The organism is Desulfitobacterium hafniense DCB-2, assembly GCF_000021925.1.
In the GTDB taxonomy this organism is placed as follows: Bacteria; Bacillota; Desulfitobacteriia; order Desulfitobacteriales; family Desulfitobacteriaceae; genus Desulfitobacterium; species Desulfitobacterium hafniense.
The window spans coordinates 4,553,271-5,014,643 of the sequence record NC_011830.1 but is presented as its reverse complement, the minus strand read 5'-3'; the positions used below and the strand labels follow the sequence as shown (position 1 = coordinate 5,014,643).

393 protein-coding genes, 4 tRNA genes, 1 other RNA gene, 3 pseudogenes, 2 riboswitches and 4 other annotated features (1 of these 407 cut by a window edge) are annotated in these 461,373 nt (G+C 47.4%); of the genes and pseudogenes, 322 read left to right on the top strand and 79 right to left on the bottom strand.

All coding sequences use genetic code 11. The annotated features are described in order from the left end of the window. The 14 genes and pseudogenes from DHAF_RS23430 to DHAF_RS23365 all read left to right on the top strand — a co-directional run. Window positions 1-743, top strand: partial view of a dimethyl sulfoxide reductase anchor subunit family protein gene (locus DHAF_RS23430; RefSeq protein ID WP_011462159.1) — the 3' portion only. 91 nt of this gene lie to the left of the window's left edge; the window shows 743 of its 834 coding nt (coding positions 92-834); its start codon lies beyond the left edge, outside the window; it ends in the stop codon at window positions 741-743. 209 nt (window positions 744-952) lie between these two features. Further along, entirely contained in the window at window positions 953-3,496 is a 2,544-nt protein-coding gene (locus DHAF_RS23425) for a dimethyl sulfoxide reductase subunit A (RefSeq protein ID WP_015945402.1), read from the top strand. Window positions 3,497-3,509: 13 nt separating this feature from the next. Further along, the gene (locus tag DHAF_RS23420; RefSeq protein ID WP_005815699.1) at window positions 3,510-4,088 is read left to right on the top strand and encodes a DMSO/selenate family reductase complex B subunit; all 579 of its coding nucleotides are present in this window, start codon (window positions 3,510-3,512) and stop codon (window positions 4,086-4,088) included. Window positions 4,089-4,091: 3 nt separating this feature from the next. Further along, a complete protein-coding gene (locus DHAF_RS23415; protein WP_011462156.1) occupies window positions 4,092-4,925 on the top strand; it encodes a dimethyl sulfoxide reductase anchor subunit family protein in 834 nt (277 codons plus the stop codon). Window positions 4,926-5,035: 110 nt separating this feature from the next. After that, complete coding sequence (locus tag DHAF_RS23410; protein ID WP_011462155.1) at window positions 5,036-6,730, top strand: ATP-binding protein; 1,695 nt, start codon at window positions 5,036-5,038, stop codon at window positions 6,728-6,730. A 54-nt stretch (window positions 6,731-6,784) separates the two neighbouring features. Further along, window positions 6,785-7,483: pseudogene (locus tag DHAF_RS23405) on the top strand (response regulator transcription factor). 132 nt (window positions 7,484-7,615) lie between these two features. After that, window positions 7,616-8,302: a TorD/DmsD family molecular chaperone gene (locus DHAF_RS23400; RefSeq protein WP_015945400.1), complete on the top strand. Its 687-nt coding sequence runs from the start codon at window positions 7,616-7,618 to the stop codon at window positions 8,300-8,302. A 277-nt stretch (window positions 8,303-8,579) separates the two neighbouring features. Beyond that, the gene (locus DHAF_RS23395; RefSeq protein ID WP_015945399.1) at window positions 8,580-11,171 is read left to right on the top strand and encodes a molybdopterin-dependent oxidoreductase; all 2,592 of its coding nucleotides are present in this window, start codon (window positions 8,580-8,582) and stop codon (window positions 11,169-11,171) included. A 19-nt stretch (window positions 11,172-11,190) separates the two neighbouring features. Beyond that, on the top strand, window positions 11,191-11,769 hold the full coding sequence (locus tag DHAF_RS23390) for a 4Fe-4S dicluster domain-containing protein (RefSeq protein WP_015945398.1): 579 nt from the start codon (window positions 11,191-11,193) through the stop codon (window positions 11,767-11,769). Window positions 11,770-11,772: 3 nt separating this feature from the next. Continuing rightward, window positions 11,773-12,600, top strand: coding sequence for a dimethyl sulfoxide reductase anchor subunit family protein (locus tag DHAF_RS23385; RefSeq protein WP_015945397.1), 828 nt, complete (start codon window positions 11,773-11,775; stop codon window positions 12,598-12,600). Between the two features lie 220 nt (window positions 12,601-12,820). Further along, window positions 12,821-13,513: a response regulator transcription factor gene (locus DHAF_RS23380; protein WP_015945396.1), complete on the top strand. Its 693-nt coding sequence runs from the start codon at window positions 12,821-12,823 to the stop codon at window positions 13,511-13,513. A 238-nt stretch (window positions 13,514-13,751) separates the two neighbouring features. Continuing rightward, the gene (locus tag DHAF_RS23375) at window positions 13,752-14,045 is read left to right on the top strand and encodes an MGMT family protein (protein ID WP_011462153.1); all 294 of its coding nucleotides are present in this window, start codon (window positions 13,752-13,754) and stop codon (window positions 14,043-14,045) included. 280 nt (window positions 14,046-14,325) lie between these two features. Next, window positions 14,326-14,616, top strand: coding sequence for a DUF2325 domain-containing protein (locus DHAF_RS23370; RefSeq protein ID WP_041272148.1), 291 nt, complete (start codon window positions 14,326-14,328; stop codon window positions 14,614-14,616). A 34-nt stretch (window positions 14,617-14,650) separates the two neighbouring features. Then, window positions 14,651-15,244 carry a DUF3793 family protein gene (locus tag DHAF_RS23365; protein WP_015945394.1) on the top strand — a complete coding sequence of 198 codons (594 nt, stop codon included), beginning with the start codon at window positions 14,651-14,653 and terminating at the stop codon, window positions 15,242-15,244. 67 nt (window positions 15,245-15,311) lie between these two features. Here DHAF_RS23365 and DHAF_RS23360 read toward each other — a convergent pair whose 3' ends face one another. Then, window positions 15,312-15,671, bottom strand: coding sequence for a cupin domain-containing protein (locus DHAF_RS23360; protein WP_011462150.1), 360 nt, complete (start codon window positions 15,669-15,671; stop codon window positions 15,312-15,314). 301 nt (window positions 15,672-15,972) lie between these two features. Here DHAF_RS23360 and DHAF_RS23355 point away from each other — a divergent pair, with 301 nt between their 5' ends. The 4 genes from DHAF_RS23355 (at window position 15,973) to DHAF_RS23340 (ending at window position 21,392) form a co-directional block, all read left to right on the top strand. Then, window positions 15,973-17,562, top strand: a complete 1,590-nt coding sequence (locus tag DHAF_RS23355) for a prenyltransferase/squalene oxidase repeat-containing protein (RefSeq protein ID WP_011462149.1) — start codon at window positions 15,973-15,975, stop codon at window positions 17,560-17,562. Between the two features lie 254 nt (window positions 17,563-17,816). Next, complete coding sequence (gene glpK / locus DHAF_RS23350) at window positions 17,817-19,301, top strand: glycerol kinase GlpK (RefSeq protein WP_015945391.1); 1,485 nt, start codon at window positions 17,817-17,819, stop codon at window positions 19,299-19,301. A gap of 151 nt (window positions 19,302-19,452) precedes the next feature. Beyond that, window positions 19,453-20,829, top strand: coding sequence for an AAA family ATPase (locus DHAF_RS23345; RefSeq protein ID WP_011462147.1), 1,377 nt, complete (start codon window positions 19,453-19,455; stop codon window positions 20,827-20,829). Next, entirely contained in the window at window positions 20,826-21,392 is a 567-nt protein-coding gene (locus DHAF_RS23340; protein ID WP_015945390.1) for a hypothetical protein, read from the top strand. Before DHAF_RS23345 ends, DHAF_RS23340 begins: the two co-directional genes overlap by 4 nt. Window positions 21,393-21,646: 254 nt before the next feature. Here the strand turns inward: DHAF_RS23340 and DHAF_RS23335 are convergent, their stop codons facing one another. From DHAF_RS23335 to DHAF_RS23295, 9 genes are all read right to left on the bottom strand, one after another. Further along, window positions 21,647-22,975, bottom strand: a complete 1,329-nt coding sequence (locus DHAF_RS23335; protein WP_015945389.1) for an efflux RND transporter periplasmic adaptor subunit — start codon at window positions 22,973-22,975, stop codon at window positions 21,647-21,649. 54 nt (window positions 22,976-23,029) lie between these two features. Further along, a complete protein-coding gene (locus DHAF_RS23330) occupies window positions 23,030-25,408 on the bottom strand; it encodes an ABC transporter permease (protein WP_015945388.1) in 2,379 nt (792 codons plus the stop codon). Continuing rightward, window positions 25,402-26,106, bottom strand: a complete 705-nt coding sequence (locus DHAF_RS23325) for an ABC transporter ATP-binding protein (protein ID WP_015945387.1) — start codon at window positions 26,104-26,106, stop codon at window positions 25,402-25,404. The genes DHAF_RS23330 and DHAF_RS23325 overlap by 7 nt, the downstream gene beginning before the upstream one ends. Beyond that, a complete protein-coding gene (locus DHAF_RS23320) occupies window positions 26,103-26,756 on the bottom strand; it encodes a TetR/AcrR family transcriptional regulator (RefSeq protein WP_015945386.1) in 654 nt (217 codons plus the stop codon). The genes DHAF_RS23325 and DHAF_RS23320 overlap by 4 nt, the downstream gene beginning before the upstream one ends. A gap of 141 nt (window positions 26,757-26,897) precedes the next feature. Next, entirely contained in the window at window positions 26,898-28,289 is a 1,392-nt protein-coding gene (locus DHAF_RS23315) for a sigma-54-dependent transcriptional regulator (protein ID WP_015945385.1), read from the bottom strand. Continuing rightward, entirely contained in the window at window positions 28,286-30,442 is a 2,157-nt protein-coding gene (locus DHAF_RS23310) for an ATP-binding protein (RefSeq protein WP_193345577.1), read from the bottom strand. The genes DHAF_RS23315 and DHAF_RS23310 overlap by 4 nt, the downstream gene beginning before the upstream one ends. 205 nt (window positions 30,443-30,647) lie before the next feature. Beyond that, window positions 30,648-31,997 carry a YeiH family protein gene (locus DHAF_RS23305; protein ID WP_011462139.1) on the bottom strand — a complete coding sequence of 450 codons (1,350 nt, stop codon included), beginning with the start codon at window positions 31,995-31,997 and terminating at the stop codon, window positions 30,648-30,650. Between the two features lie 385 nt (window positions 31,998-32,382). After that, entirely contained in the window at window positions 32,383-32,748 is a 366-nt protein-coding gene (locus DHAF_RS23300; RefSeq protein WP_011462138.1) for a hypothetical protein, read from the bottom strand. An 87-nt stretch (window positions 32,749-32,835) separates the two neighbouring features. Beyond that, complete coding sequence (locus tag DHAF_RS23295) at window positions 32,836-34,188, bottom strand: YeiH family protein (RefSeq protein WP_015945381.1); 1,353 nt, start codon at window positions 34,186-34,188, stop codon at window positions 32,836-32,838. 359 nt (window positions 34,189-34,547) lie between these two features. On the opposite strand from DHAF_RS23295, the gene DHAF_RS23290 reads away from it, so the two are divergent. From DHAF_RS23290 to DHAF_RS23275, 5 genes are all read left to right on the top strand, one after another. Next, window positions 34,548-34,895, top strand: coding sequence for a hypothetical protein (locus tag DHAF_RS23290; protein WP_011462136.1), 348 nt, complete (start codon window positions 34,548-34,550; stop codon window positions 34,893-34,895). 219 nt (window positions 34,896-35,114) lie between these two features. Beyond that, on the top strand, window positions 35,115-36,338 hold the full coding sequence (locus tag DHAF_RS23285) for a GGDEF domain-containing protein (RefSeq protein WP_015945379.1): 1,224 nt from the start codon (window positions 35,115-35,117) through the stop codon (window positions 36,336-36,338). 59 nt (window positions 36,339-36,397) lie between these two features. After that, window positions 36,398-36,748: a transfer-messenger RNA gene (gene ssrA / locus DHAF_RS25490) on the top strand. Window positions 36,749-36,936: 188 nt separating this feature from the next. Next, window positions 36,937-37,638: a DUF6338 family protein gene (locus tag DHAF_RS23280; RefSeq protein ID WP_015945378.1), complete on the top strand. Its 702-nt coding sequence runs from the start codon at window positions 36,937-36,939 to the stop codon at window positions 37,636-37,638. A 270-nt stretch (window positions 37,639-37,908) separates the two neighbouring features. After that, entirely contained in the window at window positions 37,909-39,099 is a 1,191-nt protein-coding gene (locus DHAF_RS23275) for an IS701-like element ISDha16 family transposase (protein WP_011459419.1), read from the top strand. A 298-nt stretch (window positions 39,100-39,397) separates the two neighbouring features. Here the strand turns inward: DHAF_RS23275 and DHAF_RS23270 are convergent, their stop codons facing one another. Further along, window positions 39,398-40,756: an IS1182-like element ISDha11 family transposase gene (locus tag DHAF_RS23270; RefSeq protein WP_015942619.1), complete on the bottom strand. Its 1,359-nt coding sequence runs from the start codon at window positions 40,754-40,756 to the stop codon at window positions 39,398-39,400. 336 nt (window positions 40,757-41,092) lie between these two features. Between DHAF_RS23270 and DHAF_RS23265 the strand changes: the two genes are divergently transcribed. From DHAF_RS23265 to DHAF_RS23215, 11 genes are all read left to right on the top strand, one after another. Next, a complete protein-coding gene (locus DHAF_RS23265; RefSeq protein WP_015945377.1) occupies window positions 41,093-42,061 on the top strand; it encodes a caspase family protein in 969 nt (322 codons plus the stop codon). A 114-nt stretch (window positions 42,062-42,175) separates the two neighbouring features. Beyond that, the gene (locus DHAF_RS23260; RefSeq protein WP_015943123.1) at window positions 42,176-43,459 is read left to right on the top strand and encodes an IS110 family RNA-guided transposase; all 1,284 of its coding nucleotides are present in this window, start codon (window positions 42,176-42,178) and stop codon (window positions 43,457-43,459) included. A 425-nt stretch (window positions 43,460-43,884) separates the two neighbouring features. After that, complete coding sequence (locus tag DHAF_RS23255) at window positions 43,885-44,352, top strand: TIR domain-containing protein (RefSeq protein ID WP_015945376.1); 468 nt, start codon at window positions 43,885-43,887, stop codon at window positions 44,350-44,352. An 80-nt stretch (window positions 44,353-44,432) separates the two neighbouring features. Beyond that, the gene (locus DHAF_RS23250) at window positions 44,433-44,819 is read left to right on the top strand and encodes a TIR domain-containing protein (RefSeq protein WP_015945375.1); all 387 of its coding nucleotides are present in this window, start codon (window positions 44,433-44,435) and stop codon (window positions 44,817-44,819) included. Between the two features lie 341 nt (window positions 44,820-45,160). Next, window positions 45,161-45,298: a hypothetical protein gene (locus DHAF_RS25950; RefSeq protein WP_158304537.1), complete on the top strand. Its 138-nt coding sequence runs from the start codon at window positions 45,161-45,163 to the stop codon at window positions 45,296-45,298. A gap of 90 nt (window positions 45,299-45,388) precedes the next feature. Beyond that, a complete protein-coding gene (locus tag DHAF_RS23245; protein ID WP_015945374.1) occupies window positions 45,389-46,342 on the top strand; it encodes an Abi family protein in 954 nt (317 codons plus the stop codon). A 979-nt stretch (window positions 46,343-47,321) separates the two neighbouring features. Continuing rightward, the gene (locus DHAF_RS23235; protein ID WP_015945373.1) at window positions 47,322-48,566 is read left to right on the top strand and encodes an IS4-like element ISDha4 family transposase; all 1,245 of its coding nucleotides are present in this window, start codon (window positions 47,322-47,324) and stop codon (window positions 48,564-48,566) included. 575 nt (window positions 48,567-49,141) lie between these two features. Further along, entirely contained in the window at window positions 49,142-50,215 is a 1,074-nt protein-coding gene (locus DHAF_RS23230; RefSeq protein ID WP_011462134.1) for a pentapeptide repeat-containing protein, read from the top strand. 235 nt (window positions 50,216-50,450) lie between these two features. Beyond that, entirely contained in the window at window positions 50,451-51,119 is a 669-nt protein-coding gene (locus tag DHAF_RS23225) for a DUF6088 family protein (protein ID WP_015945372.1), read from the top strand. Further along, entirely contained in the window at window positions 51,100-52,107 is a 1,008-nt protein-coding gene (locus DHAF_RS23220) for a nucleotidyl transferase AbiEii/AbiGii toxin family protein (protein WP_015945371.1), read from the top strand. The genes DHAF_RS23225 and DHAF_RS23220 overlap by 20 nt, the downstream gene beginning before the upstream one ends. A gap of 118 nt (window positions 52,108-52,225) precedes the next feature. Next, complete coding sequence (locus DHAF_RS23215) at window positions 52,226-52,864, top strand: hypothetical protein (protein WP_005815988.1); 639 nt, start codon at window positions 52,226-52,228, stop codon at window positions 52,862-52,864. Here DHAF_RS23215 and DHAF_RS26225 read toward each other — a convergent pair. After that, window positions 52,861-53,022: a hypothetical protein gene (locus DHAF_RS26225; RefSeq protein ID WP_005815986.1), complete on the bottom strand. Its 162-nt coding sequence runs from the start codon at window positions 53,020-53,022 to the stop codon at window positions 52,861-52,863. The genes DHAF_RS23215 and DHAF_RS26225 overlap by 4 nt on opposite strands. Window positions 53,023-53,653: 631 nt before the next feature. Here DHAF_RS26225 and DHAF_RS26870 point away from each other — a divergent pair. After that, complete coding sequence (locus DHAF_RS26870) at window positions 53,654-53,860, top strand: KilA-N domain-containing protein (protein WP_026198731.1); 207 nt, start codon at window positions 53,654-53,656, stop codon at window positions 53,858-53,860. A 25-nt stretch (window positions 53,861-53,885) separates the two neighbouring features. After that, entirely contained in the window at window positions 53,886-54,161 is a 276-nt protein-coding gene (locus DHAF_RS26865) for a KilA-N domain-containing protein (protein ID WP_026198732.1), read from the top strand. A gap of 186 nt (window positions 54,162-54,347) precedes the next feature. Here DHAF_RS26865 and DHAF_RS23205 read toward each other — a convergent pair whose 3' ends face one another. Both DHAF_RS23205 and DHAF_RS23200 read right to left on the bottom strand, forming a co-directional pair. Next, window positions 54,348-56,309, bottom strand: coding sequence for a methyl-accepting chemotaxis protein (locus DHAF_RS23205; protein WP_011462131.1), 1,962 nt, complete (start codon window positions 56,307-56,309; stop codon window positions 54,348-54,350). A 155-nt stretch (window positions 56,310-56,464) separates the two neighbouring features. Continuing rightward, window positions 56,465-56,549: riboswitch (cyclic di-GMP riboswitch) on the bottom strand. Window positions 56,550-56,846: 297 nt separating this feature from the next. Next, window positions 56,847-58,037: an MFS transporter gene (locus DHAF_RS23200; protein ID WP_015945369.1), complete on the bottom strand. Its 1,191-nt coding sequence runs from the start codon at window positions 58,035-58,037 to the stop codon at window positions 56,847-56,849. A 227-nt stretch (window positions 58,038-58,264) separates the two neighbouring features. Here DHAF_RS23200 and DHAF_RS23195 point away from each other — a divergent pair, with 227 nt between their 5' ends. From DHAF_RS23195 to DHAF_RS23180, 6 genes and pseudogenes are all read left to right on the top strand, one after another. Next, a complete protein-coding gene (locus DHAF_RS23195; RefSeq protein WP_011462102.1) occupies window positions 58,265-58,804 on the top strand; it encodes a methylated-DNA--[protein]-cysteine S-methyltransferase in 540 nt (179 codons plus the stop codon). Between the two features lie 72 nt (window positions 58,805-58,876). Next, a pseudogene (locus DHAF_RS26635) lies at window positions 58,877-59,032 on the top strand (antibiotic biosynthesis monooxygenase family protein); the annotation flags it as partial. A gap of 9 nt (window positions 59,033-59,041) precedes the next feature. Further along, entirely contained in the window at window positions 59,042-59,179 is a 138-nt protein-coding gene (locus DHAF_RS26505) for a hypothetical protein (RefSeq protein ID WP_242659914.1), read from the top strand. Between the two features lie 250 nt (window positions 59,180-59,429). Next, complete coding sequence (locus tag DHAF_RS23190; protein WP_015945368.1) at window positions 59,430-61,019, top strand: ATP-binding protein; 1,590 nt, start codon at window positions 59,430-59,432, stop codon at window positions 61,017-61,019. Between the two features lie 45 nt (window positions 61,020-61,064). Continuing rightward, a complete protein-coding gene (locus DHAF_RS23185) occupies window positions 61,065-61,760 on the top strand; it encodes a response regulator (RefSeq protein WP_005815963.1) in 696 nt (231 codons plus the stop codon). Between the two features lie 136 nt (window positions 61,761-61,896). After that, window positions 61,897-62,928, top strand: a complete 1,032-nt coding sequence (locus DHAF_RS23180) for a DctP family TRAP transporter solute-binding subunit (protein WP_015945367.1) — start codon at window positions 61,897-61,899, stop codon at window positions 62,926-62,928. Between the two features lie 130 nt (window positions 62,929-63,058). On the opposite strand, the gene DHAF_RS23175 is transcribed toward DHAF_RS23180, so the two are convergent. Genes DHAF_RS23175 through DHAF_RS23165 form a run of 3 tightly spaced genes read right to left on the bottom strand, consistent with a single transcriptional unit; the run spans window position 63,059 to window position 65,721 of the window. Next, window positions 63,059-64,207, bottom strand: coding sequence for a uroporphyrinogen decarboxylase family protein (locus DHAF_RS23175; RefSeq protein ID WP_015945366.1), 1,149 nt, complete (start codon window positions 64,205-64,207; stop codon window positions 63,059-63,061). A gap of 32 nt (window positions 64,208-64,239) precedes the next feature. Further along, on the bottom strand, window positions 64,240-64,881 hold the full coding sequence (locus DHAF_RS23170; protein WP_005815959.1) for a corrinoid protein: 642 nt from the start codon (window positions 64,879-64,881) through the stop codon (window positions 64,240-64,242). Window positions 64,882-64,914: 33 nt separating this feature from the next. Next, window positions 64,915-65,721: a methyltetrahydrofolate cobalamin methyltransferase gene (locus DHAF_RS23165; protein ID WP_011462096.1), complete on the bottom strand. Its 807-nt coding sequence runs from the start codon at window positions 65,719-65,721 to the stop codon at window positions 64,915-64,917. A gap of 414 nt (window positions 65,722-66,135) precedes the next feature. Here DHAF_RS23165 and DHAF_RS23160 point away from each other — a divergent pair, with 414 nt between their 5' ends. From DHAF_RS23160 to DHAF_RS23120, 10 genes are all read left to right on the top strand, one after another. Next, on the top strand, window positions 66,136-67,860 hold the full coding sequence (locus DHAF_RS23160) for a sigma 54-interacting transcriptional regulator (protein ID WP_015945365.1): 1,725 nt from the start codon (window positions 66,136-66,138) through the stop codon (window positions 67,858-67,860). 419 nt (window positions 67,861-68,279) lie between these two features. Then, window positions 68,280-69,635, top strand: a complete 1,356-nt coding sequence (locus DHAF_RS23155; RefSeq protein WP_015945364.1) for an MFS transporter — start codon at window positions 68,280-68,282, stop codon at window positions 69,633-69,635. Window positions 69,636-69,845: 210 nt separating this feature from the next. Then, window positions 69,846-70,529 (top strand): MFS transporter, encoded by a 684-nt coding sequence (locus tag DHAF_RS26500; protein ID WP_242659913.1) that lies wholly within the window; start codon window positions 69,846-69,848, stop codon window positions 70,527-70,529. 10 nt (window positions 70,530-70,539) lie between these two features. Then, window positions 70,540-71,046, top strand: coding sequence for an MFS transporter (locus DHAF_RS26495; protein ID WP_242659912.1), 507 nt, complete (start codon window positions 70,540-70,542; stop codon window positions 71,044-71,046). A gap of 164 nt (window positions 71,047-71,210) precedes the next feature. Further along, window positions 71,211-72,281, top strand: a complete 1,071-nt coding sequence (locus tag DHAF_RS23145; protein WP_015945363.1) for a PrpR N-terminal domain-containing protein — start codon at window positions 71,211-71,213, stop codon at window positions 72,279-72,281. Window positions 72,282-72,668: 387 nt separating this feature from the next. Then, on the top strand, window positions 72,669-73,421 hold the full coding sequence (locus tag DHAF_RS23140) for a GntR family transcriptional regulator (protein ID WP_011462089.1): 753 nt from the start codon (window positions 72,669-72,671) through the stop codon (window positions 73,419-73,421). A 294-nt stretch (window positions 73,422-73,715) separates the two neighbouring features. Further along, window positions 73,716-75,461, top strand: a complete 1,746-nt coding sequence (gene xsc, locus DHAF_RS23135) for a sulfoacetaldehyde acetyltransferase (protein WP_015945362.1) — start codon at window positions 73,716-73,718, stop codon at window positions 75,459-75,461. 293 nt (window positions 75,462-75,754) lie between these two features. Next, entirely contained in the window at window positions 75,755-76,819 is a 1,065-nt protein-coding gene (locus tag DHAF_RS23130; RefSeq protein WP_015945361.1) for a TRAP transporter substrate-binding protein, read from the top strand. 126 nt (window positions 76,820-76,945) lie between these two features. Next, window positions 76,946-78,820, top strand: a complete 1,875-nt coding sequence (locus DHAF_RS23125; protein WP_015945360.1) for a TRAP transporter large permease — start codon at window positions 76,946-76,948, stop codon at window positions 78,818-78,820. Window positions 78,821-78,844: 24 nt separating this feature from the next. Further along, a complete protein-coding gene (locus tag DHAF_RS23120; RefSeq protein WP_015945359.1) occupies window positions 78,845-79,261 on the top strand; it encodes a GlcG/HbpS family heme-binding protein in 417 nt (138 codons plus the stop codon). 6 nt (window positions 79,262-79,267) lie between these two features. On the opposite strand, the gene DHAF_RS23115 is transcribed toward DHAF_RS23120, so the two are convergent. The 6 genes from DHAF_RS23115 to DHAF_RS23090 form a co-directional block, all read right to left on the bottom strand. Further along, complete coding sequence (locus DHAF_RS23115; protein ID WP_015945358.1) at window positions 79,268-81,034, bottom strand: ABC transporter ATP-binding protein; 1,767 nt, start codon at window positions 81,032-81,034, stop codon at window positions 79,268-79,270. Between the two features lie 12 nt (window positions 81,035-81,046). Beyond that, window positions 81,047-82,789, bottom strand: a complete 1,743-nt coding sequence (locus DHAF_RS23110; RefSeq protein ID WP_005815946.1) for an ABC transporter ATP-binding protein — start codon at window positions 82,787-82,789, stop codon at window positions 81,047-81,049. 100 nt (window positions 82,790-82,889) lie between these two features. Further along, entirely contained in the window at window positions 82,890-83,510 is a 621-nt protein-coding gene (locus DHAF_RS23105; protein WP_005815945.1) for a TetR/AcrR family transcriptional regulator, read from the bottom strand. A 151-nt stretch (window positions 83,511-83,661) separates the two neighbouring features. Beyond that, the gene (locus tag DHAF_RS23100; RefSeq protein WP_015945357.1) at window positions 83,662-85,488 is read right to left on the bottom strand and encodes an APC family permease; all 1,827 of its coding nucleotides are present in this window, start codon (window positions 85,486-85,488) and stop codon (window positions 83,662-83,664) included. 221 nt (window positions 85,489-85,709) lie between these two features. Beyond that, on the bottom strand, window positions 85,710-86,408 hold the full coding sequence (locus tag DHAF_RS23095) for a response regulator (protein ID WP_015945356.1): 699 nt from the start codon (window positions 86,406-86,408) through the stop codon (window positions 85,710-85,712). After that, window positions 86,398-87,915, bottom strand: a complete 1,518-nt coding sequence (locus DHAF_RS23090) for a DUF4118 domain-containing protein (RefSeq protein ID WP_015945355.1) — start codon at window positions 87,913-87,915, stop codon at window positions 86,398-86,400. The genes DHAF_RS23095 and DHAF_RS23090 overlap by 11 nt, the downstream gene beginning before the upstream one ends. Window positions 87,916-88,186: 271 nt before the next feature. Here DHAF_RS23090 and gatC point away from each other — a divergent pair, with 271 nt between their 5' ends. The 64 genes from gatC (at window position 88,187) to DHAF_RS22780 (ending at window position 160,297) form a co-directional block, all read left to right on the top strand. Further along, entirely contained in the window at window positions 88,187-88,471 is a 285-nt protein-coding gene (gatC, locus tag DHAF_RS23085) for an Asp-tRNA(Asn)/Glu-tRNA(Gln) amidotransferase subunit GatC (protein ID WP_005815936.1), read from the top strand. Window positions 88,472-88,485: 14 nt separating this feature from the next. Beyond that, window positions 88,486-89,961, top strand: coding sequence for an Asp-tRNA(Asn)/Glu-tRNA(Gln) amidotransferase subunit GatA (gene gatA / locus DHAF_RS23080; RefSeq protein WP_015945354.1), 1,476 nt, complete (start codon window positions 88,486-88,488; stop codon window positions 89,959-89,961). Window positions 89,962-89,977: 16 nt separating this feature from the next. After that, window positions 89,978-91,423: an Asp-tRNA(Asn)/Glu-tRNA(Gln) amidotransferase subunit GatB gene (gene gatB, locus DHAF_RS23075; RefSeq protein WP_015945353.1), complete on the top strand. Its 1,446-nt coding sequence runs from the start codon at window positions 89,978-89,980 to the stop codon at window positions 91,421-91,423. Window positions 91,424-91,827: 404 nt separating this feature from the next. Continuing rightward, a complete protein-coding gene (locus DHAF_RS23070; protein WP_015945352.1) occupies window positions 91,828-93,411 on the top strand; it encodes a [FeFe] hydrogenase, group A in 1,584 nt (527 codons plus the stop codon). 12 nt (window positions 93,412-93,423) lie between these two features. Continuing rightward, window positions 93,424-94,200 (top strand): 4Fe-4S dicluster domain-containing protein, encoded by a 777-nt coding sequence (locus DHAF_RS23065; protein WP_005815883.1) that lies wholly within the window; start codon window positions 93,424-93,426, stop codon window positions 94,198-94,200. 33 nt (window positions 94,201-94,233) lie between these two features. After that, the gene (gene nrfD / locus DHAF_RS23060) at window positions 94,234-95,484 is read left to right on the top strand and encodes an NrfD/PsrC family molybdoenzyme membrane anchor subunit (protein ID WP_005815882.1); all 1,251 of its coding nucleotides are present in this window, start codon (window positions 94,234-94,236) and stop codon (window positions 95,482-95,484) included. Between the two features lie 24 nt (window positions 95,485-95,508). Then, window positions 95,509-96,441 carry a 4Fe-4S dicluster domain-containing protein gene (locus DHAF_RS23055; RefSeq protein WP_015945351.1) on the top strand — a complete coding sequence of 311 codons (933 nt, stop codon included), beginning with the start codon at window positions 95,509-95,511 and terminating at the stop codon, window positions 96,439-96,441. A gap of 118 nt (window positions 96,442-96,559) precedes the next feature. Beyond that, window positions 96,560-97,828: an alkaline phosphatase family protein gene (locus DHAF_RS23050; protein WP_015945350.1), complete on the top strand. Its 1,269-nt coding sequence runs from the start codon at window positions 96,560-96,562 to the stop codon at window positions 97,826-97,828. Window positions 97,829-97,868: 40 nt separating this feature from the next. After that, the gene (locus tag DHAF_RS23045; protein ID WP_005815877.1) at window positions 97,869-98,294 is read left to right on the top strand and encodes a universal stress protein; all 426 of its coding nucleotides are present in this window, start codon (window positions 97,869-97,871) and stop codon (window positions 98,292-98,294) included. 266 nt (window positions 98,295-98,560) lie between these two features. Continuing rightward, window positions 98,561-99,472 carry a LysR family transcriptional regulator gene (locus tag DHAF_RS23040; RefSeq protein WP_011462055.1) on the top strand — a complete coding sequence of 304 codons (912 nt, stop codon included), beginning with the start codon at window positions 98,561-98,563 and terminating at the stop codon, window positions 99,470-99,472. Between the two features lie 172 nt (window positions 99,473-99,644). Next, window positions 99,645-100,034, top strand: a complete 390-nt coding sequence (locus tag DHAF_RS23035) for a rhodanese-like domain-containing protein (protein WP_015945348.1) — start codon at window positions 99,645-99,647, stop codon at window positions 100,032-100,034. Between the two features lie 33 nt (window positions 100,035-100,067). Next, complete coding sequence (locus DHAF_RS25475) at window positions 100,068-100,274, top strand: DUF362 domain-containing protein (protein WP_306316178.1); 207 nt, start codon at window positions 100,068-100,070, stop codon at window positions 100,272-100,274. Continuing rightward, a complete protein-coding gene (locus DHAF_RS23030; RefSeq protein WP_015945347.1) occupies window positions 100,222-100,395 on the top strand; it encodes a hypothetical protein in 174 nt (57 codons plus the stop codon). The genes DHAF_RS25475 and DHAF_RS23030 overlap by 53 nt, the downstream gene beginning before the upstream one ends. Window positions 100,396-100,752: 357 nt before the next feature. Further along, entirely contained in the window at window positions 100,753-101,553 is an 801-nt protein-coding gene (locus DHAF_RS23025; protein WP_015945346.1) for a methyltetrahydrofolate cobalamin methyltransferase, read from the top strand. Between the two features lie 46 nt (window positions 101,554-101,599). Further along, window positions 101,600-102,232 carry a corrinoid protein gene (locus DHAF_RS23020; protein WP_005815869.1) on the top strand — a complete coding sequence of 211 codons (633 nt, stop codon included), beginning with the start codon at window positions 101,600-101,602 and terminating at the stop codon, window positions 102,230-102,232. 37 nt (window positions 102,233-102,269) lie between these two features. Next, a complete protein-coding gene (locus tag DHAF_RS23015) occupies window positions 102,270-103,247 on the top strand; it encodes a uroporphyrinogen decarboxylase family protein (RefSeq protein ID WP_005815867.1) in 978 nt (325 codons plus the stop codon). A gap of 103 nt (window positions 103,248-103,350) precedes the next feature. Then, a complete protein-coding gene (locus DHAF_RS23010) occupies window positions 103,351-103,899 on the top strand; it encodes a DUF2284 domain-containing protein (protein ID WP_015945345.1) in 549 nt (182 codons plus the stop codon). A gap of 223 nt (window positions 103,900-104,122) precedes the next feature. Further along, window positions 104,123-106,123 (top strand): sigma-54-dependent Fis family transcriptional regulator, encoded by a 2,001-nt coding sequence (locus tag DHAF_RS23005; protein WP_015945344.1) that lies wholly within the window; start codon window positions 104,123-104,125, stop codon window positions 106,121-106,123. Window positions 106,124-106,343: 220 nt separating this feature from the next. Then, window positions 106,344-107,564: a CoA transferase gene (locus DHAF_RS23000; RefSeq protein WP_015945343.1), complete on the top strand. Its 1,221-nt coding sequence runs from the start codon at window positions 106,344-106,346 to the stop codon at window positions 107,562-107,564. A 21-nt stretch (window positions 107,565-107,585) separates the two neighbouring features. Beyond that, the gene (locus tag DHAF_RS22995) at window positions 107,586-108,356 is read left to right on the top strand and encodes an electron transfer flavoprotein (protein WP_015945342.1); all 771 of its coding nucleotides are present in this window, start codon (window positions 107,586-107,588) and stop codon (window positions 108,354-108,356) included. A 15-nt stretch (window positions 108,357-108,371) separates the two neighbouring features. Continuing rightward, window positions 108,372-109,319: an FAD-binding protein gene (locus DHAF_RS22990; protein ID WP_015945341.1), complete on the top strand. Its 948-nt coding sequence runs from the start codon at window positions 108,372-108,374 to the stop codon at window positions 109,317-109,319. A gap of 22 nt (window positions 109,320-109,341) precedes the next feature. Continuing rightward, window positions 109,342-110,640: an FAD-dependent oxidoreductase gene (locus DHAF_RS22985; protein WP_015945340.1), complete on the top strand. Its 1,299-nt coding sequence runs from the start codon at window positions 109,342-109,344 to the stop codon at window positions 110,638-110,640. Further along, complete coding sequence (locus DHAF_RS22980; RefSeq protein WP_015945339.1) at window positions 110,637-110,918, top strand: ferredoxin family protein; 282 nt, start codon at window positions 110,637-110,639, stop codon at window positions 110,916-110,918. Before DHAF_RS22985 ends, DHAF_RS22980 begins: the two co-directional genes overlap by 4 nt. Before the next feature lie 48 nt (window positions 110,919-110,966). Beyond that, window positions 110,967-113,012 (top strand): oxidoreductase, encoded by a 2,046-nt coding sequence (locus DHAF_RS22975; protein WP_015945338.1) that lies wholly within the window; start codon window positions 110,967-110,969, stop codon window positions 113,010-113,012. A gap of 27 nt (window positions 113,013-113,039) precedes the next feature. After that, a complete protein-coding gene (locus DHAF_RS22970) occupies window positions 113,040-113,810 on the top strand; it encodes an enoyl-CoA hydratase/isomerase family protein (RefSeq protein WP_015945337.1) in 771 nt (256 codons plus the stop codon). A 15-nt stretch (window positions 113,811-113,825) separates the two neighbouring features. Then, window positions 113,826-114,968 (top strand): acyl-CoA dehydrogenase, encoded by a 1,143-nt coding sequence (locus DHAF_RS22965; protein ID WP_015945336.1) that lies wholly within the window; start codon window positions 113,826-113,828, stop codon window positions 114,966-114,968. A gap of 161 nt (window positions 114,969-115,129) precedes the next feature. Continuing rightward, window positions 115,130-116,593: an SLC13 family permease gene (locus tag DHAF_RS22960; protein ID WP_015945335.1), complete on the top strand. Its 1,464-nt coding sequence runs from the start codon at window positions 115,130-115,132 to the stop codon at window positions 116,591-116,593. 198 nt (window positions 116,594-116,791) lie between these two features. Continuing rightward, window positions 116,792-118,261, top strand: a complete 1,470-nt coding sequence (locus DHAF_RS22955; RefSeq protein ID WP_015945334.1) for an SLC13 family permease — start codon at window positions 116,792-116,794, stop codon at window positions 118,259-118,261. Window positions 118,262-118,329: 68 nt separating this feature from the next. Next, window positions 118,330-119,544, top strand: a complete 1,215-nt coding sequence (locus DHAF_RS22950; RefSeq protein ID WP_015945333.1) for a CoA transferase — start codon at window positions 118,330-118,332, stop codon at window positions 119,542-119,544. Window positions 119,545-119,607: 63 nt separating this feature from the next. Further along, window positions 119,608-120,762: a methyl-accepting chemotaxis protein gene (locus tag DHAF_RS22945; RefSeq protein ID WP_015945332.1), complete on the top strand. Its 1,155-nt coding sequence runs from the start codon at window positions 119,608-119,610 to the stop codon at window positions 120,760-120,762. A gap of 38 nt (window positions 120,763-120,800) precedes the next feature. After that, window positions 120,801-122,378, top strand: a complete 1,578-nt coding sequence (locus DHAF_RS22940) for a class I adenylate-forming enzyme family protein (RefSeq protein WP_015945331.1) — start codon at window positions 120,801-120,803, stop codon at window positions 122,376-122,378. 31 nt (window positions 122,379-122,409) lie between these two features. Beyond that, entirely contained in the window at window positions 122,410-123,210 is an 801-nt protein-coding gene (locus DHAF_RS22935; protein ID WP_015945330.1) for a TIGR03084 family metal-binding protein, read from the top strand. 422 nt (window positions 123,211-123,632) lie between these two features. Beyond that, window positions 123,633-123,983, top strand: coding sequence for a hypothetical protein (locus DHAF_RS22930; RefSeq protein WP_015945329.1), 351 nt, complete (start codon window positions 123,633-123,635; stop codon window positions 123,981-123,983). Between the two features lie 39 nt (window positions 123,984-124,022). After that, window positions 124,023-125,129 (top strand): peptide-methionine (R)-S-oxide reductase MsrB, encoded by a 1,107-nt coding sequence (gene msrB / locus DHAF_RS22925; RefSeq protein ID WP_015945328.1) that lies wholly within the window; start codon window positions 124,023-124,025, stop codon window positions 125,127-125,129. Continuing rightward, window positions 125,101-125,970 (top strand): response regulator transcription factor, encoded by an 870-nt coding sequence (locus tag DHAF_RS22920; protein WP_242659911.1) that lies wholly within the window; start codon window positions 125,101-125,103, stop codon window positions 125,968-125,970. Before msrB ends, DHAF_RS22920 begins: the two co-directional genes overlap by 29 nt. Next, a complete protein-coding gene (locus DHAF_RS22915) occupies window positions 125,967-127,700 on the top strand; it encodes a cache domain-containing sensor histidine kinase (protein WP_015945326.1) in 1,734 nt (577 codons plus the stop codon). Before DHAF_RS22920 ends, DHAF_RS22915 begins: the two co-directional genes overlap by 4 nt. Before the next feature lie 274 nt (window positions 127,701-127,974). Beyond that, window positions 127,975-128,997, top strand: coding sequence for a selenide, water dikinase SelD (gene selD / locus DHAF_RS22910; RefSeq protein WP_015945325.1), 1,023 nt, complete (start codon window positions 127,975-127,977; stop codon window positions 128,995-128,997). 178 nt (window positions 128,998-129,175) lie between these two features. Further along, on the top strand, window positions 129,176-129,769 hold the full coding sequence (yedF, locus tag DHAF_RS22905) for a sulfurtransferase-like selenium metabolism protein YedF (RefSeq protein WP_015945324.1): 594 nt from the start codon (window positions 129,176-129,178) through the stop codon (window positions 129,767-129,769). Between the two features lie 58 nt (window positions 129,770-129,827). After that, window positions 129,828-131,600: an aminopeptidase P family protein gene (locus DHAF_RS22900; RefSeq protein ID WP_015945323.1), complete on the top strand. Its 1,773-nt coding sequence runs from the start codon at window positions 129,828-129,830 to the stop codon at window positions 131,598-131,600. A gap of 165 nt (window positions 131,601-131,765) precedes the next feature. After that, complete coding sequence (locus tag DHAF_RS22895; RefSeq protein WP_011462044.1) at window positions 131,766-132,518, top strand: exodeoxyribonuclease III; 753 nt, start codon at window positions 131,766-131,768, stop codon at window positions 132,516-132,518. Window positions 132,519-132,806: 288 nt separating this feature from the next. Then, a complete protein-coding gene (locus tag DHAF_RS22890; RefSeq protein ID WP_015945322.1) occupies window positions 132,807-133,472 on the top strand; it encodes an amino acid ABC transporter permease in 666 nt (221 codons plus the stop codon). After that, window positions 133,453-134,130 (top strand): amino acid ABC transporter permease, encoded by a 678-nt coding sequence (locus DHAF_RS22885; RefSeq protein WP_011462042.1) that lies wholly within the window; start codon window positions 133,453-133,455, stop codon window positions 134,128-134,130. The genes DHAF_RS22890 and DHAF_RS22885 overlap by 20 nt, the downstream gene beginning before the upstream one ends. Window positions 134,131-134,170: 40 nt before the next feature. Then, window positions 134,171-134,920, top strand: coding sequence for an amino acid ABC transporter ATP-binding protein (locus DHAF_RS22880; RefSeq protein WP_018305550.1), 750 nt, complete (start codon window positions 134,171-134,173; stop codon window positions 134,918-134,920). A gap of 138 nt (window positions 134,921-135,058) precedes the next feature. Continuing rightward, entirely contained in the window at window positions 135,059-135,952 is an 894-nt protein-coding gene (locus DHAF_RS22875) for a cysteine ABC transporter substrate-binding protein (RefSeq protein ID WP_015945320.1), read from the top strand. 268 nt (window positions 135,953-136,220) lie between these two features. Further along, window positions 136,221-136,327: riboswitch (SAM riboswitch) on the top strand. 110 nt (window positions 136,328-136,437) lie between these two features. Then, window positions 136,438-137,361: a homoserine O-acetyltransferase MetA gene (gene metA, locus DHAF_RS22870; protein ID WP_015945319.1), complete on the top strand. Its 924-nt coding sequence runs from the start codon at window positions 136,438-136,440 to the stop codon at window positions 137,359-137,361. A gap of 34 nt (window positions 137,362-137,395) precedes the next feature. Then, window positions 137,396-137,998: an HDIG domain-containing metalloprotein gene (locus DHAF_RS22865; protein ID WP_015945318.1), complete on the top strand. Its 603-nt coding sequence runs from the start codon at window positions 137,396-137,398 to the stop codon at window positions 137,996-137,998. 495 nt (window positions 137,999-138,493) lie between these two features. Then, window positions 138,494-139,582: a 3-phosphoserine/phosphohydroxythreonine transaminase gene (gene serC / locus DHAF_RS22860; protein ID WP_015945317.1), complete on the top strand. Its 1,089-nt coding sequence runs from the start codon at window positions 138,494-138,496 to the stop codon at window positions 139,580-139,582. 118 nt (window positions 139,583-139,700) lie between these two features. Continuing rightward, complete coding sequence (locus tag DHAF_RS22855) at window positions 139,701-140,864, top strand: phosphoglycerate dehydrogenase (RefSeq protein ID WP_015945316.1); 1,164 nt, start codon at window positions 139,701-139,703, stop codon at window positions 140,862-140,864. Between the two features lie 95 nt (window positions 140,865-140,959). Beyond that, window positions 140,960-142,195, top strand: a complete 1,236-nt coding sequence (locus DHAF_RS22850; protein ID WP_015945315.1) for a DUF1015 domain-containing protein — start codon at window positions 140,960-140,962, stop codon at window positions 142,193-142,195. A gap of 550 nt (window positions 142,196-142,745) precedes the next feature. Then, window positions 142,746-142,919 (top strand): hypothetical protein, encoded by a 174-nt coding sequence (locus DHAF_RS25945; protein ID WP_158304536.1) that lies wholly within the window; start codon window positions 142,746-142,748, stop codon window positions 142,917-142,919. Window positions 142,920-143,042: 123 nt separating this feature from the next. Next, window positions 143,043-143,699 carry a DUF1847 domain-containing protein gene (locus DHAF_RS22845; RefSeq protein WP_015945313.1) on the top strand — a complete coding sequence of 219 codons (657 nt, stop codon included), beginning with the start codon at window positions 143,043-143,045 and terminating at the stop codon, window positions 143,697-143,699. A 216-nt stretch (window positions 143,700-143,915) separates the two neighbouring features. Next, on the top strand, window positions 143,916-145,139 hold the full coding sequence (locus DHAF_RS22840) for a PucR family transcriptional regulator (protein ID WP_005815831.1): 1,224 nt from the start codon (window positions 143,916-143,918) through the stop codon (window positions 145,137-145,139). A gap of 2 nt (window positions 145,140-145,141) precedes the next feature. Further along, window positions 145,142-147,175: a molybdopterin-containing oxidoreductase family protein gene (locus DHAF_RS22835; RefSeq protein ID WP_015945312.1), complete on the top strand. Its 2,034-nt coding sequence runs from the start codon at window positions 145,142-145,144 to the stop codon at window positions 147,173-147,175. Then, window positions 147,172-147,720, top strand: a complete 549-nt coding sequence (locus DHAF_RS22830) for a 4Fe-4S dicluster domain-containing protein (protein ID WP_005815828.1) — start codon at window positions 147,172-147,174, stop codon at window positions 147,718-147,720. The genes DHAF_RS22835 and DHAF_RS22830 overlap by 4 nt, the downstream gene beginning before the upstream one ends. A 206-nt stretch (window positions 147,721-147,926) precedes the next feature. After that, window positions 147,927-148,628, top strand: coding sequence for a TorD/DmsD family molecular chaperone (locus DHAF_RS22825; RefSeq protein ID WP_005815827.1), 702 nt, complete (start codon window positions 147,927-147,929; stop codon window positions 148,626-148,628). A 16-nt stretch (window positions 148,629-148,644) separates the two neighbouring features. Continuing rightward, window positions 148,645-151,230, top strand: a complete 2,586-nt coding sequence (locus DHAF_RS22820; protein ID WP_011461091.1) for a molybdopterin-dependent oxidoreductase — start codon at window positions 148,645-148,647, stop codon at window positions 151,228-151,230. 16 nt (window positions 151,231-151,246) lie between these two features. Then, window positions 151,247-151,786 (top strand): DMSO/selenate family reductase complex B subunit, encoded by a 540-nt coding sequence (locus tag DHAF_RS22815; RefSeq protein ID WP_005815824.1) that lies wholly within the window; start codon window positions 151,247-151,249, stop codon window positions 151,784-151,786. A 21-nt stretch (window positions 151,787-151,807) separates the two neighbouring features. Continuing rightward, window positions 151,808-152,677 (top strand): dimethyl sulfoxide reductase anchor subunit family protein, encoded by an 870-nt coding sequence (locus tag DHAF_RS22810; protein WP_005815823.1) that lies wholly within the window; start codon window positions 151,808-151,810, stop codon window positions 152,675-152,677. Window positions 152,678-152,928: 251 nt separating this feature from the next. After that, window positions 152,929-153,474 (top strand): NADH peroxidase, encoded by a 546-nt coding sequence (locus DHAF_RS22805; RefSeq protein ID WP_015945311.1) that lies wholly within the window; start codon window positions 152,929-152,931, stop codon window positions 153,472-153,474. A 269-nt stretch (window positions 153,475-153,743) separates the two neighbouring features. Beyond that, window positions 153,744-155,060 carry an NAD(P)-dependent oxidoreductase gene (locus tag DHAF_RS22800; RefSeq protein ID WP_015945310.1) on the top strand — a complete coding sequence of 439 codons (1,317 nt, stop codon included), beginning with the start codon at window positions 153,744-153,746 and terminating at the stop codon, window positions 155,058-155,060. Window positions 155,061-155,297: 237 nt separating this feature from the next. After that, entirely contained in the window at window positions 155,298-157,799 is a 2,502-nt protein-coding gene (locus DHAF_RS22795) for an HD domain-containing phosphohydrolase (RefSeq protein ID WP_015945309.1), read from the top strand. Between the two features lie 390 nt (window positions 157,800-158,189). Next, window positions 158,190-159,425, top strand: coding sequence for an LL-diaminopimelate aminotransferase (locus DHAF_RS22790; protein ID WP_015945308.1), 1,236 nt, complete (start codon window positions 158,190-158,192; stop codon window positions 159,423-159,425). Between the two features lie 208 nt (window positions 159,426-159,633). Continuing rightward, entirely contained in the window at window positions 159,634-159,993 is a 360-nt protein-coding gene (locus DHAF_RS22785; RefSeq protein WP_011461083.1) for a type II toxin-antitoxin system RelE/ParE family toxin, read from the top strand. Between the two features lie 7 nt (window positions 159,994-160,000). Further along, a complete protein-coding gene (locus tag DHAF_RS22780; protein ID WP_005815811.1) occupies window positions 160,001-160,297 on the top strand; it encodes a helix-turn-helix domain-containing protein in 297 nt (98 codons plus the stop codon). 136 nt (window positions 160,298-160,433) lie between these two features. On the opposite strand, the gene DHAF_RS22775 is transcribed toward DHAF_RS22780, so the two are convergent. Next, window positions 160,434-161,441: a helix-turn-helix transcriptional regulator gene (locus DHAF_RS22775; protein ID WP_015945307.1), complete on the bottom strand. Its 1,008-nt coding sequence runs from the start codon at window positions 161,439-161,441 to the stop codon at window positions 160,434-160,436. Between the two features lie 382 nt (window positions 161,442-161,823). Between DHAF_RS22775 and modA the strand changes: the two genes are divergently transcribed. The 14 genes from modA to DHAF_RS22705 all read left to right on the top strand — a co-directional run bounded on the left by modA (window position 161,824) and on the right by DHAF_RS22705 (window position 174,878). Then, window positions 161,824-162,663, top strand: a complete 840-nt coding sequence (gene modA / locus DHAF_RS22770) for a molybdate ABC transporter substrate-binding protein (protein WP_015945306.1) — start codon at window positions 161,824-161,826, stop codon at window positions 162,661-162,663. A 159-nt stretch (window positions 162,664-162,822) separates the two neighbouring features. Then, a complete protein-coding gene (modB, locus tag DHAF_RS22765; protein WP_005815806.1) occupies window positions 162,823-163,515 on the top strand; it encodes a molybdate ABC transporter permease subunit in 693 nt (230 codons plus the stop codon). Then, window positions 163,515-164,183 (top strand): ATP-binding cassette domain-containing protein, encoded by a 669-nt coding sequence (locus DHAF_RS22760; protein WP_005815804.1) that lies wholly within the window; start codon window positions 163,515-163,517, stop codon window positions 164,181-164,183. Before modB ends, DHAF_RS22760 begins: the two co-directional genes overlap by 1 nt. A 170-nt stretch (window positions 164,184-164,353) precedes the next feature. Next, window positions 164,354-165,121 (top strand): ABC transporter ATP-binding protein, encoded by a 768-nt coding sequence (locus tag DHAF_RS22755; RefSeq protein WP_015945305.1) that lies wholly within the window; start codon window positions 164,354-164,356, stop codon window positions 165,119-165,121. Then, window positions 165,114-165,917 carry an ABC transporter permease gene (locus DHAF_RS22750; RefSeq protein WP_005815800.1) on the top strand — a complete coding sequence of 268 codons (804 nt, stop codon included), beginning with the start codon at window positions 165,114-165,116 and terminating at the stop codon, window positions 165,915-165,917. The genes DHAF_RS22755 and DHAF_RS22750 overlap by 8 nt, the downstream gene beginning before the upstream one ends. 13 nt (window positions 165,918-165,930) lie before the next feature. Beyond that, on the top strand, window positions 165,931-166,944 hold the full coding sequence (locus DHAF_RS22745; protein WP_015945304.1) for an ABC transporter substrate-binding protein: 1,014 nt from the start codon (window positions 165,931-165,933) through the stop codon (window positions 166,942-166,944). 211 nt (window positions 166,945-167,155) lie between these two features. Beyond that, window positions 167,156-168,151 carry a GGDEF domain-containing protein gene (locus DHAF_RS22740; protein WP_011461076.1) on the top strand — a complete coding sequence of 332 codons (996 nt, stop codon included), beginning with the start codon at window positions 167,156-167,158 and terminating at the stop codon, window positions 168,149-168,151. Between the two features lie 56 nt (window positions 168,152-168,207). After that, window positions 168,208-168,454: a binding site (T-box leader), on the top strand. Window positions 168,455-168,587: 133 nt separating this feature from the next. Next, on the top strand, window positions 168,588-169,577 hold the full coding sequence (locus DHAF_RS22735; protein ID WP_015945303.1) for an ABC transporter substrate-binding protein: 990 nt from the start codon (window positions 168,588-168,590) through the stop codon (window positions 169,575-169,577). A gap of 54 nt (window positions 169,578-169,631) precedes the next feature. Further along, complete coding sequence (locus tag DHAF_RS22730) at window positions 169,632-170,549, top strand: ABC transporter permease (RefSeq protein ID WP_015945302.1); 918 nt, start codon at window positions 169,632-169,634, stop codon at window positions 170,547-170,549. 17 nt (window positions 170,550-170,566) lie between these two features. Beyond that, window positions 170,567-171,361 (top strand): ABC transporter ATP-binding protein, encoded by a 795-nt coding sequence (locus DHAF_RS22725; RefSeq protein WP_015945301.1) that lies wholly within the window; start codon window positions 170,567-170,569, stop codon window positions 171,359-171,361. Window positions 171,362-171,517: 156 nt separating this feature from the next. Continuing rightward, complete coding sequence (locus DHAF_RS22720) at window positions 171,518-172,342, top strand: amino acid ABC transporter substrate-binding protein (RefSeq protein ID WP_015945300.1); 825 nt, start codon at window positions 171,518-171,520, stop codon at window positions 172,340-172,342. 81 nt (window positions 172,343-172,423) lie between these two features. Further along, window positions 172,424-173,083 (top strand): amino acid ABC transporter permease, encoded by a 660-nt coding sequence (locus DHAF_RS22715; RefSeq protein WP_015945299.1) that lies wholly within the window; start codon window positions 172,424-172,426, stop codon window positions 173,081-173,083. 18 nt (window positions 173,084-173,101) lie between these two features. Continuing rightward, window positions 173,102-173,866, top strand: a complete 765-nt coding sequence (locus DHAF_RS22710; protein ID WP_005815786.1) for an amino acid ABC transporter ATP-binding protein — start codon at window positions 173,102-173,104, stop codon at window positions 173,864-173,866. A 217-nt stretch (window positions 173,867-174,083) separates the two neighbouring features. Further along, a complete protein-coding gene (locus tag DHAF_RS22705; protein ID WP_420794923.1) occupies window positions 174,084-174,878 on the top strand; it encodes a GGDEF domain-containing protein in 795 nt (264 codons plus the stop codon). 199 nt (window positions 174,879-175,077) lie between these two features. On the opposite strand, the gene DHAF_RS22700 is transcribed toward DHAF_RS22705, so the two are convergent. Continuing rightward, complete coding sequence (locus DHAF_RS22700; protein WP_015945297.1) at window positions 175,078-175,500, bottom strand: helix-turn-helix domain-containing protein; 423 nt, start codon at window positions 175,498-175,500, stop codon at window positions 175,078-175,080. A 267-nt stretch (window positions 175,501-175,767) separates the two neighbouring features. Between DHAF_RS22700 and DHAF_RS22695 the strand changes: the two genes are divergently transcribed. The 8 genes from DHAF_RS22695 to DHAF_RS22660 all read left to right on the top strand — a co-directional run bounded on the left by DHAF_RS22695 (window position 175,768) and on the right by DHAF_RS22660 (window position 186,500). Continuing rightward, window positions 175,768-175,965: a hypothetical protein gene (locus tag DHAF_RS22695; RefSeq protein WP_005815779.1), complete on the top strand. Its 198-nt coding sequence runs from the start codon at window positions 175,768-175,770 to the stop codon at window positions 175,963-175,965. Between the two features lie 240 nt (window positions 175,966-176,205). Then, window positions 176,206-177,978, top strand: a complete 1,773-nt coding sequence (locus DHAF_RS22690; RefSeq protein ID WP_242659909.1) for a sensor domain-containing protein — start codon at window positions 176,206-176,208, stop codon at window positions 177,976-177,978. A gap of 26 nt (window positions 177,979-178,004) precedes the next feature. Further along, a complete protein-coding gene (locus tag DHAF_RS22685; RefSeq protein WP_080518298.1) occupies window positions 178,005-179,993 on the top strand; it encodes a methyl-accepting chemotaxis protein in 1,989 nt (662 codons plus the stop codon). Window positions 179,994-180,066: 73 nt separating this feature from the next. After that, complete coding sequence (locus tag DHAF_RS22680; protein WP_015945294.1) at window positions 180,067-180,672, top strand: TetR/AcrR family transcriptional regulator; 606 nt, start codon at window positions 180,067-180,069, stop codon at window positions 180,670-180,672. A 17-nt stretch (window positions 180,673-180,689) separates the two neighbouring features. Beyond that, a complete protein-coding gene (locus tag DHAF_RS22675; protein WP_015945293.1) occupies window positions 180,690-183,380 on the top strand; it encodes a PAS domain S-box protein in 2,691 nt (896 codons plus the stop codon). After that, window positions 183,361-183,747 (top strand): response regulator, encoded by a 387-nt coding sequence (locus DHAF_RS22670; protein ID WP_005817168.1) that lies wholly within the window; start codon window positions 183,361-183,363, stop codon window positions 183,745-183,747. Before DHAF_RS22675 ends, DHAF_RS22670 begins: the two co-directional genes overlap by 20 nt. 240 nt (window positions 183,748-183,987) lie before the next feature. Next, window positions 183,988-185,637, top strand: a complete 1,650-nt coding sequence (gene hcp, locus DHAF_RS22665; protein WP_005817166.1) for a hydroxylamine reductase — start codon at window positions 183,988-183,990, stop codon at window positions 185,635-185,637. 107 nt (window positions 185,638-185,744) lie between these two features. Continuing rightward, window positions 185,745-186,500 (top strand): transposase, encoded by a 756-nt coding sequence (locus tag DHAF_RS22660; RefSeq protein WP_015945292.1) that lies wholly within the window; start codon window positions 185,745-185,747, stop codon window positions 186,498-186,500. A 164-nt stretch (window positions 186,501-186,664) separates the two neighbouring features. Here DHAF_RS22660 and DHAF_RS22655 read toward each other — a convergent pair whose 3' ends face one another. Then, complete coding sequence (locus DHAF_RS22655; RefSeq protein WP_015945291.1) at window positions 186,665-187,450, bottom strand: enoyl-CoA hydratase/isomerase family protein; 786 nt, start codon at window positions 187,448-187,450, stop codon at window positions 186,665-186,667. 70 nt (window positions 187,451-187,520) lie between these two features. Continuing rightward, window positions 187,521-189,569 (bottom strand): oxidoreductase, encoded by a 2,049-nt coding sequence (locus tag DHAF_RS22650; RefSeq protein WP_015945290.1) that lies wholly within the window; start codon window positions 189,567-189,569, stop codon window positions 187,521-187,523. A gap of 209 nt (window positions 189,570-189,778) precedes the next feature. On the opposite strand from DHAF_RS22650, the gene DHAF_RS22645 reads away from it, so the two are divergent. The 8 genes from DHAF_RS22645 to DHAF_RS22610 all read left to right on the top strand — a co-directional run bounded on the left by DHAF_RS22645 (window position 189,779) and on the right by DHAF_RS22610 (window position 201,676). Then, window positions 189,779-190,561, top strand: coding sequence for an electron transfer flavoprotein subunit beta/FixA family protein (locus DHAF_RS22645; protein ID WP_005817158.1), 783 nt, complete (start codon window positions 189,779-189,781; stop codon window positions 190,559-190,561). A gap of 57 nt (window positions 190,562-190,618) precedes the next feature. Beyond that, window positions 190,619-191,605, top strand: coding sequence for an electron transfer flavoprotein subunit alpha/FixB family protein (locus DHAF_RS22640; protein ID WP_015945289.1), 987 nt, complete (start codon window positions 190,619-190,621; stop codon window positions 191,603-191,605). 146 nt (window positions 191,606-191,751) lie between these two features. After that, window positions 191,752-192,345: a TetR/AcrR family transcriptional regulator gene (locus tag DHAF_RS22635; protein WP_005817154.1), complete on the top strand. Its 594-nt coding sequence runs from the start codon at window positions 191,752-191,754 to the stop codon at window positions 192,343-192,345. Between the two features lie 135 nt (window positions 192,346-192,480). Beyond that, entirely contained in the window at window positions 192,481-194,868 is a 2,388-nt protein-coding gene (locus tag DHAF_RS22630; protein WP_015945288.1) for a 3-hydroxyacyl-CoA dehydrogenase/enoyl-CoA hydratase family protein, read from the top strand. A 13-nt stretch (window positions 194,869-194,881) separates the two neighbouring features. Beyond that, window positions 194,882-196,036 carry a thiolase family protein gene (locus tag DHAF_RS22625; RefSeq protein WP_011461057.1) on the top strand — a complete coding sequence of 385 codons (1,155 nt, stop codon included), beginning with the start codon at window positions 194,882-194,884 and terminating at the stop codon, window positions 196,034-196,036. A 191-nt stretch (window positions 196,037-196,227) separates the two neighbouring features. Continuing rightward, complete coding sequence (locus DHAF_RS22620; protein WP_015945287.1) at window positions 196,228-198,003, top strand: acyl-CoA dehydrogenase family protein; 1,776 nt, start codon at window positions 196,228-196,230, stop codon at window positions 198,001-198,003. A gap of 169 nt (window positions 198,004-198,172) precedes the next feature. Next, complete coding sequence (locus DHAF_RS22615) at window positions 198,173-199,513, top strand: acetyl-CoA hydrolase/transferase family protein (protein WP_011461055.1); 1,341 nt, start codon at window positions 198,173-198,175, stop codon at window positions 199,511-199,513. Window positions 199,514-199,591: 78 nt separating this feature from the next. Next, window positions 199,592-201,676, top strand: a complete 2,085-nt coding sequence (locus DHAF_RS22610; protein WP_015945286.1) for a heterodisulfide reductase-related iron-sulfur binding cluster — start codon at window positions 199,592-199,594, stop codon at window positions 201,674-201,676. Between the two features lie 121 nt (window positions 201,677-201,797). Here DHAF_RS22610 and DHAF_RS26220 read toward each other — a convergent pair whose 3' ends face one another. Then, entirely contained in the window at window positions 201,798-201,959 is a 162-nt protein-coding gene (locus tag DHAF_RS26220; protein ID WP_005817143.1) for a hypothetical protein, read from the bottom strand. Window positions 201,960-202,111: 152 nt separating this feature from the next. Between DHAF_RS26220 and DHAF_RS22605 the strand changes: the two genes are divergently transcribed. The 6 genes from DHAF_RS22605 to DHAF_RS22580 all read left to right on the top strand — a co-directional run bounded on the left by DHAF_RS22605 (window position 202,112) and on the right by DHAF_RS22580 (window position 211,014). After that, window positions 202,112-203,035 carry an MBL fold metallo-hydrolase gene (locus tag DHAF_RS22605; RefSeq protein ID WP_015945285.1) on the top strand — a complete coding sequence of 308 codons (924 nt, stop codon included), beginning with the start codon at window positions 202,112-202,114 and terminating at the stop codon, window positions 203,033-203,035. Between the two features lie 161 nt (window positions 203,036-203,196). Continuing rightward, complete coding sequence (locus DHAF_RS22600; RefSeq protein ID WP_015945284.1) at window positions 203,197-204,420, top strand: DUF445 domain-containing protein; 1,224 nt, start codon at window positions 203,197-203,199, stop codon at window positions 204,418-204,420. 15 nt (window positions 204,421-204,435) lie between these two features. Then, the gene (locus tag DHAF_RS22595) at window positions 204,436-205,734 is read left to right on the top strand and encodes a DUF445 domain-containing protein (RefSeq protein ID WP_015945283.1); all 1,299 of its coding nucleotides are present in this window, start codon (window positions 204,436-204,438) and stop codon (window positions 205,732-205,734) included. Window positions 205,735-205,941: 207 nt separating this feature from the next. Next, on the top strand, window positions 205,942-206,598 hold the full coding sequence (locus tag DHAF_RS22590; RefSeq protein ID WP_018212282.1) for a TetR/AcrR family transcriptional regulator: 657 nt from the start codon (window positions 205,942-205,944) through the stop codon (window positions 206,596-206,598). A 148-nt stretch (window positions 206,599-206,746) separates the two neighbouring features. Beyond that, entirely contained in the window at window positions 206,747-207,886 is a 1,140-nt protein-coding gene (locus DHAF_RS22585) for an efflux RND transporter periplasmic adaptor subunit (protein ID WP_015945280.1), read from the top strand. Continuing rightward, window positions 207,883-211,014: an efflux RND transporter permease subunit gene (locus tag DHAF_RS22580; protein ID WP_015945279.1), complete on the top strand. Its 3,132-nt coding sequence runs from the start codon at window positions 207,883-207,885 to the stop codon at window positions 211,012-211,014. Before DHAF_RS22585 ends, DHAF_RS22580 begins: the two co-directional genes overlap by 4 nt. Window positions 211,015-211,127: 113 nt before the next feature. On the opposite strand, the gene DHAF_RS22575 is transcribed toward DHAF_RS22580, so the two are convergent. After that, window positions 211,128-211,850, bottom strand: a complete 723-nt coding sequence (locus DHAF_RS22575) for a FadR/GntR family transcriptional regulator (RefSeq protein WP_015945278.1) — start codon at window positions 211,848-211,850, stop codon at window positions 211,128-211,130. Between the two features lie 364 nt (window positions 211,851-212,214). On the opposite strand from DHAF_RS22575, the gene DHAF_RS22570 reads away from it, so the two are divergent. From DHAF_RS22570 to DHAF_RS22495, 16 genes are all read left to right on the top strand, one after another. Continuing rightward, a complete protein-coding gene (locus tag DHAF_RS22570; RefSeq protein ID WP_005817128.1) occupies window positions 212,215-213,603 on the top strand; it encodes an FAD-binding oxidoreductase in 1,389 nt (462 codons plus the stop codon). A gap of 1 nt (window position 213,604) precedes the next feature. Next, a complete protein-coding gene (locus DHAF_RS22565; protein ID WP_011461049.1) occupies window positions 213,605-214,909 on the top strand; it encodes a (Fe-S)-binding protein in 1,305 nt (434 codons plus the stop codon). A gap of 279 nt (window positions 214,910-215,188) precedes the next feature. Beyond that, the gene (locus DHAF_RS22560; protein ID WP_005817124.1) at window positions 215,189-216,046 is read left to right on the top strand and encodes a sugar diacid recognition domain-containing protein; all 858 of its coding nucleotides are present in this window, start codon (window positions 215,189-215,191) and stop codon (window positions 216,044-216,046) included. 142 nt (window positions 216,047-216,188) lie between these two features. After that, a complete protein-coding gene (gene clpP, locus DHAF_RS22555) occupies window positions 216,189-216,797 on the top strand; it encodes an ATP-dependent Clp endopeptidase proteolytic subunit ClpP (protein WP_011461047.1) in 609 nt (202 codons plus the stop codon). Between the two features lie 174 nt (window positions 216,798-216,971). After that, window positions 216,972-217,856, top strand: coding sequence for a UTP--glucose-1-phosphate uridylyltransferase GalU (galU, locus tag DHAF_RS22550; protein ID WP_005817120.1), 885 nt, complete (start codon window positions 216,972-216,974; stop codon window positions 217,854-217,856). A 317-nt stretch (window positions 217,857-218,173) separates the two neighbouring features. Further along, a complete protein-coding gene (locus tag DHAF_RS22545; RefSeq protein ID WP_005817118.1) occupies window positions 218,174-218,899 on the top strand; it encodes a hypothetical protein in 726 nt (241 codons plus the stop codon). A 670-nt stretch (window positions 218,900-219,569) separates the two neighbouring features. Then, on the top strand, window positions 219,570-219,914 hold the full coding sequence (locus DHAF_RS22540; RefSeq protein ID WP_015945276.1) for an autorepressor SdpR family transcription factor: 345 nt from the start codon (window positions 219,570-219,572) through the stop codon (window positions 219,912-219,914). A 33-nt stretch (window positions 219,915-219,947) separates the two neighbouring features. Further along, complete coding sequence (locus DHAF_RS22535; protein WP_005817114.1) at window positions 219,948-220,613, top strand: SdpI family protein; 666 nt, start codon at window positions 219,948-219,950, stop codon at window positions 220,611-220,613. 153 nt (window positions 220,614-220,766) lie between these two features. Beyond that, window positions 220,767-221,510: a hypothetical protein gene (locus tag DHAF_RS22530; protein ID WP_015945275.1), complete on the top strand. Its 744-nt coding sequence runs from the start codon at window positions 220,767-220,769 to the stop codon at window positions 221,508-221,510. 162 nt (window positions 221,511-221,672) lie between these two features. Then, window positions 221,673-222,083 (top strand): hypothetical protein, encoded by a 411-nt coding sequence (locus DHAF_RS22525; protein ID WP_015945274.1) that lies wholly within the window; start codon window positions 221,673-221,675, stop codon window positions 222,081-222,083. 168 nt (window positions 222,084-222,251) lie between these two features. Further along, the gene (locus DHAF_RS22520; RefSeq protein WP_015945273.1) at window positions 222,252-224,111 is read left to right on the top strand and encodes a cell wall-binding repeat-containing protein; all 1,860 of its coding nucleotides are present in this window, start codon (window positions 222,252-222,254) and stop codon (window positions 224,109-224,111) included. A gap of 120 nt (window positions 224,112-224,231) precedes the next feature. Then, complete coding sequence (locus DHAF_RS22515; RefSeq protein WP_041272023.1) at window positions 224,232-226,094, top strand: polysaccharide biosynthesis protein; 1,863 nt, start codon at window positions 224,232-224,234, stop codon at window positions 226,092-226,094. A 15-nt stretch (window positions 226,095-226,109) separates the two neighbouring features. After that, window positions 226,110-227,465: a nucleotide sugar dehydrogenase gene (locus DHAF_RS22510; RefSeq protein WP_011461043.1), complete on the top strand. Its 1,356-nt coding sequence runs from the start codon at window positions 226,110-226,112 to the stop codon at window positions 227,463-227,465. 194 nt (window positions 227,466-227,659) lie between these two features. After that, window positions 227,660-228,697, top strand: a complete 1,038-nt coding sequence (locus DHAF_RS22505) for a Gfo/Idh/MocA family protein (RefSeq protein ID WP_015945271.1) — start codon at window positions 227,660-227,662, stop codon at window positions 228,695-228,697. 117 nt (window positions 228,698-228,814) lie between these two features. Beyond that, the gene (locus DHAF_RS22500; protein WP_015945270.1) at window positions 228,815-229,783 is read left to right on the top strand and encodes an N-acetyltransferase; all 969 of its coding nucleotides are present in this window, start codon (window positions 228,815-228,817) and stop codon (window positions 229,781-229,783) included. Window positions 229,784-229,955: 172 nt separating this feature from the next. Continuing rightward, on the top strand, window positions 229,956-231,344 hold the full coding sequence (locus DHAF_RS22495) for an ATP-binding protein (protein WP_015945269.1): 1,389 nt from the start codon (window positions 229,956-229,958) through the stop codon (window positions 231,342-231,344). Between the two features lie 82 nt (window positions 231,345-231,426). On the opposite strand, the gene DHAF_RS22490 is transcribed toward DHAF_RS22495, so the two are convergent. The 10 genes from DHAF_RS22490 to DHAF_RS22445 form a co-directional block, all read right to left on the bottom strand. Further along, window positions 231,427-232,038 (bottom strand): sugar transferase, encoded by a 612-nt coding sequence (locus DHAF_RS22490; RefSeq protein ID WP_015945268.1) that lies wholly within the window; start codon window positions 232,036-232,038, stop codon window positions 231,427-231,429. After that, entirely contained in the window at window positions 232,038-233,264 is a 1,227-nt protein-coding gene (locus DHAF_RS22485) for a glycosyltransferase family 4 protein (protein ID WP_015945267.1), read from the bottom strand. The genes DHAF_RS22490 and DHAF_RS22485 overlap by 1 nt, the downstream gene beginning before the upstream one ends. Before the next feature lie 30 nt (window positions 233,265-233,294). Beyond that, window positions 233,295-234,638: an O-antigen ligase family protein gene (locus tag DHAF_RS22480; RefSeq protein WP_005817093.1), complete on the bottom strand. Its 1,344-nt coding sequence runs from the start codon at window positions 234,636-234,638 to the stop codon at window positions 233,295-233,297. A 3-nt stretch (window positions 234,639-234,641) separates the two neighbouring features. Next, the gene (locus DHAF_RS22475) at window positions 234,642-236,060 is read right to left on the bottom strand and encodes an O-unit flippase Wzx (RefSeq protein WP_005817091.1); all 1,419 of its coding nucleotides are present in this window, start codon (window positions 236,058-236,060) and stop codon (window positions 234,642-234,644) included. A 5-nt stretch (window positions 236,061-236,065) separates the two neighbouring features. After that, window positions 236,066-237,190: a glycosyltransferase family 4 protein gene (locus DHAF_RS22470; protein ID WP_015945266.1), complete on the bottom strand. Its 1,125-nt coding sequence runs from the start codon at window positions 237,188-237,190 to the stop codon at window positions 236,066-236,068. Between the two features lie 420 nt (window positions 237,191-237,610). Then, window positions 237,611-238,795 carry a glycosyltransferase family 4 protein gene (locus tag DHAF_RS22465; RefSeq protein ID WP_015945265.1) on the bottom strand — a complete coding sequence of 395 codons (1,185 nt, stop codon included), beginning with the start codon at window positions 238,793-238,795 and terminating at the stop codon, window positions 237,611-237,613. A gap of 19 nt (window positions 238,796-238,814) precedes the next feature. Continuing rightward, on the bottom strand, window positions 238,815-240,158 hold the full coding sequence (locus DHAF_RS22460) for an O-antigen ligase family protein (RefSeq protein WP_011461033.1): 1,344 nt from the start codon (window positions 240,156-240,158) through the stop codon (window positions 238,815-238,817). 97 nt (window positions 240,159-240,255) lie between these two features. Further along, window positions 240,256-241,368 carry a DegT/DnrJ/EryC1/StrS family aminotransferase gene (locus DHAF_RS22455; RefSeq protein WP_011461032.1) on the bottom strand — a complete coding sequence of 371 codons (1,113 nt, stop codon included), beginning with the start codon at window positions 241,366-241,368 and terminating at the stop codon, window positions 240,256-240,258. Window positions 241,369-241,499: 131 nt separating this feature from the next. After that, window positions 241,500-241,820, bottom strand: a complete 321-nt coding sequence (locus DHAF_RS22450) for a type II toxin-antitoxin system RelE/ParE family toxin (protein WP_005817080.1) — start codon at window positions 241,818-241,820, stop codon at window positions 241,500-241,502. After that, window positions 241,810-242,073, bottom strand: a complete 264-nt coding sequence (locus tag DHAF_RS22445; RefSeq protein ID WP_011461031.1) for a prevent-host-death protein — start codon at window positions 242,071-242,073, stop codon at window positions 241,810-241,812. The genes DHAF_RS22450 and DHAF_RS22445 overlap by 11 nt, the downstream gene beginning before the upstream one ends. 176 nt (window positions 242,074-242,249) lie before the next feature. On the opposite strand from DHAF_RS22445, the gene relB reads away from it, so the two are divergent. Next, window positions 242,250-242,402, top strand: coding sequence for a type II toxin-antitoxin system RelB family antitoxin (gene relB / locus DHAF_RS22440; RefSeq protein ID WP_015945264.1), 153 nt, complete (start codon window positions 242,250-242,252; stop codon window positions 242,400-242,402). 63 nt (window positions 242,403-242,465) lie between these two features. On the opposite strand, the gene DHAF_RS22435 is transcribed toward relB, so the two are convergent. Beyond that, window positions 242,466-244,532, bottom strand: a complete 2,067-nt coding sequence (locus DHAF_RS22435; RefSeq protein WP_015945263.1) for a cell wall-binding repeat-containing protein — start codon at window positions 244,530-244,532, stop codon at window positions 242,466-242,468. Window positions 244,533-244,877: 345 nt separating this feature from the next. Beyond that, window positions 244,878-246,029 carry a Fic family protein gene (locus tag DHAF_RS22430; protein ID WP_041272021.1) on the bottom strand — a complete coding sequence of 384 codons (1,152 nt, stop codon included), beginning with the start codon at window positions 246,027-246,029 and terminating at the stop codon, window positions 244,878-244,880. Window positions 246,030-246,370: 341 nt separating this feature from the next. On the opposite strand from DHAF_RS22430, the gene DHAF_RS26215 reads away from it, so the two are divergent. The 10 genes from DHAF_RS26215 to DHAF_RS22390 all read left to right on the top strand — a co-directional run bounded on the left by DHAF_RS26215 (window position 246,371) and on the right by DHAF_RS22390 (window position 261,910). Further along, complete coding sequence (locus DHAF_RS26215; RefSeq protein ID WP_015945261.1) at window positions 246,371-246,517, top strand: hypothetical protein; 147 nt, start codon at window positions 246,371-246,373, stop codon at window positions 246,515-246,517. 68 nt (window positions 246,518-246,585) lie between these two features. Next, window positions 246,586-246,798, top strand: a complete 213-nt coding sequence (locus DHAF_RS22425; RefSeq protein ID WP_015945260.1) for a hypothetical protein — start codon at window positions 246,586-246,588, stop codon at window positions 246,796-246,798. 100 nt (window positions 246,799-246,898) lie between these two features. Beyond that, complete coding sequence (locus tag DHAF_RS26210) at window positions 246,899-247,066, top strand: hypothetical protein (RefSeq protein ID WP_015945259.1); 168 nt, start codon at window positions 246,899-246,901, stop codon at window positions 247,064-247,066. 384 nt (window positions 247,067-247,450) lie between these two features. Next, the gene (locus DHAF_RS22420) at window positions 247,451-249,082 is read left to right on the top strand and encodes an N-acetylmuramoyl-L-alanine amidase (protein ID WP_015945258.1); all 1,632 of its coding nucleotides are present in this window, start codon (window positions 247,451-247,453) and stop codon (window positions 249,080-249,082) included. Between the two features lie 477 nt (window positions 249,083-249,559). Further along, window positions 249,560-252,967 (top strand): cell wall-binding repeat-containing protein, encoded by a 3,408-nt coding sequence (locus DHAF_RS22415; protein WP_015945257.1) that lies wholly within the window; start codon window positions 249,560-249,562, stop codon window positions 252,965-252,967. A 349-nt stretch (window positions 252,968-253,316) separates the two neighbouring features. Next, a complete protein-coding gene (locus DHAF_RS22410; protein WP_015945256.1) occupies window positions 253,317-255,704 on the top strand; it encodes a cell wall-binding repeat-containing protein in 2,388 nt (795 codons plus the stop codon). A gap of 35 nt (window positions 255,705-255,739) precedes the next feature. Further along, window positions 255,740-257,653: a cell wall-binding repeat-containing protein gene (locus DHAF_RS22405; protein WP_015945255.1), complete on the top strand. Its 1,914-nt coding sequence runs from the start codon at window positions 255,740-255,742 to the stop codon at window positions 257,651-257,653. A 49-nt stretch (window positions 257,654-257,702) separates the two neighbouring features. Next, the gene (locus DHAF_RS22400; RefSeq protein WP_015945254.1) at window positions 257,703-258,821 is read left to right on the top strand and encodes a TolC family protein; all 1,119 of its coding nucleotides are present in this window, start codon (window positions 257,703-257,705) and stop codon (window positions 258,819-258,821) included. Between the two features lie 63 nt (window positions 258,822-258,884). Further along, on the top strand, window positions 258,885-260,072 hold the full coding sequence (locus DHAF_RS22395; protein ID WP_015945253.1) for a TolC family protein: 1,188 nt from the start codon (window positions 258,885-258,887) through the stop codon (window positions 260,070-260,072). Between the two features lie 11 nt (window positions 260,073-260,083). After that, window positions 260,084-261,910: an O-antigen ligase family protein gene (locus DHAF_RS22390; RefSeq protein ID WP_015945252.1), complete on the top strand. Its 1,827-nt coding sequence runs from the start codon at window positions 260,084-260,086 to the stop codon at window positions 261,908-261,910. Between the two features lie 123 nt (window positions 261,911-262,033). On the opposite strand, the gene DHAF_RS26275 is transcribed toward DHAF_RS22390, so the two are convergent. The 3 genes from DHAF_RS26275 to DHAF_RS22380 form a co-directional block, all read right to left on the bottom strand. Continuing rightward, window positions 262,034-262,573: an IS1634 family transposase gene (locus DHAF_RS26275; protein WP_049769587.1), complete on the bottom strand. Its 540-nt coding sequence runs from the start codon at window positions 262,571-262,573 to the stop codon at window positions 262,034-262,036. A 52-nt stretch (window positions 262,574-262,625) separates the two neighbouring features. Next, window positions 262,626-263,111, bottom strand: a complete 486-nt coding sequence (locus DHAF_RS26270) for an IS1634 family transposase (RefSeq protein ID WP_274532764.1) — start codon at window positions 263,109-263,111, stop codon at window positions 262,626-262,628. 146 nt (window positions 263,112-263,257) lie between these two features. Further along, window positions 263,258-264,970 (bottom strand): cell wall-binding repeat-containing protein, encoded by a 1,713-nt coding sequence (locus tag DHAF_RS22380; protein WP_015945251.1) that lies wholly within the window; start codon window positions 264,968-264,970, stop codon window positions 263,258-263,260. Between the two features lie 339 nt (window positions 264,971-265,309). Here DHAF_RS22380 and DHAF_RS22375 point away from each other — a divergent pair, with 339 nt between their 5' ends. Genes DHAF_RS22375 through rfbC form a run of 5 tightly spaced genes read left to right on the top strand, consistent with a single transcriptional unit; the run spans window position 265,310 to window position 269,956 of the window. Beyond that, window positions 265,310-266,701 (top strand): undecaprenyl-phosphate glucose phosphotransferase, encoded by a 1,392-nt coding sequence (locus tag DHAF_RS22375; RefSeq protein WP_015945250.1) that lies wholly within the window; start codon window positions 265,310-265,312, stop codon window positions 266,699-266,701. Further along, a complete protein-coding gene (locus DHAF_RS22370; protein ID WP_015945249.1) occupies window positions 266,691-267,563 on the top strand; it encodes a glycosyltransferase family 2 protein in 873 nt (290 codons plus the stop codon). The genes DHAF_RS22375 and DHAF_RS22370 overlap by 11 nt, the downstream gene beginning before the upstream one ends. Then, window positions 267,524-268,489 (top strand): glycosyltransferase family 2 protein, encoded by a 966-nt coding sequence (locus tag DHAF_RS22365; RefSeq protein WP_018305588.1) that lies wholly within the window; start codon window positions 267,524-267,526, stop codon window positions 268,487-268,489. Before DHAF_RS22370 ends, DHAF_RS22365 begins: the two co-directional genes overlap by 40 nt. A gap of 16 nt (window positions 268,490-268,505) precedes the next feature. Further along, complete coding sequence (gene rfbA / locus DHAF_RS22360) at window positions 268,506-269,384, top strand: glucose-1-phosphate thymidylyltransferase RfbA (protein ID WP_015945247.1); 879 nt, start codon at window positions 268,506-268,508, stop codon at window positions 269,382-269,384. Between the two features lie 11 nt (window positions 269,385-269,395). After that, entirely contained in the window at window positions 269,396-269,956 is a 561-nt protein-coding gene (gene rfbC / locus DHAF_RS22355) for a dTDP-4-dehydrorhamnose 3,5-epimerase (RefSeq protein WP_015945246.1), read from the top strand. Window positions 269,957-270,056: 100 nt separating this feature from the next. Here rfbC and DHAF_RS26715 read toward each other — a convergent pair whose 3' ends face one another. Beyond that, window positions 270,057-270,635 carry a transposase gene (locus DHAF_RS26715; RefSeq protein WP_338009691.1) on the bottom strand — a complete coding sequence of 193 codons (579 nt, stop codon included), beginning with the start codon at window positions 270,633-270,635 and terminating at the stop codon, window positions 270,057-270,059. Between the two features lie 67 nt (window positions 270,636-270,702). Next, window positions 270,703-271,020, bottom strand: coding sequence for an IS110 family transposase (locus DHAF_RS26710; protein ID WP_338009690.1), 318 nt, complete (start codon window positions 271,018-271,020; stop codon window positions 270,703-270,705). A 576-nt stretch (window positions 271,021-271,596) separates the two neighbouring features. Here DHAF_RS26710 and rfbB point away from each other — a divergent pair. From rfbB to DHAF_RS22300, 9 genes are all read left to right on the top strand, one after another. After that, entirely contained in the window at window positions 271,597-272,610 is a 1,014-nt protein-coding gene (gene rfbB / locus DHAF_RS22345) for a dTDP-glucose 4,6-dehydratase (protein WP_015945244.1), read from the top strand. A 660-nt stretch (window positions 272,611-273,270) separates the two neighbouring features. Continuing rightward, the gene (rfbD, locus tag DHAF_RS22340; RefSeq protein WP_015945243.1) at window positions 273,271-274,134 is read left to right on the top strand and encodes a dTDP-4-dehydrorhamnose reductase; all 864 of its coding nucleotides are present in this window, start codon (window positions 273,271-273,273) and stop codon (window positions 274,132-274,134) included. After that, a complete protein-coding gene (locus DHAF_RS22335) occupies window positions 274,131-275,642 on the top strand; it encodes an ABC transporter permease (protein WP_202796159.1) in 1,512 nt (503 codons plus the stop codon). The genes rfbD and DHAF_RS22335 overlap by 4 nt, the downstream gene beginning before the upstream one ends. Before the next feature lie 9 nt (window positions 275,643-275,651). Further along, window positions 275,652-277,601, top strand: coding sequence for an ATP-binding cassette domain-containing protein (locus DHAF_RS26705; protein ID WP_015945241.1), 1,950 nt, complete (start codon window positions 275,652-275,654; stop codon window positions 277,599-277,601). Between the two features lie 81 nt (window positions 277,602-277,682). Next, a complete protein-coding gene (locus DHAF_RS22325) occupies window positions 277,683-279,314 on the top strand; it encodes a class I SAM-dependent methyltransferase (RefSeq protein WP_015945240.1) in 1,632 nt (543 codons plus the stop codon). After that, window positions 279,315-280,172, top strand: a complete 858-nt coding sequence (locus tag DHAF_RS22320; RefSeq protein ID WP_015945239.1) for an NAD-dependent epimerase/dehydratase family protein — start codon at window positions 279,315-279,317, stop codon at window positions 280,170-280,172. It begins immediately after the preceding gene. A gap of 11 nt (window positions 280,173-280,183) precedes the next feature. Beyond that, a complete protein-coding gene (locus tag DHAF_RS22315; protein WP_015945238.1) occupies window positions 280,184-282,004 on the top strand; it encodes a rhamnan synthesis F family protein in 1,821 nt (606 codons plus the stop codon). A gap of 12 nt (window positions 282,005-282,016) precedes the next feature. Next, window positions 282,017-282,742: a rhamnan synthesis F family protein gene (locus DHAF_RS22310; RefSeq protein WP_018305591.1), complete on the top strand. Its 726-nt coding sequence runs from the start codon at window positions 282,017-282,019 to the stop codon at window positions 282,740-282,742. A gap of 1,145 nt (window positions 282,743-283,887) precedes the next feature. Continuing rightward, on the top strand, window positions 283,888-284,487 hold the full coding sequence (locus DHAF_RS22300; protein ID WP_015945237.1) for a hypothetical protein: 600 nt from the start codon (window positions 283,888-283,890) through the stop codon (window positions 284,485-284,487). Between the two features lie 5 nt (window positions 284,488-284,492). Here the strand turns inward: DHAF_RS22300 and DHAF_RS22295 are convergent, their stop codons facing one another. Continuing rightward, window positions 284,493-286,073, bottom strand: a complete 1,581-nt coding sequence (locus DHAF_RS22295) for an IS1634 family transposase (RefSeq protein WP_015945236.1) — start codon at window positions 286,071-286,073, stop codon at window positions 284,493-284,495. Window positions 286,074-286,238: 165 nt separating this feature from the next. Then, window positions 286,239-287,567 carry an IS21 family transposase gene (gene istA / locus DHAF_RS22290; RefSeq protein ID WP_015945235.1) on the bottom strand — a complete coding sequence of 443 codons (1,329 nt, stop codon included), beginning with the start codon at window positions 287,565-287,567 and terminating at the stop codon, window positions 286,239-286,241. A gap of 110 nt (window positions 287,568-287,677) precedes the next feature. Here istA and DHAF_RS22285 point away from each other — a divergent pair, with 110 nt between their 5' ends. The 8 genes and pseudogenes from DHAF_RS22285 to DHAF_RS22240 all read left to right on the top strand — a co-directional run bounded on the left by DHAF_RS22285 (window position 287,678) and on the right by DHAF_RS22240 (window position 295,547). After that, a complete protein-coding gene (locus tag DHAF_RS22285; RefSeq protein WP_015945234.1) occupies window positions 287,678-287,872 on the top strand; it encodes a hypothetical protein in 195 nt (64 codons plus the stop codon). A 178-nt stretch (window positions 287,873-288,050) separates the two neighbouring features. Next, window positions 288,051-288,473 (top strand): hypothetical protein, encoded by a 423-nt coding sequence (locus tag DHAF_RS22280; RefSeq protein WP_015945233.1) that lies wholly within the window; start codon window positions 288,051-288,053, stop codon window positions 288,471-288,473. An 80-nt stretch (window positions 288,474-288,553) separates the two neighbouring features. After that, a complete protein-coding gene (gene galE / locus DHAF_RS22275; RefSeq protein ID WP_015945232.1) occupies window positions 288,554-289,546 on the top strand; it encodes a UDP-glucose 4-epimerase GalE in 993 nt (330 codons plus the stop codon). An 18-nt stretch (window positions 289,547-289,564) separates the two neighbouring features. After that, window positions 289,565-290,032, top strand: a complete 468-nt coding sequence (locus DHAF_RS22270) for a VanZ family protein (protein ID WP_015945231.1) — start codon at window positions 289,565-289,567, stop codon at window positions 290,030-290,032. A gap of 3 nt (window positions 290,033-290,035) precedes the next feature. Further along, window positions 290,036-290,248 carry a hypothetical protein gene (locus tag DHAF_RS22265; RefSeq protein WP_015945230.1) on the top strand — a complete coding sequence of 71 codons (213 nt, stop codon included), beginning with the start codon at window positions 290,036-290,038 and terminating at the stop codon, window positions 290,246-290,248. A gap of 179 nt (window positions 290,249-290,427) precedes the next feature. Continuing rightward, window positions 290,428-292,037: pseudogene (locus DHAF_RS24805) on the top strand (IS3 family transposase). A 171-nt stretch (window positions 292,038-292,208) separates the two neighbouring features. After that, window positions 292,209-293,405: an ATP-binding protein gene (locus DHAF_RS22245; protein WP_015945228.1), complete on the top strand. Its 1,197-nt coding sequence runs from the start codon at window positions 292,209-292,211 to the stop codon at window positions 293,403-293,405. Window positions 293,406-293,852: 447 nt separating this feature from the next. Continuing rightward, window positions 293,853-295,547, top strand: a complete 1,695-nt coding sequence (locus tag DHAF_RS22240; RefSeq protein ID WP_015945227.1) for an ATP-dependent nuclease — start codon at window positions 293,853-293,855, stop codon at window positions 295,545-295,547. Between the two features lie 34 nt (window positions 295,548-295,581). On the opposite strand, the gene DHAF_RS22235 is transcribed toward DHAF_RS22240, so the two are convergent. The 4 genes from DHAF_RS22235 to DHAF_RS22220 all read right to left on the bottom strand — a co-directional run bounded on the left by DHAF_RS22235 (window position 295,582) and on the right by DHAF_RS22220 (window position 301,114). Further along, a complete protein-coding gene (locus DHAF_RS22235; RefSeq protein ID WP_015945226.1) occupies window positions 295,582-295,911 on the bottom strand; it encodes a hypothetical protein in 330 nt (109 codons plus the stop codon). 571 nt (window positions 295,912-296,482) lie between these two features. After that, window positions 296,483-299,224 (bottom strand): phosphodiester glycosidase family protein, encoded by a 2,742-nt coding sequence (locus DHAF_RS22230; RefSeq protein ID WP_015945225.1) that lies wholly within the window; start codon window positions 299,222-299,224, stop codon window positions 296,483-296,485. A gap of 371 nt (window positions 299,225-299,595) precedes the next feature. Beyond that, the gene (locus tag DHAF_RS22225; protein WP_080518295.1) at window positions 299,596-300,237 is read right to left on the bottom strand and encodes a DUF3102 domain-containing protein; all 642 of its coding nucleotides are present in this window, start codon (window positions 300,235-300,237) and stop codon (window positions 299,596-299,598) included. Beyond that, window positions 300,230-301,114 (bottom strand): DUF3102 domain-containing protein, encoded by an 885-nt coding sequence (locus DHAF_RS22220; RefSeq protein ID WP_041272020.1) that lies wholly within the window; start codon window positions 301,112-301,114, stop codon window positions 300,230-300,232. Before DHAF_RS22220 ends, DHAF_RS22225 begins: the two co-directional genes overlap by 8 nt. Before the next feature lie 156 nt (window positions 301,115-301,270). Between DHAF_RS22220 and DHAF_RS22215 the strand changes: the two genes are divergently transcribed. From DHAF_RS22215 to DHAF_RS22205, 3 genes are all read left to right on the top strand, one after another. Further along, a complete protein-coding gene (locus DHAF_RS22215; RefSeq protein ID WP_015945222.1) occupies window positions 301,271-301,630 on the top strand; it encodes a hypothetical protein in 360 nt (119 codons plus the stop codon). Between the two features lie 182 nt (window positions 301,631-301,812). After that, entirely contained in the window at window positions 301,813-303,978 is a 2,166-nt protein-coding gene (gene pabB, locus DHAF_RS22210) for an aminodeoxychorismate synthase component I (protein WP_015945221.1), read from the top strand. 102 nt (window positions 303,979-304,080) lie between these two features. Further along, window positions 304,081-304,896 (top strand): aminotransferase class IV, encoded by an 816-nt coding sequence (locus DHAF_RS22205; protein WP_015945220.1) that lies wholly within the window; start codon window positions 304,081-304,083, stop codon window positions 304,894-304,896. A gap of 68 nt (window positions 304,897-304,964) precedes the next feature. Here DHAF_RS22205 and DHAF_RS22200 read toward each other — a convergent pair whose 3' ends face one another. Continuing rightward, window positions 304,965-305,336 (bottom strand): helix-turn-helix domain-containing protein, encoded by a 372-nt coding sequence (locus DHAF_RS22200; RefSeq protein WP_011460970.1) that lies wholly within the window; start codon window positions 305,334-305,336, stop codon window positions 304,965-304,967. A gap of 150 nt (window positions 305,337-305,486) precedes the next feature. Between DHAF_RS22200 and DHAF_RS22195 the strand changes: the two genes are divergently transcribed. The 3 genes from DHAF_RS22195 to DHAF_RS22185 all read left to right on the top strand — a co-directional run bounded on the left by DHAF_RS22195 (window position 305,487) and on the right by DHAF_RS22185 (window position 307,600). Then, the gene (locus DHAF_RS22195) at window positions 305,487-305,720 is read left to right on the top strand and encodes a helix-turn-helix domain-containing protein (protein ID WP_015945219.1); all 234 of its coding nucleotides are present in this window, start codon (window positions 305,487-305,489) and stop codon (window positions 305,718-305,720) included. A 93-nt stretch (window positions 305,721-305,813) separates the two neighbouring features. After that, window positions 305,814-307,106, top strand: a complete 1,293-nt coding sequence (locus DHAF_RS22190) for an HD domain-containing protein (RefSeq protein WP_005816995.1) — start codon at window positions 305,814-305,816, stop codon at window positions 307,104-307,106. A gap of 14 nt (window positions 307,107-307,120) precedes the next feature. After that, complete coding sequence (locus DHAF_RS22185; protein ID WP_005816992.1) at window positions 307,121-307,600, top strand: YwgA family protein; 480 nt, start codon at window positions 307,121-307,123, stop codon at window positions 307,598-307,600. A 116-nt stretch (window positions 307,601-307,716) separates the two neighbouring features. Here the strand turns inward: DHAF_RS22185 and DHAF_RS22180 are convergent, their stop codons facing one another. From DHAF_RS22180 to DHAF_RS22165, 4 genes are all read right to left on the bottom strand, one after another. Continuing rightward, complete coding sequence (locus DHAF_RS22180) at window positions 307,717-309,228, bottom strand: VanW family protein (RefSeq protein WP_015945218.1); 1,512 nt, start codon at window positions 309,226-309,228, stop codon at window positions 307,717-307,719. Window positions 309,229-309,402: 174 nt separating this feature from the next. Further along, window positions 309,403-309,966 (bottom strand): bactofilin family protein, encoded by a 564-nt coding sequence (locus DHAF_RS22175; protein WP_015945217.1) that lies wholly within the window; start codon window positions 309,964-309,966, stop codon window positions 309,403-309,405. Between the two features lie 4 nt (window positions 309,967-309,970). Further along, the gene (locus DHAF_RS22170; RefSeq protein ID WP_015945216.1) at window positions 309,971-310,897 is read right to left on the bottom strand and encodes a M23 family metallopeptidase; all 927 of its coding nucleotides are present in this window, start codon (window positions 310,895-310,897) and stop codon (window positions 309,971-309,973) included. A gap of 30 nt (window positions 310,898-310,927) precedes the next feature. Further along, on the bottom strand, window positions 310,928-311,272 hold the full coding sequence (locus DHAF_RS22165) for a LapA family protein (protein ID WP_015945215.1): 345 nt from the start codon (window positions 311,270-311,272) through the stop codon (window positions 310,928-310,930). Window positions 311,273-311,610: 338 nt separating this feature from the next. Between DHAF_RS22165 and DHAF_RS22160 the strand changes: the two genes are divergently transcribed. The 11 genes from DHAF_RS22160 (at window position 311,611) to DHAF_RS22110 (ending at window position 322,458) form a co-directional block, all read left to right on the top strand. Next, window positions 311,611-312,669 carry a SpoIIE family protein phosphatase gene (locus DHAF_RS22160; RefSeq protein ID WP_005816985.1) on the top strand — a complete coding sequence of 353 codons (1,059 nt, stop codon included), beginning with the start codon at window positions 311,611-311,613 and terminating at the stop codon, window positions 312,667-312,669. 53 nt (window positions 312,670-312,722) lie between these two features. Then, on the top strand, window positions 312,723-313,172 hold the full coding sequence (locus DHAF_RS22155) for an ATP-binding protein (RefSeq protein WP_015945213.1): 450 nt from the start codon (window positions 312,723-312,725) through the stop codon (window positions 313,170-313,172). Window positions 313,173-313,191: 19 nt separating this feature from the next. After that, window positions 313,192-313,494 carry an STAS domain-containing protein gene (locus tag DHAF_RS22150; protein WP_015945212.1) on the top strand — a complete coding sequence of 101 codons (303 nt, stop codon included), beginning with the start codon at window positions 313,192-313,194 and terminating at the stop codon, window positions 313,492-313,494. A 31-nt stretch (window positions 313,495-313,525) separates the two neighbouring features. Further along, window positions 313,526-315,451, top strand: coding sequence for a methyl-accepting chemotaxis protein (locus DHAF_RS22145; RefSeq protein WP_015945211.1), 1,926 nt, complete (start codon window positions 313,526-313,528; stop codon window positions 315,449-315,451). Window positions 315,452-315,710: 259 nt separating this feature from the next. Continuing rightward, complete coding sequence (locus tag DHAF_RS22140) at window positions 315,711-315,887, top strand: aspartyl-phosphate phosphatase Spo0E family protein (RefSeq protein ID WP_005816981.1); 177 nt, start codon at window positions 315,711-315,713, stop codon at window positions 315,885-315,887. Window positions 315,888-315,978: 91 nt separating this feature from the next. Further along, window positions 315,979-316,866: a D-amino acid aminotransferase gene (locus DHAF_RS22135; RefSeq protein ID WP_015945210.1), complete on the top strand. Its 888-nt coding sequence runs from the start codon at window positions 315,979-315,981 to the stop codon at window positions 316,864-316,866. A 93-nt stretch (window positions 316,867-316,959) separates the two neighbouring features. Beyond that, window positions 316,960-318,165, top strand: a complete 1,206-nt coding sequence (gene mutY / locus DHAF_RS22130) for an A/G-specific adenine glycosylase (RefSeq protein ID WP_011460958.1) — start codon at window positions 316,960-316,962, stop codon at window positions 318,163-318,165. Between the two features lie 65 nt (window positions 318,166-318,230). After that, window positions 318,231-319,895, top strand: a complete 1,665-nt coding sequence (locus DHAF_RS22125; protein WP_015945209.1) for a S41 family peptidase — start codon at window positions 318,231-318,233, stop codon at window positions 319,893-319,895. 51 nt (window positions 319,896-319,946) lie between these two features. Then, window positions 319,947-320,285, top strand: coding sequence for a MazG-like family protein (locus DHAF_RS22120; protein ID WP_005816977.1), 339 nt, complete (start codon window positions 319,947-319,949; stop codon window positions 320,283-320,285). Between the two features lie 204 nt (window positions 320,286-320,489). Continuing rightward, window positions 320,490-321,350, top strand: coding sequence for a cell wall hydrolase (locus DHAF_RS22115; RefSeq protein WP_011460956.1), 861 nt, complete (start codon window positions 320,490-320,492; stop codon window positions 321,348-321,350). 109 nt (window positions 321,351-321,459) lie between these two features. Then, a complete protein-coding gene (locus DHAF_RS22110) occupies window positions 321,460-322,458 on the top strand; it encodes a hypothetical protein (protein WP_015945208.1) in 999 nt (332 codons plus the stop codon). A 92-nt stretch (window positions 322,459-322,550) separates the two neighbouring features. On the opposite strand, the gene DHAF_RS22105 is transcribed toward DHAF_RS22110, so the two are convergent. Genes DHAF_RS22105 through DHAF_RS22095 form a run of 4 tightly spaced genes read right to left on the bottom strand, consistent with a single transcriptional unit; the run spans window position 322,551 to window position 324,010 of the window. Beyond that, window positions 322,551-322,760 carry a hypothetical protein gene (locus DHAF_RS22105; protein ID WP_005816973.1) on the bottom strand — a complete coding sequence of 70 codons (210 nt, stop codon included), beginning with the start codon at window positions 322,758-322,760 and terminating at the stop codon, window positions 322,551-322,553. Beyond that, a complete protein-coding gene (locus tag DHAF_RS22100) occupies window positions 322,757-323,344 on the bottom strand; it encodes a hypothetical protein (protein WP_005816972.1) in 588 nt (195 codons plus the stop codon). Before DHAF_RS22100 ends, DHAF_RS22105 begins: the two co-directional genes overlap by 4 nt. 19 nt (window positions 323,345-323,363) lie before the next feature. After that, the gene (locus DHAF_RS26630; RefSeq protein ID WP_005816971.1) at window positions 323,364-323,489 is read right to left on the bottom strand and encodes a hypothetical protein; all 126 of its coding nucleotides are present in this window, start codon (window positions 323,487-323,489) and stop codon (window positions 323,364-323,366) included. 11 nt (window positions 323,490-323,500) lie between these two features. Then, entirely contained in the window at window positions 323,501-324,010 is a 510-nt protein-coding gene (locus DHAF_RS22095) for a YlbF/YmcA family competence regulator (protein WP_005816970.1), read from the bottom strand. A 207-nt stretch (window positions 324,011-324,217) separates the two neighbouring features. On the opposite strand from DHAF_RS22095, the gene DHAF_RS22090 reads away from it, so the two are divergent. The 9 genes from DHAF_RS22090 to DHAF_RS22050 all read left to right on the top strand — a co-directional run bounded on the left by DHAF_RS22090 (window position 324,218) and on the right by DHAF_RS22050 (window position 333,031). Further along, window positions 324,218-324,514, top strand: coding sequence for a UxaA family hydrolase (locus DHAF_RS22090; protein WP_005816969.1), 297 nt, complete (start codon window positions 324,218-324,220; stop codon window positions 324,512-324,514). After that, on the top strand, window positions 324,504-325,658 hold the full coding sequence (locus tag DHAF_RS22085) for a UxaA family hydrolase (protein ID WP_005816968.1): 1,155 nt from the start codon (window positions 324,504-324,506) through the stop codon (window positions 325,656-325,658). Before DHAF_RS22090 ends, DHAF_RS22085 begins: the two co-directional genes overlap by 11 nt. A gap of 74 nt (window positions 325,659-325,732) precedes the next feature. Beyond that, the gene (larAH5, locus tag DHAF_RS22080) at window positions 325,733-327,019 is read left to right on the top strand and encodes a nickel-dependent malate racemase, LarAH5 family (RefSeq protein WP_015945206.1); all 1,287 of its coding nucleotides are present in this window, start codon (window positions 325,733-325,735) and stop codon (window positions 327,017-327,019) included. Between the two features lie 220 nt (window positions 327,020-327,239). Continuing rightward, window positions 327,240-328,223: a tripartite tricarboxylate transporter substrate binding protein gene (locus tag DHAF_RS22075; protein WP_005816965.1), complete on the top strand. Its 984-nt coding sequence runs from the start codon at window positions 327,240-327,242 to the stop codon at window positions 328,221-328,223. Window positions 328,224-328,305: 82 nt separating this feature from the next. After that, complete coding sequence (locus DHAF_RS22070; RefSeq protein WP_005816964.1) at window positions 328,306-329,817, top strand: tripartite tricarboxylate transporter permease; 1,512 nt, start codon at window positions 328,306-328,308, stop codon at window positions 329,815-329,817. After that, window positions 329,810-330,262, top strand: a complete 453-nt coding sequence (locus DHAF_RS22065) for a tripartite tricarboxylate transporter TctB family protein (protein WP_005816962.1) — start codon at window positions 329,810-329,812, stop codon at window positions 330,260-330,262. The genes DHAF_RS22070 and DHAF_RS22065 overlap by 8 nt, the downstream gene beginning before the upstream one ends. Before the next feature lie 146 nt (window positions 330,263-330,408). Next, on the top strand, window positions 330,409-331,134 hold the full coding sequence (locus tag DHAF_RS22060; protein ID WP_005816960.1) for a FadR/GntR family transcriptional regulator: 726 nt from the start codon (window positions 330,409-330,411) through the stop codon (window positions 331,132-331,134). 56 nt (window positions 331,135-331,190) lie between these two features. Then, window positions 331,191-332,246 (top strand): Ldh family oxidoreductase, encoded by a 1,056-nt coding sequence (locus tag DHAF_RS22055; protein ID WP_015945205.1) that lies wholly within the window; start codon window positions 331,191-331,193, stop codon window positions 332,244-332,246. A gap of 98 nt (window positions 332,247-332,344) precedes the next feature. Beyond that, a complete protein-coding gene (locus DHAF_RS22050) occupies window positions 332,345-333,031 on the top strand; it encodes an SGNH/GDSL hydrolase family protein (RefSeq protein ID WP_011460949.1) in 687 nt (228 codons plus the stop codon). A 62-nt stretch (window positions 333,032-333,093) separates the two neighbouring features. On the opposite strand, the gene DHAF_RS22045 is transcribed toward DHAF_RS22050, so the two are convergent. Beyond that, window positions 333,094-333,828, bottom strand: a complete 735-nt coding sequence (locus tag DHAF_RS22045; RefSeq protein WP_005816957.1) for a ZIP family metal transporter — start codon at window positions 333,826-333,828, stop codon at window positions 333,094-333,096. 136 nt (window positions 333,829-333,964) lie between these two features. Here DHAF_RS22045 and spoIIR point away from each other — a divergent pair, with 136 nt between their 5' ends. Then, complete coding sequence (gene spoIIR, locus DHAF_RS22040; RefSeq protein ID WP_011460947.1) at window positions 333,965-334,615, top strand: stage II sporulation protein R; 651 nt, start codon at window positions 333,965-333,967, stop codon at window positions 334,613-334,615. 79 nt (window positions 334,616-334,694) lie between these two features. Here spoIIR and DHAF_RS22035 read toward each other — a convergent pair whose 3' ends face one another. Then, window positions 334,695-335,501, bottom strand: coding sequence for a LytR/AlgR family response regulator transcription factor (locus DHAF_RS22035; RefSeq protein WP_011460946.1), 807 nt, complete (start codon window positions 335,499-335,501; stop codon window positions 334,695-334,697). Window positions 335,502-335,717: 216 nt separating this feature from the next. Here DHAF_RS22035 and DHAF_RS22030 point away from each other — a divergent pair, with 216 nt between their 5' ends. From DHAF_RS22030 to DHAF_RS21975, 12 genes are all read left to right on the top strand, one after another. After that, a complete protein-coding gene (locus DHAF_RS22030; protein ID WP_011460945.1) occupies window positions 335,718-336,437 on the top strand; it encodes a GerMN domain-containing protein in 720 nt (239 codons plus the stop codon). Between the two features lie 315 nt (window positions 336,438-336,752). Beyond that, window positions 336,753-337,259: a MarR family winged helix-turn-helix transcriptional regulator gene (locus DHAF_RS22025; protein ID WP_005816949.1), complete on the top strand. Its 507-nt coding sequence runs from the start codon at window positions 336,753-336,755 to the stop codon at window positions 337,257-337,259. 102 nt (window positions 337,260-337,361) lie between these two features. Continuing rightward, the gene (locus tag DHAF_RS22020) at window positions 337,362-337,922 is read left to right on the top strand and encodes an HD-GYP domain-containing protein (protein WP_015945204.1); all 561 of its coding nucleotides are present in this window, start codon (window positions 337,362-337,364) and stop codon (window positions 337,920-337,922) included. Window positions 337,923-338,016: 94 nt separating this feature from the next. After that, window positions 338,017-338,904 carry a glutamate racemase gene (gene murI / locus DHAF_RS22015; protein ID WP_005816946.1) on the top strand — a complete coding sequence of 296 codons (888 nt, stop codon included), beginning with the start codon at window positions 338,017-338,019 and terminating at the stop codon, window positions 338,902-338,904. 31 nt (window positions 338,905-338,935) lie between these two features. Beyond that, the gene (gene glmS / locus DHAF_RS22010; protein WP_005816944.1) at window positions 338,936-339,346 is read left to right on the top strand and encodes a methylaspartate mutase subunit S; all 411 of its coding nucleotides are present in this window, start codon (window positions 338,936-338,938) and stop codon (window positions 339,344-339,346) included. Between the two features lie 9 nt (window positions 339,347-339,355). Then, a complete protein-coding gene (glmL, locus tag DHAF_RS22005; protein ID WP_015945203.1) occupies window positions 339,356-340,738 on the top strand; it encodes a methylaspartate mutase accessory protein GlmL in 1,383 nt (460 codons plus the stop codon). 20 nt (window positions 340,739-340,758) lie between these two features. Next, window positions 340,759-342,213, top strand: coding sequence for a methylaspartate mutase subunit E (locus DHAF_RS22000; RefSeq protein WP_015945202.1), 1,455 nt, complete (start codon window positions 340,759-340,761; stop codon window positions 342,211-342,213). A gap of 22 nt (window positions 342,214-342,235) precedes the next feature. Continuing rightward, complete coding sequence (locus DHAF_RS21995) at window positions 342,236-343,504, top strand: methylaspartate ammonia-lyase (protein ID WP_015945201.1); 1,269 nt, start codon at window positions 342,236-342,238, stop codon at window positions 343,502-343,504. Window positions 343,505-343,613: 109 nt separating this feature from the next. Then, window positions 343,614-344,621, top strand: coding sequence for a 2-hydroxyacyl-CoA dehydratase family protein (locus DHAF_RS21990; RefSeq protein WP_015945200.1), 1,008 nt, complete (start codon window positions 343,614-343,616; stop codon window positions 344,619-344,621). A gap of 46 nt (window positions 344,622-344,667) precedes the next feature. Beyond that, window positions 344,668-345,468, top strand: coding sequence for an acyl-CoA dehydratase activase (locus DHAF_RS21985; RefSeq protein WP_005816935.1), 801 nt, complete (start codon window positions 344,668-344,670; stop codon window positions 345,466-345,468). A 47-nt stretch (window positions 345,469-345,515) separates the two neighbouring features. Further along, window positions 345,516-346,385, top strand: a complete 870-nt coding sequence (locus DHAF_RS21980) for a fumarate hydratase (protein ID WP_005816933.1) — start codon at window positions 345,516-345,518, stop codon at window positions 346,383-346,385. A gap of 2 nt (window positions 346,386-346,387) precedes the next feature. Then, complete coding sequence (locus tag DHAF_RS21975; RefSeq protein WP_015945199.1) at window positions 346,388-346,945, top strand: Fe-S-containing hydro-lyase; 558 nt, start codon at window positions 346,388-346,390, stop codon at window positions 346,943-346,945. A gap of 94 nt (window positions 346,946-347,039) precedes the next feature. Here the strand turns inward: DHAF_RS21975 and DHAF_RS21970 are convergent, their stop codons facing one another. Both DHAF_RS21970 and DHAF_RS21965 read right to left on the bottom strand, forming a co-directional pair. After that, window positions 347,040-347,795, bottom strand: a complete 756-nt coding sequence (locus tag DHAF_RS21970; protein WP_015945198.1) for a formate dehydrogenase subunit gamma — start codon at window positions 347,793-347,795, stop codon at window positions 347,040-347,042. Further along, window positions 347,776-348,846 carry a 4Fe-4S dicluster domain-containing protein gene (locus DHAF_RS21965; protein ID WP_015945197.1) on the bottom strand — a complete coding sequence of 357 codons (1,071 nt, stop codon included), beginning with the start codon at window positions 348,844-348,846 and terminating at the stop codon, window positions 347,776-347,778. Before DHAF_RS21965 ends, DHAF_RS21970 begins: the two co-directional genes overlap by 20 nt. Before the next feature lie 781 nt (window positions 348,847-349,627). Between DHAF_RS21965 and DHAF_RS21960 the strand changes: the two genes are divergently transcribed. The 16 genes from DHAF_RS21960 to DHAF_RS21885 all read left to right on the top strand — a co-directional run bounded on the left by DHAF_RS21960 (window position 349,628) and on the right by DHAF_RS21885 (window position 363,768). Continuing rightward, window positions 349,628-350,875: a globin-coupled sensor protein gene (locus DHAF_RS21960; protein ID WP_005816927.1), complete on the top strand. Its 1,248-nt coding sequence runs from the start codon at window positions 349,628-349,630 to the stop codon at window positions 350,873-350,875. 68 nt (window positions 350,876-350,943) lie between these two features. Beyond that, window positions 350,944-352,167 carry an HD-GYP domain-containing protein gene (locus tag DHAF_RS21955; RefSeq protein WP_015945196.1) on the top strand — a complete coding sequence of 408 codons (1,224 nt, stop codon included), beginning with the start codon at window positions 350,944-350,946 and terminating at the stop codon, window positions 352,165-352,167. Window positions 352,168-352,305: 138 nt separating this feature from the next. Beyond that, on the top strand, window positions 352,306-352,992 hold the full coding sequence (locus DHAF_RS21950; protein ID WP_005816924.1) for an O-methyltransferase: 687 nt from the start codon (window positions 352,306-352,308) through the stop codon (window positions 352,990-352,992). Between the two features lie 110 nt (window positions 352,993-353,102). After that, window positions 353,103-353,987, top strand: coding sequence for an alanyl-tRNA editing protein (locus tag DHAF_RS21945; RefSeq protein WP_005816923.1), 885 nt, complete (start codon window positions 353,103-353,105; stop codon window positions 353,985-353,987). A 104-nt stretch (window positions 353,988-354,091) separates the two neighbouring features. Beyond that, on the top strand, window positions 354,092-354,835 hold the full coding sequence (rph, locus tag DHAF_RS21940) for a ribonuclease PH (protein WP_015945194.1): 744 nt from the start codon (window positions 354,092-354,094) through the stop codon (window positions 354,833-354,835). 14 nt (window positions 354,836-354,849) lie between these two features. Next, on the top strand, window positions 354,850-355,458 hold the full coding sequence (locus tag DHAF_RS21935; protein ID WP_026198757.1) for an XTP/dITP diphosphatase: 609 nt from the start codon (window positions 354,850-354,852) through the stop codon (window positions 355,456-355,458). A gap of 70 nt (window positions 355,459-355,528) precedes the next feature. Next, a tRNA-Pro gene (locus tag DHAF_RS21930) sits at window positions 355,529-355,605 on the top strand. Between the two features lie 52 nt (window positions 355,606-355,657). Then, window positions 355,658-355,734: transfer RNA gene (locus DHAF_RS21925), tRNA-Arg, on the top strand. 15 nt (window positions 355,735-355,749) lie between these two features. Then, window positions 355,750-355,825, top strand: a tRNA-His gene (locus tag DHAF_RS21920). Window positions 355,826-356,192: 367 nt separating this feature from the next. After that, window positions 356,193-356,879: a DUF3800 domain-containing protein gene (locus DHAF_RS21915; RefSeq protein ID WP_015945192.1), complete on the top strand. Its 687-nt coding sequence runs from the start codon at window positions 356,193-356,195 to the stop codon at window positions 356,877-356,879. 499 nt (window positions 356,880-357,378) lie between these two features. Beyond that, entirely contained in the window at window positions 357,379-358,152 is a 774-nt protein-coding gene (locus DHAF_RS21910; protein WP_015945191.1) for an IclR family transcriptional regulator, read from the top strand. Between the two features lie 224 nt (window positions 358,153-358,376). After that, on the top strand, window positions 358,377-359,015 hold the full coding sequence (locus tag DHAF_RS21905) for a hypothetical protein (protein ID WP_005816917.1): 639 nt from the start codon (window positions 358,377-358,379) through the stop codon (window positions 359,013-359,015). A gap of 206 nt (window positions 359,016-359,221) precedes the next feature. Then, on the top strand, window positions 359,222-360,466 hold the full coding sequence (locus tag DHAF_RS21900) for a (Fe-S)-binding protein (protein ID WP_011460927.1): 1,245 nt from the start codon (window positions 359,222-359,224) through the stop codon (window positions 360,464-360,466). A gap of 53 nt (window positions 360,467-360,519) precedes the next feature. Further along, window positions 360,520-361,812, top strand: coding sequence for an FAD-binding oxidoreductase (locus tag DHAF_RS21895; protein WP_015945190.1), 1,293 nt, complete (start codon window positions 360,520-360,522; stop codon window positions 361,810-361,812). 19 nt (window positions 361,813-361,831) lie between these two features. Next, on the top strand, window positions 361,832-363,211 hold the full coding sequence (locus DHAF_RS21890; protein ID WP_005816912.1) for an FAD-binding oxidoreductase: 1,380 nt from the start codon (window positions 361,832-361,834) through the stop codon (window positions 363,209-363,211). Between the two features lie 203 nt (window positions 363,212-363,414). Beyond that, window positions 363,415-363,768 carry a cupin domain-containing protein gene (locus tag DHAF_RS21885; protein WP_015945189.1) on the top strand — a complete coding sequence of 118 codons (354 nt, stop codon included), beginning with the start codon at window positions 363,415-363,417 and terminating at the stop codon, window positions 363,766-363,768. Between the two features lie 463 nt (window positions 363,769-364,231). Here the strand turns inward: DHAF_RS21885 and DHAF_RS21880 are convergent, their stop codons facing one another. Then, entirely contained in the window at window positions 364,232-364,678 is a 447-nt protein-coding gene (locus DHAF_RS21880; RefSeq protein ID WP_015945188.1) for a hypothetical protein, read from the bottom strand. A gap of 171 nt (window positions 364,679-364,849) precedes the next feature. Next, a tRNA-Leu gene (locus DHAF_RS21875) sits at window positions 364,850-364,932 on the bottom strand. Between the two features lie 160 nt (window positions 364,933-365,092). Between DHAF_RS21875 and DHAF_RS21870 the strand changes: the two genes are divergently transcribed. The 3 genes from DHAF_RS21870 to clpX all read left to right on the top strand — a co-directional run bounded on the left by DHAF_RS21870 (window position 365,093) and on the right by clpX (window position 369,191). Next, complete coding sequence (locus DHAF_RS21870; RefSeq protein ID WP_005816897.1) at window positions 365,093-366,211, top strand: MGDG synthase family glycosyltransferase; 1,119 nt, start codon at window positions 365,093-365,095, stop codon at window positions 366,209-366,211. 394 nt (window positions 366,212-366,605) lie between these two features. Next, window positions 366,606-367,886, top strand: a complete 1,281-nt coding sequence (gene tig / locus DHAF_RS21865; protein WP_005816896.1) for a trigger factor — start codon at window positions 366,606-366,608, stop codon at window positions 367,884-367,886. A 39-nt stretch (window positions 367,887-367,925) separates the two neighbouring features. After that, window positions 367,926-369,191 (top strand): ATP-dependent Clp protease ATP-binding subunit ClpX, encoded by a 1,266-nt coding sequence (gene clpX, locus DHAF_RS21860; RefSeq protein ID WP_005816893.1) that lies wholly within the window; start codon window positions 367,926-367,928, stop codon window positions 369,189-369,191. A 182-nt stretch (window positions 369,192-369,373) separates the two neighbouring features. Here clpX and DHAF_RS21855 read toward each other — a convergent pair whose 3' ends face one another. The 7 genes from DHAF_RS21855 to trpC form a co-directional block, all read right to left on the bottom strand. Further along, complete coding sequence (locus DHAF_RS21855; RefSeq protein ID WP_015945187.1) at window positions 369,374-369,967, bottom strand: anthranilate synthase component II; 594 nt, start codon at window positions 369,965-369,967, stop codon at window positions 369,374-369,376. A gap of 48 nt (window positions 369,968-370,015) precedes the next feature. Beyond that, window positions 370,016-371,449: an anthranilate synthase component I family protein gene (locus DHAF_RS21850; protein ID WP_015945186.1), complete on the bottom strand. Its 1,434-nt coding sequence runs from the start codon at window positions 371,447-371,449 to the stop codon at window positions 370,016-370,018. Next, window positions 371,440-372,306, bottom strand: a complete 867-nt coding sequence (gene trpA, locus DHAF_RS21845) for a tryptophan synthase subunit alpha (protein WP_015945185.1) — start codon at window positions 372,304-372,306, stop codon at window positions 371,440-371,442. Before trpA ends, DHAF_RS21850 begins: the two co-directional genes overlap by 10 nt. Window positions 372,307-372,397: 91 nt before the next feature. Further along, window positions 372,398-373,597: a tryptophan synthase subunit beta gene (gene trpB, locus DHAF_RS21840; protein WP_015945184.1), complete on the bottom strand. Its 1,200-nt coding sequence runs from the start codon at window positions 373,595-373,597 to the stop codon at window positions 372,398-372,400. A gap of 33 nt (window positions 373,598-373,630) precedes the next feature. After that, on the bottom strand, window positions 373,631-374,641 hold the full coding sequence (gene trpD / locus DHAF_RS21835) for an anthranilate phosphoribosyltransferase (protein ID WP_005816888.1): 1,011 nt from the start codon (window positions 374,639-374,641) through the stop codon (window positions 373,631-373,633). After that, complete coding sequence (locus tag DHAF_RS21830) at window positions 374,638-375,351, bottom strand: phosphoribosylanthranilate isomerase (RefSeq protein WP_015945183.1); 714 nt, start codon at window positions 375,349-375,351, stop codon at window positions 374,638-374,640. The genes trpD and DHAF_RS21830 overlap by 4 nt, the downstream gene beginning before the upstream one ends. Next, window positions 375,339-376,151 (bottom strand): indole-3-glycerol phosphate synthase TrpC, encoded by an 813-nt coding sequence (trpC, locus tag DHAF_RS21825; RefSeq protein WP_015945182.1) that lies wholly within the window; start codon window positions 376,149-376,151, stop codon window positions 375,339-375,341. Before trpC ends, DHAF_RS21830 begins: the two co-directional genes overlap by 13 nt. A gap of 689 nt (window positions 376,152-376,840) precedes the next feature. On the opposite strand from trpC, the gene lonB reads away from it, so the two are divergent. The 4 genes from lonB to DHAF_RS21805 all read left to right on the top strand — a co-directional run bounded on the left by lonB (window position 376,841) and on the right by DHAF_RS21805 (window position 383,046). After that, a complete protein-coding gene (gene lonB / locus DHAF_RS21820; protein ID WP_005816883.1) occupies window positions 376,841-378,580 on the top strand; it encodes an ATP-dependent protease LonB in 1,740 nt (579 codons plus the stop codon). A gap of 106 nt (window positions 378,581-378,686) precedes the next feature. Then, window positions 378,687-381,101: an endopeptidase La gene (lon, locus tag DHAF_RS21815; RefSeq protein WP_005816881.1), complete on the top strand. Its 2,415-nt coding sequence runs from the start codon at window positions 378,687-378,689 to the stop codon at window positions 381,099-381,101. A 222-nt stretch (window positions 381,102-381,323) separates the two neighbouring features. Further along, window positions 381,324-381,929: a ribosome biogenesis GTP-binding protein YihA/YsxC gene (yihA, locus tag DHAF_RS21810; RefSeq protein ID WP_005816879.1), complete on the top strand. Its 606-nt coding sequence runs from the start codon at window positions 381,324-381,326 to the stop codon at window positions 381,927-381,929. Between the two features lie 118 nt (window positions 381,930-382,047). Continuing rightward, on the top strand, window positions 382,048-383,046 hold the full coding sequence (locus DHAF_RS21805) for a sodium:calcium antiporter (protein ID WP_015945181.1): 999 nt from the start codon (window positions 382,048-382,050) through the stop codon (window positions 383,044-383,046). On the opposite strand, the gene DHAF_RS21800 is transcribed toward DHAF_RS21805, so the two are convergent. Then, window positions 383,015-383,704 (bottom strand): LysM peptidoglycan-binding domain-containing protein, encoded by a 690-nt coding sequence (locus tag DHAF_RS21800; protein WP_005816876.1) that lies wholly within the window; start codon window positions 383,702-383,704, stop codon window positions 383,015-383,017. The two genes, DHAF_RS21805 and DHAF_RS21800, sit on opposite strands and share 32 nt — an antisense overlap. A 166-nt stretch (window positions 383,705-383,870) precedes the next feature. Between DHAF_RS21800 and DHAF_RS21795 the strand changes: the two genes are divergently transcribed. Both DHAF_RS21795 and DHAF_RS21790 read left to right on the top strand, forming a co-directional pair. Then, on the top strand, window positions 383,871-384,566 hold the full coding sequence (locus tag DHAF_RS21795; RefSeq protein ID WP_005816874.1) for a TIGR04086 family membrane protein: 696 nt from the start codon (window positions 383,871-383,873) through the stop codon (window positions 384,564-384,566). A 99-nt stretch (window positions 384,567-384,665) separates the two neighbouring features. After that, entirely contained in the window at window positions 384,666-386,066 is a 1,401-nt protein-coding gene (locus DHAF_RS21790) for an FMN-binding glutamate synthase family protein (RefSeq protein WP_005816872.1), read from the top strand. A 66-nt stretch (window positions 386,067-386,132) separates the two neighbouring features. On the opposite strand, the gene DHAF_RS21785 is transcribed toward DHAF_RS21790, so the two are convergent. Then, window positions 386,133-387,470 (bottom strand): methyl-accepting chemotaxis protein, encoded by a 1,338-nt coding sequence (locus DHAF_RS21785; protein WP_011460908.1) that lies wholly within the window; start codon window positions 387,468-387,470, stop codon window positions 386,133-386,135. A gap of 407 nt (window positions 387,471-387,877) precedes the next feature. Then, window positions 387,878-388,097 (top strand) — a binding site (T-box leader). A 69-nt stretch (window positions 388,098-388,166) separates the two neighbouring features. Between DHAF_RS21785 and DHAF_RS21780 the strand changes: the two genes are divergently transcribed. From DHAF_RS21780 to DHAF_RS21585, 40 genes are all read left to right on the top strand, one after another. Next, window positions 388,167-390,812, top strand: a complete 2,646-nt coding sequence (locus DHAF_RS21780; RefSeq protein WP_015945180.1) for a valine--tRNA ligase — start codon at window positions 388,167-388,169, stop codon at window positions 390,810-390,812. 533 nt (window positions 390,813-391,345) lie between these two features. Next, entirely contained in the window at window positions 391,346-392,725 is a 1,380-nt protein-coding gene (locus tag DHAF_RS21775) for a bifunctional folylpolyglutamate synthase/dihydrofolate synthase (RefSeq protein ID WP_015945179.1), read from the top strand. A 133-nt stretch (window positions 392,726-392,858) separates the two neighbouring features. Further along, complete coding sequence (locus tag DHAF_RS21770) at window positions 392,859-393,485, top strand: DUF47 domain-containing protein (RefSeq protein WP_005816806.1); 627 nt, start codon at window positions 392,859-392,861, stop codon at window positions 393,483-393,485. Then, on the top strand, window positions 393,478-394,485 hold the full coding sequence (locus DHAF_RS21765) for an inorganic phosphate transporter (RefSeq protein WP_005816804.1): 1,008 nt from the start codon (window positions 393,478-393,480) through the stop codon (window positions 394,483-394,485). Before DHAF_RS21770 ends, DHAF_RS21765 begins: the two co-directional genes overlap by 8 nt. Window positions 394,486-394,801: 316 nt before the next feature. Then, window positions 394,802-395,482: an SPOR domain-containing protein gene (locus tag DHAF_RS21760; protein ID WP_015945178.1), complete on the top strand. Its 681-nt coding sequence runs from the start codon at window positions 394,802-394,804 to the stop codon at window positions 395,480-395,482. Between the two features lie 152 nt (window positions 395,483-395,634). Then, the gene (locus DHAF_RS21755) at window positions 395,635-396,267 is read left to right on the top strand and encodes a redox-sensing transcriptional repressor Rex (protein ID WP_015945177.1); all 633 of its coding nucleotides are present in this window, start codon (window positions 395,635-395,637) and stop codon (window positions 396,265-396,267) included. 148 nt (window positions 396,268-396,415) lie between these two features. Further along, window positions 396,416-397,843, top strand: a complete 1,428-nt coding sequence (aspA, locus tag DHAF_RS21750; protein WP_005816798.1) for an aspartate ammonia-lyase — start codon at window positions 396,416-396,418, stop codon at window positions 397,841-397,843. Between the two features lie 146 nt (window positions 397,844-397,989). Beyond that, on the top strand, window positions 397,990-398,253 hold the full coding sequence (locus DHAF_RS21745; RefSeq protein WP_015945175.1) for a DUF4321 domain-containing protein: 264 nt from the start codon (window positions 397,990-397,992) through the stop codon (window positions 398,251-398,253). 1 nt (window position 398,254) lies between these two features. Next, complete coding sequence (locus DHAF_RS21740) at window positions 398,255-398,893, top strand: Maf family protein (RefSeq protein WP_005816795.1); 639 nt, start codon at window positions 398,255-398,257, stop codon at window positions 398,891-398,893. Then, window positions 398,862-399,545 carry a RadC family protein gene (gene radC, locus DHAF_RS21735; protein WP_005816793.1) on the top strand — a complete coding sequence of 228 codons (684 nt, stop codon included), beginning with the start codon at window positions 398,862-398,864 and terminating at the stop codon, window positions 399,543-399,545. The genes DHAF_RS21740 and radC overlap by 32 nt, the downstream gene beginning before the upstream one ends. 182 nt (window positions 399,546-399,727) lie before the next feature. Further along, window positions 399,728-400,744, top strand: coding sequence for a rod shape-determining protein (locus tag DHAF_RS21730; protein ID WP_005816790.1), 1,017 nt, complete (start codon window positions 399,728-399,730; stop codon window positions 400,742-400,744). 25 nt (window positions 400,745-400,769) lie between these two features. After that, window positions 400,770-401,636: a rod shape-determining protein MreC gene (mreC, locus tag DHAF_RS21725; RefSeq protein ID WP_015945174.1), complete on the top strand. Its 867-nt coding sequence runs from the start codon at window positions 400,770-400,772 to the stop codon at window positions 401,634-401,636. Between the two features lie 2 nt (window positions 401,637-401,638). After that, complete coding sequence (mreD, locus tag DHAF_RS21720; protein WP_005816787.1) at window positions 401,639-402,148, top strand: rod shape-determining protein MreD; 510 nt, start codon at window positions 401,639-401,641, stop codon at window positions 402,146-402,148. Between the two features lie 27 nt (window positions 402,149-402,175). Then, a complete protein-coding gene (mrdA, locus tag DHAF_RS21715; protein WP_005816786.1) occupies window positions 402,176-404,269 on the top strand; it encodes a penicillin-binding protein 2 in 2,094 nt (697 codons plus the stop codon). Window positions 404,270-404,486: 217 nt separating this feature from the next. Further along, window positions 404,487-405,173: a septum site-determining protein MinC gene (gene minC / locus DHAF_RS21710; protein ID WP_005816782.1), complete on the top strand. Its 687-nt coding sequence runs from the start codon at window positions 404,487-404,489 to the stop codon at window positions 405,171-405,173. A 66-nt stretch (window positions 405,174-405,239) separates the two neighbouring features. Continuing rightward, window positions 405,240-406,034, top strand: coding sequence for a septum site-determining protein MinD (minD, locus tag DHAF_RS21705; RefSeq protein WP_005816779.1), 795 nt, complete (start codon window positions 405,240-405,242; stop codon window positions 406,032-406,034). Window positions 406,035-406,064: 30 nt separating this feature from the next. Further along, window positions 406,065-406,340, top strand: coding sequence for a cell division topological specificity factor MinE (minE, locus tag DHAF_RS21700; protein ID WP_005816777.1), 276 nt, complete (start codon window positions 406,065-406,067; stop codon window positions 406,338-406,340). A gap of 187 nt (window positions 406,341-406,527) precedes the next feature. Further along, window positions 406,528-407,691, top strand: a complete 1,164-nt coding sequence (gene rodA, locus DHAF_RS21695; protein WP_005816775.1) for a rod shape-determining protein RodA — start codon at window positions 406,528-406,530, stop codon at window positions 407,689-407,691. Between the two features lie 638 nt (window positions 407,692-408,329). Continuing rightward, the gene (locus DHAF_RS21690; RefSeq protein ID WP_005816557.1) at window positions 408,330-409,076 is read left to right on the top strand and encodes a murein hydrolase activator EnvC family protein; all 747 of its coding nucleotides are present in this window, start codon (window positions 408,330-408,332) and stop codon (window positions 409,074-409,076) included. Between the two features lie 89 nt (window positions 409,077-409,165). Then, entirely contained in the window at window positions 409,166-410,041 is an 876-nt protein-coding gene (locus DHAF_RS21685) for a M50 family metallopeptidase (RefSeq protein WP_005816555.1), read from the top strand. 140 nt (window positions 410,042-410,181) lie between these two features. Continuing rightward, the gene (locus DHAF_RS21680; RefSeq protein WP_005816553.1) at window positions 410,182-412,038 is read left to right on the top strand and encodes a TIGR03960 family B12-binding radical SAM protein; all 1,857 of its coding nucleotides are present in this window, start codon (window positions 410,182-410,184) and stop codon (window positions 412,036-412,038) included. Further along, window positions 412,035-412,748, top strand: a complete 714-nt coding sequence (locus DHAF_RS21675) for a TIGR03936 family radical SAM-associated protein (protein WP_011460898.1) — start codon at window positions 412,035-412,037, stop codon at window positions 412,746-412,748. Before DHAF_RS21680 ends, DHAF_RS21675 begins: the two co-directional genes overlap by 4 nt. A 9-nt stretch (window positions 412,749-412,757) precedes the next feature. Continuing rightward, window positions 412,758-413,993, top strand: coding sequence for an Rne/Rng family ribonuclease (locus DHAF_RS21670; protein ID WP_005816549.1), 1,236 nt, complete (start codon window positions 412,758-412,760; stop codon window positions 413,991-413,993). Between the two features lie 106 nt (window positions 413,994-414,099). Next, window positions 414,100-414,211, top strand: a sequence feature (ribosomal protein L21 leader region). Between the two features lie 9 nt (window positions 414,212-414,220). Then, entirely contained in the window at window positions 414,221-414,532 is a 312-nt protein-coding gene (gene rplU / locus DHAF_RS21665) for a 50S ribosomal protein L21 (RefSeq protein WP_011460896.1), read from the top strand. Between the two features lies 1 nt (window position 414,533). Next, window positions 414,534-414,893, top strand: a complete 360-nt coding sequence (locus tag DHAF_RS21660; RefSeq protein WP_005816543.1) for a ribosomal-processing cysteine protease Prp — start codon at window positions 414,534-414,536, stop codon at window positions 414,891-414,893. Next, entirely contained in the window at window positions 414,887-415,183 is a 297-nt protein-coding gene (gene rpmA / locus DHAF_RS21655; protein WP_005816541.1) for a 50S ribosomal protein L27, read from the top strand. The genes DHAF_RS21660 and rpmA overlap by 7 nt, the downstream gene beginning before the upstream one ends. A gap of 47 nt (window positions 415,184-415,230) precedes the next feature. Further along, window positions 415,231-415,803, top strand: a complete 573-nt coding sequence (locus DHAF_RS21650) for a Spo0B domain-containing protein (RefSeq protein WP_015945173.1) — start codon at window positions 415,231-415,233, stop codon at window positions 415,801-415,803. Between the two features lie 33 nt (window positions 415,804-415,836). Next, window positions 415,837-417,111: a GTPase ObgE gene (gene obgE, locus DHAF_RS21645; protein ID WP_005816537.1), complete on the top strand. Its 1,275-nt coding sequence runs from the start codon at window positions 415,837-415,839 to the stop codon at window positions 417,109-417,111. 36 nt (window positions 417,112-417,147) lie between these two features. Beyond that, a complete protein-coding gene (gene yhbY, locus DHAF_RS21640) occupies window positions 417,148-417,441 on the top strand; it encodes a ribosome assembly RNA-binding protein YhbY (protein ID WP_005816535.1) in 294 nt (97 codons plus the stop codon). 70 nt (window positions 417,442-417,511) lie between these two features. Further along, window positions 417,512-418,135 (top strand): nicotinate-nucleotide adenylyltransferase, encoded by a 624-nt coding sequence (nadD, locus tag DHAF_RS21635; protein WP_005816533.1) that lies wholly within the window; start codon window positions 417,512-417,514, stop codon window positions 418,133-418,135. A gap of 114 nt (window positions 418,136-418,249) precedes the next feature. After that, window positions 418,250-418,501: an RNA recognition motif domain-containing protein gene (locus DHAF_RS21630; protein ID WP_015945172.1), complete on the top strand. Its 252-nt coding sequence runs from the start codon at window positions 418,250-418,252 to the stop codon at window positions 418,499-418,501. Window positions 418,502-418,727: 226 nt separating this feature from the next. Further along, on the top strand, window positions 418,728-419,306 hold the full coding sequence (gene yqeK / locus DHAF_RS21625; RefSeq protein WP_015945171.1) for a bis(5'-nucleosyl)-tetraphosphatase (symmetrical) YqeK: 579 nt from the start codon (window positions 418,728-418,730) through the stop codon (window positions 419,304-419,306). Beyond that, window positions 419,293-419,631: a ribosome silencing factor gene (gene rsfS / locus DHAF_RS21620; protein WP_005816526.1), complete on the top strand. Its 339-nt coding sequence runs from the start codon at window positions 419,293-419,295 to the stop codon at window positions 419,629-419,631. The genes yqeK and rsfS overlap by 14 nt, the downstream gene beginning before the upstream one ends. 45 nt (window positions 419,632-419,676) lie before the next feature. After that, window positions 419,677-419,875 (top strand) — a binding site (T-box leader). A gap of 72 nt (window positions 419,876-419,947) precedes the next feature. Then, window positions 419,948-422,431, top strand: coding sequence for a leucine--tRNA ligase (leuS, locus tag DHAF_RS21615; RefSeq protein ID WP_011460890.1), 2,484 nt, complete (start codon window positions 419,948-419,950; stop codon window positions 422,429-422,431). A gap of 312 nt (window positions 422,432-422,743) precedes the next feature. Then, a complete protein-coding gene (mtgA, locus tag DHAF_RS21610) occupies window positions 422,744-423,664 on the top strand; it encodes a [methyl-Co(III) glycine betaine-specific corrinoid protein]--tetrahydrofolate methyltransferase MtgA (protein ID WP_005816523.1) in 921 nt (306 codons plus the stop codon). A gap of 170 nt (window positions 423,665-423,834) precedes the next feature. Beyond that, entirely contained in the window at window positions 423,835-425,274 is a 1,440-nt protein-coding gene (gene mtgB, locus DHAF_RS21605) for a glycine betaine--corrinoid protein methyltransferase (RefSeq protein WP_005816521.1), read from the top strand. 38 nt (window positions 425,275-425,312) lie between these two features. Beyond that, on the top strand, window positions 425,313-425,957 hold the full coding sequence (gene mtgC, locus DHAF_RS21600; protein WP_015945169.1) for a glycine betaine-specific corrinoid protein MtgC: 645 nt from the start codon (window positions 425,313-425,315) through the stop codon (window positions 425,955-425,957). Between the two features lie 137 nt (window positions 425,958-426,094). After that, entirely contained in the window at window positions 426,095-427,579 is a 1,485-nt protein-coding gene (locus tag DHAF_RS21595; RefSeq protein WP_005816517.1) for a glycine betaine uptake BCCT transporter, read from the top strand. A gap of 83 nt (window positions 427,580-427,662) precedes the next feature. Continuing rightward, window positions 427,663-428,331 (top strand): DUF1638 domain-containing protein, encoded by a 669-nt coding sequence (locus DHAF_RS21590; protein WP_005816516.1) that lies wholly within the window; start codon window positions 427,663-427,665, stop codon window positions 428,329-428,331. Between the two features lie 24 nt (window positions 428,332-428,355). Continuing rightward, window positions 428,356-430,191, top strand: coding sequence for an ASKHA domain-containing protein (locus DHAF_RS21585; protein WP_015945168.1), 1,836 nt, complete (start codon window positions 428,356-428,358; stop codon window positions 430,189-430,191). A gap of 37 nt (window positions 430,192-430,228) precedes the next feature. On the opposite strand, the gene DHAF_RS21580 is transcribed toward DHAF_RS21585, so the two are convergent. Beyond that, window positions 430,229-430,873, bottom strand: a complete 645-nt coding sequence (locus tag DHAF_RS21580; protein ID WP_011460887.1) for a corrinoid protein — start codon at window positions 430,871-430,873, stop codon at window positions 430,229-430,231. A gap of 20 nt (window positions 430,874-430,893) precedes the next feature. Next, the gene (locus tag DHAF_RS21575; RefSeq protein WP_026198760.1) at window positions 430,894-432,171 is read right to left on the bottom strand and encodes a PocR ligand-binding domain-containing protein; all 1,278 of its coding nucleotides are present in this window, start codon (window positions 432,169-432,171) and stop codon (window positions 430,894-430,896) included. A gap of 109 nt (window positions 432,172-432,280) precedes the next feature. Here DHAF_RS21575 and DHAF_RS21570 point away from each other — a divergent pair, with 109 nt between their 5' ends. The 4 genes from DHAF_RS21570 to holA all read left to right on the top strand — a co-directional run bounded on the left by DHAF_RS21570 (window position 432,281) and on the right by holA (window position 438,385). After that, window positions 432,281-433,879, top strand: a complete 1,599-nt coding sequence (locus DHAF_RS21570) for a BCCT family transporter (RefSeq protein WP_035214686.1) — start codon at window positions 432,281-432,283, stop codon at window positions 433,877-433,879. 36 nt (window positions 433,880-433,915) lie between these two features. Next, entirely contained in the window at window positions 433,916-434,569 is a 654-nt protein-coding gene (locus DHAF_RS21565; protein ID WP_005816508.1) for a ComEA family DNA-binding protein, read from the top strand. Continuing rightward, window positions 434,566-437,184: a ComEC/Rec2 family competence protein gene (locus tag DHAF_RS21560; protein ID WP_015945166.1), complete on the top strand. Its 2,619-nt coding sequence runs from the start codon at window positions 434,566-434,568 to the stop codon at window positions 437,182-437,184. The genes DHAF_RS21565 and DHAF_RS21560 overlap by 4 nt, the downstream gene beginning before the upstream one ends. A gap of 202 nt (window positions 437,185-437,386) precedes the next feature. Beyond that, entirely contained in the window at window positions 437,387-438,385 is a 999-nt protein-coding gene (gene holA / locus DHAF_RS21555) for a DNA polymerase III subunit delta (RefSeq protein ID WP_015945165.1), read from the top strand. Window positions 438,386-438,485: 100 nt separating this feature from the next. Here holA and rpsT read toward each other — a convergent pair whose 3' ends face one another. After that, window positions 438,486-438,758 (bottom strand): 30S ribosomal protein S20, encoded by a 273-nt coding sequence (gene rpsT / locus DHAF_RS21550; protein WP_005816503.1) that lies wholly within the window; start codon window positions 438,756-438,758, stop codon window positions 438,486-438,488. 181 nt (window positions 438,759-438,939) lie between these two features. Here rpsT and DHAF_RS21545 point away from each other — a divergent pair, with 181 nt between their 5' ends. The 13 genes from DHAF_RS21545 to DHAF_RS21485 all read left to right on the top strand — a co-directional run bounded on the left by DHAF_RS21545 (window position 438,940) and on the right by DHAF_RS21485 (window position 461,320). Then, on the top strand, window positions 438,940-439,272 hold the full coding sequence (locus DHAF_RS21545) for a phage holin family protein (RefSeq protein WP_015945164.1): 333 nt from the start codon (window positions 438,940-438,942) through the stop codon (window positions 439,270-439,272). Window positions 439,273-439,347: 75 nt separating this feature from the next. Then, the gene (gene spoIIP, locus DHAF_RS21540; protein WP_015945163.1) at window positions 439,348-440,430 is read left to right on the top strand and encodes a stage II sporulation protein P; all 1,083 of its coding nucleotides are present in this window, start codon (window positions 439,348-439,350) and stop codon (window positions 440,428-440,430) included. Between the two features lie 59 nt (window positions 440,431-440,489). Next, on the top strand, window positions 440,490-442,055 hold the full coding sequence (gene murJ / locus DHAF_RS21535) for a murein biosynthesis integral membrane protein MurJ (protein ID WP_015945162.1): 1,566 nt from the start codon (window positions 440,490-440,492) through the stop codon (window positions 442,053-442,055). Between the two features lie 8 nt (window positions 442,056-442,063). After that, complete coding sequence (locus DHAF_RS21530) at window positions 442,064-443,665, top strand: sensor histidine kinase (RefSeq protein WP_015945161.1); 1,602 nt, start codon at window positions 442,064-442,066, stop codon at window positions 443,663-443,665. Beyond that, complete coding sequence (locus tag DHAF_RS21525) at window positions 443,662-444,387, top strand: response regulator (RefSeq protein ID WP_005816493.1); 726 nt, start codon at window positions 443,662-443,664, stop codon at window positions 444,385-444,387. Before DHAF_RS21530 ends, DHAF_RS21525 begins: the two co-directional genes overlap by 4 nt. A 182-nt stretch (window positions 444,388-444,569) precedes the next feature. Further along, entirely contained in the window at window positions 444,570-446,366 is a 1,797-nt protein-coding gene (locus tag DHAF_RS21520; RefSeq protein ID WP_015945160.1) for a flavocytochrome c, read from the top strand. 112 nt (window positions 446,367-446,478) lie between these two features. Beyond that, complete coding sequence (locus DHAF_RS21515) at window positions 446,479-447,531, top strand: phosphodiester glycosidase family protein (RefSeq protein ID WP_005816491.1); 1,053 nt, start codon at window positions 446,479-446,481, stop codon at window positions 447,529-447,531. 199 nt (window positions 447,532-447,730) lie between these two features. Beyond that, entirely contained in the window at window positions 447,731-449,536 is a 1,806-nt protein-coding gene (gene lepA / locus DHAF_RS21510; RefSeq protein WP_005816487.1) for a translation elongation factor 4, read from the top strand. 216 nt (window positions 449,537-449,752) lie between these two features. Further along, window positions 449,753-450,880, top strand: a complete 1,128-nt coding sequence (gene hemW, locus DHAF_RS21505) for a radical SAM family heme chaperone HemW (protein ID WP_015945159.1) — start codon at window positions 449,753-449,755, stop codon at window positions 450,878-450,880. Window positions 450,881-450,909: 29 nt separating this feature from the next. Continuing rightward, entirely contained in the window at window positions 450,910-452,874 is a 1,965-nt protein-coding gene (locus tag DHAF_RS21500) for a sensor histidine kinase (protein ID WP_015945158.1), read from the top strand. A 35-nt stretch (window positions 452,875-452,909) separates the two neighbouring features. After that, window positions 452,910-453,959 carry a response regulator gene (locus DHAF_RS21495; RefSeq protein ID WP_015945157.1) on the top strand — a complete coding sequence of 350 codons (1,050 nt, stop codon included), beginning with the start codon at window positions 452,910-452,912 and terminating at the stop codon, window positions 453,957-453,959. Between the two features lie 262 nt (window positions 453,960-454,221). Beyond that, on the top strand, window positions 454,222-460,590 hold the full coding sequence (locus tag DHAF_RS21490; RefSeq protein WP_015945156.1) for a Cna B-type domain-containing protein: 6,369 nt from the start codon (window positions 454,222-454,224) through the stop codon (window positions 460,588-460,590). 61 nt (window positions 460,591-460,651) lie between these two features. Further along, the gene (locus DHAF_RS21485; protein ID WP_015945155.1) at window positions 460,652-461,320 is read left to right on the top strand and encodes a class D sortase; all 669 of its coding nucleotides are present in this window, start codon (window positions 460,652-460,654) and stop codon (window positions 461,318-461,320) included. The last annotated feature ends 53 nt before the right edge of the window (window positions 461,321-461,373 follow it).

Genomic DNA, 461,373 nt, shown 5'->3' with positions numbered 1-461,373 from the left:
ATAAAGAAGGGGTGTTTAAAAACGCTGTGGTCACAGCAACAGGCCTGGGGATCATCGGTATGCTGGCCTCCCTGCTGCACTTGGGACGCCCCTTAAGCGCCATGAATGCTCTGTTTCAATTCGGCACCTCCTGGCTCAGCCGCGAGATTTGGTTTACGGCGATTTTCGTGGGGTTAACCGTTGTGGCGGCTGTACTGCTCTATGTTAAACCCCAGGCCGCCGGAGCCGTCACCGGCTTATCCGCAGGGGCCGCTCTGGTGGGTCTGATCGATGTCTTTGCCATGGCCAGGATTTACAGCTCGGCCAGTGTGCCGGTATGGCAAAGCGCCGCCACCACCATCGAATTTCTGGCCGCCGCCTTATCCATGGGTGCCATGCTCTTCCTGGTGCTGAGCCTGAAAGAAGCAGGAAAGCTGAAGAAAATCGTGGCTTTGACTGTGGCAGCCGTTGTCGCTGTTCAGGTAGCGGTGGTCATCCCTTACTTCATCTCTTTGGGGGCCGGTACCGGCACCGCTCTGCAAGCCAGTCTGATGATTCTCGGCAGTCTGAAAACGGCCGTGGCCATTAAATGGCTGTTCATTCTCGCCGGAGCCGGGTTAGTGCTTTGGCTGGCCAAGGATGAACTGAGCAAGTCCGTATCCGGTGCTGTTGCCGGGGGCGCGGCCTTGATTCTGGTCGGCCAGGTGGTGGGAAGATATGTATTCTACGCCGCCATGGTGGTATCCGGAGTAGGGCTGACTTAATTTCTTTTTGGAAACAATGGCAGCAATAAGTGCCAAAGGGGCCTGCCGCCGACGTTTATAGGTATAAACGTTGGGGGGCAGGCTTATTTTATTAACGAAAATTAATAATTACTAATTTTTTAGAAATAGAATTATTAAGATCGATTTGTTAGACTTTACACAAAAGGTTGGTGCCTTGATTTGTGAAACAGAGAAAAGGAGGAAGAAAAATGGGAAATATTCTTGAAGGTATTATTAATAAACAAATAAATCGCAGGAATTTTCTAAAAGCCAGTGCCATCGGCGCAGCCGGCCTGGCTTTACCCGGCTGCAGTTCCAGTACGCTCACCAATACCGGAGTTGACGCAACGGCTGACGGCAATGAGGGTCAATGGATTACGGCAGCTTGCTGGCATAACTGTGGCGGACGCTGTCTGAACAAAGCTTTAGTGGTGGATGGAGTGGTTGTTCGGCAAAAAACGGACGATACCCATGAAGATAGTCCGGACTTCCCTCAGCAAAGAGGCTGTGCCCGCGGCCGTTCTCACCGCAAAATGGTGATGGGCGCCGATCGTCTCAAATACCCTATGAAACGCAAAAACTGGGCGCCGGGGGGCGGCAACAAAGAACTTCGCGGCCAAGACGAATGGGTGCGCATTTCTTGGGATGAAGCCCTTGATATTATGGCTTCTGAATTAACGCGGATTAAGGATGCCTATGGCAACCGCGCCATTTTTGCACCTGTAGGCGGCTCCGACAGTCTTCAAGCTGTGCCCCGTCTGCTCAGTGCTTTTGGCGGTTATACGGCCCGTTGGGGAAGTGTGTCCTGGGGATCATGGCCTACAGTCTATTCCAAGGTTACCGGCCAGCCTCACAACGGAGCCAGCGACGGCAACGATCGTTTCCGCTTGAGAGAGTCCAAGCTGATCATTCTCTGGGGAGCTAATCCCGCTCAATCCAGTCAGGGTTTGCCGGCTTATAATTATCTGCAGGCCAAAAAAGCCGGGGTTAAATTTATCGTGATTGATCCCATTTACTCGGAATCGGCGAGAGTTTTGGCCGATGAATGGATTCCGATCCGTCCGGCTACAGACACAGCCTTGATCTTAGGTATGGCCTACTACATCATTAAAAATAATCTGCTTGACCAAAATTTCCTGGATAACTGCACAATTGGCTTTGATGCCGATCACTTGCCGGAAGGTGCCGATCCCAAAGATAATTTCAAAGATTATGTTCTGGGAACCTATGACAATACGCCCAAGACTCCGGAGTGGGCTTCCGAAATCTGTGGTGTTCCTGCTGTCAAGATCGCCGAATTTGCCCAAGAGTATGCAACCACGAAACCGGCGGCGATTATTTCCGGCGGAGCCCCGGCCCGGATCAATAATGGCGAGCATTTGCCCCATGCCATGATGACCTTGGCCTATATGGTAGGAAACGTGGGTATTCCCGGTGCCGGTGTCAGCCCGAATATGCATAATTCGGCCACCAACGCCGGACCGGCTTTGGTTAAAGCAGGAGGCAACGGTCTGCCGAAAATAGTCAATCCCATTGATGACAGTATCAATAGCGGCGAAATGTATGACGCCATTCTTAATGGCAAATACATCAAGCAAAAAGGAGAAATCAGAGACATCAACATCCAGATGATTTGGACCTGGTTCAGCCATAACCTTAATCAAAGGGCAGGGTCCAGCCAGGGTATAGATGCGTATCGGAAGGTTGAGTTCGTGGTCGCTCAGAACATGTTTTTAACAGCTGACGCCCAATATGCCGATCTGGTGCTCCCCGTGACCTCCGAATGGGAACGGCTGGGCGGACTCCTGACAGGCAACCGGGAAATCCTCATCCATTATCGCCAGATTGTCGAGCCCCAATATGAAGCCAAGAGTGATCTGTGGATTGTCAAGGAGATTGGCAAAAAGCTGGGCATCGATCCGACGAAAGTTTGCCCCGTATCTGAAGAACAGCAAATGTACAATCAGTTGGCAGGGGCTGAAGTCATCAAAGAAGACGGCTCAGGATATGAAAAGCTGCTCACCCTGACGGCTGAGGATATCAAGGTCTTGGGTGCCGAGGGCGAACCACAGACCGGCCGCATCACTTACCAGGAATTTAAGGAAAAGGGCATTTATCAAGTTCCCCGTCACAAAGGAGATAAGTTGGAATTTACCAGCTTTGAAGATTTTGTCGCCGATCCTGCCAATCATAAAGTAAATACTCCCAGCGGTAAATTTGAAATTTACTGCAAGTCTTTGGCAGACAATATCGAAAAGGTGGGCTTCACCAGCAAATCCCCCATTCCTAAATATGAACCTTCTGTGGAAGGTTACGAAGATGGCCAGAAAAACGGCTATCCCTTCCAATTGATCACGATTCATTACTTCAGAAGATCCCACTCAACTCTGGATAATGTAACCTGGCTCAGAGAGGCTTTCAACCAGGAATGCCGCCTGAATGCCCAGGATGCGGCTGAATTGGGAATCAAAACCGGCGATATTGTCAAAGTGACCAGCCAGCATGGTTCTGTCATTCGCCCTGTCTATGTCACCGAAACCATTACCCCCGGTGTCGTATCCCTTGGGGAAGGGGCCTGGATTGATATGGATGAAGGCAATGGCGTGGATAAAGCAGGCTGTACCGGAATTCTCAACGGGCCGATTGCCACAGGTCAAGGCCACACCGGTTACAACTCCTGTAATGTGAAGGTGGAGAAATACGATAAGCCCCTTGCCCTCGATGTCAACTGGCCCCAACGGATAATTTTATAGGAGGTGTTAATCAATGGGACAGCTAGGATTTTATTATGACCAAACAGCTTGTGTAGGCTGTAAAACCTGCCAAATAGCCTGTAAAGATAGAAACAATTTGGAAGTGGGGACTCTCTTCCGCCGTGTCCACGAATTTGAAGGCGGCAAGTTTCCCAAGCCCTATGCCTATTACCTTTCCATGAGCTGCAACCACTGCAAGGAAGCCAAATGTGTTAAAGGATGCCCCACCGGAGCCATGCATTTCGGTGAAGACGGCACTGTACAACATGATAAAGATATGTGTATTGGCTGCAAGTATTGCGTTTGGAACTGCCCTTACAGCGTTCCTCAATATTTGGAGGCCAAAAATATTGTGGGAAAATGTGATTCCTGTAAGGATTTGCGGGCAGACGGACAAAATCCCGCCTGTGTGGACGCCTGTGTCATGCGCTGTTTAAAATTCGGCGATTTGGATGAGCTGAAAGCGGAATATGGCAATGATCTGGTCAGAGAACTGCCCGTTCTTCCCAGCGCCTCCCAAACCAACCCATCCTTCTTGATCAAGCCCAAAAACGAAGCGCTCAATCAAACCTATAAGAAAAGGGAGGTGTAATCCATGGGTGAACATTTTGCTTTGACTGTGTTTTCCATCTGTATCCAAGCCGCCGTAGGCATTATGCTTTTTGTGGCAATCGGCCGGCTCATGAATAAAGAAGGGGTATTCAAAAACGCCGTGATCACAGCGACAGGCCTGGGGATCATCGGTATGCTGGCCTCGCTGCTGCACTTGGGACGTCCTTTGAGCGCCATAAATGCTCTGTTTCAATTCGGGAGCTCCTGGCTCAGCCGCGAGATCTGGTTTACGGCGATTTTCGTGGGGTTAACCGTTGTGGCTGCTGTACTTCTCTATGTTAAACCCCAGGCCACCGGAGCTATCACCGGCTTATCCGCAGGGGCTGCCCTGGCAGGTCTGCTCGATGTCTTTGCCATGGCCAAGATTTACAGCTCGGCCAGTGTGCCGGTATGGCAAGGCGCTGCCACCACCATCGAATTCTATGCCGCCGCCTTATCCATGGGAGCCATGCTCTTCCTGGTGCTGAGCGGAAAAGAAGCGGGAAAGCTGAAGAAAATCGTGGCTTTGACTGTGGCAGCCGTGGTGACTGTTCAGGTAGCGGTGGTCGTCCCCTACTTCATCTCTTTAGGGGCCGGTACCGGCACCGCTCTGCAAGCCAGTCTGATGATTCTCGGCAGTCTGAAAACAGCCGTGGCCATCAAATGGCTGTTCATTCTTGCCGGAGCCGGCTTGGTGCTTTGGCAGGCCAAGGATGAACAGAGCAAATCCGTATCCGGTGTTGTTGCCGGCGGCGCGGCCTTGATTCTGGTCGGCCAGGTGGTGGGAAGATATGTATTCTACGCCGCCATGGTGGTATCGGGAGTAGGGTTGACTTAATTCCTTTGCCAATATGAGAACAATGAGTAAGAGCCAAAAGGAGTATCGGAAGAGATACTCCTTTTTGGCAATAAACTGCTATAATGAAACTACATTGAAACTGCCGGGGGGTGAAAAGGTTGGGCCTCAGCAATGTTCGGATCAGAACCCGCTTTGTTATATTATTGGTAGGTATTTTGGCGGTTTCGCTGCTTATGAATGTAGTCTGGATTTGGATGACTCAGCAAAAGCAAGCTGAAAGGGAAATGCATGAAAAGGCCTATGTCCTCTCCCAGCAGATGGAGGCGGCCTGGGAATTCATGGTGATCAATCAGGATATTATTAATTATGACGCCAATGGGGAATATAATTTTAAGAAACTCCATTGTTCCCTGGTCGGCAAGAGCATTGGCAAACTATTTGGTAAAAAAACAGGGTATACTATACGCTATACGAATTTTAATCCCCGCAATAAAGCCGATATCCCTGATGAGTTTGAATTGGAAGCCCTCACCCTCTTTGCCGCTGATGTGAAGACAAGCGAATTCTATAAAGTGTCGGAATACGCGGGGAAAGGCGCTTTCCGTTATACCGCGCCCATGCGCATCGAAGAAAATTGTCTGGAATGCCATGGGGAACCCGCCGGTGAGCTGGATATTCTGGGCTATCCTAAAGAGGGCTGGAAAATAGGCGACTTAGCCGGTATTGTCAGTATTGTCATGCCCACAGCTATGTATACGGAAAATATTCAATCCAATGTGGTCAAACAAGTCGGCTACATTTCCCTGCTTACCTTGAGCATTATCATGGTTATCTATTACGCCATGTCCAAGCTGGTGACCAGACCCCTCAATCAGCTGAAGGATGCCATGGGACATGTTAAAACAGGAGACTTAAAGGTTGATTTAAAAGATATCGATGCTCAGGGGGAAATCCGGGATTTGTCGGACCATTTTGAGATCATGACCCAGGAACTGCAGACCTTATATGACGACCTGGAGAACAAGGTGGAGCTGAGGACCCAGGATTTGGCCCGGGCCAACGATATTCTGGAATCCCAGCAGATCCAGCTGGAGGAAGCCAATCGGCGCTTGCGTGAAGATAATCAATATAAATCGGATTTTCTGGCCATTATCAGCCATGAGCTGCGCACTCCTTTGACTTCGATCATTGCTTTTGCCGAGGTTCTGGAAAAAGCAAGTGAAGACAAATGTCCTAAAGAACAGAAAATCACCCAGGAGATTAGAGCCAACAGCCAGGTTCTTTTACGCATGATCAACAATATCCTGGAAATCGCCCGGATCGAAGCGGGGAAACAAGAACTGATCATCGAACCCATCGATCTGGTCGATGTGATCAACGCCGTGGAAAGTGTCATTGAACCTTTAATCGAGAAGAAGAGTATCCAGTATTCCAGTGTCCTGCACTCGGACGTTCCTGTTATTGAGGGAGACAGGGAAGGATTAAGACGGATTGTGGAGAACCTGCTCAGCAATGCCCTGAAATTTACCCCTGAGGGCGGGGAGATCAAAGTTTGGGTGGCCTATGACCAGGAGCGGAATGAAGTGCTGATCAATGTTCAGGATAATGGCATTGGCATCCGCAAAGAGGATCAGCCCTATATCTTCGAAAAATTTGTGCAGAGCGATTCCTCCATCCACCGTCAGTATAATGGCAGCGGTTTAGGCCTGGCTTTGGCTAAAGAGCTGGCGGAGCTCCATGGGGGCTGGATCAAAGTCGTCAGTGAGCTGGACAAAGGAAGCTTATTTACAGTAGGAATTTCCGCCGGGGAGGGTAAGGAAGACTGGCTTCACCTGGACTTCTAAGCACGGGCATCCGGCTATCCGGTTAAGATGGGGCAGAGAAAGGGGCGATAGAGGATGAAGATTATGCTGGCTGATGATGAAGAGAGCATACGTATTGTCGTGGAGCATATTGTCACAGAGGACGGTTATGATTTCTGCTATGCAGCGGATGGTGCGGAGGCCTTGAGCGTATTTGAAGCGGAAAATCCCGACCTGGTAATTCTGGATGTCATGATGCCGAAACTCAATGGCTTTGATGTGTGCACCTAACTGCGCAAAAAGGGCAGCAATGTTCCCATTATCATTTTATCTGCCAAGGGAGATATTGTGGACAAAAGTGTGGGCTTTAAGGCGGGAGCCGATGATTATCTCGTCAAGCCCTTCAGCACTTTGGAGTTATCCCTGCGCATCGAGGCCTTGCTCCGCCGGCGGGAGCATCAAACCGGCGGAGCCGGTGAGGCAGAGAAAGAAAGCATCAAGCTGGGGGATCTGGAGATTCTTTTCAAGCGTTATGAGGCCCGCTTAAAAGGCAAGCGTGTGGAGCTCACACCCAAAGAATTTAAGATCCTGGCTTATATGGCCGGCCATCCCGGAGAAGTGTTTACCCGGGAGCAGCTTCTGACCTATGTATGGGGGGAAGACTATGTAGGTGAGCTGACCGGTATTGCTGTTTTTATCCGCAAGATTCGGGAGAAGATTGAGGAGGATCCGTCCAAGCCCAAATACCTGCAGACAGTCTGGGGCGTGGGCTATAAATTCGGTGAGAAAGAGTGAGCAGGATGCCAGGTCCTGGCAAGATGAAGCCGTGACAGAGGTTGAAAGTGGGCAGCGAACATTATAATATAAAAAAGTAAGGATATTGTGGACTCACAGTAAGAGGATTAAGATGGATAGGTGGTATTAGAAATGAATCAACAAAATGAGGCAATCGCAATCCTGCTGGCCAACCGAAGTTATCTCTATAGATTATTGCAGCGGATCTTCGGCGGAGAACCCCAGGCCGAAGTATTAAAGGTTGTGACAGACCCCCACACCCGGGAAGCCCTGCAGCTCCTGCTTCAGGAGGATGAACACCTCTTTGACAAGCATTTTGAAGTTTTAAGTGAGGTAGCCCGGGCCTTGGCGGCTGAACCTGAGCAAACTATGGACAAATTGAAAAGTGAATATACTTATTTGTTCATTGGCCCCAACAGCCTGCCTGCCCCTCCCTGGGAATCGGTTTATCTCACCAAGGAGCGGGTTCTGTTCCAGGAAAGCACCTTAAATGTCCGCCGCGCTTATTTGAAATATAGCTTCCTGCCCTCCAACTACCCTCATGAAGCCGACGATCATCTTGGCCTGGAGCTTGATTTTATGGCTCATTTATCCCAAGTGGCTCAGGACCATTTCGAGAATGGCCGGCTGGAGGAGATGAAAGCTATCCTCGCAGACCAGCAAGCCTTTCTGCGTGATCATCTGCTCCTCTGGATTGGCGATTTCGCTCAGGATATTCAAAAAAGCAAGACACATTACTTCTATCCGCCCCTGGCCGATCTGACCAAGCATATCGTCAAGATAGATGCCGAGCTTTTGCAGGAGTTAACGGCACTTTAAAATTACGCAAATCTCTGTGAGGAAATCAAACAGCAAAGGGATCCTTTCCAAAGGAAGGGGTCCCTTTTCCTGTCTGCGTTATAATCATTTACAAAAATTAATCAAAGTGAAACCTTTTTTAAATAGAATTAGGGTTCACTATTTGTTAATATCTACACATGCAAAGCCTAACATCATGGGTGGGATGCGATAAAAACATAAATTGAAGGAAGGGGATCCATGGTCCTTGAGGGCGATCCATGAATTTCTGACTAGTTTAAGGGAGGTTTAAAAGTGTATGGCTGATTTTGTAGGCAAAGCTGCTGGTTTAAGTATTAGCCGGAGAAATTTTATTAAAGCGAGTGCCTCAGCTGCTGCCAGTCTATCTTTAGCTGGCTGCAGCAATTCATTAAGCACGGTAGGCGTAGATGCCGCCTTGGATAATGGCGAGAAATGGGTGTCTTCCGCTTGTTGGCATAACTGCGGCGGCCGCTGCGTCAATAAGGCTCTGGTGAAAGATGGCATGGTCATCCGTCAAAAAACCGATGATACGCATCCTGACAGCCCTGAATATCCACAGCATAGAGCGTGTTTGCGCGGCCGTTCGCAGCAGCAGGATGTTTTGGGTGCCGATCGGATCAAATATCCTTTAAAAAGAAAGAACTGGCAGCCTGGCGGCGGAGACAAGAGCCTGCGTGGCCGAGATGAATGGGAGCGAATCACCTGGGATGAAGCCCTGGATTATGTGGCGGCGGAGATCAAAAAAGCAAAGGAAAATTATGGCCCCCAATCCATTATGAGCTTTGCCCGTACCGGCTGGACGAGAAATGTGTTGTATGCATATGGAGGAACAACCACCCATTGGGATACGACTTCCTATGGCTCATATCGTTTCCCGTGGGAAAAGATTGGCATGGGTCAATATGATAACTATTCTGTCAATGACCGCTTTGATCTTAAGAATTCCGATACGGTTATTTTGGTAGGGGGGAATTCCGCCTGGTCTGCCCCGGGTCTGTATTCTTATTTCTTTTTGCAGGCTAAAAAGGCCGGTGCTGAATTTATCTCCGTCGGCCCCAATTATAATGCGATTGCGGCCACTTTGGATGCCAGGTGGATTCCTGTTCATGCAGGCACAGACACCGCCTTTTTATTAGCGGTTGCCCATACCTTGATTACGGAGGATGATCCTGTCAGTAATCCTCTCATTGACTGGGACTGCCTGAACCGATGCACCTTAGGATTTGATGCTGAACATATGCCTGAGGGCGCAAAGCTTAAGGAAAACTTCAAGGACTATGTTCTTGGTGAATATGACGGAGTTCCCAAAACAGCCGCTTGGGCAAGTAAGATATGCGGCACTCCTGTTGAGGATATTCTTTTCTATGCCAGAAAGATACGTAAGGACAACAAGGTTGCCATGTACCATGATTATGCACCCGCCAGATGTATTGGAGCTGAAGACTTTCCTCATATATTTGCTACCATCGGCTTTATGACCGGGCATATGGGTAAGCCGGGCCATGCCTGCGGTAATATCCATAAAGAGCAGGTGAATGCGGGTCCCGCTTTGGTAAAAGCAGGCGGTTCAGGACTGCCCAAAATCAGCAACCCTGTCAAGGACTGCATCAATAGTCCAAGCTTATGGAAATCCATTCTTGATGGAAAGTATCTTTATACGGGAAGTTTCCAATGGCTGCCCGGAGAATGGAAGGATATAGATATCCGTGTTCTTTATACAGAAGATAAAGCGGTGCTTCAGGGCCTTCCGGCCATGACCCATGGTATTGAGGTGCACCGCAAGGTAGACTTTGTTGTTACGCAAGCCTTTAATTACAATACCCAGGCTAAGTACTCCGATATTATTTTACCGGTCACCACGCAATGGGAAAGGCCGGGCATGGTGATGACTCGTGACAAAGAAGCAGTCCTTGTCTACTCCCAGGTCATCGAGCCCCTTTATGAAGCAAAGTCAGACCAATGGATTGCCGTTGAATTGGCAAAGCGTTTAGGTATCGATGTCGAGCAGGTTTTCCCCATTGACGAAAAACAACAGTTCTTTAATCAAATAGCCGGTTGCACTGTTATTTCTGAAGATGGGAAATCATACAGCCCGCTTGTAACGATCACAGCAGATGATATTGCCAAGTGGGAAGTAAAGGGTGAGCCCCAGTCCGGGAAAATTGGCTTGCAGGAACTTATCGATCGGGGCGTTTACCAGGTCGAGCGGCATGAAGGAGATAATTACGGATATTACGCATATGAAGACTTTATAAAGGATCCGGAAAACCACCCTTTGACATCGCCAAGCGGCAAGTTTGAGATTTATAGTGACTGGAAAGCGGATACCCTTAATAATACAGGTATCGCTAATATGACTTTTAAGCCTTATCCTTCCTATACGGTAGCGCCTGAATGTTATGAAGCGACCTTTAGTGATTGGGAAAATCAGGTGAAAGGTGAATACCCTTATGTCGTGACGAATCCTCATTATCTGCGGCGCACCCATTGCAACCAAGATAATGTGCCATGGCTCAGAGAGGCCTGCCATAACCCGGTATTTCTTAACAGACAGGATGCTGAGAAAAAAGGCATCAAAACAGGAGATACCGTGCTTATTTGGAACGCCCATGGCAAGACTTTGCGCCAAGCCAGTGTATCTGATACTACTATGCCCGGCATAGTGGAATTGCCTCATGGCAGATGGATTGATATGGATGAAAAAACAGGCATTGACAGGGCGGGCACGGATAATATACTATGCGGTCCGGTGGCCAGCAACATGGGTGTGAGCGGCTATAACAACTACACCTGTGATTTTAAAAAATATGATGGCGAGCCGCTGATTCCTGACCATCTGATTCCTGCTCAGACGGCGAAGGTGCTTTAAGAAAGGAGCGTGAAAGAGTATGGGAAGATTAGGATTTTATTTTGATGTGACAGCCTGTATCGGCTGCCGCACCTGTCAGATTGCATGTAAAGACAAAAACCGCTTGGATGTAGGTATTATTTTCCGCAAGGTAAGAACCTTTCAAACGGGTGCCTATCCAACGCCTTTTGTGTTTCACTACTCCGGAACGTGCAATCATTGCGAAGAAGCGAAATGTGTGCGGGGATGCCCGACCGGTGCGATGCATTTTGGTGACGACGGTACCGTCCAACATGATAAAGATATGTGCATAGGGTGTAAGTATTGTGTGTGGAATTGTCCCTACAGCGTTCCGCAATATATCGAAGCAAAAAATGTTGTTGGTAAATGCGACTCATGCAAGGATTTGCGGGACAAAGGTGAAAATCCAGTATGCGTTGATGCCTGCCTTATGCGTTGTCTTAAATTTGGTGACTTAGATCAGTTAAAAATGGAATATGGGTCCGAATTGGTGAATGAGATTCCAGTCCTGCCACCGGCGGCTACGACAAAGCCGTCGGTGCTGATTAAGCCCAAAGATTGTGCCCTTGATTCGAAATTTACAGTGATGGAGGTGTAAACAATGGAACAGTTTGCCTTGACAGCGTTCTCGATCTGCATTCAAGCCTCCGTTGGAATAATGCTTTTTGTGGCCATTGGCAAATTTCTCACGAAAGGTCTCTTCAAACGTGCCATAATCAGTGCGGCAGGTTTAGGTACTGCCGGAATGGTTGCCTCACTGCTGCACTTAGGCCGCCCCTTACATGCGATCAATGCTCTGCTTCAATTCGGTACCTCTTGGCTCAGCCGCGAAATATGGTTCACCGCAATGTTTGTCGGGTTAACCCTTGTGACTGCCGTACTCCTCTATGTTAAGCCTCAAGCAACCGGAGCCATCACCGGCTTATCGGCAACAGCTGCCCTGGTGGGTCTGATCGATGTCTTTGCCATGGCGAAGATTTATAGCTCGGCCAGTGTGCCTGTATGGCAAAGTGCTACGACCAATGTTGAGTTTTATGCAGCGGCACTATCCATGGGAGCCATGCTTTTCTTCGTTCTCAGTATGAAAGAAGCGGGCAAGATGAAGAAATTCGTGGCCTTAGCGGTGGCGGCTGTTGTGGCTGTTCAAGTAGCCGCTGTAGTCCCTTACTTCATTTCTTTAGGAGCCAGCACCAGTACCGCATTGCAAGCCAGCCTTGTTATTCTTGGCAGCCTGAAGCCGGCCCTGGCTATTAAATGGTTGTTTATCCTTGCTGGAGCCGGATTGATTCTGTGGCTGGCTAAAGATGAACTAAGCAAATCTGTATCCGGTGCTGTTGTCGGCGGTGCAGTGTTGATTCTGGCCGGTCAGGTGATCGGAAGATATATATTTTACGCAACAATGGTTGTCTCCGGAGTAGGATTGACTTAATTTTCCCTCACCCAGGCACGATGAGCACCCAAAAGGAGTATCCGCCAAGATACTCCTTTTTAGAATCAGAGGGATCAATCAAGATCATCATGAAGTGCTCATTAATGTTCAGGATAATGGCATTGTAGAGGATCAGCCTTAGCCAAGGCAGGATCCACCTGAATTTTTAAACCCTGGGGGATACCCGGTTAGGATGGGGCGGGGAAAGGGGCGATAGAAGATGAAGATTATGCTGGCTGATGATGAAGAGAGCATACGTATTGTCGTGGAGTATATTATCACAGAGGACGGCTATGATTTTTGCTATGCAGCGGATGGTGCGGAGGCCTTGGCTGTTTTTGAAGCAGAGAATCCCGACCTGGTGATTTTGGATGTCATGATGCCGAAACTCAATGGCTTTGATGTGTGTGCCCAGCTTCGCAAAAAGGGCAGTAATGTCCCCATTATCATTTTGTCTGCCAAAGGAGACATCGTGGACAAAAGTGTGGGTTTTAAAGCGGGAGCCGATGATTATCTCGTCAAGCCCTTCAGCTCTTTGGAATTATCTTTGCGCATCGAGGCTTTGCTCCGCCGGCGGGATCACCAAGCCGGTGAAACAGAGGAAAGAGAAAGCATCAAGCTGGGAGATTTGGAGATCTTTTTTAAGCGTTATGAGGCCCGCTTGAAAGGCAAGCGTGTGGAGCTCACACCCAAAGAGTTTAAGATCCTGGCTTATATGGCCAGCCATCCTGGCAAAGTGTATACCCGGAAGCAGCTTCTTACCTATGTGTGGGGGGAAGATTATGTGGGGGAGCTGACCGGTATCGCCGTTTTTATCTGCAAGATTCGGGAGAAGATTGAGGAGGATCCCTCCAAGCCTAAATATCTGCAGACAGTCTGGGGAGTCGGCTATAAATTCGGTGAGAAAGAGTGAGCAGGATGCTAAGTCCCGGCAACAGGAAGCCGTAACAGATGTTGAAAGTGGTCGGCGAACATTATAATATAGGAAGTAAGGACAAATTATGGATGAACAAGGTAGGTCCATTAAGACGGTAGGTAGTATAAGAAATGAAGTGAAGGGATCCTTTCCAAAATGAAGGGCTCCCTTTCTTGTCTTAATCTGTTATGCTGTTATTAATGTGTTCCATAAGCAATCCAGAGGTGAGGGATTTGTGAATGATTTCTTTGAACAAGTATATGCTATTGTCGGCAAGATTCCTTACGGCAAGGTGGTGTCATACGGCGAAATTTCTTGGATGTTGGGTCGACCTCGTTCAGCACGTGAGGTTGGGCGGGCCATGCGATTTTGTCCAGAGAAGTTACCATGTCACCGAGTCGTCAGAGCTGACGGCTCTATCACGGGTGACAGCCATGCAGAGGTAAGGAAAATACTTTTGGAAAATGAAGGCATTACCTTCCTGCCAGGAGGTCGTGTGGACATGAAAACCCATCGCTGGTCTGGATGAAAGAAGGCCCTGGCGGAGGTACCCTATCCGGACAGCTGCCCCCCAAAAGCGATATGCCCGTATTCGACGCCGCTAAAAAGTGGCTGGACAAGGGATCCTTTCCAAAATGAAGGGGTCCCTTTTCCTATCTCCGGAAATAAGCGGCTGGGTGAATAAAAAGCGGCAAAAAACAAAAAATAATGCAAATATGATATTGAAAATCATTATCAATTATAGTATAGTTAGAGCAGGCTCATTAAATGACGATGCTAAGGATAAGGAAAAAGGAGTGTGGGATTCAATGTCGATATTACTTATTGGCGGGCTTGATCGCATGGAGAAGGATTACATACATATCGGATCAAAACGTGGGCATAATGTAAAGGTCTATACTCAGCTTCCAACACGTTTTGAAAAAGTAATGGGGGAGCCGGATGGGATCGTTCTTTTTACCGGAACCGTATCCCATGCTATGGTCAAAGTCGCCGTAAAGGTGGCCAAAAACCGGAACATTCCCATCATCCGCAGTCATAGCAGCAGTTTAAAAGCCTTGGAACGGGAATTGAGTAAATTAGAGGAATGTGCATGTTAATTAACTAAGGAATTCTTCTCAGGAGGTGGCGGAAATGAGCAAGGCATGTGTTCATGATTTTTTCAGAGCTTTAGACCGATTTGAAGATCGAGACTTTCTTTTCTATAAAATCCAATATGATATTGCTCCGACTTTGGCCGAGATTAAGCCATCCTCTTTGATGACCTTTGTTAACCATAAGCGGGAGATGCTCACCCTCTGGGATCGCTATAAAGAGGGAATCTGTCAACAGCTGCGGGTATGTTACTGTGAGCTAAGGCGCAAAGACGATCGGGTGATTGTTTTATTCTATCGGGATGAGACCCTGGCCAACTGTCTGGCGTTCTGGAAGAATAAAAACTTCCTTAAAGGACAGGGGTATGCTGATTTGCCTAAAGTAGAAGACAGTCTCTGTCTGTTAAGGCAGCGGTTTGAGGAGGAATGTCCTCATGAACTGGGGATTTTCCTGGGTTATCCCGTGGAAGATGTGACTGCTTTTATGAAGGGCAACGGGGCACCCTGCCTGGCCTGCAAGTACTGGAAGGTTTATCAGGATGTGGAAAACGCCCTGAAGACCTTTGAAGCTTATGATGAAGAACGGGAAAAAGTGGTTCAGGCTGTCCTCAGCATCCAAAGAAAAAGCGCATAGAGCAAAATGAAGTTTAAGGAGGCAAATGCCTCCTTTTTCTGTTTGTACCGTAGCATTTATTGCTTTGTCATATTCTCTCGAGTTTTTCGATGGTCTTATCGTTTATGACGTTGCCAGTGTTTAAGGTGCGTTTGGGTTCTATTAAAAGCACATGGACTTCTTCCGGGGCAACGGGCATATGCTCAGTTCCTTTTGGAATAATAATGAATTCCCCTTCATACAAGTGGATGTCTTTATCTTTAAACTTTACTGTTAATATACCTTTAACCACGTAGAACATTTCATCTTCATTGTCATGAACATGCCAAGTAAATTCTCCTTTAAATTTAGCAACTTTTACATAGGAATCATTGATTTCTCCGATAATTTTAGGACTCCAGTATTCATTAAAAAGTTGAAGTTTTTCTTCTAAATTGATTTTCTCCATATTGATTTTCTCCATTTTGGTACCTCCCAGTGTTAGTATAGTTGCTTCTTTATTTTCGTTGCCACCCGGCAAGGCAAGCCTGTTGTTTCTGCCTATTTTACAGGATAAGTGTCAGCAATAAACTCTTTACTGCCTTTGTACGAGATAGTTTCATTGTCATATTAAGAGTTTAGAACATTTAGCCTTTATTGCGCAACCCCTGGCTCGGCCTATAGTCTTTAGAGGCCTGAGCAAACTCCCTGCTGCACGGTTTGAAGTGATTATTTCTAACAAAAATTTTGTTTATGCATAGGATAAAGGGATGGATGGAGGTGATCGATTGAATTTTGGCAAGAATTTAAGTGATTCTTTAGATAAAGCTCAAACCTATGTGTCTGAAGGGGTAGAGCAGATTTTAGCGGATAAGCTTGATCAGGACCATGGTGTTTCCCCCAGCCCTGGGGCGACGGCCTTGGCCTCCCTGGCCCTGCTGGCCCTGGGCCGGGAGTTCAAGGGGGCCCAACAGCGGGGGATTCAGTGGTTATGGCAGAATAATCGCGGGGGTTGGGGAAAGGTCCCTGGGGGCCAGCCCGACGAAGAAATCACGAAGATTGCGCGTCTGGCTCTGCAGGGGAGTCAAGGGGGATGGATGGCCAAGCTCCAAGTGCTTTCCCAGGCCAGGCAGTTTTCTCAAATGATTTTGACCTTGGGTCAGCGGGTGGTTCCCGGACTGGAAGGCCCGACTCCTGAAGAAATCATTCTTCCCAACATTCTGGAAGAAAGTGTGCTGGCCAAATTGCCTCTCTATGGCCGGCCGGTAGTGGTGGCGGCTTCCCTGCTCGCTACGGAATCTCAGGAGGGGCTGAACAGGGGAATTCAATATCTTCTCGATACTCAGATGGAGGACGGTTCCTGGTCGGAGGATATTATCGCCACCAGCCTGGCCATTCTGGGGATTATGCGTTTGGGGGGGTACCCGGAGCCATGCCAGCGGGCCGGGCGCTGGCTGATTCAGAAACAGTATGCTACCGGAGCCTGGCCGGCCTTTGATCAACTCAAGAACTGGGCTATGGGGTGGGCGGTCTGCATCGCCGGGGAAACCGGCAATGGGTGGAGGGGTAATTCCTGGTTGGAGCCGGGGGTCGCTTGGTTAAAACAGGCACAGAATGCCGACGGCAGCTATGGCAGCACTCCCCCCTACACTCATCCTGATTTGGACGACACGGCAGTTGCTTTGATCGGCCTCTATCAGGTGGGGGCGGAAAATCCTCTGGGAGTCCAGCTTCTCAAAAGGCTGCAAAACAAGGATGGGAGTTGGGGGACTTTTCCCAGCTTTGAAGGAACCCCACCTCAGATCACTTCCGAGTTTCCTGTGTATATTTCCAGTGTTGATGTCACCATTCATGCCCTGGAGGCTTTATGGCGACGAGGGCGAACCCAAGAGGAGTCCGTCTATCGGGGGCTAGGGTGGTTATCAGCTCAGCAGGATGCTCAAGGGGCTTTTACCTCATCCTGGTACGAAGGTTCAATCTATAGCACAGCCCAGGCTCTGGAACTTTTCAGTAAGTGGAAATTTAACTGGCACCAGCTTTATCTGACCCGGGATATCTTAGAAGCAAGGCAAAAAGCCATCAATTTTATCGTGGAGTCCCAACAAGAGGACGGGGGCTGGGGATCTATAGTTGAGACAGGGTTGGCTTTGTCCGGACTGTTGAGATATGGTAGGGCTGTTCCTCAGCAAGTGCTGGATAAGGGCAGCATCCATCTTATGTACTCGCAGAATCTTAACGGTTCGTTTAAACCCTCCTATAAGGCTATCTACGCTAAAGGTTGGGACTACGAGGAACCCATAACCACAGCGCTCACCGCCATTCGTGCCTTAAGTCGGTATGAGCAGCTGTTTGGGAAATGAATAAAAACAAGAGATAGGCGTTATCCCGCAAGGGATGGTGCCTATCTCGCCGTATGTACGCAAGTAAATCTTTTTTACCAATGAATCGCTCTCAGCTCCTTCTTACTTGTGGTAAACTATAGACAAAACAGATGAAGAAAGTTCTTTCGAAATTGACTGAAGGTACGGCTGTTGTTTTCTGCAAAACGATAGAAATACCTAAAGATGCGAAATTTAAAGTAAAAGCTGATGCTGGACGAATAAGGGGGAAAACCATGAAGAAGTACGTCCTTGCCTTGGATCAGGGGACAACCAGCTGCCGGGCCATCCTTTTTGATAGGGAAAGCCAAATCGTCGGCGTGGCGCAAAAGGAATTTACGCAAATTTACCCCCAGCCCGGCTGGGTAGAGCATGATCCGGAAGAAGTATGGAGCACTCAATACGGGGTCATTGCCGAGCTGCTGGCCCGCTATCAAGTAACCAGCGAAGAGATTGCGGGGATCGGAATTACCAATCAGCGGGAAACCACGGTGGTTTGGGACAAACATACGGGAAAGTCTGTAACCAATGCGATTGTCTGGCAGTGTAGGAGAACGGCTCCCCTCTGTGATGAACTAAAGATGAAAGGATTAGAGCCTTTGTTCAAGGAGAAAACAGGCTTAGTCTTGGATGCCTATTTTTCAGGCACTAAAATCCGCTGGATCTTAGATCGGGTGCCGGGTGCCCAGGAAAAGGCCGAAAAGGGCGAGCTGCTCTTTGGCACCATGGATACCTGGCTGGTGTGGAATCTGACCAAGGGCCGCATTCATGTTACAGACTACTCCAATGCCTCCCGCACTCTCCTCTATAATATTAAGACCTTGGCTTGGGACCCGGATCTGCTTCAGGTGCTCAATATTCCTTTAGCCATGCTCCCAGAGGTAAAGCCCTCCAGCACTATCTACGGAGAGACAGCCGCCGAGGGCCTTTTCGGGCATCCTATTCCTATTGCCGGCATTGCCGGGGATCAGCAAGCAGCCCTCTTCGGGCAGGCCTGCTTTGCACCGGGGATGGCCAAGAATACCTATGGCACCGGCTGCTTTATGCTGCTTAATACAGGAGAAGAACTCTATGAATCCCGGCATGGCCTCATCAGCACCATCGCCTGGGGGCTCGATGAAAAAGTAATCTATGCCCTGGAGGGCAGTGTCTTTATGGCTGGAGCGGTAATGCAATGGCTGCGGGATGAATTAAAGCTTATTGAAACCGCTGGGGATTCGGAATACTTCGCAGGCAAGGTTGCCGACAATGGCGGCGTTTACCTGGTGCCTGCTTTTACGGGGCTGGGGGCACCTTACTGGGATATGGACGCTCGGGGGGCCATTGTGGGCTTGACCCGCGGCAGCAATAAAAATCATATCATTCGTGCCGCTTTGGAGTCCATGGCTTATCAGACCAGGGACATTCTGGAGGCTATGGAGGCGGATTCTCAATTGCCTCTCCAACTTCTCAAAGTGGATGGGGGAGCGGTGGTCAACAACCTCTTGATGCAGTTTCAGGCAGATATTTTGGGTGTGGAAGTGGAACGCCCCCATTGTATTGAAACCACAGCCTTAGGAGCGGCCTATCTGGCTGGGCTGGCGATAGGATTCTGGAGCAGCAAAGAGGAATTAAGAGACAAGGCAAAAATGGAACGCTCTTTTAAACCTCAGATGGCAGAGGAGCGCAAAGAAAAGTATTATCAAGGGTGGCATAAAGCCGTCAGACAGATCATGGAGTAATCAGGGAAAAAGATTTTGAGATGATAGGCGCTAAAAAAACACTTATTTTTGTGCAAAAAGCTATGAATGATTCATTGGTCCAAAAAAATCTAAAGATCAGTACTATTAATCCGAGAAAGTGTTATAATATATAACAAATGGAGGTGTTAATATGATCACTTATTTTGAGCTAAAGAACTTTAGATCTTTTTCGAATATTACGCTCGATCTGAGGAAGGCATATGGTAAACCCAAAAAAGTTGTTTTTATTTATGGTGAAAACGGTTCCGGAAAATCAAACCTAATGTCTTCATTTTTATTCTTATTACAGACACTTAATACTTTTAAGAATCAAGTTGAATTAAAAGATATGCCTGAATACAAGAGTAACCTATTTGAATCCATAAAAGACGACAAAATACGCCATCAACTACTACAGCAAATTTTGCATATGCAATTTATTACACTTTCTAATTTGATTGATGAATATAAAATGCTCGGAAACGAGAAAAACATGTCAACAAAATTTGGTTTTCGTATTGAAGAATCAGATGGCAGTTATTTTATGGAGTTTTCTAAGGATAAAATTATAAAGGAAGAACTTCGCTATCAGATTAATGAACGTGAAGGAACTGTTTTTTCTATTTCAAAAAATCAAATAACTTTAAGTCCTACTGTCTTTCTCGATCTAGACTATAAAAAAGAGCTACAAGACAATATTGAAAAGTATTGGGGAAAACACACATTTATGGCGATATTATGCAATGAGATTGAGACAAAAAACAGTAACTATATTAAAGCCAAAATAAATAAGAATCTTTTAAATGTAATTTGGGAGATGAGAGGACTCTCTGTTTGGTGCAAAGAATGTCATGGGGAAACAGCAAGAATTTCAATTCCCCTTAAATTTATGAGACAACTAGATGAAGGGTCAGTAAAAGATCAGAATAATAAAGAGTTAAAATTATGTGAAACAGCTTTGAATACTTTTTTTACCCAGTTATATTCCGATATTAAAGCGGTTCATTATGTTTTTACTCCCAATGAAAATGATTACTCTTATGAGCTATGCTTCAAGAAGTTAATTGACGGTAAATTAATCGATATTCCTATTTCATTGGAGTCAACGGGGACTCGAAAGCTTCTGGAAATTTTTCCTATGCTTTTTGGCAGCGTTGCTGGGACACCTGTATTTGTTGATGAAATTGATAGTGGGATTCACGATGTATTGATGAAAAATCTTCTTGAACGTTTGCTTGAATCAATTGAAGGACAGCTGATTGCGACAACTCACAATACTTTACTCATGGAAAGTCTTCCCACTGAAAACACATACATTATCCGAGTAAATGCAACTGGCAATAAAAGTATAGACTGTGTAGCAAATTATAGGCAGCGTACACAAAAGACAAATAGTATGCGAAACAAGTATTTGCGAGGTGATTATGATGGAATTCCCTATACAGGATATTTTGATTTCCAAGAGCTTGTCGAAGATGTTCTAGATAACATCCCATCCAGTGATAATGAGGATGGTGATGAAGCATGAGAGAACCTGTTAAAATGGAAATAATGTCTATTGTACACGGGCAATCAGAATACAGAATTTGTAGCAGTATTAAGTCAAATTTAAGGCTGAAGCATGAAATTATTGCTCGAGACAAAGGAAAGACAAGTATTCAAGTAACAAGTGTTATGAATATATTAAATGATCGAAGGTTTGCAACTTTCAAAGGTTTTATACGTCAATTTACTGATGTGAACTATGAAAAGGGGAAATTATTAAATTTTTCCCTTTTCATTATTATGGATGTCGATGACTGCACTCCGGAGCAAAAAAATGAATTTATTACTAAAGAGATGTTCAAAAACCACTGGTTATACGAATACATTGTACCGATTTATAATGATCCAAATCTTGAGGCAGCAATGAAAGAAGCACATATTGAAGTAAAGCGGAAAAAGGACTATATAATTATCTTTCCTACTAACCACGGAGACTTAGACGTAACTATCGCAAAAGAATATTTGGACAAAACAAAAAGATGTAAGTGTTCTAACCTTTATCGGTACATCGAACATTGTATCTTTCTTGCAGAAAAACGTACGTAACGTCGGATTATTGATAAGGTAGAATAAGATGCTAAAATTTAAATAAAGATGCAAAAAACGTACAGACAAGGTTTGATGGGTGTCTGATAGAATAAAGCTGGAGGGCTAATAAATCAAAGAAATGAGAGCTTCTACTTTTTGTGTAGAAGCCCTCGCAAGGCGTATAGACTCTAGGTTTTTGACCATAAATCTTTTGGCCTGCCTTTTTGGGGTTAGATAGCGGGAGCCCAATCTCCCGCTGAAGGAAACCTATTTCAAAGAGCTTTGATCTTTTTGCCTTCCTTAAGTCCGGCCAGATCGGTATCCAAAAGTATCTGAACGCCTGGGTTAAGCCCTTCCAGGATAATGACTTCCTTGTCGTTTTCCATGCCCTTAACCACCGGCCGGATCTGGGCTTTACCCTCATCAACAACCCAGACTGCCTCCCCGTTTTCATAAGGGAAGAGGGCGGTTTTGGGGATCATAAGCTGAGCCTCTGCCCGGTGGGTGATAAATTTAATATCTACCGTGCTGCCAATAATTACCGGTGACTCGCTGTGGAGAAAGACGGTTACTTTAACCCGGTTTTCTTTCAACCCCAGGGGAGAAATGCGCTCCACGGCTGAGGGCTCCACACTTTCGATGTCCCCGCTGAGAATTTGATCCCCGGAATTAGTATCCAGAATGATCTCCACAGGATCTCCGGCCTTAATGGAGGGAGCCTCTTTGGCTAAGATATAGCCTTCCGCCTTGTAGCCTTTAGGAGCAAAGACATTCAAGAGAAGTTGACCGGCGGCGGCAAATTCTCCTTCTTTGAGATGGGAATCTTTAATCAGACCGTCTTCCGGGGCCGTTACCTTGGCTTTGCCAATCCGATCCTCAAGCTGGCTGATTTGTGCTTGCAGTGCATCTTTTTGGCCGGCATAGATCTGTTCTGTTCCGGGCAGGGATTGCTGCTCATAGAGCAAGGCCAGGGCAGCTTTTTGTTGCTCTAAAACGTTCCGGGCTTTTTCGGCCTGAAGCCGGGCTTCTTCATATTGGGTCAGGGGAATTGCCCCCGCGTCAAAGAGAGCCTTCATCCGGCTGTGGCTTTGCTCAAGAGCCAGGGCATCCCGTTCAGCTTGTTCAATAAGCAGGGTTTGCTGCTGTACCAAGGCTTTTATGGGATCGCCGGTTGTTTGGAGATGCTGGCCTTCCACGCTTCGCAGCTGGGCTTTTAAAGCAGTCAACTGATAAACCAAATCGGTGGTATCCAGTTCCAGTAAGGTCCGCCCTTTGCTCACGGAATCGCCGTTCCGGACATGAACAGCCATGATTTTACCATCCACAGAAGTGTACAGAGGCCATTCCCGGGCCGCCAAAACCTGCCCCTCCTCCGTAAATCCCCGGACAAATTCCTTGGGCTCCACAGTGAGCACGGTTCCTGCAAGGGGCTTAAGGCTCGAAGCCAGCACGGAGGCGAGAACAAGGACGGCAATGATTCCGTAGATGATGACCCTGCGCTTGCGGGTATTTTTCTGGTTGTTTTTTTTGATTCCTGGCATCCGGCCCTTCCTGAAGAAGGAGAAAGGAAAGCCCTTGGCTGAAGAGGGTTCAACAGACATAGGAAGACCTCCTTAATTAGAGTTAAGTTGAGTTGAGTCGCCCACGGGGAGGAGTTACTCTTTCGTAGCTAAAATCTCCACAAAAGGCATGGCGATAATCTTCCGGTAAGCCCGTGTTTGGGCAAACCATACGGACAATGCCGTTCCCAGCGCTGCACCGCCCAGAGCCGAGAGAGGAACTTCTGTGGGGAGGGTGTACAGATCGGAGTTCAAGGATTGCCCCATCGCCTGGGAGAGAGCGAAAGAAAGGGGGATCCCCAGGAGAACGCCGAGGAGAGTTAACAGCCACTGCTCCGAGGTGATCACTTTGAGAACTTCCTTGGGTGTCATACCGAGAACCCGCAAGGAGGCCAGTTCCCGCTGCCTTTCCGAAAGAGAGATAATACTGGAATTATAAATCAGGGCAAAGCCGGCAATGCCGGCCAGGATGGCCAGAAAGTAGATAGTAAAGCCATAGGAGCCCATCATTTCCTCAATTTTGGCTAAGCTTTCCTTGGCGGATTCGATGGAACCCACTTGACCGGCATCCCGGTACTTGCTCTTCAAGGCGGAGACATCTTCTTCATTCATCCCGATGAGCATGGACGTGGCAATCTCCCCTTGCTGCAAAAAATTCTGCAGGGCACCGATGTCCATAAAGGCATTAAGCCCGATATATTGGGGAATGACTCCTCTGACAATCAGGGTTTGCTCTTGTTCGGCAACCAACTCACGGCTGAGGGGGCTTTTCACTTGAATGGAGTCTCCTGCCTGCACCTGAAGGAGCTGAGCCAAGCGTTGGGAGAGCAGGATCCCATCAGAGGGCAGGGGTACTTTATGGCCTTGTTGATCAAGCACATGATAAAGGGTGGAATCCGGGGAGAGGCCTAAGACAGCCACCTCTTTTTTATGCCATTGATGCTTCAGGGTAGCCGGGATTTCTAAAAGGGGCTCCAGCTCGGTGAGGCCCGGCTCATGAGCCAGTGAATACTGAAGGGAGCGGGCAGAGGCGGGACTGTTTAAAGCAATCTTCACATCATAGGTTTGCACCTGTTGGAATTGAAAGGTCGTGAGTTTATCGATCATATTTTCCATGGACCAGGAAACAGTCATTAAGCTGAAGACCACCGCCATGCCCACCACAGTGAAAGCGCTGCGCACCGGGGCACGAAAAACATTGCGGATCCCCATCTGGGTTTGGGAAGCGAAGGAGCGCCATAGCCGGGGCAGCTTCTCCAGAGGTGTTTTCCTGGCTGAGCCTGGAGCCGCGGGACGCATGGCCTCGGCCGGATCCAGGCGGAGGATGTCCAGGCTGCCTTTAATGCCGCTGAGCAAGCTGAAAATCAGGGCAAGGGCGATCCCAAAAAAGAGGTATTTCCAGGAAAAGGTGCTTGCCAAACCAGGCAGAGCAAAAAATTCTTCATAGAGGGCCGTTAAGGGAAAAGAAAGGGCAATCCCGGACAGCCCTCCCAACAATCCTCCCATCCCGCCAATCAGCAGGGGATAAGATAAATAATGAAGGACGATTTCCTGATTGGTAAAACCGAAAGCCTTTAAAGTGCCGATGCTCCCCCGTTGCTGTTCAATGAGGCGGCGCAGCATGGTATAGAGAATAATGCTGGAAACTCCCAGAAAGACCACGGGCAAAGCCTGGGCCATACTGCGCAGGCTGTTCAGCTCCCCTTCGAGGATGGCGTGGCTGGTTTGATCCTTGCGGGGGAAGATGCTTTGGAGACCGTAGGGCTTAAGTTCCTCTTCCAGGAGCGCTTTAACATCCTCAAACTTGGTGTCCGGCTCCAGGGAGAAGACGATGTCATTGACCTGGCCGGACTCCTTGACTAAGGTCTTGAGGGAAGTGTAGGGAAGATAAGCCATGCCAAAGGTCTGGGGATCAGGATAAAGATCCTGAGCGGAGCGCATAGCATAGATGAATTCAGGGCTTTGGGCAGTGCCCACCACAGTGAAGGTGGAACGCTTCCCTTCCAGAATCAGGGTGAGCTGATCCCCCAGTGCCAGTTCATTGGCGGCAAAGAATTTGGGATCCACCAGAATCTCCAACGAGCTGTCCACTGGAAAACGGCCGCTGAAGAGGAGAATCTGATTCAGCTCCGGCGGCGTTTCAAATCCCATGGAAATCAGGCGCAGGGAACGGTTGCTGTCGGATTGCTCTTCAAAAAGCCGGGCATCCTTGACGATGCGTCCCTCCGCATCAGCCAGCCCCTCCAGCTGAGCCAGCTTTTTCACCTGACTTTCCGGATAGCCGGTGACTTTAATGAAACCATCGGCAAAGTGGGTATCGGCATAAAACTTGCTTTGGGCCCGTTCTAAATTTTCCAGAATGATGGACATGGAGGTATAAGAAAGAAGCCCGATGATGATCACCACAATGCAGGCCAGGTAGACCCCTTTGTTGGCTTGAATTTCCCGGAACAGTTTCTTTCTCAGCACTACCATAAAAGTTCCTCCGGCTGGAGAGGATGCTCATTGGTCTGGATTTTTTCCAGCATCCCATCCTTGATAAAAAACACACGATTGGCCATCTTGGCGATCTCCCCGTTATGGGTGATGAGGATGATCGTCTTTTGGTAATCCCGGCTGAGCCTTTGTAACGTTTTTAAGACCTGGATACCCGTTTGAATATCCAATGCACCGGTAGGCTCATCACAAAGAAGTAAGGCAGGATTCTTGACAATAGCCCGGGCAATGGCCACCCGCTGCTGCTGTCCGCCGGAGAGCTGGGAAGGAAAATGCTCCGCCCATGGCTCCAGGCCTACATCCTGAAGGACTTCGTTTACGGACAGGGGGGCGTCAGCGATTTCAGCAGCCAGCCAAATATTCTCGGCAGCGGTGAGGTTGGGCATCAGATTGTAATGCTGAAAGACAAAGCCAACGGCCTGACGCCGGTAAAACGTCAGTTCCGCATCGCCGGCTTCATGTAAAGGCTGGCCTTGGTAATGCAATTCCCCCGTGGTGGGAGGAGTCATACCGCCGATAATGTTGAGGAGGGTGGTTTTCCCGGAGCCGCTTTGCCCGAGGATCACGATAAACTCACCGGCAAAGATTTGAAAATCCAGCCCTTTAAGAACCTCCAATTCAACTTCACCTGTTTGGTACACTTTGCGGATACCTTTTCCTTCAAGTAAAAGCGTCATGGCAACGCCTCCTTATTTTTCAAACCATGGGCCAGGAGCTGGAGAAGATTATTGATGCTCTTCAGATAAGCGTCATCTTCAAAGACAAGGCCTGGGTTGCTTTGATCCAAGGCCAGATAGGTCTCCACCAAAGCGGCATGCATCCCCTTCATAAAATAAAGAGCAGTTGTGTAATCCACAGAGGGGTCCAGCTGTCCTAAATCAAAGCCCCGCCGCAGCATGTCGCTGTAAAAACCGGCGGACTGAAGGGCTTGTTCAGCCATCACTTCCTGACGCAGCGGGGCATTGCTCTCTTTAATAAACCGGTCACCGAGAGCCAAAAGATCGGGATGCTCCCGGGCAAATTCCAGCCCTACCACAAAAACCCGCTGTAAGGTAGAGAAAAATTCAAAGCCTTCCCCATGGAGAGCAGGGACTTTGGCGTCAAAATACTGGAGTTTTTTCTCCACAGAAAGGTCGAAAATGTACTTATATAAATCCTTGAGGTTTTCGAAATACTGATAGAAGCTTCCCCGGGGGATCCCCGCTTGTTCAATGATGCGGGCAATGCTGGCCTGATCAAAAGCATAGGCGGCAAACTCCCGGGTAGCGGCCTCAATGATGCGGGTTCTTTTGGCTTCAGGCAGATTAAAAAAGGTTTGGGTAGGCAAGGAAACCTCTCTCCTTTCGATGATACTATTTCCTATGAGGAACTTAATGAAAAAATGACACAGGTGTCATATTAAGTGTATGACACCTGTGTCATCTCGTCAAGAACAAGTAATTTTTTTATTCATGTAGGCCGGAGAGATTCACTCGCTTACACCGTAAGTCTGAAGCTTGCGGTAGAGATTGCGCACGCTTATGCCCAGGATATGGGCTGTTTGAGTTTTATTGCCCTTGGCTTTCTTCAGAGTAGACAGGATATAGGCCTTTTCCACATCGTCTAAGGAAGGGTAGGGATGCTCCTGAAATATCTGCAGGAATTCTTCTTCTGAAGCGAAAGCAGATGAGGACTTGAGGGTCGGAGCGGACTTTTCCGGCCAAATGTCCCCGGGGGTGATGATGCCGTCGGCAGAGAGGATTTGTCCCCGTTCAATAAGATGGAAGAGTTCACGGGTATTGCCAGGAAAATCATAATTCAATAACTGCTCCTGGGTCTCCGGGGCTAAGCTATACCGCTCATGGGGCAACTCTTTGCGCTGGGTTTTCAGGAAGTGATGGACAAGGGGGAGGATATCCCCACGCCGTTCCCGCAGGGGAGGAACCAGAAGGGTCAGGCCGTTTAAGCGATAGAAGAGATCCTCACGAAACCGGCCCTGAGCTATTTCCTGTCCCAGGTCACGGTTTGTTGCCGCCACAATCCGCACATCAACTTGCCGCAGCCGGGTATCCCCCACCCGCCGGAATTCGCCGCTTTCCAAAAACCGCAGCAGCTTGACTTGAATAGCTAAAGGCATTTCCCCAATCTCATCGAGAAAGAGAGTGCCGTTGTCGGCCATTTCCACCAAGCCGATTTTTTGAGTTCCGGCACCGGTAAAGGCACCTTTCTCGTGCCCGAAAAGTTCGCTTTCGATCAGCGTCTCCGGGATGGCTCCGGCATTGACGGGGATGCAGGGGCGATTGACCCGGGAGCTCCAGAAATGGATGGCCTGGGCAATCAACTCCTTGCCGACACCGCTTTCCCCTTGGATGAGGACGGAAGTGTCGGTCTGGGCAACTTTACGGGTCATGTTGAGGAGTGACGTCATGGCTTCACTTTCGGCAACAATTTTTAATTCGGAAGCATGGCGGCTGACAACCTGACGAAGACCGGTGTTTTCCAGCAGCAGCCTGCGTTTTTCCAGAGCTTTTTGCAGAGTGATTTCCAGCTCTGATAAATTGCAGGGCTTGGTCAGATAATCATAGGCGCCCAGTTTCATCGCTTCGATGGCGGATTCAATGGTCCCGTTCCCGGTCAGCATAATGACCTGCAGATCGGTTTGCATCTGCTTGATTTTGGGCAGCAGGAGCAGCCCGTCACCGTCCGGCAGCTTGATATCCAACAAGACGGCATCGACCAGGGTATCGTTAAGGAAAGCCAACCCTTCACCGGCGGTGCCGGCCTCCAGGACCTCATAGCCCTTACGCTTTAAACGCTGGGCGATAATGGCCCGCAGAGCCTCTTCATCATCAAGGATTAAAATTTTTTGACTGTGTTTCATGAGTTTTCTTCTCCTGCTTTATGGAGAGGCAGGCTGATGGTTACCTTAGTGCCCTGCCCTTCCGTACTTTCTAAGATCATATCACCCTGCATCTTGACAATAATGCCATAACTCACGTATAGACCTAAACCCGTGCCCTGGCCCGGGGATTTGGTAGTGAAAAACGGGTTAAAGACCTGTTTGAGATGGTTTTGGGGAATACCCTCCCCATGATCCTGGATGACAAACTGTATTTTATTATCCTCCCGGTAGCCCCGGACCTCGATGACCTTTCCCGGGGCAGAAGCATCCAGGGCATTGGTAATCAGGTTGAGCACCACTTGCTGCCACTCATTTTCATTGCCCAGGGCGAAGAGATTGTCCTCCGCCTGAAAGTGAACGCGGAGATGCTTTTGCTTGGCTTTATGCTCCAAAAGCCCCAGGGTCTGAGCGCTGGCGATCCCAATATCAATGAGGTCGCTGCCTGAATCCCGTTTGCGGGCAAACCCCAGCAAACGATCGGTGATCTGCTTGCAGCGGGCAATTTGCCCCAAAACCGTTTTAAAACCCGTCTTAAGCTCTGCCTGGCTGGGGCCGGGCTCCTCTTCATTTAAACGGTCAAGCAAATCTTCACTATGGGCGGCCACGATAGCTAAAGGATTATTGATTTCATGAGCCACTCCTGAAGCCAAAAGCCCAATGGCAGCCATCTTATCCGTCTCAATCATGCGGGCTTCCATTTCCACTTCCTGCGTCACGTCATCGAGAAGCAGAAGATAAGCCGCCTGCTCCGGGTTATCCGGAGATAATTCATAATACATCTGGCGAAAATGCCGGCGTTCCCCCTGGAGAAAAACGGAGATAGTCCGGCCATTTTCCAGGAAGACGCCCTCCGTTTCCTCTCCGCCAATGACCTGCTCACAGGGGAGATTGGCGGACGGCTGACCAAACCACTGGGCAAACTTCGTATTCCACCAGAGTATGCGTGCTTCCGCATCCAACAGGACCATTCCCGCCCCGACTCCGTCGACGACGGTGGTCAGGAGCTCCTTCTCGTTCTTTAAGTTTTCATTTTTTTGATCTAAGGAGTTGAGCAGCTGGTTAAAGGATTTGACCAGCCGGCCGATTTCATCCCAACTCTCAATGGGGATATGGGATTCCAAGTCCCCGGTCAGAATGATTTTCCTGACCTGAGACTCAAGATTTTCAATGGGTTGAACGACTTTCAAGCCAAAGGAAATACTGATAATCATCACCAGAGCCATGATCAGGATGGCAATGATAATAAGGTGAAAGGCAAATTCAAAGATAGGTTTATTCGCTTCATGTGCAGGCTGTTCGATAAATACTCCCCAGTTGGGGGTATCCAGAGAAGCAAAGGCCCCAATCACCTTCACTCCGGCATAATTCTTATACTGGCTTCCGGCGGAAAAAGCCTCGCCGGCCATGAAATCCTGGATGGCAGGATTTTGGCGCAGGTCTTCCTGATGCCCATGAAGAGCGGAGTCCGTTTGTCCGATCAAGGTTCCGGAGCGGTCAACCAGGAAAATATATTTTCCTTCACCTAATTGAAAATCAAAATAGCGGTCGATCAGGGCTGTCAGCTCGATGGTCCCTTGCAGATACCCCAGGAGTTTGCCCTCTGCGGGGTCCTGAATAGCCGCAGTAAGCTGGATTTCCGGTTGGCCCTCCCGGGAAAAATACAGATCACTCAGAGATGAGGGCGCTTCAGAAGAGAGGCCAGGGCCAGGAGCGATGGCCGGTGCATCCGAATGGGTACCTGCCCGGCGGTTTAGCTGAGCGATGCTTCTGAAGTTGGCATCATAAACCTTAAGCTCTTTAAGGGCCGGTTCCTTTTGCATCAGAGTTTCCAAAACCAACTGGCGTGATGTATCGTCACTTCCTGTCAAGGCCTGAGCCGTAGCGGTTTTGGTAAAGGTCAGGCTGGTTTCGATAGTGGCTAGGGCATCCTGAAGTTCCCGGGCCAGTACGGAGACCTGGTTATAGTTCTGCTTGTAAATATCCGTCTGCAGATTTTGCCGCGCGGAGGTAAAGCCCAAATAACCCAGAAAAAACAGCGGGAGAATGGACATGGCGATCCCAAACAAGAGAAAATGTACTTTTATGCGCATCCACCAGGGAATTGAGTTTTCTTTCAAGGGTTTGGCCTCCATCTCAATGCTTCATCATCGCCGCAATAAGACCTTCAGGAATGTTCAAAACGTCATGTCCCAAGCTTCTTTAAGTATATAATATACCCCTTTAATGTTCACGTCGAATTTTTTCAGACCTGTTATTATCAGCCCCTTCATTAGAAAAAGCCCTCCAGGTTGTGGAAGGCTTTTTCCGGATGGACAGCACCGTCCACGGTGCCTGAGGTTATTGGACCATAGCCCAGTAACCGCCCATGACGACGACAGAAAGAATATAGCCCAGAGGTACATTGACTAAAACCCCGGTGGTAAAAGCGGCAAAAGGTTTCCAGCCCACGGAAGTGAGATCTTTGAAGCGGGTGGTCAAACCGATACAGAGGAAGGTAAAGATAAAGGCCCAGTTTCTTAACTCTTTGAGGGGACCAATCACCTGCGCCGTGATATCTTTGGAAGCAGCGGGATCCGCTCCTGCCACCAAGGCAGTGATAATAATGGAAGCGACAAAAAATCCTAAAACAAATTTGGGGAAACGAGTCCAGATTTCACCGGCATTAGGTTTGGTTCCGTCCTGGCGTTTTTCCCATTTGGTGATGGAGATGAAAGCCATGATGAAGCACCAGATGCCAACGAACATATCCCGCCCTACCACCTTCATAAGGGTAAAGGTTTTGATGGCCTGTTCGTTGATGGAGGCTGCCGCAGCCATGCCTGCCGCGTCGGCGAATTCAGAGGTGCCAATCCAGGCTCCGGCAGGACCGGGGGGAATGTTTAAAGCCTTAATGAAGATAGGCAGAGCAAAGATCATGACAATAGCCCAAACGACAACCAAGGAAATGGCGATGGAAACATGCTGCTTCTCAGCCTTAACGGAACCTCCGATGGCAATGGAAGCGGAGACGCCGCAGATGGAGCCGCCGGCAGCCAAAGTAGCCGCAAAACGGTTATCTAAGCCAAAGAGGCGGGTTCCAGCCCAATAAATGGTCAGATAAGTGGTGACGGCAATAATGGTGGCCTGCAGAAAAGCCACGGGGCCGGATTGGAGAATTAAAGTGAAAGGAAGGGTAGCTCCCATCAGGACAATACCGGTTTTAACAAAGAACTCAGTCCGCAAAGAAGCATCCATAAATTTGGGAAGCTTAATAAAGTTACCGATAATCAGGCCAACGGCCAGAGCCAGCAGGGGAGCTTCCAGATTGAACTTTTTCATGACATCCCAGGAACCCAGGATGGTGACAGCGAGGCTTATAATAAAAACGACGGTAAATCCGGGGATAAATTGACTTAACTTATGACCGAGAATTTTCACAGCAATGGAGAAAAGGACGACAAATAGCAGGTATAGAGCAATAATTCCGCCGACATGAGTGCTGATATAACTTGACGCTTTGCCGAATTCCGAATAACTCGGCACACTGATCGCCAACCATTTCATAGCAGTGCTGCCTGAAGACCAGAGTAAAATAGCCACTAAGACTACCCCTAAACCAAGCCAAACTGCCCAATAATCTTCCTTTTTCCAAAGATCGGACCAACCGCCGGAAGGAGAGGTTGGTTTTTTTGTTTCAACTTGTGCCATCTTAAAAACCCTCCCAAAGTAGTTTTTAGACCTGTTTGCCAAAAGGACTGGATTAGCCTGAGGAATGAAGTGCCTGTCATCTCCTTTCGCCGTGGTTTGCTCAGGTAATATTTGATTTCGTAAACTTAATAATAAGCAATTCCTATGCCAACCAGGTTGCTCTTGTGAAAGCTAGCATAAACAGAGGGTTTCAGGGTGATCGGCCAAGCTGAGGAGGCCATAAAAAAACAGGCCAATTTGTCACAATCAGACAAATTGGCCGGACATTATGTCAGATATCAGGTCATAAAAAGGCCCAAGGGCTGTCAATTGAGAGAAAGCCCTTGGGCCTTGGCGAAGATGGCAGCCTTCCGGCCTGAACCCCAGTGCCAGCGGTTTAGCAGCGCTAGAGGACGCCCCATTTACGGGTATATTCAACTTTAAGGACAAATTCCTTATCCGTAAAACCATGATTCTCCAGGAGTTTGAGGGCCTCATTGAAATCATAAGTTTCCGTTTCCAAAAGGATGTACTCTTTTTTGCCCGTCATCGCCCAATCATTGTGGGCTTCGGTCAGAAGCTCCAACATAGCGGCGATCCGTTCCAAGCGGCAAGCCAAAAAGTCCTTTAAATTGCGGACAGCCTGGGGGCTGATGTGCTTAGCTTTTAAGATGTCTGCTAAGGGCGGCGTTTCCCCGGGTTCCCAGGTTTTCTCATAAAAATAGAAGAAAAATCGTGCCCTTTGTACGCAGGTTTCATTATCTGGGTGCATGCTTTTACTCTCCTTACTTTATATAAACTAGATATAAACTAGCCACAAGGCCTTGCCAGGCCAAGGTGACAGTTTTAACCATGTTGATCACTTGATTGTGGTCCAATAGTTGCCCATAATGACCACCGACAAGAGGTAACCTAAGGGGATATTCACCAGAACCCCTGCCGAAAAAGCGGCAAAAGGTTTCCAGCCCACTGAAGCCAATTCTTTTAAACGGCTGGACAGCCCAATGGAGAGAAAGGTAAGAATGAAGGCCCAATTCCGCAATTCGATAATCGGGTTGATGACATGATCATCGATGGCTTTGGTGGTCACGGCATCAGTGGAAGCGGCTAAAATCGTAATGATAATGGAGGCGATAATAAACCCCAACACAAATTTCGGGAAGCGGAACCAGATATCCGAAGCATTGGGGGTGGTTCCCGAATAGCGTTTTTCCCAGCGGGTGATAGAGGTGAGCGCCATGACAAAACACCAAATGCCGATAAACATGTCACGGCCGACTACCTTCATCAGGGTAAAGGTTTTAATCGCTTGTTCGTTGATAGCAGCCGCAGCCGCCATTCCCGGAGCATCGGCAAATTCCGCCGTACCAATCCAGGCTCCCGCCGGCCCGGGGAGAATGGCTAAGGCTTTAATAGCTAAAGGCAGGATAAAGATCATGACAATGGAGAAAAGAATAACCAGAGAGATGGCAATGGACACATGTTGTTTTTCAGCTTTCACCGCACCGCCGATGGCGATGGAGGCTGAGACACCGCAGATGGAGCCGCCGGCAGCCAAGGTGGCCGCGAAGCGTTTATCGAGACCCAAAAAGCGCGTGCCCGTCCAGTAAATGGTGAGGAAAGTGGCCACAGCAATAATGGTGGCTTGGGCAAAGGCGGTGGAGCCGGCTTGAAGAATCAGGGTAAAAGGCAGGGAAGCACCCATGAGCACAATCCCAAACTTGACATAAAACTGAGTCTGCAGCGCCGTGCTCAGCCAGTAGGGAATCCGCAGGAAGTTGCTGATTAACAGCCCTGCTAAAAGGGCCAGCAGGGGAGTCTCAATATTATAGCGCTTCATGATATCCCAGGAACCTAAAAAGGAAACCAAAATACTTAAGCCAAAAAGAAAGGTAAAGCCTACTAAGAAGCCTTTGACTTCGCCGGTTAAGACTTTGATAGCTGCCGAGCATAAAACAAGCAAAAACAGATAAAGTGCCAAAAGAGAGTTTTTATGAGTGAAGAGATAATCCAGCCCGGTATGATAATCGCTGTAGTCGGGTATTTTCAGGACGATCCAGTTCATAAAATGATTGTTGGTACTCCAAAGCAGGATAGCCAGCAGCACGATGGTCAGACCCAGCCACATGGCCCAGTAATCTTCTTGCTTCCAAAGATCAGACCAGCCGCCTGAAGGAGCCGTAGGTTTTTTGGTTGTGGATACATAGCCCAATGGTTTATCCCTCTCTTTTTCCAGCCATTTAAGCCTATTGTCACATGTTCGTTCGCTGTCGTCAACAAGGGGTGTTGCGAGGGCAAGATATGGCAAGTTTTTTTGCCCTGATGGTCAGATTGGCAGAGGAGAATTACAATTTATGGAGAAGAATACTTATGGATAAAGATATATATTGAGGGAAAATGAACCGCTGCCCAAGCCGCTGTTGTGAGCAGTTGAACTAAGTCTATTTTGACACGGCACCGGAACCTTTTTCAAGACGTATTGAAAATTTTGGTTACAATGTTTGGACCTCAGGTTATGGCATTGGGAATATCAATGGTAATAAGAGTAAGAATGTAAAACAGGAAAGAGGGATGAAGATGGATCATTTAAAGGATAACCTAAACAAAATGGTCGATGCCGCGAAAGAGCGCATTGACGGCGCAGTGAAAAAGACAGAAGAGTTCTTGGATAAATCTGAGGTAAAAGAAAAGGTTGAAGGGATTAAAGATTTGGCTGAGGATAAAGCTGAGGTTATAGCGGGGCGGGCGGAAGGAATTAAAGATTACATCGAAGATAAGCTGGAAGGCGTGCTGGAACGTGCCGAAGAACTAAAAGATGCGGTAGAAGACAAGGCTGAAGGAATTGCCGATAAATTAGAAGACCAAGCGGAGAAATATAAGGATAAGATTGAGGGATTGTTAAAGAAGAAACAGCCTTGAGGAACCACCTTTTATATAGTCTATAAGAAAATAAGTCTACAAAAAATGCCATTTCAACCAGATAGGTGATGTGGCATTTTTTGCTTTTTATTTACAAAAATATTCTTTTTTCCGCAAAGCCCCTTTTTGTTTATGTTTTTTTAGCAATAATGTAATATATTAAAGGTGAACTTTTTTTACAAATAGGCTAGCTAATCCATTAACCAAAGGATGATGCTGATGATTGACTTGCAGACCTTATTTATCATGACGATATCTGTTCATTTTGTCATTGCCATATCGATGCTAATCTACTGGAAAACCCAAAAAACCTATCCGGGATTCGGCTATTGGGCCATGTCTAATGTGGTTGCCGCAGCATTGTATGTTCTTACTGCAGCCAGACCGATCTTACCTGTTTTTGTATCCATAATCGTGGGTAATATCGCAGCCATACTCGCGATAATGATTCGGTATGAAGGAGTCAGAGCCTTTACCGGCCAAACCGTTGCGACGAAGAAGAGAAATATAGTGTCTTTGCTTAGTATTTTCATCATCTTGGTTTATTTTACCTATGTCGATGATAATCCCTTAATGCGCCTGTTCTTCCTTACGATCTGGCTTATCTATTATGGAGGATGCATTGCCATTGGCATTCTTAAAGGAGGAACGATCTCTCACAAATTAACACCATGGATTATCTCCATATCCCACGTTTTTTGTGGTATTGTTTTAGTATTCCGCAATATTGTCTGGTTCTTGGATCCTTCTGCCCGCAACGCTCTTCAACCGGTATTCATTAATATTATGCTTGCTTTTACAGAGCATATCATGGACGTCATCGTGGCGATGGCCTTCCTGATGCTCAATAGCCAGAGATTAGCCCAGGAACTGTTTGAATCCCAAAAGGAGTTAGAAGATCTGGCAACAACAGATCCACTGACCGGAATAAGCAATCGTCTTAAACTTAACGAGCTTGGCAATAATGAGATGATACGTTCACGAAGATTAAATCACCCTTTTTCAGTTATTGTCTTTGATATTGACCATTTTAAAGAGGTTAACGATACCTGCGGCCACCCTATCGGTGACAAATTACTTGTTGAATTAACCCAAAAAATCAAAGCTGAGATCCGGGATATTGATTTTTTCGGCCGTCTGGGCGGGGATGAATTCGTATTGCTCTTTCCGGAAACCTCCATCCAAAAATGTCATGCTGTTGCGGAGCGATTGCGTCAGGTTACCAATGATGTTGCCCTGCAATTTGAGGATATAAAGGTACATGTAAGTATTAGTCTGGGCATTGCGGAAATGACTCTTGAAGACTCCACTATAGAGGACCTTCTGAAACGTGCCGACGAAAATCTCTATAAGGCTAAACACTCAGGCCGGAATATTACCTTTGGCAAAGACGATTCTTTGGAATTATTATCAAAAATATCTAAAGAAAAGCTGGAAAACTAAGATGTACCGCTATCTTTTATGCAAAAAAATGATATACTATGTATTGTAAAACAACACAAGGGGGCGTTTTAGACTCGCTCGGGGAAGCGGTGGCAAGAGTTGCGCGTCGAGATTCCACCTGGTCTCGTTAAACGGTGGACCTTAATAGTTAACAACGATAATTACGCTCTAGCAGCTTAATTGCCGCTAGCATCCTGCCTTCTTAGCCTACGATGAAGGGTCAGGGTGTCAAATTAGTAGGACCGCTCTAATGACAATTCTCGGAGTCATTAGCTAAGATTATCGAGATAGCCTCGGAAGGATCCTGCCTTCTGGAGCCCATGAGGCGAAGTTTAAAGAGAAGGATACACGCGTAGACGCTTTTGTGGCAGCTCTTCGATACAGGGGTGCAATTCCCCTCGCCTCCACCATTTATTTACAATTATTTAAATTTTATCCATACTGCATTGGTATTGTAATATTATAGACATAGCAAAGCCCTCTCTCGCTTGGTGCGGGGGAGGGCATCCTTGATTTGGGTAGCTTGAGTTTATGAACAAGTTTAATGTCAGTAGTACTAGACTTCTATGGTATAATTAGATTGAAGGGAGTGGCCTTTTTGGACAGTTTATTCTTTATAATACCATTTGTTTTCCCCGGTATTTTTATTAGAATGGTTTATGATAGATTTCACCCTGCATTAAAAGAGGAACAATCTCAATATAAAGAGATTGTTCATGCATTTTTAATAAGCACTATTGTTATATTTGTTAACACGTTAGTTACTAAATTTTTGTTTAAGACTAACATAATGTCGGTGGGAAGTTTTGAAACTTATATTTCAGATTTCAGTAATTTGGTTAATTTCTTTTTAACTACTTTTGTTTTAAGTATCGTCGGAGTTCCGGTGTATAAATGGGTTATTGATGATTTCTCGGTAATGTTGATTAACATTTACCGAAAAAGAAGCAATTTGCCTCAAGAAACTAAGCATAGCTCTCCTTGGCATGCATGCTTTGAGAATAAAGAATTTTCTCTAGCGAATAGGCCTGTCGGATTTTTTAAAAACGATGCTCTTATTGCTTTTGGTTATATTGAAGGCATTCCAGCGGCAGATAAAGAAAAAAAGGATTTTATGTTAATTAATACATGGTTGAAAGATTTGTTTGAAAAAGAACTGGAAAAAAATGAAGGTGAAAAGCTATTTTATATAATTGAAAGAGAGTATTATGATATTGAAAGTGACATATTAATTAAGTTTTATAGCAAAGAGCCATTGATGAAGTATTTAGAGGATAATGATTGTATCATTTCTTCGTAGGTGGCTTAATTGGAACATGTCCCGGGCTTGTCATGTGTCCACCATCTCTGTGAGTAACTGGATTACTCGTAGGTGGTGTTGGCCTTGGAGAAGGTTTTTGAGTTGAGTTTTGATCCGACATGCTTAATACCTCCTTGTTAGTAAACTTTAAAGCTATAAATGAGCAAAAATGCTTCCATTGTTTTTCCAAAAATAAAAAAGAGACACTCTGCTTCCTTCTGTGGTATAAAATAAGTCTACCACAACCAATCCATCCCAAGGAGGAAGCCAATGTCTCATAGCACTATCTTACCAAAAAACGAAGCAATGTTCAATTTCTTTAAAAGCCATCGACTGCCCTTATATTTCTCAAAGCCTGTTTTACGACATATTCAAGAATTTATTGTAGCGGCCACGGCTAAAGGATATCGTGGTAAGATAGTCGACATCGCGGAGTGGAGTTCGGTTCATCGAACCTCTATTGGTCATTTCCTCTCTCATGGGGTATGGGATGAATCTTATATCCAGAAAATTGTTAAACAGGAATCTCTTCAATTTGTCGTAGCCCACTCCCAAAAGACGGAGCAGCCCATCTTTGTGATTCATGATGATACTGTTTGCAATAAGACGAAACCTTCGTCACAGGCACAACGTCCCATCGAGCAAGCAGATTTCCATTTTTCGCACTTAGAGGGTAAGAGTGTTTGGGGGCATCAGGTTCAAGCAACCCTTGTTCAATGCGGTGACCACTCGCTCATTCATGATGTTCATCAATACGATAAAACCAAGCTAAGCAAAATTGATGACGCTTGTGAATTGGCTAAAACCATGCCGATTCCCCCTAAGTCAGGCTATGCCTTGGTTGATTCTTGGTATACCTGCGCCAAGCTGATTAACACCTATGCTGCACGAGGATACCAGCTGATTGGAGCTCTTAAAACCAACCGCATTCTCTATCCCCAAGGGATTCGTGTTCGTCTCGATACCTTTGCCTCCTATGTGAACCCAAAGGAAGTTCACCTTGTGACCGTGAACGGTTCATCCTACTGGGTTTATCGCTATGAAGGGGCTCTAAACGATATTGAGAATGCCGTAGTGCTGTTTTGTTGGCCTAAAGATGCTTTTCAGGTGTCTAAAGCCTTGCATGCCTTTTTGTGCACCGATGTTTCATTAGAAACACAAACTATTTTGGCTTACTACAGTAAGAGATGGCCCATTGAGATCTTCTTTCGGCAAGCCAAGGGAAATCTTGGTTTTAACGGCTACCAAGTACGCTCAATCCGTTCCATCGAAAGATTCTGGGCTCTACTTTCTTTCACTCATTTGTACTGCACCATGGGTTTAGGGAAGCCGCTGCTCTTTGGTGAAGGATTGCGGAAAGTCCGAAAAGAGGTAAAAGGGCAATACATTCGATGGATTTATGAGTGTAGTAGAAATGGAGTGCCTTTGGAAGATGTTTTAAAACGTCTTAAAGCTGCATAGGGGGAAGTCTAATCCCTCCTCTGTAAATATTTGTTATGAAAAATGCTCGTTTATAGTTTAAAGATTGAATCACTGGTGTTTTCTATAACTGAGATTCTATGGATTAAAATGGTTTCCTGCTTTTCGACAAAAAGTTGCAAATATCGGGAAACAAAGAAATCCTTCGCTATATTGATGTATTAAAAATCCCTTTTCCCTGTTGTTTTACCAATTTTTATGATATATGAGTTAATTTCATAATGTTAGTCCGAAAATAAAACAGACTAACAGAATTTCGGAATTTCCGTTTTTTAAAAAACTAAGCGGCCATACTCGTTGACTTATTTAGGCGATCGACAGCTAATTTGCATAGGGTATAGGCCAAGATTGAAAACTGAAAATCTACTTGGGCACGTTTTCCACGATGACGGATATTGTTGAGCTGGAAATACTCCTTGAGATACGCATTGACTCGCTCTACAGCAGTTCGTTGTTTGTAAAGTTCAAAGTAACGGTCACTTCCCCTAGCTGGTACAGTGTATTTTCTAGGATCTGATGAAACCTTCATCTTAAACACCCTTTGACAGGTATTGCTTTCCCTAAGTGAACACTCCTTGCATTCCTTGGGTTGAGTATATTTTACAGTGTCATAGCATGGATCATAGCTGTCGTAGCGGTATGAATAACCCTTCTGGCATATTGGACGAAAATATTTATCTTTGCCCTCTGGAAGTTGCTCATTTCGTCGATTGTAATCAATCAGCGCTTGTGCTCCTATACTTCTAGCTTGCTCGTAAATTGGAGCATAGTCATATCCTGCATCCGCAAGGATATGGGAGGGGTTCAAATAAGGGTGCTTTTCACTCAGAGCTTTAATTAGAGGAATGGCCATTTTTCCGTCATTTATATTCCCCGAAGAGAGTAAGGAGCTTAAAACGTATTGGCCCTTACAATCGACAAGGAGGTGCCCTTTGAAGCCATACCAGAACACGTTTTTACCTTCTGAATTCTTCTTAATACCCCATTGAGGATCAAGTGGGATGTGTTGTACTAATTCTGTAAAGCTGTAGGGAAGTTGATCTTCAATCTTCTTTTCAAATATGGGGCGATTCTTTTCTAGCTCCTCCTGTTCTTTGAGCCAAGCCTCGCGTTCTGCTTTGGGCTTTCGACCACGCTTTTTGGGAGCTTGCTCAACCACTGTTTTTTCCTTCTTTTTTTCAGGCTTGCGATCTCTGGCTTCGATATGGGTAGCATCGATTGCAACAGCACATTTCGGACCGATAAACCCTTCTTTGAATGCCTGAAGCACCAAATCATCCTGAGAATTTGCCAAGGCAGAGGAATCTTGGATTTTCTTAATCATCCGGCAATAGGATGCTTCACTAGGAACAGAGTCAGCAAGAGTGAATCCACAGTCGAATCGAAACTCTAAGCTGTTCTTTAACCGCTTACGCAAATCCTTAATTGTAGGGATTCTTTCAATTACTCGAATGATTAATGAGTAGATCATAGCAGAATAGTTTAGTTGAGTTGGGGCTCCAAAGATAGCCTTTTTAGAAACTGCATTGAGTAAAGGAATAATGTCCAAAGACCCAAGAATTAGAGAATATGAATCTCTTGGAGAAGTTTCTAAAATTTCCTCCAAGGAAAATAGACGTTCTTGGCGAATATTAAACATCAGGGAGTACTCCTTTCCCACCTCTCGGTGTTTGTGTTTTGGACGACTACAATTTCGAGATGTTGGGGAGGTACTCCTTTTTTAGTTGTCAAAAAAAGTAGAAATATCAATGGGTTCAAGTTATGAAACTAATTCATATACTAAAAATAGTCCGGTGAAAGAAGAAGGAGACTATTTAGACAATTTCTAAGAGACATGGTAGTTATAATACTTGGTTTACTAGTTTGACATAACGCGAAGTCTACCAAGTACAGTTTGTAGCAAATATGGGAAACGGGGGGTAAATGATAATTACAAATAGATTAAACATTCTATTGTGACGAACAGGAGGTAAAAATGAGAAAGGCTTTATGTGTCGGGATTGATAGTTACAAATGTTTGGAGGATTTGCACGGATGTGTTAATGATGCTAATTCGGTTAAATCCGCCTTGGAACGCAATGGGGACGGCACATTGAATTTTGATGTGAAGCTTATGTGTGCTACTAGTGAAACATCATATATTACTAGGGCTGAGCTAAAGGATGCCATTGATGCACTATTTAAGAGCGAGTCAGAAATTGCAGTTTTCTATTACGCTGGGCATGGGTCGATTGATGCGTTAGGCGGTTATCTGTGCACGAGCGAAATAAATCGTCCTGATGAGGGGCTTTCACTTAATGATGTTATGGGCCTTGTGTCAAGGTCAAAGGCTCAAAATAAAGTCATTATTCTTGATAGCTGCTTTAGCGGAGCAATTGCTAATCCAATTGAAATGCCGAATTATTCAATATTACATGATGGAACAACAGTACTTGCTGCTTGTGGAGAGTCAGAATATGCCACAGAGGAAAACGGACACGGAGTCTACACATCATTGCTAGTAGAGGCACTATATGGTGGAGCTATGAACTTGCTCGGAGAGGTTTCTCCTGGTAGTATTTACTCTTATATTGATCGATCGCTTGGGGCCTGGGAACAGCGTCCAGCATTTAAAGCCAATATTAAAAGTTTTGTTTCATTAAGAAAAAACGCACCACCAATTCAAATATCAGAGTTGCGTAAGATAACAGAATTTTTTGTTTCGCCATACGATGAATATAAGCTCGATCCAACATATGAGCCTGATAAACATGAAGCCGACATTAAGGATGTAATTAAAGAACATGAGACTATTTTTGCGATTTTGCAACGATACGTAAAACTGAACTTAGTAGTTCCAGTTGATGCTGAGCATATGTATTATGCAGCAATTAATCACAAGTCTTGCAAGCTGACTGCACAGGGACAACACTATTGGAATCTCGTGAATAAAAATACAATATAAGGAGCATTCCTGTAGTAGTTAAAAATGAGCTTTGTCAAAAAGAAGACCTCACGTTACAATTTGAAAGGACTGTTGGCCAACAGAATCCAATCAAAATAACGGAGGTCATCCCAAATGAATTTTACACAAAACGAGAAACTAAAGCAACTATCCGAAAGAAGTATTGTCATCGGAGTGGACATCGCCAGCGAGCTTCATTACGCAAGGGCTTTTGACTGGCGAGGAGTCGAGCTGGGCAAGGTATTCAAGTTTGAGAACAGCGCTGAAGGATTCAAGAATCTCTATGCATGGATTGAACGTATAAAAAGGCAAGCACAAAAGGACAGCATTGTGGTAGGGGCAGAGCCAACCGGCCATTACTGGTTTGGCCTGGCATCATACCTAAAAGAGCAAAACATAAAGTTAGTACTCGTAAACCCATTCCATGTAAAGCGTAGTAAGGAGCTTGATGACAACCACCCCAGCAAAACGGATGCTAAGGATCCCAAAACCATCGCTAAGCTGGTCATCGAGGGTAGATACAATGAGCCCTATATACCGGAGGGGCTCTATGCAGAACTACGAATAGCGGTGACTTGCAGGGTGCGTATACAAAAGGAAATGAACAGCATAAAAAATCGTATTCAGCGATGGCTGAAGATCTACTTTCCCGAGCATGAAACTGTGTTTGGAAAGTTTGATGCCACGAGTAGTATGCTCGTGTTGCAAGTCGCTCCGCTACCTAGGGATATTGAGAGGCTTGGAGTAGAAGGAATAAACCGAATTTGGAGAGACAACAAATTGAGGGCAGTCGGAATGAAAAGGGCTAAGAGCCTGTATGAGGCTGCTCAGAAGAGTATTGGTTGCACCGAAGGAGAGTCTTGTTCCCGAATGGAAATCCAGCTATTACTCCAAGACTATCACACTAAAACGGCACAATATCAGGCAGTCACTGAAACCATCGATGGATTGTGCCGCCAGATACCCGAAGTAGCCAAGCTGCTTGAAATCAAGGGTGTAGGCCTTGTCACCGTGGCAGGTTTTCTCTCTGAAGTTGGGGATATTAAACGCTTTAATTCTCCAAAGCAAATCCAAAAACTCGCAGGGTTGGCCTTGCGAGAGAGTAGCTCAGGTAAGCACAAAGGGCAAACCACAATCAGCAAGCGAGGCCGAGCGCGGCTGAGGGCGATTCTATTTCAAGCGGTGATGCCGCTCGTCGCCAAAAACGCAGAGTTCGCAGAGATACACAACTACTATACGACCAGGACCCAAAATCCTCTGAAGAAGAAACAATCGTTAATTGCCTTAAGCTGTAAACTGATCCGGGTATTCTACGCCATATTAACAAAGGGTACAGACTACGACCCGAAAAAGCTCATTATGGACATTCATCGTCCGGTTGAGTATTTAGCAGCGTAATAGAAAGAGAAGTGAAACCATAAAAGAAAACAGTCTGTGGTTAGCGTCACCACAGAAGTGAACAATCCAGGTAACCTAGCAAGACAAAAGAGCTGGTAGTCAGTCGCATAAATTTCCATTAGAGCAAGGACTCGGTTGAGGAGCATAACTGACACCCAATCATGGATAGGTGGAACGAAGGAATTTAGGGCAGGTTTATAATCTTGACCCTGTTAGACATGGGAGGTTTACCACCGTGAGAATAATGGGTTTACAACGGCCAACATATGCCAAATAGCAGACGTTTGCTTTGCCATACCCGAATTCTCTGAATTAGGCATTCTATGCAAATTCTATCCGTGATGAGCTAGTTTGGTTAGTTAGGAATTCTATGAAAAAGCGAGATATTCAAAGAAAATCCTAAGATATTATAGGGAGGTTAATTAGTGAAAGTTTTTATTTCCCATAAAAATGAGGATTCAGCTCAAGCAGTAGTATTGCAAAACGCATTTGCAAAAAACGGCGTTACATCATATCTTGATGTCCTTGACAGCAGCATTAATAGTGGAGGGAAAGCCCTTACTGATCACATTAAGGAAAATTTAAATACATGCACTGACATAATTGTGATAATGACGGAAAACACCAAATACTCTTGGTGGGTTCCTTTTGAAATAGGAATGTCGGCGCAAGTAGATCTACCAACTGCTAGCTTTCTTAAATCTGATGTTGTTTTGCCAAGTTACCTTAGTTACTGGCCTCGCCTAAAAACTACAGCTGATGTTGATAAATATGTAGCAGTCCGAAAACAAATTGAACGACAAATGCAGCAACAAGGACGCTATGAGTTATCAGAACGACGTGCAACAGAAACTAGAGAGTTCTATGCAGCATTGAAGAAGGAATTGAGGTAAATTGGCAACTTTGGAACTATATTATAATTATTACCATTATCGAAAGACTGTAAAATGTAAACTATTGGGAGGGATTAGCCGTGATTAATATATTCATACCACATCGTTGGAATAATAGCGATTATTCGGAAATCAGTGCACTTCTAGATCGTACAAAATTCAGCGTAAGAGATTATTCAGTGCCGAGCAGCTCTCCATTTGATAGTATTGATCGGAGGTACAATGTTGATCCGCAAATTCAAAAGCAAATCAAATATGCCAGCGTAGTAATATGTTCAAACCGACCAGCAAATAACTCTGGAATGGCCATGGATGAAATCAAATATGCAATTGACATAGGAAAACCTGTAGTAGCAGTTAAAATAACCGAAAGCACTAGTTCGAGTATTACTGCGTTAGGCATAACAGTTATTGCAAAAAGGAAAGATTCTCTGGAAACATGGATCTATCAAAACGCAAAGGTTTGAAGTAAACCATGTTTATGCCCACAAAAGATGTCATTTTAGATGTGTAGCCTGTTGATTTTGAAAAGCACGCTCTGCTAATTTTCGGCAGCAAATCTAAGGTATGGATAATTGCCTGTTCGAGCACAATAAAATTATCGAGGTAAGTGACGGAAATCATCAAACTGATGGTTGATTGAGTTTAGTTTGATGGGTGTTACTTACTAAACTTTAGTAGAGTGTGTTCCGCACCAATTTATATTACAAAATGGCGGATTTCCATACATCCTGGATTCTCGAAAACACGTACGAGGAGGCCTTAAACCCGCATAGACCGATGTGGAATATGAAGCGGAAAAGAACGATTGGCGGTGGCACTGCTAAGAGTATTACAAAGTGCAGACGATCCGCAAGATTATCGTATTCCCGATGCCGATGATGATTTAGAAATCGGCTATGAGGGTTTTCAGCTTAAAGGTAAATTCGTAAAACAGGTATATTGACAGGGCTAATTAGCATACTATATAATTAGGTTAACGATCAGGCCCATGTTCCTTCCGAGGACTGGGCTATTTTTATTTGAGGTGTAGGTAATGAAGCCATTTCAAACTTACCGACAACAAATTAAGATTCTTCGGGCTAGAGGTTTATCTATAACCGGAGAACGAGCCATAAAGATTCTCGAAAGAGAGAACTATTATAATGTAGTAAACGGCTATAAAAACTTGTTCTTAAAAGTGGATAAAGAGGGCAAGTTTATTGAGCCGGAAGAATTCATTGATGGTGCTTCGTTTGATGAGATCTACAAGCTTTATTTATTTGACAGGGAATTAAGAAATATTCTGCTGAAGTATTTGCTGCAATTTGAAAATAGTATTAAAACTAAACTTTCCTATCGTTTTTCAGAAAAGTTTAAAAAACCTCATGCTTATCTTCAGATGCATAATTATTCTAATAAGCCTGATCAATTGGAACGCATACTTAAATTGATTGCTACTTTATCGACATTGATATCTAAAAATTCAGATAGAAATAATTCTTTGAAGCACTATTTGGATAATCATGGTGGAATACCTTTATGGGTTTTAGTAGGATATTTAACTATTGGGAACATATCGAATTTTTATATGGTATTAGATGATTCTCTGAAAGACTTAATTGCGAAAGACTTCTCGAAGGAGTTTAAAAAGAGCTATAAGCAACAATTACAAATCTCTTCTGCCACCTTAGAGGATGTTCTTAAAGCGGCAAATCTGTTTAGGAATGTATGTGCCCATGAAGAGCGAATGTATAATTTTAAGCTGTATAAAGCTCCGCGAAGTAGGCATAATTCTAATTTGTTAAGCATCCCAACACCGCATTTGGAGGGGACTGTATTTACCATGGTTGCTTTTCTAAAGTTAGTTTTGCCAAAGCGAGATCACAAAGAATTATTAATTAACCTCAGGAATCTGTTTTTGAAATATCAAGCTAATTTCAATTCGATTCCATTTGATCAAGTTCTCATGAAAATGGGTTTCCCCCAGGAATGGGAATCTTATTTTTAAGATAATATACTTTACAGATTTCAAAAACTGACCTTGTACTGCAGGGTTTTGAATAGTGTAAGGTCGCCTCCACCAAAATGAACGACGGTTGATGTTTTGAAACATTCTTTTTGGAATGTCTAAATATTAGTCGTTTTTTTATGCCTCAAACCCCTTATTTACCTGAGTTGAGCTTAGTCCTGTATTGAAGAATTGCCGCAAAGTAATTATCTAAAAACAAATTTGCACGCACGAAAGTGAAAAAGACGATATTCGAACATGTTTGTCTAATTTTCTTTTTGTTCCTGATTGTCATAAAATGAGCGTTCATAGGCATTGGGTGTTCTATAGCCCAATGCCTATGAACGCTCATTATAAAATTCAATATACTTACGATACGCTGTTTGAATTCACCTAGTGAATGGTAGTTAGTACGATAAAGTTCTTCCTTTTTATATACGAAATTTATAGACGAAAAAAATGATTCCATGACAGCATTATGATGAGGCCTACCCGAGTTTTTGATTCCTCAAATCGTACTAATGCTTATGGGCTGCATTTACTAGAATATTGAAGGGCTTGGTGATATTTGGTATAATTGGGCAACAATTGATCGTATGCCTGTCCATTCAAAGTAGATTAACCGGAGTAACTGTGCAGGAATTTTCTTGGATAGTTTCTATTTATTTGGGTTGTTTTTTTAAAATGTTATACTTGTACATTATCAGAATATATCACACTTTTTGGAGAGGGATGATTAGGATGGCTGATTGCACTTTTATACTTAAACTTTAAAATTATCGAAAAATCGCATGGTTTTACTTCCTCTTTAAGACAGTAGCGTTGCATAAAAGCATCCGCAAAAAAGTCAAATTCTATATTTCCTAAAAATCAGCGAAATAACCTCAAAGTCACCCGATATTCCTGATTACTCCTGTAAGACCCTTATAATAAGAGATAGGTAGTCCTTGCCCAAATCTCAAATTATAAGGAGATCAAAATGCAGGACAAGGATACTACACAATCCACATTTACGCAAGTGTTTCAGCCGTTTTTTTCTAAGGATCTTTGGAAAAAAATTGATCAAGAAGTTCCCAACCTCGATCAAAGGAATTATAAACTTAAAACAAATCAGCTCACTCTCCTTATCAGCCACGCTCAACTTCAAGAATACAAGGCTTTAAGAAAGATCAGTTCAAACGTTCAAAGCAACGATTTCAGTGAGGCAATAGGCTTAGAAAGCATTAGTCATAGCCAGATTTCCCGTCGGTTAAGAACCTTACCCATCAAAGTTTCAGAAATGCTGTTTAAAGGTGTTTTAAACAAAGTTGCTCAAAAGAAAGGGGATGGCAAGATTCAACAGCGTCTTGGAAAGTTATACATGATTGATGCATCTGTTATCAGTCTATGCCTTTCCCGTTTTCCTTGGGCCGTATTTCGGAAGATTAAGGCCGGTGTTAAAATGCACTTGCGCTTAAGCTTTGACGAAATGGCTATTCCAGACGAAGTCATTATTACTCCGGCAAAGACAGCTGATCGAAAGAAGTTGGATGAGCTCATTGTTGTGGACAAGGATGCTTTAACTATTTTCGATCGGGGTTACATTGACTACTTGCTGTTTGATGAGTACTGCGAAAAAGAGATACGCTTTGTTACTCGCCTCAAAAACAATGCGGTCATCGAGTTTACAGGTGTTGAACGCCCTGTCGAAGAAGAAGGGAGTATTGAAGAAGACGTTGATATCATTTTAGGGACGGGTACTCGCAAAATGAAGCATACCCTTCGCGAAGTGACCATCGATGATAACGTCAATGAACCCTTTACCATCTTGACCAATGACTTTGACCTAAGTGCCGAGGAACTAGGAGAGGTCTACCGGTATCGCTGGCAAATTGAATTGTTTTTTAAATGGCTTAAGCAACATGCTCAGATTAAGCACTTTTACGGCACAAGCGAAGCCGCTGTGATTAATCAAATTCGCTTAGATCTGATGACCTATTGCACTTTAATATTGCTCAAACTTGAAGTGGAGCACCAGAGAGACTTACTAACCTTGCAAAGAATGCTAATCGCCTGTCTCTATGAGAGCTATGATGAATTTTTAGGAAAACTCCGACGGCGAAGAAGAAAAGGTTCAAAAAGGATTAAGCATGATACGATCTACCAAATGACAGACCATTACATCATGGCCGAGGAAGACACAGAATGGTTAAATGACTTAATCTATGATCCCGTAATTTTGTAAGATATATGTGTAGAAATGTGGAAAAGGACTATCTATATAGTTCAATGCTTTTTTGGACTTTCAAAGAGAACTCCATATGGTTGTATACACCAATTGAGGTAAATAGTTGAAAGTAATGCAGGGTGAACTTTTGGGTTGACAATAAACTTATTAACTTAATGCAACGCTACTGGTGAAAGATAATAAAAAATTCATTTCAGTTAACTTCCGAAAAATTTGTAGTAAAGGATTCCCCGGTATATTGGCAGATTTTATTAAAATAAAAGTAAATGCTGACGTGAAAATTTGAAGTTGGAGGAAAATGGATACGCAGGAATTGAAGATATAATCTATCATATTATTCGATGTGGTTTGGTTCATGATTACGCAATTGACCAGTCTATTAGGTTTATTGATTCTACTCAGATTGGAAATTGGGAAGAGGGGTTATTTTTTCTTCCCCAATCAATTATTATAGGACTAAATAGATGTGGTTAAAAGCAGCCTTGAGTAGCGATAAAGTGTGGCGGTTATGTTCACCTGACTTTTTATTGCAAGTGAATAATGAAAAAAGCCCCGTAATTGGAGAGTGAATTATGACACAAGATTTTTTTGTTGAGTTATTAAAAAGTGGCGCAAAACAATGGAACGAATGGCGCAAAAATCATCCTCACCAATCACCAGTATTAAGAAATATTGACTTTACAAGTGAGTTTCCTGATGAGACCGAATTATATCATTTGCCTCATTTTGATGATGTTGATTTTTCTCATGTAGATTTACATATGTCGTCATTAAGGAATGGCTATTATTATGGATGTTGCTTTGACGGCGCAAAAATATCATTTGCAGACCTGGTTGATGCATATTTCTCAAATTGTACATTTCGAAATGTAAACATGCGTGTAAGTAAGGTTGGGTCTGCTACATTCAATAATTGTACATTTGAAAATGCCGACCTTTCCTATTGTTCTGCGGAGGATACATCTTTTAAAGGTTCTCAGTTTATCAACGCCAAATTAGAACACGTAAGTTTTATTGCTAACGATTTTTCCAATACAAAATTGACAGGGTGTTTTGTTTACGGTATTTCTTCATGGGATTTGAATTTAGAAAATTCAAATCAGGAAGATTTGATTATTACGAAAGAAGACCAACCGATTATAACTGTTGATAATATAGAGCTGGCGCAATTTATATATCTGATGATAAATAATGCAAATTTGAGAAATATCATTGATACGATAACATCTAAAGTGGTATTGATACTGGGGAACTTTTCCGAAGTAAGGAAAGCTGTCTTAGATGAAATAAGAAGTAAACTAAGACATTATAATTACATACCTGTAATGTTTGATTTTGAAAAACCAGCCTCTCGAAACTTCACTGAGACGGTATATACTCTGGCACACATGTCACGATTCGTTATTGCAGATTTAAGCAGCGTAAGAAGCATCGGACATGAGCTTGCTATCATTGTTCCCAAACTCCCATCAGTAACTTTTTATCCTATAATCCTGAAGGGTGAAAAAGAATATGGCATGTTTAATGATTTGCTTATATATCATTGGGTAAGACCAATCAAGGAATATCTGCCTAATGGCATCAAGGAAGTTTTAGAGGCTATAATAGATGATCAGGCTAAGCAAAAGGAGGAATTATTAGATTGACTTGGTGGGATTCGAACGGCCGTTAAGTCACCGCTCCTTATCCTCTCCATAGCATCGCGTCTTTTCATCTCCACCAAAATTTTAGGCAGTAAAAAGATACCATGCGGGCAAATCCGCATGGTATCAGACTTTTGAGGGCATTGACGGATTGACTTTCATTGCATAAAATGATATTATAATGGCAAAAATACAGGGTGTAATTTATTGTCATAATATCATTTTAGGGAGTGAGAATATGGAACAGACAGGATATGGGGAACACATTGCCCATACAGTCAGAAATGTGCCTTATGAAACGGCAATCCAAACCGAGGATATCGCCGGAGAGCTGGCTAAGAAGTTTGCGCTTCCATACAATCACGCAAAGACCATAACCAATGTTAAGCTGAAGCGGATGGCGGACAAGGGCGAAATTGAACGGCTGCAAAAAGGCATCTACTGCCATGTGAAGCAAACCTTTTTCGGAAAGGTCACGCCCACCGCTGACCAGGTGCTGTTAAAAACACTGATGGTTCAAAACGGAGCAAAAATAGGGTATGAATCGGGTGCTTCCCTGCTCAATAAGCTGGGCTTGACAACCCTGATCCCCCGTGATATTGAAATCACTACGAACCGTTACGGCGCCAAACTGCCGGAAGGCTGCCACATCAAATTGCGTAAGCCGCCCATGCCCGTGACGGATGAGAATTGGAAGTACCTTCAGTTTATCGATGTGCTTATGTATCTGCCGGATGCACATACGGATGCGGAAAAACCGGAAGTATTACTGCGGCAACATGCTAAAGAACAGCAATTAGATTACCTTACTCTGATTTTCACGGCACGCAAATATTACCCGCAGAAGATTGTGCTGCCGCTTATTGACCTGCTTATGGAGGTGGAAAATGAAACTGCATCAAGATAAAGAAGCGTTCAAAGATATGCTCGCTGACGTCAGTAAGAGAAGCGACATCCGAATCGACATCCTGGAAAAGGATTATTACCTCACCCTGCTTTTATGGGAATTATCACAAAAGCAGGGTGCGCTTCCTGCCTACTTCAAGGGCGGTACCGCCTTGTATAAAGCTATCGGTCGCATGAAACGCTTTTCTGAAGATATTGACCTGACGGTTGAAATACATGACTGTTCGAAAAGCCAAGGCAAAAAGCGTTTAGAGACAGCGACCAATAGCTATACGTCTCTGCTGCGGACAGCAGACAAATCAAAAGAAAGTAATCAACGTGGCACCATAACCAGCGTCTATGAATACGATCCCTTGGTCACTTTTGACGCTGATGACTCACTCCAGCGCTTTGGGTATGTGAAAATAGAAGCGACATCCTTCACCATCAGCGAACCGGTTGAATCCCTTGAAATTTCACCCCTGCTCTTTTCGGAGGCAACCCGGCAGCAGCGAGAGGCTATCGAAGCCAAGTATGAGGTGAGACCGTTCGCCATCAAAACAATCAAGCTGGAACGGATTTTCGCAGATAAAATATTGGCGGCTGAGTTTTATTATCAGCGTCGCATGCTGTTTGATGTGGCAAAACATCTTTACGATCTGACCACCATGATGGAGCAGGACAGAATACAGACCTTGCTGGCCACGCCGGAAAAATTGATTGAAATGCTTGCTTATAAGCGCAGAGAAGAAAGAGAAAGAATCGGAAGCGACCTTGCGGAAAAATCGTTTTCTGAATTCCGGCTGTTCGAGGCAATTGGTGCAGATGAAGAACTCTCCACTGCATTTTCAAAGATGCAAGATATTTATGTGTTTCTTAAAGAGGACATTGTTTCACCAATACAGATGTCCATGCGCATGAAAGAACTGTATCAGACATTGCTTAAGTTGGATGAAAACCTCGAAATGACACAAACTGCCGATGGAAATATGGGGCTAAAAATGAGTTGATATCACAGCGGCAAAGAAAAGAAGCCAAGGAACTATTCTTGGATGGTTAAACCTATGATATACTAATAATTGATATAATCGCACATAAACGAACATAAAAGACATGGAGATTGTATAAATGCAAATAAAAGATTATATTACAATAACAATTTCATCGATTGCTTTGCTTTTTTCATTTTGCAGTGTGTTATTTACTTTTTTGAATTTTAGAAGAACAGAAACAAGATTAGAAATTGAACAGTTGAAATTTTCTCCTAATCCTTTAGCAACTAAGGTTCGACCTAATATGTTATATTTAGATGGAATACAAAATCCAGACTTGTGGACTGTTGTTCCTATGTTTTATTTGATTATATATGTAAAAATAAATAACTTGAGCCACACAGGTATTACAATAAGTAATTTTATCATTAATAATAAATTTTTAGTTTCAAAGCTTAACACAGTAGAGATAGAAAAAGAACTGCCACTTAAGTATTTTGCTAGTAAAGAATCTGAAAGTAGAGATTTAAAAAACTACGGGCATGCAGTTCCGATGTCCTTTACTGCCTTAAGACATGATGATTATGATTTTATAAATGTAGGCAATAGAATAGAAGCTAAATCTAGTATAGAGGGTGCAATTATCATTCCAGGAAATCAAAGTTTATATGTTGCTGTTGATGAAGGAATAAATAAATTGACGATCGTAACGCCTGATAAAAAATTTGATACTTATATAAAAATTGATAAAACGGTCATCCCTAGCAACAGTTAATTTATAGATGGTTCACTCTTTTTTGCATTTTTTCGTTTGCCATTTTGATTTTCCTCTATTGTTTTTATATGAGTCCTTAAAAAAAGGGCATAAAAAGCGGGGGTATCTTCGTTAAAAGAAATTCCCGCAGTTTCAATTAAGTTATCACCAATGCTCATTACTCATAATGGCATCTTTATTACCTAACTTCTCAAAATCTTAGGTAATAAAAGATGCCATGCGGTCAAACCCGCATGGCATTAGTTATTTTGGGGTATTTGACACCTGATTTACCTTATAATTTTAGAGATGGCATCGGCAGTTTTTCTATACGGTAGGGAGTCGCACCTTCGTTACGATTAAAATATGAAATTCATTAACGAAAGCAAGGGGCACACAGGGACAAAATTCTGGTGCCTTTTATTTCTAAGTAATGTTCTTCTCTACACTGCCCCGACCAGTTCATTGATCTGTCCCTTAATTACTTCCTCATTGATCTGTCCCTTAATTACTTCCTCATTGAGCTGCACAATTTTTGGTAATTTCATTCTTAACAGAGGTCCGCAAACAATGGCCTTTTTTGCGCAATTTATCTTACATTATCGTTTAGATATAACATGTTTTTTAGACAGGATTTAAATCACTGGGTAGTCAAGGACCACCATATCTTTTTTATATTGTCATAGGGAACATATGTTTGATATAATTGTATAAGAAAAAATATATATACTAATCGATAATTTTGATCAACTACTTTCTTTGATACCCGCTCTGTAGTTTATTACTCTGAAGAAAAGGAAGGTGACCAAAATGACCTTGGATAAAAAGTGGAAAGGTACAATTTATGCCGATGGTCAAGAAATAGCAGTCTTTTCTAGTGGAGATAATAATGATTACATTTCCCTTACGGATATTGCACGATTTAAAAGTAATGAGCCGAACGATGTGATTCGGAACTGGATGCGTGGGAAAGATACTTTAGAATTTCTTGGACTTAGGGAACAACTTGGATTTTAAACCCGTCGAATTCGAGGGGTTTAAAATGCAGGCCGGTTCTAACGCTTTTACTATGTCCCCGCAAAAATGGATCAGCGGGACGAATGCCATTGGAATCATTTCACGTTCTGGTCGTTATGGCGGCACTTTTGCTCACAGAGACATCGCCTTTGAATTTGCTTCATGGATTTCAGCAGAGTTCAAGTTATATATCATCAAAGATTATCAACGACTTAAATTAGATGAAAATAGTCGTCTTTCATTGGGTTGGAATCTTAATCGCACCCTTGCGAAAATCAATTATCGTATTCTTTTATTTTAAACGAGATTCCTTCGTGTATACCCAAAAACTACTGTTAATAGCGACATCGATATTTACCTAACTTCACAATCATCCCCACAGTTTTAGAACATAATAAGAACCAAAGCCTTGAGGCACATAAATTCTATGCGCTCAAGGCCTTTTTATTATTAGGCTCTGTCCTCTATGGTGGCCACGATGCAAAGCTTATCTAATTTTAAATTTCGCGACTTGAGTGAGAAGTTCTTGAGCCGCAGTTTCTAATTGGCCGGAGGATTGAGCAATCGTCTCGATTGAAGCTAATTGCTCTTCTGAAGAGGCTGAGATTTCCTGCATACCAGCCGAGGCTTGTTCAACCACTGCGGAAATATTTGTGGCTTGATGAGCAACTTCTTGTGTCTGATCATTGATTTCTCCTAAGGCTGTGGAAATTTCATAGGAGTTTTGCGCAAGCTCAGTAATCGAAGCAAAAATCTTTGCAAAGCTTTCTTTGGTATCTTCTGCCGAAGATTCCATAACAACAACGCTTTCTTTAGCCTGATTCATATTATTAACCGCTTCATTAACCTTGCTATTAATGCTATTGACAATATCTTCAATTCTCTTAGTGGAATTACTGGATTGCTCAGCAAGTTTGCGGATTTCTTCGGCTACGACGGCAAATCCTCGCCCTGCATCACCAGCGCGGGCCGCTTCGATCGAAGCATTTAAGGCCAGTAGATTGGTTTGTTCAGCGATACTGTTAATAGCCCCGATCATGTTGCGAATCTCATCGGCCATTGTCGCCAGTTGAAGTATCGATTGACCAACAGTATTCGAATACTTGTTGTTTTCTTCTATTTTTTGACTTTGGCGTTCAAGAGCCTTTTGACCTTCTTTAGCAAGCTCTAATGATTCTTTGGCCTTGTCTGCACCAACTTCTGTTTTTTGCGTAGCTTCGCCGACGATATGATTAACCGTAGCAATCGCATCTGTTGAACCTTGAATCATTAAAGCCTGATTGCTGTTGCCCTGAGCCATTTCGTTTATCGTTGTAACGACTTGGGTTAAACTCTCCGTGGTTTCCTCAGTTGTCGACGATAATTGCACAGAATGAGATGCTAAAGCCGAGGCAACCTCTTGAATGTTGACGACAAGTCCCCTTAAGTTGTGAGTCATTGTTTTAAGACTATGATAAAGTCGGCCGATTTCATCTTTTGACTTGATTTCAACTTCAAAGTCTGTCAAATCTCCCCTCGCAATTGTTTCGACAACAGAGGATAACTCGACGAGGGGCTTCGTAAATCGTTTGGCAAAGATAAAGCCGAATAAGCCGACAATAACGCTCACAGTAAAAAGCAAGCCGATTGAGATATACAGGAGTTTATTAGCGGAAGCCATCGCCACCGAAACGGGGGTTTCCACAACGATTAACCAGCCCGCCTGCTCGTGCAAAGCATGGCTGACAATAACCTCTTCACCTTGAATATTTGCCGCTTGCATGGTCATGTCCTGCCCAGTAAAACCTGTTTCCACAAATTCTAAAGAGCTGAAATCTTCCTGGTTTTGAACATATTCCATATGGGGATGGGCCAATACTGTCCCTTGTCTGGAAAGCACATAGACGTTTGAACCGTCCTCTGAAAGATCTGTGACAAAATCACTGAGCTGGGCGAGTTGTATGTTCGCTTGAAGAACTCCGACAATGTTATTATTCATATCACGAACAGGTGTAGAGATAACGACGATCAATGCACCGGTAGCCTTCGCAACGATAATATCGGATACATACTCTTCAGTCCCGTTCATGGCTTGGTTAAAAAAATCCCGCTCAATGATGTTGGTTAAGGCATCATCATTACTTTTAACGACTTGTTGTCCTTCAGTATTGTCAAGAGCAATAATAAGTTCGGGATTGACTTTAACGGCATCCAGCAGAATATTTTTCGCATTAGGTAAATCGAAATTGCGGATGGCCGGCTGATTAGCGACCATATGTAGGGTATTGAAATTTTTATCTAGCATCCCGTTTATTTCAGCTTCAGCAATTGCTATTTTATCCTCGCTTAGCTGATAGGTACTCTGTTGGGAGTCTGAGATAAAAGAGGGTATGGATACGGCAGAAAAGATTAACAGTGGAATTAAACTAGTAGCTAAGAACATCAAAAATAATCGTGTCTTGAGTTTCAAACGAATTCCTCCCTATAATATCTTATTATTTTATTTGAATAGCTTGCTTTTCCATAGAGTTTCTGACTATACTAAACCGGCTCACCAAGGATAAAAGTTGGCTGAAAAAAACAATAAAAAAAGCCGCATTCATTTAGCGACAGCAAAAAGAAGACTTCGGTAGCTTGGCGGCCATCAGCTTGATCAGGAAGGCCCATAGCTTTGCGTCCTTAGCTTTCACTAAGTTTGCCTTTGTCGCAATATAATTAAAGATATCCAGCCACATTGGTATGTTGTATGAGGTATTACCTCAATCATTCTACTACAAATTACTACAATTTGAAAGATAATTTATAAATAAATCTATATCCGCAAATAGTAATAACATTTTTAGGGTTTATCATCCTCATGAGCGTCGAACAAGCTCTGCTGCCAGGTGCATATGGGATTTTTGTATGAAACGAGAAGGTCTTTTGATGAATAATAAAAGCCTTGAGATACGATCGTCTGACGTAACTCAAGGCTTATTACTTATCTGCTCCTGAACATAGCTGTGTGCTACTCCGCCTTAGCGGCAGGATCAAGCTCAATCTTAATTCGGCGTGAAAGTATGAAATTGAGGAAGGCGATAACGGCTGCGCCCATAAAGACGGCCTGATATCCAAAAGCCGCCCACAAAAGCCCGCCGAAAATGGGAATAACCATAGAGGCGATATGCTGGAGACTGACCCCCGTCGATAGGGTTGGAGTCACATCATCAAGATCGACGGCAATCTTCCGTAAATATGTCGACCGCGCCATTTCCACCGCTGCCATGGAATTATCGATGACATAGCAGGCGGCGATAATCACCGCAGCGATGCCGACGGGGAAAATGTCGGCTGAGAACGCATAGCCAAGACAAATGGCGAACAACAAAGCGGCCTCCACCGTCAGAACGAATCGCTCCCCCCGGACGTCGATCAAGCGGCCAATCATTTTACGTGTGCCGATACTCACAAAGGCGACAATCATACCCAGGATAGCAAACATCTGAGGTTGCACATTAAACACCTTGATCAGGACCCATGGGGCAAACGTCAGAAAAATCTGTGCCCGCGCTCCGCTGACACCGGCCAGGACATAATAGAGGGCGTAGCGTTTGCGAAAAACAAATTTGACTTTCCTGGCTTTCGGTTCGCCCTTCTTCATCAGCCCCACCGCCAAAGCAGCAAACACATAGAAAACAGCACCGATAATAAAGGCAATCTGATAGGTCATATTCAGGAAATGAAAGCTCAGGAAGACAAAAACGTAGGCGATAATACTGCCGAACAGACCAAAGGCACTGATCGTTCCAAGCCTGGCGCCGAAAGACCCCAGCTTGGACAGGGACATGCCGATGGAGGGCGTGACAGGCATGACCATATGTGTGCCGAGGCTGTACATCATCATCCAAATGATCATAACCGCGAAGGTGGGGGATAAGAGGCCCAGCCCCAGCATCCCCAATCCTGCCGCGGCCATGCCGAGCATGGCAATCCGCACATCCCCGGCAAAACTTAAAACCGCCAGAACCAGCATGATAAAGAAACCCGGCGCTTCCCGGGGCACCTCGAGGAAACCTCTGACACTCTCGGAAAGCATGAATATATCGTTTAAATAGTTGTTAAATATGGATGTATTAATACCTGCACCGATCCCGGCGAACAATCCTGCCAGCAAAAACAGCTTAAAGTCCCGGTCACCATCACTATGTTTTTCTTCCATATAAGCCGAACCTTTCAAATCCTCTGACCCATTTTTCAAGCGCTTTAGCAAATAAACCGCAAAAGCATTATAGCATGGGAAAATAATGCTTTCAATGTGCTGGTAATATGGGAATGGTTTAAAAGAGAAAAATATAATCTCCCAAAACTGCGAGATTTTCCCGGACCAGTTATGCTACAATCAACCTTTAGAACACGTGATAAAACAGATAAAGAAGGAGGGTCAAAATGTATTATTCAACAACCTATCTATCACCCATATGCACAATTACCCTTGCCTGTGACGGCGACAATCTTATCGGCTTATGGATGGAGGGTCAGAGATTTCATGGCGGTACCCTACCCGAAAGCATGATCGAAAAGGACGATATACCGATCTTTGACGCTGCCAAAGCATGGCTGGACAGATATTTTGCAGGTGAGAGGCCTGCCACATCCGAATTGCCCCTGGCCCCCATGGGCGGCGAATTTCGTCAAGGGGTATGGGATATTTTATGCCAAATACCCTATGGCCAGGTAATCACCTATGGCGACATTGCCAAACAGATGGCTGAGAAAATGAACAAAAAGTGTATGTCCAGCCAAGCAATAGGCGGAGCCGTAGGTCATAACCCCATATCTATTATCATCCCCTGCCATCGGGTAGTAGGTGCCAAGGGTAACTTGACAGGTTTTGGCGGAGGAATCAGCAGGAAAATCCAGCTGCTTGAACACGAAGGGGTGGATATGTCCCGGATGTTTGTGCCTAAAAAAGGCAACGCACTCTAAATAGTAAGGAGCAAGCCGGCAATGATCTTGGTTTTATTTGAAGTTACAATATAAAAGAAATATAGGGATGATTATCTTGCCTTAGCCGCCAATCTTAAAAACGAACTTGTCAAAAGTGAAGGATTTATACGCGCAGAGCGTTTTTCCAGTCTTGTCAAGGAAGGAAAGCTGCTTAGCTTATCTGTTTGGGAAAACGAAGAATCAGTGAATCAATGGCGCAATCAAACAGAGCACCGCATGAGTCAACGACAGGGTCATGATGCCATGTTTGCAGGCTATACCATTACGGTTGCGTCCCAGCTGCGCAGTTACAGCAATATAGAGCGGTCGGCAGCACCGGAAGATTCCAACAGTTTCTTTGGTCATCCAAATTGAAACTTGAGTAAAAATATGATGAATGGAAAGTGAGGCAAGGGCATAAAACGCTCTTGTTATATTTGGAATATTCAGATAGTTAATTGACACTAACGCTATTCAGCATTATGATGATAATGTCATGGCTTTACTAATGCTAATCTGAATATCGCCAACTAAAATTCAAGCAATACTGGGAAAGGAGGAAAAGCTGACTTGAACCGAAAGGGTGGAATCACATGGATTCATCAGCCGGAGGGGGAGTAAGCGGTTGAAAATACCCCACTTAAAATTAGGCACTAAAATCGCCATGCTCTCCTTTCTGCTGGTTTTTTTATCCGTTTTTCTGGCAGGCGTGATCATCGTCAACCGAATTTCCGATAAGATGGAGCAGGAAATCGGTTATAGAGCCATGGCCATTGCCCGAACGGTTGCCCAGTTAAGTGAGGTGCAGGAGAATCTCAGCGGGTTTGAGGGCTCGAAAATGATTCAACCCCTTGCCGAACGGATTCGCCTGGCCACAGGAGTTGAATATATCGTCATTTTTGATATGGAAAAAATAAGATATTCCCATCCTTACTTAGATCGCATTGGCACCGTCTTTAACGACGGCGACGAGGAACTCTCTTTACAAAGAAAGGAATATCTCTCCCAGGCCGTGGGGGTTGTCGGGCCGTCAATTCGTGCTTTTGTCCCTGTCCTGGCTGATGAGGGAACCCGTCAGGTAGGAGTCGTTGCCGTCGGCATTCTTGTCCCTACCATCCGGGAGATTGTCGGTGCCATCAGGGTTGAACTCTATTCTTCGATTTTGATCGGCTTAGCCCTGGGAGGGCTGGGGTCCTTTTATTTAGCCAGCAACATCAAGAAGAATATGTTCTCCCTTGAGCCCAGCCAGATTGCACGGATGCTGGAAGAAAGAGTGGCAATTTTCCAGGCTATGGACGATGGAGTCGTCGCCCTTGATATGGAGAACCGCATTACAGTCATCAATGAAAAAGCCTGCCGGATTGCCGGAACTTCTGAAAAAGCGGTGGGGTGCCCTTTACAAGAGTTTCCCGCGTTCACTGCCTTAAGCGATTTTTTAGAGACCCATGATCCTGCAGAGAGCACAGAGCTTATCCTCAATAATACCTGGGTTCTCGTGGATTTTTTACCGATCAGGGTCAAGGAGCAGGTGGTTGGGCGGGTCGTCACCCTCAAAGAGAAGACAGAAGTGCGGAAAATGGCGGAGGAGTTGACCGGTGTAAAAACCTTTATTGAAGCCTTGCGAGTGCAGAATCATGAATCCCTGAATACCTTGCATACCATCGCCGGGTTGATCCAGTTAGACAAAGCCGATCAAGCCATGGAATATATCTATAGAGTGACTGAGGAGCAGCAGGAGGTTACAAAATTCCTAAGCAGCAAGATCATGTACCCTAATGTAGCCGGGTTGCTCTTAGGAAAATATAATCGGGGCAAAGAGCTGAAAGTCGATGTTCTATTTGATCCGGATTCCCGCTTAAGTGAGCTGCCGGAGGGCTTTGACAGCAATACCCTGACGATTATTCTGGGAAATCTGCTGGAGAATGCCATGGAAGCGGTGGTGGGCAGTAAAATAAGTGAGGTCCACTGTCGGATTAAGCATGAACACCATCAACTCATCTTGAGTGTGGAGGATACCGGGCCGGGGATTTCCTTGGCCAATCAAGCCCAAATGTATCAGTGGGGATTTTCAACCAAAGGGAATGGCAATAGGGGAATTGGCTTATCGCTGGTTAAGCAGACTGTGGATCTGCTGGGTGGAACTATAGAGATGGAGACGGGGAAATGGGGTACGCGTTTCGGGGTTCGGATTCCCTTGTCCGGGATTCGCTCCTGAGTGCGCCGAAGTCTTTAGGGGAGGCTCAATAGGAGGCGATCATTAATGAAGCTGATTGACTTGATCCTAGTTGAAGACGATCCGATGGTCATGGAAGTAAATGAAGGGTTTATTAAGAAAATTGGCGGATTCCGGATTTGCGGTAAAGCCAGAACCGGCAAAAAAGCCATCGAAATCATTCAGGATGTGCGGCCGTGCTTAGTGATTCTCGATATCTATCTGCCGGACCTTAACGGCATCCAGATTCTCAAAGAGATTCGCCAGCTGGGCATTCCTACCGATATCATCCTGATTACGGCGGCTCAGGACGTAGCAACGGTCCAGGCCGGGCTGCGCTTTGGCGTAGTGGATTACATCATCAAACCTTTCAAGTATGAGCGAATCCATACTGCGCTCAGCAATTACTACTCCTACGCAGAGCAGCTGCAAAACCGCTGGGAAATCAATCAGGAGGATTTGGATCGCTTGATCAAAATTCATCCTCATCAAGATACCCTTGTCGCCAGAAGCAGGGAAGAACTGCCCAAAGGATTGCGTGAAATCACCCTGCAACAAGTTTATAATTTCCTGAAAGAAACCCCCGTCGGCTTATCGGCAGAGGAAGTGGCGGAAGGGGTTGGGCTGGCGCGGGTTACAGCCCGCAGGTATCTGGAATATCTTGAAAAAATAAACTGTGTCTTATTGGAAACTCAATATGGGACAGTGGGCAGGCCCATCAACAAATATCGAATTGTACTTTAGGGTGCAATTTTTTTAATTCTTCAGACCAAAAGACCATATCGAAAGGACCATATATCGAAAAGACCAACAGGTTGAGAGTCGTAAAAAATCATAAATTTACACTTGAAAATACAATAAATCAACTGAGGTATAAGGCATGAGTAGAAATAACCGGCTCTTTATGCTAATCATGATCCTTCTCTTATTATCCGGATGCGGGACCCGGGTCATTGACGGTCAGCAGGTGGACAAAAAAGATAAAATTATCATCAAATTCTCTCACGTCGTTGAAGAAAATACTCCCAAAGGGTTAGCCGCCATACGTTTTGCCAACCTGGTCAGGGAACGGTCCAAAGGCATCATCGAAGTTCAGGCCTTTCCCAATTCTCAATTATTCAAAGATGGTGAAGAATTTGAGGCCTTAAGCAGGGGAGATGTGCAGATGATCGCTCCTACCACCTCAAAAGTTGCCCAATTATTTCCCCAATGGCAAATCTGGGATCTTCCCTACCTGTTTGATGATCTGGACAGCGTCCATCAAATCATGGATGGACCCTTGGGCAAAACCCTGCTGGATCAACTGCATCAGAAGAACATGAAAGGTCTGGCCATGTGGGATAACGGCTTCAAACACTTGACCAATAACGATCACCCTATTACTAAACCCGGTGATTTAAAAGGATTAACCTTCCGGATCATGTCCCAGGGCATCCTGGAAGAACAATTTCACTCCTTTGGCGCCGCTACCCTCTACCTGCCCTTCAATGATGTCTATCAGTCTTTGGAGGAAGGACGGGCTCAAGGACAGGAAAACACCATCTCCAATATTTACACCAAGAACTTTGACCAGGTACAGAGTTATTTAACCCTCAGCCAGCACGGATTTATGGGATATGCGGTCATGGTCAATGAAGATTTCTGGAATCAACTGCCGGCCCAGGCCCGTGAACTCCTGGAGGAGACCATGGCGGAAGTGACGCAGTGGGAACGGGATATCGCCCAAAAGCTGAATGAGGAACAATTAAGGGAACTGCAAAAGCGCAATCAGATCAAGATCTACACCCTGAACAATGAAGAGAGAAACATCTGGCAAGAGGACTTTGCTTTGGTTTATGCAAAATTTGCCCAAAAATGCGGCACAGACTTTCTCAATGACGTCAAAGAGTCCCTAGAATTGGCTGGGGAATGATGAGAATACAGCAGTGCCGCCACTAACGTTAGGGCGGACACATCCAATTCCGGTTATAGCAGCCGCCCTCTCCATGTCATTAACTCCTTCTTCTCCTTCCTCCCGAAAACCGGTTGGATTTAAATATTAATCAATACTTACAATGATCCTGGAAGGTCTCCCACATGGCGATAAAGTTCTCAATGGGCACATCATCCTGTACATTATGAACGGTTGCGAACACAAAGCCGCCGTCCCGGGCAAAGGCGTCGATATTCCGTTTGGTTTCTTCCCTGACTTGTTCCGGTGTTCCGTTAGGAAGAGTTGACTGGGTGTTGATGCCTCCGCCCCAGAAAGTAATGTCCTTGCCGTAAGTTTTCTTGAGGTGCTCCGGGCTCATATTGGCGGCGGATATCTGCACCGGGTTCAGACAATCAAAGCCTGCTTCGATAATATCCGGAATGGATGCTTCCACCGAGCCGCAGCTGTGCAAGGTCATATAACCGGCGCCCTTGGCCTTGAGGTAATCATTGAGCTTCTTGTGATAAGGAAGGATCATCTCTCTGATCAGTTTGGGCGACACAAAGGTCCCCCGCTGGGTGCCGAAATCATCGGCCTCACTGCAAACGTCAACCAGTCCGCCATAGACCTCGAAGATATGATCATAATACTCCTTCTTTTTCTCCAGCAGCTTATCCATAAACAGTGTGCAGCGTTCCGGCTCGGTAAGCAGCATGGCAAACCAATTTTCAAAGCCCCACATCAGCGGCCCCTGCTGGAGGAAACCGTTGCCGAACTGTTCGGAAATGGTGGTGGCCAAGCCTGCCCTGCGATAGTCTTCCAGCTGTTGGCGGTCGGCGGCCGGAAATTTCTCCGGGACCGGCCAGATGAACTTCTGATCCCCTTCCTCATCTTCGGAGTCCTGCAGCACACCTCCGATCAGATCATAATACAAGCCCTGATGTTTGGGCATTCGGTAGCGGGTACCCCAGTTATTGGTGTAGTAGTAGCTGTCGGCGTCTTCCCATTTCTTGGCGTAGGGATTCTCTGCCTGGGGGATAGGATGCAGTGAGGCGGAACGCACATCGCATTTCAAAAGATCCAGAACTTTGTCCGATGCCGTGACCAGCTGGTAGGGGATATGATTCATAACCAGCTCCTCTTGAATACCGAAATAATCCAAAAGTTTAACATAAAAATACTTCGTAAATTTGCATGAACATCCAGCCCCGAGATCCAGAGGGATACGATCCGGTTCCTTATGACTTAAAGCAGTTAATAATCTTTCACGACTGTTCATTTTTCTCCGCCTCCTCCAGTAATCATTTTTCTTCAAGCCCCGGCTGCCAATTCTTTGGCGATGGATGCAGCAGTAGCCGCATCGGCAGCAAAGGCGTCGGCCCCAACCTCATCAGCAATTTCCTGGGAGATAGGGGCACCGCCGACCATGATCTTGACCTGATCTCTTAAGCCGGCTTCCCTGATCGCGTCGATGGTTCTGTGCAAAGAGGGCATTGTTGTTGTCAGGAGAGCTGAAAGGCCAACCAGGCGGCAATCCGGATTCGCCATAATGGCCTCGACGAACTTTTCCGGTGCGACATCAACACCCAAATCAATGACCTCAAACCCGGCGCTTTCAATCATCATGGCCACGAGGTTTTTACCGATATCATGCAAATCACCTTCCACCGTACCGATGATGAAGATACCTGATGCTGAAGCCTGACCCCTTGACAGAAGAGGCCGCAAAACCTCAACCCCCTCTTTCATGGTGCGGGCAGCGATCAGCATTTCGGGAACAAAGACTTCACCGGACTTGAACTTATCCCCGACAATGCCCATCGCAGCAATCATCCCTTTGTTTAAAATGTCTATAGCCGGATGGCCTTCAGCTAAAGCTTCCTCGATAAGACCCCGGATAAGCTTTTTCTTCCCTGTTTCCACAGCGTTTTGAATTTCGACAATTTTAGACATTGACTTAACCTCCTCATTAATGATTTTTGAACATTAAGGTTTTAAGGGACCAATGCGGCCTTCTTTGAAGGCTGAGATGTAGTCCAGGCAGTATTCATCCTTTTCCAACAGGGCATTGGCGGCATAAATCAGCCCTAACAGATCTCTGTTGGTAGGATCGACGATGGCGCTGTCCATACCTGCACCCATAGCCAGGACCAGGAAGGCCTGGTTGATCAGCTTCCGTGCAGGCAAGCCGAAAGAAATATTGCTCAGACCGCTTGTGACATGAATCATCGGATAGAGCTTCTTTATTTCCCGGGCACATTCCGCAAACACAGTCAGTGTTGCTTCCTGGGTGGATAGAGTCTCTACTAAAGGATCGATATAGAGGCGGGAGGGATCGATCTTAAATTCCTGGGCCTTTTTCATGATCTGCTCGAAGACTGCCAAGCGCTTTGCCACAGAGTGGGGAATGCCCCTATCGTCACAGAGCAGGGCGATGCATTGCCACTGGGTGTCGGCAATGAGGGGAAACAGCACATCGATTTTTTCCCCTTCCATAGATACGGAGTTGACAATGCCGGGGCGCTTGCAGAACGGCAGGGCGGCAGCAATGGAATAAGGACTCGGACTATCCACACAGATGGGGACGTCCGTAACCTCCTGCACCAGCTCAATCAACCATCTCAACGTTTGGACTTCGCTTTTCTCCGGAACTGATGCGCATATATCCAGATAATTTGCACCGGCCTCGGTTTGTCGCACTGCATAGTCGGCAATATAGGCCGCGTTTTTTTCTTGAATGGCCTTACCCATGGACGGAATGGACCCATTAATTTTTTCGCCAATAATAATCATAAATTTCCGTACCCCCTATCAGCTCAGCAATTGCTTTTTCTTCCTCAAAGTTGTCTAAATTTACTTGCAATTAGCGTGCCAATAAAAAATAGCGGGGTTTTCAACAACTTTCCGGATACATGATGACAAAAGTAATCACATCTTAAGAGGTAAATTCGGCAGGTGCTAACAGCAAACACTTTTAAAAAAAGCACAGAACTGATTCTAACTGTGGTCACACGATTCCGTATTTAATCATCTGCGGCCGTAATTTTTGTTAAATAATGCTTGCGATCATAGTGTTCAGTACTTATAGACATATAGACAATCATTAGGCTATAATCTTAATATTAAAGCAATTGAGAAAATAAAAACCATAATTCGCCCGCACAGAAACATAGGGTTTGAGGCTGTCTTCAAACAGGAGGGATAACTATGGATGTCAATGATCTCACGACCGGATTTGGCTTCGAAATTTTTGATTCGATCTATAACGGTGTCGTGGCCATTGATCAGCAGGGGATCATCAAGCTGTTCAATGAAGCGGCGGCCAAGATCATGGGAGTTGCGAAGGAAGAGACCATCGGGCGGAGAGTGGAAGAGGTCATTCCTAATACCAGCCTCCTGGAAATATTAAAAACAGGCAAAGCCGAAAATAATCAAAAGATGCACTTAGGAAACTGCGAGATCATTTCCAACCGCGGCCCGATCTGCAAAGATGGCAAGATCGTGGGAGCTATTGGGGTTTTCCAGGATATATCCGATTTTGAAGCTTTGTCCCTGGAATTGGATAACGTTAAGGAAATTAACAATGACCTGGATGCCATTATTGAATCTGTAGCCGACGGAATCGTCGTCGGAAGCGCTGATGGCATGATCTTAAGAGCCAATAGCGCTTACCTGCAGATCACCGGTATCCAGGAAAAAGAGTTTGTAGGCAAAAACGTGCGGGAACTCATCAACCAAGGATATATGAATAAATCGGTTACCGAAATGGTTTTCAGAACGAAATCCCGGGTCAATGTCGTGGACATCCGCAGCGGTAAAGAGCTGCTGATGACCGGTGCGCCGGTATTCAACGAGGAAAAAGAAGTCACCCGCGTCGTGACCATTGTCAGGGATATTTCTGAACTTACGGAACTTAAAGGCAAGCTGGAACAGGCTGAAGACGCTAAAAACCGTTATTTGAAAGAGCTGGAGCATTTCCGGTCCCAGAATGCTTTTAAGAAAATAATTACCAAAAATAATGATATGCAAAAAAAGCTGGATACCGCTTATCATGTAGCCCGGGTGGATTCAACCGTGCTTATTTTGGGGGAATCCGGCGTCGGAAAAGAACTGATTGCCCAGCTGATTCACAGGGCGAGTCATCGCTCTGAGAAACCGTTTATTAAGATAAACTGCGGAGCCATACCGGCCAACCTCCTGGAATCGGAGTTTTTTGGCTACGAGGCCGGTTCCTTCACAGGTGCCCTTAAAGAAGGGAAAAAAGGACTGTTCGAGCTTGCGGACGGGGGAACCTTATTCCTCGATGAGGTGGGAGAGCTGCCTCTGGAGCACCAGGTCAAAGTCCTGCGCGCCATTCAGGAAAAAGAAATCCTCCGGGTCGGCGGGAAAAAAACGATAAAACTGGATATCCGAATTATCGCGGCAACCAACCGGGACCTGGAAGCAATGATCCGGGAAAAAGCATTCAGGGAAGATCTGTATTACAGACTGAATGTTGTTCCCATGACCATACCTCCTTTGCGCCAGCGCAAGGAGGATGTGATCCCCATCGCCTTGGAGTTGTTGGCAAGATATAATACGGCCTACGGTTATCAGAAATGGATTCACCCGGAAGTGATGGACTGCTTACTGAATTATGATTGGCCGGGAAATATCAGAGAGCTTGAAAATACCATCGAGAGACTGGTGGTGACCAGCATGGACGACTGTATTACCAAGGACGCCATGGCGGAGATCAAGTACATCGATGTTCACCCTGCCCCAAATGGATTAACATCCCTCAAAGCCTTTCTGGAGAAAGAAGAAAACCGCCTGCTGGAAGAGGCCTACCGTCTGATGGGCAGTACAAGGAAAGCTGCCGCAGTGCTGGGGATCAGCCAATCAAGCATGGTCAAAAAGATGAAAAAATATGGCATTGAAATACAAAACTGATCCTATGGCTAAACCTAAAGATACCTCCGAGCTGAGCTTGGGGGTATTGTTGTTATGCAGTGGCGCAGTTTTTTTGAATCATGTGATTAGAATTGGAATCACAAATGAAAGGGTGATGAGGGCTCTTTTTTAGCCAAACAGGCAGCAGTTGAACGGAAAAAAGAGATTCAAAGGAGAATCAGCCTGCCGATCAAGACCCCGAATATTCAGATATTTCATAATTGGCATGAAAATTGCTACAGCTTATCATCGTACTGTTTTTCGACTGGATAATAGGCCCCGGGCCGTCTGGAAAATTTAGAGAAAGGTGGGGTTGGAAGCTAATCGGCACTCATAAATTAAACTTAAGCCATGGTAAACCATAATCTCAGACTCGAAAAACATCAGATTTTCATAGGAGTAGAAGGGAGCGGCAATATATGTCCATATCAACCCAATTCAGCGTCCCGCAAAGGATGGAAAGGTTACCGCTGACGTCATATCAGAAAAAAATATTTTACATTATTGCAACCGCTTGGTTTTTTGACTCTATGGATCTTGGCATGCTGACCTTTGTTCTGGGATCCATTAAGACCGACTTAGGTCTGACAACGGTTCAAGCCGGACTCCTTTCCAGTTTCAGCTTCCTCGGTATGTTCTTCGGAGCAGCCAGTGCCGGGATGGCTGCTGACAAGTTTGGCAGAAAGATTGTTTTTCAGACCAGTATGATTCTTTGGGGTGCAGCAAGTATCGCCTGTGCTTTTACCCAAAATGTCGAACAGCTGGCCCTTGCCCGCTTCTTCCTCGGTTTGGGTATGGGAATGGAATTCCCCATCGGTCAGTCTCTGATATCGGAATTTATTCCCGCCAAAAACCGCGGACGCTATATTGCACTTTTGGAAGGCTTCTGGCCCATAGGTTTCATTGCTGCCGGCATCTTATCCTATTTCCTTCTCCCCATAGGAGGCTGGCGCCTGGTGTTCCTCTGTGAAGGTATCCCCGCAATCTTTGTTTTGATCATCCGCAGAATGGTCCCGGAATCCCCCCGTTGGCTGGCCGATACCAATCAGGATGAGAAAGCGGACGTGGTAATGACGGCATTTGAGAAAAATGTGGAGAAAGCTTATGGTAAAGAGCTGCCGCCGCCTATTAAAGATGATAATCTGGTTATCGGCAAGCATGAAAAGAAATTCTCCTTTCTCCAACTCTGGGCTCCCGGGTATAAAAAAAGAACCATCATGGTCTGGCTCTTGTGGTTCTTTGCCCTCCTCGGCTACTATGGCCTGACAACCTGGCTGAGCGCATTTTTACAGGAAGCAGGCTATTCAGTGACCAAATCCGTGTACTACACGATTATGATCTCGCTCGCCGGTATACCCGGGTTCTTCAGTGCGGCTTACTTCATTGAGAAAAACGGCCGTAAGCCCACTTTAATTGTCGTACTCATCGGCTGCGCCGTCTTTGCCTATCTCTATGGTACCGCCTCAAGTCTGCAGACTTTGATTGGCTTCGGACTCGGTATGCAGTTTTTCCTCTTCGCCATGTGGTCCTCCCTCTATGCCTATACCCCTGAGCTCTATCCTACCCGGGCCAGAGCGACCGGTACCGGCTTTGCTTCCTCCGTGGGGCGCTTCGGTTCCTTGCTGGGACCCTACATCGTAGCAGTTGTCTTGCCGACCTTAGGTAATTCCGGGGTCTTCGCCCTTGGAGCGGCATGCTTTATTGCCGCCGCGCTGTCGGTAGCCATACTTGGTGAAGAAACAAAGGGCAGAGTGCTTGAAGAAATTTCGGCCTGAAATTGCAGTAAACTTTATTTGCATAATAGACCCTCCGGTTTTGCCGGTGGGTTTATTATTTATCCGGCAAGAAAAGAGATAGGACTGGAGAAGGGAAAAAGGCGGATGGCTCCCTAAAAACGGGTATTGACGTTGTTGGGATTGGTTTCCTTGTCTTTATATGGTAAAATTCCAGGTATGTAGAGCAGTGATTAAGGGAGGAGATAAAAATTGGCTAATCGTCAGGTTCAGGCCTCATCGCGATGGGTGGTATTGGCACTTTCTTTTTTTATGATGATCGGGTTCGCTTTGTCTTTACAGGCCCTGCCGCCCCTTTTTGAGCAAATCATGCAAGAGGTATCCTTCTCTAACTCCCAGGCGGGGATTTTAATGGGCGCTTATGCCATTCCCGGAATTTTTCTTCCTTTTGTCGTGGCTTATTTAGCCAGCCGTTTTGACATGAAAAAGTTGATCATAGCCGCTTTAACTATTATGATGGCAGGATTAATAGCCTTTTCTACAGCTGGCTCCTTTTCCCTCTTGGTCGTGTATAGATTGGTGGCGGGAATAGGGGCGACGGTGCTGGTCGTACTGGCTCCTCTCCTAATCACCATGTTTTTTGACCAAAAGAATATTGGTATTGCCATGGGTATTTTTAATATCGCTGTTCCCTTAGGCACGGTCATAGCGGCCAATCTTTTTGGTTCTTTGGGGCAGCTCCTTAGCTGGAGAATGGTCCTGTTTGGTGTTGCCGCCTTTTTGGGAGCCATTCTCCTTTTGGTGATCTTTGCCCTCTCCTTACCCCAAAAAGACGGCGGTGCAGATGCCAGGGGCTTAAGCAAAGAACCGGCGCCCAAATTCAGAGGCAGGCAGCCGGAGCCTTTGGCTGCTTGCCGGGATTTGGGTTTTAGCTAATTTTCAGCTTTTGGCTTATGTTACCTTTGGCCCCCAATTCTACCAATCCTTCGGTTTAGCGAACCAAAAGGCCGGATTTTTAACAAGCTTGATCATGCTGGCCTCCATTTTTCTGGCCCCGGTTATCGGAGTGGCTTTCGATAAAACCGGCCGGAAAAAGCCTTATTTGCTCACCGGGAGCGTCGTGATCCTCCTTGCTTTTGTTTTACTGGCCCTTCATTTCCCTGGTCTGCCCTTATGGGCAGTTGCTTTGGGCATAGGCTTTGCCCCCATCCCTGTTTTCGTATTTGCTCATCTCCCGGAGACCGTTAAACCCCATGAAGTAGGCATGGGGATGGGGATGCTGACCATTGCTTCCAACTTAGGCACCACCATGGGACCCTCCGCCCTGGGCTCAATCCTCGATCGGACAGGCGGCAATTTCACTGTTTCCTTGATGGTTTTGGCTGCGGTGTCTATCGTAATTATCGCTTTTTCCCTGGGATTAAAATCCGGAAACTTGCAAAGCGAAAGCTAGCATCCATTAGAATCAGTTAGGAGCGCAGAAAAACGTAGAAATTCGAAGGATTTTCCATGATAAAAGAGAATACTAAATAGTCAGATTCTTTGTCCGGTCATCTATCAGTTTACGGGGTGTGATCTTAAAACATTGAAGAAAGATTATTGGGAGGTATTCACTTCATGGAATCCATTTTTTTCGTAGCTCTAACCCCCGGTATGGCCCAGATTGCTGAGGAAGCAAGGCAAGCATTAAATTTATCCTTTCCCATAGAAGTCGTCAGCTTTGATCAGGGCAAAGAGGTTATCAAAGCCAACCCTCAGATTGATGTGATGATCAGCCGGGGGCTGATGGTTGATTTGCTGCGCGAAAATACCGACAAACCAATCGTTGGGCTGACCATGACCATCGACGAGATGCTGGAAGCGGTTCAGCGGCTTATCGCCGCAGGAGCGACGAAAGTGGGTGTAGTCGCCCACAGGGGATTTTTGGCTATGGGAAGTTCAGACTTCAGGTTGGGTGATTTAACGATTCATATCAGACCATGGAACACCCTGGGGGATATACCGATGATCCTGGAGAAGCTGCAGCAAACCGGTGTTCAAGCCATAGCCGGAGACAAAGGAGGATACACCGCCGCCGAGGAGCGGGGGTTTGCAGGGGGGTTGCTGGAGTCGGGGCCCCTTGCGGTGAGAAGAGCTATAGACGAGGCTTTAAAAATAGCGAGGGCTCAGGAACGGGAGCGGGAGAAGGAACAGGAAAAAGCCCGCCGTTTTGAGCAGGTGTTATCCGAGCTCTATTCCGGTTTAGAACAGTCCGCCTCCTTTGTTGAGGAGCTGGCCGCATCTTCAGAGGAACTTGCCGCCTCAAGTCAGGAATCATCCGCCATTGCCCAAACAACCACCCGGGAGATGGAGGGCATTACAGGAATATTGGATGTCCTGCGCAGGGTTGCCCAGCAGACCAACCTATTGGGGCTGAATGCCGCCATTGAAGCCGCCCGTGCCGGTGAACACGGCCGGGGATTCTCAGTGGTTGCCGAAGAAGTTCGCAAGCTGGCTGATGAAAGCAACCGTTCGGCAAAGAATATTGAACAGATGCTGACCAGATTCCATGAGTCGGTGGTTCAGGTCCAGAATAATGTGGAAGCCAGCAGTGAGATTACCCAGGAACAAGCCAAGTCTACCCAAGTCTTGTCTCAGAATTTAGAAATGCTCAAAGGCATAGGGGATAAACTCAGAGTGATGGCCTGAAAACACGCTCGGGAGCGCTAACGGGCGGATTTAAAGCAGGAAGCAGAAATACGCAAAGGAGAGCCGCCAGTTACTTTAATAAGTAATCCGGCGGCTCTCCCTTATGAGCGGCATACAGCTGGACATCCGCAGCCAAGTCAGTTCAGGAGTTCTCATTTTGTTGCTTTTTGGTAAAAATACATAGTATGCAGACAATTTTACGGAAAAAAATAGGCTCCATTTCCAAAATGTGCTATAATTGAACGGAATATCTTGAGAAGTAATAGGAAGTGATGTATTTTACCTAGAGAAGGATTTTACATCAAAATTGAGTTGCCTGGTAATTGGCTAATTGATTTAAAAAATCGAAGATGAATTACATCATTATAAGTTGGCGGTGATGAATTAATGAAATTAGATCCCTATAGCCCTGTTCCCTTACATGCACAGCTTACGGAATACATTAAAAACGAAATATTAAAAGGCAACTATACGGGAAAAATTCCTAGTGAGCGCGAGCTTATAGAGGAATTTAATGTAAGTCGGACCACAGTGCGCGAATCAATTTCGACCTTAGTTCGTGATGATTTTCTTGAAAAAAGACATGGGAGAGGGACCTTTGTTAATTTACGGCCTGTTCATGAAATGTGGCATGGTAATTTAAAATCTTATACCGAAAACATAGAAGCAGCTGGAATGAAACCTGGCGCAAAATTGCTCTTTTCAGGGATAAGAAATAAACCGGAAACAATAGCCAGAAAGTTTAACAATGAATCATTTTATTTCATTGAACGCCTTCGCTATGCTAATGATAACATTATGGCTATTGAACGAAAGTTTTTTGATCTGGAAATTGGTAAAAAGTTAGCGGAATTTGATCTTGATCAAGCTAATATTTATGAAATTTTAGAGAATTCCCTGGGTGTTACTCTTTGTGAAGCAGAGGAGACCATTACCAGTCAAGTTCCCAGCTTAGAAGATGCCAAGTTACTAGGTATAAGTAAATCTTCAAGTGTGCTTGTCACTGAACGATCCACTTACAGCCCCGAGAAAAAGCTGATTGAAGTTGTCAATACCACTTTTCGTGCTGATAAATACGCGATTACAATAAAAATGAAACGTAATAATAGTCGCAGTAAAACGATTTCTGTAGAAGATTAGTACAGCCTGCGGATAGCTCCTTTACCATATTTAGGGATTTATTTCCGGGAGAATTTAAACTCTAAAAGCTTGAACCCCTTGTATTTGCAAGGTGTTTAAGCTTTTTTTCTACCTTTGGCCGCGGCGGAAATCCAATGAGAAAATAAGGCCGGGTTTAATAATAAAAAAATCAGAAAACTCTATTGACACATAACAAAGAGTAATAGTAAACTATGTGTAGAATAACTGGTAATTACGTCATTACGTGACGACGTGATTAAGAATTTCTTACTATTCAAGGAGGAAGCCAAAAAAATGTCAAAAATAAAAATGACACCTAGCGAGGCAATTTGTGAAACATTAGTAGCAGAGGGTATTACACACGTTTCCGGTATTGTAGGGTCCGCTTTTATGGATCTCATAGACTTATTTCCAACAGCAGGTATTGAGTTCATATCTGTACGCCATGAACAATCTGCGGGTCATATGGAAGATGCCTTCTGTAGAGTGACAGGAAAAGCCGGCGTTATTATCGGCCAAAACGGCCCTGGCATCACAAATATGGTAACCTCCGTAGCTGCTGCAAATTCTGCCCACACCCCCATGGTTATCATTTGTCCGTCAGCAGGCACACCCACAGTAGGGTGGGATGGTTTCCAGGAAGCAGATACAGTGCAGATTTTTAAAGCGATTACCAAAGCGGCAATCCAAGTTCCTCATCCTTCCAGAGCTGCAGATTGCCTGCGTACCGCATTCCGCATTGCTTACGCAGAGCGTGGTCCCGTTCTCTATGATATTCCCAGAGACTATTTCTACGGCGAAGTCGAAGAGCAAATTCTCGAACCCCATCAATACAGAGTTAGTCAACGTGGTTGTGGCGATCTGGCATCTCTGGACAAAGCAGCGGAATTACTCTTTTCTGCAGAACGCCCTGTAATCATCTCCGGTCGTGGCGTTGTTGACACGCAGGCCAGAGATATAGTTGCTGGAATCGCCGGACTTTTAACAGCACCCGTTGCATGTACCTATTTGCACAATGATGCTTTCCCTGCCGATCATCCCCTTTGGGTTGGCCCTATCGGTTACATGGGATCAAAAGCGGCCATGCATAGCCTGGCCGAAGCAGATGTTATTCTCGCCCTTGGCACCAGGCTTTCCGTATTTGGTACTCTGCCCCAATATGATATTAACTACTTCCCGGAAAACGCCAAGATCATTCAGGTAGATATTAATCCTCGCCATATTGCCCGAACCCACCCCGTGGAAATAGGGATTATTGCCGATGCCAAAGAGGCTGCGAAAGAGATTCTTAAACGGCTGGAAGCAAAAATTCCCGCACCTGAAGTCAACAAAGGACGCTTAGCTACAATCAAAGCACGGCAAAAGGATTGGGAGGATGAGATTGTAAGTTTGGCAATGGTTGACGGCGATCCTATCAATCCGCGCCGCGGCCTTTATGAAGTTCAAAAGGCACTCCCTGAAAACGCTATTGTAGCAACCGATATCGGTAACGTATCTTCCACTGCTAACAGCTATCTGAAATTTACCGGTAAAGGAATGCATATTGCGGCATTAACTTTTGGTAACACCGGTTTTGCCTATCCTGCAGCCCTTGGTGCCCAACTGGCTGATCGCAATGCACCTGTAGTCGCCATCATAGGGGATGGAGCCTGGGGAATGAGTCTTCATGAAGTCAGCACGGCTGTTGAACAAAACCTGCCCGTTGTAGCCATTGTCTTCCGCAACGGTGGTTGGTGTGCGGAGAAGAAGAATCAAGTGGACTTCTATAATAATCGTTTTGTTGGCGCAGATATTCCCAATCCGGAAAGTTTCGTACCTGTTGCCATAGCCATGGGAGCAGAAGGGGTCAGGATTGAGAAAGCCGAAGAAGTCGGCCCGGCACTGGCAAGAGCCTTGGCAGCACGTAAGCCAACCGTCCTGGAGATAGTGTGCGACGGAACTCAATTAGCCCCACCCTTTAGAAAAGATGCACTAAAACTTCCTGTACGTTTATTGCCAAAATATCAAAAACTTGATTATCGGAATTGGGATAAAAACTAAGAAAGAAAAAGGTCCTGCTTTAAATGTTAATTTGAAGGTGCCTGTCAAGGGAGGGCGTTAGCCGGGATGAAGTTCCTGCCCTTGACAGGCTGATATCGCCCCAGCTCTTATAGCCATGCAGGGTCTGGTTGCTCAGAGATACCTGCTCAGGTAGAATAGTAACGGTCATTGCGATAGAGGGAACCTTCACTAAGTAAATCCAAAAATGAAATGGGGAGGAGTTGATGCAAAACATAATAAGTGAAAGTCTTATTAAGGACATAACAGCAAGTGCAAATTAAGGAGGGACTATAATGCAAAAAGGTATATTTTTAAGGAAACTGTTAGTTGTCTCATTAGTTGCCGGACTTTCTTTAGTTGGTTGTGGCGCTAAAGCGTCCAGTGATAGTGCAGGAGCCGGAACCGAGCAGAAAGCCATGAAGATGCGTTTGACACAAACCAAATCGGATAATCATCCTGTGTCCCAGGGGTATGTTAAATTTGCGGAATTGGTTAAGGAAAAAACGAATGGACAAATTGTAGTTGACGTATTTAATAATGGTGTTCTTGGCAATGACCGCGAAGGGGTCGAAGCCGCCCAGCAAGGAACAATAGAATTTGGGGGTTCATCCACCCCGAACATGTCGAGCTTTACCAATATTTTTACAGCTTGGGATCTGCCCTATATTTTCCAAACAAAAGAAGATGTTTACAAAGTTGTCGATGGCGAGCCGGGTCAATTGGCATCTCAGGAACTGGAAAAGTCCGGTTTTAAGGTGGTAATGTACCCGGATTACGGATTCCGTCAATTTGTTAATAATGAAAAAGAAATTAAATTACCCGCAGATATGAAAGGTCTTAAAGTAAGAACCACCAACTCACCGGTTGAACAGGCCGACTTTAAGGTATGGGGTGCTAATCCTACTCCTATAGGCTGGACTGAAGTATATACCGCACTTCAGCAAAAAACCGTTGACGGCGAAGGGAATTCCTATGGTTTACTTTGGGAGACAAAGCACCAGGAAGTTTTGAAATTTGCTACCGAAATAAATTATAACTATAGTTCCGACATTCTGGTCATGAACAAAAAGATTTTCGACGGCTTAAGCCCTGAATTGCAAAAGGCGATATTAGATGCAGGAAAAGAAGCGGTTCAATGGCAAAGAGAGCTTGCCAATACGAAAGAAGAAGAAGCCAAAGAGAATTTCAAAAACTTTGGTATAAAAATTTATGAACCTACCCCTGATGAGATGAAGCAATGGAAGGGGAGCGTTAAACCGGTCTGGGATGAGTTTATCGTCAAAGGTAAAGCGGATCCGGAATATGTTGACCTTATTCTAAAAACAATCGGCAAAACAAAGGAAGAAGTTTTTCAATAAAATGTCATAATGGCTTGAATTCAATGGAGGATCCCTTCTACCTTTATTAATGAAGGAATCCTCCAAAATGATCTCCAAATACTGTATTGCTCTTCAGTGGAATGATAAATGGAGGACTGTATCATTATGATCAAAGAAGAAGCACAACAAAGAAAAACCTTTTCGGGACTTTTAAGGGTACTTGATCAAAGGTTTGAAGAAGTTGCAATAGTGGCCGGTTTTCTATTCTTTACAATTTTAATAACCTTACAGGTCATCAACCGTTATGTATTGACATTTGCCGATATTGCCAACATTAATGTATGGTCGGAAGAGTTAGCTAGATATGTTTTTATTTGGGTTTCATATATTGGGGCGGCTCTGGTTATAAAAAAACGAGCCAATATCAATGTGGACGCCGTTACCAGGATTTTACCTGTTTCTTTTAGTAAAGTCTTGAATTTGGTCAGTTCATTATTAACCTTCGTTTTGTTTTACATTCTGATTAAAGGCGGAATAGCCACTATAACTATGCAGGTTACCAATCATCAGGTTACTCCGGCAATGGGAATCCCTATGTACATACCATATTTAGCCGTTCCTTTGGGAATCAGTCTGATGTTCTTCAGAACACTGCAAAACATTATTGCAGACATCAAAGAAATGAGCTTTCAATCGATTGTGCTGGGCATAGCAATTACCATTATACTGTTTTTACCCATTTTGCTGGTTGATAATATTAACGCTACTCTTTTGTTATTTGCTTATTTTATATTATTGATAATAATGGGCGTACCCATTGCCTTTAGTTTGGGAATTGCTACTTTGGTTACAACAATAAACTCTCAAGCTATACCTTTGGATTATTTTTCTCAGGCAGCGTTTAACGGCATTGATAGCTTTCCCATTATGGCCATACCATTTTTTGTAGCTGCGGGAGTCATCATGGGAAGCGGAGGCTTATTAAGAAGGCTGTTAAATCTGGGCAATGAATTAGTAGGCTTCTTCCCGGGCGGATTAGCTTTAGTGACGGTTATTACCTGCATGTTCTTTGCCGCAATAAGCGGTTCCGGGCCGGCGACGGTTGCTGCAGTGGGAACTATGATGATACCTGAAATGAAAAGGCAGGGATATAGCGTTGCTTTCAGTGCGGCAATAGTAGCAGCTGCCGGCTCAATTGGTGTCATTATTCCACCTAGTAATCCTTTTGTTATTTATGGAGTTGTTGGCCAAGAATCGGTTGGAAAACTGTTTATTGCAGGTATTATTCCTGGAGTCCTAATTGGTATAATTTTAATGATTCTGGCTTATAGTACCTCAAAGAAAAATGGTTGGAAAGGCAATAAAGATCGAATAGATATAATTGCAGTACTTCGAGCCGCATGGGATGCCAAATTGGCTTTAGTCGTACCTGTTATTATTTTGGGCGGTATTTATGGCGGATATATGACTCCTACGGAAGCAGCAGCCATTTCTGTAACTTACGGTTTGCTCATTGGACTGTTTGTTTACCGTGATTTAAAATTCAAGGATATGTACAATTGTCTGGTCGAGTCAGGTTCCACCACCGCGGTGATCATTATTCTTATGGCTATGGCGACAATCTTTGGCAGATTCATTACTATAGAGCGAGTCGCTGAGACAGTGGCAGCTTTTGTATTGGGTATCAGTACGAATAAAGTTATTGTATTGTTGTTGATCAATATATTTCTTCTTTTTGTAGGAATGGTTATGGAGGCACTTGCGGCAATCATCATTTTAACCCCTATTTTACTGCCAATGGTCTCACAGCTGGGTGTGGATCCTATACAATTTGGCGTTATCATGGTCGTCAATTTAGCGATTGGTTTCATAACACCACCAGTCGGAGTTAATTTGTTCGTTGCTTCCGGAATATCAAAAGTAAGAATAGAAGAAATCACCCGCCCAGCTATCCCGCTTATCCTGGGTATGATATTTATCCTTTTACTGGTTACCTATATACCAGAGATTTCCTTATGGCTTCCTTCATTAATGCGTTAAAGAGTGCAAGAAGGGGGTATAGATTTGAAACAGGTTTTATCCATGGACAGTATAAACATCCTGACTTCCCGGATAGTGGAAATGGCTTTATCAGATGGCAAACCTCCTGTAAGCATGGCTGTTTGCGATAACCATGGTTTCTTGATGTATTTCTTAAGGATGGATGGCGCACCTATACGCAGTATTGAGTTAGCAAAGAATAAAGCCTATACGGCCTCCAGAATGGGAACGACAACGGAAGCTTTCCATAAACGTCTTTCCGAAGAACAACTGAATATTAATTATTTTTGTGATTCATGTCTTACGGCTATGCCAGGGGGTACTCCCGTTGTCTTAAATAATGGATTAATCGGAGCAGTAGGGATTAGCGGACGGTGTCCGAAGAACGATCAGGAATTAGCAGACAAAGCAGTTACCCTCATCCTTCAGAAATTAGAATAAATGCTTTCAGACACCTTGAACATCCATTTCAAGTCCCTTCCGGCCCAGCTTCCAACCCACGGCTGCGGCCCGCATGCCGATAAAGTCGGCATACAGCCCGCCCTCGGCCATAAGCTGTTCATGGCCGCCCCGCTGGACGATCCTGCCCTGATCCAGCACCAGAATCTGCTGAGCATTGCGCACGGTTTTCAGCCGGTGGGCGATCATAATGATGGTCTTGTTTTTGGTCATTTCGGCGATAGCCTCCTGCAACCGGCTTTCATTTTCCGGATCCACATTGGCGGTGGCTTCATCGAGAATGACGATGGGGGCATCCTTTAAAATGGCCCGGGCGATGGAAATCCGTTGACGCTCCCCTCCCGAAAGGGTGGCGCCCCCCTCACCGACCATCGTGTCGTATCCCTCCGGCAGCATCATAATAAAGTCGTCGCAGCGGGCTCTTTTGGCCGCTTCCCGCACCTCCTCCAGAGTCGCGTCAGGCTTTCCGAAACGGATATTGTTAAGAATAGTGTCATTGAACAAATAGACCTTTTGAAAGACCATGCTGAAATTGGCCAGCAGACTATCCAGGCTATAATCCCGCACATCCCTGCCGCCCAAAGTGATGGAACCGCTGTCCACATCCCAGAAGCGGGTGATCAGATGGCATAAGGTGGTTTTTCCTCCTCCTGAAGGACCGATGATCGCCGTGGTGGTTCCGGCAGGAATGCGGAAAGAGACATCATCCAGGATTTTTTTCTTGTCATAGGAGAAGCTGACATTGCGGCCCTCAATAGCATAACTCTGAGGGTGGATAGCCTTGCCCAGCTCATCCATCACCGGAGTATGATGAATTTCCTCCACCCGGTCGATGGATATGTCGATAGCGCGCAGCAAAGCGGACATGCTGCCGGCTGTTTCCAGCTGACTGTAGATAATAAAGGCGGAGATCAGCATCAGCAGGCAGGTGGTGAGGTTCATGCTGCCGGTCAGGTAAAAAGCGATGGCAGCGATTACCACCAGAATACTGAATAATTTAAGGATCAGGCTTTGCAGGAACATATAAGGAATGAAGGCGATCTCCAGACCCACATTATTTTTTTCGCATTCGTCGATGGCCTGATCAAGGGTATGGCCGGCTGCCTGGGCCAGATTGAAAGCCCGCACCACACTGATACCCTGCACATATTCCAGTACTGCACCCACCAGGGCAGACTGGGCCGCTACCCGGGCCGGGGAAATGGTCCGGGATTTTTTCTGCATCAGTCCATTGGCCCCCATGAACACCAGGATGCCGGCCAGGATGATCAGACCGATGCGCCAATCGAAAAAGAGCAGCATCAGAGTGATGATGGCGGCATGGACATAGCCGTGAATGATCTTATCCATGACTCGGGGGGCGATATCCTGTACGTCCTCCATGGTGTTGGTAACGGCGGCGGTAATGGCTCCCAGACTATGGTCATTAAAATAGCCCATAGGCATGTATTTCAGGCGATCGCCGATTTCCGTCCGTTTGTCGGCGCACATCATGAAGCTGCCCTCGGCTTGGGCCATGGTGGCCCGCTGCCGGGTAAGAATAGCCCCCAGCATACTGAGGAACATGATCGCGAAGGAGGTCCAGGCTGTTCCGGCGGTCATCGTTCCCTCCACGATCCCTTGCAAGACCACCGCCAGGGCCAGAATCTGCAGGGCCTGGAAGATGGAATTGATCAGGGCCAGGGCAATGCCTTTTTGCATCAGTTTCCCGCGCTTGCCGGCAAAGGCAAAAAATTTACGAATCGTTCCAATCATTTTATTTCCTCCTTACGCAGCGTCCTTAGCATTGATGTGGGCCCGCCAGAGCTCCTGATATAATGGGCTGCTTTCCAGCAGTTGCTCATGGGTGCCCAGGGCAGCTACCCGGCCCTTCTCAATCAGGGCAATCTGATCGGAATCCGTGATGGTGGAGAGCCGGTGAGCGATGACGATGAGGGTTTTGCCCGCCACCAGCTTGGCCACGGCATCCTGGATGACAGATTCGTTTTCCGGGTCGGTATAGGCTGTGGCTTCATCCAGAATAACGATGGGGGCATTTTTGAGCATGGCCCGGGCGATGGTGATCCGCTGGCGTTCACCCCCGGAGAGATGTCCACCGGCCCCGCCGGCCACAGTGTCGTATCCGTCGGCCAAACCCATAATAAAGTCGTGGCAGCCGGCAGCCTTAGCCGCCTCCCGCACCTCCTCATCACTGGCGGCTGGGCGGCCAAGGCGGATGTTTTCCAGGATGCTCTGATCAAAGAGGAAATTATCCTGGGCTACATAAGCGATCTTATCCATAAGCTGAGGGGCGGGAATGTTCCTGACATCCACGCCGCCGATAGAGAGGGTTCCGTCCTTGACATCCCAGAAAGAGGCGATGAGCTTGGCGATGGTGGATTTGCCGCTGCCGGAAGGTCCCACCAGAGCGGTTACGGACCCGGCGGGAATGGCCAGATCAACCCCATGCAGGATCTCCGTTTCCCCATAACCGAAAGTAACGCCCTTGAGTGCGATGTCCGTACCGTCCAGCCGGGCAAGAACCGTTGGCCGCACTTGCTCCCCTTCATCGAGGATGTCGCCGATTTCCCCGATAATAACCTTGATTTTGGCAAGATCGTCGGTGTAATACATCGCGGAAAGCAGCGGTGCCATGATGCCCAGGGCCAGAATCATGATCGTGATGAAATCGGCTCCGGACAGAGAGCCGTTCATGTAAAAAACACAGCCCAAAGGCAGGACCCCGATGAGCACGGCGGGCCAAATGCCGATGCCCATGGAAAAGTACAGCTGCACATCCCGCATCCAATCCAGCCCATAGGTAGCATTCTTATGGACCGCATCGGCGAATTTCTTATAGGAAGTGGCCGATTGCCCGAAAGCTTTGATCACTTCAATGCCGTTGATATACTCCACAGCCGTGGCGTTCATATGCCGGCCCACACCAACATACTCCCCAAAGCGCTTTTCATAGTCTTTCATCATGCCCATATAGCAGACTGCGCCAATGGGCAGAGTGATCAGAGAGATCAGGGCCATGCGCCAGTCCAGGACGAACAGGTAACCCACAATAGCCAGGGGGACCAGCAGATTGGAGGTCATTTCCGGCAGCACATGGGCCAGAGTCGGTTCAATACTGTCCACTTTTTCCACCATACTGTTTTTGAACTTTCCTGAGGGAGTATCCAGGACATAGCCCATGGGAACCCGGGTCAGCTTTTGAGCGATCCGCCGCCGCACTTCAGAAATCACCGCAAAAGTAGCCTTGTGGGATAAACTCGTGGAGAGGTTATGAAACACAGCCTTGCCCAGAAAACCGGCGGCCGCCACGGCGCACCAGCCTAAATACCAATTAAAATCACTCCCTCCTTCAATCAGTCCCCAAATCATTTGGGATACCGCAAAATAGGGGATCATGCTGCAAGCGACCCCCAGTATGGCCAGCAGCACCGACAGGACGTACTCTTTCCTGTGGGGACCCGCGTACTCCTTGAGGCGGGCCACTGCTCCCGGTGTGTTAGTTTGATCCATGGTAATCTCCTCCTCTTTAAATAATAGTCAGCTTGTTTAAGTTAAAGTTAGCTCCTGCTAACTTATAGGCAAAAAATTTTTGGGGCGAGTGCCCTGTGCACTAGACAAGCCCCAAAAGGTTTTTCCAACCGGCGCTGAAAAAATCAGTAAGACGTTCGATATATTCCCGGGCCTCTTCTTTAGGCATATCATGGGCGACAACTTCAAAAAAACCGGTCAGATAAGCGCTGGCCAGCATATGATTGAGATCATCCGGGATATGGGTAACCCGCCGCCCCATGTTCTCCATGCAGGAAAGAAAGATAGTGGAGCTCTCCACCTCCACTTCAGCCAGACGATGGACATAATTTTCATAAGATGTCCCTTCAGCATGGCAGATAAGCAGTTTAAAGGCATCATAATGCTCATAAACGTAATTAAAGCACTTCCATATCCTCGGCTCGATCTGCTGAGTCATCTCCGCAAGCTGCTGCTCCGGCGGCAGCGCTTCGAACTCCTGATGAGCGCGCAGGTAGATAGTATAGAGGGTTTCCGCCTCTTCCCGGACCAGCGCCTCAAACAAAGCGTCTTTATCGGCGTAATATCCATATAAGGCGCCGGTGGTTACGCCGCAGGCCTTGGCGATGGAGCGCAGGGAAGAGTTCTGAAAGCCCAGGCGCAGAAATTCCTCTTGGGCGGCCTGCAGAATCCGCTGCTGAGTAGTCTGTTCCTTGTCAACCATGCCCTAACCCTCCAATTCCCTTGTCGAATTAATATAACATCGTTATATAACGATGTTATATTAACATTTACTCACCAGGAAGTCAACGGATTTCGCCGACAAGTTTTGTTCTTACGGTTTGAGTTTTGCGCTTGCTTTTTGGGATTGGTGCTTACTTTTTGAGATGATAAGGCACCGTTGTCACAACCACATTTCTTCTATGGAGCAAAGCCGTGCGGATCAATAAGCTGGATTGATTGTGAAGAATATGATGCCAGCCTTTTTTAGGGATGAATTCCGGGATGAGAACAGTAATCTGATAATTGGCTTCCGCCGTCCGCCGTTCAACGGAATCGATAAACTTGGTCAGTGGCTGAATAATGCTCCTGCGCAGGGAATAGAGAGTGACCAGGCGAACGCCGGTCTGCCAGTTTTCCCATTTCTCTTCCAGTTTGGTTTGGTCCTCTTTATTAAACGAGACATGGACGGCGATAATCTGCTGTGGGGATAAAGATTGAGCATAGTTGAGGGAGTTCTCCACAACCCGGGTGATCCCGGCAATGGGGATGATGATAATATTTCCCTGAACCGGCAGCGCCTTTTCCCAGGCCGAAACGCGCAGCTCTTCCGCTATTGCATCATAATGCCTGCGGATTTTTCTGAACATAGAAATCATCAGGGGAATGAAGATGATAATGGGCCAAATCTGCGAAAATTTTGTTAAAAAGAAAATCAAAGTCACACTGAAACAGATGAGAGCGCCTGTGGCATTGATCAGCAGCTTGGGCAGCCAACCTTTCGGCCTTTCTCTAAACCATTTCACGATCATGCCGGTCTGGGACAAAGTAAAAGGAATGAAGACACCGACTGCGTAAAGCGGGATGAGCTGCTCAGTGCGTCCTTTAAAGGCAATGATCAGAAGAATGGATAAGAAACCGAGGCTTATGATGCCGTTGGAATAACCCAGGCGGTCGCCACGCATGGTGAATATTCTGGGGATAAACTTATCTTTGGCAAGATTAACCGCCAAAAGGGGAAAGGCCGAGTAACCGGTGTTGGCGGCCAGAATCAGGATAAGGGCGGTTGTTCCTTGAATAAAATAATAGAGGTAATTGCGCCCGAAGACATCTTCAGCGATCTGAGAGACCACAGTGACCTCTTCACTGGGAGCAATTCCATAGAAATACCCTAAGAGCACAATGCCGGAAAAGAGGATTCCCAGCAAACCCCCCATGGCCATCAGGGTTTTGGCGGCATTGCTCGGGGCGGGTTCCTTAAAATTCGGTATGGCATTGGAGATGGCCTCCACTCCCGTTAAGGCCGAACTTCCTGAGGCGAAGGCTTTCATCAACAAAAAAAGGCTTAATCCTGCGACAGGTGTACCGATAGGTGCAGACAATACAGGTGAGACCTGGCCCGTCAAAATCTTGTATCCCCCTGCTCCGATCAAGATCAATAAGGCAACGACAAATAAATAGACTGGATAAGCCAATATAGAAGCAGATTCTGTTACCCCTCTTAAATTAAGAATCGTAAGGAGAACAACAAAGAGAATGGCGATAGTCACATGATGGGCGTGCAGGGCAGGAAAGGCGGAAGTCAGGGCGTCTGTGCCTGCGGAGACACTGACAGCCACTGTTAAAATATAGTCGACCAATAAAGAGCCGCCCGCTATTAATCCCGGAGTAACCCCCAAATTATTTTTAGAAACCATATAAGCTCCGCCGCCGTGAGGATAGGCGAAAATAATTTGCCGGTAAGATAGGATCAAAGCCACTAAAAGGATTAAAACCCCCACGGCAAGAGGAAGAGAATACCAAAAGGCAGCTGCGCCCACTGCAGCCAGAACAATCAGGATTTGCTCCGGACCATAAGCCACTGAGGATAAAGCATCTGAGGACAGAATGGCCAAAGCTTTCTTTTTATTAAGCTTTTGCTCTCCCAGCTCTGTTGATTTTAAAGGACGTCCGATTAAGAAACGCTTGAGGGAAGAGATCATTGTTTATGCCAGCTCCTTTTATCGTTAAAGCAACAACTTCGCCTCTATTTATAGCACCGATCATATAAAGAGAGGATTAAGGTTTTTAGCCGGCCCATAAAGATTTCATAAAGATTTTGCGGAAGATCTCATAAGAAACGGCTGAAACCCCAATTATTCTTTAAGCAAAGAATAATTATAGATTTCAGCCGTTCAAGGCGGGTTATAAATGTTGCAGAGCACTAGTCTTCCATCATGCGATAGCCGACGCCGACTTCGGTAACAATATAGCGGGGCTCTCCCGGGTTCTGCTCGATCTTTCTGCGGATATTGGCCATGTTGACCCGCAGTGCCTGGATTTCATTGGTATAGGGCCCCCATACTTCTTTCATGATAAAATCATGGGTGAGGACCTTGCCGATATTTCTGGCCAGCAGAACCATGATCTTATATTCAATGGGGGTAAAATGGACCTCCTGGCCATCAAGTAGAATACGCCTTTTCTGATAATCGATCTCAAGATGTCCCACTGTTACTTTTTCCTGCTCCCCGGGGCTCATCATTAAATTCTTCTGACTATGCCGGATGGCAGTTCTGATTCTGGCCAGCAGCTCCAAAGTTCCAAAAGGTTTGGTGATATAGTCGTCCGCGCCCAGATCAAGAGCTTCCACCTTTTCCTGTTCATTGCCCCGTGCTGAGACCACCACAATGGGTATCCCCGTCCATTGCCGCAGTGATTTCAAAACCTCGGTGCCATCCAGATCCGGCAAACCCAGATCGAGCAAAATCAAATCCGGACTATAGGAGGAAGTCAGGGAAAGGGCATCCTTGCCTTTCGCCGCCCTGATGACCTTATAATCATTGGCGGTTAAGGTGGCCGCAATAAAGTTGCTGATTTTCTCATCATCCTCAACAATTAATAGTAAAGGTTTATTGTTCAAGGTCAGTCCCCTCCAAAGGCAGTGTAAACCGGAATGTGGCGCCGCCCGCTTTTTTATTGGCAGCTTCCATTTTACCATGATGGGCTTTGACTATGGACATGCAGATGGATAAGCCGATGCCCATTCCCCTTGCTGAGTCGGCGCTGCGCTTACCGTTGGGAACATAGCTCTCAAAAAGGTAAGGGAAATTCTGCTCCGGGATGCCGGTTCCATAATCGATGACTTCAAACAGGGCCTCCTTCTCAAGCTTTTTTACATTGACCTCAATGGCGGCGTTTTCCGGGGAATGCTTAATGGCGTTTTCGATCAGATTGATCAGAACCTGCTCAATTAAGGTGCCATCCATGGGGACCAGCAGCAGCTCCGCCGGTACGTCAACCTTGATCCTTTGCTGAGGAAACCGCTTTCTGATGCGGCTGACAGCTGCCGCGACAATCTCCTCAGCAGCCTCGGCTGTCTTGGCCACATTCATCGTCCCCTCTCTGATGCGCGTCACGGACAGCAGGTTCTCCACCATTCTGATCAGCCATTGTGAATCCTCTTTAATATTGGCCAGCAATTGCTGCTGAGTTGGTTCATCCAGAGTTTGACGATTTTCCAGAAGGGCGGAGCTTGCTCCCAGAATAGCGGTCAGAGGGGTGCGGAGGTCGTGAGAAATAGCCCGCAGCAGGTTGCTTCTCATTTTTTCTTTTTCCGATTCCACAAACAGCCTTCTTTGTTCATCCGATAAATGCTGCCTTTCCAGAGCCAGCGCTACCTGGGAGGTGATCACCTGGAGCAGGGAACGGCCGGCTGTATTAAGCTCCCCTTGAGCGCAGGATAAGCCGATTACCCCAAGCACCTTACCCTGGGCAATAACCGGTACATAAAACCCCTGGGAATCCATGGGGGTGTCTGAGCCTAATCCTGCCTGGGCCTTATGTAAGAAGGCCCATTGGGCCACGGCCCGCTCATCCTCGGCCAGCATAAAGGAAGCATCGGCTTCAGCCGGGGATTGTCTCAGAACACCTTGGGAAGTTCCCGGATCCTGGGCGTAAAAAATTGCGGATCGCTCAAAAAGCTTGATCATATAGTGATTGATTAAATGGATGATCTTATCCAGTCCCCTGGTGACAAGAAGCTGCTTGCTTATTTCATATAAAAGCTCGGTGCGGTGCTCTCTTTCCAGGGCAAGCTGGGCCTGAGACCCGGCGCGGATGGTCAAGGCGCTGGTGAGGGATGCCACAAGCAGCATAATCAGCAGGGTAACCGGATAATCGGCCTGTATAACATGAAAAGTATAGTAAGGAGTGGTGAAAAAGAAATTGAATAGAAGAACGCTTAAAGCAGACCCCACACTGCCGTAAATATAGCCATTGGTTGTTCTTGAAATAATGAAGACAGACAAGATATAGACCATAATGACATTCTGTTCACCGATGGCCAAAGCGCGCAGCCCCATGGAAAACAAGGTTGCCGCGGTGAGCAAGCCTATGGTTTTAAACGTATCCGTCCAGCTGCTTTTCATAAATTCACCACCTTAAATTGACTATACTATACTCTTATTTTCCCATCTAAGCAAGGTGACGCAATATGGGTGAAGCGGCAGGAGCTCAGCCGGCTTTTTCTGGGCTCTGCAACGAATTTTGCCCAAGAGAAGGAGTTATAAGTCATTTGTTGAATTGTTGAGTTGAAAGGTAAATTATAGCGAAAAAGGTAAGATGAAGGTGAATTGCGCTGTAAATCGGCCTATAAAATGCTGATTCAGGCATGAACCCCATGGAAAAGGATGTGAACCGATGAAAATAACCCCAAAAGATGTGGAAAGGTTGGCCTTCGTGAGCCGCCTGGAACTGACCGACGAAGAAAAGACCGCCTATACCAGGTCCCTTCAGGAAAGCTTAAGCTATCTGGACCTGTTAAAACAAGCTGACACAACTGCCGTAGAAGCGGCGGAGCGGGTGCTGCCCATGATCAACCTGTTTCGGGAAGACAAAGCCCAGCCCGGTCTGGCTAGGGAACTGGTTTTCGCCAATGCACCTGAGGAAGAGGATGGGGCTTTTAAAGTACCCCGTATACTATAGACAGGAGGTTTTTCATGCAACTTCATACATTAACCGTTCATCAGCTCAGCCAACTCCTGGCGGACAAGGAGGTCAGCAGCCTGGAATTGACTCAGGCTTATTTGGAACGGATCCGGCAAAAAGACCATGAGCTTCAAGCCTTTGTGACGGTTACCGGGGAGGAAGCTTTAGCCCAGGCCAGGCTTGTTGATGAGCAGCGGCTGGGGGGAGAAGAGCTCTCTGCTCTGGCCGGTATTCCCATGGCCGTTCAAGACAATATTTGTACGGCGGGGGTGAAGACAACCTGCGCATCCCGGATGCTTAGCCATTATATCCCTCCTGCCGATGCCACTGTCATGGGCAGATTAAAAAAAGCAGGCTCTGTATTGATCGGAAAAGCCAATCTGGATGAGTTTGGCATGGGCTCTTCCACCGGGCATTCCGCATGTCATGACACCAGGAATCCCTTTGATCTCAGGGCAGTACCCGGAGGTTCCGGCGGGGGAGCGGCTGCCGCCGTGGCTGCGGGGGAAGCGGCTTTTGCCCTGGGTTCGGACACCGGAGGGGATATCCGCCAGCCGGCGGCTTTTTGCGGAGTTATAGGGCTTAAGCCTACTTACGGCTATGTTCCGAGAACCGGTCTGATCTCCTACGCCTCTTCTTTAGACCAGATCGGACCCTTTGCCCGGGATCTTAAGGATTTGGCCCTGATCTTAAAGACGATTTGCGGTCATGATGCCGGGGATTCCACATCGGCTTTGCTGGAGGTGCCCGATTTCAGAGAGAGCCTCAGCAACGATAGCAACGATATTAAGGGCCTGAAAATAGGGTTGCCGAAAGAATATTTTGCAGCAGGAGTATCCCCCGGAGTGGCCGCCAGGCTCCAGGAAGCGATCACGAAACTGGAGGAATTGGGTGCCCGCTGTGTTGAGGTAACGCTACCCCATACGGAAGTCGCCGCCGCAGCCCATTATGCCCTTGCCTGCGCCGAAGCCAGCTCCAACTTAGCCCGTTATGATGGAGTGCGCTATGGTTTGCGGGTGGAAGGGGAAGATGTGCAGAACATGTTTATGAAGACCCGCGGCCAGGGGTTTGGCTCCGCAGTGAAACGAAGCATCATGCTGGGTACCCATGTGCTCAGTTCGGCTCACTATGATGACTATTATACCCAGGCCCTTAAGGTCCGGACCCTCAACAGCCAGGACTTTGCTCAGGCCTTTGAACAAGTGGATTGCCTCTTGACTCCGGCCACCCTGACCACAGCTCCACAAAAGAGCGACCTGGCAGGGGAGCCCTTGACCCTGGTCCATTCCCATCGTTGCACCCTGCCGGCGAATCTGGCCGGTCTGCCGGCCCTGTCCCTGCCCTATGGACTAAGCGAGGGGATGCCCGTAGGCCTGCAGCTGATAGGCCGCCATTTTGATGAGCAAACATTGCTGAGGGTTGCCTATACCTTGGAGCAGAATACGGACCAAACCCGTCCGCAACCTAATCCAGCCGATCAAAAATGATTAATAGGGGGTCAAAATGAGTACATATGAAGCAGTGATTGGGTTAGAGGTTCATGTCGAGTTAAAAACCCAGTCCAAATTGTTTTGCGGTTGTGCTACTGAATTCGGTCAGGAGCCCAATACCCAAGTGTGTCCCGTTTGCCTGGGGCTGCCCGGCAGCACAGGGGTTTTAAATAAGAAAGTCGTTGAGCTGGCTGTGAAGGCCGGACTCGCTTTAAATTGCCAAATCGGCCTCACGACCTGGTTTGACAGGAAAAACTACTATTATCCCGACCTGCCTAAAGGCTATCAGATTTCCCAGGTATTCCGGCCCATCGCCGCTAAGGGGTATCTGGATATCGAAGTGGATGGCCGGCCTAAACGCATTCACATTACCAGGGCTCATCTGGAAGAAGATCCGGGCAAGCTGGTGCACTCAGGCGGCTCCATAACCACCTCTCATTCCTCCTGTGTGGACTATAACCGCTCCGGCATCCCCCTTATTGAGATCGTATCCGAGCCGGAAATTCGTTCCGGGGCAGAGGCTAAAGCCTATCTTGAGAAGCTTAAGGCCATCCTGGAATACACCGGTGTTTCCGATGTGAAGATGGAGCAGGGTTCTCTGCGCTGTGATGCCAATGTCTCCGTGCGTCCGGCAGGGACCACCGCCCTGGGCACCAAAACAGAGATTAAAAATATGAATTCCTTCCGGGCTGTGCAGCGGGCTATCGAGTATGAAGTGGCAAGGCAGATGGCTGTTCTGGAAGACGGGGATGCCGTGATTCAGGAAACACGGGGATGGGACGAGAACAAGGGGATCACCTTAGCCATGCGCAATAAGGAGAACCCGGACTACAGATGTTTCATCGATCCTGAACTCCCCCATATCCAGCTGACCCCGCAGTGGATCGAGGAGGTCAGAGCCACCCTTCCCGAATTGCCCGATGCCCGCCGGAAGCGGCTTATGGAAGAGCATGGGCTGCCGGCCTATGACGCGGGAATCATCACCAGTTCCCTGGCATTGGCCGAGTTCTTTGCCGCGACCCTGGAGAAATTTCCCGACGCTAAATTAATCAGCAACTGGATGATGGGGGAGCTCCTGCGGCTCTTGAATGCTCAGGCTATGGAACTGAGTGAGGCTAAGGTTACTCCTGACGGGTTGGCCAAGCTGCTTGAGCTGATCAAGAAGGGGACCATCAGCAATAAAATCGGCAAAGAGGTTTTCGAGCTGATGTTTAAGGAGGGTAAAGAACCAGAGGAAATCGTCAAAGAGAAGGGTTTGGTTCAGATTTCCGACGCCGGACAGTTAACCCAGATCCTTACGGAAGTCATCGCCAGGAATCCCAAATCGGTGGAGGATTTCCAGGCCGGCAAGGAACAGGCCATCGGCTTTTTAGTCGGCCAGGTCATGAAAGCCACCAAAGGGCAGGCTAATCCAGGTGTGGTCAATACCATGCTCAGGGAAATTCTCACCAATGAATAAAGTATAATTTACAATAATCCCTAACGACATCCACTGCCAAGTGGATGTTTTTTATTTTAAAAATAATAAACTGAGTTGTGGGATGTTTTGAAAATATTAGACTATTTTATGATTTTTAGAAGGAAAAAAGAGAAAAATGTTGAATTTTAATTAGGATGAATCACTGAAACCACATATTTGCCAGTTCGAACTACCCTATTGGAAAGGAGCATCAAGATTAGTTCTGAAAATTATAAAGAAATACCCTTGTAAGTGCAAGTGGGTTCTTATACTAATGAAAGAAAATTCTTAAATTTATTAAATACTATGAACTGCAATTATTGATGATGCAATTAAAGCACCCGTTTCAGTCTGGATTTCAACAGCAATCATGCAAAAGACATACTAAAAAGGTGGTAGTAGACATGGAAAGTAAGGCAGGAAAGGGAAGCAATCTGTCCAGACGCTCCTTCCTTAAATTTGCCGGGGGGGCAGGTATCGCCGGTGCCTCCCTGAGCTTAACAGGTTGCGGCCAACCCCTCACCCCGGCCAGTGCGGTGGGCGGTGAGGGCTGGATGCCGACCCAATACAATGAACCGGGGGGCTGGCCCACCAATGTGCGCGGCCGTGTACCCATTGATCCGGAAAACCCTGCCCTGAGGAGAGATGACCAAAAGTGCATTCTCTGCGGGCAATGCATCGAAGTATGTAAAACCATCCAATCCGTGTATGGGAACTACGAACTGCCCCTTAAAAACGAAATTCCCTGCATCAATTGCGGGCAGTGTATCCACTGGTGCCCCTCCGGAGCAATCTCCGAGCGGGAGGATATTGATCAAGTAGCCAAGGCTCTCGCCGATCCCAAGATCACTGTGGTGGTGCAGACTGCGCCGGCCACTCGTATTGGCTTGGGGGAAGAATTCGGGCTGCCTGTGGGAACCAATGTCCAGGGCAAACAAGTCGCCGCTTTGCGAAAATTAGGCTTTGACGTGATTTTTGATACGAACTTCGCGGCGGATCTGACCATTATGGAAGAAGGCACAGAACTGGTTAAGCGTATTACAGGAGAATTGCACCATCCTCTTCCCCAGTTCACCTCCTGCTGCCCGGGGTGGGTCAAATTTGTCGAGTATTATTACCCTGAACTCCTTCCCAATTTATCATCAGCCAAGTCTCCCCAGCAGATGGCCGGAGCTTTGGTTAAGACTTATTTTGCGGAAAAGAACCATGTCGAGCCCCAGAAGATCTTCTCGGTGGCCATCATGCCTTGCACAGCCAAGAAATTTGAATGTCAGCGCCCGGAAATGATTTCCGCTCAAACCTATTGGCAGGATGAGCAGGTTTCCCCTGATGTGGATGTGGTCCTTACCACCAGAGAGCTGGCCCGCATGATCAAGAGAGCGGGGATCGATCTGCCCTCTCTTCCCGATGAAGAGTATGATCAGCTGATGGGTGTGGCAACCGGAGCCGGGGCGATCTTCGGGACCACCGGCGGCGTTATGGAAGCGGCCGTCCGCTCCGCCTACTATCTGGTCACAGGAGAACAGCCCCCTGCCGCGCTTTGGCAACTAACTCCGGTACGGGGCATGGAAGGGGTCAAAGAAGCGGCAGTTTCTATTCCCGGTGCCGGTGAGATCAGGATTGCAGTCATTTCCGGCCTGGATAATGCCAGAGCCATCATGGAACAAGTGAAAGCAGGGAACTCTCCCTGGACCTTCATCGAAGTCATGGCCTGCCCCGGCGGCTGCCAATACGGCGGCGGACAGCCCCGGTCATCGGCTCCTCCTTCAGACGGGGTGCGCAACACCCGGGCCGCATCCTTATATAAGATCGATGCCCAGGCAAAGCTGCGCAACAGTCATGATAATCCGCAGATTAAGCAAGTCTATGCCGAGTTCTTAACTTCGCCCTTGAGTGAGAAAGCAGAAGAACTATTGCATACCCATTATATTTCCAGGGCTGAAGAGTTTGACGCTAAGAAACCCCAAAGCCATGAGTATGAAGTTTAGGAGGTGGCAGCTATGGCAAAGGGAGTCCTTGTCGATATACCCAAATGTATTGGTTGTGAAGGGTGTTCAGTAGCTTGTAAATTATGGAATGAACTTGAATGGGATCAACAGGAAAAAAACAAAACAGCCTTAGATCGGGCGGTGGAGCCTAACCATGGTCTCTGGCCTGAAGAATGGACATCCATCAACCGGTATAACCTGCAGAAGGACGGCACCGACCTGCGCAGATATGTCAAAACCCAGTGTTTTCACTGTGAAGAGCCCGCCTGTGCTTCAGCATGTTTCTCCAAGGCCATTCAGAAGCTTCCCGAAGGACCGGTCATCTATGATCAGAGCCTGTGTGTCGGCTGCCGCTACTGCATGATGGCCTGCCCTTTTGATATGCTGAGATATGAATGGAAAAAAGCCGTTCCCGGCATCAGGAAATGCCAGATGTGCCCGACCAGAGTGGCCAATAATATGGAACCGGCCTGTTCCTCAGTCTGCCCCACAGGAGCCTTGACCTTCGGGGAGAGGGATGAATTGCTGGCAGAAGCCAAAAAGAGAATCCAGGAAAAGGGTTATATAGACAAAATCTTTGGGGAGAAGGAAGCAGGGGGAACCTCCTGGCTTTATATTTCCGACACCCCCCTGGAAGAGATGAGATTCAGAACAGATGTCACCACCGAGCCCCTGCCCTCTTATACCGAAGGATATATGAAAGCCACACCGATTATCGGGGTCAGCTGGGCGGCTGTTTTAGCCGGATTGTTTTTCATTAATAACAAAAACAAAGAACCGCTGGATTGATAAAGTCCAAAAGAATGGAGGGAAGTATCGGCTATGGAAGTGATTACTACATTTAAAAATAAGGCCGGGGAGAAAAGTACCCGGTGGACATTTAGAATGACCCCCATGCGATGGGTGTTTATGGCCATCGCCGCCGCGGCGATAGCAGTCATCATCGTGAGGTTCATCGCGGGACTGGGGGCCACCACCAACCTCAACGACCAGTGGCCATGGGGATTATGGATTTCTTTTGATGTTCTGTTAGGGGTGGCCCTGGCCGGAGGCGGCTACGGAACCGCTCTCATCGTCTATGTGCTGCGCCGGGATAAATTTTACCCCATCGCCAGAAGCGCCATGGTGACCTCATTGTTAGGTTATATCGTTGTCGTCCTGGGGCTATTGATTGAAGTAGGGCAATGGTTCTTCTTCTGGAGACCTTATGTCTCCTGGGGTCATGCCAGCGTCTTGTTTGAAGTCTTCTGGTGCATCTCCTGCTATACCCTGATTCAGGTCCTGGAGTTCAGTGAAGTAGCCACCGAGAAAGTGTTCAAAGGGGCCCATAAATACCTGAAAAAAGCCATGCCCGTGCTGCTGATCATCGGCATTACCCTGCCCACACTGCACCAATCCTCACTGGGCCAACTCTTTTATATCATGGTGGGCAAAGTAAATGTTCTTTGGTGGTCGCCCCTTTTGCCGCTGTTCTTCCTGTTATCCTCATTTTTCGTGGGAGCAGGCATGATCATTATCGAAAGCAGTCTGGCCGGGAAGGCCCTCAATCATCAGGTGGATACCTCCGTCCTGCAGGGGTTGGTCAGAATATCCGGCGGGGCCATGATCTTATATGTGATCTTAAAGATTGCCGATATGTCGGTAAGAGGCACCTTTGCCCATGTTTTGGCCTTTGATCTGCCCAGCATCATGTTCCTTGCTGAACTGATTTTAGGCTGCATCCTGCCCATCATTATCGCCTTCAGTTCCCTGTCCGGCACCCGCAAAGGGCTGATTGGATTTGGCATCCTCACTGTGGCCGGGGTAGTCATGAATCGGTTTGATGTCTTGTTCACGGGAATGGGCAGCTATCTGAACCAACACGGCGGTCATTATTTCCCCGCCTGGACAGAGGTTATCGTCAGCCTCGGTTTGGTTTCCATCGCTTGCTTAGCCTATTTGTTCATCGCCGAAAACTTCAATATTCTCGGACATCATGAATCGGAAGCCGTGGCCGCAAAAGGGGCGAAGACCGGCGCTGCGAAGAGAAGAGCGGTTCCGCCCAGTCACATCGAGCGCCAGGCCGGCAAATAATCCCTTCAAAGAGGTGTCTTGGTTATGTATACTTGTCAAATGGTCCATCATCACCATAACTGCCTCAACACCAAAAAACCCTATGTTAAGCTGTGCCGGTTATGCGTCGACTCCTGCCCCCATCAAGCTATTTCCCTATATCGTGAACTCAATAGCCAGCGCTGCACAGAATGCGGGATCTGCATGGCCGTTTGTCCCAGTGATGGTTTTATCTACTACAGCACCTCCAAGCTTCATGAGTTTATGCTGGGGGCGGAGAAGATCGTGCTGAACTGTCCCCAGGCCATGAACGCCGGCCATGAGATTCCCTGTCTGGGGATTCTCGACCGGGATTCGTGGCTGGCCTTGTTGATAGCTGCCGGAGAGAAGGAAGTGACCCTCGTCACCGGAGTATGTGCAGCATGCCCGGATAAAAAAGCCTGCGCAGTGAGTGTACAGGTTTTTAAGGAGATCCACACTTCATGGCCGGATCATCCGGCGCTCAGGCTTAAAGTCGCCCCCGATGACGGAGGAAGTGCACCGGGCGGGGAGATCACATCGGTTCAAGCCCGGAGCGGGGGGAAGGGCTGGCGGGACATCGGCCGTGAAAAACTTGAAGCCATGCTGCCGGGGATCACTTCCGATGAAGCCTATCCTATTCCCAAGGCACGGCAATTCCTGAGGGAAGTTTGGCTATCCCGAAAGTCTGCCATTGGAGCACTCCCCCTGCCGGCCTTGGAGGTAAGTGAAGGGTGCAGAGAATGTGGCGAATGCGCGGCGGTTTGCCCTCAGGGAGCTTTAACGAACAAGGAAAAGGGTAAACAGTTAACCCTGATCTATGAACCTCTGAAATGTGTCGGCTGCCGAAGGTGCCTTAATATCTGCCGCTCCCAAGCCTTAAGCATGGAATATAAACCCCTGTCTTATCGTTTGTTTACAGGCAAAATTCTTGTACATCAAGGAAAACAGCGGTTATGACGGGCAAGACCTCCTGCTTTTGGATAGACCTGAGCAGGAGGTCCTTTGCATTTTGGGCAACTTTCCGTTAGACTGGACCCAAAGAAGAGGAACAGCTTAATGAAAAAAGGGTGATACAATGCATGTCATCGTCATCTCTTATGACGCTTTTTCCGAAGGGAATTGGGAGCTGGCCCAATCTCTGCCTAACCTTGAAAAGCTGCTTCAAAACGGTGCCTACAGCACAAAGCTGAAAAGTGTCTACCCAACCCTGACCTACACCGTACATACCACCATGGTGACCGGTGTTTATCCTGATAAACACGGTATCTTTCACAATAACCCCTTTCAGCCCTTTATTCCGGAGAAGGATCAGGAGTGGTTCTGGTTTCGGGATGCCATTAAAGTCCCGACGATTTACGATGCCGTGAAGGAGCATAACCTGACGGCAGCCGGACTTTTATGGCCTGTTTCGGGGAAATCCTCTCTCAAGTATAATATGCCTGAAGTACACGCTGTTCGCGGGGAAAATCAGGCTGTTAAGGTGTTGAAGAATGGCAGCCCCTTGTTCTGTATAGGTATGGAGTTGCGCCATGGACGCTGTCGCCGGGGGGTAGAACAGCCCTATTTGGATGACTTTACAACCCGGTGTGCTGTGGATACCATCAGGAGAAAAACCCCCAATCTGCTGCTGGTGCACCTCATAGAGCTGGATGATGCCAAGCATAGATACGGGACGGACAGCAAGGAAGTAAGGGAGGCCATCATCCGTATGGATGGGAGACTGGGCGGCATCCGCCGGGCAGTGGAGGAAGCCGGTATTCAGGATAATACAGTGATGATGGTGATCGGGGATCATGGTCAATTGGATGTCTGCTATAAAGTCCGCCTCAACCGTCTCTTGCTGGAACAGGGGCTGATCTCCGAAGAAGGAGGCAAAATGCAGTGGCGGGCTTATCTGCAGAGCGCAGGGGGAGGGGCTTACCTCCATATTAAAGAAGGGGATCAGGAGGCTGAAGCCCTGGCCCTGGCAGTATTAGAAAAGGCCTTAAAAGCAGAACAGTATGGCATTGAGAAAATTCTTCTCAGAAATGAGCTGGAGGATCTGCATGTGGAGCCATCCATAACCACTATGGTGGAGGCCAGGAGGGGATACTGCTTTGATGACAGGCTTGAGGCGCCGGTTCTTCTGGATTTAGAGGCTATGAACAAAAAGTATGCCACTCATGGTTACTTGCCGGATCGGGAAGGCTATCGCTGCAATTTTATCGCCTCAGGTCCCGGAATAAAAAAGAATCACCCCTTGGGTCCCCTCGAAATGGTCGATATAGCTCCGACTTTAGGAGCCATGTTAGGAGTAGATTTTACCCATGGCGACGGAAGGGTTTTAAGGGAAATTTTCAGTTGAATGTGTTATATTTATATTAAAAATAAAAAGGAGTGATTAGATGCTTAAAAAGATATTACTAGCTTTTGATGGTTCCGAAAACTCTCTTAAGGCAGCGGATTACGCATTGATCATGGCTCAACATAATAATGCTGAAGTAGAAATTATTCATGTAAGGGAATCCGTGACTTCTTATTCAACCCGGGTAATATACGATGCTATTGAAATGGAAAAAGAGCTGGTGTCCGAGGCTGAAGAGATTATGGCACAGGCCATCGAAAAGTTTAAAGACACGGGAATTACCTTTACAACAAGTATCCGGACGGGGGACCCGGCGGAAATTATTTGTGAAGAAGCAGAAAAAATTGGTGCCACAGAAATAGTCATCGGAAGTCGGGGAATGAATACCCTATCCCGATTCTTTCTTGGCAGCATCAGTCTTAAAGTGTTGACTCACGCTCATTGCACAACGATAGTCGTGCGGTAATAAGCAGATTTCCAAGGAAAAGAGCCCTAAGGTCAGTTTGATGTTTTCCTTAAGGCTCTTCTGGTTATCCCGCTTGTATCTTTAAGCGTCAAACAGGACTCCGGCTAAGGGTTGTGCATAGTAAAGGGCTGCAGTATAATATCAGCAGAAAAGTGAAAGTGCAAACCTTCTCTATGGAGTTGCCAGGGTACAATAGCGCTGTAAGAATTCTATTGTTGATAGTCGCCGATAAAAAAATCCGATTTAGGTTTGGAATGGTGATGGACATGCGTATTGAACAGCTGGAATATGTTAAGGAGGTCGCCAACTGTAAGTCTTTAGTTGAAGCGGCGAGAAGGCTTCACGTGACCCAGCCCTGCCTGACCAATGCCATCAATAGCTTGGAGGACGAATTGGGTGTTGATATATTTGTCCGTTCCAAAGCGGGGGCAAAATTGACCCTGGCAGGTCAGGAAGTCCTTAAAATCTCCGGGTTGATTCTTGACCAGGTTGATGAGTTATACAGACTATCGGGTAAACATCAATCCCGTCAGGAAATCCATTTAGCGGTTGCTCCCGCGGTAAGCAACAGTGCAATTTTGGAGATCATTGAAGATTACCGTAAGTCCATGCCCGCTGCACCGATTTATGTCCATGAAACTCGTCCGGAAAAAATTTTTACGGCTTTAACACGTTCAAACAGGTCGATTGGAATTTTCAACAATTCATGGTTAAGTGCCATCGATCAGGCGGAGTTCGATATTGAATTGCTCTATGAAGATAAATTCTGTGTGTTTGCCAGCTGCAAAAGCCCCCTTCACGGACAAGGGTCATTGACCATAAAAGAGGTTTTGGAACACTATCCTGTAGCTACGCCGATTTGTGACCAAGACATCTTGGCAGGGTATCTTAATCACCCCAAATTGTCCCTCATCAGCTCCGGTTTGTATAATTTCAGCGACCGGGAAAGTCTGAAGAGTATGGTCGTCAGCGATAAAGCCATCACCTGTCTTCCCTCAAGCTTTGCTTATCGCGATCTTTATGTGGAAAACGCCTTGTGGGCTCCCTTAAAAGTCAGCGATTTTGATGCGCCCGTCAATTTTTATATGGCATATCCACGGCGCAAATTGACCCATGCTGAAAGCACTTTCATCGAGTGCACACGCGCATTTTATAAAAGATGGGAGCCGGTTGTTTAACAGAGGATGAATAGTGCCTGATAGAATAGCCCGTGCGCGGCGTAATGTTTGCACGAGCTTTTATTTTTTATCACAGCATTTCTTTTCGATCACGACCCAGGCGGAATCATTGACAATTAAAAAGCAAAGCTTTATACTTAGTATACCCATAGGGGGTATTGGAGGGGAATGGATGGAACAATATTTGGGCTTAATTGTCCTGGGTGTCTTGATGGGTGCCTGGATGCTCGTGAGGAGCCACCGCGATAAAAAATTTAAAATAAGTCCTGATGAAGCAAAAAGGCTCCTGGACACCACCAAAGGAATCATTCTTCTGGATGTGAGAAGCGAGGAAGAATACAGGGAACGGCACATCCCCAAAAGTCTGTTGATGCCGTTGAACAGTTTGAAAGCCCAGGCGCCGAAAAGGCTGCCCGATAAAAATAAAGAGATTCTGGTGTACTGCCGGAGCGGCAATCGGAGCGCCGCTGCCGTCAGAATCTTATCTAAACTAGGTTATGTCAAGGTGAAAAATATCGGTGGTATTATCCATTGGCCCTTTGCAACGGTATCCGGGAAATAGCAGGGATGCCCGGCCAAAAAGAAAAGGAGGGGTATGATGGCAGCATTTATACTGGAGAAGCTTTGCCATGGTTGCCAGCGTTGTCTAAGAGCTTGCCCTAATGAAGCGATCAAAATGGTTGCCCACCTCCCTGTTGTCCATCCAGAGCAATGTAATGAATGTGAGGAATGTATGGAGGTTTGCATGCATGGAGCCATTGCTTTTCGCACTCACCCATCGATTAGCCCATCTTCAGGGTGAGCTTGACGATCTCCTCAAGCGCTGGCCTGCTCATTCCGTGAAGCCGGAATTAATCATGCTTCGAGAAGAGCTGGAAGAAGAGATAGCAGAGATCAAAGCGCAGATAGCCAGAATAATTTAGGAGCGGCTCCGTAAGAATCAATGATTTTTATGGAGCTTTTTGTATGTTTGGCCCGTAAACCTACAGACAGTATTCTGCGAGTTGTATTAAATAAAAAGGGGGATAATAGGACATAATGTCGAATAATTAGCAAGAAAAGAAAATAAATATTATAAAATTCAAAAAAGTATAAAAGGATTATTGGGTTGAACAGCGAATATAAATAAATGTTAGGTTGTATAGACAACTGAACTATAAAAGGAGATCTCACCCTTTTGGTCCTCATACAGCTGAACAAATGGCCTGAGCAACGAGACAAGAACTTATCCAATACCAGGGAATTTGTCAATACAAAAAGTAAAACGGAGGTTGATTCTAATGATACTCATTGGTGAAAAAATTAATGGGGCGATTCCATCTGTAGCTAAAGCCATTGCCGCTAAAGATGCAGACTTTATTCGCAATCTGGCGAAAGTACAATCGGAAGCAGGTGTCAATTTCCTTGATGTCTGCGCTTCCGTAGATAATGACATCGAACTGGAAACCCTGAAGTGGCTTATTGATTTGGTACAAGAGGTTTCCGATATTCCTATTGCTATAGACAGCCCCAACGCCAACGTGATTGCTGAAGCCATTAAATTCTGCAACAAGCCGGGACTGATTAATTCCGTATCTATGGAGGGAGACAAGGTTGAAGTGATCTTCCCCATCATCGCCGATACGAAATGGGAATGTGTCGCTCTTTTGTGTGATGACACAGGAATTCCTCAAGATACGGAAAAGCGTCTGGAAGTTTTCGGCACTCTTATGGCTAAAGCCAAACAATACAATATTGCCCCGTCACGTTTGCACATTGACCCCTTGGTGCAAATGCTTTGCACCTCCGAGGATGGCATCCTGGCCATTATGGAAGTCATTAAGGAGATCAAAGCTCAATATCCTAAGATTCATATCACCGGCGGAGCCAGCAATATCTCCTTTAACCTGCCGATTCGCAGACTGGTCAATCAGGCCTTTATCGTCTTGGCGATGGGCGCAGGGATGGACAGTGCTATCGTCGATCCCACCAAACAGGACCTGATGGGCATGATCTTTGCTACAGAAGCACTCCTTGGCCAGGACGAATATTGCATGGAATACATCGGAGCCTACCGGGAAGGTAAATTCGGACAGAAATAAATCATGTCCGAATGAACATATTTAATTAAAATAAGGGGGAATTATAATGTCTAAAATCGCAGAAGTTAAAGCTATGGTAGAAGCAGGGAAAGCGAAACTCGTTCCAGGTCTCGTTCAGGAAGCCCTGGATGCAGGCAATGCAGCAGGAGATATCCTGGCCGGGATGATTGATTCCATGGGTGTCGTAGGGGATAAATTTTCCGCCGGAGAGCTTTTCGTACCGGAAATGCTCATGGCGGCCAAAGCCATGTCCAAGGGTGTGGATGTTCTGAAGCCCCACCTCACCGGGGAAAGCGCCACTTCTTTAGGAACCTGTGTAATCGGCACCGTAGCAGGAGACTTGCATGATATCGGCAAAAACCTGGTAGCGATGATGCTGGAGAGCGTTGGCTTTAATGTCGTGGATCTGGGAGTCGATGTATCCGCAGAAAAATTTGTTGATGCTGTCAGAGAAAATGACAATGTCAAGATCGTAGCCTGCTCAGGTCTGCTGACCACCACCATGCCTGCTATGAAAGAAACAGTTCAGTCTCTTAAGAACAGCGGTTTGACCGGATTTAAGGTCATCGTCGGCGGAGCTCCGGTATCCCAGGCCATGGCTGATGAGATCGGTGCCGATGGCTTTGCTCCCGACGCAGGCGGAGCTGCAGTTAAAGCCAAAGAATTGGCTCATGCTTAAGGATTAAATGTTGAATAGAATAGGGAGGCGGGATACTATGTTGACAATTAAACAAAACTTGTTGGAAACCATTCGCGGTGGCAATCCTGATCGGTTCGTTAATCAATATGAGTTTATGGACATCATTCTGGAAAATCCTGTGGATTTCATGGCTCCTCCCGGAGGATCCATCAAAACAGGCTGGGGTATCACCTTTAGATGGCCGGAAGGTCAAATCGGTCAATTTCCTGTCCATGATGAAGAGCATAAAGTCCTTAAAGATATCACCAAGTGGAGAGAACAAGTAAAAGCTCCTGAAATTCCTGATACCGATGAAGCCTGGGCAGCTGCCGTGGAGCATGCCAACAGTATCGACCGCAATGAAAAATATGTCACAGCTTTTGTCGCTCCCGGTGTGTTTGAAATGTGCCACCATCTCATGAGCATGGAAGATGCTTTAATGGCATTGTATGAGGAACCCGAGCTGATGCATGAGCTTATCGACTACCTCACTGAATATGAATTGAAACTGGCTGAAATCATTTGCCGCCGCCTCAAACCGGACGCACTTTTCCACCATGACGACTGGGGCAGCCAAAAGAGCTCCTTCATTTCACCGGCTATGTTCGAGGAATTCTATCTCCCTGCTTACAAAAAGATCTACAGCTTCTATAAGCAAAACGGGGTTGAACTGATTGTTCACCATAGCGATTGCTATGCGGCCAATCTGGTACCCTTCATGATCGAAATGGGAATTGATATTTGGCAAGGAGTCATGACCACCAATAACACACCTGAGCTGATTAAGCAGTATGGCGGTAAGATCAGCTTCATGGGTGACATCGACAGCGGAGTGGTGGACTTCCCAACCTGGACCCGGGAAATTGCCGCCAGAGAAGCTGAGCGGGCTTGTACCAACTGCGGGAAGCATTACTTCATTCCTTGCTTAACTCAAGGTCTGGGCTTCAGCTCCTTCCCCGGTGTTTATGATTGCGTCAGTGAAGAAATCGATAAACTGAGCAAGAAAATGTTCTAAAAAGACAATGAAGTTTAGTATAAAAGCCTTCGAAGCTTGTCTTCGGGGGCTTGCTTTTCACTATCAGAAGCATCCTCCGACACTGTATGGGAAGGGGTGAATTATGAATCCGGAAATCACGAAAATGTTAGGCTATTTAGAAACCCTTGGCGTTAACCATAGCGCCCATATTGATACCCGGGATATTCCCTTTAATCCTGACTTTCGCGAGCAATGCGAGCAAAATGTATGCGGCAACTACCAAAAGAACTGGATGTGTCCCCCTAATGTGGGGGACTTTGCAGAGCTAAAAGAAAAAGCTCTCCAGTATAAACAAGGTATACTATTCCAGACCGTGCATCAGCTGGAGGATTCCTTTGATTTTGAAGGGATGCAGGAAGGAATGGCCGAGCAAAACAGAATTCTGAGAACATTTTTAGGATGGGTCAGGGAAAACAATCTGATCACGGACTTTCTGTCCCTAGGCATTGGCCCATGTCCGGTCTGCAGCCGCTGCTCTATTCTCGACGGCCAGGAATGCCGGCTTCCTGAGCAGGCGGTGGCTTCAGTAGAGGCTTATGGAATCGATGTCACATCCTTAGTGAAGCATTGCTGCATACCTTATAACAATGGTGTCAATACTGTATCCTATGTAAGCCTTGTCTTGTTTTAACTTCTTGGCAACAGCATTGTTTACGCCTGGAGCCGTTTATGACGGCTCTTTTTTAACCTTAGGCTTAATATTAGGAAACCGCCGTTTCGTCAATGGTCCAATGTTTTGCGCAGAGTAAAATTCCGAACGCTATTTTAAACAACAAGAGTTTAGTGTAGAATCTACAGTAAGAGACTTGTTAAACGGCGAACAAATATTTAGCTTGGCAAAGAAGGTGTAGGCAATGTCGGAGAAAACCCAGGAAGATGTGCTTTTAGCGTGGCAAACCTTTATATCTCGCGGAATTATACTGGAAGATAAAGTCCGGCCGATTATTGCAAGGTCTTGGCAGCGTTGTTTAAGCTACGGGTTGGATCCATGGTCTTCGGACTATCCTAAATGCTCAGATACACTCTTAAAAGAAAAACGGCGTGAATATAACTCCTTGCTCGTTCGGATCAGGCCGGTCATGGAGCTTCTGTTTGCAATGCTTCATTGCAACATATCCATTTGCGATGGGAAAGGTTTTGTTTTTGATTTAATCACCCCTCTGAAATCTTACCCCAGAACTCTGGGCACCTATATTGAAGAAGCCACCTGTGGCAACGGTGCCCTGACCATTGCCCTGCAGGAGAAAGTTCCTGTGCGGATTGACGGGTATGAGAAATATCGGGTGATTTCCCATCCGTACTCAAGCGTGTGTGCGCCCATTGTGGTGAATAAGGAACTCATTGGCGCGATCAATGCCACCAGCCCTTTCGGGGCGCTTCCCCAAGAAGCCCTTGAAGTGATCATTGCTGCGGGAAAACTGATTGAGAGCTTATTGCTTGAAAGGGACGGACAAAACCTCGCGGAAAACTTCCAGCCCTGGCGGGAGTTAATAGACTGCTCCTCCTGGGCCCTGATCTTTCTTGATGAGGAGAACAGGATAGCCGCGGCCAATAAAGTCGCCTGCCAGGAATTGGGATGCGGACAGGAAGAGCAATGGCTGAACCGGCCCATAGAAGAGGTGCTTATTGATAAAAGAGACTCGGCTTATTTAACAAGGGACGATTCCGGACAACCAAAGCCTCCCCAGAAGATAAGATTTAAGCTTCATGACAGTCAGGGCGGGGCAATCCGGTCCATGGAACTGATCCGTAAAAATAGCCTTGAGCTTGCACTAGGGCGGTACCGGCGGGTGCTGCTGCTGGACCCGGGCCTGCCTGCTCACGGAGGGCCGGTTAACCCGGAGCAGCCGGTCTCCAGCTATTTACTCAACAATCACTCTCAAGAGGTTGAGTTTCTGGGAAAGGGTGAGGAATGGAAGAAAATCAAGGAATTGGTGAGCAGGACCAGTCCTTTTCCCTCCAGTGTTTTGCTGCTTGGTGAGACGGGAACGGGAAAGGAAGTTCTCGCCCGGACGATTCATAGGTTAAGTCAGCGGCAGGGCAACTTTGTCGCCGTCAATTGCGGCGCCATTCCCAGAGAACTGCTGCAAAGCGAGTTGTTTGGCTATGTAGGGGGAGCGTTTACCGGGGCCAGATCCGGCGGTTCCGTAGGAAAATTCGAACATGCTCACAAAGGAACCCTCTTTTTGGATGAGATCGGTGAAATGCCTATGGATATGCAGGTCAGCCTTTTGCGATTTTTGCAGGAACGCACCGTGACCAAAATAAACTCCAATTATCCCAAACCTGTGGATGTGAGGATTATCGCCGCCACCAATAAGAATATGTACGACCTGGTGGGACAGGGACTTTTTCGCGAAGATCTATATTACCGGCTCAATGTGATTGAAATAAATATCCCTCCCCTTCGGGAGAGAAAAGAGGATATCCCCATGCTTGCCCAGTTCTTTGTGGCCGAATTATGCAAGCAGTTCAATATCCTGCCCAAAAAGATCGACGAAGCAACTATGGAGACCCTTGACCGCCATGTTTGGCCAGGCAATGTCAGGGAGTTAAAAAATGTCATGGAGAAGGCTGTCGTGATGACCGCGGGTGACACCATCACACCGGATGTTCTGCCTAAGCAGATTTTTCAAACTCTTGAACCCCCTTCTCCCCAGCCTGCTGATAACCCCGGAACTGAAGCAGAGGAGCTCAGTGAAAAGGACTATATCCTGCACATGCTGGAACAGCATGGGGGCAATGTCGCTCAAACAGCCAAAGCCTTGAATATTGCCCGCAATACCTTATACAGAAGATTGCTGAAGCATAATATTCAACTCAAGGTGCAGCCTGTTCAAGGAAATAAAAAATAAAAGAGAAAAGTGTAACATGTGTTTGCGCACATGCTCCGTTCCAAGTGTTCCTTCTGTGGGTGGAATAAGAACAAAAAGGTACAAAAACCGCTTGAAAAACCGGTTTTTGTACCTTTTTTTATTGGCATGGTTTTTGCTTAATCTAAAGATGCACAAAGTATTTTGGAGGAGAGCAAGCCAACAGGCCTCTTAACTACTTGATCAGAAAGGAGAGACAAAGGTGAAAAGAAAGGAAATTCCTCAGTTCGGAAATTTGCATGGAGTCAAAGTCTTAAGCACTGGAACCAATATTGCCGGTCCCTTTGCCAGTACCCTATTAGCAGAGCAGGGAGCCGATGTGATCCAGATAGAAAGCACATTGATGCCGGATATGTTGCGCAGGCAGGGAGACACTTGGACGGTGGAACACAGAAACAACCGGACAATGGCCTTGAATATTGTTTCGGAACAAGGCCGGGAAGTACTGTTCAAGCTCATTAAAGAGAGCCATATTCTTATCGAGTCCTCAAAAGGAGGTACATGGGAAAAATGGGGGCTTACCGACGAGGTGCTCTGGCAGGCCAACCCCCAACTGGTCATTGCCCATGTCTCGGGATTCGGACAGACTGGGGATCAAGAGTATGTATCCCGGGCCTCCTTTGATACCATCGGTCAGGCTTTCAGCGGCTATATGGCCATCAATGGCATGCCCGATCCGGCCCCCCCTTATGCTGCCAAACCTTATACCTGTGACTATGTCACAGCCTTATTTACCGCCTGGTCCATAACGGCCGCTCTGTTTCGCGCCTGGAATACAGGGGTGGGGGAGAGCATCGATATTGCCCAGTTTGAAGTCATGGCCCGTATTCAGGCCAACGCCCTTATGGATGGGCTCAATCATGGCAAACAAGCTCCCCGGCTGGGCTCTTACGGAACCCCCCTGGTTGCTTTAGCCAATGTCCAGCAGTGTAAAGACGGTCATTGGGTGGTGACCGGCTTTGGCGGTCAAGGAGTATTCAAGCGGGTTGAGGAGCTATGGGGATTGGCTGACGATCCGGATTTCGCCGAACCTCACGGAACCATGCAGAAAAGCGACGGAGCAAGGGCGGAGAAATTCGTCAAGGCGGCCCAAAACTTTTTTCAGAGCCATACGGCAGAAGAAGCAGCGGATATCCTCAATAGGATTCAGGTCCCCTGCAGCGTGATCATGACCTACGAAATGATGAGCAAAAACTCACATTATCAAGCCAGAGACACCTTTGCCGAATGGTATGACCCTAACAGCGATAAAGTAGTGAAGGGAATCAACACCGTTCCTAAATTCAAAAACAACCCCGGCCGGATCTTCCGGGGCGGTCCCACGTATGGCATGGATAACGAAGACATCTTAGCGGAGCTAGGCTATAGCCAGGAAGAAATTGACGGACTTTATGCCCAGGAAACCATCAGGAAAAAATGGTAAGAACAAAAATGAGGTGAAAACATGAATATTATCGCGTGTTATAAAGTTGTTCCTGAAGAGCAGGATATCGTTGTTCTTCAGGATCGGAGCCTTTCCTTTGCCAGAGCAGAATGGAAGATCGGACAATATGACCTGAACGCTGTTGAAGCGGGAGTCCGGATTGCCGAAGATCTTGGCGGTCGGATCTCCGCCTTAAGCGTGGGTGCTCAGCCCTTGGAGAATTCCAAACTAAAGAAAGGAGTCCTCTCCAGAGGACCGGAAGAGCTTTACTTGGTAGTAGATTCCAAGCTGGAAAATGCCGATACCCATCTGACGGCTCAAACTCTGGCCGCTGCCATCCGCAAAATCGGAGCCTGTGATCTGATTCTCTGCGGGGAAGGCTCCGGCGACCTTTATGCTCAACAGGTAGGAGCCCAGCTGGGTGAACTTCTCAATCTTTCCTGCATCAACGGTATAAGCAAAATCACCCTCCAGGACAACACAATTATAGCTGAGCGTACTCTGGAAAACGAAGTCGAAGTGTTGGAAATCCCCCTGCCGGCAGTCATCTCCGTCACTACGGATATCAATCTCCCCCGTATCCCCAGTATGAAGAATATTTTAGCTGCCGGTAAGAAACCGGTGACCCAATGGGATCTGTCGGCTCTCGAACTTCAGCAGGCGGAGAATAAGACTCAAGTACTCAGTACTCTGGCCCCGGAACAAGTGGAGCGCAAGCAGCTGATTCTGGAAGGAGAATCGGAAGAAGTCATTCAAAAGCTGTTCGAGAACATTCGTAAGGAACTTTTATAGGAGAGGGTGAAAAGAATGAGTCAGGTTAAAAAAGTATGGGTATTGGCGGAAAAAACCGATGCACTGGCCCAGCTGTGTGCCGGCGGACGTCAGTTAGGAGAAGAAGTAGCGGCTTTAGTGTGGGGGAGCCGGGAAGAAGCGGAAAAAGCAGCGGCTTATGGAGCGGACAAAGTCTATTGGCTGGGCAGCCCGGATCAGGGAAGAATGCTGGAAGACTATACGACAACCATCGGCGAACTGCTGAAAAAAGAAATTCCCGATCTTTTACTGGTGCAGCCCAGCCGCAGAGGCAAACACATGGCCGGACGCCTGGCGGCAGGCCTGGGCACCAGTGTCATCGTGGATGCGGCAGAAATTACAATTGTCCAGGGTGATATTCAGATCAAGCATATGGTCTATGGAGGTGCCGCATTCCGGGAGGAAAGAGCTTTCGGACCCACCACCATCACCACGGTAGGACCGGGGGTTTTCAGCGTTCCCGCTGAGGAGAGGGGCTCTCACGGTGAGATTGTGGAAGTGGAGTTCAGGGAGCCGGCGGTATCTGTAAAGTGCCTGGAGAAGAAGAGCAAAGCAGGAGCGGAAGTCAATCTTAACGCTGCCAAACGGGTACTGGGCGTGGGACGTGGCTTTGCTGAACAGGCCGACCTGAAAATGGCAGAAGAATTGGCCGGCTTAATCGGTGCAGAAGTTGGCTGCTCCCGCCCCATTGCCGAAGGGGTCAATTGGATGGCCAGAGAAAGATACATCGGCGTATCCGGAGCTATGCTCAAGCCGGAGATTTACTTTGCCGTAGGGATATCCGGACAAGTCCAGCACATGGTAGGGGCTAATCAAGCCAAAACGATCATTGCCATCAACAAAGACAAAGCAGCTCCGATCTTCCAGCAGGCTGATTACGGCATCGTCGGCGACCTTTATAAGATTCTTCCCGTCCTGAGCAGTCTGATCAAAGCGAATCGATAAATTATGAGAATTAGGTGAAACAATGAGCGCAGACAAATATGAAGTGATCATCATCGGCGCGGGTCTGGCGGGGCTGAGTGCGGCTTACAAGCTGGCCAAGGCCGGAATGGAAGTTGTGGTAGTGGAACGGGGAGATTATCCCGGAAGCAAGAATCTGAGCGGAGGCGTGCTGTACAGCCGGATTTTGGATCAGCTTATTCCTGACTTCTGGGAAGAAGCGCCTATTGAACGCTATATTACCAACTACCTTACCACCCTGATGACCCCCACAGATTACGTTAACATCGAATACAAAGATCAGGAACTGGCCAAGCCCCCTTACAATGCGGTCACGGTTTTAAGAGCAAAATTTGACCGCTGGCTGGCGGAAAAAGCTGAAGAAGCGGGAGCCATGATCGTAACAGGAGTTAAAGTTGACAAGGTGCTGAAAGAAGGGGGCAGAATTACCGGAATTACCACCGGCGATGAAGAGATGCTGGCTGACGTGGTCATCGCAGCCGACGGCATCAACTCCTTCATTGCTCAGGAGGCCGGTCTGCGGGGAGAGATTGAGCCGGCTCACCTGGCGGTGGGAGCCAAGGCTTTGATAGAGCTTCCTCAGCAAGCAATTGAAGAGCGCTTCAGACTGGAGGGGAATGAAGGAACGGCTTATGCCATGCTGGGCGACGCCACTCATGGTGTGGCCGGCGGCGGCTTCTTTTATACCAATCGGGAAAGCCTGTCCATCGGCGTAGTCATGCGCCTGGATGACTTGGTCAAAGAAAAGGTAAAGCCCTTTGAAGTCCTGGATGATCTGCTCCGGCATCCCCTGGTTGCGCCCCTGGTCAAGGATGGAACCATGACGGAATACGGGGCCCATCTGACGGCAGAAGGCGGTGTGCATATGGTTCCCTCCCAGCTTCATACGGATGGGATGCTGATTGTGGGAGATGCCGCCGGGTTTACCATCAACAGTGGTCTGGTCATCAGGGGCATGGACCTGGCCATAGGTTCGGGAATGGCGGCGGCGGAAGCTGTCCTTGAAGCCAAAGAACGAGGAGATTACAGCGCCGCAGCTTTAAGCTCCTATCAGCGCAAATTGGATGAAGGCTTTATCATGAAAGATTTGAAACTCTACGCCAAAGCCGTGGATTTTATGGAAACAGACCGGCTCTATAAAAACTATGCTCCTCTGGCCAACCACTTGTTCGGCAGAATTTATAACCACGATCTCAGCCCCAAAGAACATCTTTGGAAATCGGTCCTGGGCTCTGTGCAGGAAAGCGGAATATCCTGGCTAGACCTGGCCCGGGACGGTATCAAGGGGGTGCGGGCCCTATGAAGAAATTAAGTTTGGCAGATAAATTGTCTCTGAACAAATTTGAAGTGAATGAAGGAGAGCCTCATATCCGGATCGATCAGCAGGTCTGCCGGACCTGCCGAGAAAAAAGCTGCCTTACCGCTTGTCCGGCGGGGCTTTACAGCGAACAAAACGACCAGATTACAGTGGAATGGGCAGGTTGCCTGGAGTGCGGAACCTGCCGGATCATCTGTGGCAAAAAGGCCATCTCCTGGGAGTATCCTCAAGGGGGATTCGGAATCATTTATCGTCAAGGATAGAATTCATGAATATAAGGTCTGAAGAAATAAAGGATATGCGAGGGAATAATGATGAGCGAGTTTACCCACTTATTCAAGCCGATTAAAGTAGGCAGCCTGACCTTGCGGAACCGAATGATTACAACCTCCATGTCTCCGGGTCATGGCTATACTACGGACGACAATAAACCGACTCAGGTCTTTCTTAATTACTTGGAAGAACGCTCCAAAGGCGGTTATGCCTTGATCTGTCAATCGGTGGCCTTTTATCCAAGGCAGTCAAGGCATCCTTTGCCCAATGCCTACGCCCCGGAGCATCTGCCCCATTTGCGGGCTATGGCTGAAGCCGTTCATAAACATGGCGGCTTGCTGGTTGGACAGGCCTTGGCCCTCCACGATTGGCGGCGAAACACTAATGAACCGGAAGGACATTTCGGTCCCTCCGACATTCAGATCCTCAAAGGGGTCGGCCCTTTCCAGACCATGACCAAAGAAGACATCAAAACTTATGCGACTCAGGTGGCCAACTGCGGCAAGATTCTCCAGGCCGCAGGCTGGGACGGCATCGAGCTGCTTGCCGGGGTAGGAGGGGTGCTCAGCCGTTTTCTTTCCAAGGCCACCAATAACCGAACCGACGAATACGGCGGAAGCGTGGAAAATCGCTGCCGATTTGCCATGGAAGTAGTTCAGGCCGTCAAAGAAGCCTGCGGCCAGGAGTTTCCGGTGCTGATCCGCTGGTCCCCGGTTGATTATGTCAAAAACGGCAATGAAATCGAAGACGCCAAGCAAATTGTTCCTTACCTGGAAAAGGCCGGTGTAGCCTGGCATAACCTGGCGGTGGGCTGGCATGAAAGCTCCGTGCCCCTGACCACCAAAGAAATCCCTGACGGACATTGGTCATGGATTGCCGCTGAGATAAAGAAAGTGGCCACAATCCCCGTGGTGACCGGCTATCGGGAAACCGATCCCCTGGTTATGGAAAAGGTGCTGGCTGAAGGAAAAGCGGATCTGATCGGTGGGGTGCGGTATTGCATCGCAGATCCGGAGTTTCCCAACAAAGTCAGGGAAGGCAGACTGGAAGATATTCAAATGTGCATCACCTGTTGCCGTTGCCTGGATGAAATGGCGGCCGGTCACGGTTTGGAATATTGCAGTGTCAATCCCCGTCTGGGCCCCGAATTGCTTACCCCGGTTGAACCGGTAGCCCGTCCGAAGAAAGTCATGGTGGTGGGCAGCGGACCGGGAGGATTGGCTGCAGCTTTGACAGCAGCCAAAAGAGGGCATCAGGTCACTCTTTATGAGCGAGGGCCAAGAGTCGGGGGCTGCCTGGTGATGAGCGCTATTTTCAGTCCTACCTATGAGCGCTTGACCCGCTACTACAAAGCCCAGCTCAGCAAAACGCCCAACATTCAGGTGAAACTGAACACCCTGGTTACACCGGAACTGGTGCGGTCGGAAAAACCGGAAGCCGTTATTATCGCCGTGGGTGGGCATCCGGTGGACCTCAAAGCACCCGGCGTAGAGCGGGGAGATGTGGTCCGGTCCCACGATTTTCTGGAAATGCTCAATGGCAAACCTCCGCAGAAACCGGGTCTGATCAACAAAGTGATGTGGAATGGGGGCGCTGTATTTCTGCGCTTATTCTACTCCCCCAAGCTTGTGAGAAGCCTGATGGGCATGCCCTGGCCTTTCGGCAAGCGGGTGGCTATTATCGGCGGCGGCTTGCCGGGCTGCGAGCTGGGTCAGGAACTGCTGGCTCATCAACGAAAAATGGCCATCCTGGAAGAGCGGAAAAAGATTGGCTATGATGTGGGTGCCAGTGACCGCTTTCATGTGGTCTCCAAATTCAAGAAATCTCCCGATGTCCAAATGGAGCCCTCAACGAAAGTATTGGCCATCACTGCAGAAGGAGTAAAATTCAGACGGGAGGATTCCACAGAAGCAATCTACCCGGCAGACACCGTGGCCGTGACTTTGGGCTTTGAAAAAAATCTGGAGCTAGCCGACCGGCTCAAAGGCAAGGTGCCCATTCTTAAAGTCATCGGGGATTGTGAAGATCCTAAGCGCATGGCCGATGCTACCAAAAAGGGTTACCGGGCCGCTATGGAATTATAGAGAACGGCGGAGAAATGAGGAACGTGCATGATGGAACACACAGTATATGTTGAAAAACAAGATAGTGGAATCGCCACCCTTGTTCTGAACAAACCCCAGCGCAGAAATGCCATCGATCCCGGGATGATGGAGCAGCTGGCCGGGATTCTGGAAAGCCTGGATCAGGATGAAGCCGTCAAAGTGATCATTTTGAAGGGAGAAGGAGAACATTTCTGCTCAGGGGGGGACCTGAAGGCCGGGGCGGGAACCACACCCACCATCGAGAATTCCCGGGCGTCCTTGAAAAAATACTGCCGGGTGGTCCAAATCATTCAGCAGATGGAGAAGCCTGTCATTGCCATGGTCAGGGGGTATGCCGTAGGAGGAGGTATGAGCCTGGCTCTGGCCTGCGATTTGCTCATGGCCTCGGAAAGTGCTAAATTCTCCTCCAACTTTTTGAAGGTGGGCATCGTGCCGGAAATGGGTGCCCTGCTCTTCCTACCTCAGACCATCGGGCTTTACCGTGCCAAAGAACTTTGGTTTACAGGCCGGGTTGTGGAAGCCCGGGAAGCCTGGCAGATGGGGTTCGTCAATCATGTTTTTCCTGACGCCGAGATTGAAGAGGCCACCATGTCTTTGGCCCAAGGATTGGCGGGAATGCCTTCCCTGCCCATGAAAATCACCAAACGGATTACCAATTCAACCATTAATCAGCTGCTGAATGCCGTGATGGAAGCCGAGCTTCAGTCTTCGCCTTTTTGCGCCCAGACAGAAGAGCATAAAGCTTACAAGGCTGCTTTGCGGAATAATAAGAAATAAAGGGGTTTGAGGAACATGGATTTTAAGAAAAGTGAAGAACAGGAATTATTGCTGGAAAGCCTTAAAGAACTGATGGAGCGGGAATGCCCGGAAGACTATGTCAGAAGATGCGATGAAGAAGGGCGGTTCCCGGTGGAATTCGCCAAAGCTCTGGTAGACAACGGCTTCGGCTTACTGGGGGTTCCGGAAGAATACGGCGGCACCCCGGTGGATCTCCTGACTCTTCTGCTGGTCAAAGAAGAAATAGCCAAAAACGGCGGTCCTATCAATGTCTTTACCCAAGCTTTTCAGCTGGACAATATGCTCACCTACGGCTCCGAAGAACAGAAGAAGATCACCATGCATTATGTAAAACAGGGACAGGTCCCGTTTTGCATCGGCTTTACCGAACCCCAGGCCGGTTCGGACACTTCAGCCATTCAGACCACCTATACCCGGAGAAACGGCAAAGTGTACCTTAACGGGCACAAGACCTTTATCAGCGGCGCGCTGACCAATCCCTACCTGCTTTGTATGGCCCGCAATTGTGATGAGACAGACAAGACCAAAGCCTTTACCATGTGGTGGGTACCCATGAGTGCGCCGGGAATCAAAGTGGAACAGCTTCACAAAATCGGCTGGCATATGCTGGAGACCTGCGAAATCTATCTGGAAAACGTGGAAGTGGAAGAAAAGGACATTGTCGGTCAGGAAGGCCACGGCTTCCTGCAATTGATGAAGAATTTTGAGACGGAAAGACTGCTGATGGCCGCCACCATTTTAGGAATGGCAGAGTGCGCCTTTGAGGACGCAGTGCGTTATGCCAATCAAAGAGTCCAGTTCGGCAAGCCCATCGGGACCTTCCAATTGATCCAGGAGAAGATCACTTATATGGCCCTGAAGATTGAGAATATGCGAAATCTCATCTATAAAACGGCCTGGGAAAAAGAAAATGGCATCTCAACTCAGATTACTTCGGCCCTGACCAAGCTTTATTGCGCTCAGTCAGGAAACGAAATCATCGATGATGCCCTGCAGATCATGGGCGGAATTGGTTATACCAACGATTGCCGTATCTCCAGATTATGGAGGGATGCCCGCAATTACAGGATCGGCGGCGGAACCGATCAGGTTATGATCCATATTGCAGGAAGAAATATTCTTAAGAAATACAGATAAAGACATCACCTCTGTGTTTGCAGCCCACCCAATGCCCGGGGCCTGCAAACACAGGGGCGGCCAAGGAGGTGGTGCCGGAAAGAAGTCAGACACGATTCCAACTTCAGAAGTTAGGTTTGCCAAACGGAAAAAAAGAATTATGATGAAACAGGAGGTTTGTCATGGCTATGAGTTCTGCAAGTGCCAATCCATCGGGTAAAAATACTTGGTATTATCTCAATAGTATCATTGCGTTGGTTTTGATGTTCGGGTTTAAATACTTGCCGCCGATTGCCCCCTTAACATCCTTTGGTATGGCGGTTGTAGGGATTTTCTTAGGTGTCGTTTATGCCTGGGCCACGGTCAGCGTGATCTGGCCGGCTTTATTGGGGGCCATTGCTCTGGGATTTACCGAGTTTGGCACCGTGTCCGCTGTCTTTGCCCAGGGGTATGGAGGAGATACCTATTTATTCGTGTTCTTCATGCTTACCTTTGCTGCGATTATTGACAAAGCAGGGGTAAGCAACGTGATTGCCAGCTGGGCTGTCTCCAGAAAATTTGCCAAAGGCAAGCCCTGGGTGCTGTCCACCATGCTTCTCACCGCCGCCTTCATTATTGCCGCCCTGATCAGCGTCACACCGGCCATTATTATTTGCTGGGGAATTTTGTATCAGCTTTGCAAAGTGTTTGGTTATACCAATCAGGACAAATATCCCAAGCTGATGGTTATCGGCATCGTTTTTGCCGGCTTGATGGGAATGGCGGCCTTGCCTTTTAAAGCCCTTCCGGTGATGCTGATGGGCGTACTGGCCAAACAAACAGGACTGCAAATCAGCTTTCTCTCCTTTACTGTTCTGGCCACCGCCATCGGCTATGGTGGGGTGTTGGGATATCTGGCCTTGTGCAAATTCATCTTCCGTCCCGATGTCAGGGCTATTCAGAAGAGCGATTTTGTCATGGAAAATACCCTCCGCATGAATGCTTATCAAAAGCAAGTCAGCGGGTTGCTGGGTCTGATGGTCTTGCTTTTGTTTCTGCCCGGTTTTCTGCCGGCAGGACCGGTGCTGACTTTCCTTAAGGCTCTGGGCAATACCGGCATTGTGATCGCGATTTTAGCCCTGGTGGCCTTTATCAAAAAGAAAGACGGCAGCAACTATGTTAATCTGGTCGATACCATCAAAAACGGCGTTCCCTGGGAAACCATGATCCTTCTGGGCACAGCCATGCCTTTAGCCACCGCTATGACCACCAAAGGGACCGGTGTTCAGGAACTGCTTTCCCAAATGCTCACTCCCATTCTGGGCGCTAATGCCAATCCGGTCGTGTTTGTTATTCTTATTCTGGTCATCGCGGCTCTACTAAAGCAATTCATGGGTGGCGTCGTTGTGGGGATGCTCATGGTGCCCATGGCCATCACGTATGCATCCGGTATCGGTGCCAACATTCAAATGCTGGTCGTTTCATTAAGTGTATTTTGTAACATTGCTATCCTTCTCCCTTCGGCAGGGCCGTTGACAGCCCTTCTCCACGGTAATACAGAGTGGGTCAGCACCAAAGATATTATCAAATATGGTACTCCGTTAGTTGTGGTGGTAACAGTCATCGGAATCATCTTGTCCTTAACCTTAGGCAATCTTTTATTCTAATTTATAGCGACCTATCATAGCCGGAGTTCAGCAGTTTAAAGTCCGGCAATACCTGGTTTTTGCATCAGGTATTGCCGGTCCGGCTAGCCCAGGTGTAAGTATTCGGCGAATAAATCCGTGACGCTCTTGTCTGCCCATGAGTTTAAAAAAGTGCAGCCCGGGTGAAAATGGCAATACAAGGCGTATGGAGGGTAGTGTATGTCTGCACATAAAAGAGAAACCAGGGAGAAATCGTGGAAAAACATTCTTTATTATCTGAACAGCCTGATCGTGATTGCTCTGATTTTCGGAGGCTGGTATTTTCCGGTTATTGAGCCTCTGACACCGCTTGGTATGCGGATTATCGGTATTTTTGCCGGGGTCATTTACGCATGGTCCACGGTAGGGATTCTTTGGCCTGCTTTATTAGGTTTGATCGCCCTGGGATTGACCGGATACACTACTGTACCAGAAGCGTTTCAAATGGGTTATGGTGGGGACGCCTTTTTATTTGTTTTTTTTATTCTCATTTTTGCCGCTATGGTTGATAAAGCGGGAATTACTGAAGTTATTGCCAATTGGGTGGTCTCCAGGCGGTTTGCCAGCGGGAAGCCCTGGATGCTTACACTCTTGATTCTGACTGCCGCCTATGTGGTAGCGGCTTTAGTTAGTGTTACGCCGGCAATTATTATCTGCTGGGGGATATTATATAAACTTTGTCGGGTTTTTGGCTTTACCAAAAAGGATCACTATCCCAAACTTATGATCGTGGGTATTGTCTTTGCCGGCCTGATGGGGCATGCTGCTTTGCCTTATAAAATGATGGCTGTCATCTTAACCGGTGTCTTTACCAAGCAAACCGGTCTGCAGATTGATTTTATGAGCTTTACCATTTTGGCAGCCGCCATCGGCTATTTCGCGGTGCTGGGCTATATCGGCCTGTGCAGATTTGTCTTCAGACCGGATGTCACCCTCATAGCCCAAAGCAAATTTGTTTATGCCAACACATTCAAGTTGAATACGTATCAGAAACAGGTCATCACTCTATTAGGAGTACTGATTATCCTGCTCTTTTTGCCCGGGATACTGCCCGCAGATCTAGGGCTGACGCAATTTCTCAAAAGGCTGGGGAATACGGGAATCGTTGTGCTGCTATTAGCCTTTGTAGCGTTTCTCAGGAAGAAAAATTCGGTGGAATTTGTCAATTTCGTGGAATTGATTCGTGAGGGGATTCCCTGGCAAAGCCTGTTTTTATTGGGGACGGCGCTGCCTCTGGCTGAAGCGATGACCAGCGAAGAGACCGGAGTGAAAGAGGTTTTTATGCAACTCTTCAGCCCGCTTTTAAATGCTCATCTTAGTCCTGAAGTGTTTGTTTTTCTCTTTATAGGAGTCTCTGTCCTTATGACTGTTTTTATGGGGGATATCATCGTGGGTCTGATTTTAGTTCCTCTGGTGTGCACTTACGCCCCGGTGGTTGGCATCAGCCCCGAGATGCTCACGGTGGCTTTATGTGTCTCCTGTCTTATGGGGATCGTGTTTCCGGCCTCCAGTCCTTTGGCGGCTTTGATGCATGGGAACAGTGAATGGGTCTGTTCCAGGGAAATTTATAAATACACAGTTTCCCTGGCCATTGTAGCCCCGGCGATTGGGGCCTTGGTTTGCCTGATTTTAGGCCCCTTGCTCTTTTAAAGGAAGTTGGGAGCAGTTTCCGGAGAAAAGGGACTCCCGGTAAAAAGTATGGAAGAAGAGGTGTTAATATGGTTAAGCGTGTGGATGCCCCCCAAAGGGGGGCCCTTCAAGGAGTCCGGGTTGTGCATGCTTCGATGTCCATTGCCGGGCCATTCGCCGCGGCGCTCATGGCGGATATGGGAGCGGATGTGATCTGGGTGGAGAGCGCCAAAGCCATGGATATTACCCGCTATGGTCCAGGGATGGCCTCTCAGCTGGATCGGCGGAACCAAAGAACCATTGCCCTGAATATCCCGACCCCGGCGGGAAAAGAGATATTTTTGCGTCTAATCAGGGAGACCGACATTTTTATTGAGGCGTCCCGGGGAGGACAATACCGGAAATGGGGGCTCACAGATGAGGTCCTATGGGAAGTCAATCCTCGGTTGGTGATCGTGCATATCTCCGGATTCGGCCAGACAGGGGACAACAGTTACACCGGCCGGGCTTCTTATGATCCAATTGCTCAGGCCTTTGGCGGTCTGATGTCTATGAATGGCCTGCCCGGCACTCGGCCTGCCCCCGCAGAAGTTAGCATTGCCGATTATTATACGGGTTTTCTGGCGGCTTATTCCGCTCTGGCCGCCTATATCCGCGCTCAAAGCACAGGAGAGGGAGACAGTATCGATGTGGCTCAATATGAGGCCATTTTAAGATGCCAGTCAGGGTGGCCCCTGGACAGCTGGAACCATACGGAGCGGGTTTACCGCCGGGGGATGGGAAATAACAACAATGCCGGCTTTAACAGCTATCGGTGCGGAGACGGCAAAGAGGTCTATATCGTACTGTTGGGGGTTGGTGTGGTTAAAGCTGCACTGCCGATTTTCGGTTTCACCTATGGGACGGATGAATTTCCGGCTTCGGGCAGCTATAAGCTGGATACCAGAGGCGGACAAAAGCTGGAGGCAGCCATTGAGGATTTTTGCCGGCAAAGAACGGCCCGGGAAGTGGAAGAGATCCTGAGATCTGCCGGGGTCCCCTGCAGTATGCTTATGAATCATGAAATGATGCCGGATCATCCTCACTTTCTGGCCAGGGAAACCATCACCCGGTGGCAGACGGTTGACGGCCAAAGCATTACCGGGCAAAATATCGTGCCTAAATTAAAAAATAATCCCGGACATATCTGGCGGGGCTGTCCGACCATTGGCATGGATACCGAAGATATATTGGCTGAGGCCGGCTTCAGCGCAAGGGAAATAGCTTCTTTTTATGAGAAAAATATTATTAAAAAGGGAGTTTAGTTTTATAGAGTACTGGGAAAGGCGGAAAAACAGAGTCAAATAAAATTTAAAAGGAGGACATAGATGCTTGATCAGAGAGCAATAAACTCCTGTAAGCTGCTGGCCGAGGTGCTGGTGGATGCCATACCCGGCGGGGCGATGTTTTGGCTGGTGGAAGGAAATACTGTAACTTGGACGAAAAGCTCTGAGAAGTTCGGAATTCAGATCGTCAAAACAGGAGATCAGCTGGATGAGAGATACTCATCCATCAGAGCAATGAAGGAACGGACCCTCCTGCTCAATCAATCGATCAAACGATCCAAGCAGGGAGAGCGGTTGATTATGTCTACCCTTCCCTATGTGGATGAATATGATCAGGTTCAGGGGGCTTTCAATATGGCTTGGCCCCGAATTCATCCGGTCATTGCCGCTTTTGGCAATTTTGCCCCGATCCTGGCGGAAATGTATCATGATGGCGCCCTGTTGTATATCTCGGATTTAAAAAAGGTTGTGATGAGACAAGCCTCCTCCAGATTTGATTTGCAGAGTTTCCATCTGGGGCAGAACCTGGAAGAAGACGAAGCGGCCCGGCAAGCCTTGTCAACCCAGAGTCCGGTGATTCTGGAAATGGGGGAAGAAAAGTACGGGGTTCCGGTGACGGTTGCTAATTATCCTTTGTTCGATGAGGAGAATAAGGATGAGATCGTTGCCGTTTTGGGGATTATCACCCCCAAAAAGACCGCGGTGGAATTGCGGCAAATAGCGGCCGATATGGAAAAAGGTCTTTTGGAGATTTCGGCGGCCGTCCAGCAGTTGACGGCCTCGGCTGCGGATATTCATACCAATGAGAAAGTGCAGAACGACAAGATCAGAGAGGTTGCCGCTCATACCGAGGATATCAGGGGTATTATGGCCTTGATCAGAAAGATCGCCGATGCCACCAATATGCTGGGCTTTAACGCAGCCATAGAAGCGACCCGGGCGGGAAAACAGGGCAACGGATTCGGGGTTGTGGCTGACGAAATAAGAAAGCTGTCCGAACAAACCCGCAGCACGATTCCGCAAATCCAAAGACTAACGGATTCTATTCAGGAAAAAGTTAACCAGATCAATCTAAAAAGTATGGACTCCCTTCAATCCAGTCAGGGACAGGCCGCCGCTACCGAAGAAGTGACAGCCGGCATCCAGGAAATATCAGCGATGGCCGAAGAACTTAACCGCATCGCTTTGCTGCTCTAGCTCTTTTTCCGGTAGGATGGATGGGAAGCGCAGAAAGGATGAACAATTTGTTTCCTCTTCATATAGGATTTCTTTTGACCTTAAATGCTAATCGATATCCGCAAAAAACGGCAATCGTCTGTAACCGGCAGCGCATCTCTTATGCTCAATTAAATAGGCGGGTTAATAAGCTGGCTCACGGTCTTTTGGAGCTGGGAGTGACAAAAGGGGATAAAGTAGCTTACCTGCTGCCCAATGGACTGCGGATTGTCGAACTTTACTATGCGGTGCAAAAGATCGGAGCCGTCTCGGTAGCCATAAACTATCGCCTGGCTTCCCCAGAGATTGGCTGCCTGCTTGAGCAGGCAGATTGCCAGGTGTTCGTCTATCATGAGCTTTTTGATGATAAAGTCCGGCAAGTCAAGGAGAATGTTAAGACGATCTCCTTGATGATACGGGTGGGTGAACAACCAATACAGGGAGAGTATGCTTTTGAGGCCTTGACAGACCATGACCATGAGGAAGAACCGGATATACTGATCGGCGAAGAAGATTTGTGCAGAATACAGTTTACCGGAGGAACAACCGGGCGTTCCAAAGGGGTGATGAGAACCCAACGGCAGGAGATTTTCCAGGTGATCGGCATCACAACAGCCTTGGAACTGGGAGGGCCTGACCGGGTGATGCTGACCCAGTCTCCTTTATGCCACCAGGCCGGGCTCTCCTGGCTGAATGTGGCCATCGGAGCGGGCAACACGTTGATTGTCTGTGACCGATTTGAACCGGAGAAAATTCTGCGGCAGATTCAGGAGGAGAGCGTTACCAATGTCATGCTGCTGCCGCCCTCTTCCTATCACCGGATTTTTGCCTTGCCCTCACTTGCGGAATACGACCTGAGTTCCGTCAAGTCCGTTCATTCATCGGCGGGGGGTACTTCGCCGGAGATTGTCCGCAAACTCTATAAGGTTTTCCCCAACTGTGTCGTCCGGTGCGGTTATGGGCTTACTGAAACAGGCGGGGTAGGCACCACCTTTGTGCTGACCCGGGAGGTGCTCGAAAACAACCCGGAGCTGACCAAAAGTGTAGGGAAAGAGATGTCTTTCCTCGAATTGCGGCTTGTGGATGAGAGCGGCCGGGAAGTCCCGGTTGGCGAAACCGGTGAATGCATCGCCCGGGGCCCCTCGGTGATGACCGGTTATTATAATCAACCGGAACTGACCGAGGAAGTGATCAAAGAGGGCTGGGTCTATACCGGAGATCTGCTGAGGAAAGATGAAAAGGGCTATTACTATTTCATGGATCGCAAAAAGGATATGATTAAGTCCGGAGGAGAAAATGTTTTCGCTCAGGAAGTGGAAGGGGTTATCCGTACTCATTCCGCCGTTGATGACTGTGCGGTGATTGGGGTACCGGACCCCAGGTTTGGGGAAGCCGTGATGGCGGTGATTAAGACTAAACCCGGGCAGGCTGTAACGGGGGAAGGGATTCAGGAACACTGTAAAAAATACCTGGCCGGCTATAAAAAACCCCGCCTGGTGGAATTTGTGGATGAATTTCCGGTGGATCAGGCGGGGAAGATTCAAAAGTACAAGCTCCGGGCCACTTTTGCCCGTAAGGATTTTCCGGAAACGATGTGAAATTAAATGCTTAAGATAGGGGAGATGGGCGATGAAAGCCATACTCAATGATCTATTGGCGGAACAGTCTTTGGTGGACAGTCTGGTGGATAACCTGACAGAGCAACAATGGCAGGAAGTGATTAAACCGATGGGTTTGCAGGAGGAAGTTCCGGGGCTGTGGACCATTAAAGATGAGATCATTCATATTGCTCTTTTTGATGAGGCGGCAGGGAAATTGATTTTAGGTGAAGCTGAAAGTTTGGGGGATGCCAATCCGCCGGGCACCCATGATGAATTCTACAGATGTCCGGAAAAACGGAACATGAGCAAGGCCGAAGTATTGAGTTGGTGGCGTCAGGTCCGCACCAAGCTGAACTGGGCTTTATACAACAGCGATCCCAAGGCCCGCATACCCTGGGCGCCTAACTTGCCGATGTCGGCTAGATCCCTGGCCTCAGCCCGCCTGATGGAATTATGGGCCCATTCCACCGATATTTATGATCACCTGAAAATTCCTGTAAAAGTGGCGGAGCGAATCGTTCACACCCTCTTTCTCTCCTGGCAGGCCCGCCCCAATTCTTATCGGATCCATGGCGTTGAGATGCCCGATACGCCAATTTATTTGGAATTGATTTTGCCTTCCGGTCAAATCTGGTCGAAAGGAACAGCAGGTGCTCAACAGTATATCAAGGGAAAGGCTGAGGATTGGGCGATGGTGGCGATCAGGCGCAGGAATTGGCTGGATACGGACTTGGTCGTTGTAGGGGATGAGGCGAAAAGGTATGCTTCCTTCGTGCAGACCTATGCCGGGAAGGCTGATGAAGCACCCCCTCGGCAAAGAATGAGATAATCCTTAAATAAGAGTCTCAGTCAGCCCCGGGTTAGTTCGAATAAAAGAGCCAAAACAGCCACCAGCGTGGTGAACGAATACTAAAAAATTAACAGCCCGTTCATAATGGACCGGCTGTTAATTTTTTAGTATCAGACATCTGTGCAGCTGAAGCTGCATTACATATAATGAAAATTTTGTTTGACAGGTAGCTTAGCATCCATTGGCGTTCAGATGCTGAATGAGTGGCATATTGTGAGTGAGGTGAGGCATAGGCCTCCGAAATAATTCTGTGCAAGCAATAGTATAAATACCTGCTTAAATTCAGGTTTTATCCGATACCATTCAATTCCGGCGACTCAAAAAGCAGCTTATAATGAAGACAATTACACTCCCCGGGCATGCCCCAGGGATGAATTAAATAAAGAAGAGGTGCTTAAAGGATGAAAAAATTATTACTGATGTTACTCCTTACTACCACGGTACTTGGGTTAAGTGGCTGTGGCAGCAGCGCTGCTCAAGGAAACGACATGAAAGATGCCCCCAAGATGGAAGACACCATGAAAGAGGACAATAAGAGCGGAGACATGATGAAGGAAGACAGCAAGAGCGGAGACATGATGAAGGATGACAGCATGGGCGGGGACATGATGAAGGATGACAGCAAGGGCGGAGATATGATGAAGGAAGACAGCAAGAGCGGAGATATGATGAAGGAAGACAGCAAGAGCGGAGACATGATGAAAGATGACAGCAAATCCGGAGATATGATGGAGAAAGACGCCAAAAAGTAAGAAGAACATAAATCATTCAGGAAAGGATGAGTAGGCACCGTGAAAATCAAGGTAAGCCGGATATTCTTAAGTGTTACTATGTTAATATTTCTATCCATCGTCGGTACCGGTTGCAGTGAGGCAGCGGTGCCGGCTGAATCCGCAAAGCGCTTTCCGTATAACCCCAATATGGGAGTCTCCTATGAAGGAAAAGAACTTCAGGAGATATGGATTGCCGGGGGCTGCTTTTGGGATGTGGATGCCTATCTGTCAAGAATTTACGGTGTGGCCGATGTGACGGTAGGCTATGCCAACGGGAACACCGAAAACCCAACCTATGAGGATGTTTGCTATCGGGATTCGGGACACGCTGAAACGGCCTATGTCCGCTATGATCCGGAGCGGGTTGATCTGGAAACCATTCTGGAATACTTCTTTAAGATCATCGATCCAACCTCTTTGAACCGCCAGGGAAATGATGTGGGTACTCAGTACCGCACAGGGATCTATTATCAAAATGAACTTGACCGTGAGATCATTCTTAAGGTTATAACAGAGGAGCAAAACAAGTATAAAAAGCCTATTGTCACTGAAGTGCTCCCTCTGGCTCATTTTTATGAAGCTGAGGAATATCATCAGGATTATCTCGTTAAGAATCCTCATGGTTACTCCCATATTGATTTTTCGCCCTTAGAAGAGCAAAAACTTGTGAACATTGATCCTGGACTTTATAATAAACCCAGTGATGATGTACTGCGTAAAACTTTGACTGATCTGCAATATGCCGTGACCCAAAAGGATGCCACGGAACGATCCTTCGCTAATGACTATTGGGATCATCATGAACAGGGTTTATATGTGGATGTGGTTACGGGGGAACCCTTGTTTGCTTCAAAGGACAAATTTGATTCGGGAACAGGGTGGCCCAGTTTTACCCGGCCCATTGCTCCGGAAGTCATCATTGAAAAAGAGGATTCCACCCTTGGTATGAAGAGAATCGAGGTGCGCAGCCGGGCCGGGGATTCCCATCTGGGGCATCTCTTTAACGACGGTCCCCCGGAGGACGGCGGGCTTCGCTATTGCATCAATAGTGCCGCCCTGCGCTTTATTCCCCTATCCGAGCTGAAAGAGGAAGGTTATGGACAGTATCTCAGCAGGATTGAATGATATCTTCAGGGTGGCATTGTCAATTCAGGCTGTTGGCGGGAAAGTGAGGGTTCAAAAGACCATGTATAAACTGCTGATTGTTGATGATGAGCCCATTATTCGCCAAGGTATCAAACAGCTCATCAATTTCCAGGAACAGAGCATCAGTGAAGTTTATGAAGCTGAAGATGGTGCACTGGCTCTGGATATTGTAAAGGAAAAGCGCCCGGATATTGTGCTGGCCGATATCAACATGCCCAACCTGGACGGTCTTAATTTAGCCCGGGAAATCAAAGCCGTGGACCCGGAAATCCGGGTGGCGGTCATCACCGGCTATGACTATTTTGAATATGCGGTCACAGCCTTAAAGGCGGGAGTGGACGATTACCTGCTCAAACCGGTTTCACGCAGCGATATCCTGGAGCTCTTGAGCAAGCTGGTCAATGATCTTAAAGAAAAAACGGAGCAAAGACGAGCTATGGATTCCTTGGCAAGCCTGAAACAATTAGAGCATGGGGGAAATGAAGGCCACCATCACTATCGGGAGATGATCCTGCAGGTGATGAACCATTCCCTCTCTGACCCGGCTTTTTCCCTCGGTCGTCTTGCCGAAGCAATCAACTTGAGCAGCGGCTATCTGAGCACAGTCTTTAAACAGAATTTTGGCATTCCTTTTCAGGAATATCTCACAACCATGCGCTTGGAACGCTCCAAAATATTGCTGTTGGTCACATCCTACAAGATCTATGAAATCGCCGAAAAAGTTGGTTTTGACGATCCAAGTTACTTCAGTACGTGCTTTAAAAAACGCTATGGCCTGTCACCCAACAGCTACAGGGATACTATGGGGGGAAATATATGATGAAACCCTGGCGTTTATGGGGCATTCGTACTCAGATTCTGGTCTTTTACCTTGCAGCTACCTTGTTTATTGTCGGGGCCATGGGACTGGCTCTTTTCTTCAGCACCACCAGGATTGTGAGCCAGGAAGTGGCCAAGACCACGGCTACAGCCATCGATAAAAGCGGCCGTCAATTGGAAATGTATATTGATCAATTAAAAGGGCTTTCTGATCTATTGGCAGAAAGCCCTCAAGTGCATCGGTACTTCGACCAATCCGGCCCTGACGATGTGGCCGGTGACGAGCGAAGGGATATCGAGAGAATGATTCAAGGGATGTTGAACACCAATCCCGAGATTGCCTCCATCATTCTGATCGGCGCCAAGGGGCAGCTCATTACCAACGAGCAGAATTTAGAGATGCATTATTCAGGGGATATTCAGGATCAGGAATGGTATCAGGAGGCACTGGGGAGTACCATGCCCATCCTTACCTCGGCAAGAATGCAGGAATTTTCTATGGACAAGGATAATTGGGTCATTTCCCTGGGGCGGGAGCTTACAGACGAGAAGAAGAAACACCTTGGCGTGTTGCGTATCGATCTCAAATATGATGCCATCGAATCCATTTTGAAAGATATGAGTCTGGGCCAAGAGGGCTACTCCTATATACTTAATCAAAGTCAGCAAGTGGTCTATCATCCCAATCCGCAGTACTTCAGCCAGGAAGAAAAACGCTTGGAGCTCATAGACATGCTGGAGATGGAAGGCAAGGAGCTTTCCCGGGAGTATAAGCTTACCCATCGCTATAACTTAAACAACAGCGATTGGGTCTTGGTGGGTGTGGCTTCCCTGGATGGGGTCAGGCGCATGGAAGCGGAGATCATCATCGTGCTGGTTGTCCTCGGCTCAGTCCTCCTCTTGGCAGCCTTTGGGAGCAGCGCTATCTATGCGAGCAGCGTGGCCCGGCCTATCCGCCAATTGGAGAAAGCCATGGAAGAGGTGGAAAAGGGGTCGTTGGCTACAGAAGTAGGGGTGGTAGGGAGTGCTGAGATCGCCAGCCTATCCACTCATTTTCTCTCCATGCTGGATCGCATTCGGGAGCTGATGCAGGAAATCAGGAATAAGGAACAGTTTTTACGCGCCAGTGAACTAAAGACTCTGTATAGTCAGATCAATCCCCATTTTCTGTACAATACCTTAGATACCATTGTCTGGCTGGCCGAATTCGGCAATACAGAGCGGGTTATCACCGTGAGTAAAGCCATGGCGCGCTTTTTCCGGCTATCCTTGCGTGGAGGCAGCGAAACCACCACTGTTCGGGATGAACTGGATCATGTACGCCAGTACTTGTTTATTCAGAAAGAGCGCTATCAGGATAAATTGTCCTACGAGATTCAGGCAGAGGATGGTTTAATGGATATAACCATACCGAAGATCCTTCTCCAGCCCTTAGTGGAAAACGCGATCTATCATGGCCTTCGTAAAATGCCGGGGGGAGGAATGATCCGCATCACGGCCCGAAAAGGGGAGAAGGAGGATCTGTTTTTAGTCGTTGAGGATAATGGCGGGGGATTTGAGGACGCGGAGAAGGGAAAGGATCCCCTCCGGCTCGGTGGTGTAGGCCTGAAAAATGTGGCAGAGAGGATCCGGCTCTATTATGGAGAAGACTATGGACTATCTATCGCTAACCGCCCTGGACAGGGGGCCACGATCATCCTGCGTTTGAAGACGACGCTGCCTGTTCCTTAAGCGCCCCCAGTGAATATGTGATTGAAGCTGATTTGGTTAGAGCCATTTTGGTTAGAGTCGGTTTGTCAGAGCCGGTTAGGTGTTACAGTTTAATAGTTTGCAAAAGATGAAGCCGCTCCTGAGCTTCTCTATTTTTATATGGGGCTTAATCTGGCATAAATCAAATGAAAGCGTTATGATAGAAGAAGAATTCTTGCCCAGTATTCTGTCATACTTAAAACGATGAGGAATTAGGTGTTCAGAGTACCAGGCACAGAAAGGAGATATTCAGCAGATGAAATCTTTTCTTTCAAGCTGTACCACAGGAGGATGCGGAGCCAAAATCGGACCCGGCGAATTATCGAAGGTTCTTTCCGGTCTGCCCGTTTTTCAGGATCCTCAGCTTCTGGTAGGCTTTGATGCTTCAGATGATGCGGCAGTTTATCAGATAAATGAAGATACAGCCATCGTTTCTACCGTGGATTTCTTTACCCCCATGGTGGAAGATCCGCGCACCTTTGGACGCATTGCCGCGGCTAATGCCTTAAGTGATGTCTATGCCATGGGTGGGAGCCCTCTTTTTGCTTTGAACCTTGTCTGCTATCCTGAGCGGGAGGACATCCAGGACTTGGGGGAGATCTTGGCAGGAGGAGCGGAGAAGCTCCAGGAAGCGGGAGCTGTTCTCTGCGGAGGGCACTCCATCTATGACCGGGAGCCCAAATATGGCCTGGCGGTCACCGGGCGGCTTAATCCCCGGCAGATCTGGAAGAACAATACCCCCCAGCCCGGGGATCGGCTGATCCTTACCAAACCCCTGGGGGTTGGCATTGTCATGGCTGCCCTGCGGGGAGAAATGGCAGAAGCGGCGGCTGTAGAAGCAGCCCTGGCCTCCATGCAGCGCCTCAATAAATACGCGGCTGAAAAAGCCCGGGACTTTCCCATTCATGCCTGCACGGATATCACCGGCTTTGGACTCCTTGCCCATACCCGGGAGATGGCCGGCGGGTCCACGACCATTGTGCTCTACCCCTCGGCGCTGCCTTATATTGCTCAGGCTTATACTTATGCCCAAGGCTATCTCCTGACCGCCGCCGGCCAGCGCAATCGCAACTTTATGGAGGGCGCGGTGGAATTCGGGGATACCCCCTTTCCGTTACAGGAGCTGATGCTCGATCCCCAGACCTCGGGCGGCCTGCTGCTCAGTGTCCCCGGAGACTGTGCCCAGGAGGCTTTGCGTGCCATACAGGAGACAGAGCCCCAAGCAGCACTGATCGGAGAAGTCCTCCCCCGCCAGGACTTCCCCATTCTTCTAGGGTGAATCAAGGGGACAGGTCCCGTTTTTCATGCTGCCCCGTCTGCTTCCCGAGCGGGCAGCATGATGAACATAAATTTGCTTCATCAGTGATAACCTAAACCAACATGAAGCAGCATGGCAGTCTGACAGTATTAGAACACCGCCGGCTTAGCCTGCGGATTTAGATAAGGAGGACGATTTAATGATAACCATCGATGCTCTGGGACAAGTGTGCCCCATCCCTGTGATTCGTGCCAAGAAAGCCCTGGAGGGATTGGGCGAAGCAGGGGGAGTCGTGGCGGTACTGGTGGATAACGATATATCGCGGCAAAATCTGCAAAAGATGGCCGAAGGTATGGGCTATCAGAGTGAGTATCAGGAAAAAGACAACGGCGTCATTGAAGTCACCATTGTCGCTGGAGAAGGCTGTGCTGTTGAAACCTCCGGAACGCCGGCAGATTCAGGCCTGGTGGTCGCCATCGGGCGGAACACCATGGGAGAAGGCAGCGAAGAACTGGGACGAATTCTCCTTAAAGGGTTTATCTATTCCCTCAGAGAGCTGACCCCGCCGCCTGCCCGCCTTCTCTTCTTTAATTCCGGAGCCTATCTGACCAGTAAGGACTCTAACAGCATAGAAGATTTAAAAGCCATGGCGGCTCAAGGAACCATCATTCAAACCTGTGGTACCTGCATCAACTATTATGGTATTACCGAGCAACTGGCGGTAGGCCAGGTGGCCAATATGTATGATATCGTCACCGCCATGGCCGAGGCCAAACGCCTCATCAATATTTAGTCTCATGAATAATTTAATAGTGAACTTTCCAAAATTACAGCGCAAGTGAGGTAAGAACATGGACATTCAAGAGCGGGTCGCCAAGCTCAGAAAACTGATGACAGATCATGGCCTGGCTGCCTATATTATTCCCAGCTCCGACTCCCATCTCAGCGAATATGTCGCCGACCACTTTAAAAGCCGGCAGTGGATTTCCGGCTTTACCGGTTCCGCCGGAACAGTAGTCATTACTCTGAAGGATGCCGGTCTATGGACAGATGGCCGCTATTACATTCAAGCGGAGCGACAGCTCCGGGATTCAGGAATTCGTTTGTTCAAGGCAGCCGACCCTCAAGTGCCCAGCTATACAGAATGGTTAAAAGAGCATTTGCCGGAGGGAAGCGTCCTCGGTTTGGACGGACATGTTTTTTCAGCCAAACAGCTTAGAGACATGGAAAAAGAATGGGCAGGCAAAATCACCATAGAATTCGACCAGGATCTGGTGGGGCAGCTATGGCAAGATCGTCCTCCCATCCCGGCCCGGGATATCTTTGTTCATGACGTAAGCTATGCGGGGCGTTCCCGGGTCGAGAAGCTCAATGAGCTTCGTCAGCAGATGAAGGGCAAGGGAGCCAATGTTCATGTTCTGACCGCCCTGGATGATATCGCCTGGCTCTTAAATATCCGGGGAGCCGATGTCCCCAACAACCCGGTGACCATCGCCCATGTCCTGGTTACCGAGGATGCCTGCACCTTATGTATCGATCCGGGCAAGGTTCCGGCTCCGGTAAAAGCCGAGCTGGAGAGAGATGGAATCCAAATCAAAGGCTATGCCGCTGTCGCCGGGCTCCTGCAGGGCCTTGGCTGGGATGATGCCGTCCTTATCGATCCTGAGAGCGTCAACGCGTTCCTTGACCATGCCATCCATCCCCAAACGAAAAAGATTGAGGGAGCTAACCCCACAGCAATGCTGAAGGCTGTCAAAAATGAGATAGAGCTGGATAACCTGAAAACCAGCAATATTCATGACGGAGTGGCGATGGTCCGTTTTATCAAATGGCTCAAAACCACCCTGGGCAAGGAAGAAATAACTGAGCTCTCGGCTGAAGATACCCTGGAAACCCTGCGAAGAGCAAACAAGGAATGTGTGGGCCTGAGTTTCGATACCATTGCCGGCTATAAAGACCATGCCGCCATGATGCACTATAAGGCCACTCCGGAAAGCGCTTACACCTTGGCGGCCGAAGGATTTCTTTTGGTGGATTCAGGCGGTCAATACTTCGGCGGCACCACCGACATCACCCGTACTATCGTTTTAGGCCCCCTGACTGAAGAAGAAAAAAGAGATTTTACCCTGGTGCTGAAGGGACATATCGCCTTAGCCACCGTTAAATTTCTTTACGGTGCTACAGGCTCCAACTTAGATGTCCTGGCCAGACAGCCCATCTGGAAATACGGCATGGATTACAAATGCGGTACAGGTCATGGAGTGGGTATGTTTTTGAATGTTCATGAAGGCCCCCAGCGGCTGAGCCAGACCCCTAATACGGTGAAACTGGAAGCAGGGATGATCCTGACCAATGAGCCCGGTATCTATAAAGAAGGGAAACACGGCATTCGCACCGAGAATATGATGGTGGTGAGAAAAGCCGAGGAGACTGAATTCGGCCAATTTATGGGCTTTGAAGCTGTGACCTATTGCCCCATCGACTTAGGGGGTGTGGATCAAAGCCTCCTCACAGAAGAAGAGCAAACATGGCTGGATGACTACAACCAAATGGTCTACACCACCCTGGAGCCTTATCTGGATGCTGAAGAAAAAGCCTGGCTGGCTCAGGAATGCGGCAGATAAGACTTAAATTACTGAATACCCTGGAATCAGGCTTTCAGCCTTGTGAAGCTGAAAGCTTGATTTTTTATGGTTGCAAAGCTAGACTGATTACAAATGGACAATAACAAAATGAGATGGTGTCCAAGAGATTAATGGCACAAAAACGTCATTAGAGGAGAGAACGGGATGAAATTAATATCATGGAATGTCAATGGCCTGCGGGCTTGTCTGAATAAGGGCTTTATGGACTTTTTCCAGCAGGAGCAAGCGGATATCTTTTGCCTGCAGGAGACCAAGCTTCAGGAAGAGCAGATCCCTTTCCAGTTGGAGGGGTATCACGCCTATTGGAATTTTGCTCAGAAGAAAGGTTATTCCGGAACCGCAGTCTTTGCCAAGAAAGAACCCCTGAGTGTGTCCTATGGGATCGGCCAGGAAGAGCATGATCAGGAAGGGCGGGTCATTACCCTTGAATTTGATACCTTTTACCTGGTCACGGTCTACACCCCCAACTCGCAAAGGGACTTGGCCCGCTTGGATTATCGCATGATCTGGGAAGCGGAATTCCTCGGTTATCTTAAAAACCTGGAAAAATCCAAACCGGTGATCCTGTGCGGCGATCTCAATGTCGCCCATACGGAGATCGATCTCAAAAACCCTAAAACCAATCGCAAAAATGCCGGCTTCACTGATGAAGAACGGGCAAAATTCAGTGAACTGCTTAAGAACGGCTTTATCGATACCTTCCGCCATTTCAACCCGGATAAAAAAGAAGCCTACACCTGGTGGTCCTACATGTTCAACGCCCGGGCCAATAATGCAGGGTGGCGTATCGACTACTTTTGTGTCTCGGAAAGCCTGAAGAATGAGCTCAAAGACGCCATGATCTACGATCAGATCATGGGCTCCGATCATTGCCCGGTGGGCCTGGAAATTTTCTGATTCCCGTATATTAATAGTTTGTTGACCCTCAGATAGTGTGCGGCCAAACTAAAAAAGAAAAAGGAACTGACACCTCGCGAACCTATTCCGGTTCAAAAGCTGTCGGTTCCTTTTTCTCTTGGCAAAAATAAAAGATTGACAGAGTGAGAGTCGGAATATATAATTCCGATATATCATACTAAATATATAGGAATTATATAAAGGTGTTTGAACAGATAGTTAAGCAAATATTTAAGCAGATAGTTGAGCTGCAGAGGCTCTGCAGAATGGACTGAAAGAGAGGCCGGCATGAATTTAAATTGGGAATTCATTCTTCAAAACATTCCTTTATATGAAAAAGCGGCCTGGCTTACCTTAAAGCTGGCTTTTTGGGGGACACTGTTCTCCCTGCTTCTTGGCCTGATCTGCAGTGTCATTATGTATTACCGTATACCTCTTTTAAAAACGATCATGGGAGGGTATATAGAGCTCTCCCGGAACACCCCTTTGCTGATCCAGGTCTACTTTCTCTATTTTGGACTGCCCAAGCTGGGGGTGACATTAAGTGAGACGGCTTGTGCAATTCTTGGCCTTTCCTTTTTAGGAGGGAGCTATATGGCTGAGGCCTTGCGCGGCGGAATGGAAGCGGTGAGCAAATCCCAGATTGAATCCGGCCTGAGCTTAGGGCTTTCACGGTGGCAGTTGATTCGCTATGTGGTATTCCCTCAGGCGTTTTCCTTCAGCATCCCGGCCCTTGGCGCCAACTGTATCTTCCTGCTCAAAGAAACCTCCGTTCTTGGGGCCATCGCTATTCTCGATCTTATGAATGTTACCAAAGATCTGATCGGGATGTATTATCAGACCGTTGAATCCCTCTTAATGTTGGTTGTTTCTTACTTAATCATCCTGTTGCCTTTGTCTTTATTCTTGACTTGGTTGGAGAGGAAGGTGCGCTATGCTGAATTCGGCCCTTGAGATGCTTTTTACCTCACAGAATATAGTGCGTCTGCTGGAGGGGTTGCTGGTTACAGTAAGGATTGCCTTGATCGCTATCTTAATCTCTGCCTGCACAGGAATTGCCTTTGGTCTGCTCATGACCATGAAATCCAAGCTGATCAAGGTGCTCTGCCGCCTTTATCTGGAAGCCTTCCGAATTATTCCCGTCCTTGTCTGGTTATTCATCGGCTATTTCGGCATAACCTCAGTCTTTGCTATTCATCTGGAAGGTGAGCTCATCGTCATCATTGTCTTTATTCTCTGGGGGACGGCAGAAATGGGTGACATCGTCAGGGGCGCCCTGGAATCCTTGCCCCGGCATCAGAGCGACTCCGGTAAAGCGCTGGGTTTAAGCTTTGGGCAGCTTTACCGGTATGTTTTAATCCCTCAGGCTGTAAGACGGATGCTGCCTGCCACGATTAACCTGGCCACACGGATGGTCAAGACCACCTCCCTTGCGGTACTCATTGGGGTGGTGGAAATCCTCAAAGTCGGTCAGCAGATGATCGAGAACGCCCGCTTTACCGTTCCCACGGCCTCCTTCTGGATTTATGGGCTTATTTTTATTCTGTACTTCATCATGTGTTATCCATTGTCCCGTCTGGCCAAGAGACTGGAAGCCAAGTGGAGCAGTTAGGAGTGATTCAATGAGCAATAATTCAATAAGTGGTGGTTCAATGAGTAGTGAGCAAAGAGAAATTTTATTGGCAATCAAGGATTTGTATAAAGAGTATGGGGGCAAACCCGTTCTTAAGGGGATTGATCTCCAGGTCCCCAGAGGTGAGGTCATTGTGGTTTTAGGGCCCTCCGGATGCGGTAAAAGCACTCTGCTCCGCTGCCTTAACGGTCTTGAACCCATTCAAAAAGGAGATATCCTGCTGTCAGGTCAAAGCCTGATCAGAGGAAAAGTCGATTGGGAGCAGATTCGTCAGCAGATCGGTATGGTTTTTCAAAACTATGATCTTTTTCCCCATATGACGGTGATTGAGAATATTCTCCTGGGGCCTACAAAGGTACAGAACAGGGAGCGCAGCCAAGTCATGGAGCAAGCCAAGGCCCTTTTGGAAAGAGTGGGGTTATTCGATAGAATGGACGCTTGGCCAAGGGAGCTATCCGGAGGCCAGAAGCAGAGAATCGCTATCGTCAGAGCCTTATGCATGAATCCGGAGATCATGCTTTTTGATGAGGTGACAGCATCCCTTGATCCGGAAATGGTCCGGGAAGTTCTTGACGTGATGCTGGGCCTGGCCAAACAGGGAATGACCATGATCATTGTCACTCATGAGATGGGCTTTGCCCAAGCCGTCGCCGACCGGGTCGTTTTCATGGATTCAGGTACTGTTTGTGAAATTGCCGGCCCCCAGGAGTTCTTCAATAACCCACGCACCGAGCGGGCGAAGCAATTTCTTAATATATTTCAATATTAGTGCCGGTGCACCAGGTAGGTGCAGCAATACCGCAGCCTTCCGCAGCGTTCCATAGGTTTTCACAGTGCCGGGCAACCAGAGCCAAAGGAAAGCTATAAAAATATCCCAAAAAGAAGAGAAGAAAGGTTGAGAGAAAAGATGAAAAAGATGATCAGATCCCTGGCCCTCGTTCTGGCCGGAGCGTTGCTCCTGGGCGGACTTGTGGGGTGCGGCCAGACAGGCGGCGACCAAGCCAATAATGCCAACAACGCCAATAAGGCAAACGGTGCCTCCTCAGCAGGCTCCCTGGAAGAAATCAAGCAGCGGGGAACCCTGCGGATTGGGGTGTTCAGTGATAAGCCGCCCTTTGGTTATGTAGACGCCAATGGCCAGAATCAAGGCTTTGATGTGGAAATCGCCAGACGCTTCGCCAAAGACCTTTTAGGGGACGAATCCAAGGTAGAGTTCGTATTGGTGGAGGCTGCCAACAGAGTACCTTATCTGGAATCCAACAAGGTCGACATTATTATGGCTAATTTCACAGTGACAGAAGAAAGAAAGCAAAAAGTGGATTTTGCCAACCCCTATATGAAAGTTGCCCTGGGGATCGTCTCACCTAACGGAGCTTTGATCACCTCTATCGACCAGCTTCAAGGGCAGAAGGTTATTGTCAATAAAGGAACCACGGCTCAGGATTATCTGACCAAAAACCACCCGGATCTGGAACTTCTTAAATATGATCAAAACACGGAAGCCTTTGAAGCCTTAAAAGATGGCCGGGGAGCCGCCTTAGCTCATGACAATACGGAAGTCCTCGCCTGGGCCAAATCCAATCCGGGCTTCACCGTAGGTGTACCTACTTTAGGCAGCACGGATACCATTGCACCGGCAGTAAAGAAGGGCGACACCGAACTCTTAAACTGGATCAATCAGGAGCTGGCAGAGCTCGCTAAAGAAGATTTCATAAAGAAAGCTTATGAAAAAACCCTCCTGCCCGTGTACGGGGACGATGTAAAACCTGAGGAGCTAATTGTCGAAGGCGGGAAGCTTTAAGCTCGGAGTTTAGATAGCTAAATATATATCTAAAGATAATAAGAAGTAAGACGGTTCTCATCCTGCTTTTAGCCGGGGAGAGCCGTCTTCTGTTATGAAAAAGACCTGTAAAGGAGCCGCAAAAGTCTCAGAAAAATGCTGAAAAGCTACGCAACTCGTACAATCCCTCTACAATAATTTTGTTATAGAGCAGATTGACATTAGTGCCAAGATGTAATAATATAGTGCCAATGACGATTTTCATCGTCATCAACTAAATACAGCCCATTTCTTATCAAGAGTGGTGGAGGGACTGGCCCGATGAAACCCAGCAACCGGTATTCGGATGAATACAACGGTGCTAATTCCTGCGATGGAAGCATTGATAGATGAGAGAGGAATTTTTAGCGATACCCTCTTTCTTGGAAAGAGGTTTTCTTTATTTTAAAAAGCAAGTCATGAAGAACGAAGGTCGAAATTTCTAAGTGTAGCGAAGGGAGAATACTATGCCGATCAATGTACCCGATGGCCTGCCTGCAGCAGAAATACTCACCAAAGAGGATGTTTTTATTATGGAAGAGAAGCGTGCCGAACATCAGGACATTCGCCCTCTCAGTATTGTCATTCTCAATCTCATGCCTAATAAGATCATAACCGAAACACAGATTCTCAGACTCTTAGGGAATTCCCCCTTGCAAGTGGATATTACCCTTCTTTACCCGGAAACCCATCGCTCCAAGAATACCCCGGAAGAATACCTCATTAAGTATTATCAGACCTTTGACAGCATCAAAGATCAGAAATTTGACGGCATGATCATTACCGGTGCCCCTATCGAGCAGATGCCCTTTGAAGAGGTTGACTTTTGGCCGGAGCTGCAGAAGATTATGGACTGGAGTAAAGCCAATGTTTTTTCCACCCTGTTCATTTGCTGGGGAGCACAAGCCGGGCTTTATCACTTTTTTGGTGTTCCCAAATATCCCTTGCCGGCCAAAATGTTCGGCGTCTTCCCTCATACCTTAAACCGCAGAGATATCCGTTTGCTCAGAGGTTTTGATGATATCTTTTATGTTCCTCACTCCCGGCATACAGAAGTCAGAAAAGAAGATATCGTCAAGGTGCCGGAGCTGGAGATTCTTTCCGAATCTGAGGAGTCCGGAGTCTATCTCGTCGGGACCAAGGGTGGCCGGCAGATTTTTGTCACAGGTCATTCCGAATACGATCCCTACACCCTGAAAGCGGAATATGATCGGGATATATCCTACGAACTCCCCATCAACGTTCCGCAGAACTACTACCCTGGGGATGATCCCAGGCAGACGCCTGTCGTCAGGTGGAGAGGGCATTCTAATTTACTTTTTGCCAATTGGCTGAATTACTATGTCTATCAGGAAACTCCCTATAACCTTGAAGAACTGGGCAATAGATAAAATACAAATACCACCATAGAAAGAAGGATGTCGGATGCCGGATTATACACGGGATCGAGAGGCTGCTTGGCAGCTTCTCAATGAGTATGTAAAAAGTGAGACCTTACTGCGTCACTCCCTGACAGTGGAAGCGGTGATGCGCCATTTTGCTTCCCTTTATCAGGAAGACCCCGATCTTTGGGGGAATATCGGCTTATTGCATGATATTGATTTCGAGATGTACCCTGACCAACACTGCCGCAAAACCCGGGAGATCCTTACCCCCCAAGGATTGCCGGAAGAATTCATCCGGGCCATTGAAAGCCATGGCTACGGTCTGGTCCATGATGTGGAGCCCCGGGAGAACGTGGAAAAGGTCCTGTTTACCATTGACGAATTGACAGGTCTGGTCTCAGCCACGGCTTTGCTCCGTCCCAGCAAGAGCCTTCACGACCTGACCGCTAAATCTGTCAAAAAGAAATGGAAGCAAAAGAGCTTTGCGGAGAATGTCAACCGGGAAGTGATCGAAGCTGGAGCCAACCGCTTGGGCAAGGATCTGAACGAGATCATCGAAGAGACCATTAAAGGAATGCGCACCGTCGCCGTTGCCATCGGCTTGGAGGGCAATATCGAAGCAGGTGCCGAAGCGGGAAAATAATTATTTTGCTGATAACCCTTGACAAAAAGCTGTGTAATAGATTAGAATCATAACAACGTCAATCTATAATCCAACACGATGAAAGGACGTCCGGCGCCGAATATGTATAGAGAGCTGACGGTTGGTGCAAGTCAGTCATAGAAGCGAAGCGGATTCCATCCTGGAGTGGCCAATGATGAATTGTGACGGGTTCCGCCCGATATCGCGGACATAAGTTGGCCGATTACGGCAACATGGGTGGCAACGCGGGAATAACCTCTCGTCCCTGATTGGGATGAGAGGTTTTATTTATTTTCTGCGCGGCACTGCCCTAGTTCTCCTTAAGGATACTAAGGAGGATAGGGCAGGATTCACTGCCCATTAACCGTAAAGGCTGAAACTTGGGTGGCACCGCGGAATACCCGCCCCAATGACTGGGGTGGGTTTTGTCTATTCTGGACAAACCAATATCTGTAAACGTTCATAAAACATGATAAATAAGGAGGATATTTCAAGATGAAAAGAGTGTACAATTTTTCAGCAGGGCCGGCTGTATTGCCTGAGGAAGTCCTGAGAGAAGCCGCCGAGGAAATGCTGGATTACCAGGGAACAGGCATGTCCGTCATGGAAATGAGCCACCGCTCCAAGACCATTGAAGGCATGATGAACGAGGCTGCTCAGGACTTAAGAGACCTGCTGAAGGTTCCTGATAACTACAAGATCCTCTTCCTCCAGGGCGGGGCCTCCCAACAATTTGCCATGGTTCCCATGAACCTGATGAAGAACCGGGTAGCGGATCACCTGAACACCGGGCAATGGGCCAAGAAAGCTATTTCCGAAGGAAAACTCTACGGCAAAATCAATGTCGTCGCCTCATCAGAAGACCAGAACTACTCCTATATTCCGGATCTTAAGGATTTGAAATTCTCCGAGGAGGCAGACTATGTCTACATCTGCCACAATAATACCATCTTCGGCACCAAGTTTAATGAGCTTCCCGAGGTGGGAGATAAACCTTTAATCGCCGATATGTCTTCCGATTTCCTATCCGAACCCATCGATGTCAGCCAATACGGAATTATTTTTGCCGGAGCTCAGAAGAATGTAGGGCCCGCCGGGGTCGTGATTGTCATTATCCGGGAAGATTTGATTACAGAGGACGTTTTGCCGGGAACTCCCACTATGCTCAAGTATAAAGTCCATCTGGATAACAATTCCGCCTATAATACACCGCCGGTTTATGGAATATACATCTGTGGTAAAGTGTTCAAATGGCTCAAAAAGCTGGGCGGACTGGAAGCTATGCAAAAGATCAACGAGGAAAAAGCCGCCATCCTTTATGATTATCTGGACGCCAGTGCCATGTTTAAAGGAACCGTAGCGAAAAAAGACCGCTCCTTAATGAATGTTCCCTTTGTGACAGGCTCTGAAGAACTGGATGCCAAGTTCATCAAAGAAGCCAAGACCGCAGGCTTTGAGAACCTTAAAGGATACCGCACAGTAGGCGGGATGAGGGCCAGCATTTACAATGCCATGCCCATCCAGGGGGTCAAGGATTTAGTGGAATTCATGAGAAAGTTTGAAGCAGAGAACAAGAAAGGATAAGATGGCAATCCCTGCCGTTGCAGGAGCTGCATTCAATAGATAACAATAATACAGAGTAAAAGAAAAAACAGTAAAGAAAACTAAAACAGTAAAGAAAAATAAAGAGGAGTGTTTTACAATGTTCAAAATCAATTGCCTGAATAATATTTCCCAAGCGGGTTTAAAACTGTTCACCGATCGCTATGTTGACGTGGACCGCTATGAAGATGCCAACGGCGTTCTCGTCCGCAGTACCTCCATGCATGATCTGGAACTGCCCCCTAATATCGAAGCCATTGCCCGGGCCGGGGCCGGAGTCAATAACATCCCCCTTGATAAATGCGCGGAAAAAGGCATCGTTGTCTTCAACACCCCCGGCGCCAATGCCAACGGAGTGAAAGAAATGGTGATCGCCACCATGATTATGGCCGCCCGCAATCTGGTGGGTGGAGTGAATTGGGTGAACTCCTGCCAGACGGATCCTGAAGTAGCCAAACTGGTGGAAAAGAATAAAGCCAAGTTTGCCGGAACAGAGATCAAAGGCAAAAAATTGGGGGTCATCGGTTTAGGCGCTATCGGCATCTTAGTGGCCAATGCCGCCAACAAACTGGAAATGGATGTCTGCGGCTATGATCCTTATATTTCTGTGGAACACGCCTGGAAGCTTTCCAAATATATCAAACCCATTAAAAATACGGAAGAAATCTATCGGGAATGCGACTTTATTACCATCCATGTCCCCTTAACCGATTCCAACCGCGGCATGCTCAATAAACAAGCCTTTGAGCAAATGAAGGACGGCGTAATCATCCTGAATTTCTCCCGGGATACCCTGGTGGATGAAGAGGCCCTGATTGAAGCTCTGAAGACCGGAAAAGTCGCCAAATATGTGACAGACTTCCCCAATCCTAAGGTCTGCGGAGTGGAAGGAGTCATCGCCATTCCCCATCTGGGCGCCTCCACGGCGGAATCCGAAGAAAATTGCGCAGTCATGGCCGTAGAGCAAATCATGAACTACCTTGAGCATGGCAACATCAAGAATTCCGTGAATTTCCCCAATTGCGATATGGGAGTCTGCAACCAAGCCGGACGGATCGCCATCAATCATAAAAATATTCCCAATATGCTGGGCCAATTCACCTCCACCTTAGCCAAAGAAAACGTCAATATCTCTGACCTGATGAACAAAAGCAAAGGCTCCTATGCCTACACCCTCATCGACATCGAAACCCCCGCCGCCCCGGAGATGATCACCAAACTCAAAGAAATCGACGGCGTCCTGAAAGTCCGTGTCATCAAATAGCAGTGAATCAAGGGGACAGGTCCCATTATTCACCTGCACCCCAATGAATCAAGGTACCTGTCCCCTTGATTCATCCATGAAAAGGAGGGAATGTTTTGGCAAGGATTAGACCCTTTCAAGCCATAAGACCCAGGGAAGATGTTGCGGGCAAAGTTGCCGCCCTCCCTTATGATGTTTACAACCGGGAAGAAGCTCTTGAAGAAATCAAAAAGGAACCCCACTCTTTTTTAAAGGTGGATCGTCCGGAGACCCATTTTCCGGAGGATTTCGATCCTTACCATCCTCAGGTCTATGCCAAAGCTGCAGAGGTTCTGCAGGGGATGATTCAAGAAGGGATCTTCATCCGGGAGGCCAAACCCTGCTATTATATTTATGAGCTTACCATGCAGGGAAGAGCCCAAACCGGTTTGGTAGGCTGTGCCGCCATTGACGATTATCTCCAGGATGTGATTAAAAAACACGAATTGACCAGAGAAGATAAAGAGCTGGACCGCATCAATCATGTGGATGTCTGCAGTGCCCAGACAGGCCCCATCTTCTTAGCTTACCGTGCCCAGGCCGGTATCCATGAAGTGATCGAGAGAGTCAAACAGAATACCCCTCTCTATGACTTTGTCGCGGCTGACGGAGTGCGGCATGCAGTCTGGGTGATTGCAGAGGAGCAGGATATAGAGAAGATTGCCGCAGGGTTTGCGGAAATCCAAAGCATCTATATCGCCGATGGCCACCATCGCACCGCCTCCGCCGTTAAAGTAGGGCTGAAACGAAGGGCGGAGAATCCCCATTATACAGGCCAGGAAGAGTTTAACTTCTTCCTCTCCGTGCTCTTTCCTCACGATCAGCTGATGATTCTGGACTATAACCGGGTGGTCAAAGATCTGAATGGCTTAAGTAAGGCGGAGTTCCTGGCAGAGGTTGAAAAATCCTTTGCACTGGAGGAAATAGGGAATACTCCCTATCGGCCTGAGGAGAAAGCCACCTTTGGTATGGTGTTGGAAGGAACCTGGTATAAGCTGAAAGCCCGGGAGGAGATCCGCTCAACGGACCCTGTGGAGGGGCTGGATGTGTCCTTGCTCCAGAATCACCTCTTAACCCCCATTCTGCAGATTAAGGATATCCGCACGGATAAACGCATTGACTTTGTAGGCGGAATCCGGGGCTTGCAGGAACTGGAAAGAAGAACCGGCAGTGATATGAAATGCGGCTTCTCCCTATATCCCACCTCCATACAAGAGCTTTTTGCCGTATCCGATGCCGGGCGGCTGATGCCCCCCAAATCCACATGGTTTGAACCCAAGCTGCGCAGCGGCTTATTTATCCACGAATTGTAAAGTAAAAGAAAGCAAGAAAAAAGGGGTGCAGTGCACCCCTTCTTGCATTTCTTCTCAAACAAGCTATAATTATTAATAGGTGGAAATTAAAAAGTCGCCGTGACCTGAAAGTGTTGGCCCACTTCCAGGCACGAGCAGGTGGCACATCACCTACACGTAACAGTCCAGCTGTCCACGACGACAGTCTTATTATACAACGCTGCCCGTTTCCGCACAAGCAAGGGGCCTGTGCCGCGGGTGGAGCGGGTGTAATGGGATGCCGGCAGGGAGCAGACTGTGCGGCTTCACGCAGCAGAAGATTCAGCCTATTCCTGACCCAGGCAATGGAAAGGAATTGTTCGCATACCGGTTATGCGGACCGCTTTTCTGTTCACAGCCGGTTTTTCCGGTTGAGTGGGGTTGGGTATTTAGGATTCAGCAGATAACGAAGCATAGCGCATGTGTAGGGTGAAAAAAACCTCCCATGCGCTTTTTAATTTCCCCTATCAAAGCAGACGGCAGGACCGGGTCATGACCCGGAGCCTTGCCGCTGCTTGACATAGGGGGATAGATGAAAATGACGGATTATCGCAAGATGTATTTTCAACTGGCGGCTCAAGTCGCCGATGCCGTGGATCTCCTTTTAAAAGCCCAGCAGGAGGGAGAGAAGGAATTCATGGACGGAGAGCCGTATTCCGGACCCAAAGCCATTGCCCTTCAGGATGAAAACCGTGATTCTGAGTAAGGAAGGAGACGTGTCTGAATTTTCCTTGAGTTTTAAGGATTAAGATCATACAATTATAATAAGAAGTAACCGTCATAGTTCCCATGGAGCAAAAGATCGGCAAATGAGAAGGAGAATGGTTCAATGACTCAAGAGGATAAAAAATTGAGCTGCACGGATTGTGCACTTTTAAATTGCCATAAGAAAGATAAGACCTTTCCTCAATTCTGTTTAACAACCCATACCCCCGAAGAAACCATCGAGGGGGTTAATGAGCTGTACCGTAAGGACGACTTCGTGGCCAAACTCTCCAATGCGGCCGCCGAAATCGAAGGGACCTATTATGGCAAACTCACCCGGGTGGAAGAAATCATGGCCTTTGCCAAACGAATCGGGGCGAAAAAGATCGGTATAGCTACCTGTGTGGGACTGATGAGCGAAGCCAGGATCTTTGCCAAAATTCTCAAAGCAAAGGGACTGGAAAGCTACGGTATCATCTGTAAAGTAGGTGCGGTGGACAAAACCCAAGTGGGAGTGCCTGAAGAGCTCAAGGTGAATAAGGGCTGTCATGAGTCCTTATGCAACCCTGTCCTGCAAGCCACTCTTCTCAATGAGGAAAAAACCGATCTCAATGTGATCGTAGGGCTATGTGTGGGCCATGATTCCCTGTTTATCAAATATTCCGAAGCCCCTGTCACCACCTTGATCACCAAAGACAGAGTGTTGGGGCATAATCCGGCGGCAGCTTTATACGCCAGCGGCTTTTACTACAGAAGATTGCTCCAGGAAGGGGACCTATAATAATATTGTTCCCATGAGTGATTTAAACCACATATTAAGTGCGAAAAATTGTGTATCCTAAAGGAGAGGCGACAACTATCTGAGCGTAGTGACCGTCCCTCCTTTTTGCAGTGGTCAAGAGGGAGCTCAGTTTTTACAGTGGAAAATCAAAACTTTAGAATAATTCTAAAATAGTGTATAATAATCTTAAAAGAGAGCTCAGGGAGGAGGAAGGTTATGATGGTCGAAGAATCCTTGCAACTGCAAAACGAACTATTGAATAAGCTGGTTCAAGGTGGTGGTCTTAAAGAGCTTGTCGACAGCGCTGCTCACTTTGTTCAGAGAGAAGTTGTGATCGCCAACACCTCAAACCGGGTTTTGGAATCCACCTTCAGCGAAGGATTCAGTCAAGGAGAATTCTTCGCAGTCTTGCCTCTCCAGCCACCCGTTCCTGGTCGGGTTCAACTCCAGGCCGGGGAGAAAAAGGCAGAGGCTCTGGTTGTTGAGCTTAGTCATGACGCCAAACGCTTGGGCTTTCTGTTTATATGCGATCCGGGAGCCGATGAAGACAACCGGCTCAAAGTGCTGATTCATCAGGCTCGCAATGTCTTTGTTCTGGAACTGCAAAAAAAGGCGGAGCTTTTGGAGAACAGCCGCAACTATCAGGATGCTTTTCTGTTTGATTTGCTCTATGGCAATATAGAAGATAATGCGGATATTATCGCCAGAGGGAAGCTATGGGGCTGGGATTTGAGTCTGCCCCATGTGGTCACAGCTTTTGAGCTGGAGGATTACGAGTCCTATTCTCAGGATCATTATCTTGTCACCACCTTGCATGACATTATTCAATCCGTAGCCCAGTCCCTGGATAAAACGGTGATTCTTATGGAGAAAAACGAAGAAGTCGTCTTAGCCCTGCCTGTTGAAGCCAGAAAGCGCCGTGATTTTAAGGCGTATTTAAATATGATTATCAATCAAGTGCTGGCTCAGGCAGAAGAACGCCTGGCACCCCGGGTGATTCGGGTGGGAGTGGGCAGGAGATATGAGCAGCCTTCGGAACTGTTTCGCAGCTATCAGGAGGCCAAGGTAGCCGTTAAGCTTAGTGCCCTCCTTAAAGATAAAGGTCCCATCGTTTATTTTCGGGAACTGGGAGTAGAAAGAATTCTTTACAGCCATGATAAACAGGAACTGCTGGAGTTCTATCGCGAGATTTTAGCTGAACTGGAAGCTCAGGATAAACAAAAGAATGAACTGATCGAAACCCTGGAGAACTATCTCGTCTATCATTGTGATTTGAAGGCTACGGCCGACGCTCTTTTCCTTCACCCTAATTCCCTGCGCTATCGGCTCAAACGGATCGAGGAGATTTTGGATCTGGATCTGGAGGACTTTGATACCAGGGTATCCCTGGTCATCGCCTTTAAGATCAAACATTTAATCCATTCTAAGGAGAGGTTATAAACATGGATAAGCAAATTTTCCATAATGTCTGCCCTCGTAATTGTTATGGAACTTGCGGGATTCTCTCCACTGTGGAAAACGGGAAGCTCCTTAAGGTTGAGGGGAATCCTAAGCATAGTTATACCCGCGGCCGGCTCTGTGCCAAAGGCTATGCCTACACGGAATATGTCTACAGCCCGCGGCGCCTCAAGTATCCTTTGCGCCAATTCCCCAGAGGTTCAGGAAATTGGCAGCGCCTAAGCTGGGATGAGGCCTTGGAGATCATAGCCTCGAAAATGATCGAGCTTCACGACCGTTACGGTTCGAATCTGGCCTGCGGCTATAATAAATTCTCCGGCAACCTGGGAATTCTCCATTACGCCACAGAAGGAATGTTCAGGGGCTTGGGGTCTTACACCAAGGTCCATGGCGATTTATGCTTGTCGGCCGAAGGGGATGCACTGAACTATAATCGGGGCCGGGGGGAGCTGCTGCGGGATCCCGAGGATATGGCCAAAGCCAGGGGCATTGTGCTGTGGGGGGTTAATCCTGCCCGCACCGCTGTCCATCAGTGGAGTTTTATCAACCGGGCCAGAGATAAAGGGGCTAAGCTGTTGGTCGTCGACACCCTGTTTACTCCTACGGCTGCTCAAGGGGACAGTTACCTGCAGATTCGGCCGGGTACCGACGGGCTGCTGGCCATGGCTGCTCTTAAATATTTATGGCAAATGGATCGCCTGGATATGGATTATATTCAGGAGCATGTTCATGGCTGGGAGGCTTTTGCAAGCTATCTGCAGGAGGAGGTCTCCCTTGAAGAAGCCAGTGCCATCACCGGAGTGCCTCTTGAGGGAATCAAAGAACTGGCTGAAATGTATCTGGAATCCCCCTGCGCTACCTGGGTAGGATTCGGTCTGCAGCGTTATTCCAATGGGGGCCAGAGCGTGCGGGGCATCGATGCCTTGGTTACTTTAACCAAGAATCAGAACCAACCAGGAGGGGGATTATACTATTTTAATTTCCTCGATATCTTTCCCCTTCATATTAAAAACTTTCCCCGCCCCACTGAGCAGGAAAAGGCCTCTGTGCGAAGCCTCAATATTATCCATTTTGCTCAAGAGGCGTTGGCTTTGGAAAATCCCCCCTTAAAGCTCCTCTGGCTGGCAGGCCATAATCCTTTCAGCCAGGGCCAGAACTTCCAATACTGGCAAAAGCTTGTCAACCAATTGGAACTCATGGTGGTGGTGGATTTGTTCATGAATGAAACCACGGCCCAGGCCGACATCGTTTTGCCGGCGGCCAGCCCTTTTGAAGAGTATGATTTGCATGCCGGCTACTGGCACCAATGGATCGCCATCAATCAAAAAGCTATCCCGCCTTTCTATGAAGCCCGCAGTGACCTGGAGATTGCCCGCAGTCTGACCCAAGTCCTGAACAAGCTCCGGCCCGGCTTTTCCAGCTTTCCCTGGCGATTAAGCGCTTTGGACTGGATTGAAGGAGAACTCACCCCGGAGATCAGGGAACGATTGGAGATCGACACTTGGCAGGAGCTCCTTCATGGTCCCCGCAAATACAAGCTGAACGGGAGCCGGGGCGGCCAAAGCTATCCCACGGAGACCGGGAAATTCCAGCTGATGTCCAGAGATGCTAAAGAGAGCCAACTCCCCGCCTTGGTGCGTTTTCAGGAACAAAGAATTGAGCCTCCCTATCCATTGCGTTTGCTCACCCCCCAAAGCCTGTTAAGGCTTCACTCCCAATACCGGGAGTTAAGCTGGCTGAACCTTGAAGAAAAGACGGACACCGTGGAGATTAACCCTCAGGACGCAGAGCAGCGGGGGCTCAAAGCCAAGGATCATGTCACAGTATTCAATGATCGGGGCTCCTGTTCCCGCAGGGTGGAGATCAATGCTTACCTACCCCAGGGAGTTGTGGTCATGGCTCAAGGGGAAACCACCAACCAATTGCTGACCGGACAAAATACCGATATGGGGATTCATACGACGGGAGCCCGCGGGGCAGCCTTTTATGATTCCTGGGTAGAGGTGAAAAAGAAATGACAAAGCTCAACACCAAAGGGTTTCTTTTCAATGTGGATCGCTGTATTGGCTGCCATGCCTGTGTTCTCGCCTGCAAAAATGAAAACAAGACAGCGGCGGGAGTATCCTGGCGCCGCGTCACCAACACCGGCGAAGGGCACTACCTCTCCATTTCCTGCAATCACTGCTCAAGTCCGGAGTGTTTTCGGGTCTGTCCGGAGCATGCCTATATAAAAAGAAGGGATGGCATCGTGCTGATCGATTCCAATCGCTGTGCAGGCTGCCAAACCTGTGTGGGAGCCTGCCCTTATGGGGCGCCCCAGTTCGACCCCGTCGCCGACAGAACCAGCAAATGCGATTACTGTATTGACCGGCAAAAGGCCGGCCTGCTTCCAGCCTGTGTAACCGCTTGCCCTACCGGGGCCCTGCAGGTCCATGAGTTCGATAAATACAGTGAGAAGGATACAGTGCCGACCGTAGAAGGATTTCCGGATATCCGCCTCACCAAACCCTCCATCCGCTTTTATCCTCCTAAAGAAAAAAAGCGGTACTGGCTTAAAAATTAAGCCATGGAATCTTCAAGGCTGTAGTCAAAAGAAAGGATACATTTCTTCTGACTACAGCTTTTCTGTATTTCCAATAAATAAGGAGTGATTTATATTTTGTATTAATTCTAAATATTCAAAGAAAATACAAAAAAATATGTCGTAATTTTTGTAACTTCGTACAAATCCTTTTCTGGGATAATGAGATTACAAAGGGGGGTGAAAAAATGAACAAAGACAATATTTCACAGATTGAACCCTTACTTGAAACCCGAGCCTTTATTTATGATGTATTACGAAGAGCTTTTCTCCAGGAACCTACTCTTGAATTTCTCACCTTTTTAAATGATGGAAGTTTACTTGAGAATTTTCCTTTTCAGGAGGAGCAGCAAGATATCAGAGAAGGGGTAGAGCAAATTCTTGCTTTGATTCATGAGAAGGATTTAACAAAAGCGGAAGTTTTTGACTCCCTGCATTGGGATTATACCCGCATGTTCATCGGGCCTGACCGGCTCCCTGCCCCACTATGGGAATCAGCCTATCTGAGCAAAGAACGGCTTCTTTTCCAGGAACAGACTCTCAAAGTCCGGCAGGCCTATCTCAAGTATCAATTCCTGCCCAGAAATTTTATGCAGGAAGCCGATGATCATCTGGGGCTGGAGCTGGACTTTATGTATCAGCTCACCTTGCAGGCCCGGCAAGCCATGAATGAAGGGAATATAGAGAAACTGCAGCAGATCTTTACCGATCAAAAAGATTTTTTGGAAAACCATTTACTGCAGTGGGTTCCCGAATTGGCCCTTAAGATCAGGGAAAATGCTCAATCCAGTTTTTATCCTGGCATCGCTAAGATTCTTAAAGGATTCCTGACTTTGGATCTAGAGGCTCTTGAAGAGCTTATGGATAGTACTCAGTGTTGTGTGAAATAATTTGGAGGTGAATAAGGTGGCTAATCTCATTGATAAAGCAAAGAACTATACAATGAACAGAAGACGTTTTCTGGGATGGACAGCAACCGTGACAGCCGGAGCGGCAGCAGCGGTGACCCTTCCCGGGTGCGGATTGACTGCTGTAGATTCCACCACAGCTTCAGCGGATCTGGCTGGAAAAGAAGGGGAATGGGTACCGGTAGCATGTTGGCATAACTGTGGAGGCCGTTGCTCCAACAAAGCCTATGTGGTGGATGGTGTTGTGGTTCGTCAAAAAACCGATGACACTCACCAGGATACTCCCGACTATCCTCAGCAAAGAGGTTGTAACCGGGGGCGTTCCCAAAGAATGCAAGTATTCGGCGTGGATCGCCTTAAGTACCCCATGAAGCGGAAGAATTGGGAGCCTGGCGGCGGTAAAAAAGAACTTCGCGGCCGTGATGAATGGGTCCGCATTTCCTGGGATGAAGCTTATGAAATCGTCGCCAGTGAAATCAACCGCATTAAAGATCAGTACGGCAACCGGGGCATCTTTGCTTCCAATGCCGGTGATTTCGGCCGGCTCCTTTCTTTAGCCGGCGGGTATATCGGTTCCTGGGGAACCAGCTCCTGGGGTTCCTGGCGTTGGGGTCCTGAAAAATTCGGTATGGCCGAAGGATTCATGGAGCAAAGCATCAACGACCGGATGGACCTGCGCAACTCTGAGCTGATCGTCATCGTCGGCGGCAACTCCTCCTGGAGTGCCGGTGGCAATCCCACCTATCACTATCTCCAGGCCAAAAAAGCCGGAGCGGAATTTGTTTTCATCGACCCTATCTACTCCGACACCGTGGAATTGCTGGATGCTGAGTGGATTCCGATTATGCCCAGCACAGACCATGCTATGTTCCTGGGAATGGCCTATACTCTGCTCAAAGAGGATAACCCCACCACCAATCCCTTGGTTGACTGGGATTTCTTAAACAAGTACACGGTTGGTTTTGACAGCGATCATATGCCGGAGGGTGCGGATCCCAAAGAGAACTTTAAGGATTATGTCCTCGGCACCTATGACAACACCCCGAAAACCCCGGAATGGGCAGCGGAACTTTGCGGAGTATCTGCTGACAGAATCCGCGACTTAGCCTTAAAGATTGCCAAAAAAGATCGCGTAGCCCTCTTAACGGCTTGGGGACCGGCTCGTACCCATAATTCCGACTCCTGGCCGCAAATGTTCATGACTTTCGGCGCTATGACCGGCAACATGGGCAGATCCGGCGCTATGACCGGAGTAAGCTGCCACTTTGCCACAGCCAATGGCGGACCCAGCCTTATTCCCCCCGGAGCCACCGGACTTCCTCCTGTGGCCAACCCCATTAAAGAAACCATCAACGATAATGAAATGTGGCTGGCCATCCTTGATGGGCATTATGTGGCAGGAAAAGGCGATGTCCGGGATGTCAATATCCAAATGATCTACCATGGCCCGGAAGCTCATCTCCAGACCCGTTCCGGACAAACCAAGGGAATTGAAGCTCACCGCCATGTGGAATTTGTTCTTTCCACCAGCCATTTCTTAACCACTAACAGCAAGTTTGCCGACGTAGTGCTCCCGGTGACCACAGAATGGGAAAAGGTCGGCGGCTTCGGCGGCTCCGTCAACAGGGAGACTCTCATTTTCTGGCGTAAAGTAACCGATCCCCTCTATGAAGCGAAAAGCGATATTCGTATCGCTTACGAATTAGCGGAGAAAATGGGCTTGGATGCCAAAAAGGTTCTGCCCATCGACGAAAAACAAATGTTCTACAACCAAATCGCCGGAGCTAAGGTGGTCGGTGCCGACGGCAAGACCATGGAGACTTTGGTGACCTTGACCGAAGCTGATATCAAAGAGCTCGGTGCAACCGGAACTCCCCAACAGGGCCGCATCTCCTACCAGGAGCTGAAGACCAAAGGGGTTTACCAGATCGAGCGCAAGCCCGGAGATAATTTTGGTTTCATCGCTTATAAAGACTTTGTCAAAGACCCTGTGGCCAATCCCCTTAAAACGGCCAGCGGTAAACTGGAAATTCATTGTCAGGCTTTGGTTGACTTCGTCAACGGCAAAGGGTTCACTGAAATCCGCCCCATTCCCACCTACAATCCGGCACTGGAAGGCTATGAAGCAACCTATAAAGACTTCAAGAACAAAGTCAAAGGGGATTATCCTCTGCAGGTGATCAATCCTCACTACCTGAGACGTTCCCACAGTATCTTCGATAATGTATCCTGGCTGAGAGAAGCATGGCCCAACCCTGTCTTCCTGGCCACTAAGGATGCGGTCGAACGGGGCATCAAAGAAGGGGACACCGTCCTTATCTTCAGCAGCCATGGTAAAACCTTGCGTCCTGCCCATATCGTCGAATGGATTGCCCCGGGAGTCGTCGGTCTGCCCCATGGAGCATGGGTGGAAATCGATGAAAAGACTCAAGTGGATAAAGCAGGATCGGATAATATCCTCACCGGACCTCTTCCCACCGGACAAGGAATCGGTGCTTGGAACTCCACCATTTGCCAAGTGGAAAAATGGAACGGAGAACCTTTGCAAGAAGACGTAAAATGGCCCCATCGGATCGTTTTATAGAAAGGAGTGAGTGATCTTGGCACAAAAAGGATTTTACTACGACCAAACTACCTGTATCGGCTGCAAAGCTTGCCAAGTGGCCTGTAAAGATAAAAACGACTCAGCCGTCGGCGTTCGTTATCGCCGGGTCTATGATGTCGAGACCGGAAAATTCCCTAATCCTCGTCGTCTCCATTTCTCCATCAGCTGCAACCATTGTGAGGAACCCAAATGTGTAGCGAACTGCCCCACAGGTGCCTTGGAAAAGCGCAAAGAGGATGGCATTGTCATTCATCACTACGATAAATGCATCGGCTGCCGTCTTTGCACCTGGTCCTGTCCTTACGGCGCTCCCCAATACAGGGAGGAAGAAGGAAAGGTCGGTAAATGCGATATGTGTGCTGACCTGTTGGCTAAAGGAGAAAACCCCGCTTGTGTGGATGCTTGTGTCATGAGATGTCTCGACTATGGAGACATTGATGAGCTCCGCCAGAAACACGGCCAAAATGCCGATGCTCCCGCATTGCCGAGCTCCAAGACGACCAAACCCAACATCGTGATTAACGTAAAGTCTTAGGAATTGAATGGAGGTAATGCTATGATATTCGCAGAAGAATGGCCATTGATGACCTTTACTTTATTAAGTCAGTTGGCTATTGGTATGTTCATCGTGCTGATGCTGGTCAAGGCCGGCGTAGGCAACCAAGATTCCCAGGCCTCCAAAGCAATCCGCAGCGGATTTACTGCTGTAGGTCCCCTTACAGCGTTGGCTTTAGTTTTTTCATTGTTCCATCTCGGCGATCCCTTGGGAGCACCCCGCTCCATCTTGAATCTGGGGTCCTCCTGGTTAAGCCGGGAAATCATGACCGCCGGCGGATTCTTCGCCCTTTGGTTAGTGTTCTGGTGGTTATCACGCAAAGGCAAAGAAAGCAACGCCTTAGGCTGGGTTACTGTTCTGATGGGGTTAGCTGCCGTCTTCAGCATGGCCAGTATTTACAGCTCTTCCATCCGGCCTGCCTGGGATAATGTGAACACCTATATCGCCTTCTATGGTGCAACCTTAGCCATGGGCGTCTTAGGTGCAGCCGCTGCCACTGCCTTTGGGCTTAAAGGACAAACCTCGGCAGGACTTATTAAAACCTTGAGAAATATGGCCTACCTGGGAGCGGCTTCCGTCCTCCTGCCCCTGGCTTATCTTCCCGTCTTCACCTCCGGCTTAAATGGGGGTGGAACTGCGGCAGAAGCTTCTGCCCAAATTCTGACCGACAGCATGGGTGTGTTGGCCGGCAGAGGAGTTCTCTCCATAGCGGGCGTAATCCTGCTGGTAGCGGCTCTTAACAAAGGAGCAAAAGGAAAAACCCTTTCCACAGGCACCGTTTATCTCGCTTTGGCCCTGGTTATCGCAGGTGAATTCATCGGACGATATCTCTTCTACGCCATGGGAGTTACGCCGATGATTGGAACCTAAGTCTCACTGGACGAGACAGCTTTCCATGATAAGTTTCTTTTAAGATAAGATGGAGTTATGAGTCCCAAGACTTATAGCTCCATCTTTTTGCGGTTTTTAGCCGCGATTCCAAATTTCGGACAGGCAGAAAGAAAAGAAATGCTAAAGACTATTGACATTTAGAATAATTATAATATAATAATATATGTAATGAGCGGCAACAACATAGCTCACCATTTAATCAATGTAAGATAAAAGGAGAGAATTGAAAGATGAAAAAATTTGTTTGTGCAGTTTGTGGTTATATTTATGAAGGCATGGAAGCTCCCGAGCAATGTCCACAATGTAAAGTAGGTAAAGAGAAGTTCATTGAAAAAAGCGAAGAAAACCTTCAATGGGCCGATGAGCATAGAATTGGGGTTGCCGAAGGTGTGGATCCGGAAGTGATCGAAGACCTGAGAGCCAATTTTATGGGCGAATGCACTGAAGTGGGAATGTACCTGGCCATGAGCCGTCAAGCCGATCGTGAAGGGTATCCTGAAGTGGCTGAAGCTTATAAACGGATCGCTTTCGAAGAAGCGGAACACGCTGCAAAATTCGCCGAACTTTTAGGCGAAGTGGTCGTGGCCGATACCAAGAAAAATCTCGAAATGAGAGTGGAAGCGGAATACGGTGCTACTCAAGGCAAAAAAGACCTGGCAACCTTGGCCAAGAAGCTCAATCTGGATGCCATTCATGATACCGTTCATGAAATGTGCAAAGATGAAGCTCGTCATGGCAAAGCTTTCTTGGGACTGCTTAACCGTTACTTCAAATAAGATTAGACAAGTAATATTAGTCGAATAATATTAGCCAAGCGGGCATAGGGAACATCCTTTTGGGGACAGTTCCCTATTTTTTTATCTATATCAGGCATGGGTGTTTTTTTAAGAATGGATAGAATTACCGGGAATTTCAGCCTGCTCGTTAAAATCTTTACACCCTTCACTAAAAAAATCTATGGTATAATCAACTATATTTTTTTGTTTCAATCTGTAAAACTCAACAGAGAGAAAACCTAAAACCTTAAGTATGAGGGGAGATAAAAGTGAGTAAGATGATGAAATTTGAATCCGGATTCAGTCAGGAAGAAGCTCTTGCCGAAGCCTCACGTTGTCTCCAATGCAAAAAACCCTTATGCCGTCAAGGTTGCCCGGTGAACAATGCCATACCCCAGTTCATCCGGGCCTTAAAAGAGGGAGAGTATGCTCAAGGTTTGGAAGCTATCTATCGCCACAGCTATTTACCGGCCGTTTGCGGCAGGGTATGTCCTCAGGAAAAACAGTGTGAGGCAAGCTGCATTTTAGCCCGCAAGGGTAAAGCAATTCGCATTGGTAAGCTGGAGCAGTTTATTGCTGACAACGCCACCGAGGTAGGGTTTCCTAAAGTGGCTGCCACCATGGGGGCCATTGCCGTCATTGGCTCCGGACCGGCAGGTTTAGCGGCGGCAGTCCAACTGGCCCAGCTTGGCTATGCCGTTACCATCTTCGAAGGAGAGGCAGAACCCGGGGGAGTGCTGCTCCACGGCATACCGGAGTATCGCTTGCCTAAGGATGTTGTACGCCGTGATATAAAAAAGATTGAAAACCTGGGTGTGGAATTCAGGCTCAATACTTTAGTCGGTGTGGATCTCTTCCTGGACGATCTGTTGACCCAGGGGTATCAGGCGGTCTTTATCGGTACAGGTGCCGGGCTGCCGAAAACTCTGGAACTTCCCGGAGAGTATTTGGAAGGGGTCATATCGGCCCTTTATGTCCTGCAGACCATCAATCTCTATAATTCAGGCCAATTGCCTGAGCAGGAGCTTCCGGTGGAAAAAGGAGAACATGTGGTGGTGATCGGTGCCGGCAATGTGGCCATGGATGCTGCCCGCACTGCCAGCCGTTTAGGAGCGGAGGTAACCGTCCTGGCGCGCAGAGGCTTGAATGACATGGCCGCCCGGGATATTGAGCGGGACGAGGCCATAGCCGATGGTGTTAAGATCCGCACTTATGCGGCTCCTTTGGCCATATTGGGAGAGGAGAATGTAACGGGCATAAAATGCGTCAACACCATGGTGTCCCCAGCGGGTAAAGTTGTCATTAAGGAAGAGGAAAGCTTTGTTTTACCGGCGGATAAAGTCATTTTTGCCATTGGCCAAAGGCCCTACGCCCGGATCGTGACCACTTCCCAAGGTTTTGAGATTAATAAGCAGGGCTTACTGATTTGCAATGAACACGGCATGACCACCCGGGAGGGGGTCTTTGCGGCAGGTGATGTGGTTCATGGCCCGGCTACCGTGGTCAAGGCTATGGGGGAAGGCAGACGGATTGCCATAGAGATCCATGCCTACCTTTTAAGGAAGAAATTGCAAAGTGCCAAGTGAATCTCCCCGATCTGCACTGGGCTGGAGGATCTTGCTTGAGATTCATTTGAATCTCAAGCTTTTTTGGTTTTAAAATGCTAAGGGCATCATAATGTTTTCTAGGGGTTAAAGTTTCGTGAATTTTCTAACCACATAGGAAAAATGAGCAGGAATATGAATTTGCTTGAAGAAGTTTTAGCGTTGGGAATCAATAGAATCTGGCAACCAGAGGATCATTACCGTGATGGAGGAATGAGAATGCAACAGGATGTCCAGGATGTCAAGCTCATGGCTGTGCTCAACCTTCTTAATCAACTCAGCAATAAAAACTCTCTTGAAGAATACCTCAACGGAGTTATTGATTTTCTCTCAGGATGGACCGGATGTGAGAATATTGGTATTCGGGTGCTTAGAGAGGCCGGCCTTGCTCCCTATGTAGTGCATCGGGGGTTTGATAAAGATTTTATTGCTTCTGAAAGCTGCATCTCGGTGGAAGGGGATGAGTGCGTCTGTCTGCGGGTTTTAAAGCAGCAATTTAAAAGTGAGGATCAAGATCATGTCTCGGCAGCGGGCACCTACTATGCACCAAACTTCTATCGCTATGTCGAAGAGTTGAGAGAGGACCAGCTTTTAAATTTCCGCGGCCTCTGTGCCCATAAGCAATTCAAAAGCTTAGCCGTTATCCCCCTCCTTCATCAAGGGAAGGTCGTAGGGGCTATACATATTGCCGACATCAAGGACGGGGTGTTTTCTGAGGAAGATATCCACTTCATCGAGACCATACGACCTCTTGTTGCGGAAGCTATCTATCGGCACAACCTGGAAAAAGCCTTGGAAAGCACTGTTCTCCGGTATGAAGCTGAAGAAATGGTGATTCGCAAACTGAAGTTTGAAGAGAGATTGGCCAGTATCTCTGCCCGCTTTAATCAGCAAGAGGATTTTAAAGCAGCTGCGGAAGAGTCCCTCAAGGATATTTTAAAGTTATTTAAGGCCGAGGAAGTCTGCCTCTATCTCGGCGGGAATTTGAAAGAATACGTCAGCGTCCGTGAACATGGCCAGCAAGCTTGCGGATGTGTGATTCCTTCCGACACCTTTGCCGAGTTAAGAGGGCGCTGGCAACAGGGCGAAATCTTATGCCAGAAACCTGCTCTTCAGGATGAGTTCAAAGAGATCGAATATTTTGCCCAGGAAGTGTTCAGTAAAGATTCCATTTTAACCATTCCTCTTAATTTTAAAGGCTCCTTGCTCGGTGTGCTGATCATCGTCAACATATCTTCTGGCGGGCTGCCTTTTAAGGAAATCCTCAATCCCCTGAAGCTGGTTACAGAGACCTTTGCCAATGCAGTAGAGCAAGGCAGGATTCAATATCAATTGATGTGGTCGGAAAATCGCTACCGCACCATATTTAATCATTCAGGGAGCGCCTTTTTAATCGTAGACGAAAATTTAAAGATACTGCTCTCCAATCCTCAGGCCGAAAGGCTTTTGGATTTACCCAGCGCCAAAATTGACAATATAGCTTATCTTACGGATTTTCTGCCCGACACTGAAGTAGGGCGGCTGAAAGAATATAACCGGAGAAGACTCCAAAGGGATCCGCAGATACCCCGTCAGTATGAAATGAAGTATAAAGACAGCCGGGGCAATCTAAAAGATGTCATCGTTTCCGCGGAGGTCATCCCCCAGACTACGCAAACGGTTCTTTCCATTATCGATATTACCGAATGGAAGAAAACCGAAGCCGAGCTGCAATTCTTAAACCTGCATGATCGGTTGACAGGGCTCTATAACCGCGTCTACTTTGAGCAGGAGCTGCGCAGGTATGAGACAGACCCCGGCCAGGAAGTTGGCTTAATTATGGCCGATGTCAACGGCCTGAAGCTGATCAACACAACCTTCGGCAGCGAAGCGGGAGACCAGGTCTTAGTGACGACGGCAAGGCTGCTCAACGAGTGCTTCGAGGAACATCTTGTCGCCCGCATCGGGGGGGATGAATTCGCGGTGCTCATCGAAAAAGATAAGAATGTGGATCTGGAACAGGCCTGCCAGCTATTCCGCAGGAATGTAGAAAAATACAATAAGGATCATGACGGATACCCTTTGGATATCTCCCTGGGGTATGCCTGCTCCGGAGCCGGCGGCGTGAACATGAGCGAGCTGCTGAGAAAAGCCGATGATGCCATGGGCAGGGAAAAGCTGCACAGCAATAACAGTACGCGGAATTCCCAGGTTCAAATCCTTTCCAAAGCTTTGGAATGCCGGGACTTTATTACGGAAGGCCATGCGGAGCGGGTGCAGAACCTGATTATCAGCACAGGGCAATTGGCCGGCTTATCCGAACAGAGACTCTCCGATTTGAAGCTTTTCGCTCAGTTCCACGATATCGGCAAAGTAGGAATTCCCGATCAGATCCTGTTTAAGAAGGGGCGCCTGACTGCGGATGAGTGGGAGATCATGAAACAACATTGTGAAATCGGTTATCGCATCGCCCAATCTACCCCGGATATTTATCCTATCGCCGATTGGATTCTCAAGCATCATGAGAATTGGGACGGTTTGGGGTATCCTTTAGGCATAGCAGGAGAAGAGATTCCTATTGAGTGCCGGATTCTGGCCGTCGCCGATACCTTTGACGCCATGACCAATGATCGGCCCTATCGGAAAGCCCAATCCACTCAAGCCGCTATAGAAGAAATCCTGCGCTGTGCCGGGACCCAATTTGATCCCCATATTGTTGAGCTTTTTGTCAAGACAGTTTAGAGCTCAGGTTTATCGGTGGGTTAGCCAGCTGTTAAAACGGAATAAAAGCAGCCCCTGGAAACAAATCTGAACTTTTAAGGGTTCGCATATCTCCTGTGTACGGCCAACATCCCATCGACCAAGCAACGCCCTAACCTCACCATAAAAGTGGGACTAGGGCGTTTAGAATTCACTCAAGCGTTTTCCAGGGAAAAAATCCTCAGGGAAGAGTTGCAAAAAGACGGGAAATAATACTATAATTTATAACAATACATCGTAATTCATAATAATACATCAAAATCCATCAGGTGCTAAGTCACAGGAGTTTTCACGGTGTATAAGGCCGACCAACACGAAGCGGCGTTTTCGGGGGTTACTTCGGGGGTTACGATAAGAAAGGGGACTGGAACTATGGCTCAGATCAATGAGAATTACTTAAAGCTGCCGGGGAGTTATTTGTTTTCGGAAATAGCACGGAGAGTCAATGAATTTAAGGTTCAAAATCCTGATGCGGATATTATCCGCCTGGGAATCGGTGATGTGACGAGACCCCTTGCTCCCGTCGTTGTCGAAGCCATGAAGCAGGCTGTGGAGGAGATGGGCAGGGCGGAGACTTTCCGGGGATACGGCCCTGAGCAAGGGTATGATTTTTTGATTGAGAAGATCATTGCCAATGATTATGCCCCTCGGGGAGTTCAGCTGGGAATGGATGAAGTCTTTGTCAGTGACGGTGCCAAAAGCGATACAGCCAATTTCCAGGAGATCTTTGGCGTGGATAATATCATGGCTGTGACCGATCCGGTCTATCCCGTCTATGTCGACAGCAATGTCATGGCGGGAAGAACAGGGAACTATGATACAGAGAAAGGGCAGTATGGCAGAATTATCTATCTGCCCTGTACTGAAGAAGGGGACATGAAGCCTGAATTGCCCACGGCACCTGTGGATATGATCTACCTTTGCTTCCCCAACAATCCCACGGGAATGACCTTGACCAAAGAAGAACTGAAGGTATGGGTGGATTATGCGCGGGAAAATAAGGCCATCATTCTTTTTGACTCCGCCTATGAGGCCTTCATCCGGGAAGAAGGAGTGCCCCGCAGCATTTACGAAGTAGAAGGAGCGCGCGAAGTGGCTGTAGAATTCCGCAGCTTCTCCAAAACCGCAGGCTTTACCGGAACCCGCTGCGCTTATACTGTCGTTCCTAAGGATATTATGATCTATGACTCCACAGGCGAAGGACATAGCTTGAATAAACTTTGGCTGAGAAGACAGACCACCAAGTTCAACGGAGTCTCCTACCCTGTCCAAGCGGGAGCCGCAGCTGTCTATACTGAGGAAGGAAAAAAACAGATCCAGGCCACCATCGATTATTATATGGAAAATGCCCGTATCATCCGGGAAGGCCTCCAGGAAGCCGGCTTTAAAGTCTTTGGCGGCGTAAACGCCCCCTATATCTGGATGAAGACCCCCGGCACTATGGGATCCTGGGAGTTTTTTGATAAACTGATGACAGAAGCCCATGTGGTCGGCACCCCCGGTGCAGGTTTCGGAGCCAACGGTGAAGGATTCTTCCGCCTCACAGCCTTTGGAACCCGTGAGAATACCGAAAAAGCTATCGAGCGCATTAAAGCTCGGATGAAGTAAAGCCTATTCCGGTGCCGCGCAAGGTGCAAGGAAATGGAGCCTGTATAAGGTAGATATAGCAAAGCCTTCTCTTGCGCGGGGGAGGCTTACTTTAATTAAAAAATTTCACTTGTTAAAGAAAAGACAATCAAAAGCCACAATCCCTTGCAGCCATTGAAAAACTAGACCAAATAAGGTATATTCTATGGTGAGAGGTGAATAATATAAAATGTTTCAAATTGAATTTTATAATGATGCTCAAGGCAATTCACCAATTGAAGATTTTTTAGATAAACTGGATAAGAAAGCGGCAACCAGCAAGGCAAACCGAGTCCGGCTTAAAAAGATTTATGAGTATTTGGACATTCTGGAGAAACTAGGGCCAATCGGCGAGCCCTATACAAAACATTTGGACGGGAAGATATGGGAACTTAGACCATATAGTGATAGAATTTTATTTGCAGGCTTGATAGACGGCAAATTTATTCTTCTTCATCATTTTGTTAAGAAAACCAATAAAACACCAAGACGGGAAATCGAAAAGGCACTTACAAACTTAGAAGATTATATTCAAAGGGCAAAGGAGTGAAGAAATTATGGCAAAAACCTGGAATGATTACAAAAAAAATATAAAATCCTTAACAGCAGAAGAAAAAGCTGAAATTGATTTGAAAGTTAAAATCGTTAGCCAAATTGTAGAAGCCAGAAAAGAAAAAGGATTGAGTCAGACTGAACTGGAAGCAATCAGCGGAATTAAGCAAACTCATATAGCCCGGCTTGAAAATAACCGCAATGACCCTCAGCTAACAACCATTTTAAAGCTGCTGTACCCATTGGGAATGACACTGGATGTTGTCCCTATCGTCCCCTTCGACACAAACCAATCCCAATAAAACGTCCAAAGAGACTAGCCATTTAACGTTCCGCTTGCTTTTGTGGCTCATCTTCAGACCCTTTTCCAGCACAACAAAAAAGCCAGTCCTCTTCAAGCTAAGGGGGCTGGCTTTAACTATTAGGCCCGGAAGGAAGCTAAGCTTCCCCCATAACCTTACCCATATCGGCGATATCATACCCGCCAATTCCTGCGACTTCATTGCGGAAACTCTCGGAGTTCAAAATACTCAGCAGAGCCTGGAAATGAGGCTTCGCCAAATCCTCCTTGCGAAGCACCAGGTCGTAGCGTTCCTTGTGCAGAGGTATAAAATCCAAAGAGCTGACTTGCATGGCGGCCTTTTCAATACCCAGCCCCACATCGGCTTCACCCCGGGCTACCCGGCTGGCCACGGCCATATGTGACATCTCTTCATCCTCATAGCCCCGGACACCGGCATGGGAAATATGAGCAAGACGCAGCTGCTCGTCCAGAAGCACCCGCGCTCCCGAGCCCCGTTCACGGTTGACAAAACGAACATCGGCTCGTCCTAAGTCACTCCAGGTCAGAATCTTCTTAGGATTTCCTTTGGCCACATAGAAACCTTCCATGCGGTAGACCAGGTTGATAATAAGGGCCGGGTGTCCGGGCAGCAGTCTCCGGACATAGGGAGTGTTGTATTCGTTGGTGTCGCTATCCCATAAATGAGTGGTAACCACATTAGCCTGACCGCGATAGAGAGCGATCAAACCATCAATACTGCCGCTGTACTGACGAAGAAAACGGACTTGAGAAAATTGCTTTTCCAGATGCCGGGTCAAAATATCCAGGACGATATCCTGACCGCAGATGACCAGGCCTTGATCGAGAAGCGAAGAAGCTGGAAAGGCAGAATGCGGGTCAGGAGTGATTCTCTCTTCACTGCCTGTAAATCCTGACAGAGCATGGGCCGGCAAAGAAAGATTCGGTGTATTCCCGGCGGTGGGAGCGGAACAGACTCCCTTGGATTTACGGATGTAATTCTCCAAATCCGTGTTTTCGATACGAAATTTGCGACCGATGCGGTAAGCGCTGAGATCGCCCCGCTTGATCATTTCGTATACCGTAAATTTGGAGATTTTTAGAATGCTTGCAACTTCCTCAGGAGTATAAGTCACATTGGACAAGGAAATCTCTCCCCCCATATTTGCACTTTTAAACAATTGAGTAAAAGACTGGCGAGTGCTTGCATTAATATCTTGATAATGATTATACCATACTATATAATAGACCTGAAGTTCAGTTGTGTTTATTTATGTTGATTGATAAATAGTATTCGTTGAGGATGATTTATATTTTGATTCTGGTAGTAGTTTGATTATGTTGGATTTAATTGTTTGATTTAGGGTTTACTCCTTTAATTTGCAGTTTTTTTAACATTTTAATACTAGAACAAAAATTGAGGCCGAAATGAAAAATATTGAGGGCTTGGCTTTTTAATGCCGGAGCCGATCAATTTACATAAATAAACGAAGGGAAGAAAAAAGATGATTTTCAGGAGGTTTAAGGATGAAAAAGTGGATTAAAGCCCTATTGATTTCCGGTATGGTACTTTCTTTAGGCTTAACCGGATGCGCCAACAACGGCGGCAGCAGTCCTAACAGCGGAGATAGCGGTGATAAGGGAGCAGCTCCCCAAGAGCCTGCGAAACAGGTTGAGCTGATTGTTTCCGCAGCAGCCAGTTTAAAAAATTCCTTGGAGGAGATTCAGAAGGATTATGCTGCCAAAGAGCCTAATGTTAAACTGACCTTTAACATGGGTGCTTCAGGAACCCTGCAACAGCAAATCGAGAATGGAGCTCCGGCCGATCTGTTTATTTCAGCGGGAAAATCCCAGGTGGACGCTCTCTTGGAAAAGAACTTAATGGATAAAGACAGTGTTGTCGATCTGCTGGGCAATGATTTGGTTCTTGTCGTCGGCGCCAACGATACCAATGTTAACTCCATACAGGATCTGTCCAAGGAAAGTGTGAAGCAGATCGGTATCGGCACTCCGGAATCCGTCCCCGCCGGCAAATATGCCAAAGAGGCCTTCACCTCCCTTAAGCTTTGGGATACCCTGGAACCCAAATTTGTTCAGGCTAAAGATGTCACTCAGGTGTTGAACTATGTGGAGACCGGCAACGCTGAAGCGGGAGTCGTCTATAAATCTGACGCTCAAGGCTCAACAAAAGTCAAAGTAGTGAAAGCTTTCCCCGCCGACAGCCATAAAGCCATAACCTATCCGGCCGGAATTGTTTCGGCAACCAAGGAAAAGGAAGCGGCTAATGCCTTCTTAACCTATCTGAAAAGCTCAGACGCTCAGGACATCTTCGCCAAATTCGGTTTTAAAACCAACTTAAGCAAATAAAAACTGGAAATTACTTTAGATAAAAGACAAAATAAAGTACAAATACAGTGCATTTAAAGGTATAATCGGTCTTGGCATTGTTTTTCTTGCTGAGGCTGATTATACCTATGGTTTTTACTGACTTCCGATAAATTTGAGGGAAAATTTGAGGGAATAGAGATGAATTTTAATGTTTCACCCATTATCTTATCTGTAAAAGTTGCCGTGGCCGCAGTGGTGATTGTAGTCTGCTTTGCTATTCCCATTGCCACGCTGATGGCCAAGCGCCAGTTCACAGGAAAGGCCGTTGTGGAATCCATTCTGACCTTACCCCTGGTTCTGCCGCCCTCTGTGGTCGGATTTGTCTTGCTCTATACTTTTGGCAAGAATGGACCTGTCGGCAAGCTCCTGGGAGAGGTGTTTGGTGTGACGGTGGTCTTCACCATTTGGGGAGCGATTATCGCCGCGGCGGTGGTATCCTTCCCGATGATGTACCAGTCTGTCAAAGCAGCCATCGAGAGCGTGGATCCCCAACTCGAGAAAGCGGCCCGAACCCTGGGGGCCGGGGAGTTAAGGGTCTTCTTCACCGTCACCATTCCTTTAGCATGGAATGGCTGTGTGGCAGGTTTTGTATTGGCTTTCGCCCGTTCCCTCGGCGAATTTGGAGCAACCCTCATGCTGGCCGGCAATATTCCTGGCCGGACCTCCACCATGCCTTTGGCCATTTATTTTGCCAGTGAAGCCGGAGACACCCGTCAGGCCTGGATTCTCGTCTCGATTATGGTGTTGTTCAGCTTTCTGGTCATTTTCGGACTTAATCATTGGGGAAAAGGTAAGAGCAACCAGACCAAGCCTGACAGGAGGATAGCTTGATGATCAAGGTGAATTTCCAGAAAAAGCTGCCCTCCTTTACCTTGGCAGTGGATTTTGAGGTGGATAACCATATCCTGGCCATTGTCGGTCCCTCGGGAGCAGGGAAGACCACGGTCCTCCAGTGCTTGGCAGGGTTGCAGAACCCTACCCGGGGAGATATTTGGATCAATGGTAAAACCATCTTTTCTTCTGATCAGAAAATCAATATCCCGGTTCGCAAACGCCGGATTGGCTATGTCTTTCAGGATTACGCCCTGTTTCCTCATATGACCATCGAAAAAAATGTCCTCTATGGCAAGCCTAAGCCGGCAGAAGCGGCCGCAGCCTCCCATAAAGCCATGGGTGTGACGGAGCTTCTGGACATCCTTAAAATCGGTCACTTGCGGAAGCGTTATCCTTCGCAGATATCTGGAGGAGAAAAACAGCGGGTGGCTTTAGCCCGGGCGCTGATGACGGAGCCGGAACTCCTCCTCCTGGATGAATCCCTCTCGGCCCTGGATCCCGATACCCGGGCCCTTCTCCAGCAAGAACTTTTAAAAGTCCAGAAGCACTGGCAGATCCCTTTTATTATGGTCACCCATGATCCCCGGGAAGCGGAGATCCTCGGCAGCCAAATCATGAGGATCGATAAAGGTGTTCAGGAAATACTCAAGCCGACCAAGGCGTAAGTGAAAAAAGGATGAAAAAAGGGGACAGGTCCCGCTTTTCAGAACGAAAAGCGGGACCTGTCCCCTTTTTTCACTTTTTTATGTCTTAAACACTCACCCATCTTCGGGGGATTCAATACACTATTACAGATAGTGAAAGTGCTGAGTGCAAAAAGAAGGGGGGAGGGGCCTTGAGAAAGGTTGTGGAATTGCATAACCTTGGCATGAAATATCAATCCCTTAACGGAGAAATCACAGCCCTTGAAGAGATCAACCTTGATGTTTATGAAGGTGAGTTTGTCAGTATTGTCGGTCCCAGCGGCTGCGGCAAATCAACCCTTCTATCCATTATCTGCGGATTGATTTCCCCCACAGCAGGAAGAGTTCTTGTGGAGGGTGAGGTGGTCGCAGGAACATCGCCCAAGATTGGCTATATGCTGCAGAAGGACCATCTCTTTGAGTGGCGGACTATTTTACAGAACATCAAGCTGGGGCTGGAGATTCAAAAAGCCCTGACACCGGAGGCCAAAGCCTACACAGAGCACCTCCTGCAGACTTACGGGCTTTATGAATTTCGTAATAAATACCCCAATCAGCTCTCGGGAGGGATGAGGCAAAGAGCAGCCCTTATCCGCACCCTGGTCACCAATCCGCAAATCCTGCTTTTAGATGAAGCCTTCTCGGCTTTGGATTATCAGACCCGCCTGGCTGTTAACGAAGATATTTACACTATTATTAAGAAAGAGAACAAAACAGCCATTATGGTCACTCATGATATTGCCGAGAGCATCAGTATGGCGGATCGGGTGGTAGTGCTCAGCAAACGGCCGGGTACGGTCAAGAAAATCTATGAGATTCACATGAATTGCGGAAAGAGAACCCCTTTAAAATCCAGGGATATGCCGGAATTCCAGACCTACTTTCAAGAAATATGGAAGGAGCTGGATGTCCATGTCTAATAGTTCTCCGGAACATAGAGCCTATCTGAAAAAGGTAAGACAGGAAAAAGTCAAAGTCAGAGTGACTCAGGCTTTAATTCTGATCATCGCCCTGGGCTTATGGGAGATCTGTGCCCGGGCCGGCATTGTGGATCCCTTCATTACCAGTCAGCCCAGCCGTGTGCTGAAAACCATGATCAACCTTCATCAAGAAGGTGTATTGCTTCATCATATAGCCATTACCTGTATGGAAACCATCGTCGGCTTTATCCTGGGAACGGTCTTGGGAACGATGATCGCCATCGTCCTGTGGTGGTCTGAATTTATCTCCAAAGTCTCAGAACCTTATCTCGTTATTCTTAACAGTCTGCCCAAAATTGCCCTGGGTCCCATCTTCATTGTCTGGATCGGCGCCGGTCCGGCAGCCATTATCGTCATGACCCTGGCTATTTCCCTGATTGTCACTATTCTGGAAGTGCTCAACGGTTTTTTATCCATAGACCAAGAGAAAATCAAGCTGGTTCAGACCTTTGGCGGCACAAAGATTCAGGTGCTCACCAAAGTTCTTCTGCCGGCCTCCTTTCCCACCATCGTCAATGCTCTGAAAATAAATGTCGGACTCTCCTGGGTTGGGGTTATCGTCGGTGAATTCCTCGTCTCCAAAGCGGGGCTGGGCTATCTCATCGTTTATGGAGGTCAGGTGTTTAAGCTGGATTTGGTTATGACCAGCGTCTTCATCCTGGGCATAGCTGCGGCATTAATGTATCAGGGGGTGGTTTTGTTCGAAAAGATCCTGGTCAAGAATTCAGATTCATAAAGGGAGGGTTACTATGAAACGCCGATTAGGCCTACTTATGTTCCTTGTGTTAGTGGTATTTCTAATATTAACAGGGTGCGGCAACACCGGTGGCAAACAAGACCAACTCACCAAAATCCGAGTCTCGGAGGTCACCCATTCCATCTTCTATGCACCCCAATATGTGGCCCTGTCTCAAGGCCTTTTTGAAGAAGAAGGACTGGAGATTGAGCTGACCAACGGAGGCGGAGCGGATAAAGTCATGACCGCCGTCTTGACGGGTCAGGTGGAGGTTGGTCTTGCCGGTCCGGAAGCCACCATTTACGTGTACAATGAAGGGAAAGAGGATAATGCCATCGTCTTCGCTCAGCTGACCAACGGGGACGGAACCTTCCTCATCGGCAGGGAGGAGGACCCTGACTTCAGCTGGAGCGATCTTAAAGGAAAAACCATTATTGGCGGCAGAAAAGGGGGCATGCCCGAAATTATCCTGCAATATGTGCTCCGCAATAACGGATTGACCCCGGGAAAGGATGTTTTCATCGATACCACCATGCAATTTAACGCCATGCCCGGAGCTTTCCTGGGTGGTCAAGGGGATTATGTCATTCTTTTCGAACCTACAGGCTCCATGATGGAGAAGGAGGGGAAAGCTTACATTGTGGCTTCCCTGGGCAAGGAAAGCGGCGAAGTGCCTTACACGGCTTATTTTGCCAAGAAGAGCTATATGGAGAGAAACCCTAATATCATCCAGAAGTTTACCAATGCAGTCTACAAAGGCCAACTCTGGATAGAATCCCACTCACCGGAGGAAATCGCCCAAGCGATTAAAGCTCATTTTCCAGATACAGAAGAAGAGGTTTTGACCACGGTTGTGAAACGCTACAAGGAGCAAAACAGCTGGAAGAAGGATCCCGTCTTGCTGGAAAAAGATCTCCATGTTCTGCAAAAAGCTCTGCAGGATGCCGGGGAATTGAGTAAAACCGCACCTTATGAAAAAATTGTCACCCCCGTCTTTGGCGATGCTGCCATAAAAAATATTAAATAAGTATTTGAATAATTCTTGAGAGAGAAGAGCTGTTTGATTCTATTTCAAATAGTTCTCTCCTCTCTTATTCAGCCGGATAGCGCGGGCTCGGCCCCTTTTTCCAACAGCCGAATTGTTAATGATTTGTTAAGGATTGGCTGATTTTCAAAACAATGGTTTTGAGATAGAATTAAGGTATACAATCAGCATAGGTATTTTAGAGGGTGTTCTTATGTCTTATGGGCTTATCATCGTTTTGATGATTATCCTTGGCATCGGCTTATGGCATACTAAAAAGTATCACCGGGCCGTGGTCAACCAGGTTGCTCACGTATGGATTACGAAAAATGCCTTTGAACACACGGCGTTAGGGATGGCGATAGTCAGCCCTGATTGCCGTTTCCTGAAAGTCAACCGGGCCTATGGGGAGATTACCGGCTATACGCGGCCAGAGTTGTTGAAGATGGCTGTTAAAGAACTGACTCACCCGGAAGATCAGGAAAAAGATACTCCCTACCTTCAAGAAGTTTTTGCCGGCAATATCCATTCCTTTACCACGGTTAAGCGCTATATCCATAAAAATGGCAGCACCATTTGGGTCAGATCAACTATTTCCGCCGTCCGCACCGAACGGGGCAACCTCAAGTATTTTGTCGCCCAGATCCAGGATATGACCATTGCCAAAAATGCCGAGGATGAGCTGCGTAAGTCCCGGGATAATGCTGAAGTCCTGGCCCGTACCGATTATCTGACCAAGACCCTGAACCGCAGGGCTTTTATCGAACGGCTTCAGGAAGAGTTGGAACGAACCAAGCGCACTCAGGAAGGCTTTGCTATGATCTTGGTCGATATTGACTATTTCAAGAAAGTCAACGACCAATTTGGGCATCTGGCAGGAGATTATGTTCTTCAGAAATTTGCGGATTGCTTAAGCAATAACGTAAGGCCTTATGATTTTATAGGGCGTTACGGAGGAGAAGAGTTCATTATTTGTCTGCCGGATACCGATGTTGAGCAGGCTGCCCTGGTGGCGGAACGCATGAGGGAAAGTGTGGAAGCCCTTGAGGTAGATTATCTGCATGCCCAGATTAAAGTCACAGGCAGCTTTGGAGTAGCGGTTTACGACAGCCATTCCTCCGATACTCTTGACGAGCTCATAGAAAAAGCCGATGGGGCCATGTATGTGGCCAAGAACCATAAAAACACGGTCTATCAGTGGGTGTCATAAGAAATTTTTTATCTGAAAAATTTTATTGATTCCCTCACCATAGTATGATAAGATGTTCTAAACTGTTGATGGGGAAGTAAAACCGCAAGACCAGCTTTAAAGAGAGCCGGGGAAGGTGGAAGCCTGGCAAGTAACGGAGCGGGTAAATGGGCCCCTGAGGGCGGAGCGAAAAGCAATGAGTAGCTTACGACGCATAGCCAGCGTTATTGGGCTAAGGGTGTGATGGCACCCTGCAAGAGAGGATGTATGGTTTATTCATGCATCAATTAAGGTGGTACCGCAGGTTATACGCCTGTCCTTAAGTTTTGACTTAGGGGCAGGCGTTTTTGCTTTGGTACGGCCTGATCCCGGACATTTCCGCGGATGGAAGGGATATTGCAGGGAAGAACCCTCGATCTTAATCTTAATCAAAAAGAAAGAGTGGAGGAATCTTCAAATGAAAAAGAAATTTGCGGTGATGTTAAGCGGACTATTAGCCCTATCGTTACTTCTCACAGGCTGTGGTTCGGCACAAGGAAAAGCGGATAGCGGCAAAAAAACCGTAGGGATTGTGCAAATTGTGGAACACCCTTCCCTGAATACCATTCGTGAGGCCACGATTGCCGAACTGGCAGCCCAGGGATTTAAAGATGGCGAAAACATCATCATTGATTATAAAAATGCCCAAGGGGATCAAACCAATCTCAAAACCATCGCCCAGCAATTTGTCAAAAATAATTATGATTTGATCATTGCTATCGCCACCCCCTCAGCCCAAGCGGTAGTCAGTGAGACCAAGGAGATTCCCATCGTATTTTCAGCAGCCACCGATCCTGTGGGTTCAGGGCTTGTCAGCGACATGGAAAAACCCGGCGGCAATGTGACCGGCACCTCGGACCGGGTTTCCGCCGAGAAGATCATGGAATTGGCAGAGCAAATCACCCCGGGGATCGAAACCGTCGGAGCCCTGTACAACACCAGTGAGACCAATTCCGTTTCCGTAATCGATAATCTCAAGGAATATGCTGCCCGGAAAAATATCCAGGTAGTTGAGGCCACAGTAACCAATAGCTCCGAGGTGCTCCAGGCCGTCAATTCCCTGACCGGCAAAGCCGATGCCATCTTCATTCCGATCGATAACGCTGTGGCCAGTGCCATGCCCGCAGTAGCCCAATCCGCCAACAAAGCGCAAATCCCCGTTTATGTGGGAGCAGACTCCATGGTTAAAGACGGAGGCCTGGCCACTTATGGCATCAACTACACTGTGCTTGGTCAAGAAACCGCTAAAATGGCGGCCGAAATTCTCAACGGGAAAAAACCCGGCGATATCCCCGTAAAATCCATGACCGATATGGACATTTACCTCAATCAAAAAACAGCCGATACCATCGGCATAACCATCCCGGAAGACGTTCTCCAGAAAGCTGCCGAGGTCTTTACCGAATAAAACGGGACCTGTCCCCTTGGTTCACACAACTGTTAAAGGAGAGACCATCACCTTATGAGTATCTTAGCCTTGCAAGGCTCCTTTGAACTGGGAATAATCTATGCCATCATGGCCCTGGGGGTATTCTTATCCTTTCGTACCTTGAACATGCCCGATTTGACGGTGGACGGAAGCTTTGTCACAGGGGCGGCCATCTCTGTTGTTTTATGCATGAGCGGCCACCCTTTCCTCGGGCTGCTGCTGGCCTTTGTTTTTGGCTGCGGTGCCGGGTGCATCGCCGCCTTTCTCTACACCAAACTCAAGATTCAGGCCCTGCTGGCAGGGATTCTGGCTATGCTGGCCCTCTACTCCATTAATTTAAAGATTCTCAGCGGCCGGGCCAATATCGCCCTTTTAAACAAGGCCACTGTCTTCAGTGAATTTGAAAAGATAATGAGCGGAGAATACAGCCGGCTGACCCTTGCCCTGCTGGTGATGCTTATCTGCCTGATCCTGCTTTTTCTTTTTCTGAATACCCGTTTGGGCTTCCTGGTAAGGGCTACAGGAGATAACGATCAAATGGTCAGAGCTTTAGGTGTGAATACGGATCTGACCGTATTTGTCGGTCTGGCCGGGGCCAATGGCTTTGTAGCCCTCTCCGGGGCTATGATCGCCCAATACCAATCCTTTGTGGATGTAAGCATGGGTGTGGGCATGGTGGTTATCGGGTTGGCTTCCGTGATCATCGGTGAAGTGGTTTTCGGAATACGGACCCTGCTGCGCCGGCTCATTGCCGTGGTTTTGGGCTCCGTACTCTATCGCCTGATTATTGCCTTTGCTCTGGAATTAGGAATGCCGGCTACCGATCTCAAACTGGTATCCGCCATTATCGTGGCCTTAGCTATGTCCACTCCTGTTTTGAAAAAGCAGTTTGCGGTCATGAAACGTAAGTTTTTTTCTCACCGGGGAAGCAGTAAAGGGAATGGGCAGTGAAAGGAGTGAAGGAGCGCATGCTTAAACTCAGGGGAGTCGGCAAAACCTTTGGCATCGGAAGCAGCAATGAAAAGAGGGCTCTGGACCATATAGACCTTTCCTTGCAGTCCGGTGAATTTGTGACGGTCATCGGCGGCAACGGAGCAGGAAAATCCACCCTCTTTAACTGTATTTCCGGAGTCTATGAAATAGAGGAAGGGCAGATTTTGCTTGATGACCTGGATATTACCTATCATCCCGAATATAAACGTTCCAGGATGATTGGCAGAGTTTTTCAGGATCCCCTCAAAGGCACTGCCTTTGATATGACCATCGAACAGAACTTAGCCATTGCCCTGGCCAAAGGGCAGCCTGTCAGCCTGCGCCCCGGGGCAACCAAAAAGGAATTGGCCCTGCTTAGAGAACGGCTTGCTGTACTGGATCTTGGCTTAGAGGATCGTATGAAGCATAAGGTCGGGCTTTTATCCGGAGGGCAGAGGCAAGCCTTAACCCTGCTGATGGCCACCTTGGTTAAGCCTAAAATTTTGCTGCTGGATGAACATACCGCAGCTCTTGATCCCGCTATTGCCAAAAAGGTGATGGTCTTGACCCGTCAGATCGTCGAAGAGGATAAGCTGTGCACCCTGATGATCACCCATAATATGAAGGCTTCCCTGGAATTTGGCTCACGGACGATGATGATGCATGAAGGAAGAATCATCATGGACCTTCAGGGGGAGGAAAGACGGCAAATGACGGTGGACCACCTCATCGAGCAGTTTGAGAAGCGCAGTGGGACCGAGTTGGCTAACGACCGCATGCTCCTGGCCTGAAAATAAATAAAATCCTATAAAAAAGGACGAAATCATAAGCATGATTCAGCAAAACAAGTCTATCCTGCAATAATGTGCCGGTTTACCCTTTTATCTCTTTAGCGTATTAAAGTAAAATAGCATCAAGATATTGTGAGAGAGAAGGGGTTGTTCCTAATGAAGAAGTGGGTAGCAGTTGCCATGACTGTCCTTATGTCAGGATTATTATTAGCGGGTTGTGGAAGCTCCAGCAGTGCGGGAGACGCCAATGAGCCGGGCAAGGCGAATACAGAGCCGGAAAAAGGCGCCGTACAGCAAAAGATTGTCATCGGGCTGGACGATACCTTTGCTCCGATGGGCTTTAGAGATGACGGCGGCAATCTGGTGGGCTTCGATGTGGATATGGCCAAAGAAGTGGCCTCACGCCTGGATATGGAAGTTGAGTTCAAGCCCATCGACTGGAACAGTAAAGAAGTGGAGCTTAACAGCAAAAAGATTGATATGATTTGGAACGGGCTGACCATCACCAAAGAAAGATTGGAGAAAATAGCTTTTTCCAAGCCCTATATGGCCAATCGTCAGATCGTCGTTGTTCTGTCCGGTTCAGACATTAAGACCAAAGCAGATTTAGCCGGTAAGGTCGTCGGTACCCAGGAAGGAAGCTCCAGTGTGGATGCCCTCAATGCCGAACCCGAAGTGACAGGCACCTTTAAGGAGTTAAGAACCTATGCGGACTTTGTGGCGGTTTTAAATGAATTGTCCATCGGCCGGGTTGAGGCTGTGGTTGGGGATGAAGTTGTTTTAAAGTATTACATGAACAAAAAGCCGGGCACGTTTGCAGCTATTGAGGATAATTTTGGCGAAGAAGAATACGGTGTTGGTTTGCGCAAAGATGACACCGAGCTTTTAGGCAAGCTTCAAGGGGCCTTGGATGCCATGAAGGCGGACGGTAAGTCCGCTGAAATCTCCAAGAAGTGGTTCGGAGAAGATATCGTCAAGTAACAGGAACCAAGGGAAGGGTAGGGAACGCCTCCTGGCATAGAGGCGCTCCCTACCCTTTGAAAACTCATGAGGAGAGAAGTCATGGACTATATTTTGCAAATACTGGGCCCCATGTTAAACGGTACAGCAGTCACTTTAAAAATGTTCTTCGTCACCATCGTCATGTCCGTACCCTTGGGATTGATGCTTAGCCTGGGCCGTATATCCCGGTTTGGAGTGCTTCGCTCAGCGATAGGGGTCTATATATGGGTTTTTAGAGGCACCCCTCTCATGCTTCAGCTCTTATTTGTCTATTTTGGCCTGCCCTTTATTCCGGTTATTGGGGAAATTCTTATTCTCACAGATTTTCAAGCCGCCATACTGGCTTTCGTCCTGAATTATGCCGCTTATTTTGCAGAAATTTTCCGGGCGGGAATTCAGTCTATCGAACGTGGGCAATATGAGGGAGCCAGGGCTTTGGGCATGACCTATGGTCAGCTCATGCGCCGCATTATCCTTCCTCAAGTCGTTAAACGGGTACTGCCGCCGGTAAGCAATGAGACCATCACCCTGGTCAAAGACACCTCCCTGATTTATGTACTGGCCATGAATGATTTGCTGCGTACTACGAGAGCCCTGGTTCAGAGAGACTTTACCATGACCCCCTTTATCGTCGCCGGAGTGTTCTACCTGCTGATGACCCTGGTTCTGACCTGGGGCTTCCAAAGGCTTGAGAAACGCTATGCGGCCTATGATGAATAGGGAAAGAAGGTGAATGGAATGAAAATGATCAGTGCCTTAAATATTGAGAAGAACTTTGATAAGCTGGAAGTTCTCAAAGGAGTCTCCCTGGAAGTGTTCAAGGGAGAAGTAGTAGCTGTCATCGGCCCTTCCGGCTCAGGCAAAAGCACTTTTTTACGCTGCCTGAACCGGCTGGAAATGATTGACGGAGGAAGCATCACCATCGAAGGGGATGAATTGGTCTCCACCACGGCAGAAGGAAAAGTGGCTTATGCAGAAGAATCCCAAGCGCGCATGATCTGCCGCCGAATGGGCATGGTCTTTCAGCAGTTTAATCTGTTTCCTCATCTCACCGTTTTAGAAAATGTTATTGAAGCCCCCTTAACGGTTAAAGGGGTAAAAAAAGACGAGATCATCCCTGTAGCCAAGGAATTGCTTGGCAAGGTGGGCCTTCTCGATAAGCTGGATTGCTATCCGTCCAGGCTGTCCGGTGGGCAGAAACAACGGGTAGCCATCGCCCGCGCTTTGGCCATGAATCCTGATATTATGCTTTTTGATGAACCCACTTCAGCCCTTGATCCCGAATTGACCGGTGAAGTGCTGAAGGCTATGCGGCAGTTAGCTGAAGAGCATATGACTATGATTGTGGTGACCCATGAAATGAGCTTTGCCCGTGAAGTAGCCAATCGCGTTATCTTCATGGACAAGGGAGAGATCGTCGAACAAGGGGACCCGGAAGCCGTGTTTGGAGATCCTAAGCAGCAAAGGACTCAGGCTTTTCTCAATCACATGAGCGCCAAGTAGACACTATTCACCAATAAGAATGTTCAGGCCAGCAAATAATTTTTGCTGGCATTCTTTTATCAGGAGACAATATAATTACTTATGGTGAAAAAAAGGATTATTTAAGAATATGGCGAATTATCAGAGGAATTAGGAATTACTTATTATTTGGTTGATATTAGAATAATTATAAAAAACTACTAAAAAAAACTATTTTTGATCTATAGCGATTTAAGTGATGTTTAGAACAAGCATAAGGGCTAAGCCGAAAGGGAGAGTGAGTGGCTTGAAAAAATTTGTTCAGATCTTTACCAAGCTGTTCATGAGCCATGCCCCTTTGATTCTCTCCCTATTGGGTATCTTACTGTGGCTCTTAGCCTATTTTATTTATTGGTTTTTCCCTCTGCATCAGGCACGCTGGGTTTGGCTGTCCGTCGTGGTCGTTTTAATTTTTAATGGCATCTCCCTGGGTGAATTTGTTAAGACTTTGGCGGTTAAGGGGTATACAGACTCCATGACGGGGTTGCCCAATAAGGGTTTTATGTACCTGCGCCTGAATATCGATATGGAAAAATACGCAAAGCAAGAAAAAGAATACTCCCTGGCCATGATTGATATCGATCGCTTTAAGAATATCAACGATACTTATGGCCATCTTGCCGGGGATAAGGTGATTAAGGAAGTCGCCGGGCTCCTGCGTAAAAATGTCAGGGCCAGTGATGAAGTCATCCGCTGGGGCGGCGAAGAGTTTGCGATTTTATTGCCTGAAACCAGCGAAGAGGGAGCGGCTAATCTCATTGAGAGAATCCGCAACCTTATGGAAAATCATGACTTTGGCCCGGAGATAGCTTCCCAAAAAGTAACCTTTAGTGCAGGCGTGGTTTCTTATAAGAAGCTGGAAGAAGTCAAAGCCAAAGAGAACAGGCTTACCAACAATACGGATCTCATCGTAAATTTCTCCGACCAGGCTTTGTACCAGGCCAAGAAGACCCGCAATACCGTCTGGCGCTTTAGTCAAGGGATTATTGCTTAAGGATTTGTTGACAATTTTGCTTATAAGCTTTTGGAGGGACTGGACCCTGAATGGGTTTAGTCCCTTTATTATTCATCAAAAATTGGTTTAAGCCCACACCATAAGCTGATGAACCAATACGAAAAACCGCTCTCCTTGAGGGCGGTTTAATTATATGTGGAAAACTTTCCACATATGCGGCTAAAAATAAAGGCTGCTCTTATTCCGCCTCATTAAAGTGCGTTGATTCCAGATCAATGGGTTTGCTTTTATGTAAAGGTTGTTTTGCCAACTTAGAATAATCAGTGGACAAAAGAAATGCTGCGTTAGCCATAAGAATCTGCTGCTCCATACCATTCATGAGATTGAACATCTCGATTAACCTTTCGTGTTCAGCATTTAGATAAATGGGCAGAGCCGGTGTATTTCCGGTTAATAACCAATCGGCTGAAACATTGAAAAATGAGGAGATTTCATAAATGAATATAGCCGACGGCATAACCTCACCATTTTCGATCCGTCCCAAATTTGCGCGAGAAATACTGGGAAGATGCCTTGAAAGATCCGCTAAAGACAATTTGCCATTTTTTCTAAGCTGTTTGATTCTGGTGCCTAGAGCTTTTTTAAATGATTCAGCATTCATAAACTTTCCTCCATCCAATACGGTGCAGAGATATAAGACGTACAATCGTCTAATATTTGCTCTATTATCTATTGTATCGTCCCACATATGAGCCTATAATATTCATAGGGAAATTCTTCCGCAAGACAAGTGTAATACAGCACCAGCTAAGGTACAATGGTTGAATTTGTCGGTATCTGGTAAAGAAAAAATGTGACACCTGAAGATCTGTGTAAACCGATGCTGCCGAAATGGAAAATTTATCTCATATATGGGAGGTAGTGATCTGTGCGCTTAAAAGAACTGACCCCGTTCGGAGTTGAAGTGAAAAAGAGACTAATCGACAGGCGAATGAGCAACAGCGAATTTTGCAAGAAGTACAACATACCCATGAACCGCTTCAGCGAAATTCTCTACGGCAGCCGCCCCGGCAATAAATACCGGGACAGGATAGCTGCGCTGCTGGGGATTGAAGAAGCGGCCTAGCCTGACGGCAATGATGTTCTAGGCTCAAAGAGATGAAGAAGGTAAATGTCGTAATATGTCGCAAAAAGAATTATCTGGTAATTAAAGATAGTATTGACATATTTATAGTAGTATTAAATAATAAATCGTGTAGCAAAAGAGAGTGAGTGATTACTTACCTGACTTGAGGATGTAACTTAAAATCGATTAGATACAGGGGTTTCCCGATGAAAGGATCAAATCATGAGGAAGAGTAGTATATTGGCCCGGAATAAAACCATTGCTAAAAACGAAAAGAAACACAATCCTGGCGAAAGTTATGCATTAAAGAACCTGCAAAGACGCTTTCAAGTATTAGTGCAAGACTCTCATGATGTGTTTGAGATTATCAACTCTGATGGGACCATTCAATACATAAGCCCTGCTGTTGAAAAGATACTCGGTTACAAACCCGAAGAGCGGATAGGTAAGCCGGCCTACGAACTTCTTGAACCAACAGAAAAATATAAATTTAAGCAGATGCTGACTTTAGCCTTCAATCATCCTGATCAAGTGGTGCAAGAGGAAATAAAGATAAAGACGAAAGCGGGACAGGAAATTATCTTATCCTGCGATATGCGCAATAAGTTATCGGAACCCTCCATACAAGGGGTAATCCTCAATTGGCGAGTGTCTTCTTCAGATCGCAACAGAGAGGATAGCCAGGCCAAAGCCCCGGCAACCCTGGATGAACTGACCAGGCTTCCCGCTCGGGGCGCCTTTGAATCACTGCTGAGTCAGCATATGGCGGAGGCCAGGGGAGAAGAAGCCCTGGCACTGATCATTGTGGACATTGATCGATTCAAATACATCAACAGCTACTTAGGCTATGAGCATGGGGACCAGTTGCTCAGGCAAATCAGCCGGCGTCTGCGCTTGCTGTGCACGGATCAGGTGCTGCTTTGCCGCTTTTCCGGGGACCAGTATGCCATAGTGGCTGCCCGGGGAGAGGGGCAGGATGATTATCTCCCTTTGGTTGAAGAGGTTCTGCGCCTTTTTGATGCCCCCTTTATAGTGGATGAGCATAAACTGGATATTAGTGTGAGCCTGGGTATTAGTCTCTATCCTCATGATGCCCAAGATAGTGAGACTCTTGTTAAGTCTGCTTACGCCGCTTTATTACGGGGCAAAGCGGCCGGCAAAAAGCACTACCAATTTTATTCAGCTGATGTGGAGCATAAGAATTACAGAGAATTTCTCCTGCGCCGTGACATGCAGAAGGCCCTTAAGGAAGGTCAGTTTGCGGTGCATTATCAACCTATAGTCAATCTATATACCAATGAAGTCCTGGCCGTAGAGGCTTTGCTGCGCTGGAAACACCCTTTATGCGGAATGATTTCCCCCGCTGAATTTATCCCGATCATGGAAGAAACCGGTTTTATAGTGGATATGGGAAAATGGCTGTTGGAAGAAGTATGCCGCAGCCATAAGCAATGGCAAAAGGAAGGACTGCCTCCCCTTAAAGTATCCATCAATTGCTCCTCCGTGCAGTTTGCGGAGGAGTGCTTTGTGGAGAGCATCCAGGCCATTCTTGACAAGATGCAGCTCGACCCCCGCTATCTCATTATAGAAATCACGGAAAGTGTCCTCATCGATAATGCCAAGAAGGTCATTGCCGATCTGCAAAAACTTCAGGAGATCGGCATTTTGGTTGCCGTGGATGACTTCGGTACAGGTTTTTCATCCTTATCGTATTTGCTTACCTTTAATATAGATATTATAAAAATCGACAGCTCCTTTATACAGAACATCCCTACCAATAAAACCAGCACGATTATTACCCATTCTGTGATCAATCTGGCTCGTGAACTCAATATCAAGCTGGTGGCCGAGGGAATTGAAAGTCCGGAGCAGCTGTCCCACCTGAAGCGGTTCAACTGTCACACCGGTCAGGGGTATCTCTATAGTAAGCCCATACCACAGCATCAGCTTGCTGAAATTATAGCGAACAAAAAATGCGAGCCCCAAATCAACGCCGAGGCTCTGGGGATTTAATTAAAATGAAATTGGAGGACTGTGTGTTGAAAAGTATCAGAACACAACTGGTCATTTATTTTTCCATACTTGTATTGCTATCATCTTTAGCCCTGGGATATCTGTCTTTAGCCAAGGCCAGCAATGCCCTGACGGCTGAAGCAGAAAAAGCGTTAGGCACCCTTGCCGCCGACTCGGCTAAACTCACGGAAAGCCGCTTGGAAACCCAAAAGAAAACCTTGGAGATGATCGCCTTAAGGGAAGATATGCAAACCATGGATTGGCAGGTACAACAACCCATCTTGCAAAGACAACTCCCCAACACCAATTTTCTTGATCTTGGGGTCGTTCAGCTGGACGGTTCCGTCAGCTATTCCGATGGGTCAACCAACCAACTGGGAGACCGGGACTATGTGCAAAAGGCCTTAAAAGGGGAAACCAATGTATCCGACCTGATCATCAGCAGGGTGACCAACAGCCTGGTTATTATGTATGCCACACCGATTGTCAACGAAGGGAAAGTGGTGGGGGCATTGATCGGGCGCCGTGACGGCAATGCTTTAAGCCTGATCGCGGAAGACACAGGATATGGTCAAAATGGTTATGGATATATGGTTAATAGCCAGGGAACGGTTATTGCCCACCCGGACAGGGAAAAAGTGTTCGCTCAATTCAATCCTATCGAAGCAGTCAAAGAGGACCAAAGTTTAATGTCCACGGCGACGATGATTGAAAACCTGCTGCAGAGCGGTCAGGGAGTCAGCTCCTATACTTATAACGGTCAGGACTTATATGCGGGATATGCTCCTATTCAGGGCAGCGATTGGACCTTCGTTATTACGGCCAGTCAGGAAGAAGTTCTGTCAGCCATCCCTGCTCTCCAAAAGGATATTTTAGTTACCGGAGTGATTATTTTTTTCATAGCTATGGGCTTTGTCACCCTGATTGGAAATTCTCTGGCTAAGCCGATTATGAAAGTGACGGAGAGTGCCGAGAGAATTGCCCGCTTGGATGTGACCCAGGATGTACCTGAAGGGTTGCTCAAAAAAGCCAATGAGATCGGAGCCTTGGCCAAAGGAATCCAAGTCATCACCGCCAGCCTGAGAGAGTTTATAGGGGACGTCAAAGAGTCCTCTGAGAAAGTCGCCGCTGTGTCTGTGCAGCTGACAGCGTCAACCCAGCAAAGTGCCATCACTGCGGAAGAAGTATCGAGAGCAGTTACGGAAATTGCCAGAGGAGCATCCGAGCAAGCCGGCAATACGGAAGAGGGAGCGCTGAAAGCCGTCCGTCTCGGACAAGCCATTGAGAAAGATCTTGAGTTGGTGGAAGCCTTAAATGTGGCATCGAATAGGGTTTCCGCTGTTGTGGAGGAAGGCCTGCAAGAGATCGATAACCTCACCCGTATCTCTCAGGAAAACAACGGAGCCACTGAGGAAATCCGTCAAGTAATTTTTAAAACCAATGAAAGTTCCCAAAAGATTGAGCAAGCCAGCAATGTCATTGCTTCCATAGCAGAACAGACCAATCTCCTGGCCTTGAACGCAGCTATCGAAGCAGCCCGGGCAGGGGAAGCCGGACGGGGATTTTCCGTGGTGGCCGAAGAGATTCGCAAGCTGGCTGAGCAATCTTCCGCTTCCACTAAATCGATTGATCTCATGGTGAAGGAGCTGCAAAATAACTCTCAGGATGCGGTCAAAAACATGGAGAGAGTATCCCAGATATCCAAGGAACAAGCGGAAAGCGTTATGACCTGCCAGGATAAATATCGGGTGATTGCCCAATCCATGGAGGAAGCTATCCAAGCCGTGAACGAGCTGAATGTTTCGGAAGCGGCAATGGACAAAATTAAGGATGAAATCCATTCCACATTACAAGCTCTCTCGGCCATCGCTGAAGAGAATTCCGCCGCCACAGAGGAAGTTACCGCTTCCATGGAAGAGCAAACAGCATCTGTCCAGGAAATCGCGGCTTCCAGTGAAGGGCTGTCAGAATTAGCCCAAAGCCTTAAAACGGTCATCATGAAATTTAAACTATAAAGCAGCTGGTCTTTGGAAAAATGTGCTACAATGAAGAAAGGTTACGAGTTTTGACGAAATAAGGAGAATTGATGTGGATAGCAATCTTATACACAGAAAAGAGAGCCTGGTCATTACAGCTATCTCCCTGATCAATGAAAAGGGCTTGCAAGGCCTTTCCACAAGAGAAGTGGCCAAACGGGAAGGGGTTTCCGAAGCCACTATCTTCAAGCATTTTAAATCGAAAAACGAACTCGTATCAGCCGTTCTTGAGCACTCTTCCCAATATGATCATGCTTTGTTGGAAGCAGCCCTGACGAAGGACTTAACTCCCAAAGAGAAGGTTCTTCATCTTATCGACAGCTATATAACCTACTGTGAGAACTATCCGGAAATTACGGCGATCCTTCTGGCCTACAATGGCTTGTTGTACGAAGAAGAGCTTAAGGACAAGGTTATGGAGATTATTTGCCGACGGTCAAAAGACATCCAATCTTTAATTTATAGCTCCATCGCAATGGGTGAACTGAATCCATCCGTTCATAGTGAAAGTTTAACCAATATCATTCTGGGGATGATCCATGAGATCATTCTCAAGTGGCGAATGGCGGAGTTCAGCTTTTCCTTGCGGGAGCAGACTCTTGCTTCGGCAACCATGCTTTTAGAGGCTTTCACCATGAGACACGAAGCCAAACTATAGAGAGGAGATAGAGAAGGGTGGATTCCAGGCTGCATTTAGTGGATAATCTCCCAGCCCTGCTCTGGAGCAGCGACCGGGCGGGAAACTATGACTATGTTAATCAGGCCTGGTTGGAATTCACAGGGCTGACCTTTGTGGAAGTCCGTGGTGAGGGTTGGTTGAGCTGTGTTCATCCTGAAGATTCTCCGGGGGTCATGAACGTGCTGGAGCATAGCCGCAGACATAAGGCGCCCTTTGAGGCGGAGTACCGTTTGCGGCGGTATGATGGGGAATACCGTCATTGCCTGAGCCGTGGTCAGCCTTATGATGATCCTAAGGGAGAGCTGGCCGGCTACACCGGTGTGATCATAGATATCACAGAGCGCAAAGCAGCGGAAATCATGACACGAGAAAACGCAGAAAAATTCAGGGAGATTTTTAATCGCATTACGGACTGCGTGTTTATCCATGAAGTTAAGGATGATGGACAGATCGGCAAAATTCAGGAAGTCAATGATATGGCTTGTGAGCTTATTGGCTTGACCAGGGCGGAGATTATCGATCTAAGCCGAGAGGTGATCAAAGTCAAGAGCCCTCTGACACTGGCCAATGAGTTCACCCAGAAATTATTGAGCAAAAATTACCTGGTTTTTGAAGGAATGCTCTTGACCCATCAGGGGAAGGAGATCCCTGTGGAAGTCAAGGCCCATTACCATGTTTTGAACGGCCGCAGGATGCTGCTTTCCATTGCCAGGGATATCAGCAATCAAAAACGGATCCATAAAATCTTATTGGCAAGCCATAATAAATACCGCCAGCTTTTTGATAACATCACCGATGCGGTTTTTGTCTATGAACTGCAAAAGGATGGCTATCCCGGGCTGTTGATCGAAATAAACGAAAAAGCCAGGAGGCTTATGGGTTATCATGAAGAAACATTCATGTTTTCTGCAGGACCCTGTATCCGGCCATCCTCACCTCAATTAACCCTGGACGACGTGTGGCAAAGCCTGGAAAGAACCCATTCAGCAAGTTTCGAAGGGATCTGTACCAATCTGGAGGGCGAGGATATTCCCGTCGAAGTCAATTGCCATACCTTCCCTTTAAACGGCAGCAAGGTGATGCTGACCCTTCTTCGCGATATTACCGAGAGAAAGCAAATCGAACAGGAACGCAAACGGACTGAGGCGGAGTTTCAGCAGGCCAAGGAGAAGGCTGAAGCAGCCAATCGGGCCAAAAGTGAATTTCTGGCCAATATGAGTCATGAAATTCGTACACCGATCAATGGGATCATCGGCATGATCGATCTCACCCTCTTAACCTCCTTAGAGAAGACCCAAAGGGAGAATCTGAAGATTGCCAAAAACTGCGCTTACTCTCTGTTCAAAATCATCAATGATATTTTGGATTTTTCCAAAATCGAAGCCGGAAAACTAACGGTTGAAGAGATTGAATTTAACCTTAAGGAAGTCATCGAACAGATTATCAAAACCCATAGTCCTGAAGCTGAACGCAAAGGTCTGGATTTGGCCTACACCCTCTCGGCCAACCTCCCCGATTACTATAAAGGAGATCCGGAACGGATTAAGCAAGTCCTCAATAACCTGCTGAGCAATGCTCTCAAGTTTACCGAGCGGGGAGAGGTTTCCCTGGCGGTCAAACGCCTGCAAGGGGACGAGGACGTTTCGGATTTAAAATTTACTGTCATGGACACGGGAATCGGCATAGCCGAAGAGGATCAGCTGCATCTTTTTGAAGAGTTTAACCAAGTGGACGGCTCCATTACCCGCAAATATGGAGGAACCGGTTTAGGGTTAGCCATATCCAGAAAACTGGTTGAAATGATGGGGGGAAGAATCTGGGTCGAAAGTGAAAAAGGGAAGGGGAGTTCCTTTGGCGTTGTTTTAAGGCTGAAACATGGCGACAAAGACACGCTGCGCTTCAAGTCCACCCAGAATAACGATCAGTCAAGGGAAGGATCAACCGCAAGGTCTTACCGAATCCTTTTAGCTGAAGATCATATCGTGAATTCCATCGTCATCACGGAAATGCTCAAAATCCAAGGCCATCGGGTGGATATCGCCATGGATGGAGAAGAGGCCTTAGCCCTTTATCACCAAAATCCTTATGATGTCATCCTGATGGACATTCAGTTGCCCCGTCTGGATGGGATCGAAGTGACGAAAAGAATTCGGGCAAGTGAAGGGGCTCAAAGCCGCACTCCGATCATTGCCTTAACCGCCTACGCCTTGCAAGGGGATCGGGAAGGATTTCTCCAGGCCGGTATGGATGAATACATTCCCAAGCCCGTAATGATGGAGGAACTGATCATGGTCTTGGATAGAGTGGTGACCAAGTTCGCTTCCGGAGAGGGGCAAGCCCAGCAGGAAGAGGTTGTTATTACCGATGAGGGAGTCTATCTCAAGGATATATCCTCCTTCCCGGAGAGCGTCAATAAGGACCTTGAACTCAGCGAAATGGCCTATGATTTTAAAAAACTGCGCATCGCCCTCAACAATGGCGACAGTGTCGCTCTGGAGCATATCGCCCATCGCATCAAAGAACGGTGTTCCGTAATCGGAGCCCATAAATTAAAGGCCCTGGCCTTTAAGATTGAACTGGCCGCCCGACGTGGCAATCCCGGGGAAGCAAAGGACTATCTGCACGATTTGGATAGTGAATACAATCAATTGAGTGGAGGAATGTTGAATGAAAATACTCGTAGCTGAAGATGATTTAGCCAGCAGCGCTTTTTTGGTCCAATTCCTCACCCAATATGGAGAAGTCGACCGGGCGGTGGATGGCTTGGAAGCACTTGAAGCCTATTCCTTGTGCAGGCAGGAGCTGAGGCCTTATGACATCATCTTTCTGGATATCATGATGCCCAAAGTCGATGGAGTCACGGTCTTAAAGGCCATAAGAAACTATGAAACCAAAAAGAGGGTTAAACCGGAAAATAAAACCAAGGTTGTCTTGACCAGCGCCTTAACAGAAACCGATTATGTCAAAAAAGCCAGAGAAGTCGGTTACGAAGGCTGCCTATCCAAACCCCTCGATACACAAGAAGTCCACAATATCATGCAGCAACTCATATGAATCAAGGGGTGAATCAAAGGGACAGGTCCCGTTTTTCAAAAATGAAAAACGGGACCTGTCCCTTTGATTCACCTTGATTCCTAAAGTGTGAGTTTTATCACACTCCCTAAAAACTGAGGTCACAGAATTGTTCCTCACCTTGCGATAAGATAATTGCAGACGGTTGGCATAGAGCTGACTGTCAAATGACACAATTCATGATCAAAATTTATTAATAATGGATAGGGAGGATTCGCAAAGATGAGTATGTTCTGTTTTCAATGTCAGGAAACCGCTAAAGGAACCGGCTGTACCATCAAAGGAGTATGTGGAAAGACTGCAGATGTCGCTAACCTGCAGGATCTTCTGCTCTATGTCATGAAAGGAATCGCCATCAACAGCCTGCAAGCCCGTGAACTGGGGATTGTCCGCCAAGATGTAGACAAATTCGTTATGGAAGGCTTATTCGCCACCATTACCAACGCTAACTTTGATAACGCTCGTTTCGTAGCTCTGGTTCGCGAAGGTCTTGCTTTACGCGACAGCTTAAAAGCCGACATCGTCAAAGCCGGGGGAGTTCTGCCCGCTAATCTTCATGATTCAGCGACCTGGACTGCAGATTCTGCGGAAGAATTTGAGCAAAAGGCAGCACAAGTAGGTATCTTAGCCACTGAAAACGAAGATGTACGCTCCCTTCGTGAACTTTTAATCTATGGACTTAAAGGAATGGCAGCTTACGCAGAGCATGCCTTCGCTCTTGGCTATGAAGATAACAGCATCTTTGCCTTTATGATGAAAGGCCTGGCTGCTACTACCGATGACAGCCTTTCGGCAGACCAACTGGTCGCTCTGGTACTCGAAGCTGGAAAATACGGCGTCGATGTCATGGCTCTTCTGGATAAAGCCAACACAACTTCTTACGGCAACCCCGAAATCACCAAGGTCAATATCGGCGTACGCAATAACCCTGCCATCCTCATCAGCGGCCATGATTTGAGAGACTTGGAAGACCTCCTCAAGCAAACCGAAGGAACCGGCGTAGATGTTTATACCCACGGCGAAATGCTTCCCGCTCACTACTATCCGGCCTTCAAAAAGTATGCTCACTTTGTGGGTAACTATGGCAATGCCTGGTGGAAACAAGACAAAGAATTTGATTCCTTTAACGGAGCTATTCTTCTCACCACCAACTGTTTAGTACCCCCCAAGGATTCCTATAAAGACCGTCTCTTCACCACCAGTGTCGTTGGCTACGAAGGTGTAAAACACATCCCTGCCCGTGAAGCGGGCAAAGTCAAAGACTTCTCGGCAGTGATCGAATTAGCCAAAACCCTGCCGGCACCTACCGAGATCGAAACCGGAGAAATCGTCGGCGGCTTTGCTCATAATCAAGTCTTTGCCGTAGCTGATAAAGTGGTTGAAGCTGTAAAATCCGGAGCTGTAAAACGCTTCTTCGTCATGGCCGGTTGTGACGGACGGATGAAGAGCCGCGATTACTACACAGAATTCGCCAAAGCCCTTCCCCAAGACACCATCATCCTCACTGCAGGTTGTGCCAAATATAAATACAACAAACTGGCACTGGGAGACATCGGTGGTATTCCCAGAGTCCTGGATGCCGGACAATGCAACGACTCCTACTCCCTGGCCGTTATTGCTCTTAAGCTTAAAGAAGTCTTCGGCCTTGACGATGTCAACCAGCTTCCTATCTCCTACAACATTGCCTGGTATGAGCAAAAAGCAGTCATCGTACTCCTGGCGCTCCTCTACCTGGGCGTGAAGAATATCCACTTAGGACCCACTTTGCCTGGATTCCTCTCTCCCAACGTAGCCAAAGTTCTGGTTGAGAACTTCGGAATCGCCGGTATCACTACCGTCGAAGACGACGTCAACCTCTTCATGGGTGCATAATCGAATCAAGGGGACAGGTACCATTTTTCAAAGAAAAATGGTACCTGTCCTTGTTTTTTGTAGGAAGCACCAGGCATTAATGTTATAATCTTACTGAGGTGGTGGGAATGCCAAGGACACCGAGAGAGAAAAGTCCGACGGGTATTTATCATATCATCATGCGCGGGGTTAACCGGCAACGGATTTTTGAAGATCATGAAGATCGGCAGAAGTTGCTTGAAAAACTGTTTAAGTTTCGCGGGGTCAGTGGATACAGAATTTTTGCTTATTGTTTAATGGACAACCATATCCATATTCTAATTCAAGAAAACAAGGAGCCCCTCGGCAGGGCGATGAAAAGGCTCAGTTCAAGCTATGTCATGTATTTCAATCATAAGTATGAAAGGGTAGGGCATTTGTTTCAGGAGAGATACAGGAGTGAAGTGGTGGATAATGACCGATACTTATTGACGGCGTTGCGCTATATTCATCAAAATCCGCTCAAGGCGAAAATGGTGGAGGATGTCACCTCGTATCGTTGGTCCAGCTATAATGAGTACCTTAACGACGGTTATCTGGTGGATAAAGATTTTGTCCTGGAGCTCTTTGGCCCTAGCCGTGAAAAAGCCCTTGCGCAATTTATAGCATTTCATGGTGAAATCAATGATGACAAATGTATAGAGATTGAAGAACCGAGAATGAATGATGGACGCCTTAAGGAGATAATAAGGAATCGGATTGGCATGGATGCCTCGGATATCGAAAATGAGGATAAAATGCGGCAAATCTCTATTTTAAGAAAGCTTAAGACTATTGACGGAATCAATACCCGGCAGCTTTCACGCCTTACCGGTATTCCTTATATCCGGGTTTGGCGGGCATAAAAGAAAAAGCGGATGAAGCCATGTGTACGGCGTGTTCACATGCTTCATCCGCTTTTTTTGCCTGATCGAGAAGACTTATTGTCATAAAAAGACCTGTTGTAATAAGCAAAGGGAAATTAAAATGAAAAACGGGACCTGTCCCCTTGATTCACCCTTGTCCCGCCCTAGCGGCCGTGGAATTTGGGTTGGCGTTTTTCAAGGATGGAGTCGACGGCCTCTTTTTTGTCTTCCGTGCCCATACAGAAGGTGGAGCCGGCTTCCTCATACATCAGCCCTATTTCTAAAGGAGCATCCACAGCCAGGTTAATGGCCTTCTTGGCAAAGCGGATGGCATAGGGAGGCATGCTGGCGATCTGCTCCGCCATCTTTAAAGCCTCATTCAATAAATTCTCCGGCTCCACCAAAATATCCACAAGCCCGATACGGGCCGCCTCCTGGGCATCGATCCGCTCGGCGGTAAAGATCAGGCGCTTGGCCTGGCTGGGGCCGACGGTCCGTGTCAGACGCTGGGTTCCCCCCATATCCGGGTTAAGGCCAATCCGCACTTCGTTAATGGAAAAAAGTGAGGAACTCGAAGCAATGCGGATATCCCCGCATAAAGCCAGCTCTAAACCACTTCCTACGGTAATACCGTTGATTGCCATGATCACCGGTTTGATAAAACGATCCCAACGGGTGTTGATGCCTTGATAGCGATACAGATCACGGGAGATAAAATGAGGGGTAAGCTTGGCTAAAAGGGAAAGATCGGCCCCGGCACAGAAGAATTTATCCCCGGCCCCGGTAAAGATAACCACCCGCACCTCATCATCATAGTGCAGGTCCTCCTGAATTTTCTCCATCTCCTGGTAAGTATCCAGGGTCCAGGAATTCCCCTTATGGGGACGGTTTAAAGTAACCAGGGCAATAGCCCCTTTTTTCTCCACTGTGAAGTCATTGTATGAACTCATCAATCTTACCCCTCTCATGGGTTGGCAACCCTATTTATTTAGTGTATCAACTTTAGTGTATCAACGTTCCTTATTCCTGGGCATATCCGGTCTGCCCCAAACTAAGTGCTGCCTTATATCCGGCATGAACTGCATCCAGAACTTTGGCTGGCTTAGTGGCGTCTCCGATCTGCTGCAGGGTTACATGGGCAGGCAGCTTATCCTGGAGAGCTTTCAGCAGCTCCTGATTAGCCACAGAGCCAACGGCCGCTACCACGGTATCTCCGGGGATCAGGCTTTCACCCTCCGGACCCTCCACCCAGACCCCATCGGCACGGACCGCTTTCACCATGGTATTGGTTAAAACCTTGACCTGATGACGCTGGAGATCGGCCAGCATTGCCCAGCGGGTGCTTGAACCCAGATCCCGGCCCACGCCCTTGGTCATTTCCACCAGAGTAACCCGTTTTCTTCCTTGGAAAAGCAATCTGGCCAGGGTCTCCGTGCTCTCCGCCTGATTGACGATCAGAAAGCGGAGGATTTCGGCATCCAGGGTTCCCTGACCGGCCAGATAGAGGGCTGTTTCTACCCCCACCGAGCCGCCTCCGACAATCACCACATGTTCCCCGGTTTCTTTTCCGGCCAGGACATCCCAGGCCTGGGCAATCTCCACCCCTTCCTCCACGGGGAAGGGAGGGGCCATGGGCAGGGCACCGGTAGCAAGGATAATGTCGGTAAAGCCCTCCTCCGCAATACCTGCCAAAATATTTTCCACATCAGCTTCCTGGTTGGTATAGATTCTGACTCCCTGAGCCTTACAGGCCCGAGCCAGATATTCCGTAAAGCGATGGAAATCCTGGCGATCAGGCGGCGCCGCAGCCAAATTAAGCTGCCCGCCCAGCAGGCCGGATTTTTCCCAGACCGTTATATTATGTCCCTGTGAGCTGGCTGCCCGCGCGAACTCCAGTCCGGCAGGACCGGCCCCTACGACGAGAACCTTCCTGGAGGATGAAGAAACTCCCCGGACCTTGAGCTCAGCTTCCCGTCCGGCCTCCGCATTGACCAGGCAAGCTACGGGTATTCCCCGGAACACATGATCCAGGCACCCCTGGTTGCAGGCGACGCAGGGGCGGAGGGGTGAAGGATCCAAGCCCTGGGCTTTTAAAGGCAGGTTGGGATCCGCCAGAATCGGCCGGGCGAACCCTACCAAATCCGCATCCCCGGAAGTAAGGATATCCCGGGCCAATTCAGGGGTGGTAATGCGGTTGGAAGCAAACACCGGCAGGTCAACCGCCTGTTTAATTCCCCGGACTAAATAGCGGAAGGCGGCCGGGGGAACATTCATGGTAATCTGAGGGACGAGGGTCTCATGCCAGCCTCCTGTTACATTGATGGCATCAACCCCTGCTGCCGCCAAGGCTTTAGCAAAGGTCCGGGCCTCTTTATTGGTATGTCCCCCCGGAATAAAGTCATGGCCCGCAATCCGGACAACGACAGGGAAGTCAGGCCCCACTCCCTGGCGGATGGCCGCCATAATTTCCAGGGCAAAACGCATCCGGTTGGGCAGATCCCCGCCATACTCGTCCGTCCTCTTATTGGTTGCCGGAGAGAGAAACTCCGAGATGAGATACCCCGTGCCGGCTAAAATCTCCACCCCGTCAAACCCTGCCTTTTGAGTACGAACAGCGGCCTGGGCAAAAGTTTGCACCAGTTCCTTAATTTCCTCTACGGTCAGTTCGTGAGGGATTTCTTTCGTTAATTTGGAAGGGAGAGGAGAAGGGGCCACTGGTTGATTCCCGGTTAATAGAGAAGATGCATAGTTTCCCGCCTGATAGAGCTGGGTCATGACCTTGGCGCCTTCCTGATGGACAGCCTCCACAAGCTTCTGCAACCCGGGGATATAGCGATCCTCATCCAATTGAATCATGCCTAAAGTATTGCCGACCCGGTCGATGCCGCAGCCACCGACAATAACCAGGCCGACCCCGCCCCGGGCGCGCACCCGGTAGAATTCAATGAGCCGCTCTGTGACCTCCCCGTCAGGACAGTAGTTGAGATGCATGGCGGGCAGCACTATACGGTTTTTCAGCTCCATTTTCCCGATGCGAATCGGTGAAAAAAGAGGATCTTGGTTTGACATAGTTGGCACCTCCAAAAATGAATGACCATTCATTACTGAACAGCATATCATGAAAAACCCAAGAGGGAAACATTTTTTTGAGAATAATCAGATAATTAAATAAATATAAAATATTTTTAAAATGGTATTCCGTTTTGTCCGGGAATTTGATATTATATTATAAAAATGAATGAGTATTCATTCATGGATGAGGAGAAAGGGGAAACGAGATGAACATATTGGTTTGTCTGAAACAAACATTTGACACCGAAGCGAAGATTGTGATCAACCCACAGGGTCAAATCGACTCGACCGGGGTAAATCTCATCATGAATCCTTATGATGAGTTTGCTGTGGAAGAGGGAATCCGCCTCAAAGAGAAATTCGGCGGCGAAGTAACCGTATTGAGCATGGGTGGCCCCAAAGTCAGTGAAGTGCTGCGCACAGCCCTGGCTATGGGAGCGGATAAAGCGGTTGCCATTCAGGATCCTGCTTTAGAGGGCAGTGACGAATTTGTTACTGCGGTCGTTCTCGCTAAAGCTGTTCAAAACATTCCCTATGATATCATTCTTTCCGGACGGATTGCCATTGATGACGGCTCCAGCCAGGTGACCGCCCGTCTGGCAGAGCTGTTGGGCGTGCCGTCGGTTTCAACTGTCTCAGAGTTGAAGGTGGAAGGCATGACCGCCACAGTGTCCCGTGACATCGACGGGGGTACGGAAGTTGTCGAAGTGCCCTTGCCGGCTGTGATCACCGCCCAAAAAGGGTTGAACGAGCCCCGCTATCCTTCCGTGGCCGGAATTATGAAAGCCAAGAAAAAGGAATTGAAGACTTTGACCTTGGCCGATCTTGGCCTGACGGCGGCTGAAGCCGGCACCCAAGGGGCGAAGATGAAGGTGGTCAATATGAGCCTGCCTCCTGCCCGCCAAGCCGGCCGCCTGATTCAGGGAGAACCTCCTCAGGCTGTTGCCGAATTGGTCAATGCCTTGATGAATGAAGCAAAAGTAATTTAGTTGACGGAAAATAAGGAATGAGTTGAAGGAAAACAAGGAAAGAGAGGATTGAGCAGGATGCCTAAGGGAATTTTAGTTGTACTTGAGCAGTATAACGGGGAGCTTCGCAAGGTCTCCCTGGAGCTTCTGAGCGAAGGCCGGCGTTTAGCGGACATGGCCGGATTGAAGGTCACAGGGGTACTATTGGGCCAAAACCTTAAGGATTTGGCTGCGGCGGCAGCTTCCTATGGTGCCGATAAAGTGATCGTTGTGGACGACCCGGCTTTAAAAGATTATACCACCGGTGCCTACACCTCCGTACTCAACCGGGTGATCCGGGATGAGGAGCCCGAAGTGGTGATGATGGGCAATACCGGGATTGGCCGGGATCTGGCTCCCCGTCTGGCCCAGCGCCTGGGAGTGGGATGCGCGTCAGATTGTGTGGCCGTTAGCGTGGACCCTGCCTACAAACTGCGCTTTAAGCGCCCTGTCTATGCCGGTAAGGCCTATGCAGAAGTAGCTACTGAGGCACGCCCCATTCTGGCCACCATCCGTCCCAACAGCTTCAGCGTGGCCGCTCCTAATCCGGACCGTCAAGCGGAAGTGGTGGAAGTTGCGGCAAGTATCGATGCCGCTGATCTCAGAGCCATCGTCAAAGAAGTTATTCGTCAGGCTTCCAGCCGCCCCGAACTTACCGATGCCAATGTGATCGTTTCCGGCGGGCGGGCCATGAAGAATGCGGAAAACTTCAAGATCCTTGAAGACCTTGCCGATACCATAGGAGCCGCTGTCGGGGCTTCCCGGGCAGCCGTTGATTCCGGATACCGGGAATATAAATATCAGGTAGGTCAAACCGGCAAGACAGTTTCCCCAACCTTGTATATTGCCTGCGGAATTTCGGGAGCTATCCAGCATTTGGCGGGAATGGGTTCCGCCAAGGTGATTGTAGCGATCAATAAAGACCCGGAAGCAAACATCTTTACCGTGGCGGATTATGGCATTGTCGGGGATGTCTTTGAAATCGTCCCCTTGCTTACTGAGGAGTTCAAAAAGCAACTGGCTTAAGCAAAACAGAGCACTGCCTGGAAAGGGATCAAGAGGATAAACAGGTCCGCGGCCTCGGGTAACCCTACTGAAGAAAAGGAGAGCTTGACAAGTTCGATAAGAAGGATGTCTAATTAAGTCAAAAAAGTAAGTAAAGGAGACGAAGTATGGCTGTTTCCCGGGAAGACAAATATGAAAGAATTTTAGATGCAGCAATAGAAGCATTTGCAGAAGTTGGCTATCATTCGTGTCAGGTATCGAAGATTGCCCGAATTGCGGGAGTGGCTGACGGGACGATTTACCTCTACTTTAAGAATAAAGAAGATATCCTCATTCGTCTCTTTACGGAAAGAATGGGAGATTTTATCCAACTCATCCGCAGCAGGATGGAATCCTGTCAGGACACCCGAAGCCGCCTTAGGGCAATTGTCCACACTCATTTGACCCATATGGAGAATAATCGTGCTCTGGCAACCGTTACCCAGGTCGAATTAAGGCAGCCCAATTCAAATCTGTACAGTGCGATTGCGGTGCCGCTGCGAGAGTACTTCCGACTGGTTGAGGAGGTGATTGAAGAAGGAATAAAGCAACAGGAAATTATTCCTTCACTCAATATCCATGTCGCCCGCCAAATGATTTTCGGCACCATCGATCGGGCGACTACCGACTGGGTTTTTGCACGGTCTGAGCGCTCTTTAAGCAAGGAAGCAGACTGCATGCTGGAGCTGTTTTCAGGAGCTCTCGGGCTGCCCAAGGAATAAGCAATCCCCTTGCAAATTTTCTCAGGGAAAGTCATGAGCTTAGAGGATCTGAGGACTTTCTCTCGAAGTGAAAGACTGAATATTCATAAATTTAAAAATCATACAACAAAGCCAAATGAGAGAAGGAGGATGAATATGGCCATCTATAAAGTGGCGGTTTTAGGCTCAGGGGTTATGGGAAGCACCATCGCGGCCCATCTCGCCAATGCCGGGATTCCCAGTATACTGCTGGACATAGTACCCCCTAGTTTGTTGCCGGAGGAAGAAGCGGCCGGGCTGACCTTGGCATCCCCCCAAGTCAGAAATCGTTTTGCCGCATCCAACAAAGCCAAACTCATCAAGATGAACCCTGCTCCGCTGTTTGTGCCGGAATTTGCGGATCGCATCGAAGTCGGCAATTTTGAGGATGATCTGCCCCGTTTGCAAGAAGTGGACTGGGTTATTGAAGTGGTCGTAGAGCGTTTGGACATCAAAATCGACCTCTTTAAGAAGGTGGCCCAGCATGTCCGCCCGGGGACCATTGTAACATCCAACACTTCCGGTATTTCTTTAAAATCCATGACAGAAGGGCTTCCTGAAGAATTTACCAAGAGCTTTTTCGGCACCCACTTCTTTAATCCTCCCCGTTATATGAAGCTTTTTGAACTGATTCCCGGACCCAACACGGATCCGACCGTTATTCAGGAGATGGAAGAGTTTGCCGAGCGGGTGCTGGGCAAAGGGGTCGTCTATGCTAAGGATACGCCCAACTTCATCGCCAACCGCATCGGCGTCTTTGGTTTGGCGGCAACCATCAGAGAGATGCAGCGTTCCGGCTTAACCATCGATGAAGTGGATGCTTTAACCGGACCGGTGATGGGACGTCCTAAGTCAGCCTCCTTCCGGACCGTGGATATGGTGGGTCTGGACACCTTTGTCCATGTCGCCAATAACGTGGGAGATAATGTCCCTGAAGAAAAAGAGTTCTTCGTCATGCCGGACTTTATTCATACCATGATCAAAAACGGCTGGCTGGGAGATAAGAGCAAGCAGGGGTTCTATAAAAAAGTCAAGACAGCAGAAGGCAAAGAAGTACTGGTTCTTGATCCCCATACCATGGAGTATGTTCCCAAGAAGAAAGTCAAATTTGCCTGCCTGGATAAAGCCAAGAATGCGGGCGGTCTTAAAGATAAGATGAAAACCTTGGTCAACGGCAAAGATCCCGGGGCTGAATTCGCCTGGAATGTCTTGAAGGAAGTTCTCCTTTATGCGGCCCGCCTGGCTCCCCAAATCGCCGATGATCTTACAGCTCTTGATGCCGGTATGAAGCTGGGCTTCAACTGGGAAATGGGACCATTTGAGACCTGGGATGCCTTAGGCGTTAAAGCCACCGCGGAGCGCATCGCAGCTGAGGGCGGGACCTTGCCTGAGATCGTGGCAAAACTGCTGGCTGAAGGCAAAGACAGTTTCTATGAGAAGACCGAAGGCGGGGACACTCTGTACTATGCCGGAGGCGAATATAAGGAAAAGGCCGCCAGCCCCTATTCCTTCTCCCTTAAAAAGGCCCATAAACAAGGCAAAAAAATCTTCGGCAATTCCGGTGCCAGCTTAGTTGATATGGGTGACGGTGTAGCCTGCCTGGAATTCCATTCACCGAACAACTCCATCGGCGGGGATATCATGAACATGATTCACAAGTCCTTGGCAGAGGTGGAAAAGAACTATTTAGGGATGGTGATCGGCAGTCAGGGTAAGAATTTCGCCGTTGGTGCCAACCTGATGCTGATTATGATGGAAGCGGAAGAAGGCAATTGGGATGACCTGGATCTCATGGTCCGCGAATTCCAAAGGGGAACCATGGCCCTGAAATACGCCAAGAAGCCTGTGGTAGCCGCTCCCTATGGCATGACTTTAGGCGGTGGAACTGAGGTTTGCCTCCATTCCCATGCCATCCAGCCTGCGGCTGAGACCTATATGGGCCTGGTGGAGCTGGGCGTGGGCCTCATCCCCGGCGGCGGCGGCACCAAGGAAATGGCCCTGCGCGCTATGGAAGGAATTCTTCCCGGCGTGGTCGTTGCTCCGGACTATTTCTTCGCCAAACGCTTCGAAGTAGTGGCCATGGCCCAGGTTTCCACCAGTGCGGAAATGGCCAGAAAGCTTGGCTTCTTAAGGGCAAGTGATCGCTGCAGTATGAATGCCGACCATGTTCTCCTCGATGCCAAGGCCCGTGTCCTTGATCTGGCAAGAGACTTCCGCCCCATCATTCCTCAGAAGGTCAAAGCAGCAGGACCGGGAGTCTGTGCCTTCCTGGAAATGGCCCTGTATGGCATGAAAGAGGGGCGTTATATCTCCGAATACGATGCTCACTTAGGGAAAAAACTGGCTTATGCCATGACCGGCGGCGATGTTCTGGCCGGAACTTTGGTGGATGAGCAATATCTCCTGGATCTGGAAAGAGAAGTGTTCTTAAGCCTTGCCGGAGAACCCAAGACTCTGGATCGCATCCGGCATATGCTCACCAAGAATAAGCCATTAAGGAATTAGGAGGTGAAGGATCATGAAAGAAGCATTCATTATTGAAGCGAAACGTACTGCCATCGGCAAAGCTGGCCGGGGCTCCCTGGCTCATATGCGTCCGGATGATTTGGCAGCCTTTGTTATTCAGGATGTTTTGAAAAGTGCCCCCAATCTAAATTCGGCAGATATTGATGATTGTGTCATCGGCTGCTCCTTCCCCGAAGGAGAACAAGGGATGAACATGGCCCGGGTGATTGCCCTGCGGGCAGGTCTTCCCATCGATGTATCCGGACTCACCATCAACCGCTTTTGTTCCTCAGGACTGCAGGCTATCTCCCTGGCAGCAGACAGAATCCGGCTGGGAGAAGCCCATGCCATGCTGGCCGGCGGAGCAGAAAGCATGTCCGCGGTGCCCATGGGCGGCGGCAAACCAGCCCCCAATCCCTACATGATGGAGCATTGTCCGGAAGTCTACCTCTCCATGGGACTTACCGCCGAAAATGTCGCCAAGAAATATGAAATTACCCGGGAACAACAGGATGAGTTTGCCGCAGCCAGCCATCAAAAGGCCCACGCGGCCCAAGTCGGCGGCCGTTTTGAGGAAGAGATCGTCCCTGTCCTCATCGCCAGCGGTAAAAAGGGAGAGGTATGGTTCAGTAAAGACGAAGGAATCCGTGCCGATAGTACCGTGGAATCCCTCGGCAAACTAAAACCGGCTTTCAAAAACGGCGGCTGCGTCACGGCGGGGAACTCCTCTCAGACCAGTGACGGCGCCGCGGCCACCCTCCTTATGTCCGAGGAGAAGGTCAAGGAGCTGGACCTGAAACCCCTTGCCCTATGGCGCGGTTTCGCTGTGGCAGGAGTCGAGGCGGAACTCATGGGAATCGGCCCCATCAAGGCCATCCCCAAAGTTCTCAAGCAAGTGGGCTTAACCCTTGAGCAAATAGACCTCTTTGAGCTCAACGAGGCTTTTGCCTCACAGTCCCTGGCCATCATCAAGACCCTGGGCATCGACCCGGCCAAGGTCAATCCCAACGGCGGCGCTATCGCTTTCGGACACCCCCTGGGCTGCACCGGAGCAAAGCTCACCGCCACCCTGCTCCATGAAATGAAACGCCGCGGTCTCAAATACGGTATGGTGACCATGTGCATCGGCGGCGGCATGGGAGCCGCAGGAGTCTACGAGCTTCTGTAGTGGGACACAGGGACAGGTGAACTGTCCCATAGAGACCCGCATTGAGAGCACCAATAATTAATCTATCATATTTTTTCTAAGTTAAATCTGTCATGTCTTTTCTAAAGTAAAGTGAAGTTCAATTAAATGGGGACAGAAATTGGGACAGAGGACCTGTCCCTCTGTCCCACTCAGAGAGAGGAGCAAATACTATGGAATTGGAATTAGGCCTCAAAGGCGGCGGCTTCCTGCTTGCCGAAGTAACTCCCGAGCAAGTTTATGTACCGGAGGAATTAAACGAGGATCATTTACAGCTTAAGAAAATGACCCGCAACTTTGTGGAAAAAGAAATCGGGCCCAAGATCGAAGCTCTCGAAGAGCAGGAAGACGGCCTCATCCGTGATTTCATGGCCCAAGCCGGTGAGCTGGGACTGCTCGGCTTAGAGGTTCCCGAAGAATTAGGCGGCATGAGCATGGATAAATTCTCCACTGTGGTCGTCGGTGAAGAAATCCCCCGCGGTGCTTCCTTTGCCGTAGCCTTCATGGCCCATACCGGAATCGGCACCCTGCCCATCGTCTATTTCGGTACCCCGGAACAAAAGGCCAAATATCTCCCCGGTCTGGCTACCGGAGAAAAAATCGCCGCTTACTGCCTTACCGAGCCCGGTTCTGGCTCCGACGCCTTAGGCGCCAAGGCTACGGCCGTTCTCAATGCCGAAGGAACCCACTACCTTCTCAATGGAACCAAGCAATTTATCACCAATGCTGGTTTTGCCGATATCTTTCTGGTCTACGCTAAAGTGGAGGGCAAGCTTACCAACTTTATCGTTGAGCGGACGATGCCTGGGCTTTCCTTCGGACCGGAAGAGAAGAAGATGGGGATCAAAGGCTCCTCCACCCGCCAAGTCATCCTGGAAGATGTGGCCGTTCCGGTGGAGAACATCGTCGGTGAATTGGGCCGGGGTCATGTGGTTGCCTTCAATATTCTGAATGTGGGACGTTTCAAGCTGGCTGCCGCAGCCATCGGCAGTGCTCAGCTTGCTTTGGAAGTCACTCTGAAATATGCGGCTGAGCGCAAGCAGTTCGGCGTTCCTTTAAGCTCCTTCGGCGCTATTCAAACCAAATTTGCCGAAATCGCCGCTCAGACCTATCTGGCTGAGAGTGTGGTCTACCGTACTGCCGGGCTGATGGAAGAAGCCTGCCAGGATCTGGATGTCACCGGCGATTGCCGTAAAGAAGCCGGCAAAGCTATTGAAGAGTATGCCATTGAGTGCTCCCTGAATAAAGTTCTGGCCTCTGAAGTGCTGGATCTGGCTGTGGATGAAGGGGTGCAAATCCATGGCGGCTATGGCTTCATTGCCGAATATCCCATTGAGCGTATGTATCGGGATTCCCGCATCAACCGTCTCTTCGAAGGAACCAATGAAATCAACCGTCTGCTGGTTCCCGGCACTTTGCTCAAACGGGCGATGAGCGGCGAGCTTCCCCTCCTGGCAGCGGCGAAGAACGTCAGCAAAGATCTGATGTCCGCCGGTTTAGGTTCAGAGGAAGAAGGATTGGCAGCTCTTCTGAATATGACTCAAAAAGCTAAGAAGCTTTGCTTAATGGCCGCCGGAATTGCCGCCCAGAATCTGGGCATGGAGCTCAAAGACAATCAATATGTGCTTCTGGGCCTGGCCGAAATGGTTCTCCAAGTCTACGCTATGGAAAGCGGTGTTCTCCGTGCTCTGAAAGTTCAGGATATGGATGTCACCGAGGATCATAAGCTCTTTGTGGAAAAGGCCGCCACCCTGGGTGCTTATAGCGCCATGAATATCATTGAGCAGCATGCTAAAGAAGTCATTTGCGCCGCCGAGCAGGGTGACTCCCTGAGCACCGTTCTGGCAGGAATGCGCAAGCTCTTACGCCGCCCCACCGTTGATATGATCGGACTTCGCCGGGAGATCGCCAAGCTGGTGGTGGAAAAGGGCAAGTATCCGGTTCGCTAAAGTTCTCAGCTATTCCCGGGGGAAGAAATTTAGGAACGGTTAACCCGCAGATGGAAGCGAGCTTAGGAATGTGCCAAAACCTAAGCTCGTTGTCCACCCAAACCGGAGCAGCAGAAAGAGAAAGCCCGGTTTGACTGGATTGTAAGGAAAGAAATGGGGAGGATTCAATATGTCAACATGGGTAGAAGAATACCGTAAAAAGTTAACCACTCCGGATAAGGCGGTAGGGATAGTGAAGAGCGGGGATTGGATTATTTATTCCTATGCCGCCAATACTCTGCCTGTTCTCGACATGGCTTTAGCCCAAAGGACCCCTGAGCTGCACGATATTCAGCTCCTGGCCGGAGTTTCCATGCGTCCCCATGCCGTCGTTAAAGCAGACCCCAGGGGAGAGCATTTCACCTGGGATTGTGTGCATTTCAGCGTGATTGACCGGAAGTATTATGAGATGGGCCGGGCCTTCTATATACCCTTAAGATACTCTGAGGTTCCCCGCTACATCGCGGAAAACATCAGCCGCATTGATGTGTTCATGGTTCAGGTAAGCCCCATGGATCAACATGGCAATTTTAACTTTGGTCCCACAATATCTCACTATCCGGCAGCCGCAGCCAAAGCCAGAACCGTTATCGTGGAAGTCAATGAAGATATGCCCATCGCCCATGGCGGCTATGGCAACTACATTCATATTTCCGATGTGGACTATATTGTCGAGGGCGGTCATACCGGCATGCCTCAGATTCCCTCCGCACCCGTCACCGATGTGGATCAGAAAATCGCTCAGTATGTTCTCGACGATCTGCGGGATGGGGACTGCATCCAATTGGGAATTGGGGCTATGCCCAATGCCCTGGGTCAGATGATCGCAGCTTCCGATCTCAAGGATCTGGGAGTTCACACGGAAATGCTGGTGGACAGCTATGTGGATATGTGGGAAGCCGGCCGGATCTCCGGGCGCAAGAAACAAATCGACAAAGGACGGATGGTCTATACCTTTGCCGGAGGAACCCAAAAACTCTATGATTTCATCAACAATAATCCTCAGGTGGCGGGATATCCCGTGGATTATACAAACGATCGCTTTATTGCCAGCCGCAACGATAATTTGGTTTCGATCAATAACGCTTTAGAGATCGATCTTTCCGGGCAAGTATGCTCGGAAACGATTGGACCCCGCATGATCAGCGGAGCCGGGGGACAATTGGATTTCGTCGATGCAGCCTATAACTCCAAAGGCGGCCGCAGTTTCATATGTATGGAATCGACCTTTACCGATGCCGAAGGGAAAAAGCATTCCCGAATCCGCCCCCTGCTGACTGAAGGCGCCGTAGTCACGGATACCCGGCCGATGGTGCAATATGTGGTCACTGAACACGGTAAAGCGAATCTGAAAGGCGCCACGACCTGGCAGCGTGCGGAACGCCTCATCAGCCTGGCTCACCCCGATTTTCGTGAAGAGCTCATTCAAGAAGCCGAGAAATTGAAAATCTGGAGAAAATCCAATAAATAGTCAACAAAAAATTCTGAAATTATAATGGATGGAGCCGGCGCATAGTGTCGTTAAGTCGTTCAAAGGAGGTCGGAATGTATGACTCCTACGCGGGAGATCTATTGGAATATTGATTATCACCTCGTCATGTATTTTTTTGCAGTCATTATGCTGGGAACCTTCGTTTATGGCGTTGTCCGGCGTTATCGTCTCTGGAAAATCGGGCAGCCGGAAACCCGGTGGAAGGACAGCTGGCAAGGGATAAAAGACATCATCATCTATGGTTTTGGGCATAAGAGAATTCTCAAAGACTTGGCGCCGGGAGTCATGCATCTGGCTGTTCTGGTCGGGTTTATTTTCCTTTTCTTTGCTACAGCCATCATCACCTTGCAGGCAGACTTTGGGATCAATATTTTCAAAGGGGCGCTGTATGTCTTTATTAAGATAACCACGAATCTCTTTGGCTTGTTGGCCACCCTGGGGGTGCTGTACCTTTATTACCGCCGTTATGTCAAACGCCCGGATAAATTAGACAATAAACAAGATGACCTTATTGCCTTAACCCTTGTCTTTGTCATTTTAGTCACAGGTTTCCTGCTGCAAGGCTTGCGGATGGCCGGAGAGCACGATCCCTGGGCTGTTTATGGCTTTGCAGGTTATTGGATGATTGAACCGCTCCAGGCCATGTTCAGCCAGGAACAACTGCTGGCTATGCATAAATTCACCTGGTGGTTCCATATGTTCGTTGCCTTTGGGTTCATCGCTTATTTGCCTTACTCTAAGCTCTTTCATATTTTCCTGGGACCCCTTAACCAGTTTCTGCGCAAGCGGGAACCGATGGGTGTCCCTGAGTTGATCGATTTTGAAGACGAATCCCAGGAAACTTTCGGGTTAAGCGAATTCAAGCAACTCTCATGGAAGGCTATATTCAACTCGGATGTCTGCATCCGCTGCGGACGCTGTCAAGAGAACTGTCCCGCCACCGTCAGCGGTAAGCACCTCAACCCTAAGCAGATCATCCAGGATATTAAAGTCCGGGCTGAGGAAGAGTATCAAGCTGTTTGCCAAGCCAAAAAAGAAGCCAAACAGGCAGGCCGGCAAGCAGGTGTGATGGCTTCCGGGGAGACAGCCACGGCAGTGGAGGGGACTGCTGCCTTAGCAATACCTCCCGGCCGCGGCTTGATCGGCGAAGTGATTCAGGAGCAGGACATTTGGGATTGTACCACCTGCCGTTCTTGTGAACAGCAATGTCCTGTCTTCGTAGAGCATGTGGACAAAACCGTGGAAATGAGAAGAAATCTTGTGCTGATGGAATCCCGTTTCCCCAGTGAGGCCCAGCTTGCTTTCCGCAATATGGAAAACAACGGCAATCCTTGGGGCATCGGCTGGAACAAGCGGGAAGAATTCCTGAAAGGGCTGGATGTTCCCACCCTGGCAGAGAACCCTGAAGCAGAAATTCTCTATTGGCCTGGTTGCTCCGGGGCTTTCGATGCCCGCAACCAAAAGGTGTCCGCAGCCCTTGTTAAACTCCTGCGGGCAGCCAACGTGAATTTCGCCATCCTCGGCAATGAGGAAAAATGTTGCGGAGACTCAGCCCGCAAGCTGGGCAATGAATTTCTCTACCAAACCTTAGCAGCTGAGAACATTGAAGTGATGAACGGTTACGGTGTAAAGAAGATCATTACCCAATGCCCTCATTGTTTCCAAACCCTTGGCCATGATTACCCTCAAATGGGCGGTAAGTATGAGGTTGTTCACCATACCACCTATCTTAAGGAACTCCTGGACAGCGGAAAGCTCAAGCTCAAGGATTTGGCAAGCCTGGGTAAGGATCTTAAAGTAACGTATCATGACTCATGCTATCTGGGGCGTTATAATAAGATCTACAGCGAGCCCCGGGAAATCCTTAAGGCGGCCGGGTTAAAGGTTATCGAGATGAAGCGGACGAAGGATAAGAGCTTTTGCTGCGGTGCCGGCGGCGGACGGATGTGGCTGGAAGAGCACGGAGGAGAGCGCATCAATGAACTGCGTACCAATGAAGCCATGGCTACCGGGGCCGATATCATCGGTACAGCCTGTCCTTTCTGTCTCACCATGATCAATGACGGCATCAGCGCCAAAGAAGAGGCCGGGGACAAAACCAAAGCCTTGGATATTGCTGAAGTTCTCGCCCAAAGAGTTTAGGTGAAAAAGTTTAGATAAAAAAGAATAGATCCTGAATCCAGGCAAAAGGTAAAATAAGAGAGAGAATAATGTGTTCAGGCTAAATAAAAAGAGACGGTCATGGATTCATGACCGTCTCACCTTAAATGCCGTCGCACTTGTCACATTTGACTAAGAAAACTTCCCCATCCTTGCCGGAATAGCTGATGGTCTTTTGGCACACTGAGCAGACCACTTGAAAGGGATGCTTTACTTCCTGCTCAGCTTGGGGAGGAGTTGTTTGTGGTGAGGTTTGTAAATTCATCGAGAAGAAGGCCTCCTTAGAAAATTAAAAATAGATAAATATATTGTACTACATGTTGCAAGCATACACAAATAAGAGTGGTCCGGATTGAATAGACTAAGGAGAAAAATAAGGGAATCCTGAAATGAAGAGGCTTTGAGGGGAGATATGAGATGGAATTAAAAGAAATTGCGCCTGAGATCTTTTGCCTGAAAGTTGCAATTGATTTAAGCGAAGAACATGTTAACTTGTACATTCTCCGTGGTAAAGTCCCCACATTGATCGATGCGGGAACGAATACCCCTGAAGTTTATCAAGCCATTCAAGAAGCCTTGCAGGAATTGGGTATCCAGCGCCTGGAGCAAGTCCTGCTTACCCATTGGCATGTGGATCATGCGGGGGGAGCTGAGAACTTAAGAAAAGACGGTGCCCGGATTCTGATCGGGAAGCGGGATTATGAAGAATGGGTTGATTTCTGCAGCGGCAAAAGCTTTAAGCTTTTTGAAGAATATGCCGGGCAGGTTTGGGGAGTGCCCCCAGAGCAGCTGGCCATGATTTTAAAATACAATAAAAAACTGGCCTATCTCACAGCACCGCCGGAGGAAGTCGCCAAGATAGAGGTTGGGGGAGTGATCCCAGCCGGCAACGGCACCCTCAAGACCATCCTGACCCCCGGGCATACGGCAGGTCATATGTCTTATTACGAAGAAGACCTGGGGCTGCTCTTCTCCGGAGATTTCCTCCTGCCCGATGTGGTTCCCTATCCGGGAGCATGGCTGGAAAATGGAGCAATAGTCAGCGGACTCCCCAGTTATATGCGTGCCTTGGAACGGGTAGAATTCCTGGGTGCCAAAGCCTATTTCCCGGCCCACGGCAATGCCCGGAGAACCCCGGCATCACGCTGTATGGAGATCCGCAATCAAATCCTCAGGCAGATCGACCGCTACACACCCTCAGGATCAGTCTATGCAGGAGGCCTGGAGTTAAGCAAAGGCCATTTTAACCCCCTTTCCGCATTTGCCTATATGCATTATGTTTTTGGCTGGGATTCCCTGAAATTCCCCTCAACTGCCTCAAAAACAGCTTCAATGAGTTAGTAAAAAACTAAGGCCTCTCCTTTGGAGAAGGTCTTTTTCATACTCCGAAAAAACGTGGTATACTAAGAAAGATTAATCACTTGAAACTCGCCTTGCCCGGCGGAAAATTTGCGTATGACACTAAATTGCGTATGACACTAAATATTGATAAGGTGAAAAAGATGATAAACAACGATCAATTCCCCATCCCCAAAGAAAAAAGAGCCCATGGCGGCACCTATCGCAAGGCCAATATCGCTCTCGGCCTTTCAGCCCTTGGCTTAGCTGCAGCCTATCCATTCCAGAGCGCCTTCTGGGGAGGGCTGGTGACGAGCGGTTGTTCAGCTGCCTTAGTGGGGGGGCTTGCCGACTGGTTTGCAGTCAATGCCCTGTTTCGGCGTCCTTTGGGAGTACCGGCAGGAAAGGTCTTCCGTACAGAGATTATCCCCCGCAACCGGGAACGAATATTTCTGGCTTTACGGTCCATGGTGGAAAATGAATTGCTTTCCCATGAGGTTTTGAAAACCAAAGTGGAAACCTATGATTTTGCCGCTCCTGCCACTGCCATCTGGAAGGCGCTGGATAGAGATTCCCTGCAGGACATTCTTACCCGGTGTCTGCAGCAGCTCCTGGAGAACCTGGAGGACAGTGTCCAGGAATTGCACCAAGAGAGCCTGGCGCTTTTGGAGCAGACAAGCATACGGGAAGAGCAGTTTATCCCTTTGGCTGAAAAAGCTTTCCGTAATTTATTAGCCAGCCAGGAGGGAAAAAAGGCTGTTGCCGCCCTGCTGGACAACCTTAGTCACTGGGTTCAGGAGACCGAGATTCATCTTTGGCTGACCCGCTGGCTGGAAAAATCCATCGAGCGCTATATAAGCCAGAATTCCTCCCGGAAGTTCCTGGCCATGTTTCTGCCGGACCCTTCTCAGCTGGCCCACAGTCTTCAAAAACAGCTCGCTGATTATCTGCTGGAGGACCAAACCGCTGCAGATATTCTGGAGTGGTTGCAGAAGGCGCACTTAGCATCCACAATGTATTCTAAGCTGGCTGAGACCCTCACTGCAGATCTTATCCAAAAGCTTCATACCCCGGAAAGTGCCCTTGCCTTAAAGAAGCAGCTTTGGCGAAGCTTGGATGAAGGTGTTCTTTCCCTAAATGAAAGCCCGGAAAAACGCCATGGTTTTAATCAGCATGTCCAAAGTCTCTTGCTTCCTTTTCTCGATAACAAACATGAGAAAATCGGCGAGATCGTCCATGAAGGGCTGGAGAAATACTCCAATGAGATGCTGGTGGAATTGATTGAATCCAAAGCCGGGGATGATTTGCAGATGATACGGATTAATGGCTCTGTAGTCGGAGGAATAGCGGGTATGGCTATCTATCTGGCAAGTCAGCTATTGGTCTGAGCAAGGAGGACTAGCATGGACTATCATCGTAAAGCCAATAGAGTTTTGGGAAGCGTTTTTATAGTGTTTCTCATTGCCGCAGGATTAAGGTTCACCTATCCCACGGCTCCAGGGATTCACTTCTTCCTCTTTGTCAGTGAGGCAGCCCTTGTCGGGGGACTGGCAGACTGGTTTGCCGTGACAGCCTTGTTCCGCAAACCTTTGGGCTGGCCCTATCATACGGCCTTGATTCCCCGCAATCGGGAGAAGATGGTGGAAGCAATAGTAATCATGGTTCAAAACGAACTGCTCAGTGAGAATCTCCTGCGCCAAAAAATACAAGGCTTCCGCCTCAGTCCCTGGTTGATCAGTAAAGTAGAAAAATCCGGAGGAGCAGCATTTCTTGCCGAAAAGCTGGGCACAGCTTTAGGGAAAGAGTGCCAAAACCTGAAGATACCTGAGTCTGCTGCAGTTTTAGAATCTATGATCAGAAATAAGCTTATGGATTCAGGCTTAGCGAAACTTTTTCTTGCCAAGCTACGTATCATAGTTGAAAAGGATGAACTTGACCCCTTGCTCAAGGAGGGAATCGACAAAGGTATCGACCTGGCCACCACGCCCCGGGCCAAGGAACTGTTGATTCAAGTTCTCGGGCAAATCCAGGAAAAACAAATAGGCAACGGGGGCAAGCTTCAGAAAACGATCCTGGGGCTGTTTCAGGTCACCGACGGCATCAATCTGGATGAGGCAGCAGAGGATCTGCAGATCGAGCTCATCCTCCATTTAAGAGAGCTCCAGGCCCCTTATCATCCCGTAAGAGGTCAGCTAAAGGAACTTATACTTGAGAAACTGCAAAGCTGGGAGCGGGATCCTGATGCACTAAATACCCTGGAGAGCTGGAAAAACACCCTGCTCGCGGAAACCACACTTCAGCCTTTTCTGGAAAGCCTTCTGGAGCAGGTGCAAGTCAGCTTGCAAGCAGGAAGGCTTCCTTCCGGTCAGGCACTTGACCATGTACTGGAACCAATGCTGGCTGCTTGGTGGCCTGCTCTGAAGGAAGACACTCATTTCCATGCTCTGGTTGATCAATTTGTTCAGGATGTGCTGGCCCAAGCCTTACAAAGCGAACATGCAGTGATCGGCCAAACCGTCCGTGATACTCTGGAGAGCTTAAGCAATGAGGAACTGAACCATTTCATCGAAGATAAAGCAGGCAACGATCTTCAATGGATCCGTATCAATGGCTCCCTGGTGGGGGGGATCGTGGGAGGACTTCTTTTTGTAATCTTGAATTACGGCTACAGCCCTTTGCTGGAGTTAATAAAGCTACATTAAAAATAGATTAAAAAATGGAATTTAATTTGACTCCACAAAGCATCTGGCATTACAATAATATAGACTGACCGAACAGTCGGTTCTGAACAGATGGATAATTTAATAATCTATATTATTTGCGATTGCAAAGACAGGTAAAGCTCCCATAGGCTTGCCGAAAATGGTCTTTCAGAAGGGGGGATATGAGAACCAAGTGTGAATCCAAATGTGATCAAAAAAAGCGTTTACCTGACAAGGGAGAAAGTGGTCGGGTTCGCTTGGCAAGAATTAAAACGGAGGATCCTTAACGTGGGAAAAGAAGAAAAGCGCATAGAAATCCTCAAGGCAGCCCTCAAAGTTATTTCCGGGGTAGGATTTGAGGGGGCAAAGATGGAGGATATCGCCAAGGAGGCGGGGGTAGGAAAAGGTACGATTTACGAGTACTTTGACAGTAAAAATGCCTTGTTTTTAGAAATGATTCATTATTGTACCAAGTGTTTCCAAGAAGGGCTATTAAAGACCTTGGCGGAAGGGGAAGACATGTTGGGGAAGATTAGGAACTTATCCATGTATGGTGCAGAATTCCTGAACGCTCATGCCGTGCTGATGAACTCACATATTGCCCATCAAGCCCTGCCCGAAGACATGAAGACACAGATGAAGAGCGACTGGAATTTGGTCTATAAAACCATCGAAGATGAGGTTAGAAGAGGGATGGAAATCCAGGAGATTCGTTCTGATGTCGATCCGGAGATGGCTGTTGCGGTAATCATCGGAGGAGTGAATCAATACGTATTCAAGAAACTTATAGAAGAGAACTTTACGCCTCAGGAGATCGATCATACAGGGATCGCTAAGACCATCCTTACAGGCCTCCTTTACTAAAACCCGCCGCCTTGGTCATCAGCATACATACTCATTACCTAAACCTTATTCTCGACCTTATTATTAAAAAAAGAACATGACGAAAGAGCAAAAGTTCCTTACACATCAAAAACTTAGGGCTTAGACCCAAATGGAGGATTACGATTATATGAAGTTAAGGTTTCGTTTATTATCAACTGCCCTAATCATCGGCTTGACCCTGACCGCTACGGGGTGCGGTTCCCAAGCAGCCCAGGCGGTAGTTGAAGAAGAATCCTATATTCCTGTTGAAGTTCAGCCGGCTGCGGCCAAGACTTTAGTAGAGACGGTGGTTTTCAGTGGGAAGGTAATCTCAGATCAAGAAGTCTCTATCGTTCCTAAAATGCCGGGAAAGGTTACCAATATTAACGTCAAGGTAGGGGATACGGTCCAGGCAGGACAAGTGCTCTTCACGATGGATACGGTTGACCTGCAGAAATCTGTCGATACGGCGGCTATAGCCGTAAAAAGTGCTGAGCTGTCTTATCAGATGACCAAGGATTCCCTGGATTCGGCCAAGGAGAATCTGGAACGGCAAAGAGCCCTTTACGAAGCCGGAGCTATTTCCAAAGTCCAGTTTGAAGGTATTGAAGATCAGGTTACCTCCTTGGAGAATAACCTTAAAGCAGTTCAGCTCCAGGTGGAGCAGGCTCAACTGGGCTATAACCAGGCTCATGACGCTATATCCGATATGACCGTAACGGCACCCGTCAGCGGAACCGTTGCCGCTCTTAATGTAGTGGTGGGGCAAATGGCTTCTCAAGCCACGGCAGCCGTGACGGTTACCCAATTGGATGCTCTTTATGTTTCCTTAAGTGTTCCTGAGAATATTGTCAATACCCTTAAAGTGGGACAAGAAGCAACCGTCATCATTAATTCCGCCGGGCAAAAGGAGATCAAAGGCGTCTTAACCAGCCTTGCTCCGGCAGCGAATCAACAGCTCGGCCTCTATCCTGTTAAAGTGACCATTGAGAATACAGAAAATCTGGTTAAGCCGGGCATGTTCGCTAAAGTTGAGATTCCCACCGCAACCAAAGAGAATGTCCTTGCTGTCAACAGTGAAGCCGTTGTTTTGAAAAACGGAGAATATGTAGTCTTTGTGGTTGAAGAGGAGCGCGCTGTCGCCAAGAAGGTGGTCTCCGGCCTGGATACCGGGGCTGAAGTGGAGATCCGCGAAGGCCTGCAGGCCGGAGAGCAAGTGATTGTCAAAGGCCAAACCTTAGTTGAGCAAGGAAGCAAAGTCAAGGTGGTAGGGGGGAGCGAATCTTGAAACTAGCGGAAACCTCCGTCAAGCGCCCTGTTACCATTATCATGACGGTTTTGATCGTCATTCTCTTAGGAACCGTCTCCTTGACCCGTCTGCCCATTGACCTTTTTCCGGAGTTTGAACTTCCCATGGCCATCGTCATGACCGAATACTCGGGAGTTGGTCCTCAGGAAATTGAAAAATTGATTACGAATCCTATTGAAGGAGCCGTATCTTCCACCGAAAACATTGATATCGTAACCTCCACCACCACAGAAGGTACGTCCATCGTCATGGCCTCCTTTAAAACGGGAACCGATATGAACTTTGCCACTCTGCAAATGCGCGAAAAGGTGGATATGATTAAATTCGCGTTGCCCGAAGGGGCCGGTTCACCCATGGTTCTCAAAATCGACATCTCCATGATGCCCATCATGCAACTGACCATGTCTTCGGCAAATGTGGATTTAGCCCAGTTGCAGGCCCTGGCTGAGGATGAAATCAAGCCGCGGATGGAACGGGTCAAAGGGGTTGCCTCAGTCTCCATCAGCGGTGGCTACGAAAATGAAGTAAAAATAAAAACCCATCAGGAAAAAATGCAAGGCTATGGTCTAAGCATCAGTACTCTGTCCGGTATCCTTGCGGCAGAAAACCTTAATTCTCCCGCCGGGGAAGTTAAAAAGGGCAACCAGGATCTAACCATCCGTACCACAGGTGAGTTTCAAACTCTCGAAGAGATAGAAAACCTCCTGATTCCTCTCAACACAGGGGGACAGGTCCGGTTAAAAGATATTGCCGATGTGGAACTTGGCCACACCGATGTGACCACTATTTCCCGCACCAACGGCTTACAAAGTGTCAGCATTGCTATTCAGAAACAATCCGGAGTCAACACCGTGGCCGTTGCCGAAGACATTACCAAGGCTATCGGCGAATTAAAAGCAGAATTCCCGGAACTGACCCTGGACACAGTCTATGATGAATCGGTGTATATCAAAGAGACCATTAATACCGTGTTCAAAGAAGCCCTTCTCGCCGGTATTCTGGCCATCGGCATCCTTTTCGTCTTTTTCCATAACCTGCGCACCACCTTTATTACAGCAACCGCCATCCCCATTGCCGTTATGGCGACCTTTGCCTGCCTGTATTTTATGGATGTCAGCATCAATATGATGACCTTAGGCGGATTGAGTCTGGCCATGGGACGTCTGGTCGACGACAATATCGTAGCTCTGGAAAACATCTACCGCTTCCGGGAGGCCGGACATTCCAAATTTGATGCCGCCATTAAAGGGGTGTCAGAAGTAGGAATGGCGATTACAGCCTCGACCCTGACCACCGTAGCCGTATTTTTACCTATTGTCTTCGTTGAAGGCCTGACAGCCACCCTTTTCCGGGATCTTGCTCTCACCGTAGGGATATCCTTAGGTGCTTCCCTGCTCGTATCCCTGACCTTGGTTCCCGCCTTATCCGCTAAAATCATGAAGGTTGGGGAGATTCCTGTGGGCCGAAAAGGGCTCAGAGGCCTTTTTGACGGCTTTGGCCGGGGCTTTGATAACGGCTTTGGCCGGATTGAGAAAAGCTATCGGCGCTTTCTTCACTATGCTCTTGGTCATCGCAAAACCATCGTCGTGGGCTCCATTCTCATCTTTGTTCTCTCCGGAGCTACCACTTTATTTGTGGGAGCAGAATTCATGCCTTCCTCTGACGCGGGACAGATGACAGTGAGTGTAAAACTGCCTGACGGAGCTCAATTAGAGGATACAGATGCCGCCATTGCCGAAGTGGAAAAACACCTGGAAGGAATTGAGGAGGTCCAAACAGCCTTCGCTCAGGTCGGAGGGGGAGGACTGATGTCCTTTGGTGGTGCATCAGGGAATTCAGGCTCCATTACAATCCAGCTGGTTCCGCTTATGGAGCGGGAGCGCAGTGTTGATGAAGTGGCCGAGGAACTTCGTGCTTTGACTAAGGATATTCCCGGAGCCAAAATCGAAGTCGCGGTGACCGATATGATGTCCATGGGAACAACGACCCCTATCGATATAGCGATTAAAGGGGACGAACTCGACCAGCTGCAGCAGATTGCCACAGATATTCAGGCCATGGTGGCCTCTGTGGAAGGAACCCGGGAAGTAAAAACCAGCATGGGGGAAGGAATTCCTGAAGTCCAGGTGGCAATTGACCGGGAGAAGGCCTCTAAATACGGGCTTACCGCCTATCAGATTGCCAATGGTCTGAAAGGTACTCTTTCCGGGACCACGGCCACAAGATATCGCTATGAAGGAAAAGAGATCAACGTGGTCATCACAGGTGATGATACCTTTAAGCAATCCCTATCCAATTTAGAACAAACCCCCATCACAACACCTCTTGGTACAGATGTGCCTTTAAGCCAGATCGCCGAGGTGACCATTGAACGCGGCCCCACAGCCATTGAGCGTTCAGGCCAGGCTCGTGTCGTTCATGTGAGCAGTGATATTGTGGGCCGGGATCTGGTCAGCGTCACCAATGATATTCAAGCCAAGCTCAACAATTATCCTCTTCCCAATGGCTACACCTATGATATGGGCGGAGAAAATGAAGAAATGGTTAAATCCTTCCAAGACTTAGGGATGGCTTTAATCCTGGCGATTGTCCTGGTCTACATGATTCTGGCCGCTCAGTTTGAGTCCCTGATCCATCCCTTCACGATTATTTTCTCGCTGCCTATGGGCTTTTCGGGAGGAATGCTGGGCCTCTTTATTACCAGGAGCACGATCAGCGTTCCGGCCTTTATCGGGCTCATTCTCCTTACGGGTATCGTAGTAAGTAATGCCATTGTCTTGGTAGACTATATTAATAAGCGCCGTGAGATGGGCGATGGACGTGAAGAAGCCATTGAGAATGCCGGCCCCATCCGTTTACGCCCCATCATGATGACCTCACTGGCTACAGCGCTGGGCCTTATTCCCATGGCTGTGGGCATAGGGGAGGGCGCAGAGACCATGGCTCCCATGGCTATCGTGGTTATCTTTGGTATGACTCTATCCACCCTTTCCACCCTCATTCTGGTTCCGGTAATCTACACTATCAATGAAGACTTTAAGAATTTCCTGAAAAGAAAGGGTAAAAGAAAAGCAGCCTCAGAATCCAGTGAAACCGTCACAGCCTAGTGAATCATGGGGACAGGTCCCGTGATTCATCCTAGGTGAATATGATTCACCTGAGTTATTAAATGAAAGAGGAGGGCAAAGCGCCCTCCTCTTTCATTTGACCAAGTTAAGTGTTATTCTTCCTCTTCCCGATATTTACCCAGCTCCAATTCCACTTTGCGCAGGTGTTCATAGGTCAATTTGCGGGCCATATCCGCATTTTGGTCCCGGATCATTTCGTAAATATTTCGGTGATCTTCAAAAAGCCGGTATGAAGTCCCTTCGGTGGTAGCCGACATCCAAAGGGCTCGGGTCACTTGCAAAGTCTGGCCCATAATTTCCTGAACAGTATTCATCATCCGGTCGAGGAGAGGATTCTCGCTGGCCTTGGCTAAGGTCAGATGGAATTTTAAATCAAGGGCCTCACTGTTCTGGGCATCCGGCAAATCATTTTCCATCTGCTCAATGAGATCTCCAAGGGTTGCCAACTCTTCCTCGTTGCGGCGCAGGGCGGCTAAACCGGCAGCCTCCACTTCCAAAGCTTTGCGGACCTCAAGAATATTCTGCAGCTTATTCTTTTCCAACAGGAGAATAAAAGTCAAGGGCTCGATAATAGCGTTGGAGGCATTCGCCTTGACATAGATGCCGCCCCCTTGGCGGATCTCTAAAATTCCTGTTAAGCTCAGAGCAGCCAGGGCTTCCCGGACCGAAGTCCGTGAGACCTGGAAACGTTCCGAAAGTTCATTTTCGGTAAGGAGCTTATCTCCCTGAGAAAGTTCGCCTTTCACAATAAGCTCTTTAATTTGATCTAAGATAATTTCAGTGGTCCGTTTGCTTTTAATCGGTCGAATATCCATTTCTTTTACCTCGCAATTTAGATCATTGATCACCGCTTGTTTTTTTTAATAATTCTTACTTGCGTAAAAATTATATCATATTGTACAGGGCAGGGGCTAGTACCCTGCAACATCTAATTCCGCACATTTCCCTCGCCAGGCCGGGCAAACTCATTCTCAAATCTGAAAATGCGAATAAATGAGGTATAATCAGAAAGTTTTTTTTAATCGAAAAGTTCTTTTTTTCCCAATGTAGGAATTTATCAAATCTCACCGAATAGTATAGTGTAATAACACAGCGTATCATAGGATGGTCAGACCAGTGGATGCGTACTCATTATAGCTTATTCATTATTTTAATTCCACATAAGGAGGATTTATTGTTATGTTAAAAGCGGAAGCTTTGAATGAACTGATCCAAGTCCTGGGCAAAGAGAATGTGGTCACGGAGCATGAAGAACTCCTGTCTTACTCTTATGACGCCACAGCAGCTATGCCTCATCAAACTCCGGATGTCTTTGTTACCCCAAAGACCACGGAACAAGTCTCGGAAGTCATGAAGATTGCCACCAAGTATGATCTTCCCGTTTATCCGCGGGGATCGGCTACCAACCTCAGCGGCGGGACCATTCCTATTGAAAAAGGAATCGTTATGTCCATGCTGCATATGAACCAGATCATCGAGGTGGACGCTGAGAACCTGACGGCGACTGTTCAACCCGGTGTGATCATTCAAGATTTAAATGATGCGGCCTTAGAGCATGGCCTTTTCTATCCTCCCGATCCCGGTACAGTAAAAACTGCCACCATGGGCGGTTCTGTCTCCGAGTCCTCCGGTGGTCTGCGTGGGCTGAAATACGGGGTGACCAAGCATTATGTGATGGGCATGAAGCTGGTTCGCGCTAATGGGGATATCATCAAATGGGGCGGCAAAACAGTGAAAAATGTGACCGGTTATGACCTGACCGCTTTATTTACCGGCGCTGAAGGGACCCTGGGTATCATCACCGAGATCATTGTCAAGCTGAATCCCGTACCCGAAGCCAGAAAAGCACTCCTCGGCGTATTTGATGATATCGATAAAGCAGGAAATGCCATTGCCGCCATTATCCGCAACAAGGTTATTCCCGCAACCCTGGAAATCATGGACAATATCACCATCCGCACGGTAGAAAACTTCACCCATGCCGGACTTCCTGTGGATGCTGAAGCAATTTTGCTCTGTGAAGTAGATGGCTATAAGGAAGCCGTTGAGCGTGAAGCAGCTCTGGTAGAGAAGATTCTTAAAGAGCAGGGCGCTGTAGAAATCAATGTGGCTAAGACCGATGAAGAACGGGACAAGATCTGGCTGGCTCGCCGGAATGCCCTGCCTGCCCTGGCTCAGCGCAGACCGACCACTGTACTGGAGGACGCTACTGTTCCCCGCAGCAAGATTCCCCACATGATTAAAGCTATCCGCCAAATCGCTGAAAAATATGATCTCTTGATCGGAACCTTCGGTCATGCCGGTGATGGCAATCTCCATCCCACGATTCTGACCGATGAGAACAACAAGGAAGAAATGGAACGCGTGGATAAGGCTGTCGAGGAAATCTTCCAGGTAGCCGTATCCTTGGGCGGAACTCTTTCCGGTGAGCATGGTATCGGCATGGCTAAAGCCAAGTTCTTGCCTCTGGAATTCGGTGAGGCCGGTGTAAAGCTCCTGAAAGATATCAAAGAAGCATGTGACCCTGATTATCGCATTAACCCTGGTAAAATGGTGAGGAGGGACTAAGGTGAGTATTTACAGTTCACTTGACTCCATCCAAGACGAATTAAATAAATGTATGAAATGCGGAAACTGCCAAGAAGTTTGCCCCATCTACAAAGAAAACCGCCGGGAAGTCTCGGTGGCACGGGGGAAAATCAGCTTGGTTCAGATGGTCATGAAGGGTGAGGTAGAGATGACAGAAGGCATTGCCGACCGTCTATCCCTCTGCACCACCTGTATGGCCTGCAATAAGATTTGTCCTTGTGGAGTTCGCTTTGATAAAATTATTCTGGCAGCCCGGGCTGAAGCCGTTCGTAAAAAAGGCCTCCATCCAGTCAAGAAGATTGCCTTTACCGCCCTCAAAGCCAACCGTCTCTTTGACTTTGGCATGAAGATGGGCAGCACTTTCCAGGGGCTGGCTATGAAACGTGTTCACGGCAGTGATAAAGGAGCTCGTCTCCGTATTGATATCGGCATCGGTAAGGAAAAGATCCTGCCCAACCTTGCTCCCCGCCCCTTAAAAGATGAACTTCCTGAAGTCACCAAAGTAAAAGAGCCCAAAATGCGGGTGGGCTACTATATCGGCTGTATGACCAACTACTTCTACACCGATATGGGTAAGGCCGTCGTCGATGTCTTAAAGGAAAACGACTGTGAAATTGTCGTTCCTAAAGATCAAGGCTGTTGCGGAACTCCCGCAGCCGTCAATGGGGATGTGGAATCGGCCAAGGCTTGCGCTCGCCGCAATCTGCTGGCTTTTGAAAAGCTGAACCCTGATGTGATCATTTCCAACTGTTCTTCCTGTGGGGAAGCATGGAAGCACACTTTCCCGCAGATTTTCGAAGAGGATTCGGAAATGAAAGCTTTAGCTGACAAATGGGCAGCCCGGACCTATGATATAGCGGAATTCCTTATTCATAAGGTTCCCTATAAGAAAGAAGGGCTGGGACCTGTTCAACGCAAAGTGACCTATCATGATCCCTGCCACTTAAACCGTGGTCAAGGGGTCAATCAAGAACCCCGTCAGATCCTCAACTCCATTCCCGGTCTGGAATTTATTGAGATGAAAAAACCGGATCGTTGCTGCGGCATGGCCGGATCCTTCTATCTGGTTCATCCGGATCTATCCGGTCAGATCGGCGCCAAGAAAATTGCGGACATTGCCCAAACTCACACCGATACAGTGGTCACCGGTTGCCCGGCCTGTCGTTTACAACTGACCAGTGGTGTGATGAATGCCGGCTTGCATGAAAATGTCATGCATACCGTTCAAATTCTCGCTGAATCCTACCAGGCAGGTAAAAAAGGAGCAAAGCAAGCAGCCCGCTAAGGGGCCTGGCACTTTGTTCTCCATAATGTGTTCAATAAGCTGAAGACGATTCAGGAGAAAAAGTTGGGACTTAAGCAGTGCAAACTTCGGTTTGCACTGCTCTTTCGCATTATTGGCAGATACTTTTATTACATAATAAAAAGGAATATATATAGTATATCAAGAATGCTTTGACAAGAAATTCTGAAGGCAATCCTCACCATGCCGAATATTAGTTAGGATATTCTCTGAATATTCTTTTATAGCATGTACAGCAAGAACAGATAAAGGGGTGCGACGATGGAATTAACTTCGGCTATCGCCAATAGAATTGTAGAATTTATTTATGAACAAAGCGGGTACCATAGTATCGTGTGCGATCCTTCGGCCCGCATTATCGCTGACTCGGCTAAAGCCCGGCTGGGTGTGATCCATGCAGGAAGCCAAAAGATTTTAACCAGCAGCCAGGATACCGCGGTGGTTACCGCAGAAGATGCTGAACGCTCAGGGGGAAGCATGAAGGAAGGGTTCAGCCTGGCGATCAAGCTCAATGGAGCCAAGATCGGAAGCTTTGGCATTGCCGGGCCCTTAGCCATTATTACACCCATTGCTAAGGTGGCTACAGGTATGGTCGTTACCACCATCCGTGATGAAGAAATTAAGGCCACCATTCGGGAGCAGGTTCAAACCCTGACAGCATCCATCGATCAGGCAGCGGCAGCCATAGAAGAAATGGTCGCCTCCTCCCATGAGGTAACTTCGATTGGGGTATCGGTGGCAGTGCAGGCGCAGAAAGGCCATGAGCAGGTTAAAGCCACAGAAGAAATTCTCGACTTTATTCGGCGGGTCGCCAACCAGACCAACTTATTGGGCCTTAATGCCGCCATCGAGGCTGCCCGGGCGGGAGAGCAGGGTCGGGGCTTCCAAGTGGTGGCAGGAGAGGTGCGCAAGCTAGCCGAAGACAGCAGCCGTTCGGCCAATGATATCCAGGTCATTCTGAAGAACTTTCGGGATACCATCGAAGCTGTTGCAGCAGGTGTAAGCCAGAGCGGCAGAATCAATCAAGAGCAGGCCGGCAACACCCAGAATATCGCCGCTATGGTGGAAGGGGTAAAAAAAGTCGGTCATTACCTGAGTAAGCTGGCCGATGAGTTATAATTTGTCGCTAATTTATATTTGACCTTTATTGACCTTTGTACTAAAATAAGAGTATCGGGAAAGGATATAGTGAGAACAATTAACGGTTACTAGTTAACAACAGACAAGTTACTGGTTAAAGAACAGACAAGGAGGATTCTTAATGAGCTATTTAGTGCCAATGGTCATTGAACAAACCAATCGTGGCGAGCGTTCCTATGATATTTATTCAAGACTGCTTAAAGATCGCATCATCTTCTTAGGGGGACCGGTTACCGATGATGTAGCCAATCTGGTCGTCGCCCAAATGCTTTTCCTGGAAGCGGAAGATCCTGAGAAGGATATTTTCTTATATATCAATAGCCCGGGAGGATCCATCTCCGCAGGGATGGCTATCTATGATACCATGCAATACATTCGCGCCGACGTCCATACTATCTGTGTCGGTTTGGCGGCCAGCATGGGAGCTTTCCTCTTAACCGCCGGGGCTAAAGGCAAGCGCCAGGCTCTTCCCAATGCCGAGATCCTTATCCATCAGCCCTTAATCGGCGGCGGCGGAATCTCCGGCCAGGCTACCGAGATCGAGATCCATGCCAAGCATTTACTCCGGGTCAAAGAACGTATGAACCGCATTCTCGCTGAACGCACAGGCCAAACCATCGAACGAATCGAAGCGGACACAGACCGTGATCGCTACATGACGGCGGAAGAGGCCAAGGAATACGGCCTGATTGATGAAGTCCTGGAAAAACCCAACCAACCTAAAAAATAAGAACCATTGTGAAGCAAGGGAACTATTCTCTTGCTTCACTTTTTTACCCAACTCATGATGAGCTTAAGTAAGATTATGGATAATATATACAAACCAGCAAAATCCAGCTATAATTTACATATCTGTTGATAGATATCAAAACACATGCGAACGAATTAAAAAGGAGTAGAGGAATTGAGCACGCGACGGATTAGAAAGGCCATTATTCCGGCAGCAGGCTTGGGAACCCGGTTTTTACCCGCTACCAAAGCCCAGCCCAAAGAGATGCTTCCCATCGTGGATAAACCGACCATTCAATACATTGTCGAGGAAGCCGTTCACTCCGGAATCGAAGATATTATCATTGTCACCGGCCGCAATAAGCGGGCCATTGAGGACCATTTTGATCGCTCCATAGAATTGGAGACCTTTCTTCAGAAAAGTGAGAAGGAAGAACTCCTGGACATGGTTCAGGATATAGCCCGGATGGTGGATATTTATTATGTGCGCCAGAAAGAAGCTTTGGGGCTGGGACACGCTATTTATTGTGCCAGAAAATTCATCGGCAACGAGCCCTTTGCCGTCCTGTTAGGCGATGATATTATCCATTCCGAAGTACCCTGCCTCAGGCAGATGATGCATGTCTACGAACGGCATGGGGCCAGTATCGTTGGCGTCCAACAGGTACCCCTGGAAGATACCTCAAAGTATGGAATCGTTGACGCGGTACCTCTTGATGATTCCTTATACCGGGCTCTGGACCTGGTGGAAAAGCCACAGCCTGAGGATGCTCCTGAGGCCCGTTTGGCTATCATGGGCCGCTATATTCTTAATCCCGAGATTTTTGGCATCTTGGAGAGTATCCCCCCCGGCAAAGGAGGAGAGATCCAGCTTACGGACGGTTTAAAAGAACTGGCCAGGTTCCAGGAGATTCTTGCTTATGAGTTCGACGGACAGCGTTATGATGTGGGGGACAAGCTGGGTTTTGTTCAAGCCACCATTGAATACGCCCTGCGCCGGGAAGATCTCGCCGAACCTCTCATGCGCTACCTCAAACAACGGATTGAATCGGATGAATAGCGGAGAGAGTGAATACGAATCACAGGTACGAATCACAGGGACAGGTCCCTTGATTCTGGGGTTGCTCACTATAAATAACGTGATTTTTAAAGAGGGCATAGCCCTCTTTTTTGCTCCATAAAAATCCCATACTGCCAGCACGATAGAATTTGCTGTTCTTTTTTCGCGAAAGCTTGTACCCCTGGGTAGACTTATGCCAAATCGGACAAGCTGAGGACGGAAAAAGGGTCGGGATATTCAGGAAAAGCGACAGGTTTTATTCCTAAAAATTGGTAATATAGTAAAGAACTATATTCCATTAAAAAGGAGGGAGATTCATGGAGTTCGACAAAAAGAAGGTCCTTACTCTGGCGGGAACCCTCGTACTGGCCGGTGCGGTGGTTGTCGGCGGAATCTATGGACCGAGTGCCTGGAAGGTCTTTATGAATAAGGCAGCGCCCGAAAAAGATTCTGTCGTTATTCAAGCTCCTCCTGTTGAAGGCGCGAACCCTCAGGATCCTAATGTAACCGAAAGTCCGCCTGGACAATCCCCCGGGGTTAGCCCTGCTGTAACAGTGACAGAACCGCCAGGTATCAATGCCACTCCACAGGGAGATGTCTCAGGGCCAAAGAAATATAAAGAGCCCGATACAAAAGACATCAATTTAGCCCCATCTGTCGCCGGCTTTTTTGGCGAGAATGGCTTGAGCCAAGATGCCCAGAATCTGGTTTTTGGTGCAGCTTGGAATATCCATCAGTATGTGGATGGGTATTTATTTGGACCTAATGCAGGTCCCCAGATGAATGAAGAAGACATTAAGCGCTATATCGTATTCCACAAATCCCTGTGGGATCAACGCTTAAAGGGCGAGACCAACCCAACGGCACAATTTAGTGAATACTTCAGTGCCTTGCTGAATCGTGGAGCCGATGCTTTTGATGCGAAGGACAAAGTTCGCATTGAGCAGTTCCATCAGGAGCTTCATGATTTGGACACCCATCTCATGCGTGATGATCAGAGTTCGAAGATTTACGGGGCCACTCCATTTGCCACAAAACGGTAGAGGGTTCGACTTTTTACAGGGACTATAGGAAGGAAATGCACTATGGAAAAAGTAAAGAGTATGTCAAAGATTGCGGCTGATTCTCCACGAAAGATCGAATGCAATACCGTGACGGGCAGAGGACCGTTCGACGTAATGATGAGCAAAAGCATTGAGATAGAGTTCAAGTCAAGAGGACAACTGAATATGGCACAGGAAGAACGTTTTTACGTATGAAGAAAACCCTAAAGGGGTTTTGGTCTGCAGAACGATTTTGATTCAATCGATGCTGCAGGTATCAGGAAAAGCAACGAAAGTGCGCACCAGCCGGCGTAACAATAGGCTGCATCACTTGAGAAAGGATCTAGCTAAGTGAGAAGATCTTCTCCATGGAGCATTGCCGGCCTTGAGCGCTTAAGGCCGAAATGCTCATAATGGTCAGAGAGGTTGAAGCGGTGAAGTAGATTCGCTTCATGGTGAATAAAATGAAAATAATGCGCGCTTTAAAGAAACAAGATCTGACCGACGGGTCAGGTCTTGTTTCTTTAAGACGGGACAGATGCACCAGATTTTACCGAAGGGTTACGCCGGCCTTCCTGTTGACGTATAAACTGCAATGGGTTAAACTAATATTAAGATGATTAGAAAATTATCTAAATATCTAAATGCACCTAACCTAAGGGGGGATAATATGTCTCCGCTCAATGAAACCTTTAAAGCCCTCTCAGACAAAACACGCCGTCAGATTCTTAAACTCCTGCGGGCCGGAGATTTAACAGCCGGAGAAATCGCCGATCATTTTGATATGACCAAACCAAGCATTTCCCATCATTTAAATATGCTGAAGCAGGCTGATCTCATCAGCGATCGAAGGCAGGGACAGAATATCTATTACACTCTTAATACTTCCGTCTTCGAAGGCATTATGGGTTGGTTTCTGGAATTTACAGGCAAGCAGCCTGAAGAATTGGAGTTTTTTCCTGATGACCACGATTCTGATGAAACTCCACAGAAGACAGCCAGGGCCCGAAAGTAGATCATTTAAATCAAAGCCATAGGGGGAATATGTATGGAAAAAACAAACACCAGCACTCATGGAAGACTTCTTAAAGTCATAGCAGGCATACTTGTTATCATTAATATTATCATTGGCATTTGGGCTTATCCCCGGCTCCCTGAACAAGTTCCCTCCCATTGGAACCTTGCAGGACAGGTGGATGGGTATTCCGGTGCTTTGACCGGCGCCTTTCTTTTGCCCTTGATCACCCTGGGGGTCTATATCTTGTTTTGGATCATTCCCCGGATCGATCCTCAAAAGGCCAATTACCTTAAGATGGGACGGGTTTTCTGGATCGTCAGCACTACCCTGGTAGCATTTTTGTCCCTTATGTACTGGGGAACTATAGCAGTGGCCCTGGGTTATTTGGAGACCCTGCCCCGCTGGTATTTCTCGGGAATTGGCATTATCTTTATTCTATTGGGCAATTACTTCGGCAAAATCAAATTCAATTATACCTTTGGTATCCGGACTCCCTGGACCTTGGCTAATGAAGAAGTCTGGGCAAAGACCCATCGTTTTGCCGGACCTATCTGGATCGTCGGAGGTATACTCATGGCCCTGGCCGGAGTTCTCCCTGCAGCATGGACGGAACCTCTTTTTGGCATCGTCATCGTCCTCATTGCGGTGGTTCCCATGGCCTATTCCTATCTTGTCTATCGCAGGCTCAGTATTTAATGCAACCGACTGGGATCAGGGAGCAGCCTTCCTTGGTCCCGGCTGAATAATGGGACCTGTCCCCCGATTCAAAAAATAGTTAGGGGCTTGTGTCTAAAATCTCTTTTCCCTGGTCAAGCTATGAATAGAATCCAGGAAAAGGAGATTTTTGTTATGCGTAAGATGTATTTACTCATTGGGTCTGTAGCCCTTGGGGTGGGCTTAGTCATCGGAGTCGTAGGCCATGCCCTGGCAACCACACCGGAGGATGGCAATCCGCGGCTGGCTTTCTGGAATAAGGACTCACAATCCACCACCGGGGCCATAGGGGGTATGTTAAATGATTCTACCTCAGGTTCCGCTTTAAGCCCGAATAACCCCGACAATGGATTAAATCCTTTCGGATCAGGCGGTTTGACTCCCCAGGCCGGCATGGATGGACTGCACCCCTATAGCCCGGAAGAAGAAGTTTTGGACCCGGCGGAATTAGAGCCGGGAAAGGCAACGAACAATGTTCCTGAAGACCTGGCCCAAGCGATCCTGACCGATTACAAACTTAATGTAGCCACATTGTTTGAAGCCTGGAAATCCCCGGATATGACCGCTTTCCGGGCCAAATTGGCAGAGGCTTATACTGGAGAGCTTTTGGAAAAACATGCCCGCCAGGCGGAACCATTCATCGCTCAGGGCGTGGGGATGGAAGTCAGTTCTATTCGCTTTGACGAACTGAAAGTGGACTCCGCGGCCTCGACCTCGGCGACACTGACGGCCGTTTATAGTTATGTTGCACAAGACTATGATATCGGCAATCAAATGACCCTGGGAGAAAGCACCAAGCATCAGGTTAAAGTGCGAGCCAATTTGGTGAAGAAAGATACCCGCTGGCTCATTACCGGGGAGACTCTCTTAGAACCCTAGAGCCCAAAAGCACTTCTAAATCTATTATAAGCTAGGCGTTCAGCCCAGCCGTCGGTTTCTAAATTTAGGAATCAATGGCTGGGCCTGTTTCATTCGTTATGAAAATTTGCTAAAATGGGCTTGGTAGAATACCAATTGTTTAGTGATGGGGAGGGCTTAGGGTTGGAAGAGAAAATCTTAAGCATCTTGGGTGAACTGCTTAAAGGCCAGGAAGAATTAAGGAACGATGTAACAGCCTTAAAAGTCGGCCAGGAAGAATTAAGGAACGATGTAACAGCCTTAAAAGTCGGCCAGGAAGAATTGAGGGACGATGTAACAGCCTTAAAAGTCGGTCAGGAAGAGTTAAGGAACGATGTAACAGCTTTAAAAATCGGACAAGAAGCTCTGACGTCGGAAGTGACTCACATTAAACTAACATTAGAGAATGAGACTAATGTTAAGATCCAGGCCTTATTTGACGCCCGGGAAGTTCAGAAGGATGTCAATCAACATATCTTTACTGAATTGGATCAGATTAAGGGAAAGCTTGATCGTTTGCAGATCGAAACAGCCCATGTAAGAGTAGTTAAATAATAAGCATTAAGGCTTAAACGATAAAGCACGCCACGAATCGCCTGGTTTTGTTCTTCGGCAGAACAGAACCAGGCCTTATTATTTCCGCAGAATCTCCAACTTTGAGGAAGGAAACAAGGAGAAAATGTTGAAATAAGTACAAATCGACACGAATTAGGAGGAGTTGCCGTGATTCGACGCTATGCCATAACCGGTATGATGATTTGTGCTTTATTAACCACGCAAACTTTAAGTCAGCCTGCCACCCTTTATGCTGCGGCAAATCCGGAGAGTTTATCTCAAACAATGTGCGATATCTATGTTAATCCATCCTATGATGAGATCAATCAAATGATCGAAGAGGTAGCCAAAGAAAAAGCAATCCCCAGCATAATACTCAAAGCCATCGCCTTTAAAGAAAGTTCCTGGCGTCAATTCGATAAAGAAGGGAACCCTTTGTTTTCAAGACCAGAGCATCCTGCCATTGGGATTATGCAGGTGGCAACCTATAATGATAACGATCTCGAAACCATCCATAAACTTAAAACGGACATTATGTTCAACCTCCGCGTGGGTGCCGAACTTCTCGATGAAAAATGGCGTTTTACACCAACCATCGGGGACGGGGATCGCAATAAACTGGAAAACTGGTATTTTGCCTTATGGGCCTATAATATCTGGACGGACAAAAACAACCCCAATACTCTCGCCGCAACAAGCCCTGATACCCTGACTTATCAAGAGAAAATTTTTAACGTTCTGGCTCACCCGGAAGGCTTTTTAGCCCGGTACATCGATCCTGTGGAGGTTACTCCCATTCCCGCGGAGCTGCTTCCCGCTGCGGGAATTCCCCTCAAGACGGATAGCTGGATGACTCCGGAACCTATCCATTACGGCGATCTCAATTCAGGGGACACCCCCGGCAGCGGGCCTGCCAACCCCGGTGACTCAAACGAGCCAAAAAATCCGGATGATCCCAATAATTCCAATAATCCTGTCGATACACAAGACCCTCCTTATGAAGAAGAAGTACCCGATCCGCCTCAAACGCCTGTAGCTTTGGAATTGATTCGTTTAGCCGGCAAGGATCGGATTGATACAGCCATTGAGCAAGCCTTAAAGGGATGGCCGGACGGGGCGGGAACTGTCGTCCTGGCCCGGGCTGATCATTTTCCCGATGCTTTGGCCGGCGCTCCTTTGGCAGCTCAATATGACGCGCCTATTCTCTTGACTTCCAGTCAAGCTCTGGAAGCCCGGGTGGCGGAAGCCATCATGGTCTTAGGCCCGGAAAAAGTGATCCTGCTGGGTGGAGAAGGAGCCTTGAGCCGGAAAATATCAGCCAAGCTGGAAGACTTAGGCTGGGACAGTGAGCGGCAGATACGGGTCAGCGGCCTCAATCGCTATGAGACCGCAGCGAATATTGCCTTGGCTACATCAGGAATAGCTCAGTCTCTGTCGGCGGGTTCCATCGAAGCCGTCGCTCTTGCCACCGGACAAAACTTCCCCGATGCTCTCAGTATCGCCTCTGTCGCCGGAATCAAGCAAATGCCCATTCTCCTTACAGAAGCAAAGACTCTTCCCCGGGAAACCTTGGAAGCCTTAAAAGATTTAAATCCGCAGAAGGTGTATCTGATTGGCGGGGAAGGGGCGATCAGCCTGTCCATTCAAGATACAATCCAAGAGCAGCTCAGTTTACCTTCCTCACAACTGGTGCGTTTATCTGGAGATTCCCGCTATGATACCATGGCCGCAGTAGCGGAGGCCTTTGCAGGAGAAAGCCAGGGTTTATGCTTTGCTACAGGGCAGGAATTCCCGGATGCCTTAGCCGGTGCCGCTTTGGCCGCCCGCCTCAATGCCACGGTTATCCTGCTTCCTAAAAGCTCCATCGAGGATTATCCCCGGCTGAAAAATGCCATTGCCCAATACCCCTGTAATTTTGAAACCCAGCCGTATATCTTTGGGGGAGAGGGAGCGGTATCCCCTGAGCAGGTTGCCGAGCTTAAGGAGCTATTGGAAAATACTTATGTAGCCGTCAACCTGACCGATTAAGATGGAGCAGGGGCCATTTCCCGCCCCCGCAGACAAGGTATGTCATGTTGTAAAATGGCAGAAACTATAGTAAACTGAAGAACGGTGTAAATAGTTTGCCGGGAAGGGATCATTTTTACCATGATATTGCGCAAAAGGACTCTACTATTAATGGTTATTGACGCTGTGTTAATTAATCTGGCAGTGTTTTTAAGCTTTTATATTCGTTTTGCTGTGGATGGGGACGGAACCATACCTGAGGAATATCTGCTCACACTGACTCATTCCGCCTGGACGGCAACCCTGATTTACTTAAGTGTGTTCTATATTTTCGGCTTGTATAACAAGCTCTGGCAATATGCCAGCATTGGCGAGCTCATATCCATCATCTTTGCCGTGACCGTCGCCGCAGCAGGGACAATCACCGTAGTGTATTTCATTGCTCCCATGCGTTTTCCCCATACAGTATCGGCTCTTATGTGGTTCAGTACTCTCTTCTTAATTGGCGGCTCCCGTTTTATTTGGAGAATCCTTCAGGACAATATTTTTACTCCCCATGTGCCCGGCTCTCAGAATCAAGTCCTGATTATTGGCGCAGGGGATGCGGGAGTGATGGCCGCCCGGGAGCTGAAAAACAAAAACTATCGGGAAGGCCGTCCTGTGGGCTATATCGATGATGCAGCCACCAAGCAAAGACTGCAGCTCATGGGGATTCCTGTCTTAGGCACCCGCCGGGATATCCCCCGGGTCGTTAAGAACCATAATATTGATAAGATTATTATCGCCATGCCTTCGGCTTCCGGGGACGTCATCCGGGAGATCGTGGGCATCTGCGAAAAAACCGGTGTGGATCTGAAGATCATGCCCGGTGTGTTCGACGTGGTCAGCGGTAAAGTGGATACCAAAGAAATCCGCCAGGTTCAAGTGGAGGATTTGCTGGGGCGTGAAGCCGTCACCGTCGATCTGGAGGATGTAGCCGGTTACCTTGCAGGTGAAGCGGTCCTGATTACCGGCGGCGGCGGGTCCATCGGCTCGGAGCTTTGCCGGCAGGTCGCCCGCTTTAACCCGGCTAAACTGGTTATCGTGGGCCATGGCGAAAACAGCGTCTTTGACATCGAACAGGAACTGCGCTCGGAAAACCCGGGGTTGGATGTGGTCACGGAGATTTTGGATATCAAGGACCGGGAAAAAGTCCATCTCGTCTTCCAGCGCTATAAACCGGGTGTGGTGTTCCACGCCGCGGCCCATAAACATGTCCCTCTCATGGAAAAGAATCCGGAAGAGGCCATGAAAAATAACATTATGGGTACCAGCAATCTGGCCGAGGCAGCGGATGCCGCCAAGGTCAAGACCTTTGTCCTGATTTCCACCGATAAGGCAGTCAATCCCACCAGTATCATGGGGGCCACCAAGCGGGTGGCGGAGATGGTGATCCAGAGCATGGACAAGCGTTCTGACACCAAGTATGTGGCGGTACGTTTTGGCAATGTACTGGGCAGCCGGGGAAGCGTTATTCCCACCTTTAAGCGTCAGATTGCCAAAGGCGGGCCGGTTACAGTCACTCATCCCGATATGGTTCGCTACTTTATGACCATACCTGAAGCCTCCCAGCTGGTGATTCAAGCCGGCTCCATGGCTCAGGGGGGGGAGATTTTTATCCTGGATATGGGTCAGCCGGTCAAGATTCTGGATCTTGCCCGGGATCTCATCCGCCTCTCCGGGTTTGAACCGGATGTGGATATCAAGATTAAATTCACAGGGATGCGCCCCGGTGAAAAACTCTTTGAAGAACTCCTTACCGCAGAAGAAGGGACTTCAGCGACGAAACATAAACGGATTTTCGTAGCCAAACCCAATAATATCAATGTTTCACAGCTTGAGGAACTTATCCACCTCATCCGTGAGCGGGGCTCCTATCTCACCCGGGAAGAAGTTATGGGACAGTTACAAGCCATTGTGCCTACATTTAGAAAGCAAGCTTCCAAGGCAGTTGCCAATCAATAAGGGGGAAAAAATTTCATGTTGCGTATGAAAGAAGTCATTACCAGTGAAGATGTTTTAGCAAAGAATCTAAAAGACAAGCTCCAGGACCATTCTGCAACAGTGGGGGTTATCGGTCTTGGTTATGTAGGACTCCCCTTAGCCGTAGAAAAGGGAAAAGTAGGCTTCTCAGTCATCGGGTTTGATATTAACGCCGCTCGCGTAGCTAAAGTCAACGCCGGAGACAATTACATCGCTGATGTCAAAGATGAGGAACTTCTGGAACTGACCCAAAAAGGAATGATCACAGCGACCACGGATTACGCGAAACTCGCTGAGTGCGATGTGGTTGTCATCTGTGTCCCTACCCCTCTGACCATCACCCGGGATCCGGATATCTCCTATATTCAGGCCTCTTCCGAGCAGATCGCCAAATACCTCAAGCCCGGACAGCTGGTAACTTTAGAAAGCACCACCTATCCCGGCACCACTGAGGAAGTCATTCTGCCCATGCTGGAACAAAGCGGCCTTAAAGTGGGCAAAGACTTTTTCCTGGCCTTCTCACCGGAGCGGGTCGATCCAGGCAACAAACGCTTTACCACCAACAATACCTCAAAAGTTGTGGGGGGTATGACCCCAGTCTGTCTGGAAGTCGCCTATACCTTCTATGCTCAGACCATCGTCAATGTGGTTCCCGTATCCTCACCGGCTGCCGCGGAGCTCACTAAAGTCTTTGAGAATACTTACCGTGCCGTGAACATCGCTTTGGTCAATGAGCTGATGCTGCTTTGTGATCGCATGGGCATCGATATCTGGGAAGTAGTGGAGGCCGCAGGAACCAAACCCTTTGGGATTCAAACCTTCTGGCCCGGCCCGGGAGTGGGCGGACACTGCATTCCTATCGATCCTTTCTACCTGACCTGGAAAGCCCGCGAGTACGACTTCCACACCCGCTTTATCGAGCTGGCCGGCGAGATCAATGTCGAAGTCTCCTACCATGTGATCAATAAAGTCATTCGTGCTCTCAATAATGAAAATAAGAGCCTTAAGGATGCCAAAGTTCTTATCCTTGGGGTAGCCTATAAAAAAGATATCGACGATGTCCGTGAGTCACCGGCCCTTAAGATCATGGAGCTGCTCAGGAAAAACGGAGCCAATATCGCCTACCATGACCCCTATATCCCGGTTATCGAGCCTCACGGCGGCTCCACAGTCCATCTGGAAAACACTGAGCTGACCGACGAAGCCCTGGCTGCTGCAGACTGCGTCCTCATCCTCACCGACCACAGTGTTGTCGACTATGAGCGGGTCGCAGAAAAGGCCCCCCTCATCGTGGATACCCGCAACGCCACCAGAGGCGTCGAGAACAACAGAGAAAAGATCGTCAAAATCTAAAGCGTGAATCATGGGGACAGGTACCGTTTTGCAAATACAAAAGTCCTAAAGCTTAAGGGGAATCGCAAGATTCCCCTTTTTAAAAGAAACTTCATCCCATGAAGGCCATCATGAATGCTATAATAAATGGAGTCAATTGCCGCATAGTCTGCGGAAGACTTTCGTATAAGCTGAATTGTTTAAGGAGTGAGACTATGGATAAGAAAATGCGCTTTGCCATTATTGGCTGTGGAAGGATTGCCCCCAAGCATGCGGAATCCATCGTAGCCTTAGAAGAGGCCGAGTTAGTGGCAGTCTGTGACATTATTCCGGAGAGAGCCCAAGCCTTTGCCGATAAATACGGTGCCAAGCCCTATACCTCTTATGAGGAGATGCTGGCAAAGGAAGAGATCGATGTCGTAACCATCGCTACAGAATCGGATCTTCATGCACCCATCGGCATCACCTGTGCCAAAGCCGGCAAACATGTCATGGTCGAAAAACCCATGGCCATGACTTTGGCAAGTGCCGACGAGCTGATTCGCACCTGCCATGAGGAAGGGGTCAAATTGTCGGTTATCCATCAAAACCGCTATAACAAATCCATTAAACTTATGCGCCAAGCCCTGGAAGAAGGCCGGTTCGGCAAGCTGACCCACGGACAGGCTACCGTGCGCTGGAACCGCAATGATGCCTACTATGCCCAAGCCCCCTGGCGGGGGACGAAGCTCCAGGACGGTGGCGTTCTCATGAACCAGTCGATACATAATATTGACCTGCTGCAATGGACCCTGGGTCCTGTGGAGTCGGTCTTTGGCTATACCCGCACTGCCCTGCGCAAAATCGAGATGGAGGATGTAGGGGTTGCTGTCATCAAATTTAAAAACGGTGCTCTGGGTGTGATCGAGGCGGCTTCGACTATTTATCCTAAAAATATCGAAGAGACACTGAACATCTTTGGGGAAACCGGGTCCGTCATGGTGGGCGGAATTGCGGTGAACCGCATTGAGACCTGGGAGTTCCCCGACAGTGAAGAGGAGAAAAAACAGATCTTTGACAGTCAGGAAAATGATCCCCCCAATGTCTACGGATTTGGCCACCGGGAAGTGATGAAGGATATGATCGATGCTATCCGCGAGGATCGGACACCGGCTATTCCCGGGGAAGAGGGGCGGAAGGCCATGGAGATCATCCTGGCTATTTATAAATGCCAGGAGACAAAGGAGCCTGTGGTCTTTCCTTTGTCTGAGTAGGGTTCCTGGCTTTGCCGGATCGCCTCTCTGGGAAAATCGTGCGCTTTTATGCGTGAAGCTGCATTCAGCGGTCCAGCTGGGCCTGCTTTTAAAGACTCTTGAAATGAGGTCATACCTATGTCGGATCAATATATTAAAGCGGATCAACCTATCGAAGCGGAAAGACCGGCTTACCAAAGTGCCCCTGTCTACATCGATACTACGGCTAAGATCCCTGCCAGTGTAACGGTTTCACCCTTTTGTGTGATCCAGGCTCATGTTACCTTGGGTGATCAGGTCACTCTGGGTGTGGGCTGTGTTATCGAAGAGGGAGCTGTCATCGGCGCAGGCACTTCTTTAGGCCACCATGTCACGGTTGCCGCCGGAGCGATCCTGGGAGAAGGCTGTCAGATAGCCGCTCATGTGAGCATTGGCTCCGAAGCACGCATCGGGGCAGGGACTCGCATCGGGGAGCATGCTGCGATCTATCCCCGGGCAGTGTTGGGTGAAGAGGGTTTTATCGGGAGCAGTGCTTCCGTCGGACGTTTTCCGAAAGCGGCGGCGACCAGCACTGTGAAAGCCCAGGCGGATTTATCCCCCCTGAAGATGGGGAACGGTTACACTATAGGCTGCTCTGCAGTGCTCTATGCCGGGACCACTTACGGAGATCAGGCCTTTCTGGGGGACGGAGCTTTGGTTCGCGAACGCTGCACCATCGGTAAAAACGTGGTTATCGGCAGCGGTGCGGCAGTGGAAAACGATACCCGCATCGGAGATTATACCAAGATCCAGACCGGTTCTTACATAACCGCTTATATGGAACTGGAAGAGCGGGTTTTCATCGCTCCCATGGTGACCACCACCAACGACAACTATATGGGCAGAACAGAAAAGCGCTTTAAATCCATCAAAGGCCCGACCATTTGCCGGGGGGCCCGGATCGGCGGCGGCGCCATTCTTTTGCCGGGAATCAGGGTCGCCCCTGAGACCTTTGTGGCAGCAGGAGCATTGGTGACCAAGGATACCGGGGCCAAACGTGTGGTCAAAGGTTTCCCGGCCAAAGAGCTAAGGGAAGTGTCTGAAGAAGAATTGCTTCCGGAGGACTAGGCTCTATATCGATAAAAAAGTCAAGGGATGTACTTGTAGTTGAGTCGTCTCTTGACTTTTTTGTACTCCAAATTTCAGCAACTATGCCATGCAGTTCAAACAAATCATAAATAAATTATTATACTTTAAATTATAATAATTTGGGGTATAATATTCTTGGGAGGTAGTATTCATGAAGAAGTTTATCGATCGGCAAGACGAATTAGGTTTTTTAAATAGAGAGTATGAACGGGATGGCTCATCTTTAGTGGTTCTCTACGGAAGAAGACGTGTCGGCAAGACGGCACTCTTAACAAAGTTCATGGCAGATAAGACAAGTATCTACTTTTTGGCAACCCAAGAGGCAGAAAGCGAAAATCGCAATGGGTTTAAAGATATGGTCGCAGACTTTTTGCAGAATTCTTTATTGAAGACGGCGACAGTTAATGACTGGGCAGTCATATTTAACATGTTAGTAGAATATCCTCCAAAAACCAAGTTGCTTATAGTTATTGATGAGTTTCAGTATTTAGGGAAAACGAATCCAGCCTTTCCATCCGTTATGCAAAAGATATGGGATACCATGTTGATGGATAAAAATATTATGGTTGTATTGTGTGGTTCTCTAATTACGATGATGGAATCCCAAACCTTAGTTTATAGTAGCCCTTTATATGGGAGAAGGACTGGGCAAATAAAACTTAGACAAATTGATTTTTGTTATTATAAGAACTTCTTTACCAACAAAAACGAAAAAGAGCTCATCGAACTCTATGCGGTGACGGGTGGTGTGCCTAAATACATTGAACAGTTTCAAAGTGAGAGTGACATTTATACGGCTATAAGAAAAAATATCCTGGATAGAGCCAGCTTTTTATATGAAGAGCCCTATTTTCTCCTGCAAAATGAAGTCTCAGAGATAGGAAGCTATTTTTCAGTGATTAAGGCTATAGCGGCAGGCAACCAGAAGTTATCAAAAATAGCCGCCACTTTGGCAGTGAAGCAGACAGGCCTTTCCAAGTATCTTAAGACACTTATCGATCTCGATATTTTAGAACGCCAGGTCCCCATTACTGAGGAGCATCCGGAGAAAAGCAAACGTGGTTTGTATAAGATCAAAGACAATTTCATTAGCTTTTGGTTTCGATTTGTTTATGCTAATCAAAGCTTTTTGGAACGAGACCAGGACGACATCGTTATGCAAAAAATCCGGCAGAACTTCATCGATAACCATGTGGCCTATGTTTATGAAGATGTTTGCCTGAGTAAATTATGGCAGATGAATAGTCAAGGACAGTGGCCCTTTTACTTTAGCAAAGCCGGGCGTTGGTGGAATAACCAAACAGAAATCGATATTGTCGCCTATGATATGAAGGGTTCAGATATGATTTTTGGTGAATGCAAGTATCATGAAAAGCCTGTTGACACTGATGTTTTTTATACCCTGGCAAAAAAGGCAGAAGCCGTTGCCTGGAAACAAAACCAACGAAAAAACTGGTACGTTTTGTTTAGTATAAGCGGGTTTACCGAAGCAATGCAGCTCCTGGCCAAAGAGCGGGAAGATATCTTGTTGCTATCGTAGGGAGCGCCGATTAAGGAATTGTACGATAATAAAGAACGACCTTATTGTACTGCAAAAGTAGAATAAGGTCGCTTTTCTTTGCTTAATACGCATCCTTCCCCAGGAGCACGACAAAAATAGTTTTCCAGAGAATCTTAATATCCGCCCCCGGGGACCAGTTCTTCACATACTGAACATCATACTTTAAGGTCTCGGTCAAGGTCAAGGCGCTGCGGCCATTGATCTGGGCCAGGCCGGTGACGCCGGGAGGCATATTCAGCCTTTGGCGTTGTTCAGGGGTGTATTGCTCCACAATCTCCGGCACCTCAGGGCGAGGCCCCACCAAGCTCATGGTTCCATTGACGATATTGAGGAGCTGGGGAAGTTCATCAAGGCTGGTTTTGCGCAAAAAGCGGCCGCTTCCCGTAATCCTGGGATCATCTTTTTCCTGGAAAACAAATTCATCCGCATTGAATTTGCCTTCTTTTTTCAGCTGCTCGATCTTGGCTTTCATCACTCGATCCGCATCCGGTACCATGGTGCGGAATTTATAAATGGTAAAAGGCTCTCCTTTAAGGCCTATCCGCTGCTGGCGAAAAATAGCCGGGCCCGGCGAATCCACTTTAATCCAGATTACAATGAAAAGCCAAAGGGGTGAGATAAGTATAAGCAACGGTATGGCGATGATGAGGTCCAAAAGGCGTTTAAAGCCCATCAGTTTGCCTCCTTACTTGAGTCCAGCTGCTTCAGCCAATTGCGAATGAGGCTGTTCCAGGAATAATGTTCTATTACATAAGCCCGCCCTTGCCCAGCCATCGCCCGGCATCCTTCGGGATCCCTTTTCAGCTCGAGGATGGTGCGGGCCAGAAGTTCAGGATTCTCGGGTTCCAGAACCACGCCGCCCCCGCTTTCCTTAACGATCTCGGCGCCTTCTCCCTCACCCACATAGATGAGAGGCTGACCGCTGGCCAGAGCGGGGAAGACCTTTGAAGGGCGTACCCCTTCAGAGAGCTTGTACCGCCTCAAGGTGGAGAGATTAATACTGCTGAGGGAGTAATAGCGGGGGATAACTTCTAAGGGCTGAAAATCGATAAAACGCACATTAGGCAGCTTTTTCTCCCGGGCTATCTCCTCCAGCCTGGGACGCTCGGAGCCATCTCCCACGAAAAGAAAGAAGAGCTCCTCATCATTTCGTAAGATATCCGCCGCTTCCAAAGCGGTTTCTATACCGTGGGCATAGCCCATAGTTCCCGCATAGAGGATCACGGTTTTGCCTGCAAGCCCCAGATTTTTTTCCAGATTCTGATCCTTTGGCCGTGGTTGAAAAAGCTCCGTATCCACGCCATTGGGGAGAAAGAGGATATCCTCCGGGGGAACGTTTTTGCGTTGCAGACCCGTTACGATGCCTTGGGTTTGTGCAGATAGCTTATACGCTTTTTTGTAGAAATATCCCTCCAACCATTCGGTGGCCCGGATAATGGTTTGGTTGGTGACCAGTCCCAGCTGCACAGCAGATTCCGGCCAAAGATCAGAGACATTGAAGATATAGGGCGCCTTTTTCAGCCAGGAGGCAAACATGGCGGAGAAGCCAATAAAAAGGGGCGGGGACTCCACAATGATCAGATCCTGTTGGCCGGAACGGGCAATACCAGAGAGGGAAGAAAAGACAAAGGAAAAATAATTAAGCAGGCGCAGCCAGAACCGGCCTCTCTTTACAGGGTAGATCCAGGTCCGCAGCACTTTGACCCCTGCCATCTCTTCCTGCATAAACCGCTTTCCTTGGTATTCCTCAGGGATGATTCCGGTGGGATGATTAGGGAAGGCAGTGACAACGGTAACCTCATGGCCTTGATGATGCAAGCCTTTGGCCAGCTCCCAAAGGCGGACCTGGGCAGCTCCTTTTTCCGGTGGGAAATATTGAGTTAGCAGCAGAATACGCATTGTGGGTATCTCCTAAACTTAAATTCGGGTCTATTCACTTACTCTGTACCGATAGCTTTCCTGCCGTAAGCGCAGGAAGACGAGGCCGGCACAGCTGAGCCAGAGGACGGGATCCTCAAAGAAGCGGCCTTCCCCCTGGGAGCTGATGAACACGGTCATAGCCCAGAGGAAGTAGCCGGCGGCCACGGAGTATTTTTCATTGGTTTCGCTGAAGACGCTGAGGTGGGCTCGATTTAGGTTGTATAAGGTATAGAGACGGCCCAAGATAGCCACCCATAGTGCAGTTAAGACCAGAAGCCCTAATACTCCCAGTTCAGAGGCAATGGTCAGGATGGTGGTATGGGATAAGGTCGCTCCGTCGGGAATATTTTTCAGATGGATGTAATCCTGGAGAAAGACCGTCTGGAAACTGCCTAAACCTGTACCGAGCCAGGGGTGATCCGTAAAAATGGCAATCCCGGCTTGCCAGAGGTATAAGCGTTGCGGGCTGGACACCTCCAGATCCTGAGTAAACAAAAGCATCCGTTCCCAGATTTCAGGACGAATCAAGAGCAGCACTCCAGCACCCAAGGCACAGGCACCTAAAAAGTAAAGGGTGTTCTTTTTATTGGGCAGGAAGAAAAGGGCCAGCACCAGCACCATCCCTAAGGTCAGGATACCTCCCCGGGAACCTGTCAAAAGCAGCTGGATCAGTAAAAGAGGCAGGCATGCCCAATAAATAAGCTTAATCCGCCGGTTGTGAGTAAAGATCTGGATGACGAAGTTAGCCACGATGCCCAAAATGAGAAAACGGGCATAAATATTGGGGTCGACAAAAGTGGCGTTAACCCGTAAGGTATGTTCTTTTAAGAGGTTCTCTCCCTGCCAGATTAGGTTTCCGGAGATACCTTCATAAAGGGCCAGCGGCAGCAGGGCCAAGGCAGCGAGATGAATCCCGTGGAAAGGCAGAAGAATGGAGTCCTGATCCAGAAGCAGGGCAATCGAGAGAAACACGGCAAAAAGCACCAGGAGGCGCAGGATTTCCTTTACAGTATTGCCCATATCTGCTGAATATACTAAGCTTAAAGCCCCATAGGCTATATAAAGCAATAGAATCAAGGTTACCGGGTCCTTGAAAAAGGCAATAAGCCTGGCCCGTATCTCCACTTCGAAAAACACGCGTAAACAAGCCGCCAGAACAATGCTGATACTGGTAAAGCGTGTCAGAGAAACTTCCCCCAAAACCTTTTCCAGGATACCAAGATCCGGATACCAGGTGCTGGAGATCTCCAAGGCCACGGCGGCTGCCAATAAGGAAATCAGCCAAAGGGGCTTTTTCACAATGAGAAGACCAAGAGCGAGGAGGGTTAACAGCAATACTGTCCACTGAATCATGGGTTATCGGCCTCCTGTCACACGTTTTAGAATGTATACACCGATTCTGCGGAAATCCTTATCCAGGATGGCAATGGCCAGGCAAAAGACCACCCCGGCCACGGAAGCGGAGAGCAGGGGATGAAAGCCAATCAAGAGCCAGGCGGTTCCCGCCATAAGCAAAGAGGAGATCAATGTGCCGGGCAGCTGCCGCCAGATGCGAATCTTATAGACATTCTTTCTGATCATGTAATAATAGGCGAAAAAGATAAAGACCTCAGCGATAATGACTGCATAAGCAGCTCCGTAAATACCCATTACAGGGTTTAAAGCATAGGTCAGCACTGTAAGCAGCAGCAGAGCCAGCCCCTGAACCAGGGTTCTTTGCATTTGGCGGCCGGTGGTGGTAAGAATGTCGCCCAGAGAAAAACTCATACACTCCAAGGCCAGCAGCCAGGCCACAATCATGAAAATGGGAATGGCTTCATTGAATTTCCCGTCATATAACCATTCCATCAGGGGTCCCGCCAGGACAAACATCAGCATACTGCCGGCAATGCCCACAGCAGACAGGACCTTGAAGACCTTTTCGATCACATTCTGATGCTGGCTCCGGTCCGTATCTCCCAATTGGTAAAGGATGGGATAGAGAGCACTGGTCATGAGACTGGGAATAAAGATCAAAATCAGAACCAGTTTATAGGCCGCGGAGAAGATCCCTACTTCCACATTGCTGACGGTTAAAGAGAGGATAAGAATACTGAATTGGGTAAAAAGGTAATAGAAAATCCGGTGCACCCCAAAAGGCAGCCCATTCCAAACCATTCCTGCCAGATGGGGAAGATCCGTCCGGGGTTTGATTTCTTTCCGCAGAGCCAGATAGAGGAGGATGGTAATGATGATGTAACTGAACAGATGGGCAAAGGTAATGGAGACCACACCTAACCCGGCCACCAGAACGATGATGGTAAAAAGGGCGATCAGCAGAGTGGTGAGAAATTGAAAGGATGCGGAGAGATAGATCTTTTGTACAGCCTGATAATAATTATAAATCGATTGATTGATGGCATTAAAGCAGACGGCAACTCCCACAAAGACGATCATCAGTCTTACGGTTTCATTGTATCCTGCCGGAAACATAAAGACCAGCATGGCCAGATAACATAAGACGCAGAGCAGGGTCTTCAGCAAAAGGGTGTTGCCGAAATACCGGGGCAGAACAGCAGGATCCTTGGCTCCTTCCTGAACCATCAGCTGGCTGATTCCCAACTCGGCAAAGAGAATGAAGGTTCCTACATAAGCATAGGCTGTGGAGTAATCACCATAAGATTCCGGGCCTAAATAGCGGGTAACCAGGATACCCAGGACAGCAGCAATGGATTTGGCCAGAATGCTGGAGATTCCTAAAGCGGTGGCATTTTTGGCAAGGAGGCGAGTATCCATTAATTTCACTTCCTCACTTCAAGTCGGGCATAGAGGTTGAGGAGCCGCTCCTCCATCTTTCCCCAGTTATAGGCTTCCCTAACCGCTTTGAGGCCATTGGCCCCCATTTCCTGACGCAGCTTGGCATCGGCAAGCAGGGTTTTAAAGGCCTGAGCGATCTCCTCCGGTTGGGTAGGATCCACGATCAGACCGCTGTGGTAAGGAGTAAGGAAGCGGGTGATGGGCGGCAGATTGCTGCCTACCACAGGGATGCCACAGCTCATATATTCAAACTGCTTGATCGGGATATTCTTGTAATACTTGGGCAAAGGGAGAAGGGTTACGGCACCGATCCGGGATTTGCGCACGTAATCTTCCACTTCCACATGAGGAACCTTGCCGGTAAAGAGGATATTGTCCTCCAGGTGATGTTTGTGGATATATCCGTCCACCAGGCGCTGGCCTGACCGATCGTTAAAGGGACCTACGAAGACCATCTTGACCCCGGGGTAATCTTTTTTGAGCAGATGAACGGCTTGAACCAGATGATAGGCGCCGCGTTCTAAGGTAATACCCCCCTGATAGATAATGTCATACTCTTTTTCCAGATGCACTTCTTTAGGTTCAAACTCTGAAAAGTTATAGATCACATCCACATGGGAGTGATAAGGATCAAAGCGCTCCTTCACCGCATCATCCGCCGTAATGATCTGGTCGAATTTCTTGGCTAAGAGGATCTCGCTCTTATCCACGACAAAGGTGGCCAAAGGCCGGAGCAGCCGGGGAATCTTCTTGGACATGCTCATCATATCAGGGTAATGCTCATGGACATCATAGATGAGCTTGCAGTGAGGGAGGGCCTTTTTGATCTTGCCCACTTTATAAATCAGTTCAAAATCATGAAAATGATAGACATCAGCCCCGACTTCGATAGCCTTTTGCACTACCGTATCCCCCAGCTGGAATCTGCCGTAGAGGGAGTTGGCCCGTTTCACACCGATAATGCGCACACCTTGTTCCATATATTCTTCCCGCTCATCGGGAACGATTAAAGTGATGTCATCATAGTTCTTCTTCAGGGTCAGGGCTTGTTTATAGAATATCCTGTTATCCAGGGCTTGGTGCCCTGTGGTGAGAATACATAGTTTCAAAGGTGTTTACCTCCGTTTTTGGAGTTTTATTTAAGGTTCTTAATTCGGGTCAGGTCGCGTGGCTTTGCGCACAACGCTCACTCAGTAGCTCCGGGGCTGGTCAACTCGCTTTCTTAACAGCTACACCAAACCTCCAGGTAATACCTGATGTGAACCAGTGGTTTCGCTCTGTTAAGAAAGCCTCGTTGACCCGACCGCCCCTCCGCTAAAATCCTTCGCTCTTGTGCGCAAAGCCACGCTTTAGAGTCTTTTCAGGTTTTTCTAATGTATTTGCACGCTCAGACCCGAAAAGCAGCCCAAGGATTTTGCTTTCAGGCAAAGAACGGATTCTAAGCGCGGTCTTGAGCGATTAGATTGCTCCGCGCAGTTTATGGAATGAACGCTTAAAGCAAAATCCTGGAGAATTAGCTTTCAAAAAACTTACCCCAACAGCCCTCGATACAGCTCAATCATCCTCGCAGCATTATGCTCCCAAGTAAAGCCTGCCAGAACCGTAGCCCTACCAGCTACAGCCAGTTTCCGAGCATAATCGGGAGACTTCAGGAGAGACTCCAGGGCTTCCGCCAGGTCCTCCACCTCATGAGGGCGGACCAGCAGCCCGTTTGCTCCATGGTCGATGACATCCTCGATCCCTTCTCCTTTGACTCCGATGACCGGAATCCCCAGGGCCATGGCTTCGATATAGACCACGCCGAAGCCCTCCTGCCAGCTGGGCAGACAGAAGATATCCGCCTGGGCCATCTCCTGGAGAGCTTCCTGGTGGGGGAGTTTCCCCAGGAAGAATACATGGTTGCCCAGATCCAGACTCTCTGCCAGGGCTTCTAAATTCTTGCGTTCCTCCCCGTCCCCTACGATTCTGTAGGTCAGGTTAGGATAGGTTTTCACCAAAGAGGCCAGGGCTTGGAGGTTCAGATCGATGCCCTTGGTCTTTTTGAGGTTAGAGACACTGAGGATGGTAATTTGATCCCGGGCTCCTGACCGGCCCACTTCGGCTCGGTCAATCTCAGCAAGATGGATGCCATTATTAATGACCTGGATTTTAGGATAGTAAGGCTCATCCTTAACCAGGTTTTTCAATTTGGTGCTGACGGTAATCACGCTGTCCATACCCAGCAAGACTTCCTGCAGCCTCTTCCGGCAGGCAGGTCCTTTATGTAAAGTGGATTGAAAATCCTGCCCATGGATGGTAACCACTGTGGGAACGGGAAACTCTTTTTTCAGACTATAAGCGGCATGTCCATCAGGCAAAGCGACATGGGCATGGATCAGATCGAAGGGAAACTCTTTATCAATAGTTTTAACCAGATTTCTCAGGCCCAGATACATCAAAGCCCCGGAATGCTCCAAAAGGTAAGAACGGGGGAATTCCGGGTATCTGGGATAGAACACCTCAATCCCGTCCACTCTGTCCTTTGCTGGTATAGAAGCGTAAGCCTGCCACTTTTTTTTCAAGACAGGAAGAGGCCAAGGGGCATAGGGGACGGGAGAAATGACTTTGACCTCACAGCCTCCTGCCACTAAAGCCTTGACCTGCTCATGAACGAAAATTCCGTAGGTAGGATTTTGAGTTGAAGGATACATATGTGAGATGACTAAGATCTTCATGATGGAACCTCAGCCTTCTTTAAAGTAATCCGCGTCGTCTTTTCAGGGAATTGTAGGCCAGTCCGATGGTGATGGAAAAGAGAGTCATCAGCTGGAGATTGTAGAATATACCGGCCATAAAATTATAGACGAAGATGGAGGGCAGAACGGCCACATAGGCCGCGATCAGCTGGGTCGGCAGATCGTAAGAACGTCCGTGCACCAGCATCTGACTTTGTCTTCTCAGATGCATAAACCCTTTGATAAAGGGCAGGAGGAAGAAGCTCAGATAAACCACCAGCCCGACAAAACCATAGCGTCTGGAGAAGAGGGCATATTCATTATCCACCAGGGTGGTCATGACATACTTCTGGGTACCCCAGCCCAAAATCGGCGATTGGGAGATGCTCCCCACGGCGACTCCCCAACGATCCATATGCCCTTGGAAAGAAGTGCTGTTGGAGAAATTCAGCCCCTCGGTAAGCCGGTAGAAGAAGTCCCCGGAGGCCGTGGCAAAAAGGATGATAGTCAGCAAGAACAAGGCCCCTATTTTGATCATGACCTCTTTACTGCGATGGTGATAGAAAAAGGCCCATGCGCACAGAATGATGTAAAGCAAAGCGATGCCAAAGAGAGCCGTACGGGAGATGGTGAGAAACTCCAGTTTGATGACCAGGCCGATGAGAGCGAAGAGGAGCCAAGGGAATTTGCCCAGATGCTCTCCGAAGAAATAGTGAACGGTGAGATAGGACAGGGTAACCACCGTAAAGATACCGAAGACATTAGGGTTGTCAAAAGTCCCCAGAACCCGGGCCGGGTTACCCAGAATCAGAGTATCCCAGTGCAGGGGATTGAAGAAAGGGGAGATCCAGGTATTCATATTAAATAAGTTAAAATGCTGTCCCCAGCCAAAAAGGATGAGAAAGCCTAAGGCTCCTAAGAAGACGTTCTTAAGGAAACCGAACTCGCCTTCTTGCAAGTCAATGGACAGAACCAGGGTGATTACCAGAAAATGTTTGCAGAAAGTGACCAGTTCCATCACGTCTCTCAAGCCGTAGTAGCCGGCTCCCAGAATCACCACGCCATAGAAATTGGAAATGGCATAGGAAAGGGTAAGAAGCCCCCCAAGGATCAGAACCCATTTGAGTACCGGCTGCTGTGCCCGAAGCTCTTCCCGGGCATCAGGTGAGAAACGGAATCCCCTGGCTATAAAGGCTAAGAGATTTAAGCCAAAGATTCCGAATAAAAGCACCTCATCCACCCGGATATTGGGTAAAGAAGGGTGAACTTCAAAGGAGGGAAGAAGCATCGCTGATAGCATCACCAGTACCAGTAAAATCAAACGACTCTCATTGCGTCGGGTCAGTCCATTATTCCAAAACATAGGGGCCTCCTCAAATGCTTACTTATTTTGCATCTATCTAATCAACAAACCTCGTATTCCAGTTATTAATTTACCCTAAACAAAAAATATCATGAACTCAGCCTAATATCTTTAACAGGATGACCGCAATTTCCTCTTGCTGTTCCTGAGTTAATTCCGGATAACAGGGAATAGCCAGGGCTTGCTCACAAGCCTCTTCGGCTATAGGGAAATCCCCGGCCTGATAGCCCAGATAGGCTAAGGCTTTCTGCAGATGCAGAGGCACCGGATAATAAACAGCATTGGCCACGCCCCTCTCTGTTAAAGCAGCCATAAGCTTCTCCCGCTGAGTCGTTCGCACTACATAAAGATGGAAGACATGCTTATTCGACCCAGCTGTAAAGGGGAGGGTGACCTGATGAGTGTCTGCCAAAGGAGCCAACAGTTGATGATAGACGGCAGCCTTTTCAGCCCGGGTCTGATTCCACTGATCGATGTAACGGAACTTAACCCGGAGGATAGCTGCCTGCAGTTCATCAAGACGGCTGTTATACCCGATCTCATCATGATAATACTTGGTCTGGCAGCCATGAAAACGCAGCATGCGGGCCTCCGCGGCCAAGGCATCGTCATTGGTGACGATCATCCCGCCATCTCCATACCCGCCTAAATTCTTGGTGGGGAAAAAGCTGAAGGTTCCCGCATCCCCAAGAGCTCCGGCCTTATGTCCTTTATATTCTGCCCCTATAGCTTGTGCCGCATCCTCAATCACCTTTAACTGATGTTTTTGAGCCAGAGCCAGGATGGGATCCATATCCGCCATCTGGCCAAAGATATGGACGGGAATAATTCCCTTGGTTCGTGGGGTAATCTTTTCCTCCAGCTTAGCCTCATCCATATTCAAGGTACGGGGATCCACATCCACAAACACCGGCGTAGCACCCACTTGGGCGATGGCTTCCGCAGAAGCAAAAAAGGTGAAAGGGCTGGTGATCACTTCATCGCCAGGGGCTATGCCACAGGCTTTTAAGGCAATCACCAAAGCATCGGTGCCATTGCCGACAGCTATGGCATGCTTGGTCCCGCAGTACAGGGCCATCTCTTCCTCGAAGCGCTTCATCTCGGGACCAAAAATAAATTTGCTGGAATCCAGAACCGCCAGGACGGCCTGATCTATTTCCTCTTTAATAGAAAGATATTGAGCCTTCAAATCCAACAGGGGAATAGACATAGTATTCTTCCTTTCATCATATAATGTCTAATATGTTTAAAATTCTACACTTAAGGGTACAACGAAAAAGGGCATATTTCAAGGCGTGAGCTAAAAAGCCGCCATAATGAAAGACGGCTTTTGCCTACACCTTATAATAGGCTGCGGTATTCCCGTGCACCGTATATCACACGCATGACGACGATTTCCTTCTGTACCTGATCCGCTAAATAAAACACCAGATAGTTCTGGACTACCAGCTTTCGGTAGCCCTTGGAAGCCAGATAAGGATCTTCCGCTGCAGAGCCGATAAACGGAAATTGTTGTAAACGATTGACGGATTCCTCTATTTCTCCCAGCAGGTTTAAGGCCGCCGGTGGATTTAAGAGGACGGAACTGATATAGGTATCAATTTCATCCAAGTCCTCATAGGCCAGTGGTGTATACCGGACACGGTAGTTTTCACTCCCCATGTTTCCTCCTCAATCGCTTGAATACATCCTCTCCATCCAGAAGGGGAACGCCCGTCTCAAGCTGACGTTCAGCGGCACTGAGCTTTCGATAAACATCCAGAAGCCCCATCTGCTTGTCGTAGGTATCCATGCTCATGACAACAAGGTGGCCACTGCCGTTTTTAGTAATAAAAACCGGCTCGTTTTTTTGGTAACACAACTCGGAAATCTTTCCGGTATCGCGCAGGTCAGCCATTGGTCGAATCGTTGGCATAACAATCAGCTCCTTTTCTGCTCATAATATATCATATTTGCAAGGCAAAATTCAAGCATAATTATGACTTAACTTTGTGCAAAAGGATTGATTAAGGGTTCAGTAGGGCGACATTTTATTGACAAATGACTCATGAACATAATACTATGTATTTACAAAGAGAAAGGGGCTATATAATGCAAAGTGTAACGAATGTGGTGGGAAGGGTAATCCTTGAACAGATAGAAGACGAATATGATCTTGAGTTATATGAAAAATCCATGGCAGAATATCGAAAGAATCCTGTGACCTATTCTCTCGATGAAGTGGAAAAGGAATTGGAGTTATAAAAGGGAGTGTCCAGCTGCTGTGAAGCAGCCAACGACACTCCCTTATCTATTTGGATTATCTTCCTAGCGCAGATGCTGATTGAGCAGTGGAAACAGGCCTTCAGCCGTATTCTCATCCACCCAGCCCATCGCCCAGGGGCCTACTCCAGCCAGTCCGAATTCATTGATGATGGAGAGCTTGGCATTCCAGCTGGTATAATCATCGAAGAATACGGTGTGCTCCACACCCTTCTCATCGGTATACTTAAAGGTCGGTGTCCCTACAGGATCCGCATCATTGTATTTGGAGTAGGTGATAGTTGCGCCATAGGAGTCGGCGAGCTCTAAAGCCTTGGAATAGCCGAAGGCTGTAGAATTGTAGGTGGGATTGCCATTGGCATCTTTACCGTCAACCACCCAATCCCGTCCGTAATAAGGAATCCCCATCAGAACCTTGCTCATGTCTACCCCTTGACCTTGGATATAGGTCAGAACCTGCTTAATCCAAGGATAAGGGGCGATGGGTCCGGGAGCGGAAGTCCGATAATGATGATCATAGGTCATGACATGGAGATAATCCACAGCATGAGAAAGAGCTTCATAATCATAGGCATCCAGCCAGTACTGAGAGGAAGACATGCGGGGCATGACCGCCATGACCACCAGCTTATTCATAGACTGTAACTCAGAGTGGAGGGATTCCATAAAGGCGGTCAAATCGTTTCTTACTCCATCATAGGGATCCTTGACATCCCCGTAATCCAAAGGAGTCTCAAAATCGATGACCACTCCGTCCGCATTGGTATTCTTAAGCAGAACCACGATCTCGCCGATCAGCTTTTCCCGGGCGGCCGGGCTTTTCAAGAGAGTATTCAAGGTTGCCCCGCTGCCATTGATCAGAGGCAGAACTTTCATGCCCAGCCCGTGAGCCATATTGGTCAGCTGCTTATAATTGCTGGAACCCTCATCCCATACCAGCTTCAAGCTTCCATCCGTACCGATGGAACCACGCCAGTTGGGGGACACATAATCCACATAATCGGTAGCCTTGCCGGGAATCAAGGAAAGTTGACGAAGATAGGTCTCATAGCTGGCATAACCATCCCAGTATTGGAGGGAAATCTTCGGATTCACATTCCCTGTGCGGATAATGCTTTCCATGCCATAGCTGATCACGCCCCAACCACCCAGCAGAGTGAAGGCGGCCCCCTCGTCACGGCGGCTGCCCAGGTAGCTCATGCCCTCTTCGCTGAAGGCCTTGGGCGGGGCTAAGACGATGGGGTGATTGTTCTGTGCTGCCAGGGCGGCTCCTGCCAAGGCATCGGGGAATTTCGCCCCTGTAGCGATATAGACAGCCTCTGTATTGAAGCTTAAGCTGTTGAGTATTTCCAGATTGGTTCCGTAGCGGTCCGCGCCGGAGAGACGATCCACGGTATAATCCAGGTCCTCCAGCTGCGCCTGCACTTCAGGAAGGATGACTCCCTCCCCGCCGATTAAAGTCACTTCGGAGACGCCCAGGGCTTGCAGAGTTTCCAGAGTCACCTCAGGAACAGATTTCTTTTCTGTTAAAAGAAGGGGGATTCCCTGAGCGGCAGCGTAAGAGGAAATGCTTAAGGCATCGGGAAAATCACTGCCGGAAGCCAGGAAAACCTTTTCGGACTGAGGAACGGCTGCTTTAGCGATCTCACCCGCCGTCCCATAACGATTGGCCCCCTCAAGGCGTTCCACGGTTAAGCCTTGATCGGTCAAGGTATTCTCGACCTTCTCAGATACGGCGCCCGGGCTGCCCAGGATAGTGACCTTAGTGGCACCCAGACGCTGGATTTCTTCCAGCACGCCTTCGCTCAACTGAGCGGTCTCGGTCAGGAGAAGAGGGCCATTGACCAGGGAACTTTTTGCCAATACCACACCGGCCAGAGCGTCGGGAAAGTCATCCCCCCGGGCCAGAACCACCGCATCGGCATAATTCCAGCCTGATTGGGAAACTTGAATAGCTGTATCATAACGGGAAGTCCCCGCAAGACGCAACGGCTGGGTCATGGAGGTTTCCGCTTTAACTTCCTCAGGTATTATGGGAGTAAACATGGGACTTGTGAATAAAAGGGTGAATGCCGTCAGAGTCACAACGGCTGTTTTGATGCTCTTTTTCATCTCTCTCTCCTTCCATACTTCTCATCTGGCCGACTAAGCTCCATATCAGCTTGTGAGCCAAGCTTACCCACCTATTGCTCAGCATCCTGAGCGTAATAATTAATAAGCAAAGTCTTTAAACATAGACTACAGAAGACCACAAAATCTGACATGCTCTCGGATACTTGAAAATAATTCGCGACAAAAGGTCAAATACCTTGTAGAAATAACAGGAAAATCCAAAAGTTAATAAATTCTTAACATCTAGGTCTGGGGCTTGCTGAAACCAGCCCGAAAACCGTGAAATAATTGGGTTAAAAAAAAGCACCTGAATAAACAGATGCTTTCAGAGTTATTCTTTTCATTTTAGGTATCTTTACGCAGTATCTCCAGATACTCTTCATAAGCAAACACCCGGCTTCTGCGGACATTCTCGGTTTGCTTTAGGATTCCCAATTCAACAAGCTTGTTAACAGCATTGGACACTGTATTAAAAGAAAGTTCCAATGCCAGACTGGTTTTTTTTATGTCTATAATCGGACTGCTTTCAAGATAGTTGAATACCTTCATGACAGTTTTTGAAGCTTTCCCGGTGTTTTTTACAACTTCAACATTTTTATAATGCAGCTTGAGTATCCTTTCAATTGTATCAATTGCATCCTGAGCCGACTCATAGGCCGCTAAAAGAAAGAATTTCAGCCATTGCTCAAAATTGCCTTTCGATCTAACTTCTGTCAATCGGTCATAATACTCAATTCTGTTTCTCTTTAAAAAATAAGATATATATAAAGTCTCATGACTCAATAGGTTTTGGTTAATCAGATAAAGTGCAATGAGAAGCCGGCCTATTCTGCCGTTACCATCTAAAAATGGGTGGATGGTTTCAAACTGATAGTGAATCAAAGCTATTTTAATTAATGGATCAAGCTCATCCTCGCTGTTTATAAATTTTTCAAGGTCAGACATCGCCTCAAGCATGTCTTCAGGATGGGGAGGAATGTACCTTGCATCCCTTAAGGTGCTGCCTGCCGGTCCAATCCAGTTTTGGCTACTCCTGAATTCACCGGGGCTTTTTTCTCCACCTCGTACGTCCTGCATGAGTATCTCGTGAATTTCCTTAAGCAGGCGATTGCATAATGGAAGTTCAGCAAGCCGTGCTGAGCCATAATGCGAGGCCTTAATATAGTTGATGACATCGGCGACATTCTGGTTGGTGTTCTCCTCAATGTTCGGGTCCAGTATATCATCCAGTGTCACCTGAGTACCTTCAATTTGCGAAGACAGCAAGGCTTCCTTGCGTACATACATAGAAACAAACAGATCAATATCAGGAATCTGTCTTGACATGCCTTCTAAAATACCGATGCTGCGGTTAGCCTTAGCAAGCAGCTTAATAGTTTCTTCATCAAGCTCAATGGGTGGACTTGGCGGCAACGGATAAGGTAAAAAGGATCGATATTGAAGCTCACCGGTTAAATTTGTTCTATATTCGCCGGCACGGTTTTTCATGCTTCCCATCTCCTAAAATGAAATTACTGTCTTCAAAATAGCACAGTTATTTCATTTTATCAATAAAAATGAAATAAAACTATGTTTTCGACATCCTTATTTCATTTTACCCGTAATAAGCAATTGGCAAACATTTCGTGACAAAAGGCCAAATACCTTGTAGAAATAACAGGGAAATCCAAAAGTTAATAAATTCTTAACATCTAGGCCTGGAGCTTATATGGAAAAGCATCTGAAACAAGGAGGTGTTAGAAATCTAACTTTTTTGAGAATATCTGGTATACTATAATTAGCATCAATTGAGTTCTTACGACGCTTGGAGTATAATAATCATAGGAGGATGTGTGTCCATGAAAATCTATTTGGACAACTGCTGCCTTAACCGCCCCTTTGATGATCTGAGTAACGATATGGTGCGCATGGAAGCCGAAGCAGTGCTTGCGATCATTAATCGATGCGAGAGTGATGGATGGGATTTTTTCACCAGCGCTGATTAACGCAGCGACCCGCTCAGACGCAAATGTGAAAGTAAAAAATCCCTTGATATGGCTGACGGAGGTGCTATATGATGAACAGTAATTTAAACTCCATCCAGGAAGAGGGCTTTCGTCTTTTGGTAAACGGCCTGGGTACGGCGGGAGCAGTGAATTTCCTAAGGCAGTTCGATAGCGGAAGCGGCAACTACACCGAAGAACGCACGAAACTGCTTGAAGGCGCAACGATTGATGAAATTGCTGCCCGAATACAAAGTCGCAAAGGACTGGGCGGCAAGTTGTGAGCGTCAAACCCAAATCACGTTTAGACAAATAGCTTATGTACCTGTGAAACCTAATAATAGTGTCTATTCCTAGGACTTTAACTGTTGGGGAGGGATCTTTGTGCTGGCTGAGGACAAACTTCGCGAAGAAGCATTAACAAACCCTTTGTACGATGACGAGGAGCTGACAGAAGAAGATAAGGCTGCCATTGCTCAGGGTAAGGAAGACATAAAAGCTGGTAAGATCCATAGCTTAGATGAGATCAAGAGACAGTTAGGTGACCTATGAATATAGTCATTACTACCTTATATACTCTTAGAGTTCTTCACCGCAGGGAAGTCTACGATAGATAATGATCGAGGGAAGGTCTCCCTCGATAAAGTTAGAGAAATCTGGTCGCTCATGAGAGTGGCCAGGTTTCTTCATGTTAATTGTGCAATTTGCAAATACCTTGTAGAAATAACAGGGAAATCCAAAAGTTAATAAATTCTTAACATCTATAAGAGGAAGAAAAGTTTATTTTTTTCTGTCTATGTAATTAAGGACAGGTCGGCTTTTATAACCGGACTTATATATGAAAGAAGTCTCATTAAATGGTCAGAATTTCCAGGAGGATTAAAGTGAAACCTGTCGAAAGTCCCAAGGATACCAAGTTAGCAAGGAGGGTTTTCTGTGTGGCCACGACGAAACAAATGGAGCCTGGTCCTGGGTGCTGTCTTCAGCTTTTGGCTGATGGGGCAAGCCAGTGTTAATGCCGCTCCCTTAACGGCAGAGGTAACGCGCATCTATGGAGAGACACGCATCGAGACAGCCATACGGATTGCTCAAGAAGGTTGGAGCGAGGCGAATACTGTAATCTTAGCCCGCTACGATGATTTTCCGGATTCTTTAGTTTCCGTGCCCCTCTCCAAACGTTATGACGCCCCCATTCTCCTGACGGCTTCCAAAGGTTTGGATGAAGGAGTCCTGGCGGAAATCAAGCGGCTCGGAGCACGGCATGTGATTCTTTTGGGGGGCACGGGAGTTATGGGAAATCCCATTACCAAGGCTCTGGAAAAAGAGGAACTGACCTGGGAAAGAATCGGGGGTGCCGATCGTTACGAGACTGCAGCTCTGGTGGCGGAGCGCTTAGGCGGGAACGGTCAGGTGATTCTCACCAGCGGAGAGAACTTTCCTGATGCTCTGGCTATCGGCCCTTATGCGGGGATTACCGAAACGCCCCTCTTGCTTACCAAAGCCAAAGAACTTCCCGAGGTCACCCGTCAGAAGCTGGTGGAATTGGGGGCCTATCAGTTGAATCAGGAGTCGGAGGCCGTAACCAAGACCACAGTAGTCGGGGGAGAAAAAGCGATTTCTCCGGAAGCAGTGGCTGGGCTGACGGGAATGACCCGCATTGCGGGAGATAACCGGTATGAAACGGCGGCCAAAGCTTTCTGGTTTACTCAAGAGGAATTTGGATCAGACTTTGCGTCCGAAACCCAGAGAACTTTTTTAGTGACAGGGGAGAATTTCCCCGACGCTCTGGTTACAGGCGCCTTAGCCGTTAAACAAAATGCTTACTTATTTATGGCCTATCAGGAAGACTTACCGGCGGTGACCTACTCTGCTCTGGGCAATGCGGCAACGGCTCAGGCTCAGCTCTTGGTTACCATCATCGGCGGGGAAACCGTGCTTTCCGAACGGGTCAAAGGGATCGTGGAAGGAAGTATACAACCTCCCTACCTCCTGGCGGGACTCACGGTCGTAGTGGACCCGGGACATGGAGGCAAGGACCCGGGGGCGTCGGGTCCCGGCGGGTCTCATGAAAAGAACTCCACCCTGTCGGTGGGACTTTACTTAGCGGATCTTTTGCGGCAAGCCGGGGCGAAAGTCGTCATGACAAGGACTGGAGATACCTCCCCCGCCGGTGGTAGCTATACAGAATTAAAAGATTTACAAGCCAGAGTAACCATAGCGAATCAGATTCCGGCGGATCTTTACGTCTCTATACATAACGATGCCTTTTCCAACCCGGAAGCCGGTGGAGTGACCACCTACGTCTCCGCAGAAAATCCTAAAGCCGAGGAGGGAAGAAAGCTTGCTTCCGCTGTTCAACAGGAATTGATTAAGCAGGTGGGGCTCCAGGATCGCAAGGTTAAAACCGCTAATTTTTATGTGATCAAGAATACCACCATGCCGGCCATCCTTGTTGAATTGGGCTTTATCTCCAATCCGGTGGAAGAGAAACTCATCAACGATCCGGAATTTCAGAGAAAATCTGCTCTGGGAATTTACCGGGGGATTCTCATTCACAGGGGATATTAGCTCAAACAAAACGGTAATTAAGAAAAAGTTTATAAAAAAGTTTACAAAGGGTCTGGAAAAAAGCTGAGTTTTTAGTTAGAATTTAAACATGCGCTCGTATAATTCTTAACTCCGAGATTTTCTAAGATTTTCTAAGAAATTTTTTCGGAGATATGCAGGAATATTAAATCCGGCATCGAATAGTTTATTACGAGTGTAGAAACTGTCAAAGGTTTCTTCATTAGTTCTGTCTAAAGGGTAAGCCACCCGCGAGGCGTAAGCCTCTCAGGGGGGACGCCCCCTTTAAGGGGTGGGATGCCTTTAGATATTGCGCAATGTCTAAAGATTTGCGGCTTATTTAAGGGGGTGAGTGACGACCACTGATCAGCAAAGGTGAGGAGTCTGGCACAGAACTTCTTAATTAAAAAACAAACATGACTGCCGTGACTTCGGAAGACAAAAAACGTTACCACAAGAATGAGAGGAGAAATTCACTACATGAACAAGACAAAAAAGGCTTTAGCCTCCTTAGCTATCGCCGGTATGGTATTGTCAATGGCTCCAGTCAGCGTATTCGCTGCTGAGACGGAAACCCGTCTTGCCGGTGCCGACAGATACCTAACCTCGATCAAAATCGCAGAAAAAGCGTATGCTTCTGCAGACACCGCAGTTGTTGCTGCCGGTAACCCCAATAACCTCGTTGACGCTCTTGCTGCAGCTCCCCTGGCAGCTCAAGAAGACGCTCCGATCTACCTGACCGACAAAGCTGACATGAATGACGATGTCGTCAAGTCCATGAAAGCTCTCGGTGTTGACAAAGTCATCGTAGTTGGTGCTGCTGCCAGCAAAGCTGTTGTTGACGAACTGAAAGCTGCCGGCTTCAGTGTTGAAGAAGTTAAAGGTGCTGGCCGTGTTGAAACTGCCGAAGCTATCAACAAGAAATTAACTGCTCCTGCAGGAACCTTCGTTGTTGGTTATGACGGCGTTGCTGACGCTATGTCCGTTGCTTCCTACGCAGCTGCTAACAACTATGCTATCGTAGTTGCTAACCAAAACGGTACTCCGAACGGCACTGTTGACGCTGACTACATTGTTGGCGGAACCACCCGTGTTAAAGACATTGCCGGTGCAAAACGTCTTGCCGGTGATGATCGTTATGACACCAACAAACAAGTTATCGCTGAACTCGACTTCGATTTCGGTACTGTCTATGTTGGTAACGGCCTCACTTTGGCTGATGCCCTCGTAGGTTCCGTGCTTGCTGCACAAACTAATTCCCCGATTGCTTTAACTGACGGAAAAACTGTAAAAGCTGACATTGCTTCCAACCTGGCTGACGACAGCGTTGTTGTTGCTCTTGGCGGAACCGCTGCTGTTAGCAATGCAGTAATCGACGCTGTTAAGAATCCTCCCTCAACCGGAGTATTTGCGCTGGAAAGCGTAACTGCTACTTCCGCTGATACCTTCACGGTAAAATTTGCTGGTCCTGCTGCGGATACCAGCAAGGTTACCTTCGAAGTGAAGCAGGATACCGCTCCTGTTGCCGTGTCCGCTTCATGGAACGAAGCTAAGACTGAAGCTACCTTGCAAAAATCTGCCAAATTTGTTGAAGCTGTCTACACTGTAAGTGTCAAAGATGGCGAAAAAGATCTCGGCTCCAAGAATGTGAGTGTAACCGAGCAAAAAGTTGCTAAAATTGACATTACCTCCGAAAAGTTGGGCGTTGTTACCAGAACTGTTGGAGACGAGCAAAAGCAATATGGTTATGCGACCTATAAGATCTTTGACCAATACCAAGTGGATATTACCAACTCAGCCTTGGCTAACAACGTAGAATTCCAAACAGGCGTAGGTGATATTACCCCCGACAAAGGCTTGCTTACCATAGAACCTAACGATAACCTGAATCTCCTGACCTTCAGTGGCGGTATCGTCATCAGTGCACATGAGACTACTTCTGGTGTCTCCACAACCAAGAATTTGATGGCTACTTCACAGATCGGTACTCTAAGTGATTTTACTTTCAAACCAGTCAAGTTAGAGCTGACTGCAGGTGATACTGCTACAGTTACCTATCTTGATTTCACAGCTACTGACATCAGTGGCAACGAAACCAAAAACTATACGCTGTTAGAAGAAGGTTTGATTTTCGTTAGCAATACTAAAGGTGATCAAAACTTTGGAAAACTTACCACTTCACACCCTCAAGTGACAGCTGAATTGGTCTCGGATCCTGCCGATTCTAAAAAAGGCCTGATCAAGGTAACCGTTGATTCAAGCGAAGTTCAGGTGGATATGCCGGGAGTTATCACGGCTATGACTTGGACCGGCAAAACATCGCAAGTTGATTTCACCCTGAAGAAGCAAGCAGAAGTCTCCAAATTCAAGCTCTATGCTCCTTCGGAAGTGATTGCCAGCAATGAATCCAAAGAGATTCCCTTCGCTGCTTATGACCAAAACGGTAAAGCAATTACGAAATTCGCTGATTTGGATGGCAAAGTTGAAATTAGTAAGGATACCGCAACATTGGTGAGAAATGCTGATGGTACTGCTTCCGTTAAATCCGTTCCATATCAGCTTTCTTCCGGTCAAAGTTCCGTCACTCGGGTTGTAACCAGTGTTGTCGGTCGTACCGGTGACTTCAGTAGTGTGAACATCAGAATCCAAAAACCTGTACAAGCAGATGCGCTCAAAGTTGACACCGATGTCGTCAAGAGCATTCTTCAAGCAGCTGCTGCAGACAGTAACGGTACCTTGATTGATACTGGAGCAACTCAAGTAGCCGACTTCGGTTGGGATGCAGGCGGATTCACTATTGTTGACCAATATGGCCGCGATATCGATATGACAACACTTGGCAAGAATAATGATTATAAAATTCTTGTAAATGCAACTGGCAAAATTAAAGCAACAGTACTTGAAAAGAATAGCGCGGGCAAGCTTGTTCCACGAACGGGTACCACAAATATGGGTACTGAGACGACTCCTATTAATGTAAATAATGACAAGTTGCTGATTAACGGCGAATCCCAAGTTGAATTCGAAGCCCTAGGAGTAGGTTCGGGCGCTGTTACGTTCACTCTATATGATGGAACTAAACCCGTCGACAGCAAATCTATGTCCTTCACTTCAATCAAATCCGATGACATCAAAGACTACAGAATCGACCAACTGGAGAAGCCTATCTATGCTTATGCTTCATCCACAACGACAGCGTCTGCCCTTACTCTTAAGCAAAAAGACTACAAGGTAAATCCCAAAGTTTATGGCTTAACAGCATCTAAAGCTGATGTTGTCTTAAAGGGTAATCCTGTTATCGGTGCTGTAAGCACAAGCGCTGACTTCTTAGTCATTGCTGGTGATGATCCAAATGGTAACGCCTACGATTCTATTGAAGTAGTTGCCAAAAAGGCATCTGATCCTGCTAAAGCTGAATCCAAAGGAAACCTTACGGTCACCATCAAAGGCGCAGATAATAATCTGTATGCTGTAGGAACACCGCTCACTTCTTCAGTTGCTAACCCTGCAGCAGCAAGCGTTGCTGTGGTTGTAAAGACCCAAAAAGCTGGCATTACGATAGATGATGTCGATAAAGACAAAATTTATCTGAAGGGTACCAGCGATCAGATCAAAGCTTTACTTGGCACAACATTCAACAAGTATACTGCTGATGGAACAGCCAAGGGTGCACAAAATATCTACTTTGCACCAAAAGACCAATACGGTAAAACAGGTTGGGGTATGGCTCGCTATAGTGTCTTAAACAACAGTACTTCAATTGGTGTAAGTACCACTGGTGATATCACTTTACCTGCTGGTGCTCTCACGGATGGTAGCATCACCGTTTCTGCTAGTACTGCAACCGGCTTGATCAAGACTATCGAAATAGAGATTGATGTGAACTAACTAAATAATGCTTGGTGGGCATCGGCAAAAGCCATGCCCCCGAGATCGCATCTCTTAAGATTCGATAATCCAGAGAAACCTGGCCTCTTTTATGAGCGGCCAGGTTTCTTCGTAATAACCTAACTTTGGAGTTAGGCAAAGGACTGTATGGGCAATATTATCTCCAGTGATCATGGAAAAAACGGTTCAGGTCATTCCTTGAAATTTATCCTCGATACTTTTTCCTCGTTAGGTTATAATTAAAATATACGACTATATATAGTATAGTCATAATAGAAGGTTAAATAATTCATACGAAGAAGTAAATACATAAAGGTAAATCTAAATAGTAAATGGGGGAGATAGGGATATGGGGAGATTTAAACTTAGGTTAATGACAATCCTTTGTTTGATAATGATTATGGTGCTGACCATCCCACAAAACACCTATGCATTAAGCACACCGGCTACGCCTACCGGGTTAATAGCTACGGCAGTCAGCGACAATCAAATTAATCTGTCATGGAATTCTGCCAGTGAGGCCAGCCAGTATTACATATATCGCTCCAATTCAGTCTCAGGCGAATATACATACATGGGTGCAGTCGCGGGTACCAGTTTCAGCAATACTGGCTTAATGGCGGCAACCACTTATTATTATAAAATTCAGGGGATTAATAGTGTGGGCTCCAGCAGTTATTCTTCAGCAGCCAGCGCGAAGACCTTAGGGAGCTCAGGTACTTCGACAGAGATCCAAAGTGATCGCATCTTTGGTGCTAATCGGTACGAGACTTCTGCTGAAATAGCTGCGGCAGGGTGGAGTACATCTAGTTATGCTGTTTTGGCCAGTGGGGAGAATTTCCCCGATGCCTTGTGTGCATCACCCTTAGCGGCCAAATTTAAGGCGCCGATCTTGCTCACTTCTAAAAATAAGTTGGAGGAACCTACGAAGAACCAGTTTTTGAGCCTTAATGTGAAAAATGTAATCATTGTGGGGGGAGAAGGAGTTATCTCTGCTAAAGTCGAAAAAGACATTAAAAATCTTGGAATTACGGTTTCCCGAGCTTCAGGAATGAATCGTTATGAAACTTCTCTGGAAGTTGCTAAAATGATAGGCAGTTTTGATGAAGCTGTTGTCGCTACCGGCAGTGATTTCGCGGATATTTTATCTGTGGCTCCTATTGCAGCTCAAAAGGGTATGCCCATTCTGCTGACTCCGAAAAACAGTATATCCAATGCTTTGAAAAACCTATTGGATAAGAACGTGGACCGGACTTATGTCTTAGGAGATGCCGATACGATAAATGCAACGGTAGTCAATAAATTACCTTCTCCCCAGCGGTTATATGGGACCAATCCCTATGATGCCAATATTAAAATTATCGAATACTTTGCTAATGATCTTGATCTGAGCACTGTCTATGTGGCGACAGGGGAGGCCTATCCGGACGCTCTGTCCGGTTCGGTCTTTGCCGCCCGTTCTTATTCACCAGTCATCCTCATAAAAAGTTCACTGCAAGCTGCCTCGGAAAAATTTATCGCGGAGAATTCGGGGAACATTGATAAGGCCGTGGCTTTCGGAGGGACCGGAGCTATATCTGATACACTCTTGAAAAGTATTGCGCCTTCCACCGGAGAGGGGACCGGGAATTTACCAACTCCGAGCAATGTGGTCGCCAATACCATCGATACCAATCAGGTCTATTTGACTTGGAACACCATCAGCAATGCTAACACCTATATTATCTATCGCGGAACCTCGTATTCGGGAACCTATACAGATATCGCAACTGTCAGTAATCCTTATTATTTGGATACTTATCTACCCTCAGGAATCACCTACTATTATAAGATAAAGGCAGCTAATTCCTCAGGAACAAGCGCATATTCCAATATTGCCCAGGCAACGACACAGTCCGATGCCAACCTCTTGCAGGCGCCGGGTAATCTGGTCGCGACGCCTTTAACTACGGACGAGATCCATCTAACTTGGTATACCGTCCCCAATGCGGTCACTTATAACGTTTATCGCACTAAGTCTGATTCGGGGGTTTACACCATAATCGACTCGGTCAACTACCCTTATTATACCGACGACAATGTGGCCAGTGGCGCAACGTATTTGTATAAAGTCCAGGCAGCTAATTCCAGGGGAACGGGACCTTATTCCTCTGTCGTGATAGCCTCGCCCCTGTTAAGCACCGATGGCTTGGCCGTTCCCACCAATGTGGTGGCATTGAGCAAGAGCTCCAATCAAATCCTCCTCACTTGGAACGCAGCGGTAGGGGCGACTCACTATAAGATTTATCGGTCAACTTCATATTCGGGAACTTACACCAATATCGCTAACTTGACCTTGCCATATTATATTGATGAAGGCCTGACAGCGGGGATGACCTATTATTACAAAGTGCAGGCGGTCAGTAATGCGGGCTCCAGTGGCTTCTCGACGATTGCCTATACGGTAACGGGGGAGGGTTCGAGCAGTTTGGTTGCGCCTAATAACCTGACTGCTACGACTCTTAACTCCAGCCAGATATATCTGGCTTGGAATGCAGTGCCCAACGCCACATATTATAAGATCTATCGCTCGACTTCTTCTAACGGCAATTACGCCTTGATCAATACCAACGTCAATCCTTACTATACAGACCGCAATTTGTCGGCGAAGACGACCTATTATTATTACGTCGAAGCAGCTAATGACTCCAAGACCAGTGGTAAATCCAGCAATGCCAGTGCGCGAACCACCAATTAGCGGAAAAAGTGGCGCATATAAAAGGAGGATGTTTTTTGTTTAAATGGAAGAAGATGGCTGTATTTTTGGTCAGCTTAGGGATATTTACCTTAACAGTGGCGCAAAGCACCGATGCAGCAGTACTGAGTTCGCGAGTCGCCGGGAGTGATCGTTATCAAACAGCGATCGCCGCCAGCCAAAGTGGCTGGCCTACAGGGTCTGCTGCAGTAGTCATCACCACCGGTGAAAATTATCCTGATGCTCTGAGCGCCGCGCCTTTGGCGGGGAAATATGATGCACCGCTGTTACTGACGGCACGCACAGGATTAAGCCCGGAGGCTATAACAGAATTAAAGCGACTAAAACCCAAAAATGCCTATATTGTTGGCGGGCTCGGAGTGATTCCCTCCCCGGTGGATAAGCAGATTGCGGCCCTGGGCATCACGGTGAAGAGGTTCGCAGGGAAGGATCGTTATGACACGGCCCTGGCGGTGGCCAGGGAGGTGGGCACCAAGGAAGGTATTTTCGTCACCTCAGGACTAGAGTTTGCCGATACCTTGGCTGTGGCACCTATCGCGGCGGCTAAAGGTATGCCGATTTTGCTGGTTCCTAAGGACGAAATGACCGCAAATCTGGAAAACTATCTAGGAAGACTGAGAAATACCGAGATTGTGATAGTTGGCAGTGAAAGGGAAGTTGCCAAAACTATTGAAAATAAGCTTCCTGAAGGAACACGGATCGGAGGGGCTGATGCTTATATACGTAATATTGCTCTTCTCCGGTATTATGAGGATTCACTCGACGCGACGAAGATCTATGTGGCCACAGGGGAGTCTTTTCCGGATGCCCTTGGAGCGGCAGCTCTCGCCCAAAAAGGTGACCATGCTTTAATTTTGGTGAAAGGAAATCAGATTCCGCCTACTGTGCAAAACTATCTTAGCGCCAAGGTCGTTAGTGAAATAACTGTTTTCGGCGGAACGGGGGTTATTCCGGCGAAGACGGTGGAACAATTAGCTGCCTTACCGGCGGAGATCGATGAAGTCAAAAATATCACCGTTAATGTTAAGGAGAAAGAAACCTACAATCTGCCCGGCAAAGTAACGGTGACTACGAATAAAGGCAACCTGGTAGAGGTACCGGTAACTTGGAATCTGGATAATGTATCCACCCAAAAAGCGGGCACCTATTATTATCGTGGCGAGATTGAGGGGTATTACACCACAGTAGAGTTAACTCTGAATGTTGAGCCTGTAATCAGCAGGGCGGATACCTTTACTGCCGAAGTCGTGCAGGGAAGTAAATATAACCTACCGGAGTCAGTAATAGTTACTCTGAGCGACCAAACCAACAAGAAGTATCCGGTCATTTGGAGTTCGACGCCCACTGTGAGTATGTTAAATAAGGTAGGCACCTATAGCTTCCAAGGTACAGTCGGGGAAACTGGCCTGACAACGACGTTGACCCTGAAGGTATCTGAGGATTCAGCAATTAAGTTTAATGATTCGAATTTGGAATGGGCAGTGAAGTTCATGATGGGAAAAAATGCCTCCACCCAGCCAATCTACCTCAGTGATGTGTTAAGTCTCACCCACTTCGATGCCGAGGGCTATGGCATCAAAGATCTGACCGGCATGGAGCGCTTTACTAATCTTCAGTCGCTGAATCTGCGCAATAACCTTCTTGTAGGTTCCAAGCTCGCTCCCCTGCAGAAGCTGAGCAATCTGCAATCATTAAGCCTTGCCTTTAACGACTTGGAGCAGGTTACTTCTCTCAAAAGCCTGAATAATTTAACCTATTTAGAGCTGCAGGGTAACAATATTTTAGATTACGCACCCATTAAAGACATGACAAGGCTAACCGGTTTATTCCTTAAAGGAAACCCTTCCCACGATTATAGCCCTACCCGGGGGTTTTACGATCAGTTAGCGGAGAAAGATTTTGACTTAGATGCGGTCGATTATCTCAAGTAATTCTTGCCCAACTTCAAAAGCTATTTGTCACAGTAAAGGAGGATATCAGTTGAAAAAAGCACTATCGTTTATGTTGCTGGTTACGCTGCTACTGACCAGTACAAGCACTACCCATGTAGCACTTGCCGCGGAAGATAGCTTAGATATCGAAAAAGCAGCCATTCAGACCATTCAAAACTCCCAGCTCCTGAAGACGAATGGCCTGGGTATTGCCAAATTGGAAAGTACTTATGCCAATACTAAAGGAGCGCTGAAGCAATCCTTAGGGTATATCCCCTATACACCGGAACCCTTTCAGATCGTCAGATCCTATCTATTAACACCCAAAATACTGGAATCCAATCTAACTCAGTATTATAATGGGCATGCCATGTTAACCAATTCTGTACGCCTCTCAGCCTATCGTCAGTATGCTGATCTCCTTAAAGCGGACTATGCGGTCAATATCCAGAGCGAACTGGTGAATTCTCTGTATGAAGACTATAAGAAGGCGCGGATCGAGAAAGAAAAGGGCATGGTTACGGAAGCTCAGTTAAGGCTGGCGGAAATCGCCTATGAGCAAACCCGTTACCGATACCTCAGTGCCCAAAACAGTAAAGATTCTGCCTATCTGACACTTAACCACAGCATGGGAGAAGCCCTAGATAGAAAATACGCTACATTACAGGACTATAATGTCAAACCTGCAGCCCAAATTCGCACCCCTGAGGAATATATGAGCCAGGCTTTAGCCAATCGGGCGGAGGTCGGCAATGCTCAAAGTACCCTTGAATTGTTAGAAGAACAATATCGCTATGGACAATTTGATATACCCCCGGATTTTGAATTTTACGAACTGGAAGAGGGACAGAAGATAGCTGAAGCCAAGAACAATCTGGAGCTGGCCCGTATCAACGTCCAACAGAATATTGTTGAGCTTTATGGCTATTTGGAAAGCGCCATGAAAGCCATGGAAGCCATGCAGTACTTAGCTCAGCAAGGAGAACAGAATTATCAAGCTGCCCAAATTCGCTATGCTAATGATGAGATTACTTTTATCGACTTAAACAATGTAAAAATAGCGAAAACCCAAGCGGATATCAATTTTAAAAATGCCGAAATCGACGCCTGGTTGACGCAAACCACCATGAGCCTGGCTTGTGACGCCGGCCTCTATTCCGAAAGGTAATTAGCAAAAAAAGACGAAGCGATGAAGAAAAAACCGAAAAAACTGCGATAGGGAGGTTCTAATATGAAAAAGATACAGCTTAAGATAGTGGCTTTGGTGCTCGCGGCTTCGCTAATTTTCACGACCAATAGTATCCTGGCGGACTCAAGTTCCGCGACCGGGGAACAGAGCTCCGGTACAGTTGAGCCGGCTGTGGTTAGCGAGACTGTGGGGGGAACAGAGAAGGCTTCAGTGAGTGACGATAATAAGGCTGCTCTGCGTCTCTCGCTGGAAGATGCCCTCAAAGCCATCGAGACAGGTAATACTACTTTACAGCTGACAGATAGTAAGATATCGATCTATGATTATCAACACCAACAAGCCTTAGCTAGGCATAATGCTCTGCCCACCATCAATGATGAAGATTCGGCGAGAGAGAGGAAGCTGAATCACTTGCGAACCCTCTGGATCCTGGAAAATGCGAAGCATGATCGGGAGGAACAATTAAAAGGTCTGAAGATCCAGATAACCAATCAATATCAAGATGTGTTAGCTTTGCAGGAGCAGGAGAAGAACCTTAAGACTCAGCTGGGCAATGTAGATACTTACATCGCGCAGCTTAATCTGCAGATCGATCTGGGTCTGGCTATTCAGTCTCAGATCTACAGCTTAAACGCCCAAAAAAGCTCCTTGGAGGCTGCTCTGAAGGCGACTCAGAACAACATAAGCAGCTCAATGATTGGTTTAAAAAGGGACCTAGGTATTGATCTCCAGCGTGAGGTTATTCTGACTTCGGAATTAATAGCTTATACAAAATTTGATGATGCTAAGTTCGAGGAACAGCTGGCCCAAGCTATCGCCAACGACTACGATGTCCAAAGGTACGAAGAGGATATCAAACTGACGGATATCGAATACGATATTGCTCTCTATTATGACAATCCAGGGGCAGACCAGTTGCAGGTCAGCGTTGAAGATAAGAAAGCGACCCTTGAAGGCTTGTCGGTGAATAAGGAAGTGGCCCTGCGGATAGCTTACAATAATTTAAAGTCTTTGGAAAACTCCCTGGCAGCTGCGGAACTGGCTGTGGAAGCCGATCAGATTAATATTGAAATTTTGCAAAAGAAGATTGATGTTGGAACCTCAAGCAGCATTGAAATGATCGAACTGCAAAATCAGCTCCTCAATGATCAGTACACCTTGCTGCAGAACATCAACAACTATATGTCGGCAGCTGCCAGCTTACGGAACAGCCTCGAAACCACAAATTGAGGAGGACAACCGTGAGAACAAAGAAGTATGATAACTATGCCAAATGGTACTATTTATTGCCTATTATGTTTGTAGTGACAGTCTTACCTCTAATCGTATATTTGAAAGTAGTACCATTGACAGGTGCCAGCTACGATACTTGGACTGGTGTAACGGAAAACTATGATTTTTTCTCTTATTATAAAGGAATGTGGCTAATTATTGCTGCCGCCCTTGGCTTGTTTATGGTTGTGGTAAGGGCTTTTCAGAATGACCCTAATCTCCTTAAAAAAGAGTTAAAACAATTCTACCTAGTTATTGGGGTCTATCTACTCTTTATAGTTGGCTCCACGATCATTTCTGATTATCGTGCAGTGGCTTTGTCCGGTTATCCGGATCGCTATGAAGGTGTTTATGTCTTAATAGCGTACTTAGTTATCTTTTTAATCACGATAGCCCTAATCCAAAAGGAAAGCCATGTGCAATATTTGCTGGGAGCCTTAATGATAGGCGCCTTTGCCGTTGGAATTATTGGGCTTTTTCAATACCTAGGATATGACCCTTTTAAGATGGATTTTGTCAAAAGCTTATTTTTACCTGAACAATACAAGCATATTGCTAATGATTTGGAATTTCAATTCGATAAATACGTTATTTACGCTACACTTTTTCACTACAACTATGTTGGAAGTTACGCGGCAATGCTCTTTCCTCTTTGCTTTACCCTATTTATCTTGACCAAGAGCAAATCCTTTAAGATCGCCATGGGACTGATGACTTTATTGATGGGTATTGTCTGGCTTGGCAGTAATGCCCGTTCGGGAATCATAGGGGTCGCCTTTGCGTTTATAGTGCTACTCATTGCCATTAACAAGATTATCAAGAAGTATTGGAAATATTTTGCGGCCGGCCTTATAATTGTCCTTGCCCTATTTATCGGCCTTAATCAAATTTCTAATGGATATATTGGTACAAGGGTATCGTCCCTTTTCACAGATGCAAAAATACTGATTGGCATGGAAGAGAACACTGCACCCGGTAGTGAAAGCATACCCCTTAAAGAACTTAAAACCAGCGGGAATCAGGGCACAATTGTAACCCCATCCGAAACCCTTAACTTTGTCTTTGCAGATGACGCCTTGGCTTTCACAGATGGCAATGGTATTCCACTAGAGACGAGTTACGACTCGAGCAACGGAAAGATAACTATTCACAACCCAGCTTATAAAGACTACAGACTGAGCTATGGCCGAATCGATAACAATCGTATACTGAATCTGGTAAAAGGAAATATCCTTCTAGTATTCGATCTAAAGCCAGATCGAATTTCCCTAATCGATAATAAAGGAAATGAAGTCAGTCTCGAACCAGTGGAGGCTTGGGGCTTTGAAGGTAATGAGCGGATTGGTTCCTCAAGAGGATACATTTGGTCGAGATCATTACCCTTGTTGAAAAACTCCCTGATTTTTGGTTATGGCCCAGATACCTTTGCCATAGCTTTTCCACAACATGACATCATTGGCAAAATGTATGCTTACCATGGCGACATGTGGCAAGTAGTAGACAAACCTCATAATCTTTACCTGCAAATAGCCATTAATACGGGAGTAATATCCTTGCTCGCTTTTCTTTTCTTAGTAGGCAACTATTTATTCAGGTGCTTTCGTTTATATGTCTCTAATCCCTTCGATAGTTTTCTTTCCCAGGCCGGAGTAGCCGTTTTTGTTGCAATCGTCGGCTATCTGGGGGCTGCTTTCTTTAACGATAGCGTCGTATCCGTCGCTCCCGTATTTTGGGTCCTCTTAGGGCTAGGTGTTAGTGTCAATCACATCATCAGCAAAAGGACAGGTAGTGTATAGATATTTTTGAAGATGTTCTCTGATAACCTTACTTTTGCAATTAATAGACAAAAGAGGAGCCCTAAACCCGCATGAATGCTGGGATTAGGGCTCCTTTTTTATGTCGCAAAGTTGTAGTGAGAATTAGCCTTTTTTAACTTTCCCCAAAGTTTTTTTCAACTCTCCAAGAGACATGCATTTTCTTCCGAAGTCGATGTTAAACTCTTGTCCTATGTCAGCGAGTATCTCGTCATAGTAATCAAATAAATAATAGTTCTTCTGATTATGGCTGCAAGAACACTTTTCTAGGCTTTCTATAATAGCACTAACAGAGTGCTTTCCCTTCATTCGATACGCTAATACGCTTGCGATGACCAGTGCTACAAAGCATGTAAGAAAGTGAGATCGAATATGCTCTTCTCTGGATAAATAGATTGGCCTAGTTTCAAAATCGCTCTCGGTGATCTTAAATGACTCTTCGATTTTCCATAGACCTCGATAAATTTCTATAATACGTTCATCGGATTCCTTGTATTCGCTCGTTACAATCGCATAATAGCCATCAAGTGCATCCTCTTGTTCTAGCTTCTCCTCAATAAAGCGCAGTAATTGTTTTACATCCTTTAGAACCACACATGTTTTAGGATCGAAGGTTAAGCTCTTTACATACTTAACGGCTCCCATGGAAGTCGACTGAGAGTATTTACTAGGATGTTAATAAGATCTTTTGCCTTTGCTATCGCCCCTGCCCGTTCCGCCTTAGCTTTGGCAGCATATTTCGTGCCATAGAAACAACTTGTTTCTCGTCCACCTGAATTTTTTTCTTACCACCTGTTGTTGAGACGGAGATTTCTCTAGGATAAAGCCTAAACTTAATTTTAAACTCCTCATTCTTAACGACATATCCAGTTTGATCAAGCACATAATCTTTACAACTTTTATCCGCACCCCGGATGGAGTAGCTAAGTACATAACCATTTTTGGCTGCAAGAGCATAGGCAATATTATCTCCATTAGTCATGCCCTTATCGGCAACCACAATGATTCTACCCAGGGAAAATTCGCGCTGAATAATTCCAAGCATAGGAATTAGAGTTTGCTTATCTAGGGTATTGCCTGGAAAAAGTCTATATGTAATCGGTATCCCGTGAGTATCCATAAATAACCCTATTTGAACAATTGGATCAGAGCGATGCTCCTTAGAATGCCCTTTTGTACGCAGTTCGTCTTGTTCATCAATCTGAAAAAGTAGGTCTCATAATAACAGCCCCCTATGATAGACGGCAAGCATCTACCATAGGGGGCTGTTGTGTGTTGCAAATAGAGTCAAACTTTATAAAAGCCAATCGTTTAGGGGGGGCTCTTAAACTACCTGGTAAATAGTTTATTGACCAAAGTGTCACTGACAACGCCCTGGAGTCCAAACACATAAACATCATTAGCTTGTTGGAGAGACTTAGTTGAATATTGAGTGGTTACGGATTTTAGGCTACTATTATCCACCAGTACAATAGCGGAGGACAGGTTCGCTGCAAGCACTGAGCCGGAGAGGGCATCGGGAAAAGCAGCCCCCGTAGCGATGCAGATTTTTTCCAGATCCAGACTATCTTCGAACTTTTTAAGGATATTAACGTTTCTTTCGTATTTGTTAGCACCATCGATTCGTTCTGAACCGGGAAGTTGGTTTTTAACTTGATTGCTAATGAGATCTGTACCGCCCAGGACATAGGTTGTATAGAAGTTGTTGGAGCTAACAAATGATTTTACAGAGTCAGGGAAGGTACTTTTATCTGTCAATAAGATGGGGATGCCTTTTTTCGCGGCAATGGGGGAGATGGATAAGGCATCGGACCATTCAAAACCGTTAACAAGCACTAACTCTCCTGACGTCGAGCCTAATTTTCTAGCGATAGCGACAGAAGTTTCATAGCGATCCTTACCTTCAAGCCTTTCCGTGAGGATTCCCATACCATTGAGTTGATTTTCGATAGTTTTAGATATAGCACCAGTACCGCCGCAGATAAAGATTTGAGTGGGCTTTAAACGGGTGATTTCATTTAAGGTGACTTGGGGAAGTGTTTTATCTGTAAGTAAAATGGGAGCATTGTATTTCAGAGCTAATGGAGCAGCGCTTAAGGCATCGGGATAATTATTCCCAGTTGCCAAAACGATATAAGCTGAGCCGTTTGGCCACCCTTGTTTGGCGATTTGAACTGAAGTTTCATATCTGTTGGCTCCGCCCAGTCTGATAGCATTAATACCTGTGGCGGTTACAGTAACTTCACATGTGGCACTGCATGAACCGTCAGAAGCAATGGCTGTAATAACGGCACTTCCTAAAGAGACTCCCGTTATTACGCCTCCGGATACAGACACTATACCAGGGTTAGAGGATTGCCACATTAAATAAGTATTGGAGGGAAGCGCCGGCGCAATATTAGCAGTTAAGGTCGTGGATTTGCCGATAGATAATGTAGCCTTGCTTTTATTTAAAGTGATTGTGGCCGGAGCATCATTGACTGTGACGGTACATGTTACACTTTTCGAACCGTCAGCTGCCGTTGCTGTGATCACCGCTGTGCCAAGCTTTTGAGCCATCAATACTCCGTTGAACACTTGAACAACCTCGGGATTCGAGGATGTCCAATGGACTGCTTGACTGGGCGAAATAGTGACGGTTAAGGTTTCTGTGGAACCGACGCTAAGAACAGAAGATGTTTTATTGATTTCCATTGTTGAATCAGGTTTCTTAACAATAACATAACATGAAGCGTAATTACTGTTCCCGAAAGGATTCATAACGTTGATATAAGCGGTTCCTTCATTGAGAGCCATAAGAAGCCCATTAAAGACTTTGACTACATTCGGATTGGAAGATATCCAGGTTAGGTTTTGAGTAGGAGTACCTGCGGGAAGGACGGTTGCAGTTAAGGTGTCGGTTTGGCCAACGGTAAGTACTATCGTGCTTTTATCCAGACTTATTGATGTGGATGCAGTATCCGCAAATACGGGAATACTTATAAATAAAAGTGAAAAAACCAACAAAAAACATAATAAAGATCTTGAATATCTTTTCTTCATAAGAATCCTCCTTGAATTTGGTAAGTAATATCTATCCATATCAGTTTGAATGATATGGGGATATTAAGAATTAAGGGCTACAATTTTTCTTCCTAAGCTCGCCCCTGATAATAGGGTTTCTAATATTACGCTTACTGCCCCCCTTGCATTAGTTACTTGGTTTATCCGGGAATTTATGACTCTTGATTCTTAAAATAATGATACAATGTATCTTCTACGTGAGAAAGTTAAATCCTTCAAAAATCGACACATTTAATATGTGCTGTAAAAGGAAAAGGATTTTCTGTGTAATTGTCGAATAGGAAAGAAGAACTAAAGATAATTATCGGAGAGAAGTAGATGATCAGGGAAAACCAGAAAACGCTGAATATGATTCAAGTCATTCTTGATCTGGCTATCGTAGTCATAGCCTTGGCGTTGGCGTATTGGCTCAGGTTTGCGAATTATGAAGGAAGCCATCTAAAGTTTGAAAGCTATGTTCCAACCCTTGTCCTCCTGGTTCCTTTGCATTTCTTTCTCTACTACTTGTTGGGTCTTTATGAGGCAAGGCGAAGAAAGAGCTTGTCTTTTGAAGTGGGGAAGATCATACAGGCTAACTTTCTGAGCACTATGATTCTCTTTACACTTCTCTATATCATCAAAGAGATCCACTACTCCCGCCAGGTTCTTATTTATTTTGTAATTTTCACTGGTACACTTACAATCGCTGAGCGGATGGCCCTCAGAGCAATACTCAATAATATACGTGAAAAAGGGTATAACAAAAAGCATGTTCTCATTATCGGTACGGGCAGATTAGCCAAAAGGCTGGTTAATGCCCTCCAAGAAAACCGCTACCTTGGCTATGAGATTCTGGGCATTGTAGGCGAGAATACCGCCGTAGGTAAAAAACTGGCCGGAGTCACAGTAGCCGGCGCAATCAGCGATCTGGAAAACATTATCATGGAAAGTAAGATCGATGAGATCTTTATAACCATCAGCACTAAGGATTATGACCTCTTCAGAAATATCATTAAGATCTGTGAAAAAAGTGGTGTCCGCACTCAAATCGTTCCGGATTATGCCCGCTTCATCCCGGCCAAGCCCCAAATGGATGAGATAGAGGGTATTCCTCTTATCAACATACGGCATGTTCCCTTGGATAACTTTTTAAAGGCATTTGCGAAGAGAGTTTTTGATGTTGCCGTATCTTTTGTCGGATTAGTCGTTTGTTTACCTTTATTTCTCATCATAATCATTGGGATTAAGCTCGATTCCCCGGGGCCTATCATTTTCTCTCAGGAGAGAGTAGGGCTGAATAAGAAGAATTTTATGATGTACAAATTTCGGACGATGAAGGAGCAATCTATTGAGGAATCGGACAAGGAATGGACTACGGAAAATGACGATCGCAAAACAAGACTTGGCAATTTATTGCGTAAAACCAGCTTAGATGAGCTGCCACAGCTTTGGAACGTTTTTAAAGGGGATATGAGTCTGGTGGGACCCAGGCCGGAGCGTCCTTTTTTTGTAGAACAATTTAAGGAGAAGATCCCTCGATATATGGTTAAGCACCATGTAAGACCGGGTATAACCGGCTGGGCCCAGGTCAACGGCTGGCGGGGAGATACTTCGATTCGCAAGAGGATTGAGTGTGATATCTACTATATTGAGAACTGGACGTTTATGTTTGATTTGAAGATCTTGGTGATGACTGTATTTAAGGGGTTTGTGAATAGGAATGCTTATTAAAGAAGTGGAGCTATCTATCATTACCATAAACTATAATGCCAAAGGCCTCACAGACCAAACCGTGCGCTCAATCTCTGATTGTGCACCGCAGATTTCTTATGAAATTATAGTAGTGGATAACAGTAATGACGTATTAGAGGAATATGACGGAGTCAATGGCAAGCTAACTGTTCTCAGTCGGGTCAAGAATAAAGGATTTGGCAATGCATGCAATATTGGAGTGGCCAATTCCCGGGGCAAGTATATCCTGTTTCTTAATAATGATACCATTATGCATAAGGGAACATTGGAGGCTTGTCTTCGCTACATGCAACAGCACTCAAATGTTGGAGCACTTGGTGCCCGGACTTTATTGAGTGATGGAAGTCTTGATCATGCATGTAAACGGGGGTTTCCTACACCGATGTCATCTCTCTACTATTTCTGCGGAATAGATAAAAGATACCCCAAAAACAAAAAGTATGGAGCTTATCGTCAGACCTTTATCGAAAACGATTCTATAAGTGAGGTGGATTCCGTAGCCGGTTCATTTTTGATGATGCCGCGTTTTGTATTTGACAAATTGGGCGGGTTTGACGAGGATTTTTTTATGTACGGTGAAGATTTGGATCTCTGCTATCGCGTTAAAATGCTTGGTTATTCAGTAATTTATTACGGAAAAGCCAGCATAACCCATCTAAAGGGACAAAGCGGATTGCATACGAAGTCTCAGAAAGTAGTTCATCACTTCTATAACGCAATGCTGATATTCTATAGAAAACATTATGTTGACAAGTATAGTGTTTTGGTTTCAGCGTTGGTATATTGTGGAGTAAAAATAAAATGTTCGCTGACAATTCTCAGGCTGAAGTTGGGGAAATGATGATTACTATACTGATGGGAACCTATAATGGTGCGAAGTTTATTGCTGAGCAGATAGAATCTATATTAAGTCAAACGGAAAAGGATTGGAAGCTTATTATTTCGGATGATTGCTCTACTGATGCTACAGCTAGTATTGTAAGCAAGTATGCAGAAGCATATCAGGATAAGATGACCTTCATAGTAAGAGACAAGCCATCCGGCTCGGCTAAAAATAACTTTATCCATATGTTAAGCTTGTATGAAAGTGAATATATAATGACTTGCGATCAGGATGATGTGTGGCTTCCAACCAAGATAGAGCTTACCATGAAAAAAATGCGTGAGATGGAGGATAAGTTTGGTAAAGAAAAACCTCTTCTCGTGCACACAGACTTGAAGATTGTTGATGCTAACCTGAAGGTAATGGCAGACTCAATGTTTGAGTATCAAAATTTGGACAGCGGTTGTAGTGCTTTAAATAATCTTATCGTGCAAAATATTGTTACAGGCTGTACGATGATGATTAATCGTTGCCTTTTGGATTGGATTCGCGATGTTCCGGAAGAATCTATCATGCATGATTGGTGGCTTGCGATCACGGCCTCTGCCTTTGGTCATATTGGTTTTGTTAAAGAGCCCACCGTACTTTACAGACAGCATAGCAATAACGAAGTAGGGGCAAAGAGTGCCAAGTCCTTATCCTATAATCTACAAAGATTGATGGAGCTGAGAAAATCCGAGCTGACATTGCGGAAGACATATGAGCAAGCGAAGGCATTTCTGGACATATACGAACAAAATCTTTCTGTAGAACAATCAGTTATGATAAAAGCGTATACATCTCTGACAACCTATGGGAAATTAAAGCGCATCTACTTAATAAATAAGTATGATTTTTGGAAGATTGGCTTCGCCCGCAGGTGTGGGCAAATATTTTTCATATAGATGGAGGACAGTTACAATGAAGGGGATTATTCTTGCTGGAGGTTCGGGTACGCGATTGTACCCTTTAACCATGGTAACATCAAAACAATTACTGCCTGTTTATGATAAACCGATGATTTTCTATCCGTTATCCACCCTTATGTTGGCAGGAATTAAAGATATACTTATTATTTCAACGCCACAAGATTTGCCGAACTTTGAACGACTATTAGGTGATGGTGCAAACTTTGGGATTAATCTCTCTTATAAAGAGCAACCATCTCCGGATGGTCTGGCCCAAGCCTTTATCATCGGCGAAGAATTTATCAATGGCGACAGTTGTGCTATGATTTTGGGGGATAATATTTTTTATGGTAGTGGCTTGACAAAGCACTTGCGTGCAGCAGCTGAGCAAAAAGAAGGAGCCACTGTATTTGGCTATTATGTGGAGGATCCAGAAAGATTCGGTGTAGTGGAATTTGATGAAAAAGGGAAGGCGATTTCCGTGGAGGAAAAGCCGTTCAACCCAAAATCGAATTATGCTGTGACCGGTCTGTACTTTTATGATAGTAAAGTATGTGAGTATGCTAAGTGCATTAAGCCGTCTGCCCGTGGAGAATTGGAAATTACTGACTTGAACCGGATTTATCTGGAGAATGGCAGCCTTGATGTGATTACTCTGGGGCGTGGTTATGCGTGGCTAGATACAGGAACCATTGACTCTTTGACGGAAGCCGCAGAATTTGTTAAAGTTCTCGAGACTCGTCAAGGTGTTAAAATATCTGCCTTAGAAGAAATTGCTTATCATAATGGTTGGATTACCAAAAAGAAATTGCTGGAATCAGCCCAAAAGTATGGGAAAGCTGCTTATGGGGAACATCTAAAGAAAGTAGCTGAAGGAAAATTCATCTACTAAGGGGGATAGGAATGAAGGTTATAAAGACTGATGTCTTAGATGTCTATATCATAGAACCCAAAGTTTTTGGAGATCATCGGGGTTGGTTCATGGAAGCCTGGTCAATCCAGAAAATGAAAGAAGCAGGGCTTGAGTATGATTTTGTCCAGGATAATCATTCCTTCTCTGCCCAAAAAGGGACTTTACGCGGGTTGCATTTTCAAAAAGGGGATGCTGCGCAAACGAAGTTGGTCCGTTGCAGCAGAGGGGCGGTCCTGGACGTTGCCGTAGATTTGCGGAAGGGTTCACCTACTTATAAAAAATGGGTAGCTGTAGAATTATCGGCTGAAAATAAAAGACAACTACTAATACCGCGGGGGATGGCGCATGCTTTTTTGACCCTGACTGATAATGTGGAATTCTTATATAAAGCGGATAACTTCTATTGTCCAGAGGCCGATAGAAGTATTATTTGGAATGATCCGGAGATTAACGTGACTTGGGGAATAGAAAATCCGATTGTATCTGAAAAGGATGCTAGTGCACCATGTCTACGAAATAGTGATATAGACTTTGTTTATGAGGAGAAGTAGAATGAAAGATAAGTCAAAGTCAGCGCCGTCAGAGCATAACAAAACAACCCTGCATGCTTTTGGAAAATTGCAGAGCAAAAACAAAGCTATCCAAAAAGAACTACCCGACGGCTAATCCCTGCTTTTCGAGGAAGCGTATAGCTTGCCGGATGGCCTTGGCCTTATGCTGTTCCTTAAGGGACTCCGGCATATCAATTTTGAAAAGGTCACAGGGATTCCATACCTCACCGGTAGACATCATGGAGAAGATGGCAGTGAGAATCATTCTGGCAATGGCGATAATGGCGCGTTTCTTACCCCGGCGTTTAGAAATCTGTTCATACTTCAGACGATAGTAGGGAGATACGGTCGCTTTCACGGCTGCGTGGGCGACTTGCACCAGCGCAGGTTTGAGATACACTCTTGCACGTGAAATGCGAACCGACTTCTTCTTTCCAGCAGATTCATTGTTGCCGGGCGTTAGGCCCGCCCAGCAGCATAAACGCTTTGAGGAGCCAAATTGCATCATATCGGTACCTATCTCGGAGATGACCGTGACGGCAGAACGACGGTCATCTCCGGGAAGGGTACACAAGAGAGAAATAAGATTCTCATGCTTGGCAACCATGGTATCAATGGTCGAATCAAGCTGTGCAATGGAGAGGTCGAGGTAATCAAGATGAGAACGAATAAGACGCATACGAATTTTTGTTCAGGGGTAATGGAATACCCTTCAATGGATTCAAGCACGGCATCGGCTTTCTTTTTCAGCGAGCGTTGCAAAAGAGAAACACAATAGTCCGGAGCGAAGGAATCCCAGAAATCAGGTAATCGGTAATAGCGGAGGCGGATTTGCCAAACATATCGGATACGACGGAATCCAAAGTCACATTACAGACGGTGAAAGCATTTTGGAAGCAGTTTTTCTCGCTGCTTTTCATGGAAACGAGTTTAGAACGATACCGGGTAAATTCACGGAGAATGCGGATGTTCTGGGAAGGGATAAAGTTTCCGGGCACAAGCCCAAGGCGGAATAAATCGCCAATCCACTTGGAGTCCTTCTCATCATCCTTGTTGCCTTTCACCGCTTTAACCCATTTGGGATTGGCAACGGTTACCCGGAGACCGCGTTATTCCAGCACGTTAAATACGGGGACACAATATTTGCCCCTGGACTCCATGCACACATCAAGACAGTGGTTAGCATGCAACCAGTCTGAGAAGGAGTGAAGGGCAAGACCAAAGGTGGAGAACCGCTTCTTTTGGTAGTGTGGTTGAATACCATCCGTTGTGGAGATATGGGGTGCTACCAGAAAGGTTTTGTGGACATCGACACCGCAGCAGATAGGATAAACGACCTCAAAAAAGTCCCCCCTCATAGTGGATGAGAGGAGGGAGACAGTGACTGAATCATCACCAATTGAACAGGTGCTAAAGCAATTCTTAGCGTACGAGCTCGAAGCGCCACTTATTTGTGCTTGAACAGATGATTCCCACACTGATTAGAATACTGTTTTTGCAGGAAGCGCGTCTACGATCCCTCCTACCGTGCTTTGTAGTGTGCCTTCCTCCTCGAATTTATTTTACAACAAAACGCCGCCAGTCAGCACCTTCTTTCATTCCTATTTGTGCTGACGCGTAGCGGCAGAATGGAGATTAGAATGAAACTAATTGTTACGGGTGGAGCAGGGTTCATCGGAGGAAACTTTGTACACTATCTGCTGAAGAATTATTTGGATTATAAGATTATTTGCTTGGATAAACTGACTTATGCTGGGAATATGGAAACGTTAGACCCTGTCATAACGTGTGAGAACTTTAAATTTATAAAAGCAGATATTGCGGATAGAGAAGCAATCTATCAAATATTTGAGAACGAAAAACCAGATGTCATTGTGAATTTTGCTGCCGAAAGTCACGTGGATCGTTCTATCGCGGATCCATCTGTTTTTTTACTAACTAATGTTTTTGGGACACAGGTACTGCTTGATGCCTGTAAAAAATATGGTATTAGCCGGTATCATCAAGTGTCTACGGATGAAGTATATGGGGATTTGCCCCTAGATAGGCCGGATTTGTTTTTTACAGAAGAAACGCCTATTCAAACGTCGAGTCCATACTCGGCCAGCAAAGCTTCAGCAGACTTACTGGTACAAGCCTATCATAGAACGTATGGGATCCCTGTAACTATTTCCCGCTGTTCCAATAACTATGGCCCTTATCATTTCCCAGAAAAGCTTATTCCGCTAATGATTGCTAATGTACTGAACGACAAACCACTTCCGGTTTATGGCACAGGCGAAAATGTACGTGACTGGCTCTATGTTGAGGATCACTGCAGTGCTATTGATTTGATCATTCACAAAGGTCGAGTAGGGGAGATATATAATATTGGTGGACATAATGAACGTACGAATCTCCAGGTAGTGCAGACAATTATTAGGGAGCTAGGCAAGGGCGAAATCAAGTATGTTAAGGATAGAGCAGGGCATGATTTACGCTATGCTATTGATCCTACTAAAATTGACATTGAACTTGGCTGGCGGCCGACCACAAGTTTTGAGAACGGTATTAAAAGGACCATTCAGTGGTATCTAGAGAATAGAGCGTGGTGGGAAAATATTATTAGTGGAGAATATCAAAATTATTATGAAAAGATGTACGAAAATAGATAAACTTTGATTTCCATCGTTAGGATAGTCTATACTCCCTATACATTTTGGCTTCAGGAGCACGCATATCTTGAGGAAACGGGCGTATTACAGGCCTGCTCCGATAGTGTTTTTTTATAAATGTAGAAGGGCATTTCATCGCCAAGAGCATAACAGATGTACACCGTATCATATGTTTCGGAAGGAGATTGGACTAGCTACCAAGCTTTTGATTTCCAATTTTGGTTTACCTACTGTGCTATGATGATTCGCACTTCAATGGCAAAAAACAATATTCTTTTGCTAATATACGGTATGCGATCGCTATCTGGCTTTTTTCACAGCATCTAAGAGTGGCTATCGCTATTTTTAACTCTCTGCTTATTTATTATCCGCAGCAATAAACCTCTTATTATTGCTGGTGTCAAGGACAAGTTTAGCTATCTAGAGCTTCATATTTGTAAGTTGCGTTGCCGCTTAGAATGGATGATACAGATCTAATCTGGGTTTGGGCACAGGAGCGAAAATTTCTTGGTAAGTGGGGAATAAAAGCGAACTGTATTGAAGTTCAGGAGATATAATGTGTTTTTGCATCTTTCTTTGAACTGGTTTTGTCTCAACCCAGAAGAAATCTTTATGGTTTTTGTAGTATAAGCGAAAAAATATAGTATAGAGGTTTTGTGTATGAAGATTTTAGTTACAGGAGTAAACGGACAACTAGGCTATGATGTGTGCAAGGTGCTCACAGAGCGAGGACTAGAGCACTGCGGTGTGGACATTACTGACTTTGATATTACCGATGAGAGGGCAGTGAAAGACTATCTTATTGATTACCATCCTGATGCGGTCATCCATTGTTCAGCATGGACAGCAGTGGATGCTGCTGAGGACCAGCCTGAAAAAGCAGTAGCTATCAACGTGGGCGGGGTGCGGAACATTGCCTCCGCATGTAAGGTGTTGGGCGCTAAGCTTGTTTACATCTCTACAGACTATGTATTTTCCGGCTTTGGTGATCACTTCTACGAAGTAGATGATGAAACGGGACCACTTAGTGTCTATGGGAAGACTAAGCTAGACGGTGAGATGGCGGTTAAGGAGCTACTGAGTTGCTATTTTATTGTCAGGATCTCTTGGGCGTTTGGAGTAAACGGGAATAATTTTGTTAAAACTATGTTGCGTTTGGCGGAAAGGCAGGATGAAGTGAGTGTGGTTTGCGACCAGTTTGGAAGCCCGACCTATACTGCAGATCTGGCTCCTCTCCTCTGCGATATGATCGAAACAAGCCATTTCGGAACATATCACGCTACAAACGAGGGGATTTGTTCTTGGGCAGAGTTTGCGGCTGAGATCTTTAAATTGGCAGGGCGGGCAGTCAAAGTCAATGAAATCATGACATGTAATTATCCTACAAAAGCGGTGAGGCCATTAAATTCACGGTTAAGTAAAGACAAGCTTGTAGAAGCTGGATTTTCTCGTCTGCCTCACTGGAGGGAGGCGCTTTCTGACTACATGGAAGTGCTGGGGGCGACAAAGCAGAATTTGGGATGAATGTATTAGGTGGTTCAAGGGGGACTTTTTCATTGGGGAATCAAAAGTTAGAATTGAATAGTAACAGGCTAATGAGAGATTGCCTAATATTTTTTATAGCGTATGTTGTACTCGTAGTTAGTTTCTACTTTATTGCCGGAGACAGCCTACAAAGGGTCATTAACATCACAGATATGGTTGATGCCAAAACAACATCTGGTGAAATCACAACCGAACGAACGGTAAAGCAGGATTTTATCATGCGAAATGATACTTTGGAATATTTAGTTGTTAAAGGTGCCACGTACGACAGAGAAAACAATGATACCCTGTTGATTACGATTCTGGATCAGCAGGGTACGGCATTAGCGACATCTGAGCTAGATACCAAAGGGCTGGAAAACGGCGATGATTGGACTATTTCTCTATCTAATCCAATTTTTGGAGTTAAAGGTCAAACACTTACACTAGTGGTCCGTTCTGAAAGGGGCACGCCAGGAAATGCAGTAACATTTGTTTACGGTGACTCCTATGCTGCTTCACGATTTGAGGTAGGTGCACAGATTCCCGAAAATGAGCTGCTTCGTGTAGATGATGTACCTTTGGATGGAACGCTTTGCCTGTCTGTTGTTAGCTCAACTAAGTTGGCTTTTGGCCAGTATTATTGGTACGGCGCAGCTACTGTTGGTGTATTGCTACTCATTTATCTAATTGTGATAGTTGTCAATACTAAACGAGGAAAAGAGACGGGAATAGTAAGGTTAGTGTCCTTTTTTGAGCGTTATAGTTTTCTGATTAAGCAACTGGTGTCCCGTGATTTTAAAAACAAATATAAACGTAGTGCTCTTGGTGTGCTCTGGAGCTTTTTAAACCCTTTACTTACGATGCTGGTTCTCTATCTGGTGTTTTCTACATTGTTTCAGTCCAACATCCGCAATTACCCTGTGTATCTCCTTTCCGGACTGGTCTGTTGGAACTTTTTTTCTGAGGCAAGCTCAATGTGCCTTATGTCTATCACGGGCAACGCTGCCCTCCTCACCAAGGTATACGTACCTATGTTTATATATCCCTTATCAAGGGCAATATCTTCATTAATCAACTTTCTGTTGGCTTTAGTCCCCTTGTTTGCAGTGCTGATTATTACAAAGGTGAGTTTAACGGCGGAGTTTTTTCTTCTTCCCTTTGGAATTGTGTGTCTTTTTCTATTTTCGTTGGGTATTGGTTTGATTCTTGCGTCCTCGATGGTCTTTTTCAGAGATACTCAATTCCTTTGGGGCGTGATAGCGATGTTGTGGATGTATCTTACCCCCATTTTTTATCTTGAAAGTATTATTCCCCGCCAATGGATGTTGCTTTATAAAATGAATCCGATGTACCATATTATTAGTTTTTTTAGGATTATTCTAATTGAAAATGTTTCGCCTGAACCGAAGGCATATCTGCTATGTCTGTTGGCCGCGATAATTCCCCTTACAGTGGGAATTATCATATTTAAAAAAACAAAAGACAAATTTATTCTTTATATTTGAGAGGTACTCATGCACAAAAATCAGACAATAATTAAGGCCAAAGATGTTTCCATGTGTTTTCAGATGTCTTATGATCGAATTCAAAGCGTAAAAGAGTATATTGTTCAAACCTTTAAGGGAAAAGTCCGCTATGAGGAATTTTGGGCTTTAAAAGATATCAACTTTGAAATAAAGAAGGGAGAAGTTGTTGGCTTGGTCGGTAGCAATGGCGCAGGCAAAAGCACATTGCTAAAGATAATTTCTGGCATATTAAAACCTACGAGCGGCAAAATTCAGGTAAATGGAAGTATTGTACCAATGCTGGAGCTAGGAAGTGGCTTTGATTTTGACCTGACCGGACGAGAAAATATTTTTCTGAATGGAGCAGTTTTGGGCTATAGCGAAAAATTTCTCAACAAAAAGTATGATGAAATTGTGAGCTTTTCTGAGCTTGGTAAATTCATAGAAGTACCGTTACGGAATTACTCCTCCGGTATGATAGCCAGGTTGGCATTTTCTATCGCTGCTATGGTCGAGCCGGATATTTTGATCGTTGACGAAATACTCAGTGTCGGTGATGCAGCGTTTCAAAGAAAAAGTGGTGAACGAATGAAAGAGATGATGAACGGCGGCACGACAGTGTTATTGGTTAGCCACAGTATAGCTCAAATACAGGAACTGTGCGACAGCGCGATCTGGTTGCAGAATGGTCAACAGGTTTTGTCAGGCGATGCCGATATTGTTTGTGGTAACTATATCGGTGGGTATGCGGGCACTTCTAGCCTAAATGCACACGCCATTCAGGGCGCTGAATATTCAATGATGTACTTTAACAGGGGGAGCGATTTTAACCCCGAGGATGCACGCTGGCTGAGGATTACTCCCTATGGCGGTGAGTTCTCTCAGTATTATACTTTTCCAGAACCGTGCAAGAGGCTGCGGTACGATCCTGTTTTGTTGGGTGGCTATGAGCTTTCGAACTTGTCCTTTTCAAGCACACAAGAACCAGTTAATGTTTTGGCTCTGAACTGCAGCGTTTTAGATCAGACGTATGTAATGGGTGAAAGCGATCCACAGATTTACTTGGAGTTTCAAAAGCCGATCTCCAACATTAAAGTCTCTGGAAATCTCATAGAAAATGTGAAGCTTAGTCCCAAACTTCGACCTCAGAAAAACTTTAAATATGAGGTTCATTTGTGTGAACACTGCAACTTAAATTGCAAGAGCTGTTTCCATTTTGCACCGTTTTCAGAACCTGCTTTTTTACTTCCGTCCGATTATGAAAAAGACTGTCAGCGATTATCGCAGCTATTTGATCACAAGGCACAGCTGATACTTCTTTCTGGCGGGGAACCGCTATTGCATAAGAATATCTGTGAATTTATGAGGATCAGCAGAGAGGCATTTCCAAGCGCGAGTATACGTATCGTTACCAACGCACTACTGTTGCCTAAGATGGATACACAGTTTTGGAGAAGCTGTGAGAGATACGAGATAGCGATTGGTATTACGAAATTCCCAATCAGCTTGGACTATTTAAGCCTTGAAAAAACCGCACAAGATATGGGCGTTAAAATATATTATGAAAACTCTTCCGATGTTATTGAGAAGAAAATGGATTTCTATTCCCTAGATTTGAACGGTGAACAGAATATTAACATGAGCTTTGCTCACTGTGCTCTTGCAAACGATGCTTATGTACTGAGCCATGGACGCCTGTATACTTGCCCGATATGTGCTTTTGTGCCTCATTTAATTGATTATTTCAATCTTACAGTATCATATCAGAAAGAAAATGGAATTGATATATACGGTGCCCAGAGCGCAAAAGAGATTATGGATTTTCTGGCACGGCCCGTTCCGATGTGCGCCTACTGTGATGTAAATAGCCGAATGAAGGATAACAAATGGGAACCCTCTCAAAAAGAACTGAGTGAATGGATAAGCACGGCAAAAGATACTGAAGTTCAACATTACTAAGTTGCGTCCTATATAATTGGCGGATCGGATTTGAAGTATTAATGTAGTTCCTTATTGAACAGCGGAGGTGAGGTAAGATTTATGCGTGTGGATAACAAATATCACTATAATATAGATGTGGGGGATATGGACATCCTCAGTGAGACATCTCATAGTAAGTTGTTGCGGATGGTTAAGCCCGGAGGAAAGGTATTAGAATTTGGCCCAGCTTCTGGAGTGATGACGCGATATATGAAAAATAAACTGGGGTGCCAAGTTTATATCGTAGAATTTGATAAGGACTCTTACCAACTAGCCATCCAATATGCAGTTGATGGATGGTGCGGAGACATTGAAGATGGAGAATGGATCGAAAAATTTGCCGATGCTCGATTTGACACGATTATTTTTGCTGATGTTCTGGAGCATCTGAAAGACCCAGAGAAAGTATTGTCTCTGACGAAAGAGATGCTCGCCGACGATGGAAGTGTCATATTTTCGGTTCCTAATATCGCTTTTGGTGATATTGTTATGAACTTGATGTGCGACCGCTTTCAATATACATCGCTTGGGTTGTTGGATAATACACACCTTCGTTTCTTTGCTAGAGAAAGCCTAAAACCATTTGCGCAACAGGCCGGGTATACTATTGTATATGAAACTTGCACATTTGTTCCGCTGTTCTTAAGTGAACAAGGTACATTTATTCCGGAGGGGGAAAGAGCAGAGCTGGAACGTATGTTGGTAGCACACCGTTATCGCAATGTTTACCAGTTTATTTGCCGTCTAGTAAAGATTGAATTTGCATCTCAAATAAACATTGAATCTGATGTTGAAAAATGGGGTTTATTAAGGGAAGAACATGCTTATGAATCCAAATTATACTTTGACTGCGGAAAAGGATATAATGAAACGAATCGGATATTATTCACTTGGCCAAAAACTAAAGGTGGTCGGTCCATCTATGAAGTAGAGCTGCCAAATGGCTGTATCTCGGTGCGGTTTGATCCTGTTGAGTACCAAAAGTGTATCTTAAATAGTACAGAAGTTACTGTCGATGGTGTACCAGTTGAAATCAGAAACCTAAACGGTATCCATAGCGGTGCATGGGATTTTTTTTGCATTGAAGATCCGCAAATGGCGGTTACAGTTCCACATGGAAGTAAACAGCTACGTATTGAAACGACGATTACAATTCTGGGAAACAATGGCTGGCGTGAAATTTTTGATTTTGTTTCGCATAATAACCAAGAGAATCAGAGCCGTTTAGATGCTATGGAGCAGCAACTTGAGACGATGAATGGTAGTAAGGCGCAAATGGAAGTAGCGCTTAAGAACGTGCAGGAAGCGTTGGCAGTTAAAGATGAGCAATTACAGATTATAACCAGATCTGTTGCACGAGCACAAGATGAAATGACAAAAGCAAAGAATGAATCTGATGTACTACGTCACCACTATAATCTTGTGGTAAAAAAGTGCAGGCAGTTGGAATCTGAAGTGTCAGTTAAAAATGAGCGGTTGCAGACTGCAACTAGATCTGTCGCACGGGCACAGAATGAAACGACAAAAGCAAAGAATGATTGTGATGTACTACGTCACAATTATAATCTTTCGGTAGAATATTGCAGGCAGTTGGAAGCCGAAATTACAGCTATGAAAGCATCAGCTTCATGGAAAATTACAAAGCCATTACGTTCCTTTTCAAGTGAGCGTAAAAAGAAAGTAGGAAATTAGATGTCTAAGAAAGTTGTTGTTACGGGAGCAAATGGCTATATAGGGGCTCATTTGATCGCTGAATTGCAAAAGCATAGCCAGCATTTTCAAACAATTGCTGTAGATATTGATGATAAATATATTCCGAAAGGAGTCACATTCGTCTCTATGGATCTCTTAAATGAGGCAAGAAAGGAGACGCTCTATAAGGAATGTGGAGAGCCGGATATATGTGTGCACCTAGCCTGGCGGGACGGATTTCAGCATAATGCGTTGAGCCACATTGACGATCTTCCCTGTCACTTTCATTTTTTGAAAAATCTTGCTGATCATGGTACCACTCATTTTGCAATCGCTGGTTCTTTTCGCGAATACGGGAGTGTAAACGGCATGGTGGACCAGGATGCGGTTGTCATTCCAGATAACTTTTATACATTAGCGAAGAGCATGTTAAAGCAGGCACTGGAAATATATTTTAAGGAAAAAAACATTTGTTTGCAGTGGCTTCGCCCCTTTACCGTTTATGGTAATGACAGTAGAAACAATTCTATCATGAGTAAAATTATTCGATGGGAAGATGAAGGAAAGCAATCGTTTCCGTTTACATCAGGAAATGAGGAGTACGACTATGTTTCGGTGTATGAGGTTGCAAGGCAGATAGCTGCCGTTATTTCACAAAGGGAAGTAGATGGCATTATTGACTGCTGTACAGGAAAACCTACACGTTTAGGAGATAAGATTGAGGGCTTTATCAGAGAGAATCACTTTAAAATTAGGCCTGAATATGGAGCCTTTCCAAAACGGGAATACGATTCATCGGTAATCTATGGTGACAACCGGAAGATTACTGAAATTATTAAAAAATGTATATTATTTTGAGGTAGATGTGTATGAATAGACTAGCAATATTTGTTTTTTGGGAAAAAGAGGGAATAGTTCGAGAATATATTACTGTATACTTAAAAGGGATAAAAGAAGTTGCAAATAAGATATATGTCGTCGTAAATGGGGAAATTAATAAAAATGGTCGGGAGATATTGGAAGAAACAGTTGGGGCGGAAGTTTTGGTGCGCCCTAATGAGGGTGTTGATTTTTGGGCGTATAAAACAGCCTTGGATGCTGAAGGGGAAGAAATATCAGAGTATGACGAGGTGATACTCTGTAATTGCTCGTGCTATGGTCCCGTTTATCCGTTTCGTGAAATGTTTGATGAAATGGGGCAAAAAAACCTAGATTTTTGGGGCATTACTGAGTGGCCTTTGAATGAAGCGGGTTATGAAGGAACCTGGATACTTTCCTATTTTATGGTGTTTAGACCCCGCATGTTTCTTTCCGATGTATGGAAATTATATTGGGAGAATCTCTGCCCCGTTTATTCCCGCGAAGAATGTATTCTACTGCATGAAACGAAGTTTACTCAGTATTTTGCGGATAAAGGCTTCACATACGATGTCTATTGTCACAATACACCGGACTATATTGATCTTACTATTGAGGCACCGGATAAGCTTGTCATTGACCAGCGATGCCCGATTATTAAAAGAAAGGCTTTTTGCGCTGAGTATAATCGTTTTTTATCTTATCATCGCGGGAGCGCATCAAAGCGGGTGTTTGATTATATTCAGAAAAATGATTTATACGACACGAACATCATTCTGGATGATTTACTTGCGACGCAGCACTATGCATTTATTAAGAACTGTCTTCATCTGAACTACTTCCTTCCAAGTGATTATGTTGTAAAGCCCTTGAAACGCCAGCCTAAAGTTGTTGTTTGCTTTCATGTATATTATGAGGATTTGCTCGATTCCTGCTTCCACTATATGCAATCTATACCGCAGTTTGCCGACATAGTTATTACCACTCCTAAAAAAGAACTTGTTGGAATCATTGAAGAAAAAATTAAAAGCTATGAGCTTAATAATACGACGATTAAGGTTATAAATGCCCGGGGCAGAGCTGAAAGCGCATTTTTGGTAGCCACAAAAGATTTTATTCTCGACTATGATTATGCGTGTATTGTACACGACAAAAAAAGCTCTTTTTTACGGCCGGGATGTGTAGGGGTCGAATTTGGATTGCAAAATCTTGACGCATTATTAGCCACATCAGCTTACGTTGAAAATATATTATCCATATTCGAAGATAATCCAAGAATTGGTGCTCTAGAGCCTGTACATTTGCTACATGCGAATTTCAGAGATTTATATGGCGGCGAATGGGGTGCAAATTATAAAGGTACAGAAGAATTTTTGAAACGGGCCGGGATCGACCTTCTAATTTCGCCTGATGTTCCACCGCTTGCTCCAATGGGTGCTATGTTTTGGTTTCGTCCGATTTGTATGAAGCGCATACTGGATATGGAATGGGAGTATGAAGACTTTCCAGAAGAACCTTTGCCGCTGGATGGTTCTTTGATTCATATTATTGAACGTGCTTATCCGTTCATTGTGCAGGATGCAGGGTACTTAACTGGCTGGGTATCCACGATTGAAGACGCGGAAATTCATTTGACAAATATTTCGTACTTATATCGTGATGTAAATATAAAGCTACATAATTCACCAGATAAAAGTATTTTCGTTCCCATTGTAAGCCGGGTAGGTGCTAATGAGGCGATAAAGAGTTATTTAAAAAAACGGTTACATCCTACTATATGGACTGTATTAAAAAAGATATATTATAAAATGGGTGGGAAACCTATAGGATAAGCGGTGGTGTGAATGTTGAAAATAGCAGTTTGTGTGCATCTTTATTATGTAGAAATGTTTCAAGAAATAACATTCTATCTTGATAATTTTTGCGATATTTCATATGATCTTTATTTTACTATTCCGCAGGAAAACAAAGTATTTCTCCCCGTCTTAAAAGGGCGTTATCCTCATGCTAAGGTGATTGTCACTGACAATGTAGGCTTTGATATTTATCCGTTTCTATGCTTTCTTAAGGAGATTAATCTTGATTATTATGATGTTGTTTTTAAACTACATAGCAAAAAGGATATACCTATTGAGTTTAGTCGCAATGGAGTAGATTTAAGTGGTTCCAAATGGCGTGATTATATGTTTCAAGCGCTTATGGGAAGTCAGCAACGGGTCAAGTATGTGATGAGAATAATGGAACGGCATCCACACATCGGAATGGTGTGCGCACGTGAAGTTCTGCTACGTGGTTCAGCGATGATTGCACAGGATATCGACTTGATAAAGGTAGAGGCAGCGATGCAAGAGTGTAAGCTATTAATCAGAGAATGGGAATATGTAGCAGGCTCTATCTTTGCAGTTCGCAGTAAGCTGTTAAAACCACTGAAGAATAGGAATTACTTGAAAGCTGATTTCCCTCCATATTTTCCTAGAGATTGGAATGGTCTTCCCTACTGCCTTGAACGTGTCTTCGGATGTTTGGTTTCAGCTCAGGGTATGGTGATTGGCGGGCTGCCGCCAGTTTGATCGACTCATTTGTTCGTGACTACTGCGATATCTGCAATCTTATGTTTCAAGAGAGATTACGGGCAAGCAACAAGCTCCTTATGAAGCTTTGGGAGTTAAACCTCCGACCTAGATATAAAATCTCGGGAGTTTAGGTTAAAAATCTCCTTGGTTCCTGCATTAAAGATTTTATCATCCAGAAACGAGCATTAGGTTAAGTCTTCAACCCGAATACTGTATCACTTTTATAGACTTGTGGCCGATAAGTTTCTGGGAGATAGCACCCTCACATGGACAATAGCCTTTGCCTCTGGATTCAGTCAAACCATGGAGATTATTCAAACGGCCTTTTGAGGAGGATTACTCCTATAAGGCAGCTTGGCAAATATATGAAAGGGCTTGGCTACGATGTTTATGTCACTCATGGTTACTCCCGGATAGGCAGATTAAGGTATGAGGCCCTATATCTATATGACCTTCGAGTTGAAAGCCTTTTTCAATGCCATTGATCAGTACCCTTCTTCACCGTTCTCTCCGACCAGGAGATATGTCATACCGATCATTTTCCGCATGCTGTACTGCTGCGGGCTGCACAGCCCAGAAGCATCAATAAGGATGGAAACTGCTTTCATAAATCCATATATAACAATTGGTTCCATGAATTTTGGGATAAGTTGCCTGAATCTAGTGCAATTAGAGGAAATTCAGCAAGAGTTCATGACTTCGTAAACGTCAAATAAACCCGCACCTAATTACGATGCGGGTCAGTCTTCCTCCTAAGCGTGCTTCTCTGATATCTCATCGTTTGGTTTCGGGGAAAACACCTTCTTCGGCAAAGCGTTACTTCCAGGGAGAAGTTCTTCGATGGATTGTTAGGTAGCCCGGGTTTCCCTAGATTAGGGCTGTTCGTGAAAATCCACGCTAAATACTCAAACAGATTCAAACCATTCTCTCTTGCTGTTACGATCAGGCTGTAATAAATAGCACTGGCTCTTGCACCGTTGGGTGTGTTGGAAAAAAGCCAATTCTTACGTTTATGTGCGTAAGAACATAAACGTAATTATGTTCCGAATATATTTATGTGCCCAGCGTAAACGCAACGATGGTGCAGTCCCAGATATTGTGTAAAATAACAGTGCAAAATTTTTGAAAGGAGCACTGTTATTATGCCAACATTCAAAATCAGTGAAGACACACGCCGCGAGCTTGAGAGATTCAAAGAGTACATGCGAAAACAGGAGTACAGCGATGCATCGGTCAGCGGGTACGGCACCTATCTTTCGCGATTCCTGCGGCAGACCGAATTACTGCAGGCAGACACATCAAAAGAAGCGTTCGAAGTCTTTCTCGAAACCGAAAAAGTGAATAACTCGCGAACCTTCAAGTATTGCCGCGCCGCATTGAGCTTGTATTACATGATGGTCAGCGGCAACAGACTGAAGAGCAGCACCGAAACCACTTCAACACCTGAACTAGCAGGCCAGCTTCAACACTTCCGTGAGTATTCGCTGCAGATTAAGCATATTAAAGAAGACACTGCTAATTCGGAAGTCAATCATGTGCGACGGTTCCTGCAACACGCTTTCATACACAACCCGCAAGGCTTCGCCAAGGGATTGACAGCGGAGGATATCCGAAAGTATGCAGTGGAACGGCTTGCTACGCTTTCACTTGAGTTTGACACCTCAAAAACTGAAACTATTGAATTTCAAGGGTTTGAAAGGTTCATTTTTGGGCGTGCCACTACAATTAACTATTTATGGTAATTATCTTACATCTCCTGTACTCGTTCAGGAATCCGAAGCCCTACTGCCTTAAAGGCCATAGCCGCTGCTCCATGGATTTCCGTTCTGACTAAATGATCCTGGTCCTTTAGTTTAAGCTTAACGGCATGAACTTTTCTTAAAGCTCTTATTACCTCCGTATAGCCATACTCGCTTGCGCAGTTTTCCAGGAGTTTCTGGAACCTGATCTGTATCACCAGGGCTAAAAAGCAAAGCATGATGTGACCAGAGATTCGCCTTTCTTTCCAGTGGTAAACAGGGCGTAAGTCGAGAGTACTCTTGAGATTCCGGAAGGCCCGTTCTATCTGCCATAAGTCACGATACGCTGTGGCTACCTCTTCCGTTGGGAGCTCGGTATTGGTTTGTAGGATATAGAGTCCATCGAAAACAGCAGCTTGCTTCAATTTATCGGTATTAATCGTTGCTGCTTCGGCAGTCACATTGATATATTTTTTGTATTCACTATGGCCGATTAAATCCTTAATGCCCCCATGTTCCAGCTTGCTTCTCAGTTTCATCTCAATGTGTTCTCGGACGAGCTGATCGCGTTTGGCTTCCTCTTCGTTTAAGCACACAATATAACGTTTCTCCTGATGGAGGACTTCTTTAACCTTTAGATTATCCTTCACGAAGGGATAAGGTTGCGCAGATGCTGCAAGCTCTGGACCAGCCTTTATATTACGCATACGAACCCCAAGGATGTAGTGAAGTTGCAATTCTTCAAGCAGTTCCAAGGTTCGTTTCCCCATCATGCCCCGATCCCCAACGACAATGACTCGCTGGATAGTAAAGCGCTTTTTCAAATCACTTACAGCCTCAATAAAGGCATCCGTATCCGGCGTGTTTCCTGGGAACACATGATGAGCTATGGGAATCCCGTCTCTGGACATTAATATACCTATCATGACCTGAAGGCGGTCGGGACGATGATCCTTGGAATGCCCGTATTCCAAGAGGTCAAAGGCTCCGGCATCTCCTTGGACATACGTGGAGGTGGTATCAAAGAACACCAAATCCAGCTGCTGCGTGAACAGGTTGGTATGGTGAAAAAATAATTGCTCTTCGAGAGTGTCTTTGTTTTCATCGAGAAAGTCAATGGCTCTATAGAAGTGGTGAAGCTTTAAACTTTCAAATTCAGGGCGATAGACGGAATCTTTCCAATCGCTAACTCCCAATTTACTGGTAGGCTCTGTCAAACGATTTAAGACCATACAAAAAATAGCTTCTTGAACATCGATGCTCAAGTCTCTCTCGTTAAAGAGCCCGGCAAAAATTTTATGGAGACCAAGGTTTTCCCAAAGCCGACGAAAGACCATAGAAGGACCAAATTCTTTGCTCCAATCCGCAAAGAGATCTTCCGCAGCATCAACCACTGCGAGCGTATCGGAGAACTTCGCCAGAGAGCGAATAAGGTCGTCAAGTTTCCCATTTTGGAGATCCTCCACTCTCCCCAAGTTACAAAGGACTTTCTGACGAACTTTACCCTCTTCGCGCCGACTCTCAACAAGTTGAAGGTAACGGCGTGGTGAGCCGTCCCGGTTGTAGGCAGTTTTAATTCGCGCAAACATATCACTACAATTATACCAAGTAAATCTCTATTACTCAATAATAATCACGAATGTGCGGCACTACATTTCGGTTTTCGAATGGTAATTTTACTTATTTGTACATTTCAAACCCGCATGGGGAGCCATAATTACAATTTAACTGTAACAAATTTTAAGGCGTTACTGTCAAACTCGAGTTGGGCAGTGTTGCTGAAGACCTTCTTCTACTGCCGCTAGGACATCTTCAAAGCGAAATTCAAGATTTAGCAGCAATATCTTAGCGAATTCACGGTATCCTTCGGGATCTTTACTACAAAGCCTAACTCTAAGTTTTTGGTAGACTTCAGGAAGCTTTCTGACCACTAAAGCATTTTTTGCAGCGCGAGGTTTGGTTTTAATGATGGGCAAGTAATGCTCTAACTTCATCACTTTCTCGCCACGGCTGTAGGTGCGCTCATGGACCGTGACCAGCTTAGTGGAGTCATACACCTCAATCCGTTCAACAAACGCTTCTACTCTAAGATGGCGATTTCCGTATTCAACCGGCACAGAGTAATGGTTACGGTCCAGTTGAAAAAGAAGCAATCGACTTGAGGACACCATATGAGTTCGCGAGCACTTAAAAGGTACGGATGGAAGAGGTCTTAGACCTTCTCGTTCTTGCTCCCATTCCTTAATCCGGGCTTGTCGTTGTTTCTCACACCAACGAAGAAGCTGCTCATTGAGCTCATCAAGGGAACTGACGTGAGGAACTGGAACCATCGCGTTACGCCGCACAAACTTGACGAGATTTTCAACGGTCCCTTTTTCGTTTCCACTGGCTGGATTACAAAAATCACTGTCAAATAAGTAATGGGCTCTTAGGCTTGAAAAGACGGCATGTTCTTGGCGATGTGGACCCTTAAGGATCTTGGTTACAGCGGTTTTTGGATTGTCATAGACCAAGCTTGCTGGAACTCCTCCTAACCACTCGAAAGCTCTTTTATGCCCTTCAAGAAAGGCTTCCAATCTTTCCGTAGGGGAAGCCCAAACAAAAGGGACAAGGCTCGCTTTTAACCTCAGACAGAACAGGCATACTTCTGTATATTTACCGCCGATGTAGACTTTAGCTCTACCCCAATCGACCTGAGCTTGTTCACCCCAATCCGCAGTTAAAGGGATGAACATCTCAACATACTTTTTCTTTTCCTTTTGAACAAAGGTCCTAACAGTAGATTCTCCGCCTGTAAATCCATGTTCTTCTCTTAGGCGGTCATAAATCTTTCTTGCTGTATGTCTTTGTTTAGGTGGTGCGGATTCATCTTGCTTTAACCACTCACGAATAATCTCTTTATAGGGTTCTAGAACGGGTGAGGGCCTGTCCTTAGTAAGGTTATATTGAGGTATATTGGAATCTTTAAGGGCCTTTCGTATGGTTTGCCGGGCTAAATTCAGGTTGCGACTAATCTTCCGGATAGACCACCCTTCAACAAAGTGCTTTTTTCTGATATACTCTTTATCGACCATCTCTAACATGTCCTTTCCCCCTGTGCGATTGTTGTCTCAGCAACTCCAATCATACAGGATTAGGCTCTAGAGGTGGTCAACTTTTTGGTTAGCAAAGTGTATTTTGGTGGTCAATATTTATGTTAGCACTACTAGTACAAAAGCGCTACTCAAAGATGGCCCGTGAAGATGAGGAGTTTGTAAAATTGATTGACGATAGCTTGGTAGAAGACGGTGTGTACAAAGTTGAACGTCTTAATGATGAGGCGTTCCGGGAACTCATACGGAAACAGTTTCTGGATGTCGTTGGTATCAGCGACGAGGGGTTCCTATAATCTCCTGGAAACAACCGACACTTGTCAAGATGCCGGCTGATTTGACGTTTACCTTTGAAAATTTATATATGAAGATTTTCGAGATATAACCACTAATTTACTGAGGTCCTTGCCAAAGCATCCAAAATGAGTTACCCTAAAAAGGACTCGAAACCTAGAAAAGGATGTGAGCAACATTATGCTAAAAAAATTATCGATGGGCTTGATAATTCTTGCCTTGATTTTTGGGATTGGGGGATGTGGCGGCAAGACTAATGGTGAACAACCTCAGAATCCCTCCACTGGGCAGACCCAGCAAGAGGAACCTCTAAAACCCCAGTATTTGACACCTATTCCGGAAGGAACGCCTCTTGGTGAGTCCAACATGAAGCTGTCGGAACAGATTATGGGTCAAAAAGATGTGCTGGGCACTCAAATCTACGAACAAATGGAAACTGTCTTTGGGGATATTACGTTTAATGCCGGGGTGGACAAGGCTTATGCCAACCAGTTGATCAAAGAACTGTTGGCGCAGATGAAGACCAATTATCCGGGAAAACCCCTTACTGCTCAAGCCATCAGTGACGGCCAGGTCATAGATTCCGTCAATTTCAAACCCTGATAACAGCGTTCTAATTTTTGCACCAAAAATTACCCAGCCACTAATGTGGTTGGGTTTGACTATTTTTCCGAGGTGGGGCGATGAAAAAGATTTTAGTATCAGGCGGGGCAGGGTATATCGGCAGCCATACGGTTCAGGCTTTGGCTGAAGCCGGCTATGGGCCGGTGGTTCTGGACAGTTTAATCACCGGACACAGGAAAGCTGTAAGCGAGGATATTCCTTTTTATCATGGGGATATAGCCGACGAAGGGCTTGTCACAGACATCATAAACAAGGAAGAAGTCCGTGCAGTGATCCATTTTGCCGCCCGGAGCCTGGTGGGGGAATCGGTGCAAAAGCCGGATCTTTATTTTGAAGAAAATACGGCGAAGACCAATCGTTTTGTCAGCACCTTACTGCAAGGCGGCGTGAACACCATTGTTTTTTCCTCGACAGCCGCCGCTTATGGCAATCCTGAAGAAATTCCGATTCCGGAAGAGTCCCACCCAGAGCCGATTAACCCTTATGGGGCTTCAAAGCTGATGATAGAGCAGTCCTTTTATTGGTTGGAGCAGGCTTATGGTTTAAAGTGGATGGCTCTGCGCTATTTTAACGCGGCAGGAGCGGCCTGGGACGGCTCTCTGGGGGAGGCTCATACACCGGAGACCCATCTGATTCCCCTGGTCCTCAAAACGGCCCTGGGACAAAGAGAGGCCATCTCCATTTTTGGCACCGATTATAAGACTCCCGATGGAACTTGTATCCGGGATTACATCCATGTCCTGGATCTGGCGGAGGCTCATATCCGGGCTTTGGAAGCCCTGGAACAAGGGGTGCCCTGCGGTGCTTATAATGTGGGAACCGGAACAGGGTATTCCGTACGGGAAGTGCTCGCCATGGCCGGGAAGGTGACCGGCCTGGATATTCCCGTTCTGGAGGCTCCCCGCAGAGAGGGGGATCCGGATAGGTTGGTGGCCAAAGTCGAGAAGATCCAAAGAAGGTTAGGGTGGCAGGCTCGCTATAGTGATCTGGAGACCATTATCAAGACGGCCTGGCAGTGGCATCAAAAACATCCCCATGGCTATGGGGATTGATCTTGGAGATAGAATCAGATGCAGGATAAAGAAGGACAAAATAACTTAAGATTAATCCTTATCATCTCATGGGCGGTCGTCTTCCTTTGGATGGGTATCATCTTTTATCTGTCCGCTCAAGTGGCGGCTCAGTCCGATGAACTAAGCCAAGGGATCGCGGAAAGGCTGCTTAGTGCTGTCGCTAAGGCCTTTCCAGGGTTGAATGTGGATTACATCCAGTCAAATTTCATTGTCAGGAAATCTGCTCATTTCTTAACATATTTAGTTCTCAGTGTATTGACCATGAATGCCTTAAGAAGGAGCGGCATCAAAGGAATGCAGCAAATCGCCATTGCCATAGGGATCTGCGTTCTCTATGCAATTAGTGATGAGTTCCATCAGCTCTTTGTTCCGGGGCGCAGCGGTCAGCTTAAGGATGTGCTCCTCGATAGTGGGGGAGCTATTGTAGGTGCCGCTCTATATAGATTGTTCGGGAGGAGAGGATAAGCAGTGTTCTTCAACTGGGGTTTTATGAAAAAGACAGTGAAGGAATTAAGAAAAAATCAGTACCTCACAGCCAAGGATCTGGCCGATAAGCTCCATATTGATACTATCGATGTCCTCAACATGGACGATAAGAGGCTTAAAGATATTGAGGAGCCTCTTAAGTCGGAGATGATTCCCATCCTTAGAGGGGACTATATGGACAGGCTGCCCAATTAAGTTTTCTCACCATTTATAGGTGGAATAGGTTTGGATACCTGTCATATTGGTGCCGGCCACAGGGGCCAGTCTTTGAGCTGTGACAAGGATGCAGAATGATAACCCCCCTATGTTAGCATAGTTGTCATAGGCCTCCGAGAGAAGTATAGTGAGTTAAGAGAACTCGGAGGAGGAGAACAATGGCAAAGTATAGCGAGGAATTTAAGCATTCAATTATGTTAAAGATGATGCCACCACAGAATCAATCCGTCAGTGCAATTGCAAGGGAAACTGGTTTATCAGAAGCCACCCTGCATGTGTGGAGAAGACAAGCTAGAGCCAAGGGTATGGCTGTTCCCGGCGGGGAACAGGAAGTTGAGCGTTGGAGCACTCAAGATAAGTTCCTGATTGTCATGGAGACTGCTCTCCTTAGTGAAGTGGAAATGGCTGAGTACTGCCGGGGCAAAGGGCTATATGTTGAGCAGGTTCAAGCTTGGCGTGATGCCTGTATGCAGGCCAATGGAGGAGTTGCCCAAGAAGCGTCACGTCTTCAGAAAGATCTGCTCGAGAGAGAACGAGAGATTAAGAAATTGGAGCAGGAGCTTCGTCGTAAGGAATCAGCTCTTGCGGAGACTGCAGCCTTGTTAGTTCTAAGAAAAAAGGCAAATGCGATTTGGGGGGACAGCGAGGACGCTTGATCGGCGCCTCGGATTGCAAAAGGCCATCATGCTGATTAAAGAAGCCATTCAGGCCGGTGCCAGAGAAACGATGGCTTGCAATGAATTGGGGATAAGTCGACGCACTTTACAACGTTGGAGAAGTGAAACAACTCCTCTAGAAGATCAACGACCTTTTGTCAAGCGGCCTTCTCCGCGGAATAAACTAACTCAAGAAGAAACCCGAGAAATTGTCTCTGTTGTGAATCAACCGGAATATCAGAGTCTTCCACCCAGTCAGATTGTTCCAATGCTCGCAGATCAAGGAATCTACATAGCATCCGAATCAACATTCTACCGCATCTTAAGGCATCATAATCTCCAGCATCTTAAGGCATCATAATCTCCAGCATCATCGAGGTCATAGTAAAGTTCCAATCCGTAAGCCCATTTCAACTCATTGTGCCACTGGGCCGAATCAGGTCTGGATGTGGGATATAACATGGTTACCCGGTCCTGCTCGGGGCATTTACTTCTATCTCTATTTAATTCTGGATTTGTTTAGCCGCAAAATCGTTGCGTGGGATATCTGGTTGGAAGAATCCGCTGAAAACGCGAGTCAATTGGTGCGGCGTGCCGCCTTGTCAGAGCAATGTTCCGTGCCGTTAAAGCCGCTTATTCTCCATTCTGACAATGGGAGTCCAATGAAAGGAGCCTCCCTATTAGAGACCTTGTATCAACTTGGGATCACTCCCTCAAGGAGCCGTCCTCGGGTGAGTAATGATAATCCCTACGCAGAATCTATTTTCAAAACCTGCAAGTATCGGCCGAATTATCCTTCAGCAGGATTTGCTGATTTGACCCAGGCAAGAACATGGGTATTCGATTTTGTGCGGTGGTATAACCTCGAACATAGACATAGTGGTCTGAAGTTCTTAACACCGCATCAACGACACACTGGAATGGACCAAACTATTCTCGAAAGGCGACATAAACTCTATGAAGCAGCTAAGGCGGCCCATCCGGAGCGCTGGTCGCGTGATGTTCGCAATTGGAGTTTGAAGCAAGAGGTATGGCTCAATCCAGGAGTATTAAACCTGAAAATATTAAGGAGAAGAAATTCCCTTAACTTATATGTGAATCTTGGGGTTTAGCGACAACTATGTTGACAAACACCGGAAACGACTGAAGAGCGGGAAATCCTAAAAATGATGCATATCAATTGCAATAACATGGGTTCATAACTAAATATTTGAAGATATCGTTCAAAGATGTTATCCGTATTGATTTTTTTGTGTATAATATATGCAAAGGGAGGTGTTGGGATGATACCAAGAAACGAGTATTTGGAAAACCTGATCAGTTTCCGGGACAAACAGCTTATCAAAGTAGTGACAGGTATCCGCCGCTGCGGAAAGTCCACCCTGTTTGAGCTATATCAGGATTATTTACTGCAAAATGACGTGAAGCCGGAGCAGATCATCGCGTTCAACCTGGAAGATGGGGACTGGGCCGAGATTGAAAACAGCAAGGATTTGTATGAGCTTGTGAAGGCCAGATTGCTGCCCGACAGGATGAATTACGTCTTTTTGGATGAAGTGCAGCGCGTAACCGATTTTCAGAAGGCGGTTGACAGCTTGTTCATCAAGAAAAACTGCGACGTGTACATCACGGGGTCCAACGCCTATCTGCTGTCCGGGGAGCTTGCTACGCTATTGTCCGGGCGGTATGTGGAGATCAAGATGCTGCCCCTTTCTTTCAAGGAATATGTGTCGGCCTTTCCGCCTGACAGCAGCATAGACCGGCTGTATCAAGACTATATCCACAACAGCTCTTTTCCATATACATTGGAATTAAAGCGGCAGAAAGATATCCGGCAATACCTGGACGGGCTTTATGACTCCATCGTGCTGAAGGACATCGTGGCCCGCAGGCGGTTTCCCGACCTGGCCATGCTTCAGAGTGTCGTGCGTTTTTTGTTCGACAACATCGGCAATTTGTGTTCTACCAAAAAGATCGCCGATACCATGACCTCGGCGGGAAGAAAGATCACCGTGCATACGGTGGAAAGTTATCTGACGGCACTGACGGACAGCTTTATCTTTTACCGTGTGGGCCGGTATGATGTCAAGGGCAAGCAGTATCTGAAAACCGGAGATAAGTATTATGCTGCCGACATGGGCCTGCGGTACAACGCTCTCGGTACGAAGAAAGCCGATGCGGGGCATATCCTGGAAAACATCGTCTACTTGGAACTGTTGCGCCGTGGTTATGAGGTTCATATCGGCAAAGTGGGTGCTGCTGAAATTGACTTTATTGCCATTGGGCCAGAGGGAGAGGAATACTACCAGGTGGCCTATACGGTGATGGATGCTGACGGAAAGACCCTTCAGCGGGAGCTTGCGCCCCTTGATGCCATCAGCGACCACAACCCGAAGTTTCTGTTGACGATGGATCACGGTCCCTTGGTTTCCCACAACGGAATTAAGCAGCTTAACGCACTGGACTGGCTGTTGAAGTGAGCTTGCCGCCCTTAGTTTGCCCATCCAAAATCGGATTCGTGTCCGATTTTAGATGGGCAGATTTTTGTAAGTGGTCATTTTTTGGCAGTTGATTATTGAAGAGATATTAAATTATTCAAATATTTGGTGATTGTCAAGTGAGTCAGTATTGTGACTGCTTAAAACTTATGAATCCGACATAATATTACAAAAACCACGCGAAGGATGTGGTAATATCGTTTATAGTGGAAACTATATCTATTTGTGGACAAAGGTGGATTATGATAATAAGGTATAAACGGTGTTGTGTTCTTGGACAGGCTTGTGCCGTTTATCACTCTTTTCTGGAGAAAGGATTTTGGAAACTCTTTGATATTTTAAATATTTTTACAACAAAATCATTTGTCATATTGTTAAGATATAGCTAATTAGAGTTCGCTATCTGAGTTTGAGGGGGAGGGCATAAAAATGAGATTGTGTGAATTATTAATTAAAAATTTTTATTGTATCGACAGTGTGGGAATTAGAGTTAAAATTGACAATATTATTGTTTTAATTGGGCCTAACAATGTTGGAAAAACAACTGTTCTGAAAGCATATGAGTTGTTTACTAAATCTGGTGAACCACAGCCGATCGAGAGCTTCTATCAAAATAAAGAAGAAAATGCTATTGAAATAACGGGAATCTTTTCAGACATTAGTGATGAAGACAAGAAGCAAATAGGGGAGAAATGGCTATATACGGATTCTGAATATGGTGATGTTATAAAATATAAGTGGCGATGGAATAAAGTGAACGAAAAAGCAAAGAAACAATCATGGAATGAGGCAGAAAAGAAGTGGGAATCTGGAGGAATGGGTGGATGGGATTCTAAAATAGCTAGCTGTCTGCCAACTCCCTTAAAAATAAACCCTTTTGATGACGCTGCTTCATTAGAAAAGCAGATTGTGGATATTTTAACTACTGCGGTTAAAGAAAGCATCAAATCGGATAACTCGAAATTATCTGGGATGATTGATCAGATGAATACCTTAGCTAATGAAGTAAAATCAGAAATCAATGAAGAGTTAAGTAAAACGACAAGCAAACTTCAAGATAATATCGGGGATATTTTTCCTGAGCACAAAATTGATCTTATGCCACAAGCGGGAAAAATTGATGTTGATAAGATTTTGGCGTCAGGAACACATATTAGGGTTGCGGATTCTTTAGGTACTTTTTATCCGTTAATAAATCAGGGAAGTGGGCTGCAGCGTGCTTTTCTCTGGTCAGCTATCGAGGCATTAGCGGATACAGGAAACTATAAATCGGGAAAGAAAGTACTATCTAGTAATGAACCTAGAATTCTTCTTGTTGAGGAACCTGAATCCTTTCTTCATCCACCAGCTATTCGCGCTGCCAGAGAGGCCTTATATAAAATTGCAGATTTAGAGAATTGGCAAGTTATGATAACTACACATTCCCCCATATTTATAGATGTGTCAAAGCCCCATACAACTATTGTTAGAGTTGAAAAGCAGTGTGACTCTTCTACTAAAATCTTTTCCACTGATAAGGCAGATTTTGATGAAGACGAGAGAGAAAGATTACAGATGATAAGGAATTGCCATCCTACGATAAATGAATTCTTTTTTTCAGATAAAATTATATTAGTTGAAGGGGATACCGAGCAATCAACATTATCAGAACTCAAAGGTAATACAGATATAACAATTGTAAACTGTAGAGGAAAAGCAAATATCCCTATGTTTCAAAAGATTTTAAACCACTTTGGATTAAGCTATACTGTGGTGCATGATTTAGATTCTCCAAGGGTAAAAAGAAAAGAAAAATGGATCACAAATGCAATGTGGAGTATAAATAATAAAATTGTTGATGAGGCGAATAAAAAGGATGGCAATTTGGTTATTGTAAATGTCCCAGATTTTGAAGGACAATTTTTTGGCTATCTTCAAAAGGGAGATAAGCCTTATAATGCAGTTAAAGAACTGGCTAAACAGGAGAAAGAAGAAGTTAGAGCTGAACTAAATGAGATCTTAACTAACACGCTTGCAGGGGATTTTTCTAGAATCATTAATTTAAAAGAGCAATACAGAAAACTTGCACAAGAATATGCTGTAGTCCAATCTGACGAAAAAGAAGCATGGGAATTTGACGATTGAAGTTGCCAGGTAGTGCTACATACTCCCGAAAAAACTATTTTGCTGCTTTAATTACCTTTATCTCAACATTCTGATTTTCGACTTTTATACTTAATTTATCTACCTTGTCTTCAAGCGCGGATAGTTTTTCGTAGGTGAGGGTATATCCGTCGTATAAAGCTTTAAAATTAGTATCCATTTTGTCTTCAAGTCTAACGATGTCTTGTCTGGTAGCCATATTGGAGATGTCCTGTTTGGTAGCCATATTGGCGATGTCCCGCTTGGTAGCCATATTGGAGATATCCTGCTTAGTAGCCATATTCTGTTTGAGTTCCTGCATCTCTATATACATTTTTTCTAATAAATCGAACATCTTATCATCCATCTATATCCACCTCATCAAATTTATGTTATATACTGTATAACATAATAATATAACAAAGACTTATCTTGATGCAACAGGGTATTCGCAAGGAAGTTGGGAGAATGGGCAGGAATGGCCAATCTCTGGGTGGTACGCGATGCCTTTGAGCAAATGAAGGAGAGTTATTTTATTGATACACTCATCTATTAATGTATGTTAGATGATGGCCGCCTTTGCATCCTTCCTCAGTTTAAGACGGCACCTAGGCCGGAGGGAGAGGAATGCTACAAGGTGGCCTATACGGTGGTGGATGCTGACGGAAAGACGCTTCAGCGGGACTTGCGCCCCTTGATGCCATCAGCGACCACAACCCGAAGTTTCTGTTGACGATGGATCACAGTCCCCTGGTTTCCCACAACGGAATTAAGCAGCTTAACGCACTGGACTGGCTGTTGAAGTGAGGCAGATTATCATATAGACAGATGGCTCCGCAGACTCTCCCTTCGTCTATTTTAATATCTGATATTGTAATAAACGACTTCCGGGAAAGCTGTCAAATCGTTCAAGCATGCATCAGAGTCCTATGAAAAGCCTAGGGCTCGAACTCATAGGAAATGTCCTCTCCCAGCATCGTCACTTGCAGGGATTGGGCAACGCTGATATAGCGCACGCCGCGGTCAAGCTCGCTTTGATCCGCAGGACCAGGGAAAAGGACCCAAATGTTCTTGCCGGTTGCTTCCCGGCAATTGGCCAGCGTATCTTTCAGGAGCTGTGCTTCTTTGGCATTGATGAAATCGGCCGGGCTGAGGGACATGAGGAGAAAGACATTGGCGCTCTGGATTTCATCCAGGGCTGTGAACAGCCGGGTCCATTGCTGTGGGTCGCTTCTCCTCAGCCCGCCCTGGCTTACATCCAGCTGGAGGAAGGTGCTGTTTTGATAAGTAGAGGATTGATACCCTGAACCGGCGGCCAGTATAGGTGTTTGGGCATCCCCGGCTCCCACTTGGGTGATGGGAGCGGTGTAAACCCCCGGTGCATTGCCGCCGGTGAGCAAGGAAAACAGGAAATTGTCGGGACCGGAGGTGAAATCAGCCTGCCGGTTCGCTTCGTCTTTGGGAAGGGTATCTGCGGGAATGCTGCTCGGATCGATAGTCGGGCGCTTCTGGATCAGAGCCGACAAGTCGTCAAAATAGATCTTCCCCCAAGGGTTGGCGGGATCGGTGTTTTCTATGTAGAGTCTGGTGAGATAAGCGGGAGAGTCGATCCCGGATAAGGACGCTGTGCTCTCTTTCCAGCCGGTCCAATTGAGGTCGGAGGCGAATTCGACGGTGTGTTTCACATTGGCGGAGTCTATGACTTCTCCTTTGATGCGATTCGAGTTGGGGCTGATATTATAAAGCCACAGGGATAACCCGGTAGTGGCCGGATCAAGGGGGAGCCCCTGCTCGGCAAAGAGGACAGAGATCTGGTCCTCAGAGTTACCATATAAGAAATCATACACCAGCTGTCCGGAAGACTCCCCGGCGTAGAATTGATCAGCGTTGAGTTCGAAATAACCCTGGCCTGTTTGCGGGTCGGCTTGGAAGCGTGGCTCATCCGACCGGCCGGAGCTTTCGAAGGGATGCAGGAGCTCCATGGAATCCAAAGTAACGGCAACGGCGCTGTAGGCATAGGTGTCGCCGACGGCGGCCCGGATAGTGCCGGTACCGGTGGTGACGGGGGTGAAGACGCCGGCTTCGCAACTACCGATGTCGCCGTCAACGTTCCATTGAACATCCCGGCCTTCGATGACCGCGGCATAACCTTGGGGGTCGAGACCCTTTACCCGGATGGCTTTATTTTGGTACAAAGGAAGGTCGAATTTGGCCGGATTGAGGGTAAGCTGCACCGGGGCGCTTAAGACTTGGATGTCCAGCTCCGCCTCCAGTCCGTCGAGGGTGGCTGTTACTTTCCCTGGGCCTGGGGAAGCCGGATAGAGGATATTGTCCTGAAAGCTGCCGTCGATCCCGCTGACATCCCACTGAACTTCTCTTGGGTCGAGCTCCACCGGATTGGCATAGCGGTCGATGCCCTTAAGGGAAAAAGTTCTCGAAGTATCGGCAAATATGTTGGTGTCTTCAGTCTCAATGATCAGGCGGTCCAGCCGGCCGGCGGGGGCTGCGGAGAAAATCCCGATGCCTGATGCCACATTTCTTAGGATGCCTTCGGAAGGAAGGTTGACTACATCAGGGGAAAAGGCCCCGGGCTGTCGGGCGGCCATGGTGGTGGATGCGCCGCCGTCAAACATAATAGCCTGATACGCCCCTAATTCCAGCATCAGCTCGGCGGATTCCTGCTGGGTCAATCCGATGCTGTTATCCTGCCTTCCGTCAACTGTAACCAGGATGAGTTCGCTCCCATCTTCAGTACTCCCGGCCATGGTCCGGGGGTTCCGTTGATTAAAGCTGGCGGTGCTGTAAGAAAAAGTGGCGGGGATTTCTCCGTCTTGGATAAGAAGGGAGGTTCCGGTGGTGGACATCTTCAGGTCGTTCCAGTCCGGCGTGGAGGTGACTTGGAATTGGAGCTGTTCGCCCGGGGCGGCCTGTTCCAGAAGTTTGGCCGCCTGCTCGCCTCGGGAGACGACGACGAAACCTTCCTCGGGAATCTCGGCGGCAGGCTGTCCTTCCCGGATCTCCAGGATTGTGTTCCCGCTTACGACGATTTCAACCAGATCGGGGCAGTTTTCGGTGGCGCCGATAGCCACAGGTCCCCACTTGCGATCCAGGACCGTAAGGTCTTGGTAGTCCTGCCTGCTCGGCTGGTTGTACTGGGTAACGGCAAAGGCGGTATCGTTTCCGGTGATGAGGGTAAGGTCATTTTTCCAATAGTGAAAAAGCAGCTGATTGGCATAGTCAACGGAAAGGGAGGCCATTTCATTTTTGCTCCGGTTATACCAGGCGGAGGTGGACAAAAGATCGCCGGCCCGGACGGTGGGGCCGTCTGCATAGCCTTTGCCGGCGGTGAACGGATTAAAGAAACTGCTGTTGACAGCAGCCACAGCCCCTTCCTTTTCGGCCAGGGCGGAAATGCTGACCAGGTCATCGGTGATCGAGTCATTGCTTAGGGTGTCAATTTTCACATAAGGGTTAGTCATATCCACACGCAGCACATTGATATTCAACCAGCCGCCGGTGGTAAAACGGGATATGTTCTCCAGGGTTACGCCGTCCGTAACGGTTTGTTGGGAGTGATCCTGGTAGAGGACGGGCAATTGGGCCATTACCGTGTTGGGAAGCGCCGTCACACTTAAAAACGCAGCAAGAAACAGGGTCGGAATTTTTCTTAATCTCTTCATGATTCTCTCCTCAATAAAAGTGTTGATAAGACTTCAATCAGATTCCTGGGTTAAAAAGTGAACTCCATCAAAAGGGGCTGAATCTGAGAGTGTCTCTATTTATATAAGACGTAATCTCTTGTCCCATTCTAACATTAATAAATAGAAGAGGGTAGAACGAGCAAACTCCCGCCAAGACAAAAAAGAGGGCTGGTTCGCGTTTTTTGTCACTAAAAAAGTTTGCCTATCCCAAATCGGATTCGTGTCCGATTTGGGATAGGCAAACTAAGGGGGGCTGGAGCCTGGCTTTTCACCAGAGAATATTTGAATGATTACGCCTTCCATGCAATACACGATGGATTTCATGTCGTCCTGGGCAATTTGCAGTACCTTTATCTTATACGTGTTATTCCCTTCGTATTGGTGCCGGCCACAGGGGGCTGGTCTTTGAGCCGTTCCATCATATATGAAGCCAGCTGGCCGGCGTCCTGGCTGCATTTTTCCTTAGTCTGAGGGTCAAGCCTGGCGAGTTGATCCAGAGTGGTCAGCAGCTCCTGGAAGGCGTCGGCGATGGTTTGGCAGCAGGCGGTGCATTTTTCCTCATAGTTCGTGACGAGGGAGGGTGCGGGCGCTCTCTGTTCCTTTACAGCCTGACTCAATTGCCGGGTGGTCATAGAGCCAAGATCATGCTGCGCGATAAATGCTTCCCGCTCTTCCTCCGGAAGGCCAAGGAGCAGGACCGCCTTAGTGTAGGTTAAATTCCCAAGCGCTTGGGAATTTGGATCGTCATCTGCCAGGGAGAGAAGTTTAGGTCCATACGCTTTATATAGGTTCATTAGGTTTGCCGCCGTGCTCTTGGAAAAACTGACCGATTCCTTGAGCCATTTCAGCCATTCCCCATGGTTGAGCAATTCCTTGGCTTCTTTCAGGAGGCGGCCCACCTCAATGGCGTTTTTCAGCAGCATTTTTCCGGACTCCCGGTTAATGGCATTGATTTCAGTCCTTTCCTTTGTGGCTCTACTTTCTCTATTCATAGGTGGGATGGGTTCGGACCCCTTTCATGTTGGTAGTGACAACAGGGGGCCATTCTTTGAGCCGTTCCACCATATATGAAGCCAGCTGGCCGGCGTTCTGGCTGCATTTCTCCTTAGTCTGAGGGTCAAGTCTGGCGAGCTGCAGCAGAGCGATCAGCAGCTCTTGGAAGGCGTCAGCGATGGTTTGGCAGCAGGCGGTGCATTTTTCCTCATAATTCGTGACAAAGGAGGTTTCGGTTGCGAGTGTAGGTGCAGGTGCAGATGCAGATTTGTGTTTAGTACTGTTTTCCCGCTGGGGCTTGACGGTTCTGGTAACATATTGGATTTGGATATCTCCCGAATTTGGGGGTGTGGGCCGGACTGGGGATTCAGTTTGGAGCTCAGACTGGGGTTCTACCTGAGATTCAGCCTGAGACTGAGGCTGTTCTTTGACCGGAGTAGGTGCTCTCTGTTCTTTGACGGTCTGACTCAATTGCCGGGTGGTCATAGAGTCAAGATCATTCTGCGCGACAAATTCTTCCCGCTCTTCCTCGGGTAGGCCAAGAAGCAGGACCGCCTGAGTGTAGGTTAAATTCCCAAGCGCTTGGGAATTTAAGTCGTCGTCTGATAGGGAGAGAAGTTTAGGTCCATATTCTTTATATAGGTTCATCAGGTTTTCAGCCGTGCTCTTGGAATAATTGACAGTTTCCTTGAGCCATTTCAGCCATTCGCCATGATTGAGCAACTCCTTGGCCTCTTTGAGGCGGCGGCCCACCTCGATGGCGTTCTTCAGCAACATTTTTCTGGATTCTCGGTTAATGGCGTTGATTTCCGCCGCGATGACAAAAGGTGTGCGTTCAGTGCTTGAAGCATTCATGAGTCGGCCCGTCCTTTCCATTGTGAATCTACTTATAAAATATGCGGACGGGGTGGGACTGGTGAAAATGATATGCCTTTTAAAGCAGAATAAATCATGGTATACTTTTAATAGAAAGCGAATCAGCAGGAAATTTGTGTGTTGCAGGCCTGTAAAGGCGAAAAGGAGGAAAACCGGATGTCAGACGAGGATTTTAAGTCCTTTGTAAGGAAGGAACTAAGCGACATCAGACGGGATATGGCTCAGATGCAGCAAATGACGGCAGACTTGATTCGGATTGTCGGCAATACCAACGGGATGCTGGAAGAAGTTCAGCAAGATGTCAATGTGATGAAGCAGGACATCGGTGTGATGAAACGAGATATTGATGTGATGAAGCAGGACATCGATGTAATGAAGCAGGACATTAATGGGATCAAGCAAGATCAGAAGAGAATGAGCGATACCCAAGAGGAGCAGGGGAGAGTTTTGGAAATGCTGTCCTACCGTTCCTTAGCTCATGATGCCGATATCAGAGATTTGCGCAGGGTAAGGTAGATACTTAAATCCATAAGCTGCTTATTAAAAAGGGCAATTTGGACTCAACTTCCAAATTGTCCTTTCGTTCATTAAGAATCCTGTTTCACTAAGAGGAGATTGGCTGAAGTGTATAGAATATTCAGGCTTAGGAAATTTGTCGATTTGACGTAAAATGCAGAAGCGAAGGGAGTCTAGCAACGTTGATCTTTATACTGGATAATTTTGATTCCTTCACCTTTAACCTGTATCAATACTTCGGGGAATTGGGAGAAGAGGTTGTGGCACTGCGCCGTGATCAGTGCACTATTGATGCAATTGAAGAGCTTAAGCCTGAGCTGATCGTTATTTCCCCCGGACCCTGTGCACCCCGGGATACCCAGTTCACTTTGACGGTGATTGATTACTTTAAGGGCAAGGTTCCCATTCTGGGAGTCTGTCTCGGGCATCAGGCTATCGGTGAGATTTTGGGGGGAGAGGTCATTCGGGCCAAGGCGCCGGTTCATGGCAAAGTGTCTGAGATTCATCATGACGGCCAAGGCGTGTTTTTCCAGCTGCCCAATCCCCTGACGGTCACCCGTTATCATTCCCTTGCTTTAAGGCGGGAGAGTTTGCCTGAGGAACTCCTGATTACCGCAGAGACAGCTGATGGTGAGATTATGGGGATTCGCCACCGGGAGCTGCCCCTGGAAGGGGTTCAATTCCATCCGGAAGCCATTCTGACGGAAAAGGGGCATGACCTGCTGGGAAACGCGGTCAAGAATGCTCGGACATGGTGGCAGGCCCAGGGTCAAAGTGGGCACAATTCGCCATGGGTGATTCAAGAGCTGGCTATAGACCTTCAGCCGATTGAGTTGCTGGAGGCCTTTAAGGAAAGTGAGTACCCTTTTTTCCTGGATAGCGGGAGGAACTATGGGGGGTTGGGGCGGTATTCCTTTATGGGAGCTTTTCCTTTCCTGCAAGCCAGTGCCTGCAGGGATGGGGTAGAGGTGAAGCGCTTCGCTGGGGAAGAGGAAGGGAGCAAGGAAGACTTAAGCTCCCTTATCGGGCAGGAATGGCTGGCCTATCCTGAAGGAGAATCCCTAAAGATTCTGGATGATTTAGTGGAGCGTTATCGTGTCCCCAATCCCACGGAATTCCCCTTTGTGGGGGGAGCGGTGGGCTTTTGGACCTATGATTTGAAAGATGAGTTAGAGAAGATGCCTCAAAGCGGGATCAATGATCTGGACCTGCCCTTGTGGCGGTTTAGTTGGTATGACGGGATAGTGGTTTATGATCACGAGAACCGCCGCTATACCTTGCTGGCTTGTGGTATGACAGAGTCCGGAGAATGCCGGAGAGCCCTGGCCCAGGCAAGGGTAGAGCGGCTTGTCGGGGTATTGGAGGGATTCCTTGAGGGGCGTGGCGGAAAGGGAGACCATCCAGGGACGGCAGCAGCTTACCAAAGGCAGATAGGAGCCCGGATAGGAACCCAGCAAGAACGTTCGGGAACTTACCAAGGGCATGATGAAAGCCAAGATATGGAGCAGCCTCAGGAGCGGGTTCATTATACGGTGAGTAAGGAGCAGTATCTGCTGGATCTGCAGCGGGTTATCGACTACATCTATGCCGGAGATATTTATCAGGCCAACCTGACCCAGCGTTTCCAGTTTCCTTATACCAAGGAGCCTATGGCATTATATAAAGCCCTTCATGCCCATAACCCTGCTCCCTTTGCGGCCTTTTTGCCCTATGAAGACTTCCAGATTCTCAGCAGTTCCCCGGAACGCTTTGTACAGATCAGCGCCCAAGGTGAGATAGAGACCCGCCCTATTAAAGGAACCCGTCCCCGGGGCAAGACTCCGGAAGAGGATGAGGCTTATGCCAGGGAGCTCACAGAGAGCACGAAGGATCGGGCGGAACTGACCATGATCATCGATCTCCAGCGCAATGATTTGGGGAGGATCTGCCGCTATGGTTCGGTAAGGGTCACGGACTTGATTCGCCTGGAGCAATACCCTACCGTATGGCATTTGGTATCCACCATTGTCGGCAAGCTGAAGCCGGAACTAAAAACCAGTGAGATTCTGAAAGCCATCTTTCCCGGAGGTTCCATCACCGGGGCGCCGAAGATCCGGGCCATGGAGATCATCGAAGAGCTGGAGCCTTATAAGCGGGGGCTTTACACAGGAAGCATCGGTTATATGGGCTTTGACGGAGCCTGGGATACCAATATTGTGATCCGGACCATTCTCTTGAAAGATGGCCAGGCTTATTTCAATGGGGGCGGAGGAATTGTGGCTGACTCTGTTCCCGAAGAAGAATACCAGGAAGCCCTGCAGAAGGTGAAGGCTTTGCTCAGGGTATTATCTTATCCGAGTATTGGATAGTAGAGCCGGTGGATAAGACGGTTTTACGGTGGATTTGCGACAAGTGTTTGAGGGTATATAAATCTTAGTGGAGATGTAAAAGGGGAAAGGGAGGATTCGGATTTGCTGGATAAAAATGACCGGCTGGTGCTCTTTGGCTATGGAATTTTTGAAACCCTAAAAGTCAATGGCCTGCATATTGAAGTTCCCCGGTTGCATTACCGGCGCATGTCCAAGGGAGCGGAACAGCTGGGTATTCCTATGCCAAGTTATGAGGTTTGGAGAGAAGCGTTGGAGCAAAATGTGCAAAGGGAGGCCTCCGCTGCCCGCAGAGAGGGCACGGCCTTTGCCCTAAGGGTGACCTTAAGCGGGGGAGCGGGGCAGGAAGTACCCCCCCAGTGGCTTTATCATAGCCGTCCTATCCCCTATACGGAAAAGGACTATCAAGAAGGGATACCGATAGCCATCTTAAGTTGTCCTCGCAATGAGTATTCCCCTCTGGTACAGATTAAGAGCACCAACACTATGGAGAATATCCTGGCTAAGCAAGAAGCTGAGGAAAAAGGGGCCAGAGAAGGACTTTGGCTCAACACCAAGGGCTACTTAGTGGAAGGGACCCTGAGCAATTTATTTTTCGTCAGGAATGGCATTCTTTACACCCCTTCTTTGCCATGCGGTTGTTTGCCGGGAACTCGCCGCCAAATTGTTCTGGAGTGTGCGCAAAAGCTTGGCATTCCATGGGTGGAGGGGGAGTTTTCCCTGGCATTCCTGGAAGACGCCGAAGAAGTCTTTTTGACCAACGCTTTAATGGGGATTCTGCCGGTGAGTCGGGTGGATGGGCGAAGGATTGAGGTAGCAGATGCTGCGGAAAGGTCTCTGCGGCTGCGCATTAATGAGTTCTATCATAATTACATTACCAGCTGCGCCGGTTCTCAATAATTCCGGCAACTGTCAGGATACTAGAAAACCTCACGCTTTTTATAAACGTGAGGTTTTGGCTTATGGACTTATTTCTTTATTCGTGCGATAACATCAATCAGGCTGCCCAGCAATTCAGGAGTCAATCCTGCCTCTTCAGCTTTCTGAAGAGTGGGCAGGTAGGCTGAATAATGTTCTTTAAGGTAAAGGGGGGATTTCTTGTCATTTTGTTTATACGCTATGGCAGGTGGTGTGCCTGGCTCTTCTATTAATAGTGAAGCCACGGAGACATTCAGTGCTTTGGCTAATCGGTATACTGTATCTATGCTGGTAGATTGGCGCTTGCCGGATTCAAGCTGGCTGATAAGACTGCGGGCGACGCCGGATATCTGGGACAACTCGGCGGCGCTTAGTTTCTTGTCTTTGCGTATTTTTCTGAGTTGTTTTCCTAGTTCAAGCACGAGATACCCCTCTCCATTTTGCGATGATTAGACATATCAATGATACGCTTCATTCTTGCTGAGGGTTCAATTTCCTTTAATTATTTACAAGATTAAGCGTTGTGTGCTATACTATTCGCAATATTATACATCATGAAGGGGATAGCACAGATGGAGAGGGATAATAATTTGCGCGAATGGCGTTTAGCCAATGGTATGACATTGAAAGAGCTGGCCAGGAGGACCGGTCTTGATTATAGGTACCTGAGTCAACTGGAAAAGGGATTGCGTAAGGGGACCCCCAACACCTGGATTAAAATCTCGAAAGAACTGCAGGTGCCTGCTAAAACCTTCTTTCCTGATGAGCTTAAGGAAGCCGGAGCGAAGTATTCATGCTTTGGGTAAATATATTGCTTAATTTCTATATATGGCATGAAGGATTTTAGTCAAACTTATAGAATATAGTGATGAGAACAAACGTATGTTTGGGGGATTCTTATGAAGACGTTTAGAGACCCTGTGCATAATATTGTTTCTATTGATAAGCAAAGTGAAAAGGTTTTGCTCGATTTAATCGATACTAGGGAATTTCAAAGACTTAGACACACCAGGCAGCTAGGGCTCTCCTCATTTACATACCCAGGTGCTGAACATACGAGATTTATACACTCATTGGGAGTGGTTCATTTAACAAAGCGGTTTATAGATAAGATCTCTACTTTAAAAAATATTGATCAAAAATATATTGATGAGCTGCATGATAATCGTATGCTTGCACTAGTTACTGCGTTACTGCATGATATCGGACATGGCCCATTTTCCCATGCTCTCGAAAAGACGACAAAAATTAAGCATGAATCTTGGACGATTGAAATAATAACTGGAGATACAGAAGTTAAAAAAATTTTGGAATATCACAGGTCGGGTTTTTCTCATGAAGTAGCGGAGGTTATTCGCAGAACGCATAAATCGAAAGCAATAGTAAAGCTACTATCCAGCCAACTCGATACGGATAGAATAGATTATCTTATCAGGGATTCTAAATTTACTGGGGCAGGATACGGTGCCTTTGATTTAGAATGGCTGATTAATTGCTTAAGAATTGGTGAGGTAAATGGGGACACGGAATTTGGGTTGGATCTGAATAAAGGGCTTAGTATCGCTGAAGATTTTGTTATGGCCAGATACTACATGTATGTTAATGTTTATTTCCATCGAGCTACAAGAAGTGCAGAGCTTATCATGGATAAGATTTTTCAAAGAGCGATCGAGTTGAATAACCTAGGAAAGATCGATTTACCTGAAGATCTTGCTGAGATTATTATTAAAAGCTCAACAAGTAAAACATTAACGAACTATTTGAACCTCTCTGAAAACACGATATGGCATTATATAGTTTTATGGTCAAAACATGAGGATAACATTATGTCTGATTTATGCACCAGGTTATTAAATAGAAAACTATTTAAAGAAATTCAGATAGAAGGTAATTTGATAGACTTTACGGAAAAAGTAATCAATAGCCTTAAAGAGCATGGACTACCCAGAGAATATTATTTATTAACGGATGAAGCCACGAGTAGTTCTTATAAAGATCACTATATAACCCAAAAACCAAAGTCTGAAGGTAGCGAAAACGAAAAAGAAGCATCAGAACAAATCTTTTTATTTGATAAAAGCGGAAATGGGATAGAATTATCCAATAAGTCAAAAATTATCAATCAGATAAGAAATGAAGGTATTAAAATAGATAGGATGTTTATACCTGAACAGATCAGAAGATTATTTTAAGGGAGGAACCAGTTATGTTTCTGGGAGCAAACTATCTGTTAGAGATTTTTTCAAAAGGAGAAATCAAGGGTAGGAAGAAATTACAAAAAATCGTATATCTATTAGAACATAAGGGTATGGATGCGCCATATAGATACAGTTATCATCGTTACGGACCATATTCAGCTCAGTTGCAAGAAGAGATTGAGTTTTTGGTGCAACATGATTTTATTGAAGAAGTCACCAAGAATGGAACCTATGAATATAAAATAACCGATGAAGGAGAAAGATTCAGAAAGCAAATCGGTCAAAAAAATGTCTCTATAAACAATGAGCTTTTGGCTAAACTTAATGAGGAGAGCTCTCAATTCCTAGAAATGCTAAGCACGTATATATTCTTGTTGGACTCAGGGTATGAGCAGAATGCTGCCAGAATTAAAGCAGCTGAACTTAAGCCACATCTAAAGGATTTAATTCCTAAGGTCTGTGAATATTATAGCGACAAATTGAATTAGAATAATAAGTTGAAACTTAGAGTGAGCAAAAAGAATAAGATTAAAAAAGAATCCGACCATTCAGGTAGCGGATTCTTTTCTTTTAACTCTCTTAAAATTACAGGCTTTATACTCTATTACCCTTCATCCCCTGGGGCTTCTGTTCCGGGTTCACCCTCAGTCTCAGAGGCTCCGGCACCTGAATTGGTGCTTTCCGGTTCAGTGGGGTCAGGTTCGGCAGGTGTTTCCGGTTCCTGAGGAGTTTCCGGTGCCGGTTGCTCAGGCTTGGGGTCCGGCTTGGGTTTAGCAGGGGGTTCCGGTCCCTTGACGATGATCTTGTTGGAGGGGATATAGGAGCTTCTGCCCAGGCTCTGGGTTTCCACGACCTGCCCGTTGACCTTGATGGTACGGGTGGCAGTAGCTATATAGCCATTTTGGCCGTTTTGTTTAACGATCTGGGTTCCGGGGGCCAGAGTCGGGTCATGGATGATTTCGGTTTCAAAGGGAATCACCTTCTCCACTTGATTGGTGATGACGATTTCCTGTCCTGAAGTTTTTTTTCCGTAGAACTCAATGGTTACGGAGCCGTTGCTGATTTTGGAGCGGAGGAGGAGATAGCCGCCGGTAGTGTTGCGCATCTTCAGGTCGATGGCCCCATAGACCACGGTAGCGTCCTGGCCAAGGGGGACATAGGCTACAGCCAGACCATGATTCGTCCGCTCTTCGATCTTCAGATTGGCTAAAAGTCCGGTATTATAGAGGGTACTGGAGACTTGGCAGATTCCGCCGCCCAGGCCGGGAACAAATTCACCGTTGACCACGATGAGAGCGTCCTGGTAGCCTTTATCGCCGGTCCGTTCGCCAACGATTCCATTAAAGGATATGATTTCTCCAGGCTCAATCAGGGTTCCGTCCAAGGCCTCGGCAGCGAGACGAACATTGGCCGTACGCTCGAGATTGGCGGCATCAAACCAAGTGGTATGGCTGGCAATCAATCCGTCAATTTTCTTGGTCTCCAGATCCGCCGCTCGGAGCGCTGGCGCTACTTCCTGAAGCTCGACTTTAAGCGGTGCAGGATCTTGGAAAGGCTCCAGCTCTTTGATCTGGTTCACCAGGGCATCTGCCTGGACAGCCTGCCCCGGTTGATCGGGCTGGATTTCCATAAGATTATTGGCGCCGATTTTAAAAGTGGCGTCCACAGGTTCTTTATTCAATAGACCAAGGCTTTCGGCGAGGGTTTCGGCGAGCCGTTGTTCATCCCAAGTCAGTCCCAGCTCAAAACGGGCATCCTGGGCAGTGGCTGCTTTTTGGGTTCTGGCGAAAAGGGAGGCCTTGCGGCCAATCTTATAGGCTTCATTGAGCGGGGTCTCCAAATCCACTTGAGGATTCAGAGCGGCCAGGGGAAGAGTAATGACCTCTCCGCCCGCCTGAAACTCCAGAGGCTGGGCTAACCAGTTTTCAAGGGTTTGATTGATTTTTTCCTGGGCCTGCTCTTTGGTCAGGCTGCCCACGTCGATCCCGGAGATGGTGATTCCTTCACTGAGAAGGTGGTCATCTTTGGCGTAGAGCATAAAGTTAATGCCCAGAGTGATGGCCAGGGTGAGGCTGATAAACAGCAGGGCTAATCCTACATATTTTTTGGTTTTCAAGTCTTTTCCCCCAAATTAGTCATCTGTCATACGTACTTATAATAATTCCACGCAAAAAAGAAATTTCCTCTATACAAGTAATGCTTGGATTGCCTATTTTTGTAATGGCCTGCAAGAAATTTTGCTGGTAAAAGAGGAGTGTCACCACTGAAGCAGTCGGTGACACTCATTTGATTATCTGCGCCGGGATTTTGTCCTTCCATAAGCGACATTTCTGCTTGCGGTCGGGTTATCTGAGTCGGTTTGTTCTTCCTCAAGGGGATCCAAAGGCTTCAAAATATCCTCCATGTCAGCCTCTGCTTCGGCTTCTTTGCCATGGTTTGCTGCTGCCGGGATTTCTTCTGAAGGCCGCGCCGGCTGCTTCGCATCCTCCAAGAGGCGGCTTGTTCCAATAAACTGGGCTCCCTGGTCGATCTTAAGTTGCTTGCTGAAGATACTCCCTTTCATACGGGCAGTGGAACATAGTTCCAAGGACTCCTGAGCGACGATATCTCCCCGGACCTCCCCCGAGATGCTGATGGCACCGGCCTGTATATTGGCGTCGATGACAGCGCTGGGCCCAATGATCAGGTCCCCGTTCAGGGCAATCTGTCCTTGGATTTTTCCGTCGATACGGGCACTGCCTTTTAAGGTAAGCTTGCCGTTAAATTCGGCATCAGCAGCGATATAGGTTGTCTCACCTGAATTAGCGGAAAAAGTACTGGAAGTGCGTTTCTGACTTTCTGGTTTACCCCACATGCTCTCATTGCTCCTTTGTAAAATCAGTAAATTGCAGAGGATCAACAGTCTTGCCATTGACCCTGGCTCCATAATGAAGATGGGAACCGGTGCTGCGACCGGAGTTGCCGCTATAGGCGATGAGGTCGCCTTTTTCTACTTTATCCCCCACTTTGGCCAGCAGGCGGGAATTATGGCCGTAGATGGTTTCGATGCCATTGCCATGATCGATTTCGATTAAATAACCGTAAACCCGATCATAACCGGAGACAGAGACGACTCCGGCTGCTGTGGCATAGACCTCAGTGCCATAATCACAGGGAAAGTCCACACCGTTATGAAACTCCTTGGAATATCCGCCAAAAGGGTTGCGGCGGTAACCGAACTCCGAAGCCACGGTGAGCGGTATCTTTAAAGGGGCTAGGCTGGGAGTGTGCTCAATTTCCTCCTGATATGCCAAGGCCAGGTTGTAGTAGTCCTGAAGAAGGTTTAATTCATGGGAGATTTGTTCCGGATCGCTGATAACGGCCTGAGAAGCAAAAGGCGCTGCTTCCCCCCGGCTTAGGCCTGCAGACGCTGTCGACTTCGTTCCGGTAGTGGAAAAGGAAGGGGTCGCACTGGGATCCAAATTCAGGATGGACATCAGTTTGAGTTCTAACTCCTGGATTTGGGAAATATCTTGAGTTACCTGGAGAGATTCTTCCTTAAGGCGGGCGATCTCCTGGTCCTTGACCTCATTTTCCTGCTCTAGCTGTACCATAGCGGCCAGCTGGGCCTGCTGAGATCCTACGGTATGTGAAAGGTAGAGAGTATAGGAAAATAAACTGATCACAAGCAGACCCAATGAACACAAGCCGGTGATGACGAGGCGCCTGCCCTTAAGGGTCACCTGAAATTGCCGGGTGGGGCCATGATCCGGAGGTATCATTAAAAAGGTATATTTGTTCTTCACGAATCCAGACTCCTTTTTCTTTTATCCTGGTCAGCCAGGAGGAAGAGCGGTGTCTTCCTTGTCGGCAGGGTTAGTTTCCGTGGGGACCATATCCTTTGGCACCAGATCTTTGGGCACGGCATGATCCTGTGGTTCGCTTTTGGCTTTGATTTCCGCTTTAGCCTGGGCTCTGACTGTTCCTTTTAAGCGGAATTCCCGCCAGATAGCCATGAAAAAGACGATAAGAGCTCCGGCTAAAGCCGCTCCTAAGATGATTAATACTAAAGGAACCTCGGCCACATACCAAAAGAAGTTTATGGCCACGGGGGCGGCGTTCTGTACGGCAAAAATGGCGACGAATAAAGCAACCAGCAGGGTGAATATCAAGAAGATCATCTAAGCACCCCTTTCTTTAATCTTATTCAGCATTCTGAAAAATTAAGAGAGACCATCCTTCATTTTCGACCTTATCCTTGGGGAATCCTGCCACAAGACGAAAAACCTGCAAAATTTTCTTGGCCTCCGCTTAGTTTAGACAAAAACTAACCTTAAAATTATTTGCAAATTATTTCCCGTGTTTAAACTGAAGCGTGCAGGAATAACTATAAATTAGCGAGAAGATATAAGGTTAATAAGTGTGCTATAAAGGCGAAGAAGTATCGTACTGTGAGGAATTTATAGTGAAAGAGGAGAAGAATCGAAGGTCTTTGTCCTGGAATTGGCCCTTGAATGTGATGGACTATGATCAATCCACCCAGCATATTTTTGCTCAGGTCTTTGAGTTTGCTCAGGAGGGTATCTGCATCACCAATGCCCAAGGGGATATTATCTACGTCAATCCCGCTTTTACGAAAACCACAGGCTTCACCCTGGAGGAGGCTCTCGGGAAAAATCCGCGGATACTCAAATCCGGGCGGCATTCCTATGGGTTTTATACACAGATGTGGAGGGATTTGACTAAGAAAGGCCAATGGCAAGGAGAGATTTGGAATAAGCGCAAAAATGGGGAGATCTACCCGGAATGGCTGAACATTCATGCGGTTCGCGATGAGAAAGCCGTACTCACCCATTATGTCTCTATTTTTCGGGATATGACTGACGAAATGCTGATTCTTAAAGAGGTTCAATTAGCGGGGCAGATTCAGAAAAATATTTTAAGGTCCGATTTCTCCGATGAACATCTCAAGATGAGGAGCATCTATCTCCCTTACCACCATTTGAGCGGGGATTATTACGATTATCGCTGGGATGAGAAGAACCGGGTCCTGAAAGGGTTCCTCTTTGATGTCATGGGTCATGGGGTGGCGGCAGCGCTGCAGGTGACCGCATTAAGAGTTCTTTTTCGTCAGGTGGTAGGACGCAAAATCCCCCTGGCGGAAAAGGTGGAATGGGTGAACCATGAGGCGAAAAGCATTCTCCCCGAGGATAGTTTTGCCGCGGCGATCTTTTTCGATATCGACATCGGTCAAGGCAAGTTCAGCTATGTCATGGCCGGAATCAATCATTTGCTGTACTATTCGTCGGAAAGAGGACAACCGGGTATCAGGGTCTTAAGCCAACCGGGCCTCTTCCTGGGGATTTCAGAGCACGCGGAGTTTGAAGAGCATGAGTGTTCCCTTAAAGCCGGGGATGGGATGATTTTCCTCACGGACGGATTTTATGATTTGGTTCAAGAGAAAGAATGCCCGCTTCAGGTCATGACCATAGAAAGCACTATGCATTGGCTGGATTCCTTATCCACAGGCAACGAACTGAACGATGATGCCACTGCGTTAGGATTTATCTGCTGCTAGCCGCCGGTAGTTGCAGCAAAGGAGCGTAATGAGAGAAAAGGTGGGTGGGGGATATGCGGCAAAAGCTTATGCGTAAGACCTTTCATTCAGCGCAGGAGTATCGCCATGAGCGGGAACAATTGCACCAATGTCTGCAAAAGGCTTTAGGGAATAGGGGTGGGGGGACAACCTTATCTGAGAATGAAGTAACGATGCTGGAAGTTGCCCTGAATGAGGCGGTAAACAATGGATTTAAGTACGCCCAGGGCAAGGTCTCTGCCCCCGCAGTAACGCTGAGTATATATGTGCTTCACTCCAAGTTTCTGGTCATTCGGGTCAAGGACAATGGGAGCGGATTCCGGGCAGATCAAGTGATGGCTAAGGTCTCGGCCTTGGAGGAAGACGAGGAAGAATGGGAGTGGGGAGAGTCCGGCCGGGGGATATACATCATGGAAGCGGTTATGGATGAAGTCCGTTATAATGCCAAGGGCAACTCTGTGGTTCTTTTAAAAACATTAGCTTAAATAATAGGGAGGAAAAATCATGTCAATAGATATTCGGGTGGACAGGCAAGAGGTTTTTGTGGAATTGGAAGGTAAGATCTATGTGGAAGATGCTGCCGTCATGAGAGAAAGGCTGCTCCCTCTGATCGAACAAGGGAAGTCTCATTTTGTTTTTGATACGCATAAATTAAACTATATCGATAGTTCAGGGCTGGGTGTGCTGGTAGCCATTCATAAGCGCGCTATTGAGCGGGGGGGCGGAATTATTGTTCAAGGACTCCAGGGCGCGGTTAAGGAGCTTTTTCAATTAACCCGTCTCAACAAGGTATTTGAGATACGATAGGGGATATTCTGCCCTGGGATGAGGTGAGAGCATGAAAATTGGGGTCCGGTTTCGCGTTTTGGGAGCATTTATTGGCATTATCTCCATCTTTGTCATAGCCATTGTGATCACCAATTATCTGCAGATTAAGATCAATGACGAAGTGGACGATATCTTTGGCCATACGGCCTTGATGACCTCAGCACAAGCCATGAAGACTGAGGTTAGCAGTGCCCGGAATGAGGGTGAATTCACAGCTGCCAAGACATGGCTTGAGGGGATGAGAGAGAATGAGCACTTGTCTGCCGAGGATCGGCAGGATTTAGATAAAATCGAAACGATGTTGCTTGCCTATGAGGGGGCTCCCCTGCTCCAGGCTTTGGATGCTTTGATCGAGAGACAAACAGAGGTTTTAGCCGTTAATGAAGCATTGATTCATAAGGATATTAACAGGATGACCTGGGTGAGCTGGGGCGGCACTCTGGTTGCGGTTCTGGCGGCTTTGTTCATGGCCTATCTGTTGACACGCTATATTTTGCGGTCCATCAGCGAACTGCAGGAAACCATGAGCAAGGCCGGGTTAGGGGATTTGACGGTTTCGGCCCCTGTCCATTCCAGTGATGAATTCGGGGATTTGAGTGCCGCCTTTAATGTGATGATGACCCGTCTGTCCGATGTGGTGAAGAATGTCCGGGAACTGACGGAGAACCTGGCGGCGGCCTCTGAGGAGCTGGCTGCCACCAGCGAAGAAGCAACGGTGGCCGTGGCTGAGGTCAGTGAAAGCATGCAGAATGTAGCCAACGAGTCCGATCTGGGGGCAAAGTCCATCGTGGAAGCCTCACAGGTACTTTTAGAGCTTTCCTCCCTGACCCAAATCGCCAAGACCCAAAGCCAGTCGGCGGCGGTAAACTCCCAGCAGACCATGGAGACGGCTGACCAAGGTAAAAGCACGGTGGATGATGCCATTAACCGGATGCATACTATTCACGCCAAGACGTCAGAGACAGAAGAATTAATGCAGCAGCTCAGTGAACTCTCCAAGCAGATCGATTCCATTACAGTGACCATTACCGGGTTGGCGGATCAGACCAATCTGCTGGCTTTAAATGCAGCCATCGAGGCCGCCCGGGCCGGGGAGTCCGGCCGTGGATTTGCTGTAGTGGCGGAAGAGGTCCGGAAACTTGCCGAGCAGTCCACTCAAGGAGCAAAAGATGTGGCAGGTCTGGTCCAAAAAGTTCTGCTCGGAGTGGAGGATGTGGTTCAGGCTACCAAGTTAACCCGCCAAGAGGTGGAACATGGGGTTCAGATCATGAACCAAGCCGGCAGTGCCCTGAATAATATCTATGGCGCCGTCAAAAAGACCGCTGAAGACGTTCACTCCAGTGTGGAAGTCACCGATTCAGAGGTAGCCAGTTCAGAAAAAATCGTGACCTTGATTAATTCGGTGGCAACGGTGATTGAGAATACATCCTCTCATGCTCAACAAGTGGCGGCATCTTCTGAAGAGATCAATGCCTCCCTGGAGACGGTGGCCACAACGATTCAGGGTACCGCTTATATGGCTCAGGATCTGAATCAGAAGGTGGAGCATTTTAAGCTGGCCGATTCAAACCTGACTACGGTGGAGATCCTGGAGAAAGCTAAAACCGATCATTTGCTGTGGAAATCCCGGATTGTCAACATGCTTAAAGGCCTTGAGGAAGTGGCACCGGAAGAAGTGACCTCACACCAGCATTGCCGATTAGGAAAATGGTATTTCCGGGAAGACAACACCCTCAAAGGCTATCCGGAATTTAAGGCGTTGGATGAACCCCATCATCAAGTTCATAAAATGGCCCAGGAAGCGGCCAGGGCCTACCATGAAGGGGATGTTAAGCTGGCCCAGGCCTGCTTGAAGAGGCTGGATAAGCACTCCAACAAGGTCATTAAATGCATCAATGGCCTGATCGAAAAAGAAAAAGCCAAAGAAAAGCAATAAGGCTGGGCAATGAGACAAGGGGACAGGAACCTTGTCTCATTTTGATGAAAAACGTCGGCTAAACCTCGACATTATTTTCGATATTTTTTTAAATATTTAGTTTAGAATAATTTTCAGAACTTGCGGCTTTGTTTCTGGAAAATTTGTCAATGCCAGTGTGACTAAAATAACTCTCGTAATATGCATTGCATCAACATTCGTGTTTCTGCTGTCTTGTAAACTGAAGCTGTTACCATCGAAGAGAAAGTGGTTGAATGCTATGGAACATGTCGATTTGCTTGAGGAAATTGAAGAGCTCAGATGTCAACTTTATACCTTATCCTGTGATAAGGATCTGGCGGACCCTGAGGTGGTCCGGATGAGCCAGGAATTGGACAGCCTATTAAATTTATATTACCGGACCTGCCTTTCACGAGACTATCGGAAAGTTGGCTGAAGGGCTGGGTTACTCACCCCAAAGCAGCGTGTGCTTTGGGGGTTTTTGTGTTATTATTTTTATTAAAACAAGGAAGCAGAGAGGATGAAGTATGTTGGATTATACAGGGATTGCTTGGGTTAATGGTGAATTTTCCAGCTTGCAGGAGGCCCGGGTTCCTTTTTTGGATCGAGGATATTTCTTTGGCGACGGAGTCTATGAGGCGGTCAAAGTCCGGGATGGTAAGCTCTTTGCTTTGCCGGAGCATCTGGAACGTTTCGAAAGAAGCATGAAGGAGATTCGTATCACCCCGCCTAAGACCACTGGGGAGCTGACAGCCCTTGTCTTAGAGTGTGTGGAAAAAGCCGGCCTCCCCAATGCCATGGTATATCTGCAGGTTACCCGGGGGGTTGGACCCAGGATGCATGCTTTCCTGCCGGAAGGCGAGCCGATGGTCACTTTATTTGTGGCCCCCATGACCTCTGTGGAAGAAAAAGTGCGTAAGGCAGGGGTAAGCTGCATTACAGTGCCTGATGAACGATGGGCTCATCCTCATATTAAGACCCTTAATCTTCTGCCCAATGTATTGGCCAAGCAAGCTGCGGTAGAGCAGGGTGCCTATGAGGCGATTTTAGTGCTGGGTACAGAACCTGGTGGGGGGCTGATTACGGAAGCCTCCAGCAGCAATGTGGCTGCAGTCATCCGGGGAAAGGTTGTGACCCCGCCTCTTAATGGACGAATCCTGCCTGGTGTAAGCCGGGCGATCATGCTGGAGACCGCCCGTGAAGCCGGAATCGAAGTGGAGGAGCGGGAGATTACCCTTGAGGAGCTGCGCAGTGCAGAAGAGATTATTCTTACCAGTACGGGGTGCGAGGTCTTAGGCGTAGGAAGGCTGGATGATGTGACAGTGGGAGAAGGGGGAGCCGGCCCTATGACTGAGAGACTGTATGAGATTTTTATGGCAGGATGGGAGAAAAGGCTGACAAGTGTAAAATCTTGAGGGTTGTTTTTTCATCAAACAATGGATAGACTGGGTCCCGGGGGTTAATCCTCGGGATTTCTCTTTAAAGTCGACAAAAGAAGAGGGGATAGAGTGGGTATAATAAACTCTTCAAAATTAGTGCAATGGTTTAATCAGGTCAAGAGGGATTTGCCTTGGCGCAGGACAAAAGATCCCTATGCAATTTGGGTATCTGAAGTGATGCTTCAGCAGACTCAGGTGGTTACCGCTATTCCGTATTATCTGCGGTTTATGGGACGGTTCCCCACCCTCTCTCACCTTGCGGAGGCGGAGCAGGAAGAAGTGCTGGAGTTATGGCGGGGATTAGGGTATTATTCCCGGGCCAGACGCTTGTGGGAGGGGGCCCGCTACGTGGTGGAGACGGCGGAGGGAAGGATGCCGAAGGATTATCAGTCCCTCCTTCATATTAAGGGTGTCGGTGAATATACTGCGGCAGCCATTGCCAGCATTGCTTATGAAGAACAGGTTCCGGTCATGGATGGGAATGTGAAACGGGTGCTGAGCCGCATTCTCCGTTGGGAAGAGGATGTGGAGAAAGCCCGGTCAAGACGCTTTTTTCTTGAATACCTTGGGGAAGTGATACCCGGAGATTGTCCGGGGGATTTTAATCAAGGGATGATGGAGTTGGGGGCAACGGTATGTACTCCGAAGCATCCCCGCTGTGAGCAATGTCCCCTCCAAGCGGACTGTGAGGGCTTTGCCCTGGGTGATCCCCAAGTGTACCCTGTGAAAAAAAGCAAAGAGAAACCTGGGTCAGCTTGGCGGCCTACCTTGATCCTGCTGCACCAGGGGCAGGTACTCCTGAAGAAAAGGCCCTCCACAGGGCTTTTGGCTGATTTGTGGGAGTTCCCCGGAGAAGAGATGATGGTACCCCCATGGGAGAACTATAGAGGGGGCAAGGAATTCTCCGCAGAGGCCGTGAAGGTTGCGGAGAGAGTTGGCGAAGAGACAAGCCGGTACAGATACAATTTAGATTTTGCCTGGTATGAGCTGTATAAGAATCAGATAGGGGATGCCGCTTGTGATGAGGCTGTGCAGGAACTGCTGAGCCGCCGGCCCAGCCGGCAGGGTCCTTTAGTTCATACATTTAGTCATCGGCGCTGGCAAATCTATTGGCTGGTCCTCAATCTCGATGAGGTGATGGATAAGACGGTACGGGTCAGGGAGAATGAGGATTCCCTGAAGGGGGATGGCCTATGTTGGCTAGATGTTAAGGAATTGGACAAAATCGCCTTACCCGTGGCCTTTCAAAAAGTTTGGGCAAAAGTAACAATCTGACCTCTTAACCGACAGGATTCACAGAAGGCACGTCGAATTCTAGTTGAGATAAGGGGGATAAAGTGATGACCAAATTCAGTATGTTTTGCAGCAAGTTGATTAAAGCCAACACAAAAGCGGGAAGAATCCTTACGGCTTCCGCTTTGGCCTTGATCTTAACCGTATCCGCTCCGGCTGCGGCTTTAGGGAGTCCGGTAGACGATGTGCGATCCTTATTGGAGAGCCAATATGTGGATCCAGTGGATCCCTGGGTGCTCAGCGCTTCCAGTGTTGAGGAAATGCTTAAGCGATTGGACGATCCTCACACTGTCTTTTTTACGCAAAAAGAGTACCAGAATTTCCTTAATTCCATGGACTTAAGTTTTTCCGGGATTGGAGTATATATTGAACTGGAGCCGCGGGGCTTAGAGATTGTCGGTATCATCCCGGGTTCACCGGCTGAGGAGGCCAAACTCAAAACAGGGGATATTATTGCTCAAGTCGGCGGCCAAAGCCTGGCGGGGCTTTCTCAAGATGCGGCGACCACTCTGATCAAGGGCCCCGAAGGGACCACTATAGATATCGTGGTCCTGCGGGGAGAAGAGCGCCTCAGCTTAAAGGTGGCCCGGAGAGCGGTGGAAGTTCCTACCGTGAGCGGGGAAATGCTCAATGAAGATATCGGCTATGTGGCCATAGAGTCTTTTGGGGAGACCACTGAAGAACTATTCGAGCAAGTGATTAAGGAGTTGGACAAACAAGGGGCCGATGCCTGGGTCATGGATCTGCGCAATAATCCGGGCGGATATTTGGACTCAGCCTTAAGCCTGGCAGGATATTTCATTGGTGAACAGACAGCCTTGCAAACGAAAGACCGCTCACAGAAGTTTGAGCCTTACCAGGCAGAAAAGCAGGAATTTATAATTGCTGAGCCGGTGATATTCTTAACCAATGAAAACAGTGCCAGTGCTTCAGAGATCCTGACGGCAGTGGTTAAGGACTACCAAAAGGCAGTGGTGGTAGGAACCAATACTTATGGCAAGGGCTCTGTCCAGAGCTTATGGCAGCTCACCGACGGGGATGTTCTGAAGATTACAGTGGCTAAGTTCTATTCTCCTTATGGAAAAGAGATCAATGGGGTAGGGATTTCTCCCGATGTGGAGATTCTGGAAAATGATCCCCTGGAGATGGCTGTATTGATGTTGGCAGGATCTATTCAAGGGAATGATGATGGACAGGAAGTCGCGGACCTTGTTCAGTTCACCGCCGGGGGTAAGGATTGGAACATTTCCCTTGAGGAAGCGAGGAATCCTGAATACTGGTCGGCTTATCGGGAACTTATTCAAAACAACTCCTTCCCCGGAGGATTTTCCTGGCGACATAACTCAGACTGGGCAGCGATTTCCCAGAGTGAACAAGATGCCTTATGGCCTTTATTCTATCCGGGCTATCATGGAATGAAAGAGCTTAAAGATCTTGCCGTTGATAAGACCTTTACAGTGCGGTTTACAGCTCCCATCGATTTTAAGAGTGTGACCGAGAATTCTTTCGAACTGATTGAGAGTGAGAGCGGCAAGCGCATGCCTGTGACCTTTGAGCAAGTGGATGAACGTTCAGTTAAAGTGATTCCGCAAGGCCTTCTCGAACCGGAGAAAACCTACTGGCTCCTTACCCATCAAGGAATTGCCGCTAAGGATGGCTCTATCCTGAAAGAAGGAGCGCTGACCGTCGGGACCACCGGGGCAGGTCATTAGGTTTCGGGCAGCGGCTTATTGATAGGTGTGTTAACGCAAGGGAGTGAGCTGATGGAGAAGAAGAGTGGAGATGCTGGGCTGTGCTGCTCCAAGACGGTTACCTTACCCCGTTTAAACCGGCTTAGCCCCTCTTTGGAGAGTACGGCTCTGAAGATTATGGAGGAGTCGGGAGAACTGGCTCAGGCCATTGGGAAGTTTCGCGGACTTAACGGGGAGCGGTTGAGGGTCAAAGAGACTGAGGCCATGCAGATGGTGGCTCAGGAACTTATCGATGTGGCCCAGACAGCGGTGACGATGATGTTTGTTTTAGAGGAACAGTACGGTATCGACATTGAAAAGATCTTAGAGGAGCATGTCTGTAAACTTAAGCAAAAGGGCTATTGTGATTAATATGTGATTGATGAGAATGGGGGCTGTTTCCTATACTTTTGGCAAAAAGTAAGGGGACAGCCCCTGTACTATTTTGGGTTGTTTTGCCAGGCGGCGAAGCTTAATAAGTGCATAAAATTACAATTGATTTCGGTGAAATGTTATAAAAATCATCCTTCTTGGGAAAGACTAGAAATAATTTATGAACTCAAGAGGTGATTTTGTTTGCCACACCGAAGATGCCGAAAAACCACGGCGATTTTCCTATGCTTGGTCATGACATTATTCTGGTGTCAAGGAATGGTATGTCCAGTCAATGGAGAATTAGGTACGAATACTTTTGAAATAGTGGATATCGAAGTTTTGGATGCGGTCCAAATCGTTGATCTCCAAGCAATGGGTGTCAACCGCGGCGAAGCGGAAAATAGGCTCAGGGAAACAGACAATAGTCCCGCAATGGAAGAAACGGTAACAGAACAAGAGGAAGCTGCTCTCAGTGATGAATTGGCTGTCCCAGAGGATGAACAGATGATCGTAGTACAGAGTGGAGATACTTTATCAGCAGTTGCTCATCGGTATGGAACAACGATTGCCGAACTGATGAAGCTCAATACGATCAATGAACCCAACACCATCGGCGCAGGTCAGACACTGCGCATTCCCGCTAAAGGAGAGACAATAGCGGATTCAGCCGCGGAACCATCCCGCGGCAGAGCTCCGGTTATTCAAGTTACTCAGGAAGAGTTGGAACTCCTGGCCCGTGTGATTCATGCTGAGGCAAGAGGGGAAGATTTTGAAGGACAAGTGGCGGTAGGGGCAGTGGTGCTCAATCGGGTTGAGGATCAGCGTTTTCCCAATACGATCCATGATGTAGTGTATCAGCCGGGTGCCTTTACGGCTGTCCTCGATAAGCAAATCCATCTTACCCCCAACCAAAGTGCTTATCGTGCGGCAGAGGCCGCTTTAAACGGCGAAGATCCCACCGGAGGGGCGATTTATTATTATAACCCCAGGACAGCCACGGATCGTTGGATTAAGACCCGGCCTGTGGTAAAAACCATCGGCAACCATACCTTTAGCATCTAATTGAATCAGAGGGACAGGTCCCTTGATTCAAATATCATTTCTACCTAACACCAAATATCAAGGTGGCACATATTCTAAAGGGAGAAGTTTGTCGTCGGGAGGGAGAAATGTGAGATTTACCTGGGATCAGGGAAATGGTTCCTTTGGACAGATGGACCCGAGAGTACCCCGCCGCCTTGATACCTACCAGGGAATGTCCATGGGAGGGATGCCTGGACAAAGTCCGGGATGGGGCCAAAGCGTTTATCCTCCAACTACGGCTGGGGGGGGCTATAACTATGGGCCGGCCCCGGGAATGAATCCAGGGGGAATCACCCCCAGTGGAATGCCCCCCGCTGGGATGTCAGCGGGGATGCCGCCGCTGGGTATGTCTGCCGGAATGCAGGGCATGGGTCCAAGGGGTCCTTCCCCGGGAGGAAGTATTCGCAATAACTTAGGATCGGAGTTAAAAAAGCGAGGTTTTTTCCAAAAGGATGGCCAAATCAATAACTCACGTGGCGGGGTTTTTGGTGCTAAATCCTACAAACCAGCGACACAACCCCAGGGAGGAAAAACTATGACAGGTCCTTTTTCATTCTTAAGCAGCGGGGGTGGAGCGGGGGCCCCGGGGATGCAGCCCCGTCAATTGGTTTTGGAAGCTGCTCAGCCAGGCGTAAATGCCAATGGCATTGCCTCTATTTCCAATGATAATGTGTTTTCTTGTATCGCTAATTTGCCGTCGCCCAATTCTTTAGTAGGACGGGTGGGCACTTATGCGGCTTATCTTGTGGACAGCAAGGGTCAAACCGGATTTTTGGCCGGTGTCTTAAGGCCTGTGGGCAATGGCGTGTATCAAGCTCAGTTTCGCAGTCAGGTTCCTCTCCATCACTACAGCCGGGTCATTATTACCGTAGAGAATCCTCAACAGCTGGGCCATGTTCCTCAAGGTCCTATTATTCTGCAGGTGAGACAAGCACCGGGACCGATCCGTTTCCTGGCTCCCATTAAGAAAGCTGGAGGGTCTGTATGGGGTAAGGTTACCGGGTTGGTGCAGAGACGTTCCCCAGCCCCGGAGATTATGGAGGGGGGTGCCGCTGAAGATTCGATCATAGAACCAACCCAGCCGTAATCAGCATCAGCCAAAGTTTATGTAAAGCCCAGTGCAGGTGACAGTATAGTTTTGGGGTCAGAGGGAGCTCGGTTATAGCTGAGCTCCTTTCTTTATTGGCATAAGAAAAAGGCAATCATAATGATCAAGAACAGAAAGCCGATACTGCTTAAGGTGATGATGATGCCTAAAGTTTTCAAATGGATGGAGGATAATATGGAGTTTGCCGAAAAGACAATAAAGAAAAAGAGGGTAAGAGCAATGAAGCTGGCTCCTGCTGCCGGCGTGTTAAAGACAATGCCAAAATTCCTGCCCTGGCTCATAAATTACCCCCTCCATTGTTATTGATATTGGCTTGTTCCGTTAAGAACTGAGCAATGATGGTGATGACTGAGACGATTAAATTTCCTGGAACCCCGGGAAGTTGAAATAAGGGAACATTGAACACTGAGTCCGGTGTACCATCGAAGGTCCCAAAGGGACCGCTTATGGAGAGGGAAAAACTTAGATGGTCAGGAAAGAGAGGTTCATCTCCCCAGGATGCCGCCGAAGGGGCGGTCTGAAAGGCACCGCCGGGACGTATAGCCTGACCCTGAGAGGTTCTCTGAATGAGATCGGCTAGTTGATCCAGGGTCAGGGTGACTGTATAGGACTCTGACGGAGTTCTTGGGGGAGAGGGGGGGGCCGCCACCAGGGAACGCTTGACCAGAAAGTTCATAAGAATATCCAAGCCGGCCACCACCAGGCCGGCATAAGGCAGTTCCACCCTGGCCAGGGGGAAGAGAACGGCGGTGACCGGGACGAAGGGGATGTTGCGCTGGATAGGGCTGGTAACAAGCAGGGAAAGGGAGAGGGGAGCGACAGGCAGGGGGCAGATAGATTCATTCGCTATAGCCAAGTCACTCACCTCCTATCTTGCTTGAGGATTAAAAAAACCAGGTGTAGAGGATAAGAAACCCCCCGATGGTGATCACAATCAGAAAGGCCAGGAGGGTGACAGGGTGGAGAATCTGGTTTTCGAAGCGGGGACCGCAATAATTTTGAGGCCGCATCAGAAGATTCCCTAGCGTTCTTCGGGCAGACCGGGAATTTTAAAGCCCTGGGGCAGCTTTAGTCCGGGAGGAAGCTTCATATCCTTAGGGATTTCCATGGTCTTGGACTGCTGGCCCCCTCCTATGGATTCCAAAACCTTTTGGGCCATGTTTTTGATTTCGTCAGGCAGGGGAAGCTGATCGGCGCTGGGCATGCCATGGATGGTCGTGGTAATGGTGAGATTAACCATGGCCATGACCCGTTCAAAGCTTTGCTGGGCCTGAAAATAGGTGCGAATCAGGGGATGTTTGTTGATCAGGCGGACTTTAAGATCGATAAGGGCCAGAGCATCTTTTTCGGGAATGACCTTACTGATCATCTGAGTGGTAACGATTTGGCGTTCCTTTTCCTGATATTGGAGAAATGCTTCGTTGGCTTCCGGATCGGCTTTGATGGCCGCCTCTGCGGAAAGGATAGCTTGTACTTCGGGGGTTTGTTTGAGCGCTTCCCCAAGTACCCTGGCCTTGTCAATGTAGCTCATTAATGGGGCACCTCCTTCGATTCCTTATACTAAAGTATGCTTTAGAGGTGGTGAAGGTGAGAAAGAAAGGTTCATCAATAATTCGTGAAAAAACTCTTTAATACATATTGACAGATCGTGACGGATCGTATAAACTGAGGCTAGTGGTAATACCACATACAACATACCACTAGAACGAGTGGTAAAAAGCACAAAGGAGGAAATGAGATGAGCAGCCATAAATTCTTATTGCATGAGGCTCAAGATGATGTTGGCGTCGCCGTGCAGGATATTAAGGCCGGCGAGAAAGTCATGGGCGTGGACATTCATAGCGGGGAAGAATTCCATGTCACAGCAAACCATGACATCCAACTGGGACACAAAATTGCTCTCAAAAGCAAGAAACAGGGTGAAAACTTAATCAAGTATGGTGAAAATGTGGGCAAAGTAACCCAGGATATTAAGGTGGGAGACTGGGTACATACTCATAACTTAAAGACTGCGAGGTGGGATTATGGAAACTAAGATCTTAGGCTATCGTCGGGACAATGGGCGTATCGGTATTCGCAACTATGTGCTTATTCTTCCTGTGGATGATTTGTCCAATGCTGCTTGTGAAGCAGTTGCCAACAATATTGCCGGAACTCTGGCACTTCCCCATCCCTATGGCCGTATCCAATTCGGAGCCGACCTTGAGCTGCATTTCAAGACCATTATCGGAGCGGGACGCAATCCCAACGTGGCGGCTGTCGTCGTTATCGGTATTGAACAAAACTGGGCGAAGCGAGTCGCCGATGGCATTGCTGAAACCGGTAAACCTGTAACCTACTTCGGTATTGAGGGCCATGGTGATTTAAAAACCATTGAAATGGCTTCCCGCAAAGCCCATGAATATGTAAAATACGCCACATCTTTAGAAAAAGTAGAATGTGAACTGAAAGATCTGGTGGTGAGCTTCAAGTGCGGTGAATCCGATACGACTTCGGGTCTTGCAGGAAATCCCACAGCAGGTGTAGTCGGTGACCGTTTGGTGGAAATGGGCGGCACGGTTATCTTTGGCGAAACACCTGAAACAACGGGAGGAGAGCATATTCTCGCTAAACATTTTGCTACGCCCGAACTTGCTCAGGAATTTTTGAGAGTCCATAAAGAGTATATGGATATGATTGAATCCAAAGGAGCCGATCTTTTAGGTACACAACCAACCCAAGGGAATATTGCCGGCGGTTTGACAACGATTGAAGAAAAAGCCATGGGCAATATTCAAAAGGCCGGCAAGGTCCCCATTATTGGTCTTTTGGAAATGGCAGAAGAGCCGACAAAACCAGGACGCTATTTCATGAATACTTCGGCAGCGGCAGCTGAATGTGTTACACTCATGATGGCAGCCGGAGCAACCCTTCATATTTTCATCACGGGTCAAGGCAATATCGTGGGCAACCCCATTGAACCTGTGATCAAAATGTCGGCGAATCCGAAAACTTGTGAATTTATGTCTGAGCATATCGATGTGGATATCAGCGGCGTGCTCAGCAGAGAGCTGACTCTTGATCAGGCGGCAGATAAAGTAATGGAATGCGTAGTGAAAACAGCACGTGGCTGCTTAACTGATGCCGAAGTGCTCAATCACAAGGAGTTTGTGCTTACCCGCCTCTATCCCAGCGCATAAAAATAGGGGTCGCTCATTCAAAAACAGCGATGGTAAAGGGAAAATCCAACTCTGAGTGAGGCAGGGGTGAAAGTGTGAAAACAATTGAATTGCCTTATGGGCATGGGACACAAGCTTGCTTGATACCCGATGATGTTGACTGTGTCTATGGTAGATTAAAATCGGTAGAGCCCACTGCTGAAGCCGGCGAACAAATTTCGGCAGCTTTACAAAATTTAATAGGGAATATCAATTTTGATAAACTAAGAAACGCAAAGTCAGTGGCTATCGCTGTGAGTGATATGACACGTCCTGTGCCCTCTCGCCTCATTGTGGAGAAGCTGCTGCCCTGGCTAGCCGAATTTGGAATCCATGGCGACCAAATTACGGTGCTTGTGGGTGGCGGACTGCATCATCCGGCAACTCAGGAAGAGATGAATTATATATTGGGTGAGGAATTGCCCAAAAAAATAAAACAGGTTCTTCCCCACGATGCGGATGATCAGGATTGTCTGACTTTTTTGGGCACATCTCCCTTAGGAACGCCTGTCTATGTCAATCAATATTTTGCTCAGGCGGATTTTAAAATTGTGACCGGTATGGTTGATGCCCATCAATTTATGGGATTCACCGCAGGAGTTAAAGGTGCGGTCATTGGCTTAGGCGGAAGAGAGACGATCACAGGGAATCATGTCCGGCTTTTTCAACCCGGTGCTGAACTGGGGCAAATGGAAGGAAATCCGGCGCGGATCGATTTAGAGGATTGCGGCCGGATCATTGGGGTTGATATGATTGTCAATGTTGTACTTAATACCCAAAAGAAGGTCGTTAAAGCTGTTGCCGGTCATCCCAGGACAGCTCATGGTGTTGCGGTTGAATTTGCCAAGAGTATTTTTGGCGTACCGATGAGTTCGGCTGACATTGTCATCGCATCCCCGGGAGGGTTTCCGAAAGATATCAACGCCTATCAGGCTCAGAAAGCCTTAACCCCGGCCTTGCAGCTGGTTAAGCCGGGAGGAGTCATCATCTTAGTGGCTCAATGCAGCGAAGGGTCTGGAGAAGAAAGCTTTGCCAAGACCATGGCCTTATATGATAATCCGTCAGACCTTGTGACTTCCTTTAAAGAAAAAGAGTTTGTGATCGGTCCTCATAAAGCCTATCTTTGGACCAGAACATTTCTAAAAGCGAAAACAATCCTGGTGTCTGACAAAGTATCCCCGGAATTAGCCAAAGCTCTCATGGTTAAGGTTACGAAGAGCCTGCAAGAGGCCATTGATGATGTTATTCCTGATGATACAGCTGGTTTGAAAATAACGGTATTACCGAATGCCAACTCTGTTATTCCTATATTGAGAGATGAGAGTAACGAGACTGAAACATGATGAGCAGGCTAAGTGCTTCTTTTTAAAGAAGCACTTAGCAGCAATAACAATGTGTCTAACAGCTAGTGAAAAGAAACATTTGAACAAATATCCATCAAACGAAGTACCTACCTCTTGATTTTATCGATCTTGATCATTTCCAAACGATGCGAAACTTCGAATAACATTTACCATAAATAAGTAAAGTTGCGATTTGGAGATAATAGGGAGGCTTTAGATTATGAAAAAGAACAAAGTTCTTTTAACATTTGTTGTCACACTAATAATCGTATCATTAGCGCTTACTGGGTGTAGCAAAGCGAGCTCTGGTGATTCTGCAAAGTATCCTAGCAAACCTGTTAATATGATAATAGCTTTTAGTGCTGGTGGTTCCAGTGATGTTCAAGCACGTATCATGCAAAAGTATTGGAATGAACTCGTTCCTGAGCAACCCTGGGTATTCAAATATACTACGGGTGCAGGCGGAGCTATTGGCTTTGCAGAAATGGCCAGATCGGCACCGGATGGATATACGATAGGCGGGGTTAATGTACCTCACATGGTTCTTCAGCCTCTGGGCCAGGGGGCTCAGTTCAAAATCGAGGACTTTGAATACATAGCTCAGGTAGTGAACGATCCTCAAGTCATTGCAGTTCTTAAAGATAGTAAATTTAACTCAGTTCAAGAAGTAGTGGACTATGCAAAGGCGAATCCAGGGAAACTGAAGGTGGGTATTGTGGGAACCTTCACAGGTCATCATCTAATGCTCCTGGAACTTCAGGAAAAGACGGGCATAGAACCTGCTCAAATTGTCTACAAGGGTGCTGCTGATCAGAATGCTGCTCTTTTAGGCGGCGAACTGGATATTATGATCGGTAATGTGAATGATGTAATGCGCAGCTTGGATATGATAAAAGTTTTGGGAATCGCAGCCGAGGAAGAGCACGAATTCCTGCCAGGTGTCCCGACACTGAAAGAGCAGGGAATTGATATTGTATCTGATATTCGCCGCGGTTTCGTTGTTCCTAAAGGGACAGATCCTGAAGCCCTTCAGTTTTTACGCGATGTCTTCAAGAAGATAAATGAGAACCCTCAATACATAGCGGATATGAAAAAGGCTGGGCAGCCAATGGAATACATGCCGGGTGAAGATTTTGAAAAGTATGTGTACGGCCAAAACGATAAAGCCGAGAATCTGCTTAAGAAGTTCGGGTTAATTAAGTAAACACTATAAGTAAACAATGCCAATAACTGATTTGTTGTAGGGGCGAGGACTATTCGCCCCTTTTAAAAAGGAGGTTGCCGGGGTGTGGGAATATTTGTTGCCAAGTCTTATTAATATTTTTTCTCCTTTTAATTTATTTCTTTTGATAGCAGGCATTGCCGGAGGTATTATTATCGGTGCACTTCCCGGCTTAACAGCAACTATGGGAGTAGCGCTGATGGTTCCTGTCACATTTGCAATGAATCCGATCAGTGGTCTTATTATGTTAGGTGGTATTTATCAAGGTGCAATCTATGGTGGTTCAAACTCAGCCATTTTGATTAATACTCCGGGAACTCCTTCTTCCGTTGCGACTACCTTTGACGGCTGGCCAATGACTCAAAAGGGTAAAGCTCCGGAGGCATTAAATACAGCTCTGGTTGGATCGGCTTTTGGGGGGATTGTCGGTGCTATATTCCTCTTGCTTCTCGCCGGACCGTTGGCTCGATTTTCGCTGATGTTCGGTGCCGCAGAATTCTTTTGGCTCTGTATATTTGGCTTGAGCACCATTGCTGCTATGTCCCAGAACAACATAGCCAAGGGGCTTGTGGCCGCCGCTTTGGGTATGTTAGTTGCAACAATAGGTTTGGATCCGGTTGGAGGAGCCCCACGATTCACTTTCGGAAATTATTCTCTTGTTCAGGGAATTGAAGTCATTCCGGCGATGATCGGTTTGTTTTCTTTTTCTCAGGTGATCAGACTGGTGGGCAGCAGTAATGAAAATATCGCTTCTTATACTCAAGAGAAAGGAGTCATATTTCGGGTCCTGCGCTCTGTATTTTTGAAGTGTAAGGCTAACCTTCTCCGGTCATCTTTGATCGGAACTATGATTGGTATCCTGCCTGGGGCTGGCGGAGAAATCGCTTCGATTATTTCCTATAATGAAGGGAAACGCTGGGATAAAAACCGCAGCCAGTACGGGAAAGGTTGTATGGAAGGCGTGGTAGCCAGTGAAACGGCCAATAATGCTGTGATTGGCGGTAGCTTAATTCCAATGCTGACACTGGGGATTCCTGGCAGTGCTGTAGCGGCGATCATCATGGGCGCCTTGTTAGCTCATGGCATAGTGCCTGGATTTAAGATATTTGAAACGAATGGCGAATTAGCTTATACCTTTATCAACTCTCTTATTATAGGAAACCTATTCATGGTAGTCATAGGTGCGATCCTTATTAAAGGAATTGCGAAGGTTCTTAATATCCCGACCCCTTATATCGGCGTTGCCATTGTTGCTTTAGCAGCGATAGGTTCTTACGCAATCAGGAATAGCATGCTTGATGTTGTCGTAATGCTGGTTTTTGGTCTAATAGGATATTTGAGCGATAGAATTGGCCTTGATGTTGGAACAATGGCTTTGGGTATTATTCTTGGCCCGATTGTTGAAGATAATTTTACTAAGGCTATTGCGCTGGGAACGGCAGATGGCTCTGTCCTCGGCGGCTTCTTTGGTAGCACTATCTCGGTTATTTTGATTATATTAACCCTGGCCTCAGTATTTTCACCCTATTTGATTGGTAAACGGCTGGCTAAAAAGGGGGCGAATCAAAATGACTAAGAGTAGGACAGATATTCTAGCCGGCTTAGCATGCCTTGTTGTAGCACTGGTGTTTTATATTCAAGGCATGGATTTAAGTCCGAAAGCTGACCTTTACCCCAAAATACTGGAAATCTTTGTTGCCGTGATGGGGGTATTTTTAATTACTCGGGGGGCGCTAACTGCTAGAACCTCTTCAAAGGTTGAAGAAGTAGATTTTGATAGGATTAAGGGCATTGTTATCGTTATCGCTTCTATTCTGTATGTAGCAGCTATTTACTACATTGGGTTTTATGTATCAACGCTTTTCTTCCTTGTTCTTTGCTCGTGGTACTTAAGCCAAAAGGGTCTAAACATCAGAGCCTTCAGTATATCAGGCGGGTTTGGTTTATTCCTGACAGTATTATTGTATCTTTTATTTACAGCAATTCTTAAAGTTCCAACACCTGAAGGCATATTATTCTAGTAGTCATTAAAGTAATAAAACGAATTAAACTAATTATGATATGAATAGAAGGGTCAATAAACCTAAAAGTAAATCGTTTATTGGCCTTTTATTGTGGGAAGTGGTATTATATATTACCAGAGAGTAGTGTAAGGGTGGTATAGATAGTGTTTGAACCAGTTAAAACTCATGGTAATTTATCTGAGGAAATTGTGAAACAAGTTGTCCAGAGTATCAGTAACGGTGAACTTAAGCCAGGGGATAAGCTGCCTGCTGAACGGGAAATGTGCAATGTGTTTTCAGTAAGCAGAACAGTGGTCCGTGATGCCTTGAAGACTTTGGCAGGGCTGGGCATGGTTACGATTCGCCATGGCCTGGGGGCTTATGTCAATGAGGTGGATGAACAAGTCGAGGATGTATCACGGTTAGCGGCACTGCTCCAGATAACCCAGGGTACTTTTGATGAAATATTTCAAGTTCGAGAAATATTAGAAGGGTATGCGGCATTATGGTGTGCTCAAAATGCCGATGATAAGGACATCGAAGAGCTTGGAAAAATCGTCAAGAGAGGTAAAGAGCTGGGCTCTGCCAGTGATGGTAAGCTTGCTTTACTTGATGCAGAATTCCATCTTAAGATTGCTGAGGCATCGGGCAATAAGGTCCTCAAGCGTCTGATGATTAACATTCTGGATTTAACCGGAGAAATCAGAGACAGCAGCTTTAAGATTCCCGGACGTCAGTATTTGTCCGTTTTAGAGCATGAAGCGATTTATGAGGCAATTAAACAGCGTGATCCGGAGTTGGCGTTTCAGAAAATGATCAAACATATTGAAGCTGTGGAAGATGATCTGCATTCGAACGCCCATGTGAGGGAGAATGCCTGGGATGAATAACCAATCAGTTCAGGCAGCTTAAGGACAGGGTGATGGCTCAGGAGGAGGTTGCGGGAATGAGTCAGATGTTCTCTGATCAGGCAATGAATGATTTTTGCCAAAGGCTTTTAGAAGCAAGTGGTGTGCCGGCAACTGATGCCGGAATTGTTTCTTCCATATTGGTGGATACGAGTCTGGAGGGTATCGATACCCATGGGATTAGCCGCTTACCGGTTTATCTGAAGTGTCTGTTAAAGGGGCGCATCAACCCAAAGCCCAAGATCCAGGAAACCATTGATGCTGCCGTGGCCCGTGTGGACGGTGATAACGGACTCGGCCAATTAGTTGCTTATCGCGCTATGAATAGTGCTATCGACCTGGCAAAAATCTATGGTATTGGTTTTGCAACGGTGAAGAACAGCAATCATTTTGGAGCGGCTTCTACCTATTGCAAATTAGCTGCCGCGCAACAAATGATCGGGCAAGCCTATACCAACTCACCCAGCGGTATTCCGCCTTGGGGAGGGAGGGCTCCCTATTTTGGCACCAATCCAATCTCATATGGATTTCCTCATGCCGAGTATCCGGTTGTCGTCGATATGTCTTCATCTACGGTGGCTCGCGGCAATATTATTTTAGCGGCTAAAAACGGTGAGGAGATTCCGGAGGGCTGGGCGATGGACAAAGACGGGAAAGCGACGACAAATGCCAAGGCTGCACTGGAGGGTGCGGTTTTGCCCATCGGCGGAGCGAAAGGCTATACCTTGGCTTTGGCAGCCGAGGTGATGGCGGGCATCATCAGCGGTTCTGCTTACGGATCTCATGTGGGCTGGATTTATGATGAAGGCAGAGAACCGGTGAATATCGGTCATAGTTTTTTGGCCATAAATATTGCCAAACTGATGCCGGTTGAAGAATTCAGCCAAAGGATGGGTGATATGATCCGGGAAGTTAAGGCAATACCGAAGGCTGAAGGGATTACGGAGATTCGGATTCCGGGTGAAAGGCGGCAGGCCAACGCCGAGCAGCGCAAACAAGACGGAATACCGGTTGCCGAGGGGCTGTTGCAGGAGCTTAATATGCTGGCTGAAAAATTGGCAATCCCTATACTCTCATTTTGCCCTCATGGGTAGTAATTATATGAGAGAAATTCTCGGCGAGGGAGGGATTGGGAAGAGATACGTAGAATACTGGCTTATTGAAACATTGCAAAAGGGGATGACCACACAGTATGCGGACGTATCGGATTGAAATTCGTTTAATTCAACTTTCGGTGTTTTTAAGTGTGCTGGTAGTGATTGCCGGCTTTTTAGGATTATGGGACAATAAAGACCAGGGGCAAGCTGCCGCTCCTCCCGGGCAGGAAGAACCGGCACCCGCTTTGGAGAATACGAAAGTCGTGGCCATAGGAGATTCCTTTACCTTTGGTTATCCTGGCAATACGGAAAATTCCTGGCCGGCGGTTTTGGGGCAGACCTCCCAGATTGAAGTGGTGAACAAAGGGCTGAAAAGTCAGACTGCCCAGGACCTTTACTCCCGTTTTGATGCGGATGTGCTCGCTGAAAAGCCGGGCCGGGTGATTATTTTTGTGGGGAACGGCGATGCCATTAAAGAGGTACCCCTTGAGACCTTCCAACAGCATATAAAGGCTATGGTGGAAAAGGCTGAGAGCAATCACATTATTCCGATTCTCGCCTTGCCCTTACCTTATACAGGAGTTCAAAACACCATTAAGGAATTCAGAGAATGGGAATCAAGCTATGCTAAAGAAAAGAATATTCTCGTTTTAGATTTTGCGACCGTGCTCATGGATGCCGACAATGTATACTTGGAGGGGTTATTATCCAAGGAGGCCAATTACCCGTCCAAAGAAGGCTATAAGCTTATGGGGGAATATGCCTCACGAGTACTCGATTAGGTGAATCAAGGGGACAGGTACCGTTTTTCAATATGAAAAACGGTACCTGTCCCCTTGATTCACTAGTGGAGAAAGCTTATTCCGGCAAAGAAGAGATATCCCAGGACTCCTCCTAAGAGGGCGTAGCGGGGATGGCGTTCACGGGAAAGGGGCCAGAGCTCCGCAAAAACCAGGAAGGCCATAGCCCCCCCGGCCAGGGCAAGAAAAAAGGAGAGGGAATTTTGCACACTGTCAATAGCCAATAAACCGATCAGGGCTCCAAAAGGGGTGAAAAAGGCAATCCCAAAATTCAAAAGAAGTATTTTCCAGCTTTTTATGCCCGCCATTTTTAGGGGAGCTGTGGTAGCCATGCCCTCCGGCAGATTATGTAAGGTAATGGCCATAGCAATAAGAACCCCCAAATCCTCTGTGGCCTCTTGCCCAAGGGCGATGGCCATGCCCTCAGGGAGGTCGTGAAGCGCGATTCCCGCAGCCACTAAGAGTCCGATGCGTTTCAGCCGTTGGCGCCGCGGGAGGGGCAGGGAAGGGGGAGAGGCATTAAGCTTTTGATCAGCCAGTTTCATAAAGGCTAAACCGATGATAAAGCCAAGGATGACCTGGCTTAGGGGGCCGATCTGCCAGGCTGTAGGGAGCAGGTCCAGGGAAACGACAGCAAGCATCACACCCCCGGCTCCGGCAAGCAACATCGCCAATACCTGCTCTTTAGGGCGGCCGAACATTAACACCACCAGGCTGCCCAGGGTTGTGGCAAGCCCGGCAATGGTACTGACCCAGAGGATAGGGAGCCAATCCTGCATGAGCTATTCCTCCTCAAAAAGTAAGAACCTAAGTCTACTTTATGAAAAAAAGGATTAAACTATGTCTAAACCCATACTCACCTTGGACATAATGAAATTAGAAGGATTTGTTGCAAGGAGAGAGAGGGTTCTGGGCGTGAAAGAGTTTAAACAGGCTGATTATTTTAAAAGGATAGAGATAATACTTATTATTTTCCTGACGGTGCTTTTTCAGGTGGAGGTTTTTCATTCTTCGTTTGCCTATGCACGCTCTGTGGAGCAAGCGAAGGATCTGCTGGAGGTTGCGCAGATGGCGGAGAATGGAGAAGACCTGATTCGTTTTCATGTGATAGCCAATTCGGATGCCGAGGAAGATCAGGCTCTTAAGCGGGCTGTACGGGATGCCATTCTTGAAGAGATATCTCCACAGCTGGCCCAATCCCAGTCTTTGGAGCAGTCCCGCCGGATCTTGACAGAATTGCGTCCGCTTATGGAAGAAATCAGCCGGAAAGTTATTGCGGCTTGGAGCAAAGATTATTCGGTTAAAACCGAATATGGCGAATTTATCTTTCCGACGAAGTCTTATGGTTCTTTGATTCTCCCGGCAGGGGAGTATGAGGCAGTACGAGTTGTCATCGGTGAAGGAAAGGGTTCCAATTGGTGGTGTGTGCTTTTTCCGCCTCTATGCTTTGTGGATATTGGTCATTCCACAGCCCAGCCTGTGGACGGGAAACCTGGGATACCCTATGAGAAGCCTAAGGTAAGATTTTGGATCGTGGAGAAACTTGTTCAACTGTTCAAAAAGTGAAAAAAGGGGACAGGGGTGAAAAATGGGGACAGGTACCGCTTTTCATAATTGAAAAACGGTACCTGTCCCCATTTTTTCACTAGAGACCGAGGATTTCTTTGAGTTTGCGGGATTGGGTACGGCTGACGGGGACTTCGCTGCGCTCATGGTCATCCACCACGATGGAGTAGGTGCCGTTGAAATAGGGGATGAGCTCGCGCATGCGTTTAATATTGACCAGGTAACAGCGGTGGGTGCGGAAAAAGAGATTCGGATTCAGGCGGGCTTCCAATTCTCTCAGGGTAAAACGGGTGAGGTAAGACTCTTTTTGAGTTTTGGCAAAGACATTGTCTTTATCTGTATAGATATAAACAATTTCCTCAGGGCGGAGAAGAATGGTTTTGCCCCGTTGCTCTACCGGGATGACTTCCAGAGGGCGGATGGTGCTATTCTCTGGAGGTTGTTTGGGGAGGGGGGTGTCGGTGGCGGTTGTGGGTTCGTCAGGTTCGGATAAAGAGGGTGAGGCAGGCGGGGTGCCGGCACCATGTTGAATGAAAAGTTTTTTAATGGCTTGATCAAGGCGTTTGGGGTTAATGGGCTTTAATAGATAGTCCAGGGCGTTTACACAGAAGGCATCTACGGCAAATTCTTCATGGGCTGTGATAAAGATGATGGCTGGGGAACTCTCTTTCTCTTTGAGTTGTCGAGCAAGGTCGATTCCTTTAAGTCCAGGCATATCAATATCCAGAAAAACTACCGAATATTCCAGGTTATTGATCAGTTCTAAGGCCTCGATGGCGTTGGCCGCTTCTCCGATAACCTGAAGATCCGTATAGTCTTGGAGTAAATAGCGAAGCTCTTTGCGGGCGGGGGATTCATCGTCGACAAGTAATGCACGTAACTTCAAGAGTCCCACTCCTTTCTGCGGTGGTATGAAAAAACTAGTTCTTTTTTCATACTATTCTGATAATATTCTAAGATTCCTTCTTTTTCAATGTGAAAAAATTAAAATGGGGATTTCCTGGAGGACCTGTACTATTTCTCCGGACAAAGCATAGCATTAAATAGAAAAGCCGATATCCAGGGCGACAGAGATCCATGAAGTTGGATAGGAGGAAAAAGCATGAAAAAATACTTATTTTACTTAGGAGTGCTTTTAATAGCGACCTTTCTTGTCGGGTGTGGAACACTGCAAACTCTGGTGAAAGAAGACAGTGAGCCCTCTTCTTTTGCAGATTGGATTGGCAGTGCCAATGAAGAAGTGAATGTCCCGGCCACCAGCAATCTTGGGGATGGTAAAATGATCAGTCTTTATTTTCCTGATTCAACGGGCAAGCAGCTTATCAAAGAGGAACGGAATATCCCGAAAACCTTAAGTCTGGCCCGCGAGACGGTAACTCAATGGCTAATGGGGCCTGCAGTTCAGGGCGAGGCCCAGGCGGCAGTGGATCCCGCCACAACCCTGCTGGATATTGCTATAAAAGATGAAGTGGCTATCGTTGATCTGAGTCGGGAATTCACGCAAATGCATGGCAATGTCAACCAGGAAGTTGCAGTGTATGGCTTAGTGAATACTCTCACTCAATTTCCCACCGTTCGGGAGGTCACCTTTAGAGTAGAAGGCAAACCTTTGACCCAATTGGGCAGCCTTGATGTGACCCGATTATCCTATCGGGAAGGGTTGGTCAAAGGTGGAGGAAATCTCTCGGGAGGCAGCAACAGCGTAGTCTCTCCTGCACTCCCCTCCAATACAAATACAAATACCAATACAAATACCAATACAAATACAATGGACTCTCCCAGCGGGCTCAATATTTTCTCTTCTCAGCTATCGGCCAGCTAGTGCCTTGCGGGTGTTTCGATACATGAAACTGAGTTTCATTATAGGAGTAAAAAGAAGAAGCTCATCATTAAGTTTGAAAAGTATTATAATATAAATTCTTCATTTTGAATAGGGTTAAGTGAAATTATTTTAATCATCCAGGCTTTTATTGGCCTGGATGATTCTATGTAGGTCATGATTTTTTATAAGCGGTAAAAGTGCAAAATTTCATAAAAAAGATCTTAAGGCATGTTTTTTTTCTCCAATTTATGCTAGAATAGAAAAAATAAAAAGATTGAAAATTATAAAAATTTTCTACTTAGAGGGGGTAGAGGAATGGAAGTTAATGAGGAGTTAAGTAGAGAACTTGAGGAGGCCATACGCCGTTCGAATACCGTCATCTATCGCAGGGGGCAAGCCCTTCTGGCGGAGATGGGCATTTCAAATCCTCAATTTAATACGTTGCTGGCTCTTTATGAGTTTGGGCCATTGACAATGGGAGATTTGGGGAAGCATTTGTTTACTGCCTGCAGTACCGCCACGGATTTGGCCGATCGTTTGGAACGGGATGGCTTGGTAGAAAGGATTCGTGATTCTAAGGATCGCCGCATTGTCAGGATGCATTTGCTTACTAAAGGGAAAAAGATGGTTGAAGTGATTATGAACGAGCGCTATCGTTTCCTGGAAGAAGTCTTAGCGGGCTATACAGCTGATGAGCACCGGCTCATCCTCGAAAGCCTTAAACACTTGATTGACCGGGTGGAGAGAACGGATAAGACCTATCCCGTAGAGCTGGAAGCCGTTCGAAATATAAAGAAAAAGTTAATTTTAAGTCCCTCATAAAGGTTTTTTATGACGAGGTGTCGAATACTCCGACTCATGTAGCTTTGGATGAAACCAACCCATTCACTTAAAAGCATCATGGGACATACGGAGGAAATCAGCATGACAAGCTGGGACATCATCAAGTATATTGAATGGATTGAGAAGAAGGATCCTTTAACCTGCAGCCATTGCAGTAAATCTGCTGAGTATGCGATATTCCTCGGTAAAAACATCGCTCTGGCAGCCGATGAATTAGCAGTATTAAGTATTGCCGCCCCCCTTCATGATTTAGGTAAGATTAAAGTTCCCGATGAAATTCTCGGGAAGCCGGCTTCCTTAACCCAGGAGGAATTTAAGGTGATTCAATGCCATCCTCTTTGGGGTGCTGAGATGATCTTAGATAATGCCGGGAAGAATCTTGACTGGCTGCGTGTGGCTGAAATTATCCTCAATCATCATGAACGGTTTGATGGCTGCGGATATCCGGCAGGCATAGGCGGCAGACAGATCCCTTTTCTGGCTCAAATTGTTTCCATCGCCGATGCTTATGATGCTATGACATCGGATCGCCCTTATCGCAGTGCCATGTCGGAGGAACAGGCCAGAAGGATTTTGCAGCATGAGGGCGGCAAGCAATTCCATCCCGACTTAGTCGAAGAATTCGTCAGGTTAATTGCATAAATGAAGTGAAAGCGAGGAGCTATTCCTCGTTTTTTGTTTGACTAAAGTTTTCTTTGTTCTGTGGTTTTTTGGATGAAAAGAGAGTAGCATATAAATGGAAGTTCAGCTGGTAACTGAAGCGGGACCAAGGGGAGGAATTAAATTGGCTCAGCATGTAATTGGGATGTTTGATTCGGGAGTGGGCGGTTTGACGGTCATGAAAGAGATAGTGACCCAGCTTCCGGATGTTCAGATCATTTACTTCGGAGATACGGCTCGTGTGCCTTATGGGAATCGGAGTAGGGAAGAACTGATTCATTTCGGAGAAGAAATTATCTCGTTTTTAATTGAGCAGGGAGCCGAGGCTATAGTGGTGGCCTGCAATACCAGTTCAGCCAATGCGGTGCCGGTGTTGAGGGAACAATTCAATTTACCTTTGATTGGAACGATTGAACCAGGGGCGAAGGCGGCGATTCAGGCAACGGCAACAGGGAACATCGGGCTGATTGCCACAGAAGCCACGGTGCGCAGCAAAGCCTATTCCTCCGCGGTGAGGCGGATATTAAGCAAGCGGCGGGGCGGGCATGCCATTGAATTGGTGAAGGCCCAGGCTTGCCCTCTTTTCGTCCCCTTGGTGGAAGCGGGGCTTTCCCATTCACCGGAGGCCAGAGGAATCGCCCGTACTTATCTGGCTCCTATTCAGGAGGCTCAGGTTGATGCGTTGATTCTCGGGTGTACCCATTACCCTTTCCTGGCACCCGTCATCCAGGAAATCCTCGGGGAAGAAATAATTTTAGTGGATCCGGCTCAGGCCATGACGGAGGAGTTGAAGGAAGTTCTCAAACAGTTGGAGTATAACCGGGAAAGTGGGCAAGAGACCCATAAGGCCCCCGGCCATCACCGCTTTTTTGTAAGCGGGGACCCGGTGTTGTTTGAGCGGGTAGGGAATACTTTGCTTCCCGATCAGATTCACGATGTAAACCAGGTGAACTGGAATCGATAGACCGATGAGCTATCCGGAGGAGGGATGGTAAGTGGAAGGGAAAACCTTGGTGCTGGGGGTTATTGGAGCGGATGTCCATGCGGTAGGGAACCGGATCCTGGATTATGCGTTTACTCAAGCAGGGTTTAAGGTGATCAATATAGGGGTCCTGGCCTCTCAGGAGGAGTTTATCCGGGCGGCTATAGAGACGGCTGCCTCGGTGATTATGGTGTCTTCCCTTTATGGACATGGCGAATTGGATTGCCGGGGACTCCGGGAAAAGTGCCAGGAGTCAGGTATCGGAGATATTCTGCTCTATGTGGGAGGGAATCTCGTCGTAGGGAAGCAGGAATTCAGTGAGGTTGAAAAGCGCTTTTTAGCGATGGGATTCAATCGGGTTTATCCTCCCGGAACCATGCCTGAGGCAGCTATTGAAGATCTGCGCAAGGACTTGGAGCTATAGGAGGGATGAATGGTGCAGGAAATCCTTCTCATCGATTTTGGCAGCACCTACACCAAAGTAACCATCGTGGACCTGGAGCGGGAAGAGATTATCGGGACGGCGGCCGCGGGGACAACCATTGCAAGCAATATTATGGAGGGGCTCAACCATGCCTTAGCTCAGATTCCCCAACCTCCGGGGGGCTGGAATTTTGCCCGGAAGCTGGCCTGCAGCAGTGCCGCTGGGGGATTGAGGATGATGGCCAGCGGACTGGTCAAGGAATTGACTGCTGAAGCCGCCCGCCGGGCTGCCCTGGGAGCAGGCGCCCGGGTGCTGGAAGTTTTTAGCTATGAATTGACTTCTGAAGATATTGAAAGAATAGCCCAAGCTCAGCCGGATATCCTTCTCTTAGCAGGAGGCACGGATGGGGGCAATAAAGAGATTCTCTTAAAGAACGCGGAAAAGCTCCTGGAGCTGCCTTTCTCGCTGCCTGTGGTGGTAGCGGGAAATAAGGTTGTTTCTTCCCAGGCGGCGGAGATAGTGCGTTGTAAGCACGATCCGGTAGTGGTGGCGGGAAATGTCATGCCGGAGCTTAATGTGCTGGAAGTAGAGTCGGCACGGGATGCTATCCGGGGAATTTTTCTGAATCAGATTGTCCGGGCCAAGGGACTGGACAAGGCGGAGACCTTTATTGAACGGGTGATGATGCCCACTCCGGCGGCTGTTCTTTCTGCCGCGGAACTATTGTCTCAGGGCTATGGTGATGAAAAAGGCTTGGGTGAGCTTTTGATCATTGACGTGGGAGGGGCCACGACGGATATTCATTCCATTGCCGCCGGGGAGCCCAGCAAGCCGGGAGTGATGCTGAAGGGGCTGCCGGAGCCCTATGCTAAGCGCACGGTGGAAGGGGATCTGGGGATGCGCTATAGCGCGGAAGCTCTGGTCGCTGCCTCAGGCAAACGCTTGCATCAGGTTTTGGGCTGGCGGGACGAGGAGATACAGGAACAGTTGGGCTTTGTTCAGGCTGATCCTTGGCGGGTTCCCCAGAATGAACGGGAAGCCTCTTTTGATACGGCTATGGGCAGGATGGCTGTAGAGCTGTCTATGAAGCGCCATGTAGGAACCCTCCAGGTAGTCTATGCTCCTTTTGGTGTCAGCTATGTCCAGCAAGGCAAGGATTTAACTCAATTACCGGTGGTAGTGGGAACCGGCGGAGTCCTTCTGCATCATGGGGAACCCTTGGCAGTTTTGCGCGGCGCCCTTTTCAATGCCGCAGAACCTACTTTTCTTAAGCCTCAAAACCCGGATTTCTATTTGGATCAAGATTATATTTTGGCCTCCATGGGACTGTTGCGGGAGGTTAATCCCCTTGTTGCCCTGCGTTTGCTGAAGAAGTATTGTGTAAAGCTCTAAAGACAGAGGAGGTCAGATCAGTGGATCTAACGAATCGGATGATGGAGCCGGAAGAGTTCGCCCGCCAGCGTCAAGAGGTATTGAACCAATGGGCCACTGGGAGGGACGTGGATTTCGAGGAAGCGGTGGCTTATCATAAAAACCTGCCCAGAAGCAAGAACTTTAGCTATAAGCTGGCAGAGGGTAAAGCCAGGGGAATCACCTTTGCCCAGCCCCGGGCCGGAGTCGCTCTTCTCAATGAGCATTTGGAGCTCTTGCGCTTTTTAGAAGAGGAAGGGGAGGCGGATTTCCTCCCGACCACCATCGATTCTTACACCCGGCAGAACCGCTATGGGGAGGCTCAGACCGGAATTGATGAGAGCCGCCTGGTGGGGCGTTCCATGCTCAATGGTTTCCCGGCAGTTAATCATGGGGTGTCAGCCTGCCGCCGGTTGATTGAACACCTCAAGGTGCCGGTTCAGGTTCGGCATGGCACTCCGGATGCCCGGCTTTTGGCGGAGATTACTTTGGCGGGAGGGTTCACCGCTTACGAAGGGGGAGGTATCTCCTACAATATTCCTTATGCTAAAGATGTTTCCATCGAGAAGTCTATAAAATATTGGCAGTATGTGGACCGCCTGGTTGGCATGTATGAGGAAAAGGGTGTCAGTATTAATCGGGAGCCTTTTGGTCCTTTGACCGGTACTCTTGTGCCTCCTTCAGTATCCCATGGGGTGGCAGTGATCGAAGGTATCTTAGCAGTTGCTCAGGGAGTACGGAGTCTGACCCTGGGCTACGGTCAGTGCGGTAATCTCCTGCAGGATGTGGCGGCAATCCGGACTTTGCCCTTATTGGCTGCTGAATATCTTAACAAGCTGGGCTATACTGATTTTGATATTACTACGGTCTTTCATCAATGGATGGGAGGTTTCCCTCAGGACGAGGCCAAGGCTTACGGTGTCATCTCCTGGGGAGCGGCAGCTGCAGCTTTAGGGAAAGCCACGAAGGTTATTGTCAAATCTCCTCATGAAGCCTTGGGCATCCCCACCAAGGAAGCTAATGCGGCGGGAATCCGTACGACGAAGCAGATCCTGAACATGCTGAAGGACCAGAGCTTGCCGATGACTGAGGAGTTGGCCTTAGAGGAAAAGATGATCGGGGAAGAGACCCGGGCGCTCCTGGATAGAACCCTTGATTTAGGAGAAGGGGATATGGCTGTGGGAGCGGTCCGTGCCTTCCAGGCGGGGGTTATCGATGTGCCTTTTGCCCCCAGCCGCTATAATGGGGGGAGGATTCTGCCGGCGCGGGATTCCCAGGGAGCTGTGCGGGTGCTGGAGTTTGGGAATCTGCCTTTCTCTGAGGAGATCAAGGAATTTCACCGGGAGCGGATTGCCCGGCGGGGAAGGGATGAAGGCAGGGAGCCCTCCTTCCAGATGGTTATTGATGATATCTATGCCATTGGCAAAGGGATGCTGGTGGGGAGGCCGCGCAGCTAATCAGACAGAGGAGGTCTTATCTGTGAAGATTGTTGATATGATCGCTTCGCCGGGCTTAACAGGGTTTTACTTTGATGATCAGCAGGCGATCAAAGCCGGGGCGGGTCACGATGGGTTTGCCTATACGGGGGCTCCTGTGACCCCTGGATTTCGTGCTGTTCGTCAACGTGGGGAGTCGATTTCGGTGATGCTCATCCTGGAGGATGGGCAGGTAGCTTTTGGAGATTGTGCAGCGGTTCAGTATTCAGGGGCTGGGGGGCGTGATCCTCTTTTTTTGGCCCATGATTTTATCCCGATGATTATGGAAGAGCTCCGCCCTAAGCTGGTGGGGAAGGAACTGGATTCTTTCCGGAAGCTGGCAGACAGTATCGAGCATTCCCGGCGGCCCACTGGGGAACCCTATCATACAGCCATTCGCTATGGGGTGAGCCAGGCCATTCTGGATGGGGTGGCTAAAGCCAAAAAGCTGACCATGACGGAAGTGATCCTCGGGGAGTATCAGCTGCCTTTGGTGCTGGAGCCGGTGCCCATATTCACACAGACCGGGGATGAGCGGTATGCCAATGCAGACAAGGCCATAATCAAACGGGCCGGAGTGCTGCCCCATGCTCTCATCAATAATGTGGAGACTAAGCTGGGCAAGCATGGCGAGCTGCTGCTGGAGTACGTGAATTTGCTGAGGGAGCGGGTGATTCGTCTGGGTGATGAAGCTTACTGGCCTATCCTGCATATTGATGTTTATGGAACCATCGGGATGGCTTTTGCGGATGATGTGGAGCGCATGGTGGAGTATTTCGGGGATCTGGAAAAAGCGGCGGAACCCTTTCCTTTGCGCATTGAAGGCCCTATGGATGCAGGAAATAAGGAAGGACAGCTGAAGCAGCTTAAGAGGCTGCGTGAAGCCCTTAAGGAGGCGGAAGTTAAGGTCGAGGTGGTTGCCGATGAATGGTGCAACACCTATGAAGAAATTGTAGAATTCGTAGATGCCCAAGCGGCGGATATGGTTCAGATTAAAACTCCGGATCTGGGTGGGATTCAGAATACTATCGAAGCGGTGCTCTATGCCAGGAAGTTTGGAGTGGGTGCTTATGTGGGCGGTTCCTGCAATGAGACCGATGCCGGTGGCCGGACTGCCGTCCATGTAGCGTTGGCGACCCGCCCTGACCAAATGCTGGCCAAGCCCGGAATGGGTGTGGATGAAGGGTATATGATTGTGCATAATGAGATGAATCGGACTTTGGAGCTTTTGCGCTATAAAGCCGGGTTGAAAGCATCAGGCTGTAAATCATAAGGTTATAAATCCTAAGGTAATGCAAAATCCTTGGTATTTCTTCCGGATAGTTATAAGATAATAACATAGGGCATGATGACAGAAGTTATGTGGAGAGGCTTGGAAGCGAATGAGCAAAATTGGGTTGACTACGACAGTACCGGTCGAAGTAATTTATGCAGCCGGGGATACACCGGTGGATTTGAATAATATTTTTATCTCGGATACCAGGGAAGCGATGCTGAGGATTGAGGAGGCGGAGCTGGCCGGGTACCCACGGAATGTGTGCGGCTGGATTAAGGGCTTGTATGCGACGGCTCTTAAAAGCCCGGAAATCAAGAAGATCGTGGCGGTAACCCAGGGGGATTGCAGCAACACCCATGCCTTGATGGAGACTTGGTCGGAAGAGGGAATCGAGATTATTCCTTTTGCCTTTCCCTATGATCGGGATGGAGATATGCTCAGACTCCAATTGGAGAAGCTGATCACGGCTCTGGGGACCACCTGGGATCAGGTGCGGGAGCAAAAGGTCCGTTTGGATCAGGTACGTCAGCTGGCCTGGGAGATCGATCGCCTGACTTGGCAAGAGAATCAGGTCAGGGGTTTTGAAAATCATCTCCACCTGGTTTCCTGCTCAGATTTCAATGGAGATCCGGAGGGATTTGCCCGGGATCTGGAAGGCTTCATTGCCGAGGCCAGAGAACGGGAGCCGCTTAACCTTCAATTCAAAGGCCGTAAAAAAAGAGAACTCCGGCTTGGGTTCATGGGAGTGCCGCCGATTATGCCGGATCTTTATAATTTCCTGGAGGAGCATGGGGCACGGGTGGTCTTTAATGAAGTGCAAAGGCAATTCAGCATGCCCTTTGCCACCGAAGATATCGTGGAGCAATATCAGCTTTATACTTATCCGTATAATGTCTTTGGACGGATTGAGGATGTGGCGCAGGAAGCGGAACGGCGGCAACTGGATGGGCTGATCCATTATACTCAGAGCTTCTGCTATCGCCAGATTGAAGACTTGATTGTCCGCAGACGCTTGGATTATCCGATTCTCAATCTTGAAGGTGAGAATCCTACAGGTTTGGATGCTCGGAGCAAAATGAGGCTGGAATCCTTTTTGCAGATGCTCCGCGATTGATTCTTCTCTGATGGTAAAAACTGTTATATAATTTAGGAGTAAGTGAATGACAATAGTATGTGGAATAGATCTGGGAAGCCGGAGTGTCAAGATTGCGGTGATGGAAAGTTCATCAGAAGGGCTGCCGCCGCAGCTTAAGCGCCTGGAACGGCTGGATACCATTGGCTTTTATCGGGAATATGGCCGCAAGGTTCAGGGGAAGCTGGCCGTTGATTTTAAGGCCTTGGGCCTTCCTGAGGTGGATTGTTTGGTTTCAACAGGTTACGGACGCAACACCTTGGAGGTGGCCGGCGGAGAAACCATACCGGAATTGAAGGCTCATGTCAGAGGGGCAATCTTCCAGACAGGGCTGAAGGATTTTACTTTGGTGGATCTGGGCGGCCAGGATAGTAAGATCATCGCTGTAAAGAAGGGCCGGATGGTGGATTTTCAGACGAATGATAAATGTGCGGCATCCTCAGGGAGATATCTTGAGAACATGGCCAATGTCCTGGGCATGACCCTTGAGGAGCTTGGCGAGCATGCCGCCGATCCGGTGGAATTGAATTCTACCTGTGCAGTCTTCGGTGAAAGTGAATTAATCGGCAAGATTGTGGAGGGAGAGCCTATGCCCCGCCTGGCGGCGGGAGTTAATGAGACCATCGTTAAACGTATCCTCCCACTTCTTCGTTCCTATACCAGTGATATCATCGTGTTTACCGGAGGAGTGGCTCATAATAAAGCCGTCCGGGAGCTTTTGCGGGAGGGGACTGCTAAGGAAGTCGTCGTCCCTCGGGAGCCCCAGTTCAATGGAGCGATTGGATGTGCGATCTATGGGTTTGAGGAGCTCGGGGAAGAAGAGGATTAGAGGGGTAAGAGAAGTAAGGGGAGTTGTGAAAGGAGGCTGCTAAAGAAGTGCCAAAGGTTATCCATGTGGATCAGATTGTTGAGGCAGTGGAAGAGCTTTGTATCGGAGCCAATTATGATCTCGGTGACGATATGATGCTGAAGTTCAGGGAGGCTTTGCAAACTGAAGAATCTCCCTTGGGCTGTGAAGTATTTGAGAGGTTAATCGAAAACGCCACCATTGCTCATGAGGAGCGGGTTCCCATGTGCCAGGATACGGGCATGACGGTGATCTTTGTGGAGTTGGGGCAGGAGGTTATGATCACCGGCGGAGCTTTAAAGGATGCTTTGAATGAGGGCGTTCGGCGCGGGTATGAAAAGGGATACCTGCGTAAATCGATGGTGAAGGATCCCTTTGACCGGGTGAATACCGGGGACAACACACCGGCGATTATCCATTATGACATCGTGCCCGGAGATCAATTGAAGATTACCGTTGCCCCCAAAGGAGCAGGCAGTGAGAACATGGGTGCTCTGAAAATGTGTAAGCCATCGGAAGGCTTGGAGGGAGCTATACAATTTGTGGTGGATACGGTGGAGAAGGCCGGGGGAAATCCCTGCCCTCCCATTATCGTAGGCGTAGGTGTAGGCGGAAGCATGGAGAAAGCCACTTATCTGGCGAAAAAGTCCCTCCTGCGCCAAGTGGGGGAACCCAATGCAGAAAAACGTCTGGCGGATATCGAGCAAGAGATACTGAAAAGGGTGAACAAGCTGGGAATCGGCCCTCAAGGGTTTGGGGGTACGAATACTGCTCTCGGCGTTCATTTGGAAGTTTATCCCACCCATATTGCCTCCCTGCCCGTTGCGGTAAATATCCAATGTCATGCAGCCCGCCATCAAGAAGTTGTCTTAAAGGGCAGACAAGAAGGGGAGGAATGAAAATGAGTGAAACATTTCGTCTGGAACTTCCCCTGACCCAGGACAAAGTGGCTCATCTCAAAGCGGGGGATAGTCTGCTGCTTAGCGGCGTGATCTATACCGGCCGTGACGCCGCCCATAAAAAGATGGTGGAGGCTTTATCCCGGGGGGAGGAGCTTCCCTTTGATGTACACAATCAGGTGATCTACTTTGTGGGTCCCACCCCGCCTAAACCGGGTCAGGTTATCGGCTCAGCGGGCCCCACCACCAGTGGCCGGATGGATGCTTATTCCCCTATGCTGATTGAACGGGGGCTGACCGGCATGATTGGCAAAGGATTGCGCTCTGAAGAAGTGATCAGTGCCATGAAGAAGCATGGCGCGGTTTATTTCGGAGCCATCGGAGGTTCCGGAGCGCTGTTGGCGAAGCGGATTATTTCAGCAGAGGTTATCGCTTATCCGGAACTGGGACCGGAAGCCATCCGCAGGCTGGAGGTCAAGGATTTCCCGGTGATGGTGGTCATTGATAAGCATGGCAATAACCTTTACGAGTCAGGAAAGGCCCAGTATCGGCAAGAGTAAGTTCATTTTAAGCAGAAGGCCCCGGGATTCGTTCCCGGGGCCTTCTGCTTAACCATATTCTTGGCCGGCGTCCTTCGCGGCATAGGGATCAAGATTAACAACCTGGATGGCCGGTTTCATTCCTGCTCTGTTCCCTATCGTGATGTTCCTCGTCCGTGAAAAACGGGACCTGTCCCTTTGATTCAGGCTTTTTGCACCACAGGACATGGCGGTGTTCCGCGTAGTTGCGGTCAATGTAGCCTGTGAACATGCCGGGGAGAAGGGCGCGGTTTTCCTTAAATATAAAGGCTGCCAGATGACCGATGATGCCGAGGATCAGCAATACGGTGCCAATATTATGCAGCATAGTGGTCCAGAAAAGAAGCGAATAGGGCAGCTCCACACCGGGGAGGTTTTTATACATTTTGATTAAGCCGGTAATGATGAGCAGGAGCACATTAAAGCCAATATAGAAATAGGCTAATCTTTGTTCAGCCAGGTATTTTCCGCAAGGGGGTTCTTTGCATTTCGTGATCATGGCTTTAATGATCAAATAGGATTCTTTGAAGTCACCGCGGCGGGGAAAGATATCAAATTCTTTGCGAATAAAGGCATTAATAATGTGGTAAAAGACGACAAAAATCAGGAGAACAGCCGCCAGGTAGTGAAGGTTAATGGTGATGAAGTAGTCCCCCAGCCATTCCGATCCAGGGAGCTTCGTGACATTATAGCGGTTATAGAGAGGCATTTGACCAAAGCCTGTCAAAATCAGCAGGAAGATGGCAAAAGCAGTCGTCCAGTGAACGAAACGGTTAACCAAGTTTTGCCTCAAGAGTTTTTCTCTTTTTGACTTAGGGGTTGTTGTGGTCATGTTCTTCCTCCTCTCCTGGGTTGACAGGGTTGGGGGATGTGCCGTTGCTTTGATCACCTTTCAAAGTGCGATAGGCAGTGATACCGGCCGCGGCGGCTCCGGCAAAGGGTGCCAGGAGTGCGCTGTAGAATAAGCCCTTTTCGCTTTCAAGATAATTATCCACTTTAACGGGCATACCTGGCCGGCCGGGAGAATTATCTTCCTTTTGTTTTTTATCAGCCTTTATAGCCTGGTCAATTTTTTCGAAGGGAACGCTGGAAATGTAGAGAGTGGAGGTTCCTCCATTCTCCAGATCGCCATACACATAGCCGCCCATATCCTGGGCTTTCTTGCGGGCCAGGGCTTGAATCTCCTCACGGGGGCCAATGGTCAGGGCTTCCCGGGGACAGGCCTGGATGCAGGCTGGTTTCTTGCCTACGGCTAAAAGGTCGCTGCAGAGATCACATTTATACATGACCCCGCCCCCTGCTAAATCGGGAGCAATCTGGAGGTATAATCCCACTCCCGCCTGGCGTTGGGGGATACCCCAGGGGCAGACGTCACGGCATTTTGCTCCCCCGAAACAAACTTCATCATCAATGGAAACAGCCCCGGTGCTCTCTTTGGAAATAGCGCTGAAAGGGCAAAGTTTCAGGCAGGTTGGGTTGTCGCAATGCATACAGCGCCTGGGCACGTGGATCTCGTGTTGGAGGCCGTTATGCTCGACCTTGACTTTATCGACGAAAGTCCAGTTGTAGGGAGTGAGGCGGGTAGTAAGTTCTCTCTTGTCAGACCAATCCTCCACCTTTTTTTGAGGCCAATAATACTTGAGGGGTTTTTGCGGTTCCGGGAATCGGCTTTGATTGTGTTGGCGGCAGGCGGCTACGCAAAGTGGAGTCGGGCTGTTTGGACAGCCGTCACATCGGGTTAAGTCGATTAAGGTGCCAAGCTTTTCCCCGCGCTGCTCAGCGGCTTTAACCGGATCGCTTAGTCCGGTCGCCGTCAATGCTCCCAGCAAGCCGGCTGCGGTAGCCCGCTTGAGAAAAGTACGGCGGGAGAAGTTGTTGTTCATACGGATACCCCCTATAGGTATAATAAGCGTTAGTTATTTTTTATCATATTTCAGGCAATATTACAAGAAGAAAATTTAAAAACTACCTGTCGTAAAAAAGTCATAAATCTAGATGATCTGCCATAAATATACATCAGTTGTGGAAATATTTGTTCCTTAACAGGTGAAAATGACACCATATTCTATGTGAAATTTCCCCGCAAATTTTAAAGAATTCGGCCAAATTCTCTCATTTATTCACGAAAACTGTTCACGAAAACTTCACACTTTCTTAAGAAGAAGTTAAGAAATATTTGCTATACTTTGGTTATTGAACTCTGGGCAAATCAGGCTTGGGAGTGACCGGAATGAGAGGAGATGGCTGGTTTGAATGTCTGCCCAATGTGTAATTCGCGAGAGATTGGTAAAATAAATCGGGGAAGATTTTTTTGCGGTGAATGTTGTCATGAATGGACTGTTGAGACTGAAGGACATATAACGGTATATAGAATCACCAGCGACGGGACTATAGTACGCTTGCGTAAAGGGAATAACCCGGCTAATCTGTCAACAGCAGCAAGCTGATTAAGGTTCTTTTTTCTTTAGATTAGCATTACTGTTATTGATAAATTGCAATAACAATCCTTTAGGAAAAAATCCTGTAGACTAGATATTCTGCAGGATTTTTGTTTTATGAACAGAATGTTATATACGTGCAGCAGTGAATTGCTCACACTGAAGAAGTAAGGTATATAAATGTTATAAAATAAAAGGAAATTTAGAGTGAAGAGGGGAAGCCGGCATGATTAACCTCCATCAATTTGACCTGAATGAGTCTATAAAGCTTTTAAAATTAGAGCAGGACCAATTGCTGCTGCTGAAAGAATTTAAGCCTGTTATGGAGCAGGATGTGGATCAAATCGTTGATCAGTTCTATGCTCATATTACGAAGATTTCTCAACTGAACGGGATAATCAAGGAGTTTTCTTCTGTAGAGCGGCTCAGAGGTTTGCAGAGAAATTATCTACTCTCGATTTTTCCCGATGTCATCGACGAAGGGTATATTATGAGCCGGATCAGGATTGGGGATGTACATAAGCGTATTAATCTGCCGCCCTTTGTTTATTTAAGCTCTTATCAAACCTTCTTTGACTTGATTTTGCCAAGAATTTTTGCCCATTATCGAAAGAAGCCGGAGCAGGCTTTGCGGTTAAGCCTTGCCGTACTGCGGATCTTCAGCTTTGATCAGCAAGTGGTGATGGCCAGTTATATCCAGTCCTATATAGCGGATCTTGATAAGAAAGAGGAGCTGGAAAAAGCCTACGAGGAGATTGACGTTTTGCAGCACCGGGTCAGTGAAGCCAGCCAGGCCCTGGCAGCGACTTCGGAACAGACCGCTGCTTCGGCGGCTCAGATGCATGAGGCGACTGAGCTCATCTCGCAAAATGCCGGTGATGCGGCAGATTTTTCTCGTAAAGTGGATAACCTGGCTCAGGAAGGGGCCCAGAAGATTCAACAGATTTCCGAGCGTATCTTAGGGCTGGCAGGGATGTCGGAAAAAATGCAGGAAAAGATGGCGGAGCTTGATCGCAGTTCGGCCCGGATCGCCAATATTACAGATGTCATTAAAGAAATCGCTTCCCAAACCAACCTCTTGGCCCTTAATGCGGCCATTGAAGCCGCCCGGGCCGGGGAGTCCGGCAGAGGGTTTGGGGTGGTGGCGGAGGAAGTGAAGAAACTCGCCAATAATTCTGAGCAATCGGTTAAGGAAATCAGCACTATGATTGCAGTAACCCGGCAAAATACCACGGCCGTGAGCAAGGTGATTGAAGATACGACCAAGGCGATGCATGAAGCGGCATCTGAAGCGCAGGAAGTGGTCGCCCGCTTTGGGGACATTATGAGCGCTATTCAATCCAGTATTCAGCAGGTTCGTGAGATCGCTACCCAGATCGACGCTCTGACCATGACGGCCGGCCAGATTGGGGCTGCTTCCGAAGATGTGGCCAATTCAGCAACATCACTGGCCCAGATGGGATTAAGGGAGTAAGTGAGCATGGGACTAAACTTAAACAATGGTGAAGCATGGAAGCGCTTAGTTTGAGAAAGAGGGATAGTGTGCGATCAGAGGCATCTTATATACGCAGGATGTGGAATTTTTCTAAAGCATTGGATCTTGCCTTGATTGACGAGGAGGTTAAAAAAGGGTTACATGTCCCTTTTGGTTTAAGGCATGGGGAAAGGGTCGGCTATATTTCTCTAAAGATGGGGATTGCTTTGGGGTTGCCCCACAAAGAGCTGATCCAACTTCTCATTGCGGGTTTACTGCATGATATAGGTGCTGTGGGAGGGTTTCATAAATTTCATGGTACTCCTTTTTGGATGAAGGAACATACCCTTTTAGGGGCGGAAATTGTCCATCGTTTTCCGGATGGGGAAGTGCTGTCCGAGATTGTCCGCCACCATCATGAAGCTCCTCATCCGAACTATGGTGTGTTGAGGATTGAACCAGCTCAGGTCAGTATTAAGGCCAGGATTATTTCTCTTGCGGATAAGGTGGATGTAAACTTAAGCCGTAAAGTGTTGAGCCGTGTGGAGCGCGAAAAGTTAATCCAATGGATCAAAGACCATGAAGGAAAACAGTTTTATCCGGAAGTTATTCCGGCCTTTATCCAAGTGGCGGCTACGGAGGCCTTTTGGCTTGATCTGGAACATCAAGATCTGATGAAGATCTCCCTGGCTCTTCTTTTTGACGAAGAGGATGTTCAACCAGCACCTAAAGTATGCGATCAAGAGACCGGTGTCCTGGCTTCTACCTTTGCGGATTTGATTGACCAAAAGAGTTCGTTCACAGCCCGCCATTCCCGCTCGGTGGCCGACACGGCCCAAAAACTGGCGGAAGATCTTGGCTGGGAAAAGCAGGACACCAGGGAAATCTGGGTGGCAGGTATGGTTCATGATTTGGGAAAACTGGCCATACCGAAGAAAATACTTGATAAGCCGGGGCCTTTGGATTCTGATGAGGTTGAGATGATCAGGACCCATACCTATCATACCTATCATCTTTTGGCGGGGGCCGGTTTCCCTCAGCGTGTGACCCAATGGGCTGCTTACCATCATGAACGTTTGGACGGGAAGGGCTATCCTTTTGGCATTGGTGCCGATGGATTGGACACGGGTGCCCGCCTGATGGCTATAGCGGATATGTTTGCAGCTTTAACTGAGGATCGGCCTTATCGGAAGGCGCTTAGCCCAGGTGAAGCCCTCGCTATTATTCAACGCGGGGCTGGGACTGCAATGGATCCGGTCCTCGTAGAGCATGCACGCAAAATATTGACTTAAAATCAGTGGGGCAAGGTACGGCAAACCTTGTCCTGTTTTTATGGGCAAAGAAGGCTTTGATTATGAATTGTTATTTTAATAAATCCGGGTTATGATACCCATTGAGGAGAATTAACTGCTGGAAATGTAAGGAATTAGGTGTCACAGAGTACTGGTGCTGAAGAAGGTGTCAATGTGTTTTATTCTTTTGAGTTAGAGCAATATCTCGGTGAGCTGTTGCCCAGACGAGATGATTTGTTTCTGGAGATGGAAGAACAGGCGCTCAGGGAGACGATTCCGGTGGTAACTCCCCCTGTGGGAAATTATTTGTCCTGGCTGGTTAAGGTTAGCGGTGCATCCCGAATTCTTGAAGTGGGAACGGCCATCGGCTATTCTACTCTGTGGCTGGCTAAGGGCTTGGCAGGGCGGGCAGGAAAGATTGTCACTCTGGATCTGAATGTGGATCGGGCCACTCGGGCGATCGAGTATTTTAAGCGCGGAGGGGTGGCGGAGAAGATTCAGGTGGTCATGGGAGATGCACGAAGAATTCTGCCGGATTTTCCCCGGGGCGAATTTGATTTTATTTTTGTGGACGCGGCCAAAGGGGAATATCTCGATTATTTAGAGCTGGTAACTCCTTTGCTGGGTGATGGGGGGATTATGGTCGTAGATAATGTCTTGTTTCGGGGCTGGGTGGTGCCCGGCTCCGAGTATGAGCCGAAATATGAGCGTATGGTCAGCCGCTTGCGGGAATTTCTAAAGCTGCTGACCGAGAACCCGGAGCTGCAGACCAGCATTCTTCCTTTAGGCGATGGTCTCGCTGTGAGTATTCGCAAATGTTCTTAACCCAAAAACTTTGCTTTTCAAATGCCCGTTTCCTGTCTACAATAGAAGGTAAGCACTGGTCTTGAGGGGTGGTGGCAAAGATTTCTAAACTTTTTGTCCATGACCATTTAATGCAGGCAGTATATTTTGCTCCACGGGGGAAAAAGCGTTTGCTTTTTTTGGGAATGAACCTTCAGCAGAGGTATCTTAGCTCTGATGATCATTTGATTGGTTTTCTCGGTGATGCAGGGGCGGGAAAGTCTGTGCTCATTCGCGGTATGTTTCCTGGTTTGGAATTGACCAATGATGATCAGGGGATCAATATACGGCCCCTCCCTTTGATGGACGATGCGGAACGCGGCCATTTTCGCGCTCATACTTACCATTTGGATGTGCGGTTTGAATCAGCTTTTACTCAGTCCTGGAGATTAGCCGAGTCTATCAAGGCCGCCCTCAGCAAGGGGCGCCGGGTGGTTGTGGAACATTTTGATTTAATCTATCCTTTTTTAGGTATTAATGCAGAGATGCTTGTTGGGGTGGGGGAAGAGGTGATTGTAACCCGTCCCACGGTCTTTGGTCCGGAACCCGAAAGTATAGCAGACATTGTCTTTGAATCGATCAAATATCGGCGCATGGCTCACAGTGCTGAAGATATTACTTCAATGATTCTTGAGGAAATGGGTTTGGAGCGTCCTGAGGTTCATAGTGATATTAAGCATGGATTTGTCTTGGAGTTTCCCGAAAAACCGGACATCGATTTGGATATTGTGGAACAACGGGTGTTGGAGCTGATTGACGCGGATTGGCCCATTAGTTTTTCCGATGATGAGCATATACGGGTAGGTGAGATGCTCTACCCTTGTACAGGCCCGCGGATCCATATTAAGAGAACATCGGAGATTAAGGGATTTCACTTGCTTAAAGAATTCCGTTTTGATCCGGTGGAACGTCTCTATACCATAGCCGGAATCGTCGGAGAGGCAGAAGGCCCTAACCGTTCCCTCCTGACTTTATGAATTGAATCAGCGAATTTCTGATAAAATAGACTAGGATTTACCATGGGTTGCATAATAGGTTAAAGCCATGGTGCCGGATAACAAATGAAAAGAGGATAACTGTAATGAAGCGTTTTGATGGCCGTGAGGCCTTTGAACTAAGACCGGTTAAGCTGACCCGGGGATTTACCAATATTCCTGAGGGCTCTGTGCTTATCGAGGTTGGTCAGACAAGAGTGATTTGTACTGCTACCGTGGAAGAGAAGGTACCGCTCTTTAAAAAAGGCACAGGTTCAGGCTGGGTTACAGCAGAATATTCCATGCTTCCCCGAGCGACTCAGACCCGGAATCCCCGTGAGTCCAGCAAGGGTAAACTGACGGGCCGGACCATGGAGATTCAGCGTTTAATCGGGAGAGCTTTGCGCTCGGTAGTGGACCTTAAAAAACTCGGAGAAAGAACCATCTGGCTGGATTGTGATGTGATTCAGGCTGATGGGGGGACCCGGACCGCTTCCATTACCGGAGCCTATGTGGCTTTAGTGGATGCGGTCAATCACCTGTTGGCCAAAGGGCTGATCAAAGAAAACCCTATTCTCGACTCTCTGGCCGCAGTTTCGGTAGGAAAAGTCGATGGTATGGCCCTCCTGGATCTTGCCTATGAAGAAGACTCCAAAGCGGAAGTTGATATGAATGTGGTGATGACCGGGCAGGGGAAATTTGTGGAGATTCAAGGAACGGCTGAGGATATTCCTTTTGGCCGGGAGGAATTGGATCAATTTTTGGAGTTGGCTGAGAAGGGTATTCAAGAACTTATGGGAATGCAAAAGGCTGCTGCGCAAGTGGGGACCGGCCCTTTGTCTCAAAATTGAAAGCGGGTTGTTTTATGAAGGTTTTGCTGGCGACACAAAATAAGGGGAAAGTCAAGGAGCTTCAGGATCTTCTTTTGGTCGAAGATATTGAGGTGCTTTCTTTAGGAGATCTGGGTGAGTGGGAAGATGTTGAGGAAACGGGGGCGACCTTTGCGGAGAATGCGGCCATGAAGGCAAGAATTGCGGCCCAGCGTACAGGACTGGTATCTCTTGCCGATGATTCCGGTTTGGAAGTGGATGCTCTCCAAGGGGCACCGGGAGTCTATTCGGCCCGTTATGCCGGAGAGCCAAAGGATGATGACAAAAATAATGATAAGCTTCTTCAAGAATTGGAAGGGGTGCCGGAAGAACAAAGGACGGGGCGGTTTCGCTGTGCTTTGGTTATTGCCTGCCCCACTGGGGAAGAGTATTTGACAGAGGGAACGGTGGAAGGGCGCATTCTTAATGAGCGTCGTGGCAAAGAAGGGTTTGGCTATGATCCGCTCTTTTATTTGCCCGATTTTGGCCGAACCATGGCTCAGCTGAATCTAAGCCAAAAGAATAAAATCAGTCACCGGGCTCAGGCATTCCGCCAGGCTGTTCCCATACTTAAAGAGCTTGCCCAGCGGGATGAAGACGCTTAATAGTTTAAAAACTTTAAAAAACGCTTGACTCTGGTGAACGAATCGGATAGAATAATCATTGTCACGAAAACGGGGTATAGCGCAGTTTGGTAGCGCGCCTGCCTTGGGAGCAGGAGGCCGGGGGTTCAAATCCCTCTGCCCCGACCATTTTTATTGTGTCCGAAGTTCTCAGGTCAAGCGGAGAGTATCCCATTGTTGGGCGCCTGTAGCTCAGTTGGATAGAGCATCTGCCTTCTAAGCAGGTTGTCGGGAGTTCGAATCTCTCCAGGCGCACCATTTAAATTTAACATGGTGGTTGTGGCGAAGTGGTTAACGCACCGGATTGTGGCTCCGGCACTCGGGGGTTCAAGTCCCCTCATCCACCCCATTACGACAAAGCAGCGTCAGGAATAGCTTCCTGACGTTTTTCTTTTTAAGTATCGGGAGTGAATATGTGGTGAGTCCGGCATGGTGATATAATCAGAGTCCGGCACGGTGGGGGTATTCCAGAATTACGCAGTTGAAATCTTTCTTATGGTTCTCTTGGCCAGAGAAAATAAGGGAGGTTTTAGAAAACTGTTAACCTTTTGAAGGGGATTCAATAATTCTAGAGGCGTATGTTTATAAAACTCTTTAGAATAATCCTAGAATGAAGTTTGTCGACAATTTTTAATAATCCTGACTAATTGATATGTAATTATAAAATTCCGACAATTGGTGTTATAATAGGTACATGAATTTCTGGAGGATTCCGAATGAATATTTATATTGATGAATCTGGGAGTATGACCCATGAAACAATATTGCCTCAGAATAGATACTTTACCATGGCTTTAATCTTAACTCAGGAGCCAGACAAGCTAAGAAGAGTGTACAAAAGATTTGTACAGAAATATTTAAAAGAGTTAAAAGATGGCAATAGTGATAATAAAATGTTTACTGGAGAGAACTTCCTGGAATTAAAAGGTTCGGCTTTTACCCCGAAAATGAAAAAGAATTTTGTAGACTTTATTTGTAAAAATAATCTCTTTCAGATATTATATATCAAAATTGATAATACACAAGCGACAGCTAACCTTTATAAGAACAAGGCAAGAGCCTTTAATTATATATTGAAGTTGGCTATTGAGTTTCTATATAATCGAGAAATACTTACTGATCGAAATTTAACTTTAAACCTTGATGAAAGAAACGTAAAAACTGAAGCAAGGCATCAATTAAAGGAGCACCTATGCACAGAATTTTCTACTGGAAGAAATATTGTTGATGAGGTCCAGGTTGAGTATTTCGACTCTTGTAATAATAAACTTATACAGTTAGCAGACGTTTTTTCGAATATACTTTATTCCAATCTTTTAACCTCTGGGAAGTATGATGCAGAAATTAAATCTATGGCTGATAATGGATATTTAGTAGGTGTATTTAAATTTCCGCCGGTATGAATTTCATGGTATATTGTGAATACTATTATATAGTAGCATCAACAATAAGTCCTATGGTATGCCTTTATCAGGGTCTGCGCTCAATGAGTGTCATTCATAGGCGATTGGTGCTACAAAATTTTATTGACTTTTATTATTTTATATTATAAAATTCAAAGTAAGTTAACAGTAAGTCCCGAGTACACGCCGTTGTCTTGGTAAGTGGTATGTGTTATCATCGTGTTCGGGCAATTAACTGAGCTAGTTATGAAGATCCTTGATTTATTCTAGGGTCTTTTTTCATTGGAAATTATAAGAGTTAGTAGTTCAAGTCCCCTCATCCACCCCATATGAGTATTCAGCACTGGAGGAATCCAGTGCTTTTTGTATGAAAATTATACATTTAGGCACATTCATGACTTGACTTCAGTTTTTAAAAAAGTCATACTAGGCAATAGGTAGTAGTTCGAAACAGAGTTTCGGTTGATGAAACTTTAGCAGCCGATTGGAGGATTTTGCAGTGGCAGAAAAATATGTACAAACCTTAGAACGTTCGTTGGATATACTTGAAGTTTTGGCCCACACTGAGGAGCCTTTAGGGGTTACCGAAATCGGTAACCGAATCAGTCTTCATAAAAGTACGGTGCACCGGATTTTGCAGACCCTGTGTTATCGTGGATATGTGGAAAAAGAAAAAAACAGTGAGCGCTATAAATTGGGAATTAAAATAGTGGAACTGGGAATTCGCTTCTTTAATGATCTGGAGATACGCATAGTGGCTGGACCTATCCTGGAGGATTTAGCGAAGTCACTGGATGAAGTGGTTCACTTAGTCCTTCATGATGATGGTGAAGTAGTCTATATTGACAAAAGGGAAAGCTCCCATGTGGTAAGTATGCGTTCCAAAGTTGGACGCAGAGCCCCTATGCATTGCACTGCGGTAGGGAAAGCTCTCCTTTCGACAATGCCTGAGGAAGAAGTCATGAGAATTCTGGAGACCAAGGGAATGCCTGGCTATACGCCCAATACCCTGATAGAGCCGGCGAAGCTCTTGGAAAACCTGGATGAAATCCGCAATACCCAGATTTCGGTTGAGTTTGAGGAAAATGAAATTGGGATTATCTGCCTGGGTACACCTGTCTATGATTTTTCCGGACGGGCTATTGGGGCTATCAGTGTCTCCGGTCCGGCAGCGAGGATAAGAGAAAAAGGCATCGAGCATATAGGACAGGAACTGAAGCGCAGCGGGGAAATTATTTCTGCTAAGTTAGGATATAGCTATTTTAAACGGTAGAATGTTAAAATGTTTAGAAAATTTTATTCTTGACGTTTAAGGCCAGAGATGATAATATAGCCACAAGAAATATTGAAACTCCGTTTTAAAGAACGGAACAAATTCAATATTTCTTCCCCACCATTATTTTCTATACCCATTTTCTTTTTTTTAAAGAAAATGTGAAACGCAGTTTTATAATGTGGGACAAAAAAGAAAGAGAATAAAAAGAGGAGAGTGACGGAATGAGCGCCATGAGATTACCTTTAACAAACTACAACCCTGTAAAACTATGTCAAGGATGTTTCCAACACGACGAGACTAAGGTAGCGGCACAGATTCTGTCCTACCAGCTTGCTTATCACTTGCTGAAGCGTTATTCGGGAACTTGGCAGGTTAAGAAAGATGAGATTCTCCTTCAATTAGAAGGTACGGCTCACCCCATGCATTTTGAGCTGAATACAGGTGTCTTGAGATATAAAACCATCCGGACATCCATTGTTTCGAGGTACAGCGTGGAGCGTGGCCTCAATGAATTGGCTGAAGAAATCAGCAAGGATTTTGCTTTACCGGACAGCCGTGGTGAATTTCAAGATCCATTAATGGGCCTTTTTGTTAAATTGATTGAGATCTATCACGCTCGCTGTGGTCTGAGAATTGTCCAATGCGAAAAAGGACAGAGCCTTGCCGGTTGGGAATTAGCTTTGGGCGATGAAACCCTCCGTGGCTGGATTAGTTCCGACGGGGTAATGGAGAATCGTTTTGGAGAACGGTATAACCTCCAAGACTGGTTCGCTCTGCGCCCTGAAAAGATGGCGGCCTATGTCTTTGGATTCTATCGCTTCTGTAATAATTATCCATCGCCGATTAGACATATAAATTAGTAAATGATGTCAGATGACAAAAACGAGATCAGGATAGGCCTGTCTCGTTTTTTTTGTGAAGACCCTAAAAATTAATAAACATTTTCACAATGGGTTGAAAGAAAATATGGATGAGTTATAATAGTCTCAGTAACTTGAATTGTTACGCAATTTTAACTATTTGATTCGGTGGTCTGACCATCTAACAGTGAAGGGGGAAATTAAAAGTGGGGGTTTTAGCAGAAGTCTATGAAATGCTAAACACGTGTAACAGATGTGGTTTCTGCCATACTGCTTGTAAAACATACAAAGTGGATGGCGCTGAAACTATGGTTTCACGGGGAAGGGTCCAACTGATCAAAGCAGTCGCTGATGGTGTCATTGAGGCTGATGCAGATTATGAAGATTCCATCAACAGCTGCTTGCTTTGCGGAGAATGTGCAGTTGCTTGTCCAAGTGGTGTTAGTGCCAAAGAATTGGTCATGGCGGCCCGACGTGATCTGAAACTAAGACATGGTGTGAAACCTTTCGTTAAATCTTATGCGCTTAAGACCTTAGCAAACCCGAATAAGCTGGAACGAGCCTTTAAACTCTTTGGCGGTCTTGGTAAAAATGTCCTTAATAAAGTCGATGGCATGGATTATTTCCGCGGCGTGGATATTAAAGGCATGAATGTGGCAAAAGTCCCATTCTTAAACCAAGTTCCCGAAAGGATTCTCGTCGCTCAACCCAAGCATAAAGTTGCTTTTTATGTGGGTTGCTTCTTAAACTTTTCACTTGATGATACAGCTCACTCGGTAGTTAAAGTGTTAACTAAAAATGACTGTGAAGTCATTATTCCCAAAGAACAGGTCTGTTGCGGATTGCCTCAATACGCCTATGGAGACTTCGAGACCGCTAAAGTCAATGCCCGCAAGACCATTGACACCTTTATGGCTAAGGATGTGGAGGCCATTATTACCGCCTGCGGCTCCTGTGCGGCCATGCTTAAAGAGGATTATCTGAAACTCTTTGCCGATGATGCGGCGTATCTTCCCAGAGTAAAGAGCTTCTGTGCTAAAGTCAAAGAGTTCTCCGAGTATATGGCGGAAATCGGCGTTGATGAGAGCAAATTCCATAACTCTACTCCGGTCAAGGTAACTTATCACGATCCCTGTCATATGGTGCGGGGAATTAAAGTGACAGCACAGCCTCGTCAGATGTTAAAGAGCCTGCCGAGAGTAGAATATATCGAGATGTTTGAAGCCAACCGCTGCTGCGGAGCTTCCGGATTGGTTCAGGCATTCTACCATGAAATGTCCACCAAGGTTACCCGGGAGAAGGCCAAGAACATTCAAGACAGCGGAGCGGAAGTAGTGGCCACCAGCTGTCCTGCATGTATCATGAGATTGCAAGGCGGAGTCAGCATGGCCGGTCAAAAACAAAAAGTAATGCATGTGGCAGATTTGATGGCTAAAGCTTACGAGAACTAGAATCTTGAAGATGAGTCTGCTTCTAATGTAAATGAGTGGAAGGGCGGGTAGTCATGAGCAATACAATAAGTGAGTTAAAAGGGATTGTGGGCGATAATTACGTCTTGGACAATCCTGCCGATATGGCACAATATCTTAAGGGAGACGGTAAGCCGGTGGCTGTGGTCTTCCCCGGAGATGCCGAAGAAGTATCCAAAGTTGTTAAATATGCCAATGCACAACAGCTTAAGATATCAGTTGCCGGAGCGGTCGCTGATACAAAGGGCTTAGAGGGCGGAATTGCCCTGGTCATGAATCGCATGAATAAGATCCTCGAGATCGATAAGAAAAATTTCGTTGTCACGGTAGAGCCTGGTATGCTTCATCAGGATTTCATCCAAAAGCTGGAGGCTGACGGATATTTGTTCCCGGTAGAGCCCTATGCGGTGGATACCAGTTCCGTGGGCGGCTGCTTTGCCATCGGGGATTCAGATTCCAAATCCTTTAACTACGGACCGACAAGAACCTTTATGATGGGCTTTGAAATGGTTACGCCTACCGGTGAAATTATGTTTATCGGCAATAAATGTATTAAAAATGTTTCCGGTTATGACTTCATTCACTTCGCAGTGGGCAGCCAAGGCACCTTTGGTATCTTTACTAAAATTTTAATTAAGCTTTTACCCCAGCCGGCTGCCAAGAGAGCCATCGTGGCCCGGTTTGATTGTTTGCAAAAAGCCAATGCCACCTTCAGTACCTTGATTAAACGCCATATTCATCCCGATCGGATGAATCTCGTGAGCAAGGATCTGGCCCAGGAGATTCTTCCCGGAGAAGGACATCTGGTCCTCATCGACCTGGAAGGATTCAATAAATCCGGAACCAACTTAGCCAATGAAATCGCGTCTATCTTCACCTTAGGCGGCGGTAGCGATGTTGCGATCATCGAGGATAAAGAAGCTTATGAGAAAATTATTAGTGGCTGGCTTAAGGTTCGTCAAGGGCTGAACAACGCTCCGGATAATGTACTGGAATTTGCAGTGGGTCCCATGAAGATGTCTCAGGCTTTGGCTCAATTAAAAGCAATACAAGGGGAGCTGAACAGCGGAGTCGTAATAGAAGGGCTCTTGGGAGTTGCCCGTGTGGTTCTGCCCAAAGATGCCGATAAAATGGCTTTGGCCGCCAAAGTCAACAAAATGGCCATGTCCTTAGGCGGCAATGTTACCGGCCTCCTTGGTCATAAACTGATGTGTGACATGTTCAATGACGGGGAGATGTGGTCGGAAACCACCGGTCTCCTCAGTGAACTGCGCAGCAAATTCGACCCCAACGGGATTCTTAATCCAGGTGTAAGTCTGTTGGCTTAATAGAGAAGGAGGGCTGAAAATGTTATCGCAAACGATTGTTGATCGACTGAAAGAGATTGTCGGAGAGAAAAACGTGGTGACCAAACCAACAGAACTCTTCGCTTATGGTTATGATGGTACATTGCTCAGCGGCGATGCCATCGGCGCAGTGTTTCCGGAAACTACGGATCAAGTGGTTGAGCTGGTTAACTATATGAATGAGCAGGATATCAAGCTGGTCCCACGGGGTGCCGGCACCAATGTCAGCGGCGGTACGATTCCTTCGGAAAAATCCATCGTCATTAACTTTACCCGCATGACCAAAGTGCTGGAGATCGATACGGAGAATTTCGTCGCCGTGGTTGAACCCGGAGTCGTTAACTTTGACCTTCAGCAAGAACTGGAAAAGGTCGGATTTTACTATCCCCCCGATCCGTCTTCCTGGAAAGCCTCGACTCTCGGCGGAAATATCGGGGAGTGCTCCGGCGGACCCCGTTGCTTCAAATATGGAGTAACCCGTGATTCTATTCTGGGCTTGGAAGTGGTTCTGCCTAACGGAAAGGTGATTCGGACCGGCGGGCGGAACTTCAAAAGCGAGCCTGGTTATGATTTGACCCGCATCATCGTCGGTTCTGAGGGGACGTTAGGTTTGGTCACCAAGGCTTATCTGCGTATCTTACCAAAGCCTGTCACCAAGAAAACCATGCTGGCCATTTATAATAAAGTCGAAGATGCTTCCCAAACGGTTGCCGATATCGTGGCCGCCGGAATTATCCCCACAACCTTGGAAATGATGGATAATCTGCTGATTAATACCACGGAAGATTATTGCCATGCCGGACTTCCCCGGGATGCGGGAGCTATTCTGATTATTGAGATTGACGGCTATCCGGAAGACATGGATGAGCAAATCGAAACCATCCGTGAAGTAACGAAGAAAGCCAATGCCCGAGACTTTAAGATTGCTCAAACGGCGGCTGAAGTGGATCAAATCTGGCTTTCCCGCCGGGTTGCTTTCGGTTCGGTGGCTCGTGTTAAACCTTGTTATTCGATTCAGGACATTACGGTGCCGAGAAGTGAATTCCCCCAAGCTATTGAAGGAATTCTTAAGATTGCCAAAGAGTATGATATGATCATCGGTCTGGTGGCTCACGCCGGAGACGGCAACCTCCATCCTTTGGTGCTCTTCGATCAACGGCATGCCGACGAGGTGGAACGGGTTCATGGTGCAGAAGGAGCCCTGAGCAAGCTGGCTGTTTCTCTGGGTGGAACCATGAGCGGTGAACACGGCATTGGTGTGGTCAAGAAAAAATATATGGATGTGGAATTTACACCGGGAGCTATGGAAGCTTTCCGTAAACTTAAAAAAACCTTTGACCCGGCTAACCGTTTTAACCCTGATAAAATTATTTCCATCTAATTTTTCAAGGGAGCTGCTCCTTTTATCAACCGAAAGGTTATCAAGGTGCAGCTCCCTTTCTTGCACTATCAGATCTCTATAAAATAATTTGCTTAGGTTATCCAAAGGGACCTTTTACAAGAAAGGGAATGTGATAAAATATACATGGAAGTGTGTACATATCCTAGCGGAAGGGAAAAATTATGATATAGGAGTTGATTGCTGTGGAAAAAAGACTGTATGATTTAACCAAATTGACTAAGTTTAACGCAGACGTACCCCAAAAAGTGGTTGTTTATCAATCGGAAAAAACCCTCGCCGCCATGTGGTGTCTGGAGCCAGGTCAAGAAGTATTCCTGCATATGCATCCCAATGCCGATGATGTATGGATTTGCCTTGAAGGGGAGTCAGGCCTGTACTTTGCCGGAGACGGCAAAGAAGTTCCCATTTCCAAAGGTATGGCTGTTCTCGCTGAACCGGGACAAACTCATGGCATGAGGAACACCGGTAAAGATCGCTTCGTTTTTATCGGCGTGGCTGCTCCTGTTCCTGTTCAAACGGAAAGATTGGATAAGTAAAGCAATGGCCTGCTGATTGCCATGAAAATGAGAGCATTTTTGGATAAAATTTGCTGAGCTGCCCCCCTTAAAATGTCATCAAGTTTTCGTAGTATAAAATGAGAGCACTGATAACGAATTCAGGGCAGAACCCAAACGGCTTTGCAGCAGTTCCCGGCAGAATTAGGTCTAAGAGGCCGCTAAAGCCGAGACCGGGGGCTGGGGCCTGAAGATTGTAAGAACTGGCAAAACCCCGGTCGTGACGACGCTCGGGGGAATAGGAAGTCAAACAAAAAAAGCTGTAGACCTTAGACAAAAAGCGCAAAATGGGCTGTTGCAATAAACGGCCCGGCAAGCAACAAAAGAGGGCCTCCGGCAGAGCAAAATCTGCCGGAGGCCTTCTTTTGTCGTTCTATGATTTTTTCAGGATCCCATTTCCGTTACCTATGAATATCTGACGGTCAGATGTCTTCATGAAGATTTTTTACTGCTCTGTTTTTTCCCCTCTGCTGCTCATTTCTTTAATATATTGGCTTTGCGTAATGGTTCCTTGACTTACCATACTTTTAAGCTGGGTTTCTGAATACTGGGACAAGTTGCTGGTGTCAGTGTCTTCTGTGGAAGCGTCTTGAAGCAGGGTTTTCACGGTAGAAGAGGCTTGGCTTAATTCTGTATTTTCCGATGGTTCGAGCTGTGAAGAGGAACTCCTGGCTGTTTGCATTCCTTTTTCACTGATTTCCGCAGTGTCTCCGTCGAAAGAGATGCCTACGGTGACAGTCCCTTCAGCAGTCGCTACAGCCGGTCCGGCTTTCGCTACAGTGGATTCTGCTTCCTTTTTAATAGTACCGGACTCTTTTTCTGCTTTATTAAGAGATGGCTGATCTTTTTTAAAGGAAAGTTCTGTGGAAGTGATGTTTCCGGTTTGGATCATGATCATTCCTCCTGGCTTTATGTATTTGAGGGAGAGATAAAGACATTTATCCTTTTGTATATAAAACAGTCTAATAGACAAACCTGAAAAGCAACTGAACTTTTGCTGAAAAGATTCTTAAAAATAAAAAACAACCATAGTATAGACTATGGTTGTCTGCAAGTACATTGATGGTGCGAGAGAAGGGACTTGAACCCCCACGGTTTCCCGCTGGAACCTAAATCCAGTGCGTCTGCCAGTTCCGCCACTCTCGCATTGATTTACTGTCTGATTATAGCTCAGTTTTCCTTAAATGACAAGCTTTTTAAAAGCATAATCAGTTATAAGAATGTGCAATTAAGAAAAACTTAAGTTTGAGATTTGTTGTTTTTGAGTTAAAATGGGAGTGTAAGTTAACCCAAAGGAGGATTTTGCGTGGGGGAGTTAAGGGTCTTAGTGTTTTCGGCGACCTTTGGAGCAGGTCATCTTCGCGCTGCTGAAGCGTTGATTGAAGCCGTCCGTAAAAAATCACCGGAAGCAGAGATTACGCACCTGGATTTTGGGGCATTCATCAGCAAAACATTAAATACAATTGTCAAGAATACCTACATTGAGCTTATTAAGCATACACCGAGACTCTATGGTATGTTTTATTATCGAACCTCTAAGATACGGCCTCAGTCTCTTATCCAGCGTTTTATCAATATATTGGGACGCAAAGAATTTCTGGACTATATCAAGGGGCTGAACCCTGATGTGATCATTTGTACCTATCCGGTGATCGCCGGCGTCTTGGGTGAACTGCGCTTTAAGGGTGTGATTCATGCTCCGGTGGTCTCTGTGGTCACGGATTATGGGGTCCATAGTCAGTATATCCAGCGGGGAGTGGACCTTTATATTGCAGGGTGCCAGGATGTTTATAAGGACCTGATTGCCGGGGGAATTGCTCGGGAACGGATCCGCATTACAGGAATCCCTGTCGATCCAAAATTTGAAGAGGAGCTTGACCGTGCGGAGATCGCCGAGAAACTTAACCTTAAGCTCATACGTCCGACCATTCTGGTGATGGTAGGGGCCTATGGGGTGCTGGGAGGCTCTAAGCACATCTGTAGGTTTCTGCTGGATTCGTCATCTCCCCTTCAGGTCCTTGTGGTCTGCGGACGTGACGAGAAGCTTTACCGCAGCCTGGAAGGTTTGGAGGGGCGCAATCCGATGGTTTGCTATGGGTATATTAATAATGTAGAGGAACTGATGAGCGTTTCCGATTTGGTGATCACCAAAGCGGGGGGGCTGACAGTATCGGAATCTTTGACTAAGAAATTGCCCATGATTATCTATAAACCCATCCCTGGTCAGGAAGAGGAAAATGCCTGCTTCTTAGAGCGGATTGGAGCGGCCAAGCTGGCGAAGACCGAGGAGGAGCTGGAAGCAACGATTCAATACCTTCTCAGCCACCCTGAGGAGATTGAGAGCATGCGCCGGGCGGCAGCCAAGGCTTTGCCGGGTCATGCTGCGGAAAGAGCTGTGGAGGAAATCCTGGCACTTGTTCAATAATTGGTTTCTTAATCTCAAGGAACATTGTCTAATAAGATCTGCCTGATAAGTTCTTGATTTATCTTGCACTGTCTGGTAGAATGGTCAGGTAAATTTGCTAATTTAAACCTTTGGAAAACTTTTCCCATGAAACGGATAACTCAATCTTTAGGTGGAGTAAACTTCATCGGAAGGAAGTTTCCTTTATGGAAACCTGCTTTGAGGGGGAACGCAGAGTTCCCCTTTTAGTTCATGTTCTAAACGGGCAGGGTCTGGCAGTAAATGACGAAAAATGTCAAGTTTGCCTTAAGGGAATTTCGGACACACTAGCTTCATCTTATGTTTTCAGGAACGCAGTTAGATTTTCCTTAGACTATAGAGTTTATTCCAAAGGAAGTATTAAGGGGGAGCACATATGTCAGTCAAAATGGAGAAAATAGAGAAGAATACTGTTGAACTTGAAGTTACCGTCGATGCGAAGGTATTCAGTGCCGCAGTAACCAAAGCTGCCAAAGCTTTAGCTAACAAAGTGAATATCCCGGGTTTCCGTAAAGGAAAAGCTCCACGGACCATGGTTGAGCGTTACGTGGGAACGGCTGCACTTTATAATGATGCAGTGGATGACATCCTCGGTGTTGAGTACATGAAAGCGGTTAATGAAGCTGGGATTGAACCGGTAGATCGCCCGGACGTGGATCTCATCCAAATGGAAGATGGCAAAGAGCTTGTTTTCAAGGCGAAGGTCACTGTGAAGCCTGAAGTCGAGTTGGGAAGCTACAAGGGTCTGGAAGTTGAAAAGACTGCGGCTGTCGTTACCGATGAGGAGCTTGAACAAGAGCTCCAGCGCAAGCAGGAACAACACGCCAAAGTTCTTAATCTCGAAGAAGGCACAGTTCAAGCTCAGGATACCGTGAATATCGACTTCGCCGGTTCTGTGGATGGGGTGGCTTTCGAAGGCGGAACAGCTGAAGGGTACGATTTGGTTATCGGATCCGGCTCCTTTATCCCAGGATTTGAAGAACAATTGATCGGCGCACAAATTGGACAGGAAGTTGATGTCAACGTTCGCTTCCCTGATGAATATCATGTTGCAGACCTACAAGGTAAGGATGCTTTGTTCAAAGTTAAGGTCAACAAGCTGAAGAGAAAAGAGTATGCACCTTTGGATGATGAATTCGCCAAAGATATCAGCGAATTTGAGACACTTGATGAATTGAAAGCTGATTTGAGAGACAAACTTATGACAGCGGCAGAACAACGTGCAGAAATGGAACACAAAAATGCAATCGTTGCCAAAGCTGTAGAAAATGCCAGTGTCGAGATTCCGGAGGCCATGGTGAACAGCCGGATTGACATGATGCTCGATGACATGGCGCAAAATCTTTCGTATCAAGGGCTGGATTTAGAAACCTATTGCCACTATACGGGAACCAGTATGGATACCATGAGAGAAGAACTTCGCCCCCGTGCTTCGGAAAACCTTAAAACCGAACTTGTTTTAGAAGCTATCGCTAAGGTAGAAGGAATTACAGTATCCGAGGAAGAATTAAACAATGAGTTGGCAAAACTTGCAGAACGTTATCAAACCAGTCCGGAAAATTTGAAACAGGCCCTCATGGCACGTGGTGATATGGGCATGTATCGTCAGAGCTTAGTTTCCGAAAAAACGGTAAACTTCCTCGTCGAGCAGGCATAGCCTATGTGCAGAGGTATTCTGTGCTAGAGAGGTGAGAGGATGGCAAAGTACAACGACGAAAAGAACCAGCTTAAGTGTTCGTTCTGTGGAAAGACTCAGGATCAAGTCAAAAAGTTGGTTGCCGGCCCTGGAGTTTATATCTGTGATGAGTGTATTGAACTCTGCAATGAAATCATTGAGGAAGAGCTCAATGAGGACTTGGGGATGGAGATAGGAGATATTCCAAAGCCCAAAGAAATTCGGGCAATTCTCGACCAGTACGTGATCGGACAGGACGAAGCCAAAAAAGCGCTGGCTGTAGCCGTGTACAACCACTACAAACGAATCAATCTGGGTATGAAAATTGATGATGTGGAGCTGCAAAAATCCAACATCGTTATGCTGGGACCCACTGGATCCGGTAAGACTTTACTGGCCTCAACCTTAGCCAAAGTTTTGAATGTGCCTTTTGCTATTGCGGATGCAACCTCCTTAACGGAGGCCGGTTATGTGGGTGAAGACGTTGAAAATATCCTCCTCAAGCTCATTCAAGCCGCAGATTATGACGTGGAAAAAGCTGAAAAAGGTATTGTCTACATTGATGAGATTGATAAGATAGCCCGCAAATCGGAGAATCCGTCCATTACTCGTGATGTCTCCGGAGAAGGCGTCCAACAAGCCCTTCTCAAAATCCTCGAGGGAACCGTAGCCAGTGTTCCCCCTCAAGGTGGTCGCAAACATCCTCATCAGGAGTTCATCCAACTGGATACCACGAATATCTTGTTTATCGTGGGCGGGGCTTTTGACGGGATCGATAAGATCATCCAGAACCGCATCGGGAAAAAGGTAATGGGCTTTGGGGCTGAGATAAAGAAGAAGAGTGAGCAAAACATCGGGGAAACCCTTAGAGAACTTCTCCCTGCCGACCTCCTCAAGTTTGGTCTCATTCCGGAGTTCGTAGGACGTTTACCGGTCATGGTCAAACTGGATGCTCTGGATGAAGAAGCGTTGGTGCGGATTCTGACAGAACCCAAGAATGCTCTGGTCAAACAGTATGAAAAGCTTCTGGAGCTGGACGGAGTAGCTCTCGAATTTAAAGAGGAAGCCCTGAAGGCCATCGCCGAGGAAGCTATCCGGCGTAATACAGGAGCCCGTGGCTTAAGAGCTATCGTGGAAGAGATCATGCAGAATGTGATGTATGATTTGCCTTCCCGCAACGATGTGACCAAATGCGTGGTGACCAAGGACGTTATTCTGAAGAAGGAAGAACCCCTTTTGGTGACCATCGATAAAAGCAAGAAGAACAAAAAAGAAGAATCAGCATAAGACAGAGGGTGCCGCAAAACGTTGGTGAGTCAACGTTTTGCGGCACCCCTTTTTCTTTAACGCTATACTTCAGTCATGATTTTGGAGCTAGGTGTTGCAGAGTGCTAGTCCCAAAAACGAAAGCGCTTTCGTTTTTGGGACAAAGCTGGCTGATGGGCAGTTGCGATGATAGACTCTCCGCCCTACTGATGGTGAACCTGAGTAAGAAAAGAGCGCAGGATCTGGGGTCCTTCCGGGGTGAGAATGCTCTCCGGGTGGAACTGTACTCCATAAAAGGGGAAATAGCGATGGCGAATCCCCATGATCAGGTTGTTTTCCGTGCGGGCGGTGACAATAAAGAGAGGGCTCAGCCCAAGGGGATCGACCATGAGGGAGTGATACCTGCCGGCTAAAAACCCTTGGGTGCACTCCGCAAAAAGCTCTGTTTCGTCATGATAAATAAGGGATTGTTTGCCATGGACAATTTCGGGGGCGAGGATTATTTCCGAGTTAAAGGCCTGGGCAAGAGCCTGATGACCCAGGCAAACTCCCAGTAAAGGGGTGGGACGGCCTTCCTGGGCTCGTTCATTAAGGAGGCGGATCACTTCAAGGGAGATCCCGGCTTCGTTGGGAGTGCAGGGACCGGGTGAGATGACCACCCCATCAGGGTTTTCGGAAAGAAATTCCGCCCCTGATACTTCATCATTTTTGCAAACGGTAACCTTTTCTCCCAATTCACCGAAGGCTTGAACCAAGTTATAGGTAAAGGAATCATAATTATCGATGATGGCCAGCATAGGGAACCTCCTTTCGCAGTACTGTCAGAATATTATAGACCTTCTTTGTTATAGATCTTCCACAACCTTGAACAAAGCCTTCGCTTTGTGCAGAGTCTCTTCATATTCCCGTTGGGGAATAGAGTCAAAAACAATGCCTGCCCCGCTTTGCACGCTGACCTCATCATCCCTGATCATCAAGGTTCGTATGGTGATGCAGAAATCAAGATCCCCATTCCAGCGATAGATACCGAGGGCTCCGCCGTAAGGACCCCGGCGGGTAGGCTCCAGGTCCTGGAGGATTTCCATAGCCCGGACTTTAGGGGCACCGCTTAAAGTACCTGCAGGCAGAACAGCCTTTAGGGCATCCAAAGAATCGTATGCTTTGGCCAGCCGGCCTTCGACAGAGGAAACGATATGCATGACATGGGAGAAGCGTTCGACACTGCAGAATTTACCGACACTGACACTCCCGTAGTCTGAAACCCGTCCCAGATCATTGCGGCCTAAGTCAACAAGCATGGCGTGCTCGGCCATTTCTTTAGCATCGTCCAGAAGTTCTTGTTCGAGCTGTCGATCTTCCAGAGGATCTTTGCCCCGGGGACGTGTTCCGGCAATGGGGCGGGTTTGAATTTGTGAGCCGATGGAGGAGAGGAGAAGTTCCGGGGAACTGCCTACTAAAGTTTCCTTTTCGCCAAACAGGCAAAAGAGCCAGGGGGAAGGGTTGACAATCCGCAGCTTTTGATAGGCGGACCAGGGATCGATAGTCTTTTCCAGGGTAAAACGCTGGGAGAGTACGGCTTGAAAAATGTCACCGGAGTGGATATACTCTTTGATTTTTTCCACACGGGATATGAATTCCCCAGGCTGGAAATTGGCCTGCCATTGGTTTGGCCTGGTCACGGGATCAGATGGATGTTTTGTGGGGATTTCCGGTGCTGCAATCCCTGACGGAGTAGCTTCCTGAAGGTGATTATGATCCTGGCAGTGATTGTGATCTTGACAGTGATTTTGGGAAATCCAGTCCTCAAGGTGCGTTGACCAATGATCATAGAGCCTGCTCAGCTCCGAGTCATCTTCAGAGAATATCTCCAGGATGACTTTTTGTGAACTGGGGAGGAAGACCAGGTTGATGGGACAAAGGCGAAAAAAGTAACTGGGTTTCGCCGTCGTAGCTTTGGGCTTTTGCCAGAGAAGTCCCCACTCATAATCCAGGTAGCCGATGATGCCGCTTTCACAGCTCCTGGCGGGGAAGTTTTGGCGGCAAAAGTCCCTGAGGTGAGCCAAAGGATCGGGAGGAAGGCCGGGTTCCCGGGTCTCAGGGGATAAAATCCAACCCTCGCCGAATCCATAATAGGTCCGTTGATGCTCTTCCTCATTTCCTTCCAGAAGGGTATAGCATTTTTCTCCCAGGGTTTCGGAAAACCGGAGCAGGTTCATGACCCAATCGGAATGGGGGGAGGGAAAAGGGTCGAGCCGCCACTCTTTTTGGATCACTCGCATGCAAGTTCCTCCCTGACCGATGTTTTTCTTAAGGAACCAATCCAGGCATAGATGTCCTGTTCGCGGTGCACTAGCTCGTGAGCAGGGAGCGCACAGGCATCGAGCTGGGCAAACTTTTGAACCAGAGCACTGCCCACAATGACCCCTTGGCAGGCTTGGCTTAATGTATGCACCTGGGTTGGGGATTGGATGCCAAATCCCACATAGCAGGGGGCGGAAAGAGCGGTCTGGAGGGAGTCAATGAATTGCAGGGTTTGTGGCGGAATTTCCGCATCTCCTCCGGTGATCCCGTTGCGGGAGAGGACGTAGATAAAGCCCTTCTGCTCCTGGGCAAGGCCATGAATGTGAGCGGGCCGGCTGGTCTGGGCAATCATGGGGATAAAGGCCAGGTGGTCCTGGAGAAGCTCATAAGCTCTTTGCCGGAAAGGTGTGCTTTCCCGCCATGGCAGATCAGGCAGTATCAAACCATCGACTCCGGCTGTGCAGGCTTCGCTGAGAAACCGATCATAGCCGTAATGAATGAGGGGATTGAGATAGCTCATTAAAAGCAGGGGAGTGGTCTGATTTTCCTTACGGAACCGGGCGGCGAGGTTTAAGACCTTTTGGAGATTCATCCCCTGCTGCAGGGCTCGTAAGCCGGCGGCTTGGATGACAGGGCCATCGGCGATAGGGTCGCTGAAAGGAACGCCCAGTTCGAGAATATCGACCCCGGCCTTAACAAGGCCGGTTAAACGGCGCAGGGTGGTGTCACTATCAGGGTCCCCGGCCATAAGATAAGTGATCAATCCCATGCCCAAAGGGTTCTCAGGTGTTTTGAGGCGAGCTTTGGCCAGAGCTGTTTCTAAACGATCAGACACGGCATTCCCTCCTTAATTATTTTTTCTTGTTTAGTTCATTTGCTGTTTAACCATGCTGTTGGTAACCTGCTGTTGGCAGCTATGCTGGTGGTTAGTCGTAAATAAAGTGAGCAAAGGTTTCCATGTCTTTGTCCCCCCGACCGGACAGATTGACGATGATGTGCTGGGCCGGGGAAAAGGTGGGGGAGATTTTCAGGGCATAGGCGAGGGCGTGAGCGCTTTCCAGAGCGGGCAGGATCCCTTCCGTACGGGCAAGCAGTTTACTGGCCTCCAGGGTTTCGTTATCGGTTACGCTGACATAGCGGGCGCGTTCAATGTCTTTCAGGTGGCTATGCTCCGGCCCCACGCCGGGGTAATCAAGACCGGCTGAAATGGAGTGGGTGTCGGGAATCTGGCCCTCTTCATCCTGCAAAAGATAGCTGTAAGCGCCATGGAGGATGCCGGGACGGCCTAAGGATAAGGTCGCGGCGTGATCTCCACTGCCCAGGCCTTTTCCACCGGCTTCAACCCCAATCAGTTGGACATGTTCATCAGCCAGAAAGGGATGGAAAAAACCGATGGCATTGCTCCCGCCGCCCACGCAGGCGACGAGCAGATCGGGAAGACGTCCCCGGAGGCTTAGGAATTGAGAGCGGGTTTCTTCACCAATAATCCTTTGCAAATCCCTGACGATAGTTGGATAGGGATGAGGGCCGGCGGCGGTCCCAAAGCAGTAGAAGGTGTCCCGGGGGTGGGCAACCCAGTCTCTTAAGGCTTCATTGATGGCGTCTTTCAAGGTTTTAGAGCCTGTGGCGACGGAGCGGACTTCACTGCCCAGCATCTGCATGCGCAAGACATTTAAATGCTGCCGTTCTATATCCTTCTCTCCCATATAGACCACACAATTCAAGCCCATGAGGGCACAGGCGGTAGCGGTGGCAACTCCGTGCTGACCGGCTCCTGTCTCCGCAATGACCCGGGTTTTGCCCATTCGCTTGGCCAGGAGAATTTGGCCCAGGGTATTGTTGATTTTATGAGCGCCGGTATGATTGAGATCTTCCCGTTTGAGATAGATCTGAGCTCCGCCCAGGGATTCGCTGAGCCTTCGGGCATAATAGAGGAGGGAAGGCCGGCCTACATAGTCGGCTAAGAGTTCTTTCAGATCGTTCTGAAAGCCGGGATCATTGCGGACTTGGTTATAAGCTTCTGCCAGTTCATCTAAAACGGGAATGAGGGTCTCGGGTACATAAGCACCTCCGTAAGTGCCGAAGCGGCTGGCCAGAGGTGTAAAATCCTGGTCTTTGGCAATCATGGTGGAATCCTCCTTTTCAGTGTTACAAGAGTGCTAGGCGGAAGCTTTAAGCTTTTCCAATATACTTAAGGCTTTTCCGGAATCCAGACTTTCCGCCGCCAGAGCAATGCCTTCCCGGATGCCGGCAGCTTTGTTGGCCGCGTAGAGGGCGGTTCCGGCGTTGAGCAAAACAATATCCCGCTGGGGTCCTTTTTTCCCCTGAAGGATGCGGAGGGTAATTTGCCCGTTTTCCGCAGGGGTTCCTCCTTGGAGATCTTGAAGGGAGCAGAGGTTAAGGCCGTATTCTTCCGGCCGGATGATAAAGGGTTGTATTGCGCCGCCATCAATGAGGATGGCCTGGGTCGCACCTGTCAGAGTCACTTCATCCAGACCGTCCTCACCCACAGCCACGACGGCCCGTTTGCTGCCGAGAATTTGGAGGGCTTTGGCCATTTTGGGCAGCAGGGAAGGGGAGGAGACTCCCAGCAGCTGGTAGGGGGCACCGGCGGGATTGAGGAGAGGGCCCAGAAGATTAAAAATTGTTCGAATACCCAGTTCGCGGCGCTCCCTGGCGACTTTAGCCATAGCGGGATGATAAACCTGGGCAAAGAGGAAGGTCATGCCGATGTGCTGTAGGTGCCGTTCGCTGGACTCAGGGGTGGCTTTAAGTGAAATGCCCAGCTGCTCCAAAACATCGGCACTGCCGCAGCGACCGGAGGCAAAGCGGTTGCCGTGTTTGGCTACCGGGACTCCGGCTCCGGCGATGACAAAGGCCGCCGTTGTGGAGATATTAAAGGTACCGCTACGGTCTCCGCCGGTGCCGCAGGTATCCAGCGTTCCCGCAGGGGCTTTGATTTTAAGGCCGGCACCTCTTAGAGCCTGGGCAAAGGCGGCGATCTCCTCAGGGGTTTCGCCTTTAAGACTTAACCCCAGGAGCAGTCCCCCGATCTGAGCCGGGGTCAGTTCCCCGGACAAAAGGTCCTGAACGACAGTGAAGGTCAGTTCTTCAGGGAGATTCTGTTTCTGGGAGAGGAGGGTTAAGGATTCATGAATGGCATAGGTCATAGGGGTGACTCCTTTCTTGCCTGTGAGATGAAGTGTTGGATTTTTTCACGATCCTTGCGGCCGTTCCGTTCCACTCCGGAGCTGACATCCACTCCGTAGGGCCGGGTTAAACGGATGGCTTCCAGAATATTGTCGGGGTTAAGTCCTCCGGCTAAAATCAGAGGATAACCAAGGTCTCCGACCTGATGCAGAAAATCCTGAAACTCCGGGGTGTGCCAGGGGAGGGGGATTCCGGTTCCCCCTGTCCTTCCTCCAGCGGACGAGTCCAAAAGGATCCCGTGAAGGGAGGCTGGGGGAAGTTCCCTGAAGGAAGTGGGAAGAGACGAAGAAGGAGAGGTTTCAACCAGGGAGAAATCAGGTGCGGCTGCGGAGGAATTGCCAGGGGCCGGTGCAGAGGGGAAGGAGAATGCTTTAATCTTTGTCACGGAGAGATGGCGGTAGAGCCGGGGATCTTCATTCCCATGCAGCTGAATCGTATCCAAAGAACACTCATGGACAATCCGGCCCACATGCTCAGGGGATGCCTGAGCAAACACCCCGACTTTGCTGATCAGGGGAGGTAAGCTCAGGATAATCTCCCGGGCAGTTTCCGGCTGGATATAGCGTTTGCTGTGGGGGGCAAAGATAAATCCCAGAGCATCGGCACCGGCTTCAGCAGCCCAACGGGCTTCTTCGCGAGTGCGGATGCCGCAGATTTTTATCCGGGGCATGGTTTCACCACCTTAGCACTCAGGCCTGCCTCGCGCAGGGAGCGGATATGCAAAGCGGGATCAGGGGACAGAAGGCAGGATTCGCCGACAAGGACCGCCTGAGCGCCATGGCTGGAGACCCATGCCGCATCTTCGGGAGTATGGATCCCGCTTTCGCTGACCAGAAGGCAATCAGCCGGGATCAGGGAACTGAGGAATTGGGTGCGGCCAAGGCTTATCCGGAAGGTACTCAGGTCCCGGTTATTGATACCGATGATCTTCGCTCTAGCTTGGAGAGCCCGGGAAACATCTTTTTCATCACGGCATTCGACCAGGGCTTTCATTCCCAGTTCATGAGTCAAATGAAGCAGATTGGGGAGCGCGGCAGTGTCCAGAATCCCGGCAATGAGCAGAATCATATCCGCTCCCATAACGGCGCTCTCGATGACCTGATATTCGGAAAGGATAAAATCTTTGCGCAGGAGCGGAAGAGAGGTTAACATGCGGCCTCTTTGCCAGTCTTCAGGCCCCCCCAGGAAAAAGTCCTCCTCGGTGAGTATGGAGATAAAGGAGGCTCCGCCGGATTCATAAGCCTGAAGGGTTTCTTCCAGGGAGTGGCGCCAAGGGATCATTCCTTTGCTTGGGGAAGCACGCTTGATCTCAGCAATGACATGAAAGGAATGGGGGGTAAGTTTTGGTTTCCCCGGGCGGCTAATGATTTTGCCCTCTAATTGCCGCTTAAGCTCGGCAAGGGGAAGCTGTCTTTCTCGAGCTTGGAGCCTTTTTCGTTTCGCGATGAGAATTCTTTCGAGAATATCCATGAGCAGTCACCTCCGCTGGTACTCTGTAACACTTAAAACTTCTGGGTTTTTTTACACTAAAAAAAGCCTTCCATCCCAAAGGACAGAAAGCTTCTGTGGTGCCACCTTAATTTGTACTTGTGTTGTGTATTGTGTATCCACAAGTACCTCTATCAGGTACGGAGAAAACATTACCTTCATCTCTTGTTCATCCGGAGGGGGCGGCACTTTACTTTAAAATAAAAAAACTTCCCGTCCTATATAAAGGACAGAAAGTGCTTCTGTGTTGCCACCTTAATTTATATGGGTCAGCGCAAGCCGCTGGAATTAAAAAAGCTGTCCCATACCTCTAACCGGATGCGGAGAGAATGAGCCATGCTCTCGATACCCGTGTTTCTGTAACGGGAAACCCCCGGCTTGCCTACTTGATATCTCCATCCTGATAGTCAAGATGCAGATTCGTTCAGCTTGCGCTTCAGAGACCCATTCCACCAAACGGTTTGTATCAGCTCTCACCAACGCTGACTCTCTTGGACATTCCGGCTAAGGTGTACTCTTTCTCGTCATTAGCATTAACTGGATAAATTACTTGTTATTATAGGCTGCTTGAAAATAAATGTCAAATAGTATTTTGTAAAAAGTTTTCAAAAACTATTCTCTGGCAATACTAACAAAGGTATCAAGTATTTGCTTCAGGAGGGAATAGAACTATGGCTGGATTAACTGGAATCGTGATGATGGTGCAGCTGGTCTTTGCAGTGATCATCGGTTTATATTTTTGGGGATTGCTCAAATCCCAACAAGGGAACAAGGTCTCCATTGAACGGGAGTCCAAGAAGGAGCTGGAGAAGCTGGAGAAGATGCGCAAGATTGCTCTGACCACTCCTTTGGCGGAAAAGACCCGGCCCACTCATTTTGAAGAGATTGTGGGCCAGCTCGAGGGAATTAAGGCTCTTCGGGCCGCTCTCTGCGGACCGAATCCCCAGCATGTCCTGATCTATGGGCCTCCGGGTGTGGGCAAGACGGCAGCAGCACGTCTGGTTCTTGAGGAAGCAAGGAAAAACCCTATGTCTCCTTTTAAGGAAGATGCCAAGTTTATCGAAATCGATGGAGCTACCGCCCGTTTTGATGAGCGGGGGATCGCCGATCCCTTGATTGGTTCGGTTCATGACCCCATTTATCAGGGGGCCGGTGCTATGGGCATGGCGGGAATTCCCCAGCCCAAAGCCGGAGCTGTTACCAAGGCTCACGGCGGTGTGCTTTTTATCGATGAGATCGGGGAGCTGCATCCGATCCAAATCAACAAACTGCTTAAGGTGCTCGAAGATCGGAAGGTCATTTTGGAAAGTGCTTATTACAGCTCAGAGGATACAAATATCCCGGTCCATATTCATGATATCTTTCAAAACGGACTGCCGGCGGATTTCCGCATGGTGGGAGCGACCACACGGAGTCCTGAGGAGATTCCTCCTGCCATACGTTCCCGGTGTATGGAGGTGTTCTTTCGTTCTTTGCTGCCTGAAGAGATTGCTCAGATTGCCCGGGGGGCAGCGGCAAAAATGGAAACACCGATTACTCCCAGCGCTTTGAATGTGGCAAAGCAGTATGCCACCAATGGGCGGGAGGCGGTGAACATCGTTCAATTGGCAGCGGGTGTGGCTCAGACGGAAAAGAAATTGGAGATTAACGCCGCTACGGTAGAGTGGGTCGTGACTTCCGGACAATATGCACCCAGGCCGGAACGCAAGGTCCCCTTGGTGGCGGAAGTGGGGTTGGTCAACGGTTTAGCCGTTTATGGTCCTAATATGGGAATGCTGATCGAGCTGGAGGTTACGGCCCATCCTGTTGCACCTGGCACCGGAGAGCTTCTGGTTACGGGCATCGTTGAAGAAGAGGAACAAGGGAGCAGCTTTAGGAAGACACGTCGTAAAAGCATGGCCAAAAGTTCCGTGGAAAATGTGCTCACCGTCATCCGGCGGCAATTAGGCATACATCCCCATAACTATGATATCCATGTCAATTTCCCGGGAGGAGTGCCTATCGACGGACCTTCCGCAGGGATCGCCATTGCCACAGCCGTGGTATCGGCTATCCGTAAAGAAAGGGTGGATAATTATTTGGCCATGACTGGTGAGTTATCCATTCGGGGCGGTGTAAAGCCGGTAGGTGGGATCGCTGCCAAGATTGAAGCAGCTCATCAGGCGGGATGCCGCAGAGTATTTATTCCCAAGGAAAATTGGCAGGAGCGCTTCAAGAGCTTTGCCGAAGGATTTGAAGTTATTCCTGTGGAGACCCTTAATGAAGTGTTGGCCAGTGCTCTTTTAGGTGAGCAAAGCAGCGAAAAAACCGAGAAGCACCCCGCACTGGATGAGATCTTGTCCCGTCTGGAGCTTAACCCTAAAGCTCCTGACCGCTCAGTTAATTTGCCTGACCAAGGGCACTCATGCTAGAATAGATCTAACGGAGAATGGCACACTAATAACAGTGTGCTTTTTTCATGTAAGGCAACATGTGCGAAAGCAGTGCTTTCGGGGTTTTCTTTAGGGAGGGAATTGCATGAGCAAAGAGAGAGAATTACCATTGCTCCCCTTGAGAGGGATTTTAGTCTTTCCATATATGGTTATTCATTTGGATGTGGGCCGGGAGCGGTCTATGGCTGCCATTGAGCAGGCCATGATGGATGAGCGGCTCATTCTGTTGTCTGCTCAGAAAGAGACAGAGATTGATTCGCCTGACCCCGATGATATCCACACCATCGGTACTTTAGCAGAGATCAAACAGCTCCTCAAGCTGCCTGGGGGAACTATGCGCGTCCTCGTGGAAGGGAAGAGCCGGGGAAAAATTCTTGAATTCATAACGGATGAACCTTATTTTAAAGTCCGGGTCGAAGAAGTTGAAGAGGGAGTCAAAGAGAACACCCCGGAAATCGATGCCCTGACTCATGGGGTCATCCACCAGTTTGAAGAGTATGCTAAGCTCAGTAAAAAGGTTCCCCAGGAAACCCTGGGAACGGTTCTGGGGGTTAACGATTCCGGGCGTTTAGCAGATATTGTGGCAAGTCATTTGAATCTTAAGCTGGGAGATAAACAGGCTATTCTGGAGTCTCTGGAGGTTGCCCAACGGCTGGAGCGCTTGACGGAAATCATCATGCGGGAAAATGAGATTCTGGAGCTGGAGCGTCGCATTGGTCTGCGGGTGCGCAAGCAGATGGAAAAAACTCAGAAGGAGTACTATCTCCGGGAGCAGATGAAAGCCATTCAGAAGGAACTGGGAGATAAGGACGAAAAGCAGGCCGAAGTCGAGGAATATCGAGAAAAGGTCGCTCAGGCTAAGCTTCCGGAAGAAGTGGCAGAGCGGGCTTTAAAGGAAATAGATCGGTTGGAAAAAATGCCCCAGGCTTCCTCAGAGGGGACGGTAGTGCGTACTTATTTGGATTGGATTCTGGCTCTTCCCTGGACGACTATGAGCAAGGATAAAACAGATATTAAACGAGCGGAAAAAATCCTCAATGACGACCATTATGGCTTGGAAAAGATCAAGGAGCGAATTCTCGAGTTCTTAGCGATTCGCAAGCTGACACCGAAGATGAAAAGCCCGATTATTTGTTTTGTGGGACCGCCGGGAGTAGGGAAAACCTCTCTGGCCAAATCGGTGGCCCGTGCTTTGGATCGGAAATTTGTGCGTATGTCTTTGGGCGGTGTCCGGGATGAAGCAGAGATCAGGGGACATCGGCGGACTTACATCGGTGCTCTTCCCGGGCGGATTATTCAGGGAATGAGAACGGCGGGGACCGCCAATCCGGTCTTTTTGCTGGATGAAATCGATAAGATGGCTTCGGATTTCCGTGGGGACCCGGCGGCAGCCTTGCTGGAGGTTCTGGACCCTGAGCAGAATTTCAGTTTTTCCGATCATTATTTGGATTTGCCTTATGACTTATCCCACACCCTGTTTATCATGACGGCTAATTCTCTGTACAGCATTCCCCGGCCTCTTTTGGACCGGATGGAGGTTATCTCTTTAAGCGGTTATACGGAGGATGAGAAGGTCAATATCGCCAAACGCTATCTCGTACCTAAGCAGATGAAAGCCCATGGCTTAAAAGCCAGCCAGCTTGAGATTGGTGACAAGGTTATTTTGAAGCTTGTTCAGGGCTATACACGGGAATCGGGAGTGCGTAATCTGGAGCGTCAGATCGCCAATCTGTGCCGTAAAGTAGCGACCCGAGTCGTGAAAAAGGAATGGAAAACAGCGGAGTTGAGGCCGGAGATGCTGGAAGAGTTTCTGGGTTCCCCCCGTTATCAGTTCGAAAAAGCAAGAATTAAACCGGAGATTGGTGCTGCCACAGGGCTGGCTTATACGGAAGTAGGCGGGGATGTCTTAACCATCGAGGTGATTCCTCTGCCTGGCAAAGGTCAACTGACCTTAACCGGTAAGCTGGGAGATGTGATGAAGGAATCAGCCTATGCGGGCCGGACGTTTGTCCGCTCCCATTCCCGGGAACTGGGCATTCCGGATGATTTCTATGAAAAGACCGATCTTCATATTCACGTTCCCGAAGGGGCGATTCCTAAGGATGGTCCCTCGGCAGGAATCACCATGGCCACAGCCATGGCTTCGGCTTTAGCCAAACGGGCAGTGCCTTCGGATCTGGCCATGACCGGTGAGATCACTCTGAGAGGCAATGTTCTGCCCATTGGCGGAGTGAAGGAAAAAGTTCTCGCCGCTCACCGGGCCGGAATTAAACAGGTTATTTTGCCTGAGCAAAACCGCAAGGACTTGGAAGAAGTCCCGGAAAATGTGCGCAAAGAGCTGGAATTCCATTTCGTCAGCCGCATGGAGGAGGTTATCAAGATCGCCCTTCTTCCTGTAGCGGAATCTGAAGAATACTTAGGCTCCATGAACCGCTTCCCTCTATTTAGTCAGGGGGATATTGATCCCGAGCCCACTCCTGAGGACCGCCCCATCTCCTAGTGTGAATCATGGAATCATGGGGACAGGTACCGTGATTCAGAGATCTTTGTGCTCCAAGATGACAAAGATCAGTTGCTCAAGATCAAGCCATAAAAGATGATATGAAAAAATGGGGTGAGACAAGGGAATGAACCCTTGTCTCATTTCCCTGGATAGTGTTGGGTGTGAATATAAAGCGGGACCCTGTGAGCTGTTTTCCTGGTCCCAGAAGGAGTATGTCGTGTGATTACGATTCGGAAGGCAGAATTTGTGACTTCTGCTGTGAATATTAAGGGGTACCCGGAGTTAACCGGACCTGAAATTGCGTTGGCGGGCCGTTCTAATGTGGGAAAATCATCATTGATTAATAAATTTATCAACAGAAGGAATCTTGCCCGTACCGGGAATACCCCGGGCAAGACCCAAATGCTTAATTTTTACCGCATCAATGATCAGTGGTCTTTTGTGGATTTGCCGGGGTACGGGTATGCTAAGGTCTCCAAAGAGATTAAAGCCAATTGGGGCAAGATGATGGAGGAGTATTTCTCCCGGCGGGAAAATCTGCGGGCAGTGATTCAAGTGGTGGATATCCGCCATGTGCCTAGCGTTGAGGATCAGGAAATGCATGCCTTTTTACGGAATCGGGGTATTCCGGTTCTAGTGGTGGCCACCAAAGCGGACAAAATCTCCAAAGGACAATGGGGAAAGCATTTAAGCCAAATAGCTAAAGCATTGCATATTCCTGATTGGCATATCATTATTACCTATTCTGCCGAGACAGGTCTGGGAGTTCCTGAACTCCACGAAGCTGTCGAAGAAATTCTGTCTATGGATAATGAGGACAGCTAAATGTTTTAGAACAGGCCAGAGTTTTCGATAATGAAAAGGCTTCCCTCCGAATATACATTATTGGGATCGATTACCCTCCATGGATATCCCAAAAGCGTATGTAAGGAGCGGAAGCCTTTTGAGTGATTTAGTCATGCTATTAATCGGTCTGGGGATTATCTTAATGTCGGCCGAAGTGTTTACCAATGGGGTGGAGTGGCTGGGGAAGCATCTCCATCTTGGGGCAGGAGCAGTAGGGAGCGTGCTGGCTGCTGTAGGGACGGCTTTACCGGAGACCATGGTTCCGATCATTGCCTTTTTGGGAATGGGGGGAAAAGAAAATACTGCTGAAGTGGGTATCGGAGCTATTTTAGGCGCTCCTTTTATGTTAGTCACTTTGGCCTTTTTTGTTTCCGGCGCGGCCGCGCTTATTTTTAGACGCAATAACAAACCCTTATTTATTAATACAACAGTTATCAAACGGGATCTTTCCTTTTTTCTCTGGGTTTATGGGTTGGCTATCTTAGCCTCATTCCTGCCCACTCGCGAGCTGAAACTTGCTGTTGCCGCCCTTTTGCCTTTACTCTATATCATTTATGTCATAAAAACTGTGCGCAACAGTCTTGGAACTGAGGACCACGGTCATTTAGCACCTCTTTACTTTGCCCAACGCAAGTCGGATCCTTCCCTGATCATTATTTTGATCCAACTGGTGTTTGCCCTTTTAGGGATGGTGGCAGGGGCTCGTGCTTTTGTGGACGCAGTTCAATCGATTGCCCAGGTTACGGGAATTTCTGCTCTCGTGCTGTCTTTGATTATCACTCCTGTGGCGACTGAGCTGCCCGAGAAATTTAATAGTGTCATCTGGCTCAAGAGAGGAAAGGACACGTTGGCTTTGGGGAATATCACTGGAGCCATGGTGTTTCAAAGCTCCACCATTCCGGCATTGGGTATTGCCTTGACAACCTGGCAGCTGGAACCTTCAGCTTTGTGGAGCGCCATCCTGGCCCTTGGTTCGGGATTGTTCATCTATACCATCCTGCGTCGGCGTGGGATGCTTTGTCCACTCCATCTGATGATGGGTGGCGGGTTTTACTTGCTCTTTATTATAACTCTTCTCCGTTTGAACTTTCTTTGATGTGTTGGGTTTGGGATGAACCACACCCGCAGAAACGTGTTTTGGCTTGGGCTAAACACTGGTAATGACGTTCTTCGTCAGCGGCTAATTGAAGAAGGATGGTTTGGATTTCAGGTATGGGGATTTTTTGCGCTAAATCTGTGTAATGTTTTACAGCGGCAGCTTCGTCCTTCATATTGTGGTCAAGAATGACACAGAGCTCTGTGGAGTAATTAAGATAGCGGGAACGCCAGTCGAACCAACGCCCCTTGCTGAAGGAGCCGTAACGAGGGTCCACCCCTAAAAAGCGAATGCACCAGGCCAGCTGCTCCAGGTGGCGGAGTTCGTCATAGGCAATGGGGCGGAGGAGCTCATCGAACTCCGGCCGATCCAAAACTACAGCTTGATACAGGTAAGTCGTAACTGCCGAGAGCTCAGAATCCTTGCCGGCATAGACGTCGAACAGCCACATGGCATAAGTAAAGTTGGGCTCAGGTATTTCTCCGGGTAGTGTATCCTTGAACTCATAGGTAGGAAGGAGAAGGATTTGTCCGGGATAGATGCGATCAGGATGTTTCAGATGGTTGAGATTGATGATGTCGGACATTTCGATTTTATAGGCATTGGCGATTTTATAAATACTATCCCCAGGTTGTACAACATAACGGGTATAGTCCATGGAGATTCCCCCTTTCTGCTAATTACTATATTCTTAAGGGGGATGAGATGGGAGTAAAAGTTGATGACAAAAAGCATTAATAAAGTCGCCGGATGGTATATTCAGGTATAAAGAGGACAGGTCCATCATAGTATGAAGTAAAGGAAGGGAAGGGAGCGATAGGCTCATGGGTGATTCAATTCTTAAAGGAATCAGCGCCGCTCTGGTTGTGACCGTCGTAACTTTACTTGCGGGGTTGATTTGGACAGCCCTGGAGATGGGTGGATTATCCACCGCAACTTTGGTGGACATTGGGTTAATAGCAAGCTGTATAGCTGCAGGATATGTGACCGGAAGAGCAAGCGGGCAATGGATCCTTGGCGGAGTGTCTGGTCTAGGGTATGTTTTGCTTTGTGTGGTTTTGGTGGCTCTTTTTTTGGAGCTGAGAGCTTGGGGAGTTATTCAGGTATTGGCAGAAGGAGGACTGATCGGCACCCTTTCCGGTGCTTTCGGAGCAGGCAGTGGAGGGAAGGCCTCCCGACCGGCCTCTTGGCGTCAGCCAAGAGCATCGACCTGGGGGAGTAATTACAGCAGCAGAGGAGCTTACAGCGGCGGGGAAACTTACCGTAGTGCTTATGACTATTCACGGACTTATGAAGATGAAGATGATCATAAAAATGATTGGGACGATTTGCTTGAAGAAGATTGGGAAGAGGAGCAGCAATGGAGTGGGAGCAAGAAAATTTCCAGTCAGCGAGGATTAAGCTTTGACAGGCAAGCGGGTTCATCGGATGAAGATGAGTGGGAAGATTGGCAGCGGGGAGAAAGAAACAAAGCCTCTGCCAATTATCGTAAAGCATGGTGGGAAGAAGAGGTCCTTTAGTATAGAATCCGGCAAGGGTAATAAACTATAGACGATTAGAAGCTATGCTTAAAGATATTCTTAGTGATGGAATATGGGCATGAGTAGAGGAATGGTCTTGTGGAAAATACCCTTTTCATTTTCATTTTTGGAGTAGTGGTCAGTTTTGTAGGCTGGTTGCTCTTGGGATTTGTTTTCTTCTTCTTAGGAAAGCGTTTTTTTCGGACAGGTGTGCAGCGGATATTCAATCTTGTTGTCAGGCGTTTGCTGGAAGATAATTATTCGGAGAATCTTATGGAGCTCTGGAGTGCGACAAGGAGGACATCTGTTCAAAATATCGTAGAAATTGCTCTAAGAGCAGAGCAGGGAAAATTGATTGGCCGTCCTCTGGGAAGCCCCAAACCCTATCATAACTTTGACAATCTAATGTTCATACCCGCCCAGCTGGTCAGATTGCCTGTGGAAAGAGAGGTTCCCATCGATGTGTCGGCCACTCTGGGACCCAGGGCGGAAAAACCTATGCAGTTGTCAATTCCCTTGCTGATTGGGGGAATGGGTTACGGTGTTGCCTTAAGTGAAAAGGCCAAAGTTGCCTTGGCTAAAGCCGCTAAGCAAGTAGGCACAGCCACCAATTCCGGTGAAGGTCCCTTTCTTGCTGAGGAGAGAAACGCCGCGGGAAAATTCATCTGGCAGATAAGCCGCTATGACTATGGCAGAAACCCACAAGGGATAGCTGAAGCAGATATGCTCGAGGTGCAAATGGGTCAGGGCTCACGGCTGGGAGCGCATATCTTATATCCCCAGGAAATCAAGGGGAAAGCTCAGAAGCTTATGGGAATATCACCGGTTGTTCCCTTAAAGGGTTATGCTAAACTCCCCGGAATTAACTCCCCGTTGGATTGGCCGCGTTATGTCGAGGAATTGCGCCAGGAGGCCGGCGGTAAACCCATTGGTATCAAAATTATGGGGGGAGGGAGATTAGAGGCTGATTTGGCGGTAGCGATCGAGGCCGGCTTTGATGTGATTTGCATTGGGGGCGCTCAGGGGGGCACAGCAGCCTCTTCGCCTACGATCAGCGATGATTTTGGCCTGCCCAGCCTTTACAATCTTGTCCGGGCCCAACGCTATCTTATCGAGCAAGGGGTAAGACACGAGGTCAGTCTTATTGCTTCAGGAGGATATGACACTCCGGGTAAATGTCTGAAAGCGATTGCTCTGGGTGCTGATGCGGTCAACTTAGGCACGGTTCCCTTATTTGCCTTGGTGCATAAACAAATCGGCAAAGTTATGCCTTGGGAGCCGCTAACACAGCTTGTTTATTATAACTCCAAATATAAAGAGCGTTTGGATGTGGAGTTAGCCGCTCAAAATGTAGCCAATGTTCTGCAATCGTTTGTGCTGGAGATGGAAGAAGGGATCCGGGCTCTGGGTAAGAAGTCGATACACGATCTTGGACCCAATGATCTGGTGGCATTGGATGATTGGACGGCGGAGCTTACCGGAGTTCCCAGAGCGTGGTGAGGGAATAAAAAAACTGAGGCAAGGGAACAGATCCCTTGCCTCAGCTGTCTTAATGTTGATATAGTGTTAATTCAAAATGAATTTGCGGGCCGCATATTGGAGCTCTTGGGCTGTTTTGGAAAGCTCCTGGGCAGAAGCGTTGATCTCTTGCATAGCGACCATCTGCTCAGAACTGCTGCTGGCTACTTCCTCTGTCTGAGCAGTGGTCTCTTGACAGATAGCAGCGACTTGAGTTACCTCATGGGCGATGATATCTGCACTTTGGGTGATACCGCTGGATAGGGCTGAAATCTCTTGAATCTGTTCACTCAGGACTTGCGTGCTTTCCTTAATCCGCGTAAAAGCTTGTTGTGCATTTTGAATGGCATTGGCTCCGCTTTGCACCACTTCTTTTTCTGAGTCCATACTGGTGATTGCTTCGTCAAGGCTGGTCTTGATATCATGGATAATGGTTTCGATTTGGGCGCTGGATAGGGTTGATTGCTCGGCCAGCTTCCGGACTTCTTCGGCGACGACGCTGAAGCCCCGGCCGTGTTCCCCGGCCCGTGCAGCTTCGATGGCTGCATTCAGTGCCAAAAGGTTGGTTTGATCCGATATGGCTTTAATCGTTTCCACAATAGAGCCGATGACGGTAGATTTTTCACCAAGGGCAGTGATGATCTGTCCCGTGTTATCCACGGAGTTATGAATATGCCCCATCTGAAGACTGACCATGGTCATGGCAGTATCTCCGTCCTGGGCAAGCTGCAAGGATTGCCTTGAAGAGTGATCGGCAAGATTAATATGATCCTCAATCTGACGAATGCCATGGGCCATAGATTGGATAGAGCTCATAATATTCTGGACGCTGTTGGCTTGTGTCTGGGATCCGGATGCCACTTGATGGATGGAGGATGATACAAGTTGGGCTGATTCACTGGTTCCCCCCGACTGTGCGGAAAGAACTTGAGAGGATTCGGCAAAAATGTCGGCACTGTGGGTAATGTCTCCCACCAAAGAGCGGAAATTCTCAGTCATTTGATTAAGGGATTTACAGAGGGTTCCTAACTCGTCTTTTTGTCCCATGCTGTACAAGGTTGCCGTAAGGTCCCCTTGAGCCATTTTTTCAGCGAATTGCACCCCGCGGCGTAGTGGAGTGGCAACTAAGTAGGATATGTAAAGTCCGTAAATAAAGATGATAAGTCCTGCTATAACGAGTGAAACCAGATAGATAAGGATGTTTTGCTCGAGGTTGGCCCCCGTCTTAACCATAAAGTATACGGCCCCGCCGGCTACAAGGGTAATCAAGGCATTGATGCCGAAAGCCAGGCTGAGCTTTGCCGATACGGATAAGTTAAACCACCAGCGGACAATGCCGGAGTGTTTAAAAAAGAATTCGCTTATTCTGTCTAAAAAACTGTTCATTTAATGCCTCCTTTGTATGAATTTTGCCACGAAAAAGTTCAGAATTCATTACAATGAAATATAAGTACCGAAGGGTACCACCCAAAATAGATCCGGAATAAGTAGGGACATGGGAATTTCTTTATCCTCTGTATACAGGGAGCTATGGAAGGATAAGGAGAAAGAATGGATTGGAAAATTTAATCGCCTCTATTGTACCATAGGTTTTTGTAATTGTGGAGTGCGGATTTGTTAATAGTTAATGACTTTTGGCACATAGTCTGTTTGATGCAGATTCCTGAGTGAATCCACTGACTTTTGAGCTGTGCAGCCAAGCTGTGAAAGAGCGGAAAAGCTGCACTTTTAGGGTTTTCTTTGACATGAACGCTTTTGATGGATATAATAAACTATATTATCATTAAGAGCAATAAAACCCTGGGAATGTAAGAAAAAGTTCAGCCAACGGTGCAGAGAGAAAGACGCTTGCTGAGAGTCTTTTCCGTTTGGAGGCTTTGGGTCGTGCAGGAGGGGCGGGGATGAATAGAGTAATCCTTGACGGTTTGCCCGTTATCGCAATAAAGTGCAAGAGCTTTGCTTATAAGCGGGGTTCTTGAAAAAAGGTGGTACCGCGAGTTCTTCGTCCTTTAGGGGATGGAGGGCTTTTTTGGTTTTAAGGCAATGAATGAATCTGTATAATTCTGAAAGGAGCGCTTATACATGGCGGAGGATTTTAAAATGGAAAAGGTATATGACCCAAGCCAGGTTGAGGGAAAATGGTATCCCTACTGGGAGGAGAAAGGATACTTTCACGCGGATGTGGATGATGCTAAGGAGCCTTTCAGCATCGTCATGCCCCCGCCGAATGTGACCGGAGCCCTTCATCTTGGCCATGCCATCGATAGTACGATCCAGGATATCCTTACCCGCTTCAAACGGATGCAGGGCTACAATACCTTATGGCTCCCCGGCACGGATCACGCGGGTATCGCCACTCAGGCCAAGGTGGAAGAGCAGTTGGCCAAGGAAGGAACCAACCGGCAGGCTCTGGGCCGTGAGAAATTCCTGGATAGAGTTTGGGACTGGAAAAAAGAATATGGAGGACGCATTACTCAGCAGCTGCGCCGGCTGGGTGCCTCCTGTGATTGGTCCCGGGAGCGCTTCACTATGGATGAAGGATGCTCTGAGGCTGTACGTGAAGTCTTTGTGGATCTTTATCATAAGGGTTTGATCTACCGGGGCAATTATATTGTTAATTGGTGTCCTCATTGCCATACCACCATTTCTGATATTGAAGTGGAGCATGTGGATCGGGAAGGGCATCTTTGGCACCTTCGCTATCCAGTCAAAGACAGTGACGAGGTTTTGGTGGTAGCCACCACACGTCCGGAAACCATGCTGGGAGATACTGCGGTGGCCGTTCATCCGGAAGATGAGAGATACCGGCATCTCCTGGGCAAAACGATTATCCTGCCTCTGACTAACCGGGAAATTCCCATTATCGCCGATGACTATGTGGATCGGGAGTTTGGGACAGGTGCGGTAAAAATCACTCCGGCTCATGACCCCAATGACTTTGAGATGGGCTTGCGCCATCAGCTTCCTTCCATCACTGTTATGGATCGGGAAGCTAAGATGAATGAACAAGCCGGCAAATATCAAGGAATGGAGCGTTATGCCGCCCGGAAAGAGATTGTGAAGGATCTTGAGGCTCAGGGCCTGCTGGTCAAAGTAGATAACCATCAGCATGCCGTAGGGGAATGTTATCGCTGCTCCACAGTGGTAGAGCCTATGGTCAGCAAACAATGGTTTGTTAAGATGGAGCCTCTGGCAAAACCTGCTATGGAAGTGGTGCGGGAAGGGATCATGGAATTCGTGCCCGAGCGTTTTGCCAAAATCTATCTGGGTTGGCTGGAAAATATCCGGGATTGGTGTATATCCCGTCAGCTTTGGTGGGGGCACCGGATTCCTGTCTGGTACTGTGAAGATTGCGGGGCGGAGATCTGTGCTAAAGAAGATCCGGAGACCTGTCCTGAATGCGGCTCCAAGCATATTGTTCAGGATCCCGATGTTTTGGATACCTGGTTTTCTTCAGGGTTGTGGCCTTTCTCAACTATGGGGTGGCCGGAAGAGACTCCCGAGCTTAAGCAGTTCTATCCCACTTCCGTTCTCGTCACCGGACGGGATATCATCTTTTTCTGGGTTGCCCGCATGGTCTTCATGGGGCTGGAATTTATGAAGGATGTGCCTTTCCAAAAAGTCATGATTCATGGTCTGGTTCTGGATGCTCAAGGCAGGAAGATGAGCAAATCCTTAGGCAATGGAGTGGACCCTTTGGAGGTCATTGACCAATACGGTGCGGATACCCTGCGTTTCATGCTGATTACAGGCAACACTCCGGGCAATGATTTGCGTTTTCATCCGGAACGCCTGGAGGCGACCCGGAACTTTGCCAATAAGATTTGGAATGCTTCCCGGTTTGTGCTTTTAAATCTTCAGGATTATGAGGAAGGCCCCCGTGGCCAGCTGAAGCTGGAGGATCGCTGGATTCTTTCCCGTTATGAAAAGACTGCAGGGGAAGTAACGGAGGCCTTGGAACAGTTTGATCTGGGTGAAGCAGCCCGTCTTCTCTATGAGTTTATTTGGAATGAGTTCTGTGATTGGTATATTGAACTGGCTAAAGGCTGCCTCTATGATAAGGAGCACCCAGAAGCCCGTCATACGGTTCAATCCATCCTTCTGGAAGTTCTGGAAGGTACCATGAGACTGCTCCACCCCTATATGCCCTTTATTACGGAGGAAATCTGGCACAACCTTCCTATCTCAGGGGAGAGCATTATGATCCAGTCCTGGCCCAAGGTAAACGGCTATCGGAAGGATGACCTTGAGAAACAGATGAACCAAATTATGGATGTGATCAAAGCGGTTCGGAATATCCGGGCGGAGATGAATGTTCAGCCAGGCAAAAAAGCTGAAATCATCCTGGTCGCACCTGAGAAGGCTGCTTTTGAGGTTCTGGAATCAGGCCGGGAAAGTATCCGGCTGTTAGCCGGCGGTTCCGCTGTGGATGTCGTCTCCAATCTGGAAGTTAAGCCTGCCCAGGCTGCCAGTGCTGTTCTCGAAGGAGTGGAAGTCTATCTTCCCTTGCGCGGACTCTTGGATCTGGACAAAGAAATCGCCCGGGTCGAAAAGGAAATTGCCCAGGCCCAGCTGGAACAAAGCCGTTTGGCAGGAAAGCTTAACAACCAGGGCTTTGTAGCAAAAGCTCCGGAACAAGTAGTGGCTAAAGAGCGGGAAAAGCTGGAAGGGATCAATGGGCGGATCGCAGCGCTGAAGGTTCGCCTGGCAGAGTTGAAAGAGGCGTAAGGCTTCGGTTGGGGCTCTCTTTAGGGGCTTTAAGCGAGGAGAATAGTGTGAAATGGAAAGGCATGCCGACTTCTATGAAGTTGGTATGCCTTTGCTTTGCTTGGTACATGAGGTTGCTAGTGGGGGTGCTGTCTCCAGGATTTTGTTTTACATCGGTCACTTAACAAGCTGCGCGCAGCCGTTCTAACGCTCAAGTTTCCGGCTACGAAAGGTGCCCCGCTAAATCGGCTCCTGCCTCATAGCGGGTTGGAAACGTACTGTTTCCAACCTTTCTCCGCCGAAAACTTTTCGCGTAGAACGGCTAGCTGCTCGCTCGGAAGACGTTCCCTTTTGTAAAAACAAAATCCTGGAGACAACGTTTCTCCAACCTTCTCGCCCAGCTTGAAAATCTTCCGCGCAAATTGCAGGAAAACCACTCTTTATAGGGAATTATCGCATAGCAGAGATGTGCATAATAACCATGTACCCCTGCGCTTAAAGATGGATGAAGAGAGTCATATCAGCAATAGAAAGATTCAAAGGAGGACATAGAAGTGGGGAATAGGGAGATGAACGGGATAACTGAACATGAATTAAAGGGAGAACTGCAAGAGGTGTCTTCTGTGGAGCAGCAATACCAGGAAGCCAAGGATTATCTGGTGAGCCTCACGAAATTTGGCATGAACTTTGGATTGGGTCGGATTGAGGAGTTGCTGAAACGTATGGGTAACCCGGAAGAGCGTCTCAGGGTCGTTCATATCGGAGGAACCAATGGCAAAGGCTCGACTACCATGATGACGGCGGAAATCCTTGAAGATGCCGGATATCGGGTAGGGGTGTTTACATCTCCTCATCTTCATGATTATCGGGAGAGGATAACCATTAATGGTGAGATGATTCCGAAAGGGGAAGTTACCCGCCTGATTCAGATTCTCCGTCCCCATTTGGAGGAACTTGTACAAAAGGGTGTGGAGCATCCTACAGAGTTTGAAGTGAATACGGCCATGGCCTTGATGTATTTTGCCGACCAGAAAGTGGACTTGGTTCTCCTGGAGGTTGGTTTGGGTGGGGCGATTGATTCTACGAATGTGGTTAAGCCCTTGATTTCGGTGATAACCAATGTGGGTATGGATCATATGGATTATCTGGGTGAAACCTATGAAGAGATTGCCGGAGTAAAGGCCGGAATTATCAAAGCAGGTGCGATTACCGTAACGGCGGCTGATCGCCCTGAGGTTTTAAATGTCATACGCAAGAAGGCACAGGAAATGAACTCTCCTTTATGGGTGGTGGGCGACGATGTGCGCTGGGAGATCCGATGGAGCGGGGAACTGGAGCAGGAATTTGATTTGGCTGGGCTGCGGGGAGCCTATAACAAACTGCGCTTACGTCTTGTCGGAGAGCATCAAGTGGTTAATGCTGCCACCGCTGTGACAGTTTGTGAGCTTTTGAAATTCGAATACGGAATGAATCTGGAGCGCAGAAATATTTATGAAGGGCTTCGTAAAGCAGTTTGGCCTGGCCGCTTGGAGTTGCTTTCTCTGAAACCGAAGGTGCTGATCGATGGAGCCCATAATGTGGATGGAGCCCATGCCTTGGCGAAGGCTTTGAACATTTTTCAGCGTCAGCGCCTGGTGCTCTGTCTTGGTATGCTGGGAGATAAGGAGCGGGAAAAGGTTGTGGACATCCTTGTTCCTTTAGCTGATGAGGTGATTATTACCAAGCCCAATTCCCCGAGGTCCGGAAACTGGGAGTATCTCCATGAATTAGTCAAGGAAAAAGGGAAGCCTGTCCTGACCATTGAAGAGCCCCGTCTGGCAGTTGAAGAAGCTTTTAGACGATTGGATAAAGAGGATATGCTATGTGTCACGGGGTCTCTCTATATGATTGCGGAGGCAAGGCAGGCTTTATTGGATGTTTTGCGCAAAGGATAGAGAGAACTTATACAAGCAATAGTCAAGTTTTATTACGCTTATGTAAAAAACTTAACAGAAACTTAACAAAAGGGGTTAAGAAATTTGCTACAATACTACAGGAATTCCATGCAAAACGACTGGAGGAAAGAGCATGTTTGGTATATCTTCAAAAGAAGACAAATTTTATGCCTTGTTCAGAGAAAGTGCTGAAGTAGCCTGCACCACGACGAAGAAGCTTGAAGGGCTGATCTGCCAGAATTCTGTCTCTGATGCAGAGGCTGAAATGATGCATGATCTCGAGCATCGTGCGGACAAAATTACCACGGAGATTGTGGATCGTTTGAATTCGACCCTGATCACTCCGTTGGATCGTGAAGATATCTATACCCTAGCCCAAAACCTCGACGACATTGTGGATTTAAGTCAAGGTGCAGTAGAGCGCATGGTTCTTTACCATACGAAAAAACCTTCCATCGGAGCTCAGGAAATCGTTCGTACCATTGTCAAAGCTACAGAGCAACTGAAGACTGCTTTTTGCTGCTTGAACAGCATTCACTTTAAAAAGAGCGAAATTCTGGCGGCGACAGAAGAGGTCTATCGGCTTGAATCCGTGGGAGATAGCTTATATCGCCAGGAAGTGGCCAGGCTGTTTGAGCAGGAGAAGGATGCTATCGAGATCATTAAGTGGAAAGAAATCCTTGAACATTTAGAGAACACACTGGATCAGTGTGAGGAAATCGCAGACCTCCTCAAAGGAGTTGTATTGAAGTATGATTAGTTCCAGTGCGTTACTCATAGTCGTCGTATTTTTCGCGCTGGCTTTTGATTACATTAACGGTTTCCACGATACGGCTAACGCTATTGCGACAAGTGTGTCTACTCGTGCCCTCACTCCCAAAAGGGCCATCGTTATTGCTGCCATACTTAATTTTGCTGGAGCACTGGTGAGTACAGGAGTAGCCCAAACTATTGCCAAAGATATCGTCAATCCTGATTTTGTTACTCAGGAACTGGTCATCGCCGCTCTCATCGGAGCGATATTTTGGAACTTAGCCACTTGGTACTTTGGAATTCCCAGCAGTTCTTCCCATGCTATTATCGGAGGAATGATTGGTGCCGCTGTATCTAAAGTGGGCTTCGGAGTGCTGCAGGTTCAAGGGATACTGAAGATAATTGCCGCCTTATTGGTTTCCCCCATTATTGGTATTATTTTAGGTTTTATTATAATGAAAACTTTATATTTTATCTTCGGGAAGGTTGCACCTTCCAAAGTCAACCAAGGGTTTCGCAAGATGCAGGTGCTTTCTGCCGGGCTGCTGGCCTTTAATCATGGTTCCAATGATGCTCAAAAATCTATGGGTATTATTACTATGGCCCTTATAGCGTCAGGTCTGCAAGATCCAGCCAATCTTAATCCGGCTTTATGGGTAAAATTTGCTTGTGCTATGGCGATGGCTTTAGGTACCGCCGCAGGGGGATGGAAGATTATCCGGACCATGGGCGGCAAGATCTTTAAGCTGGAGCCCATCAATGGATTTGCCGCAGATTTGACATCTTCTATCGTCATTTGGACCGCTACAGCTTTTCCCGGTTTGCATCTACCGGTATCGACGACTCATGTCGTTTCCGGGTCCATCATGGGTGTAGGGAGTGCCAAACGCATATCCGCTGTGCGCTGGGGAGTAGCTCAGCAAATGCTCGTAGCCTGGGTGGTAACGATTCCCACATCGGCTTTAACTTCATTTTTAATGTATAAACTTGTAACATTAGTACTATAGAAGGCTGTTGATTAGTATAGCCTTTAAAGGGACCGCAAGGTCCCTCTTATTATTAATGATTATTAATTGTTTTAAAATATTAATAAAAAGTTAACTACCTATTAATAATTTGTGATATATTGTAAATACATTATAAATTAGGAAGGTTTTGATTTTTGAGCACAAGCCTCATTAATAGGCATGATCAGCATACTTTACACATAAAGTGATACTAGCTTGGGTTGTCCGAGAGAAATATGAATTTTTTGTTAATATCCCTGAGTTGAGTGCTTTTGTGTGATTAAAGACGTTGACAGCTATTATGGAGGATGATAGTATGTATAAATATAATCCCTGGATTAATAAGGGAATAGGACTAATTGGTTGTGCTGTCATTGTATGGATAACCTGGTTTTTTGGGTATACTTATGTTAAGTTAGTCACACAACCTAAAGGTCCTGGCATACCTTCCTCTAGTTCTGTGGATCAGAACGAGTTTCTTCTGACTTTGGACGAAATAGAGTTCTGGACATGTCAAACGGGAGTATTTAACTCCGAAACCAATGCTCTCAAGGAAAAAGAGCAATTGGGGCAGTTAGGCTGGGATGCTCAAATCATCTCCAGAGATCCATTTATTGTTGGGGTGGGTCTGGCCTATTCGAAAGAGGAGGTACTTCCTATTCAAGAATTATTGAAAGAAGGTGGAGTTGCTTCTATTCCAAAATCAGTCATTAGTCCTGAACGCGCTTTTCGCATTCGTGGCACGGGGGCAATTCAGACGGCCCAGGTTCTTGAGAAGGTTAATGCCTTTTTGAAGACACCTTATCATGCCAGAGAAAGCATGCTTTCAGAACTTGAGAACCTTATGGCGTCGACACCACATGCCTTGACCCATTTGCAGGAGGCTTCAAGATTATCTATTCAGGCCGAGCGAACTCTGTCGGTGGATCTGCGAAAAATGATGTCATTGAACCTCTATGGTGAATATCTCAATACCTTGGCAAGCCTTCAAAAATAGACGTGTATTAGAACAAAATCTCAATTAATTTATTTAAAAAACTTAAAAAGGCTGTAAATTTGTTTGTTAACCTGACAACTTAGTGATATAATGTACTTACGCTAATTATTGTTATCATTTAAAATTAAAGGAAATTGAAACGGGGGATTAGCTTGAAAACACTAAAAATCCCAGAGGCAACGATTATTCGTCTTTCCGTTTATTCACGTCATTTAACGGATGTGGATCGTAAAGGAATCGTTACAATATCTTCTGGCGATATTGCAGAGGGAGTTGGAGTGAGTCCGGCTCAAGTTCGAAAAGATTTAGCTTACTTTGGTGAATTTGGAACGCGTGGTGTGGGTTATAATGTTAAAGACTTGCATCGCCATATTCTGAAGATTCTTGGCTTAAGCCAGGATTGGAGCGTATGCCTGGTCGGTATGGGCAACTTAGGTTTAGCTTTGACCACATACAAAGGTTTCCGTGAGCGTGGCTTCATTATCACGAGCATCTTTGATAATGATCCGCAAAAAATTGGAACCACTGTTAATGGCGTTGAAGTGTTGCCTGTGGACAGGCTGGAGGAAGTTGCCAAGGCCAATAAGACTCAGATCGGTATTATTTCCGTGCCGTCTCCCTATGCTCAGGAAATCGCCGATAAGCTTATTAGTGCCGGAGTACAGGCTATTCTTAACTTTGCTCCTGTGGTACTTAATGTCCCGCCGGAAGTTGAACTTAGAAATGTAGACTTGGCGGTCAATCTGGAAGTGCTGACCTTTAACGTGGGAACCCGTCGCGCTTAAGCGGAACCCACCTTGTAGGCTTATGCATAGAAAATGATGTCAAAGAGAATATAAAATGAAGATTTGCGAAAAGTAAGGCAGCAGTGTCTTACTTTTTCCTTATCGTTATGGTTATATTTTTTAGACAATTAATTCGTAAAGAGGTGATATGGTGCGCAAGGAAAAGGACTTGCTCGGAGTTATGGAAGTACCGGAAGACGTCTATTATGGAATACAGACCTTAAGAGCTCGTGAAAACTTCCCGATTACGGGATATCGCCCACACCATGAATTAATCCGGGGATTGGGTTTGGTGAAGGCTGCTGCCGCTCAAGCCAATATGGACATCGGTTCCTTGAACCACGAGATCGGCGAGGCTGTAATTAAAGCATCTCTGGAAGTGGCCGAGGGTGCCTTTAATGACCATTTTGTGGTTGATGTCATTCAAGGAGGAGCAGGAACCTCGATTAATATGAATGCTAATGAAGTGATTGCTAACCGGGCTATTGAGATTTTGGGAGGGCGAAAAGGGGATTACTCCCGGGTTCATCCCAATGTTCATGTTAACATGGCGCAGAGCACCAATGATGTATTTCCCACAGCCATCCGTATTGCCTGTCTTAATGTAGCAGACGATCTTCTTCATGCCTTAAATGAGTTGAAGAGTGCTTTTCAAGAGAAGGCCAGGGAGTTTGACGGAGTCATCAAGATGGGGAGAACCCATCTTCAGGATGCGGTTCCTATTCGCTTAGGGCAGGAATTCGCCGCCTATGGACAAATGCTGGAGAGAGATCTGCGCAGGATCACTGAAGCAGCGAAGTCCTTACATAGTATTAATATGGGTGCAACAGCTGTAGGTACCGGGCTGAATGCTGATCCGATTTATATTGAGGAAGTTTCTGAGAATCTGAGGAAGGTTACCGGGTTGCCGTTATTGCGAGCGGATAATCTGGTAGATGCGACACAGAACACGGATGCCTTTTTGGAGGTGTCGGGTGCTCTTAAGACCCTGGCCGTTAACCTCTCTAAGATCGCCAATGATCTGCGGCTGATGGCCTCTGGGCCCAGAACGGGCTTTGGGGAAATTAATCTTCCTGCTATGCAGCCGGGGTCTTCTATTATGCCCGGGAAAGTCAATCCCGTCATGGCTGAGGTGGTCAACCAGGTATCCTTCCAGGTACAGGGAAATGATTTTACCATTGCCTTAGCCTGTGGAGCGGGGCAGCTGGAACTCAATGTGATGGAGCCTGTGGTAGTCTTCAATCTGCTCCAATCTTTGGATATCCTCCGCAATGTGATCAAGGTCTTCAAAGAGCGCTGTGTCGATGGGATAACCGCTAATGTGGAACGCTGTCGGGATCTGGTTGAAAACAGCGTCGGTGTCGTCACCGCAATCAACCCCCATGTAGGATACGAAGTCGCTTCCCGAATCGCCAAGGAAGCCATAGTGAACGGCCGTCCTGTCAGAGAGATTGTCCTGGAAAGAGGACTTTTGACCTCCGAGGAGCTGGATCTTATATTAAATCCTCACGAAATGACCAATCCGGGTATCAGCGGCTCGGAGTTGCTTAAGGGAGTGCTTCCCCGTGGTCATTAATGGTAAATTGTTAATATTAAGTTAATATTTTTGACCTTTAGTCCCCTTGCGTATTAGTAGGTGAGATGCTAAACTAAAAAGTGTCGAAAAACCAGCCAGGTGCAACATGCCCTGGCTACATTTCTATGGGTGAAAGGGGGCAAACTATGCCGGCAGGTCGAACTAATTCAGGAGCGGGTCGCACCCTACTTCTTATCTTGTCAGGAGGGGCTATTGGGACATTAATAGGCTATGGGTTCGAAAAGATCTCTTTCTTGGCACCTTTTCTGCGCCCAGCCGTCATTGATTTCCCTTCACATACCTATTTAGACTTCTTTTTTATCACCTTTTCATTTGGATTTCGTCTGAATATCACCGTTGCTACGGTTTTAGGGGCAATGGTTGGTTACTATCTGGCTAGGAAGTGGTAGAATGCTCGTACTGGCTTCAGCTTCTCCCCGCAGGGCAATGCTTCTGGAAGCAGAGGGCTTTTCCTTTATACGAGTGGAAGCGGATGTTTCTGAAGTACTTCCCCAAGGTATTTCCCCCGAATCAGCAGTGAAGGGACTGGCTTTGCGCAAAGCTCAGGCTGGGTTGAATCGTTGGCTGAATCATGGTGGAAGCAGAGAGGATATAATTCTGGGGGCTGATACCATCGTTGTCTTAAACCAGCAGATTCTCGGCAAACCCAGAGATGAGGAAGAGGCAGAAGCTATGCTGACCGCATTAAGCGGACAAACTCACTACGTGTACACTGGAGTGGCCTTGGTCAATGGAGCAGGGCGCCAGGAATGTGGTGCGGTATGTACGGCAGTCTTTTTCCGTTCCCTGACCCATGAGGAGATTCTGGAGTATATTGCTACGGGAGAGCCTGTGGATAAAGCGGGAGCCTATGGGATTCAAGGGCTGGGAGGCCATTTAGTGGATCATTATGAAGGATCTTTAAGCAATGTGATTGGCTTACCCATGGAGTATGTTAAAGAGCGGCTGAGTGTGTGGGGGATGGGACTTGGAGATATCGCCCTGCATGAGGTGAAGGATGGATTACCGTCGGTTAAAGGATCTACCTGAGGAATTATTACCTCGTGAACGGTTGTTTCAATATGGAGCAGATGCCCTCTCTAATCGGGAAATTCTGGCCATTTTGTTGAGGACTGGGGTCAAAGGAGAGAATGTCCTGGATTTTTCAGAACGCCTTTTGACTGAAACGGGAGGGTTATCAGGATTAGCTCGCTTAACGGTTCATGAGTTGACCCGGTATCGTGGTATGGGAACGGCTAAAGCGGCTGAACTAAAGGCGGCATTGGAATTGGGGCGGCGTTCAGTATCTTCGGATCCCTTGGTACGCCCTGTGATCAATTCTCCTCAAGACATAGCCCATTTGGTCATGGAAGAAATGCGCTATCTGGATCGAGAGCATTTCCGGGTCGTGAGTCTATCGACCAAGAACCATGTGCTGGGGATCAGTTCCATTTCCGTAGGCTCTTTGAATTCTTCTTTGGTACATCCCCGGGAGTGCTTTAAAGAGGCCATCCGGCGTAATTCCAATGCGATTATCCTTTTGCACAATCATCCCAGTGGGGACCCGACCCCCAGTAGTGAAGATATTGATGTAACCCGTAGATTATCCGATGGGGGGCAGATTCTGGGTATCGAAGTCCTTGATCATGTCATTATCGGAGACAATCGGTACATAAGCTTGAAAGAACGAGGAATATTATAGAGGGTAAGAAAAATTTGGATGAGGGGAAGGCCCCCGCAAGAACCCAATGGACCTCGTATTATTGGTATAGCAGATAGTATTGGTCTGTGAGTGTACAAGGGCTGTCGGCACTTTGCCTTCAAGTGAAGGTGCAAGGACGAAAGCGGTACACAGATAGTGTTATAACGGAAGGGGATTAACCAATGTTTTTTGGCAAAGATTTGGGCATTGATTTAGGCACTGCAAATACGCTGGTTCATATGAAAGGGAAAGGTATCGTTTGTAATGAGCCTTCTGTAGTTGCGATTGATATTGAAAAAAAGACCCCGCTGGCCGTAGGGGATAAAGCAAAAGAAATGATTGGCCGGACACCGGGCAATATTGTAGCGATTCGGCCACTAAAGGATGGCGTAATCTCGGATTTTAATGTTACTCAGAAAATGTTGAAGTATTTTATTACGAGAGCATTAGGCACCGAGTCCCCATTTGCTCGTCCCAGGGTTGTCATCTGTGTACCCTCAGGGGTAACTCCTGTAGAAGAACGGGCTGTCAAGGAAGCTGCCTTGGCTGCGGGAGCAAAGGATCCGGTTATTATGGAGGAGCCGATGGCTGCGGCCATCGGGGCAGGTCTTCCTGTTAGTGAGCCTACAGGCAATATGATTGTAGATATTGGCGGGGGAACCACGGAAGTTGCGGTGATTTCTTTGGGCGGTATCGTGACCAGCCGCTCGATCCGCATTGCTGGGGACGAGATGGATGATTCCATTGTCGCCCATATCAAACGTCGCTATAATTTAATGATAGGCTATCGGACTGCTGAAGATATCAAGATGGAAATTGGCTATGCTTATCAGGCAGAAAAGGGTAAGGCTTATCAAGTCAGAGGACGGGATTTGCTGACGGGACTCCCTAAAACTGTGGAAGTTACCGCGGAAGAAATCCAGGAAGCCCTGCAGGAACCTGTGGTGGCGATTGTTGAAGGGGTAAAGTCTTGCTTGGAGAAAACTCCTCCCGAGTTAGCTGCCGACATTATGGATCGAGGCATCGTCATGGCCGGAGGAGGCTCTCTTCTCCGCAATCTGGACAAGCTGATCGCTGATGAGACAGGAATGCCGGTGCATCTCGCTGAGGATCCTCTATCCTGTGTTGCCCTTGGGACAGGAAAAGTATTGGAAAATGCGGAAGTTTTCCGCAGAATTGCTGCTTTGCAAAAAAGCTAGAGTTTGAAGCGAGGAGGAAGTCTTGGTGCGGAAAAGAGTGACTGGAACGGGAATTATGGTTCTCGTTTTCTTCCTCGTGTTAGGAGTCTTAGTAAGTATTCGACTGACCGGACTGGGAAGCCAATTCCCTAACCCCATAGGTGGGGTGCTGCAACGAGTCCTAAGCCCTGTAGAAGGTGTTATCCTGAGAGCAGGCAATAGCTTAAAGGATAACACCCGGGTTTTCTGGAACTTCGGTGACGTTCAGAAAGAAAATGAGGAATTAAGGACCAGAGTTGAACAACTTACAGGAGACAATCTAAAGCTTAAAGAGCAGGTTTTAGCAGGACTCCGCTATAATGAACTGGATTCAAAAATGTTTAAGAGCCCCGATGTGGATAAGTATACGAAGATTGGTGCCAGTATTATTAGCCGCAATCCCAATGCCTGGTATCAGACTCTAACTATTAATCGGGGGACGAATGACGGTGTAGCGGTGGATGATCCGGTCATCGTTGCTTTGGGTTTAGTGGGCAAGATTGTCTCGGTGACGCCCACTACTTCAGAAGTACTTTTAATCACAGATAGTGAAGGCCAAGTCAGTGCCCTGGTTCGAGGAAGCACCGGTTCGCCAACCTTTGGCATTGTTGAAGGGACATATAAGCGAACTTCCCGCCTTGAAGCAGAAGGAAATCTCCAGATGCTTTTGCGTCGTGACGACAATGTCAATGTTGGTGATTTGGTGCTCACTTCGGGTTTGGGTGGAGTTTATCCCAAAGATATTCCCGTCGGTAAGGTAGAGCAGATTCAATTGGACGGTTCGGGACTGTTGAAAACAGCATATATATCGCCTTTGGTGAATTTTGATTCTCTGGAGGAAATTTATATTATAGAAAAGTCAGGGGGGCAGTAACGATGCGGCGCAATATCCTCATTATCGTTATGCTCCTTTTCAGCTTGATTCTTCCGGGAACTGTTTTCTATTTTTGGTCCTGGGGCGGAATAAAACCTGATTTGGTGTTGTTATTTACCATTTATATGGCTCTGCATCACCGCACTTTACCGGGAGCACTTTGGGGTTTGGGAGCAGGGATGCTCGCAGATTTTTATCTGGGCAGACACTTTGGCATGTATGCTTTAACTTTAACTGTGGTGGCACTATTATCGGACTGGCTCTCCCAACGCTGGTATCGGGAGAACTACTTCTTAATAGCTTTGCTGGTTTTTTTGGTTACTTTCGTGGGAGAAGGGCTGATTGCTTTTTTGAATATCCTGGTGGGAGCACGGTGGTCTTTAAGCGATGCATTCCGCTTGGTGATCGGGGTCTCGGTGTATAACGCTGTACTGGTGCCCCTCACTTATCCGTGGATTCATCGTTCGTTTACACGGGGGTGGCTGAAGTATCGGCCCAAGTATGATCGGTGACGAACAAAAATCTAGGAGGCGAAAAAGATGGAAGAAGATAAAGAACGCAAACCCTATACACGCCGTCTCTGGGGCCTTAGCGCCGTCGTGTTTCTCGTATTCCTGATTCTTGGCTTCAACCTTTGGCGATTACAAATCGCCAAAGCTTCCTATTACGAGACAAAGGCCCAGGGTAATATCATGAAACTGGTCTCCATCCCTTCCAACCGTGGAGACATTGTCGATCGCAATGGTGAATTGCTGGTTACCAGTGTGCCTCAGTTCGCTCTGACTATTGATTGGATGGATCTGCAAACGGCTCCCGTCGATAGTGTGCAGGAAGTCGTTGCCCGCCTGGCGGGCTACATTAAACCCTATTGGCCGATTAAAGAGCAAAGTGTGGAGAATATCACAGAGGATATTCTGGTCATGATGCAAAATCAGCAGTGGGAGCGTTATCGATCGGTTACGGTTATGGGTGATGTGCCGGATCCTCTCAAGGCTATTATTGCGGAGCATAAGGATGAACTTCCGGGTATTAACATCGAAGCATTGCCTGTACGTGATTATCGCAAGGGTACCTTAGCCGGTCATCTTTTGGGATATGTCCGTGAAGTAGGCAGTGAGGAGGAAATTGCTTCGTTTAATAAAAATCCTCAAGCCCAGGAGGATGGGTTTAAATACACCCAAGGGGATCAGGTAGGAAAAATGGGCGTGGAAAAAGGCTACGATTACTGGCTGCGCGGCAGAGAAGGGGTTCAGCAGGTCATCGTGGATAATAGTGCCCGCCCCATTGCCAAAGAAGTCATTCAGCCCTCCGAGCCCGGGAAAACTCTGCAACTGACCCTTGATGCCAAGCTGCAGGCTGTGGTGGAGAAGACCTTGGATGATGTGTTCAGGGAGTATGTACATCCTCAGCATCCCGACTCCAATCAGGGTGCCGCAGTAGTCATAGAGGTTAAGACGGGAAAGATCCTGGCGATGACTTCCCATCCCTATATGGATCCTAATGATCTCACTGGGATTATCTCTGAGGAACTTGCCGAGAAGTATTTCCAAGCGAAAGATGCAGCCTCCTATAATCGGGCATTATCCGGAACCTATGCCCCGGGCTCAACCTTTAAAATGATTACAGCTATGGCCGGTTTGCATGCCGGCGTGGTGACTCCTTATGAGCAGTTTAACAGCTCCAATGTGGCGGCTACTTTGGGAACGATCCATGGTATTCAGGAGTGGTCTTGGGGAGGGTTCGGATTAGTGGATCTGAATCGGGCCATGGCTAAGTCTTCCAATACCTATTTCCAAGCGGTGGGGCAAAGAGTCTTTAATAAAAACGGAGAGCTGATAAAGCAGATTGCCAATGAATTTGGTCTCGGTGTCTATACGGGTGTGGATATTCCCGGTGAGTCCAAAGGAAGTGCTCCTTCACCGGAATGGAAAAAGGCAACTTTCGGGCCCCAATATGAAAAAGCCAGGGATAATGCCCTTGCCAAAATCGAAGAGGAGTATAAGGCCAAGCTTGGGTCGGCTAAGGATGAGGCCGAGCGGAAGAAATTAGAAAGCCAGAAGAAGAGCAAGATCAATCAAGTGGAAGCGGATTACGCCTATAATGTTCGTTGGTTTGTCGATTGGCAGTATTCCGAGACCTTTAATACCTCGATCGGACAAGGGGATAATGTCTATACGCCATTGCAGCTTGCTAATTATGTGGCGACCATTGTCAACGGCGGTAAGAGAATGCAGCCCTATGTGGTGGACAAGATCCTGGATCCTGTGACAGGTGAAACAGTGTATCAGAACGAACCTATAGTCAGAAACACCGTCTCGGTTTCCCCGGAAATATTGCAGACAGTTAAAGAGGCTATGAGCAAAGTTACCATCGGTGAAGGAACGGCAAGCGGAATTTTTGCTGATGTTCCGGAGTTCAGCGGCGGGGCCAAGACTGGGACGGCTCAGATCGGTTCCAAAGGTACAGCAGCCGGGGAGCTCTTTAATGGGGTCTTTGTGGCCTTTGCACCTTATGATGATCCGCAAATAGCTTTTGCCGGAGTTGTCGAATACGGAGGCCATGGCGGTGAAACTGCCGGTGCTGTAGCTAAAGCTGCTTTTATGGAGTATTTTGGCTGGGAATCTAACAAATGAGATGAATTTGGAAGTAATATAACGAAACAATGGAAAAAAACGAGGAAATTCGCCTTCGTTTTTTTTCTTTAGGCGAGAGGGAAAACGGGAAGCACTGTAGAATTAGTATGAGCGTCAGTAAATGGCGCGATTTTTCCACGCCTTTAACTTTGGACAAGTTTTCACCGAGGCAGGGTACCGGGGGCCTCAAAACATGGAGCAATTGGGGGATTAACGGTTGACACGGACAGAGCATATTGCCTTAAAAGGTACTCGGGAAGGCCTCATTTTATATCTGGATCCCGAGGCAGCCTTTTCGCTTTTGATGGATGAACTTAAAAAGCTGCTGGAGGATTCCGACCAATTTCTTCAAGGAGCAATGGTTCGGTGCTACGGAGGGGAAAAGGAATATTCTCCGGAGCAACAGGAAGAGCTAACTTATTGCCTGGCCGAACATAGTCTTACTCTAAAAGGGTGGCTTACGGCTGCAGAAGTTTATTCCAGTGTCCGGAAGACACCGGCCGTTCAGGAAGAACCTCAGCGGATTCCGGAAGAAGGGTTGGAGGAGGGTCCCAGCCTGTTTGTGGAGCGCACGCTGCGCTCGGGGGCCAGCATTCAGTATGACGGTCATGTCATCGTCCTGGGCGATGTTAATCCAGGTGCAGAAATTGTGGCCGGCGGGAATATTGTTGTGATTGGGTCCTTAAAAGGAGTTGCCCATGCAGGTGCTAAGGGTAATCGGAATTCAATAGTGACTGCTTATCATTTAGTGCCAACTCAGCTGAGGATTGCCGATCTGGTGACCCGTTCTCCGGAAGGTGAGCAGGAATGGAGGGGCCCGGAATGTGCTCGGATTAAAGATGACCGCCTTGTCGTTGAAGGGATTCAGCTCAATGGACTCAGGGGAAAAGGAATGATTCGTTAATTATAGCGATATGAGGCTCCATTGGTTTGAAAATGTGAAGGAAATATTGGAAAGGTAGGTTGAAATATGGGTGAAGTCATTGTAGTAACTTCAGGAAAAGGTGGAGTCGGCAAAACGACCACTTCTGCAAATATCGGAACAGGGCTTGCTGCACAAGGGCTCAAAGTAGTTTTAGTGGATACGGATATCGGGTTGCGCAATTTGGATGTGGTCATGGGACTTGAGAACCGCATTGTTTATGATATCGTCGATGTGACCAGCGGGACATGCCGGTTAAAGCAAGCTTTGATTAAAGATAAGCGTTTTGAGAATTTGTATCTCCTTCCGGCAGCCCAGACCAAGGACAAGTCTGCAGTAAGCCTTCAGCAAATGAAGGATCTCTGCGACGAATTAAAGAAGGAATTTGATTACGCTATCATTGACTGCCCGGCAGGTATTGAGCAAGGTTTCCGTAATGCCATAGTCGGTGCTGACCGTGCCGTAGTCGTCACCACACCGGAGGTGAGTGCCGTCCGTGATGCGGATAGAATTATTGGCCTTCTGGAAGCAGCTGATTTGCGCAGTCCGCGCCTAATCATTAACCGGATTCGTCCCCATATGGTGAAGCGTGGCGATATGATGGATATTTCCGATATCATTGATATTTTAGCTATTGAGCTTCTGGGAGTCATTCCTGATGACGAAAGCATCGTCATTTCTACAAACCGTGGCGAACCAGCGGTCATGGATCATTCCTCACGTGCTGGAGAAGCATACCGACGGATTACACGAAGAATCCAAGGCGAAGAGGTCCCGCTGATGAATCTCGATGTACCCGATGGATTCATGGATAAAGTGAAAAAGTTCTTCGGTATGAAATAAGTGCTTGGCACTCAAGAGGAGGAATAGGCCATGTTAGAGTTTATTAGTCGAATGTTAGGAAAGGAACCCGCTTCTAAAAACGTTGCAAAAGAACGCTTAAGGCTTGTCCTCGTGCATGACCGGGCTACTATCTCACCACATATGCTTAATCAATTGAAGGAAGACTTGATCAAAGTAATTTCTAATTATATGGAGATTGACGAGGGTGCTTTAGAAGTTAACCTTAATCAAGATGACCGTGAAGTGGCCTTGATCGCCAATATTCCTGTTATAAAAATGAAACGGGATTATTCTGTCAAAGGGTAAAAGGGTAAGAGATTCTGGTGAATAGTCGGGCAAGTGCCGTAAGACCTTAAAAAACGCAGTCTTACGGCACTTTTTTGTGTATAATCATCATTCTTATCTTAAAGTTGGCAGCCGAGACTTTGGCACAACTGCCCCTTGTGTTATAATGGAAGTTGTAATTTTGTGGTGAAAAAGGGGTACTTTATCTATGCTCGACCGTCGAATGTTGAAGAATCTCGACTTTCTTTTTATCCTGTTTGTTTTTCTGCTCTTAGGCACGAGTCTCCTCATTCAGAGTACAGCTTCATATAATATCTACGAATCACAGCCTTTCCGCCTTCTGAAAATCCAGTCGGTGTGGATTGCCACCGGACTTGTATTGTGTACGGTCATCGCTTGCTTTGACTATCAGAAGTTAAGGCGCTTTTCCTGGTGGATTTATGCTTTTAATATTGCCTTGCTGTTGGCGGTTTTTGCTTTCGGGGAAGAAGCAAAAGGGGCTCAGCGCTGGATCCCGATTACGTCCACGCAAAATATTCAGCCCTCTGAATTTGCCAAATTATTTATTATTGTGACTTTTGCCGATTTCTTGTCCAAGCGTCAAGGAAAGCTCAATCGGTTTCGGGATTTCATTCCGCCTTTTTTGTATATACTTGCTCCCATGCTCCTTATTGTAAAACAGCCTGATTTAGGAACTGCCTTGGTATTTGTGGCGATTTTGATCGGCATGATGTTTGTAGCGGGTGCCAATCCCTGGAAGTTCGGGGGCTTGATCGTAGGTGGAATACTTATTGTAGCTTTTGCACTATGGGTTCACTTTGCGGAGGATTTGCCCGGCTGGCTGCAGTTTGCCAAGGCGATTCCTTTGCCCCTCCATGATTATCAGCTGCAGCGCCTGACGGTTTTTCTCGATCCGGCTGCCGATATCAGTGGAGATGGTTACCAGATTATTCAGTCCATATGGGCTATTGGATCAGGAGGATTTTGGGGAAAAGGCTATCGCCAGGGGACGCAGGCCCAGCTTGATTTCCTGCCTGAGCATCATACCGACTTTATTTTTTCCGTAGTCGGTGAAGAATTCGGTTTCATCGGCACTATTACTTTGTTATTTTGCTTCCTCATCTTTTTGCTTAGGGCGGTCAATATTGGGATGAAGGCCAAAGATGTTTATGGAACACTGGTTGCAGCCGGAATTGTCTCCATGTTTACCTTTCATATTCTCGTCAATGTAGGTATGACCTCGGGAATTATGCCGGTGACTGGAATCCCTCTCCCTTTGATTAGTTACGGAGGCAGTGCTATGTGGGCCAATCTTATGGCCATTGGTGTTTTGCTTAGCATCAATATCAGACGACAGCGGCTTATGTTTTAGCGACAGCGGCTTATGTTCAGAGAAAAGGTACCGACAGGCTCTAGGGCAGGTCGGTGCTTTTTGTGTCTTTGGGGTGCTGTGCCAGCGGAGGATGGGAGCGGTTGTCTGGGTCGTGCCGCTTAGCTGGTCTGGGGCGCGTAACTCGGTTCAGGTCGCGTAGCTTTACGCACAACGCGTACTCCATAGCTCCGGGGCTGGTTCACTCGCTTTCTTAACAGCTACGCCAAACCTCCGGGTAATACCTGATGTGAACCGTGGCTTCGCTAAATCCGTCCGCTTTTGTACGTAAAGCTACGTCTTACGGGTCTCGCGTTAGCTTCTCCCCAGGTCCTTCTTCAGAGACTTTCCTGGGGAGCGCCGACCTTGCCGCTCAAAGCGACGTCGGTAAAGACGGAAAAAGCGGCTCAGACATCGTACAATTTCCCCCGCAGTTCCCTTAAAGCCCTGCATGCACAAGACCTAAGAAGCAGCCCAAGGGCTTTGCTTGACAGGAGGAAGCGAATTTAAGCGACCGGTGTAAAGCAAAATCCTGGAGAATCCTCTTTCGGCTCTTTTCAAAACAGTTCTACGATAAGCTTTTACCGCATAGGTTTAAGCAAGTGTACGAGCATGATTTTGGATAAGGCGGGGGAAAAAGCATGAATCCATATGAGCGCTGGGATGATTGGGAATGGGAAAGGGCGGCTCAGGAGGTGGGCCGGGAAAGAGGCTTTAACTACGAGGAGCGGCCGCGGAAGCGACCCTATACAAGAAAAAAGAAGCCCTTGGGGCCTCTGTATCAATGGACCGGACTACAGAAGAAGGCAGCCCTTTCCGTGACCTTTTTCTTAATGGTTTTCTTCGCTTCCAAGGGAGAAGATATGCTGTCTCAAGGGATTTATACGGCTTATCAGGGAACCGTACAAAGCAGCAATTATTATGCATCCCTTAATGGCATGGCTTTGCAGGTTTTGGGGATGAGCATCGAAAATAAGAGCACTGCTGTGGACGCGACCATGCAGGGGAAATTCATTCCCCCTGTATCAGGCAAAGTCATGGCCGGGTTTGGGGGGGCAGGGGAAGGGCAGGCCGGTCTCCACAATGGGATTGATGTGGCCAGTGCTTTAGGTATCCCCGTGGTAGCACCTTATCAAGGGGTGGTGACTCATGTGGGAGAGGATCCGCAACTGGGAAGAGTGGTTAAGCTCGATTTCGGCAATGGCTGGACAGGAGTGCTCGGCAATTTCGGGGATATTGCCGTGGCCGAAGGACAAAGGGTGGATAGTGGTCAGGTGCTGGGTTCAGTAGGGCTATCAGCTCCCTTAAAAAAGACATGGCTGCATATAGAGCTTCGTAAGGATGGAGTACCTGTGGATCCCTTACCCTACTTGGTTCCTGCTAACTAGAGGTAGTGGGCTGACTAGAGGCTGTAGGAGATAATATGGAATGCCGTAAGGAAGCGGCAAAGGAAAAAAGATAAAAGGAAGAGAAAGCGATGGAGATTGCTCGTATTCAAGGGCTCAGCATAAAAGTTCACCCGACGTTCTGGCTGGTTCTGCTTGCTTATGGGGTCCTGGGATTGTTTACCCAGGCTCTTCTTATCTTCCTCCTGGTCATGGGACATGAGATGGCTCATTTACTGACTGCCAAGGCTTATGGCTTTAGAGTTAATGGGTTGGAGCTTTATCCCTTCGGCGGAGTAGCTCATTGTGAGGATCTTTTTGAAGGCAGGAGACTTGAGGAAAGCATGATGGCCTTAGCCGGGCCCGTTTTTAATCTTATTCTTCTTTTTGGGGCTCAGGCTTTGCGCTGGGAAGGAATCTGGACGGGGCCCACAGCGGAGGCCTTTGTTCAGCTTAATTTCTGGCTGGCCGTGTTTAATCTTACACCGGTTCTCCCCCTGGATGGGGGAAGGGTGGTTCGTGCCTTATTCTGCGATGCCTTTGGCTTTGTTCAGACCACGAAATTCCTGGCCCGGGCAGGTCAATTCTTTGGGATGATCCTCGCCGTAGCGGGTTTGGTCCTGGTTGGGAAAGAGATCTATGAAGGAATTGCCACTTGCTTTCTTTTAGCGGGATTCTTTTGGGTATCGGGACAAAAGGAAATTGACTCGGCACGAATTACTTTCTTACGTCAAATTACCCGTAAAAAAGAAGAACTTCTCCATAAAGGAATCATGAAGAGCAAGGCCATTGCCGTGACGGCAGAAACCCCCCTCATACGTATCGTGGAAGATCTAACCCCGGATCGCTATGCACTTATCCACCTGCCCGGGGGTGAGGTCTTTGGAATTGAGCGGACTTTAACGGAAACCCAAGTAGTGGAAGGAATGCTGAGGAAAGGGATACATTGTCCTGTGGGAAAGCTTTAAGGCGGTTATTTAAAGTAATGGATGTAAAAAAATTGCTTTCGCCAAACTTATGCCGGCTTGGTTTGTGCAAATCCTCCAGCTTTGTGATATAATAGATAATTACCAACTAACTCGCATAACAAGGAGGACTAGCTTTAATCATGACCGATTATAATGCGGCAGATATTCGTAAGCAGGTGGAACGTTTCCTGCCCAAGGTATTAAAGCCGAGCAGATATCTTGGCACAGAGTGGAATGCAATTCGTAAAGATTGGGAGCATAGCAAAGTTCGGATGGCTTTTGCTTTCCCGGATGTCTATGAAGTGGGAATGTCCCATCTTGGCTTGAGGATTCTCTATCATTTGGTAAACTCCTATGAGGATTTTCTATGTGAACGGGTCTTTGCTCCTTGGGTGGATATGGAAGATAGGATGAGGGAGAATACTATTCCCCTCTATGCTTTGGAATCCTATCGCCCCTTACAGGAATTTGATGTGGTAGGATTTACCCTGCAATACGAGATGAGCTTTTCCAATATCCTTAATATGCTGGATTTGGCCGGGATCCCGCTGCGGACCAAAGACCGGGGACCGGAGCATCCTTGGGTCATCGCCGGTGGACCGTGTGCCTATAACCCGGAACCGCTCGCCCCGTTTATCGATTTCCTGATGATCGGAGAGGCGGAAGAAACCCTGCCCCAGCTCCTTCGTTTAATTCAAGAGCAGAAGGAAAATCCGGTTTCCCGGGAGGAGTTTCTCCTAAAAGTAGCTCAGGTGGAGGGGGCTTATGTCCCGGAATTTTACCAGGTCCGTTACCTGGAAGACGGACGGATTCAGTCCATAGAAGCAGATCCCCGGGTACCCAAGATTGTCCAAAAGGCTATCGTTCGCAATTTGGATCAAAGTTACTTCCCCACCAGCCCCATTGTCCCTTATATGGAGATCGTTCACGATCGCATGATGCTTGAGGTCATGCGTGGATGCTCAAGAGGCTGCCGCTTTTGTCAAGCGGGGATGCTCTATCGCCCGGTGCGTGAACGTTCGCCGGAAACATTGCTGAGGCATGCGGAAGAGCTGGTTAAATCCACAGGCTATGAGGAAATCTCCTTAACCTCCCTCTCCACCGGAGATTACAGTTGTATTCAACCGGTTATTCGGGGAATCCTGGATAAGTACAGCGAGGATAAAGTCAGTGTGTCCTTACCTTCTCTGCGCTTGGATTCTTTCGATGTGAAGCTGGCTGAAGAAGTTCAAAAGGTAAGAAAATCCGGGCTTACCTTCGCTCCGGAAGCGGGAACCCAACGCTTGAGGGATGTGATCAATAAAGGGGTCACCGAGGAGAATCTTCTTGATGCGGCGGAATCTGCCTTCAAAGCGGGATGGTCCAGCATCAAGCTCTACTTTATGATTGGTTTGCCTACGGAGGCTCAGGAGGATTTGGACGGGATTGTATCTATGGCCAAAAAGGTAGTCGAGCTGGGAACGCGCTTAGGCCGCCGGAATGTGAATGTCACGGTGTCCACCAGTTCCTTCGTCCCCAAAAGCCATACTCCCTTTCAATGGGAGCCCCAGGAAGGAACGGCTTCCCTAAAACAAAAACAACAGTATTTGCGTGAAAAGTTGCGGGATCGCCGCATTAAGTATAATTATCATGATGTAGAAACAAGCTATTTGGAGGCAGTTTTTGCTAAAGGAGACCGGCGCCTGGCCGACGTATTGGAACTGGCCGTCCGGAAAGGCTGTAAGTTCGATGGCTGGAATGAGCATTTTAAGTATGAAACATGGCTGGAATGCATAGAAGAACTAGGGCTTGATCCTCATTTTTACGCTCATCGGGCGATGGACTATGACGATATACTTCCTTGGGATCATATTGAGAGCGGCGTGAATAAGCGTTTCCTCATGAATGAACATCACAAGGCATTGAAAGAGTCAAGGACACTGGACTGCCGGTATGTGGATTGCACAGGGTGCGGTATCTGTCCTGAACGAGGGTTACAGATTGATTTGAAAGGGTGAGGACCTTGAGGGTAAGAATCGCCTATACCAAAATGGAAGAAGCGAAATATATTGCGCATTTGGATTTGGCCAGAGTCTTTGAACGGGCCCTGCGCAGGGCAAGCGTTCGCCTGGCTTATTCGGAGGGGTTTAATCCTCACCCGAAGATCGCCTTTGGGTCTGCTTTGGCGGTGGGTGTCGAAGGCGAACAGGAGTATGTGGATATTGAATTAGCTCAGGAAATGGATTTAAAAGAACTCATGGGCCGTTTGCAGGAGCAGCTCCCTACGGGGATCCGTCTCATTGAAGGCAGATATGTAACCCAGGCAGCCAAAGCTTTAATGGCAGTATTAAATTCGGCCAGTTATCAAGTCACTGCCTCTTTGGGCCTGCCGGTGAGCGAAGCACGGTTGCAGGAGGGTATCCAAGCTTGGCTGGCAAGACAGCAAGTACCCTATATACGTTATAATAAGAAGGGCAGAGTTGAAAAAGATATAAGACCCTGGGTTAAAGTATTGGCAGGCAAGATCCAGGGCGATGAGGCTATCTTTGACATCGAAGTTGAAGTGGGAAACCAGGGCAGCGTCCGACCGGAGGAAGTTCTGGGCAGTCTTGGTGATTTGGAGAACCTCCCTTTGGATTTGGAGCATCTTCGCATTAAGCGCACAGGAATTTATGTAAGCTACGAAGGGCAAAAGTTCTCCCCTTTGGATGAGGCCTTCGGGAAGTGAGGAACCACCGTGAAAGAGATTGTTCTGCAGGGCCAGGCCCAAAGAATGCGGGCAGCGGTGCTAGAGGATGGGGAACTGGTTGAGGTTTATGAAGAGGAAGGCTTAATTTCCCGATTGGTTGGCAATATCTACCGGGGGCGGGTTATCAATGTGCTGCCGGGTATGCAGGCGGCATTCATCGATATTGGCTTGGAGAAGAATGCTTACCTTTATGTGGGAGATGCCGTGCCCTTTCAGTATGAAGAAGATGAGCGCCTTCCCCCGTCAAATGAGCTGCGGGTGGAGCAGGTGCTCAAGCCCCGCCAGGAGTTGCTGGCTCAGGTTACCAAAGAACCGGTAGGCTCCAAAGGTGCAAGAATCACCACCAATCTCACCATCCCCGGGCGTTATGCTGTCCTGATGCCTAACACTAAATATATAGGTGTCTCGCGCAAGATTACGGAAGAAGCAGAGCGAACGCGGCTGCGGGAGATAGCCCGTGAAGCCTGTCCGGAAGACAAAGGAATCATCGTCCGGACCTTGGCTAAGGGAATTGAGGCCAAGGAGCTTGCCACTGACTTCAGGGAACTGGTAGCTTTGTGGGAGCGCTTGGAGAAAAAAATCCCTCACGTGTCCATACCTGGTTTGGTTCATCAGGATGTGGATCTGGTTTCCCGGGCGATCCGGGATTGGGTGGATCAGGAAGTAAAAATCATTACTGTTAATCAACCCGAGGTTGCAGAGGGGATGCGCAACGCTTTACGGGAGTTGGGCCATCCGGCTGCGAACCACGTGCAATTGGTTTATAAAGAGGATATCTTCTCGGATTATGGCATTGATGATAAGATCCGCCAGGCTCTCCAGCCTAAGGTATGGCTGAAAAGCGGCGGCTATTTGGTGATTCAGCAAACTGAAGCCTTGACAGTGATCGACGTGAATACCGGTAAGTATGTGGGGGATAAATCACTTCAGGATACCATCCTGCACATCAATCAAGAAGCGGCCCTTGAGATAGCCAGACAACTGCGTTTGCGGAATTTGGGCGGGATTATCGTTATTGATTTTATCGATATGACTTCAGAGGAAGACAAAGAGCAGCTTTTGCAGGTGCTGGAAAAGGCGGTAGCACGGGATAAACTGAAATGTCAGGTGATGGGTCTGACTCAATTGGGATTGGTGGAAATGACGCGCAAAAAAGTCGGACAAACCCTCGAAGTAAGGTATGGACATCCCTGTCCCCATTGCGATGGCTCCGGAAAGATATAAATATAATGGTGCCCAATCAAAAAAATAATGATAAAAAAACGTGGGAAAGCTTAGAAGCAATTGACAGCATAGAGCACTTAGTGCTAAAATATCTAAATGTGGTGACTTCTCACCGCAACCGCGCGAAACAGGCATTTTAACAGGTTTTTGTGTCGTAATCTCTTTTTTGCAGGGAGATTGAAACAAACCGGCCTGACAAGGCGAGTCTAGGCATGGGAGGTGTAATAATGTACGCAGTGATTGAAACAGGGGGTAAGCAATTCCGTGTTGAAGAAGGCAAGGTCCTCTTCGTGGAAAAGCTTGATGCCAATGTGGGAGATACCGTGACCATCGATAAAGTTCTTTTGGTAGAGAAAGATGGTGCTGTTAAAGTCGGTACTCCGGTTGTGGATGGTGCCAAAGCTCTTCTCAAAGTTGTGGAGCATGGTAAAGGCGAAAAGATAATTGTTTTCAAGATGAAATCCAAAAAGAATTATCGCCGTAAACAAGGACATCGTCAACCCTATACTAAAGTAGTGGTTGAAGCTATCCAAGCATAAGATGAAACATCAGGGTATTACTTTGAATCTTTGGTTGGATGACAACCAACGGATTCGCAAGTTTGAATTGTGTGGGCACGCAGGATATGCCGAGTACGGATTGGATATTGTCTGTGCCGCCGTATCTGCGTTGAGTATCTCAGCGGTCAACGGCTTGGAATTTTATCTTCCATGTAAACCGGAGGTTGAAGTGGACGACCCGCAAGGGTTTTTAAGCTGTACTCTCCCTGAATGTGAGCCTGGGACACTGGATCATGCCCAATGGATTTTAGGAACCATGGTTTTAGGGGTTGAAGGAATTCAACAGAGCTATGGTGAGCAATATGTAACTATTAATCGGAGGAGGTGGACTCCATGTTAAAAATGAATCTGCAATTATTTGCTCATAAAAAAGGGGTAGGTAGTTCTCGAAATGGTCGTGACAGTAATGCGCAACGTCTGGGCGTAAAGCGTGGAGACGGTCAATTCGTTACCGCAGGGAACATTATCGTTCGCCAACGGGGAACGAAGTTTCATCCTGGCAAGAACTGTGGTTTGGGTAAGGATGACACCCTCTTTGCAACCATCGATGGCTATGTTAAATTCGAGCGTAAAGATCGTAGCCGCAAACAAGTTAGCATTTATCCTGAGCGCCAGGCTGCTCAAGCTTAAAGGAAATCACAATCGCACCCCTGGGAGAATCCCGGGGGTTTTGTGTTATGTGTTATATGAGGAATAAGCCCCAGAAAGGATTGAAGACAGTGCCTGGTAAATCCTCCTTAGAACGAACTCTTCTGACAGAACAATTGGACCACTACCGGCTGCAGCGTCACGACTTTTTTAATCACTGGCAGGTCATCAAGGGCTATCTGCAGTTAGGCAAGGCGGATCGAGCGTTGCTCTATATGCAGGAGGGGATCAGTGGCCTAGAAGCTGAGCAGGATATCGGACAGATTCCTCAGGAGATTGTCGGCGCTATCTTGCTGGGTTTGGTTGTGGAGCTGCGCAAAGAAGGTCTTTGGGTTGAAGTTCAGCTCGATAGTGCCTTGAAAAAAGAGCGCTTTTGGCAAGAATTTTGGCAAGAGGAATATGGAGAAGTCTTATACGGGTACACTAAAGAATGTGTGAAGGCAATTTTTAAGCGTTATAAAGGGTTAGAGGAACCTGTCGTTGAAATCAAATTAGGGACTGGCGAAGCTCTTTGCAGTTTATCTTTGCTTGATGACGATAAGGTGGTATGGAAACAGAGCTGCTGCTATAAAGACTCTGAACAGCAATTTATAGCACAATAGTTGATCAGCTTAGGGATCAGAAGGGGATAGTGCATGTTTTACGATCAGGCAAAAATCTATGTTAAAGGTGGAGACGGCGGAGCCGGGGCTGTGGCGTTTCGCCGTGAAAAATACGTTCCTGAGGGTGGCCCCAGCGGTGGCGACGGGGGGCGGGGCGGCAAGGTCATCTTTATCGCCGATGAAGGACTCAGGACATTGGTGGATTTCCGTTATAAACGCCATTACAAGGCTGATCGCGGGGAACATGGACAGGGAAAGAATATGCACGGGAAGAGCGGGGAGGATATGAGCGTCCGCATTCCTGTAGGCACCGTTGTTAAAGATGCGGATACAGGGGAAATCCTCGCCGACTTGATTGAGCATGGGCAAAAAGTTGTCGTTGCCAATGGCGGCAGAGGCGGCCGCGGTAATGCTCGTTTTATGAGCAATACCAATAAAGCCCCCACTGTAGCGGAAAACGGCGAACCGGGAGAGGAACGGAACCTCCTTCTGGAGCTGAAGCTTTTGGCCGATGTAGGACTGGTGGGATTTCCCAATGTAGGCAAGTCGACGATCATTTCCCGAATCTCGGCGGCTAAACCCAAGATTGCGGATTATCATTTTACTACGCTGGTGCCCAATCTTGGGGTAGTTGAGCTGGAGGATGGGGAAAGTTTCGTGGTGGCGGATATCCCCGGGCTGATTGAAGGGGCTCACACCGGAGCCGGACTGGGTCATGAATTTCTCAGACATACGGAAAGAACCCGTCTGATTCTTCATGTCCTGGATATTGCAGGCTCTGAGGAGCGGGATCCCCTGGAAGATTTTCAAATCATTGCGGAAGAGCTTCGCCAATATAGTCAGGAGCTGGCTAACCGCCCGATCTTGATCGTGGCCAATAAAATGGATATTCCCGGTGCGGAGGAAAATCTGCAGCGCTTGACAGAGAAGCTGGGGGAAGACTACCGTATTTTTCCGGTATCTGCAGCTACAGGAGAAGGGCTGAAGGAATTGGTTTATGCTGCCGCGAAAGCGTTGCCGGAAATTCCTGCACCCCAGATCTTTGTGCGGGATGAGGAACAGCATAAACTGACTCAGGCGTCAGCTCCGCATCGCTTTGAACTGACCCGTGAAGGGGATTTCTTTGTTGTCTCCGGTAAGGAAGTTGAAAAACATGTGCAGATGACCATGTTCGATCGGGAGGACGGGCTTTATCGCTTCCAGAATATCCTCAAGGCGATGGGAATTGAACGCGCTTTGCTGGATGAAGGTATAAAAGTGGGAGATAAGGTTCGGATCGCCGGGATCGAGTTCGAGTGGGAAGAGTAAGCAAAGATAAGATAATGTGAGTTAGGAGGTTTTGCGGTGTTAACCGGAAAACAAAAAGGTTTTTTACGCTCCCTGGGCAATGAGATGGATCCCATCTTACAGATTGGTAAAGGAGGAGTCACAGAGGCTGTCATAGCACAAACCGATGAGACTCTGGAAGCCCGGGAATTGATTAAAGGGAGAGTGCTCCCTAACAGCATGGAAGATGTACAAAGCGCAGCCGCAGAATTGGCGGAACGCACCTCTGCGGAGTTGGTTCAGGTCATTGGGAGAAATTTTCTGCTCTATCGCGAGTCGAAGAAGAAGCCCATGATCGATTTGCCGCGATAGCCTTATCTTCCCAGAGGATAAGGTGCTATACTAGGTATAGAAGCAGTAAGCAGTCGAGGAAGCAAAGGTTATGAACATTAATGCTCCACCCAAAAGAATAGGGATTATGGGAGGGACCTTTGATCCCTTGCATTATGGTCATCTGGTGGCGGCTGAAATGGCCCGCCATGAATTTGCCTTGGAGAAAGTGATTTTTATCCCCACGGGTAATCCTCCCCATAAAGTGGGGCGTAGGGTAACCTCTTCCGGGGATCGCTATGAAATGGTCAAACGTGCTGTTCAGGATAACAGCTTTTTTGAAGTTTCTGATCTGGAAATCCAGCGTAAAGGTTATTCCTATACTGTGGATACCCTTAAGGATATGCATAAGCTCTATCCGCAGCACGAGCTGTATTTTATTACGGGAGCAGATGCCTTTCGCGAGATTTTCACCTGGAGAGAAGTACAGTCTGTTTTATCCCTCAGCCATTTCATCGGGGCTTCCCGCCCTGGATTTGACCCTCATGAGTTTCTTGAAGAATTGAAACGGGATTATCCGGAATTTCTGCCCCATATGCATCTTTTTGATGTGCCTGCTTTAGCCATATCTTCCACCGATATACGTTCCCGGGTCAAAGAGGGGAAGCCCATTCGCTATTTACTTCCTGAATCCGTTCGCCTCTATATCGAAGAAACAGGTTTGTATCGGATCTAGTTTTATGGTTTAGCATTACAGCTTGATTTGTGGATTACAAAATCAGGTAAGTATAGTTCTGGAGCTTTTGCTCATACTAAATTCGAATCCAATAAGCAAGAGGTGACAGCAAATATGGCAACCCTTTATGTCGGAAATTTACCCTGGAACACTACATCTGAAGATCTCAACTCTTTCTTTGGCCAGTATGGTCAAGTGATAAGCAGTCGTATCATTACGGATCGTGAGACAGGGCGCTCACGAGGTTTTGGTTTTGTAGAGGTTGAAGATGAGGATGCGGCACGTATGGCGGAAGACCTTAATGGGAAGGATTTCGGCGGCCGGCCTTTAACGGTCAATGAGGCAAGACCTAAACAGCAGATGTAAAAAAACATAGTTCTGGAAGACCCTCTTGCCCAAAAGGTCAGAAGGGTCTTCTCGCACTGTCAGAAAGTATAAGCTTGCGCTATATACTTTCTAAGCATAAGTGCAACCGGCGACTTCACCTCATTGGCAAGCATGGGTTTAAAGCAACAAGTGCGAAGACAGTGTCTTCGTGGTGAAGCCGGGTTTTCTTTAGCATATATTTATTGGAAAGTAGGTTCTGGCGATTTTGGATATTCAGGAAGCCTACAATTTAGCTTGCAGTTCCATGTCAAAGAAGCGGTTCAGTCATACTTTGGGAGTTGTCCGGTGGGCTCAGGAGCTGGCCATAAAGCATCAGGTGGATGGCGAGAGGGCTCAGATTGCTGCCTATCTGCATGACCTTAAGAAAGAAATTGATTTTACGCAACAGATTTCTATGGCGAAAGAGTGGAATTTAATTCGCTATCCTGAGGATGAAGACAATCCTCAGAGTCTACATGGTCCCCTGGCAGCTTATTGGCTGGAGTGTGAATATGGCTACAAGGATCGGGAAGTATTGGCGGCGATAGCTCATCACACTTTAGGAGCTCCGGGAATGGGGGGCCTGGAGATGTTAATTTATAGTGCTGATCTAACAGAACCTCAGCGTTCTTTTCCCGATGTAGACAAACTACGACAATCCTTGTATGATAATCTTGAGAATGGTACACTAATGTGTGTTGAACATACTTTAAATTATTTGCGAAAAAGTAAGCGGAGCATCCATCCTCAAACACTGCTTACCTATGAAGATTTAAAAAGGAGGCAAAAATTTGCTGACAGATAAGCAATTGCATGGCGCTGTAAACCTTGTTGAAGACAAAAAAGGCCGGGAGACCATTCTGCTTGACCTCAAAGGGATTTCCATGGTCACAGATTATTTCCTGATCACAACCGGAAATTCCACCACTCAAGTTAAGGCGATCACCGATAACCTCTCCGAGAAGCTCCCCGAGTTGGGCGTGACTATTTTAAGAGTAGAAGGGTTGCAGGAGGCCAAATGGGTTCTTGTGGATTGCGGAGATCTGGTGATTCACGTGATGACTCCGGACCAGCGGGAATTCTATAATCTTGAGCGGCTCTGGGGAGACGCGCCGGTGATCAGTTCTTGATAGTTGACATGATGCCGAATTTTGGATTATTATATAGGAAACTTGCGAAAAGCAATGAAGGGGAATAAGCCCAAACAACCTCATTTCAGAGAGGCAACGGTCGGTGAGAGTTGCTGTGAGACTTTGGTAAGCACTCGCCCCGGAGCTGTACTCAGATCATAATGAGTGCCGGTGCGAGCCGTTATCATCGATGAAGTGCAGTTGAAATTGGGTGGTACCGCGGGAAGTTACTCTCGTCCCTTTAGGGATGGGAGTTTTTTATATCTTGATTTCATCTCGATCATGGAGTTCGGAATGTTTAAGGGGGAAAATTATAATGCAAGAGAAATATCTTTTTTCAGAGATTGAGCCTAAATGGCAAAAAAAATGGGTGGACAGAAAAGATTATCAAGCCGAAGAGCATTCTGATAAACCCAAATTCTATGCTTTAGCGATGTTTCCTTACCCTTCCGGCAATCTTCATATGGGACATGTCCGGAATTATTCTATAGTGGATGTCATCGCTCGCTTTAAGCGGATGAGGGGTTACAATGTTCTGCATCCCATCGGTTGGGATTCTTTTGGGCTGCCGGCAGAAAATGCGGCCATTAAGAATCAAACGCCGCCGGCTGAGTGGACTTGGAAAAATATCGCCAATATGAAAAGGCAGCTTCAGGAAATGGGAATCTCCTATGATTGGGAGCGGGAGGTTACGACCTGTCATCCCGACTATTACAAGTTTACGCAATGGATCTTTTTAGAGTTTTACAAACATGGCTTGGTGTATAAGAAAAAAGCCGGCGTCAACTGGTGTCCTTCTTGTGCCACCGTTCTTGCCAACGAGCAGGTGGTGGATGGAGCTTGTGAACGTTGCGACACCGCCGTTACCAAAAAAGATCTGGAACAATGGTTTTTTAAGATTACGGACTATGCTCAAGTGCTTTTGGATGATCTGGAAAAGCTCCCCGGCTGGCCTGATAAAGTGAAGACCATGCAAAAAAACTGGATTGGCCGTTCTGAAGGAGCCGAAGTGGAATTCGACCTGGAGAACCACGGGGATAAAATTCGGGTCTATACCACCCGGGTGGATACGATTTTTGGTGTGAGCTATGTAGTGCTGGCACCGGAGCACCCTTTGGTGCAAAAGCTGATTGCTGGTACGGAATACGAAAATGACGTGCAAGCCTTTATCGAACGGATGAAGGGGCTGAATGAAATCGCCCGGACTTCCACCGAAACCGAAAAAGAAGGCCTGTTTACCGGGGCCTACTGCATTAACCCCTATAGCGGAGAAAAAGTACCCATCTGGATCGCTAACTATGTTCTTTTTGAATACGGAACAGGAGCGGTTATGGGCGTACCGGCCCATGATGAAAGGGACTTTGAGTTCGCCGGGAAGTATAAGCTTCCCATTAAGACCGTTATCCTGCCTGAGGGAACCCCTGTGGAGGAAAAGGATACTCCTCTTCAAGCAGCTTTCGTTGAAGAGGGAATGATGGTGAATTCCGGCGAGTATGATGGTCTCAAGAATGTGGAGGCCTGGGAGAAGATGTGTGATAAAGCTGAGCACGATGGCTTTGGTGAACGGAAAGTGAATTTCCGCCTCCGTGACTGGCTTATTTCCCGTCAGCGTTACTGGGGAGCTCCCATTCCCATGATTTATTGCGATCATTGCGGAATTGTTCCTGTGCCCCAGGACCAACTCCCTGTCATGCTCCCGGACGATGTGGTCTTTAAAGCGGGGGAGAATCCCCTGACCACCTCGGAAAGCTTTAAACAAACCATCTGTCCCACCTGTGGCGGTAAGGCCCGTCGTGAAACAGACACTATGGACACTTTTATGTGCTCCTCCTGGTATTTCCTCCGCTATACTGATCCCCACAATGCTCAGCTCCCCTTCGCCAAAGAAGCTGCAGATCACTGGATGAATGTGGATCAATATGTAGGTGGAGTAGAGCATGCTATTCTCCATTTGCTGTACTCGCGTTTCTTTACTAAGGCTCTGCGGGATTTTGGCTATCTTAAAGTCGATGAGCCCTTTGCCAACCTACTCACTCAGGGGATGGTTTGCCTGGGCGGGGCTAAAATGTCCAAATCCAAGGGTAATGTGGTAAGTCCTGAAGAAATTATTTCTAAATATGGTGCCGATACGGCCCGCCTCTTCATCCTCTTCGCAGCTCCGCCGGAGCGGGATTTGGAATGGAACGACCAAGGGGTGGAAGGTTGCTACCGCTTCCTCAACCGGGTGTGGCGTCTGGCGGCTCAATACGAAGAAGTCTTAAAGACTACTGGGGCAGGGGCTAATGAATTTGGCGAATTGGACAAAGCTGCCAAGGACATGCGCCGTCAAACCCACCAAACCATTCAAAGAGTTACTTCGGATGTGGGAGCACGCTTCAACTTCAACACAGCCGTCAGTGCCATTATGGAATTGGTCAATGCTCTTTATCTGTACAAAGAACAGCCCCAGGTGAATTTGGCGGTGGCCCGGGAAGCCTTGGAGAGCATTCTCATCCTGCTGGCGCCTTTTGCACCCCATATTACCGAAGAAATCTGGAGTGAATTGGGCCATGAGGACAGCATCCATAGCCGGGAGTGGCCGCAAGTGGATGAAGAGGCTCTGGTCCAGGAAGAGGTCACTGTGGTCCTGCAGATCAACGGGAAGGTTAAGGAGCGGATTCAGGTTCCGGCCCAGATTTCCGCGGCGGAATTGGAAGCACAGGTCCGGCAGCTGCCCAGGCTTGGGGAATGGACTCAAGGCAAACAGATCCTTAAGATCGTAACGGTGCCGGGTAAGCTGGTCAATGTCGTTGTGAAGTAGGTTAACTTTTATGGAGACCTGAAAGGAAGAACCCTGGGCTATCTTTCCGGTTTAAGTGACACGGATGTGGGATAAAGCTGTTGCAAAATGAACGGTGACGTTTGTTGAGCAACAGCTTTTTTAGTCTTCAAACTCGAGTTGATGATTGTGATAGGATAGCGTTAAAATAAGCAGAAATGCATTATTTATTAGGCGATTTATTTCTGATATATTCAATGCATCAGAATTATTAGAATAGACGGAAAATAAGGAGGGCCAAACAACACATTATTTTGACAAGATCAAAACACATTTTGCATAGGAGGAAGTCAAATGTTCAAATTTACTGCTCAACAACATGTTTATGACATCAATGGGGTTAAGGTTGGTGGTCAGCCTGGGGAATACCCAACAGTGCTCATCGGCAGCATTTTTTATCGGGGCCATAAGATCGTCTCAGATGGTCAAAAGGGAATTTTCGACAAAGATGCAGCCAAAGCTTTGCTGGATCAGGAAGCCGAACTAAGCGCAGAAACAGGCAATCCATTTATCATTGATGTCTTGGGAGAATCTGTTGAAGCCCTTACGAAATACGTGGAATTTATTTTGGAAAATACCACTGCCCCATTCCTCCTGGATAGTATCAGCCCGGATGTGCGGGTAGGAGCCCTGAAAAATTTGGGCAAGGATCCGGAGATTCAGAAACGGCTGATCTACAATTCCATTGAAGAGCATTACACCGAAGAAGAGCTGGCCGCCATCAAAGAGGCAGGGCTGAAGACCGCCGTTATCCTTGCTTTCAGTAAGAAAGCGTTAAAGCCCAATGCCCGCATCGATCTTCTCCAGGGCAAGGATGATAAAGAAGGGTTGATTGCAGCGGCCAAACGGGCCGGTATCGAGCAATTCCTTGTGGATCCGGGAGTCTTGGATGTGGCCAGCAATAGCTGGACGACGGAAGCGATCAATGTGGTTAAAGAGCAATTCGGCTATCCCGGTGGCTGTGCGCCATCCAATGCAGTCTATCTCTGGAAGAAAATGCGTTCCAAAGGAACCCCCTTCTTCGAAGTTGCCGGGGCTGCGGTCTTCACTTATCCGATCACACAGGGTGCCGATTTCATTCTCTATGGTCCCATGATGAACGCTCCCTGGGTTTATCGTGCTATAGCAACCACAGATGCCATGATTGCCTATAACAATAAGCTGACCGGAGTTAAGATGGGAACCACAGAGCATCCTTTGCTCAAAATTTTCTAAACCTTATTTCACTGTCAGAAAGTATAAGCTTGCGCTATATACTTTCTAAGCATAAGCGCAACCAGCGACTTCGCCTCATTTGCGGGCATGGGTTTAAGGTTCGGCGAAGCCGGGTTTTCTTTATCTTGACTTAACTTAACTTGATTTGATGTAAAAATTTCAAAAAAGGGGTGGGTCAATTGTTACCTAAGTACAATATCCTGACCGAGGACCAAGTTCAAAAAATCCACGAAAACACCATGAAGATCCTTGAAGAAATCGGTATTGAGTTTGAGTACGAACCGGCTTTAGAGGTTTTTCGCCGGGAGGGGCAAAAGGTCGAAGGCAAGAGAGTCTATTTGACCCGTGAATTTGTGGAGTCCAAGCTCAAATCGGCACCGGCAGAGTTTACCCTTCATGCCCGCAACCCTGAAAACAATGTGGTTATCGGCGGCGATAATATTGTCTTTATGCCTGGTTATGGAGCCCCCTTCATTTACGAATTGGATGGCAGCCGGCGTAAAACCACCTTGCAGGATTACGAGAATTTCGCCAAACTGGCCGGAGCCAGCAAGAATATGCATCTTTCCGGCGGCACCATGGCGGAACCTCAGGACATTCCGGATGGCGTGCGTCATTTGCAGATGCTGTACAGTTCGATTAAAAACTCCGATAAGTGCTTCATGGGCAGTGCCGAAGGAAAAGAAAGGGCGGAAGACTCCGTCGAAATAGCTGCTATCCTCTTCGGCGGCAAAGATGTGATTAAAGAAAAGCCGGTCTTAGTCTCCTTGATTAACTCCTTGACTCCTCTGAAATATGACGAAAGAATGCTGGGGGCCTTGATGGCTTATGCGGAAGCAGGTCAGGCTGTGATCATTGCTTCACTGGTTATGGCCGGATCGACCGGTCCCGCATCTTTGGCAGGCACCTTGTCCCTGCAGAATGCCGAGGTCTTAGCCGGAATCTCTTTAGCACAAAGCATCAACCCAGGAACCCCGGTTATTTATGGCTCTACTTCCGCTTTAAGCGATATGCGCAGCGGCAGTCTTTCCATCGGCAGTCCCGAATGCGCTCTCTTTATCTCAGCAAGCGCTCAGCTGGCCCGCTTTTATGGAGTACCCAGCCGTTCCGGCGGCGGACTGAACGACTCCAAGACTGTGGATGCCCAAGCCGGTTATGAGTCCATGATGACGTTGATGGCAGCTAATCTGACCGGTGTTAACTTTGTTCTCCATACAGCGGGAATTCTCCAATACTTCATGGCCATGTCCTATGAGAAATTCATCATGGATGATGAAATTGCCGGTATGCTTCTCCATTATATGAAGGGCTATACCTTTGACGAAGACGGCATGGCTTTTGACGTGATAGAGAAAGTAGGGCCCGGAGGACATTTCCTCACCCAGAAGCATACGCGCAAAAATCATAAGCGGGAGTTCTATACCCCTACCCTCAGCGACCGAAGCGCCTATGATACCTGGGCAAAAGAGAAGCTGGAGACGAAGCAGCGCGCTCATGCCCGTTGGCAGCAGATTCTGGCCAATTATGTGCCCCCCGCCCTGGATCCGGAGATCGATGCCAAACTGCAGGCCTTCATTGCCCAGCGGGGTAAGGAAGTTGGCGAAGAGTAAACAAGTAGGCAATAACGAAAATAACGGGAGGAATGATCATGAGTTTATTGGATGAACTGAAGCAAGCGATTATTGACGGAGATGAAGATATCGTAGCAGAACTTTCCCAAAAAGCTGTTGATGAAGATCTTGATTTGGTGGATACGGTTCAGTCGGGTCTGGTCAAGGGAATTGAGGTTGTGGGCACAGCGTGGAAAGAAGGGGAGATGTTCTTACCGGATGTCATGATGTCGGCTGAAGCGATGAAAGTCGGTTTGGCTATCCTGGAGCCGGAAATTGCCAAGAAAGGAATGAGTGAAGGGGAATCCAAGGGTAAAATCGTCCTGGGCACTGTGGAAGGGGATATCCACGATATCGGTAAAAATATAACGGGCGCTATGTTCACAGCGGCAGGGTATAAGGTAATTGACCTTGGTACGGACATTAAAGCGGAAGGCTTTGTGGCTAAGGCTCAGGAAGTAGGAGCAGATATCATCGGAGCCAGCGCCTTGCTGACCACCACCATGATCAAGCAAAAAGAACTGATCGAATATCTGAAAGAGAAGAATTTAAGAGACAGCTATAAAGTGTTGGTAGGCGGCGGCCCAACCAGCCAGGTATGGGCTGATGAGATCGGTGCGGATGGATGGGCGGAAACTGCAGACGACGCAGTTGAACTTGCTAATAAGATTTTGGGCAAATAGAGAGGGCAGGAGTCAATACTCGTTGCTTCGCTATCCGTTAGAACAATGTAATCAGCGGCGTTGGTTACACACCTGCCGCTGATTTCTCTCAATAGCAAATTTTCGGATTATTGAAAAATTTGGAGAGGTGAGTGAATATGGGAGTTGACAAGAAGCAAAACACTGTATTGTATATTTCTTCAGCCATTGCCCTGTTGTTTGTTCTGTGGGGAGTATTTTTACCTGAAAATATGGCCAATGTGGTCAATAAAGTCTTTGCCTTATTAACCACGAATTTCGGTTGGCTTTACCTTTTAGCTGTTGCAATTTTTATTATCTTTGTCTTTGGTATAGCCATCAGCCGTTACGGGAAAATCAAGCTGGGTGCCGATGACGATAAACCGGAATTCAGCAATTTCCAATGGTTTGCCATGCTTTTCGGCGGAGGCATGGGCATTGGTTTGGTCTTTTGGTCCGTTGCCGAACCCATCATGCATTTTAACAGTCCGCCTTTCGGAGAACCGGGAACCGTAGAGGCTATGCAAACTTCCATGCGGGTGGTCTTCTTTCACTGGGGCATTCATGCCTGGGTTAACTTTGCTATCGCCGGTTTGGCTCTGGCCTACTTCCAATTCCGCAAAGGGCTGCCCTTCCTGATTAGCTCGGCTTTCTATCCCCTCATTGGCGATCGGATTTATGGGCCGATTGGCAAGGCCATCGATATTCTGGCTGTATTCGCCACTATTTTTGGAATTGCTACCAGTTTGGGCTTGGGTTCCAGCCAGATAGCCACAGGAATACAGTACATCTGGGGAATTCCGGCCGGCCCTCTGACGATTTCCCTTGTCATTGCCGTGATCACAGTTATCTTTACCCTGGCCACGGTCTCCGGTCTGCATAAAGCCATGCAGTCGATTGCTAATGTAAAAGTTTGGTTATCCGTTGCATTTATGGTTTTTATCTTCTACTTTGGCGGCAAAGTCTTTATCCTCAATACCTTTACCCAAAGTTTGGGCGATTATCTGCAGAATTTTGTCGGCCAAACCTTCTGGATGGCCAATGAAAGCTGGGTAGGCGGCTGGACCATCTTCTACTGGGCATGGTGGATCGCCTGGGCTCCCTTTGTCGGTCAGTTTGTGGCACGGGTGTCGAAGGGGCGGACCATTCGGGAGTTTGTCTTTGCCGTAACCCTGCTGCCGGTCGGCTTCTCCTTTATTTGGCTGGCTATCTACGGCGGAGCAGCCTTTAACCTGGACCAGATTTCCGGAGGATTTATTCAAAATGCTGTCAATGCTGATTACACCACGGCTTTGTTTGCCCTGCTGCAGCAGATGCCTCTCTACGCCATAACCGGTCCTTTGGCCATCCTGCTGATCGTGACTTGCTTTGTGGGTGCTGCCGACTCAGCTACCTACGTTCTGGCTATGCTGACCTCCAATGGAGATATGGATCCCAGCAAGAAACTGCGCAGCTTCTGGGGGATTATGCAAGGAGCTATGACCATTGTGCTCATTGTTGTGGGCGGTACGGCTGCCCTGAAAGCCCTTCAGACTGCCTCGATTGCTTCGGCCTTTCCTTTTATGCTGATCATGCTGGTTATGTGTTATAGTATTCTTAAAGCTCTCAGGAGCGATCATCCCTAATGCTCCTGGGTAACAGAACTTAAACCACGGGTAAAACACTCAGATTTTGCATCTGGGTGTTTTACCTCATCAGGAGAATCACTATGAAAATTAAACTGATCGGTTGTCATTCCACAATGAACGAGGTCAAAGCCTTAAAGAATGATGGATTAATGGACTGTGAATTTCTTGATTTTAATTATCATGCCCTACCGGCGGAACTCCATAAAAAAATTCAAGAGATCATTGATGCCAGCCAGGATTATGATCTGATTGTCCTGACCTACGGCCGTTGCTCCAATACTTTGGTGGACTTAGTTTCGCCGGCCGTTCCCATGCTGATACCGACTACCCATGATTGCATCGGTCTGTTGATGGGTTCCAATGCCCGCTATCTGGAGCTTTTCTGCAAAAATACCAGAACCTATTTCTTCAGCCAGGGGTGGCTGGACTATGGCCGTACTCCCTATGACGAGTACCTTGAATATGTGGAAAAGTATGGTGAGAAAAAGGCCGGGAAGATCATCCAAGCCCTTTACGGACACTACAATAAAGCCATGCTGATTAAATCGGTGGGTATGGAAATGCCGGATTCCTATTACGGTAAGCTGCAGAAAATAGCTGATTTCTTCGGCTGGGAGATCGAGGAGATGGAAGGCGATGCCGGCCTGCTCAACGCCTTGGTTCGGGGAGAAAAGCTGGAGGATGTGGTGTTCATTGAGCCAGGTCAGCCTGTGACCCTGAAACATTTTGCCGAAGGTGAGCCGACGTAGACATAAAGCAGGGGAGGGAGAACGGTGATCATCAGGATAAAGCATTACGGAGAGGTAAAGATAGAGGACAGTAAAAATTTATTGCTTAATTTAATTGAAAACCGCATCGGGATCGATAATATATGCAATGGCAAAGGAACCTGTGGAAAGTGTAAGGTCCGCTTTAGGCAAGGGGTGCCTGAAGCAACTTCTGCCGATTTAAGATATTTATCCGTCGAGGAGCTTGAGGAGGGCGTCCGCCTTGCTTGTCAGGTCAAGCCTCAAAAAGGGATGGAAATCGATGTGACTCTGTCCAATTCCTTCGATCGCAAGAACACGGTGCTGCGCAGGGATGACCAAGTTGCTTTGGATTCCGGATTGAGCGGGATTTCCCTGACCATACCGCAGCCCAGTCTGGAAGATGAACGTGGGGATTGGGATAGAATTATTGATGAATATAGAAAGGTGATGTCGGAGCAGGGGTTAGCTCTTCCCTCTCTGGGAGTTCTGGAGAGACTTCCCGGGACTCTGCGGAAACTAGACTATCGAATCACTGCGGTCACCTGGCAGAATAGGGTGATTGATGTTCAACCGGGACATGATACGGCTTTGCATGGGCTGGCTGTCGACATCGGTACCACCAGTGTCGCCGTGGCCCTGATCGATTTGAAGACAGGGGAAGTTCTGGGAAGTGTATCTGCTGAAAATGGGCAAACAGCCTTTGGCGGCGATGTTATTTCCAGAATAGCCTATGCCGGGGAAGGGCTGAAAAACCGCCTTCAGCTTACCGCAGCAGTCCGCAGTACCATTAACACCCTAATCGATGAGCTGGTACTCCAGCATGAGATCGTCCGTAACTCCATCTATAAAATGACGATTGTTGCCAACACAACCATGAGTCATCTCTTTTTGGGGCTCGATGTATCCAATCTTGCTGTGTCACCTTATGTTTCAGTGTATAATCAGGCCCTCGAATTTTCCGCCAAGGAGTTGGGTCTGGGGAGCAATCCGGAAGCTGTCGTTCAGATACTGCCTAACATTGGGAGCTTTGTGGGCGGGGATACGGTGGGAGCCCTCCTTGGTGCGCCTGAAGTACTGACTCAGGGAAATCATCTTCTGCTTGATTTAGGCACTAATTGCGAATTGGTTCTCAAAACCGAAAAAATGATGCTGGCTTGTTCTACCGCAGCAGGTCCGGCTTTTGAAGGGGCGGGCATTTTCCATGGCATGAGAGCAAAGCCCGGTGCTATTGAAGGGATACGAATCCACGAAGAGGGTGTGGAGCTCCGGGTCATCGGGGATGAAGAAGCCCTCGGAATTTGTGGTTCAGGTTTGATCGATGGCATCGCCCAAATGCGCCAAGCCGGTATCATCAATAGAAAAGGAGCTTTCGTTGATCCTGATCATAAGGATTGCAGCTTATCCGATGAGTTAAAGTCGCGGATACGCAAGAAAGAGGATTATTGGGAATTTGTGTTTGCTTTTGGCCGGCAGCATAAAAAAGATATCTCTTTAGGTCAAAGAGATATCGAAGCCTTACAACTGGCTAAAGGTGCAGTATGTGCCGGGATCAAAACCCTGGTCAGCCTGGCCGGCATTTCGCTCCGGGATTTGGATTCCATCGTCATGGCGGGAACCTTTGCCACCTATCTTAAGAAGGAGTCCATCCTCAGCATTGGGCTGACGCCCCATACGGATCCGGAGAAGATTAAGATGGCAGGCAATGCAGCCCACCTGGGAGCCATTCGCACCCTTCTCAATCAGGGGACCTTTGCCGAGGGGGCAGAGCTCGCCCGCCGGATTCAACATATCGAACTGGGCGGGGACAAAACCTTTACGAATTTTTTTATGAGAAGTATGTATTTGGAGCCAACAGACTAAAGGGATAACCTTGTCTTTGGAGCGAGCCAGGGCTTCTTTAGTCTTTGCGGAGGAAGAGTTTATCATAATTTTCCTTGAGATAATCTCTTATCTCGAAGGCATTTTCAAAATAATAGTCTGCAGCAATTTCACTGGCAAATTCTTCAGTAACCGGTGCGCCGCCAACAAAGATCTTGACACTGGGACTTTGCTGCCGCACCTCCTTGATGATGCTCTTCATGACCCCCATCGTCGTGGTCAGCAGGGCAGAAATCATCAGGATCTCAGGTTTTTCCTTGCGGACAGCATCGGCAAATTTTTTGGGGGTGACATCAACCCCAAGATCAATGACTTTAATGCGGAGGGACATGACCATGGTTTTGACCAGAGTCTTGCCGATATCGTGCAAATCTCCCGCCACAGTCCCGACGATGACTTTGCCAGGCTTATTGGGGCTGCTGGAAATGAGATGGGGCTCCAACAGACTGAGCCCGGCATGCATGGAACGGGTCGCCATGAGAACTTCGGGGATGATCACATTGCGCTCACGAAACTTATCCGCGATCTCGTTCATACCGGCGATCAGGCCTTTTTCCAGGATGACTTGGGCCGGGTAGCCCATAGATAAAGCTTTATGAGTTAAATCATAAGTTGCTTCAGCTTCTCCTTCTAAGATGGAATCCTTCAATTGATTAAGGATCATTGTTTACTTCCTTTCATCCCTTAAAATAGGCTGTTTCTATAGACTAAAGGCGTAACTCCGATATATTTGCGGAAGACTTTGGCAAAATGGCTCTGGTTTTGAAAACCGACGGCCAATGCCACATCTTTGACACTGAATTCGGGTTTCTTCAAGAGTTCCACGGCTTTCTCCACCCGGACACGGGTTAAGTAATCATTAAATGTACAATCCAATTGCTGACGAAAAAGTCTAGAAAGGTGAGAAGGGCTGATAAAGAGGTGTTGGGCTGCATCCGCAATCGTTAAAGGCTGGGCATGATTATGAAGAATGAAGGAGCGGGCATCCTTGACCAGGCTTAAGTGTTTTTTATCAGCTAAGATAAAGATGTTTTCCAGAAATTCATCAACAATCTGCTTAATGAAGTAGATGATCTCCTCGACCCGCTCCATATTCTCCAGTTTTTTGTAGAATGAACTGAGAATGGTTACGGCTTGTTCCGCGTCGGAACCCCCCTCCACGGCGGCCCGGGATGTTAAAGCAGCCAACTCAACGATTCTGTCTTTGGCTAATTGGGGCTCACCGGTGGATTTCGTATAGATTTTGATGATTAAGTTTTCCAAGGTAGCAAAGGCTCTTGATTTATCCCCAAGCCGAATGTATTGAAGAAATCTCCTTTCATCTTTTAAGATGGATTCATAAGAGATATCCGTTCTCCGGGGACCCTTTTTGCGTTTGAGTATTTGATCATGGAGCTGTTGCTGTAAGACCTTGTAGGCTTTCTCTTCTTCTAAGGCCCGCAGATTGTTTTTAAGGATATGGCTGACCACCACAAAGAGAAGATTAGCGGCAGCCTGGGCCTGGTCGGCGGATATGATGGAGAGATTGGGAACAGCTTGATTTAATTCTTCCGGGTCGATTTTAAGCCCCTTGCTGATATCCTGTAATTCCTGAATAAAAAAGCGATCCGGCTTCCAGAGGAGAACCTGGCCACAGATAATGCTTCCCAAAGTAATGTCTTTGCTGAGGATGGGAACAGCCCAGATCACAAGGCCTGCATGGCAGCGGAAGAAATAGGGTTCATCCCATTTGACGGCTTCGCTGGTGGCCCGTTTATAAGAATCAATACAGCGTTTATTGCCCTGAGGATTGTTGCGGATGCATTGACAGAAAGGGGACCTGTCCAAACTTCCCGGAATGGAAAAGGTCTCGCCGCGATAGTTGACGGCCTCGATTCTAAGGCCTGTGGCCTGTGTAAAATTACCTAATATATTTTCCAGGTAAGAAGGATCAAAGAAGCCATCCAGACTTGACCGATTCATCACCATCACCTATGTTCCTTGAAATTTCAAAATAGAATGATAACAGGTGCCTATAACATACTATAGGCCAAACCAAGAGAAAAATCCAGAGATAGAGGGGAGAATGGATATGGAAACCGATACAAATTCCAAGAACAGTAAAGTTCTCAACAGGCAGCCTAAAACCGTGAATTGGGCCCTGTTGGGGAATATTGATCCCTATGTATTTATCATTTCAGCTCTGTTAGCGGTGGGTTTTCTCCTTTGGGGTGTGGTTGATTCTGAAGGTCTGAGCCATGTGTCGAATACCATTCTTGACTACATCATTCAGCAGTGGGGCTGGTTGTTCATTGTGGGGATTCTTTTTTTCCTGCTTTTTTGCCTTTACTTAGCCTTCAGCCGCTATGGCGATATCAAACTGGGAGGCCAGGATACCTTACCGGAATACAGCACCTTCTCCTGGTTTGCCATGCTTTTCGGTTGTGGCATGGGAGTAGGGTTGGTATTCTGGTCCATTGCCGAACCCATTAATCATTTTCTCAACCCTCCGGCTTATGTCAATGCCCTTAGCCCATCTCAATCAGCGGAATGGTCCTTAGCTATCTCCTTTTTTCATTGGGGACTCAGTGCCTGGGCTTCCTTTGTTCTCATCGGGCTGGCCATGGGGGTCATTATTTTCCGCAATAAGATGCCGATGCTCTTGAGCAGCTGCTTTTATCCACTATTAGGGGATAGAATCTATGGCCCTATCGGCAAATTGATTGATATTATTACCCTTTGGGCGTCGCTTTTTGGTATGACAACCACCATCGGCCTGGGTACTAAGCAGTTGGCGGCTGGAGTTACTTATAATTATGGCATTCCTCAAGGTATTCCCCTGCTTTTAGGGATATTGGCCATCGTCATTATCTGTTATCTGATTTCGGCTTGTACTCCTAATCTGAAAGGAATAAAAATAGGTTCGGATCTGAGTTTAATCGCCACCGGGGGCTTGCTGCTCTTTGTCTTTTTGTTCGGTCCCACGAAATTTATTATGGATATGTTTGTCAACAGTACAGGGGTTTATATTCAGAACTTTTTTGCCATGAGTCTCTGGACGGATCCCATAGAACAGAGCGGCTGGCTGGGCAGCTGGACAATATTTTATTGGGCTTGGTGGATTGCCTGGGCCCCCTTTGTCGGCATGTTCATCGCCAAGATTTCGAAAGGGCGTACGATCAAAGAATTCGTCTTAGGCGCTTTGATCGCTCCAACTCTTCTGGATATGATCTTTTTTGGCATTTTCGGAGGGACTTCGTTGAGCTTTGAACTTAATCAAGTGTCCCAGGGTATTTTGGCCAATGCTATTAATGTGGATATTTCCAGTGCGGTATTCGTCTTGTTTGAACAGTTTCCCTTCCGGGAGATCACTTCACTCATATTGATCTTTGTCATCTTTACCTTCTTTGTCGTATCTGCTGATTCCTGCACAATCGTCCTGGGTATGCTCTCCAGCGGTGGGAACGAAAACCCCAGGATTCCCTTAAAGCTGTTTTGGGGAATAGCAATGGGAGCTGCTGCGGGGCTGCTGCTGATGCTTGGGGATGGAGGGTTGGATGCCCTGCAAATGGCCTCGATCCTGGGTGGATTTCCCTTCTTGTTCATTATGTTTGCCATTTGCTACAGTATTATTAAAACGTTAAGAAGGGAAAAATCGACAAACCTTGTTGGAATTCGAGAGAGGAATTGAAGGGAAATGTGGAGAAAACCCCATATTGTTTAGGGGATGATGAGTAACTCTGAGGATTATGGGGTGATTTTGTTGGAGCGCAAGATCCGTTACTTTTGGTGGGGAGTCTTAGGTCTTTTGATCGTGGCAGCGGTCTGGAAATTTATCCTGCCTCACAATTCGGCCATAATGGTGGAGAAGGCGGTTGAAAATCGGGAAATCATCGTTTACGTGTCCGGGGCGGTGGAAAAGCCCGGGTTGGTTCATTTGCCGGTGAATGCCCGTTTACATGACGCTTTGCAGCAGGTTGGCCCTTTGCCTGAAGCGAACATCGATCAGATTAACCCTGCGGAGAAGCTAAAGGACGGCCAGAAGATCATTGTGCCATATAAGCCGGTGCCGCAACCGCAACCTCAGCCTGCTCTGGCAGCCGCCGGGTCCCAGGGAGAGTCCCAGGGGCAGACAGCCACAGTCACCCCTAACCTGGGTGCAGCTGCCCCATCACGCTCCTCTAATTTAATCAATATCAATACAGCCGATGCCGCCGAATTGGATAAGCTGCCGGGGATTGGACCTGCGCTTGCTGAACGGATTATTCAATATCGGATGGAGCATGGTCTTTTTCTTCAGCCTGAGGATTTGAAAAAGGTTTCCGGTATTGGGAATAAGACCTATGCCAAGATGGCTGATATGGTCACGGTGGGGCCATGAGGGATCCCTGGATTAGACGCTTAACCGCCTTGCTTATGGGTGGTCTGATAGGAGTTTACACCCCAGAACCCATGTGGTGGATTGTTCTGGGGATTTTTCTATGGGTGCTGCTGCGCATCCTCTTCTGGAGACCCCGGGATTTCTTCGGCCCTGAGTTACGGCCTGAAATCCTCATCCTCTGTGCCAGTATTCTGGTGGGATTTGGATTTGGACAGACGGGAAAACTGGCATTGGCTCCGCCCCTTACTGTGAGCCATGTTCAGGTTGCGGGTAAGTTGCAGGATTGGTCTCTTCATGAAGAGGGAGCGGTGGGATTATTCGAAATTCTGGGACCTGTCGATGTTCCGGAACCCGGGGACTTTTTTAAGAAAAAATACCGTCTGCGGGTTTATTTTGATGCTGAGGGAAATCTTCCGGCGGGGTGGGATCTTGTCCGACCGGGAGATACGCTGGCATTTACGGCCAAGATCGAGCAGCCCAAGCCTCCGGGAACTCAGGGTCAGTTTGATTATCCCCTGTATAACGCTGTCCGTGGCCTTTCGGGATGGATTACAGCCCAAGGTGAGGTAGAGATACTGAGGACCGGCACTGCTGGCTTAAGCTGGCGGGTTCGGAATCATGTGCAGAAGCTCTTGGTAGACTATCCTCAAGCCCAGACCAGCCTGCTGGAAGGAATTTTGTTCGGGGATACAAGCAGGATACCGGAGGAAGCCTTGGAAAGTTATCGGATTACAGGAGTCTATCATGTCTTTTCGGCATCCGGTTCCAATGTGGCCTTTCTCCTGCTCCTTTGCTGGAACTTTTTGTTTTTTCTGCCCCGTTTGTGGCGGTTGGGAATAACCCTTGCCCTCATGGTTTTTTATGCCCTGCTCTGTGGAGGTAATCCGCCGATTCTGCGGGCAACGATCATGGCGGTCTTTGTTTTATTAGGAAGATTGGGGAAGGGGAGAGAAGCTGGAAGAGGAAATAGTTGCAGGAGCCTCTTGCTTGCTGCCTTCCTGCTCTTTATGTGGCAGCCATTAATTCTTAAAGATATAGGGTTTCAACTTTCCTTTATGGCCACCTGGGGAATACTTGTCTTAAGTGCTGACCTGAAGAAAATGCCATGGGTCAGGGATTGGCCCAAGTCGATTAAGAGTGCTTTTTCTATGACCTGTGCCGCTCAGGCTGCTACCCTGCCTCTGATGATAAGCGCCTTTCACCGCTTATCCATTATCGGAGTTCTGGCCAATCTGTTGGCCTTGTTTGTATTGGGAAGTATTTTTGAACTGGGAATTCTCGCTGTTTTTCTCTCCTTCATTCCTCAGATTGCCCTGCCCTTATTTCAGGTCAGCCTTTGGCTTTTAACTGGGGTAAGTGAATTTCTTATGCAGCTGGCCCGGATTCCCTGGGCGGATGTTTGGGTGGTGAATCCCGGACCTCTCTTTTGGGTATGTTGGTATGGCTGGTTTCTCGTACTTCTTGTGGGGAAGGAAAAGGTTGGCTTTATGATCAGGATGGGGCTGGGGAATTTGTACCGGGTTGGCCAGCCTTGGATTATACGAGGGGTTGCTTTGATGAGGCCGCTTGGAGCAGCCCTGCAAAAGGTAATGCCCCAAAGTGAGAGATGGTGGTCAAAATGCCAAGAATTCATCAAGCGGAATAGGAAGGGCCAGGAGAGTTTCTGGGCCGGGTGGGCAAAGCTGGGGATTAAAGGGGAAAGAGTTCTGGCCGTGGTTCTCCTGCTGCTTTTCTTATGGAGTCCCTGGCATGCACCGGGTGTTCTTCAAGTGACTTTCATTGATGTGGGGCAGGGGGATTGCATTCTCATTGAGACGCCTGAAGAAATCCGGATTATGGTGGATACAGGGCCTAAGACCAGTACCTTTGACGCAGGAGAGCGGGTTATTGTGCCTTATCTCCTGCAGCGAGGGATCAAGCGCCTGGATGCCCTTATTCTGACCCATCCCCATGGGGATCACGTAGGTGGGGCCGGGGCAATTCTTGAGACTATCCCCGTGGGCTGGGTCGGGATTCCTGAGGATGGGTTGGACTGGCTGAGCTATGACTCCTTTGGGGAGGGCCAGGCGGAAGATAGTTCTCAGAATGGTTGGGGAGAAGGCGGGCCGGACCGGGAGCTTATCAAGATGCTGGAAAAGATGCCCCTGGAAAGGTTGTCCCGTGGCGATCAATTGACTTTGGATTCCCAGATTACGCTCACTGTGATCGCCCCTGGTGAAGTATTGAGGGGGACCAAATCTGATGAGAATAATAATTGCCTTGTTTTGCGTTTGGAAAACCAAGCAGGACAAAGTGTGCTCTTAACGGGAGATATGGAAGAAGAGCAGATGGAAGAAATTTATGGCTCAGGGCTGAGCTATGAAGCAGACGTGTTCAAAATTCCTCACCATGGCAGCCGTTATTCTTTAATGACGGATATGCTGGCTCAAATCAATCCCCAAGCGGTGGTGATTCCCGTAGGGAAGAACTCTTTTGGTCATCCCAGCCCACAAGTTCTGGAGTACTGGAGTGAGCGGCAGGTTCCGATTTATAGAACGGATGAGGACGGGACTATTCAGATAAAGCTTGATGGGACATCTGTGGAGGTTATCACCGGCAGGAGTAGGATAAATTGAAGAAACACTTTTAAAAGCACAGCTAAAAATTAAATTTAAAAAAATTATACATATAAATGTATAAAACTTAACGGGGTGGTAAGAATAGGAAGGAACATCTCTTTTCTCCTCCTCTTTCTTTTGCCCCTTCAGTTTTGGAGGGGTCTTTTCTTTTGCTTTCCTGCCTCTCCTTGGTTACAATAAGAGGGTAGGAGGGGCTGTTATGTGGGAAATAGATCAAGTTCGGCAAGGAATTGTCAAGAATCAAATTCCTTCCGTCAATCTTTGGTATGGTGAGGAGCGGTTTTTTATTCAAGAAGCTCTTCAATTATTAAAGAATAGTTATCTTGCCCAAGACCCATCGGGCAGTGGCATAGAAATTCTATCTGGAAAAAGTACCGGACCGGAGCAGATTGTGGAAATCGCCAATACGGTCTCTTTTTTTGGCGGCAAACTGATTATCGTTGAAGATATCCCCTATTTTCAAGATGGTCAAGGGGATGCTTTGGAACCTTTTTTCGCTTATTTTGAAAATCCCAATCCAGGGACTTGTCTTGTTTTCCTTGCCCAAAGTGTGAATCGTGGGCGTAAGTTCTTTAAAGCTATCGAGAAAAAGGGGTCAATCCTGGAATTCGTCAGCCCCAAGCGACAGCAGGAATGGAGTGCTTGGCTGGATCGGGAATTGGCTGCCCGGGGAAAAACCATGAAGCCCCAAGTCAAGGCTCTTTTTCTGGAGTGGGGAGGACATCAGGTAGGGGCCTTAAGTCAGGAGTTGGATAAGCTTGCTTTATTTGTGGAGGGCAAAGAAATCCGGACAGAAGATGTCAGGAGTTTGGTTCCCCAGGCGGTGGAGGCCACTGTCTTTGAACTCTTGGATGCTGTAGCGGCCCGCTCCTCGAAGGAAGCGGTGCAAAAGCTTCAACAAGTGCTGCGCCAGGAACATTCCTTAAAAGTCCTGACTCTATTATCCCGTCAGGTTCGCCTGCTCCTCGGGGCACGAGCGATGCGGCAACAGGGAAGAGGTGCGGAAGAAGCTCCCCGACTCCTGGGTATTAAGCCTTATGAAGCCCAAAAAATATGGCAGAAAGCAGCCCAGTTGACCTGGGAGCAATTATCCTGGGCCCTAAGAGAGTGTCTGGAAACGGATGTGGCCATCAAGACCGGAAAAGGGGAGCCTGAGTTTCTGCTGGAGCTGATGGTGGTTAAATTTTGTGAGATGTAAGCAATATAAGAAGAGCGTGTCGCTCTGTGTTCATAATATAAACACAGAGCGACACGCTCTTTCTATGTCGTTTTAATTATTCCTATTGTGTATAGACGACTTAGCCCACTTGCGCAAATTGCTTCGCATAACGCTTGGTTAAGCGGGACTTCTTGCGAGCAGCCGTGTTTTTGTGCACTAAACCTTTGGAAGAAGCTTTATCCAAAGCGCGGGTAGCTTTATTTAACGCAAGTTTTGCGGTTTCGGCGTCCGTGCTTAAAGACTCTTCAAAACGACGAATCGTTGTGCGTAAAGTTGATTTGGCAGCCGCATTTTTAATGGTGCGGACTTTAGCGATTTCAACTCTTTTGATTGCGGACTTAATATTTGGCACTTTTGGTCACCCCCTTTGGATCGAATCTTTCCATCAGATTACGCAAAGACTATTTTATCATTGAATCCTAAAATTTACAAGGATTAATGCAGGATAAATAATATTTATAAAATTGTTCAGACTATAAAGGATGTATTTAGGCTAAATGCCTAGAATTCAATTTGAAATGGAGGAACAACCTATGTTAGGAATGATTGTCCGCTTTCTTGTTTCAGCCGTAGTCCTTCTCTTAGTCAGCTACTTAGTACCCGGTCTCAAAGTCGCCGGCTTTACCGGGGCACTCATTGCGGCCGTTGTCATTGCTGTCTTGGGATATGTAGTGGAGCTGGCCTTTGGCCGGGATAAAGTCACCCGTGTGCATCGGGGAGTTGTCGGCTTTTTAGTATCGGCTGTCGTGATTTATGTCAGCCAGTTTATTGTACCCGGCTCGATTCAAGTCAGCATCATTGGCGCTCTTCTGGCATCTCTGGTCATTGGAATTGTTGATGCCTTTGTACCTACTGAACTGCGCTAAATAAATGCATAAAAGGTTCTAAGAAGAACTTGTCCCTCATATTTCTTAGTAAAGAAGGAAAGGGGGACAAGTTTTTTGTTGAAAGAAAGTATGTTTTCCACGAAGAAGTGGCGATGGAGTTTTTGGCCCTCGGCCCGCTGGGCTCGCGGTTTTCTTCTTATTTTGCTGACCCTTCTTTTCCTGGGTTTATTCGTTTATGCTTTAGAAGAAGGAACGTCCCGTCAATTGGTCCGTGTTATGGCCCAGCAAAGCTTCCCCTTCGAAGCTCTTATACTGGAAGGAATCCCCGGCTATTCCCAGCCGGAAAGGGAGCATCTTAATCAGATTAGAACTCAAGGGGTCTCCTTAGGGACATTTTTATTGACTGGAGTCAATATCGCCGATGCCCGCACCTATTTCTTCAGCTATTTCACACCCCCGCCAGGGGGGCCGGCCTGGATCGGTTGGGCCTATAACCCCGGGGACCCGGAGTATGAAGGAGAAATACCTGAATTGGAGGAGATTCCCCTTACCCCATCCCCTGTACCGCCAGAGCATGAAGAACCGGCCCTGCCACTGGATGATGAGGTGCTTGTTGGCATCTACCATACCCACAATTCGGAAAGCTATGCCGGCGACGGAGGAGGGGAACGGGATGATAAGGGGGACGGAGAGATAGTCCGCGTAGGGGAAACGTTAAAGGAATCTCTGGAGAAGCATGGCATTCGGACTGTTCAGGCTTTGGATATTCATGATGTTGAGGATTTTAATAAAGCTTACAGCAAGTCTCTGTATACAGCCGCAGCTTTGGTTAAGAACTACCCCTCCATGAAACTCCTCTTGGATCTGCATCGGGATGGGCTGCCTCCGGGAGTCAATAAAGGCACAGTGATGATTCAAGGTAAGGAAGTTGCCCGAGTCATGATCGTCATTGGTCAGAAAAATCCCCATTGGGAAACCAATGAAGCCATTGCTGAAGAGCTGATTGCTTTTGCGGAAGAGAACTACCCGGGATTATTTATTCCCCGCATTACCTATGCCTCGGATGCCCGCTATAATCAGCATTTGCTGGATGGAGCCATTCTGTTTGAAATCGGCAGTCAGCTGAACACCTTTGCAGAAGCGCAAGGGACGGCAGAAGTCTTGGGAAGTCTATTGGCGGATTGGCTGAAAGAATGATATAATTCCATAGTTAGAGAATTTTAGCATCAAGATGAGAGGCAAAAGGGGACGAAATTATGTCAGGTACGCGGACGGTAGCTATGGCGGCCGGACTCTTAATGCTTACACAGCTTGCATCAAGGATTCTGGGCTTCTTAAGAGAATCCTTGATGGCGAATTTCTATGGAAAAACGGGAGTGACCGATGCTTACCAGACGGCATTTATTCTTCCGGATTTAATTTATTGGCTTTTAGTAGGCGGAGTTTTAAGCTCTGCCTTTATTCCTGTATTCTCCGAATATATCCATAAAGGAAAGGAAGAGGAAGGATGGCGGGTGGCCAGTTCTTTCATTAATTTGATCCTTTTGCTTTTAAGCGCTTTGGTTATCTTGGCCCTGATCTTTACTCCCTATTTTATTCGTTTGCAGGTTCCCGGATTTACAGCGGAAAACCAAGCTCTGACCGTCCTGCTCACCCGAATTATCTTGATTCAACCCCTGCTCCTGGCTTTAAGCGGAATTACCATGGGAATCTTAAACTCCTATAAGATCTTTTGGCCCAGTGCCTTGGGTACGGTTCTCTATAATGCCAGTGTCATTGTCTTCGGTGTGATTCTGGCCCGACCTGATGAGCCGGAATCCATCTCCGGTTTTGCCATCGGGGTCGTGGTGGGAGCCCTGCTTAACTTTGTGGTGCAGATACCTGCTCTGCGCCGTCAAGGACTTCGTTATTATCCCATCATTGATTGGCGGCATCCCGGAGTCCGCAAAATAGCGGTTCTGGCCGTTCCGATTATTCTCAGCTATTCCTTGAACCAAATCCAAGTAGTAGTGAACTCGAACTTAGGATCTCACCTTATCGAAGGCAGCTTGACGGCGGTGTGGTATTCTTACCGTTTATACCAGCTGCCGGTGGGCATTTTTGCTCTGGCTATTGCCGTCGCTGTGTTTCCGACCTTAAACGAACATGCTGCCTTGAATAAGTGGAAGGATTTTGTTCTGACTTCATCCCTTGCTGTGCGTATGGTGATTTTTATTACCTTGCCTATTTCTATAGGAATGATTGTTCTGCGCTATCCTTTGATCCGGGTGCTCTTTGAGCATGGGGCATTTACCCCCACTGACACCTTCGCTACGGCTATTCCGCTTTTGTATTTTGCCGTGGGGATCTCGGCCCAATCTGTGATTCAAATTCTGCCGCGGATGTTTTATGCTCTTCAGGATACCTGGACTCCGGTGGTCATCGGCATTATCTCCATGCTGGCCAATGTGGCGTTCATGTTTCTCCTGGTCAGACCCTTGCAGACTGGGGGATTAGCTTTTGCCACGTCCTTAGCTGCTGTACTTAATGCGATTCTGCTTCTTTACCTCCTGCGCAAGCGCTTAAAATCCATTGACGGCCGGAGAATGTTTGCAACTACTCTTAAGACTTTAGCAGCTTCCGGTGTGATGGGACTGGCAGTCTGGTTTGGGGGGCAGTGGCTGACCTCTCTTGTCGGAGTAGGGAAATTGGCTTCCATCTTTGTCCTGCTGGCGGGTACGTTGCTGGGCGCTCTCATTTTTGCCGCCGCAACCAAGGCCATGGGTATGGAAGAGTTTGAACAGACCCTTGGTCTATTTCAGAAACGTTTCAGGAGAGGGTAATTCTCACCATGAAAAAGCCTAGGCGTTATCTTAGTCTGGAAAAAACAATACTAATATTAATCTGCTTAGTGGTGTTCCTATCTTTATTGGTTACGAATATTTTGGTAAGCGAAGAAGTAGCTACTGCCACGGAAAAAAATATCGCCAGTCGGGCGGTGAATATATCCCGGATCGTGGCACATTCACCGATTGTAATTGATGGCCTCAGTGGCCGGCGGGATAAAAGGGAGATTCAGACCTATGCCGGTGAATTGATGGACTTGACTAAGGTAAACTATATTGTGGTCATGGACATGAAAGGTATCCGAGTATCCCACCCCAATGTCAATGAACTGGGAAAACCCTTTATGGGGGGAGATGAAGGAACGGTTCTGCAGGGCAAGGAACATATTTCCACAGCTAAGGGAACCTTGGGTTTATCTATGCGGGCCTTCTCTCCCGTATTTGATGAAGAGGGTGAGCAAATAGGCGCCGTCGCTGTAGGTATTCTTATGAATACTGTGGAAGAGGCTGTGCGGGAAAGCCGGTCAAGGACCTATTTCGGTATGGGTTTAGGGTTTATTGTAGGGATCCTGGGGGCAATCTTTTTGGCCAAGCGTATCAAGAAAATTATGTTTGGGCTGGAACCCTTTGCAATCGCCCGAATCCTCCAGGAGCGCAGTGCTATGCTGGAGTCGGTGAGGGAAGGGATCGTGGCTATCGATGCCGAGGGAAAGGTCACTTTAACCAACGCTGAAGCGGCACGTCTTATGAGCCTGGCGGGAATCGGTGATGTCAAAGAGATGGATAGTGAGATGATTCCTGATTCGGTATTTAAACGCGTGCTTGATAAAGGTGAGCCGGTGCTGGATTTAGAATATGATGTCAGGGGAGTTACCCTTCTTACCAACACGGTCCCCTTAAAAGTCGATGGGGAAATTGTGGGTGCTGTCTCAACGTTTCGGGACAAAACAGAAATTAGGCAATTGGGAGAAGAGCTGTCCGGAGTAAAGGTTTATGCGGAGGCCTTAAGGGCTCAGACCCATGAATTTATGAATAAAATTCATGTGATTCTCGGTTTGGTTCATATGAAGAAATATGAACAACTAGGGCCTTATGTAAGTCAGATCGCCCATCAATATCAGACCAAGGGCGGGCCAATCGTCCGCAATATCCGTGATCCCATCTTGGCGGGATTTATCCAGGCTAAAATGAGTAATGCCAGGGAAAACGGCTGTGAACTGGTGCTTAATGAAGAGAGCTATTGCCCCCAGGCCAAGGATTCGTCTATGGTTCATGACCTGGTAACCATTATTGGCAATCTTTTAACCAATTCCTTTGAGGCGGTGAAGGAGAAGGACACTAACGAAGTGGAACTCAGCCTTGTTTATGGTGAAGGGGAATTGCTCATCCGGGTCGCAGACCAGGGATCAGGAATTCCCGCTCAGGTCATGAAGAATATGTTTGTTAAAGGCTATTCCACTAAATCCAATGGCCGCGGTTTTGGGTTGTTTTTGGTTCAGAAGAGTGTGGAACAGCGCAAAGGGCGGATGCAAATTGATTCAGGGGATAATAAAGGCACCACGTTTGAAATATTTCTACCTTATGACCCTTTGGAGGAGACGCTATGATTAAAGTGCTGATTATAGAAGATGATCCCATGGTCGCTGAACTCAATCGTTATTATCTGGAACAAATCGGAGGATTTCAACTGGTTGCCAGTGCCGGAACGGCAGCAGATGCCTTGAAGGTGCTAAAAAAGAAAAAAGTTGACTTGATCCTTCTGGATATTTTTATGCCCGGCATTAATGGTCTGGAATTTCTCACTCAACTTCGCAAAAGCGAGATAGAATCTGATGTCATTATTGTGTCGGCATCCACGGATAGCCAAAGCATTCGGAAGGCCCTGCAACATGGTGCGGTGGATTATCTGATTAAGCCCTTTGAGTATGAGCGTTTTCGGGATGCGCTCAATGTTTATAAAAAAAGAGAACTGCTTATGAAGAACAAGCAAACGCTCAGTCAGAAGGATTTGGATAAGCAGATTTTTAATATGGAAGAGGAAGAGACGGTTGATAAAAAATCTGATCTGCCTAAGGGGATTAGCGGCGATACCTTGAAATTGGTCTGGGATCATATCCTGGCAACTCAGGGTACAGCCTTTACTACAGAAGAAATGGCCTTGCGGGTGGGAATTTCCCGTGTTTCCATGAGTAAATATATAGGCTTTTTACGTGAGCAAGAGGTTGTGAATACAGAGATCAGTTATGGAGCTGTAGGGAGACCGGTAAATTATCATCGGCTCAATCAGTTGAAAGTAAAGGGCTTTAAAAAGTATTTAAAAGAGATTTAATAGAAGTGCCGGGGTGAATGCCTCGGCATTCACTTTCATAAATTACATAACGCTTTATAAACTTACATAAACTGTTCAGTTTCTTGTGAAAGACTTATTATGAACAAAAGAGAAGGTTCAATAGATTGACAAAGGGCTACTGAACTTCCCGACTAAAACTAAAAAAGGAGAGGAAAAGGAGTATGAAAAAGATTAGTGCGTTGATTCTTGCTCTCTTAATGGTCGTTGGTCCTATCACTGGCTGCGGTACAGAATCGGCAGTCAATGAAACGCCTGGAACAAGTACACCTGCCGTACAAGACAAGAGTACCGATATCGTGGTCATTGGTGCCGGTGGAGCAGGAATGACAGCAGCCATTCAAGCGGTCCAGGATGGTGCGAAGAATGTGGTTCTTGTCGAAAAAATGCCTATTACAGGCGGAAACAGTGTCCGTTCTACAGGCGGTTTAAATGCAGCTCCTACCAAATATCAAGAAAGAGATGGCATCAAAGACTCCATCGAGCTTTTTGTGGAAGATACCATGAAGGGCGGACATAATCTTAATGATGAATCACTGGTCAGAACTTTGGCTGAAAACTCCGCTGCCGCGGTAGACTGGGTCAACGACATTGGCGGCGATTTAAGCGTGGTCGGTATGTTTGGCGGGGCCAGTGTAAAACGGATTCACCGTCCTTCGGATACAAGCGCTGTCGGTCCTATGCTCGTTACTACCTTAAACAATAAAGTTGAGGAATTAGGTATTCCTGTTCTTCTTAACACGAAAGCTGAAGAAATTCTTGTGGATGCTAATGGAGCAGTAACCGGAGTCAAAGTAACCGGTGAAGAAGGAACCTACACCATCAAGACCAAAGCTGTGGTCCTGGCTACCGGCGGCTTTGGTGCCAATGCCGAAATGGTCACGAAGTACAAGCCAGCCTTGGCAGGGTTCGCTACAACCAACCATAAAGGGGCCACTGGGGACGGAATCGTTATGGCCGAAAAAATCGGTGCTGGCTTCGTCGATATGGAGCAAATTCAAACTCATCCCACCGTAAATCCTACGGATCAAACGATGTACACTGAAGGGGTTCGCGGTAACGGTGCAATCCTCGTGAATAAGGAAGGAAAACGTTTTATCAATGAATTAGAAACTCGTGATGTGGTTTCCGAAGCCATCTTGAAACAAACAGAGGGTCAAGCTTATCTATTATTTGATCAAGAGGTTCGTGAAAGCTTAAAAGCTATCGAATCTTATATCAAGGGTGGAATCATTGTTGAAGCCGACACGATTGAGGGTCTGGCTGAACAAATCGGCGTTGACCCGGCTAATTTGAAAGAAACTATGGAGAAATATGCCGGATATCAAGCTTCCGGCAGCGACCCGGATTTTGGACGGGCCAGTATGGAATTCCCTCTTACCCAATCTAAATACTATGCCGGCTTATGTGCTCCTGCCGTTCATCACACTATGGGTGGGGTGAAGATCAACACGGAAGCTCAAGTGCTCAATACAGACGGCAATCCTATTCCGGGACTCTTTGCCGGTGGTGAAATCACCGGTGGAGTTCATGGTGGAAACCGCCTTGGCGGCAATGCTGTTGCCGATATCGTCATCTTTGGCCGTATCGCCGGATCGGCTGCTCATGCTTATGTCATGGAAAACGGCGGAACCACGGAACCCACCATTCAGGCAGCAGCTAAACCGGCTGAAGCAAAACCGGAAGTCGAAGCCAACTACAAAGATGGCACCTATACCGGCGTCGGTCAAGGTAAAGGCGGCGAGATTAAGGTAGAAGTCGTGGTTAAAGACGGAGAAGTGATTAAAGTAACCCTGAAAGATCATGCCGAAACCCCCGGTATATTCGAGAACGCTGAAGAGGGCGTGGTGGGAGAAATCATCCGCAAGCAAATCACGGAAGTGGATGCTGTCGGTGGCGCCACCATGACCAGTGAGGGAATCAAAGCGGCAGTAGCTCAAGCTTTGGAAGCAGCGAAATAATTAGGCTATGGGGCAGATCTCTGGTATAATAAAATACAAAGTCCAGTGTTATTATGTCGATTAACTTCATAGAAATTAAGAAGGAGCAAGTCATTGCTTCTTCTTTCTCTTCATGGGGGTGTTGAAAATCAGAGCAGAGTACGAACAATCAGCTGCACAAGCCGGTCAAAAAAAGAAAAGGTCAATCATCTTTATTCTCTTGAAAGCCGTTTTGGGATTCCTGATCCTGTGTCTTCTCGGTATGGCTCTTGCCTTTCTCCTGATTTTTCACGGGCCTTTAACAGGGCTTAAGGAGCTTTATGTAACAACGGCTATGACCACATATAGCCACCAATATTTAGCGACCTGGTTTGTCAGTGAAGAAGAGATTAATAGGATTATGGAGAAAAACAAAGTTTCAGAGCCCAAAGTCAATACGGATGAAAAAGCTGTGAATGTTCTCAAGCCGATCATCGAGGAAAAACCGGCCCTTGAACTGGTAGAGGTTTCCGGAAAAGGTTTTCAGGGATACCTTTTGAAAGTAGGCAATCCTCAGCGGGTCCGTTTAGCCGCCACAGATCAATTAGGGGATCGAGGGTTAAAGGTCTCTGAATTTGTGGAGAATAATCATGCAGTAGCCGGGATTAATGCCGGGGGATTTGCGGATCCTGGAGGAGTGAGCTTTGGGGGGACACCCACAGGAATTCTCATCACTGAAGGAAAGATCATTCACAAGGATAATTGGGAGACTTATAGTTTAATTGGGATAACTAAACATGATGTCTTGGTTGTAGGCCGCTATACTTTGGAACAGATTGAAGAACTGGGCATCCGGGACGCCGTATCCTTCGGCCCCGCTCTTATCGTTAATGGTGAACCCATGATTACCTATGGAGATGGTGGCTGGGGGATTGCTCCAAGGACTGCTATTGGTCAGACACATGATGGGACCATCCTTCTTCTCGTCATCGATGGCAGGCAGTTAGGAAGCCTTGGCGCGACCTTAAAGGACGTTCAGGATATTCTTATCGAACATGGCGCGGTTAATGGGGCGAATTTAGATGGAGGCTCATCGTCTACTTTAGTTTATGAGGGAGAAGTAAAGAACAAGCCCAGCAGCCCTTACGGCCCTCGGGAAGTCCCCACCGCTTTTATCGTTCTGCCGGAATCCCGCCTTGCGGAGTAGGAGCTGTTCAATAGGGGAGAAAGGGTTGAAGAAAAGGACGCTTCAGTAAGTCTGGGGCGAACTTTTTTATTGAACTCCTCTTTCTATTCTTGCTCAAACAAATAATTGGCGGTATAATATTTGTTTAGAATGGATCCTGAAAAAAGACTCGTTTTTTCTGATACGAAACTGGATTTTGTTGAAATGAGGGGTAAAAACTGTGGCACAGGCCTCACAATGTATACGCAACTTTTCAATTATTGCTCATATTGACCATGGTAAATCTACACTTGCCGACCGTTTGATCGAATATACAGGTGCTCTCAGCAAGCGGGAAATGGAAGCCCAGGTCCTGGACAATATGGATCTGGAGCGGGAGCGGGGAATTACCATTAAATTGCAGACCGTTCGTTTGCAATACCCTGCCAAGGATGGACAAACTTATGAATTGAATTTGATCGATACCCCGGGTCATGTTGACTTCACTTATGAAGTATCCCGTAGTTTGGCAGCCTGTGAAGGAGCCTTACTGATTGTGGACGCGGCTCAGGGGATTGAAGCACAGACCTTGGCCAATGTTTACTTGGCCTTGGAAAATAATCTGGAGATTATTCCCGTCATCAATAAGATCGATCTGCCCAGTGCTGAACCGGAGCGGGTTAAGCAGGAGATCGAGGATGTGATTGGCTTGGATGCCAGTGAAGCCATCCTGGCTTCTGCCAAAACGGGAATTGGGATTGAAGATATCCTGGAAGCCGTCGTTGCCAAGGTGCCCCCGCCTCAGGGGGATGACAATACTCCTTTAAAGGCCTTGATATTTGACTCCTATTTCGATGCTTATAAGGGGGCCATATCCTATGTCCGGGTTATGGAAGGACGGGTGGCCAAGGGAACTCAGATCAAGATGATGTCTTCGGGGAAAGTGTTTGATGTGACAGAAGTAGGGATGTTTACGCCGGCTTTAAGAATCGTCGATGAAATCAAGGCCGGTCAGGTAGGCTATATTGCGGCCAGCATCAAGAACGTAAGGGATACTCAGGTGGGGGACACTATCACCGATGCTGAGAACGCAGCCCTCTATCCTCTGCCGGGCTATCGCAAGGCCACACCCATGGTCTTCTGCGGTCTCTATCCTGTGGATTCCAGTGATTACGGACGGTTGAAGGATGCCCTGGAGAAGCTTCATCTCAATGATTCCAGCTTGGTTTTTGAACCGGAGACCTCCAGCGCGTTGGGCTTTGGTTACCGTTGCGGCTTCCTGGGACTTTTGCATATGGATGTCATTCAGGAGCGTCTGGAGCGGGAATATGATTTGAATCTGATTACCACTGCTCCCAGCGTGGTCTATAAGGTAAATAAAACCGATGGAGAGGTTTTAAGCATTGATAATCCCTCCAATCTTCCCAAGGTCGATGAGATTGAGACCATTGAAGAGCCTATCGTCAAAGCCAATATTATGGTGCCTTCGGATTTTGTGGGGGCGATCATGGAGCTGAATCAGGAAAAGCGGGGCAATTTCCTCAACATGGATTATCTGTCCGCTAACCGAGTCACTTTGCACTACGAGCTTCCTTTAAGTGAGATTGTCTATGACTATTTTGATCAGCTTAAATCCCGGACCAAGGGCTATGCTTCCCTGGATTATGAATTAGCCGGATACAAAGCGGCTTCTTTGGTTAAGCTGGATGTTCTTCTCAACGGTGAGCTGGTGGATGCCCTTTCCTTTATCGTCCACAAGGAGAAATCCTATGCCCGGGGCCGCCGCTTAGTGGAAAAATTGCGGGGGATCATCCCCCGGCAGATGTTCGAGGTGCCCATTCAAGCAGTGATTGGGCAAAAGGTTGTGGCCAGAGAGACGGTCAAAGCCATGCGCAAGGATGTCCTGGCTAAGTGTTACGGAGGGGACATCTCCCGTAAGCGGAAGCTTCTGGAGAAACAAAAAGAAGGTAAAAAACGCATGAAGCAAGTGGGAAGCGTGGAAATACCCCAGGATGCCTTTATGGCGGTGCTGAAGATCGACGACTGAATCATGGGTGTGAATCACGGGGACAGGTCCCGGTTTACACAGTTTCAGTTTGTGCAGTTTGCAGTTTGCATACCATACATCACATGCCGTTTATATGCTGAAATTTAAATACTTGACAAGAAATGGCGAGCTGTCTGTTCCCTTGAGGGCATGGAGTTCGCTGTCTTTTTATCCAAAAGAATTTGGGGAGTGCTCTTCCCGGAAAGGGGTGAGGCCATGCCTTCTCTTTATATCCATGTTCCTTTTTGTGTGCAGAAATGCAATTATTGTGCTTTTTATTCGGAGCCCTGGCAGAGAGCTAAGGCTGAGGATTATTTGGCAAGCTTAAACCGCGAGGTTGTGTTAAGACAGCATGAGATTTCAGAGGAGATTGAGACCCTTTTTATCGGGGGAGGGACACCTACGGCATTGCCGGAAGCGGAATTGGACGCACTCTTAAGCATCATCCATGGTAAGCTGAGGTTTAAGGATGGGGCGGAAAAAACTACAGAAGCCAATCCGGGGACTCTTACCGCTGAAAAGCTCCAGATCCTCCATACACAAGGGATCAATCGCATATCTCTGGGAGTTCAATCCTTTAATGACGACTTATTGAAACGGATCGGCAGAATTCATCAAGCTGAAGAGGTTGCGGATGGGGTGCGCCTGATCCGGGAGGCAGGCTTTAAGAACCTTAATCTGGATTTAATGTTCGGGCTGCCGGGGCAGACCCAGGCAAATTGGCGGGATACTTTGGAAGAGGCTCTCAGGATCCGGCCTGAGCATCTTTCTGTTTATGGGCTGATGGTCGAAGAGGGTACGCCTATGGCCCTAAATTCGGAAGCGATTACGAATTTGCCGGATGATGACAGCCAGGCTGAGATGTACCACGTGGCCCGGGAGATTCTGGGCCAGGCGGGATACCGGCATTATGAAGTGTCCAATTACGCCCTCCCGGGCTATGAATGCCGGCATAACCTTGGCTACTGGCGCAGGCAGGAGTATTTAGGGATAGGGCCAAGCGCCGTGTCTTGCCTGAATAACCATCGTTATCAGAATGTTGAAGATATTAATGCCTATGAAACCATGCTATCTCAAGGGAAACTTCCGGTGGATCCCCAGGAAGATGAATTTCTTTCAAAACATGAGCAAATGGCAGAACTTTTAATGCTGGGTCTGCGTCTTAAAGATGGGGTGAATTTGCTGCAGTTCAAAAAGGAGGTCGGTGCCGATCTTTTTGAACTCTATCCTGCTGTTTTGGAGCGTTACCTTAAGGCCAGTGTTTTAAAAATCGAAGAAGGCTCCCTTCTCTTGCGACCAGAGTATTGGTTTGTCGCCAATGGGGTGCTGCAGGAATTCGTGTGAAATGGTATCTTGCTTAGAGGAGAAAAGCAATGAAGATTTCAGATCATGGCAAGCTGTTTATCTTTTTTCTTTTTATTCCTATTGTCGTATTTCCTGTTTTATTTGGAGCTTTAAATCAAGAATTCCTGAAAAGGTCCGCCCCTGTGGCCGAAAAGGGAACGCTTGATCTTTCGGCTTGGAATTTTGCAGAGGATGGGATAATTGAGCTCGGCGGCGAATGGGAATTTTATTGGGGGCAACTTCTTTCCCCCGATGATTTTAAGGATGCCACCCCTCCTGCCCTGACCGGTTTTGTTAATGTTTTATTCAATTGGGTTGGCAAGCTGGACGAGACAAAATTAACAGGCATGGGCTCGGGAACCTATCGCCTATTAGTGAAAAATATGCCAAGTGAGAAAGTTCTCGCTATTAAAAAGTCCAATATCAGAATGTCAAGTGTCATATTCGTCAATGGGAAAAAAATAATCCAGGATGGCCGGCCGGCCCTCCTGGAAAATGAGTATCTCTTCAGTAATATTCCTCGTCTGGGGTTCTTTGAGCAGCGCTCTCCAGAAATTCTCGTCCAAGTATCAAATTATGACTATATATACGGAGGGATTGTTGCCCCCCTCATCTTAGGGGAAACTCAGGATATTTTAGAGCTGAGCAACCGCAGCTCCATGGTGGAATTGATTATAGTAGGAAGCATTTTTACAATTGGCTGGATCTGTTTTCTGTCCTACTTCTTTCTTTTCAGGTATAAGAAAAATAAAATATTTATGAGCATGGCTGTTGTTTGTTTTTCTCATGCCCTGACCAATTCCATGTATGGGGAAAGAACGCTTTTGTTTTTATTCCCCCATATCCCCTTTGATGACGCTTATAAACTCCTTCAGCTTGCCCGGATGATCACGGGTATGAGTTTGGTTCTGTTTCTGAATCAATTGGATAAAACATTTATTCCGAAAAGAATGTATCAGATGCTTTTAGGCATGTATGCTCTATTTGCTGCGGTCCTGCTGGTTCCTCCTTTAAAGGTATACGCTTATCTTTGTGTTCCCATCGGCATAACCGAGCTTGTTATTTATATCGGAATATTCATAAGAGCGGTCTATACCTACAGCAAAGCAAAGGAGGATGAACAGGAAAGGACGAAATTTGGCTTCTTGCTCTGTGCCTTGGGGGTACTCAGTTTATACGTGGTAAATCTGGCATTTTTCAGCTTCGGATTAGTGGAAGATATGTTTTTGGGGTTTATCTGTAGCCTGATTTTTGCTCTCATGCTTATGGTCTATTTGGCAGTCCAACTGACCGAGCTCTATGTGAAGAATAAGGAGATATCTTTAAAATTAGCGTTGCAGGAGAAAGAAACCATCGAAAAGGAATATGCTTTTCTGCGTTCCCAGATTAAGCCTCATTTCTTGTATAATGCCTTGAACACCATTATCTCCTATTGCTATTCAGATAGCCATAAAGCGGGAGAGCTTTTAAGAAGCTTCAGCAATTATCTCCGGGGCTCTTTTGATTTTGAGCACTCCAATGGGTTGATCAGCATTGAGCGGGAAATGATGATGGTCTATGGCTATGTGGATATCCAAAAAGCACGCTTTGGGGGCAAAGTGGAAATCATCTTCGATATCGCCCCTGAGCTGCTGCAATGTCAGATTCCGGCTCTTTCCGTACAGCCTTTGGTAGAGAACGCGATAAGACATGGCATTATCCAAAAAGAAGCAAAGGGAACTGTCCGAATCAAAATAAGCAGGGAGTCAGGCCGGATCATGATCCAGGTAACTGACGATGGTATAGGGATTCCAGAACAGCAGAGAATGGAAATCCTTAATAATGAAAAAGAGGGTACAGGCAAAAAGACTTTGGGTGGGGTCGGGCTGTATAATGTTCAAAAACGGTTAAAGCATACCTTCGGCAGTGTCTTAAAGATTGAGAGCACCGAAGGTACGGGCACAAAGGTCTACTTTGAGATTGACGAAAGTAAGGCCTTGGGGAATAGCCGGTAATTAGGATATGAATTCTAGTGTTAAGGGGGGATTTAATGCTGAGAGTGATCTTGGTGGATGATGAACAACCAGCCCTTGATCTTATGGAGCGAATGTTCAGCAAGAGGACGGATGTAGAAATTATCGGGAAGTTTCTGAAGCCTGCTGAAGTATTGCTGAGTATTGAGACATTGAAACCTGATGTGGTGTATTTGGATATCGATATGCCCGGTATGAACGGCGTGGAACTAGCAATGCAAATTGCTGAGAAAGATGAGCAGGTAGTTCTTGTCTTTGTTACTGCCCATGACCGCTTTGCTCTGGAGGCCTTTAATGTCCATGCCTTAGACTATATACTGAAGCCCATCGTCAAGGAAAAGTTGGAGCGCTCTCTATGCAGAGTATATAAAATGAAAGGGATGGGAAAAGGCAAACTCGAAACTGAAGGACATTCAATCGAGATAGGGATGCTGGGCGGCTTTGAAGTAAAGATCGGGAATCAAATGCCGATACACTGGACGACCGCGAAGGCTGAAGAGCTGTTTGCTTATCTATTGCTTCATGATTTTTCCGTGTCCAAATGGGTGTTGATGGATGGTCTATGGCCGAATACCGAAACTCAAAAAGCTGAGCAAAGTCTATACACCACCATATTTCGGTTGAAGCAATCCTTTAAAGAAAATAATTTAGGCTTTGAGATTCAAGCCATCAATAAGACCTACCAGCTTATTCCGCCAACAAAATGGTATTGGGATGTCAAGGAGCTGCTCAATCCCCAATCCTTTGATAGTGACAGATCTCTGCAGGAAGTTATGAAACTCTACAAAGGGGATTTGCTGGCAGGAAAAGATTATGTCTGGTGCTATCAAAAGAGGCAGGAGATATATAATTGCTATCAGAAAATTGCCTTATGTCTTGCCCAGGACTATTTTTCCCAAGGTCGTTACCGGGAAGGGCTTGATGTGATGGAAAAGGTCTTACAGCATACATCCCTTGACGAAGAGCTTGTGGAAAAGCTGGAAGACTTACAGGAAATGAAGCTGGATCAACGTCTTAAGCGACGTATTGACAGACTTCTTAATAAGGCCCTTGCTGAGGAAATTTAGATTGGAAATGATGCAAGCTGATTACTTAAACTATATAGTGAATTTAAATTAACAATTATTATTGAAGAACCGTGTTCATGCTGAATTAACAAGGCATTAACGCGGTTTTGTTATATCTAGCAAGTAAGTTTTTTGTAAGGAAAGATTTTATATAATTTAGTAATGACTGTCTAATTCTAAGAGTTTCAATAAGAGAGTGGGTGATATAGCTAAGGAAATGTTTTAGTAAAAGCAGCTAAATATTTGAAAGGAGGAACTATATGTGTTTTTTCGCAAAAGCAAAAGTAAAGTTAGGATAGCTGTTCTGGTTATTCTGGCCATGCTTATGCAGGCAGTGGGACCGATAGCACCGGCCTTCGCCGCAACCGGCGGGGAAAGTTTTCGCATAATGGACGAAAACATTGCTGAGGGCACAGCCTATCTGGACTGGGAACTTACTCTTGATCCGGACGATCCGGTAACAGTGTATTCCTATACGGGAGGATTTACTCTGAACGAAGCAGTAGCCTCCGAACTCAGGGCGGCGGACGGCACAGTGCTGGGCAGCTATCATATTTCCACAGCAGGAGCATTGACCGTTACCATCGACCAGGAGCTTTACGCCGGCCTGGAGCAGAAGGAAGTGGACCCGGACCCGGCAGAATCAGAGGGACCGGTAATGGTGGAGGAATCCGGGCCGGAGATGGCTGAGGGAGGCACCGCTCCGGAGAGCGCCCCGAATCCTGAAGCCCCGGCAGAATCCCCAGAAGGAGAAGCTCCCGGAGCACCGGCAACACCAGCTGAACCCGCAGCATCGGTGGAAGTGACGACAGAGCGGGAAGAATCAGCGGAGGCAGCGGCAGCGCCTGCTGAACCTGAAACAGTGGAACCCGCGGCACCCGAGGAGATTCAAGTCCCCGTAGAATATGCGATCCAAACCTTCACAGGCACCATCATTGTTCCCGGAGCGGTGAAGAACCCCGGCCTTGTGGGTAAGATCAGGGGGCTGATGGGAGTACGAGGCAGCGGTATGGAAATTAACAAATCCGTACTTACCAATCTCAAGGAGACGATCACACAGGATGGGAAATCTATCGCCGAAAGCGGCACCATAATGAGCACCAGGCCGATCAAGGTAGAGATTTCATTTGGTGTGCCGGTTGAAGGCGATGATCCAACACCCGTAAATCCAGTTAAAAAGGGTGATTGGATTATATTTGAACTGGGCGATGCATTTGAGTTGATTTCGGGATCTTCTATTGAATTAAAAGCGGAAAGTGGGACGCTAGTAGGCTACGTATCTTTTGAAGCGGACTCCGTGACAAAGATGGTGACTGCCAAGGTCGATTTTGACGGAGAAGAAGAAGTTTTTAATGGGGATGTCCATTCTGTAACTTGTAAGTTCCATGCCGAGTTTCAATATGACGCCAGTAGCAGCAGCGGCGGTGCGGGGGATCATACAGTAACAATACTGGGAAAGCCATATACGGTGAACGTCCCTGCTGTGCCCATTGAGTATAATGTTACAAAAACGGGTACTGCGGACCTGGCGGACCAAAGCATTACATGGACGGCCAATATCAGCGCGACACAGGGTGGCACAGATGTTGACTTAGCTGGGTATCAGTTCTTTGATGATTTGACCAGTGTCGGCGACTATATGGAAGGCACTTTTAAAGTGGGCTCAGAGGGTAAGGCTCCTACTTTAGAGGATAAAAAGCTGAGTTACATTTTCCCTACCGAAGGTTCAGCCAGTCCCCGAATCATCGAGTTTAAAACAAAAATACCCGACGGTAAGTATCAGGCTAACAGCAAGCAAACAGTAGTCAACAAAGCCGAACTTCGCGACAAAGATGAGAAGATGATGGGCAGCGGTCAGTCGTCTGTCGAATTTACACCAAAGTGGATTGAGAAAAAAGGCGTGTCAAGCGACGCTGGAAGCAGTGGCACTTACGACCCGAAAGATCGTACAATAACTTGGACGATTACTGCCAACCACATGGGGGCAGATTTAAAGGGTGTTGTCATAACCGATAAATTGCAGGGCGATTTAGAGCTCCAATCTGCTAAATGGCAGACTTGGAATGGCTCAGAATGGGTTGGAGAGAAAATCATTACACCCGATGGAGCCGGCGAATATAGCATTGGCGACATCAACTCTGAGATTCTGCTTACTATCGTAACTGAGGTTCCCAATGATGATTATACGACTGGCGAAAAAACATACACTAACTCTGCTAGTATCAGATGGACCGGCGTAACTGGTTCCGGCCCCGGTTCGGGCAATGTTGGTGTGACGATTGGGTACAACGCCATGTCAAAATATGGTGTGGTGGATGCTGCGAACCAGAAAATTCGCTGGACCGTCACTGTAGATACAAAAAAGCAAGAGATTCCCGATATGAAAGTATATGATCTTCTTGTTTATGGGAAAAGTATTGACCTCTCAAATGTTAGCGGGATTCCCGAAGGCATTGCTCATGCTAATCTGACACCGCGCTTTGGCCAGAAATATGCAGACAATTTTTCCGGATCACCGTTTACGATGAACGTGATTCCTATTACGCAGGGCGACGTACAGGTTGCCGATTTGCTGGAAATCACAGGCTTGTCTACGACCAGCGTGAACACCTTCAGCTTTAACAGCCAGGTTGTAGATCCGGATATATTCGCCGGGAATAAGACGCCTACCGTGCAGAACACAGCGACACTATTCAGCGGCACCACAAAGGTGAACGCTGCTACCGGAAGCGTAAATTACAAGAACAATATGCTTCTCAAGGGCATGCTAAAGCGGGCCGCGATATCCAATCCGGCGACCGGCGTAAATGCCCATAATACCACGACAGCGACAGAGAGCTTTGACTATCAGGATAAGTCGGCGATTTTCCGCTTAAGCGTCAACGCCGATGGCATCGATTTGACCAATACGACAAACGCGGCAGGGGAACCGCTGGGAAAGGCAACCCTTACCGACACCCTGCCCGAGGGATGGGAGTTTGTTGATATAGTCGAAGGTTCAAAGTACCTGATTTTTGAAGGCATCAAGAAATCCGACAAACTCGTTGACGCTGAAGATATCACGCCGGATACGGTCACGGGCCTTAATGCTAGCTTTAACGGGCGCACAGCAACCTTTGAATTTACCTCGCTGGCTCAACCATATGTAATACTGGTCAAGTCAAAACCCACCAGTGCAACTGTAGCGGAGTATTTTTCTAAGAATGATACAGAAACGATAACGAATAGCGTAGCTTTAAAAACCGAGAGATGGACTAGCGGCGTGACGAGCACCCAAAATATAACCATCACCAGCGAGATCCTGGGGAAAGCCTGGGAGCTGATAAAAGCAGGTGAAGTGCGCTGGACAGTGGATTACAAACCCTACGACCTTGAGCAACCCGGCGAGAGACTGGAAGATAAATTGCCGCTTGGTATTGATCTGCGTATGGACTCCAGCGGGAAACTGGTGCTTGAGGGAAATATTACGGCCAACGAGATGACTCTCCAGGCAGACGGAAGGTATACACTTGGAGACCCCGTTGAGCTTAGGTTAGGGACGAATGTGAGCTACGATAATGGGAATCGGGTGCTGAGCTTTATCATCCCCAACAAAGCAAAGGCGTACAGATTCAGCTATATCACCGATGTCACAGGCGAGCCGGGAAGCGTTACGAACAAAGTGTCCTTGCTTGGTGAAAACAGTGTGGGGCAAGAAAATACAGGCAAGAGTTACTCTATTACGGCCCAAGACGGCAGTGCCAGCTTGCTAAGGAATGGTTCGATAAGTATAACGAAGACCAAGGAAGGGAGTGTCCCTTTTCCGGGTGTTGAATTCACGCTATACGCTAAGGATGGCACTACGGTCATCAAAAAAGGCGTCACCGGCAGCGACGGCACCCTTAAGCTTAAGGTCATACCCGACGGAGAATATATTCTCCGAGAAACAAAGGTGCCTGATAGTTCTGGATATACCCTGGAAAATGTAGATCATTCCCTGATGTTTACGACCAGCGGCGGGGGAATTGTCTCTTCTATTGATGGAAAAACAGGAACGCAGACCGCCGTAATCACCATCCAAAACTTTCAGACAGGTACGGTTGGGAACCTGAAGATCAACAAAGTTGTGGCTGGCAATGATGCCGATACCACAAAGGCATTTAATTTTACGCTGACGCTGGATGGCGCAGCCGGCACCTATGCTTATATAGGGCATGGAGTACCTGGTGGAACCATTAAAACTGGAGATGATTTTTCCCTCGCTCATGGACAGAGCATTACTATCGTGGGTTTGCCCAAGGAGGCAGCTTATACAGTGACTGAGGCAGACTACTCCGGCGACGGTTACTCTACGATCAGCACAAATGAGACCGGCAACATTGTGGCAGATACTACGCAGACAGCTTCTTTTACTAACAGCCGGCTTGAGATCACTGGAACCAAAGTCTGGCAGGGTGGGCCGGCAGTCAAACCGGAGATTCAATTACAGCTATATAGAAATAACCTACCTTTAGGATCGCCTGTCACTTTGAATGGCTCAGAGACGCCCTCGTGGATCCATACCTGGACCCACTTGGATAAGACGGATTCTGATGGTAATGATTACCGATATCGCATCGACGAAGTTAAGACTCCGCCCAACTACGGCAAATCCATCTCCTCGGACGGACTCACTATTACCAACACCTATGGCTCACCCAAGACAGCCATTACCGGCAGCAAAATCTGGGAGGGCGGGCCAAGTATCAAGCCCTCGATCCAGCTCCAGCTCTATCGCAACGGAGTAAAGCAAGGGGAGCCGGTAGAACTGGTCAATGGTCAGCTCAGCCACACCTGGAACGGTCTGGATACAACGGATAATACAGGCAGAGCGTATACCTATACCGTAGATGAAGTGGAGGTCCCGCCGGTTTATGCCAAGACAGTTTCCCCGGATGGCCTCACTATCACCAACACCTTTATCGGCAAGGTGGAGTATGCCATCGATCTCAAGGCTGATCCTTCCACCATCGTTGGTGACGGCAAATCCGAGACGGTGCTAACCACTCGGGTTACCGATGACAAGGGCAACCCGGTAGCCGGTGTGGAAGTAGTGTTTGAAGCGCCTTTGGGCACCTTTCTGGGCGACCCCCGGAACCCTCAGGTGGGCAAGCAAACAGGGGTGACCGACGCTAATGGGGAAGCTCAAATCCTTTACCGCTCTGAGAAAATCGAAGGAATTGACCCCCAGAAGGTTCCGGTGATAGCAACCGTGGCGGATCCGGAAAAAGGGCTTTACGCTACGGACACCATCTATATCATCTTTGAACCGTCGGCTATTACCGGGGTTGTCACAGACAACCAGACAGGTAAGCCCATTGCGGGAGCCAAAGTCGTGGTCACGAAAGACTTCGACGGCGACGGCATCATAGACTTCAGAGGGGAGTGTATCACCGGCCCCGACGGCAAATATCGGGTCCCTATTCCGAAAGGGGATACCGTATATGACGTTGAAATCACCAAATCTATCATCATCAACGGCGAACCGGTCGATGTCAGCTTTAAGCAAAAAGCGGAAGCCGGCGAAGTGAACGCCGATCAGGGTGACGAAGAATTCCCGGCCCAGGAAACCTTTACAGGAGTCATCATCACCAGGGATAAGGACGGCAGGGAGCGGATCGCCGGCCGGGGCACCGATGAAAAAATCGTGCTCAAGCAAGTAACCGCGGAAGGCGTTGGCGGCAAAGAAGCTGAGGTAGATTCGAAAACCGGTGTCTTCACCATCGAGGAATTGTCCAAAGGTCAAACCTATGAATTTGTGATGACCATGGAAGTAGAGGGCCAAGAGCTGATCATGGGTAAAATCGTCGTTCAGCTTAACACTGACGGACAAATCAGCATTCACGAGGAGCTGATCGACCCCTACGGTACAATTACGGACAGTGAGACCGGTAAGATATTGGGAGATGTGTATGTAGAATTATTTTATGCAGATACTCCCAGAAATAAAGCTGAGGGAAGAACACCTCATACCAAGGTAATTCTGCCTATACTGCCGGGCTTTGCGCCCAACGACAATGAAAATCCTCAGCGGAGTGCCTCCACAACCGTATTTAATGAGCATCCAAGTGTAAAAGATCATGGAAACTACGCCTGGATGGTCTTCTCAGAAGCAGATTATTATATCAAAGGCACCAAGACCGGTTATAACACTTATACCAGCCCCACGATTTCTGTTGACTTTGATGTAGTCAAACATGATTTCGTCATGCAGCCTCTTGATTCTGGTGGAGACGGCGACGGTGGCAGCAGTGGCGGTGGAAGTGGCGGCGGAGACATTACACCAACACCGACCGAGGATAACACAAAACCGGCAGTGCCTGGGCAAACACCAGCTACCCCGGGAACAGAAACGCCGGAAATTCCTGAAAAGCCGATAGATACCCAAAAACCGGTAGAACCACAACATCCTGCAAAAACACCCACCGACCCGTCCGATAGACAGGCGACAGGGACACCGGAAGCAGGGGGTAATCAAGGTACAGGAGAAACCCCGGCGGACGGCAAAGGGACCTTGCCGAAGACCGGTGAAAACGGCAATTCAGGATATTACACTTTGGGAATGCTGTTCATCGCTCTGGGACTTTACTTAGGGAGAAGAAGAACGGCATAGACGGTTAAGAGGCAGAGCAGAGACTCTGCCTCTTTCTACAAAATTTTAGGCAGGTAGAAAAATGTCGAAGAAAATTAGCTCCATCATCTTCATCGTGGCAGGACTCACTCTGCTGGCCTATCCCAAGGCAGCGGAAATGCACAGCACCTATCTGCAGAAAAAGCTGGTCAGCGAATGGCAAGCAGCCCTTGCCGCTGTGGATCAAGGAGAACGAGCCGCTGACCCGGCCCCTGATCAGGATGCTGAAGAAAGCAGCCCGGCGAAAGAGTCGCCGGGTGATTTGCCGGAAGAGTTCATCACTCCGGAAGAAAAAGACAGACAAGATTATATACACGACACGATGGAAGGAATGCTCAAGATCGAGAAGATCGGCCTTGAGCTGCCCATCCTCAAAGGTGTAACCGAAGCAAACCTGGATCTATCGGTAGCTCATATGGAGAACACCGGGAACATGGGTGAGCCGGGCAATTACGCCATAGCCGGTCATCGAAGCCATACTTATGGCCGGCAATTCAACAGGCTGGAGGAAGTCAATCCGGGAGACCGGCTGGAAGTAACCGATGGGAAGACTACCTATACCTACACCGTAACCCAAAAATTATATGTTGACCCCACGGAAACCTACGTTCTTAACAGCAATAAGGATATCAGCGAAATAACCCTCATTACCTGTCACCCCATGATCAACCCGACTCACAGGCTGATCATTAAAGGAGTATTAGGGGGGTGAAGATTCCCACCTTGCTGAACCCGATTCCTCGGGAAGTGCACAATCTCTTTTGT

What these genes read in the sequence shown, in the direction of transcription:
- DHAF_RS23425 (WP_015945402.1), top strand. Translation starts at nt 953, where the DNA reads ATGGGAAATATTCTTGAAGGTATTATTAATAAACAAATAAATCGCAGG.
- DHAF_RS23420 (WP_005815699.1), top strand. Translation starts at nt 3,510, where the DNA reads ATGGGACAGCTAGGATTTTATTATGACCAAACAGCTTGTGTAGGCTGT.
- DHAF_RS23415 (WP_011462156.1), top strand. Translation starts at nt 4,092, where the DNA reads ATGGGTGAACATTTTGCTTTGACTGTGTTTTCCATCTGTATCCAAGCC.
- DHAF_RS23400 (WP_015945400.1), top strand. Translation starts at nt 7,616, where the DNA reads ATGAATCAACAAAATGAGGCAATCGCAATCCTGCTGGCCAACCGAAGT.
- DHAF_RS23395 (WP_015945399.1), top strand. Translation starts at nt 8,580, where the DNA reads ATGGCTGATTTTGTAGGCAAAGCTGCTGGTTTAAGTATTAGCCGGAGA.
- DHAF_RS23390 (WP_015945398.1), top strand. Translation starts at nt 11,191, where the DNA reads ATGGGAAGATTAGGATTTTATTTTGATGTGACAGCCTGTATCGGCTGC.
- DHAF_RS23385 (WP_015945397.1), top strand. Translation starts at nt 11,773, where the DNA reads ATGGAACAGTTTGCCTTGACAGCGTTCTCGATCTGCATTCAAGCCTCC.
- DHAF_RS23380 (WP_015945396.1), top strand. Translation starts at nt 12,821, where the DNA reads ATGAAGATTATGCTGGCTGATGATGAAGAGAGCATACGTATTGTCGTG.
- DHAF_RS23370 (WP_041272148.1), top strand. Translation starts at nt 14,326, where the DNA reads ATGTCGATATTACTTATTGGCGGGCTTGATCGCATGGAGAAGGATTAC.
- DHAF_RS23365 (WP_015945394.1), top strand. Translation starts at nt 14,651, where the DNA reads ATGAGCAAGGCATGTGTTCATGATTTTTTCAGAGCTTTAGACCGATTT.
- DHAF_RS23360 (WP_011462150.1), bottom strand. Translation starts at nt 15,671, where the DNA reads ATGGAGAAAATCAATTTAGAAGAAAAACTTCAACTTTTTAATGAATAC.
- DHAF_RS23355 (WP_011462149.1), top strand. Translation starts at nt 15,973, where the DNA reads ATGGATGGAGGTGATCGATTGAATTTTGGCAAGAATTTAAGTGATTCT.
- glpK (WP_015945391.1), top strand. Translation starts at nt 17,817, where the DNA reads ATGAAGAAGTACGTCCTTGCCTTGGATCAGGGGACAACCAGCTGCCGG.
- DHAF_RS23345 (WP_011462147.1), top strand. Translation starts at nt 19,453, where the DNA reads ATGATCACTTATTTTGAGCTAAAGAACTTTAGATCTTTTTCGAATATT.
- DHAF_RS23340 (WP_015945390.1), top strand. Translation starts at nt 20,826, where the DNA reads ATGAGAGAACCTGTTAAAATGGAAATAATGTCTATTGTACACGGGCAA.
- DHAF_RS23335 (WP_015945389.1), bottom strand. Translation starts at nt 22,975, where the DNA reads ATGTCTGTTGAACCCTCTTCAGCCAAGGGCTTTCCTTTCTCCTTCTTC.
- DHAF_RS23330 (WP_015945388.1), bottom strand. Translation starts at nt 25,408, where the DNA reads ATGGTAGTGCTGAGAAAGAAACTGTTCCGGGAAATTCAAGCCAACAAA.
- DHAF_RS23325 (WP_015945387.1), bottom strand. Translation starts at nt 26,106, where the DNA reads ATGACGCTTTTACTTGAAGGAAAAGGTATCCGCAAAGTGTACCAAACA.
- DHAF_RS23315 (WP_015945385.1), bottom strand. Translation starts at nt 28,289, where the DNA reads ATGAAACACAGTCAAAAAATTTTAATCCTTGATGATGAAGAGGCTCTG.
- DHAF_RS23310 (WP_193345577.1), bottom strand. Translation starts at nt 30,442, where the DNA reads ATGGAGGCCAAACCCTTGAAAGAAAACTCAATTCCCTGGTGGATGCGC.
- DHAF_RS23305 (WP_011462139.1), bottom strand. Translation starts at nt 31,997, where the DNA reads ATGGCACAAGTTGAAACAAAAAAACCAACCTCTCCTTCCGGCGGTTGG.
- DHAF_RS23300 (WP_011462138.1), bottom strand. Translation starts at nt 32,748, where the DNA reads ATGCACCCAGATAATGAAACCTGCGTACAAAGGGCACGATTTTTCTTC.
- DHAF_RS23290 (WP_011462136.1), top strand. Translation starts at nt 34,548, where the DNA reads ATGAAGATGGATCATTTAAAGGATAACCTAAACAAAATGGTCGATGCC.
- DHAF_RS23285 (WP_015945379.1), top strand. Translation starts at nt 35,115, where the DNA reads ATGATTGACTTGCAGACCTTATTTATCATGACGATATCTGTTCATTTT.
- DHAF_RS23275 (WP_011459419.1), top strand. Translation starts at nt 37,909, where the DNA reads ATGTCTCATAGCACTATCTTACCAAAAAACGAAGCAATGTTCAATTTC.
- DHAF_RS23270 (WP_015942619.1), bottom strand. Translation starts at nt 40,756, where the DNA reads ATGTTTAATATTCGCCAAGAACGTCTATTTTCCTTGGAGGAAATTTTA.
- DHAF_RS23265 (WP_015945377.1), top strand. Translation starts at nt 41,093, where the DNA reads ATGAGAAAGGCTTTATGTGTCGGGATTGATAGTTACAAATGTTTGGAG.
- DHAF_RS23260 (WP_015943123.1), top strand. Translation starts at nt 42,176, where the DNA reads ATGAATTTTACACAAAACGAGAAACTAAAGCAACTATCCGAAAGAAGT.
- DHAF_RS23245 (WP_015945374.1), top strand. Translation starts at nt 45,389, where the DNA reads ATGAAGCCATTTCAAACTTACCGACAACAAATTAAGATTCTTCGGGCT.
- DHAF_RS23235 (WP_015945373.1), top strand. Translation starts at nt 47,322, where the DNA reads ATGCAGGACAAGGATACTACACAATCCACATTTACGCAAGTGTTTCAG.
- DHAF_RS23230 (WP_011462134.1), top strand. Translation starts at nt 49,142, where the DNA reads ATGACACAAGATTTTTTTGTTGAGTTATTAAAAAGTGGCGCAAAACAA.
- DHAF_RS23225 (WP_015945372.1), top strand. Translation starts at nt 50,451, where the DNA reads ATGGAACAGACAGGATATGGGGAACACATTGCCCATACAGTCAGAAAT.
- DHAF_RS23220 (WP_015945371.1), top strand. Translation starts at nt 51,100, where the DNA reads ATGAAACTGCATCAAGATAAAGAAGCGTTCAAAGATATGCTCGCTGAC.
- DHAF_RS23215 (WP_005815988.1), top strand. Translation starts at nt 52,226, where the DNA reads ATGCAAATAAAAGATTATATTACAATAACAATTTCATCGATTGCTTTG.
- DHAF_RS26225 (WP_005815986.1), bottom strand. Translation starts at nt 53,022, where the DNA reads ATGAGCATTGGTGATAACTTAATTGAAACTGCGGGAATTTCTTTTAAC.
- DHAF_RS26870 (WP_026198731.1), top strand. Translation starts at nt 53,654, where the DNA reads ATGACCTTGGATAAAAAGTGGAAAGGTACAATTTATGCCGATGGTCAA.
- DHAF_RS26865 (WP_026198732.1), top strand. Translation starts at nt 53,886, where the DNA reads ATGCAGGCCGGTTCTAACGCTTTTACTATGTCCCCGCAAAAATGGATC.
- DHAF_RS23200 (WP_015945369.1), bottom strand. Translation starts at nt 58,037, where the DNA reads ATGGAAGAAAAACATAGTGATGGTGACCGGGACTTTAAGCTGTTTTTG.
- DHAF_RS23195 (WP_011462102.1), top strand. Translation starts at nt 58,265, where the DNA reads ATGTATTATTCAACAACCTATCTATCACCCATATGCACAATTACCCTT.
- DHAF_RS26505 (WP_242659914.1), top strand. Translation starts at nt 59,042, where the DNA reads ATGAGTCAACGACAGGGTCATGATGCCATGTTTGCAGGCTATACCATT.
- DHAF_RS23185 (WP_005815963.1), top strand. Translation starts at nt 61,065, where the DNA reads ATGAAGCTGATTGACTTGATCCTAGTTGAAGACGATCCGATGGTCATG.
- DHAF_RS23180 (WP_015945367.1), top strand. Translation starts at nt 61,897, where the DNA reads ATGAGTAGAAATAACCGGCTCTTTATGCTAATCATGATCCTTCTCTTA.
- DHAF_RS23175 (WP_015945366.1), bottom strand. Translation starts at nt 64,207, where the DNA reads ATGAACAGTCGTGAAAGATTATTAACTGCTTTAAGTCATAAGGAACCG.
- DHAF_RS23170 (WP_005815959.1), bottom strand. Translation starts at nt 64,881, where the DNA reads ATGTCTAAAATTGTCGAAATTCAAAACGCTGTGGAAACAGGGAAGAAA.
- DHAF_RS23165 (WP_011462096.1), bottom strand. Translation starts at nt 65,721, where the DNA reads ATGATTATTATTGGCGAAAAAATTAATGGGTCCATTCCGTCCATGGGT.
- DHAF_RS23160 (WP_015945365.1), top strand. Translation starts at nt 66,136, where the DNA reads ATGGATGTCAATGATCTCACGACCGGATTTGGCTTCGAAATTTTTGAT.
- DHAF_RS23155 (WP_015945364.1), top strand. Translation starts at nt 68,280, where the DNA reads ATGTCCATATCAACCCAATTCAGCGTCCCGCAAAGGATGGAAAGGTTA.
- DHAF_RS23145 (WP_015945363.1), top strand. Translation starts at nt 71,211, where the DNA reads ATGGAATCCATTTTTTTCGTAGCTCTAACCCCCGGTATGGCCCAGATT.
- DHAF_RS23140 (WP_011462089.1), top strand. Translation starts at nt 72,669, where the DNA reads ATGAAATTAGATCCCTATAGCCCTGTTCCCTTACATGCACAGCTTACG.
- xsc (WP_015945362.1), top strand. Translation starts at nt 73,716, where the DNA reads ATGTCAAAAATAAAAATGACACCTAGCGAGGCAATTTGTGAAACATTA.
- DHAF_RS23130 (WP_015945361.1), top strand. Translation starts at nt 75,755, where the DNA reads ATGCAAAAAGGTATATTTTTAAGGAAACTGTTAGTTGTCTCATTAGTT.
- DHAF_RS23125 (WP_015945360.1), top strand. Translation starts at nt 76,946, where the DNA reads ATGATCAAAGAAGAAGCACAACAAAGAAAAACCTTTTCGGGACTTTTA.
- DHAF_RS23115 (WP_015945358.1), bottom strand. Translation starts at nt 81,034, where the DNA reads ATGATTGGAACGATTCGTAAATTTTTTGCCTTTGCCGGCAAGCGCGGG.
- DHAF_RS23110 (WP_005815946.1), bottom strand. Translation starts at nt 82,789, where the DNA reads ATGGATCAAACTAACACACCGGGAGCAGTGGCCCGCCTCAAGGAGTAC.
- DHAF_RS23105 (WP_005815945.1), bottom strand. Translation starts at nt 83,510, where the DNA reads ATGGTTGACAAGGAACAGACTACTCAGCAGCGGATTCTGCAGGCCGCC.
- DHAF_RS23100 (WP_015945357.1), bottom strand. Translation starts at nt 85,488, where the DNA reads ATGATCTCTTCCCTCAAGCGTTTCTTAATCGGACGTCCTTTAAAATCA.
- DHAF_RS23090 (WP_015945355.1), bottom strand. Translation starts at nt 87,915, where the DNA reads ATGAAAAGCAGCTGGACGGATACGTTTAAAACCATAGGCTTGCTCACC.
- gatC (WP_005815936.1), top strand. Translation starts at nt 88,187, where the DNA reads ATGAAAATAACCCCAAAAGATGTGGAAAGGTTGGCCTTCGTGAGCCGC.
- gatA (WP_015945354.1), top strand. Translation starts at nt 88,486, where the DNA reads ATGCAACTTCATACATTAACCGTTCATCAGCTCAGCCAACTCCTGGCG.
- gatB (WP_015945353.1), top strand. Translation starts at nt 89,978, where the DNA reads ATGAGTACATATGAAGCAGTGATTGGGTTAGAGGTTCATGTCGAGTTA.
- DHAF_RS23070 (WP_015945352.1), top strand. Translation starts at nt 91,828, where the DNA reads ATGGAAAGTAAGGCAGGAAAGGGAAGCAATCTGTCCAGACGCTCCTTC.
- DHAF_RS23065 (WP_005815883.1), top strand. Translation starts at nt 93,424, where the DNA reads ATGGCAAAGGGAGTCCTTGTCGATATACCCAAATGTATTGGTTGTGAA.
- nrfD (WP_005815882.1), top strand. Translation starts at nt 94,234, where the DNA reads ATGGAAGTGATTACTACATTTAAAAATAAGGCCGGGGAGAAAAGTACC.
- DHAF_RS23055 (WP_015945351.1), top strand. Translation starts at nt 95,509, where the DNA reads ATGTATACTTGTCAAATGGTCCATCATCACCATAACTGCCTCAACACC.
- DHAF_RS23050 (WP_015945350.1), top strand. Translation starts at nt 96,560, where the DNA reads ATGCATGTCATCGTCATCTCTTATGACGCTTTTTCCGAAGGGAATTGG.
- DHAF_RS23045 (WP_005815877.1), top strand. Translation starts at nt 97,869, where the DNA reads ATGCTTAAAAAGATATTACTAGCTTTTGATGGTTCCGAAAACTCTCTT.
- DHAF_RS23040 (WP_011462055.1), top strand. Translation starts at nt 98,561, where the DNA reads ATGCGTATTGAACAGCTGGAATATGTTAAGGAGGTCGCCAACTGTAAG.
- DHAF_RS23035 (WP_015945348.1), top strand. Translation starts at nt 99,645, where the DNA reads ATGGAACAATATTTGGGCTTAATTGTCCTGGGTGTCTTGATGGGTGCC.
- DHAF_RS25475 (WP_306316178.1), top strand. Translation starts at nt 100,068, where the DNA reads ATGATGGCAGCATTTATACTGGAGAAGCTTTGCCATGGTTGCCAGCGT.
- DHAF_RS23030 (WP_015945347.1), top strand. Translation starts at nt 100,222, where the DNA reads ATGGAGCCATTGCTTTTCGCACTCACCCATCGATTAGCCCATCTTCAG.
- DHAF_RS23025 (WP_015945346.1), top strand. Translation starts at nt 100,753, where the DNA reads ATGATACTCATTGGTGAAAAAATTAATGGGGCGATTCCATCTGTAGCT.
- DHAF_RS23020 (WP_005815869.1), top strand. Translation starts at nt 101,600, where the DNA reads ATGTCTAAAATCGCAGAAGTTAAAGCTATGGTAGAAGCAGGGAAAGCG.
- DHAF_RS23015 (WP_005815867.1), top strand. Translation starts at nt 102,270, where the DNA reads ATGTTGACAATTAAACAAAACTTGTTGGAAACCATTCGCGGTGGCAAT.
- DHAF_RS23010 (WP_015945345.1), top strand. Translation starts at nt 103,351, where the DNA reads ATGAATCCGGAAATCACGAAAATGTTAGGCTATTTAGAAACCCTTGGC.
- DHAF_RS23005 (WP_015945344.1), top strand. Translation starts at nt 104,123, where the DNA reads ATGTCGGAGAAAACCCAGGAAGATGTGCTTTTAGCGTGGCAAACCTTT.
- DHAF_RS22995 (WP_015945342.1), top strand. Translation starts at nt 107,586, where the DNA reads ATGAATATTATCGCGTGTTATAAAGTTGTTCCTGAAGAGCAGGATATC.
- DHAF_RS22990 (WP_015945341.1), top strand. Translation starts at nt 108,372, where the DNA reads ATGAGTCAGGTTAAAAAAGTATGGGTATTGGCGGAAAAAACCGATGCA.
- DHAF_RS22985 (WP_015945340.1), top strand. Translation starts at nt 109,342, where the DNA reads ATGAGCGCAGACAAATATGAAGTGATCATCATCGGCGCGGGTCTGGCG.
- DHAF_RS22980 (WP_015945339.1), top strand. Translation starts at nt 110,637, where the DNA reads ATGAAGAAATTAAGTTTGGCAGATAAATTGTCTCTGAACAAATTTGAA.
- DHAF_RS22975 (WP_015945338.1), top strand. Translation starts at nt 110,967, where the DNA reads ATGATGAGCGAGTTTACCCACTTATTCAAGCCGATTAAAGTAGGCAGC.
- DHAF_RS22970 (WP_015945337.1), top strand. Translation starts at nt 113,040, where the DNA reads ATGATGGAACACACAGTATATGTTGAAAAACAAGATAGTGGAATCGCC.
- DHAF_RS22965 (WP_015945336.1), top strand. Translation starts at nt 113,826, where the DNA reads ATGGATTTTAAGAAAAGTGAAGAACAGGAATTATTGCTGGAAAGCCTT.
- DHAF_RS22960 (WP_015945335.1), top strand. Translation starts at nt 115,130, where the DNA reads ATGGCTATGAGTTCTGCAAGTGCCAATCCATCGGGTAAAAATACTTGG.
- DHAF_RS22955 (WP_015945334.1), top strand. Translation starts at nt 116,792, where the DNA reads ATGTCTGCACATAAAAGAGAAACCAGGGAGAAATCGTGGAAAAACATT.
- DHAF_RS22950 (WP_015945333.1), top strand. Translation starts at nt 118,330, where the DNA reads ATGGTTAAGCGTGTGGATGCCCCCCAAAGGGGGGCCCTTCAAGGAGTC.
- DHAF_RS22945 (WP_015945332.1), top strand. Translation starts at nt 119,608, where the DNA reads ATGCTTGATCAGAGAGCAATAAACTCCTGTAAGCTGCTGGCCGAGGTG.
- DHAF_RS22940 (WP_015945331.1), top strand. Translation starts at nt 120,801, where the DNA reads ATGAACAATTTGTTTCCTCTTCATATAGGATTTCTTTTGACCTTAAAT.
- DHAF_RS22935 (WP_015945330.1), top strand. Translation starts at nt 122,410, where the DNA reads ATGAAAGCCATACTCAATGATCTATTGGCGGAACAGTCTTTGGTGGAC.
- DHAF_RS22930 (WP_015945329.1), top strand. Translation starts at nt 123,633, where the DNA reads ATGAAAAAATTATTACTGATGTTACTCCTTACTACCACGGTACTTGGG.
- DHAF_RS22920 (WP_242659911.1), top strand. Translation starts at nt 125,101, where the DNA reads ATGGACAGTATCTCAGCAGGATTGAATGATATCTTCAGGGTGGCATTG.
- DHAF_RS22915 (WP_015945326.1), top strand. Translation starts at nt 125,967, where the DNA reads ATGATGAAACCCTGGCGTTTATGGGGCATTCGTACTCAGATTCTGGTC.
- selD (WP_015945325.1), top strand. Translation starts at nt 127,975, where the DNA reads ATGAAATCTTTTCTTTCAAGCTGTACCACAGGAGGATGCGGAGCCAAA.
- yedF (WP_015945324.1), top strand. Translation starts at nt 129,176, where the DNA reads ATGATAACCATCGATGCTCTGGGACAAGTGTGCCCCATCCCTGTGATT.
- DHAF_RS22900 (WP_015945323.1), top strand. Translation starts at nt 129,828, where the DNA reads ATGGACATTCAAGAGCGGGTCGCCAAGCTCAGAAAACTGATGACAGAT.
- DHAF_RS22895 (WP_011462044.1), top strand. Translation starts at nt 131,766, where the DNA reads ATGAAATTAATATCATGGAATGTCAATGGCCTGCGGGCTTGTCTGAAT.
- DHAF_RS22890 (WP_015945322.1), top strand. Translation starts at nt 132,807, where the DNA reads ATGAATTTAAATTGGGAATTCATTCTTCAAAACATTCCTTTATATGAA.
- DHAF_RS22885 (WP_011462042.1), top strand. Translation starts at nt 133,453, where the DNA reads ATGCTGAATTCGGCCCTTGAGATGCTTTTTACCTCACAGAATATAGTG.
- DHAF_RS22880 (WP_018305550.1), top strand. Translation starts at nt 134,171, where the DNA reads ATGAGTAGTGAGCAAAGAGAAATTTTATTGGCAATCAAGGATTTGTAT.
- DHAF_RS22875 (WP_015945320.1), top strand. Translation starts at nt 135,059, where the DNA reads ATGAAAAAGATGATCAGATCCCTGGCCCTCGTTCTGGCCGGAGCGTTG.
- metA (WP_015945319.1), top strand. Translation starts at nt 136,438, where the DNA reads ATGCCGATCAATGTACCCGATGGCCTGCCTGCAGCAGAAATACTCACC.
- DHAF_RS22865 (WP_015945318.1), top strand. Translation starts at nt 137,396, where the DNA reads ATGCCGGATTATACACGGGATCGAGAGGCTGCTTGGCAGCTTCTCAAT.
- serC (WP_015945317.1), top strand. Translation starts at nt 138,494, where the DNA reads ATGAAAAGAGTGTACAATTTTTCAGCAGGGCCGGCTGTATTGCCTGAG.
- DHAF_RS22855 (WP_015945316.1), top strand. Translation starts at nt 139,701, where the DNA reads ATGTTCAAAATCAATTGCCTGAATAATATTTCCCAAGCGGGTTTAAAA.
- DHAF_RS25945 (WP_158304536.1), top strand. Translation starts at nt 142,746, where the DNA reads ATGAAAATGACGGATTATCGCAAGATGTATTTTCAACTGGCGGCTCAA.
- DHAF_RS22845 (WP_015945313.1), top strand. Translation starts at nt 143,043, where the DNA reads ATGACTCAAGAGGATAAAAAATTGAGCTGCACGGATTGTGCACTTTTA.
- DHAF_RS22840 (WP_005815831.1), top strand. Translation starts at nt 143,916, where the DNA reads ATGATGGTCGAAGAATCCTTGCAACTGCAAAACGAACTATTGAATAAG.
- DHAF_RS22835 (WP_015945312.1), top strand. Translation starts at nt 145,142, where the DNA reads ATGGATAAGCAAATTTTCCATAATGTCTGCCCTCGTAATTGTTATGGA.
- DHAF_RS22830 (WP_005815828.1), top strand. Translation starts at nt 147,172, where the DNA reads ATGACAAAGCTCAACACCAAAGGGTTTCTTTTCAATGTGGATCGCTGT.
- DHAF_RS22825 (WP_005815827.1), top strand. Translation starts at nt 147,927, where the DNA reads ATGAACAAAGACAATATTTCACAGATTGAACCCTTACTTGAAACCCGA.
- DHAF_RS22810 (WP_005815823.1), top strand. Translation starts at nt 151,808, where the DNA reads ATGATATTCGCAGAAGAATGGCCATTGATGACCTTTACTTTATTAAGT.
- DHAF_RS22805 (WP_015945311.1), top strand. Translation starts at nt 152,929, where the DNA reads ATGAAAAAATTTGTTTGTGCAGTTTGTGGTTATATTTATGAAGGCATG.
- DHAF_RS22795 (WP_015945309.1), top strand. Translation starts at nt 155,298, where the DNA reads ATGCAACAGGATGTCCAGGATGTCAAGCTCATGGCTGTGCTCAACCTT.
- DHAF_RS22790 (WP_015945308.1), top strand. Translation starts at nt 158,190, where the DNA reads ATGGCTCAGATCAATGAGAATTACTTAAAGCTGCCGGGGAGTTATTTG.
- DHAF_RS22785 (WP_011461083.1), top strand. Translation starts at nt 159,634, where the DNA reads ATGTTTCAAATTGAATTTTATAATGATGCTCAAGGCAATTCACCAATT.
- DHAF_RS22780 (WP_005815811.1), top strand. Translation starts at nt 160,001, where the DNA reads ATGGCAAAAACCTGGAATGATTACAAAAAAAATATAAAATCCTTAACA.
- modA (WP_015945306.1), top strand. Translation starts at nt 161,824, where the DNA reads ATGAAAAAGTGGATTAAAGCCCTATTGATTTCCGGTATGGTACTTTCT.
- modB (WP_005815806.1), top strand. Translation starts at nt 162,823, where the DNA reads ATGAATTTTAATGTTTCACCCATTATCTTATCTGTAAAAGTTGCCGTG.
- DHAF_RS22760 (WP_005815804.1), top strand. Translation starts at nt 163,515, where the DNA reads ATGATCAAGGTGAATTTCCAGAAAAAGCTGCCCTCCTTTACCTTGGCA.
- DHAF_RS22750 (WP_005815800.1), top strand. Translation starts at nt 165,114, where the DNA reads ATGTCTAATAGTTCTCCGGAACATAGAGCCTATCTGAAAAAGGTAAGA.
- DHAF_RS22745 (WP_015945304.1), top strand. Translation starts at nt 165,931, where the DNA reads ATGAAACGCCGATTAGGCCTACTTATGTTCCTTGTGTTAGTGGTATTT.
- DHAF_RS22740 (WP_011461076.1), top strand. Translation starts at nt 167,156, where the DNA reads ATGTCTTATGGGCTTATCATCGTTTTGATGATTATCCTTGGCATCGGC.
- DHAF_RS22735 (WP_015945303.1), top strand. Translation starts at nt 168,588, where the DNA reads ATGAAAAAGAAATTTGCGGTGATGTTAAGCGGACTATTAGCCCTATCG.
- DHAF_RS22730 (WP_015945302.1), top strand. Translation starts at nt 169,632, where the DNA reads ATGAGTATCTTAGCCTTGCAAGGCTCCTTTGAACTGGGAATAATCTAT.
- DHAF_RS22725 (WP_015945301.1), top strand. Translation starts at nt 170,567, where the DNA reads ATGCTTAAACTCAGGGGAGTCGGCAAAACCTTTGGCATCGGAAGCAGC.
- DHAF_RS22720 (WP_015945300.1), top strand. Translation starts at nt 171,518, where the DNA reads ATGAAGAAGTGGGTAGCAGTTGCCATGACTGTCCTTATGTCAGGATTA.
- DHAF_RS22715 (WP_015945299.1), top strand. Translation starts at nt 172,424, where the DNA reads ATGGACTATATTTTGCAAATACTGGGCCCCATGTTAAACGGTACAGCA.
- DHAF_RS22710 (WP_005815786.1), top strand. Translation starts at nt 173,102, where the DNA reads ATGAAAATGATCAGTGCCTTAAATATTGAGAAGAACTTTGATAAGCTG.
- DHAF_RS22705 (WP_420794923.1), top strand. Translation starts at nt 174,084, where the DNA reads ATGTTTAGAACAAGCATAAGGGCTAAGCCGAAAGGGAGAGTGAGTGGC.
- DHAF_RS22700 (WP_015945297.1), bottom strand. Translation starts at nt 175,500, where the DNA reads ATGAATGCTGAATCATTTAAAAAAGCTCTAGGCACCAGAATCAAACAG.
- DHAF_RS22670 (WP_005817168.1), top strand. Translation starts at nt 183,361, where the DNA reads ATGAAAATACTCGTAGCTGAAGATGATTTAGCCAGCAGCGCTTTTTTG.
- hcp (WP_005817166.1), top strand. Translation starts at nt 183,988, where the DNA reads ATGAGTATGTTCTGTTTTCAATGTCAGGAAACCGCTAAAGGAACCGGC.
- DHAF_RS22660 (WP_015945292.1), top strand. Translation starts at nt 185,745, where the DNA reads ATGCCAAGGACACCGAGAGAGAAAAGTCCGACGGGTATTTATCATATC.
- DHAF_RS22655 (WP_015945291.1), bottom strand. Translation starts at nt 187,450, where the DNA reads ATGAGTTCATACAATGACTTCACAGTGGAGAAAAAAGGGGCTATTGCC.
- DHAF_RS22650 (WP_015945290.1), bottom strand. Translation starts at nt 189,569, where the DNA reads ATGTCAAACCAAGATCCTCTTTTTTCACCGATTCGCATCGGGAAAATG.
- DHAF_RS22645 (WP_005817158.1), top strand. Translation starts at nt 189,779, where the DNA reads ATGAACATATTGGTTTGTCTGAAACAAACATTTGACACCGAAGCGAAG.
- DHAF_RS22640 (WP_015945289.1), top strand. Translation starts at nt 190,619, where the DNA reads ATGCCTAAGGGAATTTTAGTTGTACTTGAGCAGTATAACGGGGAGCTT.
- DHAF_RS22635 (WP_005817154.1), top strand. Translation starts at nt 191,752, where the DNA reads ATGGCTGTTTCCCGGGAAGACAAATATGAAAGAATTTTAGATGCAGCA.
- DHAF_RS22630 (WP_015945288.1), top strand. Translation starts at nt 192,481, where the DNA reads ATGGCCATCTATAAAGTGGCGGTTTTAGGCTCAGGGGTTATGGGAAGC.
- DHAF_RS22625 (WP_011461057.1), top strand. Translation starts at nt 194,882, where the DNA reads ATGAAAGAAGCATTCATTATTGAAGCGAAACGTACTGCCATCGGCAAA.
- DHAF_RS22620 (WP_015945287.1), top strand. Translation starts at nt 196,228, where the DNA reads ATGGAATTGGAATTAGGCCTCAAAGGCGGCGGCTTCCTGCTTGCCGAA.
- DHAF_RS22615 (WP_011461055.1), top strand. Translation starts at nt 198,173, where the DNA reads ATGTCAACATGGGTAGAAGAATACCGTAAAAAGTTAACCACTCCGGAT.
- DHAF_RS22610 (WP_015945286.1), top strand. Translation starts at nt 199,592, where the DNA reads ATGACTCCTACGCGGGAGATCTATTGGAATATTGATTATCACCTCGTC.
- DHAF_RS26220 (WP_005817143.1), bottom strand. Translation starts at nt 201,959, where the DNA reads ATGAATTTACAAACCTCACCACAAACAACTCCTCCCCAAGCTGAGCAG.
- DHAF_RS22605 (WP_015945285.1), top strand. Translation starts at nt 202,112, where the DNA reads ATGGAATTAAAAGAAATTGCGCCTGAGATCTTTTGCCTGAAAGTTGCA.
- DHAF_RS22600 (WP_015945284.1), top strand. Translation starts at nt 203,197, where the DNA reads ATGATAAACAACGATCAATTCCCCATCCCCAAAGAAAAAAGAGCCCAT.
- DHAF_RS22595 (WP_015945283.1), top strand. Translation starts at nt 204,436, where the DNA reads ATGGACTATCATCGTAAAGCCAATAGAGTTTTGGGAAGCGTTTTTATA.
- DHAF_RS22585 (WP_015945280.1), top strand. Translation starts at nt 206,747, where the DNA reads ATGAAGTTAAGGTTTCGTTTATTATCAACTGCCCTAATCATCGGCTTG.
- DHAF_RS22575 (WP_015945278.1), bottom strand. Translation starts at nt 211,850, where the DNA reads ATGGATATTCGACCGATTAAAAGCAAACGGACCACTGAAATTATCTTA.
- DHAF_RS22570 (WP_005817128.1), top strand. Translation starts at nt 212,215, where the DNA reads ATGTTAAAAGCGGAAGCTTTGAATGAACTGATCCAAGTCCTGGGCAAA.
- DHAF_RS22560 (WP_005817124.1), top strand. Translation starts at nt 215,189, where the DNA reads ATGGAATTAACTTCGGCTATCGCCAATAGAATTGTAGAATTTATTTAT.
- clpP (WP_011461047.1), top strand. Translation starts at nt 216,189, where the DNA reads ATGAGCTATTTAGTGCCAATGGTCATTGAACAAACCAATCGTGGCGAG.
- DHAF_RS22545 (WP_005817118.1), top strand. Translation starts at nt 218,174, where the DNA reads ATGGAGTTCGACAAAAAGAAGGTCCTTACTCTGGCGGGAACCCTCGTA.
- DHAF_RS22540 (WP_015945276.1), top strand. Translation starts at nt 219,570, where the DNA reads ATGTCTCCGCTCAATGAAACCTTTAAAGCCCTCTCAGACAAAACACGC.
- DHAF_RS22535 (WP_005817114.1), top strand. Translation starts at nt 219,948, where the DNA reads ATGGAAAAAACAAACACCAGCACTCATGGAAGACTTCTTAAAGTCATA.
- DHAF_RS22530 (WP_015945275.1), top strand. Translation starts at nt 220,767, where the DNA reads ATGCGTAAGATGTATTTACTCATTGGGTCTGTAGCCCTTGGGGTGGGC.
- DHAF_RS22515 (WP_041272023.1), top strand. Translation starts at nt 224,232, where the DNA reads ATGATATTGCGCAAAAGGACTCTACTATTAATGGTTATTGACGCTGTG.
- DHAF_RS22510 (WP_011461043.1), top strand. Translation starts at nt 226,110, where the DNA reads ATGTTGCGTATGAAAGAAGTCATTACCAGTGAAGATGTTTTAGCAAAG.
- DHAF_RS22505 (WP_015945271.1), top strand. Translation starts at nt 227,660, where the DNA reads ATGGATAAGAAAATGCGCTTTGCCATTATTGGCTGTGGAAGGATTGCC.
- DHAF_RS22500 (WP_015945270.1), top strand. Translation starts at nt 228,815, where the DNA reads ATGTCGGATCAATATATTAAAGCGGATCAACCTATCGAAGCGGAAAGA.
- DHAF_RS22495 (WP_015945269.1), top strand. Translation starts at nt 229,956, where the DNA reads ATGAAGAAGTTTATCGATCGGCAAGACGAATTAGGTTTTTTAAATAGA.
- DHAF_RS22490 (WP_015945268.1), bottom strand. Translation starts at nt 232,038, where the DNA reads ATGGGCTTTAAACGCCTTTTGGACCTCATCATCGCCATACCGTTGCTT.
- DHAF_RS22485 (WP_015945267.1), bottom strand. Translation starts at nt 233,264, where the DNA reads ATGCGTATTCTGCTGCTAACTCAATATTTCCCACCGGAAAAAGGAGCT.
- DHAF_RS22480 (WP_005817093.1), bottom strand. Translation starts at nt 234,638, where the DNA reads ATGATTCAGTGGACAGTATTGCTGTTAACCCTCCTCGCTCTTGGTCTT.
- DHAF_RS22475 (WP_005817091.1), bottom strand. Translation starts at nt 236,060, where the DNA reads ATGGATACTCGCCTCCTTGCCAAAAATGCCACCGCTTTAGGAATCTCC.
- DHAF_RS22465 (WP_015945265.1), bottom strand. Translation starts at nt 238,795, where the DNA reads ATGAAGATCTTAGTCATCTCACATATGTATCCTTCAACTCAAAATCCT.
- DHAF_RS22460 (WP_011461033.1), bottom strand. Translation starts at nt 240,158, where the DNA reads ATGTTTTGGAATAATGGACTGACCCGACGCAATGAGAGTCGTTTGATT.
- DHAF_RS22455 (WP_011461032.1), bottom strand. Translation starts at nt 241,368, where the DNA reads ATGTCTATTCCCCTGTTGGATTTGAAGGCTCAATATCTTTCTATTAAA.
- DHAF_RS22450 (WP_005817080.1), bottom strand. Translation starts at nt 241,820, where the DNA reads ATGGGGAGTGAAAACTACCGTGTCCGGTATACACCACTGGCCTATGAG.
- DHAF_RS22445 (WP_011461031.1), bottom strand. Translation starts at nt 242,073, where the DNA reads ATGCCAACGATTCGACCAATGGCTGACCTGCGCGATACCGGAAAGATT.
- relB (WP_015945264.1), top strand. Translation starts at nt 242,250, where the DNA reads ATGCAAAGTGTAACGAATGTGGTGGGAAGGGTAATCCTTGAACAGATA.
- DHAF_RS22435 (WP_015945263.1), bottom strand. Translation starts at nt 244,532, where the DNA reads ATGAAAAAGAGCATCAAAACAGCCGTTGTGACTCTGACGGCATTCACC.
- DHAF_RS22430 (WP_041272021.1), bottom strand. Translation starts at nt 246,029, where the DNA reads ATGGGAAGCATGAAAAACCGTGCCGGCGAATATAGAACAAATTTAACC.
- DHAF_RS26215 (WP_015945261.1), top strand. Translation starts at nt 246,371, where the DNA reads ATGAAAATCTATTTGGACAACTGCTGCCTTAACCGCCCCTTTGATGAT.
- DHAF_RS22425 (WP_015945260.1), top strand. Translation starts at nt 246,586, where the DNA reads ATGATGAACAGTAATTTAAACTCCATCCAGGAAGAGGGCTTTCGTCTT.
- DHAF_RS22415 (WP_015945257.1), top strand. Translation starts at nt 249,560, where the DNA reads ATGAACAAGACAAAAAAGGCTTTAGCCTCCTTAGCTATCGCCGGTATG.
- DHAF_RS22410 (WP_015945256.1), top strand. Translation starts at nt 253,317, where the DNA reads ATGGGGAGATTTAAACTTAGGTTAATGACAATCCTTTGTTTGATAATG.
- DHAF_RS22395 (WP_015945253.1), top strand. Translation starts at nt 258,885, where the DNA reads ATGAAAAAGATACAGCTTAAGATAGTGGCTTTGGTGCTCGCGGCTTCG.
- DHAF_RS26275 (WP_049769587.1), bottom strand. Translation starts at nt 262,573, where the DNA reads ATGGGAGCCGTTAAGTATGTAAAGAGCTTAACCTTCGATCCTAAAACA.
- DHAF_RS22380 (WP_015945251.1), bottom strand. Translation starts at nt 264,970, where the DNA reads ATGAAGAAAAGATATTCAAGATCTTTATTATGTTTTTTGTTGGTTTTT.
- DHAF_RS22375 (WP_015945250.1), top strand. Translation starts at nt 265,310, where the DNA reads ATGATCAGGGAAAACCAGAAAACGCTGAATATGATTCAAGTCATTCTT.
- DHAF_RS22370 (WP_015945249.1), top strand. Translation starts at nt 266,691, where the DNA reads ATGCTTATTAAAGAAGTGGAGCTATCTATCATTACCATAAACTATAAT.
- DHAF_RS22365 (WP_018305588.1), top strand. Translation starts at nt 267,524, where the DNA reads ATGTTCGCTGACAATTCTCAGGCTGAAGTTGGGGAAATGATGATTACT.
- rfbA (WP_015945247.1), top strand. Translation starts at nt 268,506, where the DNA reads ATGAAGGGGATTATTCTTGCTGGAGGTTCGGGTACGCGATTGTACCCT.
- rfbC (WP_015945246.1), top strand. Translation starts at nt 269,396, where the DNA reads ATGAAGGTTATAAAGACTGATGTCTTAGATGTCTATATCATAGAACCC.
- DHAF_RS26715 (WP_338009691.1), bottom strand. Translation starts at nt 270,635, where the DNA reads ATGCGTCTTATTCGTTCTCATCTTGATTACCTCGACCTCTCCATTGCA.
- rfbB (WP_015945244.1), top strand. Translation starts at nt 271,597, where the DNA reads ATGAAACTAATTGTTACGGGTGGAGCAGGGTTCATCGGAGGAAACTTT.
- rfbD (WP_015945243.1), top strand. Translation starts at nt 273,271, where the DNA reads ATGAAGATTTTAGTTACAGGAGTAAACGGACAACTAGGCTATGATGTG.
- DHAF_RS22335 (WP_202796159.1), top strand. Translation starts at nt 274,131, where the DNA reads ATGAATGTATTAGGTGGTTCAAGGGGGACTTTTTCATTGGGGAATCAA.
- DHAF_RS26705 (WP_015945241.1), top strand. Translation starts at nt 275,652, where the DNA reads ATGCACAAAAATCAGACAATAATTAAGGCCAAAGATGTTTCCATGTGT.
- DHAF_RS22325 (WP_015945240.1), top strand. Translation starts at nt 277,683, where the DNA reads ATGCGTGTGGATAACAAATATCACTATAATATAGATGTGGGGGATATG.
- DHAF_RS22320 (WP_015945239.1), top strand. Translation starts at nt 279,315, where the DNA reads ATGTCTAAGAAAGTTGTTGTTACGGGAGCAAATGGCTATATAGGGGCT.
- DHAF_RS22315 (WP_015945238.1), top strand. Translation starts at nt 280,184, where the DNA reads ATGAATAGACTAGCAATATTTGTTTTTTGGGAAAAAGAGGGAATAGTT.
- DHAF_RS22310 (WP_018305591.1), top strand. Translation starts at nt 282,017, where the DNA reads ATGTTGAAAATAGCAGTTTGTGTGCATCTTTATTATGTAGAAATGTTT.
- DHAF_RS22300 (WP_015945237.1), top strand. Translation starts at nt 283,888, where the DNA reads ATGCCAACATTCAAAATCAGTGAAGACACACGCCGCGAGCTTGAGAGA.
- DHAF_RS22295 (WP_015945236.1), bottom strand. Translation starts at nt 286,073, where the DNA reads ATGTTTGCGCGAATTAAAACTGCCTACAACCGGGACGGCTCACCACGC.
- istA (WP_015945235.1), bottom strand. Translation starts at nt 287,567, where the DNA reads ATGTTAGAGATGGTCGATAAAGAGTATATCAGAAAAAAGCACTTTGTT.
- DHAF_RS22285 (WP_015945234.1), top strand. Translation starts at nt 287,678, where the DNA reads ATGTTAGCACTACTAGTACAAAAGCGCTACTCAAAGATGGCCCGTGAA.
- DHAF_RS22280 (WP_015945233.1), top strand. Translation starts at nt 288,051, where the DNA reads ATGCTAAAAAAATTATCGATGGGCTTGATAATTCTTGCCTTGATTTTT.
- galE (WP_015945232.1), top strand. Translation starts at nt 288,554, where the DNA reads ATGAAAAAGATTTTAGTATCAGGCGGGGCAGGGTATATCGGCAGCCAT.
- DHAF_RS22270 (WP_015945231.1), top strand. Translation starts at nt 289,565, where the DNA reads ATGCAGGATAAAGAAGGACAAAATAACTTAAGATTAATCCTTATCATC.
- DHAF_RS22245 (WP_015945228.1), top strand. Translation starts at nt 292,209, where the DNA reads ATGATACCAAGAAACGAGTATTTGGAAAACCTGATCAGTTTCCGGGAC.
- DHAF_RS22240 (WP_015945227.1), top strand. Translation starts at nt 293,853, where the DNA reads ATGAGATTGTGTGAATTATTAATTAAAAATTTTTATTGTATCGACAGT.
- DHAF_RS22235 (WP_015945226.1), bottom strand. Translation starts at nt 295,911, where the DNA reads ATGGATGATAAGATGTTCGATTTATTAGAAAAAATGTATATAGAGATG.
- DHAF_RS22230 (WP_015945225.1), bottom strand. Translation starts at nt 299,224, where the DNA reads ATGAAGAGATTAAGAAAAATTCCGACCCTGTTTCTTGCTGCGTTTTTA.
- DHAF_RS22225 (WP_080518295.1), bottom strand. Translation starts at nt 300,237, where the DNA reads ATGAATAGAGAAAGTAGAGCCACAAAGGAAAGGACTGAAATCAATGCC.
- DHAF_RS22220 (WP_041272020.1), bottom strand. Translation starts at nt 301,114, where the DNA reads ATGGAAAGGACGGGCCGACTCATGAATGCTTCAAGCACTGAACGCACA.
- DHAF_RS22215 (WP_015945222.1), top strand. Translation starts at nt 301,271, where the DNA reads ATGTCAGACGAGGATTTTAAGTCCTTTGTAAGGAAGGAACTAAGCGAC.
- DHAF_RS22195 (WP_015945219.1), top strand. Translation starts at nt 305,487, where the DNA reads ATGGAGAGGGATAATAATTTGCGCGAATGGCGTTTAGCCAATGGTATG.
- DHAF_RS22190 (WP_005816995.1), top strand. Translation starts at nt 305,814, where the DNA reads ATGAAGACGTTTAGAGACCCTGTGCATAATATTGTTTCTATTGATAAG.
- DHAF_RS22185 (WP_005816992.1), top strand. Translation starts at nt 307,121, where the DNA reads ATGTTTCTGGGAGCAAACTATCTGTTAGAGATTTTTTCAAAAGGAGAA.
- DHAF_RS22175 (WP_015945217.1), bottom strand. Translation starts at nt 309,966, where the DNA reads ATGTGGGGTAAACCAGAAAGTCAGAAACGCACTTCCAGTACTTTTTCC.
- DHAF_RS22165 (WP_015945215.1), bottom strand. Translation starts at nt 311,272, where the DNA reads ATGATCTTCTTGATATTCACCCTGCTGGTTGCTTTATTCGTCGCCATT.
- DHAF_RS22160 (WP_005816985.1), top strand. Translation starts at nt 311,611, where the DNA reads ATGGACTATGATCAATCCACCCAGCATATTTTTGCTCAGGTCTTTGAG.
- DHAF_RS22155 (WP_015945213.1), top strand. Translation starts at nt 312,723, where the DNA reads ATGCGGCAAAAGCTTATGCGTAAGACCTTTCATTCAGCGCAGGAGTAT.
- DHAF_RS22150 (WP_015945212.1), top strand. Translation starts at nt 313,192, where the DNA reads ATGTCAATAGATATTCGGGTGGACAGGCAAGAGGTTTTTGTGGAATTG.
- DHAF_RS22145 (WP_015945211.1), top strand. Translation starts at nt 313,526, where the DNA reads ATGAAAATTGGGGTCCGGTTTCGCGTTTTGGGAGCATTTATTGGCATT.
- DHAF_RS22140 (WP_005816981.1), top strand. Translation starts at nt 315,711, where the DNA reads ATGGAACATGTCGATTTGCTTGAGGAAATTGAAGAGCTCAGATGTCAA.
- DHAF_RS22135 (WP_015945210.1), top strand. Translation starts at nt 315,979, where the DNA reads ATGTTGGATTATACAGGGATTGCTTGGGTTAATGGTGAATTTTCCAGC.
- DHAF_RS22125 (WP_015945209.1), top strand. Translation starts at nt 318,231, where the DNA reads ATGACCAAATTCAGTATGTTTTGCAGCAAGTTGATTAAAGCCAACACA.
- DHAF_RS22120 (WP_005816977.1), top strand. Translation starts at nt 319,947, where the DNA reads ATGGAGAAGAAGAGTGGAGATGCTGGGCTGTGCTGCTCCAAGACGGTT.
- DHAF_RS22105 (WP_005816973.1), bottom strand. Translation starts at nt 322,760, where the DNA reads ATGAGCCAGGGCAGGAATTTTGGCATTGTCTTTAACACGCCGGCAGCA.
- DHAF_RS26630 (WP_005816971.1), bottom strand. Translation starts at nt 323,489, where the DNA reads ATGCGGCCTCAAAATTATTGCGGTCCCCGCTTCGAAAACCAGATTCTC.
- DHAF_RS22095 (WP_005816970.1), bottom strand. Translation starts at nt 324,010, where the DNA reads ATGAGCTACATTGACAAGGCCAGGGTACTTGGGGAAGCGCTCAAACAA.
- DHAF_RS22090 (WP_005816969.1), top strand. Translation starts at nt 324,218, where the DNA reads ATGAGCAGCCATAAATTCTTATTGCATGAGGCTCAAGATGATGTTGGC.
- DHAF_RS22085 (WP_005816968.1), top strand. Translation starts at nt 324,504, where the DNA reads ATGGAAACTAAGATCTTAGGCTATCGTCGGGACAATGGGCGTATCGGT.
- DHAF_RS22075 (WP_005816965.1), top strand. Translation starts at nt 327,240, where the DNA reads ATGAAAAAGAACAAAGTTCTTTTAACATTTGTTGTCACACTAATAATC.
- DHAF_RS22065 (WP_005816962.1), top strand. Translation starts at nt 329,810, where the DNA reads ATGACTAAGAGTAGGACAGATATTCTAGCCGGCTTAGCATGCCTTGTT.
- DHAF_RS22055 (WP_015945205.1), top strand. Translation starts at nt 331,191, where the DNA reads ATGAGTCAGATGTTCTCTGATCAGGCAATGAATGATTTTTGCCAAAGG.
- DHAF_RS22050 (WP_011460949.1), top strand. Translation starts at nt 332,345, where the DNA reads ATGCGGACGTATCGGATTGAAATTCGTTTAATTCAACTTTCGGTGTTT.
- DHAF_RS22045 (WP_005816957.1), bottom strand. Translation starts at nt 333,828, where the DNA reads ATGCAGGATTGGCTCCCTATCCTCTGGGTCAGTACCATTGCCGGGCTT.
- DHAF_RS22030 (WP_011460945.1), top strand. Translation starts at nt 335,718, where the DNA reads ATGAAAAAATACTTATTTTACTTAGGAGTGCTTTTAATAGCGACCTTT.
- DHAF_RS22025 (WP_005816949.1), top strand. Translation starts at nt 336,753, where the DNA reads ATGGAAGTTAATGAGGAGTTAAGTAGAGAACTTGAGGAGGCCATACGC.
- DHAF_RS22020 (WP_015945204.1), top strand. Translation starts at nt 337,362, where the DNA reads ATGACAAGCTGGGACATCATCAAGTATATTGAATGGATTGAGAAGAAG.
- murI (WP_005816946.1), top strand. Translation starts at nt 338,017, where the DNA reads ATGGAAGTTCAGCTGGTAACTGAAGCGGGACCAAGGGGAGGAATTAAA.
- glmL (WP_015945203.1), top strand. Translation starts at nt 339,356, where the DNA reads ATGGTGCAGGAAATCCTTCTCATCGATTTTGGCAGCACCTACACCAAA.
- DHAF_RS21990 (WP_015945200.1), top strand. Translation starts at nt 343,614, where the DNA reads ATGAGCAAAATTGGGTTGACTACGACAGTACCGGTCGAAGTAATTTAT.
- DHAF_RS21985 (WP_005816935.1), top strand. Translation starts at nt 344,668, where the DNA reads ATGACAATAGTATGTGGAATAGATCTGGGAAGCCGGAGTGTCAAGATT.
- DHAF_RS21975 (WP_015945199.1), top strand. Translation starts at nt 346,388, where the DNA reads ATGAGTGAAACATTTCGTCTGGAACTTCCCCTGACCCAGGACAAAGTG.
- DHAF_RS21970 (WP_015945198.1), bottom strand. Translation starts at nt 347,795, where the DNA reads ATGACCACAACAACCCCTAAGTCAAAAAGAGAAAAACTCTTGAGGCAA.
- DHAF_RS21965 (WP_015945197.1), bottom strand. Translation starts at nt 348,846, where the DNA reads ATGAACAACAACTTCTCCCGCCGTACTTTTCTCAAGCGGGCTACCGCA.
- DHAF_RS21960 (WP_005816927.1), top strand. Translation starts at nt 349,628, where the DNA reads ATGATTAACCTCCATCAATTTGACCTGAATGAGTCTATAAAGCTTTTA.
- DHAF_RS21945 (WP_005816923.1), top strand. Translation starts at nt 353,103, where the DNA reads ATGCAGGCAGTATATTTTGCTCCACGGGGGAAAAAGCGTTTGCTTTTT.
- rph (WP_015945194.1), top strand. Translation starts at nt 354,092, where the DNA reads ATGAAGCGTTTTGATGGCCGTGAGGCCTTTGAACTAAGACCGGTTAAG.
- DHAF_RS21935 (WP_026198757.1), top strand. Translation starts at nt 354,850, where the DNA reads ATGAAGGTTTTGCTGGCGACACAAAATAAGGGGAAAGTCAAGGAGCTT.
- DHAF_RS21915 (WP_015945192.1), top strand. Translation starts at nt 356,193, where the DNA reads ATGAATATTTATATTGATGAATCTGGGAGTATGACCCATGAAACAATA.
- DHAF_RS21905 (WP_005816917.1), top strand. Translation starts at nt 358,377, where the DNA reads ATGAGCGCCATGAGATTACCTTTAACAAACTACAACCCTGTAAAACTA.
- DHAF_RS21895 (WP_015945190.1), top strand. Translation starts at nt 360,520, where the DNA reads ATGAGCAATACAATAAGTGAGTTAAAAGGGATTGTGGGCGATAATTAC.
- DHAF_RS21890 (WP_005816912.1), top strand. Translation starts at nt 361,832, where the DNA reads ATGTTATCGCAAACGATTGTTGATCGACTGAAAGAGATTGTCGGAGAG.
- DHAF_RS21880 (WP_015945188.1), bottom strand. Translation starts at nt 364,678, where the DNA reads ATGATCCAAACCGGAAACATCACTTCCACAGAACTTTCCTTTAAAAAA.
- tig (WP_005816896.1), top strand. Translation starts at nt 366,606, where the DNA reads ATGTCAGTCAAAATGGAGAAAATAGAGAAGAATACTGTTGAACTTGAA.
- clpX (WP_005816893.1), top strand. Translation starts at nt 367,926, where the DNA reads ATGGCAAAGTACAACGACGAAAAGAACCAGCTTAAGTGTTCGTTCTGT.
- DHAF_RS21855 (WP_015945187.1), bottom strand. Translation starts at nt 369,967, where the DNA reads ATGCTGGCCATCATCGATAATTATGATTCCTTTACCTATAACTTGGTT.
- DHAF_RS21850 (WP_015945186.1), bottom strand. Translation starts at nt 371,449, where the DNA reads ATGCGAGTGATCCAAAAAGAGTGGCGGCTCGACCCTTTTCCCTCCCCC.
- trpB (WP_015945184.1), bottom strand. Translation starts at nt 373,597, where the DNA reads ATGATTGCCAAAGACCAGGATTTTACACCTCTGGCCAGCCGCTTCGGC.
- trpD (WP_005816888.1), bottom strand. Translation starts at nt 374,641, where the DNA reads ATGACCTATGCCATTCATGAATCCTTAACCCTCCTCTCCCAGAAACAG.
- DHAF_RS21830 (WP_015945183.1), bottom strand. Translation starts at nt 375,351, where the DNA reads ATGCCCCGGATAAAAATCTGCGGCATCCGCACTCGCGAAGAAGCCCGT.
- trpC (WP_015945182.1), bottom strand. Translation starts at nt 376,151, where the DNA reads ATGGATATTCTCGAAAGAATTCTCATCGCGAAACGAAAAAGGCTCCAA.
- lonB (WP_005816883.1), top strand. Translation starts at nt 376,841, where the DNA reads ATGGCTGGATTAACTGGAATCGTGATGATGGTGCAGCTGGTCTTTGCA.
- lon (WP_005816881.1), top strand. Translation starts at nt 378,687, where the DNA reads ATGAGCAAAGAGAGAGAATTACCATTGCTCCCCTTGAGAGGGATTTTA.
- DHAF_RS21800 (WP_005816876.1), bottom strand. Translation starts at nt 383,704, where the DNA reads ATGGACTATACCCGTTATGTTGTACAACCTGGGGATAGTATTTATAAA.
- DHAF_RS21795 (WP_005816874.1), top strand. Translation starts at nt 383,871, where the DNA reads ATGGGTGATTCAATTCTTAAAGGAATCAGCGCCGCTCTGGTTGTGACC.
- DHAF_RS21785 (WP_011460908.1), bottom strand. Translation starts at nt 387,470, where the DNA reads ATGAACAGTTTTTTAGACAGAATAAGCGAATTCTTTTTTAAACACTCC.
- DHAF_RS21780 (WP_015945180.1), top strand. Translation starts at nt 388,167, where the DNA reads ATGGCGGAGGATTTTAAAATGGAAAAGGTATATGACCCAAGCCAGGTT.
- DHAF_RS21770 (WP_005816806.1), top strand. Translation starts at nt 392,859, where the DNA reads ATGTTTGGTATATCTTCAAAAGAAGACAAATTTTATGCCTTGTTCAGA.
- DHAF_RS21765 (WP_005816804.1), top strand. Translation starts at nt 393,478, where the DNA reads ATGATTAGTTCCAGTGCGTTACTCATAGTCGTCGTATTTTTCGCGCTG.
- DHAF_RS21760 (WP_015945178.1), top strand. Translation starts at nt 394,802, where the DNA reads ATGTATAAATATAATCCCTGGATTAATAAGGGAATAGGACTAATTGGT.
- aspA (WP_005816798.1), top strand. Translation starts at nt 396,416, where the DNA reads ATGGTGCGCAAGGAAAAGGACTTGCTCGGAGTTATGGAAGTACCGGAA.
- DHAF_RS21745 (WP_015945175.1), top strand. Translation starts at nt 397,990, where the DNA reads ATGCCGGCAGGTCGAACTAATTCAGGAGCGGGTCGCACCCTACTTCTT.
- DHAF_RS21740 (WP_005816795.1), top strand. Translation starts at nt 398,255, where the DNA reads ATGCTCGTACTGGCTTCAGCTTCTCCCCGCAGGGCAATGCTTCTGGAA.
- radC (WP_005816793.1), top strand. Translation starts at nt 398,862, where the DNA reads ATGGATTACCGTCGGTTAAAGGATCTACCTGAGGAATTATTACCTCGT.
- DHAF_RS21730 (WP_005816790.1), top strand. Translation starts at nt 399,728, where the DNA reads ATGTTTTTTGGCAAAGATTTGGGCATTGATTTAGGCACTGCAAATACG.
- mreD (WP_005816787.1), top strand. Translation starts at nt 401,639, where the DNA reads ATGCGGCGCAATATCCTCATTATCGTTATGCTCCTTTTCAGCTTGATT.
- mrdA (WP_005816786.1), top strand. Translation starts at nt 402,176, where the DNA reads ATGGAAGAAGATAAAGAACGCAAACCCTATACACGCCGTCTCTGGGGC.
- minD (WP_005816779.1), top strand. Translation starts at nt 405,240, where the DNA reads ATGGGTGAAGTCATTGTAGTAACTTCAGGAAAAGGTGGAGTCGGCAAA.
- minE (WP_005816777.1), top strand. Translation starts at nt 406,065, where the DNA reads ATGTTAGAGTTTATTAGTCGAATGTTAGGAAAGGAACCCGCTTCTAAA.
- rodA (WP_005816775.1), top strand. Translation starts at nt 406,528, where the DNA reads ATGCTCGACCGTCGAATGTTGAAGAATCTCGACTTTCTTTTTATCCTG.
- DHAF_RS21690 (WP_005816557.1), top strand. Translation starts at nt 408,330, where the DNA reads ATGAATCCATATGAGCGCTGGGATGATTGGGAATGGGAAAGGGCGGCT.
- DHAF_RS21685 (WP_005816555.1), top strand. Translation starts at nt 409,166, where the DNA reads ATGGAGATTGCTCGTATTCAAGGGCTCAGCATAAAAGTTCACCCGACG.
- DHAF_RS21680 (WP_005816553.1), top strand. Translation starts at nt 410,182, where the DNA reads ATGACCGATTATAATGCGGCAGATATTCGTAAGCAGGTGGAACGTTTC.
- rplU (WP_011460896.1), top strand. Translation starts at nt 414,221, where the DNA reads ATGTACGCAGTGATTGAAACAGGGGGTAAGCAATTCCGTGTTGAAGAA.
- DHAF_RS21660 (WP_005816543.1), top strand. Translation starts at nt 414,534, where the DNA reads ATGAAACATCAGGGTATTACTTTGAATCTTTGGTTGGATGACAACCAA.
- rpmA (WP_005816541.1), top strand. Translation starts at nt 414,887, where the DNA reads ATGTTAAAAATGAATCTGCAATTATTTGCTCATAAAAAAGGGGTAGGT.
- DHAF_RS21650 (WP_015945173.1), top strand. Translation starts at nt 415,231, where the DNA reads ATGTGTTATATGAGGAATAAGCCCCAGAAAGGATTGAAGACAGTGCCT.
- obgE (WP_005816537.1), top strand. Translation starts at nt 415,837, where the DNA reads ATGTTTTACGATCAGGCAAAAATCTATGTTAAAGGTGGAGACGGCGGA.
- nadD (WP_005816533.1), top strand. Translation starts at nt 417,512, where the DNA reads ATGAACATTAATGCTCCACCCAAAAGAATAGGGATTATGGGAGGGACC.
- DHAF_RS21630 (WP_015945172.1), top strand. Translation starts at nt 418,250, where the DNA reads ATGGCAACCCTTTATGTCGGAAATTTACCCTGGAACACTACATCTGAA.
- leuS (WP_011460890.1), top strand. Translation starts at nt 419,948, where the DNA reads ATGCAAGAGAAATATCTTTTTTCAGAGATTGAGCCTAAATGGCAAAAA.
- mtgA (WP_005816523.1), top strand. Translation starts at nt 422,744, where the DNA reads ATGTTCAAATTTACTGCTCAACAACATGTTTATGACATCAATGGGGTT.
- mtgC (WP_015945169.1), top strand. Translation starts at nt 425,313, where the DNA reads ATGAGTTTATTGGATGAACTGAAGCAAGCGATTATTGACGGAGATGAA.
- DHAF_RS21595 (WP_005816517.1), top strand. Translation starts at nt 426,095, where the DNA reads ATGGGAGTTGACAAGAAGCAAAACACTGTATTGTATATTTCTTCAGCC.
- DHAF_RS21590 (WP_005816516.1), top strand. Translation starts at nt 427,663, where the DNA reads ATGAAAATTAAACTGATCGGTTGTCATTCCACAATGAACGAGGTCAAA.
- DHAF_RS21580 (WP_011460887.1), bottom strand. Translation starts at nt 430,873, where the DNA reads ATGATCCTTAATCAATTGAAGGATTCCATCTTAGAAGGAGAAGCTGAA.
- DHAF_RS21575 (WP_026198760.1), bottom strand. Translation starts at nt 432,171, where the DNA reads ATGAATCGGTCAAGTCTGGATGGCTTCTTTGATCCTTCTTACCTGGAA.
- DHAF_RS21570 (WP_035214686.1), top strand. Translation starts at nt 432,281, where the DNA reads ATGGAAACCGATACAAATTCCAAGAACAGTAAAGTTCTCAACAGGCAG.
- DHAF_RS21565 (WP_005816508.1), top strand. Translation starts at nt 433,916, where the DNA reads ATGATGAGTAACTCTGAGGATTATGGGGTGATTTTGTTGGAGCGCAAG.
- DHAF_RS21560 (WP_015945166.1), top strand. Translation starts at nt 434,566, where the DNA reads ATGAGGGATCCCTGGATTAGACGCTTAACCGCCTTGCTTATGGGTGGT.
- holA (WP_015945165.1), top strand. Translation starts at nt 437,387, where the DNA reads ATGTGGGAAATAGATCAAGTTCGGCAAGGAATTGTCAAGAATCAAATT.
- DHAF_RS21545 (WP_015945164.1), top strand. Translation starts at nt 438,940, where the DNA reads ATGTTAGGAATGATTGTCCGCTTTCTTGTTTCAGCCGTAGTCCTTCTC.
- murJ (WP_015945162.1), top strand. Translation starts at nt 440,490, where the DNA reads ATGTCAGGTACGCGGACGGTAGCTATGGCGGCCGGACTCTTAATGCTT.
- DHAF_RS21530 (WP_015945161.1), top strand. Translation starts at nt 442,064, where the DNA reads ATGAAAAAGCCTAGGCGTTATCTTAGTCTGGAAAAAACAATACTAATA.
- DHAF_RS21525 (WP_005816493.1), top strand. Translation starts at nt 443,662, where the DNA reads ATGATTAAAGTGCTGATTATAGAAGATGATCCCATGGTCGCTGAACTC.
- DHAF_RS21520 (WP_015945160.1), top strand. Translation starts at nt 444,570, where the DNA reads ATGAAAAAGATTAGTGCGTTGATTCTTGCTCTCTTAATGGTCGTTGGT.
- DHAF_RS21515 (WP_005816491.1), top strand. Translation starts at nt 446,479, where the DNA reads ATGGGGGTGTTGAAAATCAGAGCAGAGTACGAACAATCAGCTGCACAA.
- hemW (WP_015945159.1), top strand. Translation starts at nt 449,753, where the DNA reads ATGCCTTCTCTTTATATCCATGTTCCTTTTTGTGTGCAGAAATGCAAT.
- DHAF_RS21500 (WP_015945158.1), top strand. Translation starts at nt 450,910, where the DNA reads ATGAAGATTTCAGATCATGGCAAGCTGTTTATCTTTTTTCTTTTTATT.
- DHAF_RS21495 (WP_015945157.1), top strand. Translation starts at nt 452,910, where the DNA reads ATGCTGAGAGTGATCTTGGTGGATGATGAACAACCAGCCCTTGATCTT.
- DHAF_RS21485 (WP_015945155.1), top strand. Translation starts at nt 460,652, where the DNA reads ATGTCGAAGAAAATTAGCTCCATCATCTTCATCGTGGCAGGACTCACT.